Origin of the sequence: Sorangium sp. So ce1036 (assembly GCF_051369805.1) — a bacterium.
GTDB classification, from domain to species: Bacteria; Myxococcota_A; Polyangia; order Polyangiales; family Polyangiaceae; genus Sorangium; species Sorangium cellulosum_F.
In genome coordinates this window covers 8,913,386-9,374,758 of sequence record NZ_JBBMOX010000001.1, presented here as the reverse complement: position 1 = coordinate 9,374,758, position 461,373 = coordinate 8,913,386, and the positions used below count along the sequence as shown (strand labels likewise).

Below are 461,373 nucleotides of genomic sequence, written 5' to 3'. Positions count from 1 at the left end.
CCGGCTCTGGCGAGACGCGTCCAGACGCGCCGACACCCGCTGGTGCTGATCAAGGGCGCGCGCCCCGAGGAGGTACCGGAGCGCGCGCAGCGCATCGCGGAGGCCGTCGACGCCGAGCGCGTGCGCGCCGAGGTGAGCTGCGTCTTCGCCCACCAGGATTGCGATGACGTCGAGCCTGCCCACGAGAGGGTGGCCGAGCAGATCGAGTCGGCCCTGCGGGCGGCGGGCTGCGACGCCCACGCCGTCGCGCCGGCATGGGAGATGGAGGCGTGGTGGTTCTTGTGGCCCGACGCGGTGAAGGCCGCGAACCCGAGCTGGCGCAGCCCGATCGATCACGTCGGAAAGAACGTCGGGAGGATCCGGAACGCCAAGGAGGAGCTCAAGCGGCGCGTGGTGCCGAGCGACGTCAAGAGCGGCCAGCGCGGGTTCCGTGGGTATCGCGAGTCCGACGCACCCCGGATCGCCGCCGAGGTGAGCAAGCTGGGTTTGGCCAACGCACCGCAAGCGAGCAGCGGTTCGTACGACCATTTTCGCCGGAGCGCGCGCGCATGCAGCGCGGGCGCTCGCCCAGCGCCCAAGGGCGCTCATCCTTCTCGATCTCGGTGACGTAGATGCCGACGACGAGGCGCAGCGGGCCCGCCTGGCGGAGCTCGGGCCAGCGCTGCTGGGGTGGCGGCAGATCGGGCCAGCGCTGCTGTGGTGACGCGGTCGCTCCCGGTCGTCGCCCCTCCTCCCATCACCCCGGGCCGACGGCTTGACAGCGGCCTCGGTCCGACGGATCCTTGGGGTCGCGGGCCGCTCCGGGCCCGGCTCCTCGCGCCGCCGCCGGCACGGCTCGCGCGAGGGGCGAAGAGGGCGCTGCCCTTCGGCGCGCCGGCGGCGCTCGCGACGTTCGAGATCGCGGGGCGGCTCGCCTGTCTCGTCGTCTCGAGCCCCCATCATCCGCGGCCGTTCCCCCGCGGTCCCCTGGTCGCTCTGGCGGCGCGCGGGCTTCGGGCCGTCCATTGAGTGATCTTCGCGAGCTCGAACGCCGCGAGGTCATCGTGAGCACTGCAACGAGAGATAGCGTGTCGGCGCGACGCGCGCGTCGCCGCGAGCGCGCGGCAAGCCGGCGTGCGAGCGAGCTCTTCCGCTGCGAGATCCGCCATCCGCCGACAGCGTGGGCGGTTGTCCCACGCAGCGCGGACGGCGCAACTGAGCTACGACTGCGGGATGTTCGGTCCAGGGCATCCTCAGTACCGTCCGCCGTCACCGCCTCACTATCCCCCTCCTCAGCCACCGCCGTATTACCCTCCACCGCCGCCCCCTCCGCGGCGTCCGAAACCAGGCCTGCCGCCGGTCGTGATTGTGCTCCTCGTCCTGGGGGGGCTGTTCTCGCTCGGCATGGGCGCCCTCGTCGTGCTCGGCGGCGTGGCGTACGTCGTGGCGAGCGCGACGCCGGAGCACGCCGTCGTCGATGCCGTGCCTTCCGGCGTGTCGACCGCGGACGGCGCCTTGCCCGCGCCGCCCCGGTCGACAAACACCCCGCTTCGTCCCGACCTGGATGCCGATGAGGCGGTGGGCGCAAACCCGTCCAGCGGCGAGCGCGCCACGGGCGATGCTCCGGCGCCCGCCGGCAATCACGGGATGGGCGAGACGCCGACGCCGTCATCGGCGGGCGGGCAGACGCCCACGTCACCGGGCGAGGGCGCCTCGAACGCAGGTTCCAGCAGCGGGAGCGCGACCGGCGGGGTGTCCTGGTGGTGCACGGCGAGCGCGTCCGTGCGCGTCTGCGGCTTCGCGGGCGCCTGCAATTACCAGATGGTGTTCGGCAACGGCGGAGGGAAGGACCGCTTCATGGCATCGCAGCAAGCGAAGCGGGCGTGCGAATCGAGCGCGCGGGCGAAGGGCGCCACGGCCGTCTGCGTCGTGCAGTGCAGCGCTCGCTGACATCGTAGGCGCCGTCGTCGTCGTCGTCGGCCATCGCGACGAGCGCCACGCCCCCCACCGCGGCCATCGCTTCATCGTCGCGTCGGAACCCTGCTTCGCGGCGGGGCCGCCGTCGCGGCCTGTCCGCTCGGACCGTGCTCTCCAGTTGCCGTCGCCCGCGCCCACGGCGAAGAGTCCCACGACCGCGAAGGAAAGCTGCCGCGCTCGGCGGCCGTACATCGCCGGTGTCCTCTTCATCCACGCTGGCGACGCCAAGGCCGCGAGGCCGCGAGGAGGAGTGATTCTTCTTCGGGAGACCTCATGAAAGCACGCGCGAGAACATGCTCTGCTCTCGTCTTCCTGTCCCTGGCGGCGTTGTCCGCGTGCGGCGGCCCGGGCGACGGCCCGGGGGGCAGCAACGTCATTTACGGAGCATGCGAGGAGGTCGCGGCCTGCGGCGGCGATCCGACCGGCTCGTGGACGCTCGACGGCGTGTGCGTCGATCCGTCGCTCTCCGCGGCTCACCTCGAGGACTGCGACGCGAAGTCCGACGCGAGCGGCGTCGAGGTGAGCGGAACCATCGACTTTCATGCCGACGGTACCTTCGTCAGGACCATGACGGCCAAGGGAAGGAGCCGGTCGATCTACCCTCCGGGATGCTCCTTTCTCGAAAGCGGGGCGCTCACATGCGAGGGGCTGAACGACCTCCTGAAGAGGAGTGTGGACCGAGTCGACTCGGACTACGAGTCGGCGGGGTGCGCCGTCGTGGGGGAGAGTTGCGTGTGCGACATGGTCATGTCGGAAACCACCGAGACCGAGACGGGCACCTGGGCGGTCTCCGGTGCCACCTTGACGATCGCGCGCGACGGCCGAGACCCGAGGGGCGAGGCGTTCTGCGCGCAGGGCTCCTCGCTGACGCTCGGCCTGTCGGCGCGGCTCCAGGCGGACGACGTCACCGCCTCGGCGATGTCGAGCTACATGCGGTTCACGAGGCGATGACGCGCGAGGGGCGATGCCCCCCCGACGACTCCACGACCCCGCGCGTGCTGCCCGGGGCGAGCGCCTCGAGCCGCGCCCGCTGCCGGCCGGTCAGCTCCCCGATCGCGCGCACGACGGCGAGGTCCTTCCGCTTCGCCTCGACGATCACCGCCACCTCCCTGCCGCCCGAGGCCTCCTCGATCGCCTCGCAGAAGCGGAGCAGGCCGCGCCCGGTGATGTGCTCGGCGTGCGCGCCCGCCGGCTTGCCCTCCCACTGTTCGCTGTAGTGGAGCTCGGGCACCCGGTCCGCCGGCCAGGTGCCGAGGGCCCCCTCGAGCTCCACCGCGTACGGCGCGCTGCGCGGGTTCGCCGCCCAGTGCAGGTGGTCGAACACGATGGGTACCTCTCCCCCCGTCGCCTCGAGCAGCTCCGGCACCGTCCAGCCGCGCTCGTCGTTCTCCAGCGCGAGCCGCGAGAGCGCCGCCGGCGTGAGCCGCGCGATGCCCTCCCGCAGCCGGACCGCGGTGCTGTCGCGATCGCCGTAGACGCCGCCGCCGTGCAGGGTGATCGAGCCCCGCGCCCCGAGCAGATCCATGACCCAGCCCTGGTCGTTCATGACCGCGAGCGAGTTCAGCACCACCTCCTCGCGCGGCGAGGAGAGCACCACGAACTGGCTCGGATGATTCGACAGGTGCACACAGCACCGCTCGGCCGCGCGCCGGACAGACCGCAGGTCCGGCACCAGCATGCGCGCCCCGGGCGCGATGTCGAGCAGCGGAAAGAGATCGCTGGAGATCCGGTAGGAGAGGAGCCCGAGGCCGGCCGAGTGCACGATAGAGCGCCGGACGTACTCGGCGTTGTACCTGTAGATCGGCGTGAGATCGACCAGCCCCTTCAGGAACCGCCCGAGCTGGGCGGTCTTCATCGAGGGCTCCGGCATCCCGAGCGACAGGCAGGCATAGCCGAGTCGAATCATGACGACAGGGTGTGTCGTCATGGGCTCGCCGGCATCGGGGTTGCAGCGATTTATTCCATGTCCATGTTCGCTGCTGCCGATCAGGATCAGGCCCGCTCGACCGCGCGGGATCTCCTCTGCCGCGCCGGGGCGCGGGGCGCGCGCGTGGCGGTCGTGTACCACGCCGACGCGGACGGGACGTCGGCCGCCGCGCTCGCCTGCTTCGCCGCGCGCGCCCTCGGCGCCGAGGTGGCCACGGCGACGCCGGACAAGGGCGAGAACGTGCACAGCCCGGCGTTCGGCGCGCGCGTGCAGGCGACGGGCGCCGCGCTCGCGGTGGTGCTCGACACCGGATCTCGGCCGGGGCGGCCGTTCGCGATGCCCACGCTGATCGTCGATCATCACCGCGTGGATCCGGCGCAGGCGCCCGAGGTGGAGGCGTTCGTGAGCACGTTCGGGGGCGATCCCATGACCTCGACGAGCGCGCTCACGTACGAGCTCCTCGCGCCGATCGCGCCCGTCGCGCCGCGCGCGTGGCTCGCGGCGCTGGGGCTGCTCGGCGATCTGGGCGACGCCGCGCGCCGCCACCCGCTCGTCGCGGGGGCGGCCCGGGAGCACGGGATCGGGGCGCTGCGCGAGGCGGTCGCGCTGGTGAACGCCGCTGGCCGGTCCGCGGCCCACGACGCGGGCGTCGCGCTCGCGGCGCTGCTCGAGGCCGAGCGCCCCGCGGACCTCGCGCGCGGCGGCGGCGAGGCAGCGGGCCGGCTCCGCGCGCTCCGGCAGGAGGTGGCGGACGCGACCCGGCGCGCCATCCGCGTGCCGCCGCGCGTGCACGGGCGCTGGGCGGTCATCCAGCTCGACGAGCCGTACCGGATCCACGGCCCCGTGGCGAGCGCGTGGACGCGACGGCTCGCCGACCAGATCGTCCTGGTCGCGAACCGGGGCTACGTGCCGGGCCGGGTGCACTTCTCGGTGCGCTCGCGCCGGCCGCTCGATCTGCGGGCGGCGCTGTCCGCGCTCCTGCCCGATGCCGGCCCCGACTTCGCGGCGGGCCACGACCGCGCGACCGGCGGCATCGTCGACGCGGCGGTGTTCGACGAGCTGCTCCGGCGCATCCAGGGCGAGGCCGCGGGCGAAGCGGCGGCGTGAGCGGGGCGGCCGGTCCCACGGGGCGCGGTCGTCGGGGCGAGCAGCGGTGCCAGAGCTCGTCCGTCCCCGCGCGCGGAGAGGAAGCTTCGCGAGGCGAAGCGCCGTGCTGCCGTGAGATCGGCTCGATGTGTCGGTGCTCGATCCTCTCGGTCATGACGACACGAGCGCCAGGACCCATGATCCTTCCGGGCTCGACTCGGGCGCGTCTATCTGACGGCCTCTTGCTGGGCGGGGGGCAGAGCGGTTGTGCGGAGGCATCCATGGCAGCGAGGGGATCGCGCGGGGGCATCCTTGACGCGGCGCATGAGGCGGGCGGCTTCCGGGGCGCGCACGCCGTCGTCCTCGGGGCGGGCATGGCCGGGCTCGTCGCGGCGAGGGTCCTGACAGAGCACTTCGAGCGCGTCACGATCGTGGACCGCGATCACCTCCCGGCCTCGCCAGAGCCCCGGACGAGCGTACCGCAAGGGCGCCACGTCCACGTCCTGCTCGGCGCCGGCCTCGACGTGCTCAGCGGCATGTTCCCGGGAATCGTGGAGGAGATGACCGAAGACGGCGCGCTCCTGCGCGATTTCGGCGAGCAGCTCACCTGGTATCATTCCGGCGTCTGGAAGGTGCAGTTCGCGAGCGGCATCCCGCTCGTCCAGTGTAGCCGTGCGTTCCTGGAGCATCATGTTCGCCAGCGCGTGCGCGCGCTCCGGAACGTCGAGATCCTGGACGAGACGACCGCCTCCGGCCTGCGTCTGAGCGCAGACGGCGCCCGGGTCACCGGCGTTCACGTCGAGCGCCCGGGGAGCGGGTCGGGAGAGCTCCCTGCGGAGCTCGTCGTGGACGCGAGCGGGCGTGGCTCGCGGGCGCCGCAGTGGCTGGAGGCGGCCGGTCATGCGAGGCCACCCGAGAGCAAGGTCGAGATCGACATCGCCTATGTGTCCAGGATCTACCGACCTCCCGAGCGCGACCGGCGCAGGCCGCTGTTCCTGGTCATCTACCCGCGCCCGCCGGAGCAGAAGCGAGCGGGCTTCCTGTGCAGCGTCGAGGGGGGCCTGTGGTATGTGTCCCTCAGCGGCTATCTCCGCGAGCATCCGCCGCTCGACGACGCCGGGTATGTCGCGTTCTCGCGCGCCCTGGCGCGGCCCGAGCTCCACGAGCTCATCAAGGACGCCGAGCCGCTGACCGTCCCGGCGGTCTATCGATTTCCCGCGGACCGGAGGCGCCATTTCGAGCGCATGCACCGCCACCTGGAGGGCTTCCTCGTCCTCGGCGACGCCGCCTGCGTCTTCAACCCGATCTTCGGGCAGGGAATGAGCGTGGCGTGCCTCGGCGCGAGCGCGCTCGCACGCTGCCTCCGCGAGCAGGCGAGGGGAGACGTGCGCGGCCTCGCCCGGTGCTTTCAGCGCGAGCTCGCCTCGGTGACGGATCTGCCGTGGCGGCTGGCCACGACGGAGGATCTGCTGTTCCCCGAGGCGCAGGGCGAGAGGCCGTTCTGGTTCGGCGCCATGAGGTGGTACAATAGAAAGCTCGAGGAGATGTCGGCGTACGACACGGAGATCTACGGTAGGTGGCTGCTCGTCCTGCACCTCATGCGAGGGCTCGGCATCTGCTTCGCACCCTCGGCGATGCGCGCCGTGCTCGGTCACTCCGTCCGGCATGCGCTCATGTCCGCGGCCGACCGCGCGCGCTCTGCGAACGAGCCGCTCCACAGGAGCGATCCGGCGACGCGGGCGCGCCTGACACCCTATTTCGCGCGGATCGCCGGCGATCAGACCGGGGCCACGAGGGCCCCGCGGCCGCGCGCAGGCGAGACCCGCGCATGACGCAGCCAGGGGGACCGAGGATTCGACGCCAGCGGATGCGCGGACGCTTCTTCCCCGAGCTGGCGTAGTCCAATCAACCTTTCTGGCGAGTTACTCGCGGAGCACCCACCCCCTGCTCAGCGCCCCAGGCGTTTGCGGACGGCGCTGCGTACCGGCTCGGGGAGCGTCGCGAGGTAGTCGTCGGGCAGGGCCTGAAGCACCGCATCGGGCAGCGCCGCCACGATCTGCTCGGGCGCGAGCCCTGCGAGGCGCTGCTCGGGCGCGAGCCCTGCGAGGCGCTGCTCGGGCGCGAGCCCTGCGAGGCGCTGCTCGGGCGCGAGCCCTGCGAGGCGCTGCTCCGGCGTCAACGAGTTCAGCAGCTTCTGGATCACCTCGTCGTAATCCTCCATCTCCTGCAACTCCATTCCCACCTCCTGCGAGCCGACCAGCCGCGCCCAGAACTGTCGCCCCTCCGAGGTCCGCTGAGGCTGGTGAGCGAAGGCCCGGAGGTGGTCGTCGTCCTCTTGTTCACAAACGACATCGATCTCTACCACGTAAAGCGAGAACAGCCCGCCGCGCAGCCGCCAGTAGCCTCCGCCCAGATTCTTCCATCGAAGGCCCATCTCGTCCACGTCCGCGAGCAACGCCGGCGTCCTGGCAGGCACGATCAGCACCGCCCGCAGATCGGAGCGCCGCGAGGGACGGTTCTTCTCGTCGATGCGGCAGAGGTGCACGTAGCTCCAGAGCCGGTCGAGGTCGTCGGTGCGGTAGGGGCGGCCGATGCTCTTCAGCTCGACCACCGTGACGAGCGACAACCGTTGCCAGAGCCGCCGCAGCGTCGTGCGCGGCGAGACGCTCGGCTCCTTCGCGCGGGTCCTGCGGAGCACCATGAAGTCCATCCGCAGCGGCTCGTCCGAGAGGGAGACCTCGTCATGGATCTCGAAATCGGGAGAGCCGTGTCGGCGGAGGTGAATCCCGAACAGGAAGTGCCATGCCGTGCGCCGTTTCGACACGCCCGTTGTGTGTGTCGGATATGCGGGTTGCGCAAGCGAAATGAGGGGCTGTCGCGCGGGGAAAATGATGAGCGTGTCCGTGGGAATTCGCTCTTTTTGAGGCTGGAGCCGGCTCCTCTCTGTAACTTGGGTGAGAGATGTCGATAGAGGCGTTGATTGATGCGGATTTTGAGATGGGAGCTGGCCTCTCCGCGCAACGCGAGCGCGCGTCATCGGCGCGATGGCTGGCGTGAAGTGATCCTGTCGAGATGGGATCCGAGGACTCCGCGCAAGATGGCGTGAGCCCTCTGCTCGCACGCCCACCGGAGCAGGCGAGCCGCGCGAACGAGCCCGCGTGGCGCCGGCGTCGCTCAGTCCCGCCGGTCCAGCCCCACGATGCGGTCGAGCAGCGCGCGGTCGAGGCTCGCCTCCACGGCCGTGGCGAGCCGGTCGTACTCCTCGTGCCGGCCCGGGATCGCCGGCCCGCCCGCGGGCGCAGGGAGCCCTCTCCGCTCGCGCAGGGCCGTGAGCAACGCGCGCCGGAGGCCGTCGTTCTCGAAGATCCCGTGGATCATCGTGCCCACCACCGCGCCGTCCGCCGACACGGCCCCGTCGAGCGCCGCCTCCGCCCTGCCGCTCCGCGTCCGGATCTCGAACGCCGCGGCCGCGCCGCCCGTGCGCTCCACCCGGCCCATGTGGATCTCGTAGCCGGCGAGCTCCTCCTCGGCCGCGCCCGCCGCGCCCAGGAACGAGCCGCCCGCGATCCGCGCCCGGACCTGCGCTGTCGTCTTCGCCCGCTCGAACCGCGTCCACACGTCGAGGAGCCCCAGCCCCCGCGCTTCCCGCTCGGCCGACTCCACGCCCTCCGGGTCCTCGATCGCGCCGCCGAGCATCTGGCAGCCGCCGCAGATCCCGAGCGTCCACCCGCCCTGCCGCGCGCGCGCCGCGACCGCCTCCGCGAGGCCGGTCGCGCGCAGCCATGCGAGATCGGCCATCGTGCTCTTCGTCCCCGGGAGCACGACCAGGTCCGCGCCGCCGATCTCGTCCGGCCGCTCGATGAACCGCACCACCACGTCCCGCTCGTGCTCCAGCGGCTCGACGTCATCGTAGTTCGATATCCGCGGCAGCCGGATCACCGCGATGTCCACCTGCCCGGGCCCCGCCGGGCCCCGCCGCCGCCGGCTCTCCAGAGCCACCGAGTCCTCGTCCGCGATGCGGAGCTGCTTCAGATAAGGCACCACGCCGAGCACCGGCACCCCCGTCCGCTCGGTGAGCATCCCGAGCCCCGGCTCCAGGAGCCGCAGATCCCCGCGGAACTTGTTGATCACGAACGCGGCCACGCGCGCTCGTTCGTCCGGATCGAGCAGCGCCATCGTCCCGACCAGCGCCGCGAACACACCGCCGCGATCGATGTCGCCGGCGAGCAGCACCGGCGCGTCGGCGACCCGCGCGACGTGCATGTTCACGATGTCGCGGTCCTTCAGGTTGATCTCCGCGGGGCTGCCCGCCCCCTCGATCACCACGACGTCGTGCGCCTCGCGCAGCCGGCCCAGCGAGCGGGCGATGATGTCCTTGAGCTCCCCCCGGAATGCGAAGTAGTCGCGCGCGTGGAGGCTCCCGATCGGCTTGCCGAGGACGACCACCTGCGAGCGCGAGTCGCCCTCCGGCTTGAGCAGGATCGGGTTCATGTCGACCGTCGGCGCGACCCGCGCCGCCTCGGCCTGCACCGCCTGCGCCCGGCCGATCTCGCCGCCGTCCAGCGTCGCGAACGAGTTCAGCGCCATGTTCTGCGCCTTGAACGGCGCGACCCGGAGGCCCCGCCGCTGGAACATCCGGCAGAGCGCCGCGCAGAGCAGGCTCTTGCCGACCGAGGACGCGGTGCCCTGCACCATCACCGTGAGCGCTGTCATCGTGAAAGCTCCTCCCAGAAGGCGGCCGCGCCGCCGAGGCCCCCGGCGCCCGCCGCGACCGCCGCGAGCGCTGCGAACAGCAGCGCCGCGAGCACCACGATCCGGCACGCCTCGTCGATGAGCTCCCGCCGGAGCGGCTCGACCGGATCCCCGAGGCGATAGTGCCCGCGCTTCTCGAGCTCGACCCGGAGCAGCCCGGCCATGGCCGCCATCGGCCGGCCGGCGTTCGGGCTCTCGGTGAGGCCGCCGTCGCGCCGCAGCACCGCGAGGCCGCGGCGCACGTCCGCGCCGCGGAGCCAGCCGGCGGCGAGCAGGAAGAGCGCGGTGAGCCGCGCGGGCACGAAGTTCAGCGCGTCGTCGAGCCGCGCCGACGCCTTGCCGAGGTGCTCGTAGCGGCCGTGATAGCCCACCATCGCGTCGAGCGTGTTCACGGCGCGGTAGAAGAGCGCGCCGGGCAGGCCGAACAGGGCGAAGTAGAAGAGCGGCGCGACGAAGCTGTCCGACGCGTTCTCCGCGACCGACTCGATCGACGCGGCGACGAGCGCGGGTTCGTCGAGCTCGGACGGGTCGCGGCTGCAGAGGCTCCGCAGGGCGCCGCGGGCCGCCGGCACGTCGCCGGCCGCGAGGGCGTCGCGCACGCCGAGCGCCGCGTCGCGGAGCGCGCGCAGGGCGAACGTCGGCTTGAGGAGCAGCCCCAAGAGGAGGAACGAGAGGACCGGGTGCGGGGCGATCAGCGCGGCGAGCCCGGCGCCCAGCGCCGCGAACAGGCACGGGACGGCGAGGGCCATGAGCGCGCCGAAGAGCAGCTCCGCCACGCGGCCGCCCGCCGGGGCGCGGCGCTTCAGCGCGTTGATCGCGTTGCCCATCCACACGACCGGATGGACGGCGGCGGGCGGCTCGCCGCAGGCGAGGTCGAGCGCGACCGCCACGAGCAGCGCGGCCGCGGCCGTCATCGCGCGTCCTCGCCCACGACCGCGACCGGGCCGGGGCGCAGGCGCAGGATCGCGCCCATCACGGCCACGTAGAGCTCGCCCGCCGAGCGGCCGAGCCGCTGGTGCGCGCGCCCGGCGACGTCGCGGAACACCCGGCCGAGCCGGCTCTCGGGGACCACGCCCATGCCCACCTCGTTCGAGACGAGGACGACGTGGGGCGAAGCCGCCTCGACGGCGGCGGCGAGCGCCTCGATGCGCTCCTGGATGCGGCCCTCCGGCTCGTCGCGGAGCAGGAGGTTCGACAGCCAGAGCGTGAGGCAGTCGATCACGACGACGTCGACGGCGCCGGAGAGCGCGGCGACGCGCTCCGGCAGCGCGATCGGCTCCTCGAGCGTGGCGAACGCGTCGCCGCGCTCGCGGACGTGGGCGTCGATGCGCGCCCGCATCTCGTCGTCGAACGGCTCGGCGGTCGCGATGAAGGCGCGGCGCTCGCCGAGCGAGCGCGCGAGCGAGAGCGCGAAGGCGCTCTTGCCGGAGCGCACGCCGCCGCCGATGAGGGCGACCCGCCGGGGCGCCGCGCCGTGGCCGCTCATCGCGCCCGCTCCTCCCGGTGCGCGGCGGCGCTCGCCACGAGCCCCTCGGGCACGAGCGGGTTCGAGGCCCAGTGCGCGTGCACATACGAGGCGAGGACGTTGCGCGTCGCGTACCCCTCGCGCGCGACCTGACCGCCCCGCCGGCGCCGGATCGAGTAGGCGTGCTCGATCGGCAAGGGCGCGGCCGCGGAGGCCGGGGCAGGGGGCGCGGAGGCCGGGTCGGGCGGCGGCGGCGGCGGCAGCGGCGGCGGCGCGGAGGCGGGCGCGGCGCGGAGCTCGGAGTAGCGGAACTGATGGCCGCGGAAGCGGAGCCCCGCCGCGCCCAGGATCGTGCGCGCCTGCGTCTCGACCTCGACGTAGCCGAGCGCCTGCAGCTTCTCGCACATGACCGCCTCCGCCGGCACGAGCCCCACCATCGGATGCGCGCGCCCCTCCAGGGTGCGGATCGCCTCGGTCAGGTACATGAGCCCGCCGCACTCGGCGTAGATCGGCCCGCCGCGATCCGCGAACGCGCGGATCTCGGCGCGCAGGGCGGCGTTCCCGGCCAGGCCCTCGGCGTGCGCCTCGGGGTAGCCCCCGCCGAGGTAGAGCCCGTCGACGTCGGGCAGGCGCGCGTCGCGGAGCGGCGAGAACCGCACGATCTCGGCCCCCGCGGCCTCGAGGCGGCGCAGGTTGTCCGCGTAGTAGAAGTGAAAGGCCTCGTCGAACGCGATCCCGAGGCGCGCGCGCGGCCGCGCCCCGGCGCGCGCCCCGCCCGCCGGCGCCGCCGTTCCCGGCGCCTCCGCGGCTCCCGCCGCGTCCCCCATCGCGACCGCGGCCACGGTCGCCGTCTCCGGCAGCTCCCTTGCCCCGCGCGCGATCTCGAGCAGCGCGTCGAGCGCGATCCACGCCTCGGCCTGCGCGCCCCAGTGCTCGAAGCGCGCCTCCGGGAGCGCGGCCTCGTCGGCCGTGCGCAGGCCGAGGTGGCGCTCGGGGAAGCTGTGCGCCTCGTCGCGCGGCAGGCCGCCGAGCACGGGCGGCGAGCGCTGCGCCTGCCGCAGCAGATCGAGGTGGCCGCGGCTGCCGACCTGGTTGCACACGACCGCGGCGACCGAGAGCCCCGGGTCGAACCGCGCGAAGCCCTGCACCAGCGCCGCGAGGCTGCGGGCCATGCCGGACGCGTCGACCACGAGCACGACCGGCGCGCCGAGCCATTTCGCGATCTCCGCCGTGGAGCCCTCCTCGCCGGTCGGGCTCGCGCCGTCGAACAGCCCCATCACGCCCTCGATGAGCGCCACGTCGGCGCCCGCCGCCTCCGCCGCGAACGTCGACAGGACCGCGTCCCGGCCCATCATCCAGCCGTCGAGGTTGTGCGACGTCGCGGCGATCGCGCGCGCGTGGTACGTCGGATCCAGGTAGTCGGGGCCGCACTTGAAGAGGGCGACGCGCAGGCCGCGGGCGCGGAGCGCGCGCGCGATCGCCACCGTGGCGGTCGTCTTCCCCACGCCGCTCGCGGTGCCGGCGACGACCAGCCGGGGGATGGACCGGGACCTCGGGGACATCAGAAATCGACTCCGATCTGGGCCTTTTGTCCCTGGTCGAACGGGTGCTTCACCGACCGCATCTCCGTCACGAGGTCGGCCAGCGCGACGAGCTCGTCCGGCGCGTTCCGGCCGGTGATCACGACGTGCACGTGCGCGGGCCGCGCGCGCAGCGCCGCGAGCAGCTCGTCCTGGGCGACGAAGCCGTAATTGAGCGCATACGTGATCTCGTCGAGCACGACGATGTCCTGCTCGCCGCTCCCGATGAGCGCCATGGCCTCCTGGAACGCGCCGCGCGCCGCCGCCTTGTCCCGGGAGAGGTCGTCGCTCTCCCACGTGAAGCCGCGCCCCATGACGAGGAAGGTGAGGCCGGGGATCGTCTCGGCGAACAGCCGCTCTCCCGTCTTCCACTTCCCCTTGATGAACTGCACCACGGCGACGCGCATGCCGCGGCCGAGCGCGCGGAACACCATCCCGAGCGCGGCCGTGGTCTTGCCCTTGCCGTGGCCGGTATAGACGATGACGAGCCCTCGCCTCGACGGCGCGCCCGAGGCGCCCTGCGCGCCCGCCCCCGAGCCTTCTTCCGCGCTCACGAACCCTCCTCGGCCGGGCGCGGGGCCCGGGGCTTCTCCGCCTTGCGGAACCGGTGGCTGAACTCCGGATCATAGAGCCGCGAGTCGGCGAAATCCGTGGACGTGAGCACGCGGCCCACCAGGATCATCGACTGGCTCTTGATCCCCTCGGCGCGCACCTTCTCGCGGATGTCGGCGAGCGTGCCCCTCACGATCTTCTGATCGGGGCAGCTCGCCTTGTGCACCACCGCGACCGGGCAATCGGCGCCATAGGCCGGGATGAGCTGCGCCGTCACGTCCTTGAGCAGCGTGATGCTCAGGAAGAGGCAGAGCGTCGCCTGGTGCTTCGCGAGCTCCTCGAGCCGCTCGGCCTGTGGCACCGGCGTGCGCCCCTCGGCGCGCGTCAGGATGACGGTCTGCGAGAGCTCGGGCAGCGTGAGCTCTCGCCCGAGCGCCGCCGCCGCCGCGGTGAACGACGAGACGCCCGGGATGATCTCGTACGGGATCCCGAGCGCATCCATCCGCCGCATCTGCTCGGCGGTCGACCCGAACAGGAGCGGATCGCCCGTGTGCACGCGCGCCACGTCGTGGCCCGCGTCCCTCGCCTCGACGAAGACCTCCACGATCTGATCGAGGGTCATGCCGGACGAGTCGATGACCCGCGCGTCCGGCCGGGCGGACGCGACGATCTCCCGCGGGACGAGGGAGCCTGTGTACATGACGACGGGGCAGCGGGCGACGAGCCCGGCGCCGCGCACCGTGATGAGCCCGGGATCGCCCGGGCCCGCGCCGATGATGTAGACGCGCATGGGGGTTCTCTCTTCGTTTCGTGCGTCGGATAAGCCGAACGTTATTCGCCCGAGGGGTGCACTGCATCTGCCAGGACGACCACCGGAACGCCTGCAAACGAGCTCAGCCGGACATCGTTCGTGATGAACGCGTCCACGCCGGCGAGGCGGGCCGTCGCGAGCTGAATGGCGTCAGGAGAACGGAACCGGTAGCGCGCCCGGATCCGGGCAGCCTCTTCGAGCACCGCTCGGTCGATGGGGTGGAGGGACAGCGACTCACTGTCGAGCAGCAGGCGGCGGTACGCATTCGCGAGATCCTCACGTTGCTCGGCCAGGGGGCGTACCAGCACCTCGAGCAAGGTGAGCTCGGACGAGACGCCCGCCATGCGTCCTTCATCGAGCGACACGAACAGGGGCTCCACGATCGGCCCGAAGACGGGGTGGTCTTCCATGAAATAGATGAATGCGGCGGTATCGATGGCGATGCGCGAGGCCCCGGCGAGCTTGGCGATCATCGATCCCACTCGTCCCGCATCGCGTCCACGTACGCCTGAGCGTCCTCCCCGCGCCAGAGCTCGCGGCCAAGCCCCTTGAGGTCGAGCAGCCTTCCCTTCGGCTCGCCGCGGTCCTTGCGGACGGGCTCGCTCCGCCCCACGTCCCGCAGGTAGACGAGGAACCGGCGCGCAACCTGGACCTCACCTTCCGGCAGCTCGTCCACCAGGCGATGCAGGTCGTCGCGTCTCTCCTTCTCGGTCGCGGTGGGCATGGACTGATCCTAGCACTGTGAGGGGAAGACATCCTGAGATCGTGGCGTCCGCAACATCGCTCGGCCGGCTCTTGCACCTGCCCGGCTGTTCTCGACAGGGATGCGCCGGGCGTGGCACTCACGGGAAAGTGTCCAGGTCGACCCTAGAGGCAGCGAAGGACGGTGTCGCGCACGACCTGCCAGATGGGGTCGGGGATCTCGCCGAGCCAGCGCGCGTCGCGCTCCTCGGGCCCGGGCTCCTCGAGCGGGTCGTCGGGGCTCCACACGAGACGAAAGAGCCGGTCGCTCACCGAGCCGTTCCGCTCGATGAGGAAGCGCCGCGCGAGCCGCCGCGCGAGCTCCTCGCCCTCGACGCCGAGCAGCAGCACCGGCGGCGCGACCGTCACCTCCCGGAGCGGCGTCAGCCGGACATACGGCGTCTTCAGCGCGTCGATCTCGCCCGGCGGCTCGAACCCGGCCGCCCGGAAGTCGCACGGCACCTTCGTGTTGCCGACGAGGTAATAGGCCCCCTCGGTCTCGGCGAGCAGCGCGCCCGCCAGCCGTCCCACGCGCGCCATCAGGCCTCCTCCGCGGCGGCGCGCTCGTCCGCGACGACCAGCGTGCGCCCCGGCGTCTGCCCCGGGAGCGCGTCCCCATCCCACGTGTACTTGTTGGTATATCCGCGCGGCGTGACCATGTATCCCTCGAACAGGAAGGTGTTGCTCGACCCGATGAGCACCGTGGTCAGCATCCCGATCTCGTACTCCAGGAAGTGATCGAGATCCGTGAGCACGACGTTCTCCAGCTTGCGGTAGGCGCTCTTCACCAGCGCGACCGGCGTCGTGCCCGCGCGGTGCGCGGCGATGATCTCCTGGGCCCGGACGATCTGGCGCGTGCGCCGGCCGCTCGCCGGGTTGTAGAGGCCGATGACGAAGTCCGCCGCCGCGGCGGCCTCGATCCGCCGCTCGATGACGGGCCACGGGGTCAACAGATCCGAGAGCGAGATGGCGCAGAAGTCGTGCCCGAGCGGCGCGCCGACGAGCGACGCGCACGCGTTGAGCGCCGTCATGCCGGGCACGAGGCGCAGCTCGGGCGAGTCGCCCCGCCGCCAGCCGATCTCCTGGAGCACCTGGAACACGAGCCCGGCCATGCCGTACACGCCCGCGTCGCCCGACGAGATGATCGCGACGCGCGCCCCGGCCCGCGCCCGCTCCACCGCCGCGCGCGCCCGGCCGATCTCCTCGGTCATGCCCGTCTTGATCACCTCCTTGCCCTCGATGAGGCGCTTCACGAGCCGGATGTAGGTCGTGTACCCCACGATGAGGTCCGCCTCGGCGATCGCCCGGAGGGCCGCGGGGGAGGTGTGCTCCTCGGCGCCCGGGCCGATCCCGACGATCGACAGGATTCCTTGCTCAGCCATGGCTCTCCTCGACGTTGCGCTTCTCGAACGGGATGCGCGCCACGGCGAGCGTCATGGACCGGCCCACGCCCTCCTCCGTGTACGCGCGCTTCGGCGCGAGCAGCCGCGCGGCGCCCGCCGCCCTGAGCGCCGCGGGCTCGGCGACGCCCCGGGCGCCGACGTGCTTCTTCACGGTCTCCGACGGGTTCTCGATCCCCTCGGTCCGGTCGAGCTCCTCGGCCGTGAACGTGACGAGCGGCCACCCCCGCCGCGCCGACAGCGCGAGCAGCGCCTCCTCGTCGGCCTTCTTGTCGATCGTCGCGATCGCCTTCACCGACCTCGCCGAGAGGCCGTGCTCCGCGAGGAGCCGCTCGACGCCGCGCTCCACCATGGCGAGCGGCGCCCCGCGGTCGCAGCCGAGGCCGAGGACGAGGCTCTTCGGGCGGTAGACCACGGCGCGCTCCAGGTGCGCGGGGTGCGAGCGCGACAGGTCCCGGTCGGTCGCGATGAGCAGGATCTCCCAGGCGTCCGGGTCCACGCCGTCGAGCGACGTCGCGTAGCGCACCCCCGGCGGCAGCGGCGTCCCCTCGGGCCAGAACGACGGCTCCCCGGTCTCCTGGACGAACAGCACGGGCGCGGCGTTCACGACCGCGGCGCAGCCGCGCGTCACGTTGCGATCCGGATCGTCGAGGGTCCACCCGAGCTCCCGGCCGAGGATGTCGACCGTCAGCGTGCCGAGCGCGTCGGACGCCGTGGTCACGACCGGCTGCGCGCCGAGCAGCGCGGCCACCCGCTCGGTGAACGCGTTGCCCCGGCCGACGTGGCCGGAGAGCACGCAGATCGAGAAGCGGGCGGCGTCGTCCACGCACACGACCGCCGGGTCGACCTTCTTGTTCTTGAGCAGCGGCGCGATCATGCGCACCACGGCGCCGACGCTGATCACGAAGACGTGGCAGTCGTAGGCCGTGAACGCCTCGGTGAGCAGCGGCCCCATCGGCAGCGGGAGCGGCCTCGCGCCCTCCGGCGCCTCGCCGAACAGCTTCTGCGACACGTAGAGATCCGCGCCCGGGAGGCCCGGGACGAGCCGGCGCGCGATGTCGATCCCGTGGCGCGTGATGGCGTAAACGGCGTACGGCTTGCGCGCGGCGCTCATGCTCCCTCCGGCTCGTTAACTGTATTTACAAATCCGCCCGGCGGCGACGCCTCGGCCTCCCCGACGAGCAGCCCGCTCCGCTCCCCGCGCGTGACCACCACCATGGCGAAGCAGTCGCCCCGCTCGCCCTGCGCGGCCCTGAGGTCCCGCACGATCCGCTGCTCGGGCATCGTCGCCTTCGAGACGAACACCGCCCGATCGAGCAGGCCCGCGCGCGTGAGCGCCTCGATCACCTTCGGCATCTCCGGGCCGATCTTCATCAGGACCACGGTGTCGAAGCGCGTGAGGACGTCGGTCAGGTCGTCGACGCCGTACGTGGCCGGGAGGATGGCGATCCGCTCCTGCCCGTCGGCGAGCGACACCCCGCTCACGGCCGGGACCGCCGTCACCGAGGTGACGCCGGGGACGACCTCGACCTCGAGACCGGGGAAGCGGCGGAGCGACTCGCGGCGGACGTAGACGAACGTGCTGAAGAGCGAGGGATCGCCCTCGGTGGCGAACGCGACCGAGAGGCCGCGCGACAGCCGCTCGCCGATCTTCTCGACCGCCGCGTCGACGTAGGGGCGGACCCGCTCCGGGTCCTTGCTCATGGGGAAGGTGAGGAGCAGCCGCTCCTGCTGCGGCCGGGCGCTCCCTTTGCCGATCACCGGCTCGAGGATCCGGTACGCCATCGACGCGCCGAAATCCGAGCTGCGCGGGAGCGCGAGCACGTCCGCGCCCTCCAGCACGCGCACCGCGCGCAGCGTGAGCAGATCCGGCGCGCCGGGGCCGACCCCCACGCCGTACAGCCTGCCGAGGCCGCTCATGACGCCTCCGGGGAGGGCTTCGCGCCCCTCGCGCCCTTCGCCTCGGGCGGCGCAGGCGGGTCCGCCGCCCCCGCCTCCGCCGGCCGGGTCGCGGCGAAGATGTGGATCGGGTTCAGCGCCTCGTAGCGCGTGTACCGCGCGAGCGGCACGCCGCGCGAGACCGACAGGAGCGTGACCTCGGGGTCGAGCCCTCGCGCCCTCAGCGCGCGGTACGTCTCGGCGACGTTCTCCAGCGTGATGGCGTTGACCACGAGCCGGCCGCCCGGCCGCAGCCGGTCGAGCGCCGTGGCGAGGATCTCCTCCATGCTCCCCTTGCTCCCGCCGACGAAGACCGCGTCCGGGGCCTCGAGCGCCGCGAGCGCCTCGGGCGCGCGGCCCGCGACGACGCGCACGTTGTCGACCCCGTGCGCGCGGACGTTGTCCCGGCAGATCTCCACGCCCTCCGGGTCGACCTCGACCGCGTAGACGCGCCCGAGCGGGCAGAGCATCGCCGCCTCGATCGAGACCGAGCCCGAGCCGGCGCCGATGTCCCAGACCACGGCGTCGGGGCGGAGCGCCATCGCGGCGATGGAGAGCGTCCGCACCTCGCGCTTGGTGATCAGGCCGTTCTTCGGCATGCGCTTGGCGAAGGCGTCCTCGTGCAGGTAGGGGATCTGGGGCGGCGGCCGCCACGCCGGGTCGCTCCGGAGGAGCAGGAGCACGTTGAGCGGCCCGATGTCGTCGCACGCCGCGAGCGCGTCGAGCTCGAACGCGCGCACGCGCTCGCCCGCGCCCGCGAGGCGCTCGCAGACCCACGCCCTCCAGCCCGCGTCGCCGTGCTCGAGGAGCCGCGCCGCGAGCCGGGCCGGGCCGTTCTCCCGGTCGGTCAGCACCGCGACCTTGGACAGCCGCCGGAGGCGCGTCGCGAACCCCTCGGGCGAGCGGCCGTGGACCGAGACGAACGCGGCGTCGTCCCACGCGATCCCCGTCCGCGCGAACGCCCACTGGACCGAGCTCAGGCTCGGGAGGATCTCGACGTGCTCGGCGCCGAGCTTCTTCACCACGAGCGCGCCGATCCCGAAGAACAGCGGGTCGCCCGAGGCGAGGATGCACACGTTGTGCTCGGCCGACAGGCGCTCCACGCGCTCGAGCACCGCGGACAGGCCGCCTTTCAGGGCGATCTTCTCGCCGCGGAACTGCGGGAAGAACTCGAGGTGCCGCTCGCCCCCCACGAGCACCTCGGCCCGCGCGACGGCGGACGCTGCGCGGCTCGACAGGCTGGCGCACCCGTCGTCGCCGAGGCCGACGACGGTGACGGCGCGGCGCGCGCTCATCGCGCGGCCCCCGCGGGCTGCGCCGGACCGGCCGAGGGCGCCGGGGCGGCCGAGTCCGCCGACAGGAGCAGCAGCGCGTGCACGATCGCGACCGCGATCGGGCTCCCGCCCTTGCGCCCGCGCGCCACGATGGAGGGGAGCCCCGACTCGAGCAGCGCCTCCTTCGACTCGGCCGCGGACACGAAGCCGACCGGCACCCCGATCACGAGCGCCGGCCGCGCGCCCTCCTCCTGGGCGAGCCGCACGACCTCGAGCAGCGCGGTCGGCGCGTTGCCGATCGCGACGATCGCCCCGTCGAGCAGCCCGAGCCGGTGCGCCTTGCGCATCGCCTCGATCGCGCGGGTCGAGCCCTTCGCCGACGCGGCCTCGATCACGTCGTCGTCCGAGATGAAGCCATGGATCTTGCAGCCGTACGACGCGAGCCGCTGCTCGTTCAGGCCGACGCCGATCATCTTCACGTCCACGAGGACCGGCGCGCCGCCCCGGAGCGCCGCGACGCCGCGCGCGATCGCCTCCGGGTGCAGCCGCATCAGCGACCTGAACTCGAAGTCCGCGGTCGCGTGGATCACCCGGCGGACGATCTGCCACTCCGCGTCCGGGAACCCGTGGTCGCCGGCCTCTTCATCGATGATCGCGAAGCTCCTGTCCTCGATGCGCCGGCCGAGCGCGGTCATCTGCCGCATGTCGTTCACCGCGCGCGCGTCTTCACCGATCCTGGCACCGCTCATCGCTCCTCCGCTCTGTCTACGCCGGCGGCGCCTGCCTCGGCCGGGTACCGGCCGAGGAGCGCCCCGTTGAAATCGACCAGGCAGGCGTGCACCTCGAGGGCGCCGCCCGCGTGACGCGAGGTGTGCTCGACGACCCGCCGGCAGATCCCCCCGGGCACGCCGGCGAGCCCCTCGCGCTGGCACAGCTCGAGCACGTGCCGCGCGGTGTTCGCCTGCCGGATCTCGGCGGCGATCTCCGGCCGCGCGCCGAGCTCCTCGGCGATCTGCGCGAGCAGCTCCATGCTCACCTCGGAGCCGGCGGCGTGCGTCATCATCTTGCCGTCGGCCATCTTCGAGAGCTTGCCCATCATCCCGACGATGATCGCGCGCGCGATCCGCCGCCGCGCCGCGTGCCGGACGCCGGTGCCGATGAAGTCGCCCACCTGGATGAACGCGTCCTCCGGGAGATGGGGGTAAAGCTTCATCGCGTAGGCCTCGGACTTGCCGCCGGTCGTCAGCACGAGCGTGTCCACGCCGCGCTCGGACGCGACGTCGATCGCCTGCACCACGCTCGCGCGGAAGGCGGCGGTCGAGTACGGCTTCACGATCCCGGTCGTCCCGAGGATCGAGATCCCGCCGAGGAGCCCGAGCCGCGCGTTGGTCGTCTCCCTGGCCATCTCCTCGCCCCGCGGCACGCTGATCGTGACCGTGGCCCCGGCGAAGCCCGAGCCGCCGAGCTCCTCCAGGACCATCTCGGTGATGTTGCGGCGCGGCACGGGGTTCACCGCCGGCCCGCCGACCGGCAGCCCGAGCCCCGGCTTGGTGACGACCGCGACCCCGGCGCCGCCGCGGATCTCGACGCCCGGCTCGCGGCGGAGCTCGACCTCGGCGACCAGCTCCGCGCCGTGGGTGCAGTCGGGATCGTCGCCCGCGTCCTTGATGACGCTGCACGTGGCGCGCGGCCCGTCGCGGTCGCAGCGGTGCAGGGGGAACGTCACCCGCTGGCCGTTGGGCAGGGTCGTCTCGATGGCGTCGACCGGCGCGCCGCGCACGAGCACGCGCGCGGCCGCCTTCGCCGCGGCGGCCGCGCAGGCGCCCGTCGTGAACCCCTCGCGCTGCCCTTTCGGGTCTCTCGGCCGGATCTCCGTCATCCTCGATCCTGAGCGATCACGCCGACTTCTTCAGGGGGTTGTTGAAGAAGCTCTCGAGGACCACGCCGCCCTCCGGCGCGCCGAGCGAGACCAGCCGGTCGCGGAGCGGGTAGAGGACGGCGCCGTCGCCCGCGCAGAGGATGGCGTCGCAGGGGCCCGCGGCGAAGAGCTCGCCGGCGATCGCAGCGGCGCGCGCCGGCCGCTCGGGGTGCCCGACCGGGGGGAAGCCCGAGGCGATCGACAGGTGGGCCGCGGCGGGGAGGCGATCCCGGACGAACCGCTCGGAGACGAAGTAGGCGTCGGACTCGACGAGCCAGAGCAGGTCGAGCCGCTCCGCGCCCGCGGCGGCCGCGCCGCGCGCGATCCCGAGCGCGGCGGTGATCCCGGTGTCGGTGGCGACGACGAGCGCGCGCCCGGAGAAGCCGTCCGGGAGCCGCAGCTTGCCCCAGGGGCCGCTCCACTCGAGCTCCCCGCCCACGGCGATGTCGTTGAGCACGTTCGACCCCGGCCCGGCGCCGATCCGCTTGACCGCGATCTCGACGGCGCGCTGCTCGGCGTCGCTCGAGAGCAGCGAGTAGGCCCGCTTGGCGAGCTTGCCGCCGGGCAGGGTGACCCCGGTGTTGATGATCACGTACTGCCCGCCGGCGAAGCCGAGCGCCGCGCCGTCCGCGCGCTCGACGCGGAGCAGCCGGGCGCCCTGGCCGAGCGGCTCCGCGTGGGTGATCCTGATCTTCGCCTTGCCTTGCGTGGTCATGACGTCACTCCTGTCTTCGGGCGTAACGCTGCTGCCGGCGCGGTCGTGCTCGCCGCGTCACAGCTCGCGCGCGTGCCCCGTGGCGTGTTCGCGGCGAGCGGCCCCTTGCGCATCGTAGATTCATGATGGGAAAATTCCCGCGTCTCGCAGCATCGTGCTTACATCGCCTCCGTAATCCTGCCTGGCCTCGATGCGCGCCTCGGGCGCCAGGTCGCGTGCGATTCGCATCGCCTCCAGCAATGTCTTCTTGTCTGCCCAGACTGTGGTGAGCGGCCCGCCCGCGTAAGCAGCGGCGATCTCTTCGATGAACACGTCGTCATTTCGAAAGCGTGCGCAGACGCCGTCGGACGCTTCCTCGACGAGCGCGGCCGACAGTGCTCTCGCGATCTCGGCTGCGATGGAAGCACGCACGCTTGCCTCGAAGCTCGGCGGGCACTCCTGCGGCATCTCATAGGTTTCCCACCACAGCGCGATCGACTCCAGGAGTGTGTGCCCTCCACCGGCTGCGGCGCGCAGCGCATCGTCGTTCCACTGATAACCGTAAATGACGCCTGTCTCGTCGATGTACAGATCGCCGATGCCGTGCCAGTGTCCGACAGGGAGGAGGGGCATGTCTCTCCACCGGACGTGTGGCCAGCTTCCGTCGGTCTCGAGCGTCTTTGCGTGCTCGTCGACTGAATACCGCCCTGTTTCTCTCTGGTGTAGAAGGGCCTGGAAAGTGCCCAGTAGAAGCACTGTTTCGTCTGGCGACGACAGGATGCCACCGAACGCCTCTTCGAGATCGAGCGCCGAGGTGAAGGTCGGCAGCTCCTCGCGCTCCAGTACGTGAAGGAGCGCCTCGCGAGAGCACGTGCGTGCGGGATCGTACAGCATTCCTTCCGTGTCCAGGTAGAGCCGTACGCGCCTCGACATGCGCCTTGTCATGATCTTCGAAGAGGCGCGGAGCGGAGATGTGTGCGTATTCATATGCGCGTCCAACCTGTCGAGCTGTCATGTCGCCATGCACCGAGGTTCTGTTCGGCGAATCCAGCGTGAGCTGCAGGATTGATGCCTCGGTTGCGGCTCGGCTCCCAAGTCGAAGATGGGTGTGCCGGTGGGCTGAAATCAGGGTTGGGACGCGCGGATGATGGCGGTAGTGCAGCGACTACGGCAGGATGAAGTGGGGCCTTGCTTCCGCTGTTGCGCGTGATGGTTCGCCCGTCTTTTCGTGTGATGGTGCACTTCATCCTGCCATCGATATCCACCCAGTCCGCTGGGTGATTGTCGACATACGCGTACGGCTTGAGGCTCGCCCCGATCCCGATCGGCTCCGGGCTGAGGTACTCCCCGGCCTCCGGATCATAGTACCTGTGCCAGTTGCAGTGGAGCCCCGTCTCCTCGTCGGCGTACTGCCCTGGAAGCCGCAGCGGCGTGATTCCCGCCTGCTCTGTCGGCACGTCCCCGTACAGCCCCGCCGCGATCTCCGCGGCGATTCGCCCATCTCCCTCGACCAGCGCCTCGGGGAAGCCGTTCACCCCGTGCACGAAGTACCTGAGCGCCCCCGTCGCGCCGTCGATCTGCGCCAGCGGCAACAGGCTCTCGGGCAGCGTCGCATAGCTCCGCTCCTCCACGACGGGCTCACCCGCCTCCAGCGCCCGCTCGCAGCGCTCGTGCACCAGCACGTCCCCACGCCACGCATACCGGGTCACGCGCTCGACCTTCCCGGCGAGCGCCACGCGCTTCTCGATCCTGCGGCCGAAGGCGTCGTACGCAAAGGTGATCGTCTGCCCCTCCGGCGCTCGCACCTCCAGCAGCCGTCCATCGGCGCTCCATTCGTATCGCCAGACGCGCTCGTCTCCGCCGTCGTGCCCGCTCACGCGCTTCTCGACGACGTCGCCGCGCTCGCTGTACGCATAGCGCACGGTCTCTCGTCCCGTCGTGCGCGTCGTCAACCGCCCTCCAGGCCCGTAGGTCCGCCGCTCGCCCGCCCGCTCGAGATCTCCCGCCGCGGTGAACGCGAACCGCTCTGCCACCTTGCCGGCCTTGCGCCGCTCGAGGACGCGGCCGTTCCCGTCGCGGAGCATCTCTCCCATCTTCCCGCCGAGGTCCTCGTCGGCGCGCAGCAGCCCTGCGGGCGACCACGCATACGCCCGGCGCCAGGTCTCCGGCGCCTCGAGCGGCCCGACCCAGGCGGGCTCACCGGGCTCGACGCGCGGCGCTGTCGGTTTGCCAAGCACGCGCTGCCGCGCCATCAGCCCCTCGGCGTTGACCTCGGTAGCGATCTTTCCGCCGCCGGGCAGGAGCCGCTCGACCTCGTAGCCCCCTGCATCGTACGTGAAGCGCAGCGGCTCGCCCTGGTCGCCCACCCGCACCGCGACCGGCCGCCCCATCACGTCACGTTGCACGCTCAGGTCACCGCCCGATCCGCGCACGCAAACGGCCTTGCCCATCACGTCGTAGGTCCACGCGAAGGCCGCGAGCACCTCGCCACCCCGCCGCGTCGCCTCGGTGAGCACCCGGCCGCGCGCATCGTAGGTGTACGCGCATTCGACGTCGCCGCTTGCCGCGCGCTCGAGCCTCCCGAGGGGATCGTAGTCGAACACATCCTCGCGCCCATCCGAGGTGCTGCGCTTGACGATCCTTCCGAGCGCGTCGTACTCGACGTCGACCGCGGCGAGGCCGCACCGGATCCGCGTGATCCTGCCCTGCAGATCGAGCCGGTAGTCGATCTCCCGCCGATCGAAGGTCCGCTCGCCGGTGATGCGCCCCTCGCCATCGCGCTCGATCCGGTGCTCCTCGCCCGCCTCGTTGACCGTGCGCACCAGGTCCTGCTCGCGATCGTAGCGGTACCGGACCTTGGTCCCATCAGGCCGCACCAGCTCGGTGACCATGTGGAACCCGCCCCAGCGCAGCGTGGTCGTGCGCCCGTCGGCGTCCGTGATCCTGCTCAGGTTCCCGTCGGCGTCGAAGTCGTACCGCGTCACCGCGCCACCGGGCCCGAACACCGCGCAGAGTCTGCCGCAGGCGTCGTAGGCGAAGCGGGTCTCGTTCCCCCGCGCGTCGGTGAAGCCCATCACCCGGCCGAGGAAGTCGTGGCGGATGCGCCGCTCGCTGCCGTCGGGCTCGACGACGCGCACGCGGTTTCCGAGCGCGTCGTACTCCATGCGCGTCTGTCCGCCGTTGGGCAAAGTCGCGCCTGTGAGCAAGCCGCGGCTGTCGTACGCGAAGCCCACGACGAAGCCCGCGTCGTCGTGGACGGCGACCACGTTGCCGCGCGCGTCGCGCTCGTAGCGCGCGGCGCCGCCGAGCGCGTCGGTCACGGCCGAGACGAAGCCGCGCGCGTCGTGCTCGTAGCAGGTGCGGTTGCCCATGGGGTCGATCTCGGCCACGAGCCGCCCCTCGGCGTCGCGCTCCCAGTGGAAGACGTGTCGTAGCGCATCCTCGTACTCGAGCAGCGCGCCCGCGTCGTCGTAGCGGAAGGTGTGCACGCCGCTGCCGCCGCCCCAGACCATCCTGTCGAGCTTGCCGAAGGCGTTGCCGTCGACGCGGCGGATGGCGCGCGAGGTGATCACCTCCGTGAGCGCGCCGCCGTGATGCTCGACCTTCACGTGCAGGAACCCCTTCGCCCGCGAGCCGTCGCTCAGCGTCTCCGGCGCGCCGTCATCGAGCGCGTCGTTGCCCATGTTGGGGATGGGAGCTGTTCGTGCCATTCGCGTATGCTCGATTACGAGATGCGCCGGTCGCAAGCCGGTGCGGTAGCAACTCGTTGGCCCGTGCGTCCCCACGGGCGGCTGCACGCCGGGGCGCGTCCCCCCACGAGCGGCTGCACGCCGGAGGGCGTCCCCCCACGGGCGGCCGCACGCCGGAGGGCGTCCCCCCACGCGCGGCCGCACGCCGGAGGGCGTCCCCCCACGGGCGGCTGCACGCCGGGGCGCGTCCCCCCACGCGCGCCGGCCCGCCGGAGCGCGTCGGCGACGCGGCGGCGGTCCCCCGAGGCGCGTCGGCGACGCGGCGACGCGTGCGGGCGGCGGCCGATGTCCACCTCTTCGCTGTGCACGTCGGACCTCACTCCGCCGGGTAGATCTCGTGCACGAAGTCGTGCATCTCCTCGAGCTCGCGGTAGAGGCGCGCGAGCCCGTCGACCTGGGCGCGCAGGTCGAGCTCGACCTGCTTCGTCAGGATGAGCAGCGACCTGAGGTACGCGAGCTTCGCGTCGCCCGCCGGCGTCCGCGCGACCTTCTCCTGGAGCTCCGAGAGCGACCCCTCGAACAGCCGCGAGAGGCTCCGGAGATCCCCGGCGCGCAGCATCGCCGAGATCGGCCCCGGCGCCTCCGCCGCGGGGCCGAGCTCCGCGAGCTCGTGCGCGCGCTCCCCGGGATCGTCGATGCCCAGGATGTTCATGAGCCCAAGGCGCAGCGCTGCGATTTCATGACATGCCATGTCGGTCCTCTCCTGCTCATCCCTCATTGCATGATGTCGTCGACGAGCCGCGCCACCAGGCGATCGCCGAGCAGGTGCTCCTCCACGACGTCCCTGGCGTCCTCCTCGCGGACGCCCCGGTACCAGACCCCGTCGGGGTAGACGGCGACCGTCGGCCCCTCGCCGCAGCGGCCCATGCACGACGTCCGCGTCACGCGGATCTCCCGCTGCTGGCCGGCCTGCTTCACGCGCCGGCGCAGCGCCTCGAGCAAGGCCAGGCTGCCGCGATCCACGCAGTCGGCGTTGCCGCAGACCAGGACGTGCTTGCGCAGCGAGCGGTGCGCGTGCGGGTGGTTCGACGCCTGCGTGTGCGTCAGCGTGTGGCGCACGCTGTAGAGCATCGCCTTGAGCCCGCCGACCTCCCGCGCGAGCCCGGGCAGCGCCGTGCGGTACATGCACGTGTCGCACGGCAGCGGCGCCTCGCCGGCGAGCGCCTGGCGCGCGCGCTCGTCGATGAGCCCGTAGAGCGCGCCCGACCGGCCGAGGTGCGGCGCGAGCGCCGCGCGGATCCACGGGTACGTCGCCGCGAAGCGCTCGACCTGCCCGGCCAGCTTCGTCATGAGCCGCCCCGCGAACAGGAAGTACGGCAGCACCACGACGCGCTCGGGCCGCTGGCGCGCCACGCGCTCGAGCGTCTCCTCGACCGACGGCCGCGTGACGCCGATGAACGTCGGCTCGACCAGGGAGAGCCCCCGGCCCTCGCCGATGAGGCGCGCCATCTTGCAGTGATCGCCGTTCGCGTCCGGATCGCTCGACCCGCGCCCGACCACGACGAGCGCGGTCCTGGCCCGGGCCGCCGGGTCGTCCGGCAGGGCGGCCGCGGCGCGCTCGAACGCGAGCTCCGCGAGCGCCGGGTGCACGCCGAGGTGGCGCGCCGCCGAGAAGCGCACGCCCGGGAACGCGGCCCGCGCCCTCTCCAGCGCGAGCGGGATGTCGTTCTTCACGTGGCCCGCCGCGTACAGGAACAGCGGCACCACCGCCACCCGGGCGACCTCTGCCGCGAGCGCCGCGAGCGCGTCGTCGAGGTACGGCGTCGCGAGCTCGATGTACCCGTGCCGCACGAGCACGTCGGGCCGCGCCGCGCGGTAGTCGGCCACGAGCGCCTCGAGCTCGGCGTTCGACGCGGCGTCCCGGCTACCGTGGCCGATCAGCAGCAGACCGGTGTCATGCATCCGAGCGCCTCCTCCAGGGTGAGCGGGAGCCCCGCCCGGCCGCCCAGGCCGGCGCGCGGCTCGGCCGCGGCCATCCGGGTCCAGAGCTCCGCGACCCACGGCCGCCGCATCCGCGCCCGCTCGAGCAGCTCCCCGCGGCCGAACACCTCCCGCGGCGGGCCGTCCGCGAGGACCCGCCCGTCGCCGAGCAGGACGACGCGATCGCAGAGCAGCGGCACGAGGTCGACGGCGTGCGTCGCGACGACCAGCGTGGTCCCCCGCTCCGCCGAGAGCGCGCGCAGCGTCCGGCACAGGGCGAGCTCGCCGGCGGGGTCGAGGCCCGCGGTCGGCTCGTCGAGGAGCAGCACGCGCGGCTGCATCGCGAGCATCCCGGCGATGCACGCGCGCTTGCGCTCCCCGAAGCTCAGCGCCTCGATGGCCCGGCCCTCGAGGTGCGCGAGCTCCACGGCGGCGAGCGCCGCCCCGGCGCGGCGCCGCGCCTCGCCGTCGGAGAGGCCGAGGTTCCGCGGGCCGAACAGGACGTCGTCGAGCAGCGTGGCGCCGAGGAGCTGGTCGTCCGGGTCCTGCAGCACGAGCGCCGCGCCCGCGGCGACGGCGTCCGACGGCGAGGCGACGCGGCGGCCCGCGATCTCGACGCGGCCGCCCGGCGTGGGCAGGAGCCCGACGAGCGCCCGGAGCAGCGCGGTCTTGCCGGCGCCGTTGCCGCCGAGCACGGCCACGGACGCGCCCGCGGCGACGTCGAGGCGCACGTCGCGGAGCGCCGCCTCCGCGCCGCGGTAGCCGATCGTGGGGGCAACGATCGCGAGCGCGCCCGCCGCGCTGCTGCCGTCGCGCGCCGTCGCGCCGCTCCCGTGGCGCGCCATCACACTGCTCCCGTCGCGCGCCATCACGCTCCTCCCGCGACGAGGCTGAGCGCCAGCGCGGCGAGGGCGACGGTGGCGAACGCGAGGTTCGCGGCGGGCGCGCTCGGCCGCAGCCCGGCGACGGGCAGCGTCCCCTGGTAGCCCCGGAGCTGCATGGCGACGGCGGCGAGCTCGGAGCGCTCCAGCGTCCGCAGCGCCACGACGCCCGCCACCGCGCCGGCCGAGCGCGCGGCGGCGCCCGGGCGCGCGAACCCGCCGCGGAGCGCGGCGGCGCTCCACGCGCTCTCCGCCGCGCGCTGCAGGACGGAGGCGAAGCGCCGCGCGAGCGCGAGCAGCTCGATCAGCGCCGCGGGCGCGCCGAGCCCGGCGAGCGCCGCCTCGATCTCGGCGGGCGCGGCGGCGCGGGCGAGCCACCGGAGCAGCGCGGCCGCGGCGAGGACGCGCGCGCCGATCGTCAGGGCGGCGCGCGCGCCCTCGCGCGTCGCGGCGTCGAGCGGGGGCGCCGCGCCCGCGAGGAGCGGCTCGCCCGGGGTGAAGACGAGCGCGAGCGCCGCCGCGACCCCGCCGATCCACGCGGCGGGCGCGAACCCGCGGAGGATCGCGGCGGCCGTCACGCCCTGGAGCCGGAGGGCGGCGCACGCGAAGAGGAGCAGCGCGGCGGGGGTCCTCGGCGAGCGCGCGCCCGCGGCGACGCAGCACGCGGCCACGGCGGCCCCGAGCCGGAGCCGGGGATCGACGTCGCGGAGCCGGGCCGGGAGGTCAATCCGCACGGCCGCCCGCTCCGCCGGCGCCGGCGGCCGGCTGGTCCGCGCGCTCGACGAAGAGCGCGCGCGAGAGGTAGCCGAGGGCGAAGCCGGCGAGCAGCCCGGCCCAGATGAACGCGAACAGCAGGAGATCGCCCTCGAGCCCGGCGAAGACCGGCCCGGTGTCGTGGCGTCCCGCGGCCTCGGCGAAGCGGCCGACCACGGCCTCGTCGACGCCTTCCCACGGGGCGCGCATCACGGCGCACCGGCGGCGACGGGCACGACCCGGAGCCGCTCCAGGATGTCGGGCCGCCGAGATCGCAGGAAGACGAGCGCCCCGGCGGTCATGGCCCCTTCGAGCAGGCCGAGCGGCAGCTGGGTGGGGACGAAGGCGAGCGCGACGCCGGCGAACAGGGCGCCCACCGAGCCGTCGCCCGCGAGCCCGAGGGCGAGCTCGAGCGCGGTGGTCGCGTACGTGGCCCAGTCCGAGGCCACGCCGGCCAGAAACCCTGCGACCCAGAGGCCCGCGCCGCAGCGCTGCGCGGCGCGGAAGGCGAGGTAGCCGGTGAAGGCGCCCGCGATGCCCATCGACGCGACGTCGGCGCCGAGCGTGGTGAGGCCGCCGTGCGCGAGGAAGAGCGCCTGGAGGAGGAGCGCCACCACGGTGACGAGGACGGTCATCCAGGGGCCGATGAGCACCGCGGCGAGCCCGGTGCCGCACGGGTGGGAGCACGTCCCTGCGGTCGGCACGGGCACGGGCATGCACGAGATCGCGAAGACGGCGGCGGCGATCAGGCCGACGAACGGCTTGTAGAAGGCGTCCCGCCCGGTGCGCTGCCGGAGCAGGTGCAGGGCGATCGCGACGAACGGCAGGGCGAGCGCGTTCCAGAACGCGCACCAGCCGAGCGGCAGGACGCCCTCGGCGAGGTGCATCGCGGCCGCGGGCCTCGGCGCGGAGAGCGTCGCGAGGAACACGGCGATGACGAGCCCGGGGCGGCCGGGGTGACCGATTGGGGCGTTCCGGGTGAATTCCGCACCCGGACGCCACGAAGACGTGCGCAAGCTGCACCTCGTGGAGGCTCGGGTAGGTCTCCCGGCTCATGGGTTCAGGGAGCCTGGTCAGGCTCCCAGCGCCGCTTCCACCTTCCCGGGTCTCTCCTGTGAGGCCCAGTGGTCTTCGGAAGCAGCTCCCCACTCACGGTGGCGGTACCGCGCCGGATTCACACCGGCTTCCCTTTTATGCCCCTGAGGGCACCCGAGGCATGGATTGTCGGACAGGGGACTCGGTAGTCTCGTTTCGAGCCCGGCGTCAAGGAGCTCGCGCAGCGGCCGCGGCGAGGGCCTGTTCATGAGGGGAGGGGCGTCGGCGATGAGGAGGAGGAGAGGGGCGTCGGCGATGAGGAGAGGGGCGCCCGCCGCCGACCTCGCGCCGGCGCGGCGTTCCGCCACGTTCCCCCGCGCCCCGCGCCCCGCGCCCCGCGCCGGCGTCGCTTCTGCGGATCGCGCCCGCGTCGAGGGATCGCGCCCGCGTCGTGCGCGCGCCCTCGCGCGGGCACCCCTCCGCGGGCGCCGGCGCACTGGCCGTCCTGCCCACCCCTCGCCCGCGGCGGGCCGGCGCGCGATCCACCGCTGTCACGGGCCACCGCTGTCACGGGCCACCGCTGTCACGGGCCACCGCTGTCACGGGCCACCGCTGTCACGGGCCACCGCTGTCACGGGTGCGCACTGCGCCGTCACTTCGCTCCTCGCGCGGGCAGGGGATCGGGCCGCGCAGACAGGGATACGCGCGATCTCGGCGTGACGCGGCGCCCGGACCGTTGAAATTGCCCCAGACGCACCGAAATCGCTGCTGCTTTCTGGTGTCCTCGGCGCGTTTGCGGTCAAAGTGTCTTTACTCGAACATCGGGGTGCGGGCGCTCGCCCTCGCGCCCCGGCCTGTCATCCCGTCTTCACGGGAAAATTCCTTGTTTCGATGGAAGCACCGCCCGACCGTGACGGCCGCGGGGCTCGCGCGATCTCGGGGCAGCGTGCCTTGTTTGTCCCGAGTCTTTACTCGCGTGAGCATGTGTTCCGTGCCTGTGTACAGCGCATCGACTCCCATGGAGCGGCGGGCGAGCCTCGGCGATGGTTTCGAGAATTCCGAATGGTTCGTCCGGCCGAGCTCCGCGTTTCCATGGATGGGTATGCCCGGCGCGAACGCGCTTTCCAGGAAGTCAGGCGAATGCTTCTCCTGCCGTGCCTGTCCGCCATCACGCCGTGAGCAATCCGCTCATGGAGCGAGCACAAGTTGCACTTTGTTATCGACAACGCGCGCATCGGTGGCACACTCCGATTGCTGCGTGCGCACCGGTGCGGCCCCCCAGCCCGGAGCGCATGCGGCGCTTACTTGAGCACCGCGCTGGACGTTCCCCCTCCGTCGCGGTTCCCTGCCGCGCACATGCCTGGTCCCCCCTCGGGCATGATGCGCGGTCTTTTTTTTGTAGGGATCTCCGGGGGCTGCGCGCTGGGGGCTCACCGGAGGGGCTGAAGCGCAGGGGGGCACAGCGGGCGGCGAGCCGGAATGCGAGCCCCGGAGGTGAGCCCCTGCGCGCGGCGCAAGCCTCCGGCGCTTGCTGGCTTTCCGGTTACTTCCCGGTGAACGTGGCTTTCGATTTCGACAGGAACGCTTTCATTCCCGTCTTCTGGTCCTCGCTGCCGAACAGACCGGCGAACGCCTGGGCTTCGAGCTCGTTGGCGGCGGCGAGGTCGAGGCTCTCGCCGCGCAGGAGGACGCGCTTTGCGGCGGCGACCGCGAGCGGGCCGCGCGAGGCGATCTTGAGGGCGGTCTCACGGGCGCGGGGCAGGAGCTCGGCGGCGGGGAAGACGGCGTTGACGAGGCCGATCGCGAGGGCCTGCTCGGCGGTGATCATGTCTCCCGAGTAGACGAGCTCGCGCGCGCGGCCGGGGCCCACGCGCCGCAGGAGCCGCTGGGTTCCGCCGAAGCCGGGGATGACGCCCAGGTTCACCTCGGGCTGGCCGAGCTTGGCGCCCTCGGCGGCGTAGATGAAGTCGCAGGCGAGGGCGAGCTCCAGGCCTCCGCCGAGCGCGAAGCCGTTCACGGCGGCGATGACGGGGAACGGGGCTGTCTCGATGAGCGCGCCCAGGCGGTGCCCAGCGTCGGCGAACCGCTTCGCGGCGACGGTGCTCATCGCGGCCATCTCGGCGATGTCGGCGCCGGCGACGAACGCCTTGCCGGCGCCGGTGAGCACCGCGGCGCGGACCTCGTCGCCCTCGGAGGGCGCGAGGAGGTCGTGGAACGCGCGGGTCAGCTCGCCGAGCACGGCGGGGTTCAGCGCGTTGAGCTTGTCCGGGCGCTGGATGGTCACGGTGGCGACGTGACCCGTGCGCTCGATGGCGACGAACTGGAGGGCACCGCGAGCAGGGACCCCCGGCTGCTGTTCTTGAGCGGTCATGCGGGGGAGCTAGCAGCGCGCGGCGCCGGAGGGAAGCCGGGGGCGCGCGGGGGGGCCGGCGGCGGCTGCATGGACGGACCCCCCTCTCCGGGTCCCCCAGACGTACGGGGCGCGCAGAGAGCAACCACAAGGGTGCCCCTCTCAAACTGTAAACGTGGACGTGGACGTCTGAGCGTCCATCACATCTCGCCTAACCACGCGAAATCCCTCGCATTCGCCCAGAGGGCAAAGTCCAATCATTTCGAGGATTTGAGCGAGATGTGACGGATGATGAGACGTCCATGCCCATGTTGGTGACCGCTGGGGTGGGCGTCGTGCCCTGATCGCGACGAACGAGCTTGGTTAACGTCGATACCCGGGGGCAACCATCACCAGTGAGCCGGCGTCAGCTTGAGAGATGCAACCCTTGCGGTTTTCTCCCCACTCATTGCGCGCAGCGCTCCGAATGGAACGAGCCCTTGCGGCAGAACATCCGTAAATTCTTGACGAAGACCGGAGACGCTCCCGGTGCTATCTCGGCATCGAGCAACGCGACTGGCGACCTGGCAGCGTGGAGGGACTGGGATACTCCGACGCTGAACTAGGGCGACAAACGGGTTGAAGCCGCCTGAAAAATGCAGAAATTCGAACCGCCAAGACGCCAAGGAGAGAATCCATTCTTGGCGTCCTTGGTGTCTTGGCGGTTGATCTCTCGCTTGTTCAACGTGATCGGTGCTCTAGCCGTCATCGCGCGCCAGGGCCCGGCGCCAGACGCCGGGCTCTTTTCGTTGGCGCGCCCGCCCGAGCTCCGGGTCCTCGAGGATCGAGGCGATTGCTGCTCTCCCGCTCGGGCGGAGCGGTGGCCATCCCCCGCGCCCTCCCCCGCCGGCGCCGTCGCTACACGGCCTGGCCGCTCTTCTGCCCCTTCTCGTCGTACACGTAGAACCCCCGCCCGCTCTTCTTCCCGTACCACCCCGCCGCCACGAGGTTCCGCAGCAACGTCGGCGCCCGGTACTTCGGGTCCCCGAACTCCCGGTGGAGCACCTCCGCGATCGAGAGCACCGTGTCGAGCCCGATCAGGTCCGCGAGCTCGAGCGGCCCCATCGGGTGGTTCAGCCCGAGCCGCGCCCCCGCGTCGATGTCCTCCGGCGTGGACAGCCCCTCCTGGAGCGCGAAGCACGCCTCGTTCAGGAACGGGATCAGCATCCGGTTCACGATGAACCCGGGCTGGTCCTTCGAGGTGATCACCGTCTTGCCGAGCGCCTCCGAGAGCGCCCGCACCGCCTCGTACGTCCCGTCCGACGTCTGCACCCCACGGACGAGCTCGACGAGCTTCATCAGCGGCACGGGGTTCATGAAGTGCATGCCGATGACCCGCTCGGGCCGGCCGGTCACCGCCGCGAGCCGCGTGATCGAGATCGACGACGTGTTCGACGCCAGGATCGCGCCCTTCGGCATCACCGCGTCCGCGGCCTGCAGGATGCCGCTCTTCACGTCGAAGCGCTCGGTCACCGCCTCCACCGCGAGGTCGACCGCCGCGAGCCCCTCGATCCCGTCGGCGACCGCGATGCGGCCGAGGAGCGCCTCCCGCGCCTCCGCGGCCATCTTGCCCTTCTCCACCTGCCTCGCGAGGATCGCGGCGACCTGGGCCTTGCCCGACTCCGCCAGCGCCCTAGACACGTCGCACAGGACCACGTCGAGGCCGGCGGCCGCGGCGACCTGGGCGATGCCCCGCCCCATCTGGCCCGCGCCGATCACCCCGAAGCGCTTGATCGTCGTTGCTTCCATGCCGCGGTGATAGCCGAAGCGGAGGGCGCGGTGAACCGCCCGCGCCGCGCTCCCGGCGGGCGCGCAGACGCGCGGCCGTCCCCGGGCGCACCAGCGCGCGAAAGCCTCGTCCAGGCTACCAGGCCAGCGGGGCCGAGGAACCTTGAAACCGCGTCGTCCGGCCGGCTATCTTCGGCCGGCCCGTGAACGGACCCGGCCGCATTCGCGAGGTCCGCGGAGAGACGATGAGCGTTGAGACGATTCGGATGGCCCTTGGGCGCCTGCAGGATGAGCCCGAAAACGAGTCGGCCTGGAACGAGCTCGCGGAGGCGGTGACCGCTCCGGGCAACGGCGCGGGCGCCGGGGACGTCGAGCGCCTGCTCGGCGCGGCGCGCGCGCGGCACGAGCAGCGGCGCGAGTGGGACGCGGTCGCCCGGCTCCTCGAGCTGGAGATCGCCCTCGCCGCCGGGAGCGCCGTCGAGGGCGCGATGCAGGCGGAGCTCGCGCGCGTCTACCACGAGGAGCTCATCGACGTGGACCGCGCCGCGGCCGCCTACCGCCGGCTGCTCGAGCTGCGCCCCGACGACGACGCCGCCGCCGAGGCCGTCGAGACCGACGCCTCGAAGCGCGAGAAGTGGCGCGAGCTCGTGGCCCGGTACGAGGCCGAGGCCGAGGCCGCGACCGACGCGTCGTTCAAGAGCGCGCTCACCACGAGCGCCGCCGACGTCGGCTACCGCTACGGCCGCGCCGAGCTCGGCGAGCGCGTCTTCGAGCTCCTCGAGCAGGCCCTCCGGCTCGACCCGAGGAACCGCCGCGCCGCGAGCCTCGCGGAGATCGCGTACGCCGCCGCGGGCGACTGGGAGGGCGTCGTCCGCGTCCAGTCGCTCGTCAAGGCCGAGGCCCAGGCCAAGGAGGACCGCGTGGCCGCGGGCCTCCGGGCGGCCCGCACCCTCCGGACCCGCCTGAGCGATACGGCGCGCGCCGTCGCGGCCTACGAGGAGGTGCTCGACCTCTCGCCCGGCCAGCCCGAGGCGCTCTCGTACCTGGCCGAGGCGTACTCCGCCGCGGCCGACTGGGACCGGCTGGTCGCCCTCTACGAGGACCAGCTCCGCGGCGGCGGCGCGAGGCCCGGCGAGGAGCTCGGCATGCTCGTGCAGATCGCCATGGTGCACTGGCGCATGCGCGGCCAGCCCCAGGCGGCCGAGCCGTACTTCGACCGCGTGCGGCGCGCCGACCCGGCGCACGCCGGCATGCTCAACTTCTACCGCGAGGTCCTGGAGCAGCGGGGCGACAAGCCGCGGCTCACGACGATCCTCACGGACGCGCAGCGCGCCCTGGCCGACGGCCCCGAGCGGCGCGCCCTCGCCACCGAGATCGCGCGGCTCGCCGAGTCGCAGGAGAACGCCGCCAAGGCCATCGAGCAGTACAAGTCGGTGCTCCGGACCGACCCGGAGAACCGCCAGGCGCGCGACGCCCTGAAGCGCCTCTACCTGCAGACCGAGGGGTACAACGCCCTCGTCGAGCTCTACCGGCAGGACCTGGAGCGCACGCCCGCCGACGACGTCGCGGGCCGGGTCGCGGTGCTCCGCGAGATCGCGGCGATCTACCGCGATCGCGCCAAGAACGACGCGGCGCTCGTCACGGTGCTGACCCAGATCGTCCAGCTCGACGACAAGGACGTCGACGCCGTCCGCGAGCTCACCCGCATCTACGAGTCGCTCGGGCGCTGGCGCGACCTGCTCTCGTACCAGCAGCGCCTCGCCGAGCTGACCGAGAGCCAGGCCGAGAAGGCGGGGCTCTACCGCGCCGTCGCGCGGCGCTGGATCGACCAGTTCTCGAACGTGCAGAACGCCATCGCGGCGTACGAGGCGCTGCTCTCGGTCGAGCCGGTCGACGAGGAGGCGCAGCAGAAGCTCCGCGAGCTCTACCTGAAGCGGCGCGCCTGGCCGCAGCTCTACGCGCTCTACGAGCGCAAGCTCGAGACCGCCGAGGGCGCCGCGAAGATCGAGCTCCTCGGCGAGATGGCCAAGCTCGCGGCCGAGCGGCTCGACCGCGGCGCGGACGCGATCGCGCTGCAGAAGCAGATCCTCGAGCTCGACCCGAACGCCCCCGGGGTGCTCGACGCGCTCGAGAAGCAGGCCGAGCGCGAGAAGGACTACGCCACGGTCGCCGAGGTGCTCGAGCGGCGCGTCGATCTCGCCCTGGACGACCCGGCGCGGCTCGTCGCCCTGCAGAAGCTCGGGGCCGTGTATGCCGAGCGCCTCAAGGATCCGGCCCAGTCGGCGCGGACGTGGCGGCGCGTGCTCGCGCTCTCGCCGGGGCACGCGCGCGCGCTCCGGGTGCTGCGCGACGCGTACTTCGCCGCGGGCGACTGGGACGGCCTCGAGGAGCTGTACGCCTCGCAGGACGACTGGGAGGGGCTCGTCGACTTCCTCTCGGGCGCGGCGGACAAGGCGGGCGATCCGGCCACGAAGCTCGACATCTCGTTCCGCGCGGCCCGCATCTACGAGGAGCAGCTCAAGGCGCCGGAGCGCGCGGCGCGCTCGTACGAGCGGGTGCTCAGCGTCTCGCCGGGGGACGCGCGCGCGGCGGCGGCGCTCGTGCCGATCTACGAGAAGGAGGAGAAGTGGGCCCGGCTGCCGGCGCTCTACGAGATCCTCCTCGAGGCGACCGACGACACGGCGGCGCAGGTCAGCATGCTGCGCAAGCTGGCGGCGGTGACGGGCGGCCCGCTCTCGGACAAGCCGAGCGCGCTCGGCTACGCGCGCCGCGCCTACGAGCTCCATCCGGACGACGACGGGCTCGACCTGCTCGAGGCCTGGTCGCGCGCGGCGGCCTCCTGGGGGCCGTTCGTCGAGGCGGTCGAGGGCCGGCTCGAGCGGGGCGAGGGGCTCACGCGAGACCAGGAGCGCGCGCTCCGGCTGAAGCTCGCCGAGGTGTACGCGCGCGAGATGGGCAAGCTCGACGAGGCGGTGACCGTCTACCGCGGCCTCGTCGAGGACGACCCGTCCGACGAGGACACGGTGCGGGCGCTCGACGCGCTGCTCCGCGCGAACGAGCGGAAGGACGACCTCCGGTGGCTCTTCGAGCTGCGGGCCGCCCAGGTCGAGGGCGAGGCGCGCGCAGAGATCCTCGAGGAGTGGGCGACGCTCGAGGAGGAGGTCTTCGGCGATCCCGCGAGGTCGATCGAGCTCCTGCGCAAGGTCATCGCGCTCGCGCCCGCGCGCATCGACGCGCTCCGGGCGCTCTCGCGCCTCTTGACGGCCGCGGGCGAGTTCGCGGCGGCGGCCGAGATCGTGGCCACGCACCGCGACGTGAGCGAGGGCGACGAGCGGGCGCGCCGCGAGATCGAGCTCGCGGCGCTGTACCTCGACCGGCTCGACCGGCCGGCGGACGCCTTCGAGGCGGCGGTGCGCGCGCTCGAGCTGTCGCCGCACGACCCCGACGCGATCGCCGTGCTGTCGCGGCTCGTCGACCGCCCGGAGACGCGCGTGCGCGCGGCGCGGGTGCTCGCCGTCGAGTACGCCGAGACCGGCAACCACCGGCGCGAGGCCGCGGCGCTGCGGGTGATCCTCGAGGCGGAGCGGGAGCCGGCGCGGCGGCGGGAGCTCTACCTCGCGCTCGCGGACGTCGAGGAGACGAAGCTCCACGCCGCGGGGACTGCGTTCGACGCGCTGCTCCGGGCGCTGCACGAGTTCTCGGACGACATCGAGCTGTGGGACCGCGCGGCGGAGCTGTCCCGCCGGGCCGGCCGGCCGACCGATCTCGCGGAGGCGTACCGGGTGCACCTCGTCGCGGGGCGCACCGAGGGCGACAAGGTGCTCGGCGGCGCGGTCGAGGTCGAGCTCTGCGAGCGCGCGGCGAGCCTCCACGACGAGCAGCTCGGCGACCCCGAGGGCGCGAAGCCGTACCTGGAGCGGGTGCTGAGCCTCGACCCGAACAACCACGCCGCCTTCAACCGGCTGAAGCAGATCCTGACGGCGGCCGAGCGGTGGGGCGAGCTCGAGGAGCTCTACGATCGCGCCGCGAAGGGCACGACCGACCAGGCGGAGCGCATCGAGCTGCTCAACGAGGTGGCGCTGATCGCCGAGGAGATCATCGGCGACGCCGCGAAGGCGATCGGCTACTACGAGCGCATCGTCGAGCTCGACCCGTTCTACACGGCGGCGCTCGACTCGCTGGAGAAGCTCTACGAGCGCGAGGGCCGCTTCCGCGACCTCGCGGCGCTCCTGGAGCAGCGCCTGAAGACGGCGACCGAGGCCGAGAGCGTCGAGATCAAGCTGTCGCTCGGCAGCATCTACCTCGACCGGCTGCACGAGCCCGAGGGGTCGCTCGGCCACCTGGAGGACGTGCTCCAGATCCGGCAGAACGACGCGAAGGCGCGCGAGCTCGTCGAGCGGCTGCTCGACATCGGGGCGCTGCGGCTCCGGGCGGCGCGCGTGCTCGAGGCGGTGTACGAGGCGCGCGACGAGATCCGCCAGCTCGTGCGGGTCCTCGAGATCCGGCGCGAGGGCGCCGAGACCGAGTCGGAGCGGCGGGAGCTGCTCCGCCGCGTGAGCGTGCTCCAGGACGAGCGGCTCAAGGACGACGCCGGCGCGTTCGCCAGCCTGTCGGAGCTCCTGCCGCTCGAGCCGGAGGACCTCGCGGCGCGGGCGCGGCTCATCGAGATCGGCCGGCGCCTCGGCGAGCACGAGCAGGTCGCCGAGGTGCTCACGGCGGCGGCCGACGCGTGCGGCACGCCGTCGATCCGCGGCGAGATCCTCATGGAGGTCGCGAAGATCTGCGAGGATCTCCTCGGCGACGCCGATCGGGCCGAGAAGGTCTACCGGCGCGTCCTGTCGATCGATCCGACCGACCCGACGCTGGTCATCCCCGCGGCGCAGGCCCTCGGCCAGATCTACGCGGCGAAGGAGGACCACCAGGCGCTCGCGGGCGTGCTCGCGATCGAGGTGCGCCTCGAGGACGACGTCGAGACGCGGCGGTCGCTCTACGAGCGCATCGGCACCCTGTACGAGACCGTGCTGGACGACCCGGCCAAGGCGATCGAGGCCTGGCAGGCGCGGCTGGGCGACGATCCCGAGGACATGGGGGCGCTCGTCTCGCTCGAGCGGCTCTACGAGCGCACGTCGCAGTGGCGGGAGCTCGTCGCGGTGCTCCGGTCCGAGCAGCAGCTCACGCTGGAGGACCCGGACGAGCGGCGCCGGTCGATGACGAAGGCGGCCGAGACGCTGGCGCAGAAGCTCGCGGACGTGCCCGAGGCGATCGGCGCGTGGCGCCTCGTGCTCGACGAGTTCGGCCCCGAGCGCCCGACGCTCGCGGCCCTCGCGGCGCTCTACGAGCTCGACGAGCGCTGGGTCGACCTCGCCGAGACGCTGGAGACGGACCTGTCGCTCGCGGCGGAGACGTCGGCCCGGCTCGATCTGCTCGCGCGCCTCGGCGACGTGCGGCGGCTGCACCAGGGCGACGCGGCGGGGGCGCTCGACGCCTACCGCCAGGCGCTCTCGCTCGATCCGTCGAACGCGCGCTGCCGCGCGGCGCTGGAGGCGATGCTCGCGCGGGACGACGCGCGGCGCGATGCCGCCGAGACGCTCGAGCCGCTCTACGAGGCCGACGGCGACGCCGAGCGGCTCCTCAACGTGCTGGAGATCAAGGTCGAGACCTCGGACCTGCCGAGCGAGCGGCTCGCCACGCTGGAGAAGGCGCTCCGCACCGCGGAGGGGCTGCTCGGCGACACGTCGCGGGCGTTCGGTTACGCGCTCCGCGGCGTGCGGGAGGCGGCGGGGGAGCCCGAGGTGACCACCTGGATCGGCACGGTCGAGCGGCTCGGGGAGGCCACCGGGCGCTGGGCCGAGGTGTGCGAGCTGTTCCAGGGCATCGCGCCGGACATCCTCGACGGCGACGTGCAGCAGGGCGTGCGGCTCCGGGTCGGCGAGCTCGCGCGCCACAGGCTCGGCAACCGCGAGCTCGCGGTCGAGCAGTACAAGAAGGCGCTCGAGGCGCGCGGCGACGACCGGCGGGCGATGATCGCGCTCGAGGAGCTGTACGGCGAGGCGAGCGACGCGTCGAGCCTGCTCGAGATCCTGAAGCTCCGGGTCGAGAACGCCGAGAGCGACGACGAGAAGACGCGGCTGCTCTTCCGGATCGCCGAGCTGGAGCGGGGCCCGCTCGGGGACCAGGCCGGCGCGATCGCGACGTACGAGACGATCCTCGACGTCGAGCTCCACCCGGACGCCCTCGCGGCGCTCGACGGCCTCTACCGCGAGGCGGAGCGCTTCCAGGATCTCATCCGGCTCTACGAGCGGCAGCTCGACGTGCGCGCCGGCGACCTCGCCGAGCTGCACGTGAAGATCGCGCTCGTCGCGCACCGGCACACCGAGGACGTGCAGCGCGCGTTCGACGAGCTCTCCGAGGCGCTGCTCATCGATCCGGCGCACGAGGGCGCCGTCTCGCTGCTCGAGGCGATCCTCGAGGGGGCGACCGACGCGGAGCAGCGGGCGCGCGCCGGCGAGATGCTCGAGCCGGTGTACCTCCGCCGGGCGGACTGGAACCGGGTGAAGATCGCGCTCGAGGCGCGCCTCGCCGCGAGCCAGGACCCGGTCGAGCGCCGCGATCTGCTGCAGCGGCTCGCGACGCTGCACGAGGAGCAGCTCGAGGACTACCGCGCGGCGCTCGAGACCGTGGCGAAGCTCCTCCACGAGGACCTCGCCGACGAGCAGGTCTGGGCGGAGCTCGAGCGGCTCGCGAAGGTCGCGAGCGCCGAGCGGCGGCTCGCGGAGATCTACGCGGCCGAGCTCCGCGAGCTCACCTCCGACGACCCCTCGAGCGCGCGGCTCTGCCGGCGCACCGGCGAGCTCTACGCCGAGCTGGGCGACGTGGCCGACGCGCTCACGTGGTACCGGCGCGCGCACGAGTTCGAGCCGGACTCGCGCGCCCTGTTCGACGCGATCGACGCGCTGCTCATCCGGGAAGAGCGTCACGCCGAGCGCATCCAGCTCTACCGCGCGGCGCTCGACTACCGGAGGGACGAGGACCGGCTCGACGCGCTCCACACGATCGCGCGCCTGGAGCGCACGGAGCTCCGCGAGCCCGCGCTCGCGATCGAGACCTACCGCGCGGCGCTCGACGTCGACGAGGGCGACGCCCGGGCGCTCGACGCGCTGACGGAGCTCTACCGGGAGCTCGATCGGCCGCGGGATCTCGCCGATCTCTACCTGCGCCGGGCCGAGGCGGCCCCGGACGGGGAGCGGGCGGCGCCCTACCGACTCGCCCTCGCGGAGCTCTTGCGCACGCGCCTCGAGGACACGGCGGGCGCCATCGATCAGCTCGAGGCGATCGTCGGCGAGGTGCCCGCGCACGCCGAGGCGATCCGGGCGCTCGAGGCGCTCATCCAGGACCCCGAGCACAAGGCGCGGGTCGTCGAGATCCTGCGGCCGCTCTACGAGGGGGCGGACGACTGGCGGCAGCTCATCCGGCTCAACGACGAGCGGTTCGGCCTCGCGCCGGACGCGGGCGAGAAGGTCGCGGTGCTCCGGGAGACGGCGAGGCTCTGGGAGACGCGGGGCAACGACGAGCTGCGCGCCTTCGAGGCGATCCGGGCGGCGTTCAGCCTGGATCCGGACGACGGCGAGACGCGCGGCGAGCTCGAGCGGCTCGCCGATCAGCTCGGCGCCTGGGAGGAGCTCGCGGCGAGCTTCGAGGAGGGCGTGACGACCACGTCCGACGAGCTCACGAAGCGCGAGCTCCTGGCGTCGCTGGCCAAGGTCTACGACGCGCGCGTCGACGACCCGCGCCGGGCGCTCGGCGCCTACACGCGCCTCTCCGCGCTCGACCCGAGCGATCCCGAGCCGCTCGAGCAGATGGACACGCTCGCCGTGCTCCTCAGCGACTGGGACACGCTCATCGCCGTCCTCGAGAAGAAGAGCGAGGTGGCCTCGGACGAGGAGAACGCCTCGATCTGCCGGCGCATCGCCGAGACGAAGCTCGAGATGCTCGAGGACACCGACGGCGCGATCAAGGCGTACGAGCGCGCGCTCGACCTCGAGCCCGACAGCGCGATGACCATCGACGCGCTGATCGAGCTCTACGAGCCGCGCGGCGCGGCGAGCCGGCTGGTGGAGCTCTACGGCCGCCGCGTCGAGCTCGCGGAGCCGGACGAGGAGGCCCTCCGCTACGACCTCAACGTGCGCGCGGCCGAGCGCTACGAGCGGGACCTCGCGAGCCCGCGCGACGCGATCACGGCGCTGTGCGCGGCGCTCGAGGCGAAGCCGGGCGATCCGGCGGTGCTCTCCTCGCTGGAGCGGCTCTACCGGGCCGAGCGGATGTGGGACGACCTCCTGTCGAACCTCATGCAGCAGGCGAGCGCGGCCGCGGACAGGGACGCGCGCATCAAGCTGCGCACGGCGATCGGCGACCTCTACGCGGGGGAGCTCGAGAGCCCGAGCGAGGCGATCGAGCAGTACCGGCTCGTCCTCGACGAGGATCCGGCGAACGATCACGCGATCCAGGCGGTCCGCGCCATCGGCGAGGCCCGCGAGGAGCTGCGCCTCGACGCCGCCGAGGTGCTCGAGCCCGTCCTCCGCGCGGCCGGCCGGAACGAGGAGCTCGCGGCCGCGCTCGAGCTGCGCCTGCGCGCGCAGACCGAGCCGTCCGACCGGGCCGCGACGCTCCGGGCGATCGCGGCGGTGCAGGACGAGCAGCTCGGGCGGCCGCTCGACGCCGAGAGCGCGCTGCTCCGCGCGCTGGAGGACGCGCCGGACGACGCGTCGCTGCACGCGGAGATCGAGCGGCTCGCCGCGCGCACGGACGGCTTCGGCCGCTACTGCGACGCGCTGGCGCAGCGCGCCGCGGCCACGTTCGACGCGGTCATCGCGAAGGACCTGTTCCTCCGGATCGGCCGCATCGCCGAGGAGCAGCTCAAGGACGACCGGCGCAGCGCCCAGGCCTACGCCAAGGCCGTCGAGCACGCGGGCGACACGCCGGAGCTCCTCGAGGCGCTGGACCGGCTGTACGGCCGCCTCGGCGACGAGAAGGCGCTCGCCGACGTGCTCGAGCGGCGCGTCGCGGTGACGACCGGCGATCGCGAGCAGGCGGACCTCTTCTACCGGCTCGCGGTGATCCAGATCGAGTCGTTCGGCGACAAGTCGCAGGGGCTCGGCACCCTGCGCCAGGCGCTCGACCGGGCCGTCGATCACGAGCGCGCGAGCGCCGCGCTCGAGGCGCTCACCGAGGACCCGACGCTCTTCGACGAGGCGGCCGAGGCGCTCGAGGGCGTCTACCGCACGCGGGGCGACAACGCCGCCCTGGCCCGCCTGTACGAGAAGCGCATCCGCTTCGCGCCGACCGGCGTGGAGCGGATCCGGATGCGGCTCGACCTGGCCAAGGTGCTCGAGGTGCGGTCGAACGACCCGCGGGCCGCGCAGGAGACGCTCGAGAAGGCGCTCGCGGACGACCCGTCGGATCCCGACGTGCTCGGCGAGATCGAGCGCCTCGCCCCGGTGACGGGCGGCTGGGCCAGCGCGGCCGCCGCCCTGGAGCGGGCGGTGCGGGACGAGGCCGAGCTCGACAGCGACACGGCGCGCGACCTCTGGATGCGGATCGCCGAGTGGCAGAAGAGCAAGGTCGGCGACGTCAAGGCGGCCGAGGTGGCCTTCGAGGCGGCGCTCACGCACGATCCGACGAGCGAGCACATCCTGCGGGCGATCGAGGACCTGCAGCGCGCGCCGGGGCGTGAGCGCGACCTCATCGGCACGCTCCGCCGGATCGCGGCCCTCGACGGCATGGAGGGGGTCGCGGGCGAGCTGCGGCGCGAGGCGAAGGAGCTCGCGGAGCGCGCGCTCGGCGACCGGGAGCTCGTCGAGGCGATCCTGCGCGAGATGATCGCCGCGGACGAGGGCGACACCTGGGCGCTCGCCGAGCTCACGAAGGTGCGGGAGCAGGCGGGGGACCACAAGGAGGTCTTCCGGCTGCTGGTGCGCCAGGCCGAGCTCTACGCCGCGGCCGATCGCATCCGCGACGCGCGGCACGCCGCGGCGGTGGTCGCGCGCGAGAAGCTCGGCGACGAGGCGGCGGCCATCGAGCTGTACGAGACGCTCTTCGAGGCGGATCCGGGTGACGCTCGCGCCGCGACGGCGCTGCGCGAGCTCTACGCGAAGTCCGGCAAGCACAAGGAGCTGCTCGCGCTGCTCGAGCGGCTCACCGATCTGGCCGAGTCCCCCGAGGCCCGCTCGGCGCTGCGCCTGGAGAGCGCGGAGATCTGCCTCTCCCGGCTCGACGCGGTGAGCGAGGCGACCGAGCACCTGCGCGCGGTCCTCGACGAGCAGCCCGACAACGAGAAGGCCACGATCCTGCTCGCGCAGCTGCTCGAGAAGACCGGCCGCGATCAGGAGCTGTCGGACCTGTTCGTCACGCAGATCGAGCGCGCGAAGGACCGCGGCGACGTCGCGGCGGAGCTCTCGTACAGCGTCCGGCTGGGCGAGGTCTACGAGGCGCGGCTCAACGACACCGCGCGGGCGATCGAGACGTACCGCGCCGTGCTCGAGCGCGAGCCGCGCCACCCCGGCGCGCTCCTCGCGCTGGCCCGCCTGCACGAGCAGCGCGGGGAGAAGGCCGAGGCGGCGCAGCGGCTCGAGGTGATCCTCGAGGACGCGAGCGGCGGGGACGCGGTGAGCACGGCGCTCCGGCTCGCGGAGCTCTACCGGGCGCTCGGCGACGAGGGCGCGGTCCGGCGCGTGCTCGAGCGGGGCCTCGCGGCGGACGCCACGGCGCCGGAGATCCGCAAGCAGCTCCTCGCCCTCTACGAGAAGCAGCAGGCGTTCACCGAGCTCGCCGACCTCATCACCGGCGACGCGGACGCGGCCACGCAGCCGGCCGAGAAGGTGGCGCTCTACCGCAAGGCGGCGGGCATCCACCTGACGAAGCGGGACGACCCCGGCCGCGCCGCGGACCTCCTGGTGAAGGCCACGGAGCTCGTCCCGGGCGACCGCGAGCTCCTGCTCGCGCTGTGCGACGCGTACAGCGCGTCGGGCCGCGGTCAGAAGGCCGCCGAGGCGCTCCAGCAGATCGTCGAGTCGTACGGCGGCCGGCGCTCGAAGGACCTCGCCGCGATCCACCACCGCCTCGCCAGGGCCTACCTGGCCGAGGGGCAGAAGGAGAGGGCGCTCACCGAGCTCGACACCGCCTTCAAGATCGACCCGGGCTCGATCGCCATCCTCCGCGACCTCGGCGTGCTGGCGCTGGAGCTGTCGGAGTCGGGCGACGACGCGTCGCGGTCGGCGCACATCGATCGGGCCCAGAAGACCTTCCGCGCGCTGCTCCTGCAGAAGCTCGACGACGGGGCGCCGATCAGCAAGGGCCAGGTCTTCTACTACCTCGGCGTCATCAGCCACCGTCAGAACGACGACAGGAAGGCGATCCAGATGCTGGAGCGCGCGCTCGACAACGACAAGGAGCTCGCCCCGGCCAAGGAGCTCCTGGCGCAGCTCAAGAAGTGACGTAATCTCGCCGTGTGACGCGGCTGGTCAGCATCGACGGTGTCCTCTTCACGCCCGAGGAAGCCAAGGTCTCTGTATACGACCGAGGCTTCCTGTACGGCGATAGCGTCTTCGAGACCATCCGCACCTACGGCGGCGAGCCGTTCGCGCTCGAAGAGCACCTCGCCCGCCTGGAGCGCTCCGCCGCGCGGATCGCGATCACCCTGCCGATCTCGCGGGACGAGCTCGGCCGCGAGATGATCGCGGCGCTCCGGGCAGCGGTGGCCGCGGGGCGCGCCGCCGCGGGCGGGGCCGACGCGGCGGCCGGGCCGGCGGCGGGCCCGACCGCGGCGGCTGCCGCGCCGGGGGAGAGCTACCTCCGCGTGATGCTGACCCGCGGCAGCGGCCCGCTCGGCCTCGATCCCACGCTCGCGGGCGCTCCGCTCCGCGTCATCCTCGTGGAGCCGCTGAAGCCGTTGCCGGGCGAGCTCTATCGTAACGGGATCTCGGTGATCACCGCGCGCACCCAGCGGGCCGGCGACGCGGCGCCCGGGGCGAAGGTCTCGAACTACCTCGAGAGCCTGCTCGCCCTGCGGGATGCGCGCGCGGCAGGGGCCCACGAGGCGCTGATCCTCGACCCATCCGGCCACGTGGTCGAGGGGACGACCTCCAACGTCTTCCTGGTGGAGCGGCGCCCCCCGGCGCACGAGGGCGCGGCGGATCCGGGGCAGGTGCTGATCACCCCGCCCAGGGAGGCGGGCATCCTCGTCGGCATCACCCGGGCGCACGTGATCGACGTGGCCCGCGAGCGCAACCTCCCCGTGTGCTGCGAGCCGGTCACGATGGCCCGGCTCCTGGCCGCCGAGGAGGTGTTCATCACCTCGAGCCTGCGCGAGATCGTCCCGGTGGTCCGGGTGGACGCGCACGCCATCGGCTCGGGCGTCCCCGGTCCGACGACCCGCGCGCTGCACGCCGCCTTCCGCGACAAGGTAGGGCTCGGTGGGGCACCCCTCCCGTGGGAGTCGCCCTGAGCCCCTGCGCGCCGTCCATGCCCGTCGGTTTCGTGCGCGCCGTGATCCGCCGCCCCGAGCGCGCGTCCAAGGACCGGGCCGGCGCGCGCCCAGCGCGGTCGGATGGGGCTCGACCCTCGCCCGCCCTTCAACCTGCCGGAGAGGAATCCATGATGAACCGCTCGCTTCGAACCGTCTGCTCCCTGATCTGCGCCGCGTCCGCCGCCGCGACGACCGGCTGTGCCCTGACCGTCGACGACAACTCCATCACCGCCGAGACGCTGGTCCGCTACGAGGGCGCCGACGAGACCGTGCACGTCGAGTACCTCCCGACCCAGAGCGTCCGCATCGTGAGCGACAACGGCGACGTCGAGGTCAGCACCGGGAGCGTGAGCGACGTCGTGGTCACGTTCTCGCCGTTCACGATGCGGAAGAAGGACGAGGACAAGCTCGCCGTGAAGGAGATCGAGGACCACCTCGGGCTCACTGCGATCACCGACAGGGCCTCCGGTGATGTCGTCATCTCGACCACGCAGCAGGCGGGCGCCTCGGGGTACCTCGGCGCCGACATCCTGGTCATCCTTCCCGCCGATTTCGACGGCGGGCTCCGCGTCGAGCAGGACAACGGCGGCGTCGAGGTGAACCTCGACGGCGCGCCGTCCCGCGGCACCACCATCGTGAGCGACAACGGCAGCATCGAGGTGGTCGGCGCGCGCGGCGCGATCGACGTGACCACCGACAACGGCAGCGTCTCCGTCGACCTCGACGCGTGGAGCGGCTCGGACGGCGTCATCTCGACCGGCAACGGCGACATCGACCTCACGGTGCCGGCCGGGGTGGACGGGACCATGACCGCGCACGCGGTGAACGGCGTCGTCGTCGAGCAGAGCCTCCCGTCGACCTGGGCGACCGCCGGCGACGGCGGCGCGAAGTCCTACACGATGGGCAACGGTGACGGCGGCCAGCTCGACCTGTTCACCGATCTGGGCGACATCACGATCGTCCCGAAGTAGCTCCGCCAGGCCAGGACGCCGAGGCCAGAACGCCGAGAGGCGAGCGCCGGGTCGCCCCGGGCTCGCCTCTCGGCGTTCTGTTCGCTGGTCGCCTACCCGGCGCGCCGGCTCAGCCGGCGCTCCCGGTCATCCGCCGGCCGGCGGCTGCGCCTCGGCGCCCTGGCCCTCGGCGCCGCCCTCGGCCGCCTCCCCGCCGCCCGCCGTCGGGGCGGCGCCGGCCGGCACCGGCACCCGGAGCTGCCCGCCGCCCTGCTGCGCGAGCACGCCGAGCGCCTTCTGGAAGAAGGCCGCGAGGAACGGGATCTCGCGCGGCGGCGAGGTGATGAGCCCCGCCTCCTTGACGGCGCGCGCCACGGCCAGGGCGGCGGTCGCCGCCGCGTCGCCCTTGCGCGCCCGCAGCGAGATGGCGCTGTCCCGCATCCGCGCCGCGAGCAGCCCGCGCACCTCGGGCGAGAAGAACCGGTCGGTCGCGAGATCGAGCTCCTCCCGCAGCGTCGTGTTCACCTTCTCGGGGTCGCGCGCCCCGTCGGCCCCGAGCCGCTGGCCGACCTTCTGCAGCAGCTCGTCGAGCGCCTGGCGCGCGGGCAGCCAGTGGCGGAACTCCGGCTCGTCGTGCAGGGCGGCGGACCCGGGGATCTGCGCCGTCACCTGCTCGGCCGAGAGGCTCTCCTCGAGGTCGGCCACCGGGTGCCGCGGCTCGGCCTCCGGGGCCGGATCGACGAGATCGCGGCACCCCTCGAGCCCGAGCGGCAGGACCTGCCCCGACACCGCGTTCTGGCGCTTCGCGGCCGCGATGCGGTGGCGCGCCCACGCCACGGGGACGGGGACGGGCGCGGTGCCCAGGCTGTCGTGCGCGCGCGCGCGGCCCTCCTTGAGCTGCGAGCCGCTGAGCCACCCCCCGCCGGCGTGGAGCACGCCCACGCCCTCGCGCACGATCACCTCCGCGATCCGGTAGCGGCCGCTGGTGTCGCGGCTGGTGATCGCGACCGCCACGGTCCCGCTCGAGTCGGGCGGGATCAGCGTCGCCTCGATCACCTCGGCGCGGTCGTCCGCGAGCCGCACCACGCGCGGCCGGGTCGGGATCGCCACCCCGCGCGACTTCAGCACGTTGAGCGCGCGCCGGGCCGCCTTCCGCGCGGCGCCGGAGGCGTCGTCCGCCTCGGCGGCCGCCGCGATCGCCTCCGCGTTGGAGGCCGCGAGCCACGCGTCGACGAGCGCCGGCGCGGCGTCGCCCGCGGACCGCAGCGCCTCGAGCGCCCGGTCCCACCCCGCCGCGAGCACCTCCGCGTCGAAGTCGACCTTCGCCGCCGTGCCGCTCTCGCCGGCCTCGTGGCGCGCGCCGTTCTCGGCCTTGCTCTTCGCGGCCGCGGCGGCCTGCTTGGCCTTCGCGGCGCGCGCGCTGAGCGCCTCGCGCGCCGTGAGCGCCGGCTTGTCCGCGCCCGCGACCTGCTTCGCCTTGGCCGCCGGCAGCGAGAACAGGAGGTGCGCCGGCCTGGCCGGGCCCTGCTGCCGGGCGCCCGTGGGCGTGATCACCGTCGCGCTCGCGCCCTGCCCGACCACCGTGGTGATGCGCTGACTCGCCTGCGCCGCGGCGCCCGCCGGCTTCCCGGCGCCCCCCGGCCCCTGCGCCCCGGGCCGGGCGCCCTGCGGCCGCCCGCCCTCCGCGAGCGGCTTCGCCGACAGGCCGCGGTCCGGCCGCGGCCCCCGCTCCTCGCGCGGCCCCCGCTCGGGCCGCGGGCCCCGCGCCTCGCGCGGCCCCTGCTCCGCCCTGGGCCCGCGGTCGGGCCTGGGCCCCCGCTCGGGCCGCGGCCCGCGATCCGGCCGCGGGCCGCGATCCGGCCTGGGCCCGCGGTCGGGCCGCGGTCCGCGGTCGGGCCGCGGTCCGCGGTCGGGCCGGGGCGCGCCGCTCGCCGAGGCCGGCCGCTCGGGCCGGGGCGCGCGGTAGTCGCGCACCCGCGGCGCGGCGGCGGGCGGCGGCGCGGCGTCCTCCGTCGAGGCCGGCGGCGGCAGGTCCGCGAGCGTCGGCCGCTTGCGGGGCGCGATCGCGTCCAGCAGCGAGCCCTGCGGCTCCTTCGCGGCGGCCTTCGACGGCGCGGCCCGCGGTGCATCGCCCGCGGCCTGCGCCGGGGCGCCCTCGGACGGCTCGTCGGCCCGCTTCGCGCTGGCCGCAGTGCTCGCCGAGCGGACGACCTTCCGCGTGCGCGGCTTGTCTGCGCTCTCTGCATCGGGGGCGCCTTCGCGCGCAGCTTCGGGAACTGCGCTGGCGATCCGCTCCGTGCTCTCGCTCTCGTCTTTTGTGCTCATGTCGAGGCTCCCGGGGAGATTCTGGAGAAGGGGGCCGCGGCCGCGGCGCCCCGATTATCGCGATAGATGGGCAACAGCTTCGATCTCGACGGCGGCGCCCTTGGGCAGCGCCGCCACCTGCACCGTCGCCCGGGCGGGCAGCACGCCGCCGACGGCCGCCCCGTACACCTGGTTGACGACGGCGAAATCCGCGAGGTCCGTGAGGAAGATCGTGGTCTTCACCACGTCGTTCCAGCTCGCGCCGGCCGCGGACAGCACCTCGCCCAGGTTCTTGATCACCTGAGCCGTCTGCGCCTGGATCCCCCCTGCGACGAGCTCGCCCGTCGCGGGATCGACCGGGATCTGGCCGCTGCAGAAGACGAGGTCGCCGACCTGCACGGCCTGCGAGTAAGGCCCGATGGCGCGCGGGGCCCGATCGGTTGTGATTGCGGTTTTGGACATGTTGACCTCTGAATCGTGGAGCGCCTCGGAGGGCGGAGGCCCCGCCCGCCCCGGCCCATGCTCGTGGGCCCGGGGACGCTCTGCGCGGCCCCCCGCTAGCCGAAGCGCTTCCGGCCCTCGATGGCTCGCCCCAGGGTCACCTGGTCGGCGAACTCCAGATCTCCGCCGTGCGGCACGCCGCTGGCGATGCGCGTGACCTGGATCCCCAGGGCGCCGAGCTCGCGCGCGATGAGCAGCGCGGTCGCCTCTCCGTCGACGGAGGGCGGGGTCGCGACGAGCACCTCCCGCACCGGCTGCTCGGGGTCGCGCACGCGCGCCCGGAGCGCCTCGAGGGGCAGCTCCTCGGCCCCGACGCCCTCGAGGGGCGAGAGGAGCCGGCCGAGCACGAAGTAGCGCCCGCGCATCGCCCCGCTCCGCTCGATGGCCAGGAGGTCCTGCACGCGCGCCACGACGCAGAGGAGCGCGCCGTCGCGCCGCGCGTCGCGGCAGATGGCGCAGAGCGCCTGGCCGGCCTCGTCGCCCTCGCCGACCTCGGCGATGTGGCCGCACCGGGTGCACGGCCGGATGTGCTCGCACAGGTCGACGAGCTCGCTGCCCAGGTCGCGCGCGGTGTCCTCGCCGGCCGTCACGAGGAACAGGGCGAAGCGCTGCGCGGTCTTCTCGCCGACGCCGGGCAGGCGGGCGAGCAGCTGGGCGACCCGCGACAGGCGACCGGGCAGGCCGCCGGGTGCGCCGCGGAAGGCGGCCGTGGGCGCGCCCCGTCCGGCGTTCGGGAGGTTCGAGGGGCTGGGGAGGGGCGACGGGGGGCGCAACGCGATCAAGTGTGCATGCCGGGGAGCTTCACGCCGCCGGTCACCTTGGCGATCTCGCCCTCGACGAGCTTGTCGGCCGCCTCGAGCGCCGAGTTCGACGCCGCGACGATCGCGTCGAGCGCCATCTCCAGGCCCTCGCTCGCGAGGAAGGCGGGATCGACGTCGATCTTGCGCACCTTTCCCTCGCAGGAGACCACGACCGTGACCTTGTCGCCGGCGGCGGTCGCGCTCACCTCGCGGTCCTTCAGCTCGCCCTTCACCTGGTCGATCTTGCGCTGCATGCGCGCCGCCTGGCGAACCAGCTCATTCATTCCGCCGCGAAATTGCATGGTCAGACCGGCGTCTATGCCGTGAACCGCGCCGCGCCGCAACCGGGAAGGGGCCGCCGGGAGCGGGGCTCGGCCAGGGCGGCGCGCGCGGGTCGGGGCAATGCGGCGCGTCGGCGCTCTCCAGCCGCCGGCGCGCGGCTTCGTCGGCCTCTCCAGGGTGTCCAGGGGCGCGCCGCCGTCGCCGATCGCGGCCAGGTGCGAACCAGGGTGCGTCCAGCGTGGCAACTCTGGCATGCTCTCCGGAATGCGGGCCGAGCGCTGTCCAGGCGAGAGCCGCGGCGACGCGCCCGCCAGAAGGTGCTAGTCGAGCAGCGTATGAGCTACGTCGTCCTCGCGCGCAAATGGCGCCCGCAGTCCTTCGAGGATCTCGTCGGCCAGGAGCACGTATCCACGACGCTCGCCAACGCCATCGCGCGCGATCGCGTCGCGCACGCCTTCCTGTTCACGGGCGTCCGCGGGGTCGGCAAGACGACGAGCGCGCGCATCCTGGCGAAGGCGCTCAACTGCGTGAACGGCCCCACGGCGACGCCGTGCCAGACGTGCCCGGCCTGCGTCGAGATCACGGTCGGCGCCGACGTCGACGTCCAGGAGATCGACGGCGCGAGCTACAACGGCGTCGACGAGGTGCGCAAGCTCCAGGAGAGCCTGCCGTACCGTCCGGCGCGCGACCGCTTCAAGATCTTCATCGTGGACGAGGTCCACATGCTCTCGAACGCGGCGTGGAACGCGTTCCTGAAGACGCTGGAGGAGCCTCCGCCGCACGTGAAGTTCATCTTCGCGACGACCGAGGTGCACAAGGTCCCGGTCACGATCCTGAGCCGCTGCCAGCGCTACGATTTCAAGCTGATCAGCGCGCAGGCGATCGCGGCGCGGCTCCGCTGGGTGCTCGAGCAGGAGCAGGTCCCGGCCGACGACGCGGCGCTCAGCGCGCTCGCGCGGGAGGCCGCGGGGAGCATGCGCGACGCGATGAGCCTGCTCGATCAGGTGCTCGCGTGGGTGGGGACGAGCGGCGATCGCATCACGGCCGAGGGGGTGGCGAAGGTGCTCGGCGTGGCGGATCGCGTCGTGCTGCACCGCCTGGCGGAGGCGCTGGTGGACGGCGATCCCGCGGCGTGCGTGCGCATCGTCGGCGATCTGGCGCAGCAGGGGTACGATCTGCCGCACGTGGCCCGCGACATCCTCGCGCACCTGCGCGACCTCGTGGTGGCCAGGGTGTGCGAGGAGCCGGGGCCGCTGCTCGATCTGGCGGACGAGGAGGTCGCCGACGTGAAGGCGCTCGCGGCGCGGGCGGACGCGGACGATCTGACGCGGCTGCACCAGGGTTTCTCGCGCGCGTTCGACGACATCGTCCGGAGCGGCCAGCCGCGGGCGTCGCTCGAGATGGCGCTCGTGCGGCTCGCGCGGCGGCCTCCGCTGTTGCCGCTCGACGAGCTGCTGCGCCGCCTCGGGGAGATGGAGCGGCGCCTGAACGGCGGCGGGGGTGGAGGCGGCGGGGGTGGAGGCGGCGGCGGTGGGGAGCGCGCGCCGCAGCGGCCGGGGGCGGCGGGCGGCGGCGCGGCGGGGGCGCCGCGGCGTGGCGCGGCGGCGGGCGAGGCGGCGAGCGGCGCGGCGATGAGCGGCGCGGCGATGAGCGGCGCGGCGGTGAGCGGCGCGGCGGCGAGCGGCGCTGCCGTTCCGAACGGCGTGGCGCGGGCGAACGGCGTGGCGTCGAACGGCGCTGCCTTTGCGAACGGCGCGGCGGCAGCGCACGGCGTGACGAGGGCGAACGGCGCGGCGTCGAACGGCGCTGCCTCCGCGAACGGCGCGGCATCGAACGGCGCTGTCTTCGCGAACGGCGCGGCGCGGGCGAACGGCGCGGCGGCGGCGCACGGCGTCGCGTTCGCGAGCGGGGCCGCCGCAGCGAACGGGATGGCGAGGCCGAACGGCGCTGCCTTCGCGAACGGCGCTGCCTTCGCGAACGGCGCGGCGACAGCAAACGGCGCGGTGTCGAGCGGCGCCGCCTTCGCGAACGGCGCGGTGTCGAGCGGCGCCGCCTTCGCGAACGGCGCGGCGGCAGCAAACGGCGCGCTGTCGAGCGGCGCCGCCTTCGCGAACGGCGCGGCGGCGGCGAACGGGACGGCGCGGGCGAACGGCGCGGCGGGCACGGGCGGCATGGCGGCGCCGTTCGCGAACGGCGCCGTCCCGGCCTTCGCGAAGGCCACCGACCACGTGAACGGCGCGCCCGCTCCGGGATACCGCGCCGACAGCGCGCCGCCTCCCTCGCCGCGCGGCGCCCCGTCCTCCGTTCCTCGTGCCGCTCCGCCCTCCGCGGCGCCGGGCCCCGCTTCGCGCACGAGCGCGCCGCCCCCGGCCATGAGCGCCGACGACCTCGTCACCTGGCGCGCCGTGATCGCCGCGGTCCGCGGCCAGCGGCCCGCGCTCGCCTCCGTGCTCGAGCACGCGGCCGTGCTGGAGCTCACGCCGACCCGCGTCGTCCTCGGGTACGAGGCGAACTCGTTCCTGTCCGGTCAGGCCACCGAGCCCGCGGCCACCGAGCTGCTCCTCCGCGTCCTGCGCTCGCATTTCGGCGGCCCCACCGATCTCGCGTTCGAGACGATCACCCGCGGCAGCGGCGGCCCCTCGCTCGCGCAGGTCGAGACCGCCGAGCGCAAGGCGCGCGTCGACGCCGCGCGGCGCGCCGTGGCCGAGCACCCGCTCGTCACGGCCGCGATCGAGCTGCTCGGCGCGGAGCTCAAGGACGTGCGGCTCGCCCAGGACTTCGCGGAGGGGTGAGCCGCACGCCGCCGGGGGCAGCGGCCGAAAGGCGCAGCGAGGCGCTCGAGCCGGGGAGCAGCGCCCGGCCCGCAGCCCGTCGCGGAATGCTTTGGCCGCCTCGTGTCGATCCGGCCCGCGCACGAAGCGCGCGAGCACGTCGTCGTGGAGCACGAGCCGCTGCTCACCGGGGGACGTGGCCGAGGTCGGGGAGGGGAGCGGGGCGTGCGCGGCGGCGACCAGGAGCTCGCGGGGAGGGTAGCGCCTCGGCCGGTGTTGCCGCCGGCCCCGGGAGGCAACCCGGCTGTGAGGCGGGCGCTGCTCACATGGCCAGGAACACCCGGTGGACGACGAACCCGAGGATGGCGAGCTGGGCGAAGTGCGCGGTCGCATAGCAGATGAGCCTCCACGGCTGCAGGCTCAGGAGGTAACACGCCGTGTGGGCCACCCTCGCCGCGGTGAACGCGCCGAACAGCACGTACGCCCAGAGCTCGGGGCCGCCGGCGAGCACGTACGCGAGGGAGACGAAGAGATAGAGAGGGATGTTCTCCAGATCGTTTTGCCAGCAGCGGCCGGCGCGCCATGCAAGGCCGGTGTCCTCCTTGTGCGCGAGGCCGAACATCTCGGCGTCTTCCGGCCGCGGATAACCTCCCGCCGCGACGCGGCCGCGCTTCTGCATGGCCGAGTTGAAGTGCATCTTGAAATAGAGCACGAGCAGCGACGCGACCCAGATCTTGAACGTCGGCGGCATGGCCTCTCCCGGGGGTGGTTACCGCGATTGTAACATGGGATCTTCTTGCCTGTGTCCTCCCCTGGCTGGCGGCGTCCTCCGCGGCGTGATCGTCGTGAGCGGCAGGAACGACAGCCTCGCCCGGCCCGCGCTGCATGCGTCCGCGATCGGGCCGGGCGCGACGCCGCAAAGCGCCGGCCGCCGGCTGCTGCCCCGGGCACCTCAATCGTGCTGCGCCGCGTCGCTCGTCCGCGAGAGGCTCGCCAGGAGCTCCGCCCGCTCCTCCACGGTGCCGGGGGCGACGTCGACCACCTGGAAGCCGGCCGCGCGGTACATCGCGCCGAGCCGCCCGTTGATGCGCTCCGCCTCGGCGGCGCGCTCCTCTCGGCTCCTCCCCCAGCGCGGCGCCTGGAGCTCCGGCATCACGGCGAACAGGAACACGAGCGCATAGCGCTCGAAGGCGGGCTCGCCGGGCGGCCAGGGGTACTCTTCCTCTCCGCTCGTGCGCAGGTAGTACTCGACGGGGTCGAGATACCCGCGCTCCAGCCAGTCGCCGCCGCGCGCCTCCGCCTCGATCGTCCTCTGCGTCTCCAGCACCCGCGCGGCGAACTCCCGCTTTCGGCACAGCGGACAGACGTGCTCCGGCGCGTCGATCGGGTGAAACGGCGCGTCCGGCGGGTGGCCGTGGGTGCGCGCGCCGAGCTCGTCGAGCACGCGCCGGTGCGCCTCGCCGTGCACGCGGTAGCCCCGCGTGGACGCAAGGTGACGGAGCGTCGTTGTCTTGCCGCACGAATAGGCGCCCGTCGCCACGAAGAGACGCTTGAAGACACGCTCGCTCATCGAAGCTTCACCGCCGCGTCCACCACACCGAGCCCCCGCCGACCTCGACGGCGCGTCCAGCGCGCGCCGCGAAGCGCGCGACGGCCTCCAGGACGCCCGCGTGCTCCTCGTTGTGGTCATGGCCGGCCAGGATCGCGCCCGGCTTGAGCCTGGGCCACCAGGCCTCGAGGTCCGCCAGCACCGCCGCCGCGTCGTGCGAGGCGTCGAGGAAGACGAGATCCAGGCTCGCTTCGGCGAAGCGCGCCGCCGCGTCCGTGGAGGCCAGCCGATGGACGATCGGCCGGAGCCCGAGCGCCTCCATGTTCGCCTCGAACGCGCCGGGCACGTCCTCCGCGGCCAGCAAGGCGCTGTATCGCGCGGCGTATGCGTCGCTGGAGCCCTCCCAGGCGTCGACGCAGTGGAGCGCGACGCCGCGCCGCGCCGCGAGCCGCCCGACGTATGCCGTGGAGAGCCCCTTCCAGGAGCCCACCTCGACCATGGCGCCGCCGCGGATCGAGCGCACGAGCGCCCGGTACGCGAGGCCGGCCTCCTCGGAGAACCAGCCCTGGACGGGATCGACCCGGGTCACCGGAAACAGCGCCAGGAGCGCCGCCGGCTTCCGCGCTGGATCGCCGTATTCGTATTGCCTGTCGCACAGCTTCACGAAGCAGCGGGCGTCGTACGCGACGAACAGCGGCCGCGCGATGACGGCGAACTTCTTGAGCGACGTGGACCGCTCGGGCTCCCGCTCTCCCCGCCGGATCTCGTCGGCGGTCGTCGCGAAGATGACGTCCTCGTGCCGGATCGGGCGCCCCTGAGCCGGGCCGTCGGTCCACGGCCGCTCTCCGGGGTATCCGGCGCGGTCGGTGCCGTGCTCGAGGAGGCGAGCCAGCTTGTCCGCCTCGCTCGCGCGGAACAGGAGCGGGCTCGTGATGCCGCGCGCCTCGAGCTCGTCCAGCGCCTCCTCGAGAAAGAGCAGGTTCCGGCCGATGTAGGGCAGGGGGATGATGGGCGGCGTCATGACGCGTCCTGCGCCGCGCGCGCCGTCGTGGTCGTTGGCGGCGTCGGCGGGCCCAGGATGCCGTCCCAGGGCTGCCAGGTCGAGGCGAGCCGGGCGTTCGGGTGGAAGATGAGCTCGTGGACGATGCCCGGGCCCGAGCGCTTCGTCTCCTCGATCTGCGCGAGATCGGCCTCCTCGAAGACCACATCGATGTCCTGGAAGCGGAACACCTCGACATAGTAGTAATACCCCACGATCTGCCGCTCGAACGAGAACCGCGCGTCGGCGCTCAGCGCGTCGAGGATCGGCTCGAGCCGGACGCGGGCGCGATCGCTGTATTTGACGACGTGGTTCTCGACCACCGCGGCCGGGTCGGTCTTCATCAGTTGCCGGAAGATCACGTTGTCCACGCCGAGCGACCGCGCGAACCGCAGGTAGGCCACGATGTGCTCCACGGCGTCGATCTGGCCCTGCAGGAGCACGCAGGAGAGGCGCACGCGGGTGCCGCCGGCCGCGGCCGCCGCCACGACGCGGCGGAGCTCGTCGACGCTCAGGCCGTCCTTCATCACCATGAGCCTGGCATTCGTGTCGTGGTCGGGGTGGGCGCGGCTGATGTTGAGGTGCTGGACGCCGGTCTCCACGATCCAGTCGATCACCCGCTTTCCCTCGCGCTGCTGGAGCAGCCCCGAGCCGTTCGTGGTGAGCGTCCGCTTGCGGCAGCGGCGCGCCTGGCCGAGCGCGAGGATGCGGGGCAGCCGCGGATCGTGGCTCGGCTCTCCGCCGGTGATCGACACCGTGGGATCGAGCGGCCGGAGCGCGTCCAGGGACTCGGCCATGGCGTCGAAGTAGCGCCCGTCGTCGTCCTCGACGATCTTCTGCACGGCGAGGCTCCGCCCGCGCGACGCGGGCCTGAGCTCCTCGACGCAGAAGTGGCACTTCGCGTTGCAGGGCTGCCGGCTGTAGATGGAGAAGTTCGCGTTGCGGTAGACCTCGACCGGCCGGCCCCACAGGTCGAGGCGCACCGTCGCGCCGGCCGTGCTGTTGCCTGTCAGGTCGAAGGCGCGGCTCTTCAGGCGGCGCCATTCGTCGCGGAACGGGCGCGCGCTCACGGCAGCCTCCGCATGGCGTCGGAGCGCGCGACGAGGTCGGGGCCGAAGGCGCCGCCGTCCGGGTTGAGCATCGTGAAATGGGTGCCGACGAGGAAGGGCTCGTCCCAGTCCTCGCGCTCCTGCGCGAAGCCGTAGCGCTGCAGGTGGAACACGTTGGCGAGCTCGATGAGCCCCGCGTCACGCACGGCCTGCGCGACCCACGCGTCGCCGTCCGGCTCTGTCTTGCGCAGCCGGACGTTCAGCACGAGCTGGCGGTCGCCGCCGAGCGCCGCGAGCCGCTCGCGCAGGGCGCGCGCGAGGTCGAGCAGGCCGCCGTCGTGCTCGAGGAGGTGGTGGTTGACCGACAGCTTGATCGTCGTGGGCTCGCCGAGCTTCTCCAGCCAGGCGTCGAGCCCGGCCGGCTCGCGCGGGAGCTCGACCCCGTTGGTGACGACGACGACGCGCGCGCAGCGCGGCTCGACGCGGGCGAGCCGCACCATCTCGTCGAAGTGCGGGTGGATCGTGGGCTCGCCGCCCTCGAGCTGCACCTCGAACGGGCCCTCGGCCGGGAAGCTCGCGCGGTAGCGGTCGAGGGCGAGGAAGGTCTGCCCCTTCGGCGACGAGCAGGTGCAGCACCAGGGGCACGCGCGGTTGCAGTGGTTCGAGGTCGCCACGTAGAGCCGGCGCGGCCGCTCCGCCGTGGGCCGGTCGAGCGGGAGCGTGCCGGTGAGCGTGGCGTTCTGGGGTCTCGTCGCGGTCGGCATGGGGCCTCCAGCGAGGAGGGTACACCCGACGGGATGCCCAGGCGGGGCGCATCAACCGAGCGAGGGAGGCCGTCGCGGTGCGAGACAGGGGAAAGCTCGCCGGCGATGCGTGCCGCCCTCGCGCGGCCCTCTTTCCTGGCTGGCAGTCGATCAGTCCCCTCGGGCGGGGCGCGCCATGCGCGCCGGGGCGAAGCTCCCGTAACCGCCCTGATCGCTCCGGCGGATCGCGGACTCCAGCACGATGGCGATGCCGCGGGCCCGCAGGACGCTCGGGTCAACCTCGACGAGCTCCGGCGACGTCAGGACGGAGCCGATGACCGAGCGCGGGAGCGGCACGGTCCAGATCGGCCACCGGAATGTCCCTGTCTTCCACTCGCCGCTGCAACCGGTCGTCACGATCCGGTCGCCGACCGGGGCCACCCGGATGAACGGCAAGCCCCGGAACGCGAGCCAATCCGCGCCGGGCACGCCGAGCTTCTTGTCCTTCGATGGATCGCTCGCCCGAAGCGCATAGTCGCGCGCCGAGGTGTTGTCCCACTGAAGCACCGGGAGCGGACGCTCGTATCGCCACGGACCGAACAGCGCCTCTTCCAGGTCCTCGACGCGCACGCCCTGGGTGAGCTCGCTCACCATGCCGAGGAACTCCTGCTGCCCCGCGGTGAAATGGAGCGCGGTCGGCTTCGTGTTGCCGTTGTTGTCCACCGCGACGTCCGTCGCGAACGCGGCCGCGAAGTCGAGGCTTCGCCGCCGATCCTCGCGCACCAGACCGCTCAGGTAGTCCGCGAAGAAGCCCGGAGGCGGCTTGAGATCGTGCGCCTCGGCCCCGTTCCCGTCTTTACGATAACGCAGCCGCTCGATAGCTGGCTCTCCCCGGAAGCTCTCCAGATCGTGCACGAGCGCGTCGAGCAATGCATTGCGATCTGGACCGCCCACGATCGCCGGCCTGTACGTCCCACCGGCGCGCCAGAGCAGCCTGGGCTCCGGCTGTCCCTCCTTCGCCCGGTCAGCGAGCGCATTGAGCACGCCCAGCGCCGAAAGGAACGCCAGCGGGTTCTTGCCATCCAGGCCGGTCAGCAGGAGCTCGGTCATCGCTCGTCCCTCGCCTCGATCTCGCCGCGCTGCTCTTCCTCGCTCCGACGGTGATCCGCGAGCCGGAGGATCGCCTCTAGCCACGCCAGACCGAACCAGCCGTAGCGCTCCACGAGCCGCCAGAACCGCTCGGCGATACCCGAGTCGAGCCGCGGGACGCCGTGGTCGCTGGAGACGGACACGACCGTGCCGCCGGCGTCGAAGGCGAGCTCGACCGGCTCGGGATCGTCCACCACCGGCGCGAGTGGCCGGCACCAGCCGTGATGCGATCCCACGAGATGCAGGACAAGATCCGGATCCTTGGCGCCGTCGAGCAGCGATGGCCGGGCCTCCAGGAGCGCGACGGATGACAGCTCGTGACGGGCCCCCCGCGGATACCCTGACCGCTCGCGCGCGCGGGCCCGCGCGGCGCGATCCGCGGCGACGATCGCGCTCTTGGCGAGCGGCTCCGCGGCCACCGCCGCCCGGAGCTCGCTGCCCCCGTGGAGCATCCGCTGGAAGCGCGGATCCACCTTCCCCGCGTCATGCCAGCGCGCCGCGAGCTCCACGTCGCGCACGACCTCGGGCGGAAGCCCGCACTGCTCGGCGAACCGCTCGGCCCAGGCGGCGACGCCGCCCAGGTGCTCCCGCAGGGTCACCTCGACGCCCGTATGCGATGCGCCGTCGTCCTCCGTCGTCACGTCGCCCACCCCTTCGGCGTGTGCGCGGACGCGCCCGACGAGCGCGAAGTAACCCCTCTCCAGCCCGCCGCCCGCGCCGAGCCGCGCGATGCCGTCGAGCCGCAAGAGGGCGGGGCGCTTCCTCCCCTTCACAGCGAGCGCCTCGAGCACCCCGCCGAGCCACGACGCTCCGGTCGCCTTCGCATTGCTCTGCGAAAGCCATGTGTCGATGGCCTCGCTCATTTGCGATAGCCACGCGTCGACGGCCTCGCGCTCATCGACGTCCGAGCCCTCTTCCTCGACCGGGACAGGGGCCTCTGGCCATGCACGATCCAGGACGTCAGCATGCTGCCGCAAGAGCTCCGGGTGCAGCCGCAGCGTCGGGCGCCCCGTCTGCTGCCATCGAGCGCGGTCGCCCAGATCCGAGACGGGCTCGTGGCACGAGGGATCCCAGGTGCCTTCGGCGAGGCCCCCGTACGTGCTCGGGACGACGATCGTGCTGCCCGCGTGGAGATCGCGGGGGTTGATCACCCGGCTCTCGTCGCCCTTCCAGACGAGCGCGGGCCGCCCGGTCCGCGGGTTTCCGTCGTCCTCGCCCACCGCGCGCCCCTCGACGTCGGCGAGATCGGGCCCTGTGCCCCCCTGGAGCCATGCGCGCACCGCGTGGATCGGCATCGAGAGCGCCTCGAGCCCCACCGGCGTGCACGCCTCCACGCGCTTCAACAGGGCCTCGCGCGTCTCTTCCTCTTCCATGGCCTGCTCGAGCAGCGCCTCGGTCACATCGGCGCGCCAGACGACCTGCACCTCGGGCGCCTGCTGCTGATCGGTCCCATGGAGCCACAGCGAGACGTCGGGATCGATCACGGGGCTGGGCCTCGTCTGCACCCACAGGTCGAGGTGCGCGGGGAGCATCACGGGGGCGCGGCTCTTCGGCGAGAGCATCGCGTCGAGCGCCTCCCCTTCGGGCAGCGCCGCGGCGATCGCCTGGATCCCGAAATCGCGCGTGCCCTCGCCGATCCAGGTCCACGTCTCCGCGAGCGCCTTGCCGTAGACCGGATCGACGTGATCCTTGGTCATTGCATCCGAGCGCACCAGGACGACGCCGCGCACGTCGTGGGGCGCGAGCTCGAGCGCACCGAGCCGGTCCAGCCGGCCGAAGCGCTGCCGGAGGGCGTCGAGCGAGGCGCACTCGGTCACGATCGCGTCGAGATCGAAGTCGGCGCCCGCCTCGATGCACTGCGTGGCGACGACGACCACCGGGCGCGCGGTCGCGTTGCGCACGCGGCCGGAGCGGACCAGCGGGCCGAGCTTGCCGTCGAGATCGTCCCGATCGAGCGGACGCATGCGGCCGGTGACGAGGAAGACGTCCGCGCTGTCGCCGACCCGCTTCCGCAGGATGGCGGCCGCCTCGCGCGCCGTGGCGACGCGGTTGACGATGACGCCGACGGCGCGCCCGGGCGCCACGAACCGCAGGGCATGGTCGGCGCACGCCTCGGCGAAGGCCGCTCGCCTCGCGTCCTCCCCGCCGCTCACCTTCACCTCGTGGCGCACGACGGGCTTCTTCGCCCGGAGCCGCATGGCGAGCCGCTCGTCGCGGAGGTCGTCGTCGTTCAGCCCGAACACGCGCTCGTCGTCGGGCGTCGCTGGGGTCGCCGACGTGCCGCCCGAGATCGCCGGCGGGCTGCCTGGCGTGGCCGACATCTCCACGAGCCGCCATCGATCGGGCAGCTTGCTGCTCGCCCGCGTGCGGTAGCGGCGCAGCGAGCGGAGCGTGTCGCGGAACGGCCGCGACAGGTGCACCTCGTCGAGCAGCAGGAGCGTGTCGTTGCCGAGCAGCCCCGCGTGGATCGGGCGCATGACGTCGCTCACGCCGTAGCCGCGGAAGAGCAGCCGCGACCCGACCTGATCCACGGTCGAGACGGCCACGAGCGGCTGATCGGGCCTCTGCGCCCATGCGTCGTCGCGCGGCATGCCGCCGCGGAGCTGCGCCAGCGCGAGCGGCGCCTCGCCCTCGCGGAGGCCGGCGAGCGCACGGAGCCGGTCGGCCACGGCGCGAAGAACGCCGTCCCGCGCGTCGGCCAGGGCCCTGGCGATCGCCTTCGCGCGCTCGAAGGCCTGATCGACGATCGTCCGCCGATCCACGACCATCACGATGCGCCGGGGGGCCTTGCGCTGCGCAGGTGGCGACGCGGCGTCGAGCGCGAGGTGAAAGATCGCGACGTCGATCGCCGCGGTCTTGCCCGTGCCCGTGGGCAGATCGAGCAACCTGGGCCACTCTCCCACGCGCGCGACCTCGGCGAGCAGCCTCTCCTGCCACGGGAACGGCGTCGCGCGGCCTCCCGGAGCCGTCGTCGCGCCGTGGACCGCCTCGAAGTACGCGGCGAAGTCGTCGAGCGAGAGATCAGCCATGTTCCCTCAGCGGCCGGAAGAGGCCCATGCCGAAGTACCGCCCGGCGCCGAGCAGGATCGGCCCCCTCACCGGCGCGTCGAACGTGAGCCTCGCGTGCACGAGGACGCGCTGCAGGGGAGGCGAGCCCGCCTGGAACGGCGGAAAATGCCGGGCCTTTTCGGCGCCCGCGAGGGGCGCCGCGGGCGTGACCGTCACGCGCGCCGGGCGCGGCAGGCCGATCCGCTCGCACGCCGTGGCGACGGTCTCCTCGGCCTCGGCGTAGGCGGCGGCCTCTCTCCGTGGATCGCGCGCGCCGAGGTCGCCCGGGTTGCGATCGAGCGCGACCGGCGTGGCGCTGGCCCAGGATACGGCCTCGGCGCACCACGTCGCCGGCCGCAGCGTCGACTGGAGCGCATGCTCTTCCAGCCGCTCGAGGACGAGCTCGCCCGCCCTGCCGAGGTGGACCGGCAGCCGCGGCCGCTCCTCGTCGTCCTCGCGCCGTTGCCGCTCCCAGGCGTCCAGCGCGCGGTAGACGGCGAGGCGTTCCTCGCGGGTCGCGTCCCGCGGCAGGATCAGCGCGACGCCGAGGATCGCGCCGTCGGCGTGCTCGCTGCCGACGAACGGCAGCGGGACGTACGCGAGGTGGGGGCGCTCGCTCGGACCGCCGGACGCGCGGTGCCCCGAGAGGATCTCGGGCGCACCGGGGCCGTACGCCGCCATCATCGCCTTGCGCACGGTCCGGGCGACGTCGACGCCGCGGATCGAGGGGAGACGCGGACCGGCCACCCGTCGCAGGACGATCCACCCGTCGCCGAGCCGGGGCGCCGGGGCGCCCGCCTCGCCGGCGGCGCGGGGCCTCACGTAGCGCTGGAACGACGCCGGCATGACCCGTCCCGGCGCGTCGGCCTGGAGCTCGAAGGCCGCGCACAGGGCCTCGAGCTGGCCCGGGCCGACGACGCGGAGCACCGCCTCGTCGCCGGCGCGCCCCCGGCCCACGTCGTCCGGGATCCAGGTCGCTTCGGGGCGATCGTCGCGGACGCGGACGGACACGAGCGAGGAGGAGTGCCCGAGCCGGGTCACGCGCGCGGCGAGCGCGTCGAGGGTCGCGCGCTGCTCCGGCGTGGGGTCTGCGCTCGGCCAGGCGAAGACGATGGCCGACGGGGCAGGCCCGAGCTCGGCGGGGGCGCTCGACGGGAAGGTGCGCGGCTGGCGCGTCCGCCGCTCGGGCAAGAGCGACGCGGCCCTCGCCGGCCCGTCCTTGCCCTCCTTACCGGCCGGGACGCGGGCGAGCGCCTTGCGGACGGCGTCCTCGAAGCGCGCCTCGGCCTTGGCCAGCTTCTTCTCGGCGGCGGCGAGCGCCTTGCCGCCCTTCTCCCGCGCCGCGTCGAGCTCGGCGCGCGCCTCGCGCACGAGCAGCGCCTCGTCGTCGAGCGAGCCGACCACGCTCGTGTCGTTCACGGGCACGAACACGGTCACGACCTCGCGCGCGGCCGCCTCGGGGGCCGTGATCTCGGGCGGGCCTTGCCGCTCGAGCCACTCGAGCGCGGCGCGCTCGGCCTCGGACCGATCGAGCGCCTCGAAATGCGCCGCGACGAGCGCCGAGAACAGCCGCGCCGGGTGCGGCGGCCACTCGGCCCGGCCGCGGTCGTCGACCGCGGTGGCCACGTAGCGGCCGGTCAGCAGGGCGACCTCGAACGCGAGCATCAGCTATCGCCCTCGGCCTCGCCGCTCGCCGCCACCTCGCGGCTCTTCCGGATGAGGCCGGCGAGCTTCGGCGCCGGCGTGAGCGTGATGGGCTTCGGATCCCAGCCGAGGCCGTGCTCCCGCGCCTTCTGTTCGGCGCCCTGGAGCAGGGCCACGGCCTCGGCGCGCGAGAGGGAGAAGCGCTCCGGCTCGCCGCCGTCCCGTCCGAGGAGCTCGAGCACGAGCGGCTCCTTCGCGACGAGGATGGAGCGCGAGCGGAGGTCATAGCCCTGGTCGCGCTGGTAGACGATGCCGGCGAGCGCCAGCGCGGCGAGGGCGGTGCGCGCCGCCGTCTCGGCCGCGTCGCGCTGCTCGGCGGGGAGGCGCTCGCCCGAGCAGGCGGTCTGGAAGCGCAGGCGGCGGAGGGCGCCGAGCGAGAGCACGGTGGTCTGCACGGCGTGGCTCATCGTGACCCCGCCTGCGTCCGAATCGATGCTCGGCGGGATGTTGCCGTGGTTGATGGCGGACGGAGAGCCCTTCTTGCCGTCGCCGCCGCCGCTCCGGGAGAACTCGACGGGCTTGTTCTTGACGATCTCGGCTTCTTTCGGGTCGACGGTCCAGTCCTGGCTCGGATCCTTGTGCTTGAACACGGGGCCAGCCTTCGTCTGGATGCCGGCGGGGTCGAGGCGGCTCGCCGTCTTGACGCCGAGCGCGACGTCGATCCCGACGATCTCGGAGACGAGGCAGCGCTGGAACTTGGCGCCGAGGCCGCCCTTCGGCCCGGTGCTGTCCCACACGCCGAAGATCAGGGCTGTCGGGCAGTGCTTGAACATGGCCGTCGCGTGCGTGGGGCGCGCGTCGGTGATGTCCTTGCCGACGGTCGTGTGGCGGAACGGGGCGCCGCCCAGCACGCTGTCGCGGAGGAGCGCGTCGGCGATGCGGTGCGGGGCCTGGAGCGCGGTGATCTGCTCGAGATCCTCGAGGCCCTCCTCCTTCGAGAAGTCGACCTGGACGACGGGGAAGGGGAGCTCGCCGCGCCGCCATCCTTCGAGCAGCGATTCCTCGAAGCGGTTTGCCTGCGAAGCGACCGAGTCGAGGAGCACGGTATTCACCTCGCGCCCGTCGATGCGCCGCGGCTCCATCGCGTATTTCGTGGTGGCGTTGCGCTCCTTCACGTAGGTCGGTGGGAAGACCTTGTCTCCGGGGCCGCCCGCGGGCTCGAGGCGCGTGATGGCGCGGAGGGCGGCGGCGCCGCCGGCGACGGCGTGCGTGAGGGTATCGAGATCGAGAGAGCGCATCAGTCCTCCGTGTGCGGGGCAGGGTGAATGACGACAGGCCGTGGGGTGTGGGTGGGTGCGCGACCCTGTGATGGGGGTCGAACACGTGATCGCGCGTGCGGCGTCGAGACGTGGGGCGAAGCGCCGGCGACGGTCTGGAACCAGGCGGCGTAGGGCAGGCGTGGGCTCATGCGGCTCGGCGTCGGCGTCGTCCGGCAGGCGCGACGGTGCTTACCATCGCAGAGGAGGAGGGGCATGGGAAGAGGGCAATGCCTCACCCGCCGAGGTGTGCCCGGATCCGGGCTGATGCGCCGGATGACGTGAGGTGCAGAGCCGGGATCGTCGTGCTCGCTGAGCCCTGGACTGCCGGATCGTGGTGGTCGGAGTCGAGCACGGAGACTGGGGTATGTTGGAGCACTCATCGAGAGATCTTCGCGAGGCGGCGCGCTGCTGCTGGCGAGGAGAGGTCTCGCGGCGTTTCATCGAGCGCGCGTCTGCCATTCCGATGAGCTGCCCCAAATTTCCTTGATTTATTGACCATTTGTGTCCTTGACGCTGCCGGACACGAGGGCGTTTGATGGCACCCAGAGGGGGTGCCACGATGGCGCGAGCTCCTGAGCGAGTCCCGGATGAATCGATTGAACCGCTGATCCGCGCGAAGCCGCTTCCTCGGAAGCTTCCTGTTGCAGGGACACCACCGGAGCTGGTGCCGGCGCGGATGATCAACGAGGTGCTGTACTGCGAGCGCCTGCTCTACCTGGAGTGGGCGCAAGGGGAGTTCGAGGACAACGTCTTCACGGTGGAGGGGCGGAGCGTGCACCGGCGCGCGGACGTCGCCGGCGGTGAGCTGCCGCCGCCGCGGGCGGGCGCGGCGCCTGGCTCCGCGGAGGGGCACGCCGGGACGACGCCCTCCCCGGTGCCCGGGATGCCTCCGGCGTCGCCGATGCAGCCGGCAGCGCCGGAGGCGGCGCGGCGCGGCTCCGCGAGGCGTGCGCTGCGCGACGACGACGCCGCCGAGCCCCCGCCGTACGAGGCGCGCAGCGTGTGGCTGTCGTCGGAGCGGCTCGGCATCACGGCGAGGATCGATGTGGTGGAGGGGGACGCGTCGGGGCGGTTGCTCCCGATCGAGTACAAGCGCGGCCACGCGCCCGACGTGCCCGGAGGGGCGTATCTGCCGGAGCGGGCGCAGCTCTGCGCGCACGTGCTGCTCCTGCGCGAGCACGGGTATGCGTGCGACGAGGCGGCCATCTACTTCGCGGCCTCACGGCGGCGGGTCCCGATCGCGATCGACGAGGCGCTCGTCGCCGCGACGCTGGCCGCCGCGGCGCGCGCGCGGGAGGTGACGGGCGCGGCGTGCATCCCTCCGCCGCTCGTCGACAGCCCGAAGTGCAACGGCTGCTCGCTGGTGGGGATCTGCCTGCCCGACGAGACCAACCTGCTGCGGCGGCTCGCCGGCGAGGATCTCGACGCGCCGGCGGAGGGCCTGCTCGCCGGGGTGGAGGCGGTCGAGCAGGGGCCGGACGAGCTGGAGGGCCCGCTCGAGGTGGATCCGTGGGGGCTCGCCGGGGAGGCGAGCGAGCCCAGCGCCGCGAGCGAGGCGAGCGAGGTGAGCGCCGCGAGCGCGGCGACCGCGGCGGCGAAGCCGGGCGAGGGCGACGCAGCAGGCGAGGCCGAGCTCCGGCGGCTCCATCCGGCGCGCGACGACAGGCTCCCCGTGTACGTGCAGGAGCAGGGGGCGCGCATCGGGCTGGCGGGGGAGCGGCTCGTGGTGCACACGCGCGCCGGGGGGCGCAGCGAGGCGCGGCTCTCGAACACATCGCAGGTGGCCCTGCTCGGCAACGTGCAGATCTCGACGCAGGCGATGCGGGCGCTGCTCGAGCGCGGGATCCCGCTCTGCTTCATGACGTACGGCGGTTACTACCTCGGGCGCGCGACGGGGCTCGACTCGAGGAACGTGGAGCTCCGGGTCGCGCAGCACCGGGCGGCCGCGGACGAGGCGTTCTGCCTCTCGTTCGCGCGCGGGGTGGTGGTGTCGAAGATCAAGAACGCGAGGACGATGCTCCGGCGCAACCACGCGGCGGTGGAGCCCGCCGCGCTGTCGGAGCTCGACCAGCTCGCGCGCAAGGCGGCGGAGGCGCCCTCGCTGGCGTCGCTGCTCGGGCTGGAGGGCACGGCGGCGCGCGCCTACTTCGGCGCGTTCCCGGGCATGCTGAAGGGCCCGGACGAGGTGCGGGGCGCGTTCGATCTGGAGGGGCGCAACCGGAGGCCGCCGCGGGATCCGGTGAACGCGCTCCTGTCGCTGGCGTATGCGCTGCTGGCGAAGGAGCTCGCGGTGACGCTCGGCACGGTCGGGCTGGATCCGCTGCTCGGGTTCTATCACCAGCCGCGCTTCGGCCGGCCGGCGCTGGCGCTGGACCTGATGGAGGAGCTCCGGCCGATCGTGGCCGACTCGGTGGTGGTGGCGACGATCAACAACGGGGTGGTCGCGCCGGACGATTTCCAGCGGCACGGGGACGCGGTGGCGCTGCGGCCCGCGGGGCGGAAGAAGTTCCTCATGGCGTACGAGCGGCGGATGGATCAGCTCGTGACGCACCCGGTGTTCGGCTACCGGATCAGCTACCGCCGGGTGCTCGAGGTGCAGGCGCGGCTGCTCGCGCGGGTGCTGCTCGGCGAGGTGGGGGCGTATCCGTCGTTCCGGACGCGGTGAGGGGCGGAGGGACGCGAGGGGCGGAGGGACGCGAGGGCGAAGGGACGCGAGGGCGAAGGGACGCGAGGGCGAAGGGACGCGAGGGGCGAACAAGGGACGCGGGGGGCGAAGGGACCTGGCGGAGCGAGAGGCGAAGCAGAGCGGGCGAGGGAGGTGCGCGTGAGACAGAGCTACATCGTGAGTTACGACGTCTGCGATCCGAAGCGGCTGCGCAAGATCTTCAAGGCGATGCGGGGGTACGGCGACTGGCTCCAGCTCTCGGTGTGGCAGTGCGCGCTGAGCCGGCGGGAGCTCGTGGAGATGCGGCGCGATCTCGGGCAGATCATCGATGCGCGGATCGATCAGGTGCTGATCATCGACATCGGCCCGGCGAACGGGCGCGGGCGCGGCGCCATCACGTCGCTCGGGCGGGCGTACGTTCCCTCGGAGCAAGTCGCCATCGTGGTGTGAGGCGCCGGCCGCGGGGGGCCGGGGGGCAGGGCGGCGCGCTTCAGCGGGGGGCGCGCGTGGGGAGGGCGATGCGCCTCAGCGCCCGGCGCGCGTGGCGGCCGCGGGACGGGCTCCGGTGAGGAACGCGCCGGGGTCCGCCGCGGGCTCGGCGCCGGCGCCGTCGTCGTGGCTCGCGCCCCCGGTGTCTTCCTCGGCCTCTTCGTCCTCGGCGGCCGCTGCGTCGGCGGAGCTCCTGGAGGAGCTGGCGCGGCGGAAGCCGAGCTCGCGGAGGAGCCTGCGGTCCTTGATGGCGGTCTGGACGATGGTGCTCCACTCCAGGTACCAGTCCCAGAGCTGCCGTTCGGCCTCCTCGAAGTCGTGGTCGCCGGCCGCGGCGGGGGCGACCTCGGCGACGGACTCGAGCTTGCCGGCGCGGGCGAGGAGCTCTCTGGCCTCGTCGATGACGGCCTTGGTGAGGCCGCGCCTGGCGAGGATCTTGCGGCCCTCTTCGCCGCCCGCGTCGGGGCCGCCCTTGTCCTTGGAGCGGGCGAGGTTTTCCCAGCGCTCGACGAAGGTGCTGACGGAGACGAGGACGGCGGCGCCCTCGGTCTGGCCGAGGTTGCGGAACATGAAGGCGTGCGCCTCGGGGGCGTGACGCTTGAGGGTCGCCGACGCGATGGGAAACCACTTGTTCTCCCAGGCGTCGAGCTCGTTGATGAGGCCGCTGTCGGTCGCGGCCGCGGTGGCGACGAAGCCGAGGCGGGTGCGCGTGACGCGCTGGAGCAGGCGCCAGCCCTCGGCGAGATCGTCATCGGAGAAGCCGTGCGCGACGAGCGCCGCGGCGACCTTGTTCTTGCGGAGCCCCAGGAGCAGCAGGAGCACCCGCTCGGCCTTCTGGCCGATGGTGAGTTTTGCCATGATCCACCTCCCGGGCGGACGGTTATCAAGGACGGACAGGGGGGTCATCGGGTGAGCACGTCTTGGACGCGCCGCGGGTGATCCCCGTGCTCGGGAGAGCGACGCCGGGGTGCGGTGAAGGCGCGGCGGGGGTCCTCGGATGGGGGCACCGGGCGCGATCGAGCGCGGAACCTGGGCGGAAAAGCGGGGGGCGGGGGAGGAGGAGCGGCGCCCCCTGGCCGGCGGGCGCCGCCCCCGGCTCGGGGGGCGGGCGCCCCGCGGGGGGTGAGGCCCGGGAGGTGGGGGGTGACTCCGGCGAGGTGGGGGGTGACTCCGGCGAGGTGGGGGATGAGCGGGCGGAAGCGGGGACGGCGTGACGCGAGGTGGGGGCGAGTGCGGCGAGGCGGGGGCGGCGGCGTCGGAGGTGGGGAGGCGAGCGGCGGAGGTGGGGGAGAGGGCGGCAAAGCGCCGGGGGAGAACGGAAGGGGCTGGGCGAGGGGAGGGGCGGGTATGGTAGAAGGAGGAGGGCGGACCGGTTGCGAGCGGTGGAGTGACGCGAAAAAGCCGGGGACCGCTCGCAGAGCCGGCAGGTGTTTGAAAAGATGGAGGATTTCTGGCCGGCACCGGGGCGCGCGGGGCGCCTCCGGTGGCCGCAGCGGGGGGTCGGACGGGGACCTCTCGCAAACCGGGTTGTAAGTACGCGAAATCTTTCGTAGGCTGCGAGGCCTCTCTCCGCCGCTGAAAGGCGGCGGCCCCATTGAAGCCTCACTGGCTGCCCGGTGAGCTTCGCGATTCCAGGAAGCTCTCCGCCGCTGAAAGGCGGCGGCCCCATTGAAGCCTCGGGCGGCGGCGCGCCGCTGCGCGCGGCGCTTCGCGCTCTCCGCCGCTGAAAGGCGGCGGCCCCATTGAAGCTGGTCACCGCGGCCCCGCCCAACACCCCGCCGCGGCTCTCCGCCGCTGAAAGGCGGCGGCCCCATTGAAGCACCAGCCAGCCGAAAAACTCTGGGTAAGCCGTCGCAGCTCTCCGCCGCTGAAAGGCGGCGGCCCCATTGAAGCGGAGAGCTGTGCGGCGTCTGCCTCGCGCCGGTCCTCTCTCCGCCGCTGAAAGGCGGCGGCCCCATTGAAGCTCGGGATCAATGTGAGCCTGGTTCGCTGCCCACCGTCCTCTCCGCCGCTGAAAGGCGGCGGCCCCATTGAAGCCGGAGTCACGAACCCGATGTCGCCCTCGAGCTGCTCGCTCTCCGCCGCTGAAAGGCGGCGGCCCCATTGAAGCCTTTCGCTCCGCGACGTGCCGCGTGAAGAGCTCACCGATCTCTCCGCCGCTGAAAGGCGGTGGCCCCATTGAAGCGACGATGGGCGGCATGTCACCCTGACGGACGGCCATGACTCTCCGCCGCTGAAAGGCGGCGGCCCCATTGAAGCCCTTCACCGTGGGCGACATGTACGCAGGCCACGGCCTCTCCGCCGCTGAAAGGCGGCGGCCCCATTGAAGCCGCCGCGCGATCGGTGCGCCGGCGGAGGCGAAGGGGGCTCTCCGCCGCTGAAAGGCGGCGGCCCCATTGAAGCCCCGCCAGGCGCGCGCGCGTGATTCGGACGGTCCCCTCTCCGCCGCTGAAAGGCGGCGGCCCCATTGAAGCGGTTGGCTCCAAGTGCCACATCGCACGCTCGCCGGTCGCTCTCCGCCGCTGAAAGGCGGCGGCCCCATTGAAGCGCTTGCCCTTGCGCGGGCATTGGCCATCGGCGTCGACCTCTCCGCCGCTGAAAGGCGGCGGCCCCATTGAAGCCTCCGTTCTCTGCGCCGAGTTGGTCACGGACGGTGGCCTCTCCGCCGCTGAAAGGCGGCGGCCCCATTGAAGCAAAACGCGCTTGCGGAGCTGTTCGAGAGCTACCCAACTCTCCGCCGCTGAAAGGCGGCGGCCCCATTGAAGCCTTCGCGGCGCCGCACAGCACTGCTCGCACTCCGGCTCTCCGCCGCTGAAAGGCGGCGGCCCCATTGAAGCCTCGTGAAGGAGCTCCAGCCGGAGCGCGACCCCAGCTACAGCCCCTCTCCGCCGCTGAAAGGCGGCGGCCCCATTGAAGCATCTGTCCTCTTCCTCACGTGTCGCAAATACGACAGACTGCTCTCCGCCGCTGAAAGGCGGCGGCCCCATTGAAGCAAGATGAATGCAGATCTCCTCTAGATGCCAGTTAGGTCTCTCCGCCGCTGAAAGGCGGCGGCCCCATTGAAGCGGCAGGTCGACCCGTGGGACAGGGCGGGCGCATCAAAACTAACATAAAAACAATGACTTAAACTCGCTCGTGGCCGGCTGGTCGGGGCTGGCGGCCGAACACAGCGACATGTCGTGTGGCAGATCTCGGGGCATGGCACCGTTCATCGAGCACTTCGCATCGCTGCCCGACCCGCGCGTCGTCGGGCGATCTGACCACAAACTGCTGGACATCATTGCCATCGCTATCCTCGGCACGATCTGCGGGGCGGAGGGCTGGGACGACTTCGCCGACTTCGGTGAGTGCAAGCATGGCTGGCTGAAGACGTTTCTGGACCTGCCGGCAGGCATCCCGAGCGCTGATACGTTCCGTCGGGTCCTGAGCGCGCTCGACCCCGAGGCGTTCAGCGCTTGCTTCGTGGCCTGGATGCAGGCGCTGGTCGGCTCGCCCGACGGTAAGCTGGTGGCGATCGATGGCAAGACGGCTCGCCGATCGTTCGACCGTGCCGCCGAGCGCTCGCCGCTGCACCTGGTCAGCGCCTGGGTTCAGCAGAACAGCCTGACGCTCGGTCAGGTGGCGACCGACCCCGAGTCGAACGAGATCACGGCCATCCCGAAACTGCTCGGCATGCTGAATCTTCGAGGTGCCACGGTGACCATCGACGCCATGGGAACCCAGAAGGAAATTGCCCAGGGAATTGTCGACAGGGGAGCCGCCTATCTGCTCGCTCTCAAAGCGAATCAGACCAAGCTCTATGAGCAAGTCGCTCAGATCTTCTCCGAGGCCGGCACCGGCTTCTTTTCGCTTGTAAAGCACACGGTGCACGAGACGGTCGAAGAGGGACACGGGAGGCGTGAGCGGCGGCGCGTCTGGACCACGACGGACCTGAGCCGGATCACGGAGGCACCGAAGTGGCCGGGCCTGCGGAGCATCACGATGGTCGAACGGGAACGCCAGGCCGGCCCCGGCGGTGAGCTCACGTCCGAGAGGCACTATTTCATCAGCTCGAGCGCACGCACTGGAGCCAAAGCGATGGCATCGTTGATTCGTGCGCACTGGTCGATCGAAAATCGATGCCATTGGGTGCTCGATGTCGCATTCCGCGAGGATGAAAGCCGCGTTCGAGCCGGGCAGGAGAACATCGGGCTGCTGCGCAAGATTGCTCTCAATCTCCTGAAGCAAGACCAGACCACCAAGCGTGGGATTGCCGCAAAACGAAAGAAAGCTGGATGGAACCACGACTACCTGCTGCGCGTCCTCTCCGGAACCATTCCTCCAGGTTAGACGCGCCCGCCCTGACCCGTGGGACGGCCCCGCCTCGAGGCCTCTCCGCCGCTGAAAGGCGGCGGCCCCATTGAAGCGGCAGGCCTTGCGCAGGCGATCCGCTCTTCCGGATCTCTCCGCCGCTGAAAGGCGGCGGCCCCATTGAAGCCAGATCTCGCTGGGGACGGCCGCGCCTCTCTACCAGCTCTCCGCCGCTGAAAGGCGGCGGCCCCATTGAAGCCTCCTTGCTGATCTCCTGCGCCCACTCGAGCGCCGCGGCCTCTCCGCCGCTGAAAGGCGGCGGCCCCATTGAAGCCGGCGCTGGTAGACCGTTTTGCCAGAAGCGGCGCTCATCGGGCTCTCCGCCGCTGAAAGGCGGCGGCCCCATTGAAGCTGGATGTTGCTCACGATGGCCTGCGCGATCTCGAGCTCTCCGCCGCTGAAAGGCGGCGGCCCCATTGAAGCCCCAGGTTGTTGCAGTAGACCTGCCCGCCGCGGCCGTCTCTCCGCCGCTGAAAGGCGGCGGCCCCATTGAAGCCGCGCAGTGGCGTACATCCAGTCGCTCCGCGGCCCGCCTCTCCGCCGCTGAAAGGCGGCGGCCCCATTGAAGCATCGCGGTCCCCCTTCGCTGCCCTTCGGCGCGTACCTCTCCGCCGCTGAAAGGCGGCGGCCCCATTGAAGCGCATGGTTTTTGACGGCACGATTCTTGCCCTGCGTAACCTCTCCGCCGCTGAAAGGCGGCGGCCCCATTGAAGCAGGCGCCCGTACTGCTCCCGAACCGGCGCGGGCGGCTTCTCTCCGCCGCTGAAAGGCGGCGGCCCCATTGAAGCTCCGCGTTCATGGGCGGCTTCTGCATGTGCGAGCCGACGCTCTCCGCCGCTGAAAGGCGGCGGCCCCATTGAAGCTTGAGCGTCGGCCCGACGAGCGCCATCACCCGCACGCTCTCCGCCGCTGAAAGGCGGCGGCCCCATTGAAGCTCTGGTGCGTACGCGTGACACGCCCCGGCCGCCGCTGCTCTCCGCCGCTGAAAGGCGGCGGCCCCATTGAAGCGTTTGGCAGTGGGCTGCATCGTCGGCTTCGTCGTCCTCTCCGCCGCTGAAAGGCGGCGGCCCCATTGAAGCTCCGAGGTCGCCTTCACGACCTTCTGGAGCTCCTCTCTCTCCGCCGCTGAAAGGCGGCGGCCCCATTGAAGCAAGGTCGTGGCGTTCAAGCTCGAGCCCGTCAGGAGCTCTCCGCCGCTGAAAGGCGGCGGCCCCATTGAAGCGCCGGGACCGGGCCGACGCTCGCGGCCGCCTACCTCTCTCCGCCGCTGAAAGGCGGCGGCCCCATTGAAGCCTCAGCCGCGGTTCGAGGCGGCCATGGTCGTCGAGCCGCTCTCCGCCGCTGAAAGGCGGCGGCCCCATTGAAGCTTGCCGAGTAGCAGATGCGCAAACGCGAGCTCCCTCTCTCCGCCGCTGAAAGGCGGCGGCCCCATTGAGAGCGCCTAACAAAACCCGGCCTGGATATGGCAGAGGCAGATCAGGCACACGGCGAGCTGGAGGAACGCTCGGTGAATATCGGCACGGCGTTCATACCGCACAGTCAAGCGCCGAAAGCGGCGGAGCCATGCGATCGTCCGTTCGACGACCCAGCGGTAACGGCCGAGCTTCTCCGACGACTCGATGCCCTTGCGAGCGATGCGGGGCACGATGTGGCGCAGATGGCAAGCCAAGCGCAGGGCCGGGTCGTCGTAGGCCTTATCGGCGTGCAGTTTCTTGGGGCGGCGCCGCGGTCGGCCGCAAGGCCGCGCGATCGTCGGTACCGCATCCACCATAGGCGTGAACATCTTCGAGTCATGGACGTTCGCCGGCGTCATCTCGACGGCGAGCGGGATACCATTCTGATCGACCAAAATGTGATATTTCGTGCCCGGCCGGCCGCGATCTGTGGGGTTCGGGCCAGTCTCTTCACCCCCCTTTTTGCCGGAACCAGCGAGGCATCCAGCGCAGCACGCTCCCAGTTGATCTTGTCGGCCCCGCCGAGCTCATCCAGCAATGCCTTGTGGAGCTGACCCCAGACGCCAGCCTGCTGCCAGTCGCGCAACCGGCGCCAGCACGTCATGCCGCTGCAGCCGAGCTCTTGCGGGAGATATTCCCAAGGAATCCCCGTTTTCAGCACGAACAAGATCCCCGTCAGGGCGATTCGATCAGGCGTGCGCGGCCGGCCGCCCTGCGGCTTCGGCTCCGCCTTCGGCAATAGAGGTTCGATTCGCTCCCAGAGTTCGTCCGGCACCAACAGCTTGCCCACGCGTGCAATCTAATGCGCGTACCGTTTGTCTCAAGCGAGCGGGCGCTCGAGCGAGGTCGGCGGGCTATTGTTAGGCGCTCTGAAGCGACATCGTTCCTGATCTCCATGTGCTCTCCTATTTCTCTCCGCCGCTGAAAGGCGGCGGCCCCATTGAAGCTACGGACGACACGGGCGTTCTAGCCGTCACACAGCGGGAGCTCTCCGCCGCTGAAAGGCGGCGGCCCCATTGAAGCCTGCACACTTCACTCCCGGTGGTCGCGCAGTCGCCCTGCTCTCCGCCGCTGAAAGGCGGCGGCCCCATTGAAGCGTCGCGAGCACGAGCTCCAGGTGACGGTGCGCACACACTCTCCGCCGCTGAAAGGCGGCGGCCCCATTGAAGCTACACGGAGAAAGGCGCAGGTGGGTTCACGCTCCCGGCGCTCTCCGCCGCTGAAAGGCGGCGGCCCCATTGAAGCGGAGGATCGCGTCGGTCGAGACGTCCTTGCCGGTCAGCTCTCCGCCGCTGAAAGGCGGCGGCCCCATTGAAGCTCATGGATCTCCTAGGTCACCCAGTAGAGCGCATACTCTCCGCCGCTGAAAGGCGGCGGCCCCATTGAAGCACCTCCTCGCTCGTCCCAGGCCGCTCCGTAAGCGCCCGCTCTCCGCCGCTGAAAGGCGGCGGCCCCATTGAAGCCGGATCCCGAAGGATTCTGCGCTCCGGATGTACAACTCTCCGCCGCTGAAAGGCGGCGGCCCCATTGAAGCAGCGGAGCGTCCCCAAGAGCGGGCGTGCCGAGCTCACTCTCCGCCGCTGAAAGGCGGCGGCCCCATTGAAGCAGCCGCAGGCGTCGCTCGAGAGCGACAGGAGCAGCCGTCTCTCCGCCGCTGAAAGGCGGCGGCCCCATTGAAGCTCCTAGCGCCCCATGCCCGCCGCGGCGTCGCCGGACCTCTCCGCCGCTGAAAGGCGGCGGCCCCATTGAAGCATGCGACGCATGTAGCACGCGTCTGCGCCTGCGTCGCTCTCCGCCGCTGAAAGGCGGCGGCCCCATTGAAGCGTGTACTTCTCCGGCCGAAGGCGCAAGACGCTGGCGGACTCTCCGCCGCTGAAAGGCGGCGGCCCCATTGAAGCAGTATGCAACATCAAGAGCTGATGATGGTACGCCGGGCTCTCCGCCGCTGAAAGGCGGCGGCCCCATTGAAGCTCCGTCTTCATGCTCACGACTTCGCCGGCCGCATTCTCTCCGCCGCTGAAAGGCGGCGGCCCCATTGAAGCATCTCGCGGCACGCGACGCCATTGCGGCGCGCGGTGTCTCTCCGCCGCTGAAAGGCGGCGGCCCCATTGAAGCGCTGCAGGAGGGCGGCGCGCTGCCGCCGGACCGCACTCTCCGCCGCTGAAAGGCGGCGGCCCCATTGAAGCAAATAGGCGAGCGTGTTGCCAGCGGGCACTTTGACGAACTCTCCGCCGCTGAAAGGCGGCGGCCCCATTGAAGCTCGACGTTGGCCACGTTCTGGAAGAACTCGACCTTGCTCTCCGCCGCTGAAAGGCGGCGACCCCATTGAAGCGACACGGGAGCCACGCATTCGCCAAGGATCGCCAGAACCTCTCCGCCGCTGAAAGGCGGCGGCCCCATTGAAGCCACGAGGCACTTGCGAATGAGGAGATCGCCGCGCTGCTCTCCGCCGTTGAAAGGCGGCGGTCCCATTGAAGCTTGAGCAGCGCAGGCCGGTGCTCCGCGAGATCCTCCTCTCCGCCGCTGAAAGGCGGCGGCCCCATTGAAGCCAGTGGGCGCACGGCTCGCATGGGCGCAGGTCGAGCGAGCTCTCCGCCGCTGAAAGGCGGCGGCCCCATTGAAGCGCTGGTCCTTGGCCGCCGTGAGCGAAAACGGCGAGCTCTCCGCCGCTGAAAGGCGGCGGCCCCATTGAAGCGCTGGTCCTTGGCCGCCGTGAGCGAAAACGGCGAGCTCTCCGCCGCTGAAAGGCGGCGGCCCCATTGAAGCTTCGATCCACGCTTCCGATTCCGCATCCGCATTCTCGAACCGCTGCCCGTCCGCTCGGCGCGCCGCGCCGACGGGCGCGCCGGGCGGACCGCCGCGCGCGCAAGATCGGGGCGATGGCCCCCGCCACGGGCGTGGTGAGCACGCCGCCAGGTCTGCTCGGCCGCTCGTCCACCGGCTGCGGCGGCCCCGCCGGCTGCGGCGGCCCAGGCGAGCGCGCTGCCATCGCCCTCCGCGCGAACGCGGCGCCTCGTCCGCGCGCGCTCGACTGCGCGCTCGCCGGATGCGTGATCGAGCACGGCGCGTCGCGGAGCCGGCCGTCGGGCGCCGCTCCGCGCGTCGCCGCGTACCGTCGCCGCGCACCTCGACGCGGGCCATCTCCCCCGCCGCGCATCTCGGCGCGGGCGACCTCCCCGCGGGCGCACGCAGCCGCGCTCCCCGGTCGAGCCGGCTTCGGCGCTCCCCGGTCGCGCCGGCTTCGCGAGCCCCGCCCCGCGCCGCCCGCGCCCGCCTCACCGATCGGCTAGACTCGCGTGACGAGGCCCGTCGCATGTCCATCTCCGAGAAGCTCGTCCATCCGGCAACCCTCGAGGACCTGGAGAAGCTCCCGCCTACCTGGCGCGGGGAGATCATCGACGGCACCCTCTACGCCTTCCCCCGCCCGCGCTTCGTTCATGCCGACATCGAGGGGCTCATCACCGCCGACCTCAAGAACCCCTTCCAGCGCGGCAGAGGCGGCCCCGGCGGGTGGTGGATCCTCCCTGAACCCGGCATCCAGCTCCCGCGCGCCCCGGAGTTTTCCCCCGACGTCGCGGGGTGGCGCCGCGAGCGCATGGCGCGACCGCCGGCGAGGGAAAGCGCCATCGCCGTCGTCCCCGACTGGATCTGCGAGATCCTCTCGCGCAGCACGGCCAGCTACGACAACCTCGTCAAGCGCCGCTTCTACAGCGAGATCGGCGTCGGCTGGCTCTGGTATGTCGACCCTCGCGATCGCTCGCTCCGGGTCAACCAGCTCGTCGACGGGAAATGGGTGGAGCTCGGGCTGTACGGCGAAGACGAGAAGGTCCGCGCCGCCCCGTTCGAGGCCGTCGAGATCGATCTGTCCGAATGGTGGGAAGGTCTCGACGACGACAACCAGAACGAGAACGAGGGCAAGGGCGAAGCGAGCCCCTGATCCGCCGGGAGAGCCTCCGGGGTGCCATTCGCGCAGGCCATTCGAAACGCCGGCATCACGGCGCCGACCGTGCACATGACGGTCTGCCACGGGGGGACCATCCGCCGGGATATCCGGCGGCCTCCATCGCGAGCCACGTCGCCCATCCGACGGGCGCGACGCCCGTCGCCTGCGTGGGCGACGACGTGAGGCGACACTCGACCTTGCCCGGCGTCTCGATCGCGTGCGCGTGCGAGCACGGCCAGTTGGTGCCGTTCGATCCAACGCCGCCGCCGCGACCCTAGGTGGCGAGACCCAGGAGCCCCTCATGCCGATTGCCATGTGCGCTACGCTCGACACCCGCCACGCCGCGGGCACAGACCTCGTCTTCAGCGTGTCGCTCGCGCTCGCCTGGAAGAAGCTCGAGCATCGCTTCGGGGCGCTGCGCTTCGCGCCTCAACCCGCGCTGGCCGACGCGCTGAGCCGCACGGTCGTCGACGGGGCGGTCAGCCCCGCGTGGTGCGTCGCGGATGCCGGCTTCGGCGCCGAGGGCATCCTCGAGCGGCTGCGCAGCGAGCTGCTCTCCAGGTTCTCCGCGGCGGACGTGCGGTATCTTCCGCGCGGCCTCGCGCCGGACGCGCTGCTCGCTTATGGATACCTGAGCCGCGATCTGCGGTTTCCTGTCGTCTTCGCGGTGCGCGAGGGGGTGTTCGACGCGCGGCCCGTTCGCGCCTTCGGGATCGTGGACAACAACCACCCGCACAACGCGGCGCGGGCGGCGCAGGTGATCGTGCACGAGCATCGTTCAGAACGGGAGTTCGTGATCGAGCTCTGCACCGACGCGGCCGACGAGGATCGCCTCCTGATTGCCCAGGTGCCGCCGCGCGAGCGGCTGGGGGAGACGGTGCGGGACGTGCTCGACCGGCTGGGGAGGCTCCCGCCTGAATACCGATCGCTCCGCCGCGGGGAGGAGGTCGCCATTCCGCGCATCGAGCTCGAGACGGAGGCGTCGTTCCCCGAGCTGCTCGGACGACGTCTGTGCACAGGGGAGCTCGCAGGCAGGGTCTTTCATGAGGCGAGGCAGCGGGTGCGCTTCACGCTCGACGAGGGCGGCGCCAGCGTCACCGCAGAGGCCGCGATCCTGTCGTTCGGGATGCCGGAGCCCAGGCGCTCGTTCGCCGTGTGCCAGCCGTTCCTCGTCATGCTGATTCGCCGGTCGGCGTTCGTTCCGTACCTCGCGCTGTGGGTGGAGACCCCGGCATGGATGCAGTCGCCGGCGCGGCCGGCGGGCGCTGGACCGGCGCTCGGCGGGATCTATCGATAGCGATCGAGGTGACGGCGAGGGGGTGGCCAGGTGACACGGCCCAGCGCGATCCCGTGCAGGATCCCGTGAAGGACGGCCAGGGCCCACGGCCTCCAGGGCGCGCGCGGCGAGCGACGCCGCACAGACTTGTCGCGGAATCGCCGCGCCGAGCGCATGAGCCTGTCACCGGTCGTCGGAGCGTCGCGCCCACCCCTGCTTCACGGCATCGCCCAGGCGCGCTCGCACATTGACGTCGTTCGAGGCGGCAGCCATGTTCGCGGCGTTCCTTGTCGCGCGAGCGACGTCGGACCCTCTTTCAAGGAGAGCTTTCATGAACATCGAAATCGCTTCGTCGGCGCATACCCACCTTCGTCGTCCGTCACGCGCCGCCCGGCTGCGCGCCGGCGCGGCGCTCTTGCTCCTCGGTGCGCTCGGCGCCGCCGCCTGCACCGCCGGCGCGGGAGCAGAGGTGGAGGCAGAGAGCCTCGGTGTGGCCAGCCTCCGCGGGACGTACGATCTCACGAGCAGCTACACGGGCACCATCGGGGACACCCGCGGCTGGATCATCGAGTGGGAGATCCCCGAGCTCCTGAATGAGAGCACGGCGTGGACCGCGATCGGGCAGTGGTACTACAACCTCGAATCGGGCATTTACCACAGCCCGGATGGGTGGTTCGTCTACTACTACGGGGACGACGACGGCGTCGCGGGGAACCACCCCGACTGCACCGGCCTCTTGCCCTCGTGGGGCTCGGGGAGCACCTGCGGCGGCTCGCTCGGCGACCTGGAGCCCGGGCAGCAGGTGGTCTTCAAGTACGAGTGGTGCACGCCCGAGCGCGTCGCGAGCGTGAGCGGCTCCAAGCTCTGCCTCTATGTCGACATGAAGGACGGCGCCGGCTGGCAGTTCCTCGCCCAGGACGAGCGCACCACGGTCGAGATGTACGCGCACGACATCGAGCATTTCGCGGACGTGGGCCCGCAGTACCCCGAGCCGCAGGTCTCCTGCGAGGCGCCCATCAAGATGCTGCGCCAGGAGCTGAAGACGACCGCGGGCGTCTGGCAGCCCATGTCGGGCGCGAGCATCTGGTCGTTCCACGACGCCGCTCCCTACATCTACCAGAACGAGAATTTCGGCGCGTCGCCCTCGACGTGGGAGGCCTGCACGTCAAGCGGGAATGATTGTTCGGGGGTGCCCGCGTGGACGTCGGCGCAGGTGTATACGCCCTCCACCCTGGTCACCGACGGCGGCCACCTCTGGTCCGCGACCCAGCAGATCTGGTGGTCGCACCCGAACTGCCCGCCCAGCAACCCGGACCCGTGGTGCCCGGCCGAGTGGGCCGGCCTCGGGCCGTGTAACTGACAGCGGAAATCACGGGCCGGGCCAAGGTGGAAGCCGTCGCAAGGACGGCCACAGTCCTTGCGAGCTGCTCCGGATGGGGGCGCTACGCCAGACAGAAGCTCGGCCCGTACCCCGGGATCAAATCCTCGTAAAGCTGTGTGGTGGGCACGCAGTTCCAAAAATGCCCAAGAAACAGCGCCGCGCCGGCGGGACACGCCATGAACAGGTGGACCTTCGCTACACCCGTTCGCCGCGCCTCGCGCATGATGCGACTCCGCGCGGCCATCGCCCAGCCGAGCGCATACGCGCCGTCTGGCATCGCCCCATGCCCGATCCTGGGCGTGCGGATGTGCAGCAGTCAACTCACCGGCAGCCCCGCCTGCTTCACGTGATCGCGAACATCCTCGGCGATCTCGTGCGTGACGCTGAGCGCGACGGCGAGTTCGCCGCCGAGGTTGAGCTCCTCAGGCGGGGGTACGTCGAGGTCCACCTGCATCGGAGCCGCTTCCGTACTCCACACCATGTCGCGCTGCACGCAGGCCACGTGTGCGTTCCGGGTGTCGCCGAGCTCGAAGCCCACCATGAACGCCGGCGTGAGCCGCAGCTTGCCGCGCACCTGGACCCGGTTGAAGCCGAGCGCACGGATGCGAGCGCTCGCCTGCCGCAGGTCGGCGCGGAGCTGGGTGTTCCATAGCGAGGGATCTCTCAGCCGCCGCTTGGCTTGCGGCTCGTCGCCCTCGAAGAGGTCGACCCAGTCCACCGAGGCATGGGCCGCATCGGCGAAGAGCTCCCGCTCGAGCTGCTGCACCACCAGGCCCGCGGCGGACCGCCGCGGAGCGCGCGCCGCTCGACCTCGGCTGCGAGCAGGGCCCGGTCGATCTGCCGCGTCCCCTGCTTGACCCACTCGCGGATGGCAAGCACGCCCTGCTCCACGGCGTCCGGGTCCTCCTTCAGCCCGCGCGCCGCCATGCGATCCGCGACGGCCGTGGCCAGACCCGAGGCAGGGCCCTGGTCGGTCAGGAGCTCGAGATGGTCGAGCATCTCAAGGAGCTCGTCCTCGGCGATGCCGAGGTGCGCGGCCCATTCCTTGCGGCGTCCGCCGGCGCTCGAGCGTGGCCCTTCCTCCCGAAGACGGGGGCCGAGGAGCCCGCGCGCGCCGTCGCGGAGCTTGAGCAGCGGATCCTTGGGATCGAGCGGCCGGTTGGTGAACAACCCCATGTGCGGTCGTCCGCCGGCAGCGCGCAGCTTCGAGTAGCTCTCCCAGAACCGCCGAAGAATGCTTTTCTTTCTGCCCTGTTCACTGCCTGTGCCCACCTCGATGAACCAGGCATTGTCGATCGGGCTGCTCGCGGTGACCGAGAATTTCACCTGATAGTGCTCGTCCCCGCGCCCAGGGCGATGGACGACGACGTCGTCGAGGAGGTCCATCCCGCACTTCTCGACCGAGATCGCTGTCACGCCCTCGTCGGGAGCCAGCATGCGCAAGGCATGATACCAGGCGTAGAGGTGCTGGTAGTCGTCCCCCTGGATGGCGGCGCCGCGCGCGCTCCCTGTCATGTCGTGGACTCCGCTTTGAGCCGCTCGGTGAAGACGGCGTGGACGACGAGCTTCCCGTCCCGCACCTGGATGCCCCTCACGAAAAATGGACGCGGCACGCCGTCTGCTGCCGCAATCGAATCGACGACGTCCCAGAACCCCGCGAGCCACGTCGAGCACACGAGCCCTGTGGCGAGCGGGCGCAGGCGGGGATCCACCGGCTGGATGGGCAGGAATCGCTCCTTCGGCAGCTTCTCGCGCTTCTCGCGCTTTCGGGCATCCTGGCGTGCCTTGCGCGCCTCCGCGAAGCTGACGAACTCGACCTCGATCACGTCAGGCAGACGATCGGGCAGCGGCTCTCGCGCGGGCGCAGCGGCGGCGCTCGGCGGCGCCCGGACCACAGCGACGGCGGCGCGCGCGGACCGCTCCGCCTCCTCTCGCCGTTGCCGGATGCGGTCGATCCGGTCTCCGAAACGCAGCGCCTTGTGCGCTGAGGGATGGTGTCTGGGCTGCATGCCTGGGCCGCCCGGTCTCGTCTGCTGCGCCGGTCGTGGTCCGACCCTTCCGGCCTTGGCCTCAGCCTCTGCGATGCCAGCGTGCCTCCGGATCCATGCGAGCTCCAGCACCACCCGCTCCGTGAGCACCCGTGGGTCCCGAAGCAACCGTTGCTCGAGCCAGGCACCCACGTCATTGAGGGCGTCGATCTCCTTCTGCTCTCCGCCCCTGCGCCCTGCATACCCCGCTTCGGGCAGCGCCCTGAGCAGCGCGAGCCCCTCGACGGGATCTCCCGTCGCCCTCGTGGCTTCGAGCGCCTCCGAGAGGTACCGGACGTGGTTCGACGTCGAGAAGCCAGCGGCCTGCGCCTGCAGGGTGGCGAGCTCCTTGCCCGTGAGCTTCTGCATCGTCAGCAATCCCCCTGATGGATCTGGAGCAGGCGCACCATCCCCTCGACGTGGCAGTCCTCCGATTGCTCGAAGCTCGTGATCCACGCCTCGTCCATCGCCACAGGGCGACCGGCATGATCACGTAGGCGCGCAACGAGGTGCTGGAGGCGAATCCGCCCGAACCCGTGCGCCTTGCCGCCGCCGATCTTCAGAGCGCTCCCGCGCTTCCACCCGAGCGCGACCAAGAGCCCTCCGAGCTCCCGAGGAAGCGCGTTGTGTACGCGCATCTCCCCCTGAAGCACGTGACCCGCCGGGAGCACCTCGATTTTCTGCTGGCGTGCGTTGTCGGCCACCGGACCCCGCCCCACGGCGAACTTACGACCATGCAGCGCGTGAACTTCATAAAGATCCCCTCGACCACGCTCCCCCTCGCGCGAGGGGCGCAGCGTGCCGCGCCCGACGTGGTGCAGGTTGGGACTGAACTGCTCCGGGATCTCCGCCACATCGAAGCCCACCTGGGCTTCGACCGAGAAATCGGTGAGCGTGACGCGGCTCCGCAGGGACATGCGGCCGAATAGCGCGCAAGCGGGGCAGAGGTGTCCGTCAGCAGCCTCGGCCCTGCCGCGGAAAACCTCCCCGTCCAGGAGCCGGTCGTCGAGCCGGGCATGCTCGATCCCGCTGCTGGAGCGGACACGCACGGACCCCTTGGGAGGCCTGAAGGGCACGCAGCTCCTGGTAATGGCCTCGTAGCGCGCCCGCAAGACACCCTTTATCGAAGCGCCGGGAACGCCAGGGCGGCCATGGATCCGGCACCCTTGCCGAATGACGTCGCCGTCCACGAGCTTCTTCGAGCCTGCGCCCACGTGCACCGCTTGCTCGGTGACGAACGCCAGCGAGAAGACGGCGGAGAGCGTCCCTGGCACGCGCCGATCGTGCACAGCCTCGGGGCGGGACACACGGTGCACCCGATCGGGCAAAGGGACGAACTCGTACCCCGCGCTCACGCCATCTCCCCGAGCGCCTGCCTCGCAGCCTCGATCCAGGCCTGGATTGCCGGCGAGTCAGTCGTCGCAAAGCGACGGCTGAGCCCGCGCGGCTCACCCAGGAGCGCAGGCAGAGCCACGTCGGGCTCGCGCAGCAGGCCGTACGCGGCATGCTCCTCTGGGCTCATGAGCTTGCCCACGCCGGCCGGGCGCTCGCCCCCACGCAGCGGCTGCTCATGCACGATCGAAATCACCTCGGCCCGTGCGAAGCCGAGCCCGCGGCTCTTGCTCGACCCGAGCTGCGCGAAGCCCTCGGAGATCTCGTCGAGCGCGCGGACCAGGAGACCCAACTGCCAGACCTGATAGTTTTCCAGCGCGATCTCGCCCCAGAACGCGACGCCGGCGGGGACGAGCTCCTGATCGAAGAGCGCCCCAGGTTTGACCGAGCCGAGGATCCGATCGATGGCCACGCCGTGGCGCTGCTCGACCTGATTCGCCCTCTGGTGGTTCGTCCCGCCGGGCCGGGCGGCTTCGTCCCCACGCTCGAGCCAGGGGAACAGGTCCCGTACCGCCGCGCGTCCCTTGATCGCCAGCGATCCGAAGAGCCGGCACGCCAGGCACTGGTCCCTGTAGATCGTGGCCGTGGGGAACCGGTCGCTGTTCGCGTGAGCATTGCACTCGTTCTTGTGGTCGAGCGGATTGCACGCGCCCCGTGCCCCGCCGAAGGTCTCGCCACGAACGCTGGCCTCGGCTGCGGAACGGATCACCCCCTTGAGGCTGGAACCGGGGATATACACCGTCCGGCCGTGCACCGCATGGCGCGTGCGGACGCAGCTCAGATCCGCAGCGGTCGGGTCGATCCCTGCGTCGCCCGCGCGGATCAAGAGAGGGGTGACGGTCTCCACACGGACGCCGAGAACGGCGCGGTTGTAGCTCTTCTTGAACATCAGCTCTTCCCCCGGGCGCGTTCGGCGAGCGCGGTTCGGAACGAGGTGAATTCAGCCTCCAGCGCCGCTCCCTCCAGCGTTTCGCCGGGTCTTCCCTCGAGCAGATCGCGCGCTGTCACGCGCAGCATGCCGTGCCACTCGACGTCGATTCGGCCGAGCCCTCGCGAGGTGAAGCCGCCCAGCGCCGTGAAGCCCTCCTTGATCTGATCGAAACCCAGGATCAGAAGACCCATCAGCCACGGCCGGGGGTTCTCGACGAACACCTCGAGGTCGAACCGAACGCCGGGCGACACGACCTCGAAGTCGTACTTGTGCTTTCCGTACTGCCGCCGCAGGTCCCGGTCGATGGCCACGCCGTCGCGCACCTCGACGGGGATGCGCCGCGCGACGCGGTCGTCCGGGCTGACGTGTACGAGGGCATCGCTGAAGCGGACATGGCTGGCGACCACGTGGGACCCGAGCAGCCTGCACACGGCGCAGTGTCTGGTCACGTCCACCTCGGCGCGCTTGCCTTCACGGTGATCACCGCAGGCGCTCTCGTCCTCGTCATGCTTGCGGAGGGGGTTGCACGTCCAGATGCCTGTGTCTCGCGGGAGCTCGGCGCCGCGGACGAGCGCCTCGATGGTCGAGCGCAGCGCCCCCTTGAGGCTGCCGCCGGGCAGCAGCGGGTATCCTTCGGCATCACGCAGCACGGGCAGATCGGCCGCATCGAGCTGGCCGCTGCCGCCGCTGCCGATGCGCAGGGCGGTCCGTGTGACGAGCTGACCCGAGAGGCGCAATCGCTGCTGGAGGCGGTGGAAGTCCGCAGCAGAGCTACTCATCGCCGACCGCCTTTCGGCTGGAATCCATCGCGCCGATGCGGCGGGTTCTGGTCCCTTCTCTGCGCCGCACCGGGCGCGAGCTGGCCTCCGGCCGCGTGGTCCGGTCGCAGCCCCTGCGCGTCGCGGGGCGCGCTCCTGTAGCTCGCCGCCTTGTCCAGGTAGGTGAACGTCCTGGCGAGATACACCGCGTAGAGTCGCCAGGCAGCCACCTTGGCCTCGTCGGTCGGGAGATCGATCATTGCGCCCTCAGCCTTGGCGATGACGTCGCGTGCCAGCACCGGATCCCAGACCCCACCGTCTCCCTTGCCACGGCTCGCCTGGTAGCGAATGTAGAGAGCGATCTCCTCGGCGCAGGCCGCCTCGTTGCACACGCCCACGAGGTGGCTGAGCTGCGCCTTGTGGACGGGCCTGTCCTTGGACTTCGGATCAACCTTCTTGAAGGCTTCTCCCATGACCTGCTCGGCGGCCTGGACAAGCGCTTTTCGTTTGAGTCGCAGTGCTTCTGCAAACGGATCCATTGGCGACTACCTCGGGAAGGTGCGGGTGCAGTGGAACGGGTCGAAGCAGAGAACGTGGCCGAAACCCTGGTGCCGCCGCTCCCCCACGCCCTGCTGCTCGATCCGCGCGAGCAGGGGAAGGACGTCGCGCCAGGAGCGCCCGGGGCCGAGATCAACGACGAAGATGCCTCCCGCCGCGACGGCGAGCGCTGGCTCCATCCTGCCCTTTTGCTGATCCCAGCCGCCCTCGCGGCTGAACCGTCGCGCTGTGAGGAGAAATTCGCTGGCCTCGAGTGCGCGGAACATCGTGGTCCGTCCGTCGTCGTCTCCGTGCACGAGCAGCGGTGCGAGGAGCGTGAGGGGCACGAGGCGACCTACGCGATCGTCGGGGAGATTGGCCTCCTTCAGACGGCGGCGCAGGGCTTCGTCGAAGTCTTTTGCGCGCGTGTCGATTTCCGGAAGCGACGGCGCCGCGCGGAGATCGACATCGACTTGCCCCCAGCCGCTCGAGCGCCCGCGGCCGAGGGAGAGCGGCACCGAGAGCGCGAGCGCAAGGCGTTCGCGGCTACCCGCGGGAATGTTCCGGATCGTGCCCTCGAATACCGTGCCCGCGTCGAGCAGGATCTGAGAAAACAGCTGCTCATCTCGAGCTGACGATCGGGTGCGGTCGATGGAAACGCGGGTCACGGATCGGGTGGGCACAGGCGTGCGCCGGCGGCGCATGCCGTCGAGACCGCGAAGCGGGGCGCCGCAAGAGCAGCGCGCGAGGCGCGTCCGATCCACATCGCTGGCCTGCTTGGCGGTCTCGGCGAGCGCGACCGCGACACGATCGAGGAGCGTATCGACGGCCCCGTGCGCGTGGCGTTCGTACTTGCACGCCACGGCTGTGATGGGCAGGGGTGCGCTCGGCTCGTGCGCATCGTCGTCGACCGGGTACAGATACCCGAACTGGGCTCCTCGCTCCGGCGCGACCAGGGTCTGAAATGCAGCGTCGTTCGGATCCGGCAGGGTCTCGGCGAGGGCGAACCCCACGGCGCCGCGGAGCGCGGCGCCCGGGATCTCGCGCCGGGTGTCGCGCACGTCGTCGCTCGCGATGGGGACGCCGATGGACGCTGGAGAGCGGAGGGTGACGCGGACGCGCACATCTCCCTCTGCTGGCATCGTGAGCGGAGCGCGCCGTGGCTCCTCCTCGAGCCAGCGGAGCTTCATCTTTACGCGGGCGAGACCTCGGCTGCGACCGGCGCCAATGTGCGTCGTGCCGTTCGCGGCTGCCTCGAAGAGCTGCTTGAGCTCGGGGAAGATCAGTCGGCCGCGCGCGACGAACGCGCGCTCGCGCGACGGGGCGGGGACACGCGCCAGGAAAAGGCGCTGGTTGGCGGCGCTGCGCGCCTGACGATCAATGGAAACGCCGGGCAGGACGGTCCACGTATCGACGTCTGCGCCCGCGCGGGCATCGCCGAGGACGAGGGCCGAGAACGCGCGCTCCTCCGGGTCGAGGCGCGCGCGCTGCGTGCCGAAGAGGCGGCACGCCTTGCACCGGGTGCCGCCATCAAGGGTGCAAGGCTGCGATGGGAGCTCGCCTGCTTCCGCGCGACCCGGATCGATGCCAGTCCCGCCCGCGCAGGCGGGCAGGTCAGCGCCTCGCAGCAGCGCTTCGAGCGCCTCGCGCAGCGCGCCGCGCAGGGCCGTGGCAGGGATGAAAGGATGACCATCTCGGTCCTCGGCATGAGCGGCGTGCAGGCCGTCAGGAACCTCCGAGGAACCGCCGATCATCACGCTTCCGGCGGGGAAGCGAAGGAGCAGCTCGAAGGCGGTCATGAGCCTTGATCCATGTCGTTGTTCTTGTTCGATGGAAGGAGGCGAACGAGATCGAGGAGTGCCTGTCTGGGGCGCTCGCGCATGACGGCGGCGGGATCCTGCCAGTCGACGCCCGCTGCACAGTAGAAGCCCTGCCATGGCTTCGAGCGCGCAACCTGGTAGCGGAGGAGGTTCGCGAACTCGACCGGATCCAGGGTGCGGGACTCGGCCAGGATGCCGCGCTGAGCGCCGGGGATCGCGGCGAGCGCCTCGGCTAGATGGCGACGGTTCTCCCATGACTCCGCATCCATTGGGAAGGGGCGGCCGTCGTCGTCGGAACGCCGTTCGACGGCGCCGAAGGAGGCATCGCCGGCGCGGAGGATCGCAAAATCGAAGGCGGAACGCGCGCTGTCGCTCCGGCACAGACGCTTGGCCGAGCGCTCCAGGGCATGGGCATACGCCATGAGGCGGGACGCGGGGAAATGCGCGTCCGAGACGACGGCGCCAATGCCCACGCCGAGGCGAGCGAGCCGTGACGCTTCATCGCGCGAGAAGGGCGCGCCGAGGCGTGCAAGCTGGTCGAGCTGGCGTTCGAGCGCGCGGACGAGGGATCCGGCATACTGGAGTAGATCCTCGGCGGCCAGGAAGATGCGGATATCGTCCCCCCCGGTGGCGAGCGAGACCTTGTCGTGGCGCAGGGCGGAGCACGCCTCCCGATGGGCATCGCGGAAGACCTCCTGGATAACCTCGCTGGCGGCGGCCATCCGTTCCAGCGAGGTGAGGGAAGCGAAGAAGTCGCCGACGTTGTTGCCGTCAGCGGAGACGGCCGCGACGCGGCGGCTGGGGGAGAGCGCGAGAAGGGACTGGATCGGTTCCTGGCCGACTGTGCTCGCATCGCGGCCGGCGCGTACCATCGCGCGGCAGCGCTCGCAGACCCGCTCATTCGACGCATCCTTGCGCTCGGAGGGGTGGACCGCGCGGAACATCCTGCAGTCGGCGCACTGGTCGCGCTTGTCGGTCGGGAGCGCGCCGTCGGGGGGTGAAGCCTGGTCTTTTTCGATGTCGAGCTTCTGGCGAAGCCACCGGAGGCTGTCTGCGGGGGCCCTGAGATCATAGGGGACGACCGCGGCGGCCATGACGCCGCCGACAGTTTGTTCGCGGAAACGCCCGACGAGCTCCATGGCGCGAGCCTCTGCCGCATTGCGAGAGGCGACGATCTCGACGCCACGCCCGCCACCGGCGAATATACACCCGTCGCGCGCCGAAGCGGCCTTATCGAAGGCTGCGATGGTGGCGCTCGCCCCGAACATGGCAAGGGGGCGGCTGCTTGCTGTCACGAGCTCCTGGATGCCATTGGCGTCGTAAGCGACGAGCCAGGGCTCGGCACCTGCGCTCTGAAGGGCACGACGCACGCGCTGCTGGATGGGCGCAAAATCGAACATGTGCGAGCGTCGAGGTTCGAGGAGAAAGGGCGCGGATGTCAAGGAGAACTTGTGGGCCATGCAACTCGGTGCAGTGGGGCCGCCCGAGGTCGTGTTGCATCGCGCCGCTGCGCCTCACCGGAGCGCCTCGATGTGGGACCTGTTGCGGACCATGTGCGCTCGTCGTGCCGGATGTGCGGTGCAGGTACGGCAGGGGGGCCGATAACTGCCGGCGATTCCTCGCTGTTGGGGAGAGACGGGCGATCATCGTTCCAGCCCGGCGCGGCATGGCAGAGGCTGGTGCGGCCGGGCTCGGGCTCGAAGCGGAACAGGCGCTGGGCGGCGGCTGCGAACTGAACGAGACGTGCTCGCCTCCCTGCGCGCTCTGGGCGACCTTCGGTCGCCTGCTTCCAAAGGGGGGATACCTCGGCCGGATCGGGTTCGGTGACGGTCGTCCCATGGATGTGGCACGTGCCCTGGAAAGTGTCGCCGCAGTGGACGGGCCAATGCGAGGTCGCGCGCCTGGTCCGGCCTCTCCCGGCGTGCGTGCGCAATCCGGAAGAGTTGCTCTACATTATCGGCTGGGCACGGCGGCCCCTGGCGACGGAGGAGCTGCGGACTGGGGTTGTGCGTCGGAGCGTCGGGTGCGGGTGGCTCGGGTGGTCACGGCATGGGAAGCTCCAAATAGCTCCCGGCGTGGTGGTCCCACTCCATGGTTCGCACCTGGGGGATGACGTGCGGCGTCAGGTTGGCGGAGGCGAGCAGCGCCACGTGATTGGCCGTGGCCCAGAAGAGCACCACCTCGCGGACCCCGTGCTCATGGCGGAGTCGCTCAACGGCCGCGACGATATCCGCGACGAGCTTCATGGCCTGATCCGAGTCGGCGATGAACCCGGACTCAATCCACATGAGCGGCGTGCCCGGCACCGCCTGCTGCGCGAGCGGCGCGTAGCGCGCGGCCGAGCCGACCCCCAGCGCGACCACGGGTTGGGCTGGAAGCAGGGGGCCGGACACGTGCTTGACGCAGGCGGGATCGCCGCCGGGAATCGGTGTATGCCTCACCTGGCCCCTGTTGGTGGCGGGCAGCCCGTTCCTGTCGTAGCCATACAGGTCCACGGACGTCGTGCGATTGAGGTGCCGGCCAACGGCCCACACGAGCCCGGTTTGGGCATCTCCCAAGACCCGCACCTTGCGCGGATCGCCGCGGAGCGTGCCGAGCGCGGTGGATAGGGCCCACGTCAGGCTCTGCGCCGCGTGCTGCCAGTCGGCCCCGGAGAGCAGCTCTCGCTGCTCGCGCGGCATGAGGCTCGGCCGGAACGCCAGCGCGGGGATGTCGAGGCTGGCGACGTTCGCGGGCACAGGAGGCGGGCCCCGGCGAGGGCCGTTCCCGCGCTGATCGAGGACGATCGCGATTTCGGACCACGCCGCGGGGATGGTCCGCCGGTACGCGGCGGCGGCGATCTTCTCGGCTACGGCTTCCGGATCGGGGCTCAGCGGGTTGTTCTTGTCGAAAGAGCCGAGCTGGTTGACCTTATCTCCGTCGGGGTGGAGGAACCGTGTGCGCAGCCGCTCGTGTTGCCTGACCAGCTTGAGCGGATCGCCCAGGTAGACGGGCAGGAGGTGCTCGACGCCCTCCGTGGCCTCGATCGCCCAGCGCAGCTCGTCCCTGCACCAGTCGGACGCGAGGTAGGCATCGGAGAGGAAGAGGGTCATCGTGGCCTGGCGCTGGACGGCCTGCTTCAACGCCGTGTCGAGTGGGCCGAGCGCGAGCTCTTCCTTGTCCAGCCACGCGAGGACGCCGCGCCGTGCGAGATGCTTCGCGACGGCCTCGACGAACGGTTTGTCGGATGAGGCGTGCGACAGGAAGGTGGAGACGAAGCACAGGCGAATGTCGGTGGCTTGAGAGGTGATCATGCGGCTCCTGGACCGGACGGGTGGGTCGGCTTCACGGGATGATAGCGGCGCGTGGAGGATGACACAAGGCGGCCACGAACTCGGCCCGCTCGACATCCTGGTTCGGCGCATCTCGAGCGGACATGGCCTGTTCGGGTTGCAAGAGCGTAGCGTGCGACGGTCGCGCTGCCATTTCGGTCTCGTAGCCGCTACTTGGCTTGCGGCTCATTGCGTGCGAAGAGGTCGCCCCAGTCCACCGAGGTATGGGCCGCATCGGCGAAGGGCTCCCGCTCGAGCTACTGCACCACCGGCGTAGTTCGTGGCGGATCGTCGCAGGCGCACGCAGCTGCGCCTCCGGCAGCGCGGCTGCCTCTGCGGAGTGATCCTCGCAACCGCTCCCTCCGCGGCAAACGGCCCTTTGTGGGGAGGTAGGTAGAGCTTGGCTGCTCGGTCTGGTGAGGGCCCGGTGAAGACGGATGCGGTCGGTGCTCTCTCGTTCAACGCGGCCGAGATCGATCGGTCCGCGTGGTGAGAAGCCCATTGACGACGACGAGGACGAAGCGAGCGCGTGAGCACGGACATCATCGGCGGCGGATGACGGGATCTCAGTGCGCCGGCAGTGGAACGTGTGTGTGCGATCCGGTAAGCTCACCAGCGTGACCGCTCGACAAATCCTGGCTCAACACCTCGCCGATCTTTCCGATGAGGACGTCCAGGCGCTCCTCCCCCTTGTCGAACGCCTCCGGGCCAAGCGTATCGCCCCGGCGAACGCTCTCCCGACGGGGGAAATTGCTTCGCCCGCTCCGTCGACTCGGCGCCACCCCGAGCGATTCGGCCCGCTCGCCGGCTCTGTGCGGCTCGTCGGGGAGATCCAGGTTCCTGTGGAGAACGCGGATCGATGGACGTACGACGAGGAGAACCTAAAGGCGTGATCGTGCTCGACACGCACGCCTGGTTCTGGCTTGTCGCGTCCCCGGATCGCCTCTCCGAGCCGGCGGTGATGACCATCGCCGAAAGCGGCAGCTAGTCTCCGAAGCCGCGGGCTCCAGCGGCAGACGCTCGCCGGCCAGACCGAGGGCTGGACATTCCACCTTGCGCCGCGTGCGGCGCTGAGCGGCGAGCCGGCGATTCCCGCCGCGGAGGCGGATGCGCCTGTGGCCAGGACCAGGCCGGCCTTCAGCGCGCCGCCGGCGCGGCGAGCCACGTGGCGAGCGCATCGGCGGAGATCTCTAGGCAGACATCGCCGCGGCGATCCAGGCCGAGTCGGTCGAGCCGCTCGGCCAGCACGGACCGCTCGGCCTCGGAGAGCGACCGGCTGAGCTCATTCTCGAACTGACTGGCCAGGGTCCGGTGCCCCTCCTTGCGCCCTTCCTGCAGCCCCTCCTTCCGGGCCTTGTTCCGGATCGACTGCTTGATGAAGCGCAAGCGTACCAGCCAGGGCAGGGCGATGCTCCTCTCCCAGGCGTCCTCGAGCAGGGCGTTGAGGTCCCAGATGGCGTTGCGGAGCACGGCGCGCGCCGAGCAGCCGCACGAGCAGCGTCTCGCGCGTGCGCGGCAGCTCGGCGATGACGACGACGACGTCAATGCGCCAGTCCGGTACGGAACGGTAGAGGCCGGCGCGGCCGGGCTCGGGCTCGAAGCGGACCGCGTCGAGCACGGTTGCGGGCTGGCCGCTGCTGAGGACGCACAGCCGCGGAAATGGCACCTCGCCGCCGGCGCGGCGCTCGAGCTCGTGATGCCTGTGGAGTTGCTTGCGGACACAGCCGCGCAGCGCGCCCTGGCTCGGGAGGCCGTGGAACGGCTCGAACTGGCACGGATCCGCCGCGAGCTTGCCGAGCAACCCGAGCTCGGCGCGCGCGGTCGCGCGGGTCGGGTCGGGCACGTACCAGACGTCGATGGTCTGGGAAGCGATGATGACCTCGACGTCGGTGTCGGCGGCGCCGACGCGGGCGAGAGTATCGCGCAAGACGTTCTTACCGAGGGCGTCGAATCTGCTGCGCATCGACTCGGCGACCAGCATGGGATCCCGCGCACGATGCGACAAGGCCATTGTAACGTTGCCGCTGCGGCGCCATTCGAGACAATTCGAGTGGAGCGTGGGTATAGACGAGGCGAGTGGTGCCTGAGGTGCGTCGAGGCAATGCGATGGAAGGTCGCTTCTCCGCCCCGGCGTCGCGAGCAGGCCGCTGGCGGTCGCCACCGCGGCAAGAATGACGCTGAGCCGAGCGAGCGGGGACGCGCTCACCCCTCGGCGCGATCGTCGCCGGACAGCGGTGTGCGGAGGACGGGCGCGGCGGCGACCCTTTCCGTGCGAGGTCGGCAGCTCGGCTGAGCGAGGCGGCCGCGTCGATGCTCGGGGTACCCGCGGATGCAGAGCGGCTCGCCGCGATGCTCGCGACGACGCCGGACGTGATGATGGATGTGCCTGCCGCGCGCTACAGCGGTTCCGACCGTGTCTCGGTACGAGATCGCGTATGGGTACCGACCGACGCCCTCTGGTGGAACCTGTTCGACAGGTTTCGCCGGCAGCTCCTGCGGTCGATCGCACTGCGGCGGCTGGTGGTGGAGTCGTGTCCGAGCTCCAACTGCGTCGTCGCCAATCTTCGCGAGCCGCCGATCATCGCCCTGCTGAAACAGACGGGGCTTGCGCGTCGCGATCGCGACAGATGATCCTGCTGTCTTCAGCGCCTGGCCGGCGGATGAGCTGAGGCTGGTAGGAAGTCACGTTCAGGACGCCGAGCGTGCGGTCGTGAGGCATCGGCTACTCGGCGAGAACGCCCGGGCGAGCTTCGTGCGCTGACCGTGGCGTGGCGCGCGGGCTCGGCGGAGCCCGGATCCAACCCCGGGCAGCAGGCCCGCGTCGAGCCGTTCGATGCGGCCCATCGAATATCCGCCGAAGCGGGCGACCAAGCCGAAGCTTTGCCGAGCGCCGGTGCGAGAAAGCTCGGGTGAGGAGACGGCTTCGCTCAGTCCGTCACCTCGGCGCCACCCTGGGCGGTCCTGCCCGCTCGTCGGCTCCGTGCGACTCGTCGGAGAGACGGAATCTCCCGTGGAGAACGCGGAGCGATGGACTTTCGATGAGGAGAACCTGAAGCACATGATCGTGCTGAAGCTGAACATGCACGCCTGATTCTTGCTTTTCGCGTCCCAGGATCGTCTCTCCGAGCCGGAAGCGCCATCGCGCGGCGCGACCGCCGGCGGACAAGGTCGTGAGGAGGACGAGCGCTGCGGCGATCCTGTGCTCGCGGAGCCTTGCGATCGGGGGGACGCCCCCCGCGCGGCCTCGTGACGGCTGCCCGACGTGATCTCGTCCGGGCCTCGGGCAGACGGGGAGCAGACCTGGAGAGCACGTCCTGGGTGCGCAGCGTGATCCCCGTGTCCGGGAGAGCGACGCCGGGGTGCGGTGAAGGCGCGGCGGGGGTCGTCGGATGGGGGCACCGGGCGCGATCGAGCGTGGAACCCGGGCGGAAGAGAGGGGGCCGGGGGAGGAGGAGCGGCGCCCCCTGGCCGGCGGGCGCCGCCCCCGGCTCGGGGGGCGGGCGCCCCGCGGGGGGTGAGGCCCGGGAGGTGGGGGGTGACTCCGGCGAGGTGGGGGATGACTCCGGCGAGGTGGGGGATGAGCGGGCGGAAGCGGGGACGACGTGGCGCGCGGTGGGGGGCGAGCGCGGCGAGGCGGGGGCGGCGGCGCAGGAGGTGGGGAGGCGAGCGGCGGAGGTGGGGGAGAGGGCGGCAAAGCGCCGGGGGAGAACGGAAGGGGCTGGGCGAGGTGTACGAGCGGAGCCCTGGTAACAGTTCTGACCGGGAGCAGCGGTGACACTTCCTTGAGCTACGGGCCCCTGCTCCGGGAGGACTGGGAACAGGGGCCGGATCCTCGTCGACGCGACACGCTCACCGCGCTCTCTCGGACCGCCAGGATCTATACACGAACCGCTTCCCGCGGTCTCGGTACACGCGAGCCTCTCCTCACGTTCCGGCGTGAGTGCGCGCAGGTCACCGTGCCTTGGCGAGCTGCAGCTCCTTGTTCTTCAAGGTGACCTGCGCGAGCAGAACCGGCCCGTAGTACAGCTCCCAGACGTCGTCGGCGATCGGAAGCAGCCCCACGGGTTCGTTGGCGATCAGCTTGGAGACGAAGGTGTTCGCGCCACCGAACTGAAGCCGACCCATGTCCCCCACGCGTCGCACGGCCATCGTGTCCGGATACTCCGGCGAGGAGGGCTTGCTCGGCATCGTCCGCCGCGACGGCGTGTAGCGCGAAGCCGGCGTCCTCTGGCCGAGCGCCTCGTGAGGCCGCTGGTCATTGTACTCGTGCCGGAAGCGGTCGAAGACGCGCTGCTGCGCCGCGAGCGTGGCTTCGGGCGGCGATGTCGCCTCCGCCTTCAGCGTCTTGTGCATGCGCTCGTGCCGGCCGTTCTGCTGCGGTTTGCCGGGCTCAATGCGCTCGGGAACCACGCCGAGCTTGATCCAGCTCACCGACAGCGCCGAGAGCCCTCCAATGCCCTGCGTGGCGAACGGCGGGCCGTTATCGGAGCGGATACGATTCGGCCGCTGTCGGTGATCATCGCGTCCCGCGTCCGATCGGTGAAGACCGCGGCCGCGTGATCGCCAGCGTTCACCGTTCACCGCCCGCACCACCTGCGCCGATCTGGGCCCCGCTCGCCTCCGCAGCGTAGACGTTGGGCCCGCCGAAAAGTCGAAGGCCCGAGGGCTGCCACCCTCGGGCCTTCTGGAGCTCCGCCTTGTCGGAGTCCCCCACCTTCATCACAAGCCGGGCTCCAGGTCCAGAAATCGGCGGCATGGAGCTCGTTGCCTTCGTCCACCTACCGCCTCGCCCTCTGCGCCTGCTGCCGCGTCCAGCTTCGCCTCTGCCGTCGCTGCGATCGCGGCCAGCGCCTCTGCCTCGACTGCCGCCCGCTCCGGCGTCGTGAGTCGCTCCGCCGCGCCGGCGCCGCCTATCGGACCCGGCTTCGCGCTCGCCGCCTCCATGCCGCTCGCCAGGCCCGGTACCGCGAGCGGCAGCGGGACAAGTTCTCGGCGCAGAAAGTGACGCATCACAGGGTGACGGAAGCCGCGGCCGCGTCGATGTCCCAGGTCGCGCCGGAGATCACCCCCGGCCGAAAGGACAACGATGACGATCGGATCCGAGATGTCGGCCGCTGCTCGCTCTGCGGAGCGCGGCTTCCACACTGGGCCATGCGCGAGCGGCGCGCTCGGCCAGCTCTCCACCGACGCGCTCCCCGCGTCCCACGAGGGCCACCGCGGTGACGGGAGGTGGCGGTGATCGCCAAGGAGAAGGAGGCCGAGATCCTGCGCCTCTACCACGGCGAAAAGTGGCCCGTTGGCACCATCGCCGGCCAGCTCGGGCTGCACCACACCACCGTGCAGCGCGTGCTCGGGCAAGCGGGCGTCGACCCGAAGGTCGTCGCGCCGCGCCCGTCCATGGTCGACCCGTTCGTGCCGTTCATCGTCGAGCAGCTCGGCAAGTATCCCTCGCTGCGCTCGAGTCGCCTCTTCGTCATGCTCAAGGAGCGCGGTTATCCGGGCGGTCCGGATCATCTGCGCCGGGTGATCTGCCGCCTCCGCCCCAAGAAGCCGGCCGAGGCATTCCAGCGGCTCCGCACGCTGCCCGGCGAGCAAGCGCAGGTCGACTGGGCGCACTTCGGCAAGCTGGCTATCGGCCGGGCTCGGCGACCGCTCTGGGCCTTCGTCATGGTGCTCAGTTACTCGCGGCGGATCTTCCTGCGCTTCTTCCCGGGCGCGGCGATGCCCTTCTTCGTGCGCGGGCACGTCGAGGCGTTCGCCGAGTTCGACGGTGTTCCACGCGTGCTGCTCTACGACAACCTCAAGAGCGCCGTCGTGGAGCGCCACGGCGACGCGATCCGGTTCCACCCCATGCTGCTGGATCTCTCGGCGCATTACCGCTTCGAGCCGCGCCCCGTCGCCGTCGCCCGCGGTAACGAGAAGGGCCGCGTCGAGCGCGCCATCCGCTACGTCCGCGAGGCGTTCTTCGAGGCCCGGACCTACGCCGACCTTGACGATCTCAACCGACAAGCGGCCGAGTGGACCAGCTCCGCGGCGCTCGATCGCTCCTGGGTCGAGGACCGCGCCCGCACCGTGCGCCAGGCCTTCGACGATGAGCGCAGCGTCCTCTTGCAATACCCCGACACGCCGTTTCCGGCCCACGAGCGCGTCGAGGTCGAGGTTGGAAAGACCCCCTATGCGCGCTTCGATCTCAACGACTACTCCGTCCCCCACGACCGGACGCGCCGCACGCTGGTCGTCTTCGCCGACCTCGAACAGGTGCGCATCGCCGACGGCAACGAGATCGTCGCGACCCACGCCCGTTCGTGGGATCGCGGTCAGCAGATCGAGCAGCCTGAGCACATTCAGCGCCTCGTCGATGAGAAGCGCCGCGCCCGCGAGCACCGCGGCCTCGATCGCCTTGCCCGCGCCGCCCGCAGCAGCCAGGCCTTCCTTCGCGTCATCGCCGAGCGCGGCGGCAACGTCGGCAGCGCGATCGCCCGGCTTCTGCAGATGCTCGACGCCGTCGGCGCCGCAGAGCTCGAAGAGGCCCTCGTCGAGGTGCTCGAGCGCGACACGATCCACGTCGGTGCCGTCCGCCAGGTGATCGACCGCCGCCGCTCCGAGCGCTGCCTGCCCCCTCCGGTCTCGATCCCCGTCACGCGCGGCCAGCACGCCAACGTCGTCGTCACGCCGCATTCACTCGCCACCTACGACGCCCTGAAGAAGGACTCGACGCCATGACCGACCTGACGCCCATCGAGACCAACTCCCGCCTCAAGAGACTTGGTCTCTTCGGCCTGCTCGCCTGCTTGGAAGAGCTCGCTGACAAGCCCTGGCTTCACGAGGTGCTCGCCATCGAGGAGCGCGAGCGGCACAAGCGCAGCCTCGAACGCCGCCTCAAGAACTCCCGCGTCGCCACCTTCAAGCCCATGAGCGACTTCGACTGGTCCTGGCCCAAGAAGATCGACCGCGAGGCCGTCGACGACCTGTTCGCCCCCGGCTTCGTCGCCACCGGCCACAACGCCGTGCTCGTCGGCCCCAACGGCGTCGGCAAGACCATGATCCTCAAGAACGTCGCCCACCAGGCCGTCGTCCGGGGCCACACGGTCCGCTTCTCGACCGCGAGCGACATGCTCGCCGACCTCGCCGCGCAGGAGTCCTCGGCCGCGCTCGCGCGAAGGCTGCGCCGCTACACGGTCCCCGCGCTTCTCTGCATCGATGAGGTTGGCTACCTCTCCTACGATAGCCGCTACGCCGACCTGCTCTTCGAGGTCGTCACCCGTCGCTACGAGGCGCACAGGCCGATCCTGCTCAGCACGAACAAGGCCTTCTCCGACTGGGGCCAAGTCTTCCCGCACGCCGCGTGCGTCGTCACGCTCGTCGACCGGCTCGTGCACCGCGCCGAGGTGATCGAAATCGAGGCCGAGAGCTACCGGCTCAAGGAAGCCAAGGAGCTGAGCGCCCTCCGCACCAAGCAGCGCCGCACCAAGAAGCGCTGAGCGGCCTCTTCACCGGGAAAATTCACCGGCATCGGACGCGGATTTCACCGGTGAACTTCACCGGCATCCGGCGTGGTCTCCATCGGCACCGGCTGCGGATTTCACCGGTGAACTTCACCGAATTCCCGCGGGTTACCGAGATCATCAACAGTGGTGGGCCAGCGGCGCGGGAATCGACGAATCGCCGTATAAAATGAGGGGATCTGTCAGCCCCAACCGAGCACGCCTGCGATGGCCATCAGGGGGTCTGCTCGGTGAGCCATCAGCCAGCCTGAGCGTCAACACCGGCGGATGATGGAGATGGGGCGGAGCCGCCCGTGGCCCGAGGCGCTCGAGGCGGTGATCGGATCGGGCCAGATGGATGCGGCGGCGATGCTCGACCACTTCGCGCCGCTCAAGCGCTGGCTCGATCAGCGGAACCGCGGCAAGACGTGCGGGTGGTAGACGCGGCGGCCGCGGCGCGACGCCGCCCGGGCTTCAGGCCTGCGGCGGCGCGTAGAAGCCGAAGCGCGTGACCGCGCGGTACCCCATCGCTTCGTATACGGGCCGCCCGATGTCCGTCGCGTGGAGGACGGTCCTCTCGATACCGGTGGCGCCGTGCGCGTCGTCGAGGCAGCTGCGCATCACCGCCTCTGCGTACCCTTTGCGCCGGTGCTCGGCCGCGGTGACGACGAAGCCCACGTACCGGATCTTCTCCACGATGAACGTCGCCGCGGCGCACACGGGCTGGCCGTCCACGTAGCCGACCCGCCCGAACGCCCGGTCGTTCCACAGCGCCTCGTGGGCCACGGAGGCGCGACCCGCGGGGATCGGGACGCCGTAGGCGCCGGAGTTGAGATCGGCGATGGCGGCGCGTGTCTCGGCGTCGGCCACGCGCCGGAGCTCGATGCCGGCGATCGGGCGCTGCGGCGGGGTGATCGCGTCGGCCACCATGCCCATGAGCGACACGGCCGGCTTGAAGCCGAGCCGGGCCAGCAGCTCGGCGGTCGCGCCCCCGTCGCCGCCCGGCGACCAGCTGTCGGACAGCGCGAAGAGCCAGGGGACGCCACCCGCCCGGGCCAGTTCGAGGGCCGTGCACACCCGCCGGTTGAGATCCTGGAGGTCGGTGGCCGGCGAGGAGAGCGTGGCCGCGTTGAGCAGGACCATGTCCGTGCCCGAGAGGACGACGGAGACGCCGTCGGTGTGCTCGATCTGATGGCCGGGCAGTCCCTGGCTGAAACGGATCCAGGCGGCCAGGAACTGAGCGTTGGACTCTTCGATCTCGATCGGGTCGGGCATGCGGAACCTCCTCCGGTCGGCGAGTAGCACCAAACGCCCCCGCAATGAATAGGCATTTGCGGGACTGCGCCCGAGCAGCAGCGGCGGCGAGGTCCCGGCGCAGTCCCGTAAACGTCCGGTTGGACCGGGCCGGTTCGCGGCGAGGCGGGGCGGTCGCGAGGGCTATGGGGATCCTGCCCGAGAAGGCAGCAAAGGGCGGGCTCGGTGGGGGTCGCACGCGTGGTGTATCCCGCCGCCACGACGTTGGGCGCAGACGTGCCGAGACAGAGCGCGGCGCCGACGGAGGCCCAGCCTGATCCATCCCCTCATATGGTCCCAAGAATTTCACGGGTCACGGCGTGCTCACGGAGCACCTCGCCATACGCTGTCATGAGTTGAACAAGCCGCTCTTCCCGCATTTTGGGAATGGCCGTGTACCAGTAGCACCCCTGGTTATAGAGCGACAAGGTTCGATGCTTCACGGTATTGGTCTTCAGGAGTCGATCGAGGCCGGCCCGTTCTCCTGCCTCCCCAAGGAGCGTCAGGAGCACGTGCGCAAAGGCAGCTATAAGCAGGAGTCGGTCGCGTCGGGCAGTGTCGCCAATATGTATGGCGGAGAGACCCATGCCAAAATGAACGTTCTTGACGTCGCGGAACGTCTCCTCGATGCAGAAGCGACGGCCGTAGAGCTTGACCACCTGGCTCGCCGTCAGGTCGGCACGGCTGGTTGCGAGGCACCAGGGCTCCTTCATCCGCTTGTCGTGAACGAGCACGACCGCCGCGATGGCCGTCTTGTCCTGCGTGACCCGGACGTTCTTCAGCATCTTTGCCCGTCCGGTAGATGCGAGCCACTCGCCTGCAGGACGCGCGGTGTCATAAGCATCGGTGACGATGATGCACTCGCGGAACCGAATGATGTAGTCCCAGCCCAGATTGCCGAGATGTGCGTACCGCTCCTGGTCGCCGGAGCCCCGGTCCGCGAGGAGTGTTGCTCGAGTTGCTTTCGGAAGGATCTCGTGCAGCCGCTCAATGACCTCGCCTTCATAGGCGTTGCGCTTGCCAGCCAGCTACGACTTCTTGACCGTCTTCCAAATAAGCGGCGTTGCTCGCCCGTGACGAGTGATCAAGTACAACGCCAGCGTGGCGTGGTCATCGACATCAAACTCCGTCCAGTCGAGAGCGACCAGCAGCTCCTCTCGCGGCCCCACCACGAAGCGAACCCAAGCGTCGAACAGAAGCCATGGGGACACATTGTTGTTACTCAGCAGGCGATCAACTTGTTTGGTCGCGTGCTTGGGGCTACCGTCTCTTGCCCACGCCATCCCTCGCCCGACCACGTGAATGCAAGGGGAGACGGAGTGCAGAACGCCCAGGGTTGCCAGTGACAAGGACAGCACGGTCTTGACGTGCAGGTCGACTTTCACAGCGGCGTGAAGGAACCGCTCGATGCTACTCGCGCTGAGCCCTACGCGCTCGAGTTGCCTGCGAGCCCTCATCGAATGTGACCGCTCCTCCGAGCGCGTCGTCGTCAAGTCCCCGTCGCCTTGCCTTCCGTGCACGCGTCGACGCCCGCCGATTGCCTCATACCGATACTATTCCGGCCAGCGACTGCAGATTCTCACGTGTTCGTCGTCGGCTCACCCGAAACACCTGAGTTTCGTGGGCTCATGTAAACGATCGCCCCACATTGGCGCCCGGTGGAAGCGGCGGGCCAGCGGCGCGGGAATCGACGAATTTGCCGTATAAAATGAGGGGATCTGTCAGATTCCGGCGGGCAGCGTGGGCGCTCCTCAACGGGCCGCCCGCGGGATCGCCGCCCATCGTTGTCCGTCCCGCCGGCCTCGTGCGACCATCGCGCACCATGGCCAAGGTTACCGTGCTGCACATGGATGCGATCACGGAGAAGTCGGGTCATCAGATGACCGGCATGGCCGTGAGCGTGTGCCTCACGCCCGCCGCGCCCAGCCCCGTCCCGATCCCCTACCCGACGATGGGCACCGTCGCCGAAGGGATCATCGATCCTTGCATGCGCACCAGGATCGAGGGCGCGAAGATCCTGACCGTGGGCGGCTGCATGAAGGCGTGCCACGGCAACGAGCCCGGGACGCTCCGGGAGGTCGTCAGCCTCAACACCGGCGGACCCTGCTTCCCGTGGCTCGGCGCGCCCAACGTGTTCATCGAGCTCGGCATGGCCGGCATCACCGGCAGCATGGGACAGATGAACAAGTCGATCACCGTCGGCGCGAGCGGAAGCGCGAGCGGCGCGGGCGGCGCCGGCGGTGGCAGCGGTGGCGGCGGCGGCGGCGCGGCAGGGCCCGGCGCCGGAGGGCCGCAGGGGCCGAGCAACGGCGGCGGCGGGGGGGGTGGCGGCGGCGGCGCGGCAGGGCCCGGCGCCGCAGGGCCGCACGGGCCGAGCAACGGCGGCGGCGGGGGAGGCGGCAGCAACCAGGGCGCAGGGCCGCCCCGCCCGCCGGCCGCGCCCGGCGCCGAGGGGCAGGCCGGCGTGGGCCACCCGGTCGACGTGATCACCGGGGCCGTGTACACGCCGCCGCAGGTGGACTTCACCGAGCGCCGGACCTACGACGCGGCGGGACGCCTCGTCGGGCTCGAGGACGCCGAGGGCCGCTCCTTCACGCTCGAGCGCCGCGACGGCGACGGCGCCATCACCGCGGTGCGCGATCCCGCCGGGGCGCGGTACACGCTCGTCCCCGGCCCGCGCGGGGAGGTGACCGCCGGTCGAGGAGATCGGCAGCGACGGGCGGTCGGTGCGCCGCGTGTTCGCGGACGATGCGTTCACGCCGCTCTGCGAGGCGGAGGAGGGCGGGGCCTTCCGCGATGTCGTCACGGACGCGGCGTCGACGCCGTGGCTGATGGTGGATCCGAGCGGCGCGCTCGCCTCGCTCGACGTCGGCGCGCTGGGCGCGCCGGGGCGCGCCGAGGGGCGGTTCACGGCGCTGCGCTTCGCCGGCCAGCGAGCGGACGAGGTGACGGGCCTCTGCTACCAGCGCGCGCGCTGGTACGCGCCCGAGCTCGGGACGTTCACCACGCCGGACCCGCTCGGGCCGGACGCGTCCGCGTTCGAGGTCGCGTTCGTGCCCAACGTGACCGCGTGGATCGACCCGCTGGGGCTGGTCATCCTGCTCATGAGCGACGACAGCCTGTGCACGACGTTCGCGCAGCAGCGGGCGGCGCAGACCGGACAGCGGATTGTGCATCACAGCCAGCTAGGACGCGTGCCGAACGCCCTCGCCGGGGAGTCCCACCTCGACATCGTCGGGCACGGTATGCCCGGTTATCTGCTGTACAAGGACGGGCACGAGCGATGGGCGTCCACGCCGTGGCTCAACGGCCAGCAGCTCGGGCAGACGATTCGAAACGCCGGCATCACGGCGCCGACCGTGCACATGACGGTCTGCCACGGGGGGACCGATCCGCCGGGATACCCGGGGGGCTCCATCGCGAACCACGTCGCCCATCAGACGGGCGCGACGACCGTCGCCTGCGTGGGCGACAACATGAGAACACACCCGACCCTGCCCGGTGTCTCGATCGCGTGCGAGAACGGCCGGATGGTGCCGTTCAATCCGACGCCGCCGCCGCGACCCTAGGTGGGGAGATCCAGGAGTCCGTCATGCCGATTGCCATGTGCGCCACGCTCGACACCCCCCACGCCGCGGGGACGGACCTCGTCTTCAGCGTGTCGCTCGCGCTCGCCTGGAAGAAGCTCGAGCAGCGCTTCGGGGCGCTGCGCTTCGCGCCTCAACCCGCGCTGGCCGACGCGCTGAGCCGCACGGTCGTCGACGAGGCGGTCAGCCCCGCGTGGTGTGTCGCGGATGCCGGCTTCGGCGCCGAGGGCATCCTCGAGCGGCTGCGCAGCGAGCTGCTCTCCAGGTTCTCCGCGGCGGAGGTGCGGTATCTTCCGCGCGGCCTCGCGCCGGACGCGCTGCTCGCTTATGGATACCTGAGCCGCGACCTGCGGTTTCCCGCCGTCTTCGCGGTGCGGGAGGGGGTGTTCGACGCGCGGCCCGTTCGCGCCTTCGGGATCGTGGACAACAACCATCCGCACAACGCGGCGCGGGCGGCGCAGGTGATCGTGCACGAGCATCGTTCAGAGCGGGATTTCGTGATCGAGCTCTGCACCGACGCGGCCGACGAGGATCGCCTCCTGATCGCCCAGGTGCCGCCGCGCGAGCGGCTGGGGGAGACGGTGCGGGACGTGCTCGACCGGCTGGGGAGGCTCCCGCCTGAGTACCGGTCGCTCCGCCGCGGGGAGGAGGTCGCCATTCCGCGCATCGAGCTCGAGACGGAGGCGTCGTTCCCCGAGCTGCTCGGACGACCTCTGTGCACAGGGGAGCTCGCGGGCAGGGTCTTTCATGAGGCGAGGCAGCGGGTGCGCTTCACGCTCGACGAGGGCGGCGCCAGCGTCACCGCGGAGGCCGCGATCCTGTCGTTCGGGATGCCGGAGCCCAGGCGCTCGTTCGTCGTGTGCCAGCCGTTCCTCGTCATGCTCATTCGCCGGTCGGCGTTCGTTCCGTACCTCGCGCTGTGGGTGGAGACCCCGGCATGGATGCAGCCGCCGGCGCGCACGGCGGGCGCTGGACCGGCGCTCGGCGGGCTCTATCGATAGCGATCGGGTGACGGCGAGGGGGCGGCCGAGGGGAGGGCCGGGTGATACGGACCAGCGCGATCCCGTGCACGATCCCGTGAAGGACGGCCAGGGCCCACGGCCTCCAGGGCGCGCGCGGCGAGCGACGCCGCGCAGGCTTGTCGCGGAATCGCCGCGCCGAGCGCATGAGCCCGTCACCGGTCGTCGGAGCGTCGCTCCCACCCCTGCTTCACGGCATCGCCCCGGCGCGCTCGCCCATTGACGTCGTTCGAGGCGGCCGCCATGTTCGCGGCGTTCCTTGTCGTTGTCGCGCGAGCGACGTCGGACATTCTTTCAAGGAGAGCTTTCATGAACATCGAAATCGCTTCGTCGACGCATACCCACCTTCGTCGTCCGTCGCGCGCCGCCCGGCTGCGCGCCGGCGCGGCGCTCTTGCTCCTCGGAGCGCTCGGCGCCGCCGCCTGCACCGCCGGCGCGGGAGCAGAGGTGGAGGCGGAGAGCCTCGGTGTGGCCAGCCTCCGCGGGACGTACGATCTCACGAGCAGCTACACGGGCACCATCGGGGACACCCGCGGCTGGATCATCGAGTGGGAGATCCCCGAGCTCCTGAACGAGAGCACGGCGTGGACCGCGATCGGGCAGTGGTACTACAACCTCGAGTCGGGCATTTACCACAGCCCGGATGGGTGGTTCGTCTACTACTACGGGGACGACGACGGCGTCACGGGGAACCACCCCGACTGCACGAGCCTCTTGCCCTCGTGGGGCTCGGGGAGCACCTGCGGCGGCTCGCTCGGCGACCTGGAGCCCGGGCAGCAGGTGGTCTTCAAGTACGAGTGGTGCACGCCCGAGCGCGTCGCGAGCGTGAGCGGCTCCAAGCTCTGCCTCTATGTCGACATGAAGGACGGCGCCGGCTGGCAGTTCCTCGCCCAGGACGAGCGCACCACGGTCGAGATGTACGCGCACGACATCGAGCATTTCGCCGACGTGGGCCCGCAGTACCCCGAGCCGCAGGTCTCCTGCGAGGCGCCCATCAAGATGCTGCGCCAGGAGCTGAAGACGACCGCGGGTGTCTGGCAGCCCATGTCGGGCGCGAGCACCTGGTCGTTCCACGACGCCGCGCCCTACATCTACCAGAACGAGAATTTCGGCGCGTCGCCCTCGACGTGGGAGGCCTGCACGTCAAGCGGGAATGATTGTTCGGGGGTGCCCGCGTGGACGTCGGCGCAGGTGTATTCGCCCTCCACCCTGGTCACCGACGGCGGCCACCTCTGGTCCGCGACCCAGCAGATCTGGTGGTCGCACCCGAACTGCCCGCCGAGCAACCCGGACCCGTGGTGCCCGGCCGAGTGGGCCGACCTCGGGCCGTGTAACTGACCGCCGATCGCGCCTTCATCGCCTCGATGCTGACCAAGGCGCCCGAGCAGCGCCCCACCATGAGCCGTTGCCGCGTCTGCTGCTCACGGCTCGGCGACCAGCATGGCATCCCGCGCCCGGTGCGGTAAGGTCATGATGACGTCTCGTGTGCTGGATTTGCGGGTACCGGAGGCGCAATAGCAGACGCTCGGCGTGCGCCGGAAGGTGTTGCGTTCGTGGCAGCGATCTCGTGCTGTATTGATGGTGCAAGGGGCTGAGTCGCGCTGCTGTTGCCGCTGCTGTTATTACTGCTGCGAAATTCGAGACGATTCGTGTGGAGCGTGGGTATAGACGGGGCGAGGGGCGCCTGAGGAGCGCCGAGGCGATGCGGTCGACGTCGCTCCCACGCCCCGCCTCCCGTCGCCGCCCCATGCTTCCTCCGACGGTCCCGGGACGCCCGTCATCCCCACGCCGGGCTGCCCCCGTCACCGCTTCCCCCCCGCCTCCCTCCGCGGCAGCCGCGCCCTGAACGTCGTCCCCTGCGCCGCCGCGCTCTCCACCGCGATCTCCCCCCCGTGCGCCCTCGCGATCTGGTGCGCGATGAACAGCCCGAGCCCCAGGCCGCGCCCCGAGGGCGCCCGCTCCGCCTCGGGCACGTGCCGGAACGGATCGAACAGCGTCGCCATCAGCTCCGGCGCGATCGCCGGCCCCTCGTTGTGCACCTCGATCAGCACGTCGTCCCCCCGCGCGCTCACGGCCACCCGGACCGCGCTGCCCGCATCCGCGTAGTCCACCGCGTTCTGCACCAGGTTCGTCACCATCTGCGCCAGCCGCTCCGGGTCCCATAGCCCCGCGCCGCTCCCCTGCAGCTCCAGCCGGATCGGCACGCCCGGGTGCATCACCTTGAGCTCGTCGATCGCGCCCTTGCAGATGCCGTGAAGGTTCTCCGGCTGCAGCGCGATCGGGATGCTCCCGCCGAAGCGGCTCCGCGTCAGATCCAGCAGATCCTCGATCGTCCGCGCCATCCGCCGCGCGCTCGCCGTGATCCGCTCCACGTGCTTCGCCTGGCGCGGCGTCAGGTTGCCCTGGTGCGACAGCACGCTCGCCGCCAGCGTCACCGACGTGAGCGGCGTGCGCAGGTAATGGCTCAGCGCGCCCAGGAACCGATCGCGAAAGGCGAGCTCCTCCAGCCGCGCCGCCTCGGCCCGCTTGCGCTCCGAGATGTCGATCACCGTGCCCAGCATCCGCACGCCGCGCCCCTCGGCGTCGAAGATCGTCCGCCCCTGCACGCAGACCCACCGCTCGACCCCGTCGCGGAGCCCCACCAGCCGGTACTCGACGTCGTAATCCCCGCCGCCCCCTGGCTCCTGCGAGCGCTGCACCGCCTCCTGCACGCGGGCGCGATCGGCCGGGTGGATCGCCGCGAGGAACAGGTCGTAAACGACCGCCGACTCCGGATCCAGCCCCGCCACCTCCCGGCAACGGGCGTCCCAGCGCAGCTCGCCCGTCACGACGTTGTAGTCCCACACGCCCACCCGACCCGCCTGCGTCGCGAGCCGGAGGCGCGCCTCGCTCTCCTCGAGCGCGGCGCGCGTCGCCCGGTCGATCTCGAGCGCGCTCGTCCACAGGCTCGCGTCCACCACCGCCTGGAGGACCTGCGCCTCCCTCGTCCCGATCGAGATCCCCTGCGCCACGCACACCTCGATCACCGCCGCCCGCAGGTGCGACAGCTCCCGCATCACCGCCGCGACGCAGTGGCCCTGCGCCACGCGGCGCCGCGCGTGATCCTCGACCCGCTGGTAGGCGAGCAGGAGATCCGCCTTCCCGTCGTCGTGACGCTCAGCCCGCCGGCTCGCCGCGAGCGCGTCGATGAGGTGGTCGAAGAGCTCCGGGACGTCGTTGAGCAGCGCCGGCCCCCGGCTCCGCCGCGCCGAGGGCGCGGTCGGATCGTCGAGCACCCGGCGCGTCCAGCGCTCGATCACATCGGCCTTGCAGCTTCGGAGCCTGGCGGTGAGGGAGGTCTCCCGCGAACCGGCATCGTGCATCGAGACAAAAGCGAGCGCGCGCCGGCGCGGATGTCACGTGCGGATACCCCCTGATTGACGCGTCGGTGCCCGCCACAGGCCCAGGGGCGAACACAGCATTTGGGGCGTGTCTCCCGCTGTGTCGTCCGTGCCGCCGGGATTCAAGATCTCTCGCTCTTGGCGGCGCTCCACCTTGCCCGGCGCGCTGGAATCTAGAACGCGCCCAGCACCCCGACCCCGCCGCCCTCGGGGCCGATCAGCGGCACAACCCGCGCCCGCAGCGCCCCGGCCCCGCTCCGCCGCGCCCCCGCGACCGGAGCTCCCTCCGTTCGCGACGAACCCGAGGACAGCACCAGGATCGCGCCCGCGCCGATCGCGGCGATGCCCACGCCGATCCCGAAGGTCGAGACGGTGGCCTTGGTCTTCGCGGCGTTGATCTCGTCGCGGCCCAGGGGAGAGCACCGCCTGTCCGGACAGAGCGCCGGGTCGTCCTCCGCGCCGCTCGCTTGCCCCGCCGCGAGGATCCCGAACACGGCGCCGAGGCCGACCGCCGCCACGCCGGCGCCGCCGATCACGAAGCCCGCGGTGCGCAGGCCGCTGCCGCCGCCGGTCGCGCTGTCGGCCTGCCTGGGCGCGGGCGGCGGCGGAGCGGCCGCGTCGCTGGCCGGCACGGGCAGGAGCTTCGGGACGACGATCGTCTTCAGGTCCGCGCTGTCGCCGACCTGCGCCTTCGTCGACCAGACCGAGTACCCGGGCGCAGTCGCCTCGACCTCGTGCGTCCCGGGATCGATCGGGATCGGCGTGCCGAGCGCGGCGGCGGGGATCTCCAGGCTGTCGACGCGGACCACGAGGCCGGGCGTGCTCTCCGCCTTGAGCTGGATCCGCGAGAGCCTCGGCTCGAGGGCGCTGATGTGCTCCTGCGCGAACGCCACGCGCGCCTCGTTGCCCTCCTTCTTCGAGGCGAAGAGCGCCTCCTTGAACTGGCCCCACGCGGTCGCCGTCTTGCCGAGCGCCTCGTTGCACAGCGCCAGGTTGAGCAGCGTGCCCGTGCCGGGCCGCAGGCGCTGGCTCTCGGCCAGCTTGGGGCACGCCTGCGCGTGGTCGTTCGCCTCCATCAGGCGGCGCCCCTCCTCGAACAGCGTCTGCGCGAGCGTCGAGTCGTAGCTCGCGTCCTGGGCGACCGCGCTCGCGGGCGCGATCAGCGCCGCGGAGGCGAGGACGGCGGCGGCCAGGGCGAGGCGGGCGCGGCGGAGCGGGCGCGGTGCAGGCAATCGGGCGGGGATCATGGCTGGGCTCAGTGGGGGTCGTTGAGGTCGATGCCTCGTGGAGGCCGTTGCGTGGAGGAAGGCTGGGGTGCGGCCGGCGCGGCGCGGCCGGTGGTCGCTCGCCGGGGCGCGGCCACGGGCGCCGGCCTCGCCGTCGTGGCCCGGGGCGCCGCCGTGGCGGTAGACGCCGTCGTGGAGGCGGACGCCGCCGCGGACGCAGGATCTGCCGCGGAGGACGGCGCCGCAGAAGGCGACGGCTCCGCAGGGGCAGGCGCTGCGGCCGCCGCGGTCGCCATGCCCGTGGGGCGGATCGTCGGCTCTTCCGGGGCGTCCGACCCCGCGCCCTGGAGCGGCGCCTCCGCGGCCGCCGAGGGCAGCGGCGCGGCGGACGTCGTCTCGCTCGTGGGCGACGCGTCGCCGCCCGCGTCGGCGGTGGTGCGGCGGAGCAGGAACACGCTGGCGGCGATGAGCCCCATCACGAGCGCCGCGGAGAGCACCGCGATCGCGGCGAGCGCGGTCGGGGAGGGCGACGGCCGGCGCCCATCCGAGGAGACCCCCAGGTGGGTCGCCGAGGCGAACGTCGCGGCGGCGCGGGTGCTCATCGGCGCGCTGTACGGCCCGGGGACGATCTGCTGGTGCGGCGGGGGCGCGGGAAACGCCCCCGGCGCCCCCTGGCCCGGCGCGCCGTTCTCCGCGGGGTAGCCCTCGGGCGCGCCCTGGCCCGGCCACGGCGTGTGCGGAAGCGGCGTCGGCGGCCGCTGCGGCATCGTGGCGTCGGCCTGCCCGGGCGCGAAGGCCGGGGGGAGCCCCGGCCACGAGGGCTCGCGGAAGCCCGGCGCGGAGGGCTCGCGGAAGCCCGGCGCGGAGGGCTCGCGGAAGCCCGGCGCGGAGGGCTCGCGGAAGCCCGGCGCCGAGCTCCTCGAATCCCCGCCGGCGAACGACGGGTACGACGCGCGTTGCCCGCCGGCGGTCGCCGCGGCCAGCGAGAGGCCGCCCATGCGGGCGATCCGGTCGATGGTCGGGTAGGTGCGCCCGGGCGCGTACGGGGCGAGCGCCACCACGAACTCGGCGACCGACGCGTAGCGCGCGTCGCGCTCCCGGGCATAGGCCCTCTCCAGCGCGCTCGCGAACCCCGCGGGCGCGTCGGGGCGGATGCCCCGGAGCGGCGCCGGCGTGCCCGTCAGCACCTCGGCGCAGAGCTGCGGCAGCGTCTCCGCGTAGAACGGCTGCCTGCCGGCCAGGAGCTCGAAGAGCGAGATGCCCAGCGCGTAGATGTCGGTGCGGTGATCCACCGAGCGCGTCTGCCGCATCTGCTCCGGCGACATGTAGAGCGCCGAGCCCAGCGCCGCGCTCGTGCCCGTCAGGTTCTCGACGGCGGCGGTCGCCACCTTGGAAATGCCGAAGTCGAGCACCTTGACGAGCGGCGAGCCGTCCGCGCGCTGCGTCAGGAACAGGTTCGCCGGCTTGAGATCGCGGTGCACGATGCCGTGCCCGTGCGCCTCGGCGATCGCCTCGCACGCCTGGACGACGTAGTCGATGGCGTCCTCCAGGGGGAGCGTGCCGTGCTCCTCGAGCAGCCGCGAAAGGTCGCTCCCGACGAGGAACTCCATGACCATGTAGGGGGCGCCGTTCTCGAGCGTGCCGACGTCCGAGACCCGGGCGACATGCTCGCTCTTGATCTTCACGGCGGCCTTCGCCTCGCGCAGGAAGCGGGCCGACCCCTCCGGGTGCCGGGTGAACGCCGGGAGCAGGAACTTCAGCGCGACCCGCTCGTCGAGCACGACATGACGCGCCTCGACGACCACGCCCATGCCGCCCTGGCCGATGATCCGCTCGACGCGGTACTTGCCGGCGAGCACGGTCCCCGGCTCTACCGGCGCCACCGAGGGCTGGTTCGTCGCGGAATCCGACACAGCGGGCGATGATCACCGCTCCGCCCGCAAACGGCAAGCGCGTGGCGCCGCCGCGGGGGTGCGGGGAGGGGAGGGGCGCGGCCCGAGGGGCACGAGCGCGGCCCCAAGGGCACGAGCGCGGCCCCAAGGGCACGAGCGCGGCCCCAAGGGCACGAGCGCGGCCCCAAGGGCACGAGCATTCATGTCCCGCCGTCCTGGCACGGTGTGCCGTCCAGCGAGCGCAGAGGGGCCGTCTCCCGCGGCTCTCCTGTCCAGCGCATCGTCGGGGGAGCTCCGATCCCGAGTCCAGGCTGGGACCGATGGCCGGGGTGGGGGGCGGTCGTTATGGCCAACAACCGCGGGGAGCGCGATCGGCGCTCCCTCGAGCGCAAAAGGGGCAGGTATGCAGAACACCGAACCGACCGAGGATCCGAAGCACGCGGGCGCGAAGCCGCCCTTTCCAGGCCAGAGCCAGGATCGGCCCGGCATCGAGGCCGAGATGCGGCCGAGGCCCGATTACGGCGAGTCGTCGTACAAGGGGCTCGACCGGCTGAAGGACCGCGTCGCGCTCATCACCGGCGCGGACAGCGGCATCGGCCGCGCCGTCGCGCTCGCGTTCGCCCGGGAGGGGGCCGACGTCGCGATCTCCTACCTCTGCGAGCACGAGGACGCGACGGAGACGGCGCGGGTCGTCAAGGAGGCGGGGCGCGAGGCGATCACGATCCCCGGCGATCTCGCCGACGAGGCGCATTGCCGGCGGGTCGTCGAGGAGGCCGTCCGGAGGTTCGGGCGCATCGACGTCCTCGTGAACAATGCCGCGGAGCAGGGCGAGGCCGTCGAGCGCTTCGAGGAGATCGACGCCGCGCGCGTCGAGCGCACCTTCCGCGTCAACATCATGGCGATGTTCCACGTCGTCCGGCACGCGCTGCCGCACATGCGGGCGGGCAGCTCCATCATCAACGTCGCCTCGATCCAGGCGTACCAGCCGAGCCCGAGCATCCTCGACTATGCCTCGACCAAGGGCGCGATCGTCACCTTCAGCAAGGGCCTCGCGCAGGATCTCATCAAGCGCGGCATCCGGGTCAACACGGTGGCGCCCGGGCCCGTGTGGACGCCGCTCATCCAGCAGTCGTTCTCGGGGGAGGAGGTGTCCACCTTCGGCAAGGACTCGCCGATGCAGCGCCCGGCGCAGCCCGTCGAGCTCGCCCCGGCGTTCGTGTTCCTCGCCTCGAACGACGCGAGCTACATCAACGGCGAGGTGCTCGGCGTCACCGGCGGCAAGCCGCTCTCCTGACGCGGCGCGCGCGGGGCGTCACCGCGGCGCACAGGCGTGCTCGCAGGCCGCGCCCTCGCAGGCGAACACCGGCTGAGCGAGATCCGCGCCGGCCGCGTGATCCCTCACGCACGCCTCCCGGCAAGCCGCGCCGCCCGCGCCGCCTGCGCCGCCCGCGCCGCCCTCGCCGCACAGCGCGTCGCAGGCGAGGAGCGCCCGGCACGCGGGGCTCGCGATGCAGGCGTTCATCGGGGCGGCGCACTCCGCGAACAGGCACGCTTCGCAGGCGGACAGCGCGGAGCGCGACCGGCACTGCGCGCTGCACAGCTCGGATGCGCAACCGCCTTCGAGGAAGCTCTCGGAGATGCCCGCCTCGTGCGCGGTCAGGCACCGTTGACGGCAGGGCTCGTCGCGCTCGGGGCAGCCGAGAAAGCAGTTGTCCAGCGCGGCGCACTCCGGGTTCTGCTGGCAGGCGCAGTAGCTCTCCTGGCATCGCAGCGCGAGGCAGGTCGAGCACGGATCCCCGAGCGAGGCGCAGGCATGCGCGACCCCTCCAGCCGCCCCGCCACCCCCCGCGGCGGCGGCGCTCCCCGTTCCGCCCGTCCCGGTCGCCCCACCGACGCCGCCTGTCCCGGCCGCTCCCGCGCCGCCGGCCCCGGCCGCCCCTGCGCCGCCGGCCCCGGCCGCCCCCGCGCCGCCGGCCCCGGCCGCCCCCGCGCCGCCGGCCCCGGCCGCCCCCGCGCCGCCCGTTCCGGGGCCGCCTGCTGCGCCCGTCCCGGGGCCGCTCGGCTCCGAGCTGCAGGCCGCGGCGAGGAGCGCCGCCGCAGCGAGGTGGTTCCAGGGAAAAGAAGCCATGCGCGACGCTACCTCGAAGCCTGGCGGCAGCTCAAGGCGGGGCGCGGCGCAAGCGTGCTACCGTGCGCGCACGGAGCTACCCATGGTGACGATCGTCAATCCCGACCTGGACCGTTACATCCACGATCACACCGAGCCGCCGCCCGCGCTCCTGGAGGAGCTGCGCGAGCACACCCAGGCCACCCATCCGCGGGCGGGCATGCAGGTGGGCCGGGTCGAGGGCGCCCTGCTCAGGATGCTGATCGCCCTCCTGCAGGCGCGCCGGGTGCTCGAGATCGGGACGTTCACGGGCTACTCCGCCCTCAGCATGGCCGAGGCGCTCCCGCCCGACGGCGAGCTCATCACGTGCGAGCGCGATCCCGACGTGGCCCGGGTTGCCCGGTCGTTCTTCGATCGCAGCGAGCATGGCAAGAAGATCCGGATCGCGCTCGGCGACGCGCTCGCCACGATCCGCGCCTTGCCGGCGAGCCCGGAGTTCGATCTCGCGTTCATCGACGCCGACAAGGAGCGGTATCCGGCGTACTACGAGGAGGTCCTCCCGCGCGTCCGCCGGGGCGGCCTGATCGTGGCCGACAACACCCTCTGGAGCGGCGAGGTCCTCGCCCCGGAGACCCCGGACGGCCGCGCCATCGCGGCCTTCAACGACCTCGTGCACCGCGACCCGCGGGTCGCGCACGTCATGCTCGCGCTGCGCGACGGCGTGACGCTCGCGCGCAAGCTCTAGAGCGGCGCGTCGACCCGAGGCGGGCGGGGGGCACCGGCTCCCTGGGGCGGGCCGCCCGGCGAGGCTCCTCGCGCGCCCGCGAGAACCGGGGCGACAACCTCCCGGCCGACGACGTATAGAGTCCCGCCAGCATGCTGCTCGCCATCGACGTCGGGAACACCAACATCAGCTTCGGGGTGCTGGAGGGCGAGGTGCTGCGGCACCACCTCCGCTGCGAGAGCGCGCGCGCGCGCACCGCGGACGAGTACGCCGTCCTCGTCCGGCAGATGCTCGAGCTCCGCGGCGTCCCCCTCGCCCGCATCGACAGCGCCATCATCGCGAGCGTGGTGCCGCCCCTGACCGACACCATGGTCGGGCTCGTCGAGCGGGCGTTCGGGATCGATCCGCTCGTCGTGGGGCCCGGCATCAAGACCGGCATGGCGATCCTCTACGAGAACCCGCGCGAGGTCGGCGCCGACCGGATCGTCAACGCGGTCGCGGCGCACGAGTGGGCGCGAAAGAGCCCCGGGCCCCGCGCCGGGGCGCGCGGCGAGGCGGCCGAGCCCGGGCGCGGCGAGCACGCCGGCCCCCCCGGCGTCATCGTCGTCGACTTCGGCACCGCGACCACGTTCGACTGCGTGACCCCGCGGGGCGAGTACCTGGGCGGCGTCATCGCGCCGGGCATCCAGATCAGCGCCGAGGCGCTCTTTTCCCGCGCGGCGCGGCTCTCGCGCGTGGAGATCGCGCTGCCGCCCAGGGTCGTCGGGCGCAACCCGGTCCACTCGATGCAGTCGGGGATCGTGTACGGCTACGCCGGGCTCGTCGACGGCCTCGTGGCGCGGCTCCGGCGGGAGCTCGGCTACCCGTGCAGGGTCGTCGCGACCGGCGGCCTGGCGCGCCTCATCGCCCCGCAGACCGAGTCGATCGAGGCGGTCGACGACGACCTGACGCTCACCGGCCTGCGCCTCCTCTTCGAGCGGAACAGCGCGCCGGCCGCCCCCGTGTCGCCCGCGGCGCGCGGAGGCAGCCCGGATTGACGGCGCCCGCGCCCGGCCCCGCCGGCCGCCCCGCGCTCGCGCTCCTCGCGGCCCCCGCGGCGCTCGGGCTCACGCTCGTCCTCGCCGTCCTCCTCGGCTCGGAGCCCGTCTCGATCGAGCGCGCCCTCGCGGGCCCGGGCCTCGACCGGACCCTCCTCCTCGACGTGCGGCTGCCGCGCGTGCTCCTCGCGGCCGTCTCCGGCGCCGGGCTCGCCGCGGTCGGCGCCGCGTTCCAGGCGCTGCTCAGGAACCCCCTGGCCGAGCCGTACGTGCTCGGCGTCTCGGGGGGCTCCGCGCTCGGCGCCGCGGTCGCGATCGCGCTCGGCGTCGGCTCGGCGACCGTCCTCGGCGCGACGCTCCTGCCCGCGGCGGCGCTCGCCGGCGGCCTCGCCGCGACGGTGCTCGTCTACGCCATCGCGCGCGGCGCGGCCGAGGGCACCTCGGGCGCGTCGATGCTGCTCGCCGGCGTGATCGTGAACTCCATCGCGTCCGGCCTGATCACCTTCCTCAAGACGGTCGTGTCCCCCTCGCGCTCGCAGCAGCTGGTCCGGTGGCTCATCGGCTTCGTCGAGCTGCCCACGACCTCGGCCCTGCTCGGCGTCGCCGCCTACGTGATCGCCGGCTGCGCGGTGCTCGTCGCCGACGCCGCGCGCCTCAACCTCCTCGCGCTCGGCGACGAGTCGGCCGAGACCCTGGGCGTCGACGTGCGCGCCGTCGAGCGCCGGATCTTCTTCGCGTCCTCGTGCGTCGTCGGCGCGATCGTCAGCCGCACCGGGCTCATCGGGTTCGTCGGGCTCATCGTCCCGCACGCGGTCCGCCGGCTGGCCGGCGCGGACCACCGGCGGCTCCTGCCGCTGTCGCTCGTCGCCGGCGCGGTGCTGCTCACGTTCTGCGACCTCCTCTCGCGCATCCTGTTCCGCTGGCTCGGCACGGAGCCGCCCGTGGGCGCGGTGACCGCGATCCTCGGCGGGCCGCTGTTCCTCGTGCTCCTCCGCCGATCGACGCGGATGTGAGCGCTGCCCAGGCCAGCACCCCCGACGGCGGGCGCGTCAGGACATGCCGAGCAGCTTGTTCATGCTGGCCTCGTCCGCCGGCGTGAACGGGTACCGGTCGAACTCGGCGCTCGTGACCCACCGGAACGCGTGCACGGCCAGCGGGGCGAGCTCGCCACTCTTGATCTGGCACTCGTAGAGGTACAGGTCGACGACGTAGCGCTCGTACGGGTGGCTCACGAACGAGATGAGCTGCTTCACCTCGATCTCGACGCCGAGCCGGTGCCGGACCTCGCGCTTCAGCGCGGCCGCGTCGGTCTCGGACTCCTCCACGCGCCCGCCGGGGAACTCCCACAGCATCGGCAGCACCGCGGTCGGGCGGCGCTGCGTGATCAGGTATCGGCCGTCCTGTTCGATGACGGCGGCGACCACACGGACGGTGCGAACCATTTCCATGGCGAGTGCCTCGGGGTGCCCAGCGTACGCCGGAGCGTCGGGTTGTGCGAGCGGGGGCGGCGGCGTCCTCGGAGCTCGGGGCGCTCCGTCACACGGTCACGCGGAAGAGCTGCTGACCCATGAGCAGGATGTCACCCCCCGCGATCTCGGCCTCGCCGACGACGCGGAGGAACGTGCCGTTGGAGCTGCCCAGGTCGGTGATGAACAGCCGCCCGCCCTGATGCGAGATCTGGCAATGGAGCCCGGAGACGTAGCCGTCCTCGGGGAAGAGGATGTCGCCGCGCTCGCGCCCGAGGTGCAGGCCGGTGTCGGGGACCGGGAACGCGTTGCCGGTCGCGTCCCGGCCGATGATGAGCGCGAGCCGCGCGACGTAGCCCTTCGAGGGGCTGCCGAGCCGCTCGACGCCGTCGGGCGTGGGCGGCGCGGCGGTGAGCGACTCCAGGCGGATGATCTCCTGGCCGATGCGGAAGACGTCGCCGACCTCGAGCTGCACCGGCACGTCCCTGCGCAGCCGGCGGTAGACGCCGTTCAGCGAGCCCTCATCCTTGACGAAGATCCTGCCGCCCTTGATCGAGAACGTCGCGTGGCGCGGGGACAGGTAGCTGTCGCCGGCGAAGATCGCGCCGGTGTCGCGGCCGATCGTCGCGGGGCTGCCCGGCAGGGGGTACGAGCCGGCCTCGGAGCCGTCGGCCCGGAGCGCCGTCAGCACGATCGCCGTGGCGCCCGACCCGGCCGCGACCGGCGCGGACGGCTGCGCGGGCGGGCTCGCCGGCTTGACGAGCTTGAAGCCGCAGAGCGCGCAGAACTTGTTCGTCGGCGGGTTGGGCTCCTGACACTGCGGGCAGACGACCGTCCCGCCGGCGCCCGACACGGCCGGGGCCGCGGGCGCGGCGACCGCCGCGCCGCCGGCGGCGGCCGCCGCCTTCTTGCGCGCGCCGGTGTCCTCCCCGCGGGCCGGGGCGAGGAACGCCGCCGGATCGACCAGCGGAGGGGGCTGAGGCGCCGCCACGGGGCCCTTCAGGGCGCCGGTGCCGACGGCCGTGGGCTCGTCGCCGTAGCTCGACCGCACCGCCGCCGGCACGCCGTGGGGCGGGGTGCCCGCCGCGAACTTCTTCGGCGAAACGTCGCGAGGCAGCTCGGCGCCGCAGCCGAGGCAGAACTTGTAATGGTCCTGATTTTCCTTGGAGCACTTCGGACAGGTGATCACCAGGCCTCCTCACAACGAGAGACCGAACGCAGGTCTCGGGCAAACGGCGGCGGGAGCATATTCGCCGCGGCCGCCTTCTGTCGACTGTCTGTCGTACTTCCGGGCGCCCGGGGGGGCGCCGCGCGCACCGCCCGCGCCGCGCCCGGGCCCTCGCGGACCGGCGCCGGCGGACGGATTACTTGGAGAGCAGCGCGAGCGCGTCGCGCACGAGGTCCCCGAGCGGGGCGCTGTCGACGCGCGCGCCGAGGGCGGCGACGGCGCGCTCCGCCTCGGCCGGCCGGTAGCCCATGCGGGTGAGCGCGCTGTGGAGGAGGTCCTGCTGGGAGCCGGCGGCCGCGGGCGGCGGGGCGGCGGGGGAGGGCGCGGCCGAGGGGAGGCCGACGAGCTTGTCCTTCAGCTCCAGGACGAGCCGCTCGGCGGTCTTCTTGCCGACGCCGGGGATGGCGGTGAGGCGCGCCGTCTCCCGGCGCGCGATCACCGCGGCGAGGTCGCCCGCGGCGAGCGCGCTGAGGATGCCCACCGCGATCTTCGGGCCGACGCTGGAGACGCCGATGAGCACGCGGAAGGCCGCCCGGTCCTCGCGCGTCGCGAAGCCGTAGAGCAGGAGCGCGTCCTCGCGGACGTGGGTGTGGACGAAGAGCGTGATCGCGTCCGTGCCGGCCGCCGCGGCGAGGCCCCGCGCGCGGCCCACGGCGCCGAGCGGGACCGCCACCTCGTAGCCGACCCCGCCGACGTCGAGCACGACCGTGCCGTCGTCGCCCTCCTCGACGACCCGGCCCGTGAGCCGGCCGATCAAGGGACCTCGGCCCCCTGCGCGATCCACCGGCGGATCGCGTCCCGCTCCGCCGCGGGCAGGATCGCGCCGCCGTAGGGCATCGGCGCCCCGCAGGTCTCGGGCGTGCACTCGAGATCCCCGCAGCTCAGGGTGTCGTCGATCTTGTGCATGAGGAAGCTCCGCGCGGGGTCGCCCGCCGTGATCCTCGGCATGCCCGAGGGCGCCCGGGACGCGGCGCCGACGTTCTGGGCCGCGAGCTCCGCGAGCTCCTCGTCGGTGATCTCCGCGCCCACCCCCGGGCCGAGGTACGTGAAGCCGGCCGAGCCGGCCACGGCGCCGTGGCAGGTCGCGCTGAACGCGCAGGAGCGCTGGAAGACGGGGAGGACGTCGGCCCTGAAGCTCACCTCGGGGGTCGTGGCGTCGAAGCGCGCGTAATCGAAGCACTCGGTCGCCGCGGGCGTCCCGCCGCCGTCGTCGCCGCCGCACGCGGTGCCGGCCGACGCCACCGCCATCAGGGAAACCAGAAGGAATCTCCGCATGCTCAACCCTCGCCGCCGGATCCGGGGCGGGACCCTAGCAGAACCGCGCGCGCTCCGTCACGAGCGACGCCGGTGCGCCGGCGCCCGCGAGCGACGCCGCCCCGCCGGCGCCGCTCGCCCGGCGCCGCGCCGGCGCCGCTCGCCCGGCGCCGGCGGGGATCGTCGCGCGTTTGGCCGGGCGGCGCGGCGGCGGGTAGGCTGGGCGCTGCATGAGGATTCGCCTGGGCATCGGCTCGATGGGGCTCTCGCTCGCCGCGGCCGCGCTCGCCGTCGGGTGCGGGGGCGGGCGCGACGCGGTCGAACAGCAGCTCTCCGAGCTGCGCGCGGAGCTCGTCCGGGTGCGCGCGGAGAGCGCGGTGCTCGCGGAGCGCGTGGGCTCGCTGGAGCGCTCGCGGGGCGCCGCCCCCGGCGCGGCGCGGCCGCCGGAGGCCGGGGCGCGCGCCGCGTCCCCTTCGCCGGACGACGAGCCGGACCGGCCCGACCTCGAGGTGGTGCGGCTCACGCCGGAGGGCGGCGACGAGGCGGCGCCGCCGGTGCTCCGCTCCACCGCGGGGGGCGTCGTGCTGGACGACCGTCCGGGCGCATCGCCGGAAGGCCCGCCCCCCTCCACCCCGTCGAGGCGCAAGCGATGAAGGTCCACGCGAAGGCAATGCTGCTCCCGCTCTCCCTGGCGCTCGCCGCGGTGGCGCCGGCGGCGCTCGCCCAGGATCAGGGCGGCGAGGAGGGCGCGGCCCCGGGCCCGGGCGTCACCGTGGTGCAGGTCCCGCAGGCCGAGCCGTCGGTCGAGACGCAGGTCGTGGTGCCGGGCTACCCGCAGCCGGGGTTCGATCCGAACGCGCACCTGCCGTCGAGCGCGCGGGGCACGACCGACACGTCGCGCTCCACGGACGGCTTCGACCTGAACCGCCGGAGCGAGGGCCCCGTCTCGGTGCGGGGCGGCGCGAACGCCAGCTACGTCGTCGAGGGGCAGGTCGTGCCCGAGTCGCACTCGGTGCGGCGCGGCGACACGCTCTGGGACATCTCGGGCCGGTACTACACGAACCCCTATGCGTGGCCGCAGGTCTGGGCGCTGAACCCGCAGCTCCAGAACCCGCACTGGATCTACCCGGGCGACAGGATCCGGCTCCGCGATCCGAACGAGACGCCCACGCGCGGCAGCCTCGGGATCGCGCCGGGCAAGGCGGGCGGCGGGGCGAAGGTGCCGCCGAGGACGATCTTCCTGCGCCACCTCGGCTGGGTCGACGACGTGGAGAAGGACACCTGGGGAGAGCTCGTCGCGAGCCCGGAGGACCAGATGCTCCTCAGCGAGGGCGACGACGTCTACCTGCGCCTCTCCGACGACCACGAGGTCGCGATCGGCCAGGAGCTGACGCTCTTCCGCGAGATCAAGAAGGTGAGGGGCGCGAAGGGCGAGCTCGTGACCGTGCGCGGCACGGCGCGCGTCGACCGCTACAACCCGAAGACGCACATGGTGCGCGCGCGCATCGTCGAGTCGCTCGACACGATCGAGCGCGGGGACAGGGTCGGCTCGGTGCTCCGCCGCTTCGACGTGGTGCCGCCGACGAGCAGCGCGCAGGACATCGAGGCGAAGATCCTCGCGTCGATCTACCCCTACCAGCTCTTCGGGCAGCACCAGGTGGTGTTCCTCGACAAGGGCGAGAAGGACGGCGTGAAGCCGGGGCAGCGCTTCTTCGCGGTGCGGCGCGGGGACCGCTGGGTGCAGCAGCTCGGGAGCGCCGGGCAGATGGCGACGCTCAGGCCGCGGGTGGAGGACGAGCGGCCGGCGCAGGTCGACCGGCTGAAGTTCGGGGTGGACGAGGACCTCTTGCCCGACGAGACCTACGCCGAGCTGCGCGTCGTCCACGTGCGCGAGCGCACCGCCGCGGCGATCGTGACGCAGGCGATGTTCGAGGTCGAGCGCGACGCGGTGCTCGTCTCGCGCAAGGGCTACTGACCGCGGCGCGCGCCGGGGTGCCGGGGCGCCGCGCGCGGGGGGCCGGCGCGGCGCGGCGCGGCGTCGAGCGCGTCGGCGTCCGCGCATGCGCCGGCGAAACTCTCGCTCCTGCGCGGGCGCCGGCGCTGTATGATGCCCGCTCTGCCATGCGTCGCCACGCAGACGCCGAGTCGGATTTGAACGGGCTGGATGGAGCGCCTCCCACCCAGCGCTCCTTCGAGCGCGGGGCGGAGCGCGGCGCCCCGAGGAGCGGCGCGCTCGCCGAGTCGCTCCACGACGGCCCGGCGCGGGGGCCCCGCTCGAGCATCACGCCCCCCAGCCTCGGCCACGTCGCGCCGGAGGAGCGCGGCCACGCGCTGCGGGAGCGCGGCAACCTGCTGCTCCGGCGGAACGACCACGCCGGCGCCGCGCGCGACTACAACGAGGCGCTCGCCTTCTTCCAGGCCGCCGGCGACCTGATCGGGAAGGCCCACGTGCTCATGGACCGCGGCGCGCTGCGCCTGCGGGAGGGCGTCCCGGTCCAGGCGGTGCGCGACTACGACGAGGCGCTCGCCCTCTTCCAGGCCGCCGGCGACCGCGCGGGGGAGGGGGACGCGCTGCGGGCGCGGGGCTTCGCGCGGGCGGAGGAGGGCGACCTCGGCGGCGCGGTCTGCGACTACGATCAGGCGATCCAGCTCTTCCTGCTGCTCGGCGATCTCGAGCCGATGAAGCCCCGCGCCGTGGCCGCGCCCGGCGCCCCGGGCGACGGCGACGGCGCGAAGGTCTCGGAGCCGCCCCGGGCCCGCGCGCACGGCTCCGCGCACGGGCGGGCGCTCAAGGCCCGCGGCGACCTGCGGGTCCGGCTCCGCAACCTCCCGGGCGCCGCGCGCGACTACAGCAGCGCGCTCGCGCTCTTCCAGGGCGCGGGCGACCGGGCCGGCCAGGCGAGCGTGCTCAAGGCGCGCGGGGACCTGCGCCTCGGCCAGGACAACATGACGGGCGCCGCGCGCGACTACGACTGGGCGCTCACGCTCTACCAGGCCACCGACGATCTCCTCGGGCAGGCGAGCGTGCTCAAGGCGCGCGGGGACCTGCGCTCCCGGCAGGAGGACCTCGAGGGGGCCGAGCGGGACTACGATCTCTCGCTCGAGCTGTTCACGACGACGCGCGAGCTCCTGGGCCAGGCCGCCGTGCTCAAGGCGCGCGGGGATCTGCGCTCCCGGCAGGAGGATCTCGTGGACGCGGTGCGCGACTACGACCGGGCGCTCGCGCTCTTCCGCGCCGGCTTCGAGCGCCGCGGGCAGGCCGCGACGCTCAAGGCGCGGGGCGACCTCCGGCGCCGGCAGTTCGAGCTGGTCGCCGAGCTCGTGGGCGTCGCCGCGGCCGACGCGGACGACCTGGAGGACGCGCTCTCGGACTACGAGCAGGCGCTCACGCTGTTCGAGGCGCTCGAGGACGGCGTGGGGCAGGCGAGCGTGCTCCGGGCGCGCGGCGATCTGGCGCGCATCCAGGGGGATCTCGGCGCGGCGCTCGCGCTCTACCTCGGGGCGAAGCGCCTGGTCGAGGTCTCCGGCAACTCGCCGGAGCTCTCCGCGACCCTCGCCGAGATCGCGCGGACGCACGCGCTCGCCGGCCGCGCGACCGAGGCCCGCGCCGCGGCGGAGCAGTCGCTCGCGCGCGCGGATCGCGCGACGGACCCGGAGGTCCGCGCGCTGGCCGAGGCGGTCCTCGCGGGCAAGATCGCGGCGCTGGGGGAGCGGGGCGCCGCGCGCGACTCCAGGGCGCCGGGCAGCCTGGGCCGGTTCGATCGAGAGAGGTCTTGACCTCCGGCGGGACGCGTCGGCGTCGGACGCAGCGCGAGCCTGGCCGGCAGCCCGCCGGTGTCGAGGCGCGGGCGAAATGATCGCGTGGAGAGCATCGCTATCTCAGGCGCTCCCCGCTCCCGGGGAGGGCTCCGAACGCGGCCATGGCGAGCGCGACCCGGCTCGGCTGCATGCTGACGTAGGCGCATGTTTGCCTTATCCGCTGACTGCGACGCCCTCACGCCGGAGCGCGTCGTGCCTTTCGCGCCCACCTGGCAAATGGGTTTCCACGGTCGCCCGCGCCTCAGGGGACTTCGTGATCACCGCTCGAGCGGCCGAGAGGAGGGCTTCCACTGTGCGCGAAACGATTCGCGTCCGGTAAATGCCCGGCGCAGACGCCTGGGGCAAGCGTGAAATAAACAGGTTGGGGTTCATCCAGTGCGTTATCAGCGCGTCCGACGCCTCCTCGACGACGGGGATGTTGAGCGCCTGCGCTATCGTGGACCCCTCATCTGCCATGAAAAACGTCCCTGCGTACTCACGCATCGTGCGTCTTACGTGATCCTCGAGCGCGACCCGCTCCAGGAACGTCGATGCCGATCCGGATAGAAGCTCGACTCGATCTAGTGTGGAAACGTACCAGAATATCCAGCCGGACTCGCTCAGATAAAGGTCCGCTTCCGTTGTGTATACCCCCACATGGGTCAACAGGTCGCCGGTGGCTGCCAGACGCGCCATCGGCCACTTCAATGAGACGAGCGCGGAGTCATCCTCGGGCTCTTCCTCGCCGGGAGAGTCGAAACCCAGGCATATGAGCTGAAAGAGTCCGATGGCCAGAGAGGGCGTCTTGGGATGGGGCCCTCGACGTACCAGGCCACCGAATTCTTCTTCTAGCTCGAATACCTTGTCGAACCACGGTGCTCCTCGCCGGTCGAGCTCCTCCGCGAGCCGCTCGAAGCTACACGTGTTCGATAGGTCCCGAAATATATGCTCCCGCACAAAGAAGGATTTCGCGCGGTCGGAGAGTTGTCCGCTAAAGGCATCCAGCGATGGACGATGTTGGCTCATGCCTCCCTCTTCAGGCGTGGCGCCTCCAACCCTTGCTCGTGAGCGACCAGGTTCCCAGGTTGTCCGTTCCAGGTGCCGGCGCGTTGGGCGCTTTATTGTTCGGCGCTTTGTGGAATCCCTCGGTTGGTTCAGAGAAGCGCTCGCTCGGCCCCAAGCCTCTCTTGTTCTGATATCCTGGAGCAAGCACCCTCGTGGGCGGCATCATGCCTGCGAGCGCGAAGAGCCTGGGCACCGTCTGCGAGCAATTCGGGCATGCGGCGCGAGTCACGTTGGATTTTTCGTGCTTCGATGAGATTCCGTCCTCCTCGTCGATCTCTCGCATCGCGGCGCGAAGGTTCTTCTTCCATCCCTTTGTACCGGGTTCACATTTCTTGGGCTTGTTTCTCTCCTCCCAGTCCTTGATGTGTGCAGAAAGCGCTGCTGGCTCGGCACAGTTCCATGGTGCTGTAGGGTCGTCAGGATCGCGGGCCGGTGTCGGAGGTAACGCGGCCAGGACGGCCTTGTGTAGATCGCCAGGGGCTCTGTCCTGGCTCGTGCCGGTTACTGTTGTTCCATCCTTTCTGCGGATCGTGCAGATGACCGGATCCTTTTTGAGTCCGTCCACATCTAGGGTCTCGGGGAGCCACGAATCGGCATACGCATACGCCTTGAGCCCTCCCTCGATCCCGATCGGCTCCGGGCCGAGGTACTGTCCTGTCTCCGGATCGTAGTACCTGTGCCAGTTGTAGTAGAGCCCCGTCTCCTCGTCGGCGTACTGCCCCGGAAATCTCAGCCGCGTGAGCTCCGCCTGCTCCGCCGGCACCTCGCCGTACAGCCCCGCCGCGATCTCTCCGGCGACGCGCCCGTCCCCTTCGATCAGCGCCTCGGGGAGGCCGTTCACCCCATGGACGAAGTACCTGAGCGACCCCGCCGCGCCGTCTCTCTGTGCGAGCGGCAGCGCGCTCTCCGGCAGCGTCACGTAGCCCCGCTCCTCCACCCATGGATCCCCCGCGTCCCGCGCCCGCTCGCGGCGTTCGTGCACCAACACGTCGCCTCGCCAGGCGTAGCGCGTCACACATTCGACCTTTCCCGCGAGCGCCACGCGCTTCTCAATCCGGCGGCCGAAGGCGTCGTATGCGAAGGTGATCGCGCGCCCCTCCGGTGTCCGCACCTCCATCAGCCGCCCATCCCCGCTCCAGGTGTACGCCCACACGCGCTCCTGTTCACCATCCTGCCCGCTCACGCGCTTCTCGATGAGGTCGCCGCGCTGGTTGTACGCATACCGCGCGGTCTCTTGTCCGGCCGCGCGCACCGTCAACCGCCCTCCCGGCGCGTACGTCCGCCGCTCGCCTGCTCGCTCCAGGTCGCCCGTCACGGTGAAGCCGAACCGCTCCGCGATTTTGCCCGCGTTGCGGCGCTCGATGACGCGACCGTTCCCATCGCGGAGCGTCTCTCCGGTCCTGCCGGCGCGGTCCTCATCAGCGCGCAGCAGCCCCGCGGGCGACCAGACATACGTCTTGCGCCACGTCTCCGGCGCCACGAGCGGCCCGACCCAGGCGGGCTCGCCCGGCCGGACACGGGGCGCGCTCGGTTTGCCGAGCACGGCCTGCCGCGCCAGGCGCCCGTCGGCGTCGATCTCGGTCGTGATCTTGCCGCCGCCCGGCAAGCGCCGCTCGACCTCGAAGCCTCCTGCGTCGTAGGCGAACCGCAGCGGTTCGCCGCGATCACCCATCAGCACCGCGACCGGCCGCCCCATCACGTCGCGCTGGACGCTCAGGTCACCGCCGCTGCCACGCACACAGGTGACCTTGCCCATGGCGTCGTAGGTCCAGGCGAACGCCGCGAGCACCTCGCTGCCCCGCCGCGTCACCTCGGTGAGCACCCGGCCCCGCGCGTCGTAGGTGTACGCGCACTCGACATCGCCGCTCACCGCGCGCTCGATCCTTCCGAGCGGGTCGTACTCGAACACGTCCTCGCGCCCGTCGGACGTGCTGCGCTTGACGATCCTTCCGAGCGGGTCGTACTCGACGTCGACCGTCGCGAGGCCGCACTCCATTCGCATGATCTTGCCCTGCAGGTCGAGCCGGTACCGGATCTCCCGCCCATCGAACGTCCGCTCGCCGGTGATGCGCCCCTCGCCGTCGCGCTGGAGCCGGTGCTCCTCGCCGGCCTCGTTGACGATGCGCACCAGATCCTGCTCGCGATCATAGCGGTACCGCACCTTGCTCCCATCGGGCCGGACGAGCTCGGTGACCACGTGGAACCCGCCCCAGCGCAGGGTGGTCGTGCGCCCGTCGGCATCGGTGATCCTGCTCAAGTTCCCATCGACATCGACGTCGTACCGCGTCACCGCGCCACCGGGCCCGAACACCGCGCAGAGTCTGCCGCAAGCGTCGTAGGCGAAGCGCGTCTCGTGCCCGCGCTCGTCGGCAAACCCCACGATGCGGCCGAGAAAATCGTGGCGGATGCGCCGCTCGCTGCCGTCGGGCTCGACGACGCGGACGCGGTTTCCGAGCGCGTCGTACTCCATGCGCGTCTGTCCGCCGTTCGGGAGGGTCGCGCCGGTCAGCAAGCCGCGGCTGTCGTAGGCGAAGCCCACGACGAAGCCCGCGTCGTCGTGGACGGCGACCACGTTGCCGCGCGCGTAGCGCGCGGCGCCGCCGAGCGCGTCGGTCACGGCCGAGACGAAGCCGCGCACGTCGTGCTCGTAGCAGGTGCGGTTGCCCATGGGGTCGACCTCGGCCACGAGCCGCCCCTCGGCGTCGCGCTCCCAGCGGAAGACCTGTTGAAGCGCATCCTCGTACTCGAGCAGCGCGCCCGCGTCGTCGTAGCGGAAGGTGTGCACGCCGCTGCCGCCGCCCCAGACCATCCTATCGAGCTTGCCGAAGGCGTTGCCGTCGACGCGGCGGATGGCGCGCGAGGTGATCACCTCCGTGAGCGCGCCGCCGTGATGCTCGACCTTCACGTGCAGGAACCCCTTCGCCCGCGAGCCGTCGCTCAGCGTCTCCGGCGCGCCGTCGTCGAGCGCGTCGTTGCCCGCGCGGTGGCACCAGGTCTCGACGCAGCGCCCGTCCTTGTAACGGTACTCCGCCACGAGCCCGCCGGGCTCCTCGCGCCGCACCAGGCGGTGGTCCTCGTCGTAGCTGAAGCGGTGCGCGTACCCCGCGGCGTCCTCGGCCGCGACCAGATCGCCGCGCGCGTCGAACGCGTACCTGCGCCGCGCCACCCACCGGCCTTGCGCGGAGGCGTTCTTGACCTCGAACGCCGCGATGTGCCCGTCCCGGTGCCGCCGCACGCGCACGACCCGGCCCACGCTGTCGATGACCTGCACGAGGCGGCCTTCCTCGTAGAGGAGCTCGATCCGGTTGTCGTGCAGGTCGGCGATCCGGCTCAGGAGCCACCGGCTGCCGCGCGCCTCCGCGAACAGGTACGCGAGCCCGTCGGCCGCGAGCGCATAGCCCCACGCGTACCGCGTGAGCACCCCGCACGGCAGCCGCGCCGACTCGCCCGGCTCGAGTTTCCTCGGCAGCTCTGTCGCCGCCGCGTGCGGCGCCAGCACCCGCACGCCCCGGCGCCGCTCCTCGACCTGCCATGCCAGGGAGTGCGTCCAGCCGAAGCCGAGGCCGCAGTCCTCGTCGGCGAGCGCCGAGCTGTAGCTGCGCTCGACCACGAGCGGGATCGGGCCGGGCAGCGCGAGATCGACGACCGCGACCGTGTAGACCCGCCCGCTGATCGGATCGACCGGATCGCCCGCGTGCGTACCGCCGCCGCTGCCGTGCGTGGGGTTGGGGCACCCGCCGCCGCTGCCCGGCCCGCAGCGCGCCGCGTCCTTGCCGCCGCCGCGCGGGCCGTTGCCGCCGTTCTTCCCGTCGCCGCCCTGGTCGTCACCGCGGCCGTCGCCGCCGCGGCCGTTGCCACCCCCGCCGCTCCCGCCGCCGCCCAGGATGAAGACGCCGGGGTTCATGCCGGGGATCGCTGGGATGTTGGGGATGGGCGCCGTTCGTGCCATTCGCGTATGCTCGGCTACGAAATGCGCCGGTCGCAAGCCGGTGCGGCAGCAACGGGTTGGTCCGTGCGTCCCCACGGGCGGCCGCACGTCGGAGGGCGTCCCCCCACGGGCGGCTGCACGCCGGAGGGCGTCCCCCCACGGGCGGCTGCACGCCGGAGGGCGTCCCCCCACGGGCGGCCGCACGTCGGAGGGCGTCCCCCCACGGGCGGCCGCACGTCGGAGGGCGTCCCCCCACGGGCGGCCGCACGCCGGAGGGCGTCCCCCCACGGGCGGCTGCATGCCGGATCGACCCCGGCCCGGCGCCGATCCGCTTGACCGCGATCTCGACGGCGCGCTGCTCGGCGTCGCTCGAGAGCAGCGAGTAGGCCCGCTTGGCGAGCTTGCCGCCGGGCAGGGCGACCCCGGTGTTGATGATCACGTACTGACCGCCGGCGAAGCCGAGCGCCGCGCCGTCCGCGCGCTCGACGCCGAGCAGCCGGGCCCCCTGCCCGAGCGGCTCCGCGTGGGTGATCCTGATCTTCGCCTTGCCTTGAGTCGTCATGACGTCACTCCTGTCCTCGGACGTAGCTGGAGCAACAGCGCTGCTGAAGCGAGCTTCTCGAACCCATCGGTGTTGAACGGGGTCAAAAGAGGAATCCTCCGAGAGGGAAACCTGCGATCGCTTCTCGATCTGCTTCTTCCAGGCCCGCGCGGCTCCGGTCCGCCCAGACGACGGCGGGCCAGTCGGCGAACTGGGCGACGAGATCGGCCGGGGCGCCATGGAGCGCGAGGACGAGTCGCTGTAGATGAGCGAGCTCCCCGCGCTTGTCGAGCAGCGCCTCGTACATTCCGCGTCGAGGCGCGACCTGCGACCAGAGATCGAGACTCTTGAGCTGCCCTATGATGGGGTCATCGAGCAGCACGGCGGTCGACCTCGCGTCGAGTGGAGCGTCCCATAAGCAAAGGTGCTGAAGCGCCGGGAGGCGGGTTGGGTGCAGCGCAGCCAGGACCGAGGACAGAGCCGTCGCTTCCCAGCGAACCGTCACGCGCACGAGCTGGGACAGTGGCACAGCGGTGCAGGGGTCGAGGGATCGCGCGTAGCAGGCGAGGGAGAGCAATCCTGGCAATGATAGCCCCAGCGCGCGTGCGGCTCGCGAGGCGACGGTCAGGTGTGAGACGCGGTCGATGCGGTCGTGTTCCACGAGGAGGGCCAGGATAGGCTCGATCTCCGCGTTGATATCGAGGCGGAGCCGGCGGATGAAGCGTCCGGCAGGATGGTGCAGCAGGCGGCGGAGCGCGTGGACGGCGTACGTGTGCGGCGCAGGCCGCTCGACGCGGGGATCGAAGCCGAGCTCGCGTCGATCGGTGCGCAGCAGCGGTGGTTCGAACTCATCCGCGAGGACGACCGCATCGGCGTCCGCTATGGAAGCTTCGCGAACAAAACCGAGGAGCTTCTCGTACCAGAGCGTACCTGGAAGAGCATCCCGTACATCATCGAGCGCGCCGAAGAGGCGAGGCTCATGCGCTCGGAGCAGATCCTCCTCGCGCTTACGCAACTCCGGCGTGTCCGCTTTCAGACGCGCAGCGCTTATTTCGATCAGCTCTCCACGTGGATCGCCTGATGCCTGGAGCAGCTCCGCGAGGAGCAGGTATCCGGCCGGCTCCTCGGGCTCCTCGTCGATGAGCGACTCGACGTCGTCATAGGGTGAAGGCGGCGGCGAGACATGGCAGAAGCCCGCGGCCAGGAGCTTCGTTATGTGATGCTCGAACACCGTCACGGCCACGAGCGCGCCGTCGTAGCGCTGACGTATGGTTTCACGAGCGCCGCCGACATCGAGGCGCTGCTCGAAGATGTTACCGAGAATGCGCAGCAGTGCGCGCTGTGATGCGTCCGGTTGATACAGCTCGAGCTCAAAGGCCCCTTGGGGAAGCACGTCCTGATGGTCTGCTCTCATGGGAAGATCTGTCACGATGTTGGTCTCCTCAAGAGCCTTTGCGGTCGCACGGCAAGGATATGCGATGCAGCTCAATGACGGTGCCAGAATCCGCGATCTTCATCGTACGTCCACGTGCCTGGGCCGCTGCGTACTGGAGCCTGACCCGGCGTCCCACTGCGGTTTCGTGGATCGCTGAAGCTGGAAGCCGCGCGATTGCTCCGGTTGGTGATGAACCCTTCCGCGGGGCTCGTGGTCCTCGTCTGGGCGCCGCTGCGCCCCTGGTCCTGATACCCTGGAGGGATCACTCCATTCGGCGGATCCATCCCCGCGAGCGCATAGAGACGCGGAATTGTTTGTGAGCAGTTGGGGCATGATGCGCGTGGGACTCCTGCCATCGAGGAGGCGATGCCTCCGTTCCGGTTGATTTCGCTCATCGCAGATCGTAGGTGATTCCTCCAATTCGGATCGCCGGGCCGGCAGGATAGTCCGGTTCTGTTCTCCCAATCCGATAGATGATCGCTCAAAGCTTGCGGTTCGGCGCAGCTCTCCGGCTGGACGGTTGCATCTTGGCCGCGGGCGTTCGAGGGGGGGAGCGCCGCCTGGACGGCCGGATGGAGATCGCTCCGGCGACGACCGCGGCTCAATGCTTGGATTGTTGAGCCATCGGTCCGCGTGACAGTGCACTCCATCCGCGCAAGACCGTTGAAGTCGATCCATTCCGTCGGGTAGTTGTCGATATATGCATACGCCTTGAGCCCTCCCTCGATCCCGATCGGCTCCGGGCTGAGGTACTCCCCGGCCTCCGGATCATAGTACCTGTGCCAGTTGCAGTGGAGCCCCGTCTCCTCGTCGGCGTACTGCCCTGGAAGCCGCAGCGGCGTGATTCCCGCCTGCTCTGTCGGCACGTCCCCGTACAGCCCCGCCGCGATCGCCCCGGCGATTCGCCCATCTCCCTCGACCAGCGCCTCGGGGAAGCCGTTCACCCCGTGCACGAAGTACCTGAGCGCCCCCGTCGCGCCGTCGATCTGCGCCAGCGGCAACAGGCTCTCGGGCAGCGTCGCATAGCTCCGCTCCTCCACGACGGGCTCACCCGCCTCCAGCGCCCGCTCGCAGCGCTCGTGCACCAGCACGTCCCCACGCCACGCATACCGGGTCACGCGCTCGACCTTCCCGGCGAGCGCCACGCGCTTCTCGATCCTGCGGCCGAAGGCGTCGTACGCAAAGGTGATCGTCTGCCCCTCCGGCGCTCGCACCTCCAGCAGCCGTCCATCGGCGCTCCATTCGTATCGCCAGACGCGCTCGTCTCCGCCGTCGTGCCCGCTCACGCGCTTCTCGACGACGTCGCCGCGCTCGCTGTACGCATAGCGCACGGTCTCTCGTCCCGTCGTGCGCGTCGTCAACCGCCCTCCAGGCCCGTAGGTCCGCCGCTCGCCCGCCCGCTCGAGATCTCCCGCCGCGGTGAACGCGAACCGCTCTGCCACCTTGCCGGCCTTGCGCCGCTCGAGGACGCGGCCGTTCCCGTCGCGGAGCATCTCTCCCATCTTCCCGCCGAGGTCCTCGTCGGCGCGCAGCAGCCCTGCGGGCGACCACGCATACGCCCGGCGCCAGGTCTCCGGCGCCTCGAGCGGCCCGACCCAGGCGGGCTCGCCGGGCCCGACGCGCGGCGCTCTCGCTTTGCCAAGCACGCGCTGCTGCGCGATCAGCCCCTCGGCGTTGACCTCAGTAGCGATCTTTCCGCCGCCGGGCAGGAGCCGCTCGAACTCGTGGCCCCCTGCATCGTACGTGAAGCGCAGCGGCTCGCCCTGGTCGCCCACCCGCACCGCGACCGGCCGCCCCATCACGTCACGTTGCACGCTCAGGGCACCGCCCGGTCCGCGCACGCAAACGGCCTTGCCCATCACGTCGTAGGTCCACGCGAAGGCCGCGAGCACCTCGCCACCCCGCCGCGTCACCTCGGTGAGCACCCGGCCCCGCGCATCGTAGGTGTACGCGCACTCGACATCGCCGCTCACCGCGCGCTCGATCCTTCCGATCGGGTCGTACTCGAACGCATCCTCGCGCCCGTCGGACGTGCTGCGCTTGACGATCCTTCCGAGCGCGTCGTACTCGACGTCGACCGTGGCGAGGCCGCACCGGATCCGCGTGATCCTGCCCTGCAGATCGAGCCGGTAGTCGATCTCCCGCCGATCGAAGGTCCGCTCGCCGGTGATGCGCCCCTCGCCATCGCGCTCGATCCGGTGCTCCTCGCCCGCCTCGTTGACGATGCGCACCAGGTCCTGCTCGCGGTCGTACCGGTACCGGACCTTGGTCCCATCAGGCCGCACCAGCTCGGTGACGACGTGGAACCCGCCCCAGCGCAGCGTGGTCGTGCGCCCGTCGGCGTCCGTGATCCTGCTCAGGTTCCCGTCGGCGTCGAAGTCGTACCGCGTCACCGCGCCACCCGGCCCGAACACGGCGCAGAGCCGCCCGCAGGCGTCGTAGGCGAAGCGCGTCTCGTTCCCCCGCGCGTCGGTGAAGCCCATCACCCGGCCGAGGAAGTCGTGGCGGATGCGCCGCTCGCTGCCGTCGGGCTCGACGACGCGCACGCGGTTTCCGAGCGCGTCGTACTCCATACGCGTCTCGCCGCCGTTCGGGAGGGTCGCGCCTGTGAGCAAGCCGCGGCTGTCGTACGCGAAGCCCACGACGAAGCCCGCGTCGTCGTGGACGGCGACCACGTTGCCGCGCGCGTCGCGCTCGTAGCGCGCGGCGCCGCCGAGCGCGTCGGTCACGGCCGAGACGAAGCCGCGCGCGTCGTGCTCGTAGCAGGTGCGGTTGCCCATGGGGTCGACCTCGGCCACGAGCCGCCCCTCGGCGTCGCGCTCCCAGCGGAAGACCTGTTGAAGCGCATCCTCGTACTCGAGCAGCGCGCCCGCGTCGTCGTAGCGGAAGGTGTGCACGCCGCTGCCGCCGCCCCAGACCATCCTGTCGAGCTTGTGGAGGGCGTTGCCGTCGACGCGGCGGATGGCGCGCGAGGTGATCACCTCCGTGAGCGCCTCGCCGTGATGCTCGACCTTCACGTGCAGGAATCCCTTGGCCCGCGAGCCGTCGCTCAGCGCCTCCGGCACGCCGTCGTCGAGCGCGTCGTTGCCCGCGCGGTGGCACCAGGTCTCGACGCAGCGCCCGTCCTTGTAACGGTACTCCGCCACGAGCCCGCCGGGCTCCTCGCGCCGCACCAGGCGGTGGTCCTCGTCGTAGCTGAAGCGGTGCGCGTACCCCGCGGCGTCCTCGGCCGCGACCAGATCGCCGCGCGCGTCGAACGCGTACCTGCGCCGCGCCACCCACCGGCCTTGCGCGGAGGCGTTCTTGACCTCGAACGCCGCGATGTGCCCGTCCCGGTGCCGCCGCACGCGCACGACCCGGCCCACGCTGTCGATGACCTGCACGAGGCGGCCTTCCTCGTAGAGGAGCTCGATCCGGTTGTCGTGCAGGTCGGCGATCCGGCTCAGGAGCCACCGGCTGCCGCGCGCCTCCGCGAACAGGTACGCGAGCCCGTCGGCCGCGAGCGCATAGCCCCACGCGTACCGCGTGAGCACCCCGCACGGCAGCCGCGCCGACTCGCCCGGCTCGAGTTTCCTCGGCAGCTCTGTCGCCGCCGCGTGCGGCGCCAGCACCCGCACGCCCCGGCGCCGCTCCTCGACCTGCCATGCCAGGGAGTGCGTCCAGCCGAAGCCGAGGCCGCAGTCCTCGTCGGCGAGCGCCGAGCTGTAGCTGCGCTCGACCACGAGCGGGATCGGGCCGGGCAGCGCGAGATCGACGACCGCGACCGTGTAGACCCGCCCGCTGATCGGATCGACCGGATCGCCCGCGTGCGTGCCGCCGCCGCTGCCGTGCGTGGGGTTGGGGCACCCGCCGCCGCTGCCTGGCCCGCAGCGCGCCGCGTCCTTGCCGCCGCCGCGCGGGCCGTTGCCGCCGTTCTTCCCGTCGCCGCCCTGGTCGTCACCGCGGCCGTCGCCGCCGCGGCCGTTGCCACCCCCGCCGCTCCCGCCGCCGCCCAGGATGAAGACGCCGGGGTTCATGCCGGGGATCGCTGGGATGTTGGGGATGGGCGCCGTTCGTGCCATTCGCGTATGCTCGACTACGAAATGCGCCGGTCGCAAGCCGCCCCTGGTCCGTGCGTCCCCACGGCCACGGGCGGCTGCACGCCGGGGCGCGTCCCCCCACGGGCGGCTGCATGCCGGAGGGCGTCCCCCCACGGGCGGCTGCACGCCGGAGGGCGTCCCCCCACGGGCGGCTGCACGCCGGAGGGCGTCCCCCCACGGGCGGCTGCACGCCGGGGCGCGTCCCCCCACGCGCGGCCGCATGCCGGGGCCCCCGCGGCGCATCGCCTCACCGCCTCAGCCGGACGGCTGGACCTCGCGCTCCGCCCCGCCCGGCGCGCGCTTCAGCGCCGCCGGCCGCGCGGGGGCCGCTTCCCGCCGCCGGGGCGCGCGGCCGGCCTCCCCCCGGCAGCGCGCGCGGCCGGCCTGTCCGCGCGGGGGCGCGGGGCCGGCGGCTCCGGCGGCGCCTCCGTCGTCCGGACCACCAGCAGCGCGCGCCCGCGGGCGAACGTCGGCGTCACGCTGACGTAGCCGTTCTCCCGCGCGAAGCCCGCCGCGTCGCCGCGGTGCTCGTCCATGTGCCGGCTGAACCGTGTCCACAGATCCCGCGCCTCCTCGTCCGAGAGCGGCGCGCCGTCGACGGTGGCGGCGAGGTTCGATCGATCGCTCACTGGATCCCGTATCCGGAAGGTGGGGGCGTGAAGTGCTTCGTTCCCCGGGGTTCTTCGAGGATCGGCGCCCACCGATCGCTCCGTGCGCCTATGTAACATCGCCAGACCTCGCGGGCGAGGCGCGCTGCGCATGAACGCCCCGCCCGCGCACCGCCTGGCCCTGCTCCTCGCCGCCTTGCGGCGCCGCCCGCCGCCCGGCAGGCTTCGGGCATGGGTCAGCCCGCTGAGAAGCAGCGCCGCGCCACGTACGCCGACCTGGAAGCCGTCCCGCCGCACAAGGTGGCGGAGCTCGTCCGCGGCACCCTGCACGTGTTCCCCCGCCCGGCGCCGCGGCACGCGAACGCCGAGGGAGCCCTGCTGGGCGAGCTCTTCGGCCCCTTCCACCGAGGTCGTGGCGGTCCGGGCGGATGGTGGATCCTCCCCGAGCCCGAGCTGCACTTCCCCGACCCGGAGGTGCCGGGCGAGGAGGAGGCGCTCGTGCCGGACCTCGCCGGCTGGCGTCGCGAGCGCATGCCCGAGCTGCCCGAGACGGCCTACTTCGCGCTCGCCCCGGACTGGATCTGCGAGGTCCTGAGCCCGTCGACGGCGGCCTTCGACCGCAACGAGAAGATGCCCGTCTACGCGCGCGAGGGCGCGCGGTACGCGTGGCTGGTCGACCCGATCGCGCGGACGCTGGAGACTCACGTGCTCGGTGCGGATCGTCGCTGGGGGCCCCCGGTCGTCCACCGCGACGCCGCGCGCGTCCGCGTCGAGCCCTTCGACGCCATCGAGCTCGACCTCTCGGTGCTCTGGGCGAAGTAGCGGGGGGGTGGGCGTCGGCCAGGGAGATCGGCGAGGAGCGGCCCGAGGCCCCCTGCCGCGGCGAGGGCGGCCGCGCCCCGCCCCGGGCGCGGCCCCCGCGTCACTGGATCCCGTACTCCTTCAGGCGCCGGTAGAACGTGCGGCGCGGCAGGCCCACGATCTGCGCCGCCTTCACCCGGTTCCAGTTGCAGCTCGACAGCGCGACCAGGATCCGCTCCCGCTCGCTCGCCTTGTGCGCGTCGAGCGACGTCTCCACGCGGCGCGGCTCGCTCGACGGCGGCGCGCTCCGGCCTGCGCTCGCCGCGGGGGCCCCGCCGCCGGCCGCGCCGCGGTCGTTGCGCGGCGCGGCCTCGCCGCCCCGCAGCGACCGGGGCGCCGCGTCGGGCAGCTCGAAGTCGTCGCTCTCCAGCTCGGGCCGGTCCGACAGCACCCACGCGTTGAGCAGCACGTTCTCGAGCTGCCGCACGTTGCCCGGCCAGCCGTACGCCGACAGCCGCTTCAGCGCGGCGCGGGACACGCTGCGGCGATCGCGGCCGTAGCGCGCCGCGAAGATCCCGAGGAAATGGTCGATGAGCAGCGGGATGTCCTCGATCCGCTCGCGCAGCGGCGGGATGCGCACCTCGACGACGAGCAGCCGGTAGAACAGATCCTCGCGGAACGCGCCGCGCGAGACCATGTCGCCGAGATCCCGGTGCGTCGCCGCGATGACGCGCGCGTCGACCGGCTCCTCCCGCGCGCCCCCGACCGGGCGGACCACCTTCTCCTGCAGCACCCGGAGCAGCCCCGCCTGCATCTTCTGCGGCATCTCCCCGATCTCGTCGAGCAGGATGGTGCCCCCCGTCACCTCCCGGAACAGCCCCTTGCGGTCGCGGTCCGCGCCCGTGAAGGCGCCGCGGACGTGGCCGAAGAGCTCGCTCTCCAGCAGGTGCTCCGGGATCGCGCCGCAGTTGACGCCGACGAACGGCTTCTTCGCCCGCGGGCTCGCGTTGTGGATCGTCCGGGCGACCACCTCCTTGCCCGTCCCGCTCTCGCCGGTGATGAGGATCGGGATGTCCGTGTCCTTCACCCGGTCGATCAGCGCGTACACGCGGCGCATCGCCTCGCTCGTGCCGACCAGCCCCTCGTAGCCGAAGTGGCCGCGCAGCACCGCGCGCGCCGAGCGCAGGTCGCGCCGCGTCGCGGCGAGCTGCGCGGTCCTGTGGCCGAGCAGCTCCTCCAGCTTGGCGCGCGCGGCGCGCAGCTCCTCGTTCGCGCGCTCGAGCTCGCGGGCGCGGCGCTCGTTCTCGCTGACGAGCCGCGCCGTCTCGATCGCGATCGCGATCTGGTCCGACAGCGCCGTCAGCGTGGGCAGCTCGGCCTCGAACTTCGCCGCCGGCCGCAGGCGCGTCTCCAGGTACAGCGCGCCGATGACCTGCCCGCTCCGCACCCGGATCGGCACGCACGCGACCGACTGCAGCATGAGCTGGTGGACCGAGACGTAATCGCTCATGCGCGCGTCGTCCCGCGCGCTCGCGGTCACGACCGGCTCGCCGGTGGAGATCACCCGCTCGGCGATCGAGCTGGAGAAGCGCGCGTGCGGGTCGTCGCCGGCCTGGTCGCGCGAGGCGTGGATCGACAGGTCCACGGCGCCCTCGCCCGTGGCGGGCCGCGGCTCGTCGCGCGGCGGCCGCTGCAGGATGATGAACCCGCGCTCGGCGCTGAGGAGCGCGATGGCGTGGTCGGTCACCTTCGCGAGCAGGCGGCCGAGGTCGTGCTCGCCCGCGATCGCCCGGTTGATCTCCAGCACCCGCGCCAGCCGGTCCTCGCCGGGGGGCCCGGCGCTCTGGGTGAACGGCACGGTGCGGCCGCTCATCAGATCGAGCATCGCGGCCGCCCGGATCTCCTTGCGGCGCGCGTCGTTCCAGAAGACCTCCCGGAGGTCGCGCGGCAGCTTCGAGGCGATCTCCTCCAGCGTGATCAGCGCCTCCTCGCGGTCGTGGCGCGCCCGGACGAGGTGCCCCCGCTCCGCCTCGAGCTGGGCCCGCGCCTCCAGCGCGCGCCAGATCCAGTCGCGCTGGCCCGCCGCGCGCGCCGCCTCGAGCGCCTCGTCGTACGCGGCGCGCGCCCGCTGCTCGTCGCGCGCGAGCGCCGCGACGCGCCCGCGCGCGAGCGCCAGCAGCGCCCGGTGCGCCCCGGTGCTCCCGAGCCGCGCGGCGGCCGCGTCGATCTCCTCGCCGAGCGCGCGCGTGTCCGCGCCGGGGCGCGCCACGGCGAAGAGCACGCGCTCGAGCCGCGCCTCGACCGCGTCGACCCGCCGGCCCATCGCCTCGTACGCCTCGGCGCACTCGAGGCAGAGCCGCTCGGCCCGCTCGAGGTCGCCGGAGCGCGCCGCGTGCTCCGCCTCGAGCGCGAGCAGCTGCGCGTGCTGCTGCGGCGCGAGGTCGGCGCGCTGGGCCGCGAGCGCGTCGATCGACACCCGCGCCCGCGCGAGCCGCCCGAGGTAGAGGTCGAGGTTCGACAGGTTGAGCAGCGCCTGCCGGAGCGTCGCCACCCGGCCCGAGCGCTGGCCCAGGTCGACCGCGGCCTCGAGGTGGCGGATCGCCGCGGCCAGGTCGCCCTGGAGCTTCGCGATGCCGGCGAGGTTCAGCCGGGTCGTCGTGAGCGTGCCCGCGTCGCCGGCCTGCTCCGCCGCCGAGAGCGCCTCCTCGTACGCGGCCTTGGCCTCGCTGAGGCGGTCGTCCCGCTGGAGCGCGAAGGCGAGCGAGACGAGCGCGACCGACAGGATCCGCGGCTCGCCCGTGAGCCGCGCGAGCCGGACCGCCTGCTCGAGCGTGCGCTTCGCCTCCTCGTGCCGCGAGGCGAAGCTCTGGGCGAGCCCGCGCATCGCGACCGCCTCGGCGAGGATCGCCTCGGGCGAGGCGCCGAACGCGCCGGCCGGCGCGGGCCGCGCGGCCGGCTCGGCGGAGGGCTCCGCCTCGAGCCGGATCGGGCCCACCCGCTCCGCGGCCTCGCCCGCGCGGCGCTCCGCCTCGCCGTAGTCGCCGGCGCGGACCAGGGCCCGGGCCATCTGCAGCGACCAGAACGCGGCCTGCGCCCGGTCGCCCGAGGCCTCGACCTCGTCCTTCACGCGGTGCAGCTCGGCGAGCGCCCGCGCGGGGTCGCCGCGGTTCATGGCGAGCCGCGCGCGCGCGATCACCACGGCGGGCGCGCCGTCGCCCTGGCAGCGCTCGAGCGCCTCCGCGGCCGCGCCGAAGTGGCCGCGATCGAGCAGCCGGTGGATCTCCGCGGGCGGCATCGACGCCCCCTCCGCGCCGCCCGGGGAGGTCGCCGCCCCGCCCGAGGAGGGGGGCGCGTCGAGCAGCGCGTCGACGTCGTCGGTCGAGGCGACGGGCGCGCGCGCGATGCGCCGGACGATCTCCCGGATGCGCCCCGGCCACCGCCCCGCGCGCGCGACGACGTGCGCGGCCACCGCGTCGCTCAGCGACGGGATGGTGCGCTGCACGAGCTCGCGGGCGGCCTGCTCCTCGAGCGGCTCCATCGCGAAGAGCTCGGGCGCGCGCCCGGCGAGGACGTCCGCGGCCCCGGCGCCCGCGGCCTGCGCCCTGACGACCAGCACGAGCTTGCCGCCGGCCTCGCGCACCTCGTCGAGCCGCTCGAGCGCCGCGGGGCCGAGCCGGTCGGCGTCGTCGACGAGCGCCGTCACCTGGCCGAGGTCGTGGCCCGACAGCTCGATCGCGAGCGCCTCGCGCGGGTCGGCCACGCTGCCCGCCTCGATCCACGCGACCGCGTCCCCGCCGACCTCCAGCGACCACGCGACGCGCCGGAGCAGCGCGCTCCGCCCCGACCCGGGCGGCCCGACGATCGCGAGCTCGCCGCCCGCGCCGAGGGCCGTGATCTGCGCGTGCAGCCGCGCGGACGGCGCGTCGAGGCCGACGATGGGCCACACCACCGCGTCCGCCTCGGGCCGCTCGCGCGCCTCGCACGACGCCGCGGCCTCCTCGTCCGGCGCGCGGGGGAGCCGCGCCGCGCGCCGGAGCGCGTTCGCGAGCTCGTCCGCGCTCGGGTAGCGCGCGATCGGGTCCCTCTCGGTCGCCCGCTCGACGACGGCCCGGAGCGCCTCGACGATCTCGGGATCGCGCTCGCCCCCGCTCTCGCGGAGCGCCTCGGCGAGCGTCGCGCCGAGCGCGAACACCTCGGCGCGGACCGTGAGCGGGTCGCCCTGGAACAGCTCGGGCGCGGCGTAGCGGGGCGTGAGGCCCACGGGCCGCGAGCCGTTGTCCCGGAACGGCGCGGACAGGCCGAGGTCGACGAGCGTGGCGCGCCCGCCCTCGCCGACGATGATGTTCGCGGGCTTCACGTCGCCGTGCAGGACGAGGGCGCGGTGCAGGCGCGTGAGCTGGTCGGCGGTGTCGGCGATGGCGGCGAGGTTCCTTTCCAGGTCGCCCTTCTGCGCGAGCCGGTCGGCGAGGCTCGTCCCCTCGACGAGCTCGCGCACCAGGAAGGGCCGCCCCGACCCGGGCAGCCGGCCGAAGCGCAGCACCCGCGGCACGCCCAGGCCCTCGACGCCCGACAGCGCGGCCGCCTCGCGGACGAGCGCGAGCACCTCGGGCTCGTCCGCGTCCTCGCCGAGCGTCTTCAGCGCGACCGTCTTGCCGGTGATCCGGTCGCGCACGGCCCACACCTCGCCGCCGCCGCCCTTTCCGAGCGTCCCGATCGGCGCGTAGCGCGGGGGAAACAGCGGCTGCGGCGTCACGCTACCCCTCGACACGCTGTCCCTCGACACGCTGTCCCTCGATCAGAGGCCATACCCCGCGGACAGCCCGAAGAAGAACCCGGTGATGGAGAGGCCGGCGTCGAGCCGCGTCTGCAGCTGCTTGATCGGCTTGTACCGGAAGCTCACCTGCGGAAACGAGATCCAGGGGAACACGGACGGCTTCGATCCGCCGTTGATCCAGCTCGGCTCGTCGTAGTCGCCGTAATGCCTGTGCTCCGCATCGCAGTAGAACGCGTTCGGGGCGCCCGGGCCCGAGCACCGGCTCCAGGAGCCGACGTCATCGGGGGTCGCGCGCGGGTCGCTCGGGTACGCCTGCGCGCGGTAGAGGTTGCCGAACACGACGCCGAGCCCGACGCCGCCGCCGATCAGCAGCGAGAAGCGGCCCTCCTCCGGGTCGAGCGGGATCTCGTGGAGCAGATCCATCGTGAGATAGAGCAGCTTCATGTCGCTCGACACCATCTCCCAGGCGTCGTCGCCGTCGTTCTTCCCCTTGAAGAGGAACGGATCCATCGAGTAGTCGGCGTAGGACATCGCCAGATCGATCTCGAACCCGTCCTTGCGGGTCGTGAGCTCCGGGCCGGCCGTGAACACGTTCACGGTCGCGCCGCCGTCCGCGAAGAGGTTGATCATGAACTTCGGGACGATGACGTTCCGGAACCGCAGCCCGATGAACCGGTAGGCCTTGCCGTCCTTCTCGAGCGGCGCGTTGTCCGCCGCCGGCTCGGCCTCGGCCTCGGGCGCCTTCGGCTTCTCCTCCGAGGCCGCCGGCGTCGCGTCGCCCTGCGCCGCCTCGCCCCCGGCCTGCTCCTCGGCGGCGCGGGGGTCGTCGGGGCCGCTGTCATCCGGAAGCTGCGCGCGGGCGCTGGAAGCGAAGCACAGGACGCCGAGCGACGCGGCGAGCGCGGCGCTCCGGGCATGCACCCCGGCCGCGAGCCGTCGACTCCTCTTGCAGTGGTACATTGTAGGTCACCTGGCGATGCGTGAGGTCATGGCCGGATCCGCGCCCCGCAGAGCGGACGCGCCGGCGGCGTGCACCGGCGCTGCGCGCGCCCCGGCTCGCCGGGGACCAGCCGAGGGCGAGGGTACACGAGACGCAGCGCCGTGTGACGCCCGCCGGCCGCCCACGGCGGAGCTTTTCCGCTGCGCGTCACGCGCGTGGCCGAGGTTGCGAAAAGCGCCCACGGCGGAGCTTTTCCGCTGCGCGTCACGCGCGTGGCCGAGGTTGCGCACAGCGCAATAATCCGCAATAGACGGAAGGAATGATCCTCCATCAGTCCCAGGTCGAGCAGACGGTCGACCGCGATGAGCGGGACAGGTTCATCAAGGAGCTCGTGGTGGTGCGGGTCCGCAGCACCGCGCCGGAGATCGCGCCGGCGAGCCGGGGGATCGAGGGGGCGCGCGCTCCGGGGGTGGAGGAGCCGGCGGTGGACCGGGAGCTGGTCGCGCGGGACGTGCCGCTCGCGATGATCCGCAAGCGGAGCGCGCGGCTGCGGGGCACGGTGGGCAGCGTGCTCCTGATCCACGGGTACGGCCAGAACCGCTACATCTGGCACCTGCCGGCGCGCAGCTTCTCGAACTACCTGGCGCGGGCGGGGTTCGACGTCTTCAACCTGGACCTCCGGGGGCACGGGCGGTCGCGGCACCTCGGGGCGCGGCGGCCGGGCCACGTGACCGACTTCGTCCGCGAGGACGTGCCGGCGGCGATCGAGGAGATCCGGCGCATCTCGGGCCCGCGGCCGGTCTACCTCATCGGGCACTCGCTCGGGGGGCTCGTGAGCTACGCGACCGCGCCGACGATGGGCGACGCGGTGGGGGGGATCGTCACGCTCGGGAGCCCGTACCTGTTCACGCACGGGTCGCGGGTGCTGTCGCTGCTCGGCCGCCTGATGCTGACCGTGGACCGCCGCGTCCCGCTCGGGCAGGGGGCGGTCCCGCTCTCGGCGTGGGGGGAGCCGTTCCGGCTGGTGCGGGCGTTCGTCGAGAGCCCGATCTTCCCGCTGCCGATCCGGGGGTTCGTGCCGGGCTCGATGGAGACGCGGGTGCTCACGCAGCACATGTCGCTCGCCATGGACAGCGGCAGCATCACGGTGCTCCGGAACATGTTCCTGGACGCGGCGGCGTCGCGGAAGAGCGGCCACCACATGGGGAGCCTGTTCGGCTACGCCGAGCGCTTCGAGAAGATGGACTTGCCGCTGCTGGTCATCGCCGGGGCGCTCGACGACCTGGCGCCACCCGCGTCGGTGAAGCCGGCGTACGACTTCAGCCGCTCGTCGGACAGGACGTACCGCGAGTTCCCGCGCGGCCACCTCGACATCGTCGTCGGCCGGGACGCGCCGCTCACGGTGTGGCCGCTCATCGAGGCCTGGCTAAAGACGCGGATCCGGCGGGCGGCGGCGAGGGAGCCGGAGCGGCTGAGCGCGTAGCGGCACCGACGCCCGCATCGCGTGCCGCAGCGCGGAGGCGCTCAATAGAATCGATCGAGAAGCTCGTCGATCTGTGCCGCGATCTCCCTCGCCTCAGGTGCGCATGCCGAGGCTTGAATTGCTCGATGCTTTAGGTTGATAAGCGCTGTCTTCATGCTGGCGCTCTGATCTTCCATCAGCTCGATGTTGGGGTCCGCCACCAGCGCCAAATAGGAGTGCAGTAACGCCAGCGCCTCGCCGCCCGTCGAGGCGGAAGAGCGTGCGCCCTCGTCGCTTGCGCGTTCATGACGAAGGTGCCTCATTGGATTGACGAGCAGCCATCCGCAGAACCGGCCATCGGCGAACAGGAAATCCGTGTCCGTTGCGACGCTGATGCGTAGGCGCCGAGTGTCGGGCTGTGTGCCGACATTGAATGCCGACAAGAGCGCTCTTCCGTGCTTATCGATGGCACGAACATCCGCCCCGTCGAGGGCGAAGGGGGCGGGGGTTGAGAGTCGCAGTAGGGCTTGCTGCCGAGGTGTTGATAGCCATGCGTCGAGCATGCTGTCTGCGTGCTCTGCATTTTTGTCCGGCATTGTGAGCACGAATCCGCGGAGTGCGCCGTCCTTGTTTCCGAAGCGCATTTCGTCGCCGAAATCATAGCTGCTTCCGACGGTGTTGGCGACGTGTGTGTTGTATGCCGCCGATGAGCGTCGCGGGCCGACGCTGAGAGTTCGAAACTGCCATTCGGGGGCGAACGGCAAGGTTTGCCCCCAGAGTAGCTCTGCATGCACCATCGATGGCGAGGATGCCGTGCGGATCTCCACGGAGGATACGTCCCTGGCGTCCCGGGTCATGGCCATATCTGCTCCGCCTTGGGGATAGGCATGCCGGATGCTGAAGGGATGGTGCCCGATGTGATCTGGTCGTGCGTCACAGGGGCTCCTTGGTCCGTCGGGAGACCGCCGAGCGCAGCAGCCCCGCTCGCGTTCTTGTTTCCTGCCGGTCCGTAGCCCGTCACGACAGTGCCTTGGCTGCTGCCGGGGCCCTCTACCACTACAATGTTGTTGCCTTTTCGGAAGATCATTCGTCCCGACTTCCCCTCTGACAAATATACGGCGTCTGGATTCGCAAGGATGTCCTTTGTCGTGGTCTCGTCGAAATGAGCGTGGGAGCCCACGTTTGTCCTTGGTCTCTTGTCCGGGTTCTTCATGTCGGACGTGATCTTCTCGCGGACCTTGTTTGCCCTCTCCTTTCTTTTGCCACAGAGCGCCGCGAGCCCTAACGGATCGGCAGAGTTTACTGGATCTCCATCCCAGGCGAACAAATTCAGTCCACCGAGCAGTCTTATCGGATCCGGGCTGCACCAGCCCCCGCTGTCCGGATCGAAGAACCTGAACCGCGTGTAGCAGAGCCCCGTCTCCTCGTCGGCGTACTGCCCCAGCAGACGGAACGGCGACTCCACGGGCGTCTTGTGGTTGAGCGCGCTGATCGGATCGCGCTGCACCTCGACGACCTTGCCCCAGGCCGAGTGCGCCGCCGCCCACGCGACGAGCCCGCCCGGGTCGAGCAGCTCCTTCGGCATGCCGAGGTGGTCGTTGATGTACGTGAGCACGCGCCCGTCCTGTTGCTGGAGCAGCGGGACGAACGTCCCCGGCGCGTGCACGAACGTCCGCGCCCCTCGCTCCCTGTCGACCTCGGCGGCGAGCTCATCCCCATCCCAGACGAAGTCCACCACGCGGGGCCGGCCGACCAGGGCCGCGCCGATCACCTCCTTGCGTATCCGCCTGCCGAAGGCGTCATAGGTCATGACGACCCGCGTGCCATCCGGGAGCCGCACCTCGCGCAGCCGGTCGCGGCAGTCCCAGGTGTACCGGGTCAGGTCCTGCTCGGTCGCGGCCCCGCCGTTCGGGTGGTTCTCCCGGTAGCGCGACAGCTCCACCTTGGCGGTGCGCCGCCCGCGCGCGTCGACCTCGTACGCCGCCGCCTCGGTCCTGCGCAGCACGCCGCCGCGCTCGATCCGCCACGACGGCTGCATCCAGTCCTGCGCCGGCTGCGCCTGCGCCAGCACCCCCGCGCCGCCGCGCTCCGCGAGCTCCTCGAGCATCCGCGTGATCGAGCCAGCCGGATCGTACGTGAAGACCTCGCGTCGCTCCCCCCGCTGCGCGGACAGTAACCTGTCGACGCGATCGTAGCGGTACGCCGTCGCCCCCCAGCGCGCGTCGTCGATGCGCTCGACGCGCCCGCGCGCGTCGTAGAGCCACTGCCGCGCGACCAACACCTTCGGCACCCCCGGCGCCGGCGCCGTCGCGCGCTGCTCGATCAGCCGGTCCATCGCGTCGTAGGCGCTCCGCACCGCGATCCCCGCCGCGCCGTCCTCGCCCGCCTTGGCGCTCGTCCGCTGGATCTCCCGCCCGAGCACGTCGCGCTCGAACGCCATCCGATGCCCGTCGTGCTCGATCGCGCTCAGCGCGTCGAGCGCGTCATACACATACCGCGTCCTCGCGCCGTCCGGCATCACCCGCTCGACGCGCCGCCCGCGGGCGTCGTAGGCGTAGCGCACCACCTTGTCGCCCTGCCGCGCGCACACGACGCGCCCGAACGCGTCGCGCTCGAACCACGTCTCGACGCGCTGCCCGCTCGCCTCCTCCAGCACCGCGCCGATCAACCGCCCCATCCGGTCGCGCGCGTAGCCGATCACCCCGTCCGGCGTCTCGTCGCCGATCAGGTTCCCCGCGCGGTCATGGAACAGGTTGCGCCACGTCTCGTCCGCCCGGTGCTCGATGCGCCCGAGCCGGCCCGAGCTGCGATAGCCGTAGCGCAGCGTGCGGCCATCGAACGTGTCCTCCTGCCCGACCCTGCCCGCATCGTCATAACGGAAGACGTACTCTTCGCCCCTGGGGTTGATGACGACCTGGAGCCGCTCCTTCTTCGTGTACGCGAAGCGCCACACGCCCCCGCCCGGCTCGACCACCTGCGCCAGCACGCCCGTGCCCTGGTAAGCGAGCTGCGTCGTCTGCCCCAGCGCATCGACCAGCCGCACCGGGTTGCCCATGCGGTCGTAGGTCGCGACCGTCCGCGTCCCGTCGGGCCGCTCGACGCGGATCGGCCGGCCCATCCGGTCGTACGCCACGCGCGTCGTCCGCCCGAGCGCATCGGTCTGCGACACCGGCCGGCCCATCCCGTCGTGCGCGTAGGTCGTCCGCGCGCCGCGCGCGTCGGTCTCGGCGATCACGTTGTGCCGCGCGTCGTGCTCGTAGCCGAACAGCAGGCCGCCCTGCCCGCCGCCGTATCCGTGGATGCCCGTCACGCGGCCGTGCGCGTCGCGCGCGAGCGCGTACGCCTCGCCCGTCGGGAACAGCACCGCGCTCACCTCGCCGCGCGCATCGCGGATCACCTGCGTCACGAGCCCCTCGGGGCCGAGCTGCCGCACCACGAGGTCGCCCTCGACCTCCCACCGCGTCTCGTTGCCGAGCGCGTCGACCTCGCGGATCAGGTTGCCCCGCGCGTCATACCAGCGCTGCACGCCCTCGCCCGCGCCGTTCACCTCCGCGACCAGGCGCGCGTCCTCGTCGTACGCCCGCTCCCACAGCACCGTCCCGTCGGGCAGCGCGGCGCGCGTCACCAGGCCGTCGGCGTTCCAGGTGTACACCCGCGGCTCCTCGCCACGGACCTCGGTCGTCCTCGCCCGCGCGTCGCGGCAGAGCTCGACCTCGTGCAGCCCGTCGTTTCCGCCCGTCTTCCGGCACCGGGATCCGTGGCGGTCCTCGTAGGCGTACCAGAACCGCTCGCCGTTCTTCAGCGTCGCCGACGTCATGCGGTGGCGGACGTCGACCTCGCACCTCTCCACGCCGCCCATCACGTCGACTGCCGCGACCAGGCATCCCGCGCGGTCGTCACGGCTCATGCAAGGCTACTTGATGTGGCCCGGCTTGCGAACGTCAGGTTCGACAGATGACAAGATGTCATTTTTGACGTGAAGGATGAGAAAGAAGTCCTTTCCGCAATTTTCACAGACCGCGTAACCTTCGGCGTCGATTGTGCCGTCTGGGGGACGGCCTCCATGCTGAACGGACTTCCGGTCCGCCCAGCGAATGCGATCCCCGAGCCGATACTCCCTGAGCTCTCCTGTTCCCACAAATCCTTCGATATCCTTACCCGTCGTCCAGCCACACCTGGGGCATTTCACGGCCGCAACGATGACGTTGTGTGTAGACACTATTTGATTCTCCGTATCGGGACCTCGAGCTTTCGATGAGTCTCATTGAAGAAATTTGTGATCCGCCTCTCCTTTGTTACGGCCTCGAATCCTGTTGTTCGTGCAAACGCGCCGAGCGCTGCATCTGCTCTCCCTTGCTGTCCAACGGTCGCCTGAAAGACCTTTCGGAACTCCGGCGTGCTTGCCAGCTGTCCAGCCCGCGGTCCCCCGAACACATCGATCCCCTCAGCTTTCAGGAACGCGCGGCGGCGCGCTGCTTGGCCCGGAGTAGAAACGTTGAGAAACTCGCGGTACTGGTTCGGTGTGACGTAGGTTCCACCGGCGCGAATCTCTGCCAATGCGTCAGCGTGGCCCTGCTCCGCTGCGGCTATCAACAAATTATTGTCTGCAAATATGGGGTCGCGGCAACTCAGCCCAAATGGATCGACGTCTACCGTCGGAGCGCCATCGAATGCGAGTAGATTGAGCCCACCGCGTATCCCCAGCGGATCCGGGCTGCACCACCTCCCCGCCTCCGGATCGAAGAACCGGAACCGCGTGTAGCAGAGCCCCGTCTCGTCATCCGCGTACTGCCCCAGCAGCCGGAACGGCGACTCCACGGGCGTCTTGTGGTTGAGCGCGCTGATCGGATCGCGCTGCACCTCGACGACCTTGCCCCAGGCCGAGTGCGCCGCCGCCCACGCGACGAGCCCGCCCGGGTCGAGCAGCTCCTTCGGCATGCCGAGGTGGTCGTTGATGTACGTGAGCACGCGCCCGTCCTGTTGCTGGAGCAGCGGGACGAACGTCCCCGGCGCGTGCACGAACGTCCGCGCCCCCCGCTCCCGGTCGACCTCGGCGGCGAGCTCATCCCCATCCCAGACGAAGTCCACCACGCGGGGCCGGCCGACCAGGGCCGCGCCGATCACCTCCTTGCGTATCCGCCTGCCGAAGGCGTCATAGGTCATGACGACCCGCGTGCCATCCGGGAGCCGCACCTCGCGCAGCCGGTCGCGGCAGTCCCAGGTGTACCGGGTCATGTCCTGCTCGGTCGCGGCCCCGCCGTTCGGGTGGTTCTCCCGGTAGCGCGACAGCTCCACCTTGGCGGTGCGCCGCCCGCGCGCGTCGACCTCGTACGCCGCCGCCTCGGTCCTGCGCAGCACGCCGCCGCGCTCGATCCGCCACGACGGCTGCATCCAGTCCTGCGCCGGCTGCGCCTGCGCCAGCACCCCCGCGCCGCCGCGCTCCGCGAGCTCCTCGAGCATCCGCGTGATCGAGCCAGCCGGATCGTACGTGAAGACCTCGCGTCGCTCCCCCCGCTGCGCGGACAGTAACCTGTCGACGCGATCGTAGCGGTACGCCGTCGCCCCCCAGCGCGCGTCGTCGATGCGCTCGACGCGCCCGCGCGCGTCGTAGAGCCACTGCCGCGCGACCAGCACCTTCGGCACCCCCGGCGCCGGCGCCGTCGCGCGCTGCTCGATCAGCCGGTCCATCGCGTCGTAGGCGCTCCGCACCGCGATGCCCGCCGCGCCGTCCTCGCCCGCCTTGGCGCTCGTCCGCTGGATCTCCCGCCCGAGCACGTCGCGCTCGAACGCCATCCGATGCCCGTCGTGCTCGATCGCGCTCAGCGCGTCGAGCGCGTCATACACATACCGCGTCCTCGCGCCGTCCGGCATCACCCGCTCGACGCGCCGCCCGCGGGCGTCGTAGGCGTAGCGCACCACCTTGTCGCCCTGCCGCGCGCACACGACGCGCCCGAACGCGTCGCGCTCGAACCACGTCTCGACGCGCTGCCCGCTCGCCTCCTCCAGCACCGCGCCGATCAACCGCCCCATCCGGTCGCGCGCGTAGCCGATCACCCCGTCCGGCGTCTCGTCGCCGATCAGGTTCCCCGCGCGGTCATGGAACAGGTTGCGCCACGTCTCGTCCGCCCGGTGCTCGATGCGCCCGAGCCGGCCCGAGCTGCGATAGCCGTAGCGCAGCGTGCGGCCATCGAACGTGTCCTCCTGCCCGACCCTGCCCGCATCGTCATAACGGAAGACGTACTCTTCGCCCCTGGGGTTGATGACGACCTGGAGCCGCTCCTTCTTCGTGTACGCGAAGCGCCACACGCCCCCGCCCGGCTCGACCACCTGCGCCAGCACGCCCGTGCCCTGGTAAGCGAGCTGCGTCGTCTGCCCCAGCGCATCGACCAGCCGCACCGGGTTGCCCATGCGGTCGTAGGTCGCGACCGTCCGCGTCCCGTCGGGCCGCTCGACGCGGATCGGCCGGCCCATCCGGTCGTACGCCACGCGCGTCGTCCGCCCGAGCGCATCGGTCTGCGACACCGGCCGGCCCATCCCGTCGTGCGCGTAGGTCGTCCGCGCGCCGCGCGCGTCGGTCTCGGCGATCACGTTGTGCCGCGCGTCGTGCTCGTAGCCGAACAGCAGGCCGCCATGCCCGCCGCCGTATCCGTGGATGCCCGTCACGCGGCCGTGCGCGTCGCGCGCGAACGCGTATGCCTCGCCCGTCGGGAACAGCACCGCGCTCACCTCGCCGCGCGCGTCGCGGATCACCTGCGTGACGTGCCCCTCGGGGCTGATCTGCCGCACCACGAGGTCGCCCTCGACCTCCCACCGCATCTCGTTGCCGAGCGCGTCGACCTCGCGGATCAGGTTGCCCCGCGCGTCGTACCAGCGCTGCACGCCCTCGCCCGCGCCGTTCACCTCCGCGACCAGGCGCGCGTCCTCGTCGTACGCCCGCTCCCACAGCACCGTCCCGTCGGGCAGCGCGGCGCGCGTCACCAGGCCGTCGGCGTTCCAGGTGTACACCCGCGGCTCCTCGCCGCGGACCTCGGTCGTCCTCGCCCGCGCGTCGCGACAGAGCTCCACCTCGTGCAGCCCGTCATTGCCGCCCGTCTTCCGGCACCGGGATCCGTGGCGGTCCTCGTAGGCGTACCAGAACCGCTCGCCGTTCTTCAGCGTCGCCGACGTCATGCGGTGGCGGACGTCGTAGTCGTAGCGTTCCACCCCGCCCACCGCATCGATCGCCGCGCTCAGACACCCCGCGTCGCCGTATCGGTACTCGACCCACTGCTCCAGCCGTCGCTCCGCCCACAGCTCGAGGCGCGTGATCCGCCCCTCCTCCCATCGCACCTTGAGCTCCCGACCCGCGGTATCGACGATCCGGACGAGCCGCTCGCCCTCGTGCTCCAGCCGGATCTCGTTGCCATGCACGTCCCGGATCGCCCGGAGGCGCGCCCTCGTCCCGTCGCCCTCCGCCGCGAACACCCGCACATGGCGCGCGTCGAGCGCCACCACCCGGAACTCGCGCGCGCCGTCGCGGTGGAGCTCCAGCCGCTCGCGCCGGTGAAACGTCGTCTCCCCCGGCCCGACCTTCTCGAACCAGATCCATCGCCCCTCGCCGTCGCGCAACGCGAGGACCTCGTCCCCCTCTTCGATCCATTGCCCGCAGGAAGACGCCCACCCCGGCCCGAACGCCCCGTCCCGCTCCTCGTGACGCGCGGACGAGTAATGCCGCGCCCAGACGAGCGGGATCCTCCCCGGAGCGGCGATGTCCACCGCCGCGTCGACCACCGCGCCGCTCGTGACATCGACCGGGTGTCCCTCGGTCGTGCACTCCTCCAGCGGCGGCGACGACGACTTCCCTGCCTTCGCCCCCTTGTGGCTCCCCCCGCCACCGCCCCCTCCGCCGCCGCCCGGCGCGCTCGGCCCGCCCCCGCCCGGCGCGCCGGCGCCGCCGCCGCCGCCGCCGCCGCCCGTGCCCCCGGCGCCGCCCGCCCCGCCCGCGCTCGTCCCGGCGCCGGCGGTCACCGACTTGTTCATCTGCCCCATGCTGCCGGTGATCCCGGCCATCCCGAGCTCGATGAGCACGTTCGGCGCGCCGAGCCACGGGAAGCAGGGCCCCCCTGTGTTGAGGCTCAACGTCTCCTTCAAGGTGCCCGGCTCGTTGCCGTGACACGCCTTCATGCACCCGCCGACCGTCAGGATCTTCTTCCCCTCGATCTTCGTGCGCATCGGCGCGTCGATGACCCCTTCGGCCACCGTGCCCATCGTGGGGTAGGGGATCGGCAGCGGGCTCGGCGCCGCCGGCGTCGTGCACACGCTCACGGCCATGCCCGTCATCTGGTGACCCGAGCCCTCATGGACGGTATCCAGGCTCAGCGCCGTGACCTTCCCCATGACCGGGAAGCATCGCGCGTAAGCGAGCGCACCGTCAAGGCGACGGGATCCCGGCGCGCCGGCCGCGGGGAACCGCAGCGCCTCGGCGGCCAGCGGATCGATGCCCTCGTCGTTCCCCGCTCTCCGTGGCCGTCGAGCCGCCGAGGCGATCGACGCCACGCCCACGCCTCGCCGCGGAGGCGTCCGGGACAGTCGACCGTGCTCCCACGTCCCGTCGCGGAGGGGTACGGGGTGGTCGGCCCGACCTCCACGTCTGGCCGCCGGGCGTCCGGGATGGTCGACCCTACCCCCACGCCCCGCCGCGGAGGCCTCCGGGATGGTCGACCCTACCCCCACGCCCCGCCGCGGAGGCCTCCGGGATGGTCGACCCTGCCCCCACGCCCCGCCGCTGGGTGTTCGGGATGGTCGACCCTACCCCCACGCCCCGCGGTCGGGGCGCCGGCATGCTCGCCCCGACCCGTTCGCCCCGCTTCCGGCGCCCCACCGCGGCTCGCGTGCTCCAGCTCGCCTCGCCGGCGGGGCTCCGGCCTGCGCCGGGCTCCGACCTCTGCTCCTCGTCCGTGTCTGGTAGCGTGAGGCCGCCTCACCATGCTGCACACCCTCCGCAAGCGTTACGACTCGGCGCTCGCCCTGCTGCCGAGCTTCCCGCTCCGCTCCAAGAACGCCCTGCGCGGCGCCCTCCGCGAGGGCTACTCCCGCGGCGACCTCCGCGCCGACGTGCTCGCCGGGCTCGTCGTGGGCGTCGTCGCGCTCCCCCTGTCGATGGCGCTCGCCGTGGCCAGCGGCGTCGCGCCGCAGCACGGGCTCTACACCGCGATCGTCGCCGGCGCCGTCATCGCCCTCCTCGGCGGCTCGCGCACCCAGGTGTCCGGGCCCACGGCGGCGTTCGTCGTGGTCCTCGTGCCCATCGCCGAGCGGTTCGGCGTCGGCGGGCTGCTCCTCGCGACGTTCATGGCCGGCATGATCCTCGTCGGGCTCGGCGTCGCGCGCCTCGGGCGGCTCATCGAGTTCATCCCGCACCCCGTCACGACCGGGTTCACCGCCGGCATCGCGGTGGTCATCGCGACGCTCCAGCTCAAGGACTTCCTCGGCCTCCACGTCGAGCACTTCCCCGAGCACTACCCCGAGCGCGTCGCCGCCCTCGCCAGGGCCATGCCCACCGCGCGCCCCGCCGAGATCGGGATCGGCGCCCTCACCCTCGCGCTGCTCCTCTTCTGGCCCCGCGTCAACAAGCGCATCCCCGCCCCGCTGGTCGCGCTGGCCGCCGCGGGCGTGGCCGCCGCCCTGCTCGGGCGCCTCGGGCCGGATTTCGAGGTCGCCACGATCGGCACCCGCTTCTCCTACCTCGTCGATGGCACGGCGCGCCCAGGCATCCCCCAGCTTCCGCCGATGCCCGGCCTCCCCTGGCGCTTCCCCGGCCCCGACGGGCAGCAGCTCACGCTCTCGCTGGACCTCATCCGCCAGCTCCTCCCGTCCGCGTTCGCCATCGCCCTGCTCGGCGCCATCGAGTCGCTCCTGTCGGCCGTGGTCGCGGACGGCATGGCCGGCACCAAGCACGACCCGGACACCGAGCTCGTGGCCCAGGGGGTCGGCAACATGATGTCGCCGATCTTCGGCGGCATCGCCGCGACGGGCGCCATCGCCCGGACCGCCACGAACATCCGCGCCGGCGCCAGGACCCCGATCGCCGCCCTCGTGCACGCGCTGTTCGTGCTGGCCTCGGTCCTCGCGCTCGCCCCGCTGCTCGCGCACCTGCCGATGGCGGCGCTCGCCGCGCAGCTCCTCGTCGTGGCCTGGAACATGAGCGAGGCGAAGCACTTCGTGCACACGCTGCGGGTCGCCCCGAAGAGCGACGTGTTCGTGCAGCTCGCGTGCTTCTCGCTGACGATCGTGTTCGACATGGTCATCGCCGTGACCGCGGGCGTCATCCTCGCGGCGCTGCTCTTCATGCGGCGCATGGCCGAGATCTCGGGCGGCCGGCTCCTCGAGGGCCACCACGAGGACCTGCGCGAGCCGCTCCCGCCCGGCGTGGCCCTCTACCGGATCGCGGGGCCGCTCTTCTTCGGGGCGACGCAGAAGGCGATGAGCTCGCTCGACGCGATCAGCGCGAAGACGCGCGCGATCCTCCTCGACGTCACCGACGTGCCCGTGATGGACGCGACCGGGCTCGTCAGCCTCGAGTCCGCGCTCGAGCGCCTGATGAAGGCCCGCGTCGTGATCTTCCTCGCCGGCCTGCAGGACCAGCCGAGGCGGCTCCTGGAGAAGGCCGAGATCGCCCCGATCGACGGCCAGCTCCTCTTCTTCGACTCGGTGGAGGAGGCGGCCGCGCGCGCGCGCGCGCAGTTCGCCCCGGCGCCGCCCGCCTCGACGCGCCCCCCGTCCTCGACGCGCCCCCCGCGGTGACTGCGCCCGCGCGGGAGCGCCCCCTTTGCTATCGTGGCGCCCATGCGCATCGAGATCCGGCAGCTCACCGCCGATCAGCTCGGCGAGTTCACCCAGCCCCTCCGCGTCGTGTTCGGCATGTCGCCGGGCCCCGAGCGCGAGGAGGGCATGAGGCGCCTCCCCGAGCTCACGTCGCGCCTCGGCGCCTTCGACGGCGACGCGCTCGTCGGGGTCGCCGGCTCGTTCGCGTTCACGATGACCACGCCGGGCGGGGACGCCCCGATCGCCGGGCTCACCATGGTCGCGGTGCTCCCGACGCACCGCCGCCGCGGCATCCTCACGGCCCTCATCGGCCGGCACCTCGACGAGGCGCGGGCCGAGGGGCGGCCGCTCTCCGTGCTCTGGGCCACCGAGGGGACCATCTACGGCCGCTTCGGGTACGGGCTCGCGTCCCACGCGTGCTCCGCCTCGATCGAGCGGGATCGCACCGGGTTTCGCGGCGAGGCGGGCGCCGTGGGCCGGGCGCGGCTGCTCGGCGAGGCCGAGGCGCTCGAGGTCTTCCCGCCGGTCTGGGAGCGCGCCCGCCCGCTCGCCCCCGGGATGCTGTCGCGCTCGGCGGCGTGGTGGCGGGGCCGCCGGCTCCTCGACGACGAGGCCACCCGCAAGGGGGGCGGCCCGCTGCAGCGCGTGGTGATCGAGGTCGACGGGCGCGCCGAGGCGTACGCGATGTACTGCGTCCACCACCGGTGGGACGCCTCCCAGATCCCCGCCGGCACGCTCCGCGTGATCGAGGCGATCGGCGCGACGCCGCGCGGGACCCGGCTCGTCTGGCGCTACCTCTTCGACGTCGACCTGGTGCAGCAGATCGAGGCGAGCCTGCTGCCGCTCGATCATCCGCTCCGCCTGCTCCTCGCCGAGCCGCGGCGGCTGCGCCTCACGGCGACCGACGGGCTGTGGGTGCGCATCGTGGACGTCGAGGCCGCGCTCGCGGCGCGCGCCTACGGCGGCGGCGGCGCGCTGACGCTCGAGATCGAGGACCGCGGCTGCCCCTGGAACGCCGGCCGGTTCCGGCTGGACGGGGGCGCGCGGCGCGCGGCGCGGACGACGGACGCGCCGGACCTCCGCCTCGACGTCGCGGCGCTCGGCTCGGCGTACCTCGGCGGCTTCTCCTTCCGCGACCTGGCCGACGCCGGCCAGGTCGCGGAGCTCACGGAGGGCGCCGTCGACCGCGCGGACACCCTGTTCCGCGCCGCGCGCGCCCCGTGGTGCCCCGAGATCTTCTGAGCCATGACGCTCCCGCTCCGCGGCGTGTACGCGGTGACGCCGACGCGTCGCCGGCGGTTCCTGTGGGCCGCCTGGTGGACGGCCGAGCCCACGCGCGAGCCGTTCCGCCCTCCGGACGCGAGCCAGGGCGGCGCGCGGACCGTGGAGGAGGCGCGGGCGCAGGCCGAGCGCGCGGCCGGGCGCCCGCTCGTCGAGATCGAGCCGGCCTGGGCGACGGCCTGGACGCGCATCCTGCGCGGCGAGCCCCCCTGGCCGAAGCCGCGGGCGCGGCGCGCGGCGCCGCCGCCGCCGTCCGAGGAGCCGCCGCCCGGGCCGCCGGGCCGCGCCCCGCTGCGGCCGTCGTTCGCGCGCGGGGTGTCGCCGTTCGCGGTGCTCGGCGTGACCGAGGCCGCCGGCCCCGACGAGGTCCGCCAGGCGTTCCGCCGGCTCGCGCTCGCCACGCACCCCGATCGCGGCGGCGACGCCGGCGAGTTCATGCGCGTCAAGTGGGCCCACGACGAGGCCATGTCGAGGCTCTCGCGCCCCCGGCGAAGGGGCCGCCAGCGCTAGGGCGACAGCCCGCGCGCCTCCTCGAGGAGCGGCCCGTAGTCGCGCGCGAGCAGCGGGTTGTCCCGGAGCGCGCCCTCGAGCAGCGCGCGGGCCTGCCTCGCCCGGGCGGCGCGCGCCTCGCCCGCGCGCTCGGTCTTCGCCTGCTGCACGAGCAGCGCGCCCTGCTCGGCGATCGCCGCGGGCAGCCCCGGATCGATGCCCAGCGCGCGATCGATCATCGCGAGCCCCGCCGCGATCTCCGCGCGCGCGCCCTCGATCGGCTGCCCGACGGACGCCGCCCGCCGGCGGTGCACCTCGGCCATCGCGCCGTAGATCTTCGCGTTGCCGCCGTTCGACGCGACGGCCCGGAGCAGCGACCGCTCCGCCGCGACGAGCGGCGCCCCAGGGCTCACTCCCCGGGACGCGGCCCACCGCGCCGCGAGCAGGTCGAGCCTCGCGTGCGACAGGTGCGCCTCCGCGTTGTGCGGCTTCGCGGCCAGGATCGGATCGAGCACGTCCTTCGCCGAGCGCAGGTGGGGCGTCGGATCCTCGCCGCGATCCAGCGCCCAGCGCGCCGCCTCGGCGAGCGCGAGGGCCACGCCCTGCTGCGCCTCGATGTCCTCGGGATCGAGGCTCCTCGCCGCGCTGTAGCCGTCGAGCGCCCGCGCGAGCGCGACGTCCGGGCTCCTGCCGCTCAGCCCCTCGTACCGCCCCTCGATGAGGTAGACGAGGGCCAGGTTGTTGTACGCCTGAGGGGTGTCCGGGCGCAGCCGGATCGCCGCCTCGAGGCTGTCCTTGGCCCGGTCGAGCGACTCCTCGGGCGACGCGCCGTGGTCGAGCTCGTAGCGGGCTCGCTGCGCGTGGAACCAGCCCTGGTTCAGGAGCGCTGGCGCCTCGTTCGGGGCGACCTCGATCGCCCGATCCATGTGCGAGGCGCTGAGCTCGAACAGCGGGATCGGATCGTCGCCGTGCGACGCGCTGTACTCGGCCATCATGCCGTACGCGATGCCGGTGTCGTTCCACGCCCAGGCGGAGTTCGGGTTGAGGGCGACCGAGCGCTGCAGGTTCTCGACCGCGCGGGCGAGCGCGGGCCGCTGGTCGAGCCCCAGCGTGCCCTCGTACGAGGCGATGAGGAAGTAGCTCACCCCGATCGCGCCGTACGCGGTCGAGTCGCCCGGATCCCACCGGATCGCGTGCTCGCCGGCCGTGATCGCCGCGCCGAGGTCCGCCCGCGGGTCCGAGCCCCTCGTGAGGTCCCGCCGGGCCCGGAGCACGTAGGCCAGGGCCTTGTTCGCGTGCGCGCCGCTCGCGCGCGGCTCGGCGAGGAGCGCCTTGTCGCAGCGGTCGATGAGCCTCGCGAAGGTGCGCTCCACGTCGTTGCCGCGCGACACCTCGATCAGCATGATCTCGCGGAAGGCGCGCGCGGCGGCCTCGTGGACGTCGGGATCGCTCTCGGCCATCTGCGCCGCGGACTCGTACGACGCGATGGCGCCCTGGAACGCGTCGAGCGCCTCGTCGCGCTCGCCTCCATCGAGCGCCGCCATCCCCTTCGTGAACAGGATGTCGCCCTCGAGCTTCTTCGCCTCGTACTCCCAGGGCGATCGCGCGAACGCGCTCCTCGCCTCGGCGAGCGCCTCGTCGAACCGCTCCTCGTAGAGCGCGATGAGCGCCGAGGTGTAGGTCGACGGCGCGACGCTCGAGCTGACGCTCTCCCGCAGGTACCGGATCGCCGGCGCCTTGTGCCGCGCGTCGAGCTCGCGCTGCTGCGCGGCCCGCTCCTGCGTGCTGGCGAGGCGCCGCGCCCGGTCGAGCCCCTTCTGGTAGAGCATGCCGTGCGCGAGCCCGGCCGCGAGCTTCGCCTCGCGCTCGACGTACCCGCTCCGCTGCGCCGCCTCGAGGCGCGCGAGGGCCTCCTCGGGCTCGTGGAGCGCGAGGTGCCCGCGCCCGAGGGCGTAGTTGCCCGGGCCCGCCGCGAGCTCGCCCGCGGCCCCGCGCATGGCCCGCATCTTCCGGTCGATCTCGCCCATGCGCGCGCGGATGACGCCCTTCTCGCGCGACACGTCGTGCAGGGGGAGCGCGTACGCGTAGCGCATGAACAGCTCCATCTCCTTGACGTCCTGCCCGAAGCCCTGGGCGAGCGACGCGACCTGGGCCGAGAGCTCGGCCTGGCGGGCGGCGGCGAGCCTGGCGCGGAGCGCGACCACGCCGGTGAACGCGAGCACCGCGAGCGACAGGGCGGCCGCGGCCACCACGAGCTTGTGCTTCCTCGCCCTCGTCAGGGCCAGGTAGGCGAGGCTCGGCGGCCGCGCCTCGATGGGCTCGCCCTCGAGGTAGCGCCCGAGATCGAGGGCGAGCGCCTTCGCGGAGTCGTACCGCCGCTGCGGCGCCTTCTCGAGGCACTTCATCACGATGGTCTCCAGGTCGACCGGGATGCCCTTGTCGATCTGGCGCGGCGGGGCGGGCTGCTCGCGCTCGACCCGGAAGATGAGGGTCGTGATCGACGGATCGCTGAACGGCGGTTGCCCGGTGAGCGCCTCGTAGAGCGTGGCGCCGAGGCAATAGACGTCCGTGCGGCGGTCGAGCGGGCGGAGGCCTCCGGACACCTGCTCGGGCGCCATGTAGGCCGGCGTCCCCTCGCCGCTCGTGGAGGTCCGGCCGTCCGCGGCCGTCTCCCGCGCGAGGCCGAAGTCCACGAGGTAGGGGCGGAAGGCGCCCTCGGCCGTGCGCTCGACCAGGATGTTCGCCGGCTTGATGTCGCGGTGGATCAGCCCGAGGCGGTGGGCGGCGTGCAGCCCTTCGGCGACGTCGGCGAGGACCTTCACGCGCTGCTCGAGCGTCATCCGCCGCGCCACGCGGTGGAGCGGCTGGCCGTCGATGTACTGCATGGCGATGAACGGCTGGCCCTGGGCCTCGCCGACCTCGTACACCTTGCAGACGTTGGGGTGCTCGACCCGGGCCTGGGCCCGCGCTTCCCAGATGAACTGCTGGGTGAGCTCCGGGTCGTTGCCCCGGATCAGCTTGAGGGCCACGTACCGGTGGAGGCGCGGATCCCTGGCCTTGTAGACCGTGCCCATGCCGCCCTTGCCGACGAGCGAGATGCACTCGTACCGGTCCCAGTCGCGGATCGGGAACCGGCTCGGCGCGCGGGAGCAAGGCGGCTCGACGTTCGCGAACACGGTGTCCTGCGCGGCGCCCGAGTCCGGGCGGGGGAGCGGGCAAGGCGGCCTGCTGTGGCCGGCGGCGGGGAGGATCCGCTGCGTGCGCTGCGGGTCCGCGTCGGCCGTCCTCGCCATGGCCGTCGCGCTCTCCGCCGGGCCCGCTGTTCCCGTTTGGCTCATCTATCGGACCCTTTTTTAACTCAGCCGCGAGGGCGGGGCCCGTCCGGCACGGAGGGCTGGGCTCGGGGAGCGCGCCGCCGAGGGGCGTTCCTGGGCGTGGGGGAGGTCTTGCCGGGGTGGCCGGCCCGCGGGGAGGGGGGGCGGCGGGCAGGATCAGGACGGGAGGAGGAGGTCTTGCCGGGTTGCCCGGCCCCCGGGGAGGGTGTTCGCCGGGGGCCGACCTCTACTGCGGGAAGCCGGCCTGGATAGCGAACCGCCAAGGCGCCAAGGGCGCCAAGAAATAAGGGGAATAGGGGGGGAAATGCTGGGACGGCCCTCCCCCCTCTCGTCTTGGCGGCCCTGGCGCCTTGGCGGTTCTTCTGCTGATCCGGGGCAACTTCCCGCAGTAGTGCTACCGTCTGCGAGAACGCCGGGACGGGCGTCGAGGGAGCTGGGACGGGTTCGGGCGACAACGTGCTAGTCCACGAAGGTCGTGATGACCTCGGTCGAGCCACCGCACGCCACATAGCCCATCTCCGGGTCGCCCGCGGAGGTGCAGATGGATGAGCAATCCCCCATCGGCTGAATGAGCCCGCACCCGGCAACGCCCGATCCCGTGTCGAGCCCCGTCGCGCACGAGCGATCCTTCGACCGCGCGTGCTCGGTGCTCTCCGGGACATGACACGCATACAGCGCGGGTCGCTCATCGAACAGGTTCCCCCAGAACGCGCCTTCCTTGTGGGAGAAGGCGCGGCGCTCCCCCTCGCCGGCGGCGAGCCCCGGGGGCGCCGGCGAGCGCATCGAGATCATCACCGGGACCCCGAGGCGGTTGGTCCTCGCGGCGATGCAGGCCGATACCCACCGCTGCTTGGCCGGAGAGAGCGGCCCGTCGGCCCACTCCGGCGCGAGCCCGAGCGCTCCCTTGTACTCCTCGGTGCCGCCCGACCAGCGGAACGTGAACGTCTGCGATGGGTCGAACGCACAGCCCACCGCATACTTGACGAAGGTGCGGGACAGGGTGCCCCCGGGCCCCTCATCCTTCAGTGAGCGCAAGGCGCTCGAAGGTATCCTGTCCGGTCGGAGCGCATTCGGGACGATGCCATTCGGGACGATGCCGTTCGGGACGATGCCGTTCGGGACGATGCCGTTCGAATGAAGACTCGATGGCGAATGCCCATCCCCGGATGGCATGATGTGGGCTCTGCTCGCGAAGCTCTCCTCCTCCCGGGGAGCGTCCGGCGCGCAGCCGTACGCCAGGGGGAGGAGCAATGTGAACATGAAACTTCGCATCAGCACCTGCCTGCCTTGGAAGCTCCCAGCGCGTGACCCGGAATTGTCATGAATCCGAACCGCTTGGCCGTTTGCCAGATACCATCCTGCCCGAGGCATGAGCTGCTAGCGATTCTACCGAGCTGTCCAATGACGGTAGACCGGGAGTTATGTCCATGTCAACACCCCCCGGACGGTCGTTTCCCCATCGCCATGCCCCGCGCGGGGTGACGCGAGCGCGGGGTCAGGCCTTGTAGTTACGCGCAGTTGACGCATGCGGACGAACACGGCGAGTGTTCTGTCGAACGAGGAGCGGCGTGCTGGCCGGGGCGCCGCGTCAGAGCGTGTGGCATGTCGTCAAGGTAGGTTGATCTGCGACGTTGCGATGGGCCGCCGGGGCCGGCGTCGCGGAGCGCCGCACAGAACCGGACCGAGCCGGGGAGCGAGGGGCGCGCTCAGTACTTGACCGTGCAGCCGAACGCCTCGGTCTCCGGCGTCGAGACCGGCTTGCCCGCCGCGAGCTCGGCCAGCGCCGCATCGACGTAGTTCGTGACCTGCTCGCCCGGCTCGGGCTCTCCGCCCTTCGTGCTGTCGATCGCGCCCGCGTAGATGAGCGTGCCCTTCGGGTCGATGACGACCATGTGCGGCGTGCGCTCGGCGCCGTACGCGCGCCCGACGTCGCCCTTCTCGTCGAGGAGGATCGGGTAGCTCATCCCGAGCTCGCCCTTGGCCTTCTCGTTCACTTCCTTCCCGGCGCCCTGCTTGCCCGGAGCACCCGAGTTGATGGCGAGCCACACGACGCCCTTCGCGATGTGCTGCGCCGGCACGTCCTTCAAACCGCCCTGCCGGTGCGAGAGCTGCACGAACGGGCAACCGGGGTTGAACCACTCGAGCACGACCGTCTTGCCCTTGTGGTCGGCCAGCTTGACGATCGTGCCGTCGAGGTCCGGCAAGGCGAAGTCCGGCGCGGGCTGGCCGATCTTCGCCTGGACCGCCGGCGCCGCCTTCGCGGCGTCCGCCGTGGCGGGTCGCGGCGCCGGGGCGGCGGGCGCGCCGGTCGCCGCGGGCGCGCCGGTCGCCGCGGGCGTGCCGGGCGCCGCGGGCGCGCCGGGCGCCGCGGGCGCGCCGGTCGCCGCGGGCGTGCCGGGCGCGGTGGTGTCGCCAGAGGGGGTGCACGCCGCGAGCGCGGCGGCGAGGGGGATCAGGGCCATGCGCTTGTTCATTTCGCGACGCTTACCACGACCCGCGCCCGACGCGCCCGTCAGGGGAGCTCCGGCCGCCGGTCGTCCCCCGGTACCGCGGCCGCGCTGCCCGGGATCGCCAGCAGGGCCGGACCCCGCGCGCTGGCCCGGGCGGGCACGAGGGCGAGCGCGGCGAGCGCGCCCGGGGGAGCCGCCTGGCCGCCGCGCGCCGCAAGGGCGGCGCTGCCGATCAGAAGTCCGGGTGGCCGATCACGAGGAACTCGAGCGGCCCGGCGCCCGCATTGCGCAGCCCGTGGTGCACGTTCCTGTCGACGTGCATCATCTGGCCCGGGCCGAGCGGCACCTCGCGGTCGCCGACGATGCCGAGCGCCTCGCCGGCGAGGATGTAGATGGTCTCCGAGTTGTCGGCGTGGCGCTCGCGCGAGATCTCACAGCCGGGCTCCATCCTGCCCTTGTAAAAGCCGAAGCCCTGCCCGCGCACCCTCCCCAGCAGCTGTGCGAGGAAGACACCCTTGTTGGGCAAATACTCCATGACTTCCTCTTCAGCCGCGGTCAGCACCACGGCCCCGTCGAGCTGCTGCTTCATGGCGACTCTCCTTCCCCGCGCTCGAAGCTGCGGGAAGACGCACCCGTTACAGAACCTTGCCGGTCGCTGTCAACGGCGCTCCTCGCGAACGACGCGGCGATGACGCGCCGGTTTCAAAACGGTAACGTCACGCTCGATGCGGCGCGAATTTCATAGCTGAACGACATCGATTTCACGCCCGTCGGCGGCAGCTCGACCCGCCCCCGGAGGAAACCGTCCTTCTCGTCAAAGGCCCAGCCCTGCGCCTCGCCGAGCGCGACCTCCACCTCGGCCACCTCGCTGACGGGGAGCCGCTCGGTCACGAGGACGCGCTTTCCGTGGATGGAGAGATTGGAAAGAGAGAGCTTCACGCGCCGACGGATCTTGCGGGTGCCCGTGATCGCCGTGGTCTCTTGCTCCTCGTCCACGGTGCGGCGCACGCGCACGGCGTCGTCCACACCAAAACCGAGATCGAATGGCTCTCCGGCCGCAACGTAATCGAGCCGGGAGCGGCCAACGAGGCTCTCGCCCCGCGCTAGCCGCACCGGGCCCGCGAGCAGCGGGCGCGGCCGCTCGCCGGCGCTGCCGCCGTTCAGCGTCACGGTCGCGCGCACGTGCGCGGCGGGGTGGGCCTCGGGGTACAGCACGAGCGCGAGCTCGGCCGGGAGCGAGCGCCGCGCGATCTCGATCCGGAGCGGGCGGCCGTCGGAGGGGAGGGTCACGGGCTCCGCGGCCTCGAAGATCAGCGGCTCGCCCCCGTCGTCCACGCCCGGCATCTCGTCGACGGCCCGCGCCCCGCGATCGAGCCCCGCCGCGGCGATCGCCTGCTCGCGCGCCTCGACGACGACGTGGCGGCGCTCGTGCTCCGTCTGGCGCCGCGCCCGGAGGACGTCGTCCGCGAGGACCGGCGCGCTGGCGCTCCGCGACGGCCGCGCGGTCGAGAAGCGCGCGATCACGTTCTCCCAGGCCTCGCCCGTCGCCTGCCACGCGGTCGCAAAGGTCGTGAGCTCGACCGAGCCGCCCGCGCCCTGCGCGCCGGCGCCGAGGGGCGCGCCGGCCGACAGCCGCGCCAGGTGCTCGGGGCGCCAGATCGCGCACGCGACGCGGTACGAGAGCTCGATCTCGACCGGCTGCGGCGCGGACGCGTGCACCTCCACCTCGATCACCGCCTCGTAGCGCGGCGCCTCGAGCGACCCCTCGCGCAGCCGCTCCGCCGCGCGCCGGGCGTCGTCCTCGGCGTGCGCCCGCGCCCCGCGCGCGTCGCCCGACGCGCCGAGCGCCTCGGTGAGCGCGGCGCGCAGCGCCTCGATCCCGGCGCGCCACGAGGCGAGGCGCCCGGGATCGCCGGTGTCCTTCGGGACCGTGCCCATGGCCTGCGCCCACCGCGCGAGCAGCGCGTCGAGGTGCGCCTCGCGGCGCGACGACCGGTCCAGCGCGAGCGCGGCGGCGCTGGCCCGCCGGGCCGCCTCGCGCTGCTCGCGCTCCAGCGCGTCGATCGCCTCGCGCCCGAGCGCCGCCTCCCGGTGCGCCCGCCACCGCACGCGCGCCGCCGTCACCCGGACCGCGCCCGCGCCCTCCGCGCCGCCGGCCGCCGCGACGCGCGCCTGCACGGTGCGCTCGTCGACGAACACCGACACGCCGCCGATCGCGACCCACTGCGCCCCCGCCGCGACCTCGACGCGCGCGGCGCGCACGACCTCGGCGCGATCCTCGAACAGCGTCACCGAGCGCGCCGCGCTCGGGTGGCCCGCGTGCGGCGCGCGCTCGCCGGCGCGCCCCCCGCCGGGGCGCTGCCCGCCCCCGCCCGGTCCCTCCCCGCGGGGCACGTCGTCCGCGCGGGTCGCCTCGGTCACATCGGTCGCATCCGGTCCCATGGCGCGCTCGCTTTCCCTCGTTATTCCCGGCGGTTACCGCCGACGATCTCGTTCTTCGAGGAGAGCACGACGCGGTAGGCGAAGGCGACCTGGGCCTTGCCGCCGGGCGCGATCGGGACGCGCCAGCGCAGGCCGCCGCGCACGGGCGCGCCGATCTCCTCCTGGGTGTACGGCTCGGCCTTCGGCTGCGCCGAGAGCAGCTTGATCTCGACGTCCCTGTCGTCGGTCACCGGGAGGCGGTCGACGACCTCGACCTCGACGCTCACCCCGAGCGACGAGGAGAGATCGACGGCGACCGCGTGCTCGACCGCGAGCGAGCCGCCGAGCAGGCCGGCGCTCGACTCGTCGACGCGCGCGTTCCTGGCGACCCGGATCCGCTCCTCGACGCCGAGCCCGACGCGCAGCAGGCCGCCCCGGTCGACGCGCCCGATCGCGGACTGCGCGGCGAGCGCGCCGTCGACGAAGACCTCGACCGGGCCGTCGAGCAGCGGGGCGTCGAGCGGGTTCGCGACGCGCGCCTCGCGGTAGACCTCGGCGGCCTCGCGCGGCACGGTCACGAACCGGGGCGTCGACGGGGCGCGCGCGGCGCCCAGCGCGACGCGGTGCGGCCTGCCGTTCGACGGCACGTCGGCGGCGCCCTCGCCGGCGTAGAGGTGGTCGAACTGCCCGCGCGAATCGCGCGGATCCACGGCGCGGGGCGGGCCGTCGAGCCCGTCGACGGCGGCCCGCGCCTCGTGGGCGGCGCGCCGATCCCGTCCGGGGGCCTCGCGCGCGAGCCGGCCGCGCTGCGGGCCCGCGTCGGAGAGGCGCAGGGCGTCGAAGTCGAGCCACGCCTCGACGAGCGCCGGATCGAGCGGCGCCGGGGCCGCGTCGGCGCCGCCCGGCGCCTCCTCGTCCGCGGCCTCGTGCGGCTCCAGGCCGCCCGCGAGCTCGGCGCTGAGCGCGCGCTGGACGACGCCGCCCTTGGGCGGCAGGGGCGCGCTCGCCTGCGGCGCGGGGGGCGGGGGCGCGCCGCCCGCGCCGAACGACGGGAGCGAGAGCCCGACCGCGCGCCCTCGCGCCGGCGCCGGCGCGGCGCGCTGCGCGGGGATCTGCGGCGGCGCGCTCGGGGCGGCGATGGACAGGCCCGCGGGCGGCGGCGGGGGAGGCGGGGGCGGGGGCGGGGGCGCCATCGTGGCGGTCGTGGCGTGGCGGGCCTTGCGGCTCGGGCCGGCGGCGGCCGCGGGCGGGGCCGCCCCCGCCCTGGGCGCGTCGGCCGCGCCCGCGGCCGCGGGCGCGCCCGGCGAGGCCGTGACCCGCGCGGCGGGGGAGGGCAGGGAGGCGACGAAGCGATCGAACCCCTCGAACATGGCGTCGAGCCCCTCGGGCGCGGGGCGGTAGCCGCGGCGCGGGGGTGGCTGCGCGCGGCCGAGGCGCAGCGAGGCGAGCTCCGGCAGCCGCGTGTCCTGCACGAGGTCGGCCGTGGAGAGCGCGAGGCGCACGTCCTTCCAGTCCTCACCGGAGGCCTGCGCGACGAAGGCGTCGAGCTGGAAATCGACCTGCGTCGCGCCGCGCGAGAAGCGCGCCGCGTAGGCCGGCCACCACCGCGCGGCGAGGACGGCGTACTCGATCCGGAGCGCCGGCTCCGCGGCCGCGCCGTCCGCCGGCCGTCGCGCCGGCGCGAGCCGCACGACCACCTCGAGGCGCGGCGGGGCCGCGTCCTCGCGCTCGCCGCTCTTCGCCTGGGCGGCGTCGATCTTCGCGGCGGTGAGCTCCCTCCGGGCGCGCTCCTCGGCCGCCTCGAGCTCGGCGAGGCGGGCGTCGAGCGCGGCGAGCTCGTCCGCGAGCAGCCCGCTCACGGCGAGCGCGTCCCGGATGCGGGCCGCCGGGTCGCCCGGCCGGAGGCGCCGCGCGAGCTCCGGATCGAGCGAGACCGCGCCGAGCTGGTCGCGCCAGCGCCGGAGGTGGGCGTGCTCGGCGGACAGCCGCTCGATCGCGAGCTCGAGCGCGCGGATCTGCGCCGGGAGCGCGCCCCGCGCGGCGGGCGCCGGGGGCACCACGCGCCGCGCCCGCACGCCGACGACCTCGCGCGCGGCGCCCGATCCGCTGGACCCGGCCGGCTCCGGCGGGCCGCCCGCGGCGGCCACGAGCGCGCGGAAGCTCCCCGGCTCGGCGAGCGGCGTGATCCCCGGCACGGCGATCTCGGTCACCCCGAGGGGGAGCGGCGCCGGCAGCTCGACGCGGCGGGTGACGACCGCCCCGCGCGCGTACACGACGACCCCCTCGATACGGCTAGCGCACTCGATCCTCTCGGCCGTCATCCGCCGTCCTCTCCCCCGCGCGACGCGTTGAGGAGCGCGAACGTATCACGCCGCGCGCGCGGCGAGGCAGCGGGCTACCTCCGCGTATCGACGAAGTCGAACGGCGGGAGCGCGGCGAGGCCGTAGGCGCGGAGCGCGAGCGCGTCGAGCTTCTCGAAATCGCGCTCCCGGAAGGCGCCCCGGAGGTCGCGCGTGAGCGTGTCGCCGAGCGTCGCCGGGGGAGGCAGGCGAATCCGCCGCAGGTACTGGGCCTGGAAGCGCAGGTAGCCCCCGCGCATCTTGACCGCGTAGGACCACACGAAGAAGAGCGCGACCCGGGAGCTGAGCAGCCCGCCGAGCGCCTCCGTGTCCCATTCCGTCGACGTGACGACGTAGAGGTTATGGTGCGGGTGGAACCTGCCCTCGTCGTAGGCCACCTCGTTGGATCCTGCGATGTCGGGGAGGAGCAGCTTCCTGGCGCCCACCAGATCGGGGTACACGCGATCGATGGTGCGGAACCAGCTCGCGGGGCTCCTCCGGGCGATATGGCGCCTCCGGATCTCGGCCTCGCGGGCGTGGAGGTACCGGGAGAGCCGCGGATAGTCGTCCAGGCGGACGACCTTGCCGTCGTCCCCGAAGGTGTTGATGACGAACCGCCTCGCGTCCCGGATGCGGCCGTCCTCGATATCGCCTCGCATGACGAGCGGCACCAGGCGATCGCGCTCGATGTCGACGTCGTCCGTGACGATGTAGATCCTGTCGTTCCCGGTGGCGACGCCGATGCCGACGCGGGTCCCGCCCACGGCCTCGATCGGCGCGAACCGCGCCTCCAGGGAGCGCAGGGCGCCGAGGTGCTCCGGCGAGCTGAGCACCCACGGGTCGTCCCCTTCGAACCAGGAGGCGTACGCCGACACGGTGACGCCGGGGCAGCGCGCCGGCGCGCCCCTCAGCGCGAGGCTCGCGGCCTCGCACTCCTCCGGCGAGGCGGTGCTCAGCGTGGCGACCCGGACGCTCGCCGTCGCGCCGGGCGACGCGGCGAAGATGGAGGGATACGCGATGACGTCGGACTCGAAGGGAGAGGCGCCGCGCAGATCGATGTAGCAATGGATCCGGAACCACCTCGAGAGCATCCGGCGGAGCGGGGCGCCGTAGCGGTTGAGGGTCCAGCGGTCGGCGCAGATGAACGACAGGATCCCGTCCGGGGCGAGGAGATCGAGGCCGCGCTCGATGAACGCGACGTAGAGATCGGCGCGGTCGTAGAGCGAGGCGTACCGGCGCCGATACTCCTCCTGGAGCTCGGGCGAGAGCTGCTCGATTCGGATATACGGTGGATTGCCGACCACCGCGTCGAAGCGCCGGCGCTGGTGGGTGAGCAGGAAGTCGCCCTGGGCGATCCAGGCCCCGGCGAGGCGCTCCGCGTCGCTCCGCGAGAGCCCGAGCCGGGCGAGCGCCCGGGCGACCGCGTCCCGCGCGCGGCCCACGTGATCGGGCGCGACGTCGTACGACCGGATCGCGGTCTCGAGCTGGCGGAGGTCGCGGTCGTACCGGCGCGCCGACCGGATCAGCCGCTCGGCGGCGGGGACGAGGAACGCTCCGTGGCCGCAGGCCGGATCGAGCAGCGACAGCGACGCGAGATCCCGATCGGCCGTGTAGCCCGCGAGATCGAGGATGAGATTCACGACGTGGGGCCGGGTCAGCACCACGCCGTGCGCCCCTCCTGACGAGCGCTCCCCGTAATCGTAGGCGCTCTGCGGGAGCATGACCGTCAGGTCCAGGGCTGTCTGCATGGGCGCCGCGCGGATCCTAGCCGCGATGGACGCCGGGCGGCGATCAACCTGAGCAGCGCGCGCCGGGCGCCCGCCCGCCCGGGCGGCTCCGTCGCCCGGGCGGGCGGCCTCTCGCGGCGGCCTCTCGCGGCGCGAGGCGCCGCCGGTGAATGGAGTAGAGTCGCGCTCGTGATTCCGGTCCTCTCGCGCGCCCAGATGCGCGCCTTCGACAAGCACGCGATCCACCATTGCCACGTCCCCGGCGTGGTCCTCATGGAGAACGCTGGCCGCGGCGCCGCCGACGTCATCTCGGCGATCCTCTCGGCGCGCGGCGCCGGACAGCCCGGCGCGGCCGCGCTCCCCGACCCCGCCGCGCGGCCCTCGCCGCCCCTCTCCGCGCCGGGCCAGGCGCCCGCGAGGGCGCTCTTTCCGGCGACCTTGCCGTCCGGCGCCGGTCCTCGCGCAGGGAGCGTCCCGCCGCCGCCGACAGGCCGGCGCGGCGCCGAGGACGCCCGCGCCGCGCGGGTCCGCGCGTTCCCCGTGCGGCACGTCCCGAGCCCGGGGCAGCCCGCGACGTACCCGCTGAACGCCCGCGTCGTCGTCGTCTGCGGCGCCGGCAACAACGGCGGCGACGGCTTCGTCGTGGCGCGCCACCTCGTCGCCCGCGGCGCCGACGTCCAGGTCTTCCTGGCGGCCCCGTCCGAGAAGGTCACCGGCGACAGCCGCATCAACCACGACGCGTACGTCGATCTCGGCGGCGCGCTGACCGAGCTGCCCCCCGGCGCGTCGCTCGCCCCGCTCGAGGCCGCGCTCGTCGGGGCCGATCTCGTCGTCGACGCGCTCTTCGGCACGGGGCTCGATCGCCCGATCGAGGGCCACCTCGCCGACGTCATCGGCGTGCTCAACGCCTCGCCCTGCCCCTGCATCGCGCTCGACGTCCCCTCGGGCCTCGACGCGGACAGCGGCGCGCCGCTCGGCGCTGCCGTGCAGGCCGACGAGACCGTCACGTTCGGCCACCTCAAGATCGGCCTGCTCACGCCCGAGGGCGCGCGGCTCGCGGGCAACGTCCACGTGGTCGATCTCGGCGTCCCGGACCGGCCGATCCTCGCCCAGGTGGGCCACGTCGCGGAGGTCCTCCGGAAGGAGACGATCGGCTCGTTCCTGCGCCCGCGCGAGGCGAGCGTCCACAAGCACAGCGCGGGCAACGTGCTGGTGATCGCCGGCTCGTCCGGCAAGCTCGGCGCCGCGCTGCTCTCGGCGCGCGCGGCGATGCGCGCCGGCGCGGGCCTCGTGACGATCTGCACGTGGGCCGACGCCGCGCGGGCGGTGGAGTCGCGCGTCGTGGAGCTGATGACGACCTCGATCGATCCGGCGAGCATCGCCGCGTCGCTCGACGGCGCGCTCGCCGGGCGCCGCGCGGTGGCGATCGGCCCCGGCTTCGGCCTCGACGAGCGGGCGCGGGCCGCCGTGGATCACGTCGTGCTGGGCTGGGACGGGCTGAAGGTCGTCGACGCGGACGCCGTGACGCATTTCGCCGGCCGCCCCGAGGCGCTCGCGACCGCGCGCGGGAGCCTCATCCTCACGCCGCACTCGGGCGAGCTCGGCCGGCTCCTCGGCCGGAGCGCGCGGGCCATCGAGCAGGACCGCTTCGGCGCGGTGCGCGAGGCGGTGGCGCTGACCCGGGCGATCGTCGTGCTCAAGGGGGCGCGCACGGTCATCGCCCTGCCGGACGGCCGCATGTTCATCTGCATGGCGGGCAACCCGGCGCTCGCCACCGCCGGCTCGGGCGACGTGCTGACCGGGATGATCGCGGCCCTCCTGTGCTCGATGGATCCCGCCGCGGCGGCGAGCGCGGGGGTGCTCCTCCACGCGCTCGCCGGGGACGTGTGGCGCGCGCAGACGGGCAGCGATCGCGGGCTCCTCGCGAGCGAGATCGCCGAGCTGGTCCCGGGCCTGATCGCCGCGCTGGCGGCCGGCGTCGACCCGCTGCCCGCCTAGGCCGACCCGCCCCGGCGCCCCCTACTTCTTCAGCAGCTTGAACGCGTGCGTCCACCGGTTGTGCAGGAGGCCGGGGATGCACCAGAGCATGCAGAGCGGCTCGATCGCGCGCGCCGCCTCCAGGCCGCCCATGTCCTCGGCCTCCCACCCGAACGCGTCGAGGATGGCCTCCACCTCCTTCTTCGCGCCGGCGTGATCGCCGCAGATGAACATCGTCGGGCGGACGCCGCCGAAATCCGGGTTGACCATCCACACGCTGCCGACCGACGAGAAGGCCTTCACGAAGCGCGCGTCCGGCGCGCGCCGCGCGAGCCTCTCGAGCAGCGACTCGTTCGGGCCCGTGAAGAACTTGAGCACCCCGTTGACGGGGGGCTCGTCCGCGATGGGGTTGGTCGCGTCGATGACGGTCTTGCCCGCGAGCGCCTCGGGGCCGGCGAGATCGAGCGCCTCCTCCGCCGCGGTCCCCTTCACGGCGAGCACGACGAGCTCGCCGAAACGCGCCGCGTCCGCGAACGTCCCCACGCTCGCCCTGGGCCCCGCGTCGGCCTTCCACGTCGCGAGCTTCGAGGGCTGGCGCGTGGCGCGCATCACGCTGTATCCGTGCTTGAGAAATCCGTCGGCCAGGACCTGCCCCACGATCCCGGAGCCGAGAACCGCGATGTTTTTCATGGCCGGATCATCGCACGCCCCCGGATCCGAGCTCCAGCCGCGCGCCGCGCCATCGCCCGGGGCGTAGCCCCGTCGACTCTGAACGCCTGCGCCACGTCCCGGCCCGCGCGCGCCCTCGGGCCGGCGCGGGGCCGAGGTCGGCTCGCCACTCTGGCGGCGCGCGGCGCCCTGCTGTCGATTTGACACGCGCCCGCGTGCCTCCGCCCGCGCCATCCGGCGTTCCTCGCGGCATTTGCGCGATCTCCCCCGGTGGCATCTGGCTTGCGAGCGCCCGCGCCCAGGAGGTCCCGCCATGCTCGTCCACGCCGCCCAGGTCCCCGCCCGGTCATCGATCCTATCGCCGCTGTCCGCCGGCCAGCACGCGCTCCGGCGCGGGCGGTCCCTCGACGCGGCCGGGGCGGCGCCGGGCGGGGGATCGAGCGCGGCGATGGACCAGCTCTGCCGGGGCCTTGTCGAAATGACACCGGAGCTCTTCGGCCGCGCGCTGCGGCTCTCCCGGTCGCCCGCGGCGGCGGAGGATCTCGTGCAGGACACCGTGGAGCGCGCGATCCGGTTCGCGGGGAGCTACGAGCCTGGGACCAACCTGCGGGCGTGGGTGCACCAGATCCTCTTCAGCGTCTTCATCACCCGGTGCCGCCGCAGCCGCCGCGAGCGCAACGCCCTCGACGTGCTCGCGACCGACCCGTGCGCGTGGACCGCGCCCGAGGGCCGCGCGGAGATGCACGCCCTGTCGCCCGGCGTGCGGCGCGCGCTCTCGACGCTCCCGCCGGGCTTCCGCGACACGGTGGTGCTCGTCGATCTCGAGGAGATGTCCTACAAGGACGCGGCGACGCGGCTGGGCGTCCCGGTCGGCACCGTGATGAGCCGGCTGCACCGGGGCCGGAAGCTGCTCGCCGAGGCGCTGCGGGGCCAGGCCCCGGCCGACGTGCAGGCCGCGGCGTGAGCGCCCGCGGCGCGCCCCGTCGCGCCCGGGCCGACCGCTCACGCCCCGGTCGTCAGGGCGACGCGCGCCCGGCGAATCCCCTGCGCTGGACGGACCGCGATCGCTTGTCGCCCTGTGCTGTGGCCCCTACGCTCGGTGCGCCACCGAGGAGGCGTTCCTCGCAGGAGGCGACATGGCAACGACCGCGAAAGAGCCCCACGTCGTCATCGTCGGCGGAGGCTTTGGCGGCCTGAACGCCGCGAAGGCGCTCCGCGACGCGCCCGTCCGGATCACGCTCGTCGACAGGACCAACCACCACCTGTTCCAGCCGCTGCTCTACCAGGTGGCGACGGCGAGCCTCTCGCCCGCCGACATCGCGGTTCCGATCCGCTCGGTCCTGTCGCGCCAGCGGAATGTCCGGGTCCTGCTCGGCGAGGTGACGCGCGTGGATCTCGCCGGCCGGCGCATCGTCATCGACGACGACACGCTCGATTACGATTACCTGATCCTCGCCGTCGGCGCGGCGAACAACTACTTTGGCCACGAGGAGTGGGCCCGGTTCGCGCCGGCGCTCAAGAGCCTCGACGAGGCGCTCACCATCCGCGAGCGCATGCTGCTCGCCTTCGAGGCCGCCGAGCGCGAGGAGGACCCGGAGGCGCGGCGGCGGCTGCTCACGTTCGTCGTCATCGGCGGCGGCGCGACCGGCGTGGAGATGGCCGGCGCCTTCGCCGAGCTCGCGCGCCACATCCTCGAGCGCGACTTCCGCGCCCTCGACGCCTCGCTCGCGCGGGTGCTGCTCGTCGAGATCGGGCCGCGCATCCTCCAGGCCTTCCCCGAGCGTCTCTCGGAGAGCGCCGAGGAGCAGCTCGCGTCGCTCGGCGTGGAGGTCGTCAAGGGGCGCCGCTTCCGGTGTATCGACGCCCAGGGGGTCGAGTTCGACGACGGCGAGCGCCTCCCCGCCGCGACCGTCATCTGGGCGGCCGGGGTCCGCGGCACGCCGCTCGCGCGGTCGCTCGGGGTCGAGCTCGATCGGGTCGGCCGCGTGAAGGTCGCGCCGGACTGCTCCTTGCCCGGCCACCCGAGCGCGTTCGCGATCGGCGACATGGCCATGCTCCGCGACAGGAACGGCGTCGACGTGCCCGGCCTCAGCCCCGCGGCGATCCAGGAGGGCCGCTTCGTCGCGCGCTGCATCCTCGGCGACCTCGCGGGCCGCCCGCGCGGGCAGTTCGCCTACCGCGACAAGGGCACGATGGCGACGATCGGCCGCTCGCGCGCCATCGCGAAGCTCGGGCGCCTGCAGCTGTCGGGCATGCTCGCGTGGCTCGCCTGGCTGGGCGTGCACGTGCTCTTCCTCATCGGCTTCAAGAACCGCTTCGTCGTGATGTTCGCGTGGATGTGGCAGTACATCACGTTCAAGCGCGGCGCCCGGCTCATCACCGGCCACACCGCGCGGAGCGCGCTCCCCGCCGCCGCGCCGGCGCTCACCCCCCCGACGCCGCGCCCGTCGGCCCGCGGCGCCGCACCCCCCTCGCTCGCTTGACGCGCGCCGTCCGCCATGGCGGATACGGCGTCCCGTGACTCCCGTGAAGGCCCGCAAGGTCCAGGCAGCAGCGCGATCCGTGGCCGTCGATCCGGCGCCGCCCCCGGACCTGGCGAGCGCTCCGGGCGTGGCCCTGGGCGCGGACGACGCGGCGCTCGACGACGCGTCGGACCTGACGCCGGTCGTGGCCGCCAACCTCAAGCGGTTCCGCGCCGAGCGCGGCCTGTCGCTCGAGCGCCTGGCGAAGGCCTCCGGCGTGAGCCGGGCGATGCTCGGGCAGATCGAGCTGGGCCAGAGCACGCCGACCATCAACGTCCTCTGGAAGATCGCGCGCGCCCTCGGGGTCCCGTTCTCGGCCCTCATGAGCCAGGCGACCTCGCCCGTCACGACCGTCATGCGGTCCTCGCAGGCGCGCATCCTCCGCTCGCGCGACGGCGCCTTCTCTTCCCGGGCGCTCTTCCCGACCGACCGGCCGCGCAACGTGGAGTTCTACGAGCTCCGCCTCGCGCCCCGCGCCGTGGAGCACGCCGACGCGCACGCCCCCGGCACCTCGGAGAACCTGGTCGTCACGGAGGGCTCGGTGGAGATCACCGTGGCCGGCGAGCGGCGCATGCTCGAGACCGGCGACGCCATCCTGTTCGAGGCCGACAGCCCGCACAGCTACCGCAACCTGAGCGGCGCCGAGGCTGTCATGTACCTCGTCATGACCTACGGATCGCGCGGGTAACCTCGCCGTGTTTCGCGACGCCGGGCGCCCCCGTGTCCATCCGGTATCTGAGACGTTTCATCCGTTATAATGACAGATTCTGCTTGCACCCTCCGTTTTAGCCTGACATATGTCCGCTATAGCGGCGTTTATGCGCTGCACGTTGCAAGGAGGGCGCGATGCGGATCACCTGGATCGGTGGGTTGGATCGCAACCAGGCTCAGCTTGAACGGATGGCGTTGCAGGCGGGGCACCACCTCGAATTTCACACGGGCAACACCGGCGGCCGCGGCGCGGCCGAGCTGCGGGCGGCCATCGAGCGGGCCGATCTGGTGATCGTGCTCACCGACGTGAACAGCCACGGCGGCGTGCTGCTCGCCAAGAAGCTTTGTCAGAAGCTCGGGCGCGCCGCGCTCATGATCCGCCGCTGCGGCGCGGCGCGCTTCCAGCAGCTGCTCGACGCGATCGCGCAGCGGGAAGCCCGCCTCCTGGCGGGATAACGAACGAGGACAGCGATGCGATGCTTGATGACGGTGGTGCTCGGCGTGGTGTTGGCGCTGTCGGCGTGCTCGAAGAGCAAGGCGGGCGCCGCGGGGGAGGTGCGGCTCCTCAACGCCTCCTACGACCCCACGCGCGAGCTCTACGAGGAGGTGAACGCCGCCTTCGCGAAGCGCTGGAAGGCGCAGCGCGGGCAGGACGTCACCATCAAGCAGTCGCACGGCGGCTCGGGCAAGCAGGCCCGGTCGGTGATCGACGGGCTCGACGCGGACGTGGTGACGCTCGCGCTCTCCTACGACATCGACGCGATCATGGCGGCCGGGCTCATCCAGGACGGGTGGCAGTCGCGCCTGAAGCACAACAGCGCTCCCTGCACATCGACCATCGTCTTCCTGGTGCGCAAGGGCAACCCGAAGGGCATCAAGGACTGGGATGATCTCGTGAAAGAGGGCGTGGAGGTCATCACGCCGAACCCGAAGACCTCGGGCGGCGCGCGGTGGAACTACCTCGCCGCGTGGGGATACGAGCTCAAGCGCGCGGGCGGCGACGAGGCGAGAGCGAAGGACTTCGTGGGGCGCCTCTACAAGAACGTGCCAGTCCTCGACGCCGGCGCGCGCGGCTCGACCACGACGTTCGTCGAACGCGGGATCGGCGATGTCCTCATCTCCTGGGAAAACGAGGCGCTGCTCGCCGTGAAGCAGCTCGGCAAGGACAGGTTCGAGGTGGTCGTGCCGTCGGTGAGCGTCCTCGCCGAACCCCCGGTCGCGGTGGTCGACAAGGTGGTTGACAGGCGAGGTACGAGGGCGGCGGCGGAGGCGTACCTCGAGTTCCTCTCTACCGAAGAGGGGCAGCGCATCGCGGCCAAGCACTTCTACCGCCCGCGCGACCCGGCGATCCTCGCGGCGGCGCAGGCGGAGGGCGTCTTCCCGAAGGTCGAGCTGTTCTCGATTGACGAGGTGTTCGGCGGATGGCAGAAGGCCCAGAAGACGCACTTCTCCGACGACGGCGTCTTCGACCAGATCTACCAGGCCGGCGACTAATTCTGTGGCTCTCCTCTGGCGTCGACAGAGCGTCCTGCCCGGCTTCGGGCTGGCGATGGGGATTACGGTAACGTACCTGTCGCTGCTCGTGCTCGTCCCGCTGTCGATGATCTTCCTGAAGACGGCCACGATCGGCCCGGGCGAGATCTGGGAGGCGGTGAGCTCCAGGCGCGCGCTCGCGTCGTTCGGCCTGAGCCTGAGCGCGTCGCTCCTCGCCGCGGGCGTCAACGCGGTGTTCGGCGTGCTCGTGGCGTGGGTGCTCGTGCGCTACCGCTTCCCGGGCCGCTCGGTGGTCGACGCGCTCGTGGATCTGCCGTTCGCGCTGCCGACGGCCGTCGGCGGCATCGCGCTCACGGCCATCTACGCGCCCCGGGGGTGGCTCGGCCAGTTCCTCTATCCGCTCGGCATCGAGACGGCGTTCAGCCGCCTCGGCGTGGTCATCGCGCTCACCTTCGTGGGGCTCCCGTTCGTGGTCCGCACGGTCCAGCCGGTGCTGGAGGAGCTCGACATGGACCATGAAGAGGCGGCGGCGTCGCTCGGCGCGAGCCGCTTCGAGATCTTCCGCCGCATCCTCCTGCCGCCGCTCTGGCCGTCGATCCTCACCGGGTTCGCGATGGCGTTCGCCAGGGCGCTCGGGGAGTACGGCTCGGTGGTGTTCGTCTCGGGGAACATGCCGTTCAAGACCGAGATCACGCCGCTCGTCATCATGACGAAGCTGGAGCAGTACGACTACGCGGGCGCGACGGCGCTGGCGATGGTGATGCTGATCGTCTCGTTCTCCCTCCTGTTCCTGCTCAACCGGCTGCAGGCCTGGAACAACGCGCGCACCTCGTCGCGGGGGCGGGCGCCGGCCGCCGAGCAGGGGCAGGCGGCGCCGCCGGGCGCGCACGGGGTCGCGCGGTAATGGCGGGGGCGACGGCGGGCAACCTGGGGCGGGCGCGCGCGACGGACGCGCGCCGCGCCACGTCCGAGCCCGCGGCGGTGCGCTGGGCGCTCACGGCCGCGGCGCTCGCGTTCCTCGCGTTCTTCCTGTTCCTGCCGGTCGTGGCGGTGTTCATCGAGGCGCTGAAGGACGGCCTCTCGGGGTACTGGCGGGCGATCACCCACCCGGACGCCGTCGCCGCGATCGAGCTCACGCTGATGACCGCGGCCATCGCCGTGCCGCTCAACCTGGTCTTCGGTGTGGCCGCGGCCTGGGCGATCGCGCGTTTCGAGTTCTCGGGCAAGAGCCTCCTGGTCACGCTCATCGACCTGCCGTTCGCGGTGTCGCCGGTGATCTCCGGGTTGATCTTCGTCCTGCTCTTCGGGGCGCAGGGGCTGCTCGGCCCCTGGCTGCGAGAGCACGATCTCCAGGTGATCTTCGATCGCCCCGGGATCATCCTGGCCACGACGTTCGTGACGTTCCCGTTCGTCGCGCGCGAGCTCATCCCGTTCCTCGAGAGTCAGGGGACGGACGAGGAGCAGGCGGCGCTGTCGCTCGGCGCGAGCGGGTGGAGCATGTTCTTCCGCATCACGCTCCCCAACGCGAAGTGGGGCCTGCTCTACGGCGTGGTGCTCTGCAACGCGCGGGCGATGGGCGAGTTCGGCGCGGTCTCGGTCGTCTCGGGCCATATCCGTGGACAGACCAACACGATGCCGCTGCACGTCGAGGTGCTTTACAACGAGTACCAGTTCTCGGCGGCGTTCGCGGTGGCGTCGCTCTTGCTCTTGCTCGCGTTGCTCACGCTCTTCGCGAAGCGCCTCATCGAGCGCAGGGCGCAGCGCGAGATCGCTCCGGCGCTCGCCGCTCCGGACGCGAAGGACGGCGCCGCGTAATCCGCTCGTTCGAGCGCGCGCCGCCCGATCGCGTGGGGGCGGGGCGCGCAGTCGCGGCCGCGTCCAGCTTGCGATTGGCCTCCGGCGCTCCAGGTTGGAGGGAGGGGGGACGCCATGCGGATCAGGGAAGTGATTGGGCGTGTGATCGGGGGAGCCCTGTCTCCCCTCGTGCTGGGGGGCAGCTTTCTCCGGGCAGCGAGGCTGTTCCATCCCGACGGCGTGGTCTACTGCGCCGGGGTGAAGGCGCTCGCGGTCGAGGGCGAGGTCGGCGCGCTCGCGCAGCGGCTCGCGGGGCCGGCGCTCGTGCGCCTGTCGGGCGGGATGTGGCGGTGGCGGGGCGGCAAGGGCGAGCGGCGCCCGGACGTGCTGGGGATCTCGATGCGCTTCCGGGCGAGCGAGGAGATCACGCCGCTCGTGAGCCCGGGTGATCAGGATCTCCTCTTCGTGAGCGCTCGCCGGTTCGCGCTGCTTCCGGTCGCGCTGTTCACGACGAACAGGCGCGATTTCCTGGCCAACGACTACTACGCGCAGCTGCCGTTCGACGTGGCCGGCTTCGGTCGCGCGGAGTTCCGGTTGATCCCGATGCGCGCGGCGACGGTGGGGCAGAACCGCCGGGAGAGGCTCGAGTGCGCCGCCGCGGCGGGGCTCGCGCTGCTGCGGCTCGAGGTCAGGCGGAGGGGGCTGCGCAAGCGGTGGATGGCCGTGGCCGACGTCGTGCTGTACGAGGCGGTGGACGTGGACCAGAAGGCGCTGCACTTCAGTCCGTTCCACGCGGGGCGGGGGATCGTGCCGAGGGGGTTGCTCCAGGCGACGCGGCGCCCGACCTACGCGGCGGGCTACCTCGGGCGGCTGCTGGCGCGGACGCGCGGGCGGGGCGCCGCCCGGGGGGCGCGGCGCGCGGGGGGCGCGGGAGGGGCGCGGGGGCAGTGACAGGGACGCGGCGTAGAGGCCGCGGCGCGGGGGCCGCAGGGCGTGCGCAGGGGCAAGGGGGCATCCCGAGACGCAGGGGCCGGGGGAGGGTGGAGGGGGGCGCGGTGTGTCGAGCTGGCTCGGCCGCAGAAATGTGTACGAAGATGATGCGGGCGTTGACAGCGGGTCAGGAATGAGGCATGACCTCGCGCCGCTTCCAACAGTCGGTGAGGTAGCCAAGTGGTTAGGCAACGGTTTGCAAAACCGTTATACGCGGGTTCGAATCCCGTCCTCACCTCCGCGCTTGCAAGGGCCAGGCGCTGAGCGCAGGCCAGGAACAGGCCGCCGAGCGGGGCCAGCAGGGACATGAAGGCGATGGAGCCGCCTCGGGCTTTCCATCATGCCTCAGGGGGCGAACCCGTGATTCGCCCCCTGACCCCGGCCGATGAGCCCTTGCTCTGGGAAATGCTCTATCAGGCCATCCATGTCCCGGATGGTTGCCCGCCGCCCCCGCGGGACGTCGTGCGGCGCCCCGAGCTCTCCAGGTACGTGCGAGGCTGGGGCGATGAGGACGATCTGGGATTCGTGGCGATGCAGGATGGTGACGCCGTCGGCGCGGCCTGGCTTCGCCGGTCGACCGGCGCGCTCGGAGGGTACGGTTACGTGAACGATGAGACCCCCGAGCTCACCGTCGCCCTGCTCCCCCAGCATCGGGGGCGAGGGCTGGGCACACGGCTGCTCACCTGCCTGCTGGAGGCCGCCCGGACCCGCTATCCCGCGGTCTCGCTCAGCGTGTCGCCGGATAACCCCGCGCTGCGCCTCTACCGGCGGCTGGGCTTCGTCGACGCGGGGCAGAGCGGCTCTTCACTCACCCTGGTGCTGGCGTTCGCGGAGGGCTCCGGCGGGTGAGCCCGGCGGCGGCGCGGCCGTCGCCCTCGACGGCGGGAAGCCCTGCGGCGCGCCTCCTCTGCGCGGATTCAGCGCGGATCGAACCAGGTGTAACCGTAATCGAAGCAGAGCTCCTCGCCCTCCTCGATGTCGCGGAGCGCGATGGCTGCCATCGAGTCCGGAACAGGACCGTCGCTCATCTCGACGTTCGGCGTCGCCGAGTGGTTGTAGAGCGCGAGCAGCCCCCAGGCATAGGCCTTGTCCCGCCCCGGCTCGTCTCCCCACGTGAACACATGGTGGAGCGCCTGGCAGGCGCGGTGCTCCTCCGTCTTCAGATCCGAGGCTGGAAAGCAGCTCACGGCGGCCCACTCGACGCACGTCGCCTTGGGCAGGAAGCGGCGCGCGAAGACGCCCCGGCCCTTGCCGGGGATGCGGCGCCACACGACGTTCGGATGGAACTGGTTCTCGGCGATGACGGCGTCGATTTCCTGATCGGTCATGGATCGCCGCCGACGCTATCACGCCCCGCCGGCGTCCGACATCGCCCGTCCGGCGAGGCGCCGGCGTTGGCGGCTCGGGCGGGGTATGCTTAGACTCGCCGCCGCATGAGACGCTTGCCGCGCGGGATCACGGTGGTGCTCGCCGCGATCGCCGCCTTCCTTCTGCTCGGGTTCGTGCTCTTCTCCGCGCCCGGTCACGACGATAGCCACATCACCTACTGGGCCGCGCACACCCTCAAGGAGCTCGGCCAGATCCTCAACTACAACGGCGAGCGCGTCGAGCAGAGCTCCAGCCTGGCCCACGTGGTCCTGCTCGCGCTGCTCGGCGCGCTCACGCGCGTGCCGCTGCCCACCCTCGGCCCGCTCACGTCGATCGCCGCCGGCGTGCTCGCGATCGCGCTCGTGGCGCGGCTCGCGCGCGCCGCCGTCCCCGGCGCCCCGCGCGGCGCCGAGCTGCTCGTCGCGACGGCCTCGTGGTTCGTCTACTGGGGCTTCGGCGGCCTCGAGAGCACGCTCGTCGCCGCGGCGGCGGCGTGGCTCGTCCTCGAGCTCGACCGCTACCTCGTGGCGCCGGGCCGGCGCGCCCTGCTCCGCTTCGCCGGCGCCTCGCTCTTCTTCCTGTGCGCGCGGCCCGAGAGCCCGCTCGTGATCGCGTGCGTGCTCGCCGCCTCGCTCGTCTACTGTCTGTACCGGCAGCGCTGGGCCGATCCCGCGCAAGGACGGTGGCGCGAGGCGCGGGCGGCGCTCGTCGCCTGCGCCGTCGCCGGCGCCGAGTCCGCCATCCTCTTCGGCGCGCGGCGGCTCTACTTCGGCGCGTTCTTCCCGAACCCCGTTTACTCGAAGGCCGCCGGGATCGACGTCGCCGACGGCCTGTCCTATCTCTGGAAGCACCTCTACCCGACGGGGCTCGGGCTCATCGCCGGCGTCGCCCTCGGCCTCTCCCAGATCACGCGGGCGGCGCTCCGGCGGGAGCCGCGCCACGCCGCCGTCCTCTCGGCCGCCTTCACGGTGGCCTACGTGGCCTTCATCGTCCTGACCGGCGGCGACTGGATGACCGGCGGGCGCTTCATCGCGCACGGCCTCCCGCTCATGGTCGTCGTCACGATGGCCGGCCTCTCCGCGACGCTGGGCGCCGCGCGCCGCGTGCGCATCGCGCTCGTGCCGCTCGTCGCGGCGAACCTGGTCGGGGTGGTCATGCTCGCCGACTCCCGATCTTCCGGCCGGCCGCTCTGGTCGACCTTCGGCCTGCGCGAGGCGCTCCGGGCGCAGATCGGAGAGCACGGCTACACCTGGTTCGAGCTCGCCAACAAGACCCACCTCCGCGACACGACCATCGCGGCGGTCGTCCTCGACGCGATGCGGGAGATCAAGCAGAAGAGGCCGGACCACCGCTTCGTCGTGATGTCGTCGCAGGCGGGCATGACGGCCTATCACGTCTTCAAGGAGCACTACGGCTCAGCGGAGCTCATCGACACCTGCTCCCTCTCGACACGAGAGCTCCTGACCTGCCTGCCGCCCGGCGTCCTCAGCCGCCGCCGCATCGGGATGGTGCTCCACTTCCGCACCTATTTCGCGAAACAGAAGATGATCGACGCGCGCTGCGGCACCCGTCGCCCCGACATCGTGTTCGACCACAGCGGCCGAGGCGTGGAGGCGATCCTCGAGCGCAACGGATACTCGATCGTCTACCGGCAGCACGGCCGCATCAAGAACGAGGGGCTTGGCCGGTGGTTCCGGACCTCGGTGCCCTCGGATACGTTCGTGGCGATCGACAAGACGCTGCTCGCCGGCACGTCCTTCGAGGGCAAGCGGACACGCCACAGGTGGAAGATCCAGTGACGTTCGCCGTCCGAGGCGCCCGGGCTCGTGATACCGTGTCGTGGATGGGCCACCGCACTCGGGCGCCGCGGTGGCGCGGGTGAGCCCGGCGCGCTGACGCATGGCCTCGGACCCTCCGCGAAGACCTGGTGCGCTGCCCGAAGGGGCGGGCGACCGGGCCGAGGGCGAGCGGGCCGCCACCGCCGTGGAGCGCACGCTCCCGTACGACGTGGAGCGCACGCTCCCGTACGAAGCACCGCGCGCGCTCCCGTGCGAGGCAGGCGCGGAGGGCTCCGCCCCGCCGCCGAGCGACCGCGCACCGACCCGGCTCTGGTCGCCGCAGCGCCCCGTGGCCGCGTCGCCCGCGCGCCCGCCGTGGGCGCGGCTCGGCGCGGCGCTCCGCGCGGCCTTCCGGCCCACGCCCCGCGGGGCAGGGGAGGAGCCGCCGGCGGCGGGGCCGAAGCCGCCGCGCCGCGCCCAGCTCCTCCGCTGGGCCAGGCGGCTCGCGATCGCCTTCGCCTGCCTCCTCGCCGCCGGCGCGGTCGCCTTCTTCCTCGTCGTCCGCCGCTACGAGCGCGACCTGCCGACGACCGCGGAGCTGAAAGACTACGACCCGCCGCAGGTGACGCGGTTCCTGGCGCGCGACGGCACGGTGATCGGCGAGCTCTTCACCGAGCGCCGGACCCTCGTGCCCGTCACCGAGATCCCGCCCGTGATGAGCCTCGCGGCGCTCGCCGCGGAGGACGCCAGGTTCTACCAGCACGACGGCTTCAACTACCTCGGCATGCTCCGCGCGCTGCTCGTCAACCTGCGCTCCGCGGAGGCGCGCCAGGGCGGCAGCACGATCACCCAGCAGGTCGTGAAGAACGTGCTGCTCACGCACGAGCGCACGCTCGACCGCAAGATGCGCGAGCTCCTCCTCGCCCGCCGCATCGAGCAGGAGCTCACCAAGGACCAGATCCTGGAGCTCTACCTCAACCACATCTACTTCGGCCACGGGCGCTACGGGGTCGAGGAGGCGGCGCGGTACTACTTCGGCAAGAGCGTCCGGCACGTGACGCTCGCCGAGGCGGCGCTCCTCGCGGGCATCGTGAAGGGCCCCTCCATCTACTCGCCGCGCGTGAAGCCGGAGCGCGCCTTGCAGCGCCGCGCGTTCGTGCTCGGCCAGATGCGCGAGAAGCGGTTCGTGCCCGCGGCGCAGGTCGACGCCGCGCTCGCCGAGCCGATCCGCCTCGCGCCCGAGCCGGAGCCGACCGACGAGCTCGCGCCCGAGGTCCTCGCCGAGGCCGAGCGCGCGCTGCGGCAGGCCGTCGGCCCGGACGCGCGGTACGGCGGCTACACGGTCCTGACGTCGATCGACCCGGCGCTGCAGGCCGCGGCGCGCGCCGCCGTGCGCCAGAACCTCGACGCCTACGCCGCGCGGCACGGGCTCGTCGCGCCGTTCGCCCGCAAGAAGGGCGATCCGGCGCCGCTCCAGGGCACCCCGACCGATCCGAACCGCGCCTACCTCGGCGTCGTGACCGGCGCCGACGACGCGCGCGGCACGCTGGCGGTCCGGGTGGGGACCGCGCAGGGCGCGGTCGATCTGCGCAAGGAGCGCCGGTACAACCCGCGCGGGCTCCCGCCGAGCCGCTTCGCGGAGGTCGGCAAGGTGCTGCGCGTGCGCTTCGCGGGCGCCCCCGCGTCCGGCTCGCTCCGGCTCGACCTCGGCCCGCAGGGCGCGCTCGTCGCGATCGACCCGCGCACGCGCGAGATCCTCGCGCTCGTCGGCGGCTACGAGGGCGCGCGCGGCGGGTTCGATCGGGCGAGCCACGCGCACCGCCAGCCGGGGTCGACGTTCAAGGCGTTCGTCTACGGCTACGGCATCCACGCGCGCAAGCTCACCCCCGCGTCGATGCTCGAGACGGACCCGGCGGCGCTCGAGGGGTACCGGCCCGGGAACCACGACGAGGGCGCGGGGCAGCGCCCGAAGCGGCTGCGCGAGGCGTTCGCGCAGAGCGTGAACGTGGCCGCGGTGTCGGCGCTCCGAGCGGTCGGCCCCGAGGCCGTGGTCGCCTGGGCGCGCGAGCTCGGGATCCGCTCGAAGCTCGGCGCCGACCTGTCGCTCGCGCTCGGCGCCTACGAGGTGACCCCGCGCGAGATGGCGGCCGCGTACGCGACGTTCGCGGCGGGCGGCGCGTACCAGGAGCCCGCCCTCGTGACGCGGATCACGGGGCCGCACGGCGAGGTCCTCCCCCTGCCGGCGCGCCCGGCGCCGCGCCCGGTGATGACCGCGGCGGAGGCGTACGTCACGACCAGCCTGCTCCGCTCCGTCGTCGAGACCGGCACGGCGAAGCAGGCGCGGTCGTTGCGCCGGCCGATCGCGGGCAAGACCGGCACGACGAACCACGCCCGGGACGCGTGGTTCGTGGGCTACTCGACGGACGTCGCGTGCGCCGTCTGGACCGGCTTCGACGACGCCGCGCCGCTCGGGGCGAGCGAGTCGGGCAGCAGCGCCGCCCTGCCGGCCTTCGTCGCGTTCATGGAGAAGGCGCACGCGGGGCGGCCGGCGACCGACTTCCCGGAGCCGCTCGGGATCGTGCACCTCGACATCGATCCGGTGACGGGGATGATGGCGATGCCCGGCCAGGAGAGCGCGATCCAGGAGGTGTTCCTCGAGGGCACGGAGCCGACCGGCATTGCCCTGCCGGACCCGTCCGCGATCGGGCAGGGGCTCCTGGACCTGTTCAGGGCGCAGTAGCCGCGCTGGCCCAGAGGTCCGTTTCCCATCGAGGCCACCCAGCGCGCCTCCTCTCATGATCTCTCATGATCTCTGCGAGCGCTGCCCCCGGGGACGCAGGGCGGGCGGACCTTCACCCATGCTCCAGGACACCTTTCCTCGATTTCTGAGCTCGTCCGGGGAGGCGAGCGGGCGGGCCGCGCCCCTCGGCGCGGCCCGCGCGGCTCAGCTGGGGTCGGCCTTGGGCGTGGTCGCCGTGCTCGGCGGCAGCTCGGGCTTCTTGATGTACTCGGTCGGGAGGTCGCCGGTGAGCGCCTTGAGGAAGGCGACGATCGACTTCACCTCCTCGGGCTTGGCCTCCACGCCGAGCTGGTGCCACGCCATCGTCCTCACGGCCTCGTCGAGCGACGCGATCGAGCCGTCGTGGTAGTACGGGAACGTCTTCTCGACGTTCCTGAGGCTCGGGACGCGGAAGAAGAACTTGTCCTTCTCGTCCTTCGTGTGGTCGAAGCGCCCGTTGTCCTTGAGGCCGGGGTACTCCTTCACGAGGCCGAGCTTCTGGAAGCTCGAGCCGCCCACGGCCACGCCCGTGTGGCAGGTCGGGCAGCCGAGCGAGATGAACTTGTGGAACCCGGCCTTCTCCTCGGCGGTGAGCGCCTTGTCGTCGCCGCCCAGGTACTTGTCGAAGCGCGACGGCGTGACGAGGCCGCGCTCGAACGCGCCGATGGCCCGGGCCATGTTGTCGTACGTGACCGGGTCCTTGTCGTCGGGGAAGGCGGCCTTGAAGAGCTTGACGTACTCGGGGATGGACTTGAGCGTCGCGATGACCCGCTTCTCGTCCGGCATGGCCATCTCGACGGGGTTCAGGATAGGCCCCTTGGCCTGCTCCTCGAGGTTCTCCGCGCGGCCGTCCCAGAACTGGGCGATGTGGTGGCCTGCGTTGTAGGCGGTGGGCGAGTTGCGGCCGCCGAGCTGCCCCTTGTGGCCGGGCGAGAAGGGCTTGTTGTCGACGCCGTAGTTGGAGAGGTCGTGGCACGAGTTGCAGGAGATGTCGTGGTTCTTCGAGAGGCGCGTCTCGTACCAGAGCATCCTGCCGAGGGTCACCTTGTCATCGGTGATCGGGTTCTTGTCATACTCGAACTTGGCGGGCAGGACCTTGAAGGCCTTGACGTCCTTCGGATCGAAGACGAGCGGCTTCGTGGCGGCCGCCGCGGTCGAGGTCGCGGCAGGTTTCGCGGTCTGGGCCGGGGGGGCCTGATTCTCCGCCGATCGGTCGCACGCGCCCAGTCCGGCGGCGACGAGGAGCACACTGATGAGAGATGAGGGCCAACGCATGAGGTCTCCTGGCTCGTGAGGACGGCGACCACGGTAAAGAGAGCCGCCCTGAACGTCAACGCGCGCGGCCGTCGCGCCCGCAGACTCCCGGGCCGCGTGGTGCGGCGACGCTCGAAAGGTGCGCCGAGGGGGGGATGTGTATGACAGGCCCGCCGCGCCGGACGGCCTCGGCTGCCTGCGCGTGGGCTCCCCTTGCGCGCGTGGGGGGCGCTGAGCAACCCTGGCGCCGTGCAGTCGCCGATCGACAGCGGGGTCGTGCTCATCACCGGCGCGTCGTCCGGCATCGGCCGCGCGCTGGCGCTCGAGGTCGCGCCCCGCGCCCGGGCGCTCGTGCTGGTCGCGCGCCGCAAGGATCGCCTTGAGGCGCTGCGCGCCGAGCTCGCCGCGGCGCGCCCGGCGCTCGTGGTGCGCGTCTTCGGCTGCGACGTCACCGACCGCGCGGCGGTCGACGCGATGCTCCTCGCGGCCGCGGCCGAGGTCGGGGAGATCGACGTCCTCGTCAACAACGCCGGCTTCGGCGACCTCAGCCTGTTCGACCTCTCGGCGTGGTCGCGGACCGAGCAGATGATCGCGCTGAACGTGACGAGCCTCGCCTACCTCACGCACCGGCTCGTCGGCCCGATGGTGTCGCGAGGACGCGGCGCGATCGCGAACGTGAGCTCGGGGTTCGGCCTCACGTTCGCCCCGGGGATGGCCTCGTACATCGGCACGAAGCACTTCGTCACGAGCTTCACCGAGGCCCTTCGCCTCGACCTTGCGGGCACCGGCGTGCGGGTCACGCAGGTGTGTCCGGGCCCGGTCCGGACGGAGTTCAACGAGATGGCGGGAAACTTCACCGGCCTCGAGCCGCCGGCGCTCCTGTCGATCTCGCCGGAGCGCTGCGCGCGCGCGCTCGTTCGCGCGGTGGACCGGGGTCGCGCGCTCGTGGTGCCCGGGGTGGTGGCGTGGCTGGTCGTGATGCTCGGCGTCGTCTGCCCGCGCTGGCTCCTCCGGCTCGCCTACTGGCCGATCGCGCGTGCGCTGCGCAAGAAGCAGCTCGCCGTGCGCGGCGCTCCGGCGCCCTGAGGCGTCGGGCGGCGCGGGCGTCGGGCGAGCGGCGGCGGGCGAGCGGCAGGAGGCCTCACGAAGCGGGGCTCCCGGCGCGAGCGCTTCGTCTGCAGCCGCGCCCCGCACCGTGGTAGCGTCCCGGGCGGTGCGCCCAGCTTCCGAGGAGAACTTTCGATGAAGAAATATCGATGCGTCGTCTGCGGGTTCATTTACGATCCGGCGCTCGGCGATCCGGACACCGGCATCGCGCCGGGGACCGCGTTCGAGCACCTGCCTGACACCTGGATCTGCCCGGACTGCGGCGCGACGAAGGCCGACTTCGAGCCGATCGACGACTGAGCGCTCCCTGCCACGGCAAGGCGCGCGCCGCGGCTCCGCACGGCGGCGCGCGCACACCCGTCATCGTTCTTCCACCGCGCCGCCGCCGGCGCCCGTCACTGCGCCGCCGGCGCCCGCCACCGGCGTCCGCCACCGCGCCGCCGCCGGCGCCTGCCACGGACCGTCGCAGACCCCCCAACCCGATCAAGACGTGGCGCCGGCCAGCACGTGATGCCGGCATGCGATGCGCTGCTCGTCGAGCTCACCCGGTGGCTCTTTGAACGGGGCCGGGGAATCGTGCCGCCGCGATCTCCCGCAGGAGGATGGCGCCTGCGCAGGTCGGCTGGACGCTGTGACCAGGAGCGTGGTCCCTGGCAGGGACCAGCGATTCTCCCGATGTCCGCGACGACGCGACAGGCGCTGCTCACGCCTATCGAGCGCACCCGCGCGCCCGGGAAGGAAATCAAGAAGAACTGATAAGAAAGAAACGAGGGGGTGGACCTGACAGGGATCGAACCTGCGACCTCTAGAGTGCGATTCTAGCGCTCTCCCAACTGAGCTACAGGCCCTCGCTTTCGAGAGCGCGGACTCTACTCGCCGCGCCGTGGTTGTCAAGCACAGATCCTTTTTTCCGTCCGGCGGCGCGGCTTTTGGCTGATCTGCCCGGTGCTGCGCCGCGCAGGTTCGTCCCTGGGCTGGGCACCGATCGGGGAGGCCCTCGGCGAACACCCTCGCCGGGGGCCGGGCAGCCCGGCAAGGCCTCGTTCCGCGCGCGGGCCTCCGGCGCCGGAGGCGCGCCCAGGGGCGCCCCCCGGGCGATGCGGTCGCTACTCCGCGGCGTTCCCGGGCTGCGCCGGCGCCCCGGTGTGCGCGCGCGCCTGCGCCTTCGGGTTGTAGAAGGAGAAGAGCCGCTCGCGCTCCTCCCCGTAGCTCTGTGTCGAGCCCCACCTCGGGTTCCAGTCTTTCACCCAGTACACCTCGCCCGAGACGATCGCGTCCTCGGGCCGGCCCGTGCGCTCGGGGTACCGGTACATGTACTCCTTCATGGCGTCCCGGTACGCGCTGTTGCCCGGCAGCTTGATGCGGGCGAAGTAGTCGCACCAGATCTGGCTGTACCCGAAGCTCTTCGCGTTCAGGAGGTCGAAGTTCGGCGGCTCACCCGTGAACGGATTGATGTGCCGGCCGTCGACCGTCACGGCGTCGACGACGAGCGTTCCGTCATCCATGACCGGGTTGGGCGAGAACATGAACCAGCCCTGGAGGAACCGGAGCTTCTGCGAGAGGACCCGGATCGGCTCGGGGTGGGGGACCTTCCAGCGGTTCTTGATGACCCAGAGCTCGACGGCCGCCTGGTTGACCGCGCCGACGAACATCGCGACGACGGCGAGCTCGCGCAGCGCGGCGAGCGCCTTCCGGCCCGCCACCCGGATCGGCGCGGGCGGGGGCGCGACCTCGGAGCGCGCCGGGATCCGCAGGCCGAGCGCCCTGCCCAGGCTGCGGCGCTGCGAGGCGTCCATCGCCGCCGTCACCGCGCCGCCCACGACCGGCAGGCGGAGCGCCCAGGCCACGGCGGGGCCGAGCGGGAGCGCCGCGATCATGTCGGCGAGCGCCTCGGCGCCCGTGACCAGCGCCCCGTCGGGGCGCCGCACCGAGAGCGCGCGCGCCGCGGCGGTCGACTCCTCGAAGGCGAGCAGGCCGAAGCGGTCCATCCGCTTCAGCACGCGGCACGCGAAGAGCGCGCCCGACGACCGCGGATCGAAGAGCACGACGCGGGCGCGGTGGAGGCGCCGCATCGTGCGCGCGGCGATCTCCCAGTCCTCGCGGCCGATGAGCAGCGTCGAGAACACGCAGAGCGCCCACGCGAAGGGGCCCAGCACGAACGTCGCGCCGAAGCCGATGTGGAGCACGTTCATCATGACCAGCGCGAGCCTCCGCGCCCACGCCCGGCCGAGCGGCGACAGGAGGCACACCGGGATGGCCGCCTCGAAGGCGAGCACCATCCGGGTCATGAACAGGATCATCCAGTTCGGCGCGTAGTCGCGGAGGTCCGCCACGATGGGCGTCACCATCCGGTCGACGTACAGCACGAAGTGGACCGCGGTCCCGTTCTTCCAGGCGGGGCCGGTCTTGTGCACGACGTTGAAGAAGTAGATCGCCGAGATCTGGATCAGCAGGACGGGCCCGATGAGGGTCACGTGCTGGTCCGGCTTCGCCGGATCGTCGAGGGTGCTGCGGTCGTTCAGATCGTCGGCGGTCCGCTCGCGGCTGCGCTTCAGCGAGGCGAGGAGCGCGTCGACCGAGAACCGGTCGCCCATCGGCAGGAAGCACGTCCACAGGAGGAGCAGGTTGTGGACGACGTAGCCGCCGTTCTCGATGAGCAGGACGCGCCCGTTCATGCTCGTGACGAACACGAGCGAGAGCACCTGCATGAGCTTCGTCTTCCAGCCGATGAGCAGGCAGACGTAGGTGGCGAGGACGACGGCCCACAGGACCCAGAGCTCGCCCGACGTCGAGAAGGCGTTGACGAGCGAGAAGTTGCCGCTCCCCTGCGGGCGCCAGAGGTTCACGTGGTTCGGCAGGACGCCGGTGTCCGCGAACATGTCGGTCCACGCCCACGTGCGGCGGAACAGGTCGCCGATGAGGAAGAAGCCGAGCAGGATGCGCGTGAAGCCGAGCGTCCGCCGATCGAACGTGAAGAAGCAGTCCCGGAGGATGTCCCACCACGAGGCCACGGGCGCGCGCTCGTCCTTCGCGGCGGCGTCCTCTCCCTTCGCGGCGGTGTCCTCGTCCTTCGCGGCGTCGCCGCGGTCGTCTCGTGTCTCCATAGGGCGTCGGGATCGATCCTGGCGAGCGGAGCGCTCGCCATTCCTTGGCTCGATACCTACCCTAACCGCGTCGGCGCCGCACGAGGCGCGCGCCGCGCTTGATGCGCGCGCCGGGCGGCAGTAACGAGGAGCGGAAGATCCTCATGCCCGACGCTGAAGAGCGCCTCTCGCTCGCGACGTGCGCCTTCGTGGCGAGCTGCATCCTGCTCGCGCCGCGGGAGTGGGTCTCGGCGGGGCTCGGGTTCGCGCTCTCCCTCTCGCTCTTCGCCTGGCACCTCGTCCGCGCGCGCGGGGAGACCTCGCGCCGCGCGCGCGGCGCGTCCACCGCGCGCCCGCAGGCGGCCTCGGGCGCTCAGCGCTCGCCGGGCGAGGAGCCGGCCGAGCCCGCCTGACGGCGCAGCGGGGGGCGATGGAAGCGGGCGCGCACGCGGTTGACCGCGGCGTGCACCTTCGGCGCTGCGAGCACCCGCTGCTCCAGGCGCCGCTTGCCCGGGATGTCCAGGAGCATCACGCCGATCACCATCGTCAGCACGCCCTGGCCCGGCACGCCGGGCAGCGCGAGCACGACCCCGAGCACCACGAGGACGGCGCCCAGCACGTTCTTCCCCACCCGCGCCGCCGCGCGCACCCACGCAGGGCACCCCGGCAAGAACGGCGGATTCTCCGTCCGCTCCAGGTAGTCCTCGGGAAGCCGGATCACCACGATGGTCATGACGACCATGCTCGCGAGGAGGCTCGCGAGGAACGCGCCGGCGCCGAGCGCGATCTCCTCGCGGTGGGCGTTCAGGAACGAGAGCGCTGTCTGCGTCGCCGCCATCGTCGCGCCGTGGAGCATACGGCGCGCGGTTGGCCCGGGCGAGGGCGGCCGGGCCGGCTCAGGGCACGAGCACGGTGCCGATGGAGCCCGGCGCGCTCGCCTCGCGCGCGAGATCTCCCGGGCTCAGCCGGCCGACGATGTGGATGCGCCGGACCCCCTCCGCGAGCGCGGCGAACGACTCCTCGAGCTTCGGGATCATCCCGCGCGTGACGGCGCCGCTCGCGATGAGGGCGCGCCCCTCCGCGACCGTGAGGCTCGGGATGCGCGAGGCGGGATCGGACACGTCGCGCAGCACGCCGCGCACGTCGCTCACGAGGAAGAGCCCCGCGGCGCCGAGCTCGATGGCGACCCGGTTGGCGACCGTGTCGGCGTTGATGTTGTAGACCTGCCCGTCCTCGCCGGCGCCGAGGCAGGCGAGGACGGGTACGTAGCCGCCGCTCGCCAGGAGCTCGAGGAGGCCGCGGTCGACCCCCGTGATGTCGCCGACGAGGCCGAGGTCCACCGGCTCGGGGCCCGCGCCGGCGTAGACCTGCGGCGGCCGCTTGACGGCGGACAGGGCCGGGCCGCTCGCGCCGTGGAGCCCGACGGGGCGGACGCCCGCGGCGAGGAGCGCGGTGCACAGGTCGACGTTGAGCTTGCCAGCGACGACCATCTTCATGACGTCGAGCGTCTCCGCGTCGGTGACGCGCTGGCCCGCCACCTGCCGCACGGGGATGCCGAGCCGCTCCTGCAGCCGGGTGGCCTGCGCGCCGCCGCCGTGGACGACGACCGCGCGCGCGCCGGCGCGGGTGAGCTCGGCGAGATCGCCGGCGAGGACGGCGAGGGCAGGGCCGCCCACGACCTCGCCGCCGAGCTTGATGACGAGCGGGCCTTCCGACGTGGTCACGGGTGCCTCCGTGGTGAGCTGGACCGTTTCATGAGGGGGACACGTACCACTTCTGCCGCGGCCAGGGCAGAGGTCGCCGGCCTCCCCTGCGCCGCCGGCGCTCCGGTGGCATGCTCGAGCCGTGATCCACGCTGTCCGACAGGCGCTCTCCGGTCGCACGGAGCCGATGCTCGCGCTGCTCGAGCGGCTCGTGAACCTCAACTCGTTCACGGACAACCCGCGCGGCGGCGACGCGGTGGGCGAGGTGATCGCCACCGAGCTCGCGACGATCCCCGGCCTGAGCGTGCGGCGGCTCGCGAGCGCGCGCTTCGCGGCGCACTGGATCGCGGAGAGCGAGGCGGCGAAGGCCTCGCCGGCGGGCCACGTCGCCCTGGTCGGGCACCTCGACACGGTGTTCCCGCCGGGGACGTTCGAGGGATTTCGCCTGGACGGGGACGTCGCGCGCGGGCCCGGCGTGCTCGACATGAAGGGCGGGCTCGTCGTGGTGATCGAGGCGTTGCGGGCGCTCGAGCAGGTGGGCGCGCTGCCTTCGATCCCGGTGCGGCTCGCGATCGTGTCGGACGAGGAGGTCGGGTCGCCCGAGGGGCGCCCGCTGCTCCAGCGGGAGCTCGCGGGCGCGGGCTGCGCGCTCGTGTTCGAGGCGGGGCGCGCGGAGGACAGGATCATCACGGCGCGCCGGGGGACCGGCGCCGCGACGGTGACGGCCACGGGCAAGGCGGCGCACGCCGGCAACGCGCACCAGCAGGGCGCGAACGCCATCTGGGCGCTCGCCCGCTTCATCGACTGGGCGCAGCGGCTGACCGACGCCGCGCGGAACGTGACCGTCAACGTCGGCAAGGTGAGCGGCGGGCACAGCAGGAACACGGTGCCCGACGCGGCGGAGGCGGCGGTCGACTTCCGCTTCGTGAGCCTCGCGGACGGCGAGGCGATCATGGCGGCGCTCTCGGCGGCGGCGCGCGAGGCGGCCGCCGACGTCCCCGGCACGTCCGTGCGCGTGGACAGCGCGATCTCGAGGGCGCCGCTCGTGCGGACCGAGGCGAGCGCGGGGCTCTACCGGGAATACGCGGCCTGCGCGCGGGCCGCGGGGCTCGGGGACGCCGAGGCGCCCCTCATCGGAGGCGGGTCGGACGCGAGCTCCACGGCCGAGATCGGGATCCCGTCGATCGACGGGCTGGGCCCGCGGGGGAGCGGCTTTCACACGAAGGACGAGCTCATCGAGGTGAGGACCCTCGTGCCCAAGGCGGAGGCGCTGGCGTCGTTCCTGCTGGGCAGGCGCCTCGCGGGGAGGTGACGCAGGACGCGCGCGCGGTCGCGCGGCGTGGCCCGACGCCGCGTTGACGCCTCCAGGCGGGCGGAGCATGATCGCCGCATGGCTGGCGCCGCAGCACAAAGGGACCCCGAGAGCCCCGTCGTCGACCGGCCCGACATCTCCGGCCTCGTGGTGGAGGACGACACGCCGGTGGACAACCTGCCTTCAGAGAAGCAGCAGCGGCTGCTGACGGAGAGCTTGTACACCAGCTGGAGCGGGCCGCCGCCGGACGAGAGCGGAGGACCCCGCCCCTTCCTCGCGGCGGCCAACGTGGGGCTGTTCTCGTCCGTGAAGCGGCCCCCGCTCGTCCCGGACTTCTTCCTCAGCCTGGACGTCGTGCCTGCCGAGCCCCGCTGGGCCAAGGAGAACCGGACCTACCTCTTCTGGGAGTTCGGGAAGCCGCCCGAGCTCGTCATCGAGGTCGTATCGAACCGGGAGGGCGAGGAGCTCGGCAGGAAGCGCCGCGGTTACGCGGGGATGCGCATCCCCCATTACGTGGTCTACGATCCGGCCCGGCACCTCGGAGAGGCGGCGCTCCACGCGTTCGAGCTGCGCGGCGACCTCTACGTGCCGATCCAGCCCTGGTTCGAGCTCCTCGGACTCGGCCTCGTGGAGTGGGACGGCGAGTTCGAGGGCATGAGCGGTCCATGGCTGAGGTGGCGCGACCAGGACGGTGAGCTGCTGCTGACAGGGGCCGAGCGCGCCGAGAGCGAGCGCGAGCGCGCCGAGAGCGAGCGCAAGCGCGCCGAGGGCGAGCGCGAGCGCGCCGAGGGCGAGCGCAAGCGCGCCGAAGAGGCGGAGCTCCGGGCGCAGCGGCTGGCCGCGCGCCTCCGGGCGCTGGGCGTCGACCCCGACGCAGACACCTGATGTCGCTCGGCGCCGCGGGCTCCGCGGCCGCCGCTCACTCCAGCACCACGAACTTCAGGTACCGCCCCTCCCACCACGCCGGCAGCGTCGGGTGATCCTCCGGCTGCCCGTGGATCGCCCGGACCCGGAGGTCGTCCCGCTCGAGGGTCGCGTCGTCCAGCGTCGCCAGGAAGTCCTCCGCCGTGATGTGGCTGGAGCACGACGCCGCGCACAGCACGCCGCCCGGCTCGAGCACGCGCGCGACCGCCGTGTGCAGCCTCCGGTAGGCCCCGAGCGCGCGGGGCTTCGCGCGCTCGCTCGGCGCGAAGCTCGGCGGATCCGAGATGACGAGGTCGTACCGATCGCCGCGCGCGCGCGCCTTCTCGAGGAAATCGAACACGTCGGCCGTCACGAACTCGTGCGCCGCCGGATCGACGCCGTTCTCGCGAAAGGTGCGCTGCGCGTTCGCGTGCGCGGCCGACGCCGAGTCCACGGAGGTGACCCGGCCCGCGCCGCCGAGCGCCGCGGCCACCGAGAAGCCGCCGGCGTAGCTGAACAGGTTGAGCACGCGCCGGCGCCCGGCCGCGAGCGCCCGCACGCGGGCCCGGTTGTCGCGCTGATCGAGGAACGCGCCCGTCTTCTGGCCGCGCGCGAGGTCGACCTCCATCGCGACGCCCATCTCCCTCACGAAGAGGCGCTCCGGCAGCGGCGGCCCGTGCAGGTGCGCGAGCTTCTTCCCCTCGGCGTCCCCCTGGGCGCGCAGGCCGATCGAGCGGACGCCGCGCGCGCCCAGCGCGCGGGCCAGGTGCGGGAGCAGGCGGTCGAGCCACGGCGCGAGCGCGCCGCCGTCGAGGCGCACCACCGCGGCGCGGTCGTACCGATCGATGACGAGCGACGGCACCCGGTCCCCCTCGCCGTTGCACAGGCGGTACGCGGTCGTGTCGCGCCCGGCGAACCAGCCGTCGCGCAGGGCGAAGGCGCGCTCGAGCCGCCCGGCGATGGCGCGCTCGTCGAGCGGCGCCTGCGCGCGCTGGAAGACGCGGACGGCGATCGGGGAGCCTTCGTCCCAGAGCCCCCGCCCGAGGAACGGCGCGCCCTCGGCCGACAGATCGACCACCTCGCCCGACGCGGCCGTGGCCGCGGCGGCGGGGCGGGGCGCGCGCGCGCCGCGGTGACCTGGGTGGCCGCCGGCGCTCGCGATGCCGTCGCGGTACACCCACGGGTGGCCGCGGCGTACGGCCGCGGCGGCGGTCGCGGTGAGATGGACCCGCATCGCCCCCGCCTAGCACGGCGAGCTCGCAGCGTGCTGCTCCGTGTTCTCCCTGAGCGTGGCCGGCGCGCGGCGGCGGGACCGGGGACCGAGGGCCTGCGCTGCCTTGACGAGCCGCGCGGGCTCTCCAATCATCGCGGCCTGCCAGCGTCGGAGGAGCGTGTGGGGCCGATCGATCTCAACATCGATCTCGGCGAGCTCGAAGGCGAGCCCGACGAGCTGTATTCCCTGGCCACCGTCGCCAACATCGCCTGCGGAGGACATGCCGGCGACGCCCGCTCGATGGCGCGCGCGGCGTCGGTCGCCGGCCGCGCGGGCGCCAGGATCGCCGCGCACCCCTCGTACCCCGACCGGGACCGCTTCGGCCGGGTGAGCCTCCCGATGGCCGCGGGCGACCTCCGCGACAGCGTTCGCGCCCAGTGCGCCGCGCTCCGCGAGGCGGCCGAGGGCGCTCGGGTGCGCATCTCGGCGCTGAAGCTCCACGGCGCGCTCTACCACGACGCCGCCCGCGATCCGGAGCTCGCGGAGGCGGCGCTCGACGGCGCCTCCGCCGCGCTCGGCGGGGCGTTCTTCACGGTGGTCGGGCCGCCCTCCGGGGCGCTGGCGGAGGTGGCCCGGGCGCTCGGCCTCGCTTACGCGCGCGAGGGCTTCGCGGATCGCGGCTACGACGGGGCTGGCCGCCTCCTGCCGCGCGGCGCGCCCGGCGCGCTCCTGACGAGCGCCGCCGCGTGCGCCGCGCAGGCCGCCCGCCTCGTCGACGCCGGCGGCTTCGAGACCCTCTGCGTTCACGGCGACACGCCCGGCGCGCTCGAGAACGCGCGCGCGGTGCGCGCCGCGCTCGAGGCGCGCGGCCTCCTCGCCGCGAGGGGCGGCGGCCCGCGATGAGGCCGCGCGCGGTGCTCCCCTACGGCGAGGCGGCGATCTACCTCGACCTCGGCCTGGAGCGCGCGCGGGACCGCGCGGCGCGGACCCACGCCGCGGCCGCGCTCGTCCGCGCCGCGCTGCCCCCCGGCGCGCTCTCCGAGGTGGTCCTCGGCGCCGGCACGCTCATCCTCGCCGGCATCGCGGAGGGCGCGCGCCCCGCCGTCGACGCGCTCCTCTCGCGCCTCTCGGCCGACCTCGATCCGGGCTCCGGCGAGGCCTCCTCCCCGGCGGCGCTGCGCGGGCGCGAGCACGCGATCCACGTCGTCTATGACGGGCCCGACCTCGCGGAGACGGCCGCCGCCCTCGGCGCCACGCCGCGCGAGGTCGTCGCGCTGCACACGGGGCGGGAGGTCGTGGTCGAGCTGCTCGGTTTCCTCCCCGGCTTCGCGTACATGGGCGACGTCGCCGAGCGGCTCGTGCGCCCGCGCCGCGCCACGCCCCGGCCGAGCGTGCCGGCCGGGAGCGTCGCGATCGCGGGCACCTTCACCGGCATCTACCCGATGAGCTCGCCGGGCGGCTGGACGCTGCTCGGGCGCGCGGTCTCCGCGCCGCCGCTCTTCGACGCCGATCGCGATCCGCCGGCGCTCTTCGCGCCCGGCGACCGCGTCCGGTTCATCGCCGTGGCGCCGGAGGACGCCGGCCCTCCGCCGCCCGCCGCGCGGCCCGCGCCGCGCGAGGACAGGGCGCCGCGCGCGCTCGGGATCGTCGCCGCGCCCCCGGGGGCGACCGTGCAGGACGCGGGGCGGCGGGGGATGCTTTCGAAGGGGCTCCCTCCCTCGGGGCCGCTCGACGCGGTGACCCACGCCGCCGCGAACCTCGCGGTCGGCAACCCGTCCGGCGCGGCCGCGATCGAGATCCCCCTGGGCGACCTCACGATCTGCGCGGAGGGGCGCCTCCTCGTCTCCATCGACGGCGAGCGCCCGCGGACGCTCCACGACGGCGAGGCGCTCCGCATCGACGCCACGTCGCGCGCCGTGCGCTACCTCGCGGTCCGCGGCGGCATCGGCGTCCCCGTCCGGTCAGGCGCGCGCGCGACCCTGCTCGCGGCCCGGCTGGGAGGCCTCGACGGGAGGCCGCTCCGCCGCGGCGATCGCCTCCCGGTGGGGGACGAGGCCGAGCCCGCCGGTCCTCCGGCCGATGTGGGCCCCGCCGGCGCCCCCGCCGAGGGCCCGACGCCGCTGCTCGAGGTCGACCCGGGCCCGCACGCCGCGCGCTTCCCGGCCGCCGCGCTGGACGCGCTGCTCGAGACGGCGTGGCGGATCTCCCGGTGGGGCGACCGGGTGGGGGTGCGGCTCGAAGGGGGGCGCATTCCGCGGGAGGGACCGGATCTCGCGCTGCCGGCCCCCATGCTCCGAGGCGCCGTCCAGATAGCGACCGACGGAACACCGATCGTCCTGGGTCCGGATCATCCCGTTACCGGCGGATATCCCGTGCTGGCCGTCGTTCGCCAGGCGGATCAACCACGCCTCGCCCGGCTGCGCCCCGGCGACACGCTGCGATTCCGCCTTGGGCATTAGGCCCCACGGCCTGTGATCCGCAATCGCATGTTGATCGTCTGGTGCGCTGCGTCGTCCGGCGCGCGGCCATGATCCCGATTGCCTCTCTGTGATCACCGCGGAGCGCCCCAGGCGTCCCTGACGAGCTTGCCGCGCACGTTTTCTTCGTGAAAGATGAGGTTTCTGCCCCCTCGGTTCCGGACGCCTCTCTCTCCTCATGCAGGTCTCGTCGTGGCCTGGGTTGCTCTGTCCGGCCTTTCGCCCTCGCGTCGCGCCGGGAAAGTCGTGAGTCGCCCGAGAGATGGGAGCGCCCCGTACGGACGACAAGACGGAAGAGTCGCGCGCCGTGACGATCGGGTGAATCTCCAGTATAACGCGAGTGCCTAATTCCTCAGGGGGGAAGAGAGATGGCTACACAGGTATTTGTCGGAGCGAGCTCCACGCCGGATCCGAAGAAGGCTGCCTCGGAATCGGTGGCGGCGGCGCTCCGCGAGTCGGCGCGCTCGCCGCACATGGCGCGTCCCGCGTTCGCGCTCGTGCTGTCCACGGATCAATATGATGCGGACGCGCTGGCCGCGGCGATGACGAGCGAGCTGCCTGGTGTTCCCTGGGCCGGGTGCTGCACGGCCGGGGTCTTCGCGGGTAGCCGGCTGCTCCGGCAAGGGCTCGTCGTGGGGCTGGTCGCCTCGGACGCGGTGCGCGTCGGCGTCGGCGTCGCGCACCCCGTGAGCCAGGAGGGGCGGCGCGCGGGCGTGCTCGCCGCCTCGCGCGCGCTCGAGGGCTTCCCGTCGTCCGTTCCCGCGGGATGGAGCCGCGCGCTCATCGTGCTGCCCGACGCGCTCACGGGCAATGCGGCCGACGTCGTGCGCGGCGCGGTCGAGGTCGGCGGCACGGGCGTCGTCTGGGCCGGCGGCGGCGCGGGCGATAACCTCCGCTTCATGCGGACCGCGCAGTTCGCGGGCGGGCGCGCTTACTCGGACAGCGTCGTCGTGGTCGCGATCGACTCGCCCTCGCGCATGGCCACCGGCATCCGCCACGGCTTCCGGCCGTACGGCCCCCCGACGATGGTCACCCGCACCGAGGGCACGGTCGTCACGGAGCTCGAGTACGAGGACGCCTTCTCGGTCTACCAGCGCACCGTGAGGGCGCGGGGCGATCAGGTCAACCTCGACGGCTTCGCGACCTTCGCCATGACCCACCCGCTCGGCATCCCCCAGGCCGACGGCGAGCACGTCATCCGCGACCCCCTGCGCGTGGTCTCGCCGGGCGGGCTCTACTGCGTCGGCGAGGTCCCGGACGGCTGCCTCATCCGCGTCATGGAGGGCGACCCCATCGGCCTCGTCGGCGCCGCGCGCGAGGCCGCGACCACGGCGCGCGCCGCGGTGGCCGGGCCGATCGCGGGCGCCTTCGTGTTCGACTGCATCTCGCGGTGCATGATGCTCGGCGACACGGTGCGCGACGAGCTCGTCACCTTCGAGAACGAGCTCGGCCAGGGCGTCCCGGTGATGGGCTGCCTCACGTTCGGCGAGGTGGGCACGCTGGGCCGGGGCGTCCCGCAGTTCCACAACAAGACCGCCGTCGTGCTCGCGCTGGGCGGCTGAGCGCCGGAGCCCTGTCCATGGGGAGCGAGGTCGATCACGAGATCCAGGAGGACCGGCTGGCGCTGCTCAGCGTCCTCCAGGAGCTCACGGTCGCCGCGCTCGACCTCTTCGATCCCCACCTCTCGATGGCGCTCTTCCTGGAGCGGCTCGCCGAGCGGCTGAGCTGCATCGCGGTGCTCGTGCTGGTCGAGCCCACCCCGCGCGCCCCGCGGCTCCTCGACGCGGCGGGGCTCTCGGCGAGCTCGCGCGCGCTGCCGATCCCCCCGCGGATCCCGGCCGCGTGCGGCGGGCCCGGCGGCGCGGGCGAGGGGCTCTGCCTGCCCTACCCCGAGCTCGCGCGGCCCGGGCTCGTGACGTGGCACTTCTCGCTGGAGGGGCAGGGCGAGAGCGGCGCCTCCAGCCTGATCCTCTGCTTCGACGGCGAGCCCCCGTTCGCGCCCCAGTACCGGGGGATGATGAGGAGGCTCGCGGCGACCTTCCGCACGGCGCTCGTCCACCGCCTGCTCTACGCCCGCATGATCGAGAACGAGCGCGAGCGCGCGCGGCACCTCGCCGCCGCGGAGGCGGGGCGGGCGGCGGCCGAGGCGGCGCAGCGCCGCGCCGCGTTCCTCTCGGAGGCGAGCCGGCTGCTCTCCAGCTCGCTCAACTACGAGGCGACGCTGGTCCGCGTCGCGCGCCTGCCGGTCCCGTTCGTCGCCGACTGGTGCATGGTCGACGTCCTGGAGCGCGAGGGGATGCTCCGGCGCGCGGTCGTCGCGCACGCCGATCCCCAGAAGAGCGAGCTCGCCCGCCTGCTGCAGGGCCCGACGCCGCTCGACGCGGTCCTCCCGGTCGGCGTGGCGCGCGTGCTCTCGACGGGCGAGGCGGTGCTCTGCGAGCTCGCGGGCGCGGAGGGCGAGCGGGCGTCGCGCGACAGCGAGCCGCCCGCCTCGGCCAGCGAGGCGCTCCTCAGGGAGCTCGGCCTGCAGCGTTACATCTCGGTGCCGCTCGTCACGCGCGGCGCGATGCTCGGGGTGCTCACCATCGCGTCGGGCCGCGACGATCTGCCTTATGGCCCCGACGACCGGGCGCTCGCCGAGGATCTCGGGCGGAGGGCCGCGCTGGCGATCGACAACGCGCGGCTGTACGAGAGCGCGCAGCGGGCGATCCGCGCCCGGGAGGAGCTCGTGGCGGTGGTGTCGCACGATCTCAAGAGTCCGCTCGCCACCATCGTCATGAACACGAGCCTCCTGCGCCGGAAGCTGCCGAGCTCGGACGAGTCGGCCGAGCTCAGGCGCCCGGTCGAGCGCATCCAGAAATCGGCCGATCGCATGAACCGCCTCATCCGCGATCTGCTCGACCTCGCGAAGCTCGACGGCGGCCACGTCTCGATCCAGCCGGTGGCGCACGACGTGGCCGGCCTCGTGAGCGACGCCATCGAGCTTCTGCGGGAGGAGGCGGCGGAGAAATCGCTGCGCCTCGAGCAGGGCATCGAGCTCGGCGTGGAGCGGGCGCTCTGCGATCGCGACCGCATCCTGCAGGTGATCGCGAACCTCGTCGGCAACGCGATCAAGTTCACGCCAGCGGGCGGCGAGATCACCCTCCGGGCCCAGCCGTGGGGCAGGGAGGTGCTGCTCTCGGTGCGCGACACGGGCCCGGGCATCCCCGAGGATCAGCGGTCGAGGATCTTCGAGCGTTACTGGCAAGCGAAGGAGACCGCCCACCAGGGCACGGGCCTCGGCCTCTCGATCGCGAAGGCGCTCGTCGAGGTACACGGCGGGCGGATCTGGGTGGAGAGCGAGGTGGGCGAGGGGAGCACGTTCTTCTTCACGCTGCCCATGGCCGAGCCCGCGGGCGCGACCGCGGGAGTCGCGACGGGCCCGCGCCTCGGCGCCTGACGAGATGACGATGAGCAGGGCCGCCGTCCGGCCGCGCGATCGATCTGCCCTGGGGAAAATACCTCTTCCTCGTGGCGTCCTTGGCGGGCCGATCCCTCGATCGCTATACCTACCGCGATGAAGGACGCCGGGAACGACAAGGGCAAGGCGGAGCCGACCCAGGTTCGGGCACAGGAGGATGAGAGGGAGCTCGTGCGGGCCGCCTTGCGGCTGCTGGGCATCCGCAACCTGGTGCTCGCGATCCACGATCCGAGCTTTCCGTCCGACGACGCGGAGGACATCGGGCGCGGTTCCCCTTACACCGAGGGCGGGCGCCGATTCCTCCGCTTCGCTCGAGATCTCGGGTTCAACGGGCTCCAGCTCGGGCCCCAGGGGGAGACGTCCGCGGACAACGCGTCTCCCTATGACGGCACCATCTTCTCGCGGAGCACGCTGTCGATCGCGCTCGCCCGGCTCACGGAGGACGGCCCCTGGGGCGCGCTCCTCCGCCCCGAGTCGCTGGCGAAGATCGTCGCCGGGAAGCCCGGCGGCCGCGAGGGGCGCGCGCTGCACGGCGATGCGCACCGCGCGCAGCGCGCCGCGCTCCGGGAGGCGTTCGCGGCGTTCGTCGCGCGGCGGGGGCGTGGCGAGCTCGCGCCGCTCGCGGCGCGCCTCGACGCGTTCAAGCAGCGGCACGCGGCGTGGCTCGAGCGGGACGCGCTCTACGCGCCGCTCTGCGCGGAGCACCGGAGCGGCTCGTTCCACGGCTGGGCCGGCGAGCCGGACCTGGATCGCCGCCTGTTCGCGCCTGGCCCCGGCGAGGCGGTCGCGTGCGAGGAGCGAAGGAGAGAGCTCCTCGACCGGTACCGCGACGAGGTGGAGCTCTACGCCTTTTGCCAGCTCGTCGCGCACGAGCAGCACGCGGCGCTCCGGACCGTGACGGCCGAGCTCGGGCTCAAGCTCTACGGTGATCTGCAGATCGGTTATTCGCCCCAGGACGCCTGGGCCCATCAATCGGTCTTCCTGAAAGGCTATCTGATGGGGGCGCCGCCGAGCCGGACCAACCCGGAGGGCCAGGTGTGGAACTATCCTGTCCTGGATCCGGCGCAGTACACGGGCGCCTCCGCCGGCGCGCTCGCGCTCGTGCGGGCGCGGATGGACAAGATGTTCGACGAGTTCGACGGCGTGCGCATCGACCACCCGCACGGCCTGGTCTGCCCGTGGGTCTACGTCGCCGACGCCCCGGATCCGCTCCGCGCCGTGCAGGGCGGCGCGCGGCTCTTCTCGTCGCCCGATCTGCCGGACCACCCGCTGCTCGCCCGCTACGCCATCGTCTCCCCGGCGCAGCTCAACCGCGCCGCGCCGCGGTACGCGGACGACTGGATCACCTCGCTGTCCCCGGAGCAGATCGGGCGCTACAGCGCGCTCTTCGACGTGATCGCGAGCTGCGCCGAGGCGCGCGGGCGCTCCACCACGGACATCGTGTGCGAGGTGCTGAGCACGCTCCCGTTCCCGCTCCGGTGCGTCCTGGAGCGGCACGGCCTGGGTCGCTTCCGGGTCACGCAGAAGGCCGATCTCGACAACCCGAAGGACGTCTATCGCAGCGAGAACGCCGCGCCCTCCGACTGGATCATGGTGGGGACCCACGACACGCCGCCGCTCTGGGCGCTGCTCGACACGTGGCAGCGGACCTCCGCGCTGCCCCGGCAGGCGGCCTACCTGGCCACCCGCCTCGCGCCCTCGCCGGCCGAGGAGGGGGCGATGGCGCGCGCGCTCGCGTCCGACCCTCACCTGCTCGCGCAGGCCAAGCTCGCCGATCTCTTCGCGAGCGAGGCGGCGAACGTGATGGTCTTCTTCTCCGACCTGCTCGGGCTGAAGGAGACCTACAACGCCCCCGGCACGATCAGCGACGACAACTGGTCGCTGCGCGTGCCGCGCGGGTACGAGCGATCGTATCCGGAGATGCGCGTGCGCGGCGCGGCGCTCGACCTCCCGCGCGCCCTCGCGCTCGCGCTGCGCGCGCGCGGAGGTGCGGAGTCGGACGAGCGCCGCAACCTCATCTCCCGGCTGGAGCGCCGGGCCGGCGCGGCGCGGTAGCGCGGCGCTCGTCCCAGAGCTGCCTCCTCACGCCGGCGTGAAGCCACGGCGGACGCGATCGTCTTCGCAGGAACGTCACGTCGCGTTTGCGTTCAAGCAACAGGTCAGGGCCATCCTGTCGCGCGGTTTCCCCCGCGCGGTGGGGGGCCGGCCCAGGTGGCATGCGCGCTCCCAGCGACCCCAACGGTTGGCGGAAATATCGCCCGATCGCCGAGATCGGCCGGGGCGGCATGGCCGACGTGTGCCTCGCGGTCGCCCAGGGGCCCGCCGGGTTCAACAAGCTCGTCGTGCTGAAGCGGGCGCGGATCGAGCTCTGCGAGGACGCCGAGATCCTCGCCATGTTCCTCGACGAGGCGCGCCTCGCGGCCCGGCTCAACCACCCGAACGTCGTGCAGACCTACGAGGTCGGCAACGACGGAGAGCGCCTTTACATCGCCATGGAGTACCTGGACGGCCAGCCGCTCGGCAGCCTCCGCGCCCGCGTCGGGCACGGGAGGGTGCCGCTCCCGGTCCAGGTCCGGGTGCTGTGCGACGCGCTCGCCGGGATCCACCACGCGCACGAGCTGCGCGATTTCGACGGGACGCCCATCGGTGTGGTCCACCGCGATGTGAGCCCGCAGAACATCTTCGTCACCTATGACGGGGTGATCAAGGTGGTCGACTTCGGGATCGCGAAGGCGGCCGACTCGCTGTCGGAGACGCGCACCGGCATGCTCAAGGGAAAGGTGTCCTACATGTCGCCGGAGCAGGCGCGCGGGGAGCGCGTCGATCGGCGCTCCGACGTCTTTTCCGTGGGGGTGATCCTCTGGGAGGCGATCGCCAGGAAGCGCATGTGGAAGGGCTACAACGACCTCGCGGTCCTCGCGCGGCTCTCGATCGGTGAGCTCCCGAGCCTCCGAGAGGAGGCGCCCGACGTCGACGTGGACCCCGAGATCGAGCGGATCTGCCTGAAGGCGCTCGCGCCCGCGCGCGAGGCCCGGTATGCCACCGCGGCCGAGCTGCAGGAGGAGCTCGAGCGCTGGCTCGAGGAGCACCCCAGGGGCACGACCGCGCGGGAGGTCGGCGCGTTCGCGGCGGACCATTTCGCGGAGGACCGGGCGCGGATCAAGCAGCTCGTCGAGGAGCAGCTGCGCGACGTCCGCTGGACCGGGAACACGCCGAAGATCACGCTCGCCGATCTGCCGAAGCTCGGCGCCGGGCCGTCGTCCATGACCCCGACCTCGACGGCCCCCACGATGTTCAGCACCGCGAGGGCGAGCTCGATGGTGCCCTCGACGAGCGCGACCGGGCAAACCGCGCAGAAGCAGACCGCCGCGCGCCCGATCCGCACGGTGATCGCGATCGGGATCACCTTCACCCTCGCCACGGGCGTCGTGGTCCTGGGCATCGTGCGCGCCCCATCGTCGAGCGACACCGCGAGCGGCGCGCACCCGGCGCCGGCCGAGCCTCCGGCGCCCTCGCCGCAGCAGGGGGAGATCAACCTCGTCGTCCGCGTCTCGCCCGCGGACGCGAGGCTGTTCCTCGACGGCGCGCCGCTGTCGACGGGCGCCTACCAGGGTCGCCTCGCCAGGGGCGAACGCGCGCACGTCCTCCGCGCCGAGGCGCCCGGCTTTCTTGCTCGGGAAGAGAAGATCATGGCGAGCAGCGATCTCGTGGTCAGCCTCGCGCTGGAGCTCGCGCCCGAGGCGCAACCAGGGAAGCTCACCCGGAGCGCGCCGCCGCCCGCCGCGCGACCGACACCCGTCGCGTCCTCGCTGCCCGCCGTGCGGCCGCCGTCCGCCGCGCCGTCGCCGCCCGCCGCGCGATCGACGCCTGTCGCGTCATCGCCCGCCGCGCGTCCGCCGTCCTCCGCGCCGTCGCCGCCCGCCGCTCCGGTGCCGTCCAGCCAGCAGAAGCAGAAACGCTGGATTGACGTGGAGAGCCCCTATGCCCGCTGACAACCGGCGAGCGCCCTCACGCGCTGCGCGGCGGCTCCCCGGCGCCTCGATCCCCGATGGCGCTCACTTCCTGTTCCAGACGGCCCAGGCGCCGGTCGTCGCCCACCGATCGTCCGCGTCGCGGAACGCGCCGACGTACGTCGCCGTCGCGTCGAAGAACCCGTCGTCCGGCGGGGTGGCTGCGCCCTCGGTGAGCGGCGACGAGGGCCCGAACTCCGGGCCATCGGCGTTGAAGCAGTCCGGGATCCGCGGGTCGACCTCGCGGTTCCCGCGCGCGGGGTCGAGCAGGAACGCGGCCTCGTCGAAGCCCTCGTCGTCGTCCTGGACCGAGCCTGCCGGCTCCGGATAGGCCAGGTTGTGGACCAGGTTGCCGAAGAAGACCGAGCTCTCGATCTCGATCTCGATCTCGCCCGCCGCGTCCCGGACATCGAGCCCTGACTCGAAGCCCGTGACCACGGTATTGAGGATGCGCGCCCTCGTGCCGCGCCGGAGCAATATCCCGTATTGCTCCAGGTCCACCTCCCGGTTCTTGCCGCAGAGCGTGGCATTGTAGATGGTCGGCTCGCTCACCGGGCTGTTCGTGGTGCCGAGCGCGTCGTTGTCGCCCTCGAACCCGTTCATCTCGTCGGCGAGGGACGGCTCCTGTTGCAGGACGAGGAACTGGAGCCGGCCGCGGAATCCATTATCCCAGTCGAAGCCGTCGTCGCCGGCGTGCTGGCAGGCCAGGTACTTCGCGTCGACCGTGCCGCCGAAGAACTCGAAGCAATCGTCCGCCGTGTGGCGGACCTGGACATGGTCGACGATCGTCCCCTTGCCGACGCCGCCGAAGGTGAGCCCGTTGACCTCGTTGTTGGGCGCGATGGCGAAGCCGCTGTACTCGATGCGCACGTATTTGAGGATCCCGCTCGAGTCGTCGACGTCGTCTCCGCCGTACTCACCACCTCGATCCAGCCCCTCGATCCTGCCGCGGGTCGGGGCGCCCTCCGCGTCCCGGAGGTTGGCGGGCGCTCTCCCGAGGAGGATGACGCCGCCCCAGTCGCCCCGCTCCCTGAGGCCTTCCGGCAGCGCGCTCGTGAAGACGATCGGCTCCTCCGGCGTCCCGACGGCCACGAGCTTCGCTCCGGGCTGTATGGCCAGGATTCCTGGGCTCAGCGGATCGCTGTCGCCGAGGAGGGTCGTCCCCTTCTCGATCGTCAGCGTCGCGCCGGGCGTGACCAGCACGGTCCCCTTCAGCAGGTAGTGGCGATTGCACGTCAGCGTGAAATCCTTCGTGACGTCGCCGCTGAGCTCGGCGACGGGCTTCTCGGCGGCCTCGCAGGACGGCGCGCTGCCGCCGCCCGAGCTCGTCGCGCCGGGGCCGGGGCGCACGCACGTCGCCTGCGCCACATCGCACACGGACCCGGGAAAGCGAGCGCAATCCGCGTCCGACGCGCACTGCTCGGCGCCCCCCTCGAGCAGGACGGAGCAGGCGCCGGCGCAGGCGAGCGCGGCGAAGGGGAGCGCCGCTCGCGCGCGGCCGCGCGCGGACCGAAGCCGCTCTGGGCGTCGCGCCGGCATCAGAACGCGCCCTGGATGCGCACGCCCGCGGGCGTGAGCGTGATCGCGGCGCGGCCCGCCCGGGCGGAGCCGCGGGCGCCGCGCTCGGCCGCTGGAGCCGGCCCTCCGCGCGCGAGCGTGAGGTACAGCGACACGCCGCCCATCACGACCGCCGCCCCGGCGAGGGCGTCCGCGGCGAGCGAGAGCGCCCTGCGCCTGTCGTCGAGCGCCTCGCGCTCCTCCCTCGTCGAGCCGAACGTCTCCCGCCGGGTCGTGAGCGCGCTCGTCGTCGTGAGGGCGAGCGCGCCGCTGACCCCCGCGCCGGCCGCGAGGACGGCGGTCGCCGCCCAGGGCCACAGGGGGACCGCCGGCCCCGCGGCGGAGGCGCCGCCGCGCGCCGGAGTCGTGGACGCCCCCCGGTCGGCGGCGGGGCGCAGCGGCTCGGTGGGACGCGGGCGCGCCGGCAGATCGAACCGGATCTCGAGGTGCTCACCGCCGGCGACCTCCACGATGCGCACGGCGGACCGGCCGTCCTTCGAGGCGACCACCCTGCGCCGCCCGGAGCTGACGGGCACCGGCGCCGCGAGCGGCGTCTTGCCGATCGGCACGTCGTCGATCGCGATCTCCACGCCGTCGGCGTTCGCCGTGAGCGCGAGCGTGCCCACGCGGAGCCGGAGCCGCGCGATCTCCGCTTCCACCGCGGTCCTGCGCTCGGCCTTCAGCGCCGCGCCGCCCTGCTCGAGGTACTGCTCGAACGCGCGCAGCGCCTCGGCGTATTCGCCCAGCATGTAGTGGACCTGCGCGATGTTGTAGAGGACGCGGTAGTTCGGCGCGAGCTCGTGGGCGCGGCGGAACTCGATGAGCGCCGGGGCGAAGTCGCCTTCCTGATAGAGCACCACGCCGCGCTGGAACCTGGACGCGGCCTCGGCTTCGCTCGCGAAGACCGCCGGCGCCGCCCTCTCGCGCCCCGGCTCGGCGGCCGCGCGGCCGGCAGAGAGCGCCGCGCCGGCGGCGACGAGGAGCGCGAGCGCGCGAGGGCGAAATGGAGTCCTGACGTCGGTCATCGCGGTCCGCCGTGGAGGCTGTCGAATCCCTGAATGCGTCCGGCTCCTGACGATCGCGGCGCGGACGCCGCTCTTCGCGCCTCGGCCGAAAGCGACGGCGGGGCGATGATCTCGTCCGTACCTGAGCGTCGGAGGCAACCTCCATGGCGACTCGACTGCAGGAGCGACCATGAACGATGCGCGCGGAGAAGATGCCCTGTGATCGTGACCGTGGCGCTGCAGGCATGTTACGTGTGCTGGGCGCCCGGGGTCCGGTCGGCGAGCGCCCGCTCGACTCCAGGAGGGCCAGCGATGGCGACGCGCGAGCAGGCGGCCCCCCGGAGCCGCGCGTGTCGACGCAAGGCGTCGCGGCGCCCGGTCGCGGACGGGCCCCGTCTCGGCCGCCTGGGCGGGCGGCGGAGCACGTGAACCGCGGTCAAAATGCTTGCATCCAGCGCGCCGGAGCTGCATTGATCCGTCGATCGCCGCAGCTCACGGGGCCTCGCCCGTGCAACGTGGCGGGGCGCGGTGCGACAAGGTGGGTCAATCGCCCAGAGAGACCTCGAGTCGAGAACGAGATGGGAGATCCCAGGTGAGCACGACCCGATCGTCTCTTGGCACCCTGCTCCTCATGCTCTGTCTGGCCACGCCTGCGCTGGCCCAGGAGGCGGAGCGGAGGCCCCCCATCACGGACACGCTGAAGGAGCGCTGGGCGAAGACCCAGGGCGGCCGGTTCGCGATCGAGGTCGACGTCCTCGGCACGTCGCTCGAGGAGCGCATCCCGGGCGCGGGGGCGGCCGGGGGCGAGACCGAGGTGGTGGAGTCCAGCCGGCTCGGCATCACCATCACCGCCGCCGCGCAGTACAAGCTCTTCGCGGGCCTGCACCTCGACCTGGAGATGCCGTTCATCTACGGCGACGTCTCGGGGCGGCACTCGACCGATCTGTTCGGCGAGCGCTTCTCGAGCACCGGAGAGTACACGAGGTTTCTGCTGGGTAACCCCACGGTCGGGCTCCACTACGCCGGCAACGTGCTGGGCAGCCTCGCGCTCTTCGGCGGCGTCAGCGGGACGTTCCCGCTCCACCCGGACCCCAGCCTGGGCGTCGAGGTCCCGGCGGTGGCGAACTTCCCCGCGCGGGCCTACTTCGACGCCCAGCGCGTGCTGCTCGGGCACATGGCCTTCCGGGCGCGCATCGGCACGGAGATACGCATTGGCAAGGTGCTGTACCTCACCCACGATCTGGCGGGCCAGGTCTTCATCCCGACCGAGGACGACCGGAGCACGAAGACCGTGCTCGAGCAGGGCAACGAGGTCGAGTTTCGCCCGCTCGGGAGCTTCGGCCTCGGCATGCGTTTTCAGGCGGCGTTCCCCACGTCCTCCAGCAACTCCGCCCAGCTCGCGGCGGAGCCGTTCGTCGCCTGGGAGCCGCCCGTGAAGGGCTCCTTCACCCGCGTCGGCGCGCTGGTCGCGCTGGACGACGACCTCGGCTTTGGCCTGGATCAAGGGAAGGTCGCCACCCTCCGGGTCGCGCTCGGCAGCAAATGGTAACGGCGCGAGCCCGAGCGGGGCGAGCGCTCTCCGGCCCCGCGTCATGAGCATGGAATCGATCTCCGACATCTGGATCGGCCGTCCGCGGCCCAACCCCGCGGCCCGGCTCCGCCTCTTTTGCTTTCCGTACGCGGGCGGGAGCGCGTCGGTGTTCAGCACCTGGCCGCACCAGCTCCCTCCGCAGGTCGAGCTCTGCGCGGTCCGGCTCCCTGGCCGCGAGGCGCGCATGAGCGAGCCGCCGTTCGAGCGCCTGACGCCGCTCGTCCGGGCGCTCGCGACCGGGCTCGCGCCCTGGATGACGAGGCCGTTCGCCTTCTACGGCCACAGCCTCGGCGCGCTGGTGAGCTTCGAGCTCGCGCGGGAGCTGCGCCGCCGGGGCGCCCCGCTCCCGCGCCGCCTCCTCGTGTCCGGGCGGCGCGCGCCGCACCTGCCCATCTCCGATCCGGCGCACGACCTGCCAGATCGCGAGTTTCTCTCGTGGATCCGCGCGCTGGGCGGCACGCCCGAGGAGATCCTGCGCGAGCCGGAGCTGCTGGCGATGTTCCTGCCCATCCTGCGGGCGGACGTGGCCGTCAACGAGGCCGAGCCGTTCGTGGCCGAGCCCCCGCTCGAGTGCCCCATCTCCGCGTTCGGGGGCCTCGCGGACGACCGCGCGGGCCGCGCCGAGCTCGAGGCCTGGCGCGAGCACACCCGGGGGCCCTTCACGGTCGAGATGTTCCCCGGGGGGCACTTCTTCCTGCGGAGCGCCCGGGATCTGCTCCTGCGGTCGGTCTCGGCCCACCTCGACGACGTCCTGCGCGCGCTTCCGGCGTGACGGCCGGCGGAGCGGCGCCCCGCAGCCCGGCGCGGCGGGTGTTGAGCCCGGGGCCGGAGCCATGCAAAGAAGCAGGGCCCGCAGCGTCCACGCACCCGGAGACCCGAACGATGACCGACTTCCAGTACCAGGACATGCTGCCGCTCGGCCACGACGAGACGCCCTACCGCCTCGTCAGCCGGGACCATGTCTCCACCTTCGAGGCCGCTGGCACGACGTTCCTCAAGGTCGAGCCGGAGGGCCTCACCCTGCTCGCGCGCGAGGCGATGCGCGACATCGCCCACCTGCTCCGGCCCGGGCACCTCGCGCAGCTCGCGAGGATCCTCGGCGATCCCGGGGCCTCCTCGAACGATCGCTTCGTCGCCCTCGAGCTCCTCAAGAACGCGAACATCGCCGCGGGCGGCGTGCTCCCGTCCTGCCAGGACACCGGCACCGCCATCATCATGGGCAAGAAGGGCCAGCAGGTCTTCACGGGCGGGGGCGACGAGGCGGCGCTCGCGCGCGGCGTCTTCGACACCTACCGCGCGCAGAACCTCCGCTACTCGCAGCTCGCGCCGCTCGACATGTACCGGGAGGTGAACACGAACGACAACCTCCCGGCGCAGATCGAGATCTTCGCGACCGACGGCGACGCCTACAAGCTCCTGTTCATGGCGAAGGGCGGCGGCTCCGCGAACAAGAGCTACCTGTACCAGGAGACCAAGGCGCTCCTGAACCCCGAGAGCCTGCTCTCGTTCGTCGAGGCCAAGATCCGCGCGCTCGGCACGGCGGCGTGTCCGCCGTACCACCTCGCCATCGTCGTCGGCGGGACCTCGGCCGAGTACACGCTCAAGGTCGCGAAGCTCGCCTCGGCGCGCTACCTCGACACGCTGCCGGCCGAGGGCAACGCGCGCGGGCGCGGCTTCCGCGACCGCGAGCTCGAGCAGAAGGTGCTCGAGCTCGCGCAGCGGACCGGGATCGGCGCCCAGTTCGGGGGCAAGTACTTCTGCCACGACGTGCGGGTCATCCGCCTGCCGCGCCACGGCGCCTCGTGCCCCGTGGGCATCGCCGTGTCCTGCTCCGCGGACCGGCAGGCGCTCGGCAAGATCACGCGCGAGGGCATCTTCCTCGAGCAGCTCGAGGCCGATCCCGCGAAGTACCTGCCCGACACGACCGACGCGGAGCTCGGGGGCGAGGTCGTGAGGCTGGATCTCCGCCGCCCGATGCGCGAGATCCGGGCGGAGCTCTCGAAGTACCCCATCCGGACGCGGCTCTCGCTGACCGGGCCGATGATCGTCGCGCGCGACATCGCGCACGCGAAGATCAAGGAGCGCCTCGACCGCGGCGAGGGCATGCCGGGCTACATGCAGGAGTACATGGTCTATTACGCGGGGCCGGCCAAGACGCCGGCCGGCTACGCCTCCGGCTCGTTCGGGCCCACGACGGCGGGCCGCATGGACGCGTATGTCGACCTGTTTCAGGCGAGCGGCGGCAGCTACGTCATGCTCGCGAAGGGCAACCGCTCGCCGGCCGTGACCGCGGCCTGCAAGAAGCACGGCGGCTTCTACCTGGGCTCGATCGGCGGCCCGGCCGCGCGCCTCGCCAAGGACTGCATCAAGAAGGTCGAGGTGCTCGAGTATCCCGAGCTCGGCATGGAGGCGGTCTGGAAGATCGAGGTCGAGGATTTCCCCGCCTTCATCGTGGTCGACGACAAGGGCAACGACTTCTTCGCGGACATCAACCAACCGTCCGGCCGCAAGCTCGACGTCGCCGGCTGAGCTCCGCGCGCCGGGCCGCCCCGCCGGTACGTTGCAGGCGGATCGTGAGCGGCACAACAGGGGGGCAGGTCGGGGCGGACAGGGGGGCGGCGAGGCGGAACGGAGGCACGCGGAGCGGGCCCCGAGGACCGCGAGCACGGTCGATCGGGTGCGCGCGGACAACGAAGGATGCTCCCGCCGGAGGAGACATGATGAGAGAGCGCGCGACTGGGTAATGACGCAGTCCTCGATGGGCTGAAAGGCGCTCTTATGCACAGGGCGGAAACGAATGCCGCGTCTCCTTTGGCGCCCAACAGCCCTGTCTTCTCCGTGTACGAGGCAGCACCTTTTCGACGTATCGCCTCCTCGAGCCGCGGGCGAGACCGCCGCAAGGAGCGTCGATGCACGAGGCAGCCTGCCCGTGAGCGATGACGAGCCCTGCCGCCGCCGCCACGGATTCGCCTCTTCGCCGGCGCCGCGCGCACCGCGCGGTCGTCGCTGGAGGCGGCGCCCGGCGAGCCGACGCCATCACCGCGGCGCGGGACCCTCTCGTGAAACCACCGTGCAGAATGATGCTGTGACCGAACGCCGGGAGCCCTGCCGTGCAGCTTCTGTGTGAGTGATTACATGATGCGGCTTCGAGCCTCACCGCCGGTCACGTCCTGACATTCCGCTGCTCGACCGAGATGAAGCGTCGCGCCAGATTGCTGCGGTGCGACGATGGAGCGATGCGGCAAATGTCCCGATCTTGCCGGACGGGTTTCCGTATATAAAAGTCTTTGCAAACTCACCGTTAACGGAGTAATTAAGCTCTTATAGCGGGGGATGTCGTGAATGCAGGCGGTCAAATCATCTCTGCAAACAAGCAAGCGAGTAATAGCTTGCTTGGTAGGTACCGCCTGGTTGCAAAGTTGGGTCGCGGTGGGATGGCGGATGTGTTCCTCGCCGTCTCCCGCGGGCCGGGGTCGTTCAACAAGCTCGTTGTAGTCAAGTGCCTCCGCGTCGGGATGGCGGACGATCCGCGCTACGTCCTGATGTTCCTGGACGAGGCGAAGCTGTCGGCGCGGCTGAACCACCCGAACGTCGTCCAGACCTACGAGGTCGGGGGCGAGAGCGGCAGTTACTTCATCGTGATGGAGTACCTGGAGGGCCAGCCGCTCCGGGACATCGTGAGGGCGGTGGTGAGCGGCTGTCCTGGCGCCGCGAGCTTCACGCGCGCGACATGGATCAGGATCATCGTCGAGGCGCTGCGCGGGCTCCATTACGCGCATGAGCTCACGGATTTCGACGGCCGGCTGCTCGGCATCGTGCACCGCGACGTCTCGCCGCACAACATCTTCGTCACGTACGACGGGGTGGTGAAGATCGTCGATTTCGGCGTCGCGAAGGCGACGCTCAACGCCTCGCGGACCGAGAACGGCACGTTCAAGGGGAAGATGGCGTACGCCGCGCCCGAGCAGGCCATGGCGAGCGAGGACGTCGACCGGCGGGCCGACATCTTCGCGATCGGCATCGTGCTCTGGGAGCTCCTGGCGATGCGCCGGCTGTTCGACGGCGACCATGTCTGCGTGATGCATCAGCTGCTCACGCGGGACATCCCTCGGGTCTCGACCGTCGTGCCGGACATCGACCCGGCGCTCGATGAGATCGTGGCGCGGGCCCTCCAGCGCGACCCGGATCGGCGGTACGCCACCGCGCAGGAGATGGGCGACGCGCTGGAGAGCTACCTCGCGGCCTCGGGCGAGGACGTCCGGACGGAGCAGCTCGGCGCTCATGTGCTCGAGATGTTCGCGGAGAGCCGGGCGCTCGTGCGCCAGCAGGTCACGGCGCAGTTCGAGTACCTGACGTCGCTCGACATCACCGGCGATCTCCCTCGCCCGTCGATGGTGGGCGAGTTCCCCCGCGCCTCGATGGTGATGGGGATGAGCCGGTCGATGTGGCCCTCCACCACCGGGGCGGGGCTGCCCGTCATCAGCGACCAGAGCCACTCGGGCCCGCAGCAGCGCGAGCCGTCGGCGCCCGAGCCCGACAGCCTGGGCGCGGCGGTGGGCCGCACCTCGTCGTGGCGGCAGCGCGGGTACCTCGCCTCGGCGCTCGGCGTGGCCGCGCTGGTGGCCGCGGGCATCGGCGGGATGATTCACGGCAGCGCGCAGGAAAACGCCCACGCGCAGGCGCAGGAGCGCCTCGAGCCGCCGGTCGACCCGGCGACCCTCGGGCCGAAGGCCAAGGTGACGATCCAGAGCGACCCCTCGGACGCGTACGTGAGCTGGAACGGGAACGTGCTCGGCAAGACGCCGCTCAGCGTGGAGCTACCTCCGGGGACGCAGATCCTGGTGGTGTCCAGGGCCGGCTGTCACGATGCGACGCTGTATCTGCCGCTGTCCGCGTCAGACGTCCTCGAGCGATCGGTCACGCTTCGCCCTCACGAGAGCGGGCGACGCCCCTGAAGCAGGGCGCCCGCGCCCGGAGCGCAGCGCCGGCCGGCGGCCGTCGGGGGGCGCGCTCACTCCAGGTCGATCAGGCCGCAGCCGATGCGGCCGCCCGCGTCCGGATCGGCCGCCGCGTGCACGACGATCGAGAACTGGGTCACGTCCGTGGCGCTGGCGTCCCCGATGGTCCAGACGTCGGTCGCGCGCGTGATCGTTTGCGTGCCCTGGCCGCTCGCGTCGCAGGTGAAGCTGCCGAGCCCTTCCCCGTTGGGGATCCAGTGGCCGCCTGCGGCGTCCCCGTTCTCATCGCAGCTCTTGTTCGCGTGGAGATGAGCGGAGTGCTCGCCAGCAGGGCAGCCCTCCAGCGTGATGGTGAGCGTCACCTCGTCTCCGGTCTGCGTGAAGGTCGCCGTGCCGCTCAGCGGGCTGGAGTTCATCCCCTGGATCTGCGCCTCGGCGCGCGCGGGGGTCGTGGTCGATTCAGAGGGCGATTCGCCGTCGTCGCCGCAGGCCGACAGCAGAGCACCGGCGCCAAGGGCCACCAAAGAGAGCTTCAACCACCGTGACATGAGTGTCCTTTCCTGGCGCGATCCGAGCGGACAGAGAGTTGTCGCTGGACGCGTCCAAGCGTTCCAGGGCACGAGTACGTCCCAGCGTCGCGTACGTCAAACGAACCCCGGCAGGAAATCACGTCCGGTGATGCGGCCTACTGTTGTCTTATGTCTAAGGCGTAAAGTGGGGGCGCAGTTCTCTTCCGGTGCGAGGTGCGCTGTAAGCAAGGTCACGGTTCGACGCTCTATGAGCGCCTTCCCGTCTTCGTGGGAAACAACGATGGGCAGCCCGTCGATTCCGCCCTGGCGGCGAGGCGACCGTATTCTCGACCGAGCCAGTGGAGAAAATCCTGATTCCATGGGGGGCCGTCGGGCCAGGCGGCGCGGATGCGGTCGGCGAGCTCGAGGTCCCAGTTGCCGTAGAGGTCCACGAGCGCGTCGTGCGCCTTTCGGCCGGCCAGCGCGGCTGCGTCGCCGCGGGGCTCGCCGCCGTGCGCGAAGGCATCATCGCAGATGTAGTAATTGCAGGTCGCCGCGCGCCGCCACGGTGGGATGGTGCAGCCCTCGGGACCGTGAAAAGCGCACCTCTTTGGCGGCGCTTGGCCGTCGCTCCCCTGCGGCGCGACGCGGAGGATGAGCAGGCCGCGCGGGCCGGCGCGCAAGGTGCCTGCCGCCATCTGCTCGAGCAGCCAGCCTGCGCCGCCCAGCGACACGATCCTTCCGATGTCCGACCACTCGACGCCCGGCGGGCTCGCGCAGCAGCCGGTCGGCCCCTGCGGACACGCGCCGCACAACGTCGAGTGTAGCCGCGTGTGCGCGCCCGCGAGCTCCAGCCGGATCATCGCTCCACCGACGCTGGAGGATACCGGTGCGTCCCGCGTCGTCCAGCGCCGGCCTCGCCTCCGCCGCCGGGATTGCGCGGAGCGCGCCGCGGGGACGGAGCTTGCATCCAGGGAGGCCACCATGGATAAGAAGCAGAATGGCCGCCAGGCGGGCTCGAGCGAGGTGAACGGCCTGGTCCGGCGCAACATCGAGACCCTCACCACCGTCCGCGGGGAGCTGGAGAGGCAGAAGAGCCGTCAAGAGCTGATCGCCGACGCGATCACCCGCTTCGCGGGGAGCATGACGTTCGTCTATATCCATGCCCTCCTGGTCGGCGGCTGGATCCTCGTGAACCTGGGCGTCGTCCCCGCGATCCGGCCGTTCGACCCCTTCCCGTTCGTGATGCTGGCGATGATCGCATCGGTCGAGGCGATCTTCCTGTCCACCTTCGTGCTCATCAGCCAGAACCGGATGCAGGCGCTCGCGGACAAGAGGGCTGATCTGGATCTTCAGGTCAACCTCCTCGCCGAGCACGAGATCACGCGCCTGATCGGCCTCGTGGACGGTATCGCCCGCCGCCTCGGCGTCACCGACGGACCCGACCAGAGCCTGGAGGAGCTGAAGAAGGATGTCCGGCCGGAGGAGGTGCTCGAGGAGATCGACCGGGCCGAGCGCGAGAGGCCCCCTGCTACGTGAAGGGCGTGGACCTTTCTACCACACCCCCCTCACCGCGACGCCGTTGCCCGACGCGACGATCTCCGCGCGCTCCTGCGTGATTAGAAGGGCCAAGGCAATGCAAGGTCCCAAGCTGCCTCGCCATATACCGCTCACTGGATGAGGCCTCCTGACCGAGGTGCAGGTCGACCGCGCTCCCGAGGCTGCCCTGCGTCGGCGCAGGCCGGCGGCCTAGCAGAGACAGCCGTCCTGATGGCGGCGGGGAGGGGAGGGGAAGAGCCGGGTTTCTGATCACGCCCGAGGCGCGATCAGCTGCTCCAGCCCGCGCAGCGGGATGTCCAGCCAGTCAGGCCGGTTGTTGAGCTCGTAGCCGACCTCGTAGATGCACTTCTCGAGCATGTAGAAGTCGAGCAGAAGCACCGTGTCCGCGTCGCTGGCCGGCACGATCGGCGCCGTCTCGTCGGCCCGCGTCTCCGCCGTCGCATGGGCGCGCGTGACCGTCTCCACGTACCCCGCGAGGTAGCTCGCGGAGATCCAGGCCACCCAGGCGTCGGTCCACGGCTTGAGCGCGGCGACGTCCTCGGGCCGGAGGCGCCCGTCCCGGAGCGCCGACGCGCCGGCGTAGTCGAACGAGCGCAGCATCCCCGACACGTCCCGGAGGGGGCATCGCTTGTAGCGGCGCTCGATGAGCGGCCTCGCCGGCTCCCCCTCGAAATCGATCAGGATGAAATCATCGCCCGTCGAGAGCACCTGGCCGAGGTGGAAGTCGCCGTGCGACCGGATGCGGGTGACGTCGAACTTCCTCGACAAGATCTGCTGGAGCTTCGCGTCGATCTCGGCCTCGCGCTGGAGCATCGCCGCCGCGTGCTCGCGCACGCCGTCGGGGAGCGCGCGCTCGCGCTTCCGGAGCAGCCCGAAGGTGCGCGCCAGCATGCCGTGCGCCGACTGGAACAGCGACTGCTGGTGCAGCGTCGTGAACGGCTGCTGCCCGAACGCGGGATCCTTGCTCGGCCCCGCCAGCGTGAGGTGGAGCTGCGCCGTGCGCTCGCCGAGCAGCCGCATCCTGACGAGGTCGTTCCCCATCAGCTGGGTCACCAGCGCAGGCGGCGTCACGCGCGAGGCGTCGAGGATCGTGCCGGCCGGCATCGGCGGCGCGCTCGCCTTCACGGACTCCTCGTCGGCGAGCACCCGCTCGAAATAGCGGTTCAGCGACTCGAGCGTGCTCGTCCACGCGTCGCTCTGGCTCGGCACGTACTCCTGGAGCATCGCCACCGCGGTCGACTCGCGGCCGCGGCCCTGGTACTCCAGCGCCCCGGCGAGCCGCGGCGTGAAGGCGAACTCCTGCTCCGTCAGGAACTTGCCGATCTCGAGCTCCGGGTTGATGCCCTCTTCCACCTGCCGGAACACCTTGAGGAGCAGCTTGTCGCCGTAGATGATCGTCGTGTTGCTCTGCTCGCTCTCGGAGATGCGCGCCAGGAGCTCGCCCTCCGCGCCGAGCGTCTCGAGGTCGAGGAGCGGCAACGCGTGGAGCTCGCCGGCTTTGCCCGTCGCGACCGCGCGCGTCCGGATCGCGGTGAGGAGCAGCGCGGCGAACTCCGGGGTCGCCAGCGCGTCGTGCAGGATCCCCTCCGGGGCCGCCGCCTGCTCCGGCTCCGGGTCGCGCACCGTGACCTCCGCGATCACCGCGTTGCGCCAGCGCGTCGCGAGCTCCCGCGCGCGATCGCCCGCGGCGAAGCCGACGGGGACGACGTAGGTCTCCGGCATGCCGTCCGTGTACTCGATGCGCACGAGCAGGAGGTAGTGCTCCGCCGGCGACCGCTCGTCGCGCGCGAGCGGGATGACGTCCGCGATCGTCGTGGTGCGCCGGGTCCGCGCCTTGCCGCGGAACCACCGCCGGGCCGTGATGAACTTCGCGAGCGCCGGCTCGAGCGCCTTGCGCCCCTCGGTCGAGAGGAGCGCCCGCCACGAGCCCTTCGCCGAGAGCGAGGGCGCCGCCTGGCTGTCGCCGATGGCCACCGGCGTCGTCGGCTCCAGCGCGAACCAGAAGAAGTCGTACCGCCCGAGCGACAGGGGGTAGCAGCGGCTCGTGATCTCCGGGAAGCGGTTCCTGCCGAACAGCTCGACGGGCACCATGCCCGCGAAGCGCGTGAGGTCGAGCTCGACGTGCTGCGCGTACCGCGAGAGGTTCGCCACGACGAGCACCCGCTCGTCGCCGTACGCGCGGATGAACGCGAGCACCTTGCTGTTGTCCGGGTGCAGGAACTCGATGGTCCCGCGGCCAAGCACCTTGTTCTGCTTGCGCAGGGTGATGAGCCGCTTCATCCACCAGAGGAGCGAGGACGGGTTCTGCTGCTGCGCCTCGACGTTGATCGCCTCGTAGTGGTACTCGGGGTCGATGATGATCGGCAGGTACAGCTTCTGCGGGTTCGCCCTGGAGAAGCCGGCGTTCCGGTCGGCGCTCCACTGCATCGGCGTGCGCACGCCGTCGCGATCGCCGAGGTAGATGTTGTCGCCCATCCCGATCTCGTCGCCGTAATAGAGGACGGGCGTCCCTGGCAGCGAGAAGAGCAGCGCGTTCATCAGCTCGATCCTGCGCCGCGTCTTCATGAGCGGGGCGAGCCGGCGGCGGATGCCCAGGTTGATGCGCGCCGTGTGCTCCTGCGCGTAGACGCGGTACATGTAGTCCCGGTCCTCGTCTGTCACCATCTCGAGCGTCAGCTCGTCGTGGTTCCGGAGGAACGTCGCCCACTGGCAGGTATCGTGGACCACCGGCGTCTGCTTCAGGATGTTGACGATCGGGAAGCTGTCCTCGAGCTCGACCGCCATGAACATCCTGGGCATGAGCGGGAAATGGAAGTTCATGTGGCACTCGTCGCCCTGCCCGAAGTACGCCGCGGCGTCGGCCGGCCACTGGTTCGCCTCCGCGAGGAGCATGCGGTCGGCGAAGTTCGCGTCGATGTGGCGCCTCAGCTTCCGCAGGAACTCGTGGGTCTCCGGCAGGTTCTCGCAGTTCGTCCCGTCGCGCTCGTAGAGGTACGGCACGGCGTCGAGCCGGAGCCCGTCGACCCCCATCTCCAGCCAGAAGTCGACCACCTTGAACACGGCGGCGTGCACGTCGGGGTTCTCGAAGTTGAGATCGGGCTGGTGGGAGTAGAAGCGGTGCCAGTAATAGGCGTTGGCCACCGGGTCCCAGGCCCAGTTCGACGTCTCGAAGTCCTTGAAGATGATCCGGGCGTCCTTGTAGCGGTGCGGCGTGTCGCTCCACACGTAGAAGTCGCGCCAGCGCGAGCCCTTGGGCGCGGTCCGCGCCCGCTGGAACCACTCGTGCTCGTTCGAGGTGTGGTTGATGACGAGCTCGGTGATGACCCGGAGGTCGCGGCGGTGCGCCTCGCGGAGCAGGCGGGCGAACTCACGCCGGGTCCCGTAAACCGGGTTGATGTTCGTGTAGTCGGCGATGTCGTATCCGCCGTCCCGCAGCGGCGAGGGATAAAAGGGCAGGAGCCAGATCGCGGTGACGCCGAGATCCTGGAGATAGTCGAGCTTGTCGATGAGCCCCTCGAAGTCGCCGATGCCGTCGGCGTTCGAGTCGCTGAACGCGCGGACATGGACCTCGTAGATGATGGCGTCCTTGTACCAGAGGGCGCTTCCTTCGGCGGGAGGGGGCTTCTGATCCTGGCTCATGGCTTCTCCGACGTTTGCACGCTGTCCGCGCGACGACGCCGGGCGCAACGAACTCAGCGGTGACGGGCCCCTCGCGGCATGAGCGCGCCGCCCGGGCCGGTGGAGGCCAGGAGGCGAGACACGCTGCGGAGGTCCACCACGGGGCGCGCACCGCCGTCCGACGCAGCCGACGCGGGCCACGGATATGGCTTAACTACCTGGAAATGCAAGACCGAACGCGGCTCAATCTCGGATAGCACGCCCCGCGCGCAGCGCAAAGCGGCGCGGCGGCCCCGGGCGACGCCGCGCCCTGTCAAGTTCGATGCGTGGCGACCTCGGCTCCCACGTCGAACCTCAGCCGGTGTAAAAGGCCCCGGCACCTCGTGACGTGATCGGGCGAGCTCATGCCCATTGTAAGGAGCGTTCTCTCATGATGCGTGTCTTCCACGTACTCTCGCTCTCCCTGGCCGTCCTCGGAGCGCTCGCGTGCTCGTCGACCCCGGAGTCGACGACACCGGACCCGTCCAATCCGTGCCCGCCGGGCCAGTGGTGCGCCTCGGCCGTGCCGACGACGCCCGCGCCGGTGACGCCGACCGCCACCGCCGCCACCCCGGCGTCCGCGGGCACCGCCGCCACGCCGATCGCGCCCATCGCCGCGGCCGCCGTCACGCCGATCCTGCAGGGAATGGGCTCGACGGAGGCTCCGGGGATGAAGGCGGACGGCGGGCCGTTCGCGGGGCAGTTCCAGGAAGGGCAGTCGCTCGAGCAGCCGTTCAACATCTCGCCCGGCAAGTGCTACGCGGTCGTCGGCGTCGGCCTCGGGATCCAGGAGCTCGATATCCAGCTCGCCGTGCAGCCCGCGCCGGGGCTGCCGGCCATGGTCCTCGCGCAGGACAGCACCACCGGCGCCGCGGCCACGCTCGGCGGCAAGGCCTCCGGCTGCTGGAAGAACCCGACGCCGCTCGGCGGCCAGGGCAAGGTGATCCTCAAGGCGACGAAGGGCGCGGGGCTCGCGGCCGCGCAGGTCTTCTCCAAGTAATCCCCCGCGCGCCGGAGGCGCCCGTCGCGCCTCCGGCGCGGGCGGCGCGCGCGATCCCGCCGGTGCTCGATCGGCTCGCGCGACGGCCCCTCCGGCGAGCGCCCAGCGTGCCCCACCGCCCGGCCGCGGGGCCTCAGCGGATGTTGAAGTCGAGGGTCATCAGCTGGCCGCCGCGCTCGATGGCGACGGACAGGTGGTTCGCGGTCCGGAGCCGCGCGTAGGCCTCCAGCGCCTTCTGCGGATCGGTGAGGTCGAAGCCGTTGATCGACCGGAGCGAGTCTCCGCTCTCGAGCCCGAGCGTCTCGAGCAGCGAGCCCCGCTTGATCTTGAGCTTCAGCCCGACGACCTGATCCCCTCGCCGCTCCGGGATCACCCGGGCCGAGCGCATGAGGAGCGCCTGCTGCTCGAGGATCTGGTCGACCGCCGCCCGGTCGACGGTGAACTCCGTGGCGCTCACCCGCCGGATGCGCGCGGCGATCTCGGGCGGCAGCGTGTTCATCGCGGCGTCGCCGCCGACCGGCTTCGCCTGCGGCCGGGGCCCGGGCTCGGGCGCCGGGGGATCCCCGGTCGTTCCGATCCGCATCTGGCAGCGCGCGCCGCCCGAGACGAGCCAGACGCGGTCCCAGTCGATCCGCGCAAGGGTGCCCAGCGCTGTGTCGCCGCCGAGCCGCCGGAGCTGCGTCTGTCCGTCGGGCCCCTCGATCACGGCGAACGACCACGCGGCGTCCTCCGCCGCCGCGATGAGCACCACGCGCCCGGCGTCGCAGATCGGATCGCGGTGCGGATCGCCGTGCGCCGCGGACGCGCTCTCCTCGGGGGCGTCGCCCGGCGCCGGGAGGAGCGTCCCGGTCACCGAGTCGAACGGGTTGCGCCGCAGGATCGCCTCGGCGCTCGTCGCGTGGAGGCCGTCGTGCGCCGCCGCGCCGAGCGCCGCGTGCGGCAGCGGCGCGGGCCGCGTGGCGCCGTCCGGAATGATCGTCCTGCCGATCAGGTGCGATACCCCCGCCGCCTGGAAATAGGCTGCGATCGCGATCATCGTACCCGCGATCCACCGGAATTGATGCTTGACGGCCGCATCCAGGTCCACGGGTCCTGCTCTTTCTCGGGAGCGCGCGCGCCCCCCCCGTGCCCGCGGTGAGCTCCGGGCGCGCGCCGACGTGGAGGCGACCGTGCACGATGTCGCCACCGCCCCCCTTTCAGGACGCGTCAGCATCGTGCGTGCCGGCCCGCCGCGCGGGGGCGCCCGCGCGAGCGCGCCTCGACCGAGGCGGATCGGCGCGCCGGCGAGCGCGGCGCGCTAGCGAGCGCGGCGCGCTAGCGAGCGCGGCGCGCCTGCAGAGGTGGTGAGCTCGGTGGGGGAGGGGAGGGCCTGGACTGCGTCAGTCCGCGAGCGGCGCGCTCAGGGCTTCTTCTCGGGGGCCTTCGCGGGCTCGCCTCTTCCGCGACGGTACACCCAGGCGGCGAGGATCTTCCGGTCGTTCGCGGAGAGCTTCTCCTCGAACGCCGGCATGTGACCTTCCAGGTCCTTCGACATCGCCGCCGGCGGGTAGGCCTTGCCGCTGCCGGGGTTCGTGATCTGGGCCTCGATCCACGCGACCGAGGCCCAGCCCCGGAGCTCGGGGGCGGCCGATTCGTCGTCGTCGGTCTTGCCGTCGAGGCGGTGGCAGCTCGTGCACCGCTGCCGGACGAGCTTCTCGCCCGCCGCCGAGCCCTGCTCCCCGCGCGCCTGCGCCTCCAGGAACGTGGCGATCGCGTCCAGGTCGGCCTCCTTCATCGCCGTGAACATCTCCGCCGCCTCCGGATCCGCGGGCGGCTTGACCATCGACGGCATCATCTCCTTGAACGGGGTCTTGCCGAAGAGGTGGTCGGCGTCGGGGTCCTTCATGACCTCGAGCGCCCACGCCTTGGTCCCGAACCCGGTGAGATCCGGCGCCGTCTGCTTGTCCTTGGGCGGCCCGAGGTCGCCCAGCCGATGGCAGCTCGCGCACTCCTTCTTGTAGAGGTCCTCGCCGCGCGTCTCCGGATCGTTGCGGAGCATCGCGAGCGCGCCCTCGGGCGGGACCCCCTGCTTGAACAGCGCGAGCGCGCGCTCGGTCCGCTCGGAGGCGGCCGCCTGCGCGCGCTGGAAGTCCTCGTCCCGCGCGTCCACGATGAACGACTTCGCCGTCAGCCCGGCGGCGGCGAGGCCGATCACGAACAGCGGCGCGAGCGCCGGCAGCCGGGCCCGCAGCGGGCCGGGCTTCTTGTCGAGGAACGGGAGCAGGGCGAGGTAGAGCGCGCACACGCCCGGGACGCCGACCGTGGCGATGAGCTCCAGCGAGCCCGGGAAGAACTTGCGCAGCTCGAAGAGCGCGCGGAAGTACCACGCCGGGCGGGCGGAGTAGTCGCTGATCGGGTCGGCGGGCGACTCGAGCGGCGCGCCGTGCTCCACGGCCGCGAGGTCGAACAGGACGACGAGCGTGACCGCCGCCACGAGCAGGATCATCCCGAGCTGCTTCGGGTAGAAGCGATCCGCCCTGGCGGGGTCGGCGCCGGGGGGCGGCGCGAAGCCGTGCCTGCGGAGCTGCGCGAAGCTCGCGGCGAGCAGCAAGGCCGTGATCGCCGGCAGCACGAAGACGTGCGCGCTGTAGAGCCGCGTCACGGTCATGTGACCGAGCGCGGGGCCGCCGACGAGGAGCTGCTGCACGAACGACCCGACGACGGGGATGGTGCCCGCGATGCCGGTCTCGACGCGCGCGCCCCAGTAGCCGTCCTGGTCCCACGGGAGCGGGTTGCCGGTGAAGGCGAAGCCGAGGAGCACCCCGAGCAGGCCGAGCGCGAGGAACCAGCTCACCTCGCGCGGCTTCCGGTACGCGCCGTGGATCGCCATCCGGCCCACGTGGATCGCCACCAGGACGATGAGCGCCTGCGCGCCGAAGTAGTGGAGCCCCCGGACGAGCCAGCCGGCGCTCATCGTGTAGTTGATATGCGCGACGCTCGACCAGGCCGTGGTCGCGCTCGGGGCGTAGGCCGACATGAGCAGCACCCCGGTGACGGCCTCCACGAGCAAGAGCAGCGCGATCGCGCCCCCCCAGACGTGGGCCAGGCGCGCGCCGCCGGGGACGGGCTCGTCGAGCAGGCGGCGGAGCGGCTCGCGGTAGCCGATGCGTTCGTCCAGCCAGTCGCCGAGGCTCACCCTGCAATCTCCTGGAGCTCGGCGATCCCGTCGCGGTAACGCCGGAAGTCGACCTCGACCCACCCGTCCACGACGCGCGTCGCGAGCGGGTCCATGGGGCGCGGGGACGGCCCCGTCTCGGGCACGCCCGACAGGGCGAAGCGCGACGCGTGGCACGGGCAGTTGAAGCTCTTCTTGTCGTCGTTGAGATCGATCGCGCAGCCGAGGTGGGGGCAGGTGGCGCTCATCGCGCGGACCTTCTCGCCCTCGCGGAGGATCCAGACCGAGCCGAGCAGCTGGTCCTTCGCGACCGTGAACGCGTCGCGCTCGTCGCCGATCACCTGGAGGCGCCGCGGCTCGCCCGCCGGGAGGTCGTCGAGCCGCGCGATCCGGACCCAGCGCTCGCGCCCGCCCCCGGCGCCGGCGCCGCCGGAGGTGGAGCCGGCGAGGAAGCTCGCCGCCGGGACCGCGATCGCGCCGGCGTAGGCCAGGCCGCCGATCGCCACGAGCGCCTTGAGGGCGCCGCGCCGCTCTCCGGGGGGCGCGCCGGGAGACGGCGCGCCGGCGCTCGCGGGCGCCCCGGGGTCTTGCGGCAATCCATATCCGAGGTACCCGCTGGCACCAGGTTCCTTTTGCGTCGGCTCTGCCATCTCGTAGGCTCTCCCTCGCTCGCGCCGTTGTCCTGGCGCCCCTCGGCTTCGGCCCGGCCTCTGGACGACCGAAGCGGACCCAGCATAGCGAAAAGACGGGCGTAACGTTGAATCCTCGCCATCGCGCACACCGGGGCGGTCGCGTCGTCGCCGACTCGACCGCACGCCACGCGTCAGATTCCCGGGGACCGCTCGTTCGATCCATGACGGCTGTGCTCGTCGCGCTCGGGGCCTCCGCGTGCGCTGCTTCGCGTCAGCCGCCCGCGTGCACGCGCCCGGACCTCGGCGGGTGCGCCATCGAGGACGTCTCCTTCGACGGGACGCAGGTCATCCGCGGCGACGAGCTCGCCGAGCGGATCGCGACGGCCGAGAGCTCGCACCTGCTCGGCGGCGCGCTGGAGCCGGTGCCCATCCTGAGCATCTGGGACGCCCTCACGGTCGAGTACGAGCGGTTCGACCGGTTCGTCCTGGAGCGGGACCTGGCCCGCATCGAGCGGTACTACCGCGCGCGCGGGTTCTACGACGCGCGCGTGCGCGCGGCGCGGGTGCGGCGCACGGGCGGCCCTGGCAAGGAGGGGCGCGTGCGGGTGCGCATCGTCGTCTCCGAGGGGGCGCCGGTGAAGATCGCGTCGGTCGACCTGGCGTGGCGGGACTGGACCCTGGAGCGGGGCAAGGACGTCACGGGGCCGGCGACGGAGGCCAGGAACGCGCTCAGGATCGGCGCGCGCCTGGACGAGGCTCGGTACGAGGAGATCAAGAAGAGGCTGCTCCGGGTGCTGACGGATCGCGGCTTCGCGTACGCGACCGTCGAGGGGCACGTCGACGTGGACCTGGTGAAGCACGAGGCGCGGGTCCGCTACACCATCGAGCTCGGCCCCGAGTGCACGTTCGGCGAGATCAAGCTGGAAGGACTCGGCGAGCTGCCCGAGGGGCCCCTGCGGACGGCGATCGGCATCAAGAAGGGCGATCGCTTCTCGACCGAGGCGCTCGCCGAGGCGGAGCAGGCGCTCGCCGACTTCGGCGTGTTCGGCGCCGTCGCGGTGAAGCCCGAGCTCGCGCCGGACGGGCAGCCGCGGGCCCCGGTCGTCCCGGTGACCTTCTCCCTCGAGCCCGCCGCGCTCCGCGCCGTGAGGCTCGGCGGCGGCGCCGAGATCGGCTCGCGCGTCGAGGCGCACCTCGTGGCCGGGTGGGAGGACCGGAACTTCCTCGGCGGCCTGCGGCGCTTCTCCATCGAGGGGCGGCCGGGGCTGGTCTTCTACCCGACGGAGTTCTCGACGCTGTTCAGCGAGGCGCCGGAGCGTGTCTTGCCGGAGATCCAGCTCCGATCCGAGCTCCGCCAGCCGGCGGCGTTCGAGCGGCGCACGACGGCGGTGCTCCGCGGCGCGTTCAATCTCTACTGTCGGCAGGCCGGCCGCTGCACCGCGGCGAACGAGGCGCCGAGCCGCCAGGGAGGCCCCGGCAGCCCAGGGCAGGCCGGCGAGGAGACCCCTCGGAGCGGCCAGGCGAGCGACGACCTCATCCTGGGCTACCGCGAGTACGTCGGGTCCATCGGCCTGGAGCGGCCGTTCCTGAAGAGCGATCTCAAGGTCGCCCTCCTCTACAACGTCCAGCTGAACAGCCCGTTCGCCTACCGGGGGAGCCTGGCGCCGGAGGCGCGGTCCCTGTTCATCCCCTATCTCCAGGCGCTCGTCTCCTACGATCGCCGCCGGAACCGGGCGGGGAAGCCCGACAGCGTCACCCCCCACCACGGCTTCTACGTCGCGATGGACGCGCAGATGGCCGGCTACCTGCGGGCCGACACGCTGCTGGCGGGCGCGCTGACCGAGCGGCTCGTCGACGCGCGCGACATCCGCCTCCAGCCCGAGTTTCGCGGCTACCTCCCGGTCGCGCGGCGGGTGACGCTCGCCTTCCGCCTGCTGACGGGGGTCCTGCTCCCGAGCAACTACGACCCGTACTGCGGCGACGACACGGGGGACGCGAGCGAGCGCTGCAACGACCGGCTGGACGAGGCGCTCCAGCTGATGCAGTTCCGCGGGTTCTTCAGCGGGGGCGCGACCAGCAACCGCGGGTACGGCTTCAACGAGGTCGGCCCGCACGGCCATGTCCCGAGCCTGACGGGCGAGCGAGGCGCGGAGGTCCCCACCGGCGGCCGGCTGCTCTGGGAGACGAGCCTGGAGCTCCGGCTGCGGCTCGGCGAGAGCTTCGGCACGGCGATCTTCGCCGATGCGGGGGACGTCACCCGGGAGCTCTCGCTGTTCCGCGACCCCGGCCCGCAGCGCATCCACCTCTCGGCGGGCGTCGGGCTGCGTTACGAGACGCCGGTCGGCCCGCTGCGCCTCGACGTCGGCTACCGCGTCCCGTGCATGCAGGTGCTCGGGGTGTGCGACGTCGAGGACGTGGACGCGTTCCGGGACGAGAACCCGGGCAAGCTGTTCGGCGTGCTGCCCGTCGCCGTGAACCTGGCGATCGGCGAGGCGTTCTGAGGTGGGCTCGGGGTGGAGTCGGCGACCCAGCGGCCGCGGGCGGGAGCGCGGCCCGCGCCGCGCACAGGGGGCTCAGCCCTCTTCTTCTTCGGCGTTCCAGGCGGAGAGCGCGGTCATGCCGATGGCGACGGCGCACCCGCCGCACAGGGCGGGCTCCTCGAACCGGAGCTCGTCGCCGCGCGACCACATGTAGAGGCCGCGCCCCGCGGGCTCTCCGTCGATGGCGGAGTCGCACACGTCGCAGCGGAGCTCGGTTGAACCTGAGGCCGCCTGGCGCGCGCGCAGGGCGCTGTCGGCGACAGCATCGGCCGAGATCGAGATCGGGTGAGCCAGCATCCGCGTGAGCCGGTGATCCGCATCCGCGGTCCCCTCCGGCGTAGGGCGGGGATCCAGGTTCGCGGTCCCCTTCAGAGCGCCTTCAAACACATCCACCTCCGGCGGCTGGGCCGAATCTAGCTCAGGCCGAGACGGGACGCACGAGAAGGCTGCGCCTGATCTGCGTCAGGCTTATTCCAAGGCGAGGGTGTGGGCGAGCGCGCAGGGCCGCGCGCCACGGAGGCCCGTGGCGCGGCGGCGATCCGCGCATTCGCGGCGGGGCGGGACAGGCTGGAAGGGGGCTAGCTCGCGTCGGCGCTGGCGCCGCTCTCGGACGCGGCCGCGGCGGGGCGGGCGGCCTCGGGCGACGCGGCCGTCCGGCCGGCGGCCGGGCGGTCGAGGCCGCAGCTCTCCTCGAGCAGCTCGACCACGTCGAGCTGACGGATCGACTCTTCCTTGGACTGATCCTTCAGGCCGTCGGTGATCATCGTCTGGCAGAACGGGCAGGCGGTCGCGATGGTCTTCGCCTCGGTCTGGAGGAGCTGCAGCGTCCGCTTGACGTTCACGCGGTCCTTGTTCTGCTCCTCCATCCACATCTGCGCGCCGCCGGCGCCGCAGCAGAGGCCCTTCTGCCGGTTCCACCCCTCGGCCTCGACGAGCTCCACGCCGGGGATGCGCTTCAGGATGTCGCGCGGCTGCTCGTACACATCGTTGTAGCGGCCGAGGTAGCAGGAGTCGTGGAAGACCACCTTGCCCTCGACCCGCTCCCGGGGGACGAGCTTCTTCTCGGCGACCAGGCCGAGCAGGAAGTCGGTGTGGTGCACGACCTCGAACTTCGCGCCGAAGTCGGGGTACTCGTTGGCGAGCGTGTTGAAGCAGTGGGGGCAGGTCGTGACGATCTTCCGGATGCCCCCCTGCTCCTTGTAGCCGTTCAGGGTCGCGGCGTTCTGCTCGGCGAGCATCGCGAAGAGGTACTCGTTCCCCGCGCGGCGCGCCGGGTCGCCGGTGCAGGTCTCCTCCTGGCCCAGGATCGCGAAGTCCACGCCGGCGGCCTTCAGGAGCCTGGCGGTCGAGCGGGCGATCTTCTTCGCGCGATCGTCGTAGCTCGCCGCGCAGCCGACCCAGTAGAGCACGGGCGCCTGCGGGTTCTCGGCCATGGTCGGGACGCCGAGCCCCTCGGCCCAGTTGCCGCGGTCGATGCGCGCGAGGTTCCAGGGATTGCCGTTGACCTCCATCGCCTGGAACGGGTTCCCGAGCTCGGCGGGGAACTCGCCCTTCACGAGCACCAGGTTGCGGCGCATCGAGACGATCTTGTCGACGTAGCTGATCATCACCGGGCACTGCTCCTCGCACGCGCGGCACGTCGTGCAGGCCCAGAGCACGTCCGGGTGGATGACGTTCGGCACGAGATCGACCGGCTTGTACGCGGCCTCGGCGGCCGGCGCCGGGTTCTCCGCGGACGCCTCCGCGTGCCCGGACCCGTCCTGCTCCGCGGCGCCCTGCCCCGGATCCCCGTCGTGCGCGTTCGCCTGCGCCTGGCCGCCGTCGGCGAGGCCCCTCGGCCCGCCGGGCCGGTTGATGAACTCGCCCTCCCGGCCGTACAGGTGGTCGCGCAGATCGAGCGTGAACTGCTTGGGGCTCAGGATCTTGCCGGTCTTGTGGGCCGGGCAGTTGTCGGTGCAGCGGCCGCACTCGGTGCACGTGTAGAAGTCGAGGATCGCCTTCCAGGTGACGTCCTCGATGCGGGCGATGCCGACGGGCTCGGCCGTGTCGGGCTCCTCGGCGGCCTTCATCACCATCTCGCCGATCGCCTCGGCGCTCGGCGCGACGAGCGGAAGCCGGCCGCGCGGGTCGAGGTTGCGCGCGAAGACGTTCGGGATCGCCGTGATGATGTGGAAGTGCTTCGAGTGCGGCAGCAGGTTCAGGAACACGAGCACCAGCGTGACGTGCGTCCAGAACCCGACGTGCGCGAGGACGACGAGGGCCCCCGGGCTCACGCCGGCCAGGAGGACGCCGAACAGCGAGCCCGCCGGGGCGGGGAACGGCTGCCAGCGGAGCGCCGCGGGGTCCGCGGGGACGCCCGCGAACGGGGCGGTGACGGTGGCGATGCGCTCGCAGAGCTTCGCGTCGTCGGGGCCGCACGACATCGTGGACCACTTGTGGTGCAGCGCCAGCGCGGCGCCGTCATAGAGCATGTCGGCCACCATCATCGTGAGGATGATGCCGAGGATGATCAGCCCCTCGACGGACAGCGTCATGCGCCGCTCGCGCCGGATCGCCCGGTAATAGATGAACACGAGCGCGCCGAGGACGACCAGCGTGGCCATGACGTCCTTCAGGAACTCGTAGATGCCGCCGAGCGGCACCGCGCCGAGGCCCGGCAGGCGCACGGGCTCATGCCCGAGGATCCAGAGGTCGAACGACGGGTCGAACCCGCGCCCCCACAGGATCAGCGTCCGGAGCAGGAGAACCAGGAAGCCGAGGAAGATGAGCTTGTGAGCGAGCCCGGCCAGCGGGTAGTACTTCATCTTCCGCTGCCGGAAGGCGTACTCCCAGGTGCCCTTGAGCCGTTCGCCGATCCGGTCGAGCCGGTTCTCCCCGCGCCCGACCTTGAGGAGCTGCCAACGCCGGTTGGCGCTCCACGCAAAGGCGGCGAAGAGGCCGACGAGCAATGTGAGCATCCAGGTGGGATTCATTCGCGGGAGGTCTCCGGGTGTAAAATGGCCATGTCTTTTAAGGTGGGGGGCTGGCGGACGTCAACCGCGCGGCGACGCCCGCGTGCGCGGCGCACGACGGTCGGGGCACGCTCGCCGGAGCCCATTCTTGCAAGGGCGGATGCATTGGTGTGCGGGAGGTGTGATCGCCGGCTGCCGAGCGCTCGCCCTGGCTGACGCTAGAGCGTGAACTCGATGCTCTTCTCCTCGGCCGCGGCCGAAGGGGACAGGTCGAGCGCCATACCGTACGAGCGATGGCCGACCCGCGCGCTCAGGTTGACGCGGATGGGGGCGGCCTCGCCGTTCAGCTTCTCGAGCCGCACGACGACCCGGTACCGGCCCCGGGCGGGCTCGCCCTCGGTGAGATAGACATTTTCCACATTCTGGTCCTGGCACTCGCCGCTCGCGCGCGGGCAATCGCGATCCTTCATGAGGCCGCTCGCCGTCGGCTCCCCGACGCGGGCGAGCTCTCCCGCCGGATCATAGACGTTGAGGTCGACGTCGGCGTCGGGCTCCTCCCAGGCGATCGTGAACTGCAGGATGCCGGTGTGCAGCCCGCAGCCCTCGTCGATCACGCCATTGCAGTTGTTATCGCGGGCGTCGAAGCAGAGCTCGACCCCGGTCGGCGTGCAGGCGATCTCGAGCCCCACGCCCTCGGAGACCTTGAGGTCCTTCGGCTCGAGCGGCGGCGTGGGCGGGGGCGGCGGCACCTCGATGCAGCCCGCGAGGAGCAGGGCGAGCGAGGTCGCGACCCGCGCTGCGCCGAGCGCCGCGCGGGCGGCGAGGGGAGGCGCGCCGGGGCGGCGAGGGGCTTTCGTGGGCGGGGCGGCGCCGCGGGCGCGGCGCGCGCGCCGCGGGGGACCGGGGCTTCGCATGAGGCGCTGCATGTTACCCATCTTCGGGCCGGCGATGGGCGCTAGCGACGCGCGGCCCTGGGCGGCGGGGGCGGCGGCACGCCGAGGGGCAAGTCCATGCCCCGCGCGGCCAGGATCTCCGGGGCGTGGGGGACGGTGAGCACCAGCGCGCGGGCGTAGAGCCGGGTCTGGTAGGGCTCGGGCAGGTCGCCCGGCCGGCCGGTCGTCGCGTGCTCGAGCAGGATCGCCGCGGTGACGCTGACGTTGAGGCTCTCCACGAAGCCGCGCATCGGGACGCGCACGGCGCGGGCGCAGGCGTCCGCCAGGTCGGCGCGGATGCCGTGGCGCTCGTTGCCGAGCACCAGGGCGAGGCGCGGGATGCTCGCCAGGTCGCGCGGGGTCAGCTCGCCGTCCGGATGGGTCGCCACGAGCTCGTGCCCCGACGCGCGGAGCGCGGCGACGGCGGCCTCGGTCGTCGCGTGCGTGCGCACCTCGACCCAGCGCTCGGAGCCGCGCGAGACGGTGTTCGAGACGAGGAACGGCTCGGCGCGCTCGATGATGTGCAGCCGCTGCAGGCCGAACGCGTCGCACGAGCGGAGCACGGCGGCCCCGTTGTGCGGATCGTGCGGCGCGTCCATGGCCACCGTGACGGCGTCGAGCCGCGACGCGATGACGCCGCGGAGCCGGGCCCTGCGCTCCGGCGTGACGAACTCCTCGAGGATGCGGGCGACGGCCGCGGCATCGAGCGCATCGAGCGCGGCGAGCAGCCTTCGCTGCTCCTGCGCGACGAACGAACAGTTGGGGGTCGAGCGGCGCATGGCGGATCGGGGCGCCTCTATAGCGCGGCGCGGAGCGCGGAGGGGCGTCGTGACGCCGCGCTCCCCGCCGCATCGAGCGGGCAGCGGCGAGCGAGGCGGCCGGCGATCAGGGGGCGATCTCGACCGCGATCCGCTCCCTCTCCTCGTACTCGACCACGGAGCAGTCGCCGGCGGAGCCGTCTTCCCAGGCCAGGCAGACGAAATCGGTCTCGGCGTCGAGCGCGATCATCGGGTGGTGCCACACCCCGGGGCGATAGGTGACGCCCTGGGCGCCGCGGGCGATGAAGGCGGCGAGCGTCGTGAGGTCGGGCCGCGCTCCGCCCAGGGCCACGATGACGAGGTAGCGGCGCGCGTTCATCGGCACGAACGCCTGCGTCGAGCCGGGGTGCTTCTCGAGCAGGGCGATCGGGAACGGAGAGGTCGACCTCGGGGCGCAGCGGAACACGGAGAGGTTCAGCGCGGCCCGGCCAGGGCGGAGGTTCTCGAGCCCCGCGAGATGATCGAAGCGGCGCGCCGTCCCCTGATTGGCGGGCCTGCCGGGCTGGCCGTGCGGCGAGGCCATGAGAACGTCGCCGTACGGGGCATACGCGGCAGGGCTGAGCGCGTGGGCGACGATGCGCTGGCGGTGGCTCATCGGACGGAAAGAGGTGGCGGCGCAGCGCCACGGGCGGGGACCCCTTGCGGGGCGAGGCGCCCGGCTGCGAGCTCGTTGCGCCAGCCTATCACGCGCCGAAGCGCCGCGGCGGGGCCCGCCCACGATCCGAGCGACCTGGGGCGGGGCAACTCGACCCGGGGTGGGGCAACTCGACCCGGGCAACTCGACCCGGGCGACTCGACCCGGGCGACTCGACCCGGGCGACTCGAGCCTGGCGATGTGACCGGCGCGGTGCGACCGGGCGCGGCGCGCTCGGGGGGCGACGCGAGCGGGGCGCGATGGGGCCGAGGTCTTGCATGGCGCGCGTCCGCGCCTTAACCGAGCGGTAATGCAAGCGACCGTGGAGTCAGTCATGCGGATTGTTCACAAGTCGACGTTTCGGGGCCGCCACGTGGTGGTCTCCCTTTTCCTAGCCGTACTCGCCCTCATGGTGTCCGTGGCGGGCTGCCAGCGGTATGACGAGCTGGTCGAGAAGGACCAGATCGCGGCCCAGAAGTGGTCGGATCTCGAGGCGAACCTCCAGCGGCGCTACGATCTCGTCCCGAACCTCGTGGCCGTCGTAAAGGCGTCGGCCAAGCACGAGGAGCAGACGCTCGCCAGCGTCGCCGACGCGCGTTCCCGCGCCACGAGCATCCAGCTCAAGGCCGAGGACCTGACCGATCCCGAGAAGGTGGCCGCGTTCCAGAAGGCCCAGGAGCAGCTCTCGAGCTCGCTCTCGCGGCTGCTCGTCGTGCAGGAGCAGTACCCGAACCTCAAGGCGAACCAGGCGTTCCACAGCCTCCAGGTCCAGCTGGAGGGCGTCGAGAACCGGATCCTCCGCGCGCGCGAGGAGTACAACCAGGCGGCGCGCGAGTACAACGCGGAGCTCCTCAAGATCCGGGGCCAGGTGGTGAACAAGGCCACGGGCCAGCCGTTCAAGCCGCGCGTGTACTTCACCGCCTCCCCGGAGGTGCAGTCCGCGCCGAAGGTCTCGTTCTGATGCTGGCCGGCGTGGCGCTGCGGCAGGGGGTCTCGAGCGGCGCGCGGCTGCGCGCCGTGGCCAGGGCCGTCGCGGCCGCGATCGCGCTGGTGTGCGCGCTCGTCGCCCGCCCCGCCCTCGCCGCGTTCACGCCGCCGCCGCTCACCGGGCACGTCGTCGACACCGCGGGCCGGCTCGGCCCGACCGACATCCGGAAGCTCGACGCGAAGCTCGACCGCATCCGTCGCCAGACCGGGTTCGAGATCGTCGCCTTCGTGGTGGGGTCGCTCGAGGGCGAGACGATCGAGGACGTCGCGTACACGACCTTCAACACATGGCAGCTCGGCCAGCGCGGGGCCGACAACGGCGTCCTCCTCGTGATCGCGCCGGCCGAGCGGCGCGTCCGGATCGAGACGGGCAAGGGCGTCGGCGGCGCGCTCACGGATCTCCAGTCGAACGACATCATCCGGGAGAAGATCACCCCGCTGCTCCGGCAGGACCGGTTCGCCGAGGCGATCGACCGGGGGACGGAGGCGATCGCCCGGGCGCTCGTCTCCGGCACGCCCGAGGAGGAGCGGCGGCCCGCCCCCAAGGCGCAGCCGGCGCCGCTCTCCCCGGTCAAGATCGTCGTCACGATCGTCGCCGTGGTGGCGGCGCTCTTGCTCGCGATCATCTCGCCGTCGTTCCGCTGGTTCCTCTGGTTCGCCCTGCAGGCGCTCCTCTTCCGGGGCGGCGGCCGCGGCGACGGCGGCGGCGGCTCCGGCTTCGGCGGGGGCGGCGGAGGCCGCTCCGGCGGCGGCGGGTCCAGCGACAGCTACTGAGCCGCTGCCCCCGGCGCGCAGCCCCACCGTCCGCGGCCGGCGCGGGCCCATCGCGGTGGCCCCGACGACGTGCGGAACGTACGGGATCGCGTCGGCGAGGCCGGGCCCGGTCCCCTGACGAAAGGACCGCGCTCGCGGCGCGCGGCCGGCCCGCGCCTCGGGTGGCGGCGGTGCTCGAGCGCACGCGATCTCCGGGCGGCGCCCGGACCAGGCGAAGCTACGCTCTCCGCATGGCCGCCGCTCTCCGCCCTGTCTTCGTCGTCGACGCCGTCCGCACCCCGATCGCCCGCTACGCGGGCGCCCTGGCCACCGTCCGCCCCGACGATCTCGCAGCGCACGTCATCGACGCGCTCGTGCGTCGGAAGCCCTCGCTCGCGCCGCGCCTCGACCAGGTCGTCCTCGGCGCCACGAACCAGGCCGGAGAGGACAACCGCAACGTCGCGCGCATGGCCGCGTTGCTCGCCGGCCTGCCGTACGAGGTCCCGGGCGTCACGGTGAATCGCCTCTGCGGCTCGGGGCTCGAGGCGGTGGCCGACGCCGCGCGCATGATCGCGACCGGCGAGTCCGACTGCGCGATCGCCGGCGGCGTCGAGAGCATGACGCGCGCGCCGTTCACGATGCCCAAGCAGGCCGAGCGCTTCGACCGGAGCGCGCCGACCGTCTACGACACGACGCTCGGCTGGCGCTACCCGAACCCGAGGATGGCCGCGCGGTTCGAGCTCCAGTCGATGGGGGAGACGGCCGAGAACGTGGCCAAGAAGCACGGCGTCAGCCGCGAGGACCAGGACCGGTTCGCGCTCCTGTCCCACGAGCGCGCCACGCTCGCCTGGGAGTCGGGCGGGTTCGCCGCCGAGGTGGTCCCCGTCCAGGTCCCCCAGAAGAAGGGCGAGCCCGTCCTGTTCGAGCGCGACGAGGCCGTGCGCGCCGACGCCTCGCTAGAGGCGCTGGCGAAGCTCAAGCCGGCCTTCCGCGAGGGCGGGACCGTCACGGCGGGCAACGCGTCCCCGCTCAACGACGGCGCCGCTGCCCTCCTGCTCGCGTCGAGCGACGCCGTGCAGTCCGCGGGGGTGACCCCGCTCGCGCGCGTCGTCGGCACCGCGACCGCGGGGGTCGACCCCAACCTCATGGGCGAGGGGCCGATCCCCGCGGTGAAGAGGCTCCTCCAGCGGACCGGGCTGCGCGTGCCCAACGTCGATCTCTTCGAGCTCAACGAGGCGTTCGCCGCGCAGGCGCTCGCGTGCTCGCGGGCGCTCGAGCTCGACCCGGCGCGCGTCAACGTGCGCGGCGGAGCGATCGCGCTCGGCCACCCGATCGGCTGCTCCGGCGCGCGCATCGCGTGCACCCTCGTCCATGCGATGCGCGCGCGCGGGGCCAAGGTCGGGGTCGCCTCGCTGTGCGTCGGCGTGGGCCAGGGCATCGCGACGCTTTTCGAGCGTGCTTGACGTAAATTCGCCCCTCTTTCGCGGCGGCAGATGAGATAAGACCGCCGCACCAGACCGCAGCGAGGGGGCCCTGCGGCTCTCCTCGCCCTGGCTGACGGCGCCGCCCCGGCGGCAAGGAACAGGAGAAGGCCCGATGGATTTCCCCGCGATCAATGTGCCCGGCACCGGCCAGCTGCACGCCCGGATCAAGACCTCGCTCGGCGACATCACCGTCCGGCTCGAGGAGCAGCGCGCCCCCAACACCGTCAAGAACTTCGTCGGCCTCGCCACGGGGGCCATCAACTGGACCGATCCGACGACCGGCAAGGGGATGCAGGGGACGCCCTGCTACGACGGCGTCCGCTTTCACCGCGTCATCTCGGGCTTCATGATCCAGTGCGGCGATCCGCTCTCGCGCTACCCGGAGAAGGCCCCGCTCTGGGGCACGGGCGGCCCGGGCTACAAGTTCGCCGACGAGTTCCACCCCGAGCTGCGGCACGACGCCGAGGGCGTGCTCTCCATGGCGAACGCCGGCAAGAACACCAACGGCGCGCAGTGGTTCATCACCGAGGGGCCGACGCCGCACCTCGACAACCGCCACGCGGTGTTCGGCAAGGTCGTGAGCGGAATGGACGTCGTCCACCGCATCGCCAGCGTGCCGACCACGCGCGACCGGCCGAACCAGGACATCGTCCTCGAGCGCGTCGAGCTCTTCCGGCAGTAGCCGCGCCGCGCGACGCGGATCGAGGCCGCGCGGCGCGCGTGGCCCCGGCCGCGTGCGGATCGAGAGGGAGGCGGCAGGGCAGGAGGATCCTCGATCGCCCTCCCGCCCCCCGGCGCCGTGTCCGGTCGAGGCGCCGCCGAGGAGGCGCCGCGCCCCGGCCGCTCAGCGGGCGCAGCAGACGGTGATCTTGTCGTCGCCCTCCACGACCTCCCCCGTGGGCATGCCGCCGCGCGGCTGACAGCTGCCCGTGCCGGCCACCTCGACCCGCAGCGCGACGGCCGAGGGCGCGTTTTCCAGACAGCGCTCGTCGTGGGGCACGGTCGCGGCCTGCCGCCGGCATTCGTCGTCGTCGAAGAGCGTCGTCGTCGCGGTGCAGGTCACGCCGGACGCGTCGCACGTGCAGCGCGTGCAGCCGCGGCGATCGTCCATGTCGCGCGCGAACACGTGCCGCTCGTCGAACCCCTGCGGGCAGCGCCAATCCCCCTCGCGATAGACGCAGACGCCGCGCTCGAACGGCCCGTCGATCTCCCGCGGCGCGCAGGCTTCCCCTGCGTCGCAGCCGTCTTCTCCCGGCGGCCGGGCGCACACGAGCCCCTCCGCGCGGAAGCGCGGCGCGGGCCCCGTCGGCTCGCCGCCCGACGCCTCGCACGACGCCGCGTCCGGCGGCGCGGCGCGGTAGCTCTCGAACGGGAGATCGGCCCCGAACGAGAAGCACTCGCCGGGCGGGACTGTCGCCGAGGTCAGCCGTCGATTGCATCTGTCGTCCAGATACGCCGTCAGCTCGGGCGCCCCGCACGCGCCCGCCGGCCCTCCGCACGAGCACGGGCTGCAGGTCGCCGTCGCCTCGACGCCGCGGCCGCCCACGTCCACCCGCTCGGAGAAGCCCGCGGGGCAGGCGATCTCCGCGGACGCGGGGCCGTCGTAGAGGAGGCCTGGCCCGCGCCAGCCGTCGGGGATCGCGACGCAGGAGAACCCGCTGCAGCTCTCGTCGGCGCAGTCGACGGCCCCGTCGCCGTCGTCATCGTCGCCGTTCGCGCAGTCCTCGGCGCCGCCTGCGCCGGCGCTCGCGGTCGTCGTCGCCGTGCCCCCGCTGCCAGCCCCGCCCGCGGACGCCGATCCCGAGAGGAGGAGCGGCTCGAACTGATCGAAGTCCTGCGTGCAGGCGCCGGCCGCGAGGAGCGCGACGATCGCGACGACGCTTGAGAAGGCAGGGCGGCGCAAGAGGGCAGAGCGGCGCAAGACGACCTCCCGGATCAGCGCGCCTCGCTCGGGCGTGGATCCGCTGCGACCGTACCACGACCGGCTGTCCGGATGGCGAGCGCCGCCGCCTCCAGGCCTGCGACGGCCCGCGCGCGGCCTCTTGCCGCGGCGCTCCAGCCCGCGCCGTGCGCCGCGTCACGCGCCGCGAGGCCCGTCCGGCCAGAGCGCGGCGAGCGCCTCGATCTCGCGCGCGAGCTCCTCGGCCGCCTTCGCGGCGAGCCGCGCCCGCCAAGCGCCGAGCGCCTCGACGACGGCCCCGCGCTGCTCGGGCGACAGCCCGTCCGCGCCCCTCATCTCCGCGAGCGCCTCGTCGACGTCGTGCAGATCGCCGAGGCGGCGCTGCATCCGCTGCGCGGAGCGGGCGGCGCGCCCGGCGCGCTCGCCGAGGAGCGGCGAGAACGTCTCCGCGGAGTAGCGCAGTCGCTTGAAGCGGATCCGGAGCGCGTGCATGGCCGCGCCGTCGCCCGGATCGCTCGCCGCGAGCGCGCGCACGTCCTCCAGCGCGCGCTCGATCGCGCGCCGCGCGAGCGCCTCCGCGCGGCGGCGCTTCGCCTCCTTGCGCGCGACGCGCCGCTCCAGGCGCGCGAGGTGCGGCTCCAGCCGGGGCGGCCCCCGGCGCGCCTCCCCGCTCGCCCGCGGCGCGCCCGCGCCGCCCGGCTCCTCTCCCCGGAGCAGCTCGACGATGCGCGCCCTCGCCTCGCGCTCCGCTCGCGAGCGCTCCGCGAGCCACGCGTCGACGGCGGCCCGCGGCGCGCCGTCCAGCTCGAGCGCGGTGAGCGTCTCGCGCAGCACCTCCTCGTCGCGCAGCGCCCCGGTCGCCCGCGCGAGCTCCCGGAGCCCGTCGGCGATGGGGCGGAGCCGCTTCTTCCCGTAGACGCGCCGCGCCGGCTTGAGCAGCGTCCGCAGCCGGCGGAGCGCGACGCGGAAGTCGTGCACCGCCTCGACATCGGGCTCGACGCCCTCGCCCTGCGCGCTCGTGGCGACGACGCGCCGCGCCTCGGCGCGGACGCGCTGGATGTGGGAGCGCAGCACCGGCCCCAGGAAGTCCGCGGCGGTGAGCTTCTTGCCGCCGCCGTCCGGCGGCGGGGCGCTCCCGTCGCGCGGCGTCACAGCCGCGTGAGCGCCACCGTCACCAGCGGGCGCCTCCCGAGCTTCCCCTCGATGGCGCGGCGCGCCGCGAGCCGGGCGATCTCGATGAGATCGGTGTCGCGGCGCCGGGCGCGCGGATCGCAGTCGTTCACCGCCTGCGCGACCGCGCGCGCGGCGGCCCGCAGCGCGCCCCCCTCGAGCTCCCCCGTCACGCCGCGGGCGAGGACCTGCGGCGGCGCCGCGAGGGCGCCGTGCACGTCCACGACCAGCGACACGAAGGCCACCCCGGAGCGGCCGAGGTTCCCTCGTTCCCGGAGGACCTCGTCGCCGAGCGCCTCGCCGCCCGCCGTCGCCACGCGGCCCGTGATCGCCCGGCCGCTCCGCCGGAGCGGCTGCGTCTTGCCGATCTCGACCACGTGGCCGTTCTCGGCGACGAGCACCTCGGACACGCCGCGCTCGCGCGCGAGCGCCGCGTGCCGGGTCAGGTGGTGCAGCGCCCCGTGCACGGGCAGGAAGCTGCGCGGCTGGGTGAGATCGATCATGCGCGCCTGCTCTGTCCGGTGCGCGTGCCCGCTCGCGTGCACGCGCCGATCCGTGGACCACGTCACGAGCTCGACGCCGATGCGGAGCAGCCCGCCCATCATATCGACCACCGGGCGATCGTTGCCGGGGATGACGCGGCTCGACAGGATGACCCGATCGCCCTCCTCGAGGCGCAGGTGTGGGTGCGTCCCGGAGGCGAACCGCATGAGCGTGGAGGCCCGCTCGGCCTGGGTGCCGCTCGCGATCACGAGCAGCCGCTCGCGCGGCATCGCGGCGGCCATCTCGGGCGGGACGAGCAGGTCGCTCGGCCACGGGAGCCGGCCCACGGCCTGCGCGGCGCGCGCGTGCGTCTGCACGCTGCGGCCGAGCAGGCAGATCTTGCGGCGCGCGCGGACCGCGGCCTGGCCGAGGGCGAGCAGGCGCTGGACGTTGGAGGCGAAGATGCCGACCACGACGCGCGCCGGCGCGGTCTCGACGAGCTCGGCCAGCGCGTGGGCCACGTCGCGCTCGCTCCCTGCCTCGCCGGGCGAGTCCACGTTGGTGCTGTCGGACAGGAGCAGCCGGACCCCGGCGTCGCCGAGCGCGCGGAAGCGGGCCTCGTCGGTCGGCTCCCCGTCGAGCGGCGTCGGGTCCAGCTTGAAGTCCCCGGTGTGGATGATGAGCCCTGCGTCCGTGTGGATCGCGAGCGCCGTCGCGTCGACGATCGAGTGCGTCACCCGGAGCGGCTCCACGACGAACCCGCCGATCGTCACCTCGCGCCCGACCTGCGTCGGCACGAGCCGCGCCTTCTCCTCGAGCCCGTGCTCCGCGAGCCGATGACGCACGAGCTCCAGCGCGTGCGGCGGGCCCCAGATGGGGACGTCGAGGTGGCGCAGGAGGAACGGCAGGCCGCCGATGTGGTCCTCGTGCCCGTGCGTCAGCACGACGCCGCACACCCGGTCGCGGAGCGCGAGCAGGTGATCGAAGCGCGGGTGGTAGACGTCGACGCCGAGGTCCGAGGTCGGGAACGTGACGCCGCAGTCGATGAGCAGCACGGAGCTCGCCTGCTCGAGCGCGAGGCAGTTCATTCCGACCTCGCCGAGGCCGCCGAGCGGCACGAGCCGCAGGGTGGACGGGGCAGGAGGGGGGAGCTGGCTTGGAACGGGGGCGCTCTGCTCGGGGTGCACGGGTCGGTGAGGGTCTGCCACCCAGGGCGCCGGGAGCGTACGGCCCGCGGCTTGCTGAGCTGGTCTGTAAGAGAGAGGGCGACTTCTTCAAGAGGCAGAACGAGATCGACTCGCCGTCCCCTTCGAAACTTAGCGCAACAGTGTAGCCACAGGGTGGGCCCTTGCGTCACGCTCTCTCTTCCAGCGCCGGCGCGGATCCCGCGTCGACCCCGCCTTCGGGCGCGCGCCGCCTCGCGCGGCGCGGCCCGGCTCCAGCGTCCCTTGCCTTCAGCGCCGCGTCCTCAGCGCCGCCGACGCTGAGCCGCTTTCCACCCGAACGTCCTGGATGGAGCCACCGGTGATCGCTGCCCTGCTCGTCAACCTCCTCCGCCTGCTGCTGCTCCCGGTGAGCGCGCTCCGGTGGGCGTTTGCTGCACCACGGGGCGGGTATGTCGTCCTCGAAATCGACGGCCGGGTGGTCGACCTTCAGCCTCCCCGGGTCCGGGTCTCCCTCTCGGTGCGTCCGAGGAAGAGGGCGCCGCTCTCGGTGGAGCGCGTCCGGGAGCTCGGAAAGCACCTGATGAAGGACGCCCGCCCCCGGGGGTTGCTGCTCCGGATGCGGTCGGTCCACGCGGGGCCCGCGGTGGTCGCCTCGCTCAGGGACGCGCTCCTCGAGATCCGGGCGGGCGGCAAGGACGTGGTGGCGTACCTGCCGATGGGCGCCGACAACACGATGCTCCAGCTCGCGTCGGCCGCGCGGGCGATCGTGGTCGGGCCGGAGACCCTGGTGTCGCCGCTCGGGTTCGCGGTGGAGGGCCGCTACGTGCGCCGCGCGCTGGAGCAGGCCGGCGTCGAGCCCGAGGTGTTCGCGAAGGGCATGTACAAGAACGCGGGCGAGGTGCTCGTGCGCGACACGATGAGCGCGCCGCAGCGCGAGCAGGTCGGCGCGCTGCTCGACGCCCGGCTCGGCGACCTGACCGCGGCGCTCGCCCAGGGGCGCCGGGTCGATCGCGCGACGGCCGCGCGCTGGATCGACGAGGCGCCGTACGGCGCGGAGCAGGCGGTGGCGCGGGGCATCGTGGACGCGGTCGCCTACGAGGACGAGCTCGAGCACCTGCTCGGGGCGGGGCTGCTCTCCGGCCCGACCCCCTCGCGGAGCGCGGGCGCGGCCGATCCGGCGGGCGGGGGCGCCGCGGCCGCCCGGCCCGCGCGGGCGCGCCTCGTGACGGCGGGCCGCTACCTCGGCGCGCGGCGGGCGCTCTCGCTGCGGCCGGTCTTGCCGCGGCCCATCATCGGCGTCGTCGAGGTGCACGGCGCGATCGTCAGCCGCGCCCACTTCCGGGGCGCCTCGCTCGCCAGCGAGGAGCGGCTCGTCGCGAGCCTGCGCTCGGCCCGCCAGAACCCGCGGATCCGGGGGGTGATCCTCCACATCGACTCGCCCGGCGGCTCCGCGCTCGCGTCGGACAGGATCCACCACGAGGTCACCCGCCTGGCCGAGGTGAAGCCGGTCGTGGCGTGCCTCTCGAACGTGGCGGCGAGCGGCGGTTACTACGTGGCGGCGGCCGCGCACGCGATCGTCGCGCAGCCGCAGACCATCACGGGGAGCATCGGCGTGGTCTCGGCGCGCTTCGCGCTCGGGCCGCTGCTCGATCGCCTCGGCGTGTCGACGGACGTCGTGAAGCGCGGCGCTCGGGCCGATCTGTTCTCCCCGTCGCGCAGGCTCGATCCGGGGGAGCGGGCGGTGGTGGAGCGCGAGCTCGACGCGTTCTACGCGACGTTCCTCCGCGTCGTCGCGCGCGGCCGGCGGCGCCCGATCGAGGAGATCGAGCCGCTGGCGCAGGGGCGGGTCTACAGCGGCGCGGACGCGCAGGCGCGCGGCCTCGTCGACATGCTCGGCGGCTTCGAGCGGGCGCTCCACGAGCTGCGCCAGATGATCGGGCCGAGGGCGGCGGCCATCGAGCCGGTCATCGTGCGCGCGTCGCGGTACATCCCGCCGCCGCCGCTGCTCCCGGCCCCGGTGCCGGCGCTGCTCGAGATCGTCGGGGTGCGACGGGTGGCGGACTCGATCGCGCTCGCGATCCACTGCGAGGGGGAGCGCGTGCTGGCGTACTGCGCGGAGGCGGACGGGCTCGAGTGAGGCGTGCGCGCGCCGGGGGCAGCGGACCCGGGGCAGCTCTCCGGGGGGACTCTGGGAAGCCAGGAAGGGTGGAGGTGGGTGAGGGGGCGCCTTCGTCGGCCGTTTCGGGCGGCCTTCCTGGCGGCGGGTGGTTTTCTTGTCGCGGGAGAAGCTGTGAGTAATCTGTGCGCCTGGTGGGTAGCACCTGTTCAGAACTGAGCAGGGAGCTCGGGGATGACCGCAGCGGACGAGCGGGACCCCATATGTGGGCCCTGTTTGGCCCGAGATCCCAAGATGTAGCGGTTCTCCTTGACGCCCACCGCGTTCGCGGGTTTGCTAGCGAGCGCGTGGCCGCCGCGTCTGACGCATCCGCATGTCGGCGCACGCCTTTCAGGCAGGGTGCCTGAAACTATGCTCACTGCTCGGAATCCGGATAGTTTGAGCAGGTAGTCGGGGAAAAGCGTCGGAGACCGTGGAGAGCGAGGCGAAAGGGCCTTGGCGTTCTCCAGGGAACTCTTTGTGCTTTCGATCGGACCCGGGCCACCGACCGGTGCGGTGGCTCACAGGAGGACTTGGAAATGGCCCAGTCGGCAGTGGTGGGTGACGGCGGTAAGCTTTCCGCCGGGAACGGCAAGATGACGGCGCGGACGAAGGAAGAAGGAGGAGACCGCCCGGCGACCGGGGCTGCCAAGGGGGCGCAGGCTGACGGCCGGGCGGCGAGCAAGGGGCCGAAGAAGGGGGCCTCGCGGGTCCGGGGGCTCGGGTTCGAGCGGCGGTTCACGCACCGCGGCGTGGATCCGCTCGATGAGGTCACCTGGGAGCGCCGCTCGAGCGTCATCACCAACCCCGACGGGTCGGTCGTCTTCAAGATGGAGGGCGCCGAGATCCCCGCCGGCTGGTCGCAGCTCGCGACGGACATCGTCGTCTCCAAGTACTTCCGGAAGGCGGGGCTCCACGGCAAGAAGGAGCTCGGCGAGACGAGCGTCCGTCAGGTCGTCCACCGGCTGGCCCGTACCATCCGCGAGGCGGGTGAGCACTTCGGTGGCTACTTCGCCTCGGCGAAGGACGCGGACACCTTCGAGGCGGAGCTCGCGTACCTGCTCGTCCATCAGTACGGCGCGTTCAACTCGCCCGTCTGGTTCAACTGCGGGCTCTTCCACCGCTACGGCATCGAGGGGTCTGGCGGCAACTACGCCTGGAACGAGGCCTCGGCCGACGCGGGCAACGGCGCCGGCAAGGCGGGGGCTCAGCGGGCGGGCGCGGCGGGCGCGGCGGGCGCGGTCGACGAGATCATCGAGACCCGGAACGCCTACGAGCGGCCGCAGTGCTCCGCGTGCTTCATCCAGGCGGTCGCGGACGACCTGATGAGCATCTACGACCTCGTGAAGAGCGAGGCCCGGCTCTTCAAGTACGGCTCCGGGACGGGGACGAACTTCAGCGCGATCCGCGGCAAGCAGGAGAAGCTCTCGGGCGGCGGCACGAGCTCGGGGCTCATGAGCTTCCTCGAGGTGTTCGATCGCGCCGCGGGCGCCACCAAGAGCGGCGGCACGACGCGGCGCGCCGCCAAGATGGTCTGCCTCGACATGGACCACCCCGAGATCGTCGACTTCGTCCAGTGGAAGGTCCGCGAGGAGAGGAAGGCGATGGCGCTCATCGCCGCGGGCTACCCCTCGGATTTCAACGGCGAGGCCTACCACACGGTCAGCGGGCAGAACTCGAACAACTCCGTGCGCGTGAGCGACGAGTTCATGCGCGCGGCGGCGACGGGCTCGTCGTGGGAGACGCGCGCCCGGACGACCGGCGAGGTCGTCGAGACGCTGAGCGCCAAGGATCTCTGGCGTCAGATCGCCGAGGCGGCGTGGGCCTGCGCCGATCCGGGCGTGCAGTACGACACGACGATCAACCGCTGGCACACCTGCCCGAACACGGCGCGCATCAACGCCTCGAACCCGTGCTCGGAGTACATGTTCCTGGACGACTCGGCCTGCAACCTGGCGAGCCTGAACCTCACCCGGTTCCTCCGCGAGGACGGCTCGTTCGACGTCGAGGGCTACCGCCACGCCGTGCGGGTGTTCTTCGCCGCCCAGGAGATCCTCGTCGACTTCTCGGCCTACCCGACCCGGAACATCGCGAAGAACTCGCACGACTACCGGCCGCTCGGCCTGGGGTACGCCAACCTGGGCACCCTGCTCATGCTGCTGGGCGTCCCGTACGACTCCGACCAGGGGCGCGCGGTCGCGGGCGCGCTCACCGCCATCCTCTGCGGTCACGCCTACAAGGTCTCGGCCGAGATGGCCGCGGCGAAGGGGCCGTTCGCCGGCTTCGCGAGGAACCGCGAGCCGATGCTCCGGGTGATGGGCATGCACCGCGACGCCGCGTACGCGATCGACCGCGACCGCTGCCCGGAGCCGCTCTGGCGGGCGGCGTGCGCCGACTGGGACGAGGCGGTGCGGCTCGGGCAGGAGCACGGCTACCGCAACGCGCAGGCCACGGTGCTGGCCCCGACCGGCACGATCGGCCTCCTGATGGACTGCGACACGACGGGCATCGAGCCGGATTTCTCGCTGGTGAAGTTCAAGAAGCTCGCCGGCGGCGGCTACTTCAAGATCGTGAACCAGTCCGTCCCCGAGGCGCTCCGGCGGCTCGGCTACGTCGAGGCCGAGGTGCAGGAGATCGTCGCGTACGTCTCCGGCACGAACACCCTCCTGGCGGCGCCGCACGTGAACCGGGCGTCGCTCAAGGCGCGGGGCCTCACGAACGAGGATCTGGCCAAGGTCGAGGCCGCGATCCCGGGCGTCTTTGAGCTCGATCTCGCGTTCGGGCCCTGGATCCTCGGCGAGGAGACGTACGACCGGCTCGGCGTCTCCAAGGAGTCGCGGGCGCGCTTCGGCTTCTCGCTGCTCCAGCACCTCGGCTTCTCGGCCGCGGAGATCGAGGAGGCGAACGAGGCCATCGTCGGCCGCATGACCGTCGAGGGGGCGCCGCACCTGCGCGAGGAGCACTACGCGGTGTTCGACTGCGCGAACCGCTGCGGAAAGAAGGGCCGGCGCTACCTCGCGCCGATGGCGCACGTCCGCATGATGGCCGCCGCGCAGCCGTTCCTGTCCGGCGCCATCTCGAAGACGGTGAACCTGCCGAACGACGCGACGGTCGAGGACGTGCAGCGCATCTACGAGGAGGGGTGGCGCCTCGGGCTGAAGGCTGTGGCGCTCTACCGCGACGGCTGCAAGGCGTCGCAGCCGCTCTCGTCGACGTCGAGCTCGAGCGAGGGCAAGGCGACGGAGAGCAAGACGAAGGCCGAGATCACGGGGCCGGTCGTGCAGGCGGCGCTGGCCGCCCCGGCGCGCCCGCGCTCGCCGTCGGCGGCGGCGCCCGAGCGGTTCCGCCTGCCCAGGAAGCGCAAGGGGTTCACGCAGGAGGCGCGCGTCGGCGGGCACAAGATCTACCTCCGCACGGGCGAGTACGACGACGGGACGCTCGGCGAGATCTTCATCGACCTCCACAAGGAGGGGGCCGCGTTCCGCTCGATGATGAACTGCTTCGCGATGGCGGTGTCGATCGGGCTCCAGTACGGCGTGCCGCTCGAGACCTTCGTCGAGCAGTACACCTTCACCCGCTTCGAGCCGCAGGGGGTGGTCGAGGGGCACGACTACGTGAAGTTCTCGACCTCGATCGTGGACTACCTCTTCCGCGTGCTCGGGGTCGAGTACCTGAACCGCTACGACCTCGCGCACGTCCAGCCGGTCTCGTCGGCGATGGAGGATCCGGTCGAGTCGCGGGCCCAGGAGAGCGGCGTGGTGTCGTTCTCGCCGGCGTCCCCGTCGGCCGCGCTGCTCGACGGCGGGGGGCGGAGCGCGAGCGCGCTCGACGCGCAGCTCGAGGACATGATGGGCGACGCGCCGGTCTGCGACGGGTGCGGGCACATCACCGTGCGCAACGGCGCCTGCTACAAGTGCCTCAACTGCGGCAACAGCATGGGCTGCAGCTGAGAGGCGACGGGCGGGGGTGGGGGTGGTAGGGGGAGGGGCCGGTGGGGGGGCACCCACGAACTCGCGCCTTGTGGTGGCTATGGCCACGAGAACGGGGGGAGACGGGTCCGGAAGGTGACGCTGCGATGAGGGCCGGCGCTCGGATTCGTGGGGCCCGCCCCCCCACCGGCCCCTCCCCCCACCACCCCCACCCCCGCCAGATGATGGGGGAAGGGGGATAGGATGCGAACGCCTGGAAGATCGCGGCGGTGAGGGGGCTCAGATCGACCGGGCCGAGGCTGGCCGACCGAGGTTGAGGCTGGCCGACCGAGGTTGAGGCTGGCCGACCGAGGTTGAGGCTGGCCGACCGAGGTTGAGGCTGGCCGACCGAGGTTGAGGCTGGCCGACCGAGGTTGGGTCGACCGGACCGAGGTTTCTACCCGTCGACCCGGAGAGCGCCGCGCCGGCGGAGCCCGCCGCCCCCGAGCCGGTGGGCGAGGGGGGCGCGTAGCGCGCTCGCGGGGCCACCGCCGCTCACGCTCGCCCCTGTCGTGGCGCGAGGCGAGGTGGCGGTTCGCGCGGAGGCGACGGGCGCGATCACGAGCGCTGCGGAGGCCGCTCGGGAGCGCACAAGGCCCGCTCCCGAGCGCCGCGGACACGACTGGCGAGGCGAACGACGCGATCTCGAGCGCCGCGAAGGCGACGCGGGAACCCGCAGGCGCCGCCCGGAGCAGGCGCTTCGCCTGCAGCCGGCAAGCGCGTCACGCGAAGTGGTCGTACCCCCGCGCCGCGACGCTCGTGAGCTGCCCGTCCGGCCCGAGCAGCGCCACGTCGCTCGCGCCCTCCTCGCGCGGCGCGCAGCGGCCGATCGTCACGAAGCCGGGGAGCGCCCCGACGCCGGGACCCGCGACCGCGATCGCGTAGTCCTCGCCGCCGTGGAGCGCGAGCTCCAGCGCGTCCGCGCCGAGCAGCGCCGCGGCCTCGCGGAGGTCCGGGCTGACGAGCGCCGACGGATCGAGCAGCACGCGCACGCCGCTCGCGCGCGCGAGGTGCGCCAGATCCGCGGCGAGGCCGTCGGAGATGTCGATCGCCGCGCGCGCGCCGGCGCCCGCGGCCGCGTCCGCATCCGCGCCGGCGCCCGCGTGAGCGCGCGCCCCCGCGGCCGCCCGGAGGCCCGCGTCGATGCGCGCCAGCGGCCGGCGAAAGGCCTCGATCGCCCGCTCGGCCGCCGCGCTGGCCGGCGCGATGCCCCGGTCGAGGAGCGCGAACCCCGCCGCGGCCAGGCCGACCGGGCCCGCCAGGGCGACCGCGTCGCCCGGCCGCGCGCCGTCCCGCCGGAGCGGCGCGGGCGCGGCGCCGAGCGCCGTCGTGGTGATGGAGAGCTCGCCCCCCCGGGAGAGGTTCCCGCCGACGATCGCCGCCCCGAGCGCGTCGCACGCCGCGCGCTGACCCCGGGCGAGGGCGAGGAGCTCGTCGTCGCCGACGTCCCGGGGCAGCACCAGCGCGGCGAGCAGGCCGACCGGGCGCGCCCCCATCGCCGCCAGATCGCTCGCCGCGGCCATCGTCGCCCGGTAGCCGAGATCCTCGAAGCTCAGGAGATCGCGCCGGAAATGTACGCCCTCGACGGCGCTGTCGACCGTCCAGACCAAGAGCTCCTGCGCCCCGGCGCTCGCCCCGCCCCGCGGCCCCCCGGGCGCGCTCTCCGCGGGGGCCGCGTCCGCGGGGGCGGCGGGCGGGAGCGCCACGGGCGCGAGGATCGCGGCGTCATCGCCGATGCCATAGAGCACGCGCTCCCCGGCCGCGCCGCCGAGCACGGCGCGCAGCATCTCGATGCGCGTCCACTCGGAGCGCGCGGTCATTGAAATACCGGCGGCGCCCCGACGCTGTTCGCCGGCGCGCCCGCGGCCGTGGGCAGCTTGACCACGAATACGGTGCCGCGCGGCTCGTTCGTCTCGATGCGGACCGTGCCCCCGTGCGCCTCGACCAGGCGCTTCACGATCGACAGACCGAGCCCGGTGCCGCCGTGCTCCCGGGTCGAGCTCTGATCGACCTGATAGAACGGGTCGAACACCTTCGAGCGCTCGCTCGGCGCGATGCCGATCCCCGTGTCCACGACCCGGATCTCGACCGCCTGCTGGAGCGGCGCGACGAGCACCAGGCCGGGGAGATCGTCCCCCTCGTCGCTCACCGCGCGCGCGACGAGCTGCACCTCGCCGCCCGCCTCCGTGAACTTCACCGCGTTCTCGACGAGGTTGATGAACACCTGCCGCAGCCGGTCGCCGTCCCCGAGCACCGGCGGGAGGTCGTCCTCGGCGTCGATGCGGAGATCCACCCCCTTCTTCGTCGCGGCCGGCGCGATGGTCGACGCCGCCTCGTGGAGCATCGGAGCGACCGCCACCTCGGCGCGGCGCACGATGAGCGTGCCGCTCTCGAGCTTCGAGAGATCGAGCAGGCTCATGATGAGCCCGAGCAGCTGCTCGCTCTTCGACCGGATCGTCTCGATGAACTCGCGCTGCTCATCGTTCAGGGAGCCGCCGATGCCCTCGGCGAGCATCTCGCTGTAGCCCATGATCGACGTGAGCGGCGTCCGGAGCTCGTGCGAGACCGTGGCCAGGAAGTTCGACTTGAGCCGGTCGAGCTCCTTCAGCCGCTCGTACGCCTGCTCCAGCTCGGCGTTCTTCTGCGAGAGCTCGCGGAAGCTCTCGCGGATCGACGCGACGTGCATCGTCGAGGTGAGGAGCGATTTGTGCCCGCTGAACAGGATCAGATCGAGCACGGCGCGGAGGTGATCCGCGATCTCGCCGAGCCGCTCCGGCCGGAGCCTCGCGAGCCGCGGCGCAGGCTCCGCCGCGCGGGCAGGGTCGGGCTGCGCCGCCGCCTCGACCGGCGCCGCGGGCGCCCCCTCGCCGTCCTCGGGCAGGTACGGGCCGAGGATCGACCGGCCGATCGTGCGCCCGTCGTACTCGATCGGGAACACCTGGTAGAGCGCGCCGCTGAAGCGGGGATCCGTGAGCTCGTCGCCGACCGGCGCGCCGCGCCGGGCCGCCCGATCCGCCGGGGCCGCGCCCGGCCGCCGGACGTGCTGCTCCTCGCCGACCGGGCCGCCCGAGGGCGCGAGCGCGCCGGACTCCGCGAGCGTCACGCCGCTGGTCGACTGGATCCGGATCGGCAGGCCGAACAGCCTGTGGAACGACGCCGCCATCTCCCCGAGCGCCCCGCGATCGACGAGATCCTCGAGCGAGAGCGGGCCGATGCCGACCAGGTCCACGACCGGCGCGGCCGCGGGCGGCGGCAGCGTCGCGGGCTCGGGCGCGCCCTGCGGCCCGTCGCGCTTCGACGCGCCGGACGCGTCCGCCGTGCGGGCCGACGGCACCGGCGCGGAGCCCGGCACGCCGAGGAGGTCCTCGTCGTCGAGGCCGCAGCCCGCCGGCGTCCCCTTGTGGGCGTCGGGCCTCACATACGCCTCGCCAGGAGATCGCCCACCGAGCTCGTCACCCCGAGCTGACGGGCCGCGCTGTTCAGGAGCTCCTCCCCGCTGATCGACAGCCGCTTCGAGAGCTGGTGCGTCTGGTCGAGCGTCTCCCACGTGAGGTGGAGCAGGCCCATGAACGTCTCCACCGTGCCCATGCCGCGCGTCGCGATCGCCCGGTACACCGGCTCCTTGCCCCGCGCCGCGAGCCGCGCGAGCTCCTCGTCGCTCCGGATGTCGGGGAGGTCGCGCTTGTTGAACTGGATGACGAGCGGCATCCTCGCGAGATCGAGGCCGTTCTCGCGCAGGTTGTGGCGGAGGTCGAAGAACGCCTCGGCGTTGCGCTGCGTCTCGGAGACCTGCGAGTCGGCGATCAGCGCGACCCCGTCGGCGCCCTGGAGGACGAGCCGCCGCGTGGCCGCGTGCATCGGCTGCCCGGGCACGGTGAAGAGCTTGATGCGGAGCGAGACGTCGCCGTCCTTCGCGCGGAAGGTGAGCGGCAGGAGATCGAAGAACAGCGTGCGATCGTCCTGCGTCTCCAGGGTCATCAGCCGTCCGCGAGCGTCCGACCCGGCGAGCCCGTGCAACGAGACGAGGTTCGTCGTCTTGCCGCTGAGCGCCGGGCCGTAATAGACGAGCTTGATCGTCACTTCACGGGCTGCGAAGTCGAGCTGCACAGCCGCATTCTCGCACGAGCGCCGGACGGTTGGATACCGCCACCGCGCCCGGCCGGGGGCTCCTCCGCCTGGCCCGCGACCCGGCTCACCTCGCCCTCGCCGGGAGGACGGAGGTCCCGATCGCGGGGCCGAGCGGGCCGAGCGTCAGGCCGAGCCGCCGGGGGCGTTGGGCACGCTGGAGAGGGGGGGCGGGATCGGCTTGCTCTCGCCGTTCTCGGGGGTCCAGAGCGCGCTCCGGAGCCCCTCCAGGCGCGAGGTCAGCGCGCGGAGCGCCTCGGCCTGGGCGTCGCAGGCCTCGAGCTGGGTCTCGTTGCTCGGCTCGGCGCGGGCCCGCTCCTCGCGCGCGGCCTTCAGCACCTCGATCACCTCGCGGTGCAGCTCCTCGCCGGCCGTGACCACCCAGGCGTCGAGCCGGCTCGCGAACTCCTGGATCATCTCGTCGAGCTTCGGCCCGATCCGCGCGGCGGCCTCGCGCAGCGCCACGGGCGCCATCTCCTTCGCCTTCTTGCGGGTCTCGGCCTCGACCTTCTCCTTGACGTAGACGGCCAGGACCGGCGCCGCGAGCGCCAGGATGCCGCCGAGCAGGGCGTTCGTGAACATCACGCCGAGGCCGATCGTGAAGAGCGCGAAGACGCCGACGTCGTAGCCGAACGTGTCGACCTCGACGTTCGGCGCCTTCACGTCGCCCCCGAGCGCCTCGCCGACCCGCCTGGCCACGTCGTGCGCGTCCTCCCGGACGAGCGCGATCGTCTTCTCGGCGAGCGCCTCGAGCGCCGTGGCGATCTCCTTCGTCTCGGCCTGCGCCCACTCGGCGAAGGTGCGCTCCAAAAACGCCCCGAGGTAGACCTTGATCTCGTCGGTGTTGGCCTCGTCGATGATCGCCGGCAGCTGCCGGAGCACGTCGTCGACGAAGCGGTCGAGGTCGCGGCCCACCCACGCCCGGATGGCGCTCACCTCCTCGCGGATGCCGGCGCGCCGCTCCTCGATCGTGCGCGACTGGCCGGCCAGGTCCTTCTCGATCATCTCGATGCGGCGGGTGAGCTCGTCCCGCGACATCGCCGTCGCCCGCCGCCGCGCGTCCACGCCCTTGCCGAGCAGGCGCGCGGCCTCGAGCCCCTCGCCGAGCGCGTTGTCGAGGAGGATGCGCCCGCGCTCCTCCGCGAGGAACCGGGTCAGGTGGTCGAGCAGCTCCGGCATCCCGCTCCCGGCCACGTCGCCCTCCAGCGCCCGCTCGCTCGAGATGGGGAAGACGACCGGCGACTTCACGAGCCGCGCGAGCTCGCCCCGGATGTAGGCGAGCGCCTCGACCTCCTCGTCCTGGCTCCAGATGTCGCGCTTGGTCACGACGAAGAGGATCTTGTCGCGCGACTGCCCGAGCAGCTTCTCCTGGAGGAAGACCCGCTCGCTCTCCTTGAGCGGCTGGCCCGCGTCGATGAGGAACAGGACGGCGTCCGACCGCGGGATGTAGCTGTAGGTGATGTCCGCCCGCTGGAGCGAGAGATCGTTCACCCCGGGGGTGTCGACGAGCACGACGCGCTCGCGCAGGAGCTCGGCCGGGTAGCCGACCTCGAGGTACTGGACCTCGCCCGCGCTCGACGAGCGCGCGCCGCCGACGGTGAACGCCCGCACCTCCTCGAACGGCAGGGCCGTGCGCTCGCCCGACGCGTAGACCACCTCGGCGCGCGGATCGGCCGCGTACTCGAGGTGGTGGATGACCGCCGTCGTGGGCGTCACGCCGACGGGGAGGATCGGGGAGCCGAGCAGGGCGTTCACGAACGTCGTCTTGCCGTGGTTGAACTCGCCGACGACGACGAGGTGGAACCTGTCGGCCTCGAGCTTCTTCACGAGATCGTTCGTGACGCGCGCCGCGACGCTCCTGGCGCCGAGGGCCTCGGCGAACTCCACGAGATCCCTGAGCGCCCCGGTCACGTCGTCTTTGCGGCTGTGGAAGGATTCGAGCATGTGCGTTGGACCTCGGCCTTGGGTCGGAGCTGGAAGAGGGGCCCCTAGCCCCAGATCTTGATGACTTCGTGCACCTTCTCGTCGACCTCCTCCATCGAGAGGCCGCTCGCCCCGAGCCCGGCGTGGCGCCGGTAGAGCTCGCTCTCCGCGAACGCCCGGAGCGCCAGGACGCGCTTCGGCAGCCACGGGTGGTTGGCCGTGAACTCGGCGAACCGGCCGATCCCGCCCTTGCCCTCCTCGTGCTGCGCGATGAACGCCTCGAGGTTCAGCTCCTCGTACAGCTTGGTCGACCCGAGCGCGAGCTTGGTGAGCGCGCGCGTGGACACGTCGAGGTCCTTCACGCAGAGCAGCCCGGCGCGGTCGCAGGTGACCTCGGCCCGGCGCGACCAGCCGGAGAGCGCGAGCATCGCCGGGCCGACGATCCACTTCACGAACACCGACGCCATCCGCGTCAGGTAGTGCATCGCGGTCAGGTACACCACGTGGCTGTTGTGGATGTGCCCGCACTCATGGCCGATGACGCTGAGCAGCTCGTCGTCGGTGAAATGGTCGACGAGCGCGGAGTGCACCATGATGAACGAGTCGTCGTTCGTCCCGTAGGTGGCGGCGTTGAGGTGGGGGCTGTTGACGATGTAGATCGTCGGGGTCGCGATCCCGAGCGTCTCGGCGCAGCGGATCGCGAGGTGGTGGACGCGCGGGAACTGCGTCGGTCCGACCTTGACGGCGTGGCCGAGCAGCTCGGTCTTCCCGACCGTCTTGAACAGCCGGACCGCGGCGGTCACCGCGAGCTCCACGGGCCGCATCTTCTCGAAGGCGAGCCGCGTGTTCTTGTCGGACACATAGGCATACGCGTTGCCAGCTCCGTCGCTGCCGCCCGCGCGCTGCCCTTTCCGTCTCTCGATGAAGCCCTTGAAATCGAGCGTTCCGACCTGTGCCATCCGGCGAAGGTAACGGTCGGGCCGCGGCCGCGCAACGCCGCCCTGGGTGCGCGCCGCGAACTTGACGCAAATTCACCGACGACCTTCGCTCACAGGCGGAGCAGGGCGCGGAGCCCTTCGGGGCCGAGGCGCTCGAGCGTCCGCTGCCGCGCGAGGAAGCGCCGGAAATCCTTGTAGACACCGCTGCCCTTCGGGCGCAGCTCGAAGTCGGTGATCCGGGTGATCGAGAACCTGAGCGCGGCGACCACGCTCTCGTGAAAGAGCCGGTCACGCTCCTCGGGGGAGAGGAGCCGCTCCGACGTGTAACCGGCGGCGAGCGCGGCCGCGAGCGCGGGGTCGAGGTCGTCTCCGAAGCACCACGCCAGCATCGTGACCGCGAGATCGAAGGCGGCGCTGCCGCGCGAGGCGCTCTCGAAATCGAGCAGCGCCGAGATCTCGCCATGCTGCCAGAGCACGTTGTCGCGGAAGAGATCGCCGTGGATCAACGTCTGTGGCCCGGGCGCGCGGGGCGCCGCGGCGCGGAGCCGCTCGAGCCGGAGGGCGAGCTCGTCGACGGCGGCCGCCACTTCGGGCGTGAAGGCCGCGGCGTCCGCGCCGGCGTGGCGGAGGGCGCGGAGCCCCCGGAGCCGCTGGTCGAGGTTGTCGAGATCGAACCGGCTCGCGTTCGCCCCCTCGAACGAGGCGCCGACGAGGTGCACGCGCGCGAGGGCCGAGCCGACGCGGTGGGCGGCGTCCGGCGTGACGCGCGCCTGGCAGAGCGATTCGCCTGCGACCCACGGGAACAGCGCGACCGGCTTCCCCGCGTGCTCCGCGATGAACGCAGCGCCGCCCGCCTCGGAGGCCCCGTCCCGGCGCCGGAGCGGCTGCGGCGTGGCGACGCCCCCGGCCGCGAGGTGCTCCAGCATGCGCGCCTCGCGGCCGGCCGCCTCGTGCCGCTGCTCCTCGTACACGCGCAGGAACACCCGACCGCGGCCGTCCGCGAGGGTGAGCGCGTAGTTGGAGTTCACGCTTCCGGCGAGGAGGCCGCGCACGTCCGCGACCTCGAGGCCGTAAAGTGCGCCGACGCGGCGAGCATCCGCGAGCGAGAGGGGGGTCAGGATCGCCATGGGCCGGCAAGGTAGCCTCGAAGCATGGCAGGCTCCTACAGGAACATGGAAGCGCACCCGGCGCGGCGAGCGCCGGGAAAGTACGGGCTTCGTGTGAAGAACCTTGGTGCTCCTGCTCGCAGATCGATCGGGGGTGCATTATGAAGGGAGGGGAGCAAGATTCCCTTCCATCTTCGAATGCCCACCCTCTACGGAAACACCACCGGACTCAGCCCTCTCGCCACCAGAACCCTCGAGCGCATCTACCGCCGCAAGGTCCCGCTCGTCAGCATCGCGACGCCCGAGCTCATCAAGGCGCTGGCCGAGGCGTCCCATGAGACCGGGCGCCAGGTCGGTGCGCTGGTCCACCGCTCGGGCGAGATCGATTCCGTGGTCGTCGGCGACGCGACGCGGCTGATGCTGCCGGACATCGGGCGCCTCCGCGCCGCAGAGGGGCGCTTCAGGGCGCTCCGGCTCGTCCACACGCACCTCTTCAACGAGCCGCTCACCCGGGACGACCTGGTCGATCTCGTCCGCCTCCGGCTCGACCTCGTCGCGGCCGTGCAGCTCACCCCGCAGGGCGAGCCGCGCACGATCCAGTACGCGTACAACGTGCCGGTCTACGGCAAGGAAGCGGACGCGGTCACCGTCGACGGCGCCGCGGGTGGCGATCAGGGCGACGGTCGGGGCGAGGCGGAGCTGCCGTACCGGACCGTGGGGCCCGTCGCGATCGGCCGGGTGGAGGTCAACTTCGGCGCGCTCATCCAGGCGCTCGAGGACGAGTTCGCGAAGCGCTCGCGCACGCGCTCGGTCGCGGCCAAGGACGGCCGGGCGATCCTCGTGCACGTGGCCGAGAAATCCAAGGCGGGCGCGCTCGCTCGGGCCGAGGAGAGCTTGCGCGAGCTGACCGAGCTCGCCGGCACGGCCGGCGTCGACGTCGCGGACAGGGTCCTCCAGCTGCGTGATCGGATCGACCCGAGGCTCGTGCTCGGCAAGGGCAAGCTGGACGAGGTCGTGCTGCGCGCCTCGGAGCTCGACGCGGAGACGCTGGTGTTCGACCGGGACCTGACCCCCTCGCAGGCCTCGGCGATCGCCAAGCACACGGATCTCAAGATCCTCGACAGAACGCAGCTCATCCTCGACATCTTCGCCCAGCGGGCGGAGTCGTCCGACGGCAAGCTGCAGGTGGAGCTGGCCCAGCTCAAGTACGCGCTGCCGCGCCTCGGGCAGAAGGACGACTCCCTCTCCCGCCTGACAGGCGGCATCGGCGGGCGCGGCCCCGGCGAGACGAAGCTCGAGATCGGGCGCCGCCGCGCGAAGGAGCGCGTCAGCTTCCTAGAGGCGCAGCTCAAGCGGCTCTCCCGGCAGCGCGAGCAGCGGCGCCGCCGCCGCGCTCGGCTCGGCGTGCCGGTGGTCTCCATCGTGGGCTACACGAACGCCGGCAAGAGCACGCTGCTCAACACCCTCACCGGCGCCGACGTGGTCGCCGAGAACAAGCTCTTCGCGACGCTCGACACCCGCTCGCGACGGCTGCGGTTCCCCGAGGAGCGCGAGGTGGTGATCACCGATACCGTCGGCTTCATCCGGGAGCTCCCGAAGGACCTGTTCGCCGCGTTCCGGGCGACATTCGAGGAGGCGGCCGACGCCGACCTCCTGCTCCACGTCATCGACGTGAGCGATCCCGCGCGCGACCAGCACATCGAGACGACCGAGGCGCTGCTGACCGAGCTCGATCTGATCGGCATCCCCCGCATCCTGGTGTTCAACAAAGCGGACCTCGTCGATCCTGCGGAGGGGAGGCGGCTGCTCCTCGGGCACCCCGACGCGGTGCTCGTGTCCGCCACGGACAGGGAGACGACGCGGGGGCTGCTCACCCGGATCGCGGAGCGGCTCAAGACCCGCTGGGAGGAGGCCGCGCTGGTGCCTGCCTACGAGGCCGTGGCGGAGGGCGGCGAGCTGGAGGACGGCGACCTGTTCGCCGGAGAAGCCGGGTCGCTGACCGTGATCGCCCCGTCGCCGGTCACCGGCGCCGAGGAGGTCAGCTCGCGCGTGAGGGAGACGTTCGAGGCGTGAGCCCGGCCGGGCTCCGTGCGAGCCCGGCCGGTGCTCGAGGGGAGCTCAGGGCTCCGGCTCCGGCGCCGGGGTCGTCGGGATCGGGCCGCAGACGTCGCCGGTATCGAGGCAGTTGTTGCTCGCGCACTCGGCGTCGTCCGTGCACGCCTCGCGGGGCTTGAGCTTGCAGGCGCCCTCACCGTCGCAGACCTCCGTGGCCTCGCAGTTGTCCGCGTCCTCCCCGCCGAGCGCGATGGGCGAGCACGTCCCGGCCGACTCCGCGACGTTGCAGGCCATGCAGGTCCCGTCGCAGGCGGTGTCGCAGCAGACGCCGTCGACGCAGTTCCCGCTCCCGCAGTCCTCCGGGGCCGTGCACTCCTGACCGTTCGCGGCCTTGCACTCGCCGGTCGCGTTGCACGCCTGGTCTTCCTCGCAGCCCAGGCCCGTCGCGCCGGCCTCGGCCAGCTCGCACTCCCCGTCGTCGGTGCACGTATGGCAGGTCGCGCAGTTCGCGTCCTCCGCGCACGTCGTGAAGCACGCGTTGGCGTCCGGATCGCAGGCGAACGTCTCGCACTCCGTCGTGGCGCCGGGCACGCACTCCGTGCTCTCCCCGTCGCAGGTGCCGGGCTCCGTCTGGACGCCGTCGGCGCACGTCAGCTCGCCGCACTCGGTCTCGGCCTTGGAGGGGCCGCACGTGCCGTCGTCCTCCCCCGACTCCTTGAGCGCGGCGGTGCAGGCGTCGCAGTCCGAGTCGCAGGCGGCGTCGCAGCAGACGCCGTCGGCGCAGAAGCCGCTCTCGCAGTCGTCCGCCTCGTCGCACGCCTTCGCGATCTCGCACTTCGGGCAGTCGCCGCCGCCGCAGTCGACGTCGGTCTCGTCCCCGTTCTTCGTCTCGTCGGAACAGCTCACGTCCTCGCCGCCGCCGCCCCCGCCCCCGCCGACACCGCCGCCGCCGGCCCCCTGGATGCGCGAGCGGTCGACCGTGGCGATGAGCTCGCAGCCCATGGCGGAGGTCGTGAGCGCCCCGGCGCAGATCGCCATCGCGAGAAGGTACTGGTTCTTCCACATAGTAGTCCCCTTAGAAGGTAAACCGCGCGGCAGCGCCGCCGCCTGTCGGGCTGACGAACGGAGCGAAGAACGCCTTCTTCGTCGTGCTGGAAGCAGCGGCCTTCGCCTCGGCCGATGTGTCGTTGCTGAGCAGCAGGACAGCGCCGGTGACGCCGAACGTGAGCGCCACGGCGAAGGACATGTCCGCGATAAGCGCGTTGCGGTCGACGCTGTCCGCGTTCTTGGTCGTCGGGTTGTCGTCGAAGTCGCCCTTCGCGCTGAGCGCCTGGATGCCGAAGATCGTCCCGACCACGGCGCCGGCGCCGGCGAGGCCGAGGGTGACGTAGGCGGGCACGGGAGAGCGCGGCTCGATCGGCGCAGCGGGCGGCGGCGGGGCCGCGGGCGGCTCGGCGGCCGGCGGCGGCGGCGCGGGGGGCGGCGGCGCCGCGGCGACCGGCGCCTGCTGCGGCGTCAGCGCCACGCTGACCTCGCGCGTCTCGCCGAAGCTGACCTCGAGCTCCTGGCTCGAGTCGACGAACCCCTCCGCCGAGACGGTGAGCGTGTGCTTGCCGGGCGGGATCGAGAGCTCGGTCCCGGTCTGGGCCACGCCGTCGACGGCGATCTTCAGGTTCGGCGGGGCCTCGGGTACGGTCGCGACCTTCACCTTCGCCGGCGTCTTCTTGAGCGCCTCGATGCGCTCCTGCGCCTCGGCGATCTTGTCCTTGAACTTCTCGGCGTCGGGCTTCGAGTCGAGGAACGCCTGCCACGCGGCGACCGCCTCGACCGTGAGCCCCTGCCTGTCGAGCGAGAGGGCGAGCTTGTACTTCGGCGCGGCGCCGGGCACGTGCGCGTCCGCCTGGCGATACAGGTCGGCCGCGACGGCGTACTCGCCCTTGTCGAACCTGGACTCGGCCTCCTTGTAGAGCTTCTTCGCCGCTTCCTTCTTCTGCTTCTCGGTGAGCGGCTTCGCCGGAGGCTTCGCGGCGGTCACCGTCACGGCGGCGTCGCCGCCCTTGGCGGGAGCGGCCGTCGCGGGGGCGCCGGCCGCGGGCGGCGCAGCAGGGGACGGGGCCGGCGCCGGCGCGGCTCCAGGGGCCGCCTGCGCGGCCGGCTTGGCCGCCGGGGTGGCGGCGCCCTGTGCAGATGCCGGACTGACGTTCGTCAGCGTCAGGAGCCCAGTGACCATCGCCGCCGAGGTCAAGTTCGTCAGCCGGCCCGATCGTGAACGCATACCGTAAGCCCTCCTCCGCGGATAGTGTCGCGTGGGCGCCCACTTAAGCCTTGAAGGCCGCTCTACACAAGGGTTTTCGCGTTCATTCTCGCGGCGCACGCCCCCGCCTCGCCGGCCTCGGCGCGGCCCGACCTCGCCTGCGGCGTCACCGGACACTAGGGCTCATCGCCTCGCTCCAGCCATGCAGGGAACCGGAGCCTCGCCTCCAGGCCGAAGCCCAGGGTCGCCCGCCGCATGCGCGCGGACCGCTCGGCCCCCCGAGGGAGGCTCTCGCGGAGCCGGCGCAGCGCCTCGATGTAGCGTGCGAAGCGGGGATCCGAGAAGAGCGCGCTGAGGTCCTCCCGGATGCGCCGTATCGTCCCCGGGCTGACGCCGTGGCTGCTGAAGCTCATGGTCAGTCCGGAGGCCGTCACCACCGAGGGGTTGACGAAGTTCGACAGCTCCGGGCGATCCAGCGTGCAGACGAGGCGCCCCGCGTCCGCGAGCTCTCGGTGGAGGCGCCGCGACAGCGCGTCGTCGCCCGGCACGAGGAACACGAGCGCCGCGCCCGCGAGGTCGTCGTCCACGAACGCCCGCCGGTGCAGCTCGAGCAGGCCCTCGTGGGCGGCGCGCTCGATCGACTCGTGGACCGGCCCCGGCGCGACGACGGAGACGCGCGCGCCCGCCGCGAGCAGGCGCTCGACGGCGGGCGGCGCCTCGCCATCGGCGCCGATGACGAGGGCCCGCCGGCCGGTGAGATCGAGCGCGATGGGAAAGAGGCGCATGGGTGCGGCGGACACGGACGGGAGCGTCCGCGCCCCCGATTGTAGATCGGCGCGGCGCTCCGGGGGCGAGGTCGCGCGACGGCAGCGCCCGCGGCGCCGCGCTCAGCGGCCGGGGCGGCTCTGGGGCGGTGGGCTCGGCGGCGGGCTCGGCGGCGGAGCGGGGGGGAGGAAGCTTTGCGTGCGGAAGAGGAGCTTCCTGTCCGCGCTGCCGATGCGCGTTACGAACAGCCCGACGAAGGAGCCGAACAGCGAGTCGCCCGGCCCGATGGCGGTGGAGCCGGGCGGGCGGGTGACCCACCGCTTGATGCGGTCGAGCATCTCGGCGCTCATGGGGTTCACCTCGACCAGCACCGCGACCAGGTAGCGGCTGCCGTCGCGCAGGAGGGACCGCTCGACGAGCGGGAGCCTCCGCGCCTCGGCGCAGTTGCGGAGCACGCCCTCGACGTTGACCGCGACCGTGCTCGACGGACCTCCCGCCTGGAGGAGCTGGATCCGGAACACCTCGTCCCAGAGATCGTAGACGATCCGGCAGCTCTTGGCGGCGAGCGCGACAGGGGCGCCCCCGCTCTCGTGGAAGAGGTAGCCGCGCATGGTGACGACGGTCGGGAGCCCGCTGAGCAGCTTCTTCGAGATCTCGCCGTCGACCACGTCGCGGAAGCTCACGGTGAGCTGCACGATCGTCTTGTCGAGCGTCAGGCTGGCGACCCGGGTGGGGAGCGCGGCGGGCGCGCGGAGCGCCTGCTGCGTCTCCGCGTCCTCCTTCGGCGCGCCGCGGTCCTCCGCGCCGCCGGGCCCCTGCTGGGCCTCCGACAGGCGCGGGCCGAGGCAGATCCCGGCGAGCAGCGCGACGCCGCACCAGCGCGCGGCGCGCGCGGCGCGCGCGGCGCGCGCGGCGCGCGCTGCGGGCGCTCGCCCGCGGCCCGCGTCCGAGCAGGTCATTTCCGCTCACCGCGCCGCGCTGGTATCAGCCCGAGCAGGTTCGAGAAGGCGAGCGTCACGCCGCCGACCGACGTGTCGACCCGCAGTCCGAGGTTGTAGGTGATGTCCACGGGCACGCGGGCGAAGCCCTCGTACCCGGCGGGCGCGTCGGTGAGCTCGCGACGGGTCGCGACCCCGTAGAGGCCCACCGCGCCGAAGAGATCGACGCCGTAGATGGAGCCGCGCCCCGTGTAGACGGGGATCCGGTACTCGGCCTCGAGCTTCGCGGCGTAGTCGCCGTAGCGGACCTCGATGATGTCCGTGCCGAGGAAGTTCGGCGGCTGCCTGCGATCGGGGGCGAGATCGAGCAGCCGGTCGGGCAGGAGGTCGGTGAAATCGCCGACATAGTACTTCTCGAAGAAGGGGGCGTCGCCGGCGACCGCGCCGGCGAACGCCTTGAGGCGGAGCACGTGCCGCAGCGGCAGGCGGAACCACCGCTGCGCGCCGAACTCGAACTTCTGGTAGCCGTAATCGCTGCCGAACGGCGGTACGCCCACCGTGACCGAGAGGGATGCGAACGCTCCGTGCGTGGTCAGGAAGGGCGCGTCGCGCGTGTCGAGATCGATCGCGGCGCGCAGCGACGAGAGCACCGTCTTGCCGCCCAGGATGTCGAAATCGATGGGCTCGCGGCGCTGGCCGCGCATGTGCGAGGCGACCGTGGGCACGGTCGCGTCGATCTGCTCCAGGCGGTAGTCGAGCGAGAGCCGCGACGACGAGGAGACGTCGTGGCCCGTGCCGAGGGTCGCGCCGAACCGCTTGTAGGCGACGACCGCGTACTCGGTGACCTCCCGCTGCTCGAGCAAGGGGGACTCGAACGAGACGTCCCGGTTGCCGAAGAAGTCGCGGGCGTCGTTGTAGAGCAGGGTCACCGCGGCCGACCAGCGGCTCCCCATGAACGCGGGATCGACGAAGCGGGTCCGCAAGGCGAGCTGATCCGCCGCGAGCCCGACGCCCGCGCCGAGGGTGATCCCCGTCCCGGCGAGGTTGGTCTCGGCGATCTGCACGCCGGTGAACGCGGAGAGCGGCCTGGCGTTGCCCGCGGTGTCCTCGTCGGCGGCGACGCCCAGCCAGAGGTCCTGGAGCACGAACGTGTTGCGCTCGACCACGTCGATGACGAGCGTCGCGCTGCCGCGCTGGGCCCCTTTCCGGAGCGACAGCCCGACCGAGGCGAAGAACCCGGTCCCGAGGAGGCGGTAGCGCGTGAGCTCGATCTCCGGGTCCTCGACGTCGAGCACGTCCCCCGCGCGGAACCTGACGTAACGGAGGATCACGCGCGCGGCGGTCCGCACAGCGCCCCGGACCTCGACGCCATCGAGGAGATATCGGACGCGATGGCGCTCCGGCAGCGCGGCGTTCACGCCCGCGGACACGCCTGCCGCGGCGGCGGCGGCGGTGCGAGCGGGTCGCTCCGGCGGGGTCGCCGGGCCGGAGGCTCCCTCGGCGCCCTGCCCGAGCGCGCGCCCCGGGAGCGATCCTGCGAGCAGCGCGCTACAGAGCGCGAGGAAGGCGCGGCCGAGCACGAGGGGAAGGGGGCTGGTCGGGGAGCGGGGGGGATGCCGGAGTCACGAGCAGGATCCGCCGGATACCGACAGCACGGCCAGAGCCTCCGGAGAGCTCAGCGGCGCACCGTAGCACGATCGGTGTGCTCGCCGCAGGGACCGGGCGCGTCGAGCTCGGCGCCCGGCGCGGCGTCGCTGGCGACGCGGGGCGGCGCGGGGAGCGGCGGGAACCGCGCGCGGAGGTGCGCTGCCCGCTCGTCTTGCTGCCGGTGCGGCGCGCGCTCGGGCGGGGCGGCGCGGGTGTGCTCGGCCAGCACGAGCAGATCCATGCGGGCGGGCGTCGGTTCGGCCAGGTGGTCGACCGCGGCGAGCAGCAGCGCCCGGACCTCGGTCAGCACGCGGGCATCGCGCGTCCAGCGCGCGCCGGCGCTCGTCGTGATGGCGCGGGCGAGGAGCAGCTCCGCGCGGCCGCGCACGTCCGCGGGGATCCAGTCGGCGACGAGCGGATCGGCGAGCATGGCCAGCGTCTCGCGCAGCGCGGCGACGCGGCGCGGGCCGAACCGCTCCGGCGCGCGCGCCGCGCGGCGCGCGAGGCGCAATGTCCTGCGGAGCGCGCGCCTCGCCGCCCTGCCGACCACGGCGCCGCGCAAGGTGAGCCGCTCGCGCGGCGCGTCGAGGGCGTGCAGCACCGCGGCCAGCGAGGTGCCTCCGGCGATCACGAGCGCCACCGTCCCGACGGTGGCTCCGGCGCCGTGCAGCTCGAGGCCGCCGGTCGCGGCGATGAAGGCAACGGCGACGACCGCCAGGAGCCCGAGGGAGCCGAGCGCGCCTGCCGCGTGCGATGGTCCGTGCCAGGGGCCGCCTTCGCCCTGGACGAGCCGGGTGTATCCGTCGGGGGCGATGAGCCGTCCGCCGCTCGGGATGAGGCCCACCATGGCTCGCCGCGCTGCGCGCGCCAGGCCGACCTCGAGCGGACCGAGCTGGATGCCGGGCGGCTCGCGGAAAGGGCTCATCCATCCAGGGTAGCCCATCCCCGGCCGAGCGGCTCTCGCCCGCCGAGGCGGCGGGGCGCGGGGGCTCAGGGCGCCTTCGCCTTGTCTCCCTGGCCCCGCCGCGCCTTCTCGACGAGGCCGCTCGTACCCATGCGGGACGCGAGCGCGGCGAGGACCGCGCGCAGCGGGACGCCGCGCGACGCGACGCCGACCAGCAGGTGGTAGATGACGTCCGCCGCCTCGGCCGCGACGCGGTCGTCGCTCTCCGCGGCGATCGCCTGAGCGAGCTCGCCGGCCTCCTCGCGCAGCTTTCCGCCGATCATCGGCGCGCCGCCGTCGAGCAGCTTCCTGGTGTAGCTCTTCGTCGGCGACGAGGTCTTGCGCTCCTCGATCTCCCGCTCGAGGGCCTCGAGCACCGCGGTCGCGTCCTGTCCCTCGTCGGCGGCCTCGGGCTCGGCGTCGACGCGGGCGTCGACGCGCCGGAAGAAGCAGCTCGCGGCCCCCGTGTGGCAGGTCGGGCCGCTCGGGTCCGCGAGGATCAAGAGCGCGTCCCCGTCGCAGTCGGCGTGGATGCTCGTCACCGCGAGCGTGTTGCCGCTCGTGGCGCCCTTCTCCCAGAGCTCGCCGCGCGACCGGCTGAAGAAGGTGGCACGGCCCGTCTCCAGCGTCCGGGTGAGCGACTCCCGCGTCATGTACGCGAGCATCCGGACCTGCCCGGTCAGCCGATCCTGCACGACGGCCGGTATGAGCTTGCCGTCTCCAAAAGCGATCTTCACAGCCTATTCCTCTCCGGTGGTGTCGGGCGCCTCGGCAGCGGCGCCGCTCTCGCGGGCTGCCGCCCGGCCCTCGCCCTTCGCGCTGCCGCGCCTTTCTCGCGTCGACTTGTCGTCGACCGCCGCCTTCGACGTTCGCTGGTCGCCTGGCCCGTCGTCGTCTTCGTCGTCCTCGTCCGCGGTGGCGGTTTGACCTCCCGGCAGGTTGAGCGCCATCGCCTGCGCGGGGTGAGCCAGGGCAGCCTTGTAGTAGACCGAGAACGCGAAGGCCGCGGCGAGCCCGGTGACGAGGGCGACCGCCTGGGACGTCGAGTACTGGAGCAACGTGGACGCGCCGAACGTCTCGGGCTTGAGGACGAGGTACAGGACGACGGCGGGGATGAACGCGAGCGCCTGCGTCGCCTTGCGTACCGCGTTGTTGTGGATGACGTGGGAGAACCCGATGGAGTAGGCCACGGCGAACACGACGAGGCCCGCGGGGAGGAGCACGTGCTCCGGGAGCGAGGGCGGGACGGAGCCGCGCTCCGCGTCATCGCGCAGGAGCTCGAGCAGGTAGCGGCAAACCCCGTAAGCGAACGTGAAGAGGAGGAAGATCTCTCCGCGGAACTTCTGCCGCCGGCGCGCGAGGAGCAGGAGCGCGAGCAGCCCTGCGCCGACGAGCGCCTCGTAGAGCTGCGTCGGATGCACGGGGAGGGACGCCTCGGAGGCCGGGTCGAGCCCGCGCTCCCTGACGTGCTGCACCCATGCGGGGGACCCGCTGCCGCCGTCCAGCGTGCCCTCGGGCCAGCGCGGGAACGTGCCGAGGCCCTTCAGCCAGCCCGGAGCTGTCTCGCCGAGCGGCCGGCCGAAATCGCAGCCGAAGAGGTAGCAGCCGATGCGCGTGATCATGAGGCCGGAGGCGAGGCTCGGGACGGCCACGTCGGCCCACGGGAGCAGCGGGATGTGGTGGGATCGCAGGAACAGGTAGGAGCCGAGGAAGCCGCCGAGGAAGCCGCCGTACGCGACCAGGCCGCCGCGGCGGATGTCGAACATCGAGCCGAGGGAGTCGAACTCATCGAGGTTCGTGAGGATATAGAGCACGCGTGCGCCGACGACCGCGGCGAGCGCGGTCACGACGTAGCAGTTGGCCATCGTCTCTCTCGGCAGGCCGTCGCGCTCCGCGAGCCCCAGGGTCAGGTACCAGCCGACGACGAGCGAGAGGCCGAGCATGACCCCGTAGCTGTAGATGGGCAGCGGGCTCAGGGTGTACGTTTGGTCCTTGAACAGGGAGGCGAGCGCGGCGAGCGCGACGCTCACGATTCCTGCCGCGGCGGCCCCGGGCTTGTTCTTGGCGATGAACAGCCCGACCGCGCCCACGAACGCGATCCCCGCGGCGATCAGGAAGACCCAGAGCAGGGGCACGGTCCAGGCGGGGAGCGGGACGCGGAACAGGATGGGATGCATGGCGCCTCTCCTTACGCCCGGGATTGGGGACCATCAAGCGTCGTCTCTCGGGCATGACGCAGCGGGCCAACGCCCTGGCGGGCTCGTGTCCAGCCGCATCGGGCGATCGAGATGCGCCCGGGCTGGCAGCGACGCGTAGCTCCCACCCGGTCGTCGGCGATGGCGCCCGCGAGGGATCTCGAAGTCCGTGCGCGCCGCTGCTAGCATCGATTCCGTGCTCTGCGGCCGAGCCACCGTCAGCGTCATCGCGGTCCCCGGTTTGTTGGTGGGCGCGTCGTGTGTCCCCGAGGGGCCGGCCACAGGCGACGCGAGCACGCGATCGGTCGGGGCGGCCGCGTCAGCCGTGTCCACCTCGAAGGCGGGCGCTGTCCGAGGCGCGCCGGTGGCGGGCGCCTTCGAGGACGATTTCAACCGGTCAGCGCTTGGCCCCGACTGGAACGCCCTCAGCCCCCGCTGGAAGATCGAGGACGGACGGCTATGCGCCCGTGCCGCGAGGAACCGCGGCGTGTGGCTGAACCGGCCGCTGCCGGAGAACGCGCGGATCGAGTTCGACGCCATCGCCGAGGCCCCTGACGGCGATCTCAAGGCGGAGCTCTGGGGGGATGGCCGGAGCGGGGCGACCGCGGCGAGTTACACGAACGCGACGAGCTACCTCGTGATCCTCGGAGGGTGGAAGAACACGAGGCACGTGCTCGCCCGCCTCGACGAGCACGGCGAGGATCGGCTGGAGATCGAGGTGGATCCGGACAGCGACGACGAGCGGGCGCGCCCCGTCGCGCCGGGGCAGCCGTACCGCTTCCAGATCGAGCGCCGCGACGGCAAGACGCTCTCCTGGTCGGTCAACGGTGTCGATTACCTCGAGCTCAGCGATCCCGCTCCGCTCGCCGGCCCAGGGCACGAGCACCTGGGTTTCAACGACTGGGATGCGCCGGTATGCTTCGACAACCTGCGCATCACGCCCCTCTAGCCGCGATGGAATCAAGCGAGGTCGAACGGGAGCTCGAGGAGCTGGAGACGCGCATCGAGAGGCTGCGCGCGCTTTACGAGCAGTACTTCATGGGCATCGAGCGGCTGGAGCCGCTCATCCCGCGCAAAGAGGTCGATCGCCGCATCTGGGTGCTGCGCCGCGAGCAGATCAGGAACACCGGGCTCCGGTTCAAGTTCCAGATGCTGATCCAGCGCTACAACACGTTCCAGCAGTACTGGGGCCGCATCGCGCGCGAGATCGAGAACGGGACGTACCGGCGCGACGTCCTCCGCGCGGCGAAGCGGGTCGGGGCGCAGGAAGCGCTCACGATCGTCGGCCGGAAGCGGGCGGAGCGCTATACGGAGCTCGCCGAGCGGCAGGCGGCGGATCGTGACGCGGCCGGTCGCGACGACGTGGATGAAGAGCTCGACGCCGACGCCGATATCGTCACGCTGGCGCCGCCGCCGTTGCCCGCCGCTTCTCCGGCGCGGCAGCGCGCGCCGGCCGCCGACGAGGCCGGCGGCAGCAGCGCCGGCGGGCCCCCGCGCGTCCCGGCGGCGCCCAGCGTCCCGGCCGGGGCGGCGCAGGTCGGTCCGCAGGTACGTTCTCCCGTGGCGCTCGCGCCGCCTGCCACGCCTCAGGCCACGGTGGCCGTGAAGCCTGCCCCGCTTGGCGGGTTGCCGCGGGGGCTCGGCCTGACGAGGTCTCAGCAGAGACCTGCGGACGCAGCGCCGACGGAGGCACCTTCGGCGGGCGCGAAGGCGACCCCGCGCGCTGACCGGACGCAGCCGGCTGCGACGGGCGGATCGAGCCGCCAGCGGCTCGCCCAGCTCGCGGCGGAGATGCGCGCTCAGCGCATGCAAAACGCCCACGCCGGCGACGCGGCGAAGGGCGCGGCCGGAGCGCCCGTCCCTGCCGGCGACGCGGCGAAAGGCGCGGCCGGAGCGCCCGTCCCTGTCGGCGATGCGGCGAAGGGGGCGGCCGGAGCGCCTCGGGCTCTGGCGGACGTCGCGCCGGAGCCGCCGGCGCCTGCCAGGCGAGCTCCGCCTCCGCTTCCGATTCGGCCCCCGCCGAAGGCCCCCACCACGGGAGCGTCGGCGGGGGCCTCGGCGGCAGCCGACACGAAGATCGCCGCAGCGAAGCGGCAGGAACGCGCGCTCTCGGAGCGGCCGCCTCCGTCGCGGCGCCGTCGATCCACCATGCCACCTGCCGCGGACAAGGGGACGGCGAGCGGCTCTCGGCATCCAGCGCCACGCGCGTCCTCGCGCCCTCCAGAGGCCGCGAGGGCCGGCCTCGACACCGGACCCCGCGCGCGATCCGCGCCGCCCGCGCGACCCGCGCCGCCCGCGCGACCCGCGCCGCCCGCGCAGCGCCCCGCCGCGCAGGGCCCCGCCGCGCGCGATGACGAGCTCCCGGAGCAGCGGCTGCGCCAGATCTACGCGAAGTACGTCGAGACCAAGCGCGCTGCGCACGAGTCGACGGCCGGCGTCACCTACGAACGCCTGGCCGAGAGCCTCCGCGCGCAGGCCGCGAAGCTACGAGCAACGAATCCGGCCAAGTCCGTCGACTACGACGTCGTCGTCAAGAACGGAAAGACGCTGCTGAAGCCGATCCTCAAGTAACCGGGGCGGCCTGTCGCCCGCATGGACATGCGGGCGAGCCTGGCGAGGCGAGCGCACGAGCGCCTCAGCCCGCCGGGCAATGCTCGGCGAGCTCTGCCGCTTCACGCTCGCGGTATCGGTCTGTCGAGCTGATGGATGCGTTGATCGAGCTGATCAGTGGTGCGCCACGCGCCGCCAGAGCTGAGGCAGGCGGTGGACTTTCGCAGGCGCCCCGGAGTCGTCCTCGACGAAGAGGATCGCGCAGGCCGTGCGGTCGGCCTCACGCATTCTCGCGCATAAGTCGGCCAGATCGTCATCGGCGTCCACGATGTCCGCCTCGGCCGGCTGCGAACCGCCCTGAACGTACTTGACATTGTCAAGGGCGACCCATCGCCCAGCGAACTCTTCCGAACGACATATGTCGCGCCATGTCATACGGGGCGCGGCCAAACGAATCTTACTGCCCATTTCCCGTGAGCGACCTTCTCCCCCATGTTCCAAAGTCAAGCGCCGACCTACTACAAGCAAAGGCGCGGCGTTCGGCGAACTTTCAGAACCGTCGGAGCAAGATCTAGCACCTGCCAAAATCCGGCGTCAAGGCAGGGCTGGAACAGCCCAGGCCCCTCGGGTGTTGAGGTCAGTCCGCCGTCCCCCCTCTTCTAAGGACAGCGCGCCTGCAGCTGGGACAGAGCTTCGCCCATCCCGATCCGCGCGGCGGCCATGGCGTGGGACTTGGCCGCGCACCCCTTGGACGCGACCGCGCGCTTGGCGCTCGCGCTGATCGCGGCCTTCGCCTCGGCCTTTCTGGGGCCATCGCAGCCCGCGAAGCGCTTCACCGCGAGCTCCGTGTTGCCTCCGTGCGCCAGGTTGATCGCGGCCTTGCACTCCTGCTCGGCCTTCGCATTGACGGCCGGCGAGGCCGGCTTGGCGGCGCCCGTCGAGGCCGGCGGGCTCTTCGGAACCTCCGGCGAGGCCTTGCTCGGGGGCGCGGTCGGCTCGGGGAGCTCGGGTGTGGAGGGCTCGCTCGAGGGCACGGGCGCCGGGGGGTCCGACGCGACGGTGACGGGTGACGCGCTCGCCGAGGATGTCGGGATCGCGATCGTGGTCGCGGCGCTCTCATCGGTCGCGGTCCCGCTGTCCCTCCGGAGCAGCAGGAAGCCGCCGCCCACGAGGCCGAGCACCGCGACGGCCGCGATCGCCGCGAGGACGGGGGCTCCCTTGTTCTTCTTCGCGCTCGGCGGCGGCGCGGGGAACACTTGGCCGCTGCCTGTCGGCACGGGCGGGTGTGCCGGCACGGCGCTGCCCGGCATGGCTGCCTGATCGAAGACCGTGGCCGCGTGGTTCACGGCCATGCCGGGTCCGGTGGGAGGCCCCGCGACGAACAGCGGCTCGCCGATCTGCGTCTGGCCCGAGCGCGACGGCATCAGCGCCGTTCCGCTGGCCGGGGCCTCGAGCCCGACGTGGGTGCGCGGCGCCGAGGCGAGCACCGAGAGCCGGGGCCCTGCGCCGAGCGTGAGCTCCTCGTAGAACTCGCGCGCCGACTGCTGGCGGTCCTCGCGGTTCTTGCTGAGGGCCCTCATGACCGCCGCCTTCATCTTCGCCGGGGCCGCGGCGCCCATGGGCACGGCCTCGAACGGGAACGGCTGCTGCGTCATGTGCTGCGTCGCCCACTCCCACGGCGTGTCGGCCTCGAACGGCAGGCGGCCGGTGAGCATCTCGTAGGTCAGCACGCCGAGCGAGTAGATGTCGCTCCTCGCGTCGAGCTCCTTCCCCGTGAACTGCTCGGGGCTCATGTACGGCGGGGTGCCGAGCACCGTCCCCTGCTGCGTCAGCTTCTGCTCGGCCCTGGCGCTGCGGTCGTCGCGCTTCGCGATGCCGAAGTCGAGGACCTTCACGTAGTCCTCCTCGCCCGCGCGCCTGGTCAGGAAGATGTTCGCGGGCTTCAGATCGCGGTGAACGATCCCCTTCTCGTGGGCTTCCTGCAGCGATCCGCACACCTGCGCGATGATGCGGTCGACCCGCTCGGGCGGCAGGGCGCCGCCCTTCTCGAGCGCCGCCTCCAGCGAGAGCCCGTTGAGGAGCTCCATCGCGATGTAGAGCTCCCCGGTGTTCGTCTGCCCGAAGTCGTAGACCTTGATCGTGTTCGGGTGCTCGAGCTCGCTGACGGTGCCGCACTCCCGCATGAAGCGCGCGACCACCTGCGGATCGCGCGCGTGCTGCGAGAGGAGCGTCTTGATGGCGACCTTCCGCACCGACGTCCCCATCGGCTGCTCGCCGTTGTAGACGCGCCCCATCCCGCCCTCGCCGAGCACCCCGACGATCCGGAACCGGCCGCCCACGATCGTGCCGATGAGCGGGTCTGCTTCCGCTGGCGCCACAGGAAGGAGCGCGCCGCACGTGGCGCAGAAGCGCGCCCCATCGATGTTTGGCTGATGGCAAGCGGGACAGTCCATGCGATCGAACCTCTACCCCCGAAGCATGACGAACGCCGCGTCGCCTCGGACGGCTTCGCGCGCCCGAGCGAACGTGCGCTGGCAGGATCGCAGCAGCCGCGCTCCGAGCGCAAGGGAGCTCTCGCGCGCCCACGCTGCCGCATCACCGTCACGCGCGCTCCCTGGAGGGGGCGCTCGCCGTGGAGAGCGCATGCAGCACACCCTCGCGCGCGCTCGCCGTGGCGAGCGATGGCGAGCGTTCGCCCGAGCGAGCGTTCGCTCGCGCGCGCTCGGGTGGTCGCGGGGGCGCTGCTACAGCGGCGGCCGGCAGCGCTGCTCGCGGCGACCACACCCGGCGAGCTGCCGCGGCGATCCAGCGCTCCGTCCGCGCGACCGTCGGCGCATGCCCGGCGCTCCGCCCGCGCGATCGTCGGCGCATGCGGATTCCGCTCGACACGGGCGCCGAAAGCGCGCATCCATCGCGCCAGATCCGCGCTGCCGGGCGAGGTCGAGCTCCGACGTCGCCGGGCCTCGGCACCCCGACGGACCGCGTTCACGCGGGCGATCCCAGCGAAACGGACGAAATTGATACACACCGCTTGACACGTCTCTTGCAGGGGGCTAAGAGCCTCCTCCCTTCGCGGGACACGTCTACCCTCGGAGCGACGTGAGCGGCACCCGCCGCTTCACTGCGCTGCGGACGAGCCCGGTCGGTATGCTCCGACCGGCGCGGGAAGACGGTCCAGCGGGGCCAGGAGTTGATTGTTCGCACAGGCGTGATCTGTTCTGGGACGTTTCGCTAGGTCAGCACGCCCGTCACCCGACCATCGGGAGCGGGCAGCGGGTCGAGGTCGCTGGCGTAGCTCAATCGGTAGAGCACCTGCCTTGTAAGCAGGGGGTTAGGGGTTCAAGTCCCCTCGCCAGCTCCGATGCAAGGCGGCAGGTCGACGCTTCGGGAGGTCACGACGGAAATCGGATGCGCTAAGCTCTAAGAAGAAAACCCTGGAGGGTTGCCCGAGCGGCCAAAGGGAGCAGACTGTAAATCTGCCGGCATAGCCTACGATGGTTCGAATCCATCACCCTCCACCGGAGCGAATTTCGCTCCGACAGCGGTCCGACCAGTATACAAAGCCGCCGGGTTCGCCCCCTGCGGACACCCTGCGGGCGTAGCTCAGTTGGTAGAGCGTCAGCCTTCCAAGCTGAACGTCGCCGGTTCGAACCCGGTCGCCCGCTCCATGGTCGGTCGTTTGCCCACCTAGCTCAGTTGGCAGAGCACGTCCTTGGTAAGGACGAGGTCGTCGGTTCAATCCCGATGGTGGGCTCCAGCGAGGACAGCGAAACGCGCAGCCGCGAACTTCATTTCGGCAGGAGACATCTCGATGGCCAAGGAGAAATTCACTCGTACGAAGCCGCACGTGAACGTCGGAACGATCGGCCACATCGACCACGGCAAGACCACGCTCACGGCGGCGCTCGTCAAGGTGCAGTCGAAGCGCCAGCTGGCGAAGGCGATCTCGTACGCCGACATCGCGAAGGGCGGGACGGTCCGCGACGAGACCAAGACGGTGACCATCGCGGCCGCGCACGTGGAGTACGAGTCGGAGAAGCGCCACTATGCGCACGTCGACTGCCCCGGGCACGCCGACTACATCAAGAACATGATCACGGGCGCGGCGCAGATGGACGGCGCGATCCTGGTCGTGTCGGCGCTCGACAGCGTGATGCCGCAGACGCGCGAGCACGTGCTGCTCGCCCGGCAGGTCGGCCTGAACCACATCGTCGTCTTCCTGAACAAGTGCGACGCGGTGGACGACCCGGAGATGCTGGACCTGGTCGAGATGGAGGTCCGCGAGCTCCTGTCGAAGTACAAGTTCGACGGCGATAACGCGCCGGTCGTCCGCGGGGCGTCGCTGCCGGCGCTGCAGGGCGACCCGAAGTGGGAGGAGACGATCCAGCAGCTCCTGAATGCGCTGGATAGCTACATCCCCGAGCCGGTGCGCGACATCGACAAGCCGTTCCTGATGGCGGTCGAGGACGTGTTCTCGATCAAGGGCCGCGGCACGGTGGCCACGGGTCGCATCGAGCGCGGCGTGATCAAGGTCGGCGACGAGGTGCAGATCATCGGCTTCAAGGACACGAAGAAGTCGGTCGTGACCGGCGTCGAGATGTTCCGGAAGCTGCTCGATCAGGGGCAGGCGGGCGACAACGTCGGCTGCCTTCTGCGCGGCGTCGAGAAGGAGGAGATCGAGCGCGGCCAGGTGCTGGCGAAGCCCGGGTCGATCACGCCGCACACGAAGTTCACCGGCGAGGTGTACGTCCTCAAGAAGGAGGAGGGCGGGCGCCACACGCCGTTCTTCACCAACTACCGGCCGCAGTTCTACATCCGGACCACGGATGTGACCGGCACGGTGAACCTGCCCGAGGGGGTGAAGATGGTGATGCCGGGCGACAACATCACGATGACGATCGAGCTCATCGCGCCGGTCGCGCTGGAGGAGCAGATGCGCTTCGCCATCCGCGAGGGCGGCAAGACCGTGGGCGCGGGCGTCGTCACCAAGATCCTCGCGTAGGAGGCGGTCGTGGGCGAGCAGGCCGGTGGATGGCGTGCGGCACGCATTGCCGTCTCACTGGCCTGCAGCGAATGTAAATCGCGGAACTACAAGACCACGAAGACGCCCGAGCAGGTAGTTTCCATCAGGAAATTTTGCAAGCAGTGCAAGAAGCACACGGTTCACAACGAGACGAAGTGAGCTGTGAGCGAGAAATCGCAGCGATTCTAGGGGTATAGCTCAGTTGGTAGAGCAGCGGATTCCAAATCCGCAGGTCGGGAGTTCGAGCCTCTCTGCCCCTGCCAGGGACTGTGGGCGCCGCTGGGTCGCCCGCAAAGTCCCATCCAGCAGGCTCCTGCCTGCCGCGAGCCGGCGCGTTTGGTGTGGTTATGGCGAAGGGTCAAAAAGACAAGCAGACGCCGAAGGTCGCGGAGGAAGGGGAGCCGGAGGAATCTGGACCGGCCGCGGCCTCCGACATGTCTTCGCTCGATCCCCGGGACGAGGAGCCGGAGACTGGGGGGGCTGGTGCGCGCGAGGAGACCGAGGCGTCGCGCTCCGGTGATGCTGACGAGGTCGAAGGCGAGATCGCTGCCACCCAGCTCGGGACCGAGCGTTATGTGATCGCTGGATTCTTCGCCTCCGGGATGCTGCTTGCCTACGTGCTGGGCAAGATCGTGGAAGGCGTGTGGTCGACCCTTGCCAACAAGGACTGGTTCAGCCGAGCGCTGCCAGCCTTGGCCGCGTTCGGTGACGACGAACGAGCGACCTATGGGATGGTCATCGGGGGCATCATCGCGCTCGTGGTCGTGCTGCGCGCGTTCCGCAATGCGGAGATCCGCACCTGGAGCGACGAGGTTGCAACCGAGCTGTCGAAAGTGAAGTGGCCGACCAAGAAGGAGGTGACAAACGCGACGTTTGTCGTTATCGCGACGACCACCGTGGCGACCCTCTACCTGGCGCTGCTCGACCGCTTCTGGGCATTCGTGACCAACATCGTTTACGGCGATGGAAGCTGAAGCAGGGGAGATCCTGAGGGAACCAAGCGCCATGGCCAAGAAGTGGTACGTCATCCATACCTACTCGGGATACGAGGCGAAGGTGCGCGACGCGCTCCAGCAGCGCGTAAAGCAGTACGGCCTGGAAGATCGGTTTGGCGAGATCCTCATTCCGAGCGAGACGGTCACGGAGAACCGTCCCGGTGGTAAGACACGCGTTCGTCAGAAGCTGAGCCTGCCTGGGTACATCTTCGTCGAGATGGAGATGAACGAGCAGGTCTGGCACCTGGTCAAGGACACGCCCAAGGTGACCGGCTTCATCGGCAATCAGACGCCGCAGGAGGTCCCGCTGGTGCAGATCGACAACCTCCGGCGGGGCATCGTCGAGGGAGCGGTCAAACCGAAGCCGAGGCTCACGTTCGAGGTGGGCGAGGAGGTGCGCGTCCTCGACGGGGCCTTCGCGAATTTCACCGGCACGGTCGACGACGTGAAGATGGACAAGCAGAAGCTCAAGGTGAAGGTCAGCATCTTCGGCCGGCCCACCAGCGTCGAGCTCGACTTCTCCGCCGTGGAGAAGCGCTAGCCGGGAACGAGCGGCTGCAATCCTCAGGGTGAGGTCCGCGCCTCCGTGGTCCTCCACTGATTTCTCTGAAAAGTAGACCGCCCGTCGGGCGGCGGTTCGATAGGGTGCGAGATTCATCATGGCGAAGAAAGTCACTGGGTACGTGAAGCTGCAGCTTCCGGCGGGCAAGGCCAACCCGTCGCCCCCCGTCGGTCCGGCGCTCGGCCAGCACGGCGTCAATATCATGGCGTTCTGCAAGGACTTCAACTCGAGGACCGCTGCGCAGGGCGACATGATCATCCCGGTGGTGATCACGGTCTACTCGGACCGCTCGTTTACGTTCATCCTCAAGACGCCGCCCGCGTCCGTGCTGCTCAAAAAGGCGGCCGGGCTCGACACGAAAAAGAAGCCGGGCGCGGGCTCGAAGGAGCCCAACAAGGTCAAGGTGGGCAAGGTGAGCCAGAAGCAGCTCCAGGAGCTCGCCCAGCTCAAGATGCAGGACATGAACACGACCAGCCTCGAGGCCGCCATGCGCAGCATGGCTGGCACCGCCCGCTCGATGGGCATCGACATCGTCGACTGAGGTGGGTCGCAGCGCGCCCCGGGGTCGGGGCCGCACGTCGCCTGGAGGCGCTCGGCGCGAGCGCCCCGGCGGCCGGGGAGCAGAGACTTACCACGGTAGTTTGAGGCGCACCGTGGGAGGCGAGAGCCGTTAAGAAGGAGGGCATGTGCCGAAAGTCGCCAAGAAGAAACTCGCAGCGCGAACATTCGTCGACCGCGCTCGAAAGTACACGTTGCAGGAGGCGTGCGAGCTCGTGAAGAAGGCCGCGCCTGCCAAGTTCGACGAGACGGTGGACCTTGCGGTCCGCCTCGGGGTCAACCCTCGGCATGCGGATCAGATGGTCCGTGGCGCCGTGGTGCTCCCGCACGGCACGGGGCAGTCGCTCCGTGTCCTGGTGTTCGCCAAGGGCGAGAAGGCCAAGGAGGCGGAGGCAGCCGGGGCCGATTTCGTCGGCGAGGCCGATCTCGTGAACAAGGTCCAGGAGGGCTTCATGGACTTCGATCGCGTGATCGCCACGCCGGACATGATGGGGCTGGTCGGCAAGCTCGGCCGCATCCTCGGCCCGCGCGGCCTGATGCCGAACCCCAAGGTCGGGACCGTGACGTTCGACGTCAAGACGGCGGTCTCGGAGGCCAAGGCTGGCAAGGTCGAATACCGCGTCGAGAAGGCGGGCATCGTGCACGCGCGGATCGGCAAGGTCTCCTTCGCGGAGAACGCGCTGCACGGCAACGCGGACGCGCTCATCCAGGCGCTCGTACGTGCCAAGCCGGCGACGGCGAAGGGCGTCTACCTCCGGAGCATCACGATGTCTTCGACGATGGGCCCCGGGGTCCGCATCGACCCGGTCCACTTCAGCGGCAAGGCAGAGGAGGCGTAGCCCATGGAGAGATCCCAGAAGGAGGCGGTTGTCGGCTCGGTCCGGCAGAAGTTCGAGCGTATGTCCTCCGCGGTCTTCCTGGACTTCAAGGGGCTCAACGTCGAGGCGGTCACCAAGCTTCGCGATGAGTTCCGGAAGTCGGGCGTGGAGTACCGGGTCGTGAAGAACACGCTCGTTCGCCACGCCATCAAGGAGCACCCCTGGGCGAACAACCTCGCCAAGAGCCTCACCGGCATGACCGGGGTCGCCTGGAGCTACGAGGATCCGAGCGCAGCCGCCAAGGTCGTCAAGGCGTTCCGCAAGGACAACCAGAAGCTCCAGATCAAGGCAGGGCTCATCGAGGGCCAGATCCTCTCCGGGGATGCCGTCGAGACGCAGCTTGCGACGATGCCCGGCAAGGACGAGCTCCGCGCCATGCTGCTCGCGACGCTCCAGGCGCCGCTCCAGCAGTTCGTGCAGCAGCTCAACGCGCCTCTCCAGAATTTCGCCTATCTCTTGAAGGCGAAGGAAGACGCAGGTACCTCGGGCTGAAAGGGCGCATTCGTGTCAATTGGGCCTTGCGCCCGTCGGATTTTGGTTTACATGGCCCCCCTCCCCGGGGCGCGCAGAAGAGTTTGAAGGAGTCTTGCAATGGCTGAGATCACGCGCGAGCAGGTCGTCGATTACCTCTCCAACCTCCCTGTCATCCAGATCGCCGAGCTCATCAAGGACCTCGAGAACAAGTGGGGCGTCAAGGCTGCGCCCGCGGCCGTGGCGGTCGCGGCGGGTCCTGCTGGCGGCGCCGCTCCGGCCGAGAAGGCCCCGGAGCAGACCGAGTTCGACGTCGTCCTCGCGAACGCTGGTAGCAACAAGATCGGCGTCATCAAGGCGATCCGCGAGATCACCGGTCTGGGCCTGAAGGAGGCGAAGGACCTGGTCGAGGCCGCGCCGAAGACCGTCAAGGAGCAGGTTTCCAAGGCGGACGCGGAGGAGATGAAGAAGAAGCTTGTCGAGGCAGGTGCTACCGTCGAGCTCAAGTAACGATCACCGCTTCCTGTCAGGGAAATCGGGATCCGCTGGAGGACGGCGGCAGGGGCGATTGTACCTGCCGCGCGTCCCGCTTTTGTCTGATGAGGACCGCGGATGCGGATCCTCGGCCAACGCTGAAGGGGACCGCGAAGGCGGATCCCCGGCCAACGCTGAAGGGGACCGCGAAGGCGGATCCCCGGCCAACGCTGAAGGGGACCGCGAAGGCGGATCCCCGGCCAATGCAGAAGAGGACCGCGGGTGCGGGTCCTCGACCAACGCCGGAGCTCAATGGGTCGCTGCGCGGTCCGCTCTGCCCTCACATCCAGAATATCTCGGGTCCCCACACCCTGGGGACGCTCGCGCGCCTTTGGTGCGTAGCTTCGTGTTCGTTGCTCGGTTCGAGCCGTGCGCCCGCCCCGCACTGCTCGTGTGAGCCGGAGGAAATCGATGCCGTCGGTCGTCCAATCCAACTTCCGCGTCCGTAAGAACCTGGGTCGCGTTCGTCGCATCATCGACGTCCCCAACCTGATCGACATCCAGAAGTCAAGCTACGACAAATTCCTCCAGATGAGCGTTCCGCCGAACGAGCGGGAGGAGGTCGGGCTTCAGGCGGTGTTCCGCTCGGTTTTCCCCATCAAAGACTTCAACGGCACGAGCGAGCTCGTCTTCGTCTCGTACAACCTCGAGCCGCCGAAGTACGACGTCGATGAGTGCCGCCAGCGCGGTATGACCTACTCGGCGCCGATCAAGGTCACGAACCAGCTGATGATCTACGACACCCGCGACGGCGGGGAGCGGATCGTCCGCGACATCAAGGAGCAGGAGGTCTACTTCGGCGAGCTGCCCCTGATGACCGAGACGGGCACGTTCATCATCAACGGGACCGAGCGTGTCGTCGTCAGCCAGCTGCACCGTAGCCCCGGCGTGTTCTTCGATCACGACAAGGGCAAGACGCACTCCAGCGGCAAGCTGCTCTACTCCGCCCGGGTCATCCCGTACCGTGGCTCGTGGCTCGACTTCGAGTTCGACCCGAAGGACATCATCTACGTTCGCATCGACCGCCGGCGGAAGATGCACGCGACCGTGCTGCTGCGCGCGCTCGGGTACTCGACGCAGGACCTGCTCAACTACTTCTATTCGACCGAGACCGTGTACCTCGAGAAGGGGGGCAAGTACGCGAAGAGCATCGAGTACGACCTCCTCGCCGGTCAGCGGACGACGCGCGACATCAAGATCGGCAACGACATCATCGTCAAGAAGAACACCAAGTTCACCCGCGCTGCCATCCGGAAGATGAAGGAGGCGAAGCTCGAGCGGCTCAGCCTTGAGCCCGAGGAGCTCGTCGGGAAGGTGGCCGCGCACGACGTCGTCGACCCGGAGACGGGCGAGGTCGTGGTCGAGGTGAACGAGGAGCTCACCGAGGCGAAGCTCGAGCGGCTGCGCGACGCGAACATCGAGCAGTTCCGCATCCTCTTCATCGACGGCCTGAACGTCGGCTCGTACCTCCGCGACACGCTCCTCACCGACAAGGTGAAGACGATGGAGGACGCGATCCTCGAGATCTACCGCCGGCTCCGGCCGGGCGATCCGCCGACGCTCGAGACCGCCAAGACCCTGTTCCACAACCTGTTCTTCAACGCCGAGCGCTATGACCTCTCGAAGGTCGGCCGGCTGAAGCTGAACTACAAGTTCTATCGGGACGTGCCGGAGGACGAGCGCCCGGGGCTCGATCTCACCGTGCTCACGCCGCAGGACATCCTGGAGACGGTGCGGCACCTGATCGAGCTCAAGAACGGGCGCGGCTCGGTCGACGACATCGATCACCTCGGCAACCGCCGCGTGCGCGCGGTCGGCGAGCTGATGGAGAACCAGTACCGCATCGGCCTCGTCCGGATGGAGCGCGCCATCAAGGAGCGCATGAGCATGTCGCAGGAGATCGACACGCTCATGCCGCACGACCTGATCAACGCGAAGCCGGTCAGCGCGGTCGTGAAGGAGTACTTCGGGAGCTCCCAGCTCTCGCAGTTCATGGATCAGACGAACCCGCTGTCGGAGGTCACCCACAAGCGGCGCCTGTCGGCGCTTGGGCCGGGCGGCCTCACGCGCGAGCGGGCTGGGTTCGAGGTGCGTGACGTCCACGCGACCCACTACGGCCGCATCTGCCCGATCGAGACCCCGGAGGGGCCGAACATCGGTCTCATCGCGTCGCTGTCGACGTTCGCTCGCGTGAACGAGTTCGGCTTCGTCGAGACGCCGTACCGCAAGGTCGAGAACGGCCTGGTGACCGAGGATGTCATCTGGCTCTCGGCGCTCGAAGAGGAAGGCAAGTACATCGCGCAGGCGACGGTGAACCTCGACGAGAGCGGGCGCTTCAAGGAGTCGCTCGTCTCGGCCCGTTACAACGGCGAGTTCAAGATCGTCACGCCCGAGATGGTCGAGCTGATGGACGTCGCGCCGAACCAGATGGTGTCGGTCGCCGCCGCGCTCGTGCCCTTCCTCGAGCACGACGACGCGAACCGCGCGCTCATGGGCGCCAACATGCAGCGGCAGGCCGTGCCGCTGGTCCAGTCCCACGCGCCGCTCGTGGGCACGGGCATGGAGGAGCGGCTCGCCCGCGACTCCGGCGTCTGCGTCATCGCGCGGCGGCCCGGCGTCGTCGAGAGCGTTGACGCGACGCGCATCGTGGTCCGCGCCGAGGGTGAGGGGGCCGAGGTGCCCGATATTTACCACCTGATGAAGTTCCAGCGCTCGAACCAGTCGACCTGCTACACGCAGAAGCCGGTCGTCAGGACGGGCGAGGTGGTGAAGAAGGGCGACGTGCTCGCCGACGGGCCGTCGACCGACATGGGCGAGCTCGCGCTCGGCCAGAACGTGCTCGTCGCGTTCATGCCGTGGCAGGGCTACAACTTCGAGGACTCCATCCTGGTCTCCGAGCGCATCGCCAAGGACGACGTGTTCACCTCGATCCACATCGAGGAGTTCGAGTGCGTCGCCCGCGACACGAAGCTCGGAAAGGAAGAGATCACCCGCGACATCCCGAACGTCGGCGAGGAGGCGCTCAAGGATCTCGACGACTCCGGCATCGTGCGTATTGGGGCCGAGGTGCGCCCGGGCGACATCCTGGTCGGAAAGATCACCCCGAAGGGGGAGACCCAGCTCTCGCCCGAGGAGAAGCTGCTCAGGGCCATCTTCGGTGAGAAGGCCGGCGACGTCCGCGACAGCTCGCTCAAGGTGCCCCCCGGCGTCGGCGGGATCGTCATCAACGCCCGGGTGTTCTCGCGCAAGGGGACCGAGAAGGACGATCGGGCGCGCGACATCGAGGATCAGGAGCGGGCCAGGATCGAGCGGACGCGCGACGAGGAGATCAAGATCCTCCGCGACTCGTTCTTCCGTCGCATCCGCGAGCTCCTCCTCGGCAAGGAGACGACGGGCAAGCTCGTCGACGACAAGGGCAAGGTGCTCTTCCAGAAGGGCGCCATCATCGACGAGGCCTCGCTCGCCGAGATCCCCCGCAAGTACTGGGGCGAAATCCCGGTCGACGACGCCGAGCGGGTCCAGCAGATCCTGCGCGACCTCGAGGAGCTCGTCCGGACGCGCGAGGAGCACTTCCGCGACAAGATCGATCGCCTCTCCAAGGGCGATGAGCTGCCGCCGGGCGTGATCAAGATGGTGAAGGTCTACATCGCCATCAAGCGCAAGCTCCAGGTCGGCGACAAGATGGCGGGCCGCCACGGCAACAAGGGCGTCATCAGCCGCATCCTGCCCGAGGAGGACATGCCGTATCTCCAGGACGGGAGGCCGGTCGATCTCGTGCTCAACCCGCTCGGCGTGCCGAGCCGCATGAACGTCGGCCAGATCCTCGAGATCCACCTCGGGTGGGGCGCCTTCGAGCTCGGCAACCAGCTGCAGCGCATGCTCGAGCAGCAGCGGGCGAGCGCCGAGATCAAGGAGCACCTGAAGGCCATCTATGCGGGCGACGCGTCGATGGACGGCTTCTTCGACAACCTCGACGACGAGGACGTGAAGCGCTTCGTCAAGACGGTCGATGAGGGCGTGTTCATGGGATCGCCGGTGTTCGACGGAGCGCACGAGTCCGACATCAAGGGCGCTCTGGAGCTCGCTGGCCTCCCGACGTCGGGTCAGGCGATCCTCTTCGACGGGCGCACGGGCGAGGCGTTCGACCAGAACGTCACGGTGGGCATCATGTACATGCTGAAGCTCCACCACCTCGTCGACGACAAGATCCACGCTCGCTCGATCGGGCCCTACTCGCTCGTCACGCAGCAGCCCCTCGGCGGCAAGGCGCAGTTCGGCGGGCAGCGCCTCGGTGAGATGGAGGTCTGGGCGATGGAGGCCTACGGCGCGGCGTACGCGCTGCAGGAGTTCCTCACCGTGAAGAGCGACGACGTGATGGGCCGCACGCGCATGTACGAGGCCATCGTGAAGGGCGACTACACCCTGGAGGCTGGGCTGCCGGAGAGCTTCAACGTGCTCATCAAGGAGCTCCAGTCGCTGTGTCTGAACGTCGAGCTGGTCGAGACGGGCGGAGGCGTGGAGGCCTCGGCCGCGGAGGAAGAGGAGTGATGCAGTTCGTCACGTCACGAATGCCGCGCGCCTGGTCGGTGACCGCGGGGGAGGCGCGGCGCGCGAGCTGCGCGCTCCCGTGTGCCGAAATGGTGAGCGCAGACAGGTTCATCGGTTCCGTTTCCGTCTCCGGAGGTCTCCATGCGTGACATCTTCAGCTTCTTCGAGAAGCCCAAGGACCCGCTGTCGTTCAGCGCCATCCGCATCTCGCTCGCGAGCCCGGAGAAGATCCGCGAGTGGTCTCACGGCGAGGTGAAGAAGCCGGAGACCATCAACTACCGGACGTTCAAGCCGGAGCGCGATGGCCTGTTCTGCGCCAAGATCTTCGGGCCGGTGAAGGACTACGAGTGCAACTGCGGCAAGTACAAGCGCATGAAGCACCGTGGCATCGTGTGCGAGAAGTGCGGCGTCGAGGTCATCCAGTCGAAGGTCCGGCGCGAGCGGCTCGGGCACATCTCGCTGGCCACGCCGGTCGCCCACATCTGGTTCCTGAAGAGCCTGCCGTCGCGCATCGGCAACATGCTCGACATCACGCTCAAGGACCTGGAGAAGGTGCTCTATTGCGAGGCCTACATCGTCATCGATCCGAAGGAGACGGGCCTCATGCGGGGCGATCTCCTGAGCGAGGAGCGCTACCTGCAGCTCCTCGACGAGTACGGTGACGACAAGTTCAGCGCCGGGATGGGCGGCGAGGCGATCCTCGAGATGCTCAAGCAGGTCGACGTCCACGGCCTGGCGGAGCTGCTCAGGACGGAGATGCGCGCTGCCACCAGCGAGGCGAAGCGGAAGAAGCTCGCCAAGCGGCTCAAGGTCGTCGAGGCCTTCCGCGAGAGCGGCAACCGGCCCGAGTGGATGATGTTGACCGTGATCCCGGTGCTCCCGCCGGATCTGCGCCCGCTCGTCCCGCTGGACGGCGGCCGCTTCGCGACCAGCGATCTGAACGACCTCTACCGCCGCGTCATCAACCGCAACAACCGCCTGAAGCGGCTCCTCGAGCTGAACGCGCCGGAGATCATCATCCGGAACGAGCGCCGCATGCTGCAGGAGGCGGTCGACGCGCTGTTCGACAACGGCCGCCGCGGCAAGACCATCACCGGCCCGAACAAGCGCCCGCTCAAGTCGCTGTCGGACATGCTCAAGGGCAAGCAGGGCCGGTTCCGCCAGAACCTGCTCGGCAAGCGCGTCGACTACTCGGGCCGCTCGGTCATCGTGGTCGGGCCGACGCTGCGCCTGCACCAGTGCGGTCTGCCCAAGAAGATGGCGCTCGAGCTCTTCAAGCCGTTCATCTACAACAAGCTGGAAGAGCGCGGGTACGTCAACACCATCAAGAGCGCGAAGAAGATGGTGGAGAAGGAGCGCCCGGAGGTCTGGGACATCCTCGAGGAGGTCATCAGCGAGCACCCGGTGCTCCTGAACCGCGCCCCGACGCTCCACCGCCTCGGCATCCAGGCGTTCGAGCCGGTGCTCATCGAGGGCAAGGCGATCCAGCTCCACCCGCTGGTCTGCGCGGCCTTCAACGCCGACTTCGACGGCGACCAGATGGCGGTCCACGTGCCGCTGTCGGTCGAGGCGCAGATGGAGGCGCGCGTGCTCATGATGAGCACGAACAACATCCTCTCGCCCGCGAGCGGCAAGCCGATCATCAACCCGACCCAGGACATCGTGCTCGGGCTCTACTACGCGACCCGCGAGCGCAAGTTCGAGAAGGGGTCGTACCGGGCGGACACGCTCACGGTCGGCGAGGACGGCGTGCCGCAGGGCTACCTGCGCGGCATCTACGCCTCCCCCGAGGAGGTGCGGATGGCGTACGACAACGGCGAGGTCGCGCTGCACGCCGGCGTCCGCGTCCGCGTGCCGATCATCGACGACGACGGCAACCCGCAGCTCGACGAGCTCGGCCACGTGAAGCGGCGCATCGTCGAGACCACGGTGGGGCGCGTCCTCATCGCCGAGGTGCTGCCGAAGGGGGTCGCGTTCGAGTACGCGAACAAGACCCTCGACAAGAAGGCGCTCTCGGCGCTCATCGACGTCTGCTACCGCATCCACCGCAACAAGGAGACCGTCCTCCTCGCGGACCGGCTCCGCACGCTGGGCTTCGACCACGCGATGCGGGCCGGCATCTCCATCTGCATGGATCACATGGTGATCCCCCCGGCCAAGAAGATCCTCCTGGGCGAGGCGCAGAAGGAGGTCGAGCGCGTCGTCGAGCAGTACCAGGAGGGGCTCATCACCGACGGCGAGCGGTACAACAAGATCGTCGATATCTGGGCGAGCATCGCCGATCAGGTCACGACCGAGATGATGGCCGGCATCGGCAAGGAGACGGTCGTCGACCCGGAGACGGGCAAGGAGTCGGTCGAGCCGAGCTTCAACCCCATCTACATCATGGCCGACTCCGGCGCGCGCGGCTCCACGCAGCAGATCCGGCAGCTGGCCGCGATGCGCGGCCTCATGGCCAAGCCGTCCGGCGAGATCATCGAGACGCCGATCACCGCGAACTTCCGCGAGGGTCTCAGCGTGCTCCAGTACTTCATCTCGACGCACGGCGCGCGCAAGGGGCTCGCCGACACGGCGCTCAAGACGGCGAACTCGGGTTACCTCACCCGGCGGCTCGTCGACGTGGCGCAGGACGCGGTCATCTCCGAGTTCGACTGCGGCACGCTCGACGGCATCCGCGTGGCGAAGCTCGAGGAGGCCGGCGAGGTCATCCAGCCGCTCGGCGACCGCATCCTCGGCCGCGTCGCGCTGGAGGACGTCGTCGATCCGCTCACCGGCGAGGTGCTCATCACCGCGAACACCGAGCTCGACGAGCAGGCGGTGCGGGCCATCGAGGACGCCGGCATCGAGGAGGTCGTCATCCGCTCGGTGCTCACGTGCCAGCTCCGGCGCGGGGTCTGCGCCCTGTGCTACGGGCGCGACCTCGCGCGCGGCTACCGGGTCAACATCGGCGAGGCGGTGGGCATCATCGCCGCCCAGTCGATCGGCGAGCCCGGTACGCAGCTCACGATGCGCACCTTCCACATCGGCGGCACCGCGGCGCGCGGCAAGATCGAGGCGAGCTACCTCGAGGCCCGCACCGAGGGCACGGTCCGGCTGCGCCGCGCGGTCGTCCAGAAGAAGAAGGACGGCACCATGGTGGTCATGAACCGCCACGGCGAGATCGTGGTCGTCGACGAGACGGGCCGCGAGCGCGAGCACAACCGCCTCGTCTACGGCGCCATCCTCAAGAAGGCGGACGGCGATCGGACCAAGCCGGGCGAGCTGCTCGCCGAGTGGGATCAGTTCGCGACGCCGATCCTCACCGAGGTCTCCGGCGTGGTGAAGTTCGGCGACCTCATCGAGGGCGTCAGCGTGCAGGACCGCCTCGACGAGGTGACGGGCCTCTCGCGGAAGGTCGTCATCGAGTCGAAGGCGACCGACGTCCGCCCGCGCATCTCGCTGAAGGACCCCGAGACCGGCGCGACGGTGAAGCTCCCGAACAGCGAGCTCGAGGCGCGCTACCTGCTCCCCGTCGGCGCGCACATCGTCGCGCAGGAGGGGGATCTGATCGAGGCCGGCGAGGTCATCGCGAAGATCCCGCGCGACACGACGAAGGTGCAGGACATCACCGGCGGTCTGCCCCGCGTCGCCGAGCTGTTCGAGGCCCGCAAGCCGAAGGATCACGCCATCATCAGCGAGATCGACGGCGAGGTCACGTTCGGCAAGGACACGAAGGGCAAGCGGAAGGTCATCATCACGCCGTACTCGCCGGACGGGCACGCGCTCGGCGATCAGGCGCGCGAGTACCTGATCCCCAAGGGCAAGCACATTCAGGTGCAGCCGGGCGATCGCGTGCGCGCGGGCGACCCGCTCCAGGACGGCCCGCCGAACCCGCACGACATCCTCCGGGTGAAGGGCGAGAAGGAGCTGTCGGCCTGGCTCGTGAACGAGATCCAGCAGGTCTACCGGCTCCAGGGCGTCGGCATCAACGACAAGCACATCGAGGTCATCGTCCGGCAGATGCTCCGGCGGGTCCGCGTGCGCGAGGTCGGCGATACGAACTTCCTGGTCGACGAGCAGGTGGAGAAGCACATCTTCGAGAAGGAGAACGAGACCGTGATCGAGCGCGGCGGCAAGCCGGCCATCGCGGAGGCGCTCCTCCTCGGCATCACCAAGGCCAGCCTGTCGACCGAGTCGTTCATCAGCGCCTCGTCGTTCCAGGAGACGACCAAGGTGCTCACCGAGGCCGCGATCAACGGCAAGACGGACGATCTCCGCGGGCTCAAGGAGAACGTCATCATGGGCCGCCTGATCCCGGCCGGGACGGGGTTGCCTGCCTACAAGCGCCTCCAGGTGGTGGTCGAGGGCGAGCAGGCGGCTCAGCCGCCGTACGTCGCTCCGCGGCCGCGTCCCGAGGAGACGCTCACCGCCGTGAACGAAGAGTAGCGACCGTCGTCGCGCCCAGGGGGAGAGGTCGCTCGCCCCTGGGCGTGTCCGCCCGTGAACGGGCTCTTCGCACCGCCCATGGGACGGGGGCGTATCCCATCCCACGCTCTACCTGCCGGTCCAGCGCGTCGCGCTCGGACTGTGGCGGTTTCCCGCGATCCGCGTTCACCTCCAGGGCCGTGCAGTAGCAACGCATCAGGCCGGGCGGCTCCTCGTCCGCCAGCCGTGGTCGCCGGACCTTCACGGGGCTCGCGCGCCGCCCCCAGCTCTGCTCTCATTCCCTGAGCGCACCGATGGCTGCACAGGCCGCGAGCGGCAGACCGGCTCTCCCCCGCGTGCCTCTGTTCCGCGAGGGGCCCGAGGCGCGCATAGACCTCCAATTTCGGGTAGAATCAGGGTTTCGATGGCTTCCGTTCAAGGATTGAACCAGCGGATTGCCGATCGCCTCGTCCTCGAGGGGCGTATCACCCCGGACGACCATCGTCGTGCGGTGGAGTACGCGATGCGGATGCGGGGCCGCATCGAGGACGCCATCATCGAGCTCGACATCCTCAACGAGGCCGAGCTCCTCAAGTTCATCGCGACCGTCCACAACACCCGCTTCGTCTCGACCGAGAAGCTCTCGAAGGCGATCATCGAGCCGCGCGTGCTCGCGAAGGTCTCGGCGATTACCGCGACGCTGCACGGTGTCTTCCCGGTCCTGCTCGACGAGCGGAACACGACGCTCTCGGTCGCGACCGCCGATCCCGACAACGACGTCGCGCTGCACGAGATCCGGCTGGCCGCGGGCGTCCGCGACGTGCGCGCCATCGTGGCCAGGCCCGCGGCGGTTCGCGCGGCGATCGCGTACCACTACCGCGGCGACACGACGGCGTTCAACGCGTTGAGCCGGCCCGTCAGCTCGTTCGACGAGATCCTCTACAACAACAGCAACAACCCGTTCGAGCGCGCGTCGATCCCGCACGAGCGGATGTCGATGACGCACGTGCCGGCCATGCATCCGCAGCCGATGCACACGCAGCCGGTCCACGCGCAGCCGCTGCACACGCAGCCGGTCCACGCACCGCCGATGCACGGGCAGCCGATGCACGGGCAGCCGGTGCAAGCACAGCCGCTGCACGCGCAGCCGGTGCAAGCACAGCCGCTGCACGCGCAGGCGATGCACGCGCAGGCGATGCAAGCACAGCCGATGCAAGCACAGCCGATGCATGCGCAGCCTGTGCAGGCGCCGCCGATGCACACGCAGGCGATGCACGCGCAGGCGTCGGCGCCGTTGCCCGCCGCCATTGTCGCGGTGCCGCCGGCTCCTGCGGTGATGAAGGCGCCCTCCGCGCCGCCCCGGGGGAGCGTGGCGGGCCCCACGCCGACGCCGGTGCCGCCCTCGCCCGGCCTCCAGCCGCAGGCGACGCCCGCGCCGGTCGCGGCGCCGCCTCACCCGACCACGAGCCACGCGTACGTCGAGACGCTGAACGTGCTCGTGAGCCTGCTCGAGAACAACCGGCAGGACCTGCGAGGCCACTCGTCCACGGTCGCCCGCATCGTCCGGAAGCTCTGCGAGCGGATCGGCCTGCCGCCCACGACGGTCGCGAGCTACGTGGCCTCGGCGTACCTCCACGATCTCGGCAAGAACGGCCCGTACCACCTCACCGCGCTCAACGTCGCCGAGTACGAGGGGCACCGGCTCGCCGCGACCAAGAGCGTCGACCTCCCGGCGCACCTCATGGAGTCGGTCGGGCTGCCGCAGGAGGTCGTCTCGGCGATCAGCCTCATGTACGAGCGCTACGACGGCAGCGGCTTCCCGGACGGCCTCTCCGGCAAGGAGATCCCGCTCGGCGCGCGCATCCTCGCGGTCGCGGACACCTACGCCGACCTCACGCAGAACCCGCGCAACCCCTACCGCAAGGCGCTCCGCCCGCCGGAGGCCTGCGACGTGCTCGCCCAGTACCGCGGCACCATCTTCGATCCGAACATCGTCGACCTCTTCCGCCAGGTCATGACCGGCGACGACATGCGCGCCAAGCTCCTCGCCGACCGGCACCAGGCGCTCATCGTCGATCCGGACCCCGAGGAGACGACGGTGCTCGAGCTGCGGCTCCTCGAGCAAGGGTTCGAGGTCTCGATCGCGCGCAACGTGGCGCAGGCGCGCCGCGAGCTCGAGACGAAGGAGATCGAGGTGGTCGTCAGCGAGATCGATCTCGAGGAGCCCGACGCCGGCCTCGCGCTCCGCGCGGACGCGCTGAAGCTCGGCTTCGGACGCGACAAGACGTGGGTCATCCTCACCGCGAAGACCGACCGGCAGACGGCCCAGCGCGCCTTCGATCTCGGCGTCGACGATTTCGTCTCGAAGCCGGCGTCGACCGACGTGATGGCCGCCAAGCTCCGCCAGCTCATCGAGCGGCGCTCCTCGACCACCACCCCGCGCGGCGTGTCCGGCTCGCTCGCCGAGATGGGTCTGCCGGACATGATCCAGATCCTCTGGCACGGCCGGAAGACGTGCGCGCTCAAGATCCAGGCGAACTCCATGGCCGGCGAGATCCATTTCGCCGACGGGCAGGTCGTCCACGCGCTCTGGGCCGGCGTGCAGGGCGAGGACGCGTTCTACAAGATGCTGACGCTGCGCGAGGGCGACTTCCGCCTCGACCCGAACTTCTCGCCCGGCACCCGCAGCATCACCGCCTCACCCGAGGCGCTGCTGCTCGAGGGCATGCGCCGCCTCGACGAAGGGACGCTGTCGTAGGCGTGTCGCGCGCGAGACACGGGCTCTGGCGCGCCGTCTGCCTCGAGACCCCGCGGCTGCGCGTCCTCCTGCCGCCCGTCGGCTTCGCCGGGCGCTACCTCGCCTACTTCGAGCGCAACCGCGAGCACCTGGCCCGGTGGGATCCGCCGCGCCCCGAGGGCTTCTACACCGAGGCGTTCTGGCGCGAGCGCCTCCTGCGCGATCACGACGACTTCGCCGCGGATCGGGCGCTCCGGCTCGCGCTCCAGTGGCGCGACGATCCGGAGGGCGACGTGATCGGCGTCTGCAACTTCAACCAGTTCGTCCGCGGCGCCTTCCAGGCCGCGACCGTCGGCTACTCGCTCGATCAGCGCGTGGTGGGCTCGGGCGTGATGTTCGAGGCGCTCGGGGCCGCGCTCGCGCACATGTTCGACGCGCTCGGCTTCCACCGGATCATGGCGAACTACATGCCGCACAACGAGCGCAGCGGGCGCCTGCTCCGGCGCCTCGGCTTCGTCGTCGAGGGGTACGCCCGCGATTACCTGTTCATCGACGGCGCCTGGCGCGATCACATCCTGACCGCGCTGACGAACCCGAGCCCCGCGCCCCCGGGCAACACGGGGAAGCCGGCGGCGCGCGTCGCCCGGAACCCCGGTCGACACACCTGAGCGGGCTGTGCCGCGATGTGCCGCTCTCGGGGCGCGGGCACGTCGTCGATTCCTTGCTGATCTCGGGAGATCGCGCGCGGCACGGCGCGTGCCTTGTCACGGGCGCTCGCGTCTGGCCCTGAGGCGCGTCCGCTGACAACGACCTTGTTCATGCGAGGAATCGAGGTGGTCTCATGAAGCTCGGCAAGAAGATCGTCGCGTTCGCTCTCGGTGGAGCCGCGCTCTCCCTCGCGTATGCCGAGGAGGCGCAGGCATGCGGTGGCTGCCTGGTGTCGCAGTCGGAGAACACGCAGGTCACCAGCCACCGGATGATCCTGTCCATCTCGCCCGAGGCGACGACGCTCTGGGATCAGATCACCTACTCGGGCGAGCCGTCCGAGTTCGCCTGGGTGCTGCCGGTGATCGGCGTCGCCGACATCGAGCTCTCGTCGGACGCCCTCTTCGAGACGCTCGACCAGATGACCTCCGTGCAGGTCTCCTCGCCGCAGATCAGCTGCCCTCCCCCCTTCTGCGCCGGCGCCTCCGGCACCGGCGCCGGTGGCGCCAGCAATGACGCCTCTGCCGGCGGCGTCACCGTCGTCGCGCAGGAGACCGTCGGGCCCTACGAGACGGTGCAGCTCAGCGCCAGCGAGCCGAACGCGCTGAGGAACTGGCTCGACGCGCACGGCTACAACATCCCGGACGACATCGATCCGGTCATCGACGCCTACGTCGAGGAGGGGTTCGATTTCCTCGCGCTCAAGCTGGTCCCCGGCGAGGGCGTGGACAAGATGCGCCCCGTCCGGGTCACGACGCCGGGCGCGAGCCCCGAGCTGCCGCTGCGGATGGTGGCCGCCGGGACGGGCCGCATCACCCCGATCACCCTCTGGATCCTCGGCGAAGGGCGCTACGAGCCCACGAACTTCCCCTCGTTCGAGATCTCCGCGCAGGACCTCGTCTGGAACTGGGATACCCAGAGCAGCAATTACAAGGAGCTGCGCGGCCAGGGCTTCGAGTCCACCGACGGCAGCGCGTGGCTCGTCGAGGCCGCGGAGCCGATCGCGACGTACTGGCTGCGCGAGTCGCTGATCAACCTGGCCCGGTATCAACCCCTCGACAGCGGCTACGGCGACGAGGACGGCCAGGGCGCCGTCGAGGCGGCGGAGGCCGATGTCGCCGCCCTGCTCTCGACGATCCCGGAGGGCTCGACCTGGGTGTCGCGCCTCTACGGCGAGCTCTCGCGGAGCGCGCTGGCGAGCGATCTCGAGGTCGGCGCCTCGATGACCCAGGACGTCGTGGCGCGCTTCCTCCAGGCGACCCGATCGGTAGGCACCGCGCCGGTCTGCCCGCCAGCGCCCGACTGCGGCAACGGCAACGGCATCGGCAGCGGCAGCGGGGGCGGCGGTCCGGGAGGCGCCTCCGGCCCGAACGGGAGCGACGCAGGGTCCGGGGACAAGCCCGGTAGCTGCGCGACCGACGGCCGGGCGGACGGGCCGCTCACGCTCGCGGCCGCGGCGGCGCTGGCGGCGCTCGCGCTCGTGCGGCGGCGACGTAACCACGGATGATCCCTGGCGATCCCGCCCGTGCCGGCCCGGGGCAACGCGCTGCGTCTTGCCCTCGGAGAGGCGCCACCCTAGCTTCCCGGGAGGCGTGGACCGCGCGTGCGGCCGCGACCTGGAGGAATATGTACGGTCCGCAAGGCAATGGTGGCGGCGGCGCGCGCAGGACAGCGCCGCGCTCGGCGAAGGTCACGGTCCCCGAGATCCGCTCCCGGAAGGGGAGCTCGCCGATCGCGATGGTGACGGCCTACGACTTCACGATGGCGCGGCTGCTCGACGAGGGCGGCGCCGATCTGCTGCTCGTGGGCGACTCGCTGGGGATGGTCGTGCAGGGACACCCGACCACGCTCCCCGTGACGGTCGACGAGATCTGCTATCACGGGCGCGCCGTCGCGCGCGGCGCGCGGCGAGCCCACGTCGTGGGCGACATGCCGTTCATGAGCTTTCAGCTCTCCCCGGTCCACGCGCTCGACAACGCCGGGCGGATGATGAAAGAGGGCAGCTTCGAGAGCATCAAGCTCGAGGGGGGCGAGGAGATCGCCGAGCACGTGCGCCGGATCGTGGCCGCGGGCATCCCGGTGATGGGTCACCTCGGGCTCACGCCGCAGTCCGTGCACGCGATGGGCGGCTTCAAGGTCCAGGGCAAGGGCGACGCGGCGGCCGAGCGCCTCCTCGCCGACGCGCGCGTCCTCGACGAGGCGGGCGTCTACGCGATCGTGCTCGAGGCGATCCCGCCCGACCTCGCCGAGGAGGTGACGGCGGCGGTCTCGGTCCCGACGATCGGCATCGGCGCCGGGGCCGGGTGCGATGGGCAGGTGCTCGTCTGCTACGATCTGCTCGGGATGTTCCGCGAGCTGACGCCGAAGTTCGCGAAGCGCTTCGCCGAGGTCGGCGAGCAGATCGTCGAGGCCACGCGCGCCTACGTGGACGAGGTGCAGGCGCGCACGTTCCCCGCCCCGGAGCACAGCTTCAAGCCGAACGGGCCGCGCCGGGCCGCCGCGCTGCCCGCCGCGCCCGCCAAGCCCGAGTTCGCGCCGGCCGACGAGATCCCGCCCCACTGGCAAACGCACTGACGCCCGGCGCGCAGGGCGGCCGGCTTCAGCCGGCCTGGCCCTCCGCCGGCGCCCGCCGCCACCCGACGCCGCGCAGCACGAGCTCGGCCGCGAGCAGCACGAGCAGCGCGAGCGCCACGTACGGCGACGCGTCGATCGACGCGGACATGCCGCCCAGCTCGGCCGCGCGGGCGCCCTCGGCGACCCGCCGGGGGCGCAGGTCGATCTCCCGCTCCGGGACCGACACGACGCGCACGGAGCGCTCGCCGTCGAGCGTGAGCTCGTACAGCCCGGCGAGCCCGGGCGAGGCCCGCAGCCGCCGCTCGATCTCCAGGACGGGGAGCGCCTCGCGCGCGCGCTCGCCGGCGGCGGCCCCGCCGCCCTCGTACCGGACGCGCTCGACCTTGACGTCGCGGTAGCCGTCGAACGTCCACGCCTCGCCCGCGGCGATGCGCCGCGCGCCGCCGCGGGCGCGCGCGGCGCCGACGAAGCCGTCGAGCAGCGAGAGGAACGCCGGCCGCAAGGCGACGTCGCTCTCCTCGGTGCTGAGCGGCAGCGTCATGAGCAGCACGACGCCGCGCCCGAGCGGGCGGCGCACGAGGAACGGGGCGCCGTCCTTCCACCGGGCGAGCACCTCGGCGCCCTCGGTGGCCGCCGGATCCAGGGTGGCCCGGCCGCGCGGGGCGACGTCGGCGAGGCCGGCCGCGGACGGGCCGAGCCAGCCGGCCGTGGCGGGATCCACGCCGGGCACCGGGGACGCCGACCAGCGGACGACGCCGGGCACCAGCGGCTCGAACCCGGCGCCGAGCGGCGCCGCGGCCGCGCGCTGGCCGAGCGTCAGGAGCGCGACGCCGCCGCGCTCGACCCACGCGGCGAGCGAGCGGCGGACCTCCGGCGTGAAGCCGGGGGCGTCGTCCACGATCAGCCCGGCGTGCGCGGCGAGCTCGTCCGCGTGCTCCGGTACGGACGGCAGCGGCCTGATCTGGGCGTCGAGGTCGAGCGCCGTGAGCGCCTGCTCGAGCGGCGGAGGGCCGCCCGTCTCGACGTGCGTGGTCGCCGGGTCGACGACGACCGCGATCGAGAGCGAGCCGCCGGCAGGGATGATCGGCGCGCGGTCGTCCTCGCCGATCGCGTCGCTGCCCGTGAGCGCGGCGGTCAGGATCTCGGGCGTCTCGGCGGGCAGGTCGAGCGCGAGCTCCTCCGCGCGCAGCGCCGGATCGAGCGCGACCTGGCCGAGCACCGCGTCGCCGGCGCGGACCTCGAGGGACCTCCCCGCGGCGGCGGAGGCGCCCGCGGCGGCCGGCGGTGCGGCGCCGCGGTCGCGCGCTGCGGCGGCGGGCCCGGGCGGCGCTGCGGCCGCGGCCGCGGTGCAGACGACGCGGACGCGCGCCCTCTGGCCGGAGCGCTCGGCGCGGACGATGCCGCAGTCCTCGCCGTCCGCCTCGAGCTCCGCGAGGGGCACCCACGTGGCGATGTCGGGGCTGCCCGCGATCGGCGGCGCGCCGGGGGCGCCGTCCGCGAGGTCGCTGAGGAGCACGATGCGCTTGTCGCGCTGGGGCAGCCCGCGCAGCAGATCGCGCGCCAGATCGAGGGCGCCGTCGAGATCGGTGGCGCGGTCCGACGGCGCGACCGCGGCGAGCGCCTCGGCGACGGTGGCGAGGTTGGTCGTCGACGCGAGGGCGACGCGGGCCGGGGCGCCCGCGAGGACGAGCGCCGCGGCGTCGCCGGGCGCGAGGCCGCCGGTGAGCTCGCGCGCGGCCTCGAGCGCGCGCTCGAACCGCGAGGGCGCGTCGCCCTCCGCCGCGCCGCGCGCGCCGGCGACGCGCGCGCGCATGCTCAGCGAGTCGTCGAGGACGATGGCGAGCGCGACGGACGCGCCGGCCTTGCGGCTGAGCGACAGGTGCGAGCAGCGCAGGAGCGGCGTGGCGCCGAGCACCGCGAGCGCGAGCACCGACAGGGCCCGCGTGGCGAACAGGGCGCGGTCCTCGAGCAGGCTCCGGCGGCGCGCCGCGGGGGGCGTGGGCGGGACGAGGCGCGCGGGCGGGAACGGCCGCTCCTCGGCGCGGCGCCGGCGCAAGAGGTGCGCGGCGACCGGCGCGCCGACGAGCAGCGCGACGAGCAGCGCCCCGAGCGTGACGAAGCTCATCGCCGCACCTCGGCGATCGCCTGCACGAGGGCGCGGACGACGTCGGTCGGCGGATCCGCGCTCGTCGCGCGGAGCAGCCGGCCGCCGCGCGACGCGAGCTCGCGCGCCCAGACCTCGGTCAGGGCGGCGAGGCGCGCCTGGTACTGCGCGCGGACCGCGCCCGCGTCGGCCTCGACCACGGCGCCGCCCTCCAGGGCGCGGAGCCGCACGTTGCCCTCGAAGTCGAGCTCCGCCTCGGTGGGGTCGAGCACCTGGAGCGCGATCAGCGTGCGGCCGCCGGTGCCGAGCTTCGCGAACGCGGCGAGCGCGCTGCCCGCGCCGCCCGGTTCATCGGCGAGATCCAGGAGATCCGAGATGAGCAGGACGACCGCGCCGCGGCGGGCCTTCCTGGCGATGGGCGCGAGCGCGCGCTCGATCGCGCCGGCGTCGCCGCTCCAGTCCTGGGCGGCGGAGGCGGCCTCGAGGACGAAGGCGATCCGCTCGAACGCCTCGCGCCCCGCCATCGCGGGCAGGCCGTGGGTGCCGGCGCCGCCGAGCCATGCGAGCCCCACGGGGTCGCCGGTGGCGAGCGCGACCCGGGCCATGGCCGCGGCGATGAGCGCCGCGTACGCGACCTTGGCGGCGGGGGCGCGCCGGCCGCGGTAGGACATCGAGGCGGTCGCGTCGACGCAGAGCCAGAGGGCGCGATCGGTCTCGGTCTCGAACTCGCGCACCATGAGGCGGTCGTGCCGGAGCAGGGCGCGGCGATCGAAGAAGCGGAGATCGTCGCCGGGCACGTACGGCCGCTGCCCGCCGAACTCCACGCCGGCGCCCTTGCGGACGCTGCGGTGCATCCCGGCGTAGACGCCCTCGGCGATGGCGCGCGACTTGAGGCGCAGCGGGGCGAGCCCACCCCAGTCGATGGGAAACGCGGCGAGCGAGGCGCGGGCGGGAGGGGGCGGCACAGGGGCGCTTCTTACCCCGGATCCCCGGGGCGTTCACCCTGCTGCGGCCCCCGCCCGCCGCGGGGCGACCTTGACATGCCCGGCCGGGCCGCATTCCCTACGCGCAGGCGTCCAGGTCTCGCCGGACACGTCCTGAGAGGAGCGCACCGGGCGGCGCGACGGTCGATGAGAGTCCCCTTTCGGTTGAACCGAGCTGGCTGGCCGGCGCTCCCGCTCCCGCGGAGGATCGCCCTCCCGGACCCGCGGGACCTGCTCGCGTCCGAGCGGATCGCCGCGCCCGACGCCTTCGCGGCCCGGAGCTCGCTGTTCGTGCTGCGCGGCACCACCCGGTCGACCCGGCCGGGAAGGCACCGGCAGGGCGACGCCTTGCTCGCACGAGCGCTCCGGGGCAGCAGCCCCGTGGTCCTGGACGTGGGCGCGGCCGACGGGAGCACCTCGCTCGATCTCCTCGCGGCGCTCGGCGACCGCTTCGCGGCGTACTACGTGACCGACAGGACGCTCTCGCTGCGAGCGCGCACCGACGACCGCGGGCGCGCCTTCCTTTATGACGCGGAGGACGGCACCTGCGTCCTCATCGCCACCCCGCGCTGGGTGGTCTACCCCGCGGCGGAGGTGCGCGCGGGGTGGCTGCGCAGGGCGCTGCCTTGGCTCCGCGGCGGCATCCCGCCGTTCGATCCGGCGTATCCCGAGGTATCCCTCGTCCAGCCGCGCCTGCGCGAGGTGGCGCGCCGCGACGCCCGCGTGATCGTCCGGGCCTACAACGTCCTCGAGCCCTGGGACGGCCCCGCGCCCACGGTCGTGAAGATCGCGAACCTCCTGAACCGCGCGTTCCTCCCCGACGCGGCCATCCGGCGGGCGACGCGCAACCTCTATCGCGCCCTCCCGCGGGGCGGGTTGCTCCTCGTGATCGACAACCGCGTGGTCGACGGCCGCCCCGTCGAGAAGGCCTCGCTGCTCGAGCGCGGCGAGGGCGGGTTCCGGCACGTCGAGAGCGTCAACGGCGGGACGGAGATCCTGGACCTCGCGCTGCGCCGCGGGGACTGAGCGCCAGGGCTCCTCCCCTCAGGCGGCTTTATCGCTCCCTTTCCCGTTCTTCCGCGTCCAAGGGCTTGCCGAGGCGACGCCCGCCACACATCAGCTCCATGGGATGGGGGACGAGAGGAAGCCGGCGTTGCGCGCGTGGATCGGGTACCTGCTGATCGCCGCCGTGGTCCTCCTCTTTTCCGGGCTCCTCAAGCCGCCGGGGCCGCGGCTCGTGCCGTACGACGAGGCGGTCGCCGCGGTGCGCCGCGGGGAGATCGCGTCGGCGGTCGTGAAGCCCGACGAGATCGAGCTGCGCCGCCGCGGCGACGCGGAGCGGCCCGAGGAGCGCGTCCGCGTGACGCGGCTGCCCGGCGTCGAGGACGAGCCGCTCGTGCGGGCGCTGCTCGACGGCGAGGTGGGCATCGAGGCGAAGAGCGCCCAGTCCTCGGCGTGGCTGCAGGTGGCGGTCTGGCTGCTCCCGCTGATCCTGATCAACGCGCTGTTCTTCATGATGCTGCGCCGGGCGGGGCAGGGGCCGGGGGGGCCGCTCGGGTTCCTGCGCAGCAAGGCGAAGGTCTACGATCGGTCCAGGCAGGAGCCGGTGCGCTTCTCCGACGTCGCGGGGGTCGACGAGGCGAAGGACGAGCTCATCGAGGTCGTCGACTTCCTCAAGGAGCCGTCGCGGTACCGCTCGCTCGGCGGGCGGATCCCGCGCGGCCTGTTGCTGATCGGGCCACCCGGCACCGGCAAGACGCTGCTCGCGCGCGCCGTCGCGGGCGAGGCGGACGTGCCGTTCTACTCGCTCAACGCGAGCGAGTTCGTCGAGATGTTCGTGGGGCTCGGGGCCGCGCGGGTGCGCGAGCTCTTCGAGCAGGCGCGCAAGAGCGCGCCCAGCATCGTGTTCATCGACGAGATCGACGCGGTGGGCAGGACCCGGGGCGGCCTCAGCGCCATCTCGACCCACGACGAGCGCGAGCAGACCCTCCACCAGCTCCTCGCCGAGCTCGACGGCTTCGACGCCCGCACCACCGTGATCCTGATGGCGGCGACCAACCGGCCCGAGGTGCTCGATCCGGCCCTCTTGCGGCCCGGGCGCTTCGACCGCCAGGTCATCGTCGACCGCCCCGATCTGCGGGGCCGCGAGGCGATCCTCGCGGTGCACGCGCGCCGGGTGCCGCTCGGCAACGACGTGGACCTCGGGCTCGTGGCGCGCCGCACGCCGGGCATGGTCGGGGCCGACCTGGCCAAGATCGTCAACGAGGCGGCGCTCGCCGGCGCGCGGCGCGGCGCCAAGGAGCTCGCGCAGGCCGACTTCGACGAGGCGCTCGACCGCTCGCTGCTCGGGCTCCGGCGCCGCGGGCAGATCATGACCCCGGAGGAGCGGCGGCGCGTCGCCTACCACGAGGCGGGGCACGCGCTCGTCGCGCTGGCGCTGCCGGCGGCCGATCCGGTCGAGCGGGTGTCGATCGTGGCGCGCACGATCGGCGCGCTCGGCGTCACCATCCAGGTGCCCCGCGACGAGCGCCAGCTCGTCACCGAGCAGGAGATCGAGTCGCGCATCACCGTGATGCTCGGCGGCAGGGCGGCGGAGGAGATCGCGCTCGGCGAGGTGTCGAGTGGCGCGCACGACGATCTCGGGCGGGCCACCGCGCTCGCCCGCGAGATGGTGACGCGGCTCGGGATGAGCCGGCGGCTCGGGCTGCCCACGCTCTCGCGCAACCTCGGCGCGCCGCTGCTCGGCGTGGTCCAGGAGGAGCGCACCTGCAGCGAGGAGACCGCGCGCGAGGTCGACGAGGAGGTGCGCGAGCGGCTCGGCGAGATGTACCTGAAGGCCAAGCAGCTGCTCCACGATCGCCGCGAGAGCCTGGAAGCGGCCGCGGAGGCGCTCGTGCTCAAGGAGACCCTGAGCGGCGAGGAGCTCACGCGGCTGCTCGCCGTCTCGACGCGCCGAGCGGCCCCCGCGGGGGCGTCCAGCGCCGCCTGAGGCGCAGGCAGCCCGGCGCCGCCCGCGAGCGCGATCGGGACTGCCACGGTCCGCGCGCGCCACGCCGATTTCGCATCTCGGGGTTGGAGCGGGATCACCGCGCCCCGAACAGCGCGCCGATCGCGATGCCGGCGCTCGCGAAGAGAATGGCCACCACGGTCCAGAGGAGCCGCTCGCGCGAGCGGCTGCCCGGCGCCGCCGCGTCGTCGAGGCTGTCCTCGAGGACCGCGAGCCTGGTCGCGGGCCGCTCCCGGACCACCGCGCTGTCCCGGTACGCGTCGGGGCGGCCGGGGTCCAGGGGACGAGCCTCGTCATGGACGGGCGTCGCGTGATCCAGCGCGGTCTTACCGAGCTGCAGATCGGTCCTCGAGGTGGCGCCGTCGAGATCGGCGGCGGCGTGGCCCACGACGCGCCGCTCGCGGCAGGCGCGCAGGGCGTCGGCGAAGGCCCGGGCGCTCGGGTGCCGCTCCGCCGGGTCCTTGGCGAGGGCCCTCAGGATGACGGCCTCGAGGCCGGCCGAGATGCGGCCGGCGCGTCCGCCGGAGCGCGGCGAGGGCGGCTGCTCGGCGATGTGCGCCGTCATCACGGCGATGGGCGTCCGCTTGTCGAAGGGCACGGCGCCGACGGCCATCTCGTAAAGGATGCAGCCGAGCGCATAGATGTCGCAACGCGGGTCGGCGTCCTCTCCGCGCACCTGCTCGGGGGCCATGTACTCGGGCGTGCCGAATATCATGTCCTGTTCGGTGAGCCCGGTCGTCATCTGATCGCCGTGGACCACCTTCGCGAGCCCGAAATCGACCACGCGGACGCGGCCCGCGAGCGGCGCCGCGGGGCCGTCCGGCGAGGGCGCGTCGAGGGGCTCGATGAGCACGTTGGCGGGCTTCAGGTCGCGATGCACCACGCCCGCCGCGTGCGCGGCCTCGAGCGCGGAGCAGATCTGGAGGGCGATCTCCACCGCGCGGTCGATGTCGATGGGCGCGTGCTTCCACAGGAGCTCCTCCAGGGAGCTGCCGTCGATGTGCTCCAGCGCGATCACGAGGAGGCCGTCTTCCTCGATGAAATCGAGCATCCCGACGACGTGAGGGCCCTTCAGGCGCTTCAGGATGGCGGCTTCGCGGTGGTAGCGCCCGAAGATCTGGCGATCGCCGTAGAGGTGCCGGTGGATGACCTTGAGCGCGACGCGCTGGCCGTCCTCGTCGCGGGCGGCGAGGTACACGACGCCGGTGGCGCCCTCGCCGATGATCGAGAGCACGGTGTACCGGGACCCGACGCGGTGCCCGACGGGCAGGCGATCGGGCGCGGGCCCGGGCGATGTCACCGCGACGGGCCCGCGTCGGCCGGGTTCGCCGGCGCGGGCTCCGGCGGGGGCGCGCTCAGGGGCAGCGCCGAGGGCGCGGTGCAGGCGCGCACGATCTTCGGGCTCAGCTCGATGGGATCGAGCCGCACGGTCGGATCGGCCTCGCGCCAGGCGGTGCAGGCGGTCTCGGCGAGGCCGGTGGCGTCGAGCGCGGCGTAGGCCTCGAGCAGGTGCCGGTGCAGCGTGGCGACCTGCATCCGGGCGAGGTCGCCGTAGCCGAGCAGGCGGTTCGCCCGGGCCACGGCGTCGATGTAGCGGCCGCTCCGCACGTCGCTCGCGAGCTGCGGCAGCTCGGCGTCGACGCGGCGCTGGGCCTCGCGCGCGCGGCCGGCGCCCTCGGAGCGCACCAGCGCCCCGGCGCTCGCGGCCTCGGCCTTGCCCTCGGGCGTGAGCGGCAGGTCCGTGAGCGGCACGAGGATCACCATGCCCCGGCGGAGCGGGTTCTTCTTGAGGTGGTTGTACTTGTGGAGCATCCACGCGTTGTCCCGCTTGCCCATGAAGCGGTACGCGATGGTGAGCAGGTTGTCGTTCTGGCCGACGACGTACCGCAGGTTGTACGGGATGATGATCTCCTGGCCGTCGGTCGGCTCGATCCAGGGCATCGTGTCGTTCGCGAGCGCGAGGACGTCGCTGCGGTCGGCGGCGCCGAGCATGCGCTCCGCGAGGCTCGCCCAGGTCTCGCCGGCGGTCACGCGGTGGTGGCCGAGCGCGGGGATCTCCAGCCGGAGGCCGGGCATGATCGGCACGCCGGCGCCCGCGTCGAGCGCGTTGGCGGCGACGAGCACCTGCTCCATCTGCACGCGCCCGTAGGTGCGCTCCGCGATCTGCGCGAGGGTCTCCCCGGGGCGGACGACATGCGGGAACGCGGCCGCCGCGCTGGCCGAGAGCATCGCCGCGGCCAGGGCGCCCACGGAAGACCAGGTTCGCCGAGAGCTCACGGCGCCGAGGCTACCAGGGTTCGCGGCCCGCGGGATGGGTCGTTGGGCGGCGGGCGGCCGCAGGATGGGTCGTTGGGCGGCGCGCGCCCGCGGGATGGGTTGTTCGGCGGCGCGCGTGGGGGGATTGTCCACGATTTCGTCACGCCCGAGGTTTCATGCCAGAGTGCGCGCGATTCATGAGACACACGACAATGGCCGGCAAGTTCCCGGCGTGGTTCTCGCGGCGCCCGGCCGCGGTGGCGGTGCGGCTGCTCGCGGCAGGGGTGCTCGCGCTCGCGACGCCGGGCTGCCTCGTCCGGCAGGAGCTGTACGACGAGGCGCGCGCGGAGATCCGGAGGGCGCGCGAGGAAGGGAGCAAGGCGCAGGCCGCGGCGGAGCTCGCCCGCGCCGAGGCGGCGCAGCGGTCCGCGCAGGTCGCCGCGCTCGAGGAGGAGCTCGCGCGCCTCGCGGACGACCTCCGGGCGCGCGACCTGCGGCTGTCGGAGGCGACGACGACGGAGGCCGGGCTCGCGCGGCAGCTCGACGAGCTCGCCGCGCTCAACGCGGAGCTGTCGGCGCGGCTCCGGAGCGCCGGGCAGAGCGTGGGGCAGCTCGCGAGCGAGCGCGGCAGCCTGTCGGCGGAGCTCGCCGAGACGCGGGCCAGGCTCGACGCGCTGCGCCAGCAGCAGGCGGCGGCCGAGGCGCGCGCCGCGCGGGTGCGCGACCTCGTGACCCGGCTGGACGCGGTGGCCGCCGCCGCGAAGGTCCGCGTCGGGCTGCGCGCCGGGCAGGTGGTGATCGAGGTGCCGAGCGACGTGCTGTTCGACGCCGGGAGGGCCGGGATCAAGCGGCGGGGGCGGGCGGTGCTGGCCGAGATCGCCAAGGCGCTCCGGACGATGCCGGACCAGAGATTCCAGGTGGCCGGGCACACGGACGACAGGAAGGTGAAGAGCGCGAGGTTCCCGTCGAGCTGGGAGCTCACGACGGCGCGCGCGGTGGCGGTGGTCCAGGCGCTGATCCAGGGCGGGGTGGCGCCCCGGAGCCTATCCGCGGCCGGATACGGCGAGTTCGCGCCGGCGGCGGCGAACACCACGCAGGACGGGCGGGCGAGGAACCGGAGGATCGAGATCCTCCTGGTGGCGGAGCCGGAAGCGGCAGGGGAGGGGCCCGGCGAGGCCGGCGCGGCGAAGGCGCCGGCGGCGGCACCGGCGCCGGCGCCGGCGCCCTGACGGGCGTGGGGCCGACCGGCGGGGCTGCGTGTTACGCGATCCTGCGATGAATCGTGCGCGGCCGGAGAGAGCCAGTTTCTTCGTGTCCTCTGCGCGTCATGCGAGCCTGCGCCCGCGATGCGAAACCGGTTCGATCGGCTGGCGAAGGACGTCGCGCAGGAGGGGCTCGCTCCGACGGGCAAGGTCGTGACCGACGCGGAGATCGCCGGGGAGACGCAGCACGCGGACGTGTGGTACGAGCCCGACCCGTCGCGCGCCTCGGATCGCGCGCGGCTCGGCCTGCTCGGCCGCATCGCGGCCACGACGTGCACCATCGAGGCGTACAGCGACACGCCGAGCGCGGACGAGGCGCGTGCGTGCTTGCAGAAGCACCTTGCCGCATGCCGAAGCTGCGTGGCCCGGGATCGCGCGGCAGAGCCGCCGTTCCTGTGGGTGCTGTCGACCGGGCGTCCCACGGCGGTGCTCGACGGCCTGCGCGCGGGGCCGAGGGCCGGGTGGCCCGCGGGCGTGTACGAAGGCCCCAGGCTGCTGCGGGCCCTGGTGGTCGTGCTGGGAGAGCTGCCCCGCGAGCGCTCGACCATCCTGATCCGGCTGATGGGCGGGGGGCGCGTGCTACGGGAGGCGATCGAGGATCTCCGCGAGCTGGCGGAGGATGCGCCGGAGCGCACCATTGCGGTCGGGCCTCTGCTACGCTTCCGGGTCGAGATCGCCAAGCCTGGTCCGACCACGCCGGAAGAAGAGGAGTTCATGATGACCACCCAGGAGCTCGTCGAGCAGTTCATCGAGCAGGGGCGTAAACAGGGGTTGGCGCAGGCGACCATCGAGCTGTACGAGGCCCGGTTCGGTCCGATGCCGTCGGCGCTGCGGTCCGCCGTGGAAGGCATGCGCGACCTGGGGACGCTGCGCCGGTGGCACCTCCTCGCCGGCACAGCGACGCGTGAAGCGATGCACGACGCCGTCTCCGCCGCTTCGGCAGCGCGTTCGTCCTGACCTCCGCAGGCGCTTCCAGCGGGCGCGATGCCGTCCGGCTGTCTCTCCGATCAGGTCGACGGAGGCGATGCGTCCCCGCCCGCTGCCGCGAGCTCGTGAAAGAAGTCGCGGAGCCGGTGCGTGCCGTAGGCGTCGCACCCGGCGTCGCTGGTCGCGAGAGCCGACATCATGAGGATGAGGCTCGCCAGGTTGACGTTGAACGGCCGGACCGCCGTCCCCATCGCGGTGAGCATCCACGGCGGGATGGCGCTGATCCGAGGCGGCTTGCCGAGCGCCTCGAAGGCGAGCGCGCCGATCTCGCGCAGGGTCATCACGTCCGGTCCGCCTGCCGGGATCTCGCGACCGTACGCCTCGGCGTTCCCCACCGCGTCGAGGCAGACCTCCGCGAGATCCGCGCCGTGGATGGGGTTGAAGCGGGCGTTGCCGCCCGGGATCCACACGCGCCCCCGCTTCGCCATGGCGAGCACCTCGGCCATGTCGTTGAAGAAGCCGGATGGCCGGATGATGGTCCACGCCGGCGCGCCGGCCCGGAGCGCATCGACCACGCGCTCGCGCGCCTCGATCTGCGGCACGCGCCCGCGGGCCTCCGCGCCACCCAGGACCGAGACGAAGACGAACTGCGAGACGCCGGCCTCACGCGCACGGGCGAGGAGGTTCATGTTGGCCTGGCAGTCGACGTCGAAGCAGTCGGGCTTCCGCGCGAGGGTGCGGTTGCCCAGGGAGCTCACGACGAAGTCGGCCCCATCGCACAGACCCGCGAGCGTGTCCGGCCTCGTCGCCTCGGCGACGAAGACCTCGTCGCACAGCGGGCGCACAGGGCCAAGGCGCGCCTCCGAGCGCGCGAGCGCCCGCACGAGGTAGCCACGGGCATGCGCGCTCCGCACGAGGTATCGACCGAGATAGCCGGTGGCGCCGCCGATGACGATGCGCCGCTTCTTGTCGCCGCTGGCCATGCCCATGGTGTTGCGCCTGCGGGCGAGGGGAGCAAGCTCCGCACCGCTCGCAGCTCTCCGGCGCGGGAGCGTCGCGCGGGCGCGCGGGCGAGGAGGACACGAGGGAATCGCGGTCTCGGCGGGCCAACCACGGCAAGCCGCCGCGGCTGCGGGGGCAATCGGGGATCGCCGCGCGCTGACGGCGATGCGCCGGCGCGCGCCCTCGCGCTCGGGCCTCCTCTGCCACGCTTCCGGGTCGAGATCGCCAAGCCTGGTCCGACCGCGCCGGAAGAAGGGGAGTTCATGATGACCACCCAGGAGCTCGTCGAGCAGCTCCTCGAGCAGGGGCGTAAACAGGGGTTGGTGCAGGGGGGGCGCAGGGGACCATCGAGCTGTACGAGGCCCGGTTCGGTCCGATGCTGCCGGCGCTGCGGTCCGCCGTGGAAGGCATGCGCGACCTGGCGACGCTGCGAAAGTGGCACCTCCTCGCCGGAACCGGGACGCGCGAAGCGATGCACGATGCGCTCAAGGCGGGTTCGGCAGCACGTTCGTCCTGACCTTCGCAGGCGCCTCCGGCGGGCGCGACACGATCCGCCTGGCCGGCCACGCTGCACGGCGCAGCCGCAGGGCTGCATCGAAGGCACCGCGCAGCCGCCTGCACCGCCGACGAGGTGACAACCGTCGGTGATGGCGAGACGACGGCTTGCTGGCGGTATGACGATGGCCGCCGGCGAGGTGACGACGGCTTGCCGGCGGTGTGACGATGGCCGCCGGCGCGGTGACGATGGCCGCCGGCGGTGTGACGATGGCCGCCGGCGCGGTGACGATGGCCGCCGGGCGACCACCGCGCCCCTTCCTCGCGGGAGTCCGAGCGGGGGGCTTGCTCGCGATCCGCTTGGCCGGTCCGGAGATCCAGCCCGTCGGAAGCGTGAGGAGCGAGCGGAAACTACGCGCCTGCGTCGTCCAGCCAAGGGGTTCGACGAGGGCGATGAAGGACGGTACGAGAGCGAGCACGGGCCTTTTGCGGGGCGAGCTGCGAGTGAGAACCCTCGCGTTAGCCGCGAGGCCCGTGCGGTTCGAGCAACCGGACGACGCCCGCAGGAACAGACCCGGGCTGCCCTTCAGCCGAGTCGGTTCGGCTCATGGGCGAGACGTGTGAAGCTTGAACCTAGCCAAGACGGCAAAACCCGACGAGCTCTGGCGTGAACGACACGTTGGCTTCACCGACGGAGCCCAGAATACCGTCGCGCACGGCTTGGCTGGGGCTGCCATACACCTCCATGCTGCGAATCACGCAATATTTCATGACCTCGGCGATGTTCGGGTCAGACACCTGCCAGTGGCGAAGCATCGCGTCGGAGTCCTGGAACAACTGGAAGCTGTAACAGAGGCCCTTCTCATCGTCGACGTAGGTCTGAACCATCAGCTGTGGAGCGTGCTTGTTGGCGAACTCGACCGCAGTGACGATGGCTCTCTTGAACTCGGCCGCGTGCTGCCGATCGAAGGCCATGGTGTTGCGAAGGAGAATCGGTCCGTTCGTTTTGTTGGTGTTCATCGAAGCCTCAATTCTCAGGTTGAATCTGTGGATGACTTGATTGTTGCTGCCAAGCGTCGTGGTGAATCGTGGCGTGCGGCCTGTCTGCGGATCCCTGCGCGCGGGCCGCGAGCCGCCGCGTCCTGGCGATGTAGTCCCGCGCGGATAGGGCGCGACCTTCCGCGTCCGGGCTACATCTCTCCAAGGATAGGCCGCCGCTGCGTACCCACGGGCTTCCATCGCCAGGCCGCGGACGTCTCCGACCCTTCGTGTTGCAGGCTTTGCTGCATCCGTGCCGATGGCTCGCTGCTCTGGGCGACCGGTGCCGATCGACTGTCCCTCGGTTGACGCCGATCGCGCCCGCCCCGCGACGAGGAGCGCCAGGGCGTGCCCGCCGAGCTGTCCCTGCGCGTGCAGGCCCCTCCATATGCCTCTCATCATAGCGCATCCTGGACGTGACCCACGCCCTTCGCGCGACCTGGAATTGCGCCCCCAGCCCGTGGTGACCCGCGATCCCCTTGCAGGGAGGTCCCGTGGCCGACGGCTGACCCGCCTCGTCAACCCTCCCGCACGTCCGCCCGCCCCGCCGCATCCGCCCGCCCCGCAGCGCCCACCGCCCCGCCGCGCCGCAGCGCGCACGCCGCGAGGACGCACAGCGCCGGCGTCACGACCATGTGATACCGGTCCTCCCCGAAGAACACGGCGTGCGTCAGCACCACCGACGCGACCGCGAAGGCGAGATACCCGACGACCCCCCCGTTCGCGGGCCGCCCCGGCAGCGGCAGCGCCGCGAGCAGCGGGATCGCCACCGCGAGCGGCCAGAACACGTGCTCGTCGCCGAGGACGCCCCACGCGATGAGCCCGAGCACCGCCGCGAGCGCGAGGAGCTGCGCGACGAGCGCCCGCCGTGGCCTCCGCGGCGGCCACGCCACGACCCCGAGCGCCGCCACCGAGAGCAGGCCGAGGTGCGACGCCGTGAGCACCCGGCGCCCCAGCGCGCGCCGCTCCTCCGGCCACGCCGCGGGGTTCGCCTCGCCGAGATAGCCGATGGGGAACGACTCGTGATCGAAGGTGAAGCTCAGCTTCTTCGGGATCAGGCCGAGCCAGCGGGCGGGATCCGCCTTGATCCACGCCATCCCCGCCGCCATCCAGCAGCGGTCCTGCGCCACCTGGCCGCGCGCGATCGGGCAGCCGTCGCCCGCGCGCAGCGTCTCGAACCGGCCCGTCGCGCGCGGGAACGCGCCGATCGCGAGGTTCCAGCCGCCGTTCGTCGAGACGAGCGCACAGCCGTCCATCACGCGGCAGTTCCGGATCGTCCACGGCGCCACGACCGCGAGGGCCGCCGCGGACGAGAGCACGACCACCTGCGCCGCGCGCTTCCACGCCGCGAGCCTCGCGCTCGCGCCGGCGCCAGCCGCCGCGCCCGGGGCCCTGAGCGCCAGCAGCGCGAACGCCGGCGCGCAGAGCAGGCTCTGCGGGCGCACCAGCGCCGTCAGCCCGAGCGCCGCGCCCGCGAGGACCGCGCCGCGGGCGCGGCGGCCGCGCGCGGCGTCGCGCGCGAAGAGCCACGGCGCCGTCACCAGGCCGAACGCCGCGAGCGGCTCGGTCATGAGCAGCGCCGCGTAGACGATGAGGCCCGGCGAGAGCGCCGCGAGGAGCGCCGCGACCCGGGCGCGCGCCGGCGTGGTCGCGTACCGGGCCAGGCGGTGGACCACCACGACCAGGAGCGCGCCGACCACCGCGTTCGCGATCGTCGCGACGTGGGGCCCCGTGCCGAACAGCTTGTAGACGAGCCCCAGAAAGCCGCTGTAACCGACCGGGTAATGGCACCAGGGGTGCCAGACCGGCTGGCCGCCCACGATGAGGTCGTCCGAGTAGCCGAGGCCGGCGGCGATCCGCCGCGCGCCGAAGTCGTAGTAGTGGCCGTCCCACACCGGCTCGCGCGCCCACGCGATCGCCACGTAGAGCCGCGGCAGGAGCGCGAGCAGGAACGCGAGCGCCGAGAACAGGAGATCGCCGCCGCCGTGCGCCGCCCCGCCGCCATCCCGCCCCGCCTCGCCGCCATCCGGCGCCGCCCCGCCGCCGCCGCCCTGCGCCTTCCCCCCGCCGTCCCGCCCCACGTCAGCCATGCTGCTTCGCGCGCGTGCCGGCCGAGAGCTCGCGCAGCCGCCGCATGTAGGTCTTCGCGACCTGGGCCGGATCGAGCCGCAGGTACTTCGCGATCTCCTGCACGAAGCCCTGCACGTACACCGGCGCCGGCAGGTCGCCCGTCGCCTCGTTCTCGATCGCCTGCAGGTGCGCCAGCGAGATCTTCGTCCGCTGCGCGATGTCGGAGAGCTCGACCCCCTGCGACTCGCGCACCTTGCGCAGCAGCGCGCCGCTGAACTGCGTCTCGGCGTTGATCTCGCGCGCGAGCTCGGCCTGCAGCATCGCGAGCTCGGCCGCGGCCGCGGCGTTCTCCGGGCGCGCAGGACCGAGCGCCATGCGCGGGTCGTCGGGGTAGGTCGAGAGATCGTAGGCGCGGCGGCGCACCGGGTCGAGCAGCGTGTCGTGCGCCTCCTCGATGCGCGCCTGCTCCTTCTGGAGCACCTCGGGGCTCAGCACGCTCACGACCGGCAGGCTCCCCTCCCGGTAGATGTCGCGCTGCCGCTTGTACGCGCGCCGGATCTCGTCGTCGGCCGCCGTGCGCGCCAGGCCGAGCGCGTCGTAGAGCGTGGGCGGCGCGGCGCTCTTCGACGCGGCCGCGAGCGCCCGCGCGTGCGCGTCGGCGGGGCGCGTGTCGCGCGCGGCGAGCAGCGCCAGGATGCGCCGCGCCACGCGCTCCAGGTTGCGCGCGCTCTTCGACGTCGGGCTGTCGATGAGCAGCGGCTGGCGCCGCCGCGCCGTCAGCCACACCGCGTCGTCGTGCTCGATGTGCCCGAGGTAGTCGAGCGAGATGCCGAGGAAGCGCTCCGAGACCGCGCTCATCGCCGGCCCGAGCTCCAGGTCCGAGCGGTGCCGCGTCTGGCTGACCACGAGGTGCGGCGTCACCCGCGGCAGCTGCGCGGCCGCGAGCGACGCGACCCCCTCGTCGAACCGCTTCATCTCCAGGATGAAATCGCGCGGTGTCGCGAGCGGCGGCAGCGACGCGGCCACCTTCTCCACGAGGCGGATCTTGAAGCGCTCCTTCATGAGCGCCCGGCGCAGGGTGCGCTGGTAGAGCGCGCGGCAGAAGCGGTACGTGTGCTCGACGGCGAGCGGCTCGGGCGTGGTCACGCAGATGCCGACGTCGGCGTGTAGGAACAGGTCGAGCGTCGAGGAGCCGGTCGCCGCGCCCAGGCTGACGATCACGTAGTCGACGTCGAGCTCGTGGATCATCTTCATCCAGTACGCCGCGCGGCTCGGCCGCAGCGGCGTGGCCGTCATCGGGTCGTACGCGGTCGGGACGAGCCTTAGCCCGGGCACGGTGGTCGCGATCGGCTCGGCCTTGCCCTCCTCGATGTCCTCGCGCGTGACGAGCGGCGGCGCCTCGATCCCCAGCGCCGCGTGCAGCCCCGGGCTGTAGGCGTCGGTGTCGAGGATGATCACGTCGCGCCCGAGCTGCGCGAAGTACACCCCCAGGTTGACCGCGGCCGTCGCCTTGCCGACGCCCCCGCGGCCGCCGCCCACGGCGATCACGCGGCGAGGGCGAGAGCGCGACGTGGTGAACGGGGGGGACTCGCCCGGCAGGGCGAGGTCGTCCTCCGCCGAGCTGGGCGGGGGGGTCGAGAAGCGGGACGGGAAGAGGGAGTCGCCGGAGCTGGACAAGGTTCCTCGTGGGGCTTGGCCCTGGAGGGGGAGCGCTTGCGAGCCGCTCCTCGCGGGGCGTGTCCCTCCTAGCACGCGCCGCCGGCCGCCATCAGCGCTGTCGTCGTCGGGACCTCGACGCACCCCCGCCGCTGGGCTAGGCGCTCTTCGTGGCCACCGTCCGACCCTTCCGCGCCTACCGTCCCCCGCAGGCCCACGCGGCCCGCGTCGCCAGCCCGCCGTACGACGTCATCTCCACCGCCGAGGCGCGCGTGCTCGCCGCCGGAGGGCTGCACAGCTTCCTGCACGTGTCCCGCCCCGAGATCGACCTGCCCGAAGGGACGGACGAGCACGACGACGCCGTCCACGCGCGCGGCGCGGAGAACCTCGCCGGCCTCATCGCGCGCGGCGACCTCGCGCAGGATCCGGAGCCGCACCTCTACCTCTACGCCCAGAAAATGGGCGAGCACCGGCAGATCGGCGTCGTCGGCTGCGCCTCGGTCGCGGAGTACGAGCGGGACATCATCAAGAAGCACGAGAAGACGCGCCCCGACAAGGAGGACGACCGCACGCGCCACATCGAGGCGCTCGGCGCCCACGACGAGCCGGTGTTCCTCACCTACCGCGCCGACCCGGGCATCGATCGCGCCGTCGCGCTCGCCATGCAGTCGCCGCCCATCTACGACTTCACGACCGTCGACGGCGTCGAGCACAGGCTCTGGGTCCTCGGCCGCGAGGCGACCGCCGAGCTCGAGGCGCGCTTCCAGGCGATCCCGACGCTCTACGTCGCCGACGGCCACCACCGCAGCGCCGCGGCGGCGCGCGTGCACCGGAAGCTGCGGGGCGACGGCGGCGAGCACGACGTCTTCCTGGCCGTGGTCTTCCCGCACGACCAGATGAACATCCTGCCGTACAACCGCGTGGTCCGGGACCTCGCGGGCCGCAGCGCGGAGGCGCTCCTCGGCGCCCTCGGCGAGCGGCTCGACGTCGCGCCGGCCCCGAGCGGCGCGGCCGCGGCCCCGTCCGGCCCGAGGTCGTTCGGCCTCTACCTCGGCGGCCGCTGGTACACCGCCCGGGTGCGTCCGGGCACCTTCGACGCGGCGGATCCCGTGGCCTCGCTCGATTGCTCGATCTGCCAGGACCAGATCCTCGGCCCGATCTTCGGCGTCAGCGACCCCCGGCGGGACAGGCACATCGACTTCGTCGGCGGCATCCGCGGCATCGCCGAGCTCGAGCAGCGCGTCGACTCGGGCGCGTTCACGATGGCGATCCACCTCTATCCGACGCAGATCGGCGAGCTGTTCGCGGTCAGCAACGCCGGGCTGCTCATGCCGCCCAAGAGCACGTGGTTCGAGCCGAAGCTCCGCAGCGGGCTCTTCATCCACACGTTCTGACGGAGAGCGCCCGCCGGGGTAGACTGCGCGCATGGCGGACATCAAGCGCGTATCCCCCGAGCAGGCGAAGCAGCTCATCGACGAGGAGGGCTATCTCTACCTGGACGTCCGGAGCGAGCCCGAATACGCCGCTGGCCACCCCAGCGGCGCGCACAACGTGCCGCTCCTGCACGCCGGCCCCGGCGGCATGACGCCCAACCCGGACTTCCTGGCCGTGGTCGCTGCCCTCTATCCCAAGGACGCGAAGATCGTCGTGGGCTGTCGGTCCGGACAGCGCTCGATGCGCGCGGCCGAAGCCATGGTGTCGGCGGGCTACACGGCCGTCGTCGACCAGCGCGCGGGCTTCGAGGGGCCGCGCGACGCGTTCGGCGCGCTGACCGAGCGAGGATGGGGGCCCGCCGGGCTACCCGTCGAAACGAGCACGCCCGGCGGCTCGTACGCCGAGCTCCGGCAAAAGGCCGGCAAGTAACGTCCCGGCCGGACCGCGGCGGGCCTGCGCGGGTTGGCTGTCGGCCCGCGCGCGTTCTTTCAGCGCACGCGCGCGATTGCCGAGGGCCGCGCCTTCCGCTACGAACCGGCGTGCTGCACGGTGCGCGCGTCGCGGTCGTCATCCCTGCGCGGGACGAGGCGCAGTGGATCGCAGAGACGGTGGGGGCCGTCCCCGCCTTCGTCGATCACGTGATCGTCGTGGACGACGGGAGCCGCGACGGCACCGCCGGGATCGCGCGCGCGGCGCTCCCCGCGGACGACGCGCGCCTCGACGTGCTCGTGCACCCCGAGCCCCTCGGCGTCGGCGCGGCGATCGTCGCCGGCTACCGGCGCGCGCGCGCCCTCGGCGCCGCCGCCGTGGCCGTCATGGCCGGCGACGGGCAGATGGACCCGCGCGATCTCCCGCGCGTCGTCGCCCCGATCGCGTCCGGCGAGGCCGATTATGTGAAGGGCGATCGGCTGCGGCACCCCGACGTGTGGCGCGTCATGCCGCTCCAGCGGCTCGCCGCGACGGCGGCGCTCGCGGCGCTCACCCGCCGCGCGGCCAGGCTCGACGCCCTCTCCGACAGCCAGTGCGGCTACACCGCGATCTCGGCGCGCGCCCTCGACGCGCTCGACCTCGACGGCCTGTGGCCCCGCTACGGCTACCCGAACGACCTGCTCGCCGCCCTCGCGGCGCGCCGGCTCCGCGTCCGCGAGGTGAGCGTCCGCCCGGTCTACCGCGGGGAGGCGAGCGGCCTGCGCGCAAGGCACGTTCTCACCATCCTGTTCCTCATCGCCCGAGCCGCCATGAGGCGCCGCCTGAGCGGATCAGGAAATACGCAATGCCGCCCAGGCCAGGACGGAACGCGTGAGTTGAACGGGTCGACATGAGCCAACGAAATGGGTCGACAATGCGCGCGATGGTTCCATAGCAAAGCGGACCCAGCGAGCTGACTCATCGACTTGCTGCCGAGGGCCCCGGAGGCGCGGGCCCTGAACCCATGCTTCAACAGGGGGGGTGACGGACGTGGTGACCAGCCGAGCCGCCTGGTTCAGGAGTTGGAATCCATGGAGGGCGCGGACTCCATCCTTCACTCCCCGGGTCGTGGCGTACGCGTTTGGCATCGAGCTGCCGTACAGCCTGCTCGTCCCGGTCGCTCACCTGCGGCTCCTCGGCGTCGTGGACTCGGCGGTCCAGGCGCGGATGCTCGGGCTGATCGGGCTCATGTACCTCGTCAAGACAGCGGGTCTGGTCGCCCTGCTCGTCCACATGCTGCGCCCGATCGAGCGCCTGCGCCGGTACGCCGTGGGCCACCCCGTCCCGGGCGGCGCGGGCCCCGGCGAGGCGGAGAGCGGCGGCCCGGCGCCGCCGGAGTCGCTCATCCTCGCCGCGGCGAACGCCGCTTACGACACGCCGCTCGCGTTCGCGACGGTCTGGGCGGTGTCGTGGGCGCTCCTCTACCTGCCCGTCACCGCGGCGCTCTACGTCATCGAGCCTTCGCACGCCCCGCTCGGCGTCCAGCGCGTGGTCGCGCTGGTCCTCTTCGCGGTCGCGCTGTTCGCGGCCGCCCTGCCGCTCGCCTACAGCATCCTCGGCCGCCTGCTCTCGCCCGCCGCCGGCGTCATCTCGCTGATCGCCCGCGAGCGCGGCCTCGCCGTGCCCGGGAAGGGCTACTCGCTCGCCGTCCGCCTCGTGATCCTCGGCGCCTGCCTCGCGATCGCGCCGACGAGCTGGATGGCGGCCATGGTGCTCGGCGAGACCGCGGGGCCGGCGAAGCCCGGCCTGCTGCTCACGCTGGCGATCTTCTCGGTCGTCGCGGTCACCTGGGCGCCGGTCTGCGCCGGCTTCCTCGCGGGCGCCCTGGCCGGCCCGTTCCAGCAGGTCGCGGCGGTCATCCAGAAGATCGTCCAGCGCGGCGAGGTCGACCGGCTGGAGCGGATCCCCGTCTATTTCAAGGACGAGATCGGCGCCCTCGCGGGCGGCGTCAACGCGATGGTCGATCGCCTGGAGGAGTCCTCCCGGCGCCGGCGCAGCTACCTGGCGGAGCGCGAGCGGCTGCTGCAGGACGCGGCGCAGCGCGCGGCGCAGCTCGGGGCCGTGCTCGACAACCTCGTCGAGGGGGTGTTCGCGTGCGACCGGGAGGGGCGGCTCACGATGCTCAACGCCTCGGGGCTCCGGCTGCTCGGCCTGTCGGACCGCTCGGAGCAGGCCGGCCGGATGGTCGAGGACGTGATGGATCTCGGCCGGATGCGCCACACGGACGGCCGCCCCTTCACGCGCGACGAGCTGCCCATGGTGCGGGCGCTCGCGGGCGAGACGATCGTGCAGGAGGAGCAGGTGCTCGCGGACGGCCGCGCGGGCCGGGACGTCTTCCTGCGCACCAGCGCGGCGCCGATCCGCAGCGAGGGCGGGGCGATCCTCGGCGCGGTCACGGTCGCGCGCGACGTGACGGAGCTCATGGAGCTCGATCTCGTCAAGGATCAGTTCATCCGGGTCGGCGCGCACGAGCTGAAGACGCCGGTCGCGATCATGAAGGGCTACGCGCTCGCGCTCCTGCGCAACACGCAGGATCTCCCGGCGCCCCGCCGCAGGATGCTGGAGGCCATCGACCGCGGCGCGGACAGGATCAACCGCATCGTCGACGATCTCCTGGCCATCTCGCAGGTCACGCTCGACGTCCTCCAGGTCTCCGAGGAGGACGTCGACCTCGCGGAGCTCCTGTCGGAGACGGTCGAGCGCGCCGCGAAATCGGCGAGCCGCCACCGGGTGCGGCTGTCGCTCGAGGTGGAGCGGCCGCCCGTCGTGCGCGCCGATCCGGAGCGGCTGCGTCAGGTGCTCTCGAGCCTGCTCGACAACGCGGTGAAGTACTCGCCCGAGGGCGGCGACATCGACGTTCGTATCGCCGTGGCCGAGCGCGCGCCGGCGTCCTCGCCGCCGCGCTGCGACGCCGCGCTCTTCTCCCAGCGGCACGGCGCCCCGCCGCGCTTCGAGGCGGTCGTGTCGGTGCGCGACCAGGGGGTCGGCATCCCCGCCCACAAGCAGGAGCGCATCTTCGAGCGGTTCTTCCGCGCCCACACGGACACCAGGCACGATTACGGCGGCATGGGGATCGGCCTGTTCCTCGCGAAGGACATGATCGCCCGCCACGGCGGCCGCATGTGGTTCGAGAGCGAGGAGGACAAGGGAAGCACGTTCTATTTCACCATTCCACTCAGCGACGAAGCTCCCGTGGTCGATTATGAGCGATAGACATGCAAAGACGGTTCTCCTGGTGGAGGATGACGCGGATCTCGTGGCGCTCGTCTCGCTCGTGCTCCAGGAGGACGGCTACCGCGTCAAGATCGCGTGCAACGGCCGGGAGGCGCTGGCGAAGCTCGAGCACGACATCCCGGATCTCATCCTGCTCGACATGAAGATGCCGGTGATGAACGGCCCGGAGTTCGCCCGCGAGCTCGAGGTCCGGCACGGGCGGCAGGCGCCCATCGTCGTGCTGACCGCCGCGGCCGACGCGCACCGGCGGGCGGCGGAGGTCGGCGCCGACGCGTGGCTGGGCAAGCCGTTCGATCCGGACACGCTGCTCTCGACGGTGAGGCGTTACGCGGGCTGAGCGCGGCAGAGCTGCCGGCGCTCGGCGAGGTCGCGCCGCACCTCGGCCCAGTACCGCGCGGGGAACCGGCGAGGGTCGAAGCCGGTGGCGCGGAACACCCGGGTGATGCGGGCATAACGACGCAGGCTCCACTCTTTCATCATCTGGAGCGAGGGATGGAGATCGTGAGCATCGATGAACGGCGCCGCCCGCGCGTAGAGCGACGGCATGATCTCGTCGAGCCAGAACTGCATGAGGCTCCGGTAGCCGGGCGTGTCGATGCAGCGGCCGGAGAGCACCTGGGCGCGCGTGAGCCCGTGGCGCGCGAGCTCTTCCTCCGGCAGGTAACAGAGGCCCCGGTCGGCGTCTTCCTGCATGTCCCGCAGGTTGTTGAAGAACTGATCGAGCCGCCCGAACTCCGCGGCCGCGTCCCAGTGCGCCTTCGTCAGGAACGGAACGAGCTGGAAGATGTGGCCGGAGAGGCGGAGGAGCATCGTGTCGTGCTCCTTCATCGTGCGGATGAGGAGCCCTGGAGCGTGGTAGTCGGCGAGCGCGAGCAGGTAGGCATCCCAGGCGGCGAGCGAGCGCGCGGCCATGTCGTCGCCCCCGCGCCGCCCCTCGGCGAGGTCGCTCCCCGGGCCGCTCGCGTCCCGGAGCCACAGCGCGCGGATGGCGAGGAGCTCGCTCGCGAACGGGCAGCTCGGGTCGACGATCCCGCGCGAGAGGAGGCGCCTCCAGTCCTCCATGAACCGGCTGAAGCGCCGCTCGTGGGGCTCGATGCGCTCGTTCTCGGCGAGGCGATCCACGATCCGGATCCAGCGGATGCGGTCGAGCCACGCCTGCCTCACGTCGGGCGCGAGCGTGAGCACCCACGCCGCGTTGTCCTCGTCCTTCAGGGCGTCGTCAGCGAGGGCGCGGTAGTGCGATGAGCCGATGACCGTCGAGATCGGCTGGTATGCAGTCCGCTCCGATAGTGGCGCCGGAGCGGATGGGCGAGGCAGTCGAGAAGAGGTGGGTTGAATAGGTTTCACGGGATCGAGTGCCGCCGTTGAGTGTGCCTGTCCTCGGTGTCGCCCCGGGCCCGCGCGCGGTCGTCGGTAAATATGGACGTGGCCGATCCAGATTGCCTGGGTTGTCCGCGTTGGTGATGACGTCCGGCCCCCTGCCTGGTAGATCTTCCCGCTCCTCCACAAGGTGCACGTCGGCGCCTGCTCGCCTTCCTTTATGAGACCTTATAGTCTCCCAGTCGACGCGGAAATTCGTCGTCCAGGGCACGGCGCCTCATACAATGCATGGATTCCTTGCGTGATTTGCAGGTGTCCTAGGGGCGCGCTGGCAATGATCGTCGGTGTATACCCTGAGTTGATACGTTGTCCAACGGATAAATCCGTGATCGGCCTGGGATCGCCGCGTTTTCTGGACCGTCGCGATGGAACTTCGGGTGTCCTGGGCAGATGGATGACGAGGTGTTTTCTCGGTGGTTCGAAGCTGGGATGTCGGGAGAGCGGGTTTTGAGGTTCACGGTGTCGCCGGCGGTCTGACCGCCGGAGTCTGCGTGCGCGCCGGGGCGACGAGCCGTCATGTCGCGCGCGCGTCGGGGCGGCGCGCAGCACGGTTTCGTCGCCCGGAGTCGCGCTCGTTACCCAACGCTTGCGCGAGCGGAACGATTCAGCGCTTGCCGTGATGCAGCGCCGGAGATGGCGAATCGGAGGCCCTGATCACGGCGACGGACGTTTCTTCGTGCTCGGCGCGTCCGCGTCGCCGCCTGCGCGTCCGCGTCGCCGTCTGCGCGTCCCGGGCGGTCGCGCAGCCGGATCGCGCGGCCGCGCCAGTACGGCAGAGCGAGGGAGGCGGGGAGTGCGTGGGCGCGCGCGATCTGGCGCGCGCGCTCCGGGGCGTTGCGCGGGAGGTGCCGCGCGGGCTCGTGCCGGACGCGCGCCTCCTTCACGGGCAGGCCGCGCCGCAGCGCGTCGTCGGGGCCGCGGCCCCGAGCCGCCGTGCCGGTCCGTCCATGGCGTCGAGGTGCTCGAGGACGCCGCGCGAGCTCTCGTCGGCGCACGGGAGGTCGTGCTGCAGGAGGGGAACAGGCCTCCGCGCCGCAGAGACCGCGAGGGGGTCGGCGAGCGCGGTCCGCAGGCGGCAGCGGGCCGCGTCCGGGGGCGCTCCCGACATCGGCGGCATCGCCGCTGGATCTGAGTCCCTCCACCCGTCGAGGCGACACGATGTCATGCGGCGGCCGACCCTGCGGCAGGTCTGTCGGGCGCCGGCCGTCGCACGGGGCCGCGCGATGGGGCTCGCCGACAGGCGACTACACGCAGCGTGACCTCGCCGCGGGGCGGGCGGCCCGGCGCTCGCGCCGCCACGCGCCGGCCCTCGCGACGCGCCGAGGAGGATCGTATTTCCCCGCCTGGCGGATCCGGTGTCTCGGATGGCATTGTCCTGATTTGTCGAGTCGTGCGGTCCAATCGTGCACAACCGCGCTCACGGTACATGGCTTGCTCCCGGGGGGTCCCAGGGCCGCGCTCGCGGCCGCACCTGAAAGGGAGAGAACGAATGAAGCAATTGACTCATCTCGGGGCGTTGATGACCGTCCTGTGTCTCGCCGCCTGCGGCGGCGAAGGTGCAGATGTCGCCCCGACGGACACCGCGATGAGCAGCAAGCAGCTCAAGGACCTGACGGCCGACGACGTCCAGTCCACCTGCGACGCGCTCAAGGCGAGGGTGAAGCTCTCCAAGGAAGATACCTGTGAGTACCTGGGTCTCATCGCGGCGCCCGCCCTCGGGAAGTCGTGCAGCACCCTGAAGGACGAGTGCCTCGCCGCTCCCGAGGAGTCGACCGAGGGCCAGGCCGCGGACGCGAGCTGCATGCCGCCGACCGACCAGCGCGCCGGCTGCACGGCCACGGTGGCGGAGTACGAGGTCTGCCTCATCGCCCAGACCGACGTGATCCGCGCGCTCACGTGCGACTCCACCTTGAGCGCGCTGGAGGCGGCGCCCCCGGCGTGCGAGGCGCTCGCGCGGAAGTGCCCGCAGCTCATCCCCGAGGGCGAGGACGAGGGCGGGCAGGGCACCGACAACCCCTGACCGCAGCGCGGCGAGGCCGCCCGGCGGGCGGCGGCTCGCTTGTCCCACCTCTGCCTCCCTGGCGGCCCCGTCACCCACCTATCTTCGGCCTCTCCGGGCCTTTCAGGGTCTCCTCGGCGTATGATGGCTCTCGAAGCCGGGGCGCGCGGGGAGGTTTCGGCCTCGGCGCCTCGGCTTTCGCGAGTCACGGCTCCCGCCGAGGGCTCGCTGGCACCGAGGAGGATTTCATGAAGATCACCAATGTTTCCGGGGCGTTCGCCCTGCTGCTGCTCATCGCCGCCACGGGCGCCTGTGGCAAGGGCGAGGAGGCTGCGCCCGCGAACGCGACGGCCGAGGTGACCGCCAGCGCCGAGGCGGCGATCGGCGAGGGCGCCTACGTCGAGGAGCATGAGAGCGGCAAGGCCGCCTTCCACGTCGCCGCGGATGGGAGCGTGAAGGCGGCGGTCCTCGGGCCGGATGGCGAGCCGATCCGCGAGGACGTGACCGGCACCCTCCTCTGGAAGGACGCCTCGGGGGAGAAGACCGTGCCGCTGACGTTCGATTCGAAGGCGGGCTTCCTGGTCGCCGCCGGCCCGAAGCTCGAGGCCGACCTCACCCAGATCGGCTACACGCTCAACGTCGCCGGCAAGCCGTGGAGCGGCACCCTCCACGTCCCCGCGGGCGGCACCGCCGAGCTGTTCGCCAACGCGAAGGCGTCGGCCGACCTGGCGCTCCCGGAGGGGAAGCTCGGGCCGCACGGCGGGCGCATCGAGATCGTCGGCGACGACCGGCTCGAGCTCCTGGTCGACGAGGTGACCGGGGAGGTGCGCGTCTACGTGCTCGACGCCGATCTGAAGCCCGTCGACCTCGGCGAGCGCAAGATCACGCTCGGCGTGGTGGCCGAGGCGCCGCAGGTGGTCGTGCTCGCGCCGGTCGCGGCGAGCGTGGCGGCCGGGGCGACCGCGGGGGCGTACCTGACCGGCAAGCTCGCGCTCGCCGCCGACCCGCTGAAGCTGACGATCGCGGTGCGGAACGCCGGCCGCTCGGCGGTGGCGCTGTGCGGCTACCGGGCGGGGGCGGCGTTCGCCGTCCACGCGCGCGCGCCGCGCGTGAAGGTGCGCGTGAAGACCGACTGGCACGCCCACGCGGTCGCCGACCTGAAGGCGAAGGCCGATCTCGACCCCAAGGTCCATGTCCACGCCGGCGCCGGCGCCGCCGCCAAGGCCCACGCGAACGCGAAGGCGAAGGCCAACGTCCACGTCAAGGCGCCGAGCGTCCGCGTGACGCCGCCGAGCGTGAACGTGCAGATCAAGGCGCCCAAGATCGCGATCCCGAAGCCGAGCTTCAAGGCGTCGGCGTCGGCGGGCGCCAGCGCGAAGATGAAGCTGCACTGACGCGCGCCGCGGCGCGGGCCATGGCCCGCGGCGTCATGCCAGCGCGCGATAGTCGATCTTCCCGGTCGAGGTCCTCGGCAGCTCGTCCACCGCCACGACCTTCTCCGGGACCATGTAGGGAGGCAGGCGCTCCGCGAGGTACGCCCTGAGCGAGCGATCGTCCGCGTCGCCGGCGTCGCCGGAGAGCGCGACGAAGGCGCGGAGCGTCTTGCCGAGGCGCGCGTCCTCCACGGCGACCACGGCGGCCTGGCGCACGGCCGGGTGCGACGCGAGCGCCGCCTCGACCTCGCCCGGCTCGACGCGGTAGCCCCGGACCTTCACCATCCGGTCGATGCGCCCGCGGAAATAGAGGAGGCCGTCCGCCTTGCGCTCCACCCGGTCGCGCGTCCGGTACGGGCCGCCGCCCACCGTCGTCGGCCCCGAGACCACGAGCTCGCCCGTGCCGGGGCCGTCGATGACGCGGCCGTCCTCGCCCTCGGCGACCAGGGCGCAGGTGGCGTACGGGCACGGGGCGCCGATCGGGAGCTCGCTCACCCCGTCGAGCGCGGCGCGGTCGACGCGGTGGAACGTGCAGACGTTCGTCTCCGTGGGGCCGTACAGGTTGTAGAGCGCCGCGCCGGGCGCGCGCGCGGCGAGCGCCGCGAGCTCGCGCGGCGGGAAGACCTCGCCGGCGAAGAGGATGGCGCGCACCGGCGGGGAGAGCGCCGCGGCCGGGGCGCCCGCGCCCGCCGCGGGGAGCGCGGCGACGAGCTTCATGAACATCGACGGCACGCCGTAGACGACCGTCGGCGCGAGCGCGTGGACGGCGTCCCGGAGCGCGCGGCCCGAGGCGAGGTCGCGCCGCGCCATGGTCACGAGCGTCGCGCCGGCGCGGAAGGTCGCGAGGTGGTCGAACCAGGCGAGGTCGAAGAGCAGCTCGGCCACGCGGAGGACCCGGTCCGCCGGCGAGAGGCCGAGGAGATCGACGCAGAAGGCCGTGAACGCGTCGAGGCCGGCCCACGTGATGGGGACCGGCTTCGGCTCGCCCGTGCTGCCCGAGGTGTGCAGGATGCACGCGACGTCCGTGGGCCCGGGCTCGCCGCGCGCGCCGCCGGCGCCGCCCGCCGGGGCGGGCGAGGGCGCGGCCAGCACGCGCCCGTCGGCGTCGAGCGTGATCCGCGGCAAGGGCGCGCCGAGCTCGGCGTCGATGCCGTCCGCGAGGCGCGCGGCCGCGGCGTCGAGCAGGAGCGCCCGGCAGCCGCGGGCCCGCGCCATCCGGCCGAGCCGCGCGGGCGGCGCGGTCGCGTCGAGCGGGACCGCCACGGCGCCGGCCGTGAGCGCCGCGGCGAGCGCCACCGGCTCGTCGTGCGCGCGGCCCGACGAGAGCAGCGCGACCCGGTCGCCCGGCAGCGCGCCCGCCCCGGCGAGCGCGGCGCGCACGGCCGCCGCGCGCGCCGCGAGCTCGGCGTACGTCACTCGGGCGCCGGGCGAGAGGGACGCGAGCGCTATGGCGTCGCCGCGCGCGGCGAGGTCCTCGGCGCGGAGCCTGTAGGGGCCAGCCATCGCGGCCTCGCTAGCCCTGCGCGGCCGCGGCGCGGCCGGCGACGAACCGCGCCATGCGGTCGACGGTCGACACCTCGTCGAGGACCACGTCCTCGTCGGGGATCTTCACCCCGAACCGCTGCTCGATGAACACGAGCACCCGCGTGAGCGACATGGAGTCGAACCCGGCGTCGAAGAGGTCCTCGTCCGGGGCGAGCGGCGCCTTCCGGAGCAGGATCTCGTTCACGATGTGGTCGTGCAGCTCGCGCCGCACCGTATCGAGGCTCAAGGTCAAGTGGGCAATCCTTTCCTGTGGAGAGGGCTCGGGCCGCTCGCGGCGCCCGTCGGGCAGAGTCTAGCCGACCTGCGGCGTCGCCTTGCGGGCGAGGTAGTCGATGAGGTCGATCTTGGAGACGACGCCGAGCACGGTCTCCTCGTCGACGACGAGCGCGATCTTGGCGTCGCTCAGCACGCCCTTCAGGAGCTCGACCTTCGTCGCCGGGGTCACGGTCGCGTAGTCGCTCTCGACCAGCCCGCCGATGCTCGAGTCGAGCGTGCCGCTCCCCTTCACGAGGTGCCGGAGCAGATCGACCTCGTGGACCATCCCGCGCAGCTTGCCGCCCTCGGTGACGGGGAGCTGGCTGATGCCGTGCGACTTCATCATGTCGATGACCTCGCTGACCCGGGCGCTCGCGTCGGCCGTGACGACCGTCCCGCTGGGCTTGGCGGCGAGCAGGTCGCGCACCGTCCCGAGGCCCTTGTCCTCCTCGAGGAAGCCGTTCTCGCGCATCCAGTCGTCGTTGAAGATCTTCGAGATGTACTTGGAGGCGCCGTCGGGCAGGAGGACGAGGATGTTCTCCCTCTTCCCGCTCTGGCGCGCGTACTTGATCGCGCCGGCGACCGCCGCGCCCGCGGAGCCGCCCACGAACAGGCCCTCGAGCCGCACGAGGTCCCGCGTCATGAGGAAGCACTCCCTGTCGTCGACCCGGATGACGTCGTCGATGATCTCGAGGTTCATCGTGCTCGGGAAGAAGTCCTCGCCGATCCCCTCGACCTTGTAGGCAAAGGGCTTCGTGATCCGCTGGGTCTTCACGTAGTCGTAATAGAGGGATCCCACCGGATCGACGCCGACCATCTTGATGCCCGGCTTCCGCTCCTTGAGGTACTTGCCCGTGCCGCTGAGGGTGCCGCCCGTCCCCATGCCGGCGACGAAGACGTCGAGCTCCTCCCCGCACTGCGCCCAGATCTCGGGCCCCGTGGAGGCCATGTGGGCGCCGGGGTTCGACGGGTTATGGTACTGGTTCGCGTAGAAGCAGTTCGGCGTCTCCTCGGCGATGCGCTTCGCGACCTGGTAATAGCTGCGCGGGTCGTCGGGCTCGACGGCGGTCGGACAGACGACGACGCGCGCGCCGTAAGCGCGCAGGGTCGCGATCTTCTCCTGCGACATCTTGTCTGGCATGACGAAGATGCACTTGTATCCCCGGACGGCGGAGACCATGGCGAGGGCGGCGCCGGTGTTGCCGCTGGTCGCCTCGACGATCGTCCCGCCCGGCCTGAGGCCGTTCGCCTCGGCGTCGCGGATCATGTTGAGCGCGACCCGATCTTTGTGGCTGCCGCCGGGGTTCAGGTATTCGCACTTGACGTAGATGTCGCTGTCGAGCCCTTCCGTGACCCGGTTCAGCTTGACGATCGGTGTGTCGCCGACCGCCTTCGTGATATCGCCGAGCGCGCCTCGCATCATGGGGGGACCTCTTAGCCGCAGCGCGCCGCAGGGACAAGGGGACCAAGCGGCCACGGCGGTCCGCGTCACGCCGCCTCGCCCCCGGAGTGTATTCATGCGAGCTCACGCAGCCGCTCGATGGCGTATCCTTCACCGCGATATCCATGATCTCCCGCCGTGCCCTCATCACCGCAGCCGGCTCCGGTCCGCGGGCGCGCTCGCCCCGCCTCCTCTCCAGATCACGAAGATCCGGTCCGCCGCGCGCAGGTGCGCTGGCAAGGAGATCGAGGCGGTGCTGTAATATCGGCTGCGTCATTCGGCGGATCTGCCGACCAGACCAAGGAGACCTCATGAAACCCCTGATGACCCACATTGCGCTTCACGTGAGCAACCTCGACGCGAGCCTCGCCTTCTACCGCGAGTTCTGCGGGCTCAAGGTGGTTCACGAGCGCGTCGACGAGGGCACGCGGGTCGCATGGCTCGCCGAGGACGGAAAGGAGCGGGCGTTCGTCCTCGTGCTCATCGAAGGAGGCCGGCGAGCGCCCCAGGCTCCGGACGACATGAGCCACCTCGGCTTCGCGCTCGAGAGCCGGGACGCCGTGGACGAGATCGCGAGTCGCGGCCGGGCGCACCTCGTCTGGCCGCCGCAGGACCTGCCCTATCCGGTCGGTTACTTCTGCGCGCTCAGGGACCCCGACGGCAACACCATCGAGTTCTCCCACGGCCAGCCGCTCGGGCCCGGCGCCGAGGCGCGGGACGCGGCGGTGCTCGGCGCCCGGGGGTGAGCCCTGGCGGCCTCTCCGGTCCGGCCGCTCCTCTCGGCTCCCCCGGCGCGCCCCTCGGCGTCGATCGGCTCGCCGCCGAGCCGCGGATCGAGCCCGTCCTCGAGCTTGCCGCCCGGCGCCTCGGCGGCGAGTTTCCCGCGGCGGCTCGCGCGGCGCATCACCCCATCCTCCGCACGATGTCCGAGCACCGCCGCGCATTTCTGCGGTGCGCCAGCGTCCTTGACGAAGCGACCGCCGCGCCACGATACCACGATAAACGATAACGGGGATGACGGGCGCGGCCGCACCTTGCCCGCAGCGGGAATTGGGGCAGGCTACCTCGCTCGCCCTCCGCGTCCCGGCTCGCATGAGGCAATACGCCACGAGGGCGCTGCGGGAGCCTTCTCACAAAAGGATCGCGCCCACCCCATCTCTCCGGGACAAGCGCGCGCCCTGGCCGGATTTCCGGGCCCGGATCGTGGTCTGGTCCTCTGTTTGCTGCGTCGTTCGCCCTCGGACGCTGCCGAAGAGCCTGGACTCTCTGGGATGGCGCGCACCTTGCTGAACAGCCTGCGTGCAACGAGGAGCGCTTGGCTCCTCATGGGAGGTTCATCATGTCGTTCATTCTGTTTCTCCTGTTTGGCCTCGTCGTCGGCGCTCTGGCGCGCCTCATCGTTCCGGGGCGTGAGCCGGGCGGGTGGGTCGTCTCGATGATCATCGGTGTCGTGGGCTCCTTCGTCGGCGGGCTGCTCGGCCGCATGCTCTTCATGTATGAAGAGGGGGAGCCCGCGGGGTTCTTCATGTCGCTCATCGGCGCCATCCTGCTCGTGGCGGGCTATCACGCGATCGCCCGGCGCAGCACCGCGGTATGAAGGGATCGAGCGGCCCATTCTTGAGGCATGACGCCCGATCCCGTCGCAGGGCGCGACATGGTGGAGCCCTGGCTCCGCCGCCGCGCCCTGGGGCCGTCGTGACCGCCTCGGGCATCCGCGTCCGGGCGCGGCCCCGCCGGGCAGGCGACCGCCCTCGGGCTCACGCGGCCCGGCGCAGCGTTTTGCTCTCCGCGGCAGGCCCACCAGCGAATTTCTTGACGCCGGATGGGGCATTGGGCTTGCTAGCGGCTCCGCACTGGTTGCCCAAGGTTCCGGCCATGTCGTTTTCCATCCTGCCGCCCCCGATCACGCCTCTCGTCGCGATCCTGCCGTCCGAGCCGCTGCTCCTGATGGGCGCCGGCCCGGTGCCCATTCCGCAGGCCGTGGCCCAGGCGAACGGGGTCATCATCAATCACCTCGGCCCCACCATGGATCGCGTCATCCAGAACGTGAAGTACATGGCGGCCTACGCGTTCCAGACGCGCAGCGACAAGATCCTCGGCATCGCCGGGCCCGCGTCCGCGGCGATGGAGATGGCCGTGGCGAACCTGTGCTGGCCCGGGCGCAAGGTCCTCTGCCTGAAGGTGGGGACGTTCAGCGGCCGCCTCGGCGAGATGGCGCTCGGCGTCGGCGCGGACGTGACGTTCCTCGAGGGGCCGCCCGGGCGGCCCGTGACGCTCGCCGAGGTGCGCGAGGCGCTGAAGAAGCAGCGCTACGACGTGGTCACGATGGCGCACGGCGAGACGTCCTGCGGCGTCCGCATGGTGGAGCTCCCCGAGATCTGCAAGCTCGCGAAGGCGCACGGCGCGCTCACGATCGTCGACGCGGTGGTCACGCTCACGGCCATGCCGGTGCACATGGACGAGTGGGGCATCGACGTCGGCGTCGTCGGCGGGCAGAAGGCGCTGTCGTCGATCCCGGGCGTGTCGGCCTGCGCCTTCTCCCAGGACGCGTGGAAGGCCGTCGAGGAGCGCCCCGGGCCGCGCCCGCACTGGTGCTACGACGCGACCCGCGCGCAGCGCTTCTGGGGCTACCAGCAGTACCATTACACGGCGCCCGTGCCCGGCGTGCTCGCGCTGCACGAGGCGCTGCGCCTCGTCTGCGAGGAGACGCTCGAGCGGCGGTTCCGCCGCCACGAGATGAGCTCTCTGGCCATGCAGGCGGGCATCGAGGCGATGGGGCTCGAGCTGTTCGCGGCGAGGGAGGTGCGCCTCAACAGCGTGCTCGCCATCAAGCTGCCGGACGGCGTCGATAGCGCCCGCGTGCGGGAGTACATGACCAAGGCCTTCCGCGTCGAGATCTCGGGCGCCTTCGGCCTCAACATCGTGCGCGTCGGCCAGATGGGCGAGCAGTGCCGCTCGCACAACCTGTTCAAGACGCTCTACGCGATGGGCATGAGCTTCCAGCGCGAGGGCGTGAAGCTCGACGTCGCCAAGGGCATGGCCGCGCTCGAGCAGGGGCTCGCCGGCGATCGCGAGTACTTCGTGGACTGAGGCGCGCCGCCGCCGCGGCCGCGAGGGCGACGGGGATCACCGAGCGCGGCCGGTACTCGAAGAGCAGCAGCTCAGGAGCACCACCCGTCGATCGACGGCGGCGCTGGGGGTGGGGGCGCGGAGATCCTCGAGCGTCGGGCCCATCGACGGGGCGACGGGGATGCCCTCGGCGGCGGCGGGGGCGCGCCTTGCATGTCGTCCCTTCCTCTCATCCTCAGCGCCCCTCGCGCTCCACGGCGCCGGAGCGGGCGTCGTCGCCCTCGAAGAACAGGGGCGGGGCCTCGTGGCCGGCGCCGATCGCCCGGGCGAGCGCGGTGAGGCTCCGCGCGAGCCCGCGGCGCTCGGCGGCCGGCAGGCGGTCCATCGCGGCGACGAGCTCGGCCTGCACGGTGCGCGGCGCGCGCCGGAGCAGCGCGCGCCCGGCGGGGGTGAGCGCGATCTCCGTCCGGCGCGCGTCCTCCGGCGAGGCGCGCCGGGTGACGAGCCTGCGCTCGGCGAGGCGCGTCACCACGACGGACACCGAGCTCTGGTGCGTGAGCGTGCGCCGCGCGAGATCGGAGATCGACGAGGCCGCCGCCTGATCGAGCTGCTGCAGCACGAACAGCTGAGCGCTGCTGAGGCCGAGCTGCCGCTCGCACGCGCGCGAGGCGACGCGGAGGCGCTGCACGATGGCGCGGAGCGCGTCCATGGCCACCTGCGCATCCGGGCCGCCGGCGGCGCGCCGTACGACGCGCTTCCGCCGCGCCGCGGGCGAAGATGCGTGGGAGCCCATACGTTGGGCCGGAAGTTACGCCGCTCGCCCACCGCGCGCAAACGCCCGGGAGCTCCCTGCGGCCGCGCCGCGGAGGGCTTCTCCGAGCGCGACCTGACGCGCAACGCGCCGCGGTCCTGCGCCGCGTCCGGGAGCGTCCGCGACGGGCGGGCGTCTCCGTCAGCGCTTGGCCTTGCGGGGCCGGGGCCGCCTGGGGGGCTCGGGCTGCAGGCCCTGGAGCCGGGCGAGCTCCGCCTCGAGCGCCTCGCGGGCGTGGCGCTCGGCCTCGAGCGCCTCGGCCAGGCGCTGCCGCTCGTCCTCGGCGCGCTGCCGCTCGTCCTCGGCGCGCTGCCGCTCCGCCTCGGCGCGCTGCCGCTCCGCCTCGGCCTGCTCGAGCGCTTCGGCGTCGGTCGGGAGCAGCGTCTCCCCGTTGGCGCCGTACGCGACCCGCACCCGCATCTCGCCGCCCTCTCCGACCACGCGGAGGTGGCATCCGAGCACCCGCGAGCGGATCCGATCCGCGTCCGTGCTCTCGACCCGCAGGAGGCCGCGCTTCGTCCGGCGGAAGATCTGCCACCGCACCCGCGAGCGGCTCTCCTGATAGTCCGGATCGAAGACGACGAGCTCCTCGACCCCGAGCCGCGCGTACTTCGCGGGCGAGTTGATGTAGTCCTTGTCGATGTCGCGCGAGACGATCTCGAACGCGAACGAGGGCACGAGCCCCGTCTCCCACACCTTCCACGCGCCCACCCGCGTGGAACGATCCACCCCGGGCAGGACGTAAACGTCGGGGGCGATGCCCTCGATGGGGTTGTACTGCTCCCAGTAGAAGAACTGATCCGCGCCGACGAACACCGGCTTGCGCCGGGATTTGCTCCGGGAGTCGAGCCATCGCTCGATGAGGGCGCGGAGCAGCTCGGAGATGAAGCGCTGGAGGGAGCCTTCGCCCACGTCGTCCTCGACGGGGTAGACGGTCGGGTCGGCGGCTGCCAACGCTTTTCGAGCGGCGCCAGACTGCATGGCGGGAGGATGATACCATGGCGCGCAGGGCGCCGGCCCTCCCCGGCGGAGGGCCCGGCGGGCCGCGCAGGCGACGCGCACAGGGCGTCGCCTGCGGCCGCGATCCAGGCTAAGAACCGGCCCTCCCATGACCTTCCAAGACCTCATCCTCGCACTGCAGAAGTTCTGGGCCGAGCGCGGCTGCCTCATCGTGCAGCCGTACAACTCGGAGGTCGGCGCCGGCACGTTCAACCCGGCGACGTTCCTGCGCGCGCTCGGCCCCGAGCCCTGGAACGTGGCGTTCGTCGAGCCGTCCCGGCGCCCCGCCGACGGGCGCTACGGCGAAAACCCGAACCGTCTCCAGCAGTTTCACCAGTTCCAGGTCATCCTCAAGCCGAGCCCGATCGACATCCAGGACCTCTACCTGGAGTCGCTGCGCGCCATCGGCACGAACCCGCTCGAGCACGACGTCCGCTTCCTCGAGGACGACTGGGAGTCGCCGACCCTCGGCGCGTGGGGGCTCGGCTGGCAGGTCTGGCTCGACGGGCTGGAGATCTCGCAGTTCACCTATTTCCAGCAGGTCGGCGGGTTCGACTGCCGCCCCGTGTCCGGCGAGCTCACCTACGGCCTCGAGCGGATCGCGATGTACCTGCAGGACAAGGACAGCATCTACGACGTCGTCTACTCGGACCGCGGCGGGAAGATCGTGAGCTACGGGGACCTCTACCAGCGCGCGGAGTGGGAGTGGTCGACGTACAACTTCGAGGAGGCCGACACCGCCGAGCACTTCGCGGCGTTCGATCACCTCGAGGCCGAGGCGAAGCGGCTCCTTTACCGGGGCGCGGACCCGGCGGCCAAGGGGGTGGTGATCGATCCGAGGAAGGCGCTCGTGCTGCCGGCCTACGACCACGTGGTCAAGGCCGCGCACCGCTTCAACGTCCTCGACGCGCGCGGGGCGATCAGCGTGACCGAGCGGCAGCGCTTCATCGGCCGGGTCCGCGCGCTCGCGCGGGCCGTCGCCGAGGCGTACCTCGCGCAGCGCGAGGCGCTCGGCTTCCCGCTGCTCGGCGAGCCGCAGGCCAAGGCGGCGGAGTAGCCGGGGCGCAGGCGAAGTCGGCGGAGCGGCCGCCGGGCCGCAGGCCAGGGCGGCGGCGCGGCGCGCCGCCTCAGCCGGGCGGCATGTCCGGGAGGAAATCGCGGCGGGTGCAGAGCGCGACGAGCGGCAGCCCCACCGCGCGGATCGCGTCCGCGCCGCCCTCCAGGCGGTCGACCAGGGCGATCACGCCGACGACCGAGGCGCCCGCGGCGCGCAGCTTCTCGACCGCCTTCAGCGTCGAGCCGCCCGTCGTGATCACGTCCTCGAGCATGACGACGGGCATCCCGGGCACGAGCCCGCGATCGCCCTCGACGAGCCGGCGCGAGCCGTGATCCTTGACCTCCTTGCGCACGTAGAGCGCGGGGAGGGGGCGGCCGCGCAGGTAGCTCGTGAGCGACACCGCGCTCGCGAGGGGACACCCGCCGAGCTCGACCCCGGCCACGGCGTCGCACCGGGGCAGCGCGTCGAGCGCCTCGAACATCAGCGAGCCGACGAGGGCGTGCCCCTCGGCGGTCAGCACCGTTTGCTTGCAGTCGATGAAGAAGTCGCTCTCGCGGCCGGACGCGAGCACGACGCGCTTCTGCTCGAACGATCGCTCACGCAGCAGCGCGACGAGCCGCTCCCGCTCCGACGCGCCGGAGGCGCTCACCGCCCGCCCTTCTTGCGGAGGGACGCCTTCGCCGCCCCCTTCCGGAGCGCGGGGACGACGGGCGGCGGGGGCCCGCCGGCGCCCTCGCCCGCCTCGGGCTCCTCGGCCTCGCCGCCGGCCGCCGAGGCCGACAGCTCGGCCTCTTCCTCCTCGTGCACGGGCGCGTGCCGCGGCTCGGGCGCAGGCCTCGCCTCGGCGGGGGCGCTGCGCGCGGCCGGCGCGGGGCGCGCGGGCGGCGCGGGGGCGACGCGGGGCGCAGGCGCAGGCCGCGCCGCCGGGGCCGGCGCGCGGGCCGGCCGCGCCGGCGCGGCCGCGCGCGGGGGGGCCGCCGGCGCCGCAGCGGCCGGCGCCGCCGCGACGGCCGCGGCGCGCGGGGCGGGCGCGGCCGCGGCGCGCGGGGCGCCGGTGGTGACGTTGCCGCGCACCAGGGCGCCCGGCTGGATGCCGATCTGCGGGGCGCCGAGATCGCCGACGACGCGCGCGCCGGGCTCGAGGACCACCGCCTCCTCGCCGAAGATGCTCCCGGCGACCGCGCCGCGGACGACCACGCGCCGCCCGCGCACGTCGCTCTGGATGAGCGCGCCCTCGCCGATGGTCACGTCGCCCGTCATGACGACGCTCCCCTCGACGCGGCCGAGGATCTCGAGATCCCCGTCGCCCTGCACGTTGCCGCGGATGGCCGTGGTCGGCCCGATCGTGGACTGAGCGACCATCGGCTACACGTCCATGTCGACGTTGCCCTTGAACGAGGCCCCGTCCGCGATGGTCAGCCGCGACGCCTTCACGTCGCCGACGAGGCGCCCGCCCGCGAGGAGGTCCACGCGGTCGGCCGCCGTCACGTTGCCGGTCACGTTGCCGCCCACCTGGAGCGACGCCGCCCCGATGTCCGCCTCGACCTGCGCCCCCGCGTCGATGGTCAGACCCCCCTCGACGGTGAGCTTGCCGCGCACCGTGCCGGCGATGATCACCTCCTCGTCGGAGGTGATCTCGCCCTCGATCGTGAGCCCGTTTCCGATGATCGTACCCGCCACGTTCGTGCTCCTCGTCGCGCCGTCTCGGCGCGATTCTTCGTCCGTCAACGCGCGCTACCGCCCCGCCGGTTCACGACGGGGGCCCTGCGCGCGCGCGCCCGTCCGCTCGGAGAGCTCGACCGGGAGGTCGAACTCCACCTCGATGCGCCCGGCGAACGTCGCGCCTTCCTCGAGAACCACCTCGCTGCCGCCGATGTCCCCGGCGAACTGCGCGGTCGCCCGGATGGTGACGGGGCCGCGCGAGGTCACGTCTCCCGTGAGCTGTCCGGCGACGACGAGCGAGCTCGCCTCGACGTCGCCGGTGACCGACGCGCCGTCCTCGATCTCGAGGTCGCCGGTCAGCTGGATGTCCCCTTCGACGCTGCCCTCGACGCGGAGCGAGCCGTCGCCGTGGACCCGCCCGCGGATGCGGGCGCCCCGGCCGATGAGCGAATCGGTAGCCTCCGACGTGCTGCGCGTGGTTGTCGAGCCTCGGGCCATTCTCGTCTCCAGTGCGCGTGGGGCGGCGTGAGCCGGGGCGCGCACCAGAGGCCCGGCTCGTCCGCTGGAGCGAAGCGAGCGACATCGCCCGGCCCCGCGGCGGCGCGGACGCTACTCCAACGCGCTCGGCCTCGCAACCCGCGGGCGGGCTGCTCGCTTCGGGGGCTGCCTGTGGGGTCGATGGAGCGCGGCCTCGGTCTCGGTGCAGCGCGACCTCGGTGGAGCGCGGCCTCGGTGGACCGCGGCCTCGGTGAGTCGCAGGGGAGCCCGCGGGGGGAGGGGGGCGCGCGGGGGGCGTCGGCATCGGCATCGCGCAGGTGCGGCCGCGCCTCGGGCTCCCGCCCGGGCACCCGGCGGAGCTCGCCACGGTTCTAACGTGGTCGCGGACATGGCCCCGCGATGAGCGGGAGCTCAGTGCTCCCCGAAGGGCCTGCTGAACCAGACGTTCGCGATCGAGCCGAGCCGCTCGGCGACGAGCGCCGCCGTCGCCGTGTCTCCCGGCAGCACGAAGACACGGAAGCCGGCGATCGAGGCATCGGGCGCCCATGCGTGCAACGCCGAGCCAACCGCCGGCTCTTTCCTGAGCGCCTCGAGCGCTTGCTGCGCGAGCTCCCTCTGCTTCCGCGTGTGACAGCCGGGACGCAGCTCGACCGGGACGCGCCTTGGAACCGGGATCTGGGCCTGGATCGATGCCCAATCCTGGAAGTCCGGCTCGAAGACGACGACGAGCGACCGCCGCTTCCGCTCGGGCACCACCCCGATGAACGACGGGTGCTTCGAGAGCAGGTCGTGCAGCGGCTGGTAGTCGGTCACGCGGAGCTCTGGCCATGCCACCTCGCCGACCGGGCTCGTGCTGCCGGGCGCCTGAACCTCCGGCTCGCAGTATGGCTGCAGGTTCACGCCGACCGCGTGGCCCTCGGTGATCCTGTGCTGCGCGCGCTGGATCGCCTCGAGGGTGACCGGGCTGAAGGCCGCTCGATCCGCGGCGGGAGGGACATCGCTCGTTCGACTTGCCGCCGGGGCGGCCTCCGGCCTCGAGGACGACGTCGAGGCCGGGGCTCCCTGTGGCTTCGCGCCGGTGGTCGCTGCATCGCCGCCGCTCCCCGGTGTACGGGCATTGCATCCGGCCACGAGGAGGAGGGAAGCGGCGAGCGGTCGGGCCGCGGCGAGGCTCCAGTCAAGACGCATCGGTGACTCCCGCCGAGCCCAGAAGCCCAGCCCGACGCTCGAGGGGGGGCAACCCGGCCGCTGCAAGGCTCGCTGCAAGCGTTGCAGCGGCGACTCGGACGCCGAGTCGGCGATTTCAACGCTTGAAAGGCCAACTCGGCGCGCGAGTGGGCACCCTCAAGGCTTGAAGGCGCCCGCTGGAATCCTCGGAGCCCCCTCGCGAGCCTTGAAAGTGCTCGCTCGATTTTCGAGTGAGCGCTTTCACGCATTGAAAGCATCCATCTCACAGGCGCCCGCGGCGCCGCGCCAGGATCTTCTCCGCGGCGGTGAGCGGCCGCTCCTCCGCCGCAGGCGCCAGCGCCTCCGGGACCGCCGGTCCGCGTGCGCCGCGAGGAACCGACCCAGGTTGAGGTCCGGCGGCCGACCCAGGTTGAGGAACCGACCCAGGTTGAGGTCCGGCGGCCGACCCAGGTTGAGGTCCGCCGGCGGCCGACCCAGGTTGAGGTCCGCCGGCGGCCGACCCAGGTTGAGGTCCGCCGGCGGCCGACCCAGGTTGAGGTCCGGCGGCCGACCCGGGTTGGGGTCCGCCGGCGGCCGACCCAGGTTGCGCCCTCCCAGGTTGCGTCCGCCACGGTCCTCCCGCCTCCCCGGCACCGCGTGACGGCTGTCCCTCTCGCTCCGCGCGCCCCCGCTGCCGCGCCGAGAGCAGCGCCCCCACGGTCGCCCCCGTGGCCGCCGGCTCCGCCGTGGCGCCGGCGCCTCGCCGCCTCGCGCGCAGCCGCTCGCCGGCCCGCGCGCCCCACGCGAGCGCCGCTTCCGGCAGCGCGAGCCGCCGCGCCGCCACGGCGAGCAGCAACCCGAGCGCGGCCACGAGCACCAGCGGCGGCGTCGCGTCCCGGTACGCGAAGCGCCTCGTGCCCCGGTCCTCGAAGATGCCCGCGAGCGTGTCGCGCCGCTTGCCCCCGGTGAACTCCGCGATCCGCCCGAGCAGCGACACGTCGCTGCCCGTCGGGCGCAACTCCTCGCCCGCCGTCATCACCGCGCCCGTGGTCCCGACGGCCTCCCCGGTCAGCTCGTCGCGGGCCACCGCGATGTAGGTCCCCGGCCGCGACAGCGGCAGCGCCGCCGTGTACGCGCCCGCGCCCGTCGCCTCCAGCGGGAGCTCGCGCGAGAAGCCGCCCGGCCCCGCGACGTGCACCACCAGCCGGCGGAACGACTGCGCCCGCCCGTCGTCGCCGACCACGCTCGCCCGCACCGACAGCTCGCCGCCCGACGCGGTCGCGTCGAGCCGCACCCGCGGATCCTCGGCCTTGCGCGCCACGTCGCGCGCGGCCTGCGCGATCATCCGCGCCGCGCCCGGCCAGCGGGTCCACGCCGCCCCCCAGCGATCCTTGAGATCGCTCGTGAACGCCGCGGCCCGGCCGAGCCCCGCGGGCCACACCGCGAGGATCGGATCCCCCTCGGGCCCGGACAGCAGCACCGTCGCCCGGCCCTTCGGCAGCGTCACCACGTAGCCCGCGAGCGGCGGCGCCTCCCCGAACGGAATGCCGGCCGTGATCGACGAGGGCGCGCCCGGCGCGACGCGGAACGGCTCCTCCACGATCGCGCTCCTCGCCGCGAGGATCGTCTCCTGCGTGAACACCGCGGGCAGCCGCGTGGCGTCCTCGACCAGGTAGAAGCGGCCGCCGCCGAGGCGCGACAGCACCTCGAGCTCCGGCACGTCGCTGCCCTGGCCCAGCGCGACCACGCTCGTCGTGATGCCGCGGCGCCTCGCCGCCTCCACCATCGCGCGGCTGGACCCCATGTTCTCCGCGTCCGACCCGTCCGCGAAGAGCAGCACGTGCTTCAGGTTCACGGCCTCGCGGTCGAGCGCCCCGTAGGCCGCCGCGAGCGTGATGTCGACGAAGATGCCGCCGCCGCCCGGGCCCACGGCGCGGATCGCCCGGTCGATCGCGGCCTTGTCCGTGACCGGCCCGAGCGGCACGCTCCACTTCACCACGGTGTCGACGTGCGCGACGCCGAGCCGATCCCCGGGCCCGAGCAGCGACGCCGACCGGGCGGCGGCCTCGTTGGCGAGCTCGAGCTTCGTGTGGGCGCCGGCGCTCGCCGCCATCGAGCCGGAGATGTCGATGCCGATCACCTCCGCGAGGCTCGCCCGCCGGCGCTCCTGCTTCAGATCGAACGAGACGGGGGAGACCTCCTCGAGCGGCGTCCGCGCGTAGCCGCCCGGCCCCATGCTCCGGTCGCCGCCCATCAGGACGAGCCCGCCGCCGAGGTCGCGGACGTAGCTCGCGAGCGCGTCGATCTGGCCGGGCGACAGGTCGGACGCGCGGATGTCGCTGAGCACGACCACGTCGTAGCCGGCGAGCCCCCCGAGATCGGCGGGGACGCGGCCCAGGTCCCCCTCGTCCACCCGGAACGCGCCGTCCGCGAGCGCCCGCGCGACGAACGCGCCCTGGCCCGCGTCGCCCTCCAGCACGAGCGCGGCGGCGGGGCCGCGGACGCGGAGGAACGCGCTCCCGGCGTTGTCCTCCGCGGCCCCGTCGAGCGCCGGATCCTTCGCGGTGATCTCGACGTCGTAGCGGTGCAGCCCCGGCCCCGGCGCCTCCTCGCGGATGCGCAGCACGTCCTCGCCCGCCGCGATCGAGGCGTCGGCGCGGGCGATGAGCTCACCGTCGCGGCGGAGGCGGATCTCGATCTCGGCCGGGGCCGGCGACGAGGTGACGAGCCGCAGATCGAGCGCCTCGCCCTCGTCCGCCCGCGCGGGCGCGCGGAGGGCGACCACGCGGACGTCGGGGACGAGCCGCTGCTCCAGCGGGAGCACGTCGATGGGGAGGCCGGCCGCGACCGCGGCCGCGGCCGCGGCCATCGTGTCGCCGCGGGTCGGCACGCCGTCGGTGAGCAGCACCACGCGCGCCGCGGAGTCCGACGGCACCTCGGCGAGCGCGCGCCGGATGCCCGCAGCGAGGTCGGTCCCGTCGCGGCCGAGCGCGACCCGCTGCGGGGCGGGGAGCTGCGAGCGCGGGCGCGGAGGATCCTCGGTCGCGGCGCCGGCGGCGAACACGATCGTGGCGATCCGGTCGTCCTCGCGCATGCCGAGCTCGGCCACCGAGAGCTCGTGCGCGATCCGCTCGTCGGCGCTCGGCACGAGGTCGATCGAGCGGCTGCGATCGATCGCGAGCAGGACGGTGAGCCGGTCGAGCGGCCTGCCGAGCTCCGGCCCCGCGACGGCCATGGCGGCGGCGAACCCGGCGAGGGGCGTGAGGAGATCCCGGAGCCGCGCGCGCCACGGGCCCTGCCGGTGGGCGTGCGGCGCGGCGCGCGCGAGCGCGAGGTACCGGAGCGCGATGAACGACGTGGCGCCCAGGGCGAGCAGGGTGCCCCAGGGGCGCGCGAGGCGGAGGTAGACGTCCTCCAGCAGCCCGCACCAGACGAGGCCGACGTGGAGGGCGGGGAGCGCGCCGGCCACCATCCAGGCGAGCAGGATCGGGCGGCGCGCCGCGCCGCGCCGGAGGGCGACGCGGAGCAGCGCGGCGAAGGCGAGGGCGCCGGCCAGCGTGACGGCGCAGGGCAGGGCGCGCAGCACGGCCGCCGGGATCAAGGAGGCCTCCGTTCGGTCCGCATGCGATGGCCCCGGAGTAAATCATTTTGCGGCGCCCGCGGATGCCGCTTCGGTGCGCTGTGGCCGAGTGCCCCATCGGGGCAGCCGTGCGGCGTGTCCGTCGGCCTCACGGGCGTCTCGCGCGGCATTTCCGCCTCTCCGGGGGGATTCCAGGTTTCTCCAGGATGGCACGCTGTCTGCTTGAGCGCGATCACGGCGCGGCGAGGCCGCGCGGCACCGAGGGCAGGAGAGATCATGTCGCGCATCGAGACCACGGACGCCTGGAGCAGCACGGACGACAGCGCATGGGACCTCGGCGAGGCGTCGTTCGAGCCCGCGTGCGGCGCGCACCACCAGGCCGGGGATCTTGTCGCGGGCCGGTACCGGCTGCTCCACAAGATCGGCGAGGGGTCGATGGGCGCGGTCTGGGGCGCGACGAGCGTGATGACGAAGTCAGCGGTCGCGCTCAAGCTCATGCGCCCCGAGCTCCGGTCCGCGGAGCTCGGGGATTACTTCCTGCGCGAGGCGCGCGCCGCGGGCCGGCTGGATCATGCGGGGATCGTGCGGATGCTCGACGCCGGGCAGACCGAGGGCGGCGACCCGTACCTGGTCATGGAGCTCCTCGAGGGCGAGTCGCTGCGGAGCGCGCTCGCGCGCGAGGGGGCGATGGCGCCCGAGCGGGCGGTCGCGCTGCTCCTCCCGGTCGCGGGCGCGATGCACGCCGCCCACGAGGCGGGGGTCATCCACCGCGATCTCAAGCCGGACAACGTGATGCTGGTCCGCCGCGAGGGCGGCGCGCTCCAGCCGAAGGTCGTCGATTTCGGCGTCGCGAAGATCGTCGCCGAGCAGGACGAGGAGCAGGCGTCGGGGGACTTCGAGGTCTTCGGGACCCCGGACTACATGCCGCCGGAGCAGGTGCTCGCCCTCCCGACCGTCGACCGCCGCGCCGACATCTGGTCGTTCTGCGCGATGCTCTACGAGGCGCTCTCGGGCCGCCCGCCGTTCTCGTCGAGGAACGCGCTCGACGGCCTGCGGGCCGTCCTGCAGGACGCGGTGCCGTCGCTGGTCGACGCGCGCGGCCTCGACGCGGACCTCTGGGCGATCGTGGAGCGCGGCCTGCGCAAGGAGCCGTCGTCGCGCTGGTCGAGCCTGCGCGAGCTCGGCGAGGCGCTCGCGGCGTGGCTCTGCTCGCGGGGCGTCCGGGAGGACGCGCGCGGCGCGCCGCTCCAGGGGGAGTGGCCGCCGCGGCATCGGCGCGGCAGGCCTGCGCCGCAATGCGTCGATGTGGCTGGCGTCGGTGACGCGAGCATGCGGCTCGAAGGCGCGGTCACGCCGCGCCACCAGCGCTGTTCCCGCCAGACGCGGACCTCGCGCCCGCCGACGATCGCCGCGCGCCAGTTTGTGATTGACGTGAGTTATGTGAACGTTCACAATCTGCATTACAGACATTCCAGTGCCGTGCCCTGAAAGGCCGTCATGGGCACCGGGTCCTGCGCTCTCATGCGCGTTCACCTTGACGGGCGCGCCATGGCTCCAGACGAGGCGCACGCAGGGGGAAAGGAGCAGCTGCTTGGCTGACATCAGGGCGCGCTCCAACGCAGAACGCCTGGCAACCATCTGTCTGCCAATTTCGCCATCGTCGGCCTGAAGCGAGCGCTTCGCGCCGGCGTGACGCGACCAAGTGAGGCCTCATGCACGATCAAAAGAAGGCCGTCAGGCGCTTCAATGTCTTCTGCTTGCTCTCGAGCGTCGCGCTGCTTTCGTGCGGCGAAAATGGCGGCGACGCGGCACAAGCTGCCGGTGCGGGCAGCTCGGGCGTGTCAGCCACCAGCGGGGCATCGACCAGCGTAACCGCTGGGGTAACCGCTGGGTCGGGTGGCGCTGCCAGTGGCAGTGGCGGGGCCGACATCAGCGACGGTGGAATGGGCGGAGCAGGCGCGGGCGGAGCAGGCGCGGGCGGAGCAGGCGCGGGCGGAGCAGGCGTGGGCGGAGCAGGTGACGGCGGCGATGCAGCGGGGGGGGCCGGTGGCTCGCCGCTCCCGCCGATCACGGATTATTCTGCGGAGGGGCCGTTCGCGACGACCGTGGAGCGGAGCTCGGGGCCCAGCGGAAACCACACGATATTCAGGCCTGAACGCCTCGGTGAGGACGGTTTCTTGCACGCGCCGATCATCTTTGGACCCGGGATCAATACGCAGGTGACCAGCTACACGGCTCTCCTGACGAACTTCGCTTCTCACGGTTTCGTGGTGGTAGGAGCCAATCTCCTCACCGGCGGTCCCAACGACCAGAACAATCGCGCGGCCATGCTGGAGGGGCTCGACTGGATCATCGAGCAAAACAGCAAGGCGGGCAGCGCCTACCAGGGCAAGATCGACGTGGAGCGCGCCGTTTCCATGGGCTACTCGGTCGGCGGTACCGCCGCCGTGGAGATCGGCGGTCATGAGGCCGTGGCCACCGTCGTCTCGATCCATGGCCACATCGCGACGGCGGCCCTGCACGGGCCCATGCTGCAGACCAGCGGAACGCAGGACACGATCGGGCTGCCGATGCAGCAAAAAACCTACGACATGTCCCAGACCCAGACGTTCCTGGCGACGGTCATGGGCGCGGATCATGGGTACATCACGCGCGACGTGGGAGGCGTCCAACGGCCAGCGATCGTGGCTTGGCTTCGTTACTGGATCTACAACGACACCGGTGGAAAGCACTATTTCTATGGCGATGATTGCGTGATGTGCACCTCGCCCTGGGTGAATCCCCAGCGCAAAAACTGGGAATGATCTCGCGTTGAGGGGGCCAGAGCGCCCGCGCCCGCCCCCTCCGCGCTCCCGGTCCGCTTCCTCCAAACGTTCAGCCGACTCTCCTCATTGTATCACCCTTGCGGGTTGGATCGCGATTTCGTGCGCCCCCGCCGAGTCCGACCTCAACAACGACGGCAGCGGCGGAACGACGGCGACCGGTTCCGACCGTGGCGCGAGCAGCAGCGGCGGTGCGACCTCTGGCGGCGCCACCGTGGCTGGGACCGGCGGTGGCGACAGCGTCGGGAGTGGCCGGGATGAGCCGACCGGCGGCGGCGGTGCTGGCACGGGGGGCGCGATGGGCTCTGGAGGCACTCGATGGTCGCCCCGAAGGGCACGGTCGAGCCGATCATCGTGGCGCTGGGCGCTCTCGATCCTGCTCGGCGCGGACTTCCCCGCTGCCTGCTCGCGCTCGTGCCCGGCGCCTCCCTGCCGGGCCAGCTCAGGAACGGGCTCGCCGAGCTCGGCTCGCGCGCGCTGCGGCGCGTCTGGCCGGGCGCGTACCCCTCGCCGCGCGCGGACGTCGAGCGTGTCGCGGCGCACGCCCAGCGCGTCGCGCCCGCCGTGAGCTCGCTGCCCGGCGGCTCCGGCTGAGCGGCTCCGGCTGAGCGGCTCCGGCCGATCCGCGAGCGTCAGAGCGCGCTGCTCATGCTGCCGATGCTTTCGAGTCCATCACGACTCACGGAGTCCTTGCTCCGCCTCCGTCGCGGCCTGGGCGAGCGGATCTCGGTAAACCTCGTCGACCGACAGGGGGCACCCGATCGCCTCCAGGTGCGCTCCTGCTCCGGCGCGGGCCTCCCGGAGCGTCCACGAGCCATCCTCGTTGCGGCGGAACACCTCGATGTGCGGTTCGTGCTGCGAGACGAGCACGTACTCCCGAAGCGAGGGGATCCGCCGGTAGTGCGCGAACTTCTCCCCCCGGTCGTACGCCTCCGAGCTGTCGGAGAGGACCTCGACCAGGACGATCGGGTTGAGCGCGGCTTCCTTGTCGTCCGGATCGCGCTCGAGCTTGCCGCAAACCACGCTGACGTCGGGGTACGTGGCGAGCCCGGTCGCCTGCACCCGGACGCGCAGGTCGGAGGCGTAGACCGCGCAGGGGCGCCCGCGGAGATGCGCCCGGAGCTCGGCGCCGACGCTCATGCAGAGGCGCGCGTGCTCCGGTGTTCCGCCGGCCATCGCGAAGATCTCGCCGTTCAGGAACTCGTGCTTCGTCGGGCTCGCCCGCTCCTGCTCGAGATACTCGGCGTACGTCCAGGTAACCTTGCGCGCCGGCTCGTTCATGGCCCAGCCGAGTATGCCACGCGGGCTCCTCCAGGGGCCAACGGCGCCCGCGAGCCTCTTCCGACCGGCGGTTCGTCACGCAGGCCCCGGGCCAGCACACTTCGGCTGCGTGGTCCGCTGTCCCAGGGGGCCCGGGCGTGAGCGCCGGGGTGGGGGTGTGCGCGGCAGCGCGCGGGGGGCGCGGTGGAGCACCGAACGAGGTGCCATGAGGTCTCAGCGGGCACCACGTCTCAGGCGCGCCTCGTGTGGCGCGCGACGAAACGTCTCGGAAGGCATGGCCCGAAGTGAGACATGCCGGGCGGTGGTTCAAGCAGGCACTCCGGCCCCCGTCTTGGCGGATCGCCGAGCGCCCCCCGCGCGCTGCCGCGCACACCCCCACCCCGGCGCGTGCTCCCGCCTGGGCCTAGGCCACAGGCCGATCGGGCCCCCGCAGCGACCGCGGCGCGCGCGTGAAATACCAGACGTCGACGACCACGAACGCGAGCGCCGCCAGCGCCAGCAGCCATGTCCACTCGGTGTGCGCGTCCGGCTGCTCCGCGGCGCTGGAGACGGCGACCTCCCCGCCCTCGGCCGCGAGCGGCCGCGGCGCAAGATCGCTCTCGGCGGCGCTCGTCAGGTTGGCCGGCACCACGACCGACCCGGCCTGCGGCCCCTGCCAGGCGAGCCGGTAGAACCCCGCGCGCGGCGTCTCGGCGATCACCGCGACGCCGGCGCGCAGCGCCACGTCGAGCCGCTCGCCGGCGGGGCCCGTGGCCTCGAGGTCCCGCGCCGTCCCCGGGACGCTCACGCGCAGCGGCTCGCCGGTGCGCGCGGGCCCCGTGATGCCGTGGGCGCGGTGGGCGCGCGCCTGCTCCAGCAGGTTGCGCATGAAGAGCACGAACGACGCCTTGAGCGGCCAGTCGCTCTCGCCGACGTCGAAGCCGAGCAGCGTGCCCGTCCGCGACGCGGTGGAGATGTCGGTCGCGATCGTGCCCTCCTGGGCGCGGATGAGCGCCTGCGTCGCGGACTCCGGCGTGAGCGACGAGGCCGCGCGCACGAGCACGCCGTCGAGGGTGAGGAAGCGCAGGCGCGGATCGGCCGTGTCCCACGACGTGAGGGCCGGGCGCTCGAGCGCCGGCCCCACGAGCGTGCCGAAGCAGCGGCCGCGCGGCGGGTTCACGATGAGCAGGTCGCCGCCCGGCGGCGCGGGCGGGCAGGCGCCGTCGATCACCACGAACGTGTCCGGATCGAGCGCGGGGGCGGCCAGCAGCTCCGCGAGCGTGCCCGAGGTGACCGACGTCATCGGGTCCGACGCGAGCGCCCGCTCGAGCCAGGCGGCGCCCCCGGACGCCGCGGCCCGCGCGCCGCCCGGATCCTTGCCCGCGGACGCCAGGAACACCGGGAGCCTGTCCCCGGCCGGCACGCGGCCGTACGCGACGTCGTCGACCGGCAGCGCGTCGCGCGGGGAGAGCTCGAAGAGGAGCCCCTTGCGGTAGTCGCCGGGCGACGGCCGGAACGTGAGCACGACCGGCAGCCGCTCGCCGGGCTTCACCAGCACCCGCCGCGAGGCGAGCACGTCCGACGCGTTGTCCTGCCGCATCGTCACGTAGAGATCGCGCGGCTGCGCCCCGAAGTTCGCGACCACGAGGAACGCCTGCACCTCCTCGCGGCCCTCGGCGCCGCCGCCCGCCGCGCCCACGGGCGCGCTCCCCGAGCGCACATCGACGCGCACGATGGCCGCGTTGTCCGCGGGATCGCCGACGGTGACGACCTCGAGCGGGAGCGACACACCGCGCAGCGCGGCGGGCCGGGCGAGGTTACCGTCGGTGATCACGACGATGCGGCGGCTGCCGCCGAGCTGCCGGAGCCGGTCGACCGCGAGCGCGATCGCGGCCCCGAGATCGCCCTCGACGTCGCGCGCGGCGACGGCGTCGATGGCGGCCCTGAGCCGGACGGGATCGCGATCGAGCGGCGCGACGAGGCGCGCGTCGCGGCCGGCCTCGAGGACGAGCGCGTCGCTGCCCGGGGTGAGGCCGGCGAGCAGGTCCCGGGCGACCTGCCTGGCGAGCTCGATGCGCGTGGTCGCCTCGCCGGACGGCGCCCGCGCGGCGGCGGACATCGAGGCGCTCGCGTCGATGACGATCGCCACGTGATCGCCGGTGAGCGCGCGCCCGCGCGAGGCGGGGCGGGCGAGGGCGAGGGCGAGGAGCGCGAGCGCGAGCGCCTGCAGGACGAGCGGTAGCTGGGCGATGAGCTTCCTGAACGGCGCGCGCGCCATGAGGTCGCGCTGCGCGGCGGCCCAGAGCCAGGTGGAGGGGACGCGGCGGCGGGTCCGCCGGATCTTGAGGATGTAGAGGAGGACGAGCGGGCCGAGCAGCGCGAGCAGCCACAGGCCGGCGGGGGCGAGCAAGGTGAGCGGCGAGCCTGCGGAGGCCTGGGCGAGCGGGGCGGCCACGTCAGTCGACGCTCCTCGCGACGAGGCGGCGGACGGCGCCCTCGAGCGGCTCGTCGCTCCGCGCCCGCACGTACGTGGCGCCGTGGCGGCGGGCCCAGGCGCGCAGCGCCTCGCAGAGGGCGGCGAAGCGCGCCGCGTACGCCTCGAGGGCCGCGGCGTCCATCGTGACGTCGACGACCGCCCCGGTCTCGGCGTCCTCCAGCGTGAGGTCCCCCTCGAAGCCCGGCGCGACCTCCTCGGCGGCGACGACCTGGACGAGGGCGACGTCGTGCCCGGCCTGCGCCGCGCGCCCGAGCGCGGCGGTGACCGGGCCGGGGTCGAAGAAATCCGAGAGGACGCAGAGCAGGCCCGGCCGGGGGCTCTGCCGCACGACGGCGTCGATGGCCCTGCCGAGGTGGGTCCCGCCGGCCGCCCGGACGGCGTCGAGGGCGCGCAGCAGCGCGGCGAGCCCGGGGCGCCCGCGCACGGGCGCGTGCTCGCGGGCGATGCCGTCGCCCGCCACGAAGAGCTGCGCGCGCTCGGAGCGCGCGAGCGCCATGTAGCCGATCGCCGCCGCGAGCCGCCGGGCGGCGTCGAGCTTCGTCGGCTCCCCGAAGTCGAGCGAGGCCGACGCGTCGCACACGATCCGGGCGATGACGTCCTCCTCCGCGCGGAACAGCTTGAGCACCGGCTCGCCGGTGCGCGCGTACGCGGCCCAGTCGATGCGCCGCATGTCGTCGCCGGGGGCGTAGGCCCGGTGCTCCTTGAACTCCGCCGAGCCGCCGCGCCGCCGCGCGAGGTGCTCCCCGATGCCGCCGGAGCGGGCGCGGATCTCGAGCCGTCGCTGCAGGACCTCGAGCTCGCGGACGAAGCTCGCGCCGAGGAGCGGCTCGCGGGGGGAGGCGGACATGGGAGGTGAGGAGGAGTAGACCGCGTTGCGGGCGGAGGTGCCAGCGGACGCTGCCACCGCGAGGCGGGCGCCGGGCGCCGATAACGCGCAGACCGGGCTGCCTGACACCGGCGTCAGGGGCGCGCCGCTGGGCTCGGCGTGAACACCGCGAAAACGCGGACCTCCCATCAGGGCATGTCGCTTGCCCTGGCGCGGTCTCCTGCAGGCTGCTCGCTTGCTTGGCGGCCCGTGTCTGGGCCCCTCGACGCACGGAGGGACAGCTCTGATGACCCGAGATCTGCGCTCGATTCGATCGCTCGTTCACCCCCTGTGGCTGGGCGCCCTGGCCCTCCTCGTCCTCAACGATCACGCCCTCAAGGGCTCCGGCCTGCTCCCCGGCTGGATGACCGGGAAGCTCAGCGATCTCGCCGGCCTCCTGGTCGCGCCCGCGGTCCTCGCGGCGCTGCTCCGCGTCTCCTCGCGCCGCGGCTTCCTCGGCGCGCACGTGGCCACCGGCGCCGTCTTCGCGGCGATCAAGGTCGCTCCGGAGGCCGCCCGCGCGGTCGAGGGGGTCATGGCCCTCACGCCGCTCCCGTGGCGCATCACCGTCGATCCGACGGACCTCCTCGCGCTGCCGATGCTCTTCGTCTCCTACCGCGTGCTCGGCGGCGCAGCGCGGCGGCCCGATCCCGCGCAGGCGCCGACGCGGACGCCGATCGCGCCCCGGCTCGCGCTGATGGCGGGCAGCCTCGCGTGCGTGGCCACGAGCTACGAGCCGGTCCCGTGCGACGGGGCCGAGGGGTGCGTGCCGCCGGCGCCGCAGGAGCTCGCGTCGCTCGTGATCGGCAACATGACGGACGACGTGCAGCTCGTCCGCGTGCGCCGGCTGCGGGATCCGGTGCGGGCCGACTGCGGCGTCGTGCTCGCGGATCCGACGGGCGCCCTCTCGCGCGATCTGTTCGCGAACGCCGAGACCTGGCTCGTCGAGCCGGGCCGCGCGCTCCCGCTGCAGAACGACGGGTGCGACGCCTACCTGGTCGACGCCGACGGGCTGCCGCTCACCTTGCTCGCGTGGTCCGCGGCGGAGTTTCCGATGCGGCCCCTCGTCACGTCGACGGCGGGCGCGGCGCCGGAGACCCTGATCGCGCTGCAGCGCGCCGGGTCGAGGCTCGAGCTCGCCGAGCACCCGGCGGTGTTCCCGGCGCCGCCCGCCGAGCCGCCGCCGCCCGCGGGCGCGTGCACCGTCGCCGTCGAGGGGGGCAGGCTCGACTGGACCACGCCCACGTGGGCGACCTCGGCGATCGCCAGCGTGACGTCGTCTCCGGACGGGTGCCACGCGATCACGCCGGAGCGGGGCGAGCCCTTCTATCTCTGCGTGCCCGCCGGGGCGATGCCGTTCCGCGCCGGCGACGTCATCTCCGTGCGCGCCATCGAGCTCAAGGGCTGGACGTCCTTCCCGGAGGTGCCGCCGGGCGAGGTGGCGTCCGTGCGCGGCCTCTACGTCGAGAGCGAGGCGGCCGCGGTCCTCGCGGTGCGGGGCAACGCGCTCGCCCGCTGGTCGATGGCCACCGCCGACCCGCGCGCGCCCGACTTCTCGGCCGACGTCTCGCCGCTCGCGGGCTGCGATGGGTTCCACGACGCGTGCGGCAGCCTCGTCGCGCCGCTCGAGGCGTCGCTGCTCGGCGAGGGCGTCTCCGGGATCGTCTCGCTGCGCGCCGGCGAGCGGGCGGAGCTCGCCGAGGGCGCCGGCGTGCTCCACCTCGTGCGCGCCGAGGACATGCCCGTCCGCGACGCCGAGTGCTTCACCGCGCCCCTCGATCAATCCCGCTCGCTGGAGTCTGTCTTGGTCGCCGTCGCGGCGCCGTAGGAGGTCACGCCATGAAGCATCGAATCAACGTCCACCTGGCGCTCGGCGCCGTCCTCGCGCTCGGCGTGGCCGGCTGCGCCTCCGACGACACCCGCGTGAGCGCCGGCGCCGTGGAGCCCGGGCCGGGCAGCGTCGGTGTCTCGCAGGGGGGAGCGCAGGACTTCGGCCTGTTCCGTCAGATCCTGGAGGACGGCTCGATCCCCGGCCCGGACGCGCTCGACGACGTCGGCTTCTTCGCCGAGCACAAGCTCGACTACCCGGCCGCGGACTGCGGCGAGGACGTGTGCATGCACGGGCTGCTCGGGATCATGGGCAACATGATCAGCGGCTCGCCCTGCACGCTCATCCAGATCGGGATGACCTCGCCGGTCGACCTCGGCGCGCTGGAGCGGCCGCCGCTGCACCTCGTCGTCGCGGTCGACACGAGCGGGTCGATGCAGGGCGACCCGATCACCTACCTCAAGGCGGGGCTCGTCGAGATGATCGGCGCGCTCGAGCCGGACGATCGGATCTCGCTCGTCCGCTACGCGGAGCGCGCCGAGGTCGTGCTCGAGATGGCCGAGGCCTCGGACGCGGCGGCGCTCACGCGGGCATTCGAGGGGCTCGCGTCGGGCGGGGCGACCAACCTGTACGACGGGCTGTTCACCGCGTTCGCGGTCGCCGAGCGGCACCTCGATCCGGAGCGGCAGAACCGGGTGATCTTCCTGTCCGACGGTGTGGCCACCGCCGGGCTCACCTCCCCGGCGCGGATCGAGGCGCTCGCCCGGGGCTATGCGGAGAAGGGGATCGGCGTCACCGCCGTCGGGGTCGGCGGCGAGTTCGACGTGGCGCTGATGCGCGGGCTCAGCGAGATCGGCGCGGGCAACTTCTACTTCCTGGAGGACCCGAGGGCGGTGCAGGAGGTCTTCACGGAGGAGGTGAAGACGTTCCTCGTGCCCTTGGCGCTCGACGTCGATCTCGACATCGCCGTGGGCGACGGCTACGTCGTGCGCGGCGCCTACGGCACGAACGGCTTCCGGGCCCGCGAGGGCGGCGGCGCCGTGCACATCCCGAGCCTCTTCCTCGCCGGTCGGACCAGCGCGGAGGAGCCCGTCGAGGGCGGCCGGCGCGGCGGCGGCGGCGCGATCCTGCTGGAGCTCGTGCCGCGCGCCGACCAGCGCGGGGTCGAGGATCCGCGCGCCGTGGGCAGCCTCGGGCTGTCGTGGAAGCACCCGCTCACGGGCGAGGCGCGCTCGCAGCGGATCGACATCGAGGCGCCGAGCGCGCCCGACGCGCCGCCCGAGGCCGGCTACTTCTCCGGCGACACGGTCGAGAAGGGGTTCGTGATGCTGAACCTGTTCGCGGGCTTTGAGCTCGCCGCCCAGCTCGCGGCGGACGCCGATCCCCGCACCGCGCGCCGCACGCTCGAGGCGCTGCGCCCGAACGTGGAGGCGTGGCTCGAGGAGCATCCGGATCCCGACATCGAGGACGACCTGCGCTACGTCGACCTGTTCATCCGGAACCTCATCGCCGCGGAGGCGGACGTGCAGCCCTACACGCCGGCGGATCCGCCGAACCCCTGGCCTGCCGACTGAGCGCCGGCGGCGCTTCCCCAGGGCGACGCCCCTGGGTACGATCTTCTGTTTCTGTCCGTCGAGAAGGAGAATTCTTCATGCGAAGAGCCATGTTTCTTGGGGTTTCGGCCGTCGCCGTCTGCCTGACGGCCGCCCTCCCGGCGAGCGCGGGTGTCGAGGCGTGCGGCAACATCCGGTTCGAGGGGCTGTCGAACTGCGAAGTGCGGCTCACGGCCGAGTGCTCCGCGGGGTGCAGCGAGCTCGGGATCTACAAGACGGCGTGCGCCACGAAGCTCGTGCCGGTCTGCAAGACGAGCTGCACCCTCTCGGCGGACGCGACCTGCACGGACCAGTGCACCGCGCAGTGCACGTCGGATTGCGATCGAGGCATCAACGTCATCTGCTCCCACAACTGCTTCGTCGAGTGCACCGCCGGCCGGGAGGCCGGGTGCTCCGACGCGGCGGACGTCGCGCAGTGCGCCGCGACGTGGGACGCGAACTGCGACAGCGAGTGCGACGCCCAGTGCGTGACGGTGGATGGAGGCTGCTACCAGCACTGCATCGAGTGCTGCGGAGGCTCCTGCACGGCCGAGGCGAACATGGACTGCCAGACCACCTGCCAGGACGAGGAGTTCGAGCAATGCGAGCACGACCTCCGCGTGAAGTGCGACGCGTCCTGCAGCGGCGACGGCGCGCTCTTCTGCGATGGGAAGTACATCCTCTCCGGCTCCGAGATCCCGGCGTGCGTGAACGCGCTGCTCGAGCGGGGTATCTCGGTGGAGGCCGAGGCGCAGGTCAGCATCGGTCCAGAGGGCATCGACGGGAGCCTCTCCGGCGGGATGTGCGCCTACGGCCCGGGGAGCAGGGCCGCCCTCGCGGCGCCGTTCGCGGCGGTCGCCGCGGCGGCAGGGTGGCTCGCGCGGCGCCGCAGGCGTCCGTCGCGCGCGTCGCGCTGAGTGGCGGCAGGTGATCGTGCGGTCGACCTCGATGGCGCTGCTCGCCCTGCTCGTCCTGGGCTCCGCGGGGTGCGCGGACGATGGCGCCGACGCGCTCGTGGTGGTCGGCCTCACGACGGACATGGCGGTCGGCTTCGATATCGACGAGATCGAGATAACCACGGAGGTGGCTGGCGTCGTGACGCGCCGAGAGCGCCTCTCGTATGGTGGGGGCGGTCTGGCGCTCCCGGCGGAGCTCGTGGTCGGGCCGGCGCATGACGGCGCAGCGGTCGAGCTGTCCGTCGCGGCGTTCCGCGACGGCGAGGCGTTGCCCATCGTGACGCGAGCGGCGGCGACCCGCGCGGTCAGCGGGCGGAGGCTGCTCCTGCCTGTGCCGCTCGACGAGGCGTGCGTCGCGGTCCCCTGCGCGGGGGGCGCGACCTGCGCGGAGGGGGCGTGCGTCGACCCGTTCATCGCCCCGTCTGCCCTCGCCGGCCACGATCCGATGTGGACCGTGACGGCGAGGGATGCGTGCAAGACGCCCGATTCGGGGGCGCCGGCGGTCATGATCGGGCAGGGGGAAAGCGGGTTTGCACCGCTGGAGGATGGCGAGGTGGTGTCGATCGAGGCGGGCCCTCAAGGGGGCCATCACGTGTGGCTCGCGCTGCGCGTGACAGGCCTTCGCCAGATGGGCTCGCGCCTCCGGGTGGGGGGCCACTACCCCGAGCTCGGAGTCGAGCTGCTCCCCTTCTCCGCGCACATCACGCTGCACAGGGCAGGACAGGGCCTGTGCGAGATCCACGGCGTGCGCTTTCAGGTGGACCGGGGCCTCCTGGTCGAGACCGTCCGGGGGCGAGCGCTCGACATCGACATCGCCGTGGAGGACCCGAACGGCGACGTCGCGACCGCTGCGCGGCGGGTCGTCATCTCGCCCTGACGAGGATCCGCCGAGGATTCCGCCGCCCCCGGATCCGCCGACCCGGGTTGGGATCCGCCCAGGTTGGGTTCCGCCGCACCCCCCCGCCGCACCCAGGTTGGGTTCCGCTGCCCCGTCCGCCGCACCCAGGTTGGGATCCGCCCCGCCGCACCCAGGTTGGGTTCCGCTCAGGTTGGGTTCCGCTCGCTCCGCCGCACCCAGGTTGGGTTCCGCTGCCGTCGCCCGACCGCGGCCGCCGCCAGCGCCGCGACGGCGAGGGCACCGGCCCTGCCATCGCCCGAGCCGCCGGTGCGGCAGCCGCAGCCTCCGTCGCCCGGCCGCGGTGCGCTGCCCGACGGCTCGGGCGCTCCGCTCGATCCGCCAGTGCTCGCCACGCCTCCTCCCCCGCTCGCCGCCGTCGCTCCACCGGTCCCGGCGGGGCCGCTCGTGCCGGCGCTGGGGTCGCTCCCGCCGCCCGGGGGACCGGCGTCCGGCGTGCAGTCTTTGTGGCCGGTCAGCAGCGCGATGCGTGGCCAGTCCGGCGGACAGAGCTCCCCGGCCGGCGTGCCCGCCGCGCACGCGAGCGGGCCGCGCAGGCACGGCTGGCGCAGCAACGGCTCGAACGTCGCGCCGCCGTCGACCGAACGGCCGATCGTGAAGCCGTCCAGGAACTCCGTCGCGCACGCGTGGAGGCCCGCCTCCGTCCAGGCGAAGCAGCGCGGCGCCACGCTCGAGACCTTCTCGAACTCGAGCGTGGACGAGGGCGCGCGCCACACGCCGTCGATGTCGCTGCCCACCGCCACCGTCGCGCCGTCCGGCGAGATCGCGAATGCGCGCGCGAAGCCCTGCGTCTCGAACACGGGCGCGAACGTCGCGCCGCCGTCGGTCGAGACGAGCAGCGACCCCGGCGCGCCCGCGAGCCGCACGTAGAGCACGCCGGCATCGAAGGGATCGATCCCCGCGATGTACGGAGCGCGCGCGGTCGTGCTCCCCGGGACCGTCGCGGTCTCCCACGTCTCTCCGCCGTCGAGCGACCGCGCGAGCGCGCCCTGGACCGTTGCGCCTGCGCTCACGAGGCCGCTCACGTACACGCGCTGCGGTTCCGAGGGGGCGATGTCGACCGTGCGCACCTGAAAACCCGGCGGCATCGGCGCCCCCGCCCTCGCCCAGCTCGCGCCGCCGTCGCGCGACTCCCAGAGCCTCGGGCTGACGCCGCCCGCCACCGCGACCACGTGCGACGGGTCGCCTTGCCGGATCGAGAGATCGATCACCTCCTGCCCGGCGAGCTCCGCGGCGCCCGCCCAGCCGCAGCCGCCCTCGGTGCCGACCGCGATCCCGTTGCTCAGGGCGGCGAGCACCCTGCCGCCCGCCGCCATCGCGATCGGCGGATACACGCCGTTCGTGTCGTCGTACCCGACCGCGCGCTCGCAGATCCAGTGCCAGCTCGCGCCCCCGTCCCGCGTGGTGAGCAGCCCGTACGTCATCCGGGCAACGGCGCGCGCAGGATCCGACGGGTCGAACACGATCTGGTCCGCAGCCGGGAAGACGCCGTTGGCGGCGGCAGGGGAGGGCAGCGCCGCGAGCGTGGAGGTGACCACCACGGCCGTGGCCAGCGCGGCGCTGCGCCGCGGGCGAGCGCGCGGCGAGCGCACAGGCAAGGGGGAGGACGGCATCAGGGGACGCATCCTACGCCCGCGACGCGCGTCCAGAACGGGCGTCCCACCGTGCGCCGCCGGAGCGCGCCACCCGGCAGAGAAGCGCCCACGCGCGCCGCTCGCCCGCTACACTCGCCGCAATGCCGGAGCGCATCGTCGTCTCCTTTCGAGGAACCGCGGCCCTGTCGCAGCCGGACAGCACGGACGCGATCACCACACGGCCCCGCCGCGGCGCGTACGCGGCGGCGCCGCGCCGCAGGGGCGCGGCGTGCGACGCGAGCAGGGCGGCGTGCGACGCGAGCAGGGCGGTGCGCGGCGACGAGAGCTACCTCGCCAGGGCGCTCGCGCTGAAGAAGCGCGCCGAGGCGCTCGGCGCCACCCTGTGCGCCTGGAGCGCGCAGACCTTCTCCTTCGAGTTCGCCCCCGACGACATCGAGGAGGCCGTGCTGCTCTCCGCGCTGGCCGCGGAGGACGCGACCGTGCCCTCCGATGCGCGCTTCGCAGCCGGCATCGCGCAGGGGGACATGACGTACGTCGGCGAGGCGGGGCGCTTCTCCGCGCTCTCTTGGGGACAGCCGCTGCTCGTCGCCGTCATGCTGGCCCGCATCGCGCTCCCCGGCGACGTGCTCCTCGATCCCGCGCTCCCCGCCGTGCTCTCGGGCGAGCTCATGACCCTCGGGATCCACCGCGGCATCGACGGATCGCGCAGGGTGCGCGGGCTGCGCCTCGACGCGCAGCAGCCGCTGCGCAGGCAGGTGCTCGAGAGCGTGGCGCGCCTGTGTACGCCGGCGCTGATCGGCCGGGACAGCGAGCTCGCGGAGCTCTCCGTGCCGCCCGGCTCCCTCGCGATCGTCCGCGCCGAGACGGGCGCCGGCGGCTCGCGGCTCCTCCGTGAGCTGCTCCGGCACCTCGCGCCGTCGCGCGGCCTCTTCGTCTCGCCGATCGGGGCCTCGCGCGAGCCGCTCGGCGCGCTCCGGCGCGCCTTCGCGCGCGCCGTACCCCGCGCGGACCGGCGCGGCGGCCGCGCGCCCTCGCTCCCGGACCGGCTGCGGCCCGCGCTCGCGCGGCTCCTCGCCGGCGAGGGCGTCGAGCCGTGGACCGCGGCCAAGCTGCTCGCCTCGTGGCTCGCGCCGTCGGACGGCCGCTTCGACCTGCTCGCCGTCGACGATGCCGGTGAGGTCGACGCCGCGAGCCTCGACGCGATCGCGATCGCGATGGGCATGGACGCCGGCTTCCGCGCGGTGGTCCGGCTCGGGCGCTCCGAGCCGCTCCCCGCGCCGCTCACCGCGATCACCACCGCCTCGGCGCTCACGCTGGGGCCGCTCTCCGCGGCGAGCGCCCAGGAGCTCGTCCGCCGCCTCCTCGACGGCTGCATGGACGAGGCGGGCGCGCGGAGGTGGGCCGCGCGCGCCCCGGCCTTCCCGCTGGCGCTGCGCGAGCTGATCTGCGAGGGCCTCGAGGGCGGCGCGCTGCGCTGGATCGGCAGGAGCGTGGGGACGCGCCGGCGCAGCGCCGGGCGGGGCGCGCCCGCGCGGACCATGACCGGGGCCGAGCTCGCGGCGCCGCCCGCGGCCGGCCCGATCGTCGGCCGCCTGCGCTTCCTCTCGGTCGGCCACCGCACGGTCCTCACCGCGCTCGCGACGCTCGGGGGCGACGCGTCCGACGCGGCGATCGACGCCCTGTGCGCCGGCACCGGCGCCCCGACGGTCGCGGCGATCGAGGCGGCGCTGCTCGGCGCCGGCTGGGCGTTCCGCCCCGAGCCGGGGTGGCTGAAGCTCACGTCGCGCACGCTGCGCGACGTCCTGCTCGCGTCCGTCCCGCCGGGCGAGCGCGCCGCGTGGCACCTCGCGGCGGCGCGCGTGGTCGAGGACCACGCGGGCGCGCTCGGGCTCGCGGACGCCGCGTGGCACGCCGCGCAGGCGGGCGACCGGCGCGCCGCGGCCGATCTCGCCGCGCGCGCGGCCCGCGCCGCGAGCGATGCGCTGCTCGAGCCCTCGGCGGCCGAGCTGCTCGCGTTCGCCGACGAGCAGGAGACCTCGCGGGGACCCCTGTCGAACGACGGGGAGGCGGACAGCAGCTCGAGCCAGCCGCCCACCTACCGTACGCCCATCGAGGTGGTCGGCGACGCGATCGAGCCGCAGCGCGCGCCGCCTGCCCGGGAGCACCCCGGGTCCGGTGCGGCCCGCGAGGAGGCGGAGAGCTCCGCGCGTTTTCGGGGCGCTGCGCTCCCGGAGGGGGCAGGTGACGGCGCGCCGGGGGCGACGCGATCGAACGGGCTGCGGGCCGCGGGCGCAGGCGCGGACGAGGCGCCCGAAGATCTCGCCGATCTGACGCTCCCAGAGGAGCGGACCGCCGCGCTCGGCGCCCCGGGAGATCCGCTCGCGAAGACCTCGGAGTCGCCCGTCCTGTCGATGAACGACGTCGCCGCTCGCCTCGCCGAGCTGGCCAGGCAAGCGCTCGTGCAGGGGGATCTCCGCACGCTGGAGCGGCTCGTGGGCGAGCTCCACCGCATCGGCGAGCACCCCGCGCTGGTGGAGCGCATGGGCGGCCTGATCTCGCTCGGGCGCGGCGCGAAGGAGGATGCGCTCCGGCGCTTCCGGCGCGCCGCGGAGGCGGACGCGCCGCCCATGCAGCGGGCGCGGTCGCTGCTCGCCCACGGCGTCGCGCTGGCCGCCGCGGGGCGCGCGGAGGGAGCCCTCCTCGAGGCGCTGAGCGCCCTCGCGCGTGCCCGCGAGGCCGAGGACCGCCGCGGCGAGCAGGCGTGCGCGCAGTTCCTGGCGCGGCTCGCGGCCGCCACGGGCCATCACGAGGCGGCCCGCACCTGGGCGCAGGTGGCGCGCCTCGCCGCCGCGGCGCCCCCTCCGTGACAGCGCATTGACAGCCTCGCCGCGGCTGTCCATACCCGCGGCCATGTCGTCTCGAGAGCCCTCTGGCGAGCCGAGATCGCGTCCGAGCGAGCCGGCGTCCGAGCCGGGAAGCGGGGGGGGTCGCGCTGCGCCGGGGGCCAGTCAGGGCCGCGCCGCGCGCTGGGGCGTCAGGGCGCGCGCCGTCGTCGTGCTCCTCGCGCTCGCGCTCTCGCTCTCGCTCGGCGCGGTCGCCGCCGTCGCGTTCCAGCGTTACGTGTCGGTGCACCTGCGAGCGCCACCCAAGGTCCCGACCTGTGTCCGCGGGGCGCGGGTCGCGTTGCGCAAGCCGGTCGAGGTGTCCGGCTCGGAGCCGCGGCAGACGGCGGCGGGCGAGACGGTCTATCTCACGCCCGGGGAAGACCGCGCCGTCGCGTGCGCGTTCCAGCTCGACGAGGCGCTCTCGCGTCGCCTCGCCGGGGCGCTGGCAGAGCACGATCCTGACCAGCGCGCGGCTCGGCTGCTCGAGGTCGTGCGCGATCACGTCCCGGCGGAGCCGGCGCACGATCGCGTGGCCGTCGCGGCGTACATGATGGCGTCGGCAGCCCTGCGCGCGTTGCCCGCGGAGGTGCCCGAGGTTCGCGCCGCGTCAGAGTCGCTCGAGCTGGTCCACGCCTGTCGCTTCCGCACGCGGCGCCCTTGCCCGACGCGCCCCTCTCTGCCCGCGCTCGTGTGGCTCGCCGGCATCCCGGCGGCGCTGAGCTGGCTCGCGCTCCTCGGGATCGGCCTCGCGGCGAGCGCGGCGCGGTATCGGAGGCGCGACCCGACCCGGGATGACCCGACCCGGGTTGACCCGTCCCAGGTTGGGGGTCGCAACCCGACCCGGGTTGACCCGGCGGCGCGATCCGATCCGGGTTGAAACAACCCGACCCGAGTTGGATCCTCGATCCGGGTTGCGACCTACGACCCGGGTTGCGCATCGACTGGTTCGTCTATCCGCACAACCGGCCGCGTCCGAGCTGGCAGAGCCCATCGCCCCCTGCCGTAGACGCCGCTGCGCGTGCGCCCGACACCGCATGGCGCATGAGAATCCGCCCGCGCAGCGTCATGCGAACGAACTGCCGCCCACTCCGCCTCCTCGAAGAGATAGACGTTTCCCACGACGACGCGTCGATGTTCCCGCCCGCTCCTGACCGCCTCGCCTTCTCGCTTTATCGAGCCCGCGCAGTCACTACGTCGTGAGCACGGCGTCGGTCACGCAGGCGCCGTGAAACGTGTGCATCCACCACGTCCCCGCAGGAAATACAGCGCTGCGTACGCCGGCACGCCACCGTTCGAGCGCCGCGCGGTACGATGCGCGAAACGCACGCACAGCGGCTGCAGCGATCCGCCTCGCGCTGCCCTGCTCACGCCCGACCGCGAACGTCGGATTGCGGTCGCGCAGCGATTCGAAGCTCGTGGCACGCTCGTAAGGGGAGATCTTGCTGGCTCGCTCGGCGCCCAGAACATGGAGCCCCTGCCGCTGCATCTCCGCATGTGCCTGCGCCTCCTGTCGCTCGAGCTCGGCCGCGACGTCACGGCGGAAGCTCTCTGCGCTGTCCCGCTCGACGGCGGGCGGCAACGCGAGCGGGAGCGCCACTTCTTCCGGCCACTGTGGGTTTTCCGGGTCGAGGTACACCGTGGGACGCACGGCGCGCAGCACACCGTGGCCAAGCTCGCCCACATCCACCTTGGCGCCCGGCCACTCACGTGCATGCTGGACCAGGCCAGCGGCCACAGGGTTCGCGAGGACGTACGCGATCTTTTCGACCACGGCCGCGCGCGTCAGGAGCCGTACCACGCTTGTGGCCTCGTGGTCCCATACCGGCCCCTCCCACTGGCGGAGCACCTTCGTCCCGAGCGCGACGATGCGATGGAAAAATTGCAAGAAGCGCGGCAGGACGCCCTGCGTATCGGTCACGATGACATGCAGATGGGATGACATCGCGCACAGCGCATGGACCTCGATGCCGTAGCGGCGGGTCGACACGGCGAGCGCGTAGATCAGGAGCTGGGTGATGGCCGCATCTGGGCGGAAGAGCAGATGCCGGCGCAGGACGCGGCGGGTGATCAGGTAGGTGGCGCCGGCTGCAATCTCGCGGGGCTGGCTCATGGCCGGCGAACACTGACAAATGCCGTGCCGGGGCTCAGGGGGAATTATTTCAAGGACTTGCCCCGTTCGGCGGGTGGCGGCCGCCAGGTTGTCCGCCAGCTTGGTGCTGCCCAACCTGGGCCAACCCGAACGGCGACTCAACCTGGGTCGGGTCGCGTCCAACCTGGGTCGGGTCGCGGCGACTCAACCTGGGTCGGGTCGCGGCGGGGTCGGGTCGCGGCGACTCAACCTGGGTCGGGTCGCGTCCAACCTGGGTCGGGTCGCGCAGGCGGGCGCGTCCTCCTTGTACGCGATCCCGCTGTCGACCGGCGCCTTCCCGCCCTGATCGTGGGGCACGATGACGTGGCACTCGCCCTCGGTCACGTTGCCTGAAGCATCGACCGCGCGGAAGCCGAGCGTATAGATCCGCGCGTCGCCGTTGCCCTTCCGCTCCGCCAGGAGATCCACGGAGCCGCACCCGAGGTTCGCGATGTCGACCTCGGTGTTGCCGTCGCCCGTGTCGTTGCGAGGCTCATCGCTCGCCGCGTAGGTGAACGTCACCTCGACCTCGTCGTCACAGGCGTCCTTCACCTCCACGCAGTCGTCCACCGTGATGGTGTGGAACTTGTGGTTCGGGGGCCAGAGCTCCGGACGCCTGTCCGTCGCCTCGGGCGGCGTCGTGTCGACGACGACGAGCTTCGAGGTGCAGAGCGACGCGCTCGCCTCGACGGAGCCCTCCGCCTCCGCGGTCACGACGATCTCGTGCTCTCCGAGCGCGAATGGCCCCGGCGCGGAGACCGTCACCGTCGTGTCGGCGCAGGTGCCTGCCGTGAGCTGCGCATAGATGGTCTCGACGTACGCGCCGTGCGCCATCGTGCACTCCACGACCTCGTCCTCGCCGCACACCCACTCGCCCGGCGGGAGCGCGTCGCCTGGGTCCACACACTCGGCCATGAGCGCCTGGGAGCTACCGCCAATCGACTCATCGTTGCAGCCGAAGAACAGCGAAGTGACGGAGAATGCGCTCAGCAATCCAAGGAGACTGGCTTTCGTCATCATGTGTTTATGAATAGCAATGAGCTCCGGTCCTCGCGAGGCAAAAATGCTCGAGCGTCGTGCTGAAAGGAGCGTTTTCGAAGCCATGGTTGGCTCATTTTGTTGAGCCGCATCCAGAAGCCCCGGTAATCACGGCGCTTTTGTCCGCCCCGGAGGTGCGGTGTTGGTGGATACGCGCACACGCGAGCAGACCGCCGGCGATGGCGTGCGCGAGCCTGTGCGGCCTCCCCGCGCGCGGGCCGCGCTGCTCCGGCCGCTCATGCGACCCGTGCAATATCGTGTCTCGTGAGGCGCAGGAGCCGGATGACGAGGACGATCGAGTTCGTGACGAGCCCTGTCGTGAGCCCCCACCAGAGCCCCGTTGCGCCGAGGCTCAGCGCGAACCCGAACAGGAGCGTGAGCGGAAAGCCGACCAGCCAGTGCGAGGCGATGTTGGCGAGGAACGGCAGCCGCACATCCCCTGCGCCCCGCAGCGCCCCGGCCGCGACCACCTGAACGCCGTCGCAGAGCTGGAACAGCGCGGCCACGTGGAGGAGCTGCGCGCCGATGTCGATGACCTCCGCGTCGGACGTGAACAGGCCCACGAGCGCGCGCGGGGCCAGGGAGAACACGAGCGCGCCGCACGCCATGACCGACGTCCCCAGCGCGAGGCCGAGCAGCGCGGAGCGCCGCGGGGACGCGCCGGCGCCGATCGCGTGGCCGACCCGCACCGACGTGGCGCCCGCCACCCCGAGCGCCCCCATGAACGTGAAGCTCGAGAGCCCGATCGCGATCTGGTGGGCCGAGGCGGCGTGCGCCCCGAGGCGCCCCACGATCATCCCGAGGAGCGCGAAGGCGCCGCCCGCGACCGACAGGTGCAGCCCGATGGGCACGCCGAGCCGGAAGATCGTCCCGGCCGCGACGGGCTCGCGCGCGGACGCGGGGCGACGCGGCCGCGCCGAGGCCACGACGATCGCGGCGAGCACGACGCTCCCCGCGCTCGTCGCGAGCCCCGCGCCCAGGGGGCCGAGGCGCGGCAGCCCGAGCCGCGGCACCCCCAGCCACTCCAGCATGTCGTCGCCGCGGACGAGCAGCCCGCACATCGCCGCGTTGACGACGTTGCCGGCGATCGCGGCGACCAGCGCGGGCCGCGTCTCGCCGTGGGCTTGCAGGAACGTCCTGTACACGATGTACGCGAGGAACGGGAGGAACCCGGGCGCGTGGCCGACCAGGTACGCGCGCACGCGCGGGATGAGCGCGGCCTCGACGCCCATCGGCTCGAGCAGCAGCGTCGCGGCGAGCGACAGCGCGACGCTCGGCGCCGTGAGGAGCGCGCAGGCACGCATCGTCGACCGGAGCGCCCCCCACGCCCGCGCGGGCTGGCCGGCCCCGATCGCCTGCGCCGCGAGCGGCTCGAGGGCGAACGCGATCCCCATCCCGAACGCCGTCAACGCGAACACGATGGAGCGCGCGATCCCGATCGCCGCGAGATCTTGCACCGAGTCGCGGCCGATGATGGCCGTGTCGACCAGGCCCATGGACACGAGGCCGAGCTGGGCGAGGGTGATCGGCAGCGCGAGACGAGCGAGCGTGCGCAGCTCGGTGCGCGCATCGGCCCCGGGAGGCCCGAGCGAAGTGCGGCTCATCCTGGCTCCGTGATTCCCGCGTCTAGCCCCGGGGCCGCGCTGCGTCAACGCGGCTCCAGGGCCGCACGCGGGTCATCGCGCTGCCGACCCGACCGCTGCGCGAGAGGGGGCCGGGTCTGCCTTCTCCGTGGCGCTGTGCTGGCCACCCTCGTGCGCGCCGAGCCCGGCGTCGGCGCCGTCCGGCCCGAGGCCGATGGCGCGTCTGTGCAGGAACATCAACATCCGCTGTGCCTCGTCGCCGAGCGGAACGAGCCCGATCCGTTGCTCATTGCGGGCCTGGGCGATCCCGCTGAGGAGCAAGCTGACCGTGAGATCGCTCTTTGCGTGAGGGAGCGAGACCCCGGCCCCGGTGAAGTTGACCGGGCAGCCGCCATTCACGAGGTGGACCACGCGCCCGGCGAGGCTCACGCAATACCAGTAGTGGGACGGGTCCTCGCGATCGCCCAGGAAGAGCTCCTGTCCCCGGAGGGACCCGTGCTCGAGATCCGACCCGTCCCGGCGGACGACCAGCTCCGGCGGGCGCGGCTGGGAGCGGATCTTCCACGCCGCGAACTCCAGATCGAGCGAGGAGCAGCTGACGAGCCACACGCCGTCCTTGAGATGGGGCCAGTGCGCCTCGTCCAGGGTCGTCCTGCCGCTGCACCCGAACACCATGTCGGCCCGCTCGAGGAGCCGCTCGTACGGCGCGTCGGCGCCGCCTCGCAGCGCGGGATCGTGGACGAGCACCTCGATCCCGCGCCGCCCGAGGCACGCCGCCACCGCCTTGCCGATGGCGCCGTAGCCGACCACGAGCGCCGTCTTGCTCGGGTCGATGCGCCCGACGCGGCGCTCCAGGTGCGCGTCGACGCTCTCTCCGATGTACGTCGACTCGACGTTCCTCTTCGTCCACGAGCGCGCGACGTCGACGACCGGCATCCGCAGATCGGTGCTCTCCAGCTCGAAGATCCCGCGCGAGGTGTGCTCGACCGACGCGAACACGTCGACGAGCCCGCGGAAATGGTCGTGCGCGACGCGGATGAGCTTGCCGCCGTCGTCGACGAGCAGGATCTTCCGCCGGCCGCCGGCCTTCGCCCACCTGGCGACCGTCGCGGTCAGCGCGTCGATCGCGGCCGCCTCCAGCGCCTGGCCGAGGGGGAGCCGCTCGTCCATCGAATAGCTCGAGCTGTGCACCGTGTAGCCGCGGTCGAGGAGACAGGCGACGACGCTGAGATTCGTCGAGTACGGCTTGCCGAGCACGACGGCGTTCCGGGGATCGAGCCCCCAGCGCTCCAGCTTGCGCAGGACGGCGTCGCTGTCCTGCAGGAGGTGCATCGAGGCGACCAGGAAGCAGTCCCCGAGGTCGACGTCGGGCGACAGCGCATGCGCCATGGCATCGAGGACGGGCAGGGTCACGCCGGCCTCGACGCCCACCCCCACACGACCGGAGACGAGCCCGTGCTTGCCGTGGGTCTTGAGCAGCCGCCGTCGCTCCGAACGATTGTTCCGCGCGACGCTCAAGAATGTCGAAGAAAGAGGGTGCATGTCCAGGGGTCCTTCTTGCCGAGGTGAGCTGCCGGGGCGGCTCGCGGCGCCCGGCTGAGCTCCTGTTGCTGGTTTCCGCGAGAGCACCGACGGCCTCGAGTCACCGCGAGGCGGGGACGCGCGACGGCGCGGGCGGTGCCTCTCGGACCGCCCCGGAAGACGCAGAGACGCCAGCGCCCCCCCTCGCGCCCCGAGCGCCCATGGCGTCAGGCCGCTGTGCTGTTGGCGCGCCGAGGCCTCGCCCCCGTGCGCACCCCCCTGTCAATGCAACCCGAGGGCCAGGCCCAGATAGAGCGGAATCACGGCCGTTCCTGCGAGCCCGCGGGCCGAGGAGGAGGCCCGCGGGTGTGACATGTCACGGCGCGCTGGCAGGTCGAGCAGCGCCGGAAGCGGCGGCGCTGCTCCCGGCGGGGGCGCCCGGGCGCTCATTTCCGCGGCGCGAGGAGGCCTCGAGCGCGCCACCGCCCCCGGCGGGCGATGTCACGTGACATGTTGCACCCTGGCGTGACATGCGCCACGCGCCTGGGCGACAACGCGCAGGCGCGGACGCCGAGATCGCTGCCGACGGCGGACCTGGAGGCGCTCATGACGATCGGCCGTGTCCTGCGGAATGGCTTCGGCTTCCCGACGACCCCCTTCAGCGTGAAGTGGCGGCCTTCGTGATCGAACGGCGCGTCCTCCATAGCAGGCGTGCAGGCGCGCTCGTCCACTGGCATGAATAGACCTGGGGCCAGCACACGTTCAAGCGGTATCGCGACGCCGCGGGGAGCGGCGGTGGGCTGAGGGCGCGGGGCGGGGGAGGACGAGGGCTGTCCGGGGGGGGCCAGGCGGGGCTGTGGCCCTCCTCGGCGAGGGCTCCTCCGCGACGCACCAGGGACGGGCCTGGGCGACGGTGCTAGGCCCTCGACCATGCAGCACGACGGTCCTGCCGCCCCGCATCAACCCGTGGCCGGCGAAGCTCGTGGCTACCTGATCCGGCAGTTCGAGATTGCGTGGCAGCTCACCAGCTATCACCTCGACGGGCTCGGCACCGAAGAGTGCTTGTGGCGCCCTGCGGACGAGGGATTGCACGTTCATCGGGCCGCCGATGGCGCGTGGCGCGCCGACTGGCCGGAGCACGAGGGGTATGATCTCGGCCCGCCGAGCATCGCGTGGCTGACGTGGCATCTCGGCTTCTGGTGGTCCATGGTGCTCGACCACTCGTTCGGCGCCGGAGCCCTCGCCCGCGAGGACGTGACGTGGCCTGGCAGCGCCGACTGCGTGCGCGCGTGGCTCGGCGGGCTACAGGGACGGTGGCGAGGGGCGCTCGAGCGGGCCACCGACGACGATCTGCGATCGCCGCAGCGAACACGATGGCCCTTCCAGGACCGCCCGTTCGGTGACGTCGTCGCGTGGGTCAACGTCGAGCTCACGAAGAACGCCGCCGAGATCGGCTACGCGCGCTTCCTCCACGCGCGCCACCTGCAAAATGAAAGTTCGAAGCTTCGAACAATCCGCTCCAGCTAGAACCTGGGCTTCTGGTGTGCCGCCATGGAGGCACGGGAGACGCAAAGAGAGACGTCAAGGAGAGCAAAGACTCGCTCTTTGCGCGATTTGTGCTTTCCTCATGTCGCTTCTGAAGAGAGGCTTTCGATCGGGGCACCGCGGTGTGCCGGGTGGGCGCCGATGCACCCATGTCGGAGCGGTCGAGCTCCGGAGCGAGGAGAGGAGCGTCATCATGCATCGTTCGTGTCCTGTGGTAGTCAAGTCGCTGATCCCTGTCCTTTCGACAGCGCTTGTCGCGTGCAGCGATGCCGGCACCGAGGCGGGCGGCGCAGGAGGCATGGGCCACGACGCGCCCGAGCGCTCGAGCGCGCCGGCCTCGGTGTCCGGCTCCGCGACGGCCGGCTCCGCGACGGCCGGCTCCGCGACGGCCGGCTCCGCGACGGCCGGCTCCGCGACGGCCGGCTCCGCGACGACTGGCGCCTCGGCGACCAGCTCGTCGACGGCCTCAGGGGGCGGCCCCGATCTCTGGATCCCGGCGCTCGAGACGTCGTGGCACTGGTTGCTCAGCCACCCCCTCGATCTGAACGATCCCAAGGACATGGGCCTGGTCGATCCCACCGGAGCGCCCCTCGATACACCACCTCCCACGGTCTATGACCTCGACTGGGAGCACACGCCGGAGGAGACGGTCGCCGCCCTCCACGCGAGGGGCGCCAGGGTCATCTGCTACGTCGACGTCGGCGCGTTCGAGGACTACCGATCGGACGCCGGCGACTTTCCGGAGTCGGTCAAGGGCAACCCGGATCACCACTGGGAGGGCTCGTTCTGGCTCGACATCCGGCGGATCGACGTCCTCGGGCCGATCATGCAGGCCCGGTTCCAGGTCTGCAAGGACAAGGGCTTCGACGCCATCGAGCCCGACGAGGTCGACGGCTATGCCAACGACACCGGGTTCCCGCTCACCTACGAGGACCAGATCGCCTACAACCGATTCATCGCCGATCTCGCCCATTCGATGGGAATGTCCGTCGGGCTCAAGGGAAACGTCGAGCAGGCCGAGGACCTGTGGCCGTACTTCGACTGGACGCTGAACGAGCAGTGCTTCGAGTACGACGAGTGCGAGATCCTCTTCGATACCTTCGTGGCCAACGGAAAGGCCGTGTTCCACGTGGAGTACGACGATCCCTACTCGGGTCACATGACCGACAGGTCGCTCTTCTGCGAGCAGGCGAACGCGTGGAACTTCAACAGCATGGAGATGCCGCTCTATCTCGATGGCGGCCGATGGCCCTGCCGGTGACCACGGCCCTCCTCGCGCCGGGCCTGCCGCGGGCGTCACGCCCCGTGCCGGCGTGCTCTCAGCTCAGTCGAGCGCCTCGACGTGGAAGCTCGACTGGATCACGCGATGCTTCCGCGCGCCGATGTCGGAGATATCGAACCCGAAGCCGGCGCCCTGGTGCTGGATCCCGCTCGACGTCGCGCCGCTCGGCATCCTCTCCGACGAGCTCACCGTCACGTAGACCTTCGCGCCCTTGGCGAACGCGGCCGTCATCGCGAGCGCGCGCCCGGCGAGCAGCGCCGCCGCCTCGCGCGCCACCTGCGCCCACACCGCCGCGGCGCCGGCCGAGGACGACCGCGCGCGCACGCCGAGCACCAGGCCCGCGCCGCTCAGGTGCACCTCGAACACCACGCGCACCGTCGCGGGCGCATCGGCGGCGGCGCGCACCGCGTCCGCCACCACGGACGCGATCGTCCCGGCGGCCGGCAAGTCCAGCCCGATCGTCTTGTCCCGGTCGCGCATCGCCTGGCGCAGCACCTCGCCGGCCTTGTCGGCCGGAGTCTCGCGCGGCGCAGGCGGCGCGGTCGGCGCGGGCGGCGGCGCCGCGCGCTCCGGCAGCACGCCGGGCAGCTGCCACACGGGCACCCCGCCGAGCCCGGCCACGCCCGGCCGCCCGTCCGCGCTCGGCGGGCCGCCGTACTCGTCGTGCCCGGTCGAGGGCGCCGGCACCGCAGGCGCCTCGGGCGGGACGGGGCCTCCTCCCGGCTCGACCGGCGCCTCCTGCGGCGCCCTCTCCGGCAGATCCCGCCGCTCGCGGCGCGCTGTCCGTCCAGGGACCGGCGGCGCCGCGTCGTCGCGCGGCCGCGCCTCCGGCTCCTCGGGCGCGGGCGGCGTCGTGGCGCGCTCCTCCGCGTGCTCCGGCCCGGGCGGCGCCACGGGCTGCACCTCGATCTCCACCTCGCGGTACGCGCCGCTCGAGCGAGCCACGAACGTCGGGGCCGGATCGCCCGCGAGCCACGCCATGAACGGAATGGCGGCGTGGAGCAGCGTCGCTGCGATCAGGAAGCGGACCTCGCGGGAGAGCAAGCGCGGTGCACCTTGCTGGGTACAGCGGAGGGGCGCAAGTGCGCGTTACGTCACCAGCGCGCTCGGCTCGCCGCTCGCGCCTCATCTGTGCATCCGGGCACAGCCCGGGCACATCCCTCCCGCTTCCTCGCTCCCCTGTCCGAGGCACCTGCTCCCGCGTGATCCAGCAGGAGACAGGGTATTACGGCCGCGCTTAAATATGCGCGTGCGGCACGGTTGCCGCTTGAGCTTGATGCCGTGCTGGTCGATCCTCCGGCAGCCCTGACGCCTGGGGCTCGCGGCACGAGCAGAGAGTCAGCGCGGTGCCGGCAGTGCAACGCGCTCACGAGCACGAAGCAGCGCCTGGGCGGCCTGGGCCGGGTGTGGCGTCCCCGATGTAAGGAGGGGGATCGAAATGAAGGGAAACGTGCGCGCTGACAGGTGGCCTGCGGACCTCTCGCCGACCCCCACGCCGCCGCCGGTCGCCCTGGAGCACGAGCCGCCCGGCGAGCGCGGCCTTTCGCTCGGCCCGCCGCCGTTCGCCCAGGCGTCCGATCCGCTCGATCGCGGCCTCCCGCTCGGCCTCGATCCGGCGCTGCACGTGCCGGCGTCGTTCCCCCTGGGCGAGGTCGCGCCGGTTGGCGCCTGGTCCCCGCCGTCGCCGGCCGAGCGCCGCGCGCGCAGGCGGCGCGCCCTGGGGGCGGCGGTCCTGGTCGCGGCGACCCTGATCGCCGTCGTCCTGATCACCGCGCGCGAGATCGCCGCGCGGGTGCCGGCCGCCGCGGTCGCCGCCTTGCACGCCGCGACGCCCGCGGGCCACGCGCTGGTCCCCGCGAGCCGCGCCCTGAGCCCGGCCTCCCGCCCGGCGCGCGAGGGCGGCGGGGCGGAGGCGTCCGCCGCCGCTCCCCAGCAGCAAGCCGCTCCCCAGCACGTCGCGCCCCAGCAGCCCGAGCGCGCCCAGGCGGCGACGCCGCCGCCCGCGATCCGGCACGACGGGTACGCGTCGATCCGCGGCGGCGTGCTCTTCACGCCCGTCACGTTCACGCCCGCCGGGTCGAGCTACGATCTCCTCGTCCACTTCCACGGCAACACCCAGCTCGTCCGCGAGAGCGCCGAGGTCGCCGGCCTCGACGCCGCGGTGGCCGTCATCAACCTCGGCGTCAGCTCCGGCGCCTACGAGGACAGCTATGCGGCGCCGGGCACCTACGAGCGCCTGCTCGCGGACATCGATCGGGCGCTCGCCCGGCGCGGGCTGCCGAGCCCGCGGCTCCGCCGGGTCGCGCTCTCCTCGTGGAGCGCCGGCTACGGCGCGGTCGCGAAGATCCTCGAGCGCCGGCGCGACCTCGCGTCGCTCGACGCCATCCTCGTCACCGACGGCATCCACTGCGGCCTCGCGCCCTGGCACGAGAGCGGCCTCAACACGCCGCAGCTCGCCTCGTTCGCGCGCGCCGCGCAGCGCGCCGCCTCGGGCGAGATCCTGTTCACGATCACGCACTCGGAGATCGACCCCGGCTCCTACGCGAGCTCCAGCGCGACGGCGAGCTACCTGCTCGAGAGGGCGGCAGGGCGCCCGGTCGAGCGGTCGATCTCGCGCGACGCGCCGCCGCACCTGCGCCTGCGCGCGGCCGAGGGCGCGGTCTCGAGGAAGCTCGAGAAGCGGATGGTCCCGACCACCGAGGCCAGCGTCGGCGACCTCCACGTCCGCGGGTACCAGGGCAACACCGCCGAGCACCACATGGCGCACCTGTTCCAGATGGCGTCCACCGTCCTCCCCGAGCTCGTCGAGCGCTGGCGCGAGGGCGGCGATCCCCCCTAGCTCCGGCTCCGCACCTCCTCGATCCACGCCTTGATCGCCGCCGCGACCGGGTGATCCGGGCCGAGCTCCGCCTCGGCGATCGCCCGCGCCCGCTCGTAGAGCGGCAGCGCCGCGGACGGCCGCCCCGCGGCGTGGTGGATCTGCGCGAGCCGGACCAGCGTCGGGCGGAGCGACGGGTGCGCGCCCCCGACGAGCGCCTCCCGCGCGGCGAGCGCGCGCTCGTACAGCGACGCCGCCTCGCCCGCGTCGCCGAGCGCCTCGCGCGCGGCGGCCAGGTTGTGGAGGATCGACGCGTGGAGCGCCCCGTCCACGGCCGGGTCGGCCGCGGCGATCTCGAGCGCCCTCCGGAGCATCGCCTCCCGCTCGGCGACGGGGCGATCCTCCTCGAGGAACGTGGCCGCGTTGTAGAGCGCCTCCGCGACGAGCGGGTGCCCTCCGCCGAGCGCCGCCTCGCGCAGCGCGATCGCCCGCTGGAAGAGCGGCGCCGCCTCGGCGCGCGCCCCCTTCCGGCCGAGCAGCAGCCCGAGCCGGTTCAGCAGGGCCGCGAGCTCGACCGGATCCGGCTCCCGCGTCCGGTCGTGGCCCGCGAGCATCCGGCGGAACAGCGCCTCGACGTCGTCGCTCTTGCCCTGCCGCTCCAGGATGGCGGCGAGCTGCTCGAGCAGCCTCGGCAGCGGCGGGTCGGTGTCCGCCCCGGCCGCCTCGGCGATGGCGATCGCCCTTGCCGAGCTCGCGCGCGCCTCGTCCAGCCGGCCCTGCGCGAGCTGCGCCGAGCTGAGCGCGTAGAGCGGCGCCGCCAGCTCGGCGTCGTCGGTGCCGTAGATCACCTCGGCGAGGCCGAGCGCCCGCGCGCACGCCACCTCCGCGTCGGCGTGGCGGGAGGCGGCGAGCGCGGAGGCCGCCTCGTCGAGCAGGCGCCTGTACTCTCTTCCCTTCCACCAGCGCAAGAGGGCGCGATCGGGTCGCATGCGGCTCTCCTTACCCCGCCGCCCCCGGGGAGGGCGAGAAGGTGGGCGGCGTCCGACGCCGCGCGGCGAGGGCGGCGCGCGGCAGAGGCGCGCGCGGAAGGGGATCACCTGGACGCGGAGCCGTGTATCCTGCGAGCAGGATCTGCGTGGGACCGAGGTGGGATGCAGACACGGGATGCCAGCAACTGGCGGTTCCTCTGGATCGGGGCTATGGCGCTCGGCGCACGGTGCAGCGGCCGCCGCACAGGGCGGACGGCCTGCCGCACGGGACGATCGAGGAAAGGTCGCCAAGGACTTTTCTTCCGTTTAGACTGCCCGGACGGCCCCACGCGCCGAAGCCCCCCACGATCATGAGGTCCAAGCTCACGCATCGCGAGGCATCGATACCGAGGGGAGGGCTCGCCCGCGCCCGCACGGGGAAGGCGACGGAGTTCATATGAGTGCCAACGAAAACGTCGTCGATGATGTAGCGCGCAGCGAGCCGATCGATCCGTTGCTCGGGAAGGTGCTCAACGGAAAGTTCAAGATCCTTTCCATGCTCGCGACCGGCGGCATGGGGACGATCTACCGCGGCGAGCAGATCCCGCTCGGGCGCCCGGTGGCGATCAAGGTCCTGATCCCGAACCAGGCCTCGCGGCAGCTCGACCCGAACTTCCACAAGCGCTTCTTCCTGGAGGCGAGCATCCTCGCGCGCCTGCAGCACCCGAACATCGTCACCGTCTTCGACTACGGCAAGATCGAGGCCGATGATCAGGAGCGGTACTTCATGGCGATGGAGTTCCTCGAGGGCGAGACGCTCTTCCGGCGCGTGCGCCGGCAGGGGCGCCTCCCGCCGCCCGAGGCGATGCGCATCGCGCGGCAGATCGCGCGCGGGCTGCGCGAGGCGCACAAGCACGGCGTCGTCCACCGCGACCTCAAGCCGTCGAACATCATGCTCGTCTCCAACGAGGACGCCGAGGAGGCTGTCAAGATCCTCGACTTCGGCCTCGTGAAGCAGCTCGGTGACGACTCGGAGGAGCTCACGCAGCAGGGCGCCTTCCTCGGCTCGCCGCGCTTCATGTCGCCCGAGCAGATCTCGCACGGCAAGGTCGATCTGCGGACCGACATCTACTCGCTGGGCGTGATCCTCTACCAGATGCTCTGCGGCAAGGTGCCGTTCGAGTCCGAGAAGTCGATCCAGATCCTGATGGCGCACCTGCAGCAGCCGGTGCCGCGCATGAAGGAGCGGAACCCGGACATCGACATCCCCGAGCCGCTCGAGGCGCTCGTGATGCGCTGCCTGGCCAAGGATCCGGACGGCCGGCCCGCGACCATGGACGCGCTGATCCAGGGCCTCGGCGAGTGCGCGCGCGGCATGGGCGTGGCGACGGCGTTCGGCTCGACGCAGATCACGTCGTTCGAGTCGCTGCCCGGCGTGCAGATCTCGTCGCGCTCGTCGACGATGCAGGCGCTCAAGGAGGCGGTCACGCTCCCGGCGCCGACGGACGACGAGGCGAGCGGCCGCACCTCCGGCGTGGGGACGTCCCTGGGCGCCGCGACGACCTCGGCGACGGACGCGAAGGGCGGCGCGGGCGCGCAGGACGCGCGGCCCGGCTCGGGAAAGAAGACGGCGATCCTCGCCGCGCTCGGCGCCGTCGTCGTGGCGGGGCTCGCCTTCGTCTTCACCCGCAGCCCCGCGGAGCCCCCGCCCACGCCCGTGGCCGCGGCCGATCCGGCGCCCACGTCCGCGCCGGCCGCGCTTCCCGGCGACAACAAGGGCTCGTCGACGTTCGTGCTCATCCTCGACTCGATCCCGTCGGGCGCGGACGTCCTGGAGGACGGCAAGTCGCTCGGGCAGACGCCGCTCCAGCTCTCGATCGAGAACGAGAAGGTGCGCGACGCGCCTCGCCGGCTGACGGTGCAGAAGGAGGGGTTCCAGCCGTACTCCGTTGCCCAGGGGCCGTCGGACGTGTCCGTGCGCCTCGTCGCCCCGCTCGTGCAGACCGCGGCGCCGGAGAAGGAAAAGGAGAAGGAGAAGGAGAAGGAAGAGCCGCCGAGCAGCAAGCGGCCCACGTGGACCGTCCGCCGCGCGCCCCCGCCTCCTCCTCCTGCCACGACGTCGGTGAAGCCGAAGGAGCCGCCGCCCCCCATCATCCGCAACGAACGGTAGAGCGGCGGTCGCCCGCTTCGGATACGGGCCCACCTCGGCGTTTTCGGTGCTCGGCGTCCTTTCGTACGCCTGCGCGCCGAAAACGCCGATCTGGGCCCGTCTCCTGTGCGGGCGACCGCCGCTCTGTGGCGAGCGCGCCAGGGCGTCGTGCGTGAGGGCGTCGGGCGCGTGAGCGTCGGGCGCGTGAGCGTTGGGCGCGCGTTTGTCGTGGGAGGAGCGTCGCGCGCGCGGTCGTCGCGCGCGCGAGGGTCGTAGGTGGGGACATCGGCGCGCGGTCGTCGCGCGCACCCGCGCTGCGGGTCAGCCCCTGGACCGGCCGGCGCGCCGCCGGAGCGCTGCCCCGAGGAGCGTCGCGGCCGCGGCGAGGGCGGCGCCCGTGCCCGCGAACGGACCGCCCGCGAGCGCCCCGCCGTAGCTGCACGATCCAGCAACGCGGTTGCAAGGAGCGTCCGCGTTGCTCCGCGACGTCACCACCGGCGCGCCCGCAGGCTCTGCCGCATCGTCGCCGTCCATGTCGTCCTCCGTGTCGCACCAGGGGGCCGCGGCGTCGTCGTCCTCGTCCCGGACGTCGTCGCCCGCGCGCTCGGCGTCATCCAGATCGTCCCAGGCGCCCACGTTCCCCGCGAACTCCAGGGCCGTCGCGGCGATGGCCGTCCCGTGCTCGTAGGCCCCGATGTCGATCGCGCCCGCGGCCGGCCGCCGCGGCGCCCCGCCGGGCGCGCGCACGCCCCGCTCGGGCGCGAACTGCGGCGCGGCGAGCGGACGCGGGAACGGGTACCCCGACGGGCTCGCCGTCTTCCTGGAGCCCGCGTCGACGAGCGGGCTGCGCGCCGACGGGCGGAGGTCCAGCGCGCCGAGGTTCGCGAACCCCGGATCGGTGCCGCGCACCGTGCCCGTCCAGCTCGCCGGGATGGCCGAGGAGCCCGCCGGCACCCAGTTGTTCGCGCCCGAGATCAGCGCCCTGCCCGCCGCCCAGCTCGCCGAGCGGTCCACGTAGACGTCCACGCCGCCGCCGCCGACCCGGTAGAACACGTTGTTGCTCATCTCGACGCTCTCGATGCCGTCGAACATCCGGATCGCCGAGTTCGACCCCGGGGCGAGCAGGAACGTGTTGTTCACGAACCGGAAGCGACCGAACGTCTGCCCCGTCCCGTCGCCGCCGACGCGCGCCACGAAGTGCTTGCCGGTCTTGCGGAAGACGTTGCCGACCACGTCGGAGTCCTCGCGCGCGAGCCCCTCGGCCTGGCCGTCGGGCCCGATCAGCTCGATCTCGTGGTATTTCGCGCCCTCGATCCAGTTGTAATAGATCTCGTTCCGCTCCGCGCGGCTCTTCACGTTGTTGCCGCCATGGCCGTCATGCACATAGGAGTGCCGCATGCGGAACACCGAGCCGGGGTACGTCTCCTCGTCGGTCGCGATGTAGATGGGGTGCCTGGTGTCGCCCCTGCCGGACGCGTAGACCTCGACATACTCCAGCGTCAGCGAGCCCGACCCCGAGTCGGCGCCGAGGATCCCGTGGCCGGGGCAATCGTGCACGACCGTGTCGCGGATCGTCACGTCGTGCGCGCGGTTGAACACGCAGCGGCTCCTGCCCCGCGTGATGTCGAAGCCCTCGAAGACGTAATGGTTTCCGCCGAAGACCACCGTGTTCGCGCCGCCCGATAGCACAGGGCGACGGCCGTTCACGCGAACTCCGCGGATCGTGATCTTCTTCGACGCGGTTCCGGACTTCTTGAAGGTGATATCCCCTGAATAGGTCGCGTCTCCATGGACCTCGACCACATCCCCGGCAGCGAGGCGAGGGGCGACCGCCTCGAGGCTCGCATACGGCTTGCCTCGACCCACCTCGTACGTCGCTCCGCTCGCCGGCGATGCCGTGAGCAGCAGGGAGAGCCCGATGCCCGGCGCGACGAGGGAGAGCGTTGCGAGGTGTCTTGTGTTGAGTTGCTGCATCGCCGCAATCTCGCGTGTCGACAACCCCGAGTGCAAGCTGCTTTTTAGTGAAATGCATGATGGGTAATTGGGGAAACACCTGACGCCCGGGAAATCTACAGGTCCTTCGAGGATCTCTGGTGTTCGCTCCCTTGCCGTTTATCCATTGAAGCGGTCATGTCCATTGAAATGCAGATGCGTCTGTGGATCATCGCGCGATCGAATGCGCCGGCGCACGCGGGGGCAGCGAGAGTCGGGCGAGGCGGTTTCTCTCGGCACGGGCGGCGCTCCGTGCCATGGATCCGACCATGTCCCGGATTGTCCTCGCCTCCACGTCTCCTTTCCGGCGGGCGCTCCTCGACCGCCTCGGGCTCGCGTACGAGGCGGTCGCGCCGGTGTTCGACGAGATCGCGCCGGAGGGCCTCTCGCCCATCGAGTGCGCCCGCCGCTTCGCGGAGGGGAAGGCGATGAGCCTCGAGGGCGCGCGCCCCGGCGCGCTGATCGTCGGCGCCGATCAGGCGCTCGACCTCGATGGCGCGCTCCTGCGCAAGCCGGCGACGCTCGACGAGGCGGCCGACCAGCTCTCGCGGCTCGCGGGGCGCGCGCACGCGCTCCACACCGCGGTCGCGGTGCACGCGCCCCCGGGGCTCCCGGGCGTGCCCGCGGGCGCGCCGCGGACGCTGTCCGAGGTCGTGACCGTGGAGCTCCGCGTCCGCCCGCTCGACCGGGCGCAGATCCGCCGTTACGTCGCGCTGGATCGGCCGATCGGCAGCGCAGGTGGCTACCTCTTCGAGCAGCGCGGGCCGTGGCTGTTCGACGAGGTGCGCCACGCGGACGAGACGGCCATCGTGGGCCTGCCGCTCGTCCCGCTCTGCCGCCTGTTGCGCCGCTTCGGGATCGATCCGCTCTCCGACGCGCCCGCGCGCTGACCGCCCCGGGCGTCGCGCCGCGCCCCGGGGCGCGGGGGCCGTGGCGTGCCCGTTGCAACCGTGCCTCGAGCCTGCCGCTGGGCTCTTCCGACTGAGCACCTTCTGCCGGGCGACGCCGACGGGCGGGTCAGGCGCTCGAGGAGGTGAGGGGATCATGGAACGCTCGCCCTCCAGCGGGGCCGAGGCGCTCACGGCCGTCGAGCTGTCCAGGTCGTGGTCGGCCCTCGAGAACGACGCGCGGGTGCAGGCCTATCGCCGCCTCCGGCGCGGGGAGGCGGAGGACTTCTTCCAGGGGCTCTCCTCCGCCGACCAGGGCGCGCTCCTCGTCGCCCTCACGCCGCGCGAGCGCAAGCTCTCGCTCCGCCTCCTCGCGCCGGACGACGTGGCGGACATCCTCCTCGAGGTGTCGCCGGCGGAGCAGGAGGAGCTGCTCTCGCTGCTCGACGCGCCGACGAGGAAGGAGGTCAGCGCGCTGCTCGCGTACGCCGAGGACGCGGCCGGCGGGCTCATGAGCCCGTGGTTCGCGCGCGTGCGGCCGGAGGCGACGGTCGACGAGGCGATCCGCTACCTCAAGCGGCAGGCCACGGACCACCTCGAGACCCTCTACTACGGCTACGTGCTCGACGCCGAGCAGCGGCTGCTCGGCGTCGTGTCGCTGCGGCAGCTCGTCACGGCGCCCGGCGACCAGCGCGTCAGCGACGTCATGAAGACCGACGTCATCGCGGTCAACGAGGACGTCGATCAGGAGGAGGTCGCGCGGCTCTTCGCCGAGCACGACCTCGTGGCGATCCCCGTCGTCGACGGCGAGGGTCGCATGAAGGGCATCGTCACGGCCGACGACATCGTGGACGTCGTGGAGGAGGAGGCGACCGAGGACATCCAGAAGCTCGGCGGCATGGAGGCGCTCGACGCGCCGTACCTCCGGACCCCGCTCTTCAGCATGCTCAAGAAGCGCGCGGGCTGGCTCTCGGCGCTGTTCGTGGGCGAGCTCCTCACGGCCACGGCGATGGGGCATTACGAGGACGAGATCTCCCGCGCCGTCGTGCTGGCCCTCTTCGTGCCGCTCATCATCTCGAGCGGCGGCAACTCGGGCTCCCAGGCGACGACGCTGGTCATCCGCGCGATGGCGCTCGGCGAGATCCGGCTCTCGGACTTCTTCCGCGTCACCCGGCGGGAGCTCGCGTCGGGCCTCGCGCTCGGCGGGATCCTCGGCGCGATCGGCTTCGCGCGCGTCGTGATCTGGCAGCAGCTCTTCGGGGCCTACGGCGAGCACCACCTGCTGCTCGCGCTGACCGTCGCGCTCAGCCTGGTCGGCGTCGTGACGTGGGGCACGCTCGCGGGCGCGCTCCTGCCGTTCGCGCTCCGGGCGCTGCGCTTCGACCCGGCGAGCGCCTCGGCCCCGTTCGTGGCCACGCTCGTCGACGTCTCCGGCCTCGTGATCTACTTCACCGTGGCCGAGCTCCTGCTCCGGGGCAGGCTGCTCTGAGGCGCCCGGCCGGGGGTAGGGCCCGCGGGGGCTCACCTCCGGGGCTTGCGTTCCGGCGAGCCCCTGTCGTGGCTCGCCTGCACTCCAGCCCCTCCAGTGAGCCCCCGCGGGCCCACCCCCCGGCCGGGCGCCCTTGCTACGGGTTACGGGTCGACGCGCGACGCGAGGTACCTGGCCGCGAGCGCGCCGACCACGCGGGCGTCCTCTCGCCAGCGGCCGCCGCTCGTGAGCTTGTCCGCGTCGGTGGACGCGGCGATCGTGCCCGGGTTGGGCGCGTGCGTGCGGTTCGAGAGCTGGATCTCGTCGAGCACCTTGCCGTCGGGCGTCGTGATCCGGAGCGTCAGGATGAGCCGGCTCGGCTTCGTGGAGACGACCGCGTAGTAGCCGGGCTCCAGGGAGGCGATGTAGGGCCGGATCAGGAACGGCGCGGACGTGGGGCCGTCGGCCGGCGCGACCTCGATGCCCTCTTCCCTGGCGCGCTCGATCAGCGCCTTCGCGAACTCCTCGTCGATGGTCACCTTGTCTGTCAGGAAGCTTTGCTGCTCGTCCCGGTCCTGGCCGGAGAGGTACACGGCCTCGGGCTGATCGCCGACGCGGAGCCCCGTGTAGTCGACGGGCAGCACGGCGAAGTAGCGCTGGTTCACGAACGTATCGGGGCTTGCCTGGGTCACGACGCGCCAGCGCGGCGCGCACCCCGTGAGGGCCGCGAGGCCGAGCAGCGCGGCCGCGACGAAGCTGCGACGGTGCATGGAGATCTCCTTGCGAGGGCCCCGCCTTGTAGGCCATGTCCGCGCGCCATGGCAAGGGACGGCGGCGGCGCGCCGCGCCGGCGCCTTTGCCCCGGACGGGGGGAGCTCCGTCGCCGGAGGACGCCGGCCGCGCGCGCTCGCCGGAGCATGTGCAGTGGTCGGACACGGCCCGAGCTGGCCTGTGAGATGCAATGACCACCTCGGACGAGGATGGATGTTCCATCGTGGTTGGAGGTGAAGCCATGATCTCGCATCTCGCAGCAGGTCTCTTCGGCTTTTGGCCCATCGTGGTGTTTCCGATATTCGAGGCCGATCCACCCGACGCCGGCGGCGGCGGCTCGCAGGTCGCCGGCGTCGACGAGCCGGGGGTCGTCGGCGCGCAGGACGAGGGCGCCCTGCGGTATGTCTATTCGATCTCCTGCATCGAGGGCAGCACGGGAAAGAAGAGCTTCAGCACCGCGGACGACTTCTGCAGCGCCCTGCGGGGCGAGCAGGTCTGCTCGGAGAGCGCGGCGCTCTTCGCGCTCCTCCACGGCTGTCCGTGAGGGCGCCGCGGGGCGGCGGGGCCGCGGCTCGCCGCGCTGCACCGGAGAGAGGTCGTCAGTCAAGATCGTCGGATACGATCTCCCGGCGCGCGGCGCGATCACGCGCCCGCGCGGTCGCGCCGCCCGGTCAATCCTCCTCCGATGCCATCGACGCCGCGCGGCGAAGGTACAAACCCTTGACATCGGGGGTTGGCCTTGCTCTTCCTAGCGGGCGCGGACCTCCATTGCCAGGTCGCGTGCCTCGGAGGCTCAGATCGTGACGAATCTCTACCTCGTCCGGCACGGAGAAGCGCGGGTCAACGTGAACCATATCGTGGGGGGCATGCGCGGCGACACCGGGCTGACGCCGCTCGGCGTCCTCCAGGCGGAGCGGCTGCGCGATCGCCTGGCGGCCACGCGCGAGATCGCGGCCGACGTGCTGATCGCGAGCACGTACCACCGCGCGCGGCAAACGGCGGAGATCATCGCGCCCGCCCTGGGTTTGCCGGTCACGCTCGACGATGACGTCCAGGAGCTCCGCCCCGGCGAGGCGGACGGGCTGCCGGTGGGAGAGGCGATGGTGCGCTACGCGATCGACTTCGAGCGTGAGCCGTACCGCCCGGCGAGCCCTGGAGGAGAGAGCTGGGCGCAGTTCATGCTCCGGGTCTCTGCCGCGCTCGACCGGATCACCCGCGAGCACGAGGGGCGGACGATCGCCGTCGTCACGCACGGTGGCTTCATCGACGTCGCGTTCCTCCATTTCTTCAAGATGAACGCGCTCGCCTTTCCGGCCGCGCACTTCTCCACACGACACACCTCGCTGACCCACTGGCAGCGCCGCCGGCGCTGGGGCCGTGCCGAGGCGTGGCACCTTATTTATTACAATGACAGCGCTCACCTGCGCGACGTGGAGCGGACGGTGCGCATCCCGTGGGCGGAGCTGTCCACGCTGGCCCCGCGGGACGTCGACGAGCCGTCCGGGCCGCCGTCGTCGGAGAGCGGCGAGGGGCGCTAGAGCGGCTCTCGGCCGGGCTGCCTGGCCCCGGGGCGGCGGTTGATGGGGCGACGCGGCACCGAGGTGGGGACTCCACGGGTCGGCGCTCGCGGCGCGGCTTGCGCCGCTGCCTGGAGGCGAGCTACATGACGTGGATGATGGGTCCCGTTCACGCCACCTTCCTCGTCGCCGCGCCCGATCAGCCTGGGCTCGTCGCGCGGCTCGCAGGGTTCTTCTACGATATCGGCCTGAACATCATCGACGCGAGCAATCACACCGATGTGTTCATGGACGAGGGCCCTCGTTTCTACATGCGCCTCGTCGTCGATCTGTCCGGCCTCTCGTCGCCGTCCGCGGTCACCGCCCTGGGCGGCTCGGCCACCCGCAGCGCGATCGAGGCTGCCTTTCGCGAGCTCGCCACGTCGCTCTCGGCGCGCTGGTCGGTCGACTACAGCGATCACATCCCCAAGATGGCGATCCTGGTCACGAAGGATCCGGCGTGCCTCTACGATCTCGTGCTCCGGCAGCGCGCCGGCGAGCTTCGCTGCGAGATCCCGCTTGTCATCTCGAATCATCCCACGCTCGAGTCGGTGGCCGAGAGCTTTCGGATCCCGTTCTTCTGTCTCCCGATCACGCCCGAGACCAAGCGCGAGCAGGAGCGTCAGGTGCTCGAGTTGCTGAAGAGGCACCATGTCGATCTCGTCGTGCTCGCGCGGTACATGCAGATCCTCTCGGAGGAGATGCTCCACGAGGGGCCGCCGGTCATCAACATCCACCACGGCTTCCTGCCTGCCTTCCAGGGGGCGAAGCCGTATCACCAGGCGCACGCGCGCGGGGTGAAGCTCATCGGCGCGACGGCGCATTACGCCACCCGGGATCTCGATCAGGGGCCGATCATCGAGCAGGACGTCGCGCGGGTGAATCACCAGATGGGTCCGGACGAGATGACGCGGGTGGGGCGCGACGTGGAGCGGATCGTCCTCTCCCGCGCCGTCCGGGCGCACCTGGAGCGGCGGGTGATTGTCGAAGGACGCCGCACCATCATTTTCTGAGCGGCGGTTGTCCCCGAGGCGAGGAGAGCCGTGGACAACGCCGTGTCTGAGGAGTGAAAAGCGGGTATGGCTCACCCTGGAACGGCGGAGGGCCCGCGTGGAGGGTGGGGACAGGGCCCCCCTGGGCGACGACCTGGCCCCGCTAGCGCGGCCCTCCGCCCATCAGCCCTCGGGCCTCTTGCCGAAGAGCCACTTCCGCGCCTCCTCGTCGAGCGCCGGGCTCTGGTTCCTGAGCTCGCTCCCGACCGCGAGCCCGCGCTCCACGGCCGGCCGCGCGCGCACCGCCTCGATCCACCGCCTGAGGTTCGGCAGATCGTCGAGCTGCCAGCCGTACATCTCGTGCAGCTTCGCCCAGGGGAAGCTCGCGATGTCCGCGATCGAGTACTCGCCCGCGAGGTACGGCCGATCCGCGAGCCGCTTGTCCATCACGCCGTAGAGCCGGCGCACCTCGTTCGTGTAACGGTCGATCGCGTAGGGGATCTTCTCCTGCGCGTACTGGCGGAAGTGCCCCGCCTGGCCGCTCATCGGGCCGAGGCCGCCCATCTGCCACATGAGCCACTGGATCACCTCGTAGCGCCCGCGCACGTCCGACGGGATGAGCTTGCCGGATTTCTCCGCGAGGTAGAGCAGGATCGCGCCCGACTCGAACACCGAGACCGGCGCCCCGCCGCCCTCCGGATCGTGATCGACGATCGCCGGCATCCGGTTGTTGGGGCTGATGGCGAGGAACTCCGGCTTGAACTGCTCGCCCCGCCCGATGTTGACCGGGATGACCTTGTACGGGAGCCCCAGCTCCTCGAGGAGGATGCTGACCTTCCAGCCGTTCGGGGTGGGCCAGTAATAGAGATCGATCATCGTGCGCCGCCTCCGTGATATGTGCCGCCGAGCCCGGCGGCGTGCCGTCTCGAGCTCCGGTCGGGCAGCGCGCCGTCTTGCCGCGCGCCGGCCTCGCCTGCGCTCCTGTCGCATCGGTGGCACGTCGACCCGCGGAGGGCAACCGGCGAGCGGCGCTCAGCCCGCGGGCCGCGCCCCGTCGACGAGCGCGCGCAGCGCCGCGACGTGCGCTGGCCCCGTCCCGCAGCACCCGCCCACGATCGTGGCGCCCGCCTCGAGCCAGCGGCGCGCGAGCGCCGCGTACCGCGCCGCGGACGCGCTGTCCGTCCCCTCGGGGAAGCCGATCCCCTCGCTCGCCGCGCCCGCGTTCGCGTAGGCCCCGAACGCGACGCCGCTCGCCGCGAGCTGCTCGACGTACGCGAGCGTGCGCGTCGCCGGGGTGCAGTTGACGAGCACGGCCCGCGCGCCGCGGCGGGCGGCCTCGCGCGCGGCGATCCCCATCTCCCCCGGCGACAGGAGATCCGCCCCCGGGCCCGCCGTGAACGCCACCCACGCCTCGACGCCCGTGGCGACCGCCTCCTCGAGCGCCACGAGCGCCTCGCCGGGGTGCGGGAACGTCTCGCAGAGGATCAGATCCACGCCCGCCGACGCGAGCGCCCGCGCGAATTCCCGGTGCTCCTGCCGCGCGTCGGCCGGGCTCAGATCCGGCCGGTAGCAGTCCTCCAGCGGCGCGACGCTCCCGGCGATCCGGTGCCGCGAGCCCACCTCGCGCGCGGCCTCGCGCGCGAGCGAGACCGCGCGCGCCGTGAGCTCGGCCCACGCGGCGCCCGCCTGCCGCCGCCGGGTGCGGAACGTGTTCGCCGTGTGCACCGTCGCGCCCGCGAGCGCGTAGCCCCGGTGGATCGCGCGAACGACCTCGCGGCCGCGCGCGTCGAGCAGGGCCGCCGCGCTCCAGAGCGGCGCCGGCGTCTCGACCCCCCGCGCCGCGAGCTCGGTCCCGACCGGGCCGTCGAGGATCGTGACGCCGGCCCCCGCCGCGATTGCCCCGCACGCTCCCGAGGACCCGTCCTTCATGTAGGCACCGGTATGTCCGCGGCCGGCCCTTTGGGCAAGCCCTGACACCACCTCGGAACTCGACGTATCTCGGCAGGTGAGCCCCACCCGCACAGCGCACCGTCCCGACCACTACGCCGCAGAAAGGACGATGGAATTATCTCTCGGACCGGGAATTTACTTGCCAGACCTGGGGGCCCTGCGGCACCGTTTCAATGAATGCGTCTTCCCCCCATTCCACTCACTCGCGGGAGTCGCGGGGGGTCTACAGTTCGCGTTACTCCTCGGGACGACAGGGTGTGAAGCCCCCGCTGGCCAGCGAGAGGCCAGACGAACGCCGTGTTGAGCCAACAGAAAGGAATGCAAGTCATGATTCGACACTCCATCCGTTCTTCCAGGTCGATCGCCCTCTGTTTTTCGCTCGGCGTCATCGCAGCGGTCGGCATCGCCGGGTGCACCGCGTCAGAGCCGGGGTCGGACGAGCTCCCGGTCGAGCCCAGCGTGCAGCATCAGCGGATCACTCAGGACAAGATCGCCGCCCTGTCGGAGGGGCAGTTCCTGAGCCTCGACCTGTCCGAGAACACGGTCTTCGCCATCGACTACTCGAAGGCGCCGGTCGACTACTCGCGCATCAAGCTCTCCACGCGCGAAGGCAAGGAGGTCCTGCTCGAGACGCAGATGGCCGCGGTGGAGAACGGCGACTACGGCGACTACCCGGCGCCGGTCTTCCGCGAGGCCTCGGACCAGCGGTTCCGCATCGCGTCGGACCCGGCGTACTTCGGCGTGCTGACGCAGAGCGAGCTCGACCAGCTCAAGGTCGACGGCTACTTCTACTCGGAGACGCCCCCGCCGGCGCCGCAGTCCCGCCCGCAGAGCGACGACGGCTGCGTGCACGCGGTCTGCGAGATCTGCGTCGACAACGACACCGGCGGGTCGCCCGTGACCTGGGAGCAGGGCACCTACACCTGCTACCTGGTCGAGCACACGTGGTGCTGAGCCGCGCCTGACGATGGCCTCTCCCCCCTCCCGCTCAGGACATCGTTGATGCGATCGCTCTCGGTCTGGTGCGGTGCGCTGCTCGCCCTCTCGGGCGCGGCCTGCGCCGAGGACGACGGTCCGGTGCTCGCGAGCGGCCTCCCGAGGCCGCTCGCGGGCGTCTACTTCGACTTCGGCCCGGCGCCGACGGACGAGCGCTTCCGCGCGCTGATCTCGTTCCCGACCCGGGACGTCGAGGCGCTCGAGCGCACGATCGACGACATCTACGACCCCACGAGCCCGAGCTTCCGGCAGTACATGTCGGTCGAGACCTGGATGGAGCGCCACGCCCCCGACGAGAGCGACATCGCGACCGTCGAGGGGTGGCTCGTCGAGCAGGGGATGGAGATCACGCGCCGGGCCACGAACCGGCTGCTCCTCGAGTTCACGGGCACGGTGGAGCAGTTCAACGACGCGTTCGACGTCGAGCTCCGCGACTTCGAGCGCGAGAACCCGTCGGCCGGCGGCGCGCCGCTCCGCACGTACGGCGCGCTCTCGCCGCTCAGGCCGCCGCAGAAGATCATCGACCTCGCGGCGGGCGTGGCCGCGGTCGAGATCCCCGCGGACACGGCGCCGCTGGCGCAGGAGGGCGGCTCGATCGAGACGACCCCCCCGGAGGACGTGCAGGCGGGGTTCACGCCCGCGCAGATCGCGCGCGCCTACGCGATCGACGCGCTCCACGACGAGGAGGAGACCGTGGACGACGGGGTCGACGGGTTCCGCGGGCAGGGCGTGAAGCTCGGCGTCGTGGCGGGGGCGACCTTCAAGATCAAGGACCTCCAGTCGTTCTGGCGGTCGTTCGGCATCTCCCGCGACAACCCCAAGGTCGTCGTCACGGCGGATCCGATCTCGACGCGCTACGTGGAGACCACGCTGGACACGCAGTGGGCGGGCGCGATGGCCCCGAAGGCCGATCTCGTCGTCTACGAGGGGCCCGACGCGCGCACCCTCTCGATCCTCTACGCGTGGAACGAGGCGATCGCGGCGGGCGAGGTGTCGGTGCTCTCGACGTCGTTCGCGCACCGCGAGGAGACCGAGGCGGAGCCGATCCGGCAGCAGTACCACGCGTCCGCGCGGATGGGCGCGGCGCTGGGGATGACGATCGTCGTGGCGAGCGGCGACTCGAGCCGGCCCGACGTGCCGTCGTCGAGCCCCTACGTCACGTGCGTCGGCGGGACGCTGCTCGAGCTCGGCGCCGACGGCGAGGTCGAGCGCGAGGCGGCGTGGAGCGGCTCGGGCTCGGGCCGGTCCCGCTCCTTCACGACGCCCTGGTGGCAGGAGGACGTCGTGAAGGACGCGCAGGGCAGGCGCGCCGTCTCCGATGTGGCGCTGAACGCGTCGCCGGACGCCAGCTACTGGCTCTACTACCTGGGCAAGTGGGAGCGGCGCGGCGGCACCTCGTTCGCGGCGCCGGTGTTCGCCGGGATGATGGCGTCGGTGAACAGCCGCCGCCTCGCGGAGGGCAAGCCCGTCGCGGGCTGGCTGAACCCGGCGCTCTACCTGATGCCGGAGGTGCAGGCGGCCTTCCGCGACATCACGGCGGGCAAGACCCCGGAGGGGTTCAGCGCCGGCCCTGGCTGGGACTATCCGACCGGCTGGGGCGCTCCGCTCGCGGACGAGCTCGCGGCGGCGCTCCCCTAGAGCGACAAACGGGTTGAAACCCCCTGAAACGTGCAGAAATTCGAACCGCCAAGGCGCCATGGACGCCAAGAATCGATTCTCTCCTTGGCGTCCATGGCGCCTTGGCGGTTGATCTCTCGCTTGTTCAGCGTGATCGGTGCTCTAGCGCCGCCGCGAGGCTTGCGATCGCCGGGGCGAGCGTCTACCCCATCGAGCGATGCGTCCGCGAAGCAGCGCTCCGCGATCGAGCTCCCCTGCGGCATGCGAAGACCGGCATCGCGCCCTCGCGCCAGGGCGGAGCGGACGTCGCTCGCCCCTCGCCCCGATCGCCCGGATGCCCCTGCTCGTGCTCCTACTCACGGGAGGGGCCGCCTGCGTGCCGGACGTCGGGCCGGTCGAGCCGGCGCAGTGCGAGACCGTCGGCGAGCAGCGATGCGCGGGCGACCGGCTGGAGGTCTGCGACGCGAACTGGCAATGGCAGGTCGACGCGTCGTGCCCGTTCTGCCTCGACGGCGCGTGCCTCACGGCGCCTCGGCCGCGCTGCGTGGGGCTCCCCGCGACGTGCGGCCCTGACGGCGACGAGGATTGCTGCGCGACGCTGCCGGTCCCGGGGGGCGAGTTCGATCGCTACAACGATCCGGCGCTCCACGTGACCTTGACCAGCGACTTCGCCCTGGATCGGTTCGAGGTGACGGTGGGCCGCTTCCGGGGCTTCGTCGCGAGCTACACCGGCGAGCCGCCGGAGGAGGGGGCGGGCGCGCACCCGCGGGTGCCGGGCAGCGGGTGGGACCCCGCGTGGAACGACGATCTGCCCGAGGACGCGGAGGCGCTGAAGAAGGCGCTCCTGTGCGGGCAGGTGAGCGCCGGCCTGTGGACCGACGAGCCTGGCGAGAACGAGGACAAGCCGATCAACTGCGTCCGGTGGGTGGTCGCCTTCGCGTTCTGCGCGTGGGACGGCGGCTACCTGCCGACGGAGGCGGAGTGGCTCCGCGCGGCGGGGGGGACCGCGCAGAGCCTCTATCCGTGGGGAGGGGAGGACCTGCCGCCCGACGACCGCGCCGTGTTCGGCTGCCGGGGAGACGGCGCTCCCTCGCCGGACTGCTCGGACGAGGACATCCCGCGGGTCGGCTCGTTCTCGCCGGGCGGAGACGGAGAGTGGGGGCACGCCGACCTCGTGGGGAGCATGAACGAGTGGGCGCTCGACGTTCGCGGCGATCTCCCCGCCGAGTGTACGGACTGCGCCAGCCTCGACGCGACGGCGCCCATCTACCGGATCCGCTCCGGCGGGCACTGGCGCGCCGGCGCGGGGGAGCTGAAGCTGGATCCCGGGAACCGCGTTGGCGTCAACCAGTCCTATCAGTACGACGATCTCGGGATCCGGTGCGCGAGGGAGCTCCCGTGAGCCACCGCCGCCCGCGGTGATCACCGTCACGCGGGGCCGCGGGAGCGCGCCCGGACGGGTAGCGCTGGGCGGGAAGAGGGGTTAACGTCGGCGCATGATCGATCCGGAGCGGTCCACCGGCGACGTCGAGCGCGCGAGGTCGGGCGACGCCGTCGCGACGCTCGTCGCGGGGTACGGCGACTTCCTCCGCTTCGTGGAGCGCAGGGTGGGCAGCCAGGCCGTGGCGGAGGACATCCTTCAGGAGGCGTTCGCGCGCGGCATCGACCGCATCGGCGAGCTGCGCAGCGACGAGTCGGTCACGGCCTGGTTCTACCGCACGCTCCGGAACGCCGTGGTGGATCACTTCCGTCGCCGCGGCGCGTCGGAGCGCGCGATGGCGGCGCTCTCGGCCGAGCTCGACGAGGCCGTGCCGCCCGACGCCGAGGCGCGGCGCGGCGCGGCGTGCCAGTGCGTCCGGGGGCTCGTCGGCGTCCTGAAGCCCGAGTACGCCGTCGCGCTCCAGCGCGTGGAGGTCGACGGGGTCTCCGTCCAGGCGTTCGCCGAGGAGGCCTCGATCACGGCGAACAACGCGGCGGTGCGGCTCTTCCGCGCGCGCGAGGCGCTTCGCAAGCGCGTCGCCGCGACGTGCGGCGCCTGCGCCGACGAGGGCTGCGTCGACTGCTCCTGCGGGCCGCTCCCCGCGGGCGGGATACGCGAGCCCACTGGCTGCGGGGCACGCGAGCCCACCGGCCGCGGGGCACGCGAGCCCACCGGCCGCGGGGCACGCGACCCAGGGCGCTGACCCTCCCGGCAGCCGGGGAGGGCGCTGACCGCCCCCGGCAGCGGGGGTGAGCCCTCCAGCAGACTGAGCCGTTGCCTCGCCCTGGCGGCGCAGGCGCGGTCCGGGCGGGTGTAATGCCTCCGGATCGCGCGCGTCAGCCGGTTACCGACCCTCGAACGAAGGGGTTCGAGGGTCATGACGCGTCTCTTGGTGTTCTCGGGTTTGTCTGTCGTCATCTCGCCTCACAGGCGATCGCACTGCCCCACGCGGAGTGGCTTCCATGAACTCATCTCTCCTCGCAGGACGGCTGGACCGTCCGCTGACGTTGGTCATCGCTGCCGTCGCGCTCGCCGGGTGCGCGCCGCGCAGCGTCCCTGTGCCCTTCCCCGCGTCGACCGCCGCCTCGCCCGAGGCCGCGGAGGCGCCCTCGCCGCGGATCGGCGTCGCCCTGTCGGAGGATCCTCCTCTGCCCGGGGAGCCCACCGCGGGCTGGGTCGGGCTCGAGCCGGCGCCTGGGGGGGGCGCCGACCCGCACCAGCACCACCATCACCACCATCACGGCGGCGCGCCGGCCAAGGACGAAGGCCCCGCGCCGGCCGAGGCACCGGAGCCGGCCCATGCGCACTGAACGCTGGCGATCGCGCGCGCTCGTGGCGAGCCTCGCGCTCCTCTTTGCGGCGGGCTGCGCCGCCCCGTCCGCGACCGCGGATCTCGCCCGGATCCGCGACCTCTCCTCCGCCGAGCTCCCGGAGAGCGCGGCGGCGGAGGAGGACCTCGACCCGGGGGCGGCCGACGCGCGGGCGATCTCCGAGCAGCTCCGCCGGCCGCTCACGGTCGACGCCGCGGTGCGCGTCGCGCTGCTCAACAACCGCGCGCTGCGCGCCGCGCTCAAGGAGGTCGGCGTCGCCCGGGGCAACCTCGCGCAGGCGGGCGCGCTGCCGAACCCCGAGCTCGAGCTCGAGATCACGCCGCAGCAGGAGGGGCTCGAGCACGCGCACGTCGGGCTGTCGGCCGAGATCGACCTGACCGCGGCCATCCTGGCGCCGCTCCACGAGCGGGCGGCGAGATCGGAGCACGAGGCGGCGCGGTACCGCTCGGCCGGCGAGGTCGTGGAGCTCGGCTACCGGGTGCGCGCCGCGTTCTACGCGGTGCAGGCGGCGCAGCAGCGGCTCGTCATCGCGAACCGCGCGGTCGACGCGTTCGCGGCGGCCCGCGACGCCGCCCGCGCGCTCTTCGAGGCGGGCAACGTGCCGGAGCTCGACGTGGCGACCCAGGAGGCGGGCTACGAGGAGGCGCGCGTCACGGCCGCGCAGATGGAGCTCGAGCTCCTCGAGCGGCGCGAGCGGCTGCAGCGGCTGCTCGGGCTCTCCGGCGCGGCGACCGCCTGGACCATCGAGGCCGCGATCCCGGAGGCGCCCGAGGCGCTGGCGACGCCGTCGCGCGCGGAGGCGCGGGCGATCCGGGCGAGCCTCGAGCTCGCGGATCTGCGCCGTCGCCTCGAGGCGGCGGCGCGCCGGGCCGGGGCGCTGCGGGCGGGCGGCTGGCTGCCGGACATGTCGGTCGGCGTGCACGGCGAGCGGGAGCTCGGGGCGAGCGACGAGGCGCACGCGCACCCGTGGGTGATCGGCGCCGGGGTCACGCTCTCGCTCCCGATCTTCAACCGGCAGCAGGGCGCCGTGGCGGCGCAGACCGCGGCGTTCGACAGCCTCCTCGAGCGCTACCACGGGCTCGCCGTCGATCTGCGGTCGGCGGCGCGCGAGGCGCGTAGCCGCCTGGCCTCCGCGCACGCGCGGGCCCGGCACTATCGGCGCGTCATCCTCCCGGCCCGCAAGCGGGTCCTGGAGCAGACGCTGCTCCAGTACAACGCGATGCACGTCGGCGTGTTCGAGCTCCTCGCGGCGCGGCGCGCGGAGCTCGACGCCGAGCTCGCCGCGGTCGAGACGCTGCGCGAGTTCTGGACGGCGAAGGCCGCGTTCGACGCGCTGCTCGCGGGGCGGCGCGTCGAGGCGCAGCGGGCGGAGGCGCCCGCCGCGATGCACACGGGGGCCCCGGGGGCCGACGAAGGAGGGCATTGAGATGGATCGACGCTCATTCATCCACGTGGGCGGCCTGGCCGCCGGGGTCGCCCTGATCTCGCGCGGGGTCGCGCACGCGCAGCAGGGCCCGGGCGCGGCGACCGCGGGGCCCCGGAGGGCCGCGGCGCCCGGCGGGCAGCCTGCGGTGGTGACGCCGAACGGCAGCACGCTCCCGCTCCGGGTGGTCGACGGCGTGAAGGTGGGCCACCTCGTCGCGGGGCCGCTCGAGCACGAGTTCGCGCCGGGCCTCTCGTGCGAGGTGTGGGGCTACAACGGGAGCACGCCCGGGCCGACCATCGAGGCGGTCGAGGGCGATCGCCTGCGCATCTACGTGACGAACGCCCTGCCCGAGCCGACCACGGTGCACTGGCACGGCCTCGTGCTGCCGAACGGCATGGATGGGGTCGCCGGGCTCACCCAGCGTCCGATCCCGCCCGGAGAGACGTACGTTTACGAGTTCGTCGTCCGGCACCCGGGGACGTACATGTATCACTCGCATTATGACGAGATGACGCAGATCGCGCTCGGCGCGGTGGGGATGTTCGTGGTGCACCCGAGGCGGCCCCGGGGGCCGCGCGTGGATCGGGACTTCGTGCTCATGACGCAGGAGTGGAAGATCAACGCGGGGGCGCGGCGGCCGGACCCGAACGCGATGAGCGATTTCAACGTCCTCACGTTCAACGGCAAGGCGTTCCCGGCGGCGGCGCCGCTGCTCGTCGGCCGCGGCGAGCGCGTGCGGATCCGGCTCGGGAACCTCGGCCCGATGGATCACCACCCGATTCACCTGCACGGCCTGTGGTTCCACATGACGGCGACGGACGGCGGGTATGTCCCCGAGTCTGCGCAGTACCCGGAGACCACGGTCCTGGTGCCGGTGGGCGGCACGCGCGTCATCGAGTTCGTCCCCGAGGAGCTGGGGGACTGGGCGATGCATTGCCACATGACGCATCACACGATGATGCAGATGGGGCACGGTTTGCCGAACATGGTCGGGGTCGACACCCGCACGCTGGATCAGCGCATGAGGCGCGTGATGCCCGAGTACATGACGATGGGGACCACGGGCATGGGCGGGATGGGGGAGATGCAGATGCCGATTCCGGCGAACAGCCTGCCGATGCGCGGGGGACCCGGGCCGTTCTCGTACATCGACATGGGCGGGATGTTCACGGTGCTGAAGGTCCGCGAGGAGCCGGACAAGGCGGATCCGGGCGGGTGGTACACGCACCCGGAGGGCACGGTGGCGGGGCCGGCGAGCGCCGAGAAGATGCGGGCGGACGGCATCGACCCGGCGGCGGGCAAGAAGGCCGGGGGGTGAGCCGGCGGGGCGCTGGCCGACGGGGCGCGCCGGGGATGCGGTAGCTCCGGGCTGGAGGGCGGGTCCCCCCGGGTCCCCCGCCCTGGGCCATGCCAGCCCGTCCTGGAGGGGCCAGCGCCGCGCGCTCTTCCCTCGATCCGCGCCCGATCTGTGCCGGATCGGCTGGAGCTGTGCCACTCGAGGGGGGTCCGGCACGGGCTCAACCGCAATGCATTGCGACACACCGGGGTCCGGACCCCTCGAGATCGCTCTGCGGAGCGACTTTTCGTGCAATCTTGTGCCAAAAATCGTTCGGGAGAGCGGATTTTTGTGCCATTCAACCGCCGGAAGGGCTCGATTTTGCGCCACGAGGGGGGTCGGAACCCCTCCGGGGCGCTCTGTCGAGCGTTCCGGAGGGTCCGGGACCCCCTCGGGAGCGCTTTGTAGAGCGCGCGCGGGGGGACGGGACCCCCTCCGGGGCGCACAGCAGAGCGCGCGCGGGGGGACGGGCCCCCTCTGGCGCGCACGGGCATCGCGGGCTCAGGCCGGGACGAGCTCGACGAGCGTGATCTCCGGCGGGCAGTTGATGCGCACCGGCAGCCAGCCGCCGGCGCCGGCGTTGACGTAGAGGCGCCGGCCGCGGTGCTCGAACAGGCCGTTGTGGTAGCGCCCCGCGGGCAACATCGGGGTGAGGGGATACTCGCCGATCCGGCCGAGGGAGATCTGCCCCCCGTGCGTGTGCCCGGAGAGCATCAGATCGAAGGGCAGCTCGCGCGCCGCGACGAACGTGCCCGGGTGGTGGCTGAGCAGGACGCGCGGCGCGCCGTCGTCCCGCATCTGGCCGAGGGCGCGCTGCAGGCCGTCGCGCGTCGGGCGGCGGGCGGGCTGCCCGGGCCGCGCGCGGCTGGGATAGTCGATGGCGCCCATCCACAGGCGATCTCCGCCGAGGCGGATCTCCCGCGCCTCGTCGACGAGCACCTGGGCGCCGGCTTCCTCGAGGCCCCTCACGATCGCCCCGACGCTGGCCGAGCGGGCGGCGATGTACTCGTGGTTTCCCATGCAGAACACGAGCTGCCCGCGAACCGGGCGCAGCCCGCGCAGGAACCGCGCGGACAGCTCGAGCTGGGAGACGTGATTGTCGAGCAGATCGCCGGTGACCACGTGGATGTCGGCGCGGATCGCGTTCATGGCGTCGCGGATCTCGTCGAGCCGCTCCGCGTCCATGTAGCTGCCGACGTGCACGTCGCTGATCTGCGCGATGGTGACGCCGTGCAGGTTCGTCAGCTCGCGCCGCACGGGCAGCGCGATCCTCATGACGACCGGCATCTTTCGCGCGGCGAGCACGCCGCCCATCGACACGGCGACCGCCGCCACGGGCAGCGCCCACGTCGTGGCGGCGACGAGGCGACGGCGGCCCTCGTCGACGATCTCCGGCGCCGGCCGGGCGTCGACCGCGAGGGCGGCCTGCGGCCCGGGGTCGCCGTGCGGCGGGGCCTCGGGGATCTCGGGGGCGCCCGGCGCCGGCGCGGCCGGGGTCGGCGTGGCCGGGGCCGGCCGGCGCCGGCGGAGCGCGCCGAGGGCCGCGCGCGCGGCGGCGGCGATGCCGTAGAGCAGCCCGTACACGAGCAGGCTCATCTGCGCGCCGAAGGAGAGCAACGACAGCGCGTCGGGCGCGTGGCGCTGGAGCGCGCGCAGCCCCGAGAAGCTCGCGATGGCCATGAGCAGCGCCGGGGGCGCGAGCAGGAGGAACCCTGCCGCGCAGAGCGCGTCGATCAGCGCGCCGTGCCGCGGGAACGACGCCCGGAGTCGCCGCCGGATGAAGAGGCCGAGGAGCCCGTTGACGAGCGTGACGACCAGTCCGCCGAGCTGGAACACGCGCTCGAAAGTAGCACTCCACAGCTCCCGTGTCCGGGGTCCGCGCGGTCGCCGCGGCGGACACACACGCGCGGTCACGCAGCCACACGTCCGACGAACTTTTGGGCGAATTTCCTGGCGTTTTTCGCGGATCCGCGGCGGTCCACGCCTTGCCATGAGAGCGCGGAGGACAGCGCGGAGACCGGAGCGCAGGGAGGGGACGCCCCGGATCGCGGAGGAGGATGGCGATGGCTACGAACATGGGTCGATGGAGGATGGTTCTGGCGCTCTGCACGGTCACGCTCGCGGGCTGCAGTGAGCGTCATGACACGCAGCCACCGGCGCCTGCCGCCGTCGCGAGCCCGCCACCGGCGCCCTGCTCCGAGCCGGCCGCCGCGGCACCGGCAGCGCCGGTGCCCTCGCCGGCCGCGACGATGGCGGCGCCCTCGCCGGCCGCGACGATGGCGGCGCCCTCGCCGGCCGCGCGCGCCGCGGCGAGCACGAGGAGCAAGGGGGCCAAGGAGGGGAAGAAGGGGAAAGCGGAGCTCACGGTGAAGCGGCTCGTGGTCGCCGAGGGCGTGGAGAACCGTGAGCCGGTGGAGCCGGGGACGACGTTCAGCGTGCCGGCGACGGAGCGAATCTATGCGTTCGTGGAGCTCGAGAATCGGGGCGAGTCGGCGGGGGAGGTCACCGTGGAGTTCGTTCCGCCCGACGGCGGGGAGCCCGTCGGCAACGTGACGCTCGGGGTCGGGGTCTCGCCGAGGTGGAGGACGTGGGCGTTCACGCGCGGGGCTCGCAAGGTGGGGGAGTGGACGGCGCTCGTGCGATCCGAGACGGGCGAGGTGCTCGCGAGCGCGCCGTTCGAGGTGACGCTGTAGCGGGGGCGAGGTAGAGGACGAGCCGCAGATTCGTCCCGCAGCGGCGCTAGCTACCCGCTCCTTCGCCGCTCACCTCCGCCCGGACGGAGATCTCCCTCGCCTCCAGCCCCTCCAGCGCCGCCTCGCCGGAGAGCGCCTCCAGGCTCCCGCGCGCGCCGCGGAGATACCCGTTGAAGAACGCGGCGAGGTACCCCATCGCCATCGCCTGCTGCTCGCGCCGCGGGACCTCGGCCTCCTCGTCGAGCGGCTCGGCGAGGCCGAGCGACGTCGTGTAGCCGAAGTGGTTCGCGCCCGGCAGGGTCACGAGGTGCTTCGGCGCGCGCGCGCGCTCGTAGAGCGCCGCCGGGCAGGCGGCGGCGATGGGGTCGGCGGTGCCGCGGACGACGAGCACGGGGCGAGGCGCGAGCGCGTCGACGGCCAGGGGCGGAGCGCGCCCGGGATCGCCCGCCGGCGCAGCCCGCTCGCCCGCAGGCGCGAGCAGCGCGAGGGCGCGGACCTGGAACGGGCTCGCGGCGTCGAGCGACAGCGCCAGGGCGGCCTGCGCGCCGAGCCCGTGACCGAGCAGGCCCACCCGGTCGAAGTCGGCCAGGAGCGGGCCCCGCGACCCGGCCCGGAGGTGCGAGAGCGCGTCCCGGAGCACCGCGGCGCGCCGCTGGGGCGCGTCGTCGGGCGTGAGCCACGAGAGATCCGGCGCGATCACGACGAAGCCCCAGCGCGCGAGGTGCGCCATGATGCCGGCGAGCTGGCGGTAGTCCTGCCCGGGATCCACGGCCGCCCCGGGCCTGACCACGCTCGTGCGGAGCCGCCGCTCGTGGCCGAGCGCGATGACCGGGAACGGGCCTCCCGGCGAGAGCGGCGCCTCCTCGCCGTCCGCGGACGCAGGGTAGTAGAGCAGCGCGGCGGCCCGCGCAGGGCAGCGGTAGAGATCGCCCTGGAACGCCCACATCCCCGGGTAACAGGCCTCCGCCGACAGCGAGATCGCGCTGATGCGCCGGAACCCCGCCCGGTGCGGCCCGCTGCGCAGCCGAGGCGCCGCGCCGGCGGGGATCGGCGCGGGCGGGCACGACGAGGCAGAGGCGGGCGGGCGCGATGGCCTGGCGGGCGCGGCCGGCGCGTAGGACGGCCTGGCGGCCGCGGCTGGCGGGTGCGACGGCGCCGCGGCCGCAGCCGGCTGGGGCGACGAGGTGATGGCCGGCGGGCGCGGGGCCTCCGCAAAGGGCGTGGCCGCGGGAGGGGAACCGCCGCGGATCGCCCCGCGCCGCGACCAGTGCTCGCCGTCACGCACCAGGTGGATCACCTGCCCCGCGGCGCGCACCACGAGATCGATCCGCCCGGACGGCTGGCTCTCGACCGCCGCCACCGCCTCGCAGCGGCCCAGATCCGTGGCGAACACCGTCGGTCCGCGAAAGCGCGCCCCGCGCGCGTCGTCGCCGCGAACCCACCGGGCGAGCCCCACGCCCGCGAGCGGCGAGAAGAGCTCCAGGATCACCCCTTCGCCGGGGGCGCCCCGGCCCGAGGAGGCCTGGAGGAGCGCCGGCGCCCCCGCGACCCCGGAGACCACCTCCTCGGGGCCCTGCCACGCAGCGCCCGCGCCGGGAGAGCGCCAGAAGAACACCACGCGATCCCCGAGGCGCGCGACGACCTCCAGGTCCCCCGGCGCGGCGCCCCGGCGCTGGGTCATCGCGACGGCGTCGACCCGCCCGAGGTCCGCGCCGAAGATCGTCGGGCCGCGCCAGCCGAGCTCCGCCGTGTCGTTGTCGCGGTGATAATGCGCGATCCCGCCGCCCGCGTGAGGGACCACGAGCTCGAAGTTGCCCCTCCCCCCGAACCCGCCCTGGATCAGGGCAGGATCGCCCGCGGCCCCCTCTCCGAAGAAGCGCGGCTCGCTCCACGTCGGCTCGCGCTCCGGCGCGCACCAGAACGCCGCCAGCCGATCGCCGACGCGCGCCACCGCCTCGAGGTGGCCGGGATCGCCGAAGTTGCTCTGGATCAGCGAGGCCGCGCCGACAGGGCCGAGACCTCCGGCGAACGTCGCCGCGAGGCGAAAGGGGCCTGCCGGGTCCTCTCGGCGGTGGTGCTCGATGCCGAACGGCGCCTCCGCCGCGGGCACGACGAGCTCGAGCGTGCCGCGCGAGGCGCATTGCAGGAAGAAGCCGCTGGTCGTGGTGGGCATGACTGTGCTTACCGAAAGCTACGCCAGGGGAAAACCCGGCAAAATTCCGGTCAGTCCGGGAACAGAGGGCGAGGATCAGCAGGACCGTCTGGAGGTCGAGCTCTTCGAGTGTACGCGTGACGCGGTCATCGTACCCGCCGCGCGAGAGGCCGAAGAGCTTCAGAGCGCCGAACAAAACCGGACCGAGCCAGGCGGCCGAGGGGAGCAACGACGCGACGCGCCCCCCCTCTGCCGCCTGGAGACAGGAGGTTTTTGAGAGGCGCTCTTCGCTAGACAGACCTGGTCCGGTGGCTTGGGTTCGCGAATCGACTGATCGTTGGGCCGGTGTGCCACGGAGGGGGCATGATGGCCGCCCTGCTCCGCCATGGCGCCGCCACCCTCTGAGCTGGAGCTCTTCCCGCGTTTTCCCGTCGTTTCGCGTCGGTATGGGGCGTGCTCAAGGCCGCTGTCATGCCGACGCTCGAGCACAACGCCCTCGTCGAGATGTTCCGTGAGCGCCCGGAGCTCGCGCCCCATGTCCTCGCGACGCTCTTCCATGTCGAGGTGCCGCCGCACGCCTCGGTTTCGGTGGTCGAGTCGTCGCTCGACCAGCTCATCCCGGCGGAGCTCCGCGCGGACCTGGTGCTCGAGCTGCGCGACGCGAACGGCAAGCTCGTGCTGGCGATCGTCCTCGAGGTCCAGCGCGACGTGGATCCGGACAAGAAGTTCTCGTGGCCGATGTACGTCACGGGCGTGCGCGCCAGGAAGCGCTGCGCCACGGTCGTCCTCGTGGTCGCGCCGGACGCCGGCGTGGCCGCCTGGGCGGCGGAGAGCATCGACCTCGGCCTGGGCCTCGGCACCGTCACGCCGCTGGTGCTCGGTCCAGCCGTCGTCCCCGAGATCACCGACCCGGCCGACGCCGAGAAGGAGACGGAGCTCGCCGTGCTGTCGGCGGTGGCGCACGGCAACGGGCCGAACGGGCTCACCGTGCTCCAGGCGGCGCTCGCGGCCCTGGGCCGGCTCGACCAGGAACACGCGATGGTCTATTTTCAGCTCATCTGGGACGGGTTGCGCAAACCCATGCAGCAGGCTCTGGAGGCGTTGGTCATGGAACGGCAGATCGAAGGCGCGGCGACTCTCCCCCCGTTCGTGCAGCGGCTCATCGATCGCGGCAAGCTCGAGGGCATGAGAGAGGGCATGCGTGAGGGCAAGCGTGAAGGCATGCGTGAGGGCAAGCGCGAAGGCATGCGTGAGGGCAAGCTCGAGGGCATGCGTGAGGGCGAGCTCAAGGGCAAGAAGGAAACCCTCCTGCGGCTGCTTGCGCGCGCAGGGATCGTGCTCGCCGAGAACGAGAGCGCGCGCGTCCAGGCATGCTCGGACATCGCGACCCTCGACCGCTGGATCGATAATGTCCTCGGGGCGAAGACGGCTTCCGAAGTGCTCTCCTGACGGGTGGCCGAGGCGGCCCAGCGAAATAGCGTTTTCGGCGGAGGAGCTCGTGGGCCGGAAGGGGCATGGTCTTGAGCCGATGATCCCGTGAGGTCGACCTCCTCGCCGCCCTGCGCGGCGAGCTTCCAGTCCCCGACGCCCATGCGAAGGAGGAGCGCGCACGCCAGCGTGCCCCACCCCCCCGGCGCCGGCGAGGACGCCGCGCGTCAGCGCGCCTACCGCAGCATCTCCTGGAGCCTCTCGCCCGTCGCCGCAGCGAGCCCCCGGGCGAGCGCCCGCGGATCGAGCTCGACCGCGATCGCCACGGCGTCGGGCGCGTGCGTGGCGAGCGGCGGCTCGACCGGCGCGTCGAGCCCGAGCAGGTGGCCGAACGAGCCGTGCGCGAGCTCGTTCCAGGCCGCGAGCAGCTCCTCCGAGGCGGCCTCACCGCTCGCCGAGAAGTCGCCCGCCACCGCGATCGCCAGCGCGATGCCCTCGCGCGCGCTCGGCCTCGCGGCCGCGCCGACGGCCGTCGCCGCGGCGAGCAGCCCCCGCGCGCCGCGCGCGAGCTCCCCCTCGAACGGGCCGCGCGCGAACGCGCGCAACGGCGCCGGGCCGAAGCGGGCCTCGAGCGCGGCCAGCGGGCCGCCCGAGAGCGCCGTGGGCGAGCGCCGGAGGCGGCCGAGCGCGTACAGCGACGCGATGCGCGCCGGCCCGCGCCCGGGGCTGCCGCCGTCCTGCAGCCCGACCACCTCGCGGCCGAGCAGCACCAGCGTGTGCGGCGCCTTGCCGATGTCGCCCGACAGGCGCACGAGGTCGGGGCGGTCCACGGCGCGCCGCTCCCGGCCCGTGAGGCGGCGCCGGAACAGGCGCTCGATGGTGCGCGGATCCCCGCTGTGACGCGCCACGTGGAACGTGACGTCGCCGGCCGCGCCCGCGTAGGACGCGATCGCGGCCTCGCGCACCTGCCGCAGATCGATGCCCGTGGCGCGCGCGTGCCGGGCCAGGTTCTCCTCGGGCGCCACGAGCGCTATCCACGGGATGAGCCACGGCACCGCCGCGATCTCGCGGGGCCGGGCGAGGATCAGCCACCGGAGCCCCGCCTGCGGCAGGAGGCGCGTGAGGTCCGCCGTGTCGAGCGGCGGCAGCGGCGGGCTCGGCCGGGCGGCAGGCGGCGGCGCGCCGCCGCACGCGGGCAGCGCGAGGCCGAGGGCGCAGGAGAGGAGGCCGAAGACCACGCCGCGCCGGCGCGGCCCGCGCCCGGGCGCCTCAGTCAACGACGATGTGGGCGAAGCGGCGGTTCTTCGAGCCGACGCGGACCAGGTAACGCTTGCCACGCTCGAGCTTGAGCTGCTCGTCCTTGATCACCTCGCCGTCGAGGTGCACGGCGCCCCCCTTCACGAGGCGGATCGCCTCGGAGGTCGACCTCGCGAGCCCGGCCAGCGCGAGCGCCTTGCCGATGGGGATGGCGTCGCGCTCGCTCGCGACGCGCAGCTCCTCGATGACCTCGGGCAGGCCGCCGGCCGCGACGCTGCGGCGCCGCTCGAGCGCGGCGCGCGCGTCCTCGGCGGAGTGGAAGCGCGTGACGATCTCCTGCGCGAAGAGCTCCTTCACCTCGATGACGCTCTGCTCGCCGCGGAGGACCGCCCCCCGCATCCGCGCGACCTCCTCGGGCGGGCGCGACGAGAGGAGCTCCATGTACCGCCAGATGACGCCGTCATCGACGAGCATCAGCTTCTGCAGCATGTCGAACGGCGGCTCGGTGATGCCGACGTAGTTGTCGGCGCTCTTCGACATCTTGGCGCCGACGACCTTGCCGTCCTCGACGCGGGCGTTGGTGCCCTCGAGGAGCGGCATCGTCATGACCATCTGGGCGCGCTTGCCGTAGCGGGGCATCAGGTCGCGCGCCACGAGCAGGTTGAAGAGCTGGTCGGTGCCGCCGAGCTCGATGTCGGCCTCGAGCACGACCGAGTCGTAGGCCTGGAGGAGCGGGTACATGAACTCGTGCACGTAGATGGGCCGCGCCTCGGCGTAGCGCTTCGCGAAGTCGTCGCGCTCGAGCATGCGCGCGACCGTGTACTTCGCGCAGAGCTCGATCATCTGCGTCGGATCGAGCTTGTTCAGCCACTCGGAGTTGTAGCGGACCTCGGTCGCCGTCCGGTCGAGGACCTTGAACGCCTGGGCCTGGTAGGTCTCCGCCGCGGCGACGACCTCCTCGCGCGAGAGCCGCGGGCGCAGCTCGTTCTTGCCGGTCGGGTCGCCGACCATCGCCGTGAAGTCGCCGACCACGAAGACGACCTTGTGCCCGAATTCCTGGAACTCGCGCATCTTCTGCATCACCACGGTGTGGCCGAGGTGGAGATCCGGGCGGGTCGGGTCGAAGCCGGCCTTCACGCGCAGCGGCTTGCCTTCGCGGAGGCGCTCCTCCAGCTCGGCGCGGACGTGGAGGTCAACGACACCCTTGCAGAGAATCTCGAGCTGACGTTCGGCGGGGACCATGGGGCCCCGCTTCTACCGCGCGGCGGGATCGCCCGCCAGGGGGGCGATGGCCCCGCGGCAGCGCGGCGCTCATTCGTCGTTGTTATCGTCGTCGTCGTCGTCCTCGTCATCGCCAGAGATTGCGTACGCGCGGCTGGCGTTGACGAGCTCCTTGAGCTCCTTGCCGACCTTGAAGAACGGGAGCCGCTTCGCGGGCACCGGGACGGGCTGTCCCGTGCGGGGGTTCCTGCCGCTGTACGGCTTGTACGGCCTCACCGTGAAGCTGCCGAACCCGCGGATCTCGATGCCTTCGTTGCGCTGGAGCGCCTGCGTCATCGCGTCGAAGACGCAGTTCACCACGAGCTCGGCTCGAGCCTTGGTGAGCTCTCCCCGTCCCGCGATGGCGTCGATGAGCTCGCTCTTCGTCATGGTCCACCTCCCCCACAGAGCGGACCTGCCGCCGGCGCCCGGCTTGCCGCCTTCCACGGATCAGCTCCAGGGAGCGCGCCGGTCCAGGAGCCGCATGACAACAGAATCCTATGAAAAGCTCGCATGTTACGGGACTACTGGTCAACCGAATTTCCGACCGCGATCGATAGCGCGTCGAGCGCGAACAGGTCCTCGTCTTTCGCGCGTTTCAGGCCTTCCGGAGCGGCGGCGCCCGCAGCGACGGCGGCCTCCCCGCGCGCCTCCCGCGATTCCGGCGCGAGGGAAAGCTCGATTTCGACGGCGCGCTCGGGGATCGGGTGCGCCGGGAGCTCGATGCAGGTGAGCGGGGCGCCGGAAGATTCCGGGGCGGCTGGCTCGACGCGCCAAGCATGGACCGCGACGCCGTCGACGACCAGGCGCACCTCGCCCGCCCCCTCGCCCCCGACGGCCACGCGCGGGCTGAGCCGGGCGCCGCGCAGCCAGCGGGCGGGCAGGCCGATCCGGACGGCGGCGTCGCTGTCTGGTGCCGCGCGCACGGCGGCGTCGCCGCCTGCTGCCGCGCGCACCGCGAGGAGCCGCTCCCCGGACGCGCACGTGCCGCCGGCGTGCTCGGGCAGCGCCCAGGCGCGGCGCTGGGCGCGCGGCGGCCACAGCGACTCGCCCTCGATGAGGGCCTCGCGGGGCGAGGAAGCGTCGAAGGAGAGCGGCGCGATCGAGACGGAGGCGAGGCCGCCGCCGTCGGGGATCGCGAAGCGGTAGCGGTACGCGGGGGGGCGGCCGCGCGCCTCCCACGCCATCCGGTCGAGCGCGTCGCCGCGGCGGCGCAGCACCGCGATGTCGCCGGGGGCGGGGTCGAACGCGAGGTTATAGCCGTGGTCCGTGTCGATGAACACGAGGCCGCGCGCGACGCCCGCGCGCGCGAGCGCCGCGGGATCGAACATGGGAAGGCCGCCCTCGCGATCGCGGAGCGCGGCATGATCGAAGCCGGCGCGGAAGGCGAAGCCGGCGAGCGGGAGCGCCGCCGCGAGGAGCGCCGCCGCGAGGCGCTCGCCCGGGCGAGGGACGGCGGCCGCGCGCGGAGCCCGCGCGCGCTCGGCGATCGCGAGGACGGCCAGGGCGGCGAGGACGTGCTCCACCGGGAGCACGTCGGCGAAGAAGCGGGCGCCGCCGCCGGGGTAGTTGCCGTCGAAGTAGAAGGGGGCGTAGGCGGCGATCTGGAAGAGCGGGGCGAGCGCGAGGGCGCGCGCTCGCGGCCGCCGGAGCGCGATCACGGCGCCGGCGAGGACGAGCAGCGCGAGCGGCTCGGCGTTGAGCGCGTCGACGAGGTGGAGCTTGAGGCGGCGCAGCGTCGTGCCGGCAGCGGCCAGAAAGCCGTATCCTTCCGGGAGGTTGTGGCGGACGAAGTCGCCGTGCTCGCCGAGGCAGCCGATCCCGTCGCCGAAGCCGTAACGGAAGCAGCCGGGCGGGCCGTCGGAGACGGCGTAGTAGGCGGCCTGCGACGAGGCGAGGGCGCCCGTGGCCGCGCCCTGGTGCGCCGCGAGCAGCGCGAGGCCGGGGAGCGCGCCGAGCGCCATCGCCGCGGCGAGCTTCCCGAGCCGCGCGCCGTGGGCCACGAGGGCACCGGAGGACGCGAGGGCACCGGAGGACGCGAGGGCACCGGAGGACGCGGCCGCGCTCCCCAGCAGCAGGACCAGCAGCGTCGCGGCGAGGGCGAGCGCGCTCGGCGGGCGCGTCGCCGCGAGCCAGCCGGCCGCGAGCCCCGCGATCGCGGCGGCGCGGCCGGCCGGGCCGGTCCACGTCGCGGGGGCGCCCGCCCTGGCGGCGGCGCGGGCGTGATCGAGCGCGCGCCGCGCGGACGCGAGGGCGACCGTGAAGCAGAGCGCCGCGAGCCCGTGCGACATCGTGTCGGCGGTGTGGTAGCGGAGCGCGGCGCACAGCGCCGAGAAGAGCGCGGCGAGGAGCGGCACGAACGGGATCCGCGCGGCGCCCCCGGAGGCGTCGTGGCCTTCGGGCGCAAACCGCGCGGCGAGGTCGTAGGTGGCGACGGTGAGCGCGGCGGCGAGCAGGGGCCCGATCGCGAGCGGCGCCCCCGCGAGGAAGCCGAGCGAGAGGAGCGCGGGGTAGCCCGGAGGGAAGAGGACCGCGACGCGGTCCGCGCCGTCGGGGGTCGCCGCCTCGCTCCGGAGGAGGAAGCGGCCGAGGACGGAGGCGGCCGGCTCGTCGAGCGGCCACGCGAGGTACCCCGCCGCCATCGCGCGCGCCTCGAGCCAGTAGCTCGTCGCGTCGATGATGCGGGGACCGCCCCGGAGATAGGCCGCGACGTAGGCGGCCGAGAGCAGCGCCGCGACGACCGAGAGGGCCGCTGCCATCGCGACGCCCCGGGCCGCGATCGGGCGGAGCGCAGGGCCCGGCGGCGAGGGCGTGGCGCCGGGGGGGAGCGCGGCGCCGGAGGACCTGTTTCCAGGCGGGCGAGCACGGCGGAGCAGCCAGGCGCCGGTGAGCAGCGCGGCCAGGGACAGCGCGAGCGCGATCCACTGCGCAGGATCGCAAGGGATGCCGGCGCGCACGTCACGGCCCGGCGAGCGGGCGCGCGTCGGGGGGCGCGGCGCGCTCGACGATCCACACGTGGTGGTTGGTCCACGCGCCCTCGACCGGCGTCAGCGTGAGCGTGAACGTCTCGGGCAGGCCCTCGGGCAGCGGGAGCGAGGCCTCGGTCCAGCGGTCGCCCGCGCGGATCACGAGCTGCCCGACCTCGCGGCCGTCGACCTCCGCCCGGATCCGGGCGGGGTGGGATGCGGCGGTGCGCACGATGAGCCTGCCCGTCCCGCCGCGCGGGGCGCGCAGGCGGGCGGTCTCGCTCCTGCCCTGCGGGATGACGCGCCCCGCGTCGAACCGATCGCGCCCGGCCTCGCGCGGGTGCGGGAGGACGCTGAAGCTGACGAAGCCGGCCTGCGGCCGCGGGAAGGCGTAGCCGTGCTCCCGCTCGCTCACGAGGTCGGCCACGTCGAGCTCATCGACGACGCGCTCATCCACGCGCAGGGACGCAGGCCCGGCGTCGCGCGCGAGCGGGCCCCAGTCGGCCCGGTAGATGACCTTCTCGGCGCCGCCGCAGATCACGTTCCCGACCACGGGGATCGAGACGATCCGCGTGCCGAAGATGGCCGGGAGCTCGCCCCACCAGCTCGGGTAGATGGCCAGGACGTCGGGGCGCTCGTCGGGCGGGATGCGCTCGATGAGCTCCAGCGAGGCGCCGAGGCCGTGGACGCCGGCGCGCGCGAACGGGAGGTCGTGGTAGCCGCCGAGCCCGATGAGGTCCAGCCCCGGCCGGTCGGACGCGTAGAGGAGCGCGCCCGCATCGCCCACGAGGACGCGCCGCACGTTGAGCTCGGCGAGCACCTTGCCGGCGACGAGGTGCTGGTCGCGGATGTTGCGGCTGGCGCGGCCGAAGAACCAGATCTGGTCGCGCATCCTGGGCAGCTGGTGGATCCAGAACAGGGCGGCGAGGGCGAGGGCGAGCACGACGCGCGCGGCCCAGAGCCCGTGGGCGGCGAGCTTCGCGCGGGCGGCGAGCCCGTCGACGACGCCGAGGGCGCGCGCCGGCGCGGCCGCGATCCGCGCCCAGCGCCCGGCCGGGGCGCCTCCGGGCGCGGCGCCGCGGCGGACGCTGTCCGGCGTGCCGCGCGCGACCAGCAAGGCGAGCCCCATCGCCGCGAGCACCAGCAGCCAGGCGACCGAGGGCATCGTGTAGCGCTCGTTTTGCCAGCGGACCTGTCCGTTCAGGGCGACGAGCGCGAGCCAGCCGGCGGCCTGGACCCAGAGCAGCGCGGCGATCCCGCGCGTGGCGCGATGGGCGAGGGGAAGGAGCGCGAGGGCGGGGACGAGCCACCCCCAGGGGAGCGCATCGGCGAAGTGGTGGTTGGTGTTCCGGGCGACGACGTAGTGGACGAGGAACTGGTAGGTCTCCCACTTCTCCTCGGCCGTCATGTACGGGTTGTTCAGCGCCAGCTTGGCGATGGCGCCGCTCGCGGCCCACTCGCCGGTGAACACGCGGTTCGCGATCGCCTGGGCGACGAACGCGAGCGCGCCGGGCGACGACATCCGGAGCAAGGTCGCGAGGGCGGCGCGCGCGCCGTGGGCTCGTCGCACCGCGAGGGCCGCGTAGATGGAGAGCGCCGCGACGCACACGACCGACTCCGGCCGGGTGGCGTAGAGGAGCGCGCCGGCGAGGCCGGCGGCCCAGCCGAGGCGGGCGAGGCGCCTCTCGGGCGCCGCGGCGCGAGCGGAGCGCGCGCCGGGCGCGCCCGCGGCGCGGACGACCGAGAGGGCGACGACGGTGGCGAGGCCCCAGACGCCGAGGTGGAAGGCGTTCTCCATGCCGCTGAACAGCGACCAGTCGAGCGCGCCGATGGAGAGCGCCACGGGGGGCAGGAGGTACTTGGCCCAGCGCCCGATGGGCTCGAGGAGCCGCGCGCCGGCGAGCAGAAAGCCGAGCGTCGAGGCGCACGCGACGATGGCCGCCCACTGCATCAGGAGGAGGCCGCGGAAGCCGATGAGGTACCCGAGCGCGAGGACGAACGGGTAGCTCAGGCTGGTGTTCCCGCTCGAGAAGCCGTTGCCCTCGGACCACTCGAACGGGTACCCGCGCGCGGTGGCGCGCGCGTAATCGAAGTGGATGAAGACGTCGTCGAGCGGCGCCGACCAGATCCCTCCCGTCTGCCGGTGCATCGACCCGTAGAACGCGACGGCCGCATAGAGCACGCACGCGCCCGCATAGGCGGCGAACAGGATCGGGTCGACGCGCGGCCAGGCGGCGACGAGGCGGTCGAGCGGGCCGGAGGGGGCCGGGGGGCGCGCGCCCTCGGCGGCCGAGAGCTCCGCTCCCTCGGGAGGGGCGCCGGTCGGCTGAAACGGAGGCGAAGTTCCTTCCGGCGGCGCGGAGGACATGGGGTCGGCGCTGGACGGTGACACGCGGCTCTTTTACACGACTTTCACGGGACCCGAGGAAGGAGCCCCGGCCGCGGGGAGGTCGGCGTCCGGCCCGGCACGCGAGCGCGACCGCACAGCGGGCGCGGCGGGCAGGGGAGCAGGTGAGCAGGTCGCTGTCCGGGGTGGAAGGGGACGAGCGGGGCGGTCGCTGTGGTTCCGTCCAACGAGTCTGCAAGCAGGATTTCAGGATCGAACGTCGTAGGTATCTTTCCTAGGGAGATCCTGGTGAAATGAGGGGAGGAAATCCCTGGTCCGCATCCTGCTAGAGATGCAGGTCAGAGCGCCCGTGACGGTCCCCCCCCCGCCGTCGAATGGGCGCTCTTTTTTTATGCCCACCCCGGGGACCCAACCTGGGTCGGGCTCGGCGGGGACCCAACCTGGGTCGGGCTCGGCGGGACCCCGGCGGGGCCCAACCTGGGTCGGGGGGCGGGACCCAACGTGGGTCGGGGGACCCAACGTGGGTCGGGGGACCCAACGTGGGTCGGGGGACCCAACCCGGGTCGGGGACCCAACCTGGGTCGGGGACCCAACCTGGGTCGGGGCGGGGGGTCGGGGACCCAACCTGGGTCGGACCCCCCCTGGGTCGTCCCCCTTTCGTGGATTCCGGAGGCGACGAGCTCATGAGCAACCCTCGCGACGGTGGCATCGCCGAGCCCAGCCATGACGGCGCCCTTTACACGCAGAGTTGCAAGTCAGTTTTCACGAGTGAAAGATGTAGGGCCCTTTCTTAAAGGAAAACCCCTGACACCAGGCAAGGGCACCCTTTGGCCCGTCTCCTGCTAAAGGTGCAGGGCAGAGCGCCTGTGACGGTTCCCCCCCCACCGTCGAACGGGCGCTCTGCTTTATTTTGTGCTCCCGCTGTCAGGATGCCCTGCGCTGTGCGCGTCCCGGCTCGGGTGACCTGGGCTCCCCGCACCGGATGCCTCGGCGGCACGGACACGAGAGGGCCCCTGCCTCCGCCTGTGCCCCCTCGCGGCTCTCTTTCCTGCGGCTCGGCTGGCTCTGCCTCGCCGCCTGCGTTCGGGGTCCACATCGTCCTGTGGATGTGGACGCAACATGGCTCATGGACGGGCTCCACAGGGGTAGATCAGAGCGCGCGTGGACATGCAGAATCGAGCCGTACAGATCGTCGGCTGGGCTGGGATCGCCGTCCATCTCGTGGTCGGTCTGGCCTATGCATTCACCGGCCTACTCGCGCCATCGTGGGCGGTCGGGCTTCTCTGGGCGCTCTGGGGCGCGCTGCTCGCGATGGCGCTCCTCGTGAGGCGCAGCCGCCCGTGGCTGGCCGCGGCGACCCCGTTGATCGCCATGGCCGCATGGCTCGCCGCCCTCGCCCTCGGCGAACGGCTGCTCGGCTGGACAGCCTGAGTTGGCTGGACAGGTGGCATCGACAGGCGCCTGTCCCGCCTGCGCGCAACACAGCGGATGACATGGAAATGTCGAAGCTGCGCCCGCCGTTCTGCCGCGCAGGGCGCGCGCGCATCCGTCTGGCTCGACAGCGATACCCGGCGGCCGTTCAGTGGCCGAGCGGCTTCGTCTGCGGCGTCTTCGCCGCGCGCCGTGCAGCGGCCTCAGGACAGGGCCCGAGGATCCCCCGCGGTCGTGGTCCGAGGAGTCTCCGATCCTTCCTCGAAAAACAGCCTTCTCCCCGGGCGGCCTGCGCGTTGACCCATCTCGTGGGCGTCGAGTAGAAAGATCCTCGCGTCAGAGCGCTCGCCCCGGTCAGCGCCAGCGCGGATTGGAACCGCAAACGATGCGTTGGTTCGTCGAGATCTCGTCGCCAGGGCAGAACGCACAGCCGAGCAGGAAGCTGTGCGTCGAGGCCCCGCAGTGGCAGCCCGCGCTGCAGAGGGCCCGGGCGCTCCGCGGCGACGACGGTCCGCTCAGCAATTTCTCGGTGGATCTGCTGGAGAGCGGCTACCGGGCGATCGATCCAGTGACGCGCGTGCGCTACGTCGTGCAGCGCGCGCCGGACAACGCGGCGCTGACGGACGGGGCGGAGCCTCCGGCGGGGGCGCCACCGGCGGCGGGGGCGCCACCGGCCGTGGCGGCCTCGCCCAAGGCGGCCGAGGCGGAGGCCCCTCTCCCCAGGAAGCGCCCGGTGGCGGCGACGGTCCCGTTCATCTCGCTGGGCGCCGCGCTCCTCGTGCAGGATCTGGCCGGCGCGGCGCAGCCGCCGGAGCCCGGCGCCGCGGCCGCGCCCGAGCCCAGCGCGCTTCCCCCGTTCGAGCTCGTGTCGCAGCGCGAGGAGAACCCGTCCGAGCGCTCGCCGCTCACCTACCGGGAGCTCGTCTATGCGGTTGCGCCCGGCACCCCGCGCGAGCTCGTCAAGGCGTTGCTGATCGCCCGGCTCGACGAGGCGCGCCAGCGGATCGATGACGCTCGTCCGGGCAAGTTCGTCCACATCGCCGTGTTCGATCACGTCTTCAAGGAGAGGCCTCAGCGCGGCCCTCTCGCGACCCTGGCGTGGAAGGACTGGCGCTCGGATGAGCCCGAGATCCAGTTCCGCCCGCGGACCGGCACCACCGCGCCGCCGCCTCCCATGATCGCCGCCGCGCCCGCCCCTGCCGCCGCGGCGCCAGCCGCCGCCGAGCCCGCCCCTGCCGCCGCGCCGCCGGGCGAGGAGCGGCGCGCGCCGTCGTCTCCTCGGGCCACGCCGGCGCCGGCCGAGGGCCGCCCCCGCATGTCGAGCCGGCCTCCGCCGCGGCGCTCTTCCCGTCCGCCGAAGGCCGGGCGCCTCTCCGGCGACGACCTCATCGCCGAGCTGTTCGAGGCGTGCAGCGATCTGCACTTCCTCCACGACACGCTCGAGGGCGCGGACTTCGTCCTCGCGCTCACGCTCGACAAGATCCCGTGCGCCGTCGGGCTCGTGTCGCTCTTCGACATCGACCGGCGCGAGTTCGTCCTCGTCCGCCAGCACGGCGGCAAGGGCGCCCTGCTCTCCAGGCTGCCCGAGCGGGCGCCGCTCGCCCAGGCCGCCATGCGATCGAGGCAGGCCGTCGTCGTGCCCGACGTGTCCAGGGACGAGCGCGCGCTGAACGACTGGTGGACGCCCCTCGGCGTCACGCCGCGCAGCGTCGTCTGCGCGCCGGTGGAGCTCGCGGGCCGCTACCTCGGCCTCCTCGAGCTCGGCGACCCGCTCGACGGCGGCCCCTTCTCCGAGGGCGACGGCCACGCGCTCACCTACATCGGCCAGCAGTTCGCGGAGTTCGTCGGGGCGCGCGGCGTGGTCCTCGACCCGAAGCGCGTGACCGCAGGGGCGAAGCGGGCCGCCCGCTAGCGGAGCTCGGCGATGGACCTCCTCCCCTCCGTCGGGCAGCGCCATCGCGTCCCGTACTTCGCCCTCGTCCCCGCCATCGTCGTCGCCGTGCTCGTGCTCGGCGGGATCGCCCTCCGCACGACGCTGCAGATCGAGAAGGCCCGCCAGCAGACCGTCTTCGACGCGACGCTCACCCTCGCCGACGAGCGCGTCGACCGGCTCGACAAATTGATCATCGCGCAGGACAACGTGGTCGCCGCGCACGTCGACGTGGCAAACCTCTCGGTCATCGCGCGCCGCTGGCTGCCCACGGCGGCCCGCGAGACGCCGACCGTGCGCGCCATCCTCGTCCTCGACATGGACCACGACGCCCACGACGTGCTCGCCTTCGCCTCGCGCGGCGCGTCCGGCCGCGAGGACGACGCGTTCCGCAAGCTCCTGCTCGCGCGCCTCCTGCCGCAGATGAACTTCGCGGGGGACACGGCCGAGCTGCGCCACCTCCACCACGTCATCGATCAGCAAAGCCTGCTCGTGAGCTACTGGCAGCGCGAGCACCAGGGCCGGAGGTTCCTGGTCATCGCGTGGCACGAGGTGCCCCGCCTGGTCCACGAGGTCATGCCCCGCCTGTTCCGCGACCTCGATCGCGACAAGAGCCGGATGAACGTCATCGACGAGGAGGGCCGCATCGTGTTCGGCCCGCCCATCATCGGCGGCGAGTTCACCGTGGGCCGCCCGTTCCCGACCACGCTCTACAACTGGCGCCTCCAGATGGCGCTCACCACCGCCGAGGAGCTCGGCCAGAAGGTGGAGCGCCAGCGGCTGATGGAGATCCTGATGGTCGGCTTCTCCGCCGTGGTCGCCCTGGCCGGGCTCGCGATCGTGGTGCTCGCCTCCGTGAACGAGCGGCGGCTCGCGGCCCTGAAGAGCGATTTCGTCGCGAACGTCTCTCACGAGCTCAAGACGCCGCTGTCCCTGGTCCGCATGTTCGGCGAGCTCCTGCTCGGCGACCGCGTCCCCAACGACGAGAAGCGCCGCCAGTACCTGCAGATCATCGTGAGCGAGAGCGAGCGGCTCACCGCGCTCATCGAGAACGTCCTCGACTTCGCGCGGGTCGAGCGGGGCAAGGCCGCCTACGAGTTCGCCCGCGGCAGCGTCGCCGACGTGGTGACGCGCGCGGTCGACATGTACCGCTACCGCGCCGAGCGCGAGCAGATGACCGTCGAGCTCACGATCGCCGCAGGGCTGCCGGAGGCGCTCATCGACGCCCGGGCGCTCGAGCTCGCCATCGTGAACCTGCTCGACAACGCGCTCAAGTACGCGAAGGACGGTGGCCGCGTCGAGGTCGCGGTCGAGGCCGAGGGCAGGGGCGGCGGGCGCCTCTTCGCGCTGAGCCGCGCGGCGGACCGCGTCGCCATCCGGGTGAGCGATCGCGGTCCGGGCATCGATCCGGCCGAGCAGAAGCACATCTTCGAGCGCTTCGTACGCGGCCGACGGGCGAGCGAGCGCCAGGTGCGCGGCAGCGGGATCGGGCTCGCGCTGGTGAAGCACATCGCCGAGAGCCACGGCGGCGCCGCGCGGGTCGAGAGCCCGCTCACGGAGGACGGTCGCGGCAGCGCCTTCATCGTGTCGCTGCCCGCGCTCCCGCCCGACCGGGACGCGCCGGAGCTGGCGCCGCCCGCCGGGGCGCAGCCCGATCCGGCGAGCGCCGGGGCCGAGAGGGCGCAGGTCGGAGGGGGGGCGACGTGACGGCGCCCCGGCGCGACGCCGCGCGGACCGCCGCCCTGAAGGCGGCGCTCGACGACGTGCGCGCGCGGTGCGCCGTCGAGGAGCGCCGCGCGGCGGACCCGGTCTCCTTCGTTCACCGGTACACGGACCCGGCCGACCAGGAGCTCGTGGCCCTCATCGCCGCCTCGCTCGCCTTCGGCAACGTGAAGGCGCTGCGCGCCAAGATCGCCGAGGCGCTCGACCGGCTCGGGCCGGAGATCGCCCACACCGCGGACGACCCACGGGCCGTGTCCGCGCGGCTGCGCGGCTTCCGGCACCGGGTCTACCGCGACCGTGACCTCGCGGAGCTCCTCCTCGGCGCGCGGCGGGTGCAGCGCGCCGCGGGTTCGCTCGGCGCGGCCTTCGCGGCCGAGCTCGCGCGCAGCCGCGACCTTCGCAAGGCCCTGGGCGCCTGGGTGCGGGCCATCCGAGGCGCGGGCGGGCTCGACCGCCGGCCCGACGACCGGGGGGCGGCGCACATCCTGCCCGACCCCGAGAAGGGCAGCGCGACCAAGCGGCTCATGCTCCTGCTGCGCTGGATGATCCGCCCGGCCGACGGCGTGGATCTCGGCCTGTGGCCGGTACCGCCGTCCGCCCTGCTGATCCCGGTCGACACGCACATCCAGAAGCTCGGCTACAACATCGGCCTCACCGACCGCAGGGGGGCCACCTGGAAGACGGCGGAGGAGATCACCGCGTCGCTCCGCCGCTTCGATCCGGCCGATCCGGTCAAGTACGACTTCGCCCTCTGCCACCTCGGCATGCTCCAGCAGTGCCCGTCCCGGCGCGATCCGGTCCGCTGCCAGGGGTGCGGCGTGAGGCCGGTCTGTCGGCACTGGGCGCCGTGATCACGCCGAACGCGCTCGTTTCCGCCTGCGCTGAAGCGGGCTCCGCCGCTCTCCCAGGGGAGGCGTGGCCCTTCGAAATTGCAATGGATTTCAGTTCTGGTTTGCACTTGTGAGATGAACGCGGGTTTCGTCAGTGCAACTTGCTGAAATTTGGTTGAAGCAGAGTTGGTACAGAGCCTGCTCTAAGTCCGAGCGAGCGCTGTCGCGGAGACCTTCCCCCCCCAGGTCCGCGAGGCGCTTTTTTTCATTTCGGCTCTGCGCAGCGGCGGCATACGGCTGTGTCCCTTCGCCCGCGACAAAGGGAACGCCGCAGCGGAGCCCCCCCGAGCTCCGCTGCGGCGTTCTGGTACTGCGTGCCCCAGGTGCACCGGGACGCGTTCCGGAACGCTTGCCGCCTCTCTCTCGTTCGACTCCCGCGACCTCTTGCGACCCGCATGCCACGGCGCGGACCGCTGCGCGTGGAACCTTTGTGCTCGCCCCTGCTGTAGGTGTCTCGCGCCGAGCCGCCGTGGGCGGGGCACACGACGATCTCCAGGATCAGCCCAGCGCGGTTGGACGAGGCCGCCGGCCTGGCGTGAGCGCGTCGAGGGCAATCCGTCAGGACCGCAATCGATTCGAGCGCCGCGACATCGAGGGGCTCACGCCGCGTGCAGTTCTCGCGCACCGGAAGAGACGATCGAGCAACATGCGGCTCGCATCGATGCAGGATCAGGCTGACGGTCAGGCTCGTGAGCAGGCCCGGCGCACGGCGGGGTCGCGCTCCCTCGCCGGCGTGGGGCGCGACGCCGTCGAGGCCGCTCGGATGCGGCGGCAGCGCCAGTGAATAGGTTGGGCGTATGGTCTGGACATTCGGGGCTTACCTCCTCGCTGCGCTGGCGCTCGCGGTCCTGGCCGCGATCGCGCTGTGGGCGCACCTCTATTACTGGGTCAAGCGGCTGACCCTCCCGCTCGAGTACTGCGCCGAGGAGGTCCTGGAGACCGGGGACGGCGCGCGCATCGAGCTCCGCCGCGTCCCGCGTCCGCCCACGGCGACCGAGCAGCCGGATCTGCCCCCGATCCTCCTGGTCCACGGGCTCGCCGCGAACCACAGAAACCAGGACATCCACCCCGATTACTCGCTGGCCCGCCACCTCGCCGCGCTCGGACGCGACGTGTGGCTGTTGACGCTGCGGAGCGGCCGGCTCCTCACGCGCGTCGAGCGGCGCAGCGTCCGCTTCTCGGCCATGGCGCAGCACGATCTCCCCTGCGCCGTCGATGCGATCCTGAGGCGCACCGGCGCCCGCTCGCTCGATTACGTCGGCTTCTCGATGGGCGGAATGCTCCTTTATGCCGCGCTTGGCCGGAGCGTGGCGAGCGAGCAGATCCGCCGTGTCGTCATCGTCGGATCGCCGGGCCGCCTCGTCGCGCCGACGCGCCTCCTCCCTTACGTCCCGGGCCGGCTGCTCCCGGGCGTCCCGCTCCGCCTCATCCGTCACGTCCCGGGCCGGCTGCTCCCGGGCGTCCCGCTCCGCCTCATGGCACGCAGCGTCGCGTTCGCCTCGGAGTGGGTGCCGACTCCGCTCCACCACGCCGTGGCCAATCCGCGCAACGTGCCTCCCGGCGTGACGCGGATCGCGCTCGTCAACTGCATCGAGGACATCCCCGCTGCGCTGAACGCGGACTTCGCCACCTGGCTGGCGAGCGACGGGGAAATCCGGGTCAACGGGGAGAGAGTCCTGGACGGCCTCGCCTCCGTCGCGGCGCCGGCCCTGTTCATCGCGGGCAGCGCCGACAGGATAGCGCCTGTCTCGTCGGTGCGCGCGGCCTTCGACGCGTGGGGGCGCGATCACCCGGAGACGCCGAAGCGCTTTGTCGTGCTCGGGCGCGACTTCGGGGCGCGGGAGGATTATGGCCACGGGGATCTCGCGGTCGGGGCCTATACCGGGGTCGAGCTCTTCGAGCCCATCGCGCGCTTCCTCGGCCCGGACCAGCAAGAGCAGCCCGCCGACGTCGCGGGGCCCGAGACGGGCGCTCCGGCGCTGGAGGCGATCCAGGCGCGACAGCCGACCTCCAGCGAGGCCGACCCGTTGCCCGACCTTCCGTCCGCGTGAGGCGCTGTCCGCGCCGCGCGCCGCGCGCCGCGCGCCGCGCGGACAGCGCATCGTTCCTTCTCATGATCGCTCGTCCCTTCTCCCATCCGTGTGTGTGGAGGGCGAACGAGCCCGCTTCTGGCGCGCCTCCCTCATTGCAGAGGGAAAGCGAGGAGGCGTATCCTCGCACCCCGGTCCAGCAGCGCCACAGGGGCACGCTGTCCGCCGGAGGAAGCTCATGAATCAACCCGGATTGCGCTCCCGGCTCGAGCGGTCCCCCGCGGCGCCGTGGGCCATCGCGTCGCTCGTCCTCGCCTCGGCGGCGTCCTGCGCGCGGGGCGATAACACCCTCGCGGCGTGCGATGACGATCTCTCGCTGTGCGGAGGCGCGTGCGTCGACACGCAGACCGACCCCGAGCACTGCGGCGCCTGCGACGGCGTCTGCGCGGACGGCCAGCATTGCGAGGCGGGCGCGTGCGTGGGCGAGGGCGGGGCGACCGGAGCGGGCAGCGCGAGCGCGTCGGGCGGGGTCGACGTCCCCACGTGCGGCGCCGGCGAGGCCGAGTGCGACGGCGGCTGCGTGGACCTGCAGAGCAGCCCGGTCCATTGCGGTCGCTGCGGGGTCCAGTGCGCCCCCGACGAGACGTGCACGGAAGGGGCGTGCCGCTGCAATGAGGGCCTCACCGCGTGCGTCGCCGCGGGGGCCTCCCGGGCGTGCGTCGATCTGAGCAGCGACCCGCTGCATTGCGGCGGATGCGGCGCGGCCTGCGCGCCGGGCCTGTCCTGCCATGCGGGCGCGTGCACCTGCCTCGGCGGCCCGCGCGAGGATCTCGGCTCGACCGTCCCGCAGGGCGTGACGGGCACCACGGTGGGCGCGGATACGCGCCTCGAGCTCGCCTGCGGCGGCACCGGCTCCGCGGCGCGGATCTACCGGTTCACGGCGCCCGAGGCCGGCCTGTACCGGTTCGATACCCGCGGGTCGAGCTACGACACGGTCCTCGGTGTCCTGGGCGCCGACGCCTGCGACGTGCTCGCCTGCAATGACGATCTCGGCGGGCGCGAGGCGCGCGCCTCGGTGGAGCTCGATGAAGGGGAGGCGGTCTTCGTCGTCGTCTCCGGCTACGACGGCGAGCAGGGCGATTTCTCCCTGCGCATCGGGCGGGAGGCCCCGCCGGTCTGCCCCACGGGCACCCTCGAGCCGGACGCCCCGCAGACGATCCGCGGCGACACCACGTGGCTCAGCGACGCCGTCGCGCCGCACTGCGGAGCGAGCGGCAGCTCGGACGCGAGCTACACGTTCACGGCGCCGCGCGACGGCAGGTACGTCTTCGACACCTTCGGCTCTTCGTTCGACACGCTCCTCGAGCTACGGAGCGAGACCTGCGCCGGCTCGGTGATCGTCTGCAACAACGACGCGGCGGGGGGAAAGCAGTCGCGCGTCGCGGCGGACCTCGCCGCGGGCCAGACCGTGGTCGCGGTGGTCGACGGCAACGCCGGCGACGCCGGGGCGTTCACGCTGAGCGTCACCGAGTACGTGGCGCCCCCCTGTCCGGAGCATGATCTGGGCTCCGCGGTGCCGCAGCGCGTGACGGGCAACTCCGCGGCCGAGGCCCGCGAGAGCGCCCTGTCGTCGCCGTGCGGTGGCGGCGACGGCCCCGAGGTGACCTACAGCTTCACCGCGCCCGAGCGCGCGCTCTACACCTTCGACACCTTCGGCTCCTCCTTCGACACGGTCCTCTACCTCCACGACGGGACGTGCGACGGCCCGAGCCTGGGTTGCGACGACGACACGTCGGACGCGCAATCGCAGGTGAGGGTGCTGCTCGACGAGGGGCAGACCGTGGTCGTGGTCGTGGATGGCTATGGCAGCTCGAGCTCCGGCCCTTTCTCGCTCGGCGTGAGCCAGACCCAGGTCCCGTCGTGCCCGCTCATCGATCTCGGGTCGACGGTGCCTCAGGCCGTGACCGGGACGACCGAGGGCGCGGTGGATATGCTGGATCCGAGCTGCGGCGAGGGCGGCGGCGGCGAGGCCACCTACGGCTTCACCGCGCCGGCCGCCGGCACGTACGTCTTCGACACGTTCGGATCGAGCTTCGACACGGTCCTCCACGCGCGCGACGGCGGCTGCGCCGGGCCCCAGCTCGGTTGCAACGATGACGCGGGCGGAGGCCAGCAGTCTCAGCTCGTCATGGAGCTCGAGGCGCACCAGACGATCCTCCTCGCCGTGGACGGGAGCTCCGCCGTGGAATCGGGCGAGTTCATGCTCACGGTCGAGCGCGTCTCCGACGAGGGCACCTGCGCGACGGCGATCGATCTCGGCTCGACCGTCCCGCAGACCGCGGAGGGCAGGACCACGGCGCGGCCGAACACGCACGACACGAGCTGCGACGACGACGCCGCGGCGCCCGACGTCGTGTACACGTTCACGGCGCCGGAGGACGGCTATTACGTCGTCGACACGGTGGGGTCCGCGTTCGATACGATCGTGCAGGTGCGCGAGGGCAGCTGCGCCGGCGACGCGCTCGCCTGCAACGACGACGCGGGCGGCAGCCAGTCCGCGGTGAACGTGCCGCTCCGCGCCGGCCAGACGGTCGCCGTGATCGTCGACGGCTATTCCATGGAAGAGGGGAGCTACACGCTGAACATCACCCCCTTCGAGGAGATCGGCACCTGCGCCGCGCCGATCGATCTCGGCTCGGAGCTGCCTCTCACCAGGACCGGCGCCTCGGTGATTCAACCCGACTCGATGGCGTCCGAATGCGTCTCGGTGGACGGCCCGGACACGGTGTTCACCTACACCGCCCCGGTCGCCGGGACCTATGTCATCGACGCGATCGGCGAGGACTTCGATACGGTCCTGCACGCTCGCTCGGGGGGCTGCGACGGCGCCCCGCTCGCCTGCAACGACGATGATCCCGGCACCGCGGCGGCGCGCCTGAGGCTGGAGCTCACCGCCGGTCAGGTCATCACCCTCGTGGTCGACAGCTACGGATCGAAGCCAGGCAATTTCACGTTGCACATCGACGCCTACTGAGCCGGCGCGCCGCGAGCCGCCCTGGCGATGGGGCGTGACCTGGAGATCTGTCATCCACCGCGCCGTGGGGCCGCGCGCGTCACGGCGCCGCCGCGGCCGATCCGGGCAATCCCGCAGGTCCGCCGGTTGCGGATGCCGCGCCCGAGCGCGTATCCTGGCGCGCGACCCGCCATTCCCCGCCTCGGACGGCCGGGGATCCCAGGAACGAGATCATGAACCGATCCGGATTGCGCCTCAGGCCCACCCTCTCCACCGCTGCGCTTCTCCTGGCGGCAGGGGTGGTCCTCGCGTCGTCCTGCGCCGCGAGCTCCGGCGGGGTGAGCGATTGCGGTGAGGGGCTGTCGCGGTGCGACGGCGAGTGCGTCGATATCCGGACCGACGCCCACCATTGCGGCGCGTGCGGCGTCGCCTGCGCCGGGGGGCGGGGCTGCGCGGAGGGCCGTTGCGAGGGCGGCGGCGACATCGGCCTCGGCGTGGGCGGGCCCCTCGGGGACTGCGCCGACGATCGGACCGAGTGCGCGGGCGGCTGCGTGGACCTCCGTGCAGATCCACGGAACTGCGGCGCTTGCGGCGCGCGGTGCGCGCCGGGGCAGGGCTGCACCGACGGCGTCTGCGCCTGCGCCGACGGCACGACGGCGTGCGACGGCGCGTGCGTCGACCTCCAAAGCGACAGGGCGCACTGCGGTGAATGCGGGGCCCGCTGCTCGCCGACCCAGCTGTGCGTGGGCGGCGCCTGCGCCTGCGCCGAGGGGCTGGAGGACTGCTCTGGCTCGTGCGTCGACCTGCACACGAGCGAGCTGCACTGCGGCCGGTGCGGGGTCGAGTGCGGCCGAGGCGCGCTCTGCCAGGAGGGCGCCTGCACCTGCGTCCTCGGCACCTACGATGAGCTCGGCGCCACGTTCCCGCAGCGGGTGACCGGGACCACCGCCGGTGGAGAGTCGAATTACGGGCTTGCGTGCGTGGCTGCCGGTGCGGCGGAGCGGGTCTACCTCTTCACGCCGCCCGAGGCGGGGACCTACACGCTGGACACCTTCGGATCCACCTTCGATACGGCCCTTGGCGTGCTGGACGCGACCTCCTGCGCGCAGCTCGGATGCAACGACGACAACCTGGGCAAGCAGTCCAGGGTCCGTGTCGTCCTCGAGGCGGGCGAGGCTGTCCTGATCGTCGTGACCGGCTTCGACGGCGCGGAGGGCGACTTCGCGCTCAACGTGGCGAAGGCCGCGCTCCCGCGCTGTCCTTCCGGGGACGAGATCCTGACCACCGTCCCGCAGGCGATCTCCGGCGACACCGCCCTCCTCGGCGACGGGATCACGCCGATCTGCGGTCACACCGGCAGCCCCGACGCGGCATATACCTTCACGGCTCCGGCCGAAGGCGTGTACGTCTTCGACACGTTCGGCTCCGCGTACGACACCCTCCTGGAGCTCCGCGACGGCGGGTGTGACGGGGCGGTGCTCGCCTGCAACGACGACGCGCAGGGGCGGCCGCAGTCGCGCATCACGGAGCGGCTCACGGCCGGCCAGACGGTCGTTGCCCTCGTGGATGGCGCCGGCGGCGAGAGCGGTCCCTTCACGCTGAACATCTCCGCGTGGGCGCCGCCCCCGTGCCCCATCGTCGAGCTCGGCCCCTCGATCTCGCAGTCGGTCGAGGGCACCACGTCGGGCTTCGACGATCACCTCGCCCCGCCTTGCAACCCGGGTCGCAGCCCCGAGGTGAGCCACAGCTTCACGGCGCCGGTCGCTGGCCGGTACACGTTCGATACGCTCGGCTCGAGCTTCGACGCGGTGCTCCACGTTCACGACGGCGGCTGCGCGGGCCCCCTGCTGGGCTGCAACGAGGATGCGCCGACCGGGGACCACGCGGAGGTCACCCTGCCGCTCGCGGAGGGGCAGACGGTGTACGTGATCGTGGACGGCGTGCACGGGCAGGAGGGCGCCTACACGCTGAACGTGCACGGCGTCCCCGCGCCCTCGTGCCCGGCGCACGCCCTCGGGTCGATGGTCCCGCAGACGGTGGAGGGGACCACCGCCGGCCTTGGCGACTTCGTGCGCGCGCCGTGCGGCACCGCGGGCGGCGCCGAGGAGACGTACAGCTTCACGGCGCCGTCGGACGGCGTGTACGTCTTCGACACGTTCGGATCGAGCTTCGACACGATCGTCCACGTGCATGACGGCACGTGCGGCGGCGCGTCGCTGGCCTGCAACGACAACGCGCCGGGCAGCGCGTCACGGGTGGCGGTGCCGCTCGTCGCGGGCCAGGCGGTCGTCGTCGTCGTGGATGGCTCCGGCGCGTCGGCGTCTGGCGCCTACAAGCTCAACGTCAGCCTGTTCGACGGCGACGCCACCTGCGCGAGCCCGATCGATCTCGGCTCGACGGTGCCGCAGACGGTGACGGGCTCGACCTTGTTCCAGCCGGACTCCGCCGCGCCGAGCTGCACCGCGTCGAGCGGCAACGACCGGGTCTATCGCTTCACCGCGCCGGCCGAGGGGACCTACGTCATCGACACGCAGTCCTCGAGCTTCGACACGGTCCTTCACGTGCACGACGGCGAGCGTTGCACCGGCGCCGAGCTCGCGTGCAACGACGACGCGAGCGGCCTTGCCTCGCGGGTGGAGGTGACCCTCACCGAGGGGCAGGTGATCACGATCGTGGGCGACGGCCGCCCCTCCGCGTCGGGCATCCTCACGCTGAACATCACCGCGGCCACTCCCTAGCCCCGCGCCGCAGCCCCGTCGCCGGCCCCGCGCCGCGATCCGATCGCCGCCCCCACGCCGATCGCGGTAGGCCCCCGGAGGGTGGGGCTGCGCGCGGGGGGCTCACTGGAGGGGCTGGAGTGGAGGCGAGCCACGCCAGGGGCTCGCCGGAACGCAAGCCCCGGAGGTGAGCCCCCCGCGCGCAGCCCCACCCTCCGGGGGCCGGGCAACCCGGAAGAAAGCCCGGCACCGGGCGTGGGACCTGGGCGGTACGGGGCTCAGCACCCCGTCGGGGCAGGTAGCCCGGCGTGGCAGCACGGAGGAGGGTGATGGCGGGCGCCCCCCACGCCCGGACGACGTCCGCCGCGGCCTCCCTAGGAGTTTTCTTGAGAGCCGCGCCCACCCGTGCGAGGCTCGGCCCCCCTGGGACCAGCGCCCGTCCGTCGGGACCGTCCCCATGATGTGATCCGGGTCGAACCATGCCTAAGGAACGCGTGTTCTCCCTCGATGCCGTCCGGACCGACGGCTGGTTCGAGCGCATCGGCGACGGCATCGGCAGCTTCCAGGCCCTCTGCGAGATCGTGGGCGAGGCGTTCTTTGCGTTCTCGATGATCACCGGCGCCCGCATCACGGCGCTCACCGTCGATCGGCGCAACCCGGACAACACGCTGGTCGACTTCGTCATCGCGCCGCCGGGCGAGGAGGACATCGACGGCGACGTCCAGCGGCTCACGCTCGCGGACTTCCGCCACCGCCTCGTCGGCGCCCTCCTCACCGAGGACACCACGCCGCCGGCCCCCGAGCGCGACACCGACCTCGAGGGGCTCCAGCTCCACATCGGCGTCCGCTACCTGCTGCTCGCCCCGCTCTACGGCTACAGCCTGCGCAAGCTGTCGGTCGAGGGGAAGACCTCGCGCCTGCTCCTCCTGCGCGACGGCATCGAGGAGACGCACGAGCTCAACGAGTTCCGCGCCCGCATCCGCTCGCACGTGCGGGACGAGCTGGAGCGCGCCTCGGCCGGCGCGCGCTCCGCGATCGATCTCACGAAGGTCGCCGAGGCCGAGATCGCGTCCCAGCGCGGCGACTACCCGAAGGTGATCCAGCTCCTCGGCACGTGGCCCGCGCCGCTCGCGATCTTCCTGCGCACGCCCGAGGGCCAGATGCTGACGCCGGACGCCCGCAGCCTGATCGCGAAGGGGCTCGGCCTGCTCGGCACCGCGTGCGTCAAGCTCGGCGAGGAGCACCAGGGCGAGGAGGTCATGCGCCTCGCCGTCCAGTATGCGCACGACGGCGCCGCCGCCGGCGACATCTTCCGCCGGCTCGGCGAGGCCATGCTGGACGACGGGCGCGCGGGCGAGGCCATCGGCCCGCTGCGCCGCGCCGCGAACCTCGGCGCCCCGCCGAAGCAGATCTGGCCGCTGCTCGCGCGGGCGTTCGTGCAGCGCAAGAAATTCGTCGCCGCCCTCGCCTGCATCCGCGAGGCGCGCACCGCCGGCGTGCCGGACGCCGAGATGGTGGAGGAGATCCAGGAGATCGAGGCGTCCCTGGGCACGGCGCTCACCGCCTGGAGGGGGCTGGTCCTGGCCGCGAGCCGCTCCTAGGATGCGGCCCGCACGTTCCCGACCGGGTCCATTGACACCCCCGCGGCGGGCGGCTAGATCCGGCGCGAATTAAGCCGAGATCGCTCGGATTTTTAGCTGTTTCCGGCAGCATCGCCGCGCAGCTCTCACCGTTTTGGACTGCATGGTTCGGGGCCGCGGGCCCCGAGGTCTCGCCTGGAGTGCCGCACGCCAGGGCGAGACGGTCGACCCTATCCAGGGGTCACCCGCAGGAGTGCTCTCTCGATGGCCACCTACATCCCCCTGTTCCTGCTGTTTCTCGTGGCCGCCGTCGTCGCGCTCGGCATGTTCACGCTGACGTCGCTCCTCGGCCCGAAGAACCCGACGGCCGAGAAGATGATCCCGTACGAATGCGGCAGCGATTCGACGGGCGGACGCTTCGTCAAGCCGAGCGTGAAGTTCTACCTGACGGCGATCCTCTTTGTCGTCTTCGACATCGAGGTGGTGCTCATCTATCCGTGGACGGTCCAGTTCCGCTCACTCGGCTGGACCGGCCTCGCGACCATGGGCTCGTTCATCGCGATGCTCGTCGTCGTGCTCGTGTACGTGTGGAAGAAGGGAGCTCTGGAATGGGAGAAATAGCGAGCGGAGGCGCCTCGACGCGCGTGCTCGAGGGCACCGAGCACGGCTTTGCCACGACCCGCGTCGACGCGCTGCTCAACTGGGCGAAGAAGTACTCCCTGTTCCAGTACCCGTTCGTGACGGCGTGTTGCGGGATGGAGTACATGGCCATGGCGAGCCCGCGCTTCGACATGGCGCGCTTCGGCGCCGAGGTGCCGCGCTTCTCGCCGCGCCAGGCCGACCTGCTCTGGGTGGTGGGGACCATCAGCCAGCGCCAGGCGCCCGCGCTCAAGCGCATCTACGAGCAGATGGCCGACCCGAAGTGGGTGCTCGCCTTCGGCACCTGCGCCTCGTGCGGCGGCTTCTACGACAACTACACGACCCTCGCCGGCATCGACAAGATCATCCCCTGCGACATCTACGTGCCCGGGTGCCCGCCGCGCCCCGAGGCGGTGCTCGACGGCCTCATGCTGCTCCAGGACAAGATCGCGCGCGGCGATCGCACGCCCGCGGTCGTCAAGCCGCGCGAGGATCCCGCGCAGGCCGAGCGGCTCGTCGCCCTCCAGCGCAAGGAGAGGATCTAGTCATGAGCAAGAAGGTCCTGGAGCTCCTGACGGCGCACTTTCCGGACGCCGTCCTGGAGACGCACTCGCAGTTCGGCGACGACACGGCGGTGATCGAGCCGGCCGCGTGGCGCGACGTCGCCCTCTTCCTCCGCAACGACCCGCGGAGCCTGATGAACATGTTCGTCGACCTCACGGCGGTCGACTACCTCTGGCGCGGCGACGTGCCCCGCTTCGAGGTGGTCTGCCACCTGCGCTCGCTCGAGCGCGCCCACCGCATCCGGATCAAGGCGCGCGTGGGCGACGAGGAGGGCAACGGCGCCGAGATCGACTCGCTCGTCCCGGTGTGGAAGGGCGCGAACTGGTTCGAGCGCGAGTGCTACGACCTGCTCGGCATCGTCTTCAAGGGGCACCCCGATCTCCGGCGCATCCTGATGTACCCGGAGTTCCAGGGGCACCCCCTGCGCAAGGACTACCCGGCCAACCGCATCCAGCCGCTCGTGCCGTTCCGCGACGTGCCCAACACCGGCAAGCTGCCGCCGTTCGGCCCCGACGAGGGCATGAGCTTCGGCCGCCAGTCGCACGATTTCGCGCTGTACCAGCGCGCGAACGGCGCGTCGGTCGAGTCGACCGGCGGCGACGAAGCCTCCGACAACGGCAAACCGCAGGGCCTCGGCGCGGCTGCGCTGGAGGACCGGAGCTGATCGATGGAACCCCTGGATCGCGATCTTGACGAGGGCGAGCTCGAGCTGCCGAGCGAGCCGATGCTCCTCAACATGGGGCCTTCGCACCCGGCGATGCACGGCACGGTGCGGATCGTGCTCGAGCTGTCGGGCGAGCAGATCAACAAGGCCGACGTGCAGATCGGCTACCTGCACCGCGGCTTCGAGAAGATGTGCGAGCGCGGCACCTGGACGCAGGTGTTCCCGTACGTCGATCGGCTCAACTACGTCTCGCCGATGCTCAACAACGTCGGCTTCGCGCTGGCGGTCGAGAAGATGCTCGGCGTCACGGTGCCGGAGCGCTGCCAGTACTACCGCGTGATCCTCGGCGAGATGGCGCGCATCTGCGATCACATGATCTGCAGCGGCGCCATGAGCATGGAGCTCGGCGCCTTCACGCCGTTCCTCTACCTCTGCCGCGCGCGCGAGATCTTCTGGGACATCTTCGAGGAGGAGACCGGCGCGCGCCTGACGCACAGCTTCGGCCGTGTCGGCGGCATGGCGAAGCCGCCCACGGCCGACTTCAAGGCGATGGTCCGGGCGGGCCTCGCGCGCGTGCTCGCGCTCGTCAACGACGCCGAGAAGCTCATCCTGAAGAACCGCATCTTCCTCGATCGCCTCGACGGCGTCGGGGTGATCTCGAAGGAGGACGCGCTCGCGCTCGGCTGGACGGGCGTGTGCCTGCGGGCGACCGGCGTGCCGTACGACGTGCGCCGCGCGCACCCGTACATGGTCTACGACCGCTTCGACTTCGACGTGCCGGTCGGCACGCGCGGCGACAACTACGATCGGTTCATGTGCCGGCAGGAGGAGATCCGCCAGGCGGGCAGGATCATCGAGCAGGCGCTCGATCAGATGCCCGACGAGGGGCCGATCAACATCGACGACCCGCGCATCGTGCTGCCTCCCAAGGAGGAGGTCTACACGACGATCGAGGCGACCATCCAGCACTTCAAGATCGTGATGGAGGGCATCAAGGTGCCCGCCGGCGAGTGCTACTCGTACACCGAGGCCGGCAACGGCGAGCTCGGCTTCTACCTCGTCTCCGACGGCAGCGGCACGCCCTACCGGGTCCGCATCCGCCCGCCGTGCTTCGCCACCACGCAGGGGCTCTCGCAGCTCATCACCGGCCTGATGATCCCCGACGTCGTGCCGACCTTCGGCTCGCTGAACATGATCGGCGGGGAGTGCGACCACTAGCGACGGCGAGAGGAGCGCTCCCGTCATCGACTCAAGGAGCCGGGGCCGGCTGGCCCCGCCGGGAACCGAGATCCACGATGCCTACGATCAAGATCGACGGAAGGGAGATCCCCTTCGAGAGCGGTGACACGATCATCCGGGCGGCCCACCGCGCGGGGATCGACATCCCCCACTATTGCTGGCACCCCGGCCTCTCCGTCGCCGCCAACTGCCGGATGTGCCTGGTGGAGGTGCTGCCGCCGCCGGGCAGGCCGGCGATGAGCCTCGACATCCTCCGGTGGGACCCGGCGAAGCAGGACTACGTGCCCGCGGCGAAGCCGAAGCTCCAGCCCGCCTGCCAGATGGCGTGCGCGAACGGCATGGAGGTGCTGTCCGAGAGCAGCGACCACGTGGCCGAGGCGCGCTCGGCGGTGCAGGAGCTCCTGCTCCTGAACCACCCGGTCGACTGCCCCATCTGCGACCAGGCCGGCGAGTGCCGCCTGCAGGACTACTGGCTCGAGCACCAGCGCACCGGCAAGCGGATGCGGCAGGAGCCGGTCCACAAGCCGAAGGCGGTCGTCTTCGGGCCGACCATCGTCTACGACGCCGAGCGCTGCATCGTCTGCACGCGGTGCATCCGCGTCTGCAACGAGCTCGCCCGCGATCCGGTCCTCTCGGTCCGCGAGCGCGGCAACCTCGGCGAGATCACGGTCTCGCCGGGGCGCGAGCTCGACCACGACTACACGCTCATGACCGAGCACGTGTGCCCGGTCGGCGCGCTCACGTCGCGCGACTTCCGGTTCAAGGCGCGGGTCTGGTTCCTCCGCAGCGCCCGGACCGTGTGCCAGGGCTGCGCGACGGGCTGCAACGCGTACCTCGACTACGACCCGCGCAACAACACGCCGTACCGGCACCGGCCTCGCGAGAACATGGAGGTTAACACGTACTGGATGTGCGACGAGGGCATGCTCTCGTACCGGCACGCGGTCGAGGGGCGGCTGCTCACGGCGCTGGTCGGCAACGACGACGCGAGCCTCGACGACGCGCTCGCCGCGGCCAAGGAGCAGCTCGCGGGCCACGCCGACGATCCGGCGAAGGTCGCGATCGTCCTGTCCGCCCAGCACTCGAACGAGGACAACTTCGCCCTCTACCACCTCGCCACGACGTACCTCGGCGCGGCCGACTTCTTCGTCACGGGCAAGCCGCTCGGCCGGGGCGACGAGATCCTGATGAGCGAGGACAAGAACCCGAACACGCGCGGCGTGATGGAGATCGCGGCGGCGACCCCGCCGCGCCCGGTCGCGGAGCTGCTCCAGGGGATCGCGTCGGGGCAGTACGCGTACGTGATCGCGCTCGGGTCGGACCTCGAGGTCGACGCGGGCGAGGCGCAGCGGGCGCTCTCGCGGCTCAAGGGGGTGGTGACGATCGCCGCTCACGAGGGGCCGCTGGCGAAGGCGGCGCGCGTCGCGCTGCCCGCGTGCTCGTGGGCCGAGGCCGAGGGCACGTACGTGAACCGGAAGGGGCTCGCGCAGCGCAGCGAGCGGGCGCTGCTCCCGCACGGCGACGCGCGCCCGGCCTGGGAGCTCATCGGTCGGCTCGGGCGCACGCTCGGGTACGCGACCGGCTGGAAGACCCTCGCAGACATCCGCCGCGCGATGCCCCCCAGCGCGATCGCGGGCGGCGCCGCCCCCGGGGCGGTGCCCGCGGGCGCACCCGGACCGCACGCGTCGGCGGCGACCGCCGTCGCCGACGTGGCGCGCCCCGAGCCGAAGAAGACGGAGGCCACGGCATGACTGGCGTCGAGCTCGTTCTCGCGATCGTCAAGATCCTCATCGTTCTGCTGTTCCTGCTGAACATGGCGGCGATCGCCACCTGGGCCGACCGGCGCCAGGGCGCGATGGTGCAGGACCGCGTGGGCCCGAACCGCGCGGTCGTCTACCTGCCGTCGATGCTCGTGCGGGGCATCGTCCTCCTGCCCCCGACGGTGCTCGGGGCGCTCGCCGCGCTCACGGCGACGCGCGAGCTGTCCTTGCCCGCGGCCGGCGACACGATGGTGATCGGCGCGCAGCTCGCGGTCCTCGTGGCCTGGTTCAACCTCCTCGTGTTCTGCGGGCTGGCCCGCCGGAGCGGCCCGATCAACGCGGCCGAGGAGGCGCTCGCCGCCGTCGACCCGCGCGGCATCTTCTACGGCGGCGTCGCGGCCCACGTGGTCGTCTTCCTCGTGACGCAGGCGGTCCCGCTCTCGTCGGCGCCGCTCGCGGCGCGGGTCGCGTGCGGGCTCCTCGCCGCGCTGCTCTTCGCGTCGGGCGTCTACGCCGCGTCGCGCGTGCCCGAGGGCAAGGTGCCGCTGCGCCTCCTCGGCACGCTCCACGCCGCCGCCGACGCCATCAAGATGATCTGGAAGGAGGACTTCATCCCGAAGAACGCCGACCGGCTCCTCCACTCGCTCGCGCCGCTGCTCGCGATGTTCCCGGCGCTGGTGACGTTCGCGGTCATCCCGTTCGGCGACAAGCTCTGCTTCGGGGACAACGGCGACGGGATCTTCGGCTTCAGCGACCTGCCGCTCCTCAAGAACACGGTCGACCAGGCGCTCGCGTGCAACGGCCACGTCGTGAGCCTCCAGATCGCCGATCTCAACGTCGGCATCCTCTACCTCTTCGCGATGGGGGGCACCGGCGTCATCGGCGCCGCGCTCGCCGGCTGGGCGAGCGACAACAAGTTCTCGCTGCTCGGCGGGCTCCGCGCCGCGAGCCAGATGGTCAGCTACGAGGTGGCGATGGGCCTGAGCATCGTCGGGCTCCTCATCATCTACAGCAGCGTCCGGCTCGGCGACATGGTGCAGTGGCAGGTCCAGCACGCGTGGGGGATCTTCGTCCAGCCGTTCGCGTTCTTCCTGTTCATCACGGCGCTCGCCGCCGAGACGAAGCGCATCCCGTTCGACCAGCCCGAGGGCGAGAGCGAGATCGTCGCCGGCTACTTCGTCGAGTACTCCGGGATGAAGTTCGGCATGTTCATGACGGGCGAGTACGTGGAGCTCATCACCTCGAGCGCGCTCCTCGTCACGCTCTTCTTCGGCGGCTACCACCTGCCGTTCCTCGACCGCGACGGGATCAACGTCGTGATCGGGCAGACGACGCTCTTCCAGTACAAGATGACGCACCTCGCCGTGAGCGCGCTCTACGTCGTCGCGTTCTTCGGGAAGACGATCCTCATGTCCTGGGTGCAGGTCTTCTTCCGCTGGACGCTGCCGCGCTTCCGTTACGACCAGGTGATGCGGCTCGGCTGGACGAAGCTCCTGCCGCTCGCGATCGGCAACATGATGCTGACGGGCATCCTGGTGCTGGCCGTCGACGCGGCGCCCGCGGGGCTCCGCGACGGCCTCCAGGTCGCCGCGGACATCTCCCAGGTGGTGCTCGCGGTGGGCGGGTTCGCGGCGGTCGTGGCGGTGATCGCCGGGCTGCTCGAGCCGGTCGAGCGCAATCGGTTCCTCCACTCCACCGCGGCGCGGTTCGCCGCGGCCGCGGGTGGCACCAAGGCATCGCCGCAGCAGGCGTAGAGGAGATCCCCATGGCGAAAGCTCCCCAGAGCAACCCCTGGACGAAGCCGGCCGGCAAGCCGGTCGCTGGCAAGCCGATCCCGCGCCCTGTCCGGAACGCCGACGTGCAGTCCTACATCCCCGAGGTGTTCAGGGGGCTTGGGCTCACGATGAAGCACTTCTTCAAGAACACGAAGGAGATGGTGCTCGGGCAGAAGCCGGATCCGGTGCTCGAGGCGCTGGAGCCGGGCGTGACGACGATCAGCTACCCCGAGGAGAAGCGCCCCTACCCGGAGCGCTTCCGGGGGATCCACCGGCTCACGCTGCGCGAGGACGGCTCGCCCCGGTGCGTCGCGTGCCTGTGCTGCTCGACCGCGTGTCCGGCGCAGTGCATCGCGATCGACCCGGCCGAGTACCCCGAGGGCGATCGGCGGCGCGGCTACGAGCGGTACCCGAGCAGCTTCGTCATCGACGAGCTCCGCTGCGTGTTCTGCGGCTACTGCGTCGAGGCGTGCCCCGTCGACGCGATCCGGATGGACACGGGCAAGCACGCGGTGCCTTACGACTCGCGCGAGCAGTTCATCTACAGGCGCGATCTCCTCATGAGCCTCTCCGACCGCGCCGGCGCGCAGCTCTCGGCGAACCCACGCCACGAGCCGGGCGATCCGACGCACCCGGGGCTCACCCGCGACCACGCGGATCACTGAGGCGACCACCGCAGCGGCGCTCCCCCGCAGAGGGGGGAGCGCTGCCGGGCGCGGTTCTGCTAGAACGGCCGGCCATGGCGACGACGTACGGCTCCTTCGAGGCGGTCATCGGGCTCGAGGTCCACGCGCAGCTCCTCACCCGCACCAAGGCGTTCTGCGGCTGCGCGACCAGCTTCGGCGACCCGCCGAACACGCATACGTGCCCGGTCTGCCTGGGGCTGCCGGGCGCGCTGCCGGTGCTGAACCGCGACGCGGTCCGGATGGCGGTGAGCGCGGCGCTCGCGCTCGGCTGCGCCATCCAGGAGAGCAGCGTCTTCGCCCGGAAGAACTACTTCTACCCGGACCTGCCGAAGGGCTTCCAGATCAGCCAGTTCGATCGGCCGCTCGCGCTGCGCGGCGCGCTCGAGATCGAGACCGAGGCGGGGCGGAAGCGGGCGGGGATCACGCGCGTGCACATGGAGGAGGACGCCGGCAAGAACCTGCACGGCATCGGCGGCCTCTCGATCGTCGACCTCAACCGCGCCGGCACGCCGCTCATCGAGATCGTGGGCGAGCCCGATCTGAGCTCGGGCGCCGAGGCGGCCGAGTACCTGAAGCGGCTGCGCGAGATCCTGATGTTCATCGGCGTGAACGACGGCAACCTCGAGCAGGGCAGCTTCCGCTGCGACGCCAACGTCTCGGTCCGCAGGGTGGGGGAGGCGAAGCTCGGCACGCGCACGGAGCTCAAGAACATCAACTCGTTCCGCTTCGTCGCGGAGGCGATCGATCTCGAGATCCGCCGGCAGATCGCGCTCATCGAGCAGGGCGACCGGGTGCGCCAGCAGACCCGCGGGTACAACGCGGACAGGAAGGAGACGTACCTCCTCCGCGACAAGGAGAACGAGTCCGGCTACCGCTACTTCCCCGAGCCGGACCTGCCGCCGCTCGTCGTCGACGAGGCGTTCCTCGCCGAGGTGCGCGGCGCGCTGCCGGAGTCGCCGGCCGACAAGCGGCGGCGCTTCACCGAGTCGCTCAAGCTCACGCCGTACGCCGCGTCGGTCCTGACCGGTCACCCGCGGATCGCGGCGTTCTTCGAGGAGGCGGCGCGGCTCCACGGCGACGCGGTGAAGGTCGCGAACTTCGTGCAGAGCGAGGTGCTGCGCGACGCCCGCACGACGGGGCTCACGGCCACGTTCCCGGTCTCTCCGGCGCAGGTGGCGGGGCTGCTGCGCCTCGTGGACGAGGGCGCGATCAGCGGCAAGCAGGCCAAGGAGGTGTACACGGAGATGGCCGGCACCGACCGGGCTCCGGGCGACATCGTCCGCGACAAGGGGATGGCGGTGATGAGCGACGCCTCCGCGATCGAGGCGATCGCGGGGGAGGTCATCGCCGCGAACGAGAAGCAGGTGGCGGCGTACCGCGCCGGCAAGACCGCGCTGTTCGGCTTCTTCGTGGGGCAGATCATGAAGCGGACGGGGGGCAGCGCGAGCCCGGCGGTCGTGAACGAGGTGCTGCGGCGGCTGCTCGAGGGCGGCTCCGCCCCGGGTGCGTGAAGACGCTTTCTCTGCGCCCCCGCGTGAAATAGGGTGGTCGGGCAGGAGCTCTCGCCGAGGGCCCCGGCGGCATCGCTGCAAGGGGGTCACGCGGGCGGGGGCGTATCTGGCGCGCGTGGCGTGTCGGAGGAGGAGCGAGCGATGAACCAGGGCGGCACTGGGGGCGGTGGCGGCGGATGGGGACAGCCTCCGGGCGGCGGCCACGGCGCGCCCGGCGGGGGCGGCTACGGTCCGCCGGGCGGGAGTCCTCCCGGTGGGGGCGGTTACGGTCCTCCGGGCGGAGGTCCTCCCGGCGGGGGCGGTTACGGTCCTCCGGGCGGAGGTCCTCCCGGCGGGGGCGGTTACGGTCCTCCGGGCGGAGGTAGCTACGGTCCTCCCGGCGGAGGCGGCTACGGCCCGCCCGGCGGAGCTCCTCCCGGAGGCGGCTATGGCGGCTTTCCCGGCGGAGCCCCACCCGGAGGCGGCTACGGCCCTCCCGGCGGAGCCCCACCCGGAGGTGGCTACGGCCCTCCCGGCGGAGCCCCACCCGGAGGCGGCTACGGCCCTCCCGGCGGAGCCCCACCCGGCGGCGGCTACGGCCCTCCCGGCGGAGCCGGCTACGGCGGTCCTCCCGGCGGCTTCGGCGCTCCCGGCGGCGGCTACTCCCCGCCTCCCGGCATGCAACCGCCGTATGGCGCCCCGCCGGGGGGCGGCGGCGGCAGCAGCACGGACAAGATCCAGCGGTTCCTCAAGCCCGCCCTGCTCGGCGGCACCGTGGGCGGGGTGCTGTCCAGCATTCCCCTGCTGAACCTCCTCAACTGCTGCTTCTGCCTGCTCAACGTCGCCGGCGCCGCGCTCGCGGTCTCGCTCTACCTGAAGGAGCACCCGAACGAGCGCCTCTCCAGCAACGACGCGGCGCTCTGCGGGGCCCTCGCGGGCGTCACGGCCGGCGTCATCACCGGGGTCCTCGACATCGTCATCAAGCTCGTGTTCGGCACCCTCCTCGCGGGCCTCTACGCGACCTTTCCCCCGGAGATCGCCGAGAACCTCGCGGTGACCGGCGTCACGGCGGTGTTCTACATCCCGGGCTACGCGATCACTTACGGCGCCATGGGCGCGCTCGGCGGCTTCGCGGCCATGCAGTTCCTCTTCAAGGACCGCCTCGCCCCCTGAGCGTCCCGGCCGACAGGACCCTCGACGCATGGTCACCGCCCGTCCCCTCGACGCCCTCCGCTTCCCGCTCCGCACCGCCGGCTTCGTGGGCCTCACCTTCGGCATGTACGGCCTGCTCGAGGTCGACACCGCGCTCTCCGCCGCCGCGGAGCGCGAGGTGGTCCTGCACACATGGATGCGCCGCTACGGGCGCGCGCTCCTCAGGCTGTACGGCCTCGACGTGCGCGCCGGCGGTCCCTTCGTCGGCGCGCGCGCCGGGGGCGTCGCCGACGGCGCGGGGCGACGCGCCGCCGGTGATGCCGGGTACCATCCCGGCCGCGACGCAACCGGCCTCGGGCGGCTGTTCGTGATGAACCACCGCTCCGCGCTCGACATCATGATCACGCTCGCCTTCTTCGAGGCCACCATCGTGAGCCGCGCCGACCTCGCCGGCTGGCCGGTCATCGGCATGGCGGCGCGCCGCGTCGGGACGCTGTTCGTCGACCGATCGAGCAGGCGCAGCGGCACCGCGGTCGTGCAGGCGATGAGCTCCGCGCTCAGCCAGGGCCGTGGTGTGATGGTCTACCCCGAGGGGACCACGTTCTCCGGGGACGAGGTGCGGCCGTTCCGCGCGGGCGGCTTCACCGCGGCGTGCCGTGTCAGCGCCGAGATCGTCCCTGCCGGTATCGCCTACGGCGGCGCGGAGTCGTCCTACATCGACGAGTCGTTCACCGCGCACATGGCCCGCGTGAGCCGTGCGCGACGTATCCCCGTGGCGCTCGAGGTCGGCGCGCCCATCGCCACCGCGGGCCAGGACGTCGACGCGATCCGCGAGAAATCGCATCAGGCCGTCCAGACGCTGGTCCATCGCGCCCGCGCGCGGCTCGGCTCCGACATATAGACCGTCACACTCGGCTCCGGCGCCGCTGGCTTCTGAGATCGGCCCTCGCTACGATGCGGCCCGCCGTCGATCATCATGGAGCGTGAAGGCAGCAACCCTCCCCCGGCCGCCATGCCCTGGCAGGTCCCGACGCAGTCCCGCGGTGGAGCGATCCATAATGAACTGATGTTCCTTGCGGACGCGAGCGAGCAGCTCACCGGATCGCTCGACCCGCACACGATCCTCGAGCGGCTCGCGCGCCTCTCGGTGCCGTTCCTCGCGGACTGGTGCACGGTCGATCTGATCGAGCGCGGCGCCGCGGACACCATGGGCCTCCTCGATCCGCTGCCGCCGTCGCCCTACGGGGATGGGCCGCCGTTCGCGCCCGGGGTGAGCGCGCTCGATTTCACGCCCGCGCCGGCGGGCAAGCCGCCCGCGCGCCCTCCGCGCGCGGGGGCCGCGCCCGGGCTGGACCGCCAGGGCTTCGCCGACGATCCCAAGGGCGGCCCTCAGGGCGCGTCGAAGAGCGCGTTCTGCCGCGTCGCCGCGAAGCACGTGAACCCCGGGCGCGAGGGCCTGCTGCGGGCGATCTCGCCCGACGCCGAGGAGCGGCTCGGCATCGCCAAGGTGCTGCACAGCGGCGAGTCGGAGCTGCTCCACGAGCTCGACGGCGAGGCGAGCGACGAGGCCAGGGAGCGCGCCGCCGCGCTGGAGCAGCTCGGCACCCGCTCCGCCATGGCGGTGCCGCTCATCGCGCGCGGCCGCAAGCTCGGCGTGCTCTCGTTCGGCGTCTCCGAGTCGAACCGCATCTACTCCGCCGACGACCTCGTGCTCGCGGCCGAGCTCGCGCACCGCGTGGCGCTGGCGCTCGACAACGCCTACCTCTACCGGAAGGCGGAGGAGGCGCGCCAGTCCGCGGAGCGGAGCGCGGACCGCGCCGCGTGGCTGTTCGCCGTCACGGCCGCGCTGTCCGACGCGATCACGCCGCCCGCGGTGCTGCGCGTGCTCGCGAGCGACGTCGTCGCGGCCGCCGGCGCGATGACCGCGATGGTGGCGCTGCGCGCCGGGAGCGGCGGCGAGCTCGAGACGGTGCGCTCGACGGGCTACCTGGAGGCGCAGATCGCGCGCTTCAAGACGTTCGACATCAGCGCCGATCTGCCGCTCGCGCGGGCCGTCCGCGAGCGGCAGCCGATCTTCCTGGAGTCGGACGAGCGCATCGGGCGGTTCGAGCCGGGCTTCGTGGCCTGCTGCGCCGCGACGGGCGAGCACGCGTACGCCGCGATCCCGCTCTTCCTCGAGGGGCGCGTGCTCGGCGCCGTGGGCTTCGGCTTCTCGATGCCGCAGTCGTTCTCCGAGGACGACCGGGCGTTCATGCTCGCGCTGGTCCAGCAGAGCGCGCAGGCGCTCGAGCGCGCGCGCCTCGCCGCGCTGCAGACGGAGGAGGCCACGCACCTCTCGCACGAGGTGCTCAAGCAGATGCCCGAGGCCATCCTGGTCACCGACCTGGAGGGCAACATCCGGTACTGGATGGGCGAGGCCGAGTCGATCTTCGGCTACCTGTCCGAGGAGATCGTCGGCAAGAGCATGGCGCTGCTCCACCGCGCGGATCTGCGGGAGGAGTTCACGGGCCGGATCCTCCAGCAGATCGCGGACTCGCGCACCTTCGTCGGCGAGATCCCGTGCGTGCGGCGGGACGGCTCCGAGGTGCCGATCGAGGTCACGGCGTACGCGGTGCACGACCAGGAGGGGCGGCCGCTGTTTTTGGTCGGCATCCACCGCGACATCACCGATCGCAAGCGCGCCGAGGAGGAGCGCGCGCGGTTCATCCGGGTGCAGGCGGCGCGCGCCGAGGCCGAGGAGGCGGCGCGGCGCTTCGCGTTCCTCGCCGAGGTCTCGACGGCCCTGGCCGCGTCGCTCGATTTCACGGCGACGCTCCAGTCGCTCGCGCGGCTGGTCATCCCGGTGCTCGCCGACTTCTGCCTGGTGGACGTCGACGACGGCCTCGGCCTGCGGCACGTCGCGGTCGCGCACGTGAGCCCGCTGAAGGAGCCGCTGCTCCGGTACTTCCACCCGAGCCGCGTCGACGGCGAGCCGGGCCCCGTGGCGCGCGTGCTGCGCACCGGCCGGTCCGAGCTCTACGCGGACGTGCGCGGGGACGTGCTGCTGCACGACGCGATGACGACCGACGAGGCGGCGGCGAACCGGGAGCTCGCGCCGCTGTCCTACCTCGTGGTGGCGCTCCGGGCGCGGGGGCGCATCCTCGGCGCGATGTCGCTGGTGTCGTCCGAGTCCGGGCGGTTCTTCGAGCAGGCCGACGTCGCGTTCGCGGAGGAGGTCGCGCACCGCGCCGCGCTCGCGCTCGACAACGCGCGGCTGTACCGCGAGGTGCAGGACGCCAACCGGCTGAAGGACGAGTTCCTCGGGACCGTGTCGCACGAGCTGCGCACGCCGCTCAACGCGATCCTCGGCTGGGCGAGGATGATGCAGGCCGGCTCGCTCGATCGGGTCGCCGAGACGCGGGCGCTGTCGGCGATCGAGCGCAACGCCGAGCACCAGGTGACGCTCATCGACGAGCTGCTCGACGCCTCGCAGGTGGTGACGGGCACGCTGAAGATCGAGCGGCTCGCGGTGGAGCTGACGCTGCCGGTGCAGGCGGCGGTCGAGGCGATCCTGCCGTCGGCGGCGGGCAAGGGGGTGGCGATCGAGACCACGCTCGATCCGGAGGGCGTGTACGTGGAGGGCGATCCGGCGCGCCTGCAGCAGGTCGTGTGGCACCTGCTGTCGAACGCGGTGAAGTTCTCGCGCCCCGGCGGGCTCGTCCAGGTGCACCTCTCGCAGGACGAGCGCTTCGCCGAGATCAGGGTGAGCGACGACGGCGAGGGGATCTCGGCGGACTCGCTGCCCCACGTCTTCGAGCGCTTCCGGCAGGGGGACAGCAGCAGCAGCGGCGCGCGCCACCACGGCGGGCTGGGGCTCGGGCTGTCGATCGTGCGGCACCTGGTGGAGCTGCACGGCGGCACCGTGCGCCTCACGAGCCCGGGGCCCGGGCGCGGGACGACGTGCGCGGTGCATCTGCCGCTGTCGACGGGGGCGACGGCGACGGCGCTGACGAGCGCGGGCATCGCGCCCGATCCGCGCAACCCGTTCCCGCGGCTCACCGGCGTGCGCGTGCTCATCGCGGACGACGATCCGGACACGCTGGCCATGCTCTCGTCGGTGCTGCGGCGCTGCGGGGCCGAGGTGAGCACGGCGACGTCGAGCGTCGAGGCGATGAAGCTGCTCGAGACGTCGGAGCCGTCGCTGCTCGTGGTCGACATCGGGATGCCGGGCGAGGACGGCTACGCGCTGATCCGCAAGGTGCGCGATCTGCTGCCGCGCAAGGTGGGGCGCACGCCCGCGCTGGCGCTCACGGCGTACGCGCGGACCGAGGACCGGGTGCGGGCGCTCGCGGCCGGGTTCCAGATGCACGTGCCCAAGCCGATCGAGCCGATCGAGCTGGCGGCCGCGGTGAAGAGCCTCGCGACCGGGTTGTCGCCCTGGTCGCGCGAGGACTGAGCCGGAGACGGAAGCCGCGCCGGGGTGGGGCTGTGCGCGGCAGCGCGCGGGGGGCGCTCGGCCATCCGCCAAGACAGGGGCCGGGGCGCTTGCGCATGAACCACCGCCCGGCATGTCTCACTTCGGGCCTTGCCTCCTGAGACGTTTCGTCGCGCGCCACACGAGGCGCGCCTGAGACGTGGTGCCCGCTGAGACCTCATGGCACCTCGTTCGGTGCTCCACCGCGCCCCCCGCGCGCTGCCGCGCACACCCCCACCCCGGCGCTCACCGCCTCGTCGAGAGGGGGTGAGGGGAACAGGGGAAGAGGGGGAGAGGGCGGTGGTGGAGGATCGATGATTGACTGAAGGGATCACGGCCTCGTGAAGGGCCGTTGTGCGTGCGCGAGCCGCGTGGATGAGGGGGGAATCAGGTCAGCGGGTGGGCACGAAACGGAGGGAGGTGAGGCGCAGCAGCTCGCCCTCGCCGCCCGTCACCTTCAAGTAGACGTCATGCGTGCCCGTGGTGGGCTTGACGTCGCACGTGGTCGTCGTCCACCTGTCCCAGCCGCCAGTGCCAGGGACCTTGCAGGTGCCGATGGCCGAGCCGCCGGCCAAGGGGTCGAGCCAGATCTCCACGACGCCGCCCTCCCCGGCGCTCGAGGTCCGGAGCTCGACCGCCTTCGTGCTCACACGGCCGCCGCCCAGGCCGACGCTGCCGTACATCGCCCAGTCGCCATCCTCGAGGCCGCCCAGCACCGGTCCCACGTCCTCCGTCGACACGAGGTCGGTCCCAGACTGCTGGTTCGCCTCGGCGGCCTGGATCTGGGTGAATCCGTCGCGGTAGGTGAACAGGTCGAAATCAGCGCTCTTGTTCGTCGCGAACATGCCAGCCTGGTTGCCTACCCACGTGTGGGCCATCGCATAGAAATGGTCGAGCGCGGAGATGTCAATCTCACGGCCCACCTGGGTCCACCTGACGCCATCCACGCTGAACCAGCCCGTGGCCTTGTGATCGGTGCGGACCAGCTTCAGCCAGACCGCCTCGCCGGGAGGGGCCGCGACCGATTCCCCCTCCACGACCGGCTCGTCCAGCTCGGTGTACGCGTCGCTCGCCGGCTTCACCGCGCGCGAGCGGAAGGAGAAACGGATCCTGTCCTCCTTGTCCTCCATGACGCGCGCAACGGACACCTCCATGATGGCGGGCAGCGTGAAGCCCTCGCCGCTGGTCATCCACGTCGGGGCGGAGAGCACCTGCTCGTCACGCCAGTACCCGTTGCCCAGCCGGACGCCCGCCGCGTCGCCGTCAGCCCTGGGCGTGAACTCCATCTTCACGACCATGCTGCTCGAGCGCAGCGCATCCTTCTGTACCACCCACGTGGTCCGGTCAGCCCCCGGATCGATCCGCAGCCAGCCCGGGCGCTCCGTCACCGAGTACCGGTTCTCCGACTTGTCATAGGTGGTCCAGGCAGGGTCGATCTCGTCCGACGTGAAGTCGTCGTTCACGGGCAGCAGGAAGGGCACGCCGCTCCGCGGCAGCGCGGGCGCCGGCAGGTCGCGCCCCTGGGCCGTGAATTGCGGGACCGGAATGGTCTGACCGCCCACTTCCTGGTCGACCCAGTCGATGGACAGGAGCAGCCCCTCGCGGCCCAGCCCCATCCATTCCCCGTTGCTCCACGTCTTTTCGCCCTCGGCGCCCACGCCGGTGCAGTCGTACGAGTGGGCGAAGGCCCAGGAGGTGCCGTCCTCGAGCTCGAACGGGGCCGTGATGTGCTGCACGCCGGCGTACGGCTCCTCGCCGGTGAGCACGTAGCCGAGCCACGTCCAGTCCTCGGGCGTGCTGTCGACCAGCTTCTTCGACGCCCAGGCGTGCAGCTGTCCGCCGCAGGCCGTGTGGGTCGAGATGAAGTAGTAGTACCAGTCGCCGCGCTTGGTCATGGTCGGGCCCTCGCCCCACTTGCTCCAGTCCGCGTTGCTGAACTCCCCGCAGCCGCCCGTCTCCTGATCCCAGTTGACGAAGCTCATGTCGATGGTCGACTCCGGCAGCAGCATCCCGGTGTCGGGATCGATCTCCGTGACCAGGTTGATGCCGAAATCGTTGGGGTGGTCCGCGTCCCACTTGCACAGGCCGTTCTTGATCAGCATGTACGTCTTGCCGCTGTCGGGATCGACGAACACCGAGTTGTCGGAGCCGGTCCCCCGCTCGTACGCGGTGTCGCTGCCGGGCGGCGTGTAGGGGAAGATGTCGACCTGGGTCGGCTCCGACCACGGCCCCTCGAGGCTCGGGGCCGACGAGAAGTACTGGGTGGCGCCGATGGCGTAATAGACCCGGTACACGTCGTTCGCCTTGACGATGAAGCCGCCCCAGGTGCCCTGGCCAGGGCCGGTCTGCGCCTTGAGCGCGGCGGCGGTCGAGTCGACCACCCGGGTCACGCGCTCCCAGCGCACGAGGTCCGTCGAGCGCAGGATCTCGAAGGCGGGCATCATGTGGAAGTTCGAGCCGACCAGGTAAAACGCGTCGCCTTCCCGGTAGATGTTCATGTCCGGGTGGTCCCCGGGCAGGACCGGATTCTGGTAGGTCGTCGGGTCGAAGGCCGTGCCGAAGGTGGCCGTCAACGTCTTGTCCATGTCGAGGGTGACCGTCACCCGGTTGTCCAGCCCGGTGACGGCGCCGCTCCACCCCAGGAAGTTGTAGCCCGCGGCGGGCGTCGCGGTCACCGTGACCAGGCTGCCTGGCGCGTGCGGGTACGTCCCAGGACCGGGATCGGTCGTGCCCTCGCCGCTGGCCTCGATGACCAGCGTGTAGACCGGATTCTCGCTCTCGTTGCCCCCGCAGGCCGCGGTCAGGGACCCGACCAGGAGGATCGCCATGACAGGCGCGCCGTATCGTTTCATCGTCTGCTCCTCGCCGGCCTCGCGCCAGCGCCACGGTTGTGCCCCGGGGATCGGCGGCGAACGCCTGATCCCCGAGCGCTCATCGGTCGGAAAAATCCATCCGAGTCGGAGTGCAGCCACGGCCCTTACCGGCCGAGGCGGCCCCCGGTGCACCCATACGCACTCCTCATATCGTGCGTCAAACGTTTCTGTCTTGAGTTGATCGTCGCTCGTCCCCGATAGCGCTCAACGCTCGTCGTCCATGCAGCGGCGCCTGTCGGGCGAGCCCCGCGATCGGCCTGGCGCCGGGCCGGCGTCCGAGGTCCCGCGCGCCGTGGGCCTGGGACGCCGAACAGGTTGAAGTTCGTCCAAGCTCAACGGTTGCGTTGCCCGCTGGGAGCCTCCGGCGAACGAGCGGAGGCCGTATGGATGCGGGTGCCAGAGAGGCCGGAGGGGCGCGAGGGAAGGGGGATGGGCATGTTTCCCTATTCCCTTGCGCCATCGCGGTGTTCTCCCGCGTTGGTTGATGTAAGGATGATTTCTGACCAGCCTCACATCGACAAGGCGCCCTCTCTGCCCGGCGCGGGGGGATGACGGCGGGACACGCGCGCGCTGATAAGCGGAGATGGCGTCGCGGGCTTCCGGCCCACCGTCCAGCGGGACCAGGCCCTCCAGGAAGCCCTCATCCCTGGCGTGGCGCAAATCGTCGACCACCTCCGGATGCGGGCGGATCACATCCGCGACGTCCAGGAGCGCCAGCCCCATTTCCGAGGTGATGTTGTTCGGCGCGGACTGCGACAGCGTGTCCGCGGCGTTCTTCTCGCCCAGCCACGCCAGCATCCGTTCGTTGAGCCAGAATGCGGCGTCCATGGCGGCCATGATCACGCCCATGCTCCGTGGATCGAACGAGGACCTCTTCAGTTGCTGGATGTCCTCCAGGATGAAGTCGAACAACGCCGTTCCCGTCCTGGCTCCGATGTCGCGCTTCAGCGCCTCGATCGCGGCCTGGCTGCGCTCGATCAGATCCGCGACGATCGCCGGGTCGTCTTCGACCTGCGCGTCGAGGCCCGCGGGCGCCGACCCTTGCTTGCCCTGGCCGGGAGGCGAGGCCGTCGGATCGCCGGGCAACGGCTCGATGAAGTCTCCCCGCTCGAGGAGGGTCAAGAGGGCGTCCTTGATGAGCGGATCGTGTCGGCCCAGGCCATCCAGGAGAGCGTCCCGGCTGGCCGGAGAAGCCAGCCTCTTCGTGGGATCGACGAACAACCTCCCGCCCGCCGCGATCATGGGTCCAGCGGCGGTCAGCTGGAACAGGGACAGCCCCAGGGGCTTCATGGGGTCGGTCATCATCTGTTGATGGCCGACGGACAGGAAGACGTGGTTGCCCTGATCACCCGCGTCAGGGACGGGATACAAGGTCGTGATGGGCCGGCTCTGGACGATGAAGAACGCCTCGTCGACCAGGCACCATTCGATGTCCTGAGGCTGACCGAAATGCGCTTCGATCCGCCGGCCCAGGCGCTCGAGCCGCACGATCTGCTCGTCCGTCAGCGCGGGCCGGTCCTGCCGCTCGGGCTCGATCGCCCGCTCCTCCGTGCCGCCCTCCTCCACGACCCAGGTGGCCAGCTTCTTGGTGGCGATCGTCTTCTCGATGATCGGGCCGCTCCGCACCTTGTAGCCGTCGGCGCTCGCCAGGCCGGAGACCAGGGCCTCGCCGAGGCCGAAGCTCGCCTCGATGGACGACACCTTCCGGTTCGAGGTGACGGGATCGGCCGTGAACAAGATCCCGGCCGCCTGCGGGACGACCAGCCGCTGCACCACGACCGCCATGTGGACCTTGCGGTGGTCGAAGCCATGTCGAAGGCGGTAGATCACCGCCCGCTCGGTGAAGAGCGACGCCCAGCACCGGCGGATGTGGTCCAGGATCGCCGGCGTCCCGATGACGTTCAGGTACGTGTCCTGCTGGCCCGCGAAGGAAGCCGCCGGCAAATCCTCCGCCGTCGCGCTCGACCGGACGGCGTAAGCAGCTCGCTCTCCGAGCCCGGCGAGGGAGCGGGTGATCGCGTCCTGCACGTCCTGGGGGATGGCTATCCCTTCGATGATCGTGCGGATCTCGGCGCTCAGCGCCCGGATCCCATCGCGGTCTTCCGCCTTCAGACGCGACAGCCGATCGAGCGGCTCGCCGAGCGACGGCGCTTGTCCCATGACCCGCTTGAAGGCTTCGGTCGACACGCAAAAGCCGGCCGGCACGCGGATCCCTTCCTGCCTGGCGAGCTCCGCGAGGCTCGCGCCCTTCCCTCCGACATCCCGGATCCGGGTCCGGTCGACCTCCTGGAAACCAAGCACGTAAGCCTGCATCGGTGCACCTCCCTGCGCGAAGGGCGCCACGATAACACGGCCACCGCCGCCCCCAGCGCGCCCAGCAGCCCGGCCACACCCAGCCAGGCCCGGACGCTCAGCGCGGTGCTGGTGTCTCGCGGCCCGACGACCCGCTGAATGCCCAGCTCGCTCGGCGCGGCGTCTCCAGCGCAGAGGCGCAAAGAGGCGAGAGCGAGGGAGGAGCTGCGTCGCCGCGGCCGCGACGTCGGGCGGCTGACATACTGACATGACACGCCGGGGGCCTTGCGGCGGCCACCGCGCCGTGAAGACAATCGGGCGCAGTCATGCCTCTTCCTTGGTGTCGGTAAAGGTCGGTCGGTGCAGGTCGAGCTGCTGGAGCGGACGGATGGATACGTGGTGGCGACCTGGCGGCGGCTCCTGCTGCTCCTCTGGCGCGGGCAGGCCACCGTCGTCGGCGTCGAGCGATCCCGGGCGCTCTTCCAGCACTGGGCGGAGCGCCAGCCGGGAGGGGCCGTGTTCCTGGTCGTGATCCCCCGCCAGCGCACCGGGCCGCCGGACGAGGCGACCCAGGTGGCGATGCAGCGGGCGGCGAGCGCTCCCGGGGAATACTTGAAGGGCATCGCCACGCTCATCGAGACCGAGGGGTTCATCGCCGCCTCGGTCCGCGCCGTCATGATGCGGCTGCAGGCCCGCGGGACGCAGGGGCCCGCGCCGAACATCTTCCGGACGCCGGCCGAGGTCGCGGCCTGGGCGGCGATGGTGCTGCAGGACCGGGGGATCACGTCCGAGGGGCTGGCGGAGGCGATCCGCGAGGCGCGCGAGGGCTGAGCGCGCGCCCGCCGGTCGATCGCCCTCGGGGCGGCGCGGTGTGCCCGTGACGCCCGAGGAGGACGCGCAACCGCCTCCGAGCTCGTCCGAGCTCCTTCACCGCGGTGGAGATCGGCAGTCCGAGCGCGCGCGCGATCTCGCAGACTCCATGGCCGACCGCGGCGAGGGCGAGCATCTCGCGATCGCGCCGCCGCAGCCGGGCGGCCGCGAGCCGCACGGCGAGGAGCCGCTCGCGCGCCGCCACGAGCTGCTCGTCCTCCCGCGGCGGCTCCGGCCGCGCGCTCCACGGATCGGCGACGGGGATCTCCCGGCGCACCCAGGCGGCCAGGAGCACGGCCACGTCGAGGCCCTTTGATCGGGAGGCTCGTGACGCCTCGCCCCTCGACGGAGAGGCGCTCTCCTTCACCGGGTCACCGATCGCGCATCGCGGGCGCCAGGGCGCCGAGGAACACGCCGCCATCCGGCCGTGGCGCGACGCTGGAGAGGTCCTGTTGCGGGCGCGCCAGCAGCGCGCGCGCCAGCGCGTCGTTCCCGATGGCGCGCGCGGCGGCGGCCATTCTCAGGATCTCCTGCCGGTCGTTCTGCGCGCCGGACATGCGCTGATTTGACCGAGATGTGCCACGAGGACGCGCAGACACGATGATTTCACCCTTCGACGCGACGGGCGTCGCCGGAGGAGGCGGCCTGTCGCGCTCGGGTGAGGTGCCGTTCGCGGGGGAGACGGGGGCCTCGCCGGCCGCCTCGGCCAGCCCCGCCGCGGAGGACACGTGATCTTGCGCGGCCAGGAGAGCGCCCGGCGGCGCCGCGCCCCGGGGGCGAGCGCCGTCATGTCCGGCCAGCAGGAGCCCCGCCGTCATGGCGACGCCCACGACGCTCGCCACGAACGCGCCGCAGGCCTGGGCGGCCGCGCGGGTCCGGAACCGGGGCAGGGGACTCGGCTGCTGCCGTCTCGCCGCGGGCGGCCTCGCCCTCTGGGGTTTCGCGCTCTGCCGCTTCCCCCTCGGCCTCGCCCGCGGGGGCGTTGCCCGCAGCGGCGCCGGCGCCGGCCGTGGCGGAGACGCTTCGCCGCGCGGAGCAGGCGCGGCGCGCGGGGCGATGGGAGGACGCCGCGGCGGCGTATCGGGCCGCGTGGGAGTCGACCGGCGACCGCCGCTGGGCCGGGGAGCTCGGGCTCGCGGAGCTCGCGCTGCGCCGCTACCGGGACGCGGCGGAGCACCTGCGCCTGTCGCTCGGGGCGGAGGATGCGCTCGCGCCCTTCGTGAGAGCTCGGTTCCGGCGAGGGCTCCAGCGGGCCGCAAAGGAGGTCGCCGCGGTTGCGATCGTGGTGGGCAAGCCCGAGGCCGAGGTGTTCATCGACGGCAGGCGCGTCGGGCAGGGGCTCGCGACGTACGTCGTCTATGTCGAGCCCGGCAGCCACGAAGCACGGGCGAGGCTCGCAGGCCACGAGGACGGCGTGGGGCGCTTCGTGGCGCAGCGCGGGGACACACCGGCGATCGGCCTGCCCCTCAAGGAGAGGCCGCCGGTGGCGCGGCCGGCGGCAGCGCCGGGGCCAGGGCGGGCGGCAGGGCCACGGGCCGCGGCGGCAGGGCCGGCGGTCAAGGGGGCGGCGGTCAAGGGGCCGGCGGCCAAGGGGGCGGCGGCCAAGGGGGCGGCGATCGGGCCTGCCGTCCGGGTCGGCGGGCTCGCGCTCACGTCGGCGGGCGTCTTGGTCGGGGCGGGGTTCGCGATCGGGTGGGCGGTCAAGGACGGCGAGGCGAGCGCGCTGCGCGAGGAGCTGCGCAGCGCGTTCGACGATCGAGCGGATGTGGCCTGCAACCCCGGGCGGTCAGACCTTGATGCACGGTGCCTCCAGCTCCGGGATGCGGTCGAAGCCCGCGACGCCCTGGGCCTGGTCGCGCTCGCGAGCTTCGTGGCGAGCGGCGTGGTCGGCGCGGCGGCGCTCTCGTCGTTCTGGTGGGCGCCTGCGCCGGACCACGGCGGCGTCCGCGTGGTCCCGCAGGCGATGGCGCGCGGCGGCGGTGTCCGGATCGAGGGGGCGTGGTGACGGCCCGACGTGGAGGAGGTGCAGCGATGAGGCGGTGCGAGGCGGGGCGGATCCTGGCGGCGCTGGTCGGTCTGGGGAGCGCGGCGGTCGCGATGGCGAGCGGCTGCGGGATGGTCGACGGTTACGACTGCCACGAGCTCATGACGTGCGACATCCTCACCGAGGACGGCACCAACAACGGCACGTGCGGCGGCACATGCGTCGACGCCGACAGCTCTGGTTTCGAAACGCAGCCGCGCGTCGTCTGGATTGGGCCCGCTGCGGAGCAACCCTCGTGCGCGGACGCCTTGCTGGACGGAGGGCGCGGCGGCGAGACCGTGCTGGTGGACTACGAGCACCTCGTCGCCGATCCGGATCGCGATATGCGCTGCGATCCGTGCGCTTGCACCGAGCCCGCGTGCGTGTTGCCGGGCGGCCTGACCGTGACGTCCGGCTGGATGTGCGACGAGAGCCCCGGCGAGACGGTGACCTCGTTCCGCGCGCCGCCCGGCTGGGACGGGGCGTGCGTCGCGCCCGGCGCGGTGGCGCCCGAGGCGTTCGGCTCGTTCGAGGTCGCTCCGGTCACCGAGCGCCCCTGCGAGGTCGCGCCGGCCCTGGTGCCACGAGACGGTGCTCTGCCGAATGAGGGGCAGAGCGCCGTCGTCTGCAAGGGGGGCATCGCGGATGGTCGATGTCGGGGCGGCCAGGTGTGCATGGTCGGTGTGTCGCGCCTCCGGCCGGGCTTTCGCCACTGCATCGTCTCGACGATGGAGGGGGACCACGCGAAGTGCCCGTCCGGCCACGGCGACCCTTCTCGCGTGTTCTCCCAGAGGTTCACCTTCTGGAACGTGCACGACACCCGCCGGTGCACACCGTGCGCGTGCACCGAGACCGCGCCGAGCACGTGCGAGGCGCTCGTGTCGACGTTCGAGGACGAGGCGTGCACCGACCTGCTTGCTTCGACCGTGATCCGACAGCGCGTCTGTCATGATGCCGATCTCGGTTCAGCGCTCGGGAGCATGCGCGCGGAATGGCGGGTCAACGCGCCCGGGAGCTGCGCGCCGACCGGCTCGACCGCTGCCCCGGCTGCGTCGCCGAGCCGGCGCGAGAGAAGTCCTACGTTCGGGTCACGACGGCGAAAGGCGGCCACTGCGCCGACGGGAGACCCCGTGACATCGTGGACGACGTCAGCGGGTTCGTCCTGCCGGTCGGGTGGGATGGGAGCTGCCTGTCCGAGAGGGTGATCGCGGATCCCCCCGCGGAGGAGGCGGACGTGGTCTGGGGGGTCTTCAGTTACTACGAGATACAGCCGAACTGCAAGGTGTCGTTGGCCCCGGAGGACGTGGCGGCCTCCTGGGGGACCGTCGTCCGGGCATGCTCGCGCCACTGGGAGATGGATGAGGTCTGCGGGACGCTCGACATGATGTGCGATCCGCCGCTGGCGCCGGGCTTCCGTGACTGCCTGGAGTATTACGGCGACGAGGCGGTCCCGGAGTGCCCCGCATCGCACCCCGAGCTCGTGCAGGCCCATGACGGCCTGACGGGGTGCACCGCGTGCGGGTTCGAGGAGTCGGGCGCGCGGGAGACGACGCTGGCGCTCACGTTCTACGCCGACGAGGGGTGCACGCAGCCCATTCCCGCCACCGGCCTCGAGGTCGAACGAATATGCTACGACCTGCCGCCCGGCTCTGTCGTGCGGAGCATCAGCGCGAGGCGCACCGTCGAGCGCACGGCCACGCGCACGGCCGTCGGTGGCGAGCAGGAGGGCGAGATCGCGCCGGGAGAGGTGGTGAACCTCTGCTGCGGACCGAAAGCGTGAGCCGAGCGCCGGGCGCCTTGCCGCGCTCATCCCCGCGGGGGGAGAGGATGCGTTGAGGCAATCGCTGCGACAGGCGGGCACCGTCGATCTAGCCCCGCGGTGGGGGATGCGGGCGTCAGCCGGAGCAGCTCGTCGGCTCGCGCTCATCAACGCCTGGATCCCGTCCGCGAGCTTCTCCTGCCGCTGCCGTGACGCGCGCCGCGAAGTACGGGGTCGTGCGAGCGACGGGGTAGGAACTCGCTGGAGGACCTGGATTGCCAATCGGTGTCCCGAACCGAGTCGGCCAGCGGTGGACCGCGTCTAGCACTGGACGCGGGTATGAGGAGCCGGCGAAGAATATCTACCGCTGTCGCGCCTTCGTGGATCGCCATGTGTATCGCGGCCTGCTGGATGTCACCGCAGGAAGCTACGCATCGGGATGAGGGAGCGATGAGCGAGGACGGGTCCTTGGGCCACGCCGAGCATGCCGAGGAGACGGAGGCGGTATTGCCGTCGTGGGTGCCGAAGATCGTTCGATGCAAAAGGTCCGAATGGGGCATGAGGTGCATGGACAAATGCGCGAATGCGGGTAGATCGTGCCCATCGAGACTTCCACATCCACATGGCCGTACTCCGGAATATGGAGACCTGATGCAGTGCAGGAGATACGGCTTGGTGCGAAGTTGGTGGTACCATTGTCCGAACGGAGAGATCTGCGTATTCGCGCCGCTCAGGAGATATTGTCGCGTTGAGGGCGGCGGAGGGTGACGAGTTGCATCCACCTGTCGCGCATGCGCCGAGCGAGATCCATCGCCATCCATACCCAGCCGGGGCCGAACATCATCTCCATGCACTGATTCGCCAACTGGCAGAGCTCGGATGGCCGCTCGCCTCCCGCCAACGCGACGGAGCCCATCGCGTGGAGTCTACGCATCCGGTCGACGTCATCGATGGTAATCGGCCTGGATGTCCACAGACGCCCGCCTACCTGCTCCATCATGGCCCACTCGACTGCGGCCATGGTGTTCTCCCAGGCCGAGGCGTCGACGCCCAAGTCCGCATCGCCTCGGGCGATCGCCGTTGAAAGCGTGCAGACGTACGCGGCGACGAACATGTCGGCCTCAGAGATCCAGGAAAGCACCTCCTCCTCCTCCGACATTTCGTCATCGGACTCGTCGATCTCCTCGTCAGTCATGCCTGGATTGTACCAGAGCGCGCGCGTCGGCGAGGTGGAGCGCGTCACACGCGTCGCTGCTCGTGGTCGCTGCGCTTCAGCGCGCCCGCGCGCCCCAACCCGAGGTCGCCAGGGCGCCCGCATGCAGTGCGAGCCGGAGCTCCCGCCGGGCTTCCGTGACTGCCTGCCGTATTCCGGCGAGGAGGAGTTCCCGGAGTGTCCCGAATCGCATCCCGCGCTCGTGCAGGCCCATGATGGCGTGAGGGGGTGCACCCGGTGCGGGGTCGAGGCGTCGGGCGCACGGGAGTCGACGGAGACGCTCACGTTCTACGCGGACGAGCAGTGTACGCAGCCGATTCCCGCCGTCGGCGTGGAGGACGATGACTGCTTCGACCTGCCGCCCGGCTCTGTCCCGCGGAGCGTCAGCGCGACGTCCACCGTCGTGCGTACCGCCACGTGCACGGCCGTGGGCGGTGAGCAGGAGGGCGATCGCGAGACGAGCGGCGCGCGCCGAGGCGTCATTCCGCGTCCTGCGCGGCGCCCTCTCCGAGCCGCTGGAGGCGCTGCTCACCTGCGTGGTCCTCCACCACGACCCAGGGAGCGAGCGGGTCGTACGCCGTGACACCCCACACCGGCAGCGGCGCCCAGATCGGCGCAGGTGGTGCGGGCGGTGAACGGTGAACGCTGGCGATCACGCGGCCGCGGTCTTCACCGATCGGACGCGGGACGCGATGATCACCGACACCCAGGGTTGCCAGCGACAAGGACAGCACGGTCTTGACGTGCAGGTCGACTTTCACAGCGGCGTGAAGGAACCGCTCGATGCTGCTCGCGCTGAGCCCTACGCGCTCGAGTTGCCTGCGAGCCCTCATCGAATGCGACCGCTCCTCCGAGCGCGTCGTCGTCAAGTGCCCCTTCGCCTTGCCTTCTGTGCACGCGTCGACGCCCGCCGATTGCCTCATACTGATACTATTCCGGCCAGCGACCGCAGATTCTCACGTGTTCGTCGTCGGCTCACCCGAAACATCTGAGCTTCGTGGGCCCATGTAAACGATCACCCTACGTTGGTGCTCGGTGGAAGCGGCATGCCCGCGGCCCGGGAATCGACGAATTTGCCTTATAAAATGAGGGGATCTGTCAGGGCGCCGACAGCACGGGCGCGCCGCGGGGGCGCCCCCTCGGCCAGGCATCATCTCCTCCAGGTAGAAGCGCCGCGCGAGCTCGGGACCGTCGCCGTCCACCTGGTCGAGCACGGAACCGCCGCCGGCGAGCTCCTCGGGCGCGGGTCTGGTCTCGTTGCTATCGCGACCCCGAGCTCCTCGAACGCGGGCTCGACGCCGCAGCCCCTCATCGACCGCGGAGCGGCCGCGGCGTCGAGGAGGCCGCCGGCGAACTCGGAGCGGCCGCGCAGGTCGAGGGTGACGTTGGGCGCTGGTGACTGGACACCGGTGCTCAGGGCCGGCGAGCTCAGGGCCGGCGCTGGCGAGCTCCTCGAGCGCGGGCTCGGCGCCGCGGCCTGGTCGACCCCGGAGCGGCCGCGGGCGCCGGCGAGCTCGGGGACGTCTCGGTCCCCTGGCCGAGCGCGGAGGGGCCGCACAGGTCGAGGGCCACGTCGGGCGCTGGTGACTGACCGTTCGTCGACCAGTTGGTTGACGAACAGCTAGGGGGAGAAGCGGGCCAGCAGCAACGGACGCACTGGCAAAGGCTTTCGCATCGTCACAGGCCCCATCCGATACGCCCTATTCCAGCCTGTCGCCCGACGATGCGGTGTCGAGTCGGCTTAGGTAAGGTGTGCCTCGTGCATCAAATTGGCATACCCATGCGCGGTCAGCATCATACGCGGTAGCACCTCCAATAGATACAGGCGGGGCCGCTTGCACACTCGGCAGCGCCTCGAGGATCTCCTCGCTCCCCGCACGCCATCGAAACGACCATCTCGTCATCTCGGAAGGTCTTGGATGATGCGCGTTTCGACGTTCGATGACACGGCCTCGCGTATGGCGATACCACTCATTGAGCCGTTTGGCCACGTACAGATCTCCCGTGTGTGAAAACCATGCATCGAGCTCAGATTTGGCGTCGATTGCGTTGGCAAATACTCTAACCGGGGAGAGCCACTCTTGCGATAGCTGTCGCAGGAGGAGCTCGTCAAAGCGCGATAGTAAGAGCCCATGGCCTGCCCGTCGGGGAAAGAGTCCGGCGTGATAGCGCCCAAGGTTGGCCAACTGCGGGTGGAACATGCTCCCAGATGCACAGAACCTAGAAAAGGCGGCAGGTGAGCGGCGGCACCACAACTTCCAGAGCGTAGCCGCGAGAGTTGTCGCGAGCTTCGACCATTGGACCACGGGCGGCTTGCGTAGCAGAGCATCCGCGACATTGAGGGACATGGCCCTGCCTGGGCCGGGCCCCTGCGGAAATGCTCCGGCGGCCTCTGGGCTGAGATCAACGACGAACACCGTGCGCCCGCCCTCGACTACGGAAGCGCAGATCCGACAGAGGCTCATCAGGCCGCCTGGTGTCGGCGGAAGCGCCACACAGACCGGCGGCCCATCAGAACGCGCAAGCTCTTCATTGAGATCGGTAGACGGATCCCCACCCAAGTATCTAATGCGCGCAGCACGGTGACGTTTAGGATCGATTCTTGATGGCCCCAGCAGGAGCTCGTCATCGTCGACCACGACGGGGGATGCCACCTTGGCTAGAGCCGCTCCGGCAACCCTGCCCATGGCAACGTAGACTGCGCCCTGTATCGGAACATTCATCATCTGAATCCGCATGATCTGCATTTGCACGCTGGCGGGTATGGTGTACCCGATTGGCAGGCTTCAAAGCAACTCCTGCACGATGTATGGCGCCATTTGTCGCAGCCTGGATATCCCGTGATGCACTTGCCGCCGATGTCTTGGCAATCGACGAACATGTCTGTGCATGTCTTGTCGGGCGTGCACCCTGCCATCTCTTCAGTGGCGCCGCTCCCCACGTCGTCACCGTTTCCGAAGTAGTCCCCCGTAGCTGCTGACCCCGGTGGGTATGGTTCTCCGGCCCCTGTGCCTTCCGTCCCCCTAAGATAGCACTCGCCCACGTCGTAGTTGCACGCCCAGACCGTGAGGCCGAGAGGAATAAGAACAGGGATCGCCTTCAATTTCAGCCTGTGGCGCATGCTCATCCTCCAAGTTTTTCCAGATGCGTGTGCGGAGGCGCGCCGTCAACCCTGATTCAGGGCGTGAATTGCGTCCCTGCGGCTACGGCTTGCCAATCTTGCCCCGGTCCGAAGCCGAGCTCGAGCTGAGCGCAGCGGGTTGCACATCGTCGCGGCCGAGCTCGGCGCGGACCATCGGAGGTCGAGGCGCACGTCGGCGCGGCCTTGAGCCCTGAGCCTGCTCGGCACGTTGTGACGCCCAGGACGGGAGTTCCCGAGCGTGAGCGCGGCGCAGCCCCCAAGGCGGGCCTGGTGACTGGCCGTTCGTCGACCGTGACCGTTCGTCGACCGTGACGGAAATCCGCGCCGCGCAACCACATGCGCACTTGCACCGCCCGGGACGCGTCGACCCAGAGCATGGGGATCTGCTTGCCGAATTTCCCTTTGACGCCCACGTCATGCCCTGCGTTCTTATATCGCCTGTCGCGGCTCGGCGAGGGTTTCCACCATGTCCATGCGCTTACTCGGCAAGATCGGCTTGCTCTGCGTCGGTTCGCTCGTCGTGGTTCCGGCGCCAGCCCAGGCACTCGAGTTCAACGGCGGCGTGAGCGTGGGCGGGATCCAGGTTGGGGCCGAATCCAGGATTGCCGTGAGCCCCTTCGCCGGATGGCTCTGGCGCAGCGAAGGGGATTTTCGGCTCGAAGTCCACAATATGTTCAGCATCGTTCCAGGGGCAGGTGTCGGGGTCTACGATCGAACGGCAGTCACTCTTGGGTATACCACGGAGACAACCACCGTCAGCCTCGGGCCGTCCCTGGCTATCTACTCGATGCCGGTGTGTGGTGCCGTAATCTGTGATCGCGTGGTTGGGGTTGCACCAGGCGGCCGCGCCCAGTACGACTGGTACTTTGCCGATGCCTTGGGCGTGTCCACGAGCATCCATGTGGACTGGGCTGGCGGCAGTAGTCGCGTTCTTCCTGGAAGTCTGGTCGTGATGTTGACCACTGGGCCAATTTGGAGATTTGAGATAAAGTCGAAATGAACAGGATGGCTACTCGTTGTTGATTCCCCGTCACGGTGAACGTCCGGGTCCAGAAGTATGGGGCGGTCCTAACGGTTGCAGCAGAGCACGTGCGTGTCGCCGGGCTCCAGTTCGCCGCTCACTACCTTGGAGTCGGTCGAGGGGGCGCAGGTAGGCTCGTCCTTCACGAGGATAGACCGAATCGCACCGATCTGTCCGTCGATCGTATCCGTGCAGAGCGGTCCATCCAGCCCGGAAATGAAAACGGCTCCGAGCTCTTCGGAGCAGTCTGCCTGATAATACACCGTGGTCTGTGCGCGGCACTTGTCGCGGCTAGGCTCGCTACAGGAGCACGGGCTGCACGTGCGCGTGTCGTTGTGGAGCTGCAAATCCCGCCGGACCCGGTAGGAGTCCCAGCACTGAGGCATCCCCTGTGCGCCGTGAAAGCGGCGCGTTCCTTGTGAGATGAGAGGAGCTCACCCTGTCAAAAGTCGAGAAGATAGGTAGCCAGGTCCCCTGCGTGATGCCGCGAGGTATCCAGCAGAAGCGGGGCTGATGCATCCCCTCATATAGTCCCAAGAATTTCACGGGTTACGGCGTGCTCACGGAGCACCTCGCCGTACGCTGTCATGAGTTGAACAAGCCGCTCTTCCCGCATGTTGGGAATGGCTGTGTACCAGTAGCATCCCTGGTTATAGAGCGACAAGGTTCGATGCTTCACGGTATTGGTCTTCAGGAGGCGATCGAGGCCGGCCCGTTCTCCTGCCTCCCCAAGGAGCGTCAGGAGCACGTGCGCAAAGGCAGCTATAAGCAGAAGTCGGTCGCGTCGGGCAGTGTCGCCAATATGTGTGGCGGAGAGACCCATGCCAAAATGAACGTTCTTGACGTCGCGGAACGTCTCCTCGATGCAGAAGCGACGGCCGTAGAGCTTGGTCACCTGGCTCGCCGTCAGGTCGGCACGGCTGGTTGCGAGGCACCATGGCTCCTTCATCCGCTTGTCGTGAACGAGCACGACCGCCGCGATGGCCGTCTTGTCCTGCGTGACCCGGACGTTCTTCAGCATCTTTGCCCGTCCGGTAGATGTGAGCCATTCGCCTGCAGGACGCGCAGTGTCATCAGCATCGGTGACGATGATGCACTCACGGAACCGAATCATGTAGTCCCAGCCCAGATTGCCGAGATGTGCGTACCGCTCCTGGTCGCCGAAGCCCCGGTCCGCGAGGAGTGTTACTCGAGTTGCTTTCGGAAGAATCTCGTGCAGCCGCTCAATGACCTCGTCTTCATAGGCGTTGCGCTTGCCAGCCAACGACGACTTCTTGACCGTCCTCCAAATAAGCGGCGTTGCTCGCCCGTGACGAGTGATCAAGTACAACGCCAACGTGGCGTGGTCATCGACATCAAACTCCGTCCAGTCGAGAGCGACCAGCAGCTCCTCTCGCGGCCCCACCACGAAGCGGACCCAAGCGTCGAACAGAAGCCATGGGGACACATTGTTGTTACTCAGCAGGCGATCAACTTGTTTGGTCGCGTGCTTGGGGCTACCGTCTCTTGCCCACGCCATCCCTCGCCCGATCACGTGAATGCAAAGGGAGACCGAGTGCAGAACGCCCAGGGTTGCCAGCGACAAGGACAGCACGGTCTTGACGTGCAGGTCGACTTTCACAGCGGCGTGAAGGAACCGCTCGATGCTACTCGCGCTGAGCCCTACGCGCTCGAGTTGCCTGCGAGCCCTCATCGAATGCGACCGCTCCTCCGAGCGCGTCGTCGTCAAGTTCCCCTTCGCCTTGCCTTCCGTGCACGCGTCGACGCCCGCCGATTGCCTCATACTGATACTATTCCGGCCAGCGACCGCAGATTCTCACGTATTCGTCGTAGGCTCACCCGAAACACCTGAGCCTCGTGGGCCCATGCAAACAACTGTCCCACATTGGTGCTCAGTGGAAGCGGTGTGCCAGCGGCGCGGGAATCGACGAATTTGCCGTATAAAATGAGGGGATCTGTCAGGTGTACATCCCGAAGCTGAGCGGCGGGGAGCGGCCGTTGGGCATTCCCAACATCCGCGACCGCATCGTGCAAACGACGCTCAAGCTGGTGCTGGAGCCGATCTTCGAGGCGGATTTCGAGCCGGATTCGTACGGCTTCCGTCCGAAGCGAAGCGCCCACCAAGCGCTGCGGGCGATGCGCGAGGCGCTGGAGCAGGGGATGGGCTGGGTGATCGACGCCGATCTCAGCGCTTACTTCGACACAATTCCGCATGACCACCTAATGAAGGCAGTTGCGGAGCGTGTCGTCGATGGCGCGGTGTTGGCGCTGATCAAGCGCTTCCTCGAAGCGTCCATCGTACAGGAGCGGGAGGGCGGTCACCCGCGGCAGAACCGACAGGGGACGCCGCAAGGCGGCGTCATCTCGCCGCTATTGGCGAACCTGTATCTGCACCTTTTGGATCGAGACTTCCGGTGCGTATTCCGGCCGACCCGGCCACCCGTTCCGGGACACCCGGCCGGCGGTTCCGCTGGCACCCGGCCACCCGTTCCGGGACACCCGGGCGCCATCGGAGCGTAGCGACGGGATCCCTCGTCCGGGCGCCGGTCCCACATCGGAGCGACGGGACGCTTGGATGGTCAGCCCTTCTCGTCCGTGTTCTTCTCCCCCAGTCCTTTCTTCTTCCTGATCGACGGCCCCTTCAGCGACAGCGCGTGCGCGGGGACGACTTCTGCGCGCGCGCTACCTCGTCGGCTGTCCGCGGTTCACCCCCGCGTGTGCGGGGACGACGGGTTGATGGCAGTTCTGAGCGCGGCCACGGTCGGTTCACCCCTGCGTGCGCGGGGACGACGTGGCTTTGGTCTGCGCCTGCTGCGTCGGCACCGGTTCACCCCCGCGTGCGCGGGGACGACCGGCCTTCGCCACGGCCAGCCCTTCGAGGCGGCTCGGTTCACCCCCGCGTGCGCGGGGACGACGCCCACGCCGCCGTCGACGAGGTGCACCGGCGCGGTTCACCCCCGCGTGCGCGGGGACGACGCCCCCCGTCTCGGTCACGCCACCGTCGTTGAGGTTCACCCCCGCGTGCGCGGGGACGACCAAGCTGGGCCGACTCGCGGCCGCGCTCGAGACCGGTTCACCCCCGCGTGCGCGGGGACGACGATCGCGAGCCCTCGCGCCTCCGACTCCTTGGCGGTTCACCCCCGCGTGCGCGGGGACGACACCGTGGATGCGACGGCGCACGCCAGCGACGTCGGTTCACCCCCGCGTGCGCGGGGACGACGTGACGACGCCCGGAACGACGTCGAGCGCAAGCGGTTCACCCCCGCGTGCGCGGGGACGACTCGATCTGCGCACTCCGGGCGGCGCGCTCGGCCGGTTCACCCCCGCGTGCGCGGGGACGACGACAGCGCGTCCGCTCTCCCGGCCGCCTCCCACGGTTCACCCCCGCGTGCGCGGGGACGACGCGCCGTGGGCCCACTCGGGACCGCCGGCCGCCGGTTCACCCCCGCGTGCGCGGGGACGACGGAGCTCTGGCCATTCGAGTAGCGCGCGGCGCCGGTTCACCCCCGCGTGCGCGGGGACGACATCGGCACTCCGCTCCTGCCAGCCTTCCAGTCCGGTTCACCCCCGCGTGCGCGGGGACGACCGTCATGGTGTCGCTGCGGTCGAACCCGTACTGCGGTTCACCCCCGCGTGCGCGGGGACGACCACCCCGCGCGCCAGCTTGTGGTCGTTGTAGTTCGGTTCACCCCCGCGTGCGCGGGGACGACGGGACTGGCGCGGGATCCACCGGCGAGCCGGGCGGTTCACCCCCGCGTGCGCGGGGACGACGGCACGGGGCTCGGGCGGTCGCCGTCGGCCGGCGGTTCACCCCCGCGTGCGCGGGGACGACAGGAGCGCCGATGAACCATCACCAAAAGGCGCCGGTTCACCCCCGCGTGCGCGGGGACGACGCCGATCTCTGCCTTGCTTACCTGCCCGCCGGCGGTTCACCCCCGCGTGCGCGGGGACGACGGCCTGGCGACTTGGGCGGTGCTCTGCGTCGGCGGTTCACCCCCGCGTGCGCGGGGACGACAGTATCTCGTAAACCCGCACAGCCACGCGTACAACGGTTCACCCCCGCGTGCGCGGGGACGACCACCCCGAGCCGAGCGAACGCGTCGCACACCTTCGGTTCACCCCCGCGTGCGCGGGGACGACGAAGGCGAAGACCTGGGACGAGCCGCCGTCGACCGGTTCACCCCCGCGTGCGCGGGGACGACGCGGCGCGGCCGATGTCGGTCAGCGGGCGCGGCGGTTCACCCCCGCGTGCGCGGGGACGACTGCAGCGGCGAGCGCGGCCAGCACACGACGCTCCGGTTCACCCCCGCGTGCGCGGGGACGACTTCGGAACGACAGACGGGCGCGGCGCAAAAAACGGTTCACCCCCGCGTGCGCGGGGACGACCTCGCCCGCGGCCACGGCGCGCGCCATGGCGGCGGTTCACCCCCGCGTGCGCGGGGACGACGCTGACCATCGAGCGGGACGCGCTCGCGCAACGGTTCACCCCCGCGTGCGCGGGGACGACATCGATAACGGCGGCGAGGTTGGCGTATCGGTTCGGTTCACCCCCGCGTGCGCGGGGACGACGATGAAGCTCACGCCGACCGAGCGGATCGAGCTCGGTTCACCCCCGCGTGCGCGGGGACGACGAACGCGGCCGGCGTCCAGGACGCGACGGTGAACGGTTCACCCCCGCGTGCGCGGGGACGACCAGCGCTTCCAGATCGTTGACGTCTACCGCGAGCGGTTCACCCCCGCGTGCGCGGGGACGACTCGCCGAGCTCGGATGGATCCATCCGCGCCGCCGGTTCACCCCCGCGTGCGCGGGGACGACGGGAGGCCAACGTCCCGGCGAAGGCGGACAAGCGGTTCACCCCCGCGTGCGCGGGGACGACGTCGGCTCCCTCCATGTGCTTCACGCCCTCTGCCGGTTCACCCCCGCGTGCGCGGGGACGACGAGGCTCAGGCTGCGCCGCGAGTAGCCGCGGTGCGGTTCACCCCCGCGTGCGCGGGGACGACGAGCGGGAGGAGATGGGGATATGATGATCTTACGGTTCACCCCCGCGTGCGCGGGGACGACGGCGAGGACCGCCGCCCCACGTGGCTGATGAACGGTTCACCCCCGCGTGCGCGGGGACGACCCGGGAGGCGCTGGTGCTCCGCGTGGCGGACGCCGGTTCACCCCCGCGTGCGCGGGGACGACTGGCGGCCGACTCGGACGGCTTCGCCTTGGGCGCGGTTCACCCCCGCGTGCGCGGGGACGACGCGTTGCTGACGAGCTCGGGCTTGAACAGCCGCGGTTCACCCCCGCGTGCGCGGGGACGACTCGATGAATCGCCGAGCCCCATCCGTGGAGCTCGGTTCACCCCCGCGTGCGCGGGGACGACAGGGGCACACCGAAGTTTAGGCGCTCCGGTGCCGGTTCACCCCCGCGTGCGCGGGGACGACGGCGGCCCCGCCCACGCCGAGAAGCCGCGGACCGGTTCACCCCCGCGTGCGCGGGGACGACCTCCAACCGCGCACCACCGAGCCGCCCTGGAGCGGTTCACCCCCGCGTGCGCGGGGACGACGCCGGCTCTCCATGAGCTCGTCCGAATCCAGCGCTTACGGTTCACCCCCGCGTGCGCGGGGACGACTCGATCGCCGCGCGGCCGCGCCATCCGGCCGGCGGGTTCACCCCCGCGTGCGCGGGGACGACGCGCGCCCGGCCATCCGCGGGGCGACGCCGGCCGGTTCACCCCCGCGTGCGCGGGGACGACCGCGCCCGCTCCGCCCGACGCAGCGCCGAGGTCGGTTCACCCCCGCGTGCGCGGGGACGACGCCGGCGGGCCGCAGCAGCGCGACCGCGCCGTCCGGTTCACCCCCGCGTGCGCGGGGACGACGATCACGATCGCAGCCTGCTCCGGGGGCGTCTCCGGTTCACCCCCGCGTGCGCGGGGACGACATGTTTCCGCGCCGTAGGACCGAAACCGCATCCGGTTCACCCCCGCGTGCGCGGGGACGACGTCGCGGGAAGCGGTAGAGACGCGCATGCGAGTCGGTTCACCCCCGCGTGCGCGGGGACGACGTGTGGTTGTGCGCACCGGCCCCCGCGGTCGCCGGTTCACCCCCGCGTGCGCGGGGACGACCTCCTTCGCCTCGGCCCTCGCCTGCGCGTCCTCCGGTTCACCCCCGCGTGCGCGGGGACGACGATCCTCCGGGACACTGACCGGTTCCAGAACAGCGGTTCACCCCCGCGTGCGCGGGGACGACCTCCGCCATGCGCCCGCACGACGCCGCGCACCGCGGTTCACCCCCGCGTGCGCGGGGACGACGGGGGTGGGGGCGCGCCGGGGGCTCGCCTCCGGGGTTCACCCCCGCGTGCGCGGGGACGACGCCGTGGCCGGCGTCTCCCCGCACCCCGAGCTGCGGTTCACCCCCGCGTGCGCGGGGACGACTGGTGGTGATGCCGGACCTCTCTGTCCGCGTGCTGGTTCACCCCCGCGTGCGCGGGGACGACAGCATCACGATGCTCGACTGCTCGTCGCCGAACGGTTCACCCCCGCGTGCGCGGGGACGACGGCTCGCACGAGCCGATCGAGCAGCGGCATGCCGGTTCACCCCCGCGTGCGCGGGGACGACATGGTCTCCGCCGGCCACCCGCCACCCGTCGGACGGTTCACCCCCGCGTGCGCGGGGACGACGTGGAACTCGCCGTGAGCAGGCGAACGGATTCACGGTTCACCCCCGCGTGCGCGGGGACGACGCGTTCCACGACGACGACGACGCGGCCGTGAACCGGTTCACCCCCGCGTGCGCGGGGACGACGCATCCGGACCGAGCCCGAGGCGCGAGGCGACCGGTTCACCCCCGCGTGCGCGGGGACGACAGGCATCACCGGGATGCCAAAGCCGGCGACGGCCGGTTCACCCCCGCGTGCGCGGGGACGACCAGCTCGGTCATCGGCTGCCCGCTGCGACCCACGGTTCACCCCCGCGTGCGCGGGGACGACATTCGGGCGCAGTCCTATGAGGCGAGTATCACCGGTTCACCCCCGCGTGCGCGGGGACGACGGGCACGGCGCGGCGCTCGCGCATCACGTCAGCGGTTCGCCCCCGCGTGCGCGGGGACGACGCCTCCGCCGCGGACGACGAGTCCGCCGTCATTCGGTTCACCCCCGCGTGCGCGGGGACGACCCTCGGCAGCCTTCTGGACCTTCGTGGTGCTGTCCGGTTCACCCCCGCGTGCGCGGGGACGACCTCCCAATCGTCGCGCGTAAACGTGATGGTCACGGTTCACCCCCGCGTGCGCGGGGACGACCACAACTCTGCGGCCTCGTCGAGGGCCGCTGACGGTTCACCCCCGCGTGCGCGGGGACGACCGCCGCTGAGGACATGGGCTTGCCGCGCGTCGACGGTTCACCCCCGCGTGCGCGGGGACGACGGCTGTCGCGTGGGTCGTGCCGTGGGGCGAGGACGGTTCACCCCCGCGTGCGCGGGGACGACGTGCGCGACGTGCGGACGCTCAGCCCCGAGAACGGTTCACCCCCGCGTGCGCGGGGACGACGGGTGCGGAAGCCCAGTGATGCGCACCGTGTCAGGTTCACCCCCGCGTGCGCGGGGACGACCGGCACGAGCGCGTCGTTGACCTCCTTGAGGTACGGTTCACCCCCGCGTGCGCGGGGACGACGGCGCACGTCGGGCCAGCCGAACGCGTCGACCGGTTCACCCCCGCGTGCGCGGGGACGACGGTCGAACGACACGCCGTATTCGTACCAGTCCGGTTCACCCCCGCGTGCGCGGGGACGACGGATCGTGGTGGATGGCACCGATGCGTGACGGCGGTTCACCCCCGCGTGCGCGGGGACGACCGCGGTGCGCGGGCTGCGTGCTCGGCGAGCAATGGTTCACCCCCGCGTGCGCGGGGACGACGAGCGCCCCGAGCCGCGCGACCGTCTCGCCCAACGGTTCACCCCCGCGTGCGCGGGGACGACGCCTCGTAGGCGCGCAGAACGAAGCGGAGCGACGGTTCACCCCCGCGTGCGCGGGGACGACGAGGTTCGCATCGCAGGTGCGAAGCACGAGCGCCGGTTCACCCCCGCGTGCGCGGGGACGACGCTCCGCTCTGAGAGCTCGGCCATGGGCACGTCGGTTCACCCCCGCGTGCGCGGGGACGACGCATGCCGCACGCATCAAGCGGATCCGTGCCGCACGGTTCACCCCCGCGTGCGCGGGGACGACCACGGCGCGGAGCGTCCGCGGGACGTCCGACGTCGGTTCACCCCCGCGTGCGCGGGGACGACGGTAACGTGCGTGTCGTGCAACCGGATCTCGCCGGTTCACCCCCGCGTGCGCGGGGACGACTCCGCCCTCATCGCCTCGGGCCGGCAAGCCACGCGGTTCACCCCCGCGTGCGCGGGGACGACCATTGTTAGTAAAATCAACTGTACCTTTACCTCGGTTCACCCCCGCGTGCGCGGGGACGACGCCGTCCTGCACCGTCACGGTCGTGCTGCCGACCGGTTCACCCCCGCGTGCGCGGGGACGACGTCGGCTACGCGGATGAGCGCGGCGCCGAGGAACGGTTCACCCCCGCGTGCGCGGGGACGACGTCGACCCGCGGGCAGCCGTCACGGTGCCAGCGCGGTTCACCCCCGCGTGCGCGGGGACGACATCCGCCACATCACCAGCCTCCACCACGGCGTCGGTTCACCCCCGCGTGCGCGGGGACGACGGCGGTATAGACGAGGAGGCCATCCTCGCCGTCCGGTTCACCCCCGCGTGCGCGGGGACGACTCCGGGTGGCTCGTCCCTCCCGCCACCCTGCCCGGTTCACCCCCGCGTGCGCGGGGACGACGCAGCGCCACGACGCCCACCGTCCAGCCGACCGGTTCACCCCCGCGTGCGCGGGGACGACGACCACGCCAGCGGCGCGCGAGGCGTCGCGTGCCGGTTCACCCCCGCGTGCGCGGGGACGACGCCGCGCGTCTTGAGCGCCTGTGCCGCCGCGCGCGGTTCACCCCCGCGTGCGCGGGGACGACTGGTGCGGAGGCAGGTAGAGGAACGCGGGCACCGGTTCACCCCCGCGTGCGCGGGGACGACCTGTGCGCCATCTACCGCGAGCGCGCGCTGTTCGGTTCACCCCCGCGTGCGCGGGGACGACCTGCAGGCGATGGCCCTCGACTCGGAGCATCGCCGGTTCACCCCCGCGTGCGCGGGGACGACGAGGGTGTCATTCGACGCTGCGTCGCTCGCTACGGTTCACCCCCGCGTGCGCGGGGACGACCCGCACCATCTGCACGAACTGGCGCGCGCACTCCGGTTCACCCCCGCGTGCGCGGGGACGACGAGCAGGTCGGCCGCTGGCTGACCGCGGAATCCCGGTTCACCCCCGCGTGCGCGGGGACGACCCGGCAGGACGGCGATGACTCGGCCGCGCTTTGCGGTTCACCCCCGCGTGCGCGGGGACGACTGACGTTCAGCCCGTCGCCGCCGATGATGATGGGCGGTTCACCCCCGCGTGCGCGGGGACGACTACACCCGTCGGACCGGTCCCGGTCGATACATCTTCGGTTCACCCCCGCGTGCGCGGGGACGACGCTTCTGGCGGAGCTTGGTGTCGTCGGATTCGACGGTTCACCCCCGCGTGCGCGGGGACGACGATCTCGTGAAAAGATTCCTCGATGTCGTATTGCGGTTCACCCCCGCGTGCGCGGGGACGACACTTTCTCCTTTCGCATACTTACGCCTTCCGGACCAGCGTAAGTCCCTCGATGTCAATGACCGTGCGGCTGGTGTCCCCGTGCGTCAGCATGGCAAACCCTTGCTCATTCTGTGCCGCGTACACCAGCACACAACCTCCGCCAGCGTTGCGCGCGCAGACCGCCTGCCACAAGAGCTCGCGCACCCGCGCCGAGAGTGTCCCGACGAACACCCCGGCCCGCACCTCCAGCATCCAGCGCGTGATGTGCCCTCGCAGCGACGGTGACGCCCGCTCCACCACCAGCACCGTCAGAATGGCACACCTCCTTCCGGGTCCGGCGTCCCCTCCGCCTCCGGCCCTCCCTCCGCCCCCTCGGCCCCCTCGACCTCCGCGAAGTTCTTCCCCCCAGGCACATTCCCCCTCACCGGATCCCACAGCGCCCCGGGCGCGTCGTCGTCGGGCGCATGCGTCACCAGCAGCGTCGCGTCCGCCTTCAGCCCCAGGGCCCGCTGCATGTCCGGCACGATCCGCTGGATCAGCCGCTCCTCGTGGAACGCGGCGCGGCAAAGCCGCCGCACGTTCGACTCCAGCGACGCCGTCCCCATCGCCGCGGCCTTGAAGGCGATCGGCACCGTGACCTCCACCTTGTACAGGTCGGCGATGTCGTAGACGAAGCTCAGCATCTTGCCCGTGTGCACGAACCCGAGCGCCGGCGAGAACCCCGTCGACACGATCGCCGCGTGGCACAGGCCGTACAGGCACGCGTTCGCCGTCGACAGCGCCCGGTTCACCGGATCCGCCGCGCCCCAGTCCCCCCGCTTGTACGCCCGTCCGCTCCAGGGGAGCCCCGTCTCCCGGCTCGCCTTCGCGTACGCCTCCCGCACGCGCACGCCCTCCATCCCCCGGATCTGCTCCAGCGTCAGCGCCGGATCGAGCCGCTCCGCGAAGCGCATCCGGTACATGCGCGCGACGACCTCCGCCCGGCGCTTGGCGCTCGCCCACGCCTCCGCCTGGGCCATCAGGTTCGACGCGCGCCGCGTCTCGCCCACCCCCGACGCATAGAACCGCGTGCCCTCCTCGCCGCACCACACGACCGAACAGCCCGCCTCGGCCAGCGCCAGCATCGCCGCGTGGGTGATCGACACCCCCGGACCCAGCATCAGCACCGAGAGCGCCGCGACGGGGACAGGCACCTGTCCCTCGGCGTCGATCAGCACGATCGCGCTGTCGTCCCGCTCGATGCGCACCTTGTCGGTATAGAGAAACGTCCAGCCGTCGCTGAAGCGCGGCAACTGCTGCAGATCCCGGAGCAGGCTCCCCCCTCGACTCATGACCTGATGTTCTACGTCATTTATGCAATCGGTAGCAGCCAGAAACCGTACGTCTCGCCGCGCCCAGCGATCATCGCGTCATGTATCGCCCTTTCCGATGACCGTGCTTATTTTCTCAGCGGTGACTGCGCTCTCACGCGCTGCGTGCGCCTCCGACAATCACTCAGCCGGGCGCAGGAGCGATCGACAGCAGGCCGAAGCCGTACGCCTTCCCCGATCCGATGCCGGCCACGAGCGCGGCGCGAAACCGGTCCGCGTCGGTCACCCGCAACCGGCCTTCGAAGAGCACCGGCGCGAGCGTCAGGGTCGTTCGCCCGCCGCGCGCGTCCGGCCTGTGGCCGGTGAGCTTCCGCTCCTCGTGCATCCACACGTCGGCGGCCTCGAGGTCGTCCCGGCCGCCGCAGAGCTCGAATCCGCTCTGCGTCGCCTTGCGATGCAGCCATGCGAGCCGTGACGCATCGTCCCGCAGCTCCACCCGCCTGCCGTTGCGGCGCTTGCCGTCAGGGCCGCTCTTCGTATCGATCCTGCGCGTCGGGTTGGCGCGCAGCCGGAAGCGGAAGCGCGCCCCGGCGCCGATGCGCGATCGCTCCTCGTCGACGTCCCGCACCGCCGGGTTCTCGAATGCTCCCGGATCGGCGAAGCCCGAATCGTCCCGGAGATCCAGGAAGTAGCCCTCCGGAAAACGCGTGAAGTCGGGGCGCGTCGCGCTTTGAACGAGGAGAACGAACCTGCCGCGCCGGGCGTCCTCGTCCACCCGGAAGAGAATGCCGTGCGCCTCGCGCGGACGAGGGCCGGCGTCGTCGGGAAATGCACGCATCAGCGTGCGGTGGAGGCTCGCGACATCGGCGAGGTCGGCGCGCACGGCGCGCGAGACCGGGTTCAGCAAGGCTCGGGAGAGATACATCCGAGGCTCCTTCACAGGCCAGAGGGGAGGGGGCGCGGCTCGCGCCGCAGCGCCACCAGGGAGGTCGGCACCGCGTCCTCGGGGAGGAGCGCGAGATCGTCGGGCTTGATCCACTCCTTGCGGACGAAGCGCCGCGCGAAGTGCCGCGCGTGCAGGCGAAAGGACAGCGGCTGATCCTGCCGCGGCTCCGCCTCGTCTCCCGGCGGGCACTCCAGGACGAGGCGCACCGGCTCCGCGGGGCGCGACCGGCTCGGCCACAGGGCGGCGCGGAGGGCGGCCTCCGGCTCCCCCGGGACGAGCCCGGCGCGGACCGGCAGCGACGGCGGGCACGCCCGCCGCCCGAGGACCAGCGGCCACCGGGGCGCTCCGAGGGCCTCGTCGATCGCGGCGGCGAGCTCCTCATCCTCGTAGCCGAGGGCCACCAGGAAGCTCGCGTCGGTCAGGTACGCGCGCCGCGTGATGACCGGGTTGTTCGTGCCATACACGCGGTGTTCCTTGCCGGCGAAGCGCCCCGCGCCGGCCGTGTGATAATCGACGATCGTCCCGCCCTCGCGATCGACGCGCACACCCATCGTCGCGGCCGCGAGCGCGGCGAGGCGCGCGTCGTCGTCGCGCGGCATGCCGAGCGCCGCGCCGACCAGGCCGAGCACGCCGCTCTTCGACGGCTCGCGCTCGGTGTCGCGGTGCGGAAAGCGGCTCTGCGTCCCCCACGACTGGAGCGGGCCCTCGAGCCGGAGCAGAACGCTCTTCACGCGGCGCCTCCGAAGACCGCCGACACCGCGGCCCCGATGAGCGCATCGAGCGACGCGCGGTGCTGCGCCGGAGGTACCCTGTCCCGGAGCGCCTTCGCCAGCGTCGCTCCTGGGTCCACCACGCAGAACGACAGATCCTTCCGGCCATCTGTCCCATAGACCCCATCGAGCGCCGCGAGGTGCTCGCCGAGCTTGACCACCGACTGCGCGACCAGATCGCCGTGCTCGCCGTTCCTGGGGCGCACCGGCTCGACGAAGGCGTTCGCCAGCGAGCGCGGCGCCCCCCGCTCGCGCACGTCGGTCAGGATGAACGACGGCGGGTTGTGCGCCGCCATCGAGTTCTGCTTGCCGCTCGGGACCGCGAGGACCGCCGCGCGGAGCAGCGCCGCGAGCGTCCTCTTCGCCTGGGTCTTCGCGGCGTCATCGCCGCCGAGGTTGCGGGTGAGGTCGTCGACATCCACGACGAGATAGCGATAGAAGCAGGCGGAGTTGAAGGGGACCGTCCCCATCATGTCGCTGCCCGACGTGTCCTCGCGCTTGAGATCGTCGATGGCCGTGTAGAAGTCGAACTCCATCGAGACGCGGTGGGTGGAGATCGCGTGTGCGACCTGGCACGCCGCGTCGACGTTCCAGTCGGGCCTGTCGGCGATCATGCGCCCGAAGAGCCCGAGCTCGGGCGTGCGGGAGCCGTCCGCGAGCAGGGCCTCGATCTGCTGGCGCAGCTCCCCGGACACCTGGTCCTTCGCCTCGGCCTTCTCCTGCTTCTTGGACTTCGCCGCCTTTCCTTTCCCTGCCTTGTCTCCTTGGGTCTCCGCCGCGGCCTCCGCCGGAGGCTGCGCGAGGGCCTCGATGTTGTCGGCGACCAGGGCGGCGAGGCGCTCGATGGCGCGCGTGGGCAAGAACAGGAGATACTGCGTCTTCCACGTGTCGCCGTCGTCCGCCTTGAGCCCTCCGCCGCCGAGCGCGCGGACGACAGCGCGCTTCGCGGTCTCCACGTCCACCTTCTTCGTCGCGATGACGCGCTCCGCGATCGCCTCGACGAGCCGCTTCGTGCGCGTCGCCCGCTCCGAGGCGTCGAGGAGCTCGTGCCGCTCGAACGCCTCGCGGATCGCGCGCTTGTAACACTGGCTCGAGATGCGGGCCCGACGCACGCCGCCGAGCTCGCAGTCCTTGGGAGAGCCGGTGTCGTCGCGGTTCAGGTTCGAGGGGGCGAAGTTCTGCAGGATGTGGAGTTCGAGCTTCATCGCGAGATCTCTCCTTCGGTTTCGAGGGCGTCGTGAGGTGCGTTCCAGAATTCGCGCGCCAGCCGGCGCTGGATGTGGCGGGTGTCGCTGCGCCACGCGAGCACATCGCGGAGCAGGCGTTCCCAGTCGAGGGGTTTCTGCCGGGCGCGGACGAGCGACACCGCGTGGCGGAGGTGCTCCGGTAAATCCTCGGCGTCCGCGTCGAGGAGCGCGACGAACCGTCGCCGCAGGCTCTCGTTGTCGCGGTCACGCCCCGCGGGCCCCTCCTGGTCGATATTCATCGCGCGGAAGGCGTGGCCGAGGCTCACGCCCTCGCCGCCGCGCTCGGGGTGGAGCGCGAACAGCGCGCCGATGAGGAAGAAGGCGCGATCGCGGTAGAGATCTTCGGCGCGCGGCAGGAACGGCACGACATACGGGCACGCCACGGCCGCCATCCCGCTGGCGTCCTGGAGGCTCCGGCGCAGGGCGGCGAGGGCACCTCGATCGTCGTCGTCCGCGAGCTCGCGCAGGCGTGAGACGAAGGCGGCGACGTGATCATCGTGGCTCTTGCGGGCATCGGTCATGCGGCAGCTCCTTCCTGGGTCGGCGGGGTGGAGGGGGTGGGGGCGAGCTTGGCGAGCTCGATGGCGAGCTTCTTCGAGGCGAGCGCATGGGCCTGGAGGGCGCGGCCGTTCGGACCGAGCTGGCGCGCCGCCTCGTCGAGGGCGCGCCGCGCCGCTCGACACGCCCTCTTCGTCCACCCGGACAGGGCTGCTTCCGTGTCCTCGTCGTTGCCTACGCTCCGGACGAGCGCATCGAACCCGGCGCCGAGCGCGGCCCAGTAGCGCGGTCCGGCCGCGAGGCGATCCGCGAGCGCACCGATGTCCTTCTTGTCGGGGCTCCGTTCGCCCGAGGCGAGCGCCGTGCTGGCCAGGACCCAGACGCTGCCCCGGAGCGCGCTGAAGACGGTTTCGGCCGCCTGGAGGGACTGGCGGAGCACGTCCAGGCGCTCCGCGTCGGTGAGCAGGCGGAGCGGCAGCGGCATGCGCTCGGCGCGCCAGAGCTCGATCGCGGCCTGACTGCTCGAGAGGCCGTACAGGTCGAGCGCGAGCGCGTCCGCGCCCTGGAGGACGTCATCCGCCACGAGCCGCGCCATCTGGGAGCAGACCTGGGGGCGCCGGTGCGCCTTGGCCGCGCCGGACGCCTGGAAGAGCGCGGTCGCGTCGCGCCACAGGCTCCGGTCCGGATCGAACCGGACCGCCTCCGGGCCTCGCTTCTCGTCGCGGACCTGGAGCGCGTGCATCGGCTCGATCCAGTCCCCCTCGGGCTCGACCCCGGCGCCGGTCACTACCTCGCGGACGACGAGCCCGTGCTCCGTGAGGCGCGGGAGCAGCTCCACGCGCCGCGCCTGCCAGGTGAGGGCATCGAGCCACCCCCGCACGGCGCGCTTCGTTCGCGTCGCCGCCGTGTCCTGCTCCCACGCGGGCAGGTCGTCCGCGCCGCCGGCGCCCGGAACCGGCTGGGCCCGCTCCAGAATAAGGAGGTTGAGCAGCAGCGTGCGGTGGAGTGTCGCTCCTCGTGCGAGCGCGACCGCACCCGGGCGGAGCGGGCATCCTTTGGGGTATCCGGAGTCGTTCAGGATGCGGCCGCCGGGACCGAACCCCTGGAACCCGAGCATCGCGCGGGCGGCCTCGGCCGGCGTCAATCCTGCGTCGTCCCCGCCGTGATCGAGCAGATGGACCGCGCCGGAGTAGCCGGACCGCTCGAGCGCCAGCCGCCGCGCCGGGGTGAGCTCCGCCTGCTTGCCCTGCCGCTCGGCGAAGAGCACCTCCGCGAGCCGCGGCACCTGCAGGAACGGCCGCTCGGGGTCGAAGAGGTCGAACCGGCGGCGCCAGCGCTCGAAATACGCCCGCGTCCGGCCCTCGTCGAACCTGGGCTGGCTCCAGAGCGCCTCCCAGGCGGCGCGCGAGCGCGGCCCGTCGACCACGCGGTGCAGGATCGCGAGCAGCAGCCGGTGGAGCACGGCGGTCGCGAGCGGCGACTCGTCGTGGACGCCCGCGAGCTCGTGGGCGCGCAGGAGGACGTCCTCGAACCCGAGCTCGAGGCGCTCGCCGGCGAGCGTCTCGCAGGGGATCCAGGGCTCTCGGCTGAGGTCGAAGCGGGGGCGTTTCGGCTGGCTCATGCGTGTATCTCCTGAGGAAGGGCGTCATCCGTGTCGTCGAGCGCGCCGACCACGAGGCCGAGGTCGGGATCGAGGGCGAGCGGGACGCCTGCGATGGAGGTGCGACCGGCGTCGTCGAGGCGGAGGACGCGGTGGAAGCGAAGATGCCCGCTCGCCGCGAAGCTCGGGGGGACAGGCTCGCGGAGGAGGGCGGCGACCACGCCGCGGTGGCTGATGCCCACGGACTGCCGGGCGGCGGCCAGGACGACGCGCCGGGGAGGGGGCTCCCTCGCGTCGACGTCGAGCGCGATCTCCGGGGCGCCGGTCAGGACGAGGCGGCCGCCGCGCTCGGTGACCGGAACGACCTCCACCGTGGGATCGCCGAGCCGCGTCCTGGCGCGGAGAGCGCGATGGATCGACGGGTCCTCGTCCTCGACGACGCGCGCACGCGGGTCGAACGGATCATCCGAGCTCGGTGGCGGCAGCTCGAGCGCTTGCGCCTGGTTGCCCTCGGCGCGCTCCTGCTCCGCGCGCTTGCCATCGAGCGAGGCGAGCCGCGCGGCGAGCTCGGCCGAGGCCGGTGGAGGCGTCTGCGAAGGCGGAGCTCCGACCCCTGCCCGCGGCGAGCTGCCCCCGTAGACCGACTCGATCAGCGGCTCGATGTCGGTGGGCAGCACGACCTCCGTGCGGTCGCGCAGCGCGAGCCAGCTCCGCAGGAGGATCGACTCCGCATAGACGAAGGCGCTCGGCCCGAAGGTCGGCCCCTCGGGGCGCTCGTCGCCTTCGGGGCGGACGAGCCACAGCGCCGGGCGTTGCAGGGCCGTTGGGCGCTGCTTCTCCCGGGTGTGCCGGTGCAGGCGGCCGGCCCGCTGCAGCACGAGGTCGACGGGCGCGAGCTCGGTGATCATGAGGTCGAAGTCGAGATCGAGGCTCTGCTCGAGGACTTGCGTGCCGACGAGGATCGCAGCGCGCGGGCGCTTTTCCTCGCCGGGACCGAAGGACGCCTCGGCGGCCTGCTCGCGCGTGGCGCGGGCGTCGAAGGGAAAGCGCGCGTGCAGCAGGCCGAGGTCGAGGTCCGCGGGGAGCACGCCGCGGTCGCGGAGGGCGCGGAGCGCGAGGTACGTCTGCTGCGCACGGCGGACGGTGTTCACGATCCAGACGGCGCACCCTCCCTCGGCGAGCGCTTCGACGAGGCGCTCGGGGAGCGTCGCAGCGGGCTGCCAGACCAGGGAGACAGAGACCGGCGGGCGGCGGGCCGGAAACGAGGTGCTGGAGGCGGTGCCCGCGCTGGCGACCGTGAGGCGCGGGTA

The 461,373-nt window shown here is 72.3% G+C and carries 335 protein-coding genes, 7 tRNA genes, 5 pseudogenes, 4 CRISPR repeat arrays and 1 riboswitch (2 of these 352 only partly in view); of the genes and pseudogenes, 165 read left to right on the top strand and 182 right to left on the bottom strand.

The genetic code is table 11. The annotated features are described in order from the left end of the window. The 3 genes from WMF31_RS35205 to WMF31_RS35195 all read left to right on the top strand — a co-directional run. Positions 1 to 606, top strand: partial view of a hypothetical protein gene (locus WMF31_RS35205; RefSeq protein WP_436606133.1) — the 3' portion only. The gene continues 132 nt to the left of window position 1, outside the view; the window shows 606 of its 738 coding nt (coding positions 133-738); its start codon lies off the left edge, out of view; the stop codon is at positions 604 to 606. Positions 607 to 1,341: 735 nt separating this feature from the next. Further along, positions 1,342 to 1,929 carry a hypothetical protein gene (locus WMF31_RS35200; protein WP_436606132.1) on the top strand — a complete coding sequence of 196 codons (588 nt, stop codon included), beginning with the start codon at positions 1,342 to 1,344 and terminating at the stop codon, positions 1,927 to 1,929. A 300-nt stretch (positions 1,930 to 2,229) separates the two neighbouring features. Beyond that, positions 2,230 to 2,907, top strand: coding sequence for a hypothetical protein (locus tag WMF31_RS35195; protein ID WP_436606131.1), 678 nt, complete (start codon positions 2,230 to 2,232; stop codon positions 2,905 to 2,907). On the opposite strand, the gene WMF31_RS35190 is transcribed toward WMF31_RS35195, so the two are convergent. After that, positions 2,894 to 3,862 carry a hypothetical protein gene (locus tag WMF31_RS35190; protein ID WP_436606130.1) on the bottom strand — a complete coding sequence of 323 codons (969 nt, stop codon included), beginning with the start codon at positions 3,860 to 3,862 and terminating at the stop codon, positions 2,894 to 2,896. The genes WMF31_RS35195 and WMF31_RS35190 overlap by 14 nt on opposite strands. A gap of 63 nt (positions 3,863 to 3,925) precedes the next feature. Between WMF31_RS35190 and WMF31_RS35185 the strand changes: the two genes are divergently transcribed. Together WMF31_RS35185 and WMF31_RS35180 are read left to right on the top strand one after the other, a co-directional pair. Further along, complete coding sequence (locus WMF31_RS35185; protein ID WP_436606129.1) at positions 3,926 to 4,990, top strand: DHH family phosphoesterase; 1,065 nt, start codon at positions 3,926 to 3,928, stop codon at positions 4,988 to 4,990. A gap of 260 nt (positions 4,991 to 5,250) precedes the next feature. Continuing rightward, positions 5,251 to 6,801 (top strand): FAD-dependent oxidoreductase, encoded by a 1,551-nt coding sequence (locus WMF31_RS35180; RefSeq protein WP_436606128.1) that lies wholly within the window; start codon positions 5,251 to 5,253, stop codon positions 6,799 to 6,801. A 116-nt stretch (positions 6,802 to 6,917) separates the two neighbouring features. Here WMF31_RS35180 and WMF31_RS35175 read toward each other — a convergent pair whose 3' ends face one another. From WMF31_RS35175 to WMF31_RS35045, 27 genes are all read right to left on the bottom strand, one after another. After that, a complete protein-coding gene (locus tag WMF31_RS35175; protein ID WP_436606127.1) occupies positions 6,918 to 7,793 on the bottom strand; it encodes a hypothetical protein in 876 nt (291 codons plus the stop codon). Between the two features lie 350 nt (positions 7,794 to 8,143). Then, complete coding sequence (locus WMF31_RS35170; protein WP_436606126.1) at positions 8,144 to 9,682, bottom strand: cobyric acid synthase; 1,539 nt, start codon at positions 9,680 to 9,682, stop codon at positions 8,144 to 8,146. After that, positions 9,679 to 10,635, bottom strand: a complete 957-nt coding sequence (locus tag WMF31_RS35165) for a cobalamin biosynthesis protein (protein ID WP_436606125.1) — start codon at positions 10,633 to 10,635, stop codon at positions 9,679 to 9,681. Before WMF31_RS35165 ends, WMF31_RS35170 begins: the two co-directional genes overlap by 4 nt. Next, positions 10,632 to 11,207, bottom strand: a complete 576-nt coding sequence (gene cobU / locus WMF31_RS35160) for a bifunctional adenosylcobinamide kinase/adenosylcobinamide-phosphate guanylyltransferase (RefSeq protein ID WP_436606124.1) — start codon at positions 11,205 to 11,207, stop codon at positions 10,632 to 10,634. Before cobU ends, WMF31_RS35165 begins: the two co-directional genes overlap by 4 nt. Further along, complete coding sequence (locus WMF31_RS35155) at positions 11,204 to 12,748, bottom strand: cobyrinate a,c-diamide synthase (RefSeq protein ID WP_436606123.1); 1,545 nt, start codon at positions 12,746 to 12,748, stop codon at positions 11,204 to 11,206. The genes cobU and WMF31_RS35155 overlap by 4 nt, the downstream gene beginning before the upstream one ends. Then, positions 12,748 to 13,320, bottom strand: coding sequence for a cob(I)yrinic acid a,c-diamide adenosyltransferase (gene cobO / locus WMF31_RS35150; RefSeq protein ID WP_436606122.1), 573 nt, complete (start codon positions 13,318 to 13,320; stop codon positions 12,748 to 12,750). Before cobO ends, WMF31_RS35155 begins: the two co-directional genes overlap by 1 nt. Beyond that, positions 13,317 to 14,108 (bottom strand): precorrin-4 C(11)-methyltransferase, encoded by a 792-nt coding sequence (cobM, locus tag WMF31_RS35145; protein WP_129344563.1) that lies wholly within the window; start codon positions 14,106 to 14,108, stop codon positions 13,317 to 13,319. Before cobM ends, cobO begins: the two co-directional genes overlap by 4 nt. Positions 14,109 to 14,149: 41 nt before the next feature. After that, positions 14,150 to 14,602, bottom strand: coding sequence for a type II toxin-antitoxin system VapC family toxin (locus tag WMF31_RS35140; protein WP_436606121.1), 453 nt, complete (start codon positions 14,600 to 14,602; stop codon positions 14,150 to 14,152). Next, positions 14,599 to 14,853 (bottom strand): hypothetical protein, encoded by a 255-nt coding sequence (locus WMF31_RS35135; protein WP_436606120.1) that lies wholly within the window; start codon positions 14,851 to 14,853, stop codon positions 14,599 to 14,601. Before WMF31_RS35135 ends, WMF31_RS35140 begins: the two co-directional genes overlap by 4 nt. 143 nt (positions 14,854 to 14,996) lie before the next feature. Continuing rightward, a complete protein-coding gene (locus WMF31_RS35130) occupies positions 14,997 to 15,410 on the bottom strand; it encodes a precorrin-3B C(17)-methyltransferase (RefSeq protein ID WP_436606119.1) in 414 nt (137 codons plus the stop codon). Further along, a complete protein-coding gene (gene cobJ / locus WMF31_RS35125) occupies positions 15,410 to 16,252 on the bottom strand; it encodes a precorrin-3B C(17)-methyltransferase (RefSeq protein ID WP_436606118.1) in 843 nt (280 codons plus the stop codon). Before cobJ ends, WMF31_RS35130 begins: the two co-directional genes overlap by 1 nt. Next, a complete protein-coding gene (locus tag WMF31_RS35120) occupies positions 16,245 to 17,384 on the bottom strand; it encodes a cobalt-precorrin 5A hydrolase (protein ID WP_436606117.1) in 1,140 nt (379 codons plus the stop codon). The genes cobJ and WMF31_RS35120 overlap by 8 nt, the downstream gene beginning before the upstream one ends. After that, positions 17,381 to 18,190, bottom strand: coding sequence for a precorrin-2 C(20)-methyltransferase (gene cobI, locus WMF31_RS35115; protein ID WP_436606116.1), 810 nt, complete (start codon positions 18,188 to 18,190; stop codon positions 17,381 to 17,383). The genes WMF31_RS35120 and cobI overlap by 4 nt, the downstream gene beginning before the upstream one ends. Further along, on the bottom strand, positions 18,187 to 19,503 hold the full coding sequence (gene cbiE, locus WMF31_RS35110) for a precorrin-6y C5,15-methyltransferase (decarboxylating) subunit CbiE (RefSeq protein ID WP_436606115.1): 1,317 nt from the start codon (positions 19,501 to 19,503) through the stop codon (positions 18,187 to 18,189). Before cbiE ends, cobI begins: the two co-directional genes overlap by 4 nt. Continuing rightward, positions 19,500 to 20,231 carry a precorrin-8X methylmutase gene (locus WMF31_RS35105; RefSeq protein ID WP_436606114.1) on the bottom strand — a complete coding sequence of 244 codons (732 nt, stop codon included), beginning with the start codon at positions 20,229 to 20,231 and terminating at the stop codon, positions 19,500 to 19,502. Before WMF31_RS35105 ends, cbiE begins: the two co-directional genes overlap by 4 nt. Continuing rightward, positions 20,228 to 21,361: a cobalt-precorrin-5B (C(1))-methyltransferase gene (locus WMF31_RS35100; protein WP_436606113.1), complete on the bottom strand. Its 1,134-nt coding sequence runs from the start codon at positions 21,359 to 21,361 to the stop codon at positions 20,228 to 20,230. Before WMF31_RS35100 ends, WMF31_RS35105 begins: the two co-directional genes overlap by 4 nt. A gap of 16 nt (positions 21,362 to 21,377) precedes the next feature. Further along, the gene (locus tag WMF31_RS35095) at positions 21,378 to 22,115 is read right to left on the bottom strand and encodes an FAD-dependent oxidoreductase (RefSeq protein ID WP_436606112.1); all 738 of its coding nucleotides are present in this window, start codon (positions 22,113 to 22,115) and stop codon (positions 21,378 to 21,380) included. A gap of 120 nt (positions 22,116 to 22,235) precedes the next feature. Further along, positions 22,236 to 22,988, bottom strand: coding sequence for a hypothetical protein (locus WMF31_RS35090; RefSeq protein WP_436606111.1), 753 nt, complete (start codon positions 22,986 to 22,988; stop codon positions 22,236 to 22,238). 89 nt (positions 22,989 to 23,077) lie between these two features. Next, on the bottom strand, positions 23,078 to 25,804 hold the full coding sequence (locus WMF31_RS35085; RefSeq protein WP_436606110.1) for an RHS repeat-associated core domain-containing protein: 2,727 nt from the start codon (positions 25,802 to 25,804) through the stop codon (positions 23,078 to 23,080). Between the two features lie 355 nt (positions 25,805 to 26,159). Continuing rightward, a complete protein-coding gene (locus tag WMF31_RS35080; RefSeq protein ID WP_436606109.1) occupies positions 26,160 to 26,534 on the bottom strand; it encodes a DUF3209 family protein in 375 nt (124 codons plus the stop codon). Between the two features lie 23 nt (positions 26,535 to 26,557). Beyond that, positions 26,558 to 27,745 (bottom strand): CbiX/SirB N-terminal domain-containing protein, encoded by a 1,188-nt coding sequence (locus WMF31_RS35075; RefSeq protein WP_436606108.1) that lies wholly within the window; start codon positions 27,743 to 27,745, stop codon positions 26,558 to 26,560. Further along, positions 27,721 to 28,632 (bottom strand): energy-coupling factor ABC transporter ATP-binding protein, encoded by a 912-nt coding sequence (locus tag WMF31_RS35070; protein ID WP_436606107.1) that lies wholly within the window; start codon positions 28,630 to 28,632, stop codon positions 27,721 to 27,723. Before WMF31_RS35070 ends, WMF31_RS35075 begins: the two co-directional genes overlap by 25 nt. Then, positions 28,632 to 29,378 (bottom strand): CbiQ family ECF transporter T component, encoded by a 747-nt coding sequence (locus WMF31_RS35065; RefSeq protein ID WP_129344589.1) that lies wholly within the window; start codon positions 29,376 to 29,378, stop codon positions 28,632 to 28,634. Before WMF31_RS35065 ends, WMF31_RS35070 begins: the two co-directional genes overlap by 1 nt. Beyond that, positions 29,368 to 29,607 (bottom strand): hypothetical protein, encoded by a 240-nt coding sequence (locus WMF31_RS35060; RefSeq protein WP_436606634.1) that lies wholly within the window; start codon positions 29,605 to 29,607, stop codon positions 29,368 to 29,370. The genes WMF31_RS35065 and WMF31_RS35060 overlap by 11 nt, the downstream gene beginning before the upstream one ends. Then, entirely contained in the window at positions 29,607 to 30,284 is a 678-nt protein-coding gene (locus WMF31_RS35055; protein ID WP_436606633.1) for an energy-coupling factor ABC transporter permease, read from the bottom strand. Before WMF31_RS35055 ends, WMF31_RS35060 begins: the two co-directional genes overlap by 1 nt. 133 nt (positions 30,285 to 30,417) lie before the next feature. Continuing rightward, positions 30,418 to 30,625: riboswitch (cobalamin riboswitch) on the bottom strand. 1,350 nt (positions 30,626 to 31,975) lie between these two features. Continuing rightward, positions 31,976 to 32,803 carry an enoyl-CoA hydratase/isomerase family protein gene (locus WMF31_RS35050; RefSeq protein ID WP_436606106.1) on the bottom strand — a complete coding sequence of 276 codons (828 nt, stop codon included), beginning with the start codon at positions 32,801 to 32,803 and terminating at the stop codon, positions 31,976 to 31,978. A gap of 876 nt (positions 32,804 to 33,679) precedes the next feature. Further along, positions 33,680 to 34,570 (bottom strand): 3-hydroxyacyl-CoA dehydrogenase family protein, encoded by an 891-nt coding sequence (locus tag WMF31_RS35045; protein WP_436606105.1) that lies wholly within the window; start codon positions 34,568 to 34,570, stop codon positions 33,680 to 33,682. A 245-nt stretch (positions 34,571 to 34,815) separates the two neighbouring features. On the opposite strand from WMF31_RS35045, the gene WMF31_RS35040 reads away from it, so the two are divergent. The 3 genes from WMF31_RS35040 (at position 34,816) to WMF31_RS35030 (ending at position 48,040) form a co-directional block, all read left to right on the top strand. After that, positions 34,816 to 46,038, top strand: a complete 11,223-nt coding sequence (locus WMF31_RS35040) for a tetratricopeptide repeat protein (RefSeq protein WP_436606104.1) — start codon at positions 34,816 to 34,818, stop codon at positions 46,036 to 46,038. Positions 46,039 to 46,052: 14 nt separating this feature from the next. Further along, a complete protein-coding gene (locus WMF31_RS35035) occupies positions 46,053 to 47,048 on the top strand; it encodes an aminotransferase class IV (protein WP_436606103.1) in 996 nt (331 codons plus the stop codon). A gap of 149 nt (positions 47,049 to 47,197) precedes the next feature. Continuing rightward, positions 47,198 to 48,040: a hypothetical protein gene (locus tag WMF31_RS35030; protein WP_436606102.1), complete on the top strand. Its 843-nt coding sequence runs from the start codon at positions 47,198 to 47,200 to the stop codon at positions 48,038 to 48,040. Positions 48,041 to 48,166: 126 nt separating this feature from the next. Here the strand turns inward: WMF31_RS35030 and WMF31_RS35025 are convergent, their stop codons facing one another. From WMF31_RS35025 to WMF31_RS35010, 4 genes are all read right to left on the bottom strand, one after another. Further along, positions 48,167 to 50,344: a hypothetical protein gene (locus tag WMF31_RS35025; RefSeq protein ID WP_436606101.1), complete on the bottom strand. Its 2,178-nt coding sequence runs from the start codon at positions 50,342 to 50,344 to the stop codon at positions 48,167 to 48,169. Positions 50,345 to 50,398: 54 nt separating this feature from the next. Next, on the bottom strand, positions 50,399 to 50,785 hold the full coding sequence (locus WMF31_RS35020) for a RidA family protein (protein ID WP_129344601.1): 387 nt from the start codon (positions 50,783 to 50,785) through the stop codon (positions 50,399 to 50,401). 95 nt (positions 50,786 to 50,880) lie between these two features. Next, positions 50,881 to 51,597 carry a recombination mediator RecR gene (recR, locus tag WMF31_RS35015; protein WP_436606100.1) on the bottom strand — a complete coding sequence of 239 codons (717 nt, stop codon included), beginning with the start codon at positions 51,595 to 51,597 and terminating at the stop codon, positions 50,881 to 50,883. A gap of 5 nt (positions 51,598 to 51,602) precedes the next feature. Beyond that, positions 51,603 to 51,926 (bottom strand): YbaB/EbfC family nucleoid-associated protein, encoded by a 324-nt coding sequence (locus WMF31_RS35010; protein ID WP_129344603.1) that lies wholly within the window; start codon positions 51,924 to 51,926, stop codon positions 51,603 to 51,605. Positions 51,927 to 52,241: 315 nt separating this feature from the next. Between WMF31_RS35010 and dnaX the strand changes: the two genes are divergently transcribed. Continuing rightward, positions 52,242 to 54,698, top strand: a complete 2,457-nt coding sequence (dnaX, locus tag WMF31_RS35005) for a DNA polymerase III subunit gamma/tau (protein ID WP_436606099.1) — start codon at positions 52,242 to 52,244, stop codon at positions 54,696 to 54,698. A gap of 301 nt (positions 54,699 to 54,999) precedes the next feature. On the opposite strand, the gene WMF31_RS35000 is transcribed toward dnaX, so the two are convergent. The 9 genes from WMF31_RS35000 to cas7g all read right to left on the bottom strand — a co-directional run bounded on the left by WMF31_RS35000 (position 55,000) and on the right by cas7g (position 66,196). Beyond that, the gene (locus WMF31_RS35000) at positions 55,000 to 55,428 is read right to left on the bottom strand and encodes an MAPEG family protein (protein WP_436606098.1); all 429 of its coding nucleotides are present in this window, start codon (positions 55,426 to 55,428) and stop codon (positions 55,000 to 55,002) included. Positions 55,429 to 55,629: 201 nt separating this feature from the next. Next, positions 55,630 to 56,247, bottom strand: coding sequence for an ATP/GTP-binding protein (locus WMF31_RS34995; RefSeq protein WP_436606097.1), 618 nt, complete (start codon positions 56,245 to 56,247; stop codon positions 55,630 to 55,632). A gap of 7 nt (positions 56,248 to 56,254) precedes the next feature. Then, entirely contained in the window at positions 56,255 to 57,247 is a 993-nt protein-coding gene (locus tag WMF31_RS34990; protein WP_436606096.1) for a class I SAM-dependent methyltransferase, read from the bottom strand. Continuing rightward, positions 57,244 to 58,335, bottom strand: coding sequence for a radical SAM protein (locus WMF31_RS34985; protein ID WP_436606095.1), 1,092 nt, complete (start codon positions 58,333 to 58,335; stop codon positions 57,244 to 57,246). The genes WMF31_RS34990 and WMF31_RS34985 overlap by 4 nt, the downstream gene beginning before the upstream one ends. Next, positions 58,332 to 59,078: a radical SAM protein gene (locus tag WMF31_RS34980; RefSeq protein ID WP_436606094.1), complete on the bottom strand. Its 747-nt coding sequence runs from the start codon at positions 59,076 to 59,078 to the stop codon at positions 58,332 to 58,334. The genes WMF31_RS34985 and WMF31_RS34980 overlap by 4 nt, the downstream gene beginning before the upstream one ends. A gap of 150 nt (positions 59,079 to 59,228) precedes the next feature. Continuing rightward, positions 59,229 to 60,167, bottom strand: coding sequence for a type I-G CRISPR-associated protein, Cas3-extension family (locus WMF31_RS34975; protein ID WP_129344637.1), 939 nt, complete (start codon positions 60,165 to 60,167; stop codon positions 59,229 to 59,231). Next, complete coding sequence (cas3g, locus tag WMF31_RS34970; RefSeq protein WP_436606093.1) at positions 60,164 to 63,235, bottom strand: type I-G CRISPR-associated helicase/endonuclease Cas3g; 3,072 nt, start codon at positions 63,233 to 63,235, stop codon at positions 60,164 to 60,166. The genes WMF31_RS34975 and cas3g overlap by 4 nt, the downstream gene beginning before the upstream one ends. Continuing rightward, entirely contained in the window at positions 63,228 to 64,919 is a 1,692-nt protein-coding gene (gene csb2 / locus WMF31_RS34965; protein WP_436606092.1) for a type I-G CRISPR-associated protein Csb2, read from the bottom strand. The genes cas3g and csb2 overlap by 8 nt, the downstream gene beginning before the upstream one ends. After that, on the bottom strand, positions 64,919 to 66,196 hold the full coding sequence (gene cas7g / locus WMF31_RS34960) for a type I-G CRISPR-associated RAMP protein Csb1/Cas7g (protein WP_436606091.1): 1,278 nt from the start codon (positions 66,194 to 66,196) through the stop codon (positions 64,919 to 64,921). Before cas7g ends, csb2 begins: the two co-directional genes overlap by 1 nt. A 697-nt stretch (positions 66,197 to 66,893) precedes the next feature. Between cas7g and cas1 the strand changes: the two genes are divergently transcribed. Together cas1 and cas2 are read left to right on the top strand one after the other, a co-directional pair. Continuing rightward, positions 66,894 to 68,882: a CRISPR-associated endonuclease Cas1 gene (cas1, locus tag WMF31_RS34955; RefSeq protein ID WP_436606090.1), complete on the top strand. Its 1,989-nt coding sequence runs from the start codon at positions 66,894 to 66,896 to the stop codon at positions 68,880 to 68,882. A 159-nt stretch (positions 68,883 to 69,041) separates the two neighbouring features. Further along, positions 69,042 to 69,332 (top strand): CRISPR-associated endonuclease Cas2, encoded by a 291-nt coding sequence (gene cas2 / locus WMF31_RS34950; protein ID WP_129344621.1) that lies wholly within the window; start codon positions 69,042 to 69,044, stop codon positions 69,330 to 69,332. 75 nt (positions 69,333 to 69,407) lie between these two features. Here cas2 and WMF31_RS34945 read toward each other — a convergent pair whose 3' ends face one another. Further along, entirely contained in the window at positions 69,408 to 70,229 is an 822-nt protein-coding gene (locus WMF31_RS34945; protein WP_436606089.1) for a hypothetical protein, read from the bottom strand. Positions 70,230 to 70,936: 707 nt separating this feature from the next. Continuing rightward, positions 70,937 to 72,437: direct repeats of the CRISPR family, unit length 36 nt; unit sequence CTCTCCGCCGCTGAAAGGCGGCGGCCCCATTGAAGC. Between the two features lie 132 nt (positions 72,438 to 72,569). Between WMF31_RS34945 and WMF31_RS34940 the strand changes: the two genes are divergently transcribed. Continuing rightward, a complete protein-coding gene (locus WMF31_RS34940; protein WP_436601070.1) occupies positions 72,570 to 73,700 on the top strand; it encodes an ISAs1 family transposase in 1,131 nt (376 codons plus the stop codon). A 40-nt stretch (positions 73,701 to 73,740) separates the two neighbouring features. Then, positions 73,741 to 75,159: direct repeats of the CRISPR family, unit length 36 nt; unit sequence CTCTCCGCCGCTGAAAGGCGGCGGCCCCATTGAAGC. A 3-nt stretch (positions 75,160 to 75,162) separates the two neighbouring features. On the opposite strand, the gene WMF31_RS34935 is transcribed toward WMF31_RS34940, so the two are convergent. Then, positions 75,163 to 75,965 (bottom strand): IS5 family transposase gene (locus WMF31_RS34935; protein ID WP_129346188.1). Its coding sequence is split into 2 segments (ribosomal slippage): positions 75,163 to 75,641 and positions 75,641 to 75,965, totalling 804 coding nucleotides; the frame shifts between segments, so codons are not numbered across the junction. Between the two features lie 120 nt (positions 75,966 to 76,085). Further along, positions 76,086 to 77,941: direct repeats of the CRISPR family, unit length 36 nt; unit sequence CTCTCCGCCGCTGAAAGGCGGCGGCCCCATTGAAGC. 547 nt (positions 77,942 to 78,488) lie between these two features. Between WMF31_RS34935 and WMF31_RS34930 the strand changes: the two genes are divergently transcribed. The 3 genes from WMF31_RS34930 (at position 78,489) to WMF31_RS34920 (ending at position 81,754) form a co-directional block, all read left to right on the top strand. Next, complete coding sequence (locus WMF31_RS34930) at positions 78,489 to 79,112, top strand: Uma2 family endonuclease (protein ID WP_436606088.1); 624 nt, start codon at positions 78,489 to 78,491, stop codon at positions 79,110 to 79,112. Positions 79,113 to 79,419: 307 nt separating this feature from the next. After that, positions 79,420 to 80,415: a hypothetical protein gene (locus WMF31_RS34925; RefSeq protein WP_436606087.1), complete on the top strand. Its 996-nt coding sequence runs from the start codon at positions 79,420 to 79,422 to the stop codon at positions 80,413 to 80,415. Between the two features lie 310 nt (positions 80,416 to 80,725). After that, positions 80,726 to 81,754, top strand: a complete 1,029-nt coding sequence (locus WMF31_RS34920) for a hypothetical protein (protein WP_436606086.1) — start codon at positions 80,726 to 80,728, stop codon at positions 81,752 to 81,754. 82 nt (positions 81,755 to 81,836) lie between these two features. On the opposite strand, the pseudogene WMF31_RS34915 reads toward WMF31_RS34920, so the two are convergent. The 10 genes and pseudogenes from WMF31_RS34915 to WMF31_RS34870 all read right to left on the bottom strand — a co-directional run bounded on the left by WMF31_RS34915 (position 81,837) and on the right by WMF31_RS34870 (position 92,533). After that, positions 81,837 to 82,493, bottom strand: a pseudogene (locus WMF31_RS34915) (SAVED domain-containing protein). Further along, positions 82,439 to 83,290 carry a hypothetical protein gene (locus WMF31_RS34910; protein ID WP_436606085.1) on the bottom strand — a complete coding sequence of 284 codons (852 nt, stop codon included), beginning with the start codon at positions 83,288 to 83,290 and terminating at the stop codon, positions 82,439 to 82,441. The pseudogene WMF31_RS34915 and the gene WMF31_RS34910 overlap by 55 nt, the downstream one beginning before the upstream one ends. Next, positions 83,287 to 84,171, bottom strand: a complete 885-nt coding sequence (locus WMF31_RS34905) for a hypothetical protein (protein ID WP_436606084.1) — start codon at positions 84,169 to 84,171, stop codon at positions 83,287 to 83,289. The genes WMF31_RS34910 and WMF31_RS34905 overlap by 4 nt, the downstream gene beginning before the upstream one ends. Positions 84,172 to 84,173: 2 nt before the next feature. Beyond that, entirely contained in the window at positions 84,174 to 85,016 is an 843-nt protein-coding gene (locus tag WMF31_RS34900; RefSeq protein WP_436606083.1) for an RAMP superfamily CRISPR-associated protein, read from the bottom strand. Positions 85,017 to 85,153: 137 nt separating this feature from the next. Further along, positions 85,154 to 86,083: a type III CRISPR-associated RAMP protein Csx7 gene (gene csx7, locus WMF31_RS34895; protein ID WP_436606082.1), complete on the bottom strand. Its 930-nt coding sequence runs from the start codon at positions 86,081 to 86,083 to the stop codon at positions 85,154 to 85,156. After that, positions 86,083 to 86,904 (bottom strand): type III CRISPR-associated RAMP protein Csx7, encoded by an 822-nt coding sequence (csx7, locus tag WMF31_RS34890; RefSeq protein WP_436606081.1) that lies wholly within the window; start codon positions 86,902 to 86,904, stop codon positions 86,083 to 86,085. The genes csx7 (WMF31_RS34895) and csx7 (WMF31_RS34890) overlap by 1 nt, the downstream gene beginning before the upstream one ends. Next, on the bottom strand, positions 86,901 to 87,422 hold the full coding sequence (locus tag WMF31_RS34885; RefSeq protein ID WP_436606080.1) for a hypothetical protein: 522 nt from the start codon (positions 87,420 to 87,422) through the stop codon (positions 86,901 to 86,903). Before WMF31_RS34885 ends, csx7 (WMF31_RS34890) begins: the two co-directional genes overlap by 4 nt. Positions 87,423 to 87,428: 6 nt before the next feature. Further along, on the bottom strand, positions 87,429 to 89,219 hold the full coding sequence (locus WMF31_RS34880) for an RAMP superfamily CRISPR-associated protein (protein WP_436606079.1): 1,791 nt from the start codon (positions 89,217 to 89,219) through the stop codon (positions 87,429 to 87,431). Next, positions 89,216 to 90,640: a Cas10/Cmr2 second palm domain-containing protein gene (locus WMF31_RS34875; protein WP_436606078.1), complete on the bottom strand. Its 1,425-nt coding sequence runs from the start codon at positions 90,638 to 90,640 to the stop codon at positions 89,216 to 89,218. The genes WMF31_RS34880 and WMF31_RS34875 overlap by 4 nt, the downstream gene beginning before the upstream one ends. A 642-nt stretch (positions 90,641 to 91,282) precedes the next feature. After that, the gene (locus WMF31_RS34870; protein ID WP_436606077.1) at positions 91,283 to 92,533 is read right to left on the bottom strand and encodes a TIR domain-containing protein; all 1,251 of its coding nucleotides are present in this window, start codon (positions 92,531 to 92,533) and stop codon (positions 91,283 to 91,285) included. A gap of 635 nt (positions 92,534 to 93,168) precedes the next feature. Between WMF31_RS34870 and WMF31_RS34865 the strand changes: the two genes are divergently transcribed. Continuing rightward, positions 93,169 to 93,444 carry a hypothetical protein gene (locus WMF31_RS34865; RefSeq protein ID WP_436606076.1) on the top strand — a complete coding sequence of 92 codons (276 nt, stop codon included), beginning with the start codon at positions 93,169 to 93,171 and terminating at the stop codon, positions 93,442 to 93,444. A 389-nt stretch (positions 93,445 to 93,833) separates the two neighbouring features. Here the strand turns inward: WMF31_RS34865 and WMF31_RS34860 are convergent, their stop codons facing one another. Then, positions 93,834 to 94,532: a hypothetical protein gene (locus WMF31_RS34860; protein WP_436606075.1), complete on the bottom strand. Its 699-nt coding sequence runs from the start codon at positions 94,530 to 94,532 to the stop codon at positions 93,834 to 93,836. 329 nt (positions 94,533 to 94,861) lie between these two features. On the opposite strand from WMF31_RS34860, the gene WMF31_RS34855 reads away from it, so the two are divergent. Further along, the gene (locus WMF31_RS34855) at positions 94,862 to 95,182 is read left to right on the top strand and encodes a hypothetical protein (protein WP_436606074.1); all 321 of its coding nucleotides are present in this window, start codon (positions 94,862 to 94,864) and stop codon (positions 95,180 to 95,182) included. A gap of 1,320 nt (positions 95,183 to 96,502) precedes the next feature. Here the strand turns inward: WMF31_RS34855 and WMF31_RS34850 are convergent. Further along, positions 96,503 to 97,054: pseudogene (locus tag WMF31_RS34850) on the bottom strand (integrase core domain-containing protein); the annotation flags it as partial. A gap of 216 nt (positions 97,055 to 97,270) precedes the next feature. Then, positions 97,271 to 97,561, bottom strand: coding sequence for a hypothetical protein (locus WMF31_RS34845; RefSeq protein ID WP_436601510.1), 291 nt, complete (start codon positions 97,559 to 97,561; stop codon positions 97,271 to 97,273). Positions 97,562 to 97,786: 225 nt separating this feature from the next. Here WMF31_RS34845 and istA point away from each other — a divergent pair, with 225 nt between their 5' ends. The 3 genes from istA to WMF31_RS34830 all read left to right on the top strand — a co-directional run bounded on the left by istA (position 97,787) and on the right by WMF31_RS34830 (position 100,476). Next, positions 97,787 to 99,274 carry an IS21 family transposase gene (istA, locus tag WMF31_RS34840; protein WP_436600151.1) on the top strand — a complete coding sequence of 496 codons (1,488 nt, stop codon included), beginning with the start codon at positions 97,787 to 97,789 and terminating at the stop codon, positions 99,272 to 99,274. Then, positions 99,271 to 100,032, top strand: a complete 762-nt coding sequence (locus WMF31_RS34835) for an ATP-binding protein (protein ID WP_436601961.1) — start codon at positions 99,271 to 99,273, stop codon at positions 100,030 to 100,032. Before istA ends, WMF31_RS34835 begins: the two co-directional genes overlap by 4 nt. A 291-nt stretch (positions 100,033 to 100,323) precedes the next feature. Beyond that, a complete protein-coding gene (locus WMF31_RS34830; RefSeq protein ID WP_436606073.1) occupies positions 100,324 to 100,476 on the top strand; it encodes a M2 family metallopeptidase in 153 nt (50 codons plus the stop codon). 33 nt (positions 100,477 to 100,509) lie between these two features. Here WMF31_RS34830 and WMF31_RS34825 read toward each other — a convergent pair whose 3' ends face one another. Together WMF31_RS34825 and WMF31_RS34820 are read right to left on the bottom strand one after the other, a co-directional pair. Next, positions 100,510 to 101,310, bottom strand: coding sequence for a GNAT family N-acetyltransferase (locus WMF31_RS34825; RefSeq protein WP_129344677.1), 801 nt, complete (start codon positions 101,308 to 101,310; stop codon positions 100,510 to 100,512). 305 nt (positions 101,311 to 101,615) lie between these two features. Then, positions 101,616 to 102,785 (bottom strand): annotated as a pseudogene (locus WMF31_RS34820) (IS4 family transposase). Positions 102,786 to 103,036: 251 nt separating this feature from the next. On the opposite strand from WMF31_RS34820, the pseudogene WMF31_RS34815 reads away from it, so the two are divergent. Together WMF31_RS34815 and WMF31_RS34810 are read left to right on the top strand one after the other, a co-directional pair. Continuing rightward, a pseudogene (locus tag WMF31_RS34815) lies at positions 103,037 to 103,471 on the top strand (DUF4150 domain-containing protein); the annotation flags it as partial. Positions 103,472 to 104,063: 592 nt separating this feature from the next. Then, entirely contained in the window at positions 104,064 to 104,897 is an 834-nt protein-coding gene (locus WMF31_RS34810; protein WP_436606072.1) for an RHS repeat-associated core domain-containing protein, read from the top strand. Here WMF31_RS34810 and WMF31_RS34805 read toward each other — a convergent pair. Both WMF31_RS34805 and WMF31_RS34800 read right to left on the bottom strand, forming a co-directional pair. Then, the gene (locus WMF31_RS34805) at positions 104,894 to 105,394 is read right to left on the bottom strand and encodes a hypothetical protein (protein WP_436606071.1); all 501 of its coding nucleotides are present in this window, start codon (positions 105,392 to 105,394) and stop codon (positions 104,894 to 104,896) included. The two genes, WMF31_RS34810 and WMF31_RS34805, sit on opposite strands and share 4 nt — an antisense overlap. 266 nt (positions 105,395 to 105,660) lie before the next feature. Beyond that, on the bottom strand, positions 105,661 to 105,801 hold the full coding sequence (locus tag WMF31_RS34800; RefSeq protein ID WP_436606070.1) for a hypothetical protein: 141 nt from the start codon (positions 105,799 to 105,801) through the stop codon (positions 105,661 to 105,663). A 442-nt stretch (positions 105,802 to 106,243) separates the two neighbouring features. On the opposite strand from WMF31_RS34800, the gene WMF31_RS34795 reads away from it, so the two are divergent. Beyond that, positions 106,244 to 107,272, top strand: a complete 1,029-nt coding sequence (locus tag WMF31_RS34795) for a hypothetical protein (RefSeq protein ID WP_436606069.1) — start codon at positions 106,244 to 106,246, stop codon at positions 107,270 to 107,272. Positions 107,273 to 107,736: 464 nt separating this feature from the next. On the opposite strand, the gene WMF31_RS34790 is transcribed toward WMF31_RS34795, so the two are convergent. The 3 genes from WMF31_RS34790 to WMF31_RS34780 all read right to left on the bottom strand — a co-directional run bounded on the left by WMF31_RS34790 (position 107,737) and on the right by WMF31_RS34780 (position 112,453). After that, complete coding sequence (locus WMF31_RS34790) at positions 107,737 to 109,296, bottom strand: ATP-binding protein (protein WP_436606068.1); 1,560 nt, start codon at positions 109,294 to 109,296, stop codon at positions 107,737 to 107,739. 191 nt (positions 109,297 to 109,487) lie between these two features. After that, the gene (locus tag WMF31_RS34785; RefSeq protein ID WP_436606067.1) at positions 109,488 to 110,561 is read right to left on the bottom strand and encodes a hypothetical protein; all 1,074 of its coding nucleotides are present in this window, start codon (positions 110,559 to 110,561) and stop codon (positions 109,488 to 109,490) included. Between the two features lie 8 nt (positions 110,562 to 110,569). After that, a complete protein-coding gene (locus WMF31_RS34780; protein ID WP_436606066.1) occupies positions 110,570 to 112,453 on the bottom strand; it encodes a protein kinase domain-containing protein in 1,884 nt (627 codons plus the stop codon). 382 nt (positions 112,454 to 112,835) lie between these two features. Here WMF31_RS34780 and WMF31_RS34775 point away from each other — a divergent pair, with 382 nt between their 5' ends. Then, positions 112,836 to 113,726 (top strand): SDR family oxidoreductase, encoded by an 891-nt coding sequence (locus tag WMF31_RS34775; RefSeq protein ID WP_436606065.1) that lies wholly within the window; start codon positions 112,836 to 112,838, stop codon positions 113,724 to 113,726. Positions 113,727 to 113,744: 18 nt separating this feature from the next. Here WMF31_RS34775 and WMF31_RS34770 read toward each other — a convergent pair whose 3' ends face one another. Further along, positions 113,745 to 114,560, bottom strand: a complete 816-nt coding sequence (locus WMF31_RS34770; RefSeq protein ID WP_436606064.1) for a hypothetical protein — start codon at positions 114,558 to 114,560, stop codon at positions 113,745 to 113,747. A gap of 82 nt (positions 114,561 to 114,642) precedes the next feature. Here WMF31_RS34770 and WMF31_RS34765 point away from each other — a divergent pair, with 82 nt between their 5' ends. From WMF31_RS34765 to WMF31_RS34755, 3 genes are all read left to right on the top strand, one after another. Continuing rightward, positions 114,643 to 115,284, top strand: coding sequence for an O-methyltransferase (locus tag WMF31_RS34765; RefSeq protein ID WP_436606063.1), 642 nt, complete (start codon positions 114,643 to 114,645; stop codon positions 115,282 to 115,284). 131 nt (positions 115,285 to 115,415) lie between these two features. Next, positions 115,416 to 116,300: a type III pantothenate kinase gene (locus tag WMF31_RS34760; RefSeq protein WP_436606062.1), complete on the top strand. Its 885-nt coding sequence runs from the start codon at positions 115,416 to 115,418 to the stop codon at positions 116,298 to 116,300. Then, positions 116,297 to 117,313, top strand: a complete 1,017-nt coding sequence (locus WMF31_RS34755) for a FecCD family ABC transporter permease (RefSeq protein ID WP_436606061.1) — start codon at positions 116,297 to 116,299, stop codon at positions 117,311 to 117,313. The genes WMF31_RS34760 and WMF31_RS34755 overlap by 4 nt, the downstream gene beginning before the upstream one ends. A gap of 36 nt (positions 117,314 to 117,349) precedes the next feature. On the opposite strand, the gene WMF31_RS34750 is transcribed toward WMF31_RS34755, so the two are convergent. The 5 genes from WMF31_RS34750 to WMF31_RS34730 all read right to left on the bottom strand — a co-directional run bounded on the left by WMF31_RS34750 (position 117,350) and on the right by WMF31_RS34730 (position 120,480). Beyond that, positions 117,350 to 117,748: a (deoxy)nucleoside triphosphate pyrophosphohydrolase gene (locus WMF31_RS34750; protein WP_436606060.1), complete on the bottom strand. Its 399-nt coding sequence runs from the start codon at positions 117,746 to 117,748 to the stop codon at positions 117,350 to 117,352. Between the two features lie 88 nt (positions 117,749 to 117,836). Beyond that, positions 117,837 to 118,955: an FHA domain-containing protein gene (locus WMF31_RS34745; RefSeq protein ID WP_436606059.1), complete on the bottom strand. Its 1,119-nt coding sequence runs from the start codon at positions 118,953 to 118,955 to the stop codon at positions 117,837 to 117,839. Between the two features lie 175 nt (positions 118,956 to 119,130). Further along, positions 119,131 to 119,751, bottom strand: a complete 621-nt coding sequence (gene ruvA, locus WMF31_RS34740) for a Holliday junction branch migration protein RuvA (RefSeq protein WP_436606058.1) — start codon at positions 119,749 to 119,751, stop codon at positions 119,131 to 119,133. Continuing rightward, positions 119,748 to 120,269, bottom strand: coding sequence for a hypothetical protein (locus tag WMF31_RS34735; RefSeq protein ID WP_436606057.1), 522 nt, complete (start codon positions 120,267 to 120,269; stop codon positions 119,748 to 119,750). The genes ruvA and WMF31_RS34735 overlap by 4 nt, the downstream gene beginning before the upstream one ends. 34 nt (positions 120,270 to 120,303) lie before the next feature. Further along, positions 120,304 to 120,480: a hypothetical protein gene (locus WMF31_RS34730; RefSeq protein ID WP_436606056.1), complete on the bottom strand. Its 177-nt coding sequence runs from the start codon at positions 120,478 to 120,480 to the stop codon at positions 120,304 to 120,306. Here WMF31_RS34730 and WMF31_RS34725 point away from each other — a divergent pair. The 3 genes from WMF31_RS34725 (at position 120,479) to WMF31_RS34715 (ending at position 124,025) form a co-directional block, all read left to right on the top strand. Further along, the gene (locus WMF31_RS34725; RefSeq protein WP_436606055.1) at positions 120,479 to 120,901 is read left to right on the top strand and encodes a hypothetical protein; all 423 of its coding nucleotides are present in this window, start codon (positions 120,479 to 120,481) and stop codon (positions 120,899 to 120,901) included. The genes WMF31_RS34730 and WMF31_RS34725 overlap by 2 nt on opposite strands. Beyond that, a complete protein-coding gene (locus WMF31_RS34720; RefSeq protein ID WP_436606054.1) occupies positions 120,898 to 122,223 on the top strand; it encodes a LysM peptidoglycan-binding domain-containing protein in 1,326 nt (441 codons plus the stop codon). Before WMF31_RS34725 ends, WMF31_RS34720 begins: the two co-directional genes overlap by 4 nt. Positions 122,224 to 122,369: 146 nt before the next feature. Further along, positions 122,370 to 124,025, top strand: coding sequence for a tetratricopeptide repeat protein (locus tag WMF31_RS34715; RefSeq protein ID WP_436606053.1), 1,656 nt, complete (start codon positions 122,370 to 122,372; stop codon positions 124,023 to 124,025). A gap of 195 nt (positions 124,026 to 124,220) precedes the next feature. On the opposite strand, the gene WMF31_RS34710 is transcribed toward WMF31_RS34715, so the two are convergent. The 5 genes from WMF31_RS34710 to WMF31_RS34690 form a co-directional block, all read right to left on the bottom strand. Beyond that, on the bottom strand, positions 124,221 to 125,072 hold the full coding sequence (locus WMF31_RS34710) for a hypothetical protein (RefSeq protein WP_436606052.1): 852 nt from the start codon (positions 125,070 to 125,072) through the stop codon (positions 124,221 to 124,223). 10 nt (positions 125,073 to 125,082) lie between these two features. Beyond that, positions 125,083 to 129,060, bottom strand: coding sequence for an RHS repeat-associated core domain-containing protein (locus WMF31_RS34705; protein WP_436606051.1), 3,978 nt, complete (start codon positions 129,058 to 129,060; stop codon positions 125,083 to 125,085). 623 nt (positions 129,061 to 129,683) lie between these two features. After that, positions 129,684 to 131,009, bottom strand: coding sequence for a hypothetical protein (locus WMF31_RS34700; protein ID WP_436606050.1), 1,326 nt, complete (start codon positions 131,007 to 131,009; stop codon positions 129,684 to 129,686). Positions 131,010 to 131,065: 56 nt separating this feature from the next. Further along, complete coding sequence (locus WMF31_RS34695; RefSeq protein WP_436606049.1) at positions 131,066 to 135,076, bottom strand: RHS repeat-associated core domain-containing protein; 4,011 nt, start codon at positions 135,074 to 135,076, stop codon at positions 131,066 to 131,068. 320 nt (positions 135,077 to 135,396) lie between these two features. Continuing rightward, positions 135,397 to 135,723: a hypothetical protein gene (locus WMF31_RS34690; RefSeq protein WP_436606048.1), complete on the bottom strand. Its 327-nt coding sequence runs from the start codon at positions 135,721 to 135,723 to the stop codon at positions 135,397 to 135,399. A 210-nt stretch (positions 135,724 to 135,933) separates the two neighbouring features. Between WMF31_RS34690 and WMF31_RS34685 the strand changes: the two genes are divergently transcribed. Continuing rightward, a complete protein-coding gene (locus WMF31_RS34685; protein ID WP_436606047.1) occupies positions 135,934 to 136,524 on the top strand; it encodes a Uma2 family endonuclease in 591 nt (196 codons plus the stop codon). Between the two features lie 100 nt (positions 136,525 to 136,624). Here the strand turns inward: WMF31_RS34685 and WMF31_RS34680 are convergent, their stop codons facing one another. Together WMF31_RS34680 and WMF31_RS34675 are read right to left on the bottom strand one after the other, a co-directional pair. Next, positions 136,625 to 141,271, bottom strand: a complete 4,647-nt coding sequence (locus WMF31_RS34680; RefSeq protein ID WP_436606046.1) for a sigma 54-interacting transcriptional regulator — start codon at positions 141,269 to 141,271, stop codon at positions 136,625 to 136,627. A 27-nt stretch (positions 141,272 to 141,298) separates the two neighbouring features. After that, complete coding sequence (locus WMF31_RS34675; RefSeq protein WP_436606045.1) at positions 141,299 to 142,237, bottom strand: hypothetical protein; 939 nt, start codon at positions 142,235 to 142,237, stop codon at positions 141,299 to 141,301. Between the two features lie 299 nt (positions 142,238 to 142,536). Between WMF31_RS34675 and WMF31_RS34670 the strand changes: the two genes are divergently transcribed. Next, positions 142,537 to 143,700: an alpha/beta fold hydrolase gene (locus WMF31_RS34670; RefSeq protein ID WP_436606044.1), complete on the top strand. Its 1,164-nt coding sequence runs from the start codon at positions 142,537 to 142,539 to the stop codon at positions 143,698 to 143,700. A 41-nt stretch (positions 143,701 to 143,741) separates the two neighbouring features. Here WMF31_RS34670 and WMF31_RS34665 read toward each other — a convergent pair whose 3' ends face one another. The 3 genes from WMF31_RS34665 to WMF31_RS34655 form a co-directional block, all read right to left on the bottom strand. Continuing rightward, positions 143,742 to 144,506, bottom strand: coding sequence for a hypothetical protein (locus WMF31_RS34665; protein ID WP_129344727.1), 765 nt, complete (start codon positions 144,504 to 144,506; stop codon positions 143,742 to 143,744). Between the two features lie 26 nt (positions 144,507 to 144,532). Continuing rightward, positions 144,533 to 147,586: an RHS repeat-associated core domain-containing protein gene (locus WMF31_RS34660; RefSeq protein ID WP_436606043.1), complete on the bottom strand. Its 3,054-nt coding sequence runs from the start codon at positions 147,584 to 147,586 to the stop codon at positions 144,533 to 144,535. A 311-nt stretch (positions 147,587 to 147,897) separates the two neighbouring features. After that, on the bottom strand, positions 147,898 to 152,055 hold the full coding sequence (locus tag WMF31_RS34655; protein ID WP_436606042.1) for a PAAR-like domain-containing protein: 4,158 nt from the start codon (positions 152,053 to 152,055) through the stop codon (positions 147,898 to 147,900). A 588-nt stretch (positions 152,056 to 152,643) separates the two neighbouring features. Between WMF31_RS34655 and dauA the strand changes: the two genes are divergently transcribed. The 3 genes from dauA to WMF31_RS34640 are packed head-to-tail and all read left to right on the top strand — an operon-like array spanning position 152,644 to position 156,270. Further along, a complete protein-coding gene (gene dauA, locus WMF31_RS34650; protein WP_436606041.1) occupies positions 152,644 to 154,458 on the top strand; it encodes a C4-dicarboxylic acid transporter DauA in 1,815 nt (604 codons plus the stop codon). A gap of 42 nt (positions 154,459 to 154,500) precedes the next feature. Next, the gene (locus WMF31_RS34645) at positions 154,501 to 155,721 is read left to right on the top strand and encodes a GNAT family N-acetyltransferase (RefSeq protein WP_436606040.1); all 1,221 of its coding nucleotides are present in this window, start codon (positions 154,501 to 154,503) and stop codon (positions 155,719 to 155,721) included. 3 nt (positions 155,722 to 155,724) lie between these two features. Then, entirely contained in the window at positions 155,725 to 156,270 is a 546-nt protein-coding gene (locus WMF31_RS34640) for a J domain-containing protein (protein WP_129344735.1), read from the top strand. Here the strand turns inward: WMF31_RS34640 and WMF31_RS34635 are convergent. From WMF31_RS34635 to WMF31_RS34605, 7 genes are all read right to left on the bottom strand, one after another. Next, positions 156,267 to 159,587 (bottom strand): protein kinase domain-containing protein, encoded by a 3,321-nt coding sequence (locus WMF31_RS34635; RefSeq protein ID WP_436606039.1) that lies wholly within the window; start codon positions 159,585 to 159,587, stop codon positions 156,267 to 156,269. The two genes, WMF31_RS34640 and WMF31_RS34635, sit on opposite strands and share 4 nt — an antisense overlap. Before the next feature lie 456 nt (positions 159,588 to 160,043). Further along, a complete protein-coding gene (locus WMF31_RS34630; RefSeq protein ID WP_436606038.1) occupies positions 160,044 to 160,619 on the bottom strand; it encodes a hypothetical protein in 576 nt (191 codons plus the stop codon). Positions 160,620 to 161,290: 671 nt separating this feature from the next. Continuing rightward, positions 161,291 to 162,058 carry a thioredoxin family protein gene (locus WMF31_RS34625; protein ID WP_436606037.1) on the bottom strand — a complete coding sequence of 256 codons (768 nt, stop codon included), beginning with the start codon at positions 162,056 to 162,058 and terminating at the stop codon, positions 161,291 to 161,293. A 208-nt stretch (positions 162,059 to 162,266) separates the two neighbouring features. Then, complete coding sequence (locus tag WMF31_RS34620) at positions 162,267 to 162,623, bottom strand: cupin domain-containing protein (RefSeq protein ID WP_129344741.1); 357 nt, start codon at positions 162,621 to 162,623, stop codon at positions 162,267 to 162,269. Between the two features lie 113 nt (positions 162,624 to 162,736). Continuing rightward, positions 162,737 to 164,476, bottom strand: coding sequence for a DUF4139 domain-containing protein (locus tag WMF31_RS34615; protein ID WP_436606036.1), 1,740 nt, complete (start codon positions 164,474 to 164,476; stop codon positions 162,737 to 162,739). 20 nt (positions 164,477 to 164,496) lie between these two features. Next, complete coding sequence (locus WMF31_RS34610; protein WP_436606035.1) at positions 164,497 to 166,776, bottom strand: DUF4139 domain-containing protein; 2,280 nt, start codon at positions 166,774 to 166,776, stop codon at positions 164,497 to 164,499. A 74-nt stretch (positions 166,777 to 166,850) separates the two neighbouring features. Continuing rightward, on the bottom strand, positions 166,851 to 168,542 hold the full coding sequence (locus WMF31_RS34605; RefSeq protein ID WP_436606034.1) for an Eco57I restriction-modification methylase domain-containing protein: 1,692 nt from the start codon (positions 168,540 to 168,542) through the stop codon (positions 166,851 to 166,853). A gap of 168 nt (positions 168,543 to 168,710) precedes the next feature. Here WMF31_RS34605 and WMF31_RS34600 point away from each other — a divergent pair, with 168 nt between their 5' ends. Further along, positions 168,711 to 170,519, top strand: coding sequence for an NAD(P)H-hydrate dehydratase (locus WMF31_RS34600; protein ID WP_436606033.1), 1,809 nt, complete (start codon positions 168,711 to 168,713; stop codon positions 170,517 to 170,519). Between the two features lie 21 nt (positions 170,520 to 170,540). On the opposite strand, the gene WMF31_RS34595 is transcribed toward WMF31_RS34600, so the two are convergent. Then, positions 170,541 to 171,188, bottom strand: coding sequence for an NADPH-dependent F420 reductase (locus WMF31_RS34595; protein ID WP_436606032.1), 648 nt, complete (start codon positions 171,186 to 171,188; stop codon positions 170,541 to 170,543). Between the two features lie 292 nt (positions 171,189 to 171,480). Between WMF31_RS34595 and WMF31_RS34590 the strand changes: the two genes are divergently transcribed. The 10 genes from WMF31_RS34590 to WMF31_RS34545 all read left to right on the top strand — a co-directional run bounded on the left by WMF31_RS34590 (position 171,481) and on the right by WMF31_RS34545 (position 179,527). Next, positions 171,481 to 172,131, top strand: coding sequence for an RNA polymerase sigma factor (locus WMF31_RS34590; RefSeq protein ID WP_436606031.1), 651 nt, complete (start codon positions 171,481 to 171,483; stop codon positions 172,129 to 172,131). Positions 172,132 to 172,303: 172 nt separating this feature from the next. Then, positions 172,304 to 173,650, top strand: a complete 1,347-nt coding sequence (locus WMF31_RS34585; protein WP_436606030.1) for an NAD(P)/FAD-dependent oxidoreductase — start codon at positions 172,304 to 172,306, stop codon at positions 173,648 to 173,650. A 43-nt stretch (positions 173,651 to 173,693) separates the two neighbouring features. After that, positions 173,694 to 174,377, top strand: a complete 684-nt coding sequence (locus WMF31_RS34580; RefSeq protein WP_436606632.1) for a helix-turn-helix domain-containing protein — start codon at positions 173,694 to 173,696, stop codon at positions 174,375 to 174,377. A 158-nt stretch (positions 174,378 to 174,535) separates the two neighbouring features. Beyond that, the gene (locus WMF31_RS34575; protein WP_129344757.1) at positions 174,536 to 174,856 is read left to right on the top strand and encodes a DUF2325 domain-containing protein; all 321 of its coding nucleotides are present in this window, start codon (positions 174,536 to 174,538) and stop codon (positions 174,854 to 174,856) included. Positions 174,857 to 174,871: 15 nt separating this feature from the next. Beyond that, positions 174,872 to 175,894 carry a sulfate ABC transporter substrate-binding protein gene (locus WMF31_RS34570; protein WP_436606029.1) on the top strand — a complete coding sequence of 341 codons (1,023 nt, stop codon included), beginning with the start codon at positions 174,872 to 174,874 and terminating at the stop codon, positions 175,892 to 175,894. Positions 175,895 to 175,949: 55 nt separating this feature from the next. Next, positions 175,950 to 176,798: a sulfate ABC transporter permease subunit CysT gene (cysT, locus tag WMF31_RS34565; RefSeq protein WP_436606028.1), complete on the top strand. Its 849-nt coding sequence runs from the start codon at positions 175,950 to 175,952 to the stop codon at positions 176,796 to 176,798. Next, positions 176,798 to 177,709, top strand: a complete 912-nt coding sequence (gene cysW, locus WMF31_RS34560; RefSeq protein ID WP_436606027.1) for a sulfate ABC transporter permease subunit CysW — start codon at positions 176,798 to 176,800, stop codon at positions 177,707 to 177,709. The genes cysT and cysW overlap by 1 nt, the downstream gene beginning before the upstream one ends. A 114-nt stretch (positions 177,710 to 177,823) precedes the next feature. After that, complete coding sequence (locus tag WMF31_RS34555; protein ID WP_436606026.1) at positions 177,824 to 178,639, top strand: hypothetical protein; 816 nt, start codon at positions 177,824 to 177,826, stop codon at positions 178,637 to 178,639. Between the two features lie 205 nt (positions 178,640 to 178,844). Further along, a tRNA-Cys gene (locus tag WMF31_RS34550) sits at positions 178,845 to 178,916 on the top strand. A 122-nt stretch (positions 178,917 to 179,038) separates the two neighbouring features. Continuing rightward, on the top strand, positions 179,039 to 179,527 hold the full coding sequence (locus WMF31_RS34545; RefSeq protein WP_436606025.1) for an N-acetyltransferase family protein: 489 nt from the start codon (positions 179,039 to 179,041) through the stop codon (positions 179,525 to 179,527). A 68-nt stretch (positions 179,528 to 179,595) separates the two neighbouring features. Here WMF31_RS34545 and WMF31_RS34540 read toward each other — a convergent pair whose 3' ends face one another. Next, complete coding sequence (locus tag WMF31_RS34540) at positions 179,596 to 180,006, bottom strand: SET domain-containing protein (RefSeq protein WP_436606024.1); 411 nt, start codon at positions 180,004 to 180,006, stop codon at positions 179,596 to 179,598. A gap of 105 nt (positions 180,007 to 180,111) precedes the next feature. Between WMF31_RS34540 and WMF31_RS34535 the strand changes: the two genes are divergently transcribed. Next, a complete protein-coding gene (locus WMF31_RS34535) occupies positions 180,112 to 181,845 on the top strand; it encodes a hypothetical protein (protein ID WP_436606023.1) in 1,734 nt (577 codons plus the stop codon). 100 nt (positions 181,846 to 181,945) lie between these two features. Beyond that, positions 181,946 to 184,564: a PBP1A family penicillin-binding protein gene (locus WMF31_RS34530; protein WP_436606022.1), complete on the top strand. Its 2,619-nt coding sequence runs from the start codon at positions 181,946 to 181,948 to the stop codon at positions 184,562 to 184,564. A 204-nt stretch (positions 184,565 to 184,768) separates the two neighbouring features. On the opposite strand, the gene WMF31_RS34525 is transcribed toward WMF31_RS34530, so the two are convergent. Continuing rightward, positions 184,769 to 185,878: a cytochrome-c peroxidase gene (locus tag WMF31_RS34525; protein WP_436606021.1), complete on the bottom strand. Its 1,110-nt coding sequence runs from the start codon at positions 185,876 to 185,878 to the stop codon at positions 184,769 to 184,771. A 228-nt stretch (positions 185,879 to 186,106) separates the two neighbouring features. On the opposite strand from WMF31_RS34525, the gene WMF31_RS34520 reads away from it, so the two are divergent. Both WMF31_RS34520 and rd read left to right on the top strand, forming a co-directional pair. Next, complete coding sequence (locus tag WMF31_RS34520) at positions 186,107 to 186,943, top strand: SDR family NAD(P)-dependent oxidoreductase (protein ID WP_436606020.1); 837 nt, start codon at positions 186,107 to 186,109, stop codon at positions 186,941 to 186,943. A 156-nt stretch (positions 186,944 to 187,099) separates the two neighbouring features. Beyond that, a complete protein-coding gene (rd, locus tag WMF31_RS34515; protein ID WP_129344775.1) occupies positions 187,100 to 187,264 on the top strand; it encodes a rubredoxin in 165 nt (54 codons plus the stop codon). A gap of 475 nt (positions 187,265 to 187,739) precedes the next feature. On the opposite strand, the gene WMF31_RS34510 is transcribed toward rd, so the two are convergent. Both WMF31_RS34510 and WMF31_RS34505 read right to left on the bottom strand, forming a co-directional pair. After that, positions 187,740 to 187,812: transfer RNA gene (locus WMF31_RS34510), tRNA-Ala, on the bottom strand. Positions 187,813 to 188,070: 258 nt separating this feature from the next. Then, a complete protein-coding gene (locus tag WMF31_RS34505; RefSeq protein ID WP_436606019.1) occupies positions 188,071 to 190,068 on the bottom strand; it encodes an HTTM domain-containing protein in 1,998 nt (665 codons plus the stop codon). A 143-nt stretch (positions 190,069 to 190,211) separates the two neighbouring features. Between WMF31_RS34505 and WMF31_RS34500 the strand changes: the two genes are divergently transcribed. Beyond that, positions 190,212 to 190,460: a hypothetical protein gene (locus WMF31_RS34500; protein WP_436606018.1), complete on the top strand. Its 249-nt coding sequence runs from the start codon at positions 190,212 to 190,214 to the stop codon at positions 190,458 to 190,460. On the opposite strand, the gene WMF31_RS34495 is transcribed toward WMF31_RS34500, so the two are convergent. Beyond that, positions 190,421 to 190,885 (bottom strand): hypothetical protein, encoded by a 465-nt coding sequence (locus WMF31_RS34495; protein ID WP_436606017.1) that lies wholly within the window; start codon positions 190,883 to 190,885, stop codon positions 190,421 to 190,423. The two genes, WMF31_RS34500 and WMF31_RS34495, sit on opposite strands and share 40 nt — an antisense overlap. A gap of 58 nt (positions 190,886 to 190,943) precedes the next feature. Beyond that, the gene (gene argB / locus WMF31_RS34490) at positions 190,944 to 191,771 is read right to left on the bottom strand and encodes an acetylglutamate kinase (protein WP_436606016.1); all 828 of its coding nucleotides are present in this window, start codon (positions 191,769 to 191,771) and stop codon (positions 190,944 to 190,946) included. Positions 191,772 to 191,892: 121 nt separating this feature from the next. Here argB and WMF31_RS34485 point away from each other — a divergent pair, with 121 nt between their 5' ends. Then, positions 191,893 to 193,062, top strand: a complete 1,170-nt coding sequence (locus WMF31_RS34485; protein ID WP_436606015.1) for a M20 family metallopeptidase — start codon at positions 191,893 to 191,895, stop codon at positions 193,060 to 193,062. A 78-nt stretch (positions 193,063 to 193,140) separates the two neighbouring features. Continuing rightward, complete coding sequence (locus WMF31_RS34480; RefSeq protein ID WP_436606014.1) at positions 193,141 to 193,947, top strand: Uma2 family endonuclease; 807 nt, start codon at positions 193,141 to 193,143, stop codon at positions 193,945 to 193,947. A 34-nt stretch (positions 193,948 to 193,981) separates the two neighbouring features. Here the strand turns inward: WMF31_RS34480 and WMF31_RS34475 are convergent, their stop codons facing one another. Continuing rightward, a complete protein-coding gene (locus WMF31_RS34475) occupies positions 193,982 to 195,199 on the bottom strand; it encodes a class I SAM-dependent rRNA methyltransferase (protein ID WP_436606013.1) in 1,218 nt (405 codons plus the stop codon). A gap of 159 nt (positions 195,200 to 195,358) precedes the next feature. On the opposite strand from WMF31_RS34475, the gene WMF31_RS34470 reads away from it, so the two are divergent. The 6 genes from WMF31_RS34470 (at position 195,359) to WMF31_RS34445 (ending at position 205,107) form a co-directional block, all read left to right on the top strand. Beyond that, positions 195,359 to 196,081, top strand: a complete 723-nt coding sequence (locus WMF31_RS34470) for a LamB/YcsF family protein (protein WP_436606012.1) — start codon at positions 195,359 to 195,361, stop codon at positions 196,079 to 196,081. Then, positions 196,078 to 197,637, top strand: a complete 1,560-nt coding sequence (locus WMF31_RS34465; protein ID WP_436606011.1) for a carboxyltransferase domain-containing protein — start codon at positions 196,078 to 196,080, stop codon at positions 197,635 to 197,637. Before WMF31_RS34470 ends, WMF31_RS34465 begins: the two co-directional genes overlap by 4 nt. Before the next feature lie 386 nt (positions 197,638 to 198,023). After that, a complete protein-coding gene (locus tag WMF31_RS34460; protein WP_436606010.1) occupies positions 198,024 to 199,217 on the top strand; it encodes an FIST signal transduction protein in 1,194 nt (397 codons plus the stop codon). A gap of 17 nt (positions 199,218 to 199,234) precedes the next feature. After that, complete coding sequence (locus WMF31_RS34455; RefSeq protein WP_436606009.1) at positions 199,235 to 201,094, top strand: ATP-binding protein; 1,860 nt, start codon at positions 199,235 to 199,237, stop codon at positions 201,092 to 201,094. Between the two features lie 117 nt (positions 201,095 to 201,211). Beyond that, positions 201,212 to 203,170, top strand: a complete 1,959-nt coding sequence (locus WMF31_RS34450) for a 4-alpha-glucanotransferase (protein WP_436606008.1) — start codon at positions 201,212 to 201,214, stop codon at positions 203,168 to 203,170. Between the two features lie 161 nt (positions 203,171 to 203,331). Next, positions 203,332 to 205,107, top strand: coding sequence for a serine/threonine-protein kinase (locus WMF31_RS34445; protein WP_436606007.1), 1,776 nt, complete (start codon positions 203,332 to 203,334; stop codon positions 205,105 to 205,107). 63 nt (positions 205,108 to 205,170) lie between these two features. Here WMF31_RS34445 and WMF31_RS34440 read toward each other — a convergent pair whose 3' ends face one another. Together WMF31_RS34440 and WMF31_RS34435 are read right to left on the bottom strand one after the other, a co-directional pair. Further along, the gene (locus WMF31_RS34440; RefSeq protein WP_436606006.1) at positions 205,171 to 206,664 is read right to left on the bottom strand and encodes a T9SS C-terminal target domain-containing protein; all 1,494 of its coding nucleotides are present in this window, start codon (positions 206,662 to 206,664) and stop codon (positions 205,171 to 205,173) included. Then, a complete protein-coding gene (locus WMF31_RS34435; protein ID WP_436606005.1) occupies positions 206,664 to 207,707 on the bottom strand; it encodes a tetratricopeptide repeat protein in 1,044 nt (347 codons plus the stop codon). Before WMF31_RS34435 ends, WMF31_RS34440 begins: the two co-directional genes overlap by 1 nt. A gap of 571 nt (positions 207,708 to 208,278) precedes the next feature. Here WMF31_RS34435 and WMF31_RS34430 point away from each other — a divergent pair. The 4 genes from WMF31_RS34430 (at position 208,279) to WMF31_RS34415 (ending at position 214,232) form a co-directional block, all read left to right on the top strand. Then, the gene (locus WMF31_RS34430; RefSeq protein ID WP_436606004.1) at positions 208,279 to 209,235 is read left to right on the top strand and encodes a hypothetical protein; all 957 of its coding nucleotides are present in this window, start codon (positions 208,279 to 208,281) and stop codon (positions 209,233 to 209,235) included. 43 nt (positions 209,236 to 209,278) lie between these two features. Then, entirely contained in the window at positions 209,279 to 210,049 is a 771-nt protein-coding gene (locus tag WMF31_RS34425) for a thioesterase II family protein (protein WP_436606003.1), read from the top strand. A 110-nt stretch (positions 210,050 to 210,159) separates the two neighbouring features. After that, complete coding sequence (locus WMF31_RS34420) at positions 210,160 to 211,806, top strand: fumarate hydratase (RefSeq protein WP_436606002.1); 1,647 nt, start codon at positions 210,160 to 210,162, stop codon at positions 211,804 to 211,806. A gap of 905 nt (positions 211,807 to 212,711) precedes the next feature. Then, positions 212,712 to 214,232 (top strand): protein kinase domain-containing protein, encoded by a 1,521-nt coding sequence (locus WMF31_RS34415; protein WP_436606001.1) that lies wholly within the window; start codon positions 212,712 to 212,714, stop codon positions 214,230 to 214,232. Positions 214,233 to 214,288: 56 nt separating this feature from the next. Here WMF31_RS34415 and WMF31_RS34410 read toward each other — a convergent pair whose 3' ends face one another. Together WMF31_RS34410 and WMF31_RS34405 are read right to left on the bottom strand one after the other, a co-directional pair. Further along, a complete protein-coding gene (locus WMF31_RS34410; RefSeq protein ID WP_436606000.1) occupies positions 214,289 to 214,783 on the bottom strand; it encodes a superoxide dismutase family protein in 495 nt (164 codons plus the stop codon). Between the two features lie 227 nt (positions 214,784 to 215,010). Then, positions 215,011 to 215,607, bottom strand: a complete 597-nt coding sequence (locus WMF31_RS34405) for a hypothetical protein (protein ID WP_436605999.1) — start codon at positions 215,605 to 215,607, stop codon at positions 215,011 to 215,013. Between the two features lie 121 nt (positions 215,608 to 215,728). Here WMF31_RS34405 and WMF31_RS34400 point away from each other — a divergent pair, with 121 nt between their 5' ends. Continuing rightward, positions 215,729 to 216,283, top strand: coding sequence for a DUF1003 domain-containing protein (locus tag WMF31_RS34400; protein ID WP_436605998.1), 555 nt, complete (start codon positions 215,729 to 215,731; stop codon positions 216,281 to 216,283). Between the two features lie 270 nt (positions 216,284 to 216,553). Here the strand turns inward: WMF31_RS34400 and treS are convergent, their stop codons facing one another. Further along, positions 216,554 to 219,943, bottom strand: coding sequence for a maltose alpha-D-glucosyltransferase (gene treS / locus WMF31_RS34395; protein ID WP_436605997.1), 3,390 nt, complete (start codon positions 219,941 to 219,943; stop codon positions 216,554 to 216,556). A 409-nt stretch (positions 219,944 to 220,352) separates the two neighbouring features. Between treS and WMF31_RS34390 the strand changes: the two genes are divergently transcribed. Continuing rightward, positions 220,353 to 220,961, top strand: coding sequence for a hypothetical protein (locus tag WMF31_RS34390; protein WP_436605996.1), 609 nt, complete (start codon positions 220,353 to 220,355; stop codon positions 220,959 to 220,961). Positions 220,962 to 221,094: 133 nt separating this feature from the next. On the opposite strand, the gene gspC is transcribed toward WMF31_RS34390, so the two are convergent. The 3 genes from gspC to WMF31_RS34375 form a co-directional block, all read right to left on the bottom strand. Next, the gene (gene gspC / locus WMF31_RS34385) at positions 221,095 to 222,048 is read right to left on the bottom strand and encodes a type II secretion system protein GspC (protein WP_436605995.1); all 954 of its coding nucleotides are present in this window, start codon (positions 222,046 to 222,048) and stop codon (positions 221,095 to 221,097) included. Between the two features lie 312 nt (positions 222,049 to 222,360). Next, complete coding sequence (locus tag WMF31_RS34380) at positions 222,361 to 224,136, bottom strand: cytochrome b N-terminal domain-containing protein (protein ID WP_436605994.1); 1,776 nt, start codon at positions 224,134 to 224,136, stop codon at positions 222,361 to 222,363. Continuing rightward, positions 224,133 to 224,711, bottom strand: a complete 579-nt coding sequence (locus WMF31_RS34375) for a ubiquinol-cytochrome c reductase iron-sulfur subunit (RefSeq protein ID WP_436605993.1) — start codon at positions 224,709 to 224,711, stop codon at positions 224,133 to 224,135. The genes WMF31_RS34380 and WMF31_RS34375 overlap by 4 nt, the downstream gene beginning before the upstream one ends. 257 nt (positions 224,712 to 224,968) lie before the next feature. Here WMF31_RS34375 and WMF31_RS34370 point away from each other — a divergent pair, with 257 nt between their 5' ends. Beyond that, positions 224,969 to 227,248 carry a POTRA domain-containing protein gene (locus WMF31_RS34370; RefSeq protein ID WP_436605992.1) on the top strand — a complete coding sequence of 760 codons (2,280 nt, stop codon included), beginning with the start codon at positions 224,969 to 224,971 and terminating at the stop codon, positions 227,246 to 227,248. Between the two features lie 72 nt (positions 227,249 to 227,320). Here WMF31_RS34370 and WMF31_RS34365 read toward each other — a convergent pair whose 3' ends face one another. The 5 genes from WMF31_RS34365 to WMF31_RS34345 form a co-directional block, all read right to left on the bottom strand. Next, complete coding sequence (locus WMF31_RS34365) at positions 227,321 to 227,674, bottom strand: hypothetical protein (RefSeq protein WP_436605991.1); 354 nt, start codon at positions 227,672 to 227,674, stop codon at positions 227,321 to 227,323. Between the two features lie 191 nt (positions 227,675 to 227,865). Then, positions 227,866 to 230,244, bottom strand: coding sequence for a (Fe-S)-binding protein (locus WMF31_RS34360; protein ID WP_436605990.1), 2,379 nt, complete (start codon positions 230,242 to 230,244; stop codon positions 227,866 to 227,868). Between the two features lie 212 nt (positions 230,245 to 230,456). Then, positions 230,457 to 231,152: a hypothetical protein gene (locus WMF31_RS34355; RefSeq protein ID WP_436605989.1), complete on the bottom strand. Its 696-nt coding sequence runs from the start codon at positions 231,150 to 231,152 to the stop codon at positions 230,457 to 230,459. Positions 231,153 to 231,193: 41 nt separating this feature from the next. Further along, positions 231,194 to 231,949 carry a TrmH family RNA methyltransferase gene (locus tag WMF31_RS34350; RefSeq protein ID WP_436605988.1) on the bottom strand — a complete coding sequence of 252 codons (756 nt, stop codon included), beginning with the start codon at positions 231,947 to 231,949 and terminating at the stop codon, positions 231,194 to 231,196. A 106-nt stretch (positions 231,950 to 232,055) separates the two neighbouring features. Next, on the bottom strand, positions 232,056 to 232,583 hold the full coding sequence (locus WMF31_RS34345; protein WP_436605987.1) for an ureidoglycolate lyase: 528 nt from the start codon (positions 232,581 to 232,583) through the stop codon (positions 232,056 to 232,058). 448 nt (positions 232,584 to 233,031) lie between these two features. On the opposite strand from WMF31_RS34345, the gene WMF31_RS34340 reads away from it, so the two are divergent. From WMF31_RS34340 to WMF31_RS34325, 4 genes are all read left to right on the top strand, one after another. Then, positions 233,032 to 233,583: a LemA family protein gene (locus WMF31_RS34340; protein ID WP_242515800.1), complete on the top strand. Its 552-nt coding sequence runs from the start codon at positions 233,032 to 233,034 to the stop codon at positions 233,581 to 233,583. Beyond that, positions 233,583 to 234,383, top strand: coding sequence for a TPM domain-containing protein (locus tag WMF31_RS34335; protein ID WP_436605986.1), 801 nt, complete (start codon positions 233,583 to 233,585; stop codon positions 234,381 to 234,383). Before WMF31_RS34340 ends, WMF31_RS34335 begins: the two co-directional genes overlap by 1 nt. 230 nt (positions 234,384 to 234,613) lie before the next feature. After that, positions 234,614 to 235,825, top strand: coding sequence for a thiolase family protein (locus tag WMF31_RS34330; protein ID WP_436605985.1), 1,212 nt, complete (start codon positions 234,614 to 234,616; stop codon positions 235,823 to 235,825). 133 nt (positions 235,826 to 235,958) lie between these two features. Beyond that, entirely contained in the window at positions 235,959 to 236,528 is a 570-nt protein-coding gene (locus WMF31_RS34325) for a peptidylprolyl isomerase (RefSeq protein ID WP_436605984.1), read from the top strand. A gap of 162 nt (positions 236,529 to 236,690) precedes the next feature. Here WMF31_RS34325 and WMF31_RS34320 read toward each other — a convergent pair whose 3' ends face one another. The 3 genes from WMF31_RS34320 to WMF31_RS34310 all read right to left on the bottom strand — a co-directional run bounded on the left by WMF31_RS34320 (position 236,691) and on the right by WMF31_RS34310 (position 240,607). Then, positions 236,691 to 237,767 carry a hypothetical protein gene (locus WMF31_RS34320; protein ID WP_436605983.1) on the bottom strand — a complete coding sequence of 359 codons (1,077 nt, stop codon included), beginning with the start codon at positions 237,765 to 237,767 and terminating at the stop codon, positions 236,691 to 236,693. Positions 237,768 to 237,923: 156 nt separating this feature from the next. Beyond that, positions 237,924 to 238,898 (bottom strand): CHAD domain-containing protein, encoded by a 975-nt coding sequence (locus WMF31_RS34315; RefSeq protein WP_436605982.1) that lies wholly within the window; start codon positions 238,896 to 238,898, stop codon positions 237,924 to 237,926. After that, the gene (locus WMF31_RS34310) at positions 238,895 to 240,607 is read right to left on the bottom strand and encodes a ribonuclease J (protein ID WP_436605981.1); all 1,713 of its coding nucleotides are present in this window, start codon (positions 240,605 to 240,607) and stop codon (positions 238,895 to 238,897) included. The genes WMF31_RS34315 and WMF31_RS34310 overlap by 4 nt, the downstream gene beginning before the upstream one ends. A 316-nt stretch (positions 240,608 to 240,923) precedes the next feature. Between WMF31_RS34310 and sppA the strand changes: the two genes are divergently transcribed. Together sppA and WMF31_RS34300 are read left to right on the top strand one after the other, a co-directional pair. After that, positions 240,924 to 242,702 carry a signal peptide peptidase SppA gene (sppA, locus tag WMF31_RS34305; protein ID WP_436605980.1) on the top strand — a complete coding sequence of 593 codons (1,779 nt, stop codon included), beginning with the start codon at positions 240,924 to 240,926 and terminating at the stop codon, positions 242,700 to 242,702. Positions 242,703 to 243,259: 557 nt separating this feature from the next. Further along, entirely contained in the window at positions 243,260 to 246,670 is a 3,411-nt protein-coding gene (locus WMF31_RS34300; RefSeq protein WP_436605979.1) for a vitamin B12-dependent ribonucleotide reductase, read from the top strand. 740 nt (positions 246,671 to 247,410) lie between these two features. Here the strand turns inward: WMF31_RS34300 and thiL are convergent. From thiL to WMF31_RS34270, 6 genes are all read right to left on the bottom strand, one after another. Further along, positions 247,411 to 248,508 carry a thiamine-phosphate kinase gene (gene thiL / locus WMF31_RS34295; protein WP_436605978.1) on the bottom strand — a complete coding sequence of 366 codons (1,098 nt, stop codon included), beginning with the start codon at positions 248,506 to 248,508 and terminating at the stop codon, positions 247,411 to 247,413. Further along, positions 248,505 to 250,106: a sensor histidine kinase gene (locus tag WMF31_RS34290; RefSeq protein WP_436605977.1), complete on the bottom strand. Its 1,602-nt coding sequence runs from the start codon at positions 250,104 to 250,106 to the stop codon at positions 248,505 to 248,507. Before WMF31_RS34290 ends, thiL begins: the two co-directional genes overlap by 4 nt. Continuing rightward, the gene (locus tag WMF31_RS34285; RefSeq protein ID WP_129344850.1) at positions 250,103 to 250,795 is read right to left on the bottom strand and encodes a GTP-binding protein; all 693 of its coding nucleotides are present in this window, start codon (positions 250,793 to 250,795) and stop codon (positions 250,103 to 250,105) included. The genes WMF31_RS34290 and WMF31_RS34285 overlap by 4 nt, the downstream gene beginning before the upstream one ends. A 144-nt stretch (positions 250,796 to 250,939) precedes the next feature. Beyond that, the gene (locus WMF31_RS34280; RefSeq protein ID WP_436605976.1) at positions 250,940 to 252,757 is read right to left on the bottom strand and encodes a dynamin family protein; all 1,818 of its coding nucleotides are present in this window, start codon (positions 252,755 to 252,757) and stop codon (positions 250,940 to 250,942) included. Between the two features lie 44 nt (positions 252,758 to 252,801). After that, positions 252,802 to 253,695 carry a M48 family metallopeptidase gene (locus WMF31_RS34275; protein ID WP_436605975.1) on the bottom strand — a complete coding sequence of 298 codons (894 nt, stop codon included), beginning with the start codon at positions 253,693 to 253,695 and terminating at the stop codon, positions 252,802 to 252,804. 89 nt (positions 253,696 to 253,784) lie between these two features. After that, positions 253,785 to 254,801 carry a homoserine kinase gene (locus WMF31_RS34270; RefSeq protein ID WP_436605974.1) on the bottom strand — a complete coding sequence of 339 codons (1,017 nt, stop codon included), beginning with the start codon at positions 254,799 to 254,801 and terminating at the stop codon, positions 253,785 to 253,787. A gap of 177 nt (positions 254,802 to 254,978) precedes the next feature. Between WMF31_RS34270 and hflX the strand changes: the two genes are divergently transcribed. Further along, entirely contained in the window at positions 254,979 to 256,853 is a 1,875-nt protein-coding gene (gene hflX / locus WMF31_RS34265; protein ID WP_436605973.1) for a GTPase HflX, read from the top strand. 45 nt (positions 256,854 to 256,898) lie between these two features. On the opposite strand, the gene WMF31_RS34260 is transcribed toward hflX, so the two are convergent. From WMF31_RS34260 to WMF31_RS34225, 8 genes are all read right to left on the bottom strand, one after another. Beyond that, positions 256,899 to 257,900, bottom strand: a complete 1,002-nt coding sequence (locus tag WMF31_RS34260; RefSeq protein ID WP_436605972.1) for a hypothetical protein — start codon at positions 257,898 to 257,900, stop codon at positions 256,899 to 256,901. Between the two features lie 10 nt (positions 257,901 to 257,910). Continuing rightward, a complete protein-coding gene (locus WMF31_RS34255) occupies positions 257,911 to 259,110 on the bottom strand; it encodes a PEGA domain-containing protein (protein WP_436605971.1) in 1,200 nt (399 codons plus the stop codon). 155 nt (positions 259,111 to 259,265) lie between these two features. Continuing rightward, positions 259,266 to 259,874 (bottom strand): precorrin-2 dehydrogenase/sirohydrochlorin ferrochelatase family protein, encoded by a 609-nt coding sequence (locus WMF31_RS34250; protein ID WP_436605970.1) that lies wholly within the window; start codon positions 259,872 to 259,874, stop codon positions 259,266 to 259,268. A gap of 102 nt (positions 259,875 to 259,976) precedes the next feature. Beyond that, the gene (locus WMF31_RS34245; RefSeq protein ID WP_436605969.1) at positions 259,977 to 260,813 is read right to left on the bottom strand and encodes a hypothetical protein; all 837 of its coding nucleotides are present in this window, start codon (positions 260,811 to 260,813) and stop codon (positions 259,977 to 259,979) included. Beyond that, entirely contained in the window at positions 260,810 to 262,372 is a 1,563-nt protein-coding gene (locus tag WMF31_RS34240; RefSeq protein WP_436605968.1) for a BamA/TamA family outer membrane protein, read from the bottom strand. Before WMF31_RS34240 ends, WMF31_RS34245 begins: the two co-directional genes overlap by 4 nt. A gap of 95 nt (positions 262,373 to 262,467) precedes the next feature. Further along, a complete protein-coding gene (locus WMF31_RS34235; protein ID WP_436605967.1) occupies positions 262,468 to 263,364 on the bottom strand; it encodes a hypothetical protein in 897 nt (298 codons plus the stop codon). Between the two features lie 65 nt (positions 263,365 to 263,429). Then, complete coding sequence (hisIE, locus tag WMF31_RS34230) at positions 263,430 to 264,119, bottom strand: bifunctional phosphoribosyl-AMP cyclohydrolase/phosphoribosyl-ATP diphosphatase HisIE (RefSeq protein WP_436605966.1); 690 nt, start codon at positions 264,117 to 264,119, stop codon at positions 263,430 to 263,432. Between the two features lie 3 nt (positions 264,120 to 264,122). Continuing rightward, on the bottom strand, positions 264,123 to 265,559 hold the full coding sequence (locus WMF31_RS34225; protein WP_436605965.1) for a prolipoprotein diacylglyceryl transferase: 1,437 nt from the start codon (positions 265,557 to 265,559) through the stop codon (positions 264,123 to 264,125). 343 nt (positions 265,560 to 265,902) lie between these two features. Here WMF31_RS34225 and WMF31_RS34220 point away from each other — a divergent pair, with 343 nt between their 5' ends. Both WMF31_RS34220 and WMF31_RS34215 read left to right on the top strand, forming a co-directional pair. Then, positions 265,903 to 266,526 carry a hypothetical protein gene (locus WMF31_RS34220; RefSeq protein ID WP_436605964.1) on the top strand — a complete coding sequence of 208 codons (624 nt, stop codon included), beginning with the start codon at positions 265,903 to 265,905 and terminating at the stop codon, positions 266,524 to 266,526. Between the two features lie 5 nt (positions 266,527 to 266,531). Next, positions 266,532 to 268,148, top strand: a complete 1,617-nt coding sequence (locus WMF31_RS34215) for an MXAN_5187 C-terminal domain-containing protein (RefSeq protein WP_436605963.1) — start codon at positions 266,532 to 266,534, stop codon at positions 268,146 to 268,148. Between the two features lie 153 nt (positions 268,149 to 268,301). Here the strand turns inward: WMF31_RS34215 and WMF31_RS34210 are convergent, their stop codons facing one another. Then, positions 268,302 to 268,595 (bottom strand): hypothetical protein, encoded by a 294-nt coding sequence (locus WMF31_RS34210; protein ID WP_129344880.1) that lies wholly within the window; start codon positions 268,593 to 268,595, stop codon positions 268,302 to 268,304. 191 nt (positions 268,596 to 268,786) lie between these two features. After that, on the bottom strand, positions 268,787 to 270,580 hold the full coding sequence (locus tag WMF31_RS34205; protein ID WP_436605962.1) for a protein kinase domain-containing protein: 1,794 nt from the start codon (positions 270,578 to 270,580) through the stop codon (positions 268,787 to 268,789). Between the two features lie 832 nt (positions 270,581 to 271,412). Between WMF31_RS34205 and WMF31_RS34200 the strand changes: the two genes are divergently transcribed. The 19 genes from WMF31_RS34200 to panB all read left to right on the top strand — a co-directional run bounded on the left by WMF31_RS34200 (position 271,413) and on the right by panB (position 292,116). After that, a tRNA-Thr gene (locus WMF31_RS34200) sits at positions 271,413 to 271,485 on the top strand. 78 nt (positions 271,486 to 271,563) lie between these two features. Continuing rightward, positions 271,564 to 271,645, top strand: a tRNA-Tyr gene (locus tag WMF31_RS34195). A 74-nt stretch (positions 271,646 to 271,719) separates the two neighbouring features. Then, positions 271,720 to 271,795, top strand: a tRNA-Gly gene (locus tag WMF31_RS34190). A 13-nt stretch (positions 271,796 to 271,808) separates the two neighbouring features. Beyond that, a tRNA-Thr gene (locus WMF31_RS34185) sits at positions 271,809 to 271,884 on the top strand. Positions 271,885 to 271,938: 54 nt separating this feature from the next. Then, entirely contained in the window at positions 271,939 to 273,129 is a 1,191-nt protein-coding gene (tuf, locus tag WMF31_RS34180; RefSeq protein ID WP_129344884.1) for an elongation factor Tu, read from the top strand. Between the two features lie 9 nt (positions 273,130 to 273,138). Continuing rightward, positions 273,139 to 273,309 (top strand): 50S ribosomal protein L33, encoded by a 171-nt coding sequence (rpmG, locus tag WMF31_RS34175; protein ID WP_129344886.1) that lies wholly within the window; start codon positions 273,139 to 273,141, stop codon positions 273,307 to 273,309. Positions 273,310 to 273,337: 28 nt separating this feature from the next. After that, positions 273,338 to 273,413: transfer RNA gene (locus WMF31_RS34170), tRNA-Trp, on the top strand. Positions 273,414 to 273,497: 84 nt separating this feature from the next. Beyond that, a complete protein-coding gene (gene secE, locus WMF31_RS34165) occupies positions 273,498 to 274,124 on the top strand; it encodes a preprotein translocase subunit SecE (RefSeq protein ID WP_436605961.1) in 627 nt (208 codons plus the stop codon). A gap of 31 nt (positions 274,125 to 274,155) precedes the next feature. Continuing rightward, on the top strand, positions 274,156 to 274,686 hold the full coding sequence (nusG, locus tag WMF31_RS34160) for a transcription termination/antitermination protein NusG (protein WP_129344888.1): 531 nt from the start codon (positions 274,156 to 274,158) through the stop codon (positions 274,684 to 274,686). Positions 274,687 to 274,804: 118 nt separating this feature from the next. Beyond that, complete coding sequence (gene rplK, locus WMF31_RS34155) at positions 274,805 to 275,248, top strand: 50S ribosomal protein L11 (RefSeq protein ID WP_436605960.1); 444 nt, start codon at positions 274,805 to 274,807, stop codon at positions 275,246 to 275,248. Between the two features lie 145 nt (positions 275,249 to 275,393). Further along, a complete protein-coding gene (gene rplA / locus WMF31_RS34150) occupies positions 275,394 to 276,104 on the top strand; it encodes a 50S ribosomal protein L1 (protein ID WP_436605959.1) in 711 nt (236 codons plus the stop codon). 3 nt (positions 276,105 to 276,107) lie between these two features. Then, positions 276,108 to 276,635, top strand: a complete 528-nt coding sequence (gene rplJ, locus WMF31_RS34145) for a 50S ribosomal protein L10 (protein WP_129344894.1) — start codon at positions 276,108 to 276,110, stop codon at positions 276,633 to 276,635. Positions 276,636 to 276,734: 99 nt separating this feature from the next. Continuing rightward, entirely contained in the window at positions 276,735 to 277,124 is a 390-nt protein-coding gene (gene rplL, locus WMF31_RS34140) for a 50S ribosomal protein L7/L12 (RefSeq protein WP_129344896.1), read from the top strand. A gap of 435 nt (positions 277,125 to 277,559) precedes the next feature. Further along, the gene (gene rpoB, locus WMF31_RS34135; protein ID WP_436605958.1) at positions 277,560 to 281,696 is read left to right on the top strand and encodes a DNA-directed RNA polymerase subunit beta; all 4,137 of its coding nucleotides are present in this window, start codon (positions 277,560 to 277,562) and stop codon (positions 281,694 to 281,696) included. A gap of 141 nt (positions 281,697 to 281,837) precedes the next feature. Beyond that, a complete protein-coding gene (rpoC, locus tag WMF31_RS34130) occupies positions 281,838 to 286,121 on the top strand; it encodes a DNA-directed RNA polymerase subunit beta' (RefSeq protein WP_436605957.1) in 4,284 nt (1,427 codons plus the stop codon). Between the two features lie 403 nt (positions 286,122 to 286,524). Further along, positions 286,525 to 288,858, top strand: a complete 2,334-nt coding sequence (locus WMF31_RS34125; protein ID WP_436605956.1) for an HD domain-containing phosphohydrolase — start codon at positions 286,525 to 286,527, stop codon at positions 288,856 to 288,858. A 2-nt stretch (positions 288,859 to 288,860) separates the two neighbouring features. Beyond that, a complete protein-coding gene (locus tag WMF31_RS34120) occupies positions 288,861 to 289,505 on the top strand; it encodes a GNAT family N-acetyltransferase (protein WP_436605955.1) in 645 nt (214 codons plus the stop codon). A gap of 173 nt (positions 289,506 to 289,678) precedes the next feature. Next, on the top strand, positions 289,679 to 291,049 hold the full coding sequence (locus WMF31_RS34115; RefSeq protein ID WP_436605954.1) for a DUF2330 domain-containing protein: 1,371 nt from the start codon (positions 289,679 to 289,681) through the stop codon (positions 291,047 to 291,049). Positions 291,050 to 291,168: 119 nt separating this feature from the next. Continuing rightward, complete coding sequence (panB, locus tag WMF31_RS34110; RefSeq protein WP_436605953.1) at positions 291,169 to 292,116, top strand: 3-methyl-2-oxobutanoate hydroxymethyltransferase; 948 nt, start codon at positions 291,169 to 291,171, stop codon at positions 292,114 to 292,116. Between the two features lie 25 nt (positions 292,117 to 292,141). Here the strand turns inward: panB and WMF31_RS34105 are convergent, their stop codons facing one another. Both WMF31_RS34105 and WMF31_RS34100 read right to left on the bottom strand, forming a co-directional pair. Then, positions 292,142 to 294,241: a VWA domain-containing protein gene (locus tag WMF31_RS34105; RefSeq protein WP_436605952.1), complete on the bottom strand. Its 2,100-nt coding sequence runs from the start codon at positions 294,239 to 294,241 to the stop codon at positions 292,142 to 292,144. Continuing rightward, the gene (locus tag WMF31_RS34100; protein ID WP_436605951.1) at positions 294,238 to 295,185 is read right to left on the bottom strand and encodes a DUF58 domain-containing protein; all 948 of its coding nucleotides are present in this window, start codon (positions 295,183 to 295,185) and stop codon (positions 294,238 to 294,240) included. Before WMF31_RS34100 ends, WMF31_RS34105 begins: the two co-directional genes overlap by 4 nt. A gap of 183 nt (positions 295,186 to 295,368) precedes the next feature. Here WMF31_RS34100 and WMF31_RS34095 point away from each other — a divergent pair, with 183 nt between their 5' ends. Continuing rightward, positions 295,369 to 296,229, top strand: coding sequence for a hypothetical protein (locus WMF31_RS34095; RefSeq protein WP_436605950.1), 861 nt, complete (start codon positions 295,369 to 295,371; stop codon positions 296,227 to 296,229). Positions 296,230 to 296,356: 127 nt separating this feature from the next. Continuing rightward, a complete protein-coding gene (gene ftsH, locus WMF31_RS34090) occupies positions 296,357 to 298,192 on the top strand; it encodes an ATP-dependent zinc metalloprotease FtsH (protein WP_436605949.1) in 1,836 nt (611 codons plus the stop codon). A gap of 94 nt (positions 298,193 to 298,286) precedes the next feature. Here the strand turns inward: ftsH and WMF31_RS34085 are convergent, their stop codons facing one another. Both WMF31_RS34085 and WMF31_RS34080 read right to left on the bottom strand, forming a co-directional pair. Further along, the gene (locus WMF31_RS34085; protein ID WP_436605948.1) at positions 298,287 to 299,510 is read right to left on the bottom strand and encodes a serine/threonine-protein kinase; all 1,224 of its coding nucleotides are present in this window, start codon (positions 299,508 to 299,510) and stop codon (positions 298,287 to 298,289) included. Beyond that, the gene (locus WMF31_RS34080; protein WP_436605947.1) at positions 299,507 to 300,487 is read right to left on the bottom strand and encodes a LysM peptidoglycan-binding domain-containing protein; all 981 of its coding nucleotides are present in this window, start codon (positions 300,485 to 300,487) and stop codon (positions 299,507 to 299,509) included. Before WMF31_RS34080 ends, WMF31_RS34085 begins: the two co-directional genes overlap by 4 nt. 176 nt (positions 300,488 to 300,663) lie before the next feature. Here WMF31_RS34080 and WMF31_RS34075 point away from each other — a divergent pair, with 176 nt between their 5' ends. Both WMF31_RS34075 and WMF31_RS34070 read left to right on the top strand, forming a co-directional pair. After that, the gene (locus WMF31_RS34075; protein ID WP_436605946.1) at positions 300,664 to 301,695 is read left to right on the top strand and encodes an OmpA family protein; all 1,032 of its coding nucleotides are present in this window, start codon (positions 300,664 to 300,666) and stop codon (positions 301,693 to 301,695) included. 117 nt (positions 301,696 to 301,812) lie between these two features. After that, the gene (locus WMF31_RS34070) at positions 301,813 to 302,685 is read left to right on the top strand and encodes a hypothetical protein (RefSeq protein ID WP_436605945.1); all 873 of its coding nucleotides are present in this window, start codon (positions 301,813 to 301,815) and stop codon (positions 302,683 to 302,685) included. A gap of 50 nt (positions 302,686 to 302,735) precedes the next feature. On the opposite strand, the gene WMF31_RS34065 is transcribed toward WMF31_RS34070, so the two are convergent. Then, a complete protein-coding gene (locus WMF31_RS34065; RefSeq protein WP_436605944.1) occupies positions 302,736 to 303,644 on the bottom strand; it encodes an SDR family oxidoreductase in 909 nt (302 codons plus the stop codon). A gap of 389 nt (positions 303,645 to 304,033) precedes the next feature. On the opposite strand from WMF31_RS34065, the gene WMF31_RS34060 reads away from it, so the two are divergent. Then, the gene (locus WMF31_RS34060) at positions 304,034 to 304,174 is read left to right on the top strand and encodes a hypothetical protein (RefSeq protein ID WP_436605943.1); all 141 of its coding nucleotides are present in this window, start codon (positions 304,034 to 304,036) and stop codon (positions 304,172 to 304,174) included. Positions 304,175 to 304,785: 611 nt separating this feature from the next. On the opposite strand, the gene WMF31_RS34055 is transcribed toward WMF31_RS34060, so the two are convergent. From WMF31_RS34055 to WMF31_RS34045, 3 genes are all read right to left on the bottom strand, one after another. Then, complete coding sequence (locus tag WMF31_RS34055) at positions 304,786 to 305,172, bottom strand: hypothetical protein (protein ID WP_436605942.1); 387 nt, start codon at positions 305,170 to 305,172, stop codon at positions 304,786 to 304,788. Between the two features lie 536 nt (positions 305,173 to 305,708). Further along, complete coding sequence (locus WMF31_RS34050) at positions 305,709 to 307,280, bottom strand: glycosyltransferase family 39 protein (RefSeq protein ID WP_436605941.1); 1,572 nt, start codon at positions 307,278 to 307,280, stop codon at positions 305,709 to 305,711. Beyond that, positions 307,273 to 308,937, bottom strand: coding sequence for a helix-turn-helix domain-containing protein (locus tag WMF31_RS34045; RefSeq protein ID WP_129344936.1), 1,665 nt, complete (start codon positions 308,935 to 308,937; stop codon positions 307,273 to 307,275). The genes WMF31_RS34050 and WMF31_RS34045 overlap by 8 nt, the downstream gene beginning before the upstream one ends. A gap of 149 nt (positions 308,938 to 309,086) precedes the next feature. Here WMF31_RS34045 and WMF31_RS34040 point away from each other — a divergent pair, with 149 nt between their 5' ends. The 5 genes from WMF31_RS34040 to WMF31_RS34020 all read left to right on the top strand — a co-directional run bounded on the left by WMF31_RS34040 (position 309,087) and on the right by WMF31_RS34020 (position 314,389). Further along, on the top strand, positions 309,087 to 310,310 hold the full coding sequence (locus tag WMF31_RS34040; RefSeq protein WP_436605940.1) for a DUF1015 domain-containing protein: 1,224 nt from the start codon (positions 309,087 to 309,089) through the stop codon (positions 310,308 to 310,310). A 31-nt stretch (positions 310,311 to 310,341) separates the two neighbouring features. Further along, the gene (locus tag WMF31_RS34035; protein ID WP_436605939.1) at positions 310,342 to 310,779 is read left to right on the top strand and encodes a rhodanese-like domain-containing protein; all 438 of its coding nucleotides are present in this window, start codon (positions 310,342 to 310,344) and stop codon (positions 310,777 to 310,779) included. A gap of 110 nt (positions 310,780 to 310,889) precedes the next feature. Beyond that, the gene (locus WMF31_RS34030; protein WP_436605938.1) at positions 310,890 to 311,672 is read left to right on the top strand and encodes a glycosyltransferase family 2 protein; all 783 of its coding nucleotides are present in this window, start codon (positions 310,890 to 310,892) and stop codon (positions 311,670 to 311,672) included. 214 nt (positions 311,673 to 311,886) lie between these two features. Continuing rightward, on the top strand, positions 311,887 to 314,031 hold the full coding sequence (locus WMF31_RS34025; RefSeq protein WP_436605937.1) for a HAMP domain-containing sensor histidine kinase: 2,145 nt from the start codon (positions 311,887 to 311,889) through the stop codon (positions 314,029 to 314,031). Continuing rightward, positions 314,021 to 314,389, top strand: coding sequence for a response regulator (locus tag WMF31_RS34020; protein ID WP_129344951.1), 369 nt, complete (start codon positions 314,021 to 314,023; stop codon positions 314,387 to 314,389). The genes WMF31_RS34025 and WMF31_RS34020 overlap by 11 nt, the downstream gene beginning before the upstream one ends. On the opposite strand, the gene WMF31_RS34015 is transcribed toward WMF31_RS34020, so the two are convergent. Then, positions 314,377 to 315,399, bottom strand: coding sequence for a squalene/phytoene synthase family protein (locus WMF31_RS34015; protein WP_436605936.1), 1,023 nt, complete (start codon positions 315,397 to 315,399; stop codon positions 314,377 to 314,379). The genes WMF31_RS34020 and WMF31_RS34015 overlap by 13 nt on opposite strands. A 913-nt stretch (positions 315,400 to 316,312) precedes the next feature. Further along, positions 316,313 to 316,540: a hypothetical protein gene (locus tag WMF31_RS34010; protein ID WP_436605935.1), complete on the bottom strand. Its 228-nt coding sequence runs from the start codon at positions 316,538 to 316,540 to the stop codon at positions 316,313 to 316,315. Positions 316,541 to 316,921: 381 nt separating this feature from the next. On the opposite strand from WMF31_RS34010, the gene WMF31_RS34005 reads away from it, so the two are divergent. Both WMF31_RS34005 and WMF31_RS34000 read left to right on the top strand, forming a co-directional pair. Beyond that, on the top strand, positions 316,922 to 317,452 hold the full coding sequence (locus WMF31_RS34005; protein ID WP_436605934.1) for a hypothetical protein: 531 nt from the start codon (positions 316,922 to 316,924) through the stop codon (positions 317,450 to 317,452). A 227-nt stretch (positions 317,453 to 317,679) separates the two neighbouring features. Continuing rightward, the gene (locus WMF31_RS34000; RefSeq protein WP_436605933.1) at positions 317,680 to 318,825 is read left to right on the top strand and encodes a hypothetical protein; all 1,146 of its coding nucleotides are present in this window, start codon (positions 317,680 to 317,682) and stop codon (positions 318,823 to 318,825) included. Positions 318,826 to 318,858: 33 nt separating this feature from the next. Here the strand turns inward: WMF31_RS34000 and WMF31_RS33995 are convergent, their stop codons facing one another. The 3 genes from WMF31_RS33995 to WMF31_RS33985 are packed head-to-tail and all read right to left on the bottom strand — an operon-like array spanning position 318,859 to position 322,087. Beyond that, positions 318,859 to 320,367, bottom strand: a complete 1,509-nt coding sequence (locus tag WMF31_RS33995; RefSeq protein ID WP_436605932.1) for an AMP-binding protein — start codon at positions 320,365 to 320,367, stop codon at positions 318,859 to 318,861. A gap of 10 nt (positions 320,368 to 320,377) precedes the next feature. Continuing rightward, a complete protein-coding gene (locus tag WMF31_RS33990) occupies positions 320,378 to 320,641 on the bottom strand; it encodes an acyl carrier protein (RefSeq protein WP_129344965.1) in 264 nt (87 codons plus the stop codon). 60 nt (positions 320,642 to 320,701) lie between these two features. Further along, positions 320,702 to 322,087 (bottom strand): pyridoxal-phosphate dependent enzyme, encoded by a 1,386-nt coding sequence (locus WMF31_RS33985; RefSeq protein ID WP_436605931.1) that lies wholly within the window; start codon positions 322,085 to 322,087, stop codon positions 320,702 to 320,704. Positions 322,088 to 322,416: 329 nt separating this feature from the next. On the opposite strand from WMF31_RS33985, the gene WMF31_RS33980 reads away from it, so the two are divergent. The 3 genes from WMF31_RS33980 to WMF31_RS33970 all read left to right on the top strand — a co-directional run bounded on the left by WMF31_RS33980 (position 322,417) and on the right by WMF31_RS33970 (position 325,195). Then, complete coding sequence (locus WMF31_RS33980) at positions 322,417 to 322,851, top strand: VOC family protein (RefSeq protein ID WP_436605930.1); 435 nt, start codon at positions 322,417 to 322,419, stop codon at positions 322,849 to 322,851. A 593-nt stretch (positions 322,852 to 323,444) separates the two neighbouring features. Then, positions 323,445 to 323,702 carry a GlsB/YeaQ/YmgE family stress response membrane protein gene (locus WMF31_RS33975; RefSeq protein ID WP_436605929.1) on the top strand — a complete coding sequence of 86 codons (258 nt, stop codon included), beginning with the start codon at positions 323,445 to 323,447 and terminating at the stop codon, positions 323,700 to 323,702. Positions 323,703 to 323,980: 278 nt separating this feature from the next. After that, positions 323,981 to 325,195 carry a pyridoxal-phosphate-dependent aminotransferase family protein gene (locus WMF31_RS33970; RefSeq protein ID WP_436605928.1) on the top strand — a complete coding sequence of 405 codons (1,215 nt, stop codon included), beginning with the start codon at positions 323,981 to 323,983 and terminating at the stop codon, positions 325,193 to 325,195. Between the two features lie 214 nt (positions 325,196 to 325,409). Here the strand turns inward: WMF31_RS33970 and WMF31_RS33965 are convergent, their stop codons facing one another. After that, a complete protein-coding gene (locus WMF31_RS33965; RefSeq protein WP_436605927.1) occupies positions 325,410 to 325,883 on the bottom strand; it encodes a MarR family winged helix-turn-helix transcriptional regulator in 474 nt (157 codons plus the stop codon). Positions 325,884 to 326,126: 243 nt separating this feature from the next. After that, entirely contained in the window at positions 326,127 to 326,939 is an 813-nt protein-coding gene (locus tag WMF31_RS33960; protein ID WP_436605926.1) for a Uma2 family endonuclease, read from the bottom strand. 154 nt (positions 326,940 to 327,093) lie between these two features. On the opposite strand from WMF31_RS33960, the gene glyQ reads away from it, so the two are divergent. After that, positions 327,094 to 328,041 (top strand): glycine--tRNA ligase subunit alpha, encoded by a 948-nt coding sequence (gene glyQ / locus WMF31_RS33955; RefSeq protein WP_436605925.1) that lies wholly within the window; start codon positions 327,094 to 327,096, stop codon positions 328,039 to 328,041. A 70-nt stretch (positions 328,042 to 328,111) separates the two neighbouring features. On the opposite strand, the gene pyrE is transcribed toward glyQ, so the two are convergent. From pyrE to WMF31_RS33925, 6 genes are all read right to left on the bottom strand, one after another. After that, entirely contained in the window at positions 328,112 to 328,690 is a 579-nt protein-coding gene (gene pyrE, locus WMF31_RS33950) for an orotate phosphoribosyltransferase (RefSeq protein ID WP_436605924.1), read from the bottom strand. Continuing rightward, complete coding sequence (locus WMF31_RS33945; RefSeq protein WP_436605923.1) at positions 328,687 to 329,403, bottom strand: bactofilin family protein; 717 nt, start codon at positions 329,401 to 329,403, stop codon at positions 328,687 to 328,689. The genes pyrE and WMF31_RS33945 overlap by 4 nt, the downstream gene beginning before the upstream one ends. A 3-nt stretch (positions 329,404 to 329,406) precedes the next feature. Next, positions 329,407 to 329,721, bottom strand: coding sequence for a bactofilin family protein (locus WMF31_RS33940; protein WP_129344983.1), 315 nt, complete (start codon positions 329,719 to 329,721; stop codon positions 329,407 to 329,409). 54 nt (positions 329,722 to 329,775) lie between these two features. Then, positions 329,776 to 330,201 carry a bactofilin family protein gene (locus WMF31_RS33935; protein ID WP_129344985.1) on the bottom strand — a complete coding sequence of 142 codons (426 nt, stop codon included), beginning with the start codon at positions 330,199 to 330,201 and terminating at the stop codon, positions 329,776 to 329,778. Between the two features lie 411 nt (positions 330,202 to 330,612). Then, positions 330,613 to 331,389, bottom strand: coding sequence for a hypothetical protein (locus tag WMF31_RS33930; RefSeq protein ID WP_436605922.1), 777 nt, complete (start codon positions 331,387 to 331,389; stop codon positions 330,613 to 330,615). 262 nt (positions 331,390 to 331,651) lie between these two features. Continuing rightward, complete coding sequence (locus WMF31_RS33925) at positions 331,652 to 334,969, bottom strand: VWA domain-containing protein (protein WP_436605921.1); 3,318 nt, start codon at positions 334,967 to 334,969, stop codon at positions 331,652 to 331,654. A gap of 255 nt (positions 334,970 to 335,224) precedes the next feature. Here WMF31_RS33925 and WMF31_RS33920 point away from each other — a divergent pair, with 255 nt between their 5' ends. From WMF31_RS33920 to WMF31_RS33910, 3 genes are all read left to right on the top strand, one after another. After that, positions 335,225 to 336,436, top strand: a complete 1,212-nt coding sequence (locus WMF31_RS33920) for a serine/threonine-protein kinase (RefSeq protein ID WP_436605920.1) — start codon at positions 335,225 to 335,227, stop codon at positions 336,434 to 336,436. Positions 336,437 to 336,660: 224 nt separating this feature from the next. Continuing rightward, positions 336,661 to 337,752 (top strand): poly(ethylene terephthalate) hydrolase family protein, encoded by a 1,092-nt coding sequence (locus WMF31_RS33915; RefSeq protein WP_436605919.1) that lies wholly within the window; start codon positions 336,661 to 336,663, stop codon positions 337,750 to 337,752. A gap of 336 nt (positions 337,753 to 338,088) precedes the next feature. Next, positions 338,089 to 338,364: a hypothetical protein gene (locus tag WMF31_RS33910; protein ID WP_436605918.1), complete on the top strand. Its 276-nt coding sequence runs from the start codon at positions 338,089 to 338,091 to the stop codon at positions 338,362 to 338,364. Between the two features lie 78 nt (positions 338,365 to 338,442). Here WMF31_RS33910 and WMF31_RS33905 read toward each other — a convergent pair whose 3' ends face one another. From WMF31_RS33905 to WMF31_RS33895, 3 genes are all read right to left on the bottom strand, one after another. After that, the gene (locus WMF31_RS33905) at positions 338,443 to 339,051 is read right to left on the bottom strand and encodes a Uma2 family endonuclease (RefSeq protein WP_436605917.1); all 609 of its coding nucleotides are present in this window, start codon (positions 339,049 to 339,051) and stop codon (positions 338,443 to 338,445) included. Between the two features lie 403 nt (positions 339,052 to 339,454). Next, positions 339,455 to 341,485 (bottom strand): VWA domain-containing protein, encoded by a 2,031-nt coding sequence (locus tag WMF31_RS33900; protein ID WP_436605916.1) that lies wholly within the window; start codon positions 341,483 to 341,485, stop codon positions 339,455 to 339,457. A gap of 1 nt (position 341,486) precedes the next feature. Next, positions 341,487 to 342,374: a DUF58 domain-containing protein gene (locus tag WMF31_RS33895; RefSeq protein ID WP_436605915.1), complete on the bottom strand. Its 888-nt coding sequence runs from the start codon at positions 342,372 to 342,374 to the stop codon at positions 341,487 to 341,489. 265 nt (positions 342,375 to 342,639) lie between these two features. Here WMF31_RS33895 and WMF31_RS33890 point away from each other — a divergent pair, with 265 nt between their 5' ends. The 4 genes from WMF31_RS33890 to WMF31_RS33875 all read left to right on the top strand — a co-directional run bounded on the left by WMF31_RS33890 (position 342,640) and on the right by WMF31_RS33875 (position 347,645). After that, complete coding sequence (locus tag WMF31_RS33890) at positions 342,640 to 344,220, top strand: hypothetical protein (RefSeq protein WP_436605914.1); 1,581 nt, start codon at positions 342,640 to 342,642, stop codon at positions 344,218 to 344,220. 11 nt (positions 344,221 to 344,231) lie between these two features. Continuing rightward, entirely contained in the window at positions 344,232 to 345,794 is a 1,563-nt protein-coding gene (locus WMF31_RS33885; protein WP_436605913.1) for a vWA domain-containing protein, read from the top strand. 77 nt (positions 345,795 to 345,871) lie between these two features. Continuing rightward, positions 345,872 to 346,729, top strand: coding sequence for a hypothetical protein (locus WMF31_RS33880; protein ID WP_436605912.1), 858 nt, complete (start codon positions 345,872 to 345,874; stop codon positions 346,727 to 346,729). Between the two features lie 16 nt (positions 346,730 to 346,745). Further along, on the top strand, positions 346,746 to 347,645 hold the full coding sequence (locus WMF31_RS33875) for a hypothetical protein (protein ID WP_436605911.1): 900 nt from the start codon (positions 346,746 to 346,748) through the stop codon (positions 347,643 to 347,645). Between the two features lie 167 nt (positions 347,646 to 347,812). On the opposite strand, the gene WMF31_RS33870 is transcribed toward WMF31_RS33875, so the two are convergent. After that, positions 347,813 to 349,297 (bottom strand): WD40/YVTN/BNR-like repeat-containing protein, encoded by a 1,485-nt coding sequence (locus WMF31_RS33870; protein WP_436605910.1) that lies wholly within the window; start codon positions 349,295 to 349,297, stop codon positions 347,813 to 347,815. A gap of 122 nt (positions 349,298 to 349,419) precedes the next feature. On the opposite strand from WMF31_RS33870, the gene WMF31_RS33865 reads away from it, so the two are divergent. Together WMF31_RS33865 and WMF31_RS33860 are read left to right on the top strand one after the other, a co-directional pair. Further along, entirely contained in the window at positions 349,420 to 352,146 is a 2,727-nt protein-coding gene (locus WMF31_RS33865) for a hypothetical protein (RefSeq protein ID WP_436605909.1), read from the top strand. A gap of 43 nt (positions 352,147 to 352,189) precedes the next feature. Next, positions 352,190 to 353,041, top strand: a complete 852-nt coding sequence (locus tag WMF31_RS33860; RefSeq protein WP_436605908.1) for a hypothetical protein — start codon at positions 352,190 to 352,192, stop codon at positions 353,039 to 353,041. Between the two features lie 312 nt (positions 353,042 to 353,353). Here WMF31_RS33860 and WMF31_RS33855 read toward each other — a convergent pair whose 3' ends face one another. The 4 genes from WMF31_RS33855 to WMF31_RS33840 form a co-directional block, all read right to left on the bottom strand. Continuing rightward, the gene (locus tag WMF31_RS33855) at positions 353,354 to 354,274 is read right to left on the bottom strand and encodes a transposase (RefSeq protein WP_436605907.1); all 921 of its coding nucleotides are present in this window, start codon (positions 354,272 to 354,274) and stop codon (positions 353,354 to 353,356) included. A gap of 183 nt (positions 354,275 to 354,457) precedes the next feature. Then, positions 354,458 to 355,207 carry a hypothetical protein gene (locus WMF31_RS33850; RefSeq protein ID WP_436605906.1) on the bottom strand — a complete coding sequence of 250 codons (750 nt, stop codon included), beginning with the start codon at positions 355,205 to 355,207 and terminating at the stop codon, positions 354,458 to 354,460. Positions 355,208 to 355,566: 359 nt separating this feature from the next. Further along, a complete protein-coding gene (locus WMF31_RS33845; RefSeq protein ID WP_436605905.1) occupies positions 355,567 to 356,934 on the bottom strand; it encodes an MATE family efflux transporter in 1,368 nt (455 codons plus the stop codon). 72 nt (positions 356,935 to 357,006) lie between these two features. Continuing rightward, entirely contained in the window at positions 357,007 to 358,455 is a 1,449-nt protein-coding gene (locus WMF31_RS33840) for a hypothetical protein (RefSeq protein ID WP_436605904.1), read from the bottom strand. A gap of 489 nt (positions 358,456 to 358,944) precedes the next feature. Here WMF31_RS33840 and WMF31_RS33835 point away from each other — a divergent pair, with 489 nt between their 5' ends. The 3 genes from WMF31_RS33835 (at position 358,945) to WMF31_RS33825 (ending at position 361,240) form a co-directional block, all read left to right on the top strand. Beyond that, complete coding sequence (locus WMF31_RS33835; protein ID WP_436605903.1) at positions 358,945 to 359,118, top strand: hypothetical protein; 174 nt, start codon at positions 358,945 to 358,947, stop codon at positions 359,116 to 359,118. 246 nt (positions 359,119 to 359,364) lie between these two features. After that, the gene (locus tag WMF31_RS33830) at positions 359,365 to 359,961 is read left to right on the top strand and encodes a DinB family protein (RefSeq protein ID WP_436605902.1); all 597 of its coding nucleotides are present in this window, start codon (positions 359,365 to 359,367) and stop codon (positions 359,959 to 359,961) included. Between the two features lie 211 nt (positions 359,962 to 360,172). Beyond that, a complete protein-coding gene (locus WMF31_RS33825; protein WP_436605901.1) occupies positions 360,173 to 361,240 on the top strand; it encodes an endo alpha-1,4 polygalactosaminidase in 1,068 nt (355 codons plus the stop codon). A 63-nt stretch (positions 361,241 to 361,303) separates the two neighbouring features. On the opposite strand, the gene WMF31_RS33820 is transcribed toward WMF31_RS33825, so the two are convergent. Continuing rightward, the gene (locus WMF31_RS33820) at positions 361,304 to 362,305 is read right to left on the bottom strand and encodes a hypothetical protein (RefSeq protein ID WP_436605900.1); all 1,002 of its coding nucleotides are present in this window, start codon (positions 362,303 to 362,305) and stop codon (positions 361,304 to 361,306) included. Between the two features lie 394 nt (positions 362,306 to 362,699). Here WMF31_RS33820 and WMF31_RS33815 point away from each other — a divergent pair, with 394 nt between their 5' ends. Beyond that, a complete protein-coding gene (locus WMF31_RS33815; RefSeq protein WP_436605899.1) occupies positions 362,700 to 364,100 on the top strand; it encodes a hypothetical protein in 1,401 nt (466 codons plus the stop codon). Here WMF31_RS33815 and WMF31_RS33810 read toward each other — a convergent pair. Next, entirely contained in the window at positions 364,097 to 365,068 is a 972-nt protein-coding gene (locus tag WMF31_RS33810; protein WP_436605898.1) for a tetratricopeptide repeat protein, read from the bottom strand. The genes WMF31_RS33815 and WMF31_RS33810 overlap by 4 nt on opposite strands. 436 nt (positions 365,069 to 365,504) lie before the next feature. Between WMF31_RS33810 and WMF31_RS33805 the strand changes: the two genes are divergently transcribed. After that, positions 365,505 to 367,217 carry a serine/threonine protein kinase gene (locus tag WMF31_RS33805; protein WP_436605897.1) on the top strand — a complete coding sequence of 571 codons (1,713 nt, stop codon included), beginning with the start codon at positions 365,505 to 365,507 and terminating at the stop codon, positions 367,215 to 367,217. 300 nt (positions 367,218 to 367,517) lie between these two features. Here WMF31_RS33805 and WMF31_RS33800 read toward each other — a convergent pair whose 3' ends face one another. Then, entirely contained in the window at positions 367,518 to 369,170 is a 1,653-nt protein-coding gene (locus tag WMF31_RS33800) for a right-handed parallel beta-helix repeat-containing protein (RefSeq protein WP_436605896.1), read from the bottom strand. 287 nt (positions 369,171 to 369,457) lie between these two features. Between WMF31_RS33800 and WMF31_RS33795 the strand changes: the two genes are divergently transcribed. After that, positions 369,458 to 370,078, top strand: coding sequence for a Maf family protein (locus WMF31_RS33795; RefSeq protein WP_436605895.1), 621 nt, complete (start codon positions 369,458 to 369,460; stop codon positions 370,076 to 370,078). 154 nt (positions 370,079 to 370,232) lie between these two features. Continuing rightward, positions 370,233 to 371,564, top strand: a complete 1,332-nt coding sequence (gene mgtE / locus WMF31_RS33790; protein WP_436605894.1) for a magnesium transporter — start codon at positions 370,233 to 370,235, stop codon at positions 371,562 to 371,564. 143 nt (positions 371,565 to 371,707) lie between these two features. On the opposite strand, the gene WMF31_RS33785 is transcribed toward mgtE, so the two are convergent. Next, positions 371,708 to 372,313 (bottom strand): hypothetical protein, encoded by a 606-nt coding sequence (locus tag WMF31_RS33785; RefSeq protein ID WP_436605893.1) that lies wholly within the window; start codon positions 372,311 to 372,313, stop codon positions 371,708 to 371,710. 242 nt (positions 372,314 to 372,555) lie between these two features. Here WMF31_RS33785 and WMF31_RS33780 point away from each other — a divergent pair, with 242 nt between their 5' ends. The 3 genes from WMF31_RS33780 (at position 372,556) to purU (ending at position 374,883) form a co-directional block, all read left to right on the top strand. After that, the gene (locus WMF31_RS33780; RefSeq protein ID WP_436605892.1) at positions 372,556 to 372,858 is read left to right on the top strand and encodes a hypothetical protein; all 303 of its coding nucleotides are present in this window, start codon (positions 372,556 to 372,558) and stop codon (positions 372,856 to 372,858) included. 256 nt (positions 372,859 to 373,114) lie between these two features. Beyond that, positions 373,115 to 373,852: a histidine phosphatase family protein gene (locus WMF31_RS33775; RefSeq protein WP_436605891.1), complete on the top strand. Its 738-nt coding sequence runs from the start codon at positions 373,115 to 373,117 to the stop codon at positions 373,850 to 373,852. 137 nt (positions 373,853 to 373,989) lie between these two features. Beyond that, a complete protein-coding gene (purU, locus tag WMF31_RS33770) occupies positions 373,990 to 374,883 on the top strand; it encodes a formyltetrahydrofolate deformylase (protein ID WP_436606631.1) in 894 nt (297 codons plus the stop codon). A gap of 162 nt (positions 374,884 to 375,045) precedes the next feature. Here the strand turns inward: purU and WMF31_RS33765 are convergent, their stop codons facing one another. Together WMF31_RS33765 and WMF31_RS33760 are read right to left on the bottom strand one after the other, a co-directional pair. Continuing rightward, entirely contained in the window at positions 375,046 to 375,738 is a 693-nt protein-coding gene (locus WMF31_RS33765; RefSeq protein ID WP_436605890.1) for a glutathione S-transferase N-terminal domain-containing protein, read from the bottom strand. A gap of 156 nt (positions 375,739 to 375,894) precedes the next feature. Then, positions 375,895 to 376,791, bottom strand: a complete 897-nt coding sequence (locus WMF31_RS33760) for a homocysteine S-methyltransferase family protein (RefSeq protein WP_436605889.1) — start codon at positions 376,789 to 376,791, stop codon at positions 375,895 to 375,897. Positions 376,792 to 377,139: 348 nt separating this feature from the next. Here WMF31_RS33760 and WMF31_RS33755 point away from each other — a divergent pair, with 348 nt between their 5' ends. The 7 genes from WMF31_RS33755 to WMF31_RS33725 all read left to right on the top strand — a co-directional run bounded on the left by WMF31_RS33755 (position 377,140) and on the right by WMF31_RS33725 (position 384,980). Beyond that, the gene (locus tag WMF31_RS33755) at positions 377,140 to 377,766 is read left to right on the top strand and encodes a hypothetical protein (RefSeq protein WP_436605888.1); all 627 of its coding nucleotides are present in this window, start codon (positions 377,140 to 377,142) and stop codon (positions 377,764 to 377,766) included. A 48-nt stretch (positions 377,767 to 377,814) separates the two neighbouring features. Next, entirely contained in the window at positions 377,815 to 379,446 is a 1,632-nt protein-coding gene (locus WMF31_RS33750; protein WP_436605887.1) for a S53 family peptidase, read from the top strand. A gap of 325 nt (positions 379,447 to 379,771) precedes the next feature. Further along, entirely contained in the window at positions 379,772 to 380,827 is a 1,056-nt protein-coding gene (locus WMF31_RS33745) for a formylglycine-generating enzyme family protein (protein ID WP_436605886.1), read from the top strand. Between the two features lie 94 nt (positions 380,828 to 380,921). Next, positions 380,922 to 381,608: an RNA polymerase sigma factor gene (locus tag WMF31_RS33740; protein ID WP_436605885.1), complete on the top strand. Its 687-nt coding sequence runs from the start codon at positions 380,922 to 380,924 to the stop codon at positions 381,606 to 381,608. Between the two features lie 259 nt (positions 381,609 to 381,867). After that, complete coding sequence (locus WMF31_RS33735) at positions 381,868 to 382,215, top strand: hypothetical protein (protein ID WP_436605884.1); 348 nt, start codon at positions 381,868 to 381,870, stop codon at positions 382,213 to 382,215. Next, the gene (locus tag WMF31_RS33730; protein WP_436605883.1) at positions 382,205 to 383,662 is read left to right on the top strand and encodes a TolC family protein; all 1,458 of its coding nucleotides are present in this window, start codon (positions 382,205 to 382,207) and stop codon (positions 383,660 to 383,662) included. The genes WMF31_RS33735 and WMF31_RS33730 overlap by 11 nt, the downstream gene beginning before the upstream one ends. 1 nt (position 383,663) lies before the next feature. Continuing rightward, on the top strand, positions 383,664 to 384,980 hold the full coding sequence (locus tag WMF31_RS33725; protein WP_436605882.1) for a multicopper oxidase family protein: 1,317 nt from the start codon (positions 383,664 to 383,666) through the stop codon (positions 384,978 to 384,980). A gap of 519 nt (positions 384,981 to 385,499) precedes the next feature. Here the strand turns inward: WMF31_RS33725 and WMF31_RS33720 are convergent. After that, positions 385,500 to 386,834, bottom strand: a complete 1,335-nt coding sequence (locus WMF31_RS33720; RefSeq protein ID WP_436605881.1) for a metallophosphoesterase — start codon at positions 386,832 to 386,834, stop codon at positions 385,500 to 385,502. A gap of 227 nt (positions 386,835 to 387,061) precedes the next feature. Here WMF31_RS33720 and WMF31_RS33715 point away from each other — a divergent pair, with 227 nt between their 5' ends. Next, positions 387,062 to 387,691: a DUF2914 domain-containing protein gene (locus WMF31_RS33715; RefSeq protein WP_436605880.1), complete on the top strand. Its 630-nt coding sequence runs from the start codon at positions 387,062 to 387,064 to the stop codon at positions 387,689 to 387,691. A gap of 46 nt (positions 387,692 to 387,737) precedes the next feature. Here WMF31_RS33715 and WMF31_RS33710 read toward each other — a convergent pair whose 3' ends face one another. After that, positions 387,738 to 389,864 (bottom strand): alpha/beta hydrolase, encoded by a 2,127-nt coding sequence (locus WMF31_RS33710; protein WP_436605879.1) that lies wholly within the window; start codon positions 389,862 to 389,864, stop codon positions 387,738 to 387,740. 450 nt (positions 389,865 to 390,314) lie between these two features. Between WMF31_RS33710 and WMF31_RS33705 the strand changes: the two genes are divergently transcribed. Beyond that, positions 390,315 to 391,292 carry a hypothetical protein gene (locus tag WMF31_RS33705; RefSeq protein ID WP_436605878.1) on the top strand — a complete coding sequence of 326 codons (978 nt, stop codon included), beginning with the start codon at positions 390,315 to 390,317 and terminating at the stop codon, positions 391,290 to 391,292. A gap of 215 nt (positions 391,293 to 391,507) precedes the next feature. On the opposite strand, the gene WMF31_RS33700 is transcribed toward WMF31_RS33705, so the two are convergent. From WMF31_RS33700 to WMF31_RS33680, 5 genes are all read right to left on the bottom strand, one after another. Then, entirely contained in the window at positions 391,508 to 392,548 is a 1,041-nt protein-coding gene (locus WMF31_RS33700) for a hypothetical protein (protein ID WP_436605877.1), read from the bottom strand. Beyond that, positions 392,541 to 393,770 carry a tyrosine--tRNA ligase gene (gene tyrS / locus WMF31_RS33695; protein WP_436605876.1) on the bottom strand — a complete coding sequence of 410 codons (1,230 nt, stop codon included), beginning with the start codon at positions 393,768 to 393,770 and terminating at the stop codon, positions 392,541 to 392,543. Before tyrS ends, WMF31_RS33700 begins: the two co-directional genes overlap by 8 nt. Before the next feature lie 69 nt (positions 393,771 to 393,839). Further along, the gene (locus WMF31_RS33690; protein WP_436605875.1) at positions 393,840 to 394,178 is read right to left on the bottom strand and encodes an HU family DNA-binding protein; all 339 of its coding nucleotides are present in this window, start codon (positions 394,176 to 394,178) and stop codon (positions 393,840 to 393,842) included. Between the two features lie 134 nt (positions 394,179 to 394,312). Next, complete coding sequence (locus WMF31_RS33685) at positions 394,313 to 396,745, bottom strand: hypothetical protein (protein WP_436605874.1); 2,433 nt, start codon at positions 396,743 to 396,745, stop codon at positions 394,313 to 394,315. A 1-nt stretch (position 396,746) separates the two neighbouring features. Further along, positions 396,747 to 399,146: a hypothetical protein gene (locus WMF31_RS33680; RefSeq protein ID WP_436605873.1), complete on the bottom strand. Its 2,400-nt coding sequence runs from the start codon at positions 399,144 to 399,146 to the stop codon at positions 396,747 to 396,749. A gap of 1,116 nt (positions 399,147 to 400,262) precedes the next feature. Between WMF31_RS33680 and WMF31_RS33675 the strand changes: the two genes are divergently transcribed. The 19 genes from WMF31_RS33675 to WMF31_RS33585 all read left to right on the top strand — a co-directional run bounded on the left by WMF31_RS33675 (position 400,263) and on the right by WMF31_RS33585 (position 428,818). Continuing rightward, the gene (locus WMF31_RS33675) at positions 400,263 to 400,532 is read left to right on the top strand and encodes a hypothetical protein (protein ID WP_436605872.1); all 270 of its coding nucleotides are present in this window, start codon (positions 400,263 to 400,265) and stop codon (positions 400,530 to 400,532) included. 385 nt (positions 400,533 to 400,917) lie between these two features. Next, entirely contained in the window at positions 400,918 to 402,444 is a 1,527-nt protein-coding gene (locus WMF31_RS33670; protein WP_436605871.1) for a GAF domain-containing protein, read from the top strand. A gap of 12 nt (positions 402,445 to 402,456) precedes the next feature. Beyond that, positions 402,457 to 404,169 (top strand): sensor histidine kinase, encoded by a 1,713-nt coding sequence (locus tag WMF31_RS33665; RefSeq protein WP_436605870.1) that lies wholly within the window; start codon positions 402,457 to 402,459, stop codon positions 404,167 to 404,169. Further along, positions 404,166 to 405,035: a TIGR02757 family protein gene (locus tag WMF31_RS33660; protein WP_436605869.1), complete on the top strand. Its 870-nt coding sequence runs from the start codon at positions 404,166 to 404,168 to the stop codon at positions 405,033 to 405,035. Before WMF31_RS33665 ends, WMF31_RS33660 begins: the two co-directional genes overlap by 4 nt. Before the next feature lie 836 nt (positions 405,036 to 405,871). Continuing rightward, complete coding sequence (locus tag WMF31_RS33655) at positions 405,872 to 407,125, top strand: lipase family alpha/beta hydrolase (protein WP_436605868.1); 1,254 nt, start codon at positions 405,872 to 405,874, stop codon at positions 407,123 to 407,125. A gap of 217 nt (positions 407,126 to 407,342) precedes the next feature. Then, complete coding sequence (locus WMF31_RS33650) at positions 407,343 to 410,138, top strand: MXAN_6577-like cysteine-rich protein (RefSeq protein WP_436605867.1); 2,796 nt, start codon at positions 407,343 to 407,345, stop codon at positions 410,136 to 410,138. Between the two features lie 212 nt (positions 410,139 to 410,350). Further along, the gene (locus WMF31_RS33645) at positions 410,351 to 412,855 is read left to right on the top strand and encodes an MXAN_6577-like cysteine-rich protein (RefSeq protein WP_436605866.1); all 2,505 of its coding nucleotides are present in this window, start codon (positions 410,351 to 410,353) and stop codon (positions 412,853 to 412,855) included. Between the two features lie 458 nt (positions 412,856 to 413,313). Further along, complete coding sequence (locus WMF31_RS33640) at positions 413,314 to 414,435, top strand: hypothetical protein (RefSeq protein WP_436605865.1); 1,122 nt, start codon at positions 413,314 to 413,316, stop codon at positions 414,433 to 414,435. A gap of 243 nt (positions 414,436 to 414,678) precedes the next feature. Then, complete coding sequence (locus tag WMF31_RS33635; RefSeq protein WP_436605864.1) at positions 414,679 to 415,035, top strand: NADH-quinone oxidoreductase subunit A; 357 nt, start codon at positions 414,679 to 414,681, stop codon at positions 415,033 to 415,035. Next, a complete protein-coding gene (locus tag WMF31_RS33630; protein ID WP_436605863.1) occupies positions 415,023 to 415,598 on the top strand; it encodes an NADH-quinone oxidoreductase subunit B in 576 nt (191 codons plus the stop codon). The genes WMF31_RS33635 and WMF31_RS33630 overlap by 13 nt, the downstream gene beginning before the upstream one ends. 2 nt (positions 415,599 to 415,600) lie before the next feature. Further along, positions 415,601 to 416,281 (top strand): NADH-quinone oxidoreductase subunit C, encoded by a 681-nt coding sequence (locus WMF31_RS33625; RefSeq protein ID WP_436605862.1) that lies wholly within the window; start codon positions 415,601 to 415,603, stop codon positions 416,279 to 416,281. Positions 416,282 to 416,284: 3 nt separating this feature from the next. After that, positions 416,285 to 417,499: an NADH-quinone oxidoreductase subunit D gene (locus WMF31_RS33620; RefSeq protein ID WP_436605861.1), complete on the top strand. Its 1,215-nt coding sequence runs from the start codon at positions 416,285 to 416,287 to the stop codon at positions 417,497 to 417,499. A 77-nt stretch (positions 417,500 to 417,576) separates the two neighbouring features. Continuing rightward, a complete protein-coding gene (locus WMF31_RS33615) occupies positions 417,577 to 419,271 on the top strand; it encodes a 2Fe-2S iron-sulfur cluster-binding protein (protein WP_436605860.1) in 1,695 nt (564 codons plus the stop codon). Beyond that, on the top strand, positions 419,268 to 421,034 hold the full coding sequence (locus WMF31_RS33610) for a complex I subunit 1/NuoH family protein (RefSeq protein ID WP_436605859.1): 1,767 nt from the start codon (positions 419,268 to 419,270) through the stop codon (positions 421,032 to 421,034). Before WMF31_RS33615 ends, WMF31_RS33610 begins: the two co-directional genes overlap by 4 nt. Positions 421,035 to 421,045: 11 nt before the next feature. Further along, complete coding sequence (locus WMF31_RS33605; RefSeq protein ID WP_436605858.1) at positions 421,046 to 421,720, top strand: NuoI/complex I 23 kDa subunit family protein; 675 nt, start codon at positions 421,046 to 421,048, stop codon at positions 421,718 to 421,720. Positions 421,721 to 421,794: 74 nt separating this feature from the next. Further along, positions 421,795 to 423,252: an Asp-tRNA(Asn)/Glu-tRNA(Gln) amidotransferase subunit GatB gene (gene gatB, locus WMF31_RS33600; protein ID WP_436605857.1), complete on the top strand. Its 1,458-nt coding sequence runs from the start codon at positions 421,795 to 421,797 to the stop codon at positions 423,250 to 423,252. Positions 423,253 to 423,909: 657 nt separating this feature from the next. Beyond that, positions 423,910 to 424,404, top strand: coding sequence for a hypothetical protein (locus WMF31_RS33595; protein WP_129345104.1), 495 nt, complete (start codon positions 423,910 to 423,912; stop codon positions 424,402 to 424,404). A 28-nt stretch (positions 424,405 to 424,432) separates the two neighbouring features. Beyond that, on the top strand, positions 424,433 to 425,284 hold the full coding sequence (locus tag WMF31_RS33590; protein ID WP_436605856.1) for a lysophospholipid acyltransferase family protein: 852 nt from the start codon (positions 424,433 to 424,435) through the stop codon (positions 425,282 to 425,284). A 165-nt stretch (positions 425,285 to 425,449) separates the two neighbouring features. Then, positions 425,450 to 428,818 (top strand): GAF domain-containing protein, encoded by a 3,369-nt coding sequence (locus WMF31_RS33585; RefSeq protein ID WP_436605855.1) that lies wholly within the window; start codon positions 425,450 to 425,452, stop codon positions 428,816 to 428,818. A 410-nt stretch (positions 428,819 to 429,228) separates the two neighbouring features. Here WMF31_RS33585 and WMF31_RS33580 read toward each other — a convergent pair whose 3' ends face one another. Together WMF31_RS33580 and WMF31_RS33575 are read right to left on the bottom strand one after the other, a co-directional pair. Continuing rightward, complete coding sequence (locus WMF31_RS33580) at positions 429,229 to 431,688, bottom strand: family 43 glycosylhydrolase (protein ID WP_436605854.1); 2,460 nt, start codon at positions 431,686 to 431,688, stop codon at positions 429,229 to 429,231. Positions 431,689 to 432,282: 594 nt separating this feature from the next. Continuing rightward, a pseudogene (locus WMF31_RS33575) lies at positions 432,283 to 434,022 on the bottom strand (phosphoenolpyruvate synthase); the annotation flags it as partial. A 339-nt stretch (positions 434,023 to 434,361) separates the two neighbouring features. On the opposite strand from WMF31_RS33575, the gene WMF31_RS33570 reads away from it, so the two are divergent. Both WMF31_RS33570 and WMF31_RS33565 read left to right on the top strand, forming a co-directional pair. Next, positions 434,362 to 434,832 (top strand): hypothetical protein, encoded by a 471-nt coding sequence (locus WMF31_RS33570; RefSeq protein WP_436605853.1) that lies wholly within the window; start codon positions 434,362 to 434,364, stop codon positions 434,830 to 434,832. 148 nt (positions 434,833 to 434,980) lie between these two features. Further along, the gene (locus WMF31_RS33565; protein ID WP_436605852.1) at positions 434,981 to 435,187 is read left to right on the top strand and encodes a hypothetical protein; all 207 of its coding nucleotides are present in this window, start codon (positions 434,981 to 434,983) and stop codon (positions 435,185 to 435,187) included. A 55-nt stretch (positions 435,188 to 435,242) separates the two neighbouring features. Here the strand turns inward: WMF31_RS33565 and WMF31_RS33560 are convergent, their stop codons facing one another. Continuing rightward, a complete protein-coding gene (locus WMF31_RS33560; protein WP_436605851.1) occupies positions 435,243 to 435,428 on the bottom strand; it encodes a hypothetical protein in 186 nt (61 codons plus the stop codon). 43 nt (positions 435,429 to 435,471) lie between these two features. Here WMF31_RS33560 and WMF31_RS33555 point away from each other — a divergent pair, with 43 nt between their 5' ends. The 4 genes from WMF31_RS33555 (at position 435,472) to WMF31_RS33540 (ending at position 438,674) form a co-directional block, all read left to right on the top strand. Then, on the top strand, positions 435,472 to 435,603 hold the full coding sequence (locus WMF31_RS33555) for a hypothetical protein (protein ID WP_436605850.1): 132 nt from the start codon (positions 435,472 to 435,474) through the stop codon (positions 435,601 to 435,603). A gap of 277 nt (positions 435,604 to 435,880) precedes the next feature. Further along, complete coding sequence (locus WMF31_RS33550) at positions 435,881 to 436,876, top strand: hypothetical protein (protein ID WP_436605849.1); 996 nt, start codon at positions 435,881 to 435,883, stop codon at positions 436,874 to 436,876. A gap of 26 nt (positions 436,877 to 436,902) precedes the next feature. After that, positions 436,903 to 438,099, top strand: coding sequence for a hypothetical protein (locus tag WMF31_RS33545; protein WP_436605848.1), 1,197 nt, complete (start codon positions 436,903 to 436,905; stop codon positions 438,097 to 438,099). After that, positions 438,033 to 438,674: a hypothetical protein gene (locus WMF31_RS33540; protein ID WP_436605847.1), complete on the top strand. Its 642-nt coding sequence runs from the start codon at positions 438,033 to 438,035 to the stop codon at positions 438,672 to 438,674. The genes WMF31_RS33545 and WMF31_RS33540 overlap by 67 nt, the downstream gene beginning before the upstream one ends. A 709-nt stretch (positions 438,675 to 439,383) precedes the next feature. Here WMF31_RS33540 and WMF31_RS33535 read toward each other — a convergent pair. Both WMF31_RS33535 and WMF31_RS33530 read right to left on the bottom strand, forming a co-directional pair. Beyond that, positions 439,384 to 439,848: a hypothetical protein gene (locus WMF31_RS33535; RefSeq protein ID WP_436605846.1), complete on the bottom strand. Its 465-nt coding sequence runs from the start codon at positions 439,846 to 439,848 to the stop codon at positions 439,384 to 439,386. A gap of 497 nt (positions 439,849 to 440,345) precedes the next feature. Continuing rightward, positions 440,346 to 440,627 (bottom strand): hypothetical protein, encoded by a 282-nt coding sequence (locus WMF31_RS33530; protein WP_436605845.1) that lies wholly within the window; start codon positions 440,625 to 440,627, stop codon positions 440,346 to 440,348. A gap of 2,847 nt (positions 440,628 to 443,474) precedes the next feature. On the opposite strand from WMF31_RS33530, the gene WMF31_RS33525 reads away from it, so the two are divergent. Further along, the gene (locus WMF31_RS33525; protein WP_436605844.1) at positions 443,475 to 444,008 is read left to right on the top strand and encodes a hypothetical protein; all 534 of its coding nucleotides are present in this window, start codon (positions 443,475 to 443,477) and stop codon (positions 444,006 to 444,008) included. Positions 444,009 to 444,552: 544 nt separating this feature from the next. Here the strand turns inward: WMF31_RS33525 and WMF31_RS33520 are convergent. Beyond that, positions 444,553 to 445,722, bottom strand: coding sequence for an IS4 family transposase (locus WMF31_RS33520; protein ID WP_436606630.1), 1,170 nt, complete (start codon positions 445,720 to 445,722; stop codon positions 444,553 to 444,555). Positions 445,723 to 445,991: 269 nt separating this feature from the next. On the opposite strand from WMF31_RS33520, the gene WMF31_RS33515 reads away from it, so the two are divergent. Then, entirely contained in the window at positions 445,992 to 446,549 is a 558-nt protein-coding gene (locus tag WMF31_RS33515; protein ID WP_436605843.1) for a reverse transcriptase domain-containing protein, read from the top strand. Between the two features lie 181 nt (positions 446,550 to 446,730). After that, positions 446,731 to 453,712: a CRISPR direct-repeat array (repeat unit 29 nt; unit sequence CGGTTCACCCCCGCGTGCGCGGGGACGAC). Between the two features lie 19 nt (positions 453,713 to 453,731). Here the strand turns inward: WMF31_RS33515 and cas2e are convergent. The 8 genes from cas2e to cas3 all read right to left on the bottom strand — a co-directional run. Then, positions 453,732 to 453,998, bottom strand: coding sequence for a type I-E CRISPR-associated endoribonuclease Cas2e (gene cas2e, locus WMF31_RS33510; protein WP_436605842.1), 267 nt, complete (start codon positions 453,996 to 453,998; stop codon positions 453,732 to 453,734). A gap of 2 nt (positions 453,999 to 454,000) precedes the next feature. Next, the gene (gene cas1e / locus WMF31_RS33505) at positions 454,001 to 455,023 is read right to left on the bottom strand and encodes a type I-E CRISPR-associated endonuclease Cas1e (protein WP_436605841.1); all 1,023 of its coding nucleotides are present in this window, start codon (positions 455,021 to 455,023) and stop codon (positions 454,001 to 454,003) included. Between the two features lie 163 nt (positions 455,024 to 455,186). After that, the gene (gene cas6e, locus WMF31_RS33500; RefSeq protein ID WP_436605840.1) at positions 455,187 to 455,927 is read right to left on the bottom strand and encodes a type I-E CRISPR-associated protein Cas6/Cse3/CasE; all 741 of its coding nucleotides are present in this window, start codon (positions 455,925 to 455,927) and stop codon (positions 455,187 to 455,189) included. An 11-nt stretch (positions 455,928 to 455,938) separates the two neighbouring features. Next, positions 455,939 to 456,679, bottom strand: a complete 741-nt coding sequence (gene cas5e / locus WMF31_RS33495) for a type I-E CRISPR-associated protein Cas5/CasD (protein ID WP_436605839.1) — start codon at positions 456,677 to 456,679, stop codon at positions 455,939 to 455,941. Next, positions 456,676 to 457,923, bottom strand: coding sequence for a type I-E CRISPR-associated protein Cas7/Cse4/CasC (gene cas7e, locus WMF31_RS33490; RefSeq protein ID WP_436605838.1), 1,248 nt, complete (start codon positions 457,921 to 457,923; stop codon positions 456,676 to 456,678). The genes cas5e and cas7e overlap by 4 nt, the downstream gene beginning before the upstream one ends. After that, positions 457,920 to 458,486: a type I-E CRISPR-associated protein Cse2/CasB gene (gene casB, locus WMF31_RS33485; RefSeq protein ID WP_436605837.1), complete on the bottom strand. Its 567-nt coding sequence runs from the start codon at positions 458,484 to 458,486 to the stop codon at positions 457,920 to 457,922. Before casB ends, cas7e begins: the two co-directional genes overlap by 4 nt. Beyond that, on the bottom strand, positions 458,483 to 460,084 hold the full coding sequence (casA, locus tag WMF31_RS33480) for a type I-E CRISPR-associated protein Cse1/CasA (protein ID WP_436605836.1): 1,602 nt from the start codon (positions 460,082 to 460,084) through the stop codon (positions 458,483 to 458,485). Before casA ends, casB begins: the two co-directional genes overlap by 4 nt. Further along, a protein-coding gene (cas3, locus tag WMF31_RS33475) for a CRISPR-associated helicase Cas3' (protein ID WP_436606629.1) crosses the window boundary here: on the bottom strand, positions 460,081 to 461,373 show its 3' portion. It continues 201 nt past the right edge of the window; only the last 1,293 of its 1,494 coding nucleotides appear in the window; the start codon falls outside the window, past its right edge — the gene reads right to left on this strand; the stop codon is at positions 460,081 to 460,083. Before cas3 ends, casA begins: the two co-directional genes overlap by 4 nt.

Coding starts and splice junctions, on each gene's coding strand:
- WMF31_RS33595 (WP_129345104.1), top strand. CDS start 423,910: ATGCAACCGCCGTATGGCGCCCCGCCGGGGGGCGGCGGCGGCAGCAGC.
- WMF31_RS34645 (WP_436606040.1), top strand. CDS start 154,501: ATGCGCATCGAGATCCGGCAGCTCACCGCCGATCAGCTCGGCGAGTTC.
- WMF31_RS34000 (WP_436605933.1), top strand. CDS start 317,680: ATGAAGATCACCAATGTTTCCGGGGCGTTCGCCCTGCTGCTGCTCATC.
- WMF31_RS34765 (WP_436606063.1), top strand. CDS start 114,643: ATGGTGACGATCGTCAATCCCGACCTGGACCGTTACATCCACGATCAC.
- WMF31_RS34035 (WP_436605939.1), top strand. CDS start 310,342: ATGGCGGACATCAAGCGCGTATCCCCCGAGCAGGCGAAGCAGCTCATC.
- WMF31_RS33580 (WP_436605854.1), bottom strand. CDS start 431,688: ATGAAACGATACGGCGCGCCTGTCATGGCGATCCTCCTGGTCGGGTCC.
- WMF31_RS33780 (WP_436605892.1), top strand. CDS start 372,556: ATGATCTCGCATCTCGCAGCAGGTCTCTTCGGCTTTTGGCCCATCGTG.
- WMF31_RS35085 (WP_436606110.1), bottom strand. CDS start 25,804: ATGGCACGAACAGCTCCCATCCCCAACATGGGCAACGACGCGCTCGAT.
- WMF31_RS34585 (WP_436606030.1), top strand. CDS start 172,304: ATGGCAACGACCGCGAAAGAGCCCCACGTCGTCATCGTCGGCGGAGGC.
- WMF31_RS34115 (WP_436605954.1), top strand. CDS start 289,679: ATGAAGCTCGGCAAGAAGATCGTCGCGTTCGCTCTCGGTGGAGCCGCG.
- WMF31_RS33920 (WP_436605920.1), top strand. CDS start 335,225: ATGTCGCGCATCGAGACCACGGACGCCTGGAGCAGCACGGACGACAGC.
- WMF31_RS33670 (WP_436605871.1), top strand. CDS start 400,918: ATGCGTTGGTTCGTCGAGATCTCGTCGCCAGGGCAGAACGCACAGCCG.
- WMF31_RS34835 (WP_436601961.1), top strand. CDS start 99,271: ATGACCGACCTGACGCCCATCGAGACCAACTCCCGCCTCAAGAGACTT.
- WMF31_RS33800 (WP_436605896.1), bottom strand. CDS start 369,170: ATGCAGCAACTCAACACAAGACACCTCGCAACGCTCTCCCTCGTCGCG.
- WMF31_RS34260 (WP_436605972.1), bottom strand. CDS start 257,900: ATGTGGAAGAACCAGTACCTTCTCGCGATGGCGATCTGCGCCGGGGCG.
- WMF31_RS33520 (WP_436606630.1), bottom strand. CDS start 445,722: ATGAGGGCTCGCAGGCAACTCGAGCGCGTAGGGCTCAGCGCGAGTAGC.
- WMF31_RS34210 (WP_129344880.1), bottom strand. CDS start 268,595: ATGGGCAGTAAGATTCGTTTGGCCGCGCCCCGTATGACATGGCGCGAC.
- WMF31_RS33865 (WP_436605909.1), top strand. CDS start 349,420: ATGCCGGAGCGCATCGTCGTCTCCTTTCGAGGAACCGCGGCCCTGTCG.
- WMF31_RS33845 (WP_436605905.1), bottom strand. CDS start 356,934: ATGAGCCGCACTTCGCTCGGGCCTCCCGGGGCCGATGCGCGCACCGAG.
- cas3g (WP_436606093.1), bottom strand. CDS start 63,235: ATGGCTGATCTCTCGCTCGACGACTTCGCCGCGTACTTCGAGGCGGTC.
- WMF31_RS34675 (WP_436606045.1), bottom strand. CDS start 142,237: ATGTACCACTGCAAGAGGAGTCGACGGCTCGCGGCCGGGGTGCATGCC.
- WMF31_RS33710 (WP_436605879.1), bottom strand. CDS start 389,864: ATGCCCACCACGACCAGCGGCTTCTTCCTGCAATGCGCCTCGCGCGGC.
- WMF31_RS34875 (WP_436606078.1), bottom strand. CDS start 90,640: ATGTTCGATTTTGCGCCCATCCAGCAGCGCGTGCGTCGTGCCCTTCAG.
- WMF31_RS34440 (WP_436606006.1), bottom strand. CDS start 206,664: ATGCCGGCGCGACGCCCAGAGCGGCTTCGGTCCGCGCGCGGCCGCGCG.
- WMF31_RS34370 (WP_436605992.1), top strand. CDS start 224,969: ATGACGGCTGTGCTCGTCGCGCTCGGGGCCTCCGCGTGCGCTGCTTCG.
- WMF31_RS33585 (WP_436605855.1), top strand. CDS start 425,450: ATGTTCCTTGCGGACGCGAGCGAGCAGCTCACCGGATCGCTCGACCCG.
- WMF31_RS33610 (WP_436605859.1), top strand. CDS start 419,268: ATGACTGGCGTCGAGCTCGTTCTCGCGATCGTCAAGATCCTCATCGTT.
- WMF31_RS33880 (WP_436605912.1), top strand. CDS start 345,872: ATGCGAAGAGCCATGTTTCTTGGGGTTTCGGCCGTCGCCGTCTGCCTG.
- WMF31_RS33655 (WP_436605868.1), top strand. CDS start 405,872: ATGGTCTGGACATTCGGGGCTTACCTCCTCGCTGCGCTGGCGCTCGCG.
- WMF31_RS34480 (WP_436606014.1), top strand. CDS start 193,141: ATGGCTGGCGCCGCAGCACAAAGGGACCCCGAGAGCCCCGTCGTCGAC.
- dauA (WP_436606041.1), top strand. CDS start 152,644: ATGCTGCACACCCTCCGCAAGCGTTACGACTCGGCGCTCGCCCTGCTG.
- WMF31_RS35190 (WP_436606130.1), bottom strand. CDS start 3,862: ATGATTCGACTCGGCTATGCCTGCCTGTCGCTCGGGATGCCGGAGCCC.
- WMF31_RS33755 (WP_436605888.1), top strand. CDS start 377,140: ATGATTCGACACTCCATCCGTTCTTCCAGGTCGATCGCCCTCTGTTTT.
- WMF31_RS34980 (WP_436606094.1), bottom strand. CDS start 59,078: ATGCCGACCGCGACGAGACCCCAGAACGCCACGCTCACCGGCACGCTC.
- WMF31_RS33690 (WP_436605875.1), bottom strand. CDS start 394,178: ATGACGAAGAGCGAGCTCATCGACGCCATCGCGGGACGGGGAGAGCTC.
- WMF31_RS33795 (WP_436605895.1), top strand. CDS start 369,458: ATGTCCCGGATTGTCCTCGCCTCCACGTCTCCTTTCCGGCGGGCGCTC.
- WMF31_RS35155 (WP_436606123.1), bottom strand. CDS start 12,748: ATGTCCCCGAGGTCCCGGTCCATCCCCCGGCTGGTCGTCGCCGGCACC.
- cobU (WP_436606124.1), bottom strand. CDS start 11,207: ATGAGCGGCCACGGCGCGGCGCCCCGGCGGGTCGCCCTCATCGGCGGC.
- WMF31_RS33810 (WP_436605898.1), bottom strand. CDS start 365,068: ATGCGACCCGATCGCGCCCTCTTGCGCTGGTGGAAGGGAAGAGAGTAC.
- rd (WP_129344775.1), top strand. CDS start 187,100: ATGAAGAAATATCGATGCGTCGTCTGCGGGTTCATTTACGATCCGGCG.
- WMF31_RS33650 (WP_436605867.1), top strand. CDS start 407,343: ATGAATCAACCCGGATTGCGCTCCCGGCTCGAGCGGTCCCCCGCGGCG.
- WMF31_RS34500 (WP_436606018.1), top strand. CDS start 190,212: ATGCCCGACGCTGAAGAGCGCCTCTCGCTCGCGACGTGCGCCTTCGTG.
- WMF31_RS33715 (WP_436605880.1), top strand. CDS start 387,062: ATGGCTACGAACATGGGTCGATGGAGGATGGTTCTGGCGCTCTGCACG.
- WMF31_RS34335 (WP_436605986.1), top strand. CDS start 233,583: ATGCTGGCCGGCGTGGCGCTGCGGCAGGGGGTCTCGAGCGGCGCGCGG.
- WMF31_RS33525 (WP_436605844.1), top strand. CDS start 443,475: ATGTCCATGCGCTTACTCGGCAAGATCGGCTTGCTCTGCGTCGGTTCG.
- WMF31_RS33895 (WP_436605915.1), bottom strand. CDS start 342,374: ATGTCCGCCTCCCCCCGCGAGCCGCTCCTCGGCGCGAGCTTCGTCCGC.
- thiL (WP_436605978.1), bottom strand. CDS start 248,508: ATGACCGCGCGCTCCGAGTGGACGCGCATCGAGATGCTGCGCGCCGTG.
- nusG (WP_129344888.1), top strand. CDS start 274,156: ATGGCCAAGAAGTGGTACGTCATCCATACCTACTCGGGATACGAGGCG.
- WMF31_RS34205 (WP_436605962.1), bottom strand. CDS start 270,580: ATGGACTGTCCCGCTTGCCATCAGCCAAACATCGATGGGGCGCGCTTC.
- csx7 (WP_436606081.1), bottom strand. CDS start 86,904: ATGAGTAGCTCTGCTGCGGACTTCCACCGCCTCCAGCAGCGATTGCGC.
- WMF31_RS34505 (WP_436606019.1), bottom strand. CDS start 190,068: ATGGAGACACGAGACGACCGCGGCGACGCCGCGAAGGACGAGGACACC.
- WMF31_RS33730 (WP_436605883.1), top strand. CDS start 382,205: ATGCGCACTGAACGCTGGCGATCGCGCGCGCTCGTGGCGAGCCTCGCG.
- WMF31_RS34535 (WP_436606023.1), top strand. CDS start 180,112: ATGAGACGCTTGCCGCGCGGGATCACGGTGGTGCTCGCCGCGATCGCC.
- WMF31_RS34800 (WP_436606070.1), bottom strand. CDS start 105,801: ATGAGCATGACGAGGAACGGCTGGCACACGACGAACGAGCGCCTGGGC.
- WMF31_RS34925 (WP_436606087.1), top strand. CDS start 79,420: ATGCCGATTGCCATGTGCGCTACGCTCGACACCCGCCACGCCGCGGGC.
- WMF31_RS33760 (WP_436605889.1), bottom strand. CDS start 376,791: ATGAAGGACGGGTCCTCGGGAGCGTGCGGGGCAATCGCGGCGGGGGCC.
- WMF31_RS34275 (WP_436605975.1), bottom strand. CDS start 253,695: ATGGCACAGGTCGGAACGCTCGATTTCAAGGGCTTCATCGAGAGACGG.
- WMF31_RS35055 (WP_436606633.1), bottom strand. CDS start 30,284: ATGCACCTCGCCGAGGGCGTCCTGCCGCTCGGCTGGTGCGCGTTCTGG.
- WMF31_RS35195 (WP_436606131.1), top strand. CDS start 2,230: ATGAAAGCACGCGCGAGAACATGCTCTGCTCTCGTCTTCCTGTCCCTG.
- WMF31_RS33905 (WP_436605917.1), bottom strand. CDS start 339,051: ATGAACGAGCCGGCGCGCAAGGTTACCTGGACGTACGCCGAGTATCTC.
- WMF31_RS34250 (WP_436605970.1), bottom strand. CDS start 259,874: ATGCGCCTCTTTCCCATCGCGCTCGATCTCACCGGCCGGCGGGCCCTC.
- gatB (WP_436605857.1), top strand. CDS start 421,795: ATGGCGACGACGTACGGCTCCTTCGAGGCGGTCATCGGGCTCGAGGTC.
- WMF31_RS34340 (WP_242515800.1), top strand. CDS start 233,032: ATGGTGTCCGTGGCGGGCTGCCAGCGGTATGACGAGCTGGTCGAGAAG.
- WMF31_RS35050 (WP_436606106.1), bottom strand. CDS start 32,803: ATGACCGCTCAAGAACAGCAGCCGGGGGTCCCTGCTCGCGGTGCCCTC.
- WMF31_RS34570 (WP_436606029.1), top strand. CDS start 174,872: ATGCGATGCTTGATGACGGTGGTGCTCGGCGTGGTGTTGGCGCTGTCG.
- WMF31_RS34460 (WP_436606010.1), top strand. CDS start 198,024: ATGGCTACACAGGTATTTGTCGGAGCGAGCTCCACGCCGGATCCGAAG.
- WMF31_RS35105 (WP_436606114.1), bottom strand. CDS start 20,231: ATGAGCGGTGCCAGGATCGGTGAAGACGCGCGCGCGGTGAACGACATG.
- WMF31_RS34575 (WP_129344757.1), top strand. CDS start 174,536: ATGCGGATCACCTGGATCGGTGGGTTGGATCGCAACCAGGCTCAGCTT.
- WMF31_RS33645 (WP_436605866.1), top strand. CDS start 410,351: ATGAACCGATCCGGATTGCGCCTCAGGCCCACCCTCTCCACCGCTGCG.
- WMF31_RS34020 (WP_129344951.1), top strand. CDS start 314,021: ATGAGCGATAGACATGCAAAGACGGTTCTCCTGGTGGAGGATGACGCG.
- WMF31_RS34595 (WP_436606032.1), bottom strand. CDS start 171,188: ATGAAAAACATCGCGGTTCTCGGCTCCGGGATCGTGGGGCAGGTCCTG.
- WMF31_RS33945 (WP_436605923.1), bottom strand. CDS start 329,403: ATGGTCGCTCAGTCCACGATCGGGCCGACCACGGCCATCCGCGGCAAC.
- WMF31_RS34125 (WP_436605956.1), top strand. CDS start 286,525: ATGGCTTCCGTTCAAGGATTGAACCAGCGGATTGCCGATCGCCTCGTC.
- WMF31_RS34785 (WP_436606067.1), bottom strand. CDS start 110,561: ATGATCCCCGCCCGATTGCCTGCACCGCGCCCGCTCCGCCGCGCCCGC.
- mgtE (WP_436605894.1), top strand. CDS start 370,233: ATGGAACGCTCGCCCTCCAGCGGGGCCGAGGCGCTCACGGCCGTCGAG.
- rplL (WP_129344896.1), top strand. CDS start 276,735: ATGGCTGAGATCACGCGCGAGCAGGTCGTCGATTACCTCTCCAACCTC.
- WMF31_RS34760 (WP_436606062.1), top strand. CDS start 115,416: ATGCTGCTCGCCATCGACGTCGGGAACACCAACATCAGCTTCGGGGTG.
- WMF31_RS35080 (WP_436606109.1), bottom strand. CDS start 26,534: ATGGCATGTCATGAAATCGCAGCGCTGCGCCTTGGGCTCATGAACATC.
- WMF31_RS35000 (WP_436606098.1), bottom strand. CDS start 55,428: ATGCCGCCGACGTTCAAGATCTGGGTCGCGTCGCTGCTCGTGCTCTAT.
- WMF31_RS33825 (WP_436605901.1), top strand. CDS start 360,173: ATGCATCGTTCGTGTCCTGTGGTAGTCAAGTCGCTGATCCCTGTCCTT.
- WMF31_RS33815 (WP_436605899.1), top strand. CDS start 362,700: ATGAAGGGAAACGTGCGCGCTGACAGGTGGCCTGCGGACCTCTCGCCG.
- WMF31_RS34855 (WP_436606074.1), top strand. CDS start 94,862: ATGCTCGGGGTACCCGCGGATGCAGAGCGGCTCGCCGCGATGCTCGCG.
- WMF31_RS33545 (WP_436605848.1), top strand. CDS start 436,903: ATGAGGCGGTGCGAGGCGGGGCGGATCCTGGCGGCGCTGGTCGGTCTG.
- WMF31_RS33665 (WP_436605870.1), top strand. CDS start 402,457: ATGGACCTCCTCCCCTCCGTCGGGCAGCGCCATCGCGTCCCGTACTTC.
- WMF31_RS35040 (WP_436606104.1), top strand. CDS start 34,816: ATGGCCCTTGGGCGCCTGCAGGATGAGCCCGAAAACGAGTCGGCCTGG.
- WMF31_RS33605 (WP_436605858.1), top strand. CDS start 421,046: ATGGCGAAAGCTCCCCAGAGCAACCCCTGGACGAAGCCGGCCGGCAAG.
- glyQ (WP_436605925.1), top strand. CDS start 327,094: ATGACCTTCCAAGACCTCATCCTCGCACTGCAGAAGTTCTGGGCCGAG.
- cobM (WP_129344563.1), bottom strand. CDS start 14,108: ATGCGCGTCTACATCATCGGCGCGGGCCCGGGCGATCCCGGGCTCATC.
- WMF31_RS34455 (WP_436606009.1), top strand. CDS start 199,235: ATGGGGAGCGAGGTCGATCACGAGATCCAGGAGGACCGGCTGGCGCTG.
- WMF31_RS33625 (WP_436605862.1), top strand. CDS start 415,601: ATGAGCAAGAAGGTCCTGGAGCTCCTGACGGCGCACTTTCCGGACGCC.
- WMF31_RS34325 (WP_436605984.1), top strand. CDS start 235,959: ATGGATTTCCCCGCGATCAATGTGCCCGGCACCGGCCAGCTGCACGCC.
- WMF31_RS33740 (WP_436605885.1), top strand. CDS start 380,922: ATGATCGATCCGGAGCGGTCCACCGGCGACGTCGAGCGCGCGAGGTCG.
- cas6e (WP_436605840.1), bottom strand. CDS start 455,927: ATGTATCTCTCCCGAGCCTTGCTGAACCCGGTCTCGCGCGCCGTGCGC.
- WMF31_RS34530 (WP_436606022.1), top strand. CDS start 181,946: ATGGCCTCGGACCCTCCGCGAAGACCTGGTGCGCTGCCCGAAGGGGCG.
- WMF31_RS34495 (WP_436606017.1), bottom strand. CDS start 190,885: ATGGCGGCGACGCAGACAGCGCTCTCGTTCCTGAACGCCCACCGCGAG.
- WMF31_RS34685 (WP_436606047.1), top strand. CDS start 135,934: ATGGGTCAGCCCGCTGAGAAGCAGCGCCGCGCCACGTACGCCGACCTG.
- WMF31_RS34215 (WP_436605963.1), top strand. CDS start 266,532: ATGGAATCAAGCGAGGTCGAACGGGAGCTCGAGGAGCTGGAGACGCGC.
- rplK (WP_436605960.1), top strand. CDS start 274,805: ATGGCGAAGAAAGTCACTGGGTACGTGAAGCTGCAGCTTCCGGCGGGC.
- WMF31_RS34415 (WP_436606001.1), top strand. CDS start 212,712: ATGGCGGATGTGTTCCTCGCCGTCTCCCGCGGGCCGGGGTCGTTCAAC.
- WMF31_RS34390 (WP_436605996.1), top strand. CDS start 220,353: ATGATGCGTGTCTTCCACGTACTCTCGCTCTCCCTGGCCGTCCTCGGA.
- WMF31_RS34885 (WP_436606080.1), bottom strand. CDS start 87,422: ATGGATCCGTTTGCAGAAGCACTGCGACTCAAACGAAAAGCGCTTGTC.
- WMF31_RS34010 (WP_436605935.1), bottom strand. CDS start 316,540: ATGTCGGGAGCGCCCCCGGACGCGGCCCGCTGCCGCCTGCGGACCGCG.
- WMF31_RS34790 (WP_436606068.1), bottom strand. CDS start 109,296: ATGCACGATGCCGGTTCGCGGGAGACCTCCCTCACCGCCAGGCTCCGA.
- WMF31_RS34990 (WP_436606096.1), bottom strand. CDS start 57,247: ATGACGCCGCCCATCATCCCCCTGCCCTACATCGGCCGGAACCTGCTC.
- WMF31_RS34725 (WP_436606055.1), top strand. CDS start 120,479: ATGAGGATTCGCCTGGGCATCGGCTCGATGGGGCTCTCGCTCGCCGCG.
- WMF31_RS34245 (WP_436605969.1), bottom strand. CDS start 260,813: ATGACCTGCTCGGACGCGGGCCGCGGGCGAGCGCCCGCAGCGCGCGCC.
- WMF31_RS34345 (WP_436605987.1), bottom strand. CDS start 232,583: ATGAGCCACCGCCAGCGCATCGTCGCCCACGCGCTCAGCCCTGCCGCG.
- WMF31_RS35130 (WP_436606119.1), bottom strand. CDS start 15,410: ATGGCGCGCGTGGGACGGCTGGCGGGCGCGCTGCTCGCCGAGACCGAG.
- WMF31_RS33910 (WP_436605918.1), top strand. CDS start 338,089: ATGGTCGCCCCGAAGGGCACGGTCGAGCCGATCATCGTGGCGCTGGGC.
- tyrS (WP_436605876.1), bottom strand. CDS start 393,770: ATGGTCCCCGCCGAACGTCAGCTCGAGATTCTCTGCAAGGGTGTCGTT.
- WMF31_RS33635 (WP_436605864.1), top strand. CDS start 414,679: ATGGCCACCTACATCCCCCTGTTCCTGCTGTTTCTCGTGGCCGCCGTC.
- WMF31_RS34425 (WP_436606003.1), top strand. CDS start 209,279: ATGAGCATGGAATCGATCTCCGACATCTGGATCGGCCGTCCGCGGCCC.
- WMF31_RS33640 (WP_436605865.1), top strand. CDS start 413,314: ATGCCTAAGGAACGCGTGTTCTCCCTCGATGCCGTCCGGACCGACGGC.
- cysW (WP_436606027.1), top strand. CDS start 176,798: ATGGCGGGGGCGACGGCGGGCAACCTGGGGCGGGCGCGCGCGACGGAC.
- WMF31_RS34870 (WP_436606077.1), bottom strand. CDS start 92,533: ATGATCACCTCTCAAGCCACCGACATTCGCCTGTGCTTCGTCTCCACC.
- WMF31_RS34660 (WP_436606043.1), bottom strand. CDS start 147,586: ATGAGCCGTGACGACCGCGCGGGATGCCTGGTCGCGGCAGTCGACGTG.
- WMF31_RS33560 (WP_436605851.1), bottom strand. CDS start 435,428: ATGTCCGGCGCGCAGAACGACCGGCAGGAGATCCTGAGAATGGCCGCC.
- WMF31_RS33565 (WP_436605852.1), top strand. CDS start 434,981: ATGGCCGACCGCGGCGAGGGCGAGCATCTCGCGATCGCGCCGCCGCAG.
- WMF31_RS34860 (WP_436606075.1), bottom strand. CDS start 94,532: ATGCTGGTCGCCGAGTCGATGCGCAGCAGATTCGACGCCCTCGGTAAG.
- WMF31_RS35185 (WP_436606129.1), top strand. CDS start 3,926: ATGTTCGCTGCTGCCGATCAGGATCAGGCCCGCTCGACCGCGCGGGAT.
- WMF31_RS34410 (WP_436606000.1), bottom strand. CDS start 214,783: ATGTCACGGTGGTTGAAGCTCTCTTTGGTGGCCCTTGGCGCCGGTGCT.
- WMF31_RS34225 (WP_436605965.1), bottom strand. CDS start 265,559: ATGCATCCCATCCTGTTCCGCGTCCCGCTCCCCGCCTGGACCGTGCCC.
- treS (WP_436605997.1), bottom strand. CDS start 219,943: ATGAGCCAGGATCAGAAGCCCCCTCCCGCCGAAGGAAGCGCCCTCTGG.
- panB (WP_436605953.1), top strand. CDS start 291,169: ATGTACGGTCCGCAAGGCAATGGTGGCGGCGGCGCGCGCAGGACAGCG.
- cbiE (WP_436606115.1), bottom strand. CDS start 19,503: ATGAGCGCGCGCCGCGCCGTCACCGTCGTCGGCCTCGGCGACGACGGG.
- WMF31_RS34880 (WP_436606079.1), bottom strand. CDS start 89,219: ATGACCGCCTTCGAGCTGCTCCTTCGCTTCCCCGCCGGAAGCGTGATG.
- hflX (WP_436605973.1), top strand. CDS start 254,979: ATGCCCACCCTCTACGGAAACACCACCGGACTCAGCCCTCTCGCCACC.
- WMF31_RS34435 (WP_436606005.1), bottom strand. CDS start 207,707: ATGACCGACGTCAGGACTCCATTTCGCCCTCGCGCGCTCGCGCTCCTC.
- cas7e (WP_436605838.1), bottom strand. CDS start 457,923: ATGAAGCTCGAACTCCACATCCTGCAGAACTTCGCCCCCTCGAACCTG.
- WMF31_RS33620 (WP_436605861.1), top strand. CDS start 416,285: ATGGAACCCCTGGATCGCGATCTTGACGAGGGCGAGCTCGAGCTGCCG.
- secE (WP_436605961.1), top strand. CDS start 273,498: ATGGCGAAGGGTCAAAAAGACAAGCAGACGCCGAAGGTCGCGGAGGAA.
- WMF31_RS33975 (WP_436605929.1), top strand. CDS start 323,445: ATGTCGTTCATTCTGTTTCTCCTGTTTGGCCTCGTCGTCGGCGCTCTG.
- WMF31_RS35030 (WP_436606102.1), top strand. CDS start 47,198: ATGATGAACCGCTCGCTTCGAACCGTCTGCTCCCTGATCTGCGCCGCG.
- WMF31_RS34065 (WP_436605944.1), bottom strand. CDS start 303,644: ATGGGCATGGCCAGCGGCGACAAGAAGCGGCGCATCGTCATCGGCGGC.
- WMF31_RS33735 (WP_436605884.1), top strand. CDS start 381,868: ATGAACTCATCTCTCCTCGCAGGACGGCTGGACCGTCCGCTGACGTTG.
- WMF31_RS33890 (WP_436605914.1), top strand. CDS start 342,640: ATGACCCGAGATCTGCGCTCGATTCGATCGCTCGTTCACCCCCTGTGG.
- WMF31_RS34640 (WP_129344735.1), top strand. CDS start 155,725: ATGACGCTCCCGCTCCGCGGCGTGTACGCGGTGACGCCGACGCGTCGC.
- WMF31_RS34705 (WP_436606051.1), bottom strand. CDS start 129,060: ATGGCACGAACGGCGCCCATCCCCAACATCCCAGCGATCCCCGGCATG.
- WMF31_RS34695 (WP_436606049.1), bottom strand. CDS start 135,076: ATGGCACGAACGGCGCCCATCCCCAACATCCCAGCGATCCCCGGCATG.
- cobI (WP_436606116.1), bottom strand. CDS start 18,190: ATGAGCGGCCTCGGCAGGCTGTACGGCGTGGGGGTCGGCCCCGGCGCG.
- WMF31_RS35170 (WP_436606126.1), bottom strand. CDS start 9,682: ATGACAGCGCTCACGGTGATGGTGCAGGGCACCGCGTCCTCGGTCGGC.
- WMF31_RS35135 (WP_436606120.1), bottom strand. CDS start 14,853: ATGCCCACCGCGACCGAGAAGGAGAGACGCGACGACCTGCATCGCCTG.
- WMF31_RS34255 (WP_436605971.1), bottom strand. CDS start 259,110: ATGCGTTCACGATCGGGCCGGCTGACGAACTTGACCTCGGCGGCGATG.
- WMF31_RS34465 (WP_436606011.1), top strand. CDS start 196,078: ATGAGGCCGCGCGCGGTGCTCCCCTACGGCGAGGCGGCGATCTACCTC.
- WMF31_RS34975 (WP_129344637.1), bottom strand. CDS start 60,167: ATGACCGAGCTCCTGCTGACCGGCCTGGATGGCAAGAACCCGCTGGCG.
- WMF31_RS33725 (WP_436605882.1), top strand. CDS start 383,664: ATGGATCGACGCTCATTCATCCACGTGGGCGGCCTGGCCGCCGGGGTC.
- WMF31_RS34910 (WP_436606085.1), bottom strand. CDS start 83,290: ATGACAGGGAGCGCGCGCGGCGCCGCCATCCAGGGGGACGACTACCAG.
- csb2 (WP_436606092.1), bottom strand. CDS start 64,919: ATGCTCGCGTTCGAGGTCGCCCTGCTGACCGGCCGCTACGTGGCCACC.
- WMF31_RS34050 (WP_436605941.1), bottom strand. CDS start 307,280: ATGGCTGACGTGGGGCGGGACGGCGGGGGGAAGGCGCAGGGCGGCGGC.
- WMF31_RS35070 (WP_436606107.1), bottom strand. CDS start 28,632: ATGGCGCGCGACGGGAGCAGTGTGATGGCGCGCCACGGGAGCGGCGCG.
- WMF31_RS34075 (WP_436605946.1), top strand. CDS start 300,664: ATGAGACACACGACAATGGCCGGCAAGTTCCCGGCGTGGTTCTCGCGG.
- WMF31_RS34350 (WP_436605988.1), bottom strand. CDS start 231,949: ATGCGCCGCTCGACCCCCAACTGTTCGTTCGTCGCGCAGGAGCAGCGA.
- WMF31_RS34825 (WP_129344677.1), bottom strand. CDS start 101,310: ATGCCCGACCCGATCGAGATCGAAGAGTCCAACGCTCAGTTCCTGGCC.
- WMF31_RS33965 (WP_436605927.1), bottom strand. CDS start 325,883: ATGGACGCGCTCCGCGCCATCGTGCAGCGCCTCCGCGTCGCCTCGCGC.
- WMF31_RS35120 (WP_436606117.1), bottom strand. CDS start 17,384: ATGAGCGCCGCGCGCAAGCCGTACGCCGTTTACGCCATCACGCGCCAC.
- tuf (WP_129344884.1), top strand. CDS start 271,939: ATGGCCAAGGAGAAATTCACTCGTACGAAGCCGCACGTGAACGTCGGA.
- WMF31_RS33855 (WP_436605907.1), bottom strand. CDS start 354,274: ATGAGCCAGCCCCGCGAGATTGCAGCCGGCGCCACCTACCTGATCACC.
- dnaX (WP_436606099.1), top strand. CDS start 52,242: ATGAGCTACGTCGTCCTCGCGCGCAAATGGCGCCCGCAGTCCTTCGAG.
- WMF31_RS33935 (WP_129344985.1), bottom strand. CDS start 330,201: ATGGCCCGAGGCTCGACAACCACGCGCAGCACGTCGGAGGCTACCGAT.
- WMF31_RS34360 (WP_436605990.1), bottom strand. CDS start 230,244: ATGCTCACATTGCTCGTCGGCCTCTTCGCCGCCTTTGCGTGGAGCGCC.
- WMF31_RS34105 (WP_436605952.1), bottom strand. CDS start 294,241: ATGAGCTTCGTCACGCTCGGGGCGCTGCTCGTCGCGCTGCTCGTCGGC.
- WMF31_RS34610 (WP_436606035.1), bottom strand. CDS start 166,776: ATGACGGCCGAGAGGATCGAGTGCGCTAGCCGTATCGAGGGGGTCGTC.
- WMF31_RS34445 (WP_436606007.1), top strand. CDS start 203,332: ATGCGCGCTCCCAGCGACCCCAACGGTTGGCGGAAATATCGCCCGATC.
- WMF31_RS34620 (WP_129344741.1), bottom strand. CDS start 162,623: ATGAAGCAGCAGCTCGACGGGGCCGTGGTGCTGACCGCGGCTGAAGAG.
- WMF31_RS35180 (WP_436606128.1), top strand. CDS start 5,251: ATGGCAGCGAGGGGATCGCGCGGGGGCATCCTTGACGCGGCGCATGAG.
- WMF31_RS34330 (WP_436605985.1), top strand. CDS start 234,614: ATGGCCGCCGCTCTCCGCCCTGTCTTCGTCGTCGACGCCGTCCGCACC.
- WMF31_RS34615 (WP_436606036.1), bottom strand. CDS start 164,476: ATGGGACCGGATGCGACCGATGTGACCGAGGCGACCCGCGCGGACGAC.
- casA (WP_436605836.1), bottom strand. CDS start 460,084: ATGAGCCAGCCGAAACGCCCCCGCTTCGACCTCAGCCGAGAGCCCTGG.
- WMF31_RS34770 (WP_436606064.1), bottom strand. CDS start 114,560: ATGGCTTCTTTTCCCTGGAACCACCTCGCTGCGGCGGCGCTCCTCGCC.
- WMF31_RS33785 (WP_436605893.1), bottom strand. CDS start 372,313: ATGCACCGTCGCAGCTTCGTCGCGGCCGCGCTGCTCGGCCTCGCGGCC.
- WMF31_RS33555 (WP_436605850.1), top strand. CDS start 435,472: ATGATTTCACCCTTCGACGCGACGGGCGTCGCCGGAGGAGGCGGCCTG.
- rpoC (WP_436605957.1), top strand. CDS start 281,838: ATGCGTGACATCTTCAGCTTCTTCGAGAAGCCCAAGGACCCGCTGTCG.
- WMF31_RS35100 (WP_436606113.1), bottom strand. CDS start 21,361: ATGACGGAGATCCGGCCGAGAGACCCGAAAGGGCAGCGCGAGGGGTTC.
- WMF31_RS33630 (WP_436605863.1), top strand. CDS start 415,023: ATGGGAGAAATAGCGAGCGGAGGCGCCTCGACGCGCGTGCTCGAGGGC.
- WMF31_RS34590 (WP_436606031.1), top strand. CDS start 171,481: ATGCTCGTCCACGCCGCCCAGGTCCCCGCCCGGTCATCGATCCTATCG.
- WMF31_RS34540 (WP_436606024.1), bottom strand. CDS start 180,006: ATGACCGATCAGGAAATCGACGCCGTCATCGCCGAGAACCAGTTCCAT.
- WMF31_RS34280 (WP_436605976.1), bottom strand. CDS start 252,757: ATGCTCGAATCCTTCCACAGCCGCAAAGACGACGTGACCGGGGCGCTC.
- WMF31_RS33930 (WP_436605922.1), bottom strand. CDS start 331,389: ATGCGTCTTGACTGGAGCCTCGCCGCGGCCCGACCGCTCGCCGCTTCC.
- WMF31_RS34920 (WP_436606086.1), top strand. CDS start 80,726: ATGAACATCGAAATCGCTTCGTCGGCGCATACCCACCTTCGTCGTCCG.
- WMF31_RS33805 (WP_436605897.1), top strand. CDS start 365,505: ATGAGTGCCAACGAAAACGTCGTCGATGATGTAGCGCGCAGCGAGCCG.
- WMF31_RS34270 (WP_436605974.1), bottom strand. CDS start 254,801: ATGGCGATCCTGACCCCCCTCTCGCTCGCGGATGCTCGCCGCGTCGGC.
- WMF31_RS33995 (WP_436605932.1), bottom strand. CDS start 320,367: ATGGCTGGCCCCTACAGGCTCCGCGCCGAGGACCTCGCCGCGCGCGGC.
- WMF31_RS33535 (WP_436605846.1), bottom strand. CDS start 439,848: ATGACTGACGAGGAGATCGACGAGTCCGATGACGAAATGTCGGAGGAG.
- WMF31_RS34945 (WP_436606089.1), bottom strand. CDS start 70,229: ATGGCAAAACTCACCATCGGCCAGAAGGCCGAGCGGGTGCTCCTGCTG.
- WMF31_RS34005 (WP_436605934.1), top strand. CDS start 316,922: ATGAAGCAATTGACTCATCTCGGGGCGTTGATGACCGTCCTGTGTCTC.
- WMF31_RS34060 (WP_436605943.1), top strand. CDS start 304,034: ATGCTGCCGGCGCTGCGGTCCGCCGTGGAAGGCATGCGCGACCTGGCG.
- WMF31_RS34710 (WP_436606052.1), bottom strand. CDS start 125,072: ATGAGCCAACATCGTCCATCGCTGGATGCCTTTAGCGGACAACTCTCC.
- WMF31_RS34750 (WP_436606060.1), bottom strand. CDS start 117,748: ATGGAAATGGTTCGCACCGTCCGTGTGGTCGCCGCCGTCATCGAACAG.
- WMF31_RS34720 (WP_436606054.1), top strand. CDS start 120,898: ATGAAGGTCCACGCGAAGGCAATGCTGCTCCCGCTCTCCCTGGCGCTC.
- WMF31_RS33850 (WP_436605906.1), bottom strand. CDS start 355,207: ATGGCCGAGTGTGTGGACCCAGGCGACGCGCTCCCGCCGGGCGAGTGG.
- WMF31_RS34450 (WP_436606008.1), top strand. CDS start 201,212: ATGAAGGACGCCGGGAACGACAAGGGCAAGGCGGAGCCGACCCAGGTT.
- WMF31_RS34235 (WP_436605967.1), bottom strand. CDS start 263,364: ATGAGCCCTTTCCGCGAGCCGCCCGGCATCCAGCTCGGTCCGCTCGAG.
- WMF31_RS34795 (WP_436606069.1), top strand. CDS start 106,244: ATGAACATCGAAATCGCTTCGTCGACGCATACCCACCTTCGTCGTCCG.
- WMF31_RS34475 (WP_436606013.1), bottom strand. CDS start 195,199: ATGCGGGTCCATCTCACCGCGACCGCCGCCGCGGCCGTACGCCGCGGC.
- rplJ (WP_129344894.1), top strand. CDS start 276,108: ATGGAGAGATCCCAGAAGGAGGCGGTTGTCGGCTCGGTCCGGCAGAAG.
- WMF31_RS33705 (WP_436605878.1), top strand. CDS start 390,315: ATGCCGACGCTCGAGCACAACGCCCTCGTCGAGATGTTCCGTGAGCGC.
- WMF31_RS34300 (WP_436605979.1), top strand. CDS start 243,260: ATGGCCCAGTCGGCAGTGGTGGGTGACGGCGGTAAGCTTTCCGCCGGG.
- WMF31_RS34930 (WP_436606088.1), top strand. CDS start 78,489: ATGTCCATCTCCGAGAAGCTCGTCCATCCGGCAACCCTCGAGGACCTG.
- WMF31_RS33835 (WP_436605903.1), top strand. CDS start 358,945: ATGTTGCACCCTGGCGTGACATGCGCCACGCGCCTGGGCGACAACGCG.
- csx7 (WP_436606082.1), bottom strand. CDS start 86,083: ATGTTCAAGAAGAGCTACAACCGCGCCGTTCTCGGCGTCCGTGTGGAG.
- WMF31_RS33870 (WP_436605910.1), bottom strand. CDS start 349,297: ATGCCGTCCTCCCCCTTGCCTGTGCGCTCGCCGCGCGCTCGCCCGCGG.
- WMF31_RS34625 (WP_436606037.1), bottom strand. CDS start 162,058: ATGAACAAGCGCATGGCCCTGATCCCCCTCGCCGCCGCGCTCGCGGCG.
- WMF31_RS34605 (WP_436606034.1), bottom strand. CDS start 168,542: ATGCAGACAGCCCTGGACCTGACGGTCATGCTCCCGCAGAGCGCCTAC.
- WMF31_RS33830 (WP_436605902.1), top strand. CDS start 359,365: ATGCAGCACGACGGTCCTGCCGCCCCGCATCAACCCGTGGCCGGCGAA.
- WMF31_RS33885 (WP_436605913.1), top strand. CDS start 344,232: ATGAAGCATCGAATCAACGTCCACCTGGCGCTCGGCGCCGTCCTCGCG.
- cas1e (WP_436605841.1), bottom strand. CDS start 455,023: ATGAGTCGAGGGGGGAGCCTGCTCCGGGATCTGCAGCAGTTGCCGCGC.
- WMF31_RS35010 (WP_129344603.1), bottom strand. CDS start 51,926: ATGCAATTTCGCGGCGGAATGAATGAGCTGGTTCGCCAGGCGGCGCGC.
- WMF31_RS33840 (WP_436605904.1), bottom strand. CDS start 358,455: ATGCACCCTCTTTCTTCGACATTCTTGAGCGTCGCGCGGAACAATCGT.
- WMF31_RS34525 (WP_436606021.1), bottom strand. CDS start 185,878: ATGCGTTGGCCCTCATCTCTCATCAGTGTGCTCCTCGTCGCCGCCGGA.
- WMF31_RS34715 (WP_436606053.1), top strand. CDS start 122,370: ATGCGTCGCCACGCAGACGCCGAGTCGGATTTGAACGGGCTGGATGGA.
- cysT (WP_436606028.1), top strand. CDS start 175,950: ATGGGGATTACGGTAACGTACCTGTCGCTGCTCGTGCTCGTCCCGCTG.
- WMF31_RS34420 (WP_436606002.1), top strand. CDS start 210,160: ATGACCGACTTCCAGTACCAGGACATGCTGCCGCTCGGCCACGACGAG.
- rpoB (WP_436605958.1), top strand. CDS start 277,560: ATGCCGTCGGTCGTCCAATCCAACTTCCGCGTCCGTAAGAACCTGGGT.
- WMF31_RS34400 (WP_436605998.1), top strand. CDS start 215,729: ATGGATAAGAAGCAGAATGGCCGCCAGGCGGGCTCGAGCGAGGTGAAC.
- WMF31_RS34735 (WP_436606057.1), bottom strand. CDS start 120,269: ATGCGGAGATTCCTTCTGGTTTCCCTGATGGCGGTGGCGTCGGCCGGC.
- cobJ (WP_436606118.1), bottom strand. CDS start 16,252: ATGGCTGAGCAAGGAATCCTGTCGATCGTCGGGATCGGCCCGGGCGCC.
- WMF31_RS33765 (WP_436605890.1), bottom strand. CDS start 375,738: ATGATCGATCTCTATTACTGGCCCACCCCGAACGGCTGGAAGGTCAGC.
- WMF31_RS34775 (WP_436606065.1), top strand. CDS start 112,836: ATGCAGAACACCGAACCGACCGAGGATCCGAAGCACGCGGGCGCGAAG.
- WMF31_RS34805 (WP_436606071.1), bottom strand. CDS start 105,394: ATGCTCGTGCACGATCACCTGCGCCGCCCGCGCCGCGTTGTGCGGATG.
- WMF31_RS35165 (WP_436606125.1), bottom strand. CDS start 10,635: ATGACGGCCGCGGCCGCGCTGCTCGTGGCGGTCGCGCTCGACCTCGCC.
- casB (WP_436605837.1), bottom strand. CDS start 458,486: ATGACCGATGCCCGCAAGAGCCACGATGATCACGTCGCCGCCTTCGTC.
- WMF31_RS34355 (WP_436605989.1), bottom strand. CDS start 231,152: ATGCGAAGCCCCGGTCCCCCGCGGCGCGCGCGCCGCGCCCGCGGCGCC.
- WMF31_RS33980 (WP_436605930.1), top strand. CDS start 322,417: ATGAAACCCCTGATGACCCACATTGCGCTTCACGTGAGCAACCTCGAC.
- WMF31_RS34635 (WP_436606039.1), bottom strand. CDS start 159,587: ATGAGCCAAACGGGAACAGCGGGCCCGGCGGAGAGCGCGACGGCCATG.
- WMF31_RS35060 (WP_436606634.1), bottom strand. CDS start 29,607: ATGCGCGCCCCGTGGGAAGGCGTCGACGAGGCCGTGGTCGGCCGCTTC.
- WMF31_RS33985 (WP_436605931.1), bottom strand. CDS start 322,087: ATGATGCGAGGCGCGCTCGGCGATATCACGAAGGCGGTCGGCGACACA.
- WMF31_RS34730 (WP_436606056.1), bottom strand. CDS start 120,480: ATGCAGCGCCCAGCCTACCCGCCGCCGCGCCGCCCGGCCAAACGCGCG.
- WMF31_RS33970 (WP_436605928.1), top strand. CDS start 323,981: ATGTCGTTTTCCATCCTGCCGCCCCCGATCACGCCTCTCGTCGCGATC.
- WMF31_RS33915 (WP_436605919.1), top strand. CDS start 336,661: ATGCACGATCAAAAGAAGGCCGTCAGGCGCTTCAATGTCTTCTGCTTG.
- WMF31_RS35095 (WP_436606112.1), bottom strand. CDS start 22,115: ATGACCACGCAAGGCAAGGCGAAGATCAGGATCACCCACGCGGAGCCG.
- WMF31_RS33590 (WP_436605856.1), top strand. CDS start 424,433: ATGGTCACCGCCCGTCCCCTCGACGCCCTCCGCTTCCCGCTCCGCACC.
- WMF31_RS34670 (WP_436606044.1), top strand. CDS start 142,537: ATGATCCTCCATCAGTCCCAGGTCGAGCAGACGGTCGACCGCGATGAG.
- WMF31_RS35090 (WP_436606111.1), bottom strand. CDS start 22,988: ATGCTGTACGATCCCGCACGCACGTGCTCTCGCGAGGCGCTCCTTCAC.
- WMF31_RS34655 (WP_436606042.1), bottom strand. CDS start 152,055: ATGGGGAAGGTCACGGCGCTGAGCCTGGATACCGTCCATGAGGGCTCG.
- WMF31_RS34905 (WP_436606084.1), bottom strand. CDS start 84,171: ATGCAGAAGCTCACGGGCAAGGAGCTCGCCACCCTGCAGGCGCAGGCC.
- WMF31_RS34070 (WP_436605945.1), top strand. CDS start 301,813: ATGCGAAACCGGTTCGATCGGCTGGCGAAGGACGTCGCGCAGGAGGGG.
- WMF31_RS34845 (WP_436601510.1), bottom strand. CDS start 97,561: ATGCGTCACTTTCTGCGCCGAGAACTTGTCCCGCTGCCGCTCGCGGTA.
- WMF31_RS33750 (WP_436605887.1), top strand. CDS start 377,815: ATGCGATCGCTCTCGGTCTGGTGCGGTGCGCTGCTCGCCCTCTCGGGC.
- WMF31_RS35020 (WP_129344601.1), bottom strand. CDS start 50,785: ATGTCCAAAACCGCAATCACAACCGATCGGGCCCCGCGCGCCATCGGG.
- WMF31_RS34555 (WP_436606026.1), top strand. CDS start 177,824: ATGCGGATCAGGGAAGTGATTGGGCGTGTGATCGGGGGAGCCCTGTCT.
- WMF31_RS34830 (WP_436606073.1), top strand. CDS start 100,324: ATGATGGAGATGGGGCGGAGCCGCCCGTGGCCCGAGGCGCTCGAGGCG.
- WMF31_RS33615 (WP_436605860.1), top strand. CDS start 417,577: ATGCCTACGATCAAGATCGACGGAAGGGAGATCCCCTTCGAGAGCGGT.
- WMF31_RS35025 (WP_436606101.1), bottom strand. CDS start 50,344: ATGAGCACAAAAGACGAGAGCGAGAGCACGGAGCGGATCGCCAGCGCA.
- WMF31_RS34405 (WP_436605999.1), bottom strand. CDS start 215,607: ATGATCCGGCTGGAGCTCGCGGGCGCGCACACGCGGCTACACTCGACG.
- WMF31_RS34940 (WP_436601070.1), top strand. CDS start 72,570: ATGGCACCGTTCATCGAGCACTTCGCATCGCTGCCCGACCCGCGCGTC.
- WMF31_RS34995 (WP_436606097.1), bottom strand. CDS start 56,247: ATGAGCGAGCGTGTCTTCAAGCGTCTCTTCGTGGCGACGGGCGCCTAT.
- purU (WP_436606631.1), top strand. CDS start 373,990: ATGGGTCCCGTTCACGCCACCTTCCTCGTCGCCGCGCCCGATCAGCCT.
- WMF31_RS35140 (WP_436606121.1), bottom strand. CDS start 14,602: ATGATCGCCAAGCTCGCCGGGGCCTCGCGCATCGCCATCGATACCGCC.
- WMF31_RS34055 (WP_436605942.1), bottom strand. CDS start 305,172: ATGAACACCAACAAAACGAACGGACCGATTCTCCTTCGCAACACCATG.
- WMF31_RS35045 (WP_436606105.1), bottom strand. CDS start 34,570: ATGGAAGCAACGACGATCAAGCGCTTCGGGGTGATCGGCGCGGGCCAG.
- WMF31_RS33860 (WP_436605908.1), top strand. CDS start 352,190: ATGTCGTCTCGAGAGCCCTCTGGCGAGCCGAGATCGCGTCCGAGCGAG.
- WMF31_RS35075 (WP_436606108.1), bottom strand. CDS start 27,745: ATGCATGACACCGGTCTGCTGCTGATCGGCCACGGTAGCCGGGACGCC.
- cas7g (WP_436606091.1), bottom strand. CDS start 66,196: ATGCGCTCTCTCGATCTCGATACCCTCACGCACGCCGTCGCCGGCGGC.
- cas1 (WP_436606090.1), top strand. CDS start 66,894: ATGATCAACGAGGTGCTGTACTGCGAGCGCCTGCTCTACCTGGAGTGG.